The following is a 453,515-nucleotide window of genomic DNA, read 5'->3' as shown; positions in this document are numbered from 1 at the left end:
CCAGCGTCGGAGTCACGATCGCCGCCTTCACGTCCTTGGGCAGCTTGTATTCGCTCTGATACTCGATCACCGCGTCGACGTGGTCGCCCTTTGCCTTCAGCGAGGCGACCCGGCCGACCTTGACCCCCATGATCACCACGTCGGAGCCCTCGTAGACGCTCACCGCCTGCGGGAAGCTGACCGTCACCGTCTTGGTGTCGGGGGCGGCGATCTCGGAGACCAGCAGCAGCCCGCACAGCAGCACCAGCGCGACCGGCAACGCGGCCCACTTCGAGCGCAGGCTCGGTCGCGAGGGCCGCTGGGTGCCCGGCACCGCCGGAAGCGCCTTCGTACGCCGCCGGCCCATGGTCCGCGGCACCTCGGTCAGTCGTTCGATGATGTTGGTCATTCCACGATCCCTGGTCGTTTACCGGGCACGAACTCGCCGCTCGCGATGCCGGTCAGGTTGGCGAGGTAGGCGTCGAACCAGGGGCCGGTGCCGATGATGTTGATCAGGATCGACGCGTAGGGCCCGTAGTTCTGAATCGTCTTGGTCAGGTCGTCCTTGCGCTCGTTGAGGAACTTCAGGGCCGTGTTCAGGCCGTCGAGAGCCGGGCGGATCTGCTTCTCGTTGTCCTTCACCAGACCCTGCAGCTGCTGGGAGAGCGTGGTGGCGTTGACCAGCAGCTGGTGGATGGCCTCGCGGCGCGAGATGAGCTCGGCGAAGACCTGGTCGCCGTTGTCCATCACCGAGACGATGTCCTGCTTGCGCTCGTTGACCAGCTGCACGACCTTCTGGGCGTTCTGCAGCAGCGACTCCAGCTCGTCGCCACGGGCGGCGATCGTCTGGGAGAGCGCGGCGATGCCCTGGAAGGCCCCCTGCACCTCGGGACCGGCCTGGTCGAGCGTGCCCGACATCGTGGTCAGGGCCTGGGCCAGCTGCTTGGTGTCGATCTGCTCGGTCGTCTCGGCGAGGTCACCGAAGGTGCCGACGATGTCGCTGCCCGCGGTGGTGCGCGCGAGCGGGATCGTCGAGCCCGCATCGAGCATCTGACCGCCCTGCGGCTTGATGTTGAGGTATTTCTCGCCGAGCAGGTTGAGCACGCCGATCGTCGCCTCGGTGCGCTGGCCGATCTCCGCGTCCTCGATCGAGAAGGAGACCACCACCTTGGCGCCCTCGATCTCGATGTCGCTGACCCGGCCGACCCGGATGCCGGCGATCTCCACGCGGTTGCCCTTGTGCAGCCCGCTGGCGTCGGAGAACTCCGCCTGATAGGTCGTGCCGGCGAACCACGGCAGCTTGCGCAGGTTGAACGCAGCGGTCAGCGCCAGCACGATCGCCACGATCGTGATCACGCCGGTGCGCGTCAGTCTGCTCTCAGAATGGTGGCTCATCAGACCGGCACCTCCGTCGAGGAGGAGCAAGGATACGGACGCGCCGGTCTGAGACTGATGGTCGTTCGCTGACGCTCACTCATAGCTTGCACCTCTCGGCACGGCTGTAGAACGCGACGTTGTCGAGCTTCTTCTGGATCGCCTTGACGGCCGGCGAGTTGTCGAGCACGTCACCGAGCGAGGGCAGCTTGATGGAGAAGTCGAGGTCGCAGAGGTAGTAGTTGTACCAGGAGCCGTAGCTGCCGATCCGTGCCTGCGACTCGAGGGTTTCGGGGAGACGCTCGAGGGTCTTGTCGAGCAGCTTCTGGTTGTCCGGCTTGTTGAGCACCCCGACCACCCGCTTGAGCTCCTTGATGTCCTTCTTCACGAAGGGGCGTACGTCGGTGAGCAGGCCGGCCAGCTCGTCGGTGAGGTCGCCGATCGAGGAGATCGAGTCACCGATCGCCTCCTTGTCGCGAGCCAGGTCCTTCATCCAGCCGCTGAGCTGCTTGATGAGATCGGCCAGCTCGGCGTGGTGGGCGTTGACCGTGCTGAGCGTCTTGGACAGGTTGGTGATCACGTCGCCGATCAGCTGGTCTCGCTCGGCCAGGGCGCTGGTCAGCGAGGCCGTCTCGGAGAGCAGGCTCGCGATGGTGCCGCCCTCGCCCTGCAGCACCCGGATCAGGTTGAGCGAGAGCTTGTTGACGTCCTTGGGCTGGAGCGCCTGGAAGAGAGGCTGGAAGCCGTTGAACAGCTCGGTCAGGTCGAGCGCCGGCGTGGTGTTCGACATCGCGATCGCCTGGCCCTTGCGCAGCGGCGTGGCCTCCGACGGCGCGACATCCTCCGAGTCGGAGACACTCGAGGCACTCGTGGCGCCCGTGGTCTCGCCCGGGCCGGGCTCCTTGGAGCTCGCATCCTGGGTGAGGGCTAGGTAGCGGTCGCCGACGAGGTTGAGGTAGCGCACCTGCGCTCCGCTGGCACTCGTCAGCGGCACCGTCTTGTCGATCCGGAAGCTGACCATCGCATGGTCGCCGCCCTCGATGTCGACCGAGAGCACCTCCCCCACGGTGATGCCGGCGACGCGTACGTCATCGCCCTCGCCGAGGCCGGAGGCGGTGCTGAACTCGGCGCGGTAGAGCACCCGGTCGCCGAAGCCGACGTTGCCCATGATCGAGGCGAGCGTGGCGGTGACGAGGACGGATACGACGGTGAAGATGGCCAGCTTCGTGCCGGCCACCGCCGTGCGCAGATCCCGCTTGTTCACTGCAGGCCCCCGTTTCCGTCGCCCCACGGCACGTCCTCGGAGCCGTTCTCCAGCTCCAACGGGTCGGCGGGCACCTTCGGGTTCGGGAGGCCGTCGCACCAGGGGCCGTGGCCGATCTCGCCCCACTCGGGGCGGTCCTCACGGCCGTACGCCGGTTTCTGGGTGCCGTCGAGCACCATCGTCTGGCGCACCCGGTTCTGCTGGAAGACGGTCGCCAGCAGGTCGGTGAACTTGTCGAGTCCCTTGAGCAGGCAGGTGTACTCCGGCGAGTAGTCGGAGAGCAGCTTGAGCAGCGGGACGGCGAGCTCGCTCTCGTAGCGGATCGCCTTCTCGTTCTCGGCCAGCAGGTTCTCCGAGGTGTCGGCGACACCGGTGACCGAGGTGAGCAGCCCGCCGAGGCGTTCTTGCTGCTGGGTCACCGTCTTGGCCGTGGTCGTGGTGTTCTCGAGCACCTTGACCAGGTCGGGCGCGGCCATCGAGTAGGTCTCGGCGACGTCGGCCATGTCGTTGAGATCGCGTTCGAGGGTGGGGAGGTGGACGTTCATCTTCTCGAGGTAGTCGTTGAGCTGGACCATCGTCTCGCCGAGCTTCTCCCCGTTTCCGGAGAGCGCGGTGGCGAGGGCGTGCAGGGTGCTGTTGAGGTCTTGGGGCCGGATCGACTTCAGCAGCGGGAAGAGTCGCGCCAGGATCGCGTCGAGCTCGACGCTGGTGCGCACCCGGTCGGCCGGGATCACCGCTCCGTCGCTGAGCACGCCGTCGCGCTCACCCGTGGGGTCGATGAACTCGACGTACTTCTGCCCGAACAGCGTCGTCGGCTTGATCGCGACGCTGACGTTGGCGGGGATCTGCTCGGCCTGGTCCGGCTCCAGGCCGAGCTGGATGACGGCCTTCTTGCCGTCCTGGTCGATCTCGCGGATCTGACCGACGATGACGCCGTGCATGCGTACGTCGCCGTAGCGCGGCAGCTGGAGGCCGGCCTGGTCGGCCTCGACGCTCACGGTCGTGAACTGCACGAAGGCCTTCTGGTAGATCGCCACGCACAGCGTGATCAGCAGCGCGAGCGTCACGGTGAACGCGATGCCGGAGACGAAGAGCTTGGAGTGCTCGGCCCGGGTGTCGCGCTGGATTCCGATCAGCATCTGCCTCGCACCCCCTTCATCCCGTGATCCGGACCGTGGTCGTCGATCCCCAGATCGCGAAGCTCAGGAAGAAGTCGGCGACCACGACGGTGACGATGGACGTACGGATCGCCTTGCCGACCGCGATGCCGACCCCGGCCGGGCCGCCGGAGGCGGTGTAGCCGTAGTAGCAGTGGATCAGGATGATCGCGACCGCGAGGATGATCAGCTTCAAGAAGCTGTAGAGGATGTCGATCGGCGGCAGGAACGCCAGGAAGTAGTGGTCGTACGTGCCGCCCGACTGCCCGTACATCAGCGTCGTGATCAGCCGCGGGCTCAGGTAGGAGGCGCACAGGGCGACGATGTAGAGCGGGATCACGGCCAGGAACCCGGCGATCATCCGGGTGGTCACGAGGTAGGGAAGGCTCGGCACGCCCATCGCCTCGAGCGCGTCGATCTCCTCGCTGATGCGCATCGCGCCGAGGCGTGCGGTGTAGCCGCAGCCGACGGTCGCGGCCAGGGCGATCGAGGAGATCAGCGGCGCGACCTCACGGGTGTTGAAGAAGGCCGAGATGAACGCGGAGAACTTCGCGACGCCGATCTGGCTCAGCGAGGCGTAGCCCTGGATGCCGACCTCGGAGCCGGCGAAGAAGGCCATGAACGCGATCACGCCCACGGTGCCGGCGACCATCGTCAGCCCGCCCGCGCCGAAGGCGACCTCGGCGAGGATGTTGAGCACCTCGCGCTTGTAGCGGCGTACGGTGCGGGGAGCCCAGGCGAGCGCCTTGGCGTAGAAGAGCAGCTGGTCGCCGTAGCCCTCGAAGGCGAGGCGCTGCTCCTTGACGACCTGCGCGCCTGCCTTGGTCAGGGTGTTCGTCGAAGACATCCTCAGATCACAACCCGTCCTGCGGGACGACCTGGAAGTAGACCGCGGTCATGATCGAGTTGAGCACGAAGAGCATCATGAACGCGATGATCACCGCCTCGTTGACCGCTCGCCCGACGCCGCTGGGACCGCCCTGCGCGTTGAGCCCGTTGTAGGCGCCGATGATCGCTGCCAGGAAGCCGAACACCGCCGACTTGACGATCGAGATGTAGAGGTCGGGAAGGCTGGCCAGCGCCGTGAAGCTGGACAGGAACGCGCCGGCCGAGCCGCCCTGGATGATCACGGTGAAGAAGTAGCCACCGCCGATACCGGTCGCGATGACGATGCCGTTGATCATCACCGAGACGAACAGGCAGGCGAGCACGCGCGGGATCACCAGCCGGATCACCGGGTCGATGCCCAGCACCTCCATCGCGTCGATCTCCTCGCGGATCTTGCGCGATCCCATGTCGGAGCAGATCGCCGACCCGGCGGCGCCGGCGATGATCAGCGCGGCGGCCATCGGCGCCGCCTCCCTGACCACGGCGAGCACCGCCGTCGCACCGGCGAAGGACTGCGCTCCGAGCTGGCCGGCGAGGTTGCCGACCTGCAGCGAGATGACCGCACCGAACGGGATCGAGACCAGCACCGCGGGCAGCATCGTGACGCTCGTGATGAACCACGCCTGCTCGAGGAACTCCCGGAGCTGGAACTTGGTGGTGAACGTCCCCTTGACGACTTCTCCGGTCATCAGGCCCATTCCGCCGACGCCCCGAACGAGCGAGGCGAACTGCATTGCCATCCTTCACCTTCCGGGAGGTCTTGTGACTCGGCTCACGTGCAAGCCAGTAGTAGAACATGTTTCAGTTACGAGGGCAACGACCCGGCGCCGGGCATGTTCCGCGACACGGTGGGTGGTATTTCGAATCAACGACCTACCCGTCGGTAGGTGATGCGAGTCACAGATACTCCACCCTAGGGGCAACGTCGGTGAAGACGCTTCTCGCATGCTGATCTCCCCGCCTCCGGGAGGTCCGGTTAGATTGGTCGGTGTGTTGACACTGTCGCCGGGGGGCGTCATGAAGTTCCTGCGCCGCACGCTCCTCGCCATCTTCGGCGTTCCGATCCTGCTGGCCGTGGTGATGAGCCTCGTCGACGGCTACCGCAGCCGCGGAAAGCGCGCCAAGCCGTTCCCCGTGACACCGCCGCGCACCAACGACGTCGGCGACGGCACCGTCACCACCTACACCTTCGGGAGCGACCTCTACGAGGACATGATCGCTGCCATCGACGGCGCCAAGAAGCAGATCTTCCTCGAGACCTACATCTGGAAGGGCGACGAGGTCGGCCAGCGGTTCAAGGAGGCCCTGAGCCGGGCGACCGCGCGCGGCGTCGAGGTCTACTGCATCTACGACGAGCTCGCCAACCTGGTGGTGCCGACGTTGTTCAAGCGGTTCCCCGACGACGTGCACGTGCTGCGCTACCCGATGTACTCCGCGGGCTGGCGCTTCTTCGACCTCTCCCGCTACGGCCGCGACCACCGCAAGATCCTGGTGGTCGACGACACGGTCGGGTTCGTCGGCGGCTACAACATCGGGGCTGCGTACGCCACCGAGTGGCGCGACACGCACGTGCGGATCACCGGCACCGGCGTGTGGGACCTGCGCCGCGCCTTCGCCGACTTCTGGAACCTCAACCGGCGGCGTACGCACCGGCGCGGGGCGAACGCCCCCGGACCGCTGCTCATCGAGACCGCGCCGTCCTGGGAGCCCGATCTCCGGTTCCACCGCAACGTGCCGCGGCTGTGGATGTTCCCGATCCGGTCGATGTATCTCGAGGCGATCAACCGGGCCTCGCGCAACATCTACCTGACCACCGCCTACTTCGTGCCCGACGAGGACTTCGTCGATGCCCTCAAGGCCGCGGCCGAGCGCGGGGTCGACGTACGCATCCTGCTGCCGCTGAAGTCCAACCACGTCGTCGTCGACTGGATCTCACGCGGCTACTTCTCACAGCTGCTCGACTCCGGGGTGCGGATCCTGCGGTTCAAGGACGCGATGATCCACGCGAAGACGGCCACCGTCGACGGGCTGTGGTCGACGGTGGGCACCGCCAACATCGACCGGCTCTCGCTGACCGGCAACTACGAGATCAACCTGGAGATCTTCGACCGCGAGGTCGCGGCGCAGATGGAGGAGATCTTCGCGCGCGACGAGTCCAACGCGCTCGAGCTGACCTCCGCCGAGTGGGCCGCCCGCGACATCCACCGCAAGTTCACCGAGCTCGTCCTCACCCCGTTGCGCCCCCTGCTCTGAGGGCCACTCGACAGTAAATCAGGTCGTCAAGAAGGCAGATGCGTCCGAGGCGACATCCTCGGCCCCCGCCGAGGCCGCTTGCCAGCGGCTCGGTAGATGAGTGCGACCACCCGAGCACGGTGCGGCCGGAACCGCTCCAGATACTCCCGCAGCTGGTCGTCGTCCCAAGCCGCGTCGGTCAGCGCCCAGCCGACGTCCTTCGCGATGTGATAGTCGCCGAAGCTGACCGCGTCCGGATCGCCCAGTGCACGCTGCCGCACCTCGGCGACGGTCCACTCCCCCACACCCGGGATGGTGGTGAGCCGCCGCTCGACCTCCTCACCGGGCAGGCCGGCCGTCCTCTCGACGGCCGGGGCGACCCTGGCCGCCTGGAGCACCGCCTTGGAGCGGGCAGGGTCGACCGGCAGGCGCAGCCACTCCCAGCTCGGGATCGCGCGGAGCCGCTCCGGGGTCGGCTGGAGCCGGAGACCGTGCTCCGACCCCGGCCCCGGGGCCGGCTCGCCGAAGCGCCTGACCAGGTTGCCGAATCCGCGGAACGCCTCGGTGCTGGTCACCTTCTGCTCCAGGATCGACGGCACCAGCGCCTCCATCACCAGCCCCGTGCGCCCGAAGCGCGGCACCTCGAAGCGCTCGAGCAGGCTGGCCAGCAGCGGGTCGTCGGTGCGGAACTCCTCGGGCCGGTCCGCGGCGCCGAGAAGGCCGGGCACGTGCTCGAGCACCCAGTCCGAACCCGCACCCCACGCCTCCGACTCCACCTCGGCCCCGGCCTGGCGCAGCCTGAGCGTGGCCGGCCCCTGAGGCGTCTGGATGGCGCGCCAGTGGTGCTCACCGATGATCTTGTACGTCGGGTCGCCGGGACCGCGCCGGAGCGGGCGCAGCATCGTGGCGAGGCTCGAGGCGTACGCCGGGCGCCAGGTGCGGAGGCTGCTCATCGATCGGTCACGACGAGATCGGTCAAGGCCCGTTCGAACGCGGCGCGGTCGGCGGGCTCGAGGCCGGCCAGCAGCTCGGCCTCCATGGCGCCGATGGCCTCGCGGCAGCTGCGCAGCACGCGCGACCCGGCCGCGGTGAGCGAGACGATCCGGTTGCGACGGTCGGCCGAGTCGGCCTGGCGCACGATCATGCCCTGCGTCTCGAGCCGGTCGAGGTTGCCGATCAGCCGGGTCTTGTCGCGGCCCGTGGTGGCGGCGAGCTGCGCCTGCGTCGGTGCGTCGGAGTCAGCGAGCGCAGTCAGCACGGCGTAATCCCACATCTCCAGACCCGCCCCGTCGAGGATCGGCTTCTCGCGCGCCATCACCTCCCGCATCAGGCGGGACAGCAGGTAGCCGAGCTCGGGACGATCCACGACCAGATCTTAACCGCTCGACATATCGTATACGTCTGCTTATCGTCTTCGTATGCTTACTTTCACGCAGATGCGTGCGGAGCACGACGACGCCCTCTCCGCCACCACCCGCCTCCTCTCCGGGATCGACTCAGGGGAGGTCTCCCTCACCTCCCCCACGCCGTGCGCCGGGTGGGACCTAGCCGACCTGCTCGGCCACATGATCGGCCAGAACCTCGGCTTCGCCGCGGCCGTCACCGCCGGCGACGCGCCGGCCACTGCCTACGCGTCCGTGCCGGTCACCACCGGGGACGCCTCGCGAGCCTGGCAGGAGTCGGCCGCGACGGTCCGCGAGGCGTTCGGAGCCGCCGACCCGGCCGCGACCGTGCACCTCTCCGAGTTCGGCTTCAGGCCGACGGTGGAGGTCGCGTTGGGCATGCAGCTGCTCGACGCAGCCGTGCACGCCTGGGACGTGGCGACAGCCGTCGGGGCCGACCACCGGCCGGCGCCCGACACCGTCGCCCACGTGCTCGAGATGGCCCGCCAGATCGCCGCGAGACCGGGCGGGACCCCGGTCTTCGCCGCTCCGTCGACCGAGACCGGTGACGACCCCTGGGCCGACGCGCTGCGCCTGCTCGGGCGCCAGGCCGCCTGAGCCTGCCGCAGGCTCATCGGGCCCGAGGGAAGACCCGGCTCGTGGTCATGTGGGTCGCACGACCCGTCTCGTCCTCGCCGGTGAAGCCGAAGACATGGTGGGCCCCGTGGAGCGCCGCGGCCGTGACGACCTGGTCCGCGGCGTACGGCACGACCTGGTAGCTCTCGGGTGCGTCGCCGATCGCTGCCGCGTCGGCCCCGGGCATCTCGTCGACCCACAGCCGCCCGTCGGCGTCCACTCGCAAGGTCCAGTCGACGATACGGGCGCGGTAGGTGCCGAGCACTCGGTCGAGGTCGAATCCCGCCGGCACCTCCTTCGGCGGCACCGGGTCCGGAGCGGTCCGTACGCCGCCGAGGTCGTCGAGGAGGTGAGCGAGGACGTCGTTCTTGAGGCCACCGGTGTCACCGCCGTTGGTCAGCAGCGCGACCGCCAGGCCGCTCTCGGGCACCATCCGGAAGAACGCCGACTGTCCGATCGTCTGCCCGTCGTGGCCGACGACCCCCTGCGTGGTGTCGTCGAGCGACCAGCCCAGGCCCTGAGCCTCCGAACGGACCGATGCGGGGTGGTCGACCTGCCTGGTGAGCATGTCGGCGCACGACGCCTCGGAGAGGACGTGAGCGCCGTCGGGAGCGCGACCCTGCGTCAGGTGCATCGCCGCGAAACCGAGCAGGTCGCGCACCCGCATCGACAGCATCGCTCCCACCGGTCCGCTCGCCCGCGCCATGCCCCAGGAGGGGCCCGGGCGGAGCACGTGGCCGGGCGCGGGGTCGACGTGACCCATCGCCGTCCGGAACCTGATCGCCTCGTACGGCGTGGTCGCGAGGTGGGTCAGACCCAGCGGGGTGGCGAGACGCTCCTGCAGCGCCCGGTCCCAGGTGGTGCCGCGGAGCACCTCGACCAGGCGACCGAGCACGGCGAAGCCGGTGTTGGCGTAGGAGAAACGCTCGCCCGGCGCGAAGATCTGCGGCAGGTCGACCATCGACGCCACGAACCGCTCGACCGCGTCGTCACCGGGTCCGTGGTCGGTGAAGACGTCGCCCTCGAAGCCGGCGGTGTGGGTGAGCAGGTGGCGCACCGTGATCTCCCGGCTCGCCTCCTCCTCGGCGACGGCGAAGCCGGGCAGGTGGCGGGTGATCCTGTCGTCGAGCCCGACCTTTCCCTCCTCGACCAGCTGCATCACCAGGTCGGTGGTCCATAGCTTGGTGATCGAGCCGACCTGGAACAGCGAGTCGGTGGTCGCCTCCACACCGGTGTCGAGGTTGAGCACGCCGCACGCGTGGTCGATCACCTCGCCGTCGTGGAGCACTCCGACCGCCGCCGCGGGCACCCGGTGACGGGCGAGCAGGGCGGGCAGCTCGGACTCGAGCCAGTTTCGGGTAGCGGCGAGCGACATGGGGCGAGAATAGGTGGCATGCTGCTCGCCGACCTCGTCGCCACCTCGAACGCCGTCGCCGCCACCCGCTCACGGAAGGCGAAGGTCGCCGCGCTCGCGCAGTGCCTGGCCGCGGCCTCGCGCGAGGAGCTTCCCGTGGTGAGCGCCTATCTCGCCGGATCGTTGCTGCAACGGCGTACGGGGCTGGGGTGGCGTTCGCTCGCGGCACTCCCGGCTCCGGTCGAGGAGCCGTCGCTGCGCGTCGGCGACGTGCACGAGGCGTTCGAGCGCATGTCGCTGCTCTCCGGCGACGGGTCGCAGGCCGCCCGCAGCGCCGAGGCCGAGGCGTTGTTCGGGGCGGCGACCGAGGTCGAGCAGGCGTGGCTGCGTGGCGTCGTGACCGGCGAGGTGCGCCAGGGCGCCCTCGACTCGCTGGTGCAGGAGGGCCTCGCTGTCGCCGCCGAGGTGCCGTTGGCCGCCGTACGCCGCGCCGCGATGCTGGCCGGTTCGACGGTCGTGGTCGCCGGGCTGGCCTTCGACGGCGAGCAGGCGCTCGCCGAGGTCGGGCTCGTGGTCGGGCGCCCGGTGATGCCGATGCTCGCCTCCAGCGCCACCTCGGTGACCGAGGCGATGGCCAAGATCGGCGCAGCCGCGGTGATCGACACCAAGCTCGACGGCATCCGTATCCAGGCCCACCGCGACGGCGACGACGTCGTCATCGCCACCCGCACCCTCGACGACATCACCGCCCGGCTGCCGGAGGTCGTCGAGGTGGTGCGCAACCTGCCGGCCTCCTCGGTGGTGCTCGACGGCGAAGCAATGCTGGTGGGTGCTGACGGCCGGCCGCGACCGTTTCAGGAGACGGCCTCGCGCACCGCGACCCGAGGCGCCCCCACCGCCGCCGTGGTGCCGTTCTTCTTCGACGTGCTCCACCTCGACGGCACCGACCTGCTCGGCCGCCCGCTCCGCGACCGTCTGGCCGCGCTCGACGCGCTGGTGCCCCAGGAGCACCGCGCGGCACGGCTGGAGACCGCCGACCCCGAGGCCGCGGAGAGATTCGCCGCCGACGTGCTCGTCGCCGGTCAGGAGGGGGTCGTCGTCAAGGGCACCGAGCTGCCCTGGGAGGCCGGGCGACGTGGCTCGGGCTGGATCAAGGTGAAGCCCGTCCACACCCTCGACCTGGTCGTGCTCGGCATCGAGTGGGGTTCGGGACGCCGCAAGGGATGGCTCTCCAACATCCACCTCGGTGCCCGCGACCCCGAGGGCGGCTTCACGATGATCGGGAAGACCTTCAAGGGCATGACCGACCAGATCCTGGCCTGGCAGACCGAGCGGTTCACCGAGCTCGCCGTCGACGGCACCGACGGCTGGCAGGTGAAGGTGCGCCCCGAGCAGGTGGTCGAGATCGCCTTCGACGGCGTGCAGCGCTCCACCCGCTACCCGGGCGGTGTGGCGCTGCGGTTCGCACGCGTCGTTCGCTATCGCGACGACAAGCGGCCGGACGAGGCGGACACCATCGGCACGATCAGAATGTTTCTCGATTAACCTAATAGTGATACCGGCCTAAACGACTCACCAGGCATCCTCTAACCTCGCCCGGATGCCCCACCATGCACGGATCCCCACGCTGCTCGCTGCCCTGGTGATGGTTCTCGGACTTGCCGGCTTCACCACGGCTCACGACAGCGCGCCCGCACCCGACGCAGAATCCACCGCAGGACCCACCGCAGGCTCGGCCTCAGCACCCGCAACGGCCACCGTCGCCGCGCCGAGAGCCAGCCTTGCCCGGCCCGTGCCGGGTGAGTCGGTCACGCTCAGCGGCTCGATAGGCTCCGGTGTCACGCGGGTGGTGCTGCAGAGCTTCGATCACGGCGCCTGGCGCTCGGTGCAGGAGCAGACCGTCGCCGGCTCGGGCGACTACGCGTTCGCGGTCACCCAGCCCGCGTGGAGCGCACGGTGGCGGGTGCTGGCTCCTGCCACCGAGGGCGAAGCAGACGAGCGAGCGACGCGGGTCAGCCGGCCGCGTACGCTCTTCGGTCAGGTGCAGCACGCCACGACCAGCACCCCGCGTTCGGTGCACGCCGGCGACAAGGTCGCGGTCAGCTCCTTCGTCTCGCCCGCCCGGCGCGGCCGGCCGATCACGCTCCAGCGCGACACCGGCGACGGGTGGCACCACGCCGCCGACCTCACCACCGACGAGACCGGCCGCGCCACCCGCACCTTCGAGGCCCGGCATCCCGGGAAGACACGCTTCCGCACGGTCGCCCGGGCTCATCACGGCGCGCCCGCGGTCGTCGGGGCGGCGACGGCGGTCTACGCGCTCGGCGAGCGGCCGGTGGGCGTGATGGCGTGGCGCGGCGACTCCGCCGACCACCCGGAGAACACCCTGGACGCCTTCCGCAGCGCCGTGCGCCACCGAGCCGACTTCATCGAGATGGACTTCCAGCCCACCGCCGACGGCGAGTGGGTGCTGATGCACGACGACGATCTCCGGCGCACCACCGACGTCGAGAGCCGCTTCCCCGAGCGCGAGAGCCAAGGCCCGCGTGCGTTCACGCTCGAGGAGATCAAGCAGCTCGACGCCGGCTCGTGGAAGGCCCCTCGCTTCCGCGGCACCCAGGTGCCGAGCATCGAGGAGACCTTCGATGCGATCGGTGCCGCCGAGAAGGCCTACGGCCACGACGTACGCCTCGTCGTCGAGCTCAAGGGCGAGAGCTCCGCGGAGATGCGGGCCCTCTATCGCAAGGTGGTCGCGCTCCGCCCGGGATGGGTGGAGCCGAAGGGTCACAGCGACAAGGCGATCTTCATGAGCTTCGACGAGTCGCACTTCGACTTCCCCGGCGCCGAGGCCACCGGGATGGAGCGGATCGCGGTCAAGGACGAGCCGGACCCCGCCGACGACTACCCCGCGGGCTATGACCAGGTGCACATCGGCACCGGGCTGCTCAGCGCCTCCCTCGTGAGTCACTATCGGCGTCAGGGCGCCGAGGTCGGCACCTGGCCGGCCGTCGGCACCCCGGCGGTGCTCCGCGCTGCGGCCGCGGGGGTCGACTACGTGACCACCGACGATGTCGCCGCCGCACGGAAGGCCCTGCTGCGCTGACCCGACGCGCCCGCGGCCGATTCCGGCGGCCGTGTGAAGCCGGACACGTGCTGCAACTCTGAGTTGCACACGGCGTACAGTGTGGATCGTGAGCACCCGACCAACCGCCTCTGGCCCCGTCTCGGGCCGCCCGAGAGCCTCGGGCTCGGCCGCCGACGGACGCCGGTCCGCTGCGGCCGCCCGCCGCCGCGCACGCGAGGCGGACATCGTCGCCGCCACGCGCAGACTCTTCGACGAGCGCGGGCTCAGCGATGCCCAGATCGAAGACATCGCCAAGGCAGTCGGCATCAACCGGGCGATCGTCTACAGGCACTTCACCGGCAAGGACGAGATCTTCGCGCTGACCCTGGTCGGCTATCTCGACGAGATGCGCGAGCATCTGCTCGAGGCGGCCGCGGGCGACAGCTCACCGACCGACGCCGTGCGCGACGTCGTCGGCGCCTTCGTCGACTACGGCATCGAGCACCCGGCGTTCGTCGACTGTGCCCAGACGCTGATGCGTCGTAGCGGGTCCGACCTGCTCGACGAGCTCTCCGAGAGCGCACTGTTCCGGCTCGGGCGCGCGATGAGCGGCTGCCTGACGATCCTCACCAGCGTCTTCGAGGACGGCGTCGCGTCGGGCGAGTTCGAGCTCGACGACCCCAACCTCCTCGCCAACACGCTCTACGCCTCGGGCCTCGGCGCCCTCCAGCTGGCTCGCGTCGGCATCCTGGTCTCCGAGTCCGCCCCCGGCGTGCCGACCGTCGCCGCGGTCTCCCCCGACCAGGTGCGCGACTATCTCGTCACCTCGGCCCTGGCCCTCACCGCCAAATAGCTCGGTAGGAAAGGCAGCGGCGCCCGGCCGGAGCCGGGCGCCGCGTACGTCGTGCGTGTCCTACTTCTCCAAGATGGCGACGACGCCCTGGCCGCCCGCCGCGCAGATGGAGATCAGGCCGCGGCCGCTCCCCTTCTCGTCGAGCAGCTTGGCCAGGTTGTTGATGATGCGACCGCCGGTGGCGGCGAAGGGGTGACCGGCCGCGAGGCTGGAGCCCTTCACGTTGAGCTTCTCGCGCGGCACCGAGCCCAGGGGCGCGTCGAGGCCGAGCTTGTCCTTGCAGAAGTCCGGGGACTCCCAGGCGGCCAGCGTCGAGAGCACCTGGGAGGCGAAGGCCTCGTGGATCTCGAAGAAGTCGAAGTCGTCGAAGGTCAGGCCGTTGCGGGCCAGCAGGCGCGGCACGGCGTAGGCGGGAGCCATCAGGAGGCCCTCACCGCCGGCGACGTAGTCGACAGCTGCGACCTCGGCGTCGACGAAGTAGGCCAGCACCTTCAGGCCCTTCGACTCGGCCCACTCCTCCGAGCCCATCAGCACGGCGGAGGCGCCGTCGGTCAGCGGCGTCGAGTTGCCGGCCGTCATGGTGGGGTTCTCGAGGCTCTTGCCGAAGGCGGGCTTCAGCGTCGAGAGCTTCTCCACGGTCGACCCGGGGCGGAGGTTGTTGTCCTTCTCCAGGCCGCGGAACGGCGTGATCTGGTCCTCGAACCAGCCCGCCTCGTACGCAGCGCCCAGCTTCTGGTGGGAAGCAGCGGCGAGCTCGTCCTGGGCCTCACGGGTGATGCCCCACTCCTGCGCGGTCAGCGCGGCGTGCTCACCCATGGAGAGCTTGGTGCGCGGCTCGACGTTGGCCGGGATGTTGGGGATGACGTCGGCCGGGCGGATCTTGGCGATCGCCTTGATCCGGTCGGTGGTCGTCTTGGCGCGGTTGGCCTCGAGGAGGATCTTGCGCAGGCGCTCACCGAGCGCGATCGGCGCGTCGGAGGTGGTGTCGGTGCCACCGGCGATGCCGGAGTCGATCTGGCCGAGCGCGATCTTGTTGGCGATGTAGGTCGCGGCCTGGAGGCCGGTGCCACAGGCCTGCTGGAGGTCGACGGCGGCCGTCTCGGGGGCAAGCTTGGAGCCGAGGACCGACTCGCGGGCCAGGTTGAAGTCACGGGAGTGCTTGAGCACGGCGCCGGAGGCCACCTCGCCGACACGCTCGCCGTCGAGGCCGAATCGTGCGGAGAGGCCATCGAGGACGGCGGTGAACATCTCCTGGTTGGACGCGGTCGAGTACGCGCCGTTGGAGCGGGCGAAGGGAATGCGGTTGCCGCCCACGATGGCGACACGCCGCTTTGTCTGAGCAGTGGTCATAGGGTTCATCCTTGTCTGATGACGCTCTTTGGAGAAGGGTATGTCAGGGAGATCACGAAATGTGGACACCGAGTTACAACCCTAGTTACAACTGACGAGTAACATATCGCCGGGGCACCGCCCCACCTCGCCAACCCAACCGCGAACACGTCTTCGAAGGATCAGAGCAGACATGAGCGACAAGTACCAGAGCTTCACCCAGTCGGCGATCGGGAAGGTCCTCGTCAAGAACCTCGGGCTGCCCAACCCCACCAAGCTCGAGCGCTACACGGCAGGCGCCCCGCTCGTGAAGGGCACCGTGCTCGTCGGCGGCCGCGGTCGCCTCGCCGAGTCGCTGAGCGGTCTCCTCGGCGAGCTGGACATCGCCTCGACCAGCTCCGCCACCGCCGACGCCAAGTTCAAGGGCCTCGTCTTCGACGCCACCGGCATCACCACCAGCTCCGACCTGGTCGAGCTGCAGGAGTTCTTCACCCCGGTGCTGCGCTCGCTGGAGACCAACCCGCGCGTGCTCGTCATCGGCACCCCGCCCGAGCAGCTCAAGGGCGCCGAGCGAGTCGCCCAGCGTGCGCTCGAGGGCTTCACCCGCAGCCTCGGCAAGGAGATCGGCAAGGGCGGCACCGTGCAGCTCGTCTACGTCGCCGAGGGCTTCGAGGGCTCGCTGCTCTCGACGCTGGGCTTCTTCCTCTCCCCGAAGAGCGCCTACGTCTCCGGCCAGGTCGTGCGCGTCGGCACCAAGAAGGCTGACACCGTCGCCGAGCAGGTCGACCCGAAGAGGCCGCTGACCGGCAAGGTCGCCCTCGTGACCGGCGCCGCGCGCGGCATCGGCGAGGAGATCGCCAAGGTGCTCCAGCGCGACGGTGCGACCGTCGTGGGCCTCGACATCCCGCCGGCCGAGGACGACCTGAAGAAGGTCACCTCCGACTACATCACCGCCGACATCACCGCCGAGGACGCTCCGGCGAAGATCGCCTCCTACCTCAAGGAGAAGTTCGGCGGCGTCGACATCGTCGTCCACAACGCCGGCGTGACGCTCGACAAGAAGCTCGCCAACCAGAAGGCCGACCGCTTCGGCAAGGTGCTCGACATCAACATCACCGCCCCCGAGCGGATCACCACCGAGCTGCTCAAGCAGAAGCTGGTGCGCGACAACGGCCGCATCATCGGCGTCTCCTCGATCGCCGGCATCGCCGGCAACCTCGGCCAGACCTCCTACGGCGCCTCGAAGGCAGCGGTCATCGGTTTCGTCGACTCCCTGGCCGAGGACCTGCGCCACGGCATCACCGTCAACGCGGTCGCGCCCGGCTTCATCATCACCCAGATGACCGCCGCGGTGCCGTTCGCGACCCGCGAGGTCGGCCAGCGGCTCAACGCGATGTCGCAGGGCGGCCTGCCGGTCGACGTCGCCGAGACCATCGCCTGGTACGCCTCCCCCGCCTCCACCGGCGTCAACGGCAACGTCGTGCGCGTGTGCGGCCAGATGATGCTGGGCGCCTGATGGCATCGGCTCAGATCCAGCGCAGCTTCAGCGGCAAGGCCGGCCCCGGGCTGCTCCTCAAGGCGGCGCTGCCCGCCATCCCCGGCGTCAACACGATCCCCGGGATCAAGAAGACGGGCGCGGCCTACGACGAGCTCAGCATCACCCGTGAGCCGGTCGTCCTCGAGCGGGATGCTGTCGCGGCGTACGCGGAGCTGTGCGGGTTCCCCATCAAGGACACCGTGCCGCTCCCCTACCCGCACATGCTGGCCTTTCCGCTGCACATGGCGCTGATGTCGTCGCCCGAGTTCCCCTCGCCCGCCATGGGCATGGTGCACATCGAGAACTCGATCAGCGGCTACCGTCCGATCTCGGTCGGCGAGGCGGTCGCGGTCACCACCACCGTGGGACAGCCGGAGCCGCACCCGGTCGGCAAGGCCTACCGCTTCCTGACGGTGGCGACCGTCGGCGGCGAGGTCGTGTGGGAGTCCACCTCGACCTACCTCGTACGCGGCAGGCGCAACCCCGACGTCGTCTGGCCCTCGGACTTCGCCGAGGTCAACCCCTCCGGTCCGGTCTTCCCGCTCAAGACCGACCTGGGTCGTCGCTACGCCAAGGTCGCCGGCGACTACAACCCGATCCACCTCTTCCCGCTCAGCGCGAAGGCACTCGGGTTCAAGCGTCAGATCGCCCACGGGATGTGGACCAAAGCGCGCTGCATCGCGGCGCTGGAGAACCGGCTGCCTGACGCCGCGCGCGTCGACGTGGCCTTCAAGAAGCCGGTCTTCCTGCCCTCCTCGGTCGCCTTCGGGTCGCTCAAGCACCTCGACGGCTACGACTTCTCGCTCCACAAGCGGGGGTCGGACACGCTTCACCTGGTGGGGCGTACGACCGCTCTGTGAGAACCGCCACGGGGCGAGCCGGTCACATCCGACCGGCTCGCCCCGCTACTATCTCCCCTTCAGGAGGTTGACAGACATGTCCGACATACTCATCCGCGACCTCTCCGAGGACGAGATGGCACGCATCGACACCGAGGCGGAACGCCTCGGGCTCGACCGCAGCGACTATCTGCGGCGTTGGTTCACACCGGACGCCCTGCGCCCGCTGCCGCCGGCGCGGCCCGTCGCCGCCGACGACTTCGCGAAGTTCGCCCGGCTCGACGACCGGGACCTCATGCGAGACGCATGGTCCTGAGCAGCGCCTGGCTGGTGCACAGATCGGCGCTCGCCCGGATGAGCACCAGCCCCGACGCCAAGAAGTGGTCGCGCCTGATCGAGATCGGCCAGGTGCGCATCACCACCCCCACACTGCTCGAGGTCGGGCATCTCGCCGCCTCCGAGCGCGAATGGTGCGAGCTCGTCGAGGACGTGCCGATCATCCACATGCCCGTGGCAGCGCTCACGCCGCGTACGGAGGCACGGGCGCTGGAGATCCAGCGCAGCCTCCTGAAGCGGAGCCGCCGACGTGGACCGTCGGTGCCTGACCTGCTCCTCGCCGCCATCGCCGAGGAGGCCGATCTCACCGTGCTCCACGCTGCCCGCGACGTCGAGCTCATCGCCCGCACCACCGGTCAGCCGGTCGAGCGGCTCCGCGTCTGAGTCACCTCAGAGGATCTCGCGCACCTTGTCGATCGGACGGGCCAGCACACCGCGATCGCCCTTGAGCACGATCGGCCGCTGCATCAGCTCCGGGTGCTCGACCATCAGCCCGATCAGCTCGTCCTCGGAGAGGTCGCGCTTGGCCAGGTTCAGCTCCTTGTAGACCGGCTCCCCCTTGCGCAGCACCTCGCGTGCGCTCAGGCCGGTCTTGGCGAGGATGTCCTTGACCTCCTCGGCGCGCAGCCCGAGCACGTGGTAGTCGACCTTCTCGAAGTCGATGCCCTCCTGCTTGAGGAGGGTGAACAGGTTGCGACATGTCGTGCAGGTCGGCTTCTCGTACACAGTGATCTGATCCACGTCGCTCACCTTAGCCCGGGGGTTCGGTGCACTATCGCGGCGGCCAGATAGGGTGTGCGATAGTGCGCCACCTTAGCGATGCACGGAAAGGTGCCCGCTCGACCTGCAGAGGTGACTCCTCGACCTGCAGAGGTGACTCTTCGACCTGCAGGGGTGACTCGTCGGCTGGGGCGGGTCAGGCACGGGGAGGGCGGATGAGGCCCTCCTGGGCGACCGTCGCGGCGAGCACACCGTCAGCGGTGAAGACACGACCGATGGAGAGTCCGCGGCCGCCGGAGGCCGAGGGGCTCTCCTGGTCGTAGAGCCACCACTCGTCGGCGCGGAAGGGGCGGTGGAACCAGATGGTGTGGTCGAGCGAGGCCATCTGGATGCCCTTGTGGTCCAGGGAGTGGGCGGCCAGGGAGGCTCCCAGCAGCGAGATGTCGGAGGCCCAGGTGAACGCGGCCCGCTGGATCTCGGGGTCGTCGGGGAGCGAGGCGCCCAGCCGGATCCAGAGTCGCTGCTGTGCAGGCCGGGCCGGGTCGGGCTCGATGCCCAGCAGCGAGTTGCCGACCGCACGCACCTCGACGGCCTCCCACTCGCGCGCCAGCGAGACCGCCTCGGCGCTGCCGGAGTCGGCCATCATCTTGAGGAAGTCGATGCACTTCTCGGGAGGCGGCACCGCGGGCATCGCGTCCTGGTGCTCGAAGCCTGTCTCCGCGCGCTGGAAGTTGGCGGTCAGGTAGTAGATGTCGCGCCCCTTCTGGCGCGCGCTGACCCGCCTGGTCTCGAAGGAGCGTCCGTCACGGATGCGCTCGACGTCGTAGACGATCGGGTAGGACGGGTCGCCCGGGAGCAGGAAGTAGGAGTGCATCGAGTGCACCGTGAAGTCCGGGTCGGCCGAGCGTACGGCCGCCATCAGCGCCTGCGCGGCGACCTGCCCGCCGTAGGCCCGCCCGCGCGAGTTGCGGGTCGTGGTGGCGCCATGGAAGAGATCCTTGTCGATCTGGACCAGGTCGAGCACGCCAACCAGCTCGGCCACCGCCTTGTCCGCCGGCACGGCGTGGGTCGTCATCTGGCGATCTCAGTCCTTCTCAGGGTCGTCGTCGGGATCAGGCCCGTTGAGGCCGGCGAGGAACTGCTCGAACTGCTCACCGAGCTCCTCACCGGTCGGCAACGGCTCGTCGGGAGCCAGCAGCGAGCGCCCGGACTGCTCACCACGCTGGAAGGTGTCGTACTGCTGCTCGAGAGCGGCGACGACCTCCTTCACCTCCGCATTGTCCTCCAGGTAGGACTCGATCTCCTCTTCGCGGCGCTGCGCCTCGGCCTCCAGGTCGGAGACGGGGATCGTCAGCCGCGCGGCGCGCTCGAGCTCCTCGACGAGCACGACGGCCGCGGCCGGGAAGTCGCTCTGAGCCAGGTAGTGCGGCATGTGCACCACGAAGCCGCCCGCCGGATGGCCCCACTCCCCCAGGCGTACCTCGACCAGGGCCTGCGCCGAGGACGGGATCCGGATCTCGCCCTTCCACGGGCTGTCCCAGACCTGCCCGGCCAGCTCCTGGGCGGGGTCGTTGGCGTGCCGGGTGGTGGTCAGCGGACGCGTGTGCGGCACCGCCATCGGCACCGAGGTCAGCGAGACGACCTCGGTGACCCCGAGACGCTCGATGACCTCGCGTACCGCGATCGCGAAGGCCTCCCAGCGGTTGTCGGGCTCGGGGCCGTGCATGAGCAGGTAAGGCGTGTCACCGGCGTCCTTGAGCAGCCGCACCACCAGTCGCGGTGCGTCGAAGGACTCGTAGTGGTCGCTCACGAACGAGATCGCCGGGCGACGCGCGCGGTAGTCGTGGAGCTCGTCGACGTCGAAGGTCGCCACCACGGGCGCGCGCTTCGAGGTCTGCACCAGGTGGGCGGCGGCCCTGTCGGCGGCCTTGCCCGCATCCAGGAAGCCGTCGAGGACGACCACCAGGGGAAGCCGCTCGCCACCGGCGGCCAGCACCTCCTCGGGCAGCTCGTCGACGATGTGTACGAGTCGTGATCCGCTCATCGCTGCCTCCTCCCCTTCGGTGCCACCAGCTGCTCTCTCGCCGTCTGCCGTATCGCCCGGAGTCTCGCTCCTGGGCCTCAACCATCTCAGTGCACGCTTCAACATGACGACAGCGGAGCATCGTGCACGCCCACGATATTCCCAAGCCGACGCGCGGGTCCGCGAACCTCCCCCATCACGCCACCGTTGTTACTAGCGGGTAATGTATGCCTCGGGCACTGTCCGTGCCCACACCTTCAGCGCCGCCTAGCGACAACCAACATGGAGTGACACGGTGACCCGACAGCTGCGAGAAGTCGTCTTCGTCGACGGCGTACGCACACCCTTCGGCAAGGCCAAGGGCCAGTACGCCGAGACCCGCGCGGACGACCTGGTCGTCAAGCTCATCAGTGAGCTCACGCGCCGCAACCCCGAGCTTCCGCCCGAGCGGATCGACGAGGTCGCCATCGCCGCGACCACGCAGATCGGCGACCAGGGCCTGACCATCGGCCGCACCGCGGGCCTGCTCGCCGGGCTTCCGCAGTCCGTGCCGGGCTACGCGATCGACCGGATGTGCGCCGGCGCGATGACCGCGGTCACCACGACCGCCGGCGGCATCGCCTTCGGCGCCTACGACGTCGTCATCGCCGGTGGCGTCGAGCACATGGGCCGCCACCCGATGGGCGAGGGCGTCGACCCGAACCCGCGGATCGTCTCCGAGAAGCTCGTCGACCCCTCGGCGCTCGTCATGGGCAACACGGCGGAGAACGTGCACGACCGCTACCCGGCGATCACCAAGGAGCGCACCGACAAGTTCGCGGTCCGCTCGCAGAACCTGGCGGAGAAGGCGTACGCCGACGGCAAGATCCAGCCCGACCTGGTGCCCGTCGCCACCCGCTCGGCCGAGAACGGCTGGGGCCTGGCCACCACCGACGAGCCGATGCGCCCCGGCACCACCACCGAGGACCTGGGCAAGCTCAAGACCCCGTTCCGCCCCCACGGCCGCGTCACCGCCGGCAACGCGGCGGGCATCAACGACGGCGCCACCGCCTCGCTGCTGGCCTCCGAGGAGGTCGCGCGCGAGCTCGGCCTGCCCGTCAAGATGCGCCTGGTCTCCTACGCCTTCTCCGGCGTGGCACCCGAGGTCATGGCCGTCGGCCCGATCCCCTCGACCGAGAAGGCCCTGGCCAAGGCCGGTCTCACGATCGACGACATCGAGGCCTTCGAGGTCAACGAGGCGTTCGCCATCCAGGTGCTCGCCTTCCTGGACCACTTCGGCATCGCCGAGGACGACGACCGCGTCAACCCCTACGGCGGCGCGATCGCATTCGGTCACCCGCTGGCCTCCTCCGGCGTGCGGCTGATGATCCAGCTGGCGCGCCAGTTCGAGGAGCGCCCCGAGGTCCGCTACGGCCTCACCACCATGTGCATCGGCCTGGGTATGGGCGGCACGGTCATCTGGGAGAACCCGAACTGGACTGGAGAGTCGAAGTGACTGACATCAACACTCTTCTCGCGGATGTCGAGAAGCTCTTCTCCGACGACGAGGTCGTCACCGAGGCGAAGCTGGCGAAGGTCAACCTGCCCTCCGGCAAGGCCCTCGGCCTGGTCACCCTCGACAACGGCCACGACCACACCCGCCCGAACACCTTCGGGCCGAAGTCGTTGGTCGAGCTCAACAAGGCCTACGACGCGGCACTCGCCGACGACTCGATCGACGCGATCGCCGTCACCGGCAAGCCGTTCATCCTCGCGGCCGGCGCCGACCTGACCGCGCTGCAGGCGGGTGGCCCCGACGGCATCCGTACGATCGCCGAGCTCGGTCACGCGGTCTTCCGCAAGCTGGGTGACGGTGACGGCACCACCAAGAAGCCGTCGTTCGGCTTCATCAACGGGCTCGCGCTCGGTGGCGGCCTCGAGGTCGCGCTGCACGCCGACTACCGCACCATCCAGGACTCGGTGCCCGCCGTCGGCCTGCCCGAGGTCATGCTCGGTCTGGTGCCCGGCTGGGGCGGTGGCTACCTGCTGCCGAACCTGATCGGTCCGGCGAAGGCCGCGAAGGTCTTCATCGAGAACCCGCTCAACAACGGCAAGGTGCTCAAGGGTGCCGAGGCGTTCGAGCTCGGCATCGCCGACGCGAAGTTCGGTGGCGCCGACTACCTCGAGCAGTCGCTGCTGTGGGCCGACAAGGTGCTCGCCGGCGACGTGACCGTCGAGCGGGAGTCGATCGACCGCGGCGAGGGCTGGGACGAGGCCGCCAAGAACGCGGGCTTCTTCGCCTGGGCCAAGACCGGCGACGCCTCCCCGGCCGCCAAGAAGGCCGTCGAGCTGCTCACCCTGGCCAAGACCGCCGGTCGTGACGAGGGCTTCGCGGCCGAGGACGACGCGCTCGTGGCGATGTCCGAGACCCCGCAGCTGCTCGCCTCGCTCTACTCCTTCGACCTGGTGCAGAAGCGCGCCAAGCGTCCCGCCGGCGCGCCCGACAAGGCGCTCGCGCAGAAGGTCACCAAGGTCGGCATCATCGGTGCCGGGCTGATGGCCTCGCAGTTCGCGCTGCTCTTCGTGCAGCGTCTCAAGGTGCCGGTCGTCATGGTCGACCTCGACCAGGAGCGTGCCGACAAGGGTGTGGCGTACGTCCACGCCGAGCTCGACAAGAAGCTGGCCAAGGGGCGCGCCTCCCAGGACGCGACCAACCGCCTCAAGGCCCTGGTGACCTCCTCGGTCGACTACGAGGAGTCCTTCTCCGACGCCGACTTCATCATCGAGGCCGTCTTCGAGGAGATGGGCGTCAAGAAGACCGTCTTCGCCAACGCCGAGAAGGTGGCCCCGGAGACCGCGGTCTTCGCCACCAACACCTCGAGCCTGTCGATCACCGAGATGGCAGCCGACCTGAAGAACCCCGAGCGGGTCGTCGGCTTCCACTTCTTCAACCCGGTCGCGGTGATGCCGCTGCTGGAGATCATCAAGGGCGAGAAGACCTCCGACGCGGCCCTGGCCACGGCGTTCTCGGTCTCGAAGTCGCTGAAGAAGACCTCGATCCTGGTCAAGGACAGCCCCTCCTTCATCGTGAACCGGCTCCTGGGCCGCTTCATGGGTGAGGTCTCCAAGATCGCCGACGAGGGCACCCCGGTCGACGTCGTCGAGTCGGCCTTCGCCGGTGTGGCGCCGATGGGTCCGTTCGCGCTGATCGGGCTGGTCGGTCCGGCGATCGCCTACCACAACAACGAGACGCTCGCGAAGGCGTTCCCGGACCGGTTCTACCTCTCCGAGAACCTCCACAAGGTCGTCGAGGCCAAGAAGAGCTCCTTCTTCGGTGCCGACGGACGCACCGTCGACCCCGAGGTCGAGGCGCTGCTCACCACGGGCGACGTGGCCAAGACCGCCGAGGAGGCGCGCCAGCAGTCGCTGGAGGCGCTCGCCGACGAGGTACGCCGCATGCTCGACGAGGGCGTCGCCCAGGCCGCCGAGGACATCGACCTGGCGATGATCACCGGCGCCGGCTTCCAGTTCTGGAACGGCGGCATCACCCAGCTGCTCGACCGTGAGGGCATCTCCGAGAAGGTCACGGGCAAGAAGTTCCACTGACCCTGGACCACTCATGAGTTGACCCCCGGCCGCCGAGCGGCCGGGGGTCAACTCGTTCCCGGAGGTGTCAGCGAGTGACTACTCGGCCTCCGAGAGTGACGTCTCGGGGAGAGGGTCGGTGTCGAGGCTGCCGAGGCGGGAGATGGTGTCGAGCGCGATCGCCTGGGGGGTCAGGCCGATGTCGCCGAGGATCTTGGGGCGCTTGGCATGGTCGAGGAACTCCTGCGGGATGCCGTGGATCTTCACCGGGGTGCTCACCTCGGCGGCGGTCGCGGCCTGCAGGAAGGCGGCGCCGACGCCGCCGGCGACGCCGTTGTCCTCGATGGTGACGACCAGCCGGTGGTCGGCGGCCGCCTCGACGAGGGCGGGGTCGACCGGCTTGACCCAGCGCGGGTCGACGACGGTGACGCCGATGCCCTGGGCGGTGAGCCGCTCGGCGACGCCCACGGCCACCTCGGCCATCGAGCCGACACCGAGGACCAGCACGTCGCGGGTGCCGTTGCGCACCAGCACGTCGGCCCCGCCGAGCTTGTCGATGGTGGGCATGTCGTCGGGCGGCGGGCCCTTCGGGAAGCGCACCACGGTCGGCGCGTCGTCGACGGCCACCGCCTCGTCGAGGAGCTCGACCAGGCGGGTGACGTCACGCGGCGCGGCCAGCCGCAGCCCGGGCACGATCTGGAGCATCGACATGTCCCACATGCCGTTGTGCGAGGCGCCGTCGTCACCGGTGACCCCGGAGCGGTCGAGCACGAAGGTGACGCCCTGCTTGTGGAGCGCACAGTCCATCAGCACCTGGTCGAAGGCACGGTTGAGGAAGGTCGCGTAGACCGCGAAGACCGGGTGGAGACCGCCCATGGCCAGGCCTGCTGCCGAGGTGGCGGCGTGCTGCTCGGCGATACCGACGTCGAAGGTGCGCTCGGGGAACCTGGCATGGAACTTGTCGAGACCGACCGGGTGCACCATCGCCGCGGTGATCGCGACGATGTCCTGACGCCGCTCCCCCAGGCGCACCATCGCGTCGGAGAAGTGGTCGGTCCAGATCAGGCCCTTGGGCTTCTCGGCGCCGGTCTGGACGTCGAACGGGCCGGGCGAGTGGAACTGGTCGGCCTCGTGGCGCTCGGCGGGGTCGTAGCCGTAGCCCTTGCGGGTGATCGTGTGCACGATGACCGGCCCGCCGAAGCGCTTCGCCGAGGTCAGTGCCTGCTCGACCGCATGCCTGTCGTGACCGTCGACGGGCCCGACGTACTTCAGCCCGAGGTCTTCGAAGAGCCCCTGCGGCGCGACCGCGTCCTTGAGCCCCTTCTTGACCGCGTGCAGCGCGTCGTAGGCCACGGCGCCGATGCCGGGCACCGCGTTGAGGCGGCGCTTGACCATGTCGAGCAGCAGCTCGTAGCGAGGGCTCGTACGCAGCGTGGTCAGCGCCGTGGCCAGACCACCGATGGTCGGGGTGTAGGAGCGGCCGTTGTCGTTGACCACGATGACCAGCTTGGAGTCCTGCTGGATCGCGATGTTGTTGAGCGCCTCCCAGGCCATCCCGCCGGTGAGCGCACCGTCGCCGATCACGGCGACGACGTGACGATCCTCGCCCCGAATCGTGAAGGCCTTGGCGAGCCCGTCGGCGTAGGAGAGCGAGGTGGAGGCGTGGGAGTTCTCGACGACGTCGTGGTCGGACTCGAGCTGGCTCGGGTAGCCGCTCATGCCGCCCTCGCGGCGCAGCGTGCCGAAGTCGCCGGCGCGCCCGGTGACGAGCTTGTGGACGTAGGACTGGTGGCCGGTGTCGAAGACGATCCGGTCGCGCGGGCTCTCGAAGACCCGGTGCATGGCCAGGGTCAGCTCGACGACGCCGAGGTTGGGGCCGAGGTGGCCGGTGTTGGTGGCGACCGTCCTGATCATCAGGTCACGGATCTCGCTCGCCAGGAGCTCGAGCTCGTCATCGGAGAGATCGCGAAGATCCTGTGGCGCGGCGATGCGTTCGAGGAGACCCATGGCCCGGATTCTACGTCTCCACCCTGAGGCCCGCCGACTCGGATAGCGCCGCGTGCTGGGCCGATCCGAGGAACTGACCCAGTCCGAGCCGGGCCTGGTCGCTGAGGTCCAGGTCAAGCGCCTTCGCCGGATCGACGAAGACGATCTGACGGCCCTCGTGGCACACGATGTCGGCGTCGGTGAGGCCGACGGCGGCAGCGTAGAGATGGATCTTGTCGTCGGTGCCGGTCTCGGGATGATGCACGTCGAGCACGGTGACCGGCTCCAGGTCGTCGGGCCGCAGCCGCACCTCGGTCTCCTCCTCGAGCTCCCGCAGAGCGCCGGCCAGCGGGTCTTCGGCCGGCTCGAGGTGCCCACCGGAGAACGACCACTTCTCCGGCGCGATCCGAGGATGCTCGTCACGCTCCTGGAGCAGCACCCAGCCACCTGGGTCGACAAGGATCACGGCAGCGAACTCGGTCATGAGGAGCGAGCCTAGTGTCTCGGCCGAAGCGAGCCGCACACGCCCGAGACGTTCGTCCTTGACTGACGGCAACCGACAGCAAAGACTGACAACATGGCAATGACGAAGAAGCAGAAGGCGATCCTCAGCACCGGCGCCGTCCTGGCTCAGGCGGCCGTCGCGCCCGTGGTCCTCCGCGACCTGCAGAAGCGCTCCGACAGCGAGATCCGCGGGCCGCGAGCGCTGTGGCGGCTGTGGGGCAGCACCAACCTCCTCGGTGCGGCCACCTACTGGTTCTTCGGCCGGAAGTCGGCCGCCAGCTGAGGCCCGGCGAGTAGCCGCACCGCGAAGACCAGCTCCTCGACGTCGGCGAACCGGCGCAGGTCGCAGCCCGTGCGCTGCGCGATCCGATCGAGCCGGTAGTAGGCGGTGTTGACGTGCATGTGCATGCGCTCGGCGGCGAGCTTGGCGTTGAGGTCGCTGGCGACGTAGGCCTGCAGCGTCTCGATCATCGCGCCGTCGCGCGCCAGGTCGTCGAGCACGAACTCGCGCAGCCGCTGACGGATGACCCGGCGCGCGATCGGGTCATCGCGCAGCACCAGGTAGTCGACGGTCGACAGCATCGACAACGCCACCACGCCGGGAGCCTCACCCAGCGAGCCGCGAGCGATCCCGGCCTCGGCGTAGGCAGCCGGCACGCCGGACCATCCGGTGTGGACGGTGCTGATGCCGACCGTCAGCTCGACACCTTGGCGCGCGAGGCGCTCGTGCACGCGGCGTAGGTCGGGCACGAGGGCCTCGATGTCGTCGCTCGTCATCGGCAGGATCCCGATCATCTGCTCCTGCCGGATCACCGCGAGGCCCTCCTGCGTCGGGCCCAGCTCGGTGCGTACGACCCGAAGCATCTCTCGCAGGCTCTCGCCGACGCGCAGCGGATGCGACGGCACAGCCACCAGCACAGCGGCCCTCCCCTCGCGCTCGAGCCCGCACGAGCGGGCGATGTCGAGCCTCGGGCCCACCGGCACCTCGCGGCCGGCCAGCAGATCCTCGACGAGGTCTCGCCGCACCCGGTCACCCTCGGCCAGCACCGTCTGCTGGGAGTCGAGATAGGCCTCGGCCGCCACCGTGCTGCCGACCTCGATCACCTGCATCACATGCGTGGCCGCGGGCAGCACCGCACGCTCGGTCTCCGGGTCCTGGGCGGCGACGTCGACGATGCTCTCCCACAGCGCCACCTGGCCGATCCGGAACGCGTGCAGGAAGTCGGCGAGCGCGATGCCCTGACGCACCCGGTTGGCTGCCTGCCCAGGGCTCAGGTAGAAGTCCTCCCGTAGGGCGCCGCGCCCCTCCTCCAAGGTGGTGAGAACCGCCCTGAAGACGGCCTCTGCATGGTCGGCGACATCTTCACGCAGACCCGGGTCGGGGCTGGCGACGTAGGCAGGCACCTGATCCCACGTGCGCTCCAGGAAGACCTCGACGGTGGCCGGCAGCCCTTCGCGGACGCCGGCGACGATGCGGCGGATCGGCTCGGTGCTCATCGTTGCCTCCCTCGTGCTGCTCGTGGGCACAGCACGTCACATTCTGGTGACCTGACAACAAAACGCGATACCCGGCCCGGCATCGGAGCCCATTTATAGGCTGTCACCAGCCGATTTATAGCGACCTCACACATTTCCCGACGCGCCCTTCCCAAACGCGCCACCACTGCTGAATGGTGCTAAGTGTCGGGGGTCACAAAAATCTCGGCCTGCCCCAACCAGGAGTGAACACACCATGGAGAACCATTCCGCTGAGGGACCTTCTCGGGTCTCCAGACGTTCGTTCGTCGGCTACGTGATCGGCGGCGCGACCCTGATCGCCGCGGCCGACCTGGGCCTGGCACCGACCGCGGCCAACGCGGCGCCGGTGCCGTCGGTTCCGCAGGTGCCGGAGATCTACGATCTCAACGACTTCCTCAGCCACTGCGCCATGCCCACCTCGAACCTGATCGCGATCGAGGTCGACGAAAAGGGCCACGCCCACTTCGCGCTGCCCCGGATGGAGGTCGGCCAGGGCATCACCACCGCCATGGCCATGCTGATCGCCGATGAGCTCGACCTCGCGGTCGACGACGTGCACGTCACGCTCGCGCCGGCCCGCCCCGAGCTGCTCTTCAACCAGCTGACCGGTGGCTCCAACACCATCGTGTCGATGTACACGCCCGTACGAGTCGCTGCCGCCATCGCCCGCAAGGCGCTGCTCGAGGCAGGCGCGATCCTGCTCGGCACCACGGTGGCCCAGCTCGTCGCCAAGGGCGGCGTGATCAGCGCACCGGGCGGCTCCTCGGTGACCTACGGCGAGGCGGCCGCCAAGGCGGCCAAGCCCACGACCGAGAAGGTCGAGGTCGACCTCAAGCCGACCTCCGAGAACGCCGTCGTCGGCAAGCCGCATCGCCGTGTCGACGCGCTCGAGGCGGTCACCGGCAAGAAGAAGTTCGCGATGGACCTCGACGTGCCGGACGCACTGCCCACGATGGTGTGCCGCGCACCCGAGCTCAACGGCACCGCGCACTCGATCGACAACAAGGGCGACGTCGAGAAGATGCCGGGCGTCACCCACGTCGAGATCATCCCGACAGGTGTCGCGGTGCGGGCCAAGACCTTCGGTCAGTGCATCGATGCCGTACGCGCGCTGAAGGTCACCTGGAACTCCGGCACCGTCACGACGATGTCGGCCAAGGACGTCCGCAAAGAGCTCAAGGCCGGGCAGATCCCGCTCGTCGCACCCAAGCTCGGCGCCACCTCCGTCGATGGTGAGTTCACCTTCCACTTCCGCAGCGGATCGGCGCTCGAGCCCAATTGCGCCGTCGCCGACGTGCGCGACGGGAAGGCCACCATCTGGGGCGGTCTCAAGTCGCCGATCACCGCGCAGGAGAAGATCGCCGGCGCCCTCGGCCTGCTGCCGACCGACGTGAAGGTGCACGTGGTCCAGGGCGGTGGCTCCTTCGGGCGCAAGCTGTTCTTCGACGCCGCTCTCGAGGCCGCGCACGCCTCCAAGGCGTTCGGTGCTCCGGTGAAGCTGATGTGGCACCGGGCCGACGAGCCCCGTCAGGGCCGCGTGCACCCGATGTCGGTCTCCCGGATCCGGGCCACGACCCTGGCCGGGGGTGTGCTCACCTTCGAGCAGCGTCACGCCAGCGTGGCCACCGACTTCACCCACGGACTCGGCGAGCGGCTGACCGCGGAGGCGGCCGCGCTTCCGACCGGCCTGTCGAACCTGAGCTTCTCGGAGTCGATCTTCATGCTCGCCACCGAGCTGCCCTACAACTTCGGGGTCATCACCCAGCTGCTCAACGAGCCGAAACCCTCGGTCGACCGGTTCAACACCAGCTCGGTGCGCAACATCTACTCCCCTGACGTCGCCACCGCCAGCGAGCTGATGGTCGACCAGCTCGCCAAGAAGATGAAGCTGGACCCGGTTGCCTTCCGGCGCCGCTACCTCAAGAGCGACGTGGTCAAGAAGGTGCTCGACCGGGCCGCCGAGCTCGGTGACTGGGGCCGCACGATGCCGGCCGGCACCGCACAGGGCATCGCCATCCACAAGGAGTACAAGGGCGCGACCGCCGTGCTCGTCGAGCTCGACTGCCGCCCCGAGACGGTCAACCGTGAGGTGCGCGACGCCGTCACCGGCCCGCGGGTCACCAAGGCCGTCGTCGTCGCCGATGTCGGCGTGGTGATCAACCCGATGGGGGTCAAGGCGCAGATGATGGGCGGCTTCTCCGACGGCATGTGCCAGGCGCTGACCTACAGCAACCACCTGGTCGACGGCCAGTTCCTCGAAGCCAGCTGGGACAACTCGGCCTACACCCGTCAGTGGAACACCCCGTTCGACTTCCAGTGCGAGGTGATGGAATCGCACGGCAGCCAGCCCGGCGGTGTCGGAGAGGCAGGCGTCGCCGCCTCGATGGCGGCCGTCGCCTGTGCCTACGGCCGTGCCACCGGTGAGATGCCGACGGAGTTCCCGATCAACTTCCGCGAGCCGCTCCACTTCGAGCCCAAGCCCTTCGTCCCGTCCGTCCCCGAGTCGCCGACCGACGGCCTCTCCCACACGTTCTGAGGTCCCCCAATGCCTTCACACACCTTCCAGCTCAACGGCGAGACCGTCACCGTCGACGTCGAGGACGACGTACGCATCCTGTGGGTGCTGCGCGACGTGCTCGGTGTCACCGGACCCAAGTACGGCTGCGGCATCAACGTCTGCAAGGCCTGCACCAGCCACATCAACGGCAAGGCCTTCAACCCGTGCTCGGTCCGTGTCTCCGACATCAGCGCCGACGACAAGATCACCACCATCGAGGGGCTCGCCGACACCGCACCCGGTGACGGTCTGCATCCGATGCAGGATGCCTGGCTCGAGCACGACGTCGCCCAGTGCGGCTACTGCCAGCCCGGCCAGATCATGGCCGCGGTGGCCTTGGTCAACAAGGTACGCAAGGAGGGACGAGCGATCTCCGAGGCCGACCTCGACACCATCCGCAACGTCTGCCGCTGCGGCACCTACTCCCGCATCCGCGAGGCCATCAAGACCGGGCAGGAAGCGATGGCCCGGGGCCTCTAGGTCCGGTCGTACGACGCGGCGGGGCGAGGTCGGTGATCCGGCCTCGCCCCGCCGCCGACATTACGAACTGGTGAACATGGCAACCGGCACGTCCGTGTCTCTCCCGCAGGCCGACTCCGTGCACTAACGTTGCGCTCGCCCTCGCCAGGGCGTGACGTAGTGACAGACCTCGGGAAGGTAATGATCGATGACTGACTTCGGTGCAACATACGACGAGATGACCGGTGCGGCCGACAAGCTCGACCAGGGCAAGGACACCATCGAGTCCGCTCTTGACGAGTGCCAGGGCTACGTCGACGAGCTCGTTCAGGACGGGTTCAAGACCGAGAAGGCTTCGGGCAAGTTCCAGGACGGCTACACCGAGATGACCACGGGTCTCAAGGACGCCATCGGTGGTGTCGAGGACATGGCTCAGTCGCTGCGCGACATGGCCACGGCCATCCAGGACCTCGACAGCCAGCTCGCCGGCGGCTGATCCTCTCTCCGGTGACGTGGTGGGCCAGCAGCGCTGGCCCACCACCTCTGTGAGCCCACAATCGCCGCGCCGAGACCTCACGACGGCGTTCTCCGGCAACGAGTAAGGATCAGGCCATGCCAGACGTCTTCATCAAGATGTCAGAGCTCGAGAAGGTGAAGACCTCGATCGACGCGATCGTCGAGGAGTTCGAGAACGCCTCGGGCAACTCCGAAGAGCTGGAGTCCGACATCGGCGACCCCTTCGACATGTCCACGCTGCGCAGCAAGGCCAGGGACTTCGAGGAGCGTTGGGACATCAAACGCGACGAGCTCAAGGACAGCCTTGAGAAGGTCGGCAAGCACCTCAAGGACATCATCGACGGTTTCGGGGAGTGGGACACCGAGGCAGGCCTTGCCTTCGAACCCAAGAAACCGTAGGGCGACCTGTCCCGTCTCATCGCTCTTCTCGGAAAGGAACAATCATGGCTGGCGGTATGCCGAGCTCCCCGAAGGGGCGCGAGATCAGGTCGGTCGAGGGCAACCCCTCGGGGGTCATCGACCGTGGCAACAAGATCACAGAGCTCGGCGAGATGATGGACACCGCGGCGGTCACGCTGCGGGAGATCAAGGAGAACAGCTTCGCCGGCGAGGCGCAGGCCGGCAAGGCGGTCGAGTCGCTCCAGGAGTCCATCGACGACTCGTACGAGACGCTGGAGGAGGCCGCCGACCTCTACAAGCCGGTGGGCCCGGTGATCGTCAAGTACGGCGAGATGCTCGAGACCAACAAGCCGCGGATCGACGGCTCGGCCGCCAGTTGCGCCGATCTCTGGAACATCTACGCGACCCTTCCTGGCGACAAGGACGAGAGCCTCGCCAAGGAGGGTGACGGCTCGGGCGAGGGCGACACCACCGAGCAGGAGGCCGGCGAGAACCAGGCCAAGAAGGACGCCTACGACAACTGGGAGAACGAGGCCGAGCGCTTCGACACCTGGTACGACGCCTGGGAAGAAGGCTTCGACGAGGCGGTCGACGGCATCTCCGACGGGCTCTCCGGCTCGATCAAGGACGGCTTCTGGGAGTTCCTCTCGAAGTTTCTCGAGGTCTTGGAGTGGATCGCTCTCGCACTCGGTGTGCTGGCCATCATCTTCGCCGGCCCGTTCGCGGCGCTCGCTCTGATCGTCTCCGCCGTGACTCTGGTCGGGAAGTTCATCCAGGCCGCCGCAGGAGAAGGCGAGTGGACCGATGTCATCTTCGCGGCCCTGGCGGTGATACCGGTGGGAAACATCAGCCGAATAGGCACCGCCATGTCGAAGGGCTTCACCTACGGTGCCGCCCGCGGCGCGGGCACCTTCGGTAAGTGGAGCGGCAAGTTCGTCGGCGGTGCCACCGGGTTCGGGAAGTCGTTCGGGCGCTCCTTCGTGCAGCAGTTCGACTTCTCCAAGCCGTTCGGATTCAAGACGTTGAAGGACATCGGCGTGAGCTCGCTCACCGGCAAGACCGCGGACGAGGTCAGCGGTGTCGTCCCGGGGGCCTTCAGAGGCGGCTGGGAGGGCTTCAAGAACACCAAGGGCAAGTGGGAGGTCTTCCACGGCACCGCCGGCCAGCTGTTCACCTACAACAACTGGGGCTACCTGATCGCGGGTGAAGCGGGCAGCGACGCGGAGAACTGGAAGTCAGAGTTCCCGGCCAACATCATCACCCTCCCGTGGTCGTGATGTCCGCCATGGCTGATTCCGGAGCCGGCGCGGGCCGGCGAGACGAGACGACCCAGTGGCACGTGGCCACCGACGTCGCCACCCCCGGCTGGGTCGAGGTGCCGCCGCCTGGCAACGACTCGGGCCAGCCATGGCCCGACGTGGCGATCGCGGAGGTCGAGGATTTCTGGCAGGGCGAGACCGGGCCGGAGGTCCGCGCGGAGATCAGCCAGATCCTGACCGCGGCGCAGCAGATGCGAGCCCCGCAGGAGGCCTTGAGTCTTCTCTACTGGCCGGTCCAGGTCCCGGCTGCCGTCGGCGTCCACGTACGTGTCCTCCCGACGGTCTCCCTGGCGCTGTGGACGGAGGCCGACTTCGACGTGATCCGCTACGACGGTGCGCTCATCGGCTCCGGTGCCCAGTGCGTGCAGAGTGCCGAGGTCGCCATGGACGGCGGCAACGGTTCGATGCCGTTCGTCAGCGCGAGCTGGGTCTTCAACCAGGGCTCCGACTCCGTCGTCGTCTCCGTCGATCCGGTGCCTGCCGACTGGTTCATGCACATGCTCGGTGGCCTCCAGTCCCTCCTGCAGACGCTGGAGCTGAGGCGCCCGGACGGGAGTCTCTTCGTGGGCGAACCGTTCGACGGTCTCGCCCGCACCGACATCGAGGAGTGGGCACCGCTCGATGACTCTGCATAAGGACGCCACAGCGTGGGCGGCGTCGGTCGGCGCGACCGAGCCGCACGAACCCAGCGACGCGGAGCAGGCCGTCCTCGACCGAGCTGGTTTCGTCCTCGACCGGCGCCACCGTAGTCGTGGTTGCTGGGCGTTCCTCGGGGAGCGGTCGATGGCGTTCAAGGCCTTCGCCGTGATCTCGATGTTCTCGCCGATCCTGGGGATGACGTCCTTCTGGGCAGGCGGCTTCTTCGGCCGTGGCTACCGCGACTACGACTTTGGCTCCTCGACCGAGAACATGATCGCGGTCGTGACGTTCTCGATCGCCGCGCTGTGCCAGCTGGTGCACATCGCCGGCTGGGTGCGGCTGGGTCGGCGGTCGGTCGAGAGCGACCTCATCCGTGCCGGTGCGGTCGCGGTGTGCTCGATCCTCACTCTGATCCAGCTCTGGGCTCGACCCGGCCAGCTGGAAGGCGGCTCGGTGACGATCGTGGTGCTCGCCGCCCTGGTCGTGTCGCTGATCGGGCTCCTCCTCTTTCTCGTCGCGGGCTCCACAGCCCCCTTTCCCGACGTCGACCTCACCGCGCTGAGCGACGACGACCGCAACACGCTGCTGGCGCAGCGCGCAGCAGCCCTGACCAAGCTCGCCGAGCGGAAGCTGATCAAGATCCGCCAGGCGAACAAGGCCACCGAGCGCCCGCTGGGGTCGCTCGTCGGACGCAGAATCGAGTGAACATGGCTACTGATACCACCTCAATGTCGGTCAAGGACCTGCTCGGCGGAGCGGCCGCTGTTCCCGAGTTCGAGATCAAGCTGCTGCCTGGGTGGGAGCGACACAGCGGCAGCGATGCGGACAAGACGCATCTGGACGCTCGCATCAAGCGACGCTTCATGGATCTGCACCGCCCGGACCTGTACGCCACCGTCCGCTCGATGATCGATGAGTCCTACGAGAAGATGAAGCAGGAAGGTGTGCTGGCCTTCTTCGCCGCCACCGGAGCAGACGAGGACAAGGTCGTGATCCCGGGCTCGATCGTCGTCTCCGAGCGCCGCTCGGCGGCCGGCGAGAGTCTGGACACCACGATCAAGGCGCTCATGCGGGACTTCGGTGCGGCGCCGTTGTTCGGCGATGTCCGGTTCATGCGTTACGAGCGCGAGAAGACGGTGACGATGCAGGACGCCACGATCGCCCAGACCTCGCTGGTCTACCTGACGCCGATTCCCGGATCAGGGCGGAAGCGTGCCCTGCAGTTCGTCGCCTCGTTCGGTCGCCCGGTCGAGATGTCGGCCGACGACGACAAGGTGAAGGCCTGGAAGTTCGCGTTCGACTCGTGCATCTCCACGCTGCGCTGGAAGGTCTGAGGCGTGGGCCCGCACGAGCGGACAGGCCGGGTCAGCGCTGACGCAGCGCCGACTCGACCCGCTCGACCTTGGCCGTCAGCTGGCCCTCGTGGCCGGGCCGGATGTCGGCCTTGACGACCAGGCTCACCCGGGACGACACCGCGGCGACGGCGTCCACGCACTGCTTGATGACACCCATCACCTCGTCCCACTCGCCTTCGAGGTTGGTGAACATGGCGTTGGTCTCGTTGGGCAGTCCGGACTCACGGACGATGCGGACCGCCTCGGTCACCGAGGCGGCGACCGAGGCGTCGGGGTCGTCGGTCGTGGTGGGAGCGATCGAGAAGGCGACGAGCATGTCGAAACACTATCCACACCCGACACAGGCCCGCATATAGTGGCGCCGCCGGGGGCCGAAGGCGCTTCACCGGCGGGAAGGAATCGATGAGTGAGGGAATCGACCGGCTCGCTGCCACGCTGGGAGTGCCCGCTACGCGGATCGCACCCCTGGAGGCGTACGACGACCAGCAGCTGGGTCGCTTCGACGATCTGCTCCGCGACGCGATGAGAGCCGAGGACGAGGCCTTCGAGGCCTCCCTCGACGAGGCGCTGAAGCTCGTGCCGAAGATGCTGCGTGGAGTCGTCCAGAAGATGCTCGGAGGTGCCCGATGACCGCGCTCACCAGCTCGCTGGAGATCACCAAGCTCGCCCACGAGATGCGGGTCGAGGAGACCGAGCTCGCCTTCCTCTCCCCCACCGCCCCCGATGATCTTCGCGATCTCCGGGCGATCGTGTCCCACGCTATGTTCAGCCGGCACGAGGCCCGCGTGAAGCGACTGGCCGCGGTCAGCAACAAGCTGCCCGCTGCCGTCACCGCGAAGATCTCCGAGATCGCGATGGGGCCCATGCTCAGCGCACGCGTGGCCGCGGTGATGGATCCGTCCGATGCCGCCAAGCTGGCCGGTCATCTGAGGCCGGAGTTCCTCGCCGACCTGTCCGTCCACCTCGATCCGAGCCGCGTCGCGGGCATCATCGACAAGCTCGACCGCTCGCTCGTGATCGAGGTCGGCCGCCGGCTGATGGCTCAGGGACACCTGCTGACCCTGGCCAGGTTCACCGGCGTCGTCGGCGCCGAGACCTCCCTGAAGGTCGTCGAGGGCGCCTCGGGCAGCGACATCCTCCAGCTCGCGCTCTTCATTGACGAGCCGTCGGTGGTCGACCCGATCCTCGCCGGCCTCCCCGACCCCACGGTCACCGAGATCGCTGCCGCCACCTCGGATCACGGCGATGCCGGAGAGGCCCTCCTCGCCGCCCTGAGCGACGCCAGCCGAGCCCGGATCGTCTCCTTGACCTGACCCCAGGCCGAGCTCGATCGTCGCGGGCCACGGATCAGCGTGTGGGTAGAAGCTGGGCCGCCAGCGAGTGTGCGGTGGCCTCCAGCGTCTCGGCATCCATCCCGGTGCGGCCCATGAACGTCAGGCCCTGCTGCGTCGTCAGCAGCGCCCGGGCGAGGCTGACGGGGTCGGCGGAGGCGCTCAGGTCACCCTCGACCTGAGCCCGCCGCACACCCTCGGTCAGCACCGCTGTGATCCCCTCGTAGGCTCGCCGCGCCTCCGCGGCGACGGCTGGGTCGGCGGAAGCAAGCTCGGTGGCGCTGTTGGCGAGCAGACAGCCGCGCCGGGCGGCCCCGCCCGTGGGATCGTCCACCGGCATCATCACGAACGAACGCAGCGCGTCGACCGCGCGTGGAGCCGAGTCGATCACCCCACGCACCGCGTGGTCGAGCGATGCCACGTAGAGGCGCAGCACCCGGAGGAAGAGCTCGTGCTTGTCGCCGAAGGCGGCGTAGAGGCTCCCCTTACCCAGGCCGCTGACTCGCATGAGGTCTTGGAGCGAGGTCGCCGCGTAGCCCGCGTCCCAGAACTGGTCACAGACCGAGCGCAGCACCGTGTCCTCGTCGAACTGCCGTGGCCTTGCCATCCGCCCAGCATACGAGTTGTTGACCGTTCGGTCCACTATGCCTATTGTGGACCGGACGGTCAACAACTGATTTCGTACGCGACCCCGACCGTCACCACCCGCCGCACCGGCGGTTCACCCACCACACCACCGAGGACGACTACTCATGGGTCAGCTCACCGACAAGACAGCCTTGGTCACGGGCGCGAGCACGGGCATCGGGCTCGCCACGGCCGAGCGCTTCATCGCCGAGGGCGCGCGCGTCTACCTCACCGGACGCCGAACGCAGGTGCTCGACGCCGCGGCCCAGAATCTGGGCGACCAGGCCATCGCGATCCAGAACGATGTCTCCGACCTGGATGACCTCGACAGGCTGTTCGACCGGATCGCCGCAGACGGAGATCGCCTCGACATCCTCTTCGCGAACGCAGGCGGCGGCGAAGCGAACCAACCCCTCGACACGCTGACGCCCGAGGCCTTCGACCACACCTTCGGGATCAACCTGCGTGGCACCGCCTTCACCGTCCAGAAGGCGCTCCCGCTGCTGAACGACGGCGGGAGCATCGTGCTCACCGGCTCCAGCTCAGCACACCGCGGCACCGCCGGCTTCGGCGTCTACTCCGCCACCAAGGCGGCCATCAGGCAGTTCGGCCGGGTCTGGGCTGCCGAGCTCGCGCCACGCGGGCTGCGCGTCAACACGTTGGTGCCCGGCCCCACCGACACCCCGGGCCTCCGCGGCCTCGCCGAGAGCCCAGAGCGAGCGGGCGTGCTCCTCGACGAGATGGCGAGCAGCACGCCGCTTCGGCGCGCCGCCGACCCGGCGGAGATCGCCAACGCCGTGCTCTTCCTGGCATCGGACCAGTCCAGCTTCATCACGGGCAGCGAGCTGTTCGTCGACGGCGGCGAGGTCCAGGTCTACCCCTGACGGGCGGGCGGAGACGTACCGGACACTCGGACCAGCACCGAACACAAGCGCCCCTGTCAGGCCAGGAGCCTGACAGGAGCGCTTGCACGAGACCTGCGAGCGAAACCAGGTCTCAGCTCTGCGATCGTCTCGCAGTCGAGCCGATCGGTCAGTTGCCGACGAGCTGGCGGAGCACGTACTGCAGGATGCCGCCGTTGCGGTAGTAGTTGGCCTCACCGGGGGTGTCGATGCGGACGACCGCGTCGAACTCGACACCTGTGTCGGTGGTGACCTTGACCGTCTTCGGCGTCGTGCCCTCGTTGAGCGCGGTGATGCCGGAGATCGAGAAGGTCTCCTCACCGGTCAGGCCGAGGGTGTCGGCGCTCTGCCCCGCGGGGAACTGCAGCGGGATGACACCCATACCGATCAGGTTGGAGCGGTGGATGCGCTCGAACGACTCGGTGATGACCGCCTTGACGCCCAGCAGCGAGGTGCCCTTGGCGGCCCAGTCACGCGAGGAGCCGGAGCCGTACTCCTTGCCACCGAGCACCACCAGCGGGGTGCCGGCGGCGGCGTAGTTCTGCGCGGCGTCGTAGACGAACGACACCGGGCCGTCGGCCTGGGTGAAGTCGCGGGTGTAGCCGCCCTCGGGGAGCTCGGCGTCGGCGCCCGCGATCTTGTTCCTGATCCGGATGTTGGCGAAGGTGCCGCGGATCATGATCTCGTGGTTGCCTCGGCGCGAGCCGTAGGAGTTGAAGTCACGCTGCTCGACACCGTGCTCGACCAGGTACCGACCGGCGGGCGAGTCCTTCTTGATGTTGCCCGCGGGGCTGATGTGGTCGGTGGTGACCGAGTCGCCCAGCTTCAGCAGGACGCGCGCACCCTCGATGTCCGAGACCGGCGAGGGAGCCTTCTCCATGCCGTCGAAGTAGGGCGCCTTGCGGACGTAGGTCGACTCCTCGTCCCAGGTGAACGTGTCACCGGTCGGGGTCGGCAGGTTCTGCCAGCGCTCGTCGCCCGCGAAGACGTCGGCGTAGTCCTTGGTGAACATGTCGGAGTCGATGGCGGTGGCGATGGTCTCCTCGACCTCGGCCGGGGTCGGCCAGATGTCCTTGAGGAAGACGTCGTTGCCGTCCTTGTCCTTGCCGAGGGAGTCCTCGAAGAGGTTCATGTTCATGTTGCCGGCCAGGGCGTAGGCGATGACCAGCGGCGGCGACGCGAGGTAGTTCATCTTCACGTCGGGGTTGATGCGCCCCTCGAAGTTGCGGTTGCCGGAGAGGACCGAGACGACGGCGAGGTCGTTGTCGTTCACCGCGGCGGAGACCTCGGGGATGATCGGGCCCGAGTTGCCGATGCAGGTCACGCAGCCGTAGCCGACGAGGTTGAAGCCGACCTTCTCCAGGTAGGGGGTCAGCCCGGCCTTGTCGTAGTAGTCGGTGACGACCTTGGAGCCCGGGGCGAGCGTGGTCTTGACCCACGGCTTGCGGGTCAGGCCCTTCTCGACGGCCTTCTTCGCCAGCAGCGCGGCGCCGATCATGACCGACGGGTTGGAGGTGTTGGTGCAGGAGGTGATCGAGGCGATCGTGACCGCGCCGTTCTCCAGCTCGAACTCGGAGCCGTCGGCCAGCTTGACCGGGACCTTGGCGTCGGCCTGCGAGGTGTACGTCGGCAGGTGGCCCTCGAAGGACGCCTTGGCGTCGGTGAGCTGGACGCGGTCCTGCGGGCGCTTCGGGCCGGCGATCGAGGGCACGACCGTGGAGAGGTCGAGCTCGAGGGTCTCGGAGAAGCGCGGCTCGGCGTCGGGGTCGTGCCAGAGGCCCTGCTCCTTGGCGTACTTCTCCACCAGCGCGAGCTGCTCCTCGGAGCGGCCCGTGAGGCGCATGTAGTTGATGGTCTCCTCGTCGACCGGGAAGATCGCGATCGTGGAGCCGAACTCGGGCGACATGTTGCCGATGGTGGCGCGGTTGGCCAGCGGCAGCGCGGTCACACCGGCGCCGTAGAACTCGACGAACTTGCCGACCACACCGTGCTTGCGCAGCATCTCGGTGATGGTGAGCACCAGGTCGGTGGCGGTCGAGCCCTCGGGCAGGTCGCCGTGGAGCTTGAAGCCGACCACACGCGGGATCAGCATGGAGACCGGCTGGCCGAGCAGCGCGGCCTCGGCCTCGATACCGCCGACGCCGAAGCCGAGCACACCCAGGCCGTTGACCATCGTGGTGTGGGAGTCGGTGCCGACGCAGGTGTCGGGGTAGGCCTGCAGCTCGCCGTCGACCTCGCGGGTGTAGACGGTGCGGGCGAGGTGCTCGATGTTGACCTGGTGGACGATGCCGGTGCCCGGCGGGACAACCTTGAAGTCCTCGAAGGCGGTCTGGCCCCAGCGCAGGAACTGGTAGCGCTCGCGGTTGCGCTCGTACTCGATCTCGACGTTCTTCTCGAACGCCTCCGGGGTGCCGAAGACCTCGGCGATCACGGAGTGGTCGATGACCATCTCGGCCGGCGAGAGCGGGTTGATCTTGGTCGGGTCGCCACCGAGGTCGGCGGCCGCCTCCCGCAGGGTCGCCAGGTCGACGATGCACGGCACGCCGGTGAAGTCCTGCATGATCACGCGCGCCGGCGTGTACTGGATCTCCTTGTCCGGCTCCGCGGTCTGGTCCCACCCGGCGAGCGCCTTGATGTCGTCGGCGGTGATGTTCGCGCCGTCCTCGGTGCGCAGGAGGTTCTCCAGCAGCACCTTCAGCGAGAAGGGCAGCGACGCAACGTCGAGGCCCTCACCCTTGACCGCATCCAGGCGGAAGATCTCGTAGGACTTACCGTCCACGTCCAGGGTGCTCTTGGCACCGAAGCTGTCCTTGCTGGCCAACGCGTTCATCTCCTTGCTCGCGTCCACAGTGACGTTCATACATATAAAGCCTTGTGAGCCCCATCCTGCCCCGGCACCCCGTGCCCGGAAAACGAAGGCTCACCTAACCTTTGCGGCTACACTCGCCGCCGATCTCTTGATATCAAGATACACGATGTCGAACGACAATTCGAATCACCCCGACGTACGCCGTTGTGACCACCGCCGCTGACAGCGATCCTCGGATGCTTCATGATGGGCCCCGACCGCACGACCCCGACGAGCCTCGGCTCCTCGGAACCGAGAGGCAAGGAGAGCCTTGAGCACCCTGATCGCCGTCCTGGCGCTCGTGATCGCCCTGGCCGCGGCCGTCGTCGCCTGGCGCCTGCAACGTGCCAACAAGACGCTGCGCGCAGAGACCATCGGACTGCTGTGGCGACTCGAGCAGGCTGACATGTCGGCTCCGCGCGGCGCCTACGGCGAGCTTCCGCCGGCGGACAGACTGCTGAGCATCCGCATCCTCAACCCGCTCGAGCTGGCCTCCGCCCAGACCAAGGTGGCCACGATGCTCCACCGGGTGCGCCCCGCGCTGCTCTCGAAGATGGTCTACGAGCAGGCTGCGGAGTCGCTGCGCGAGCGCCTGGCCGACGAGGGCGTCGTGGCGGAGGTCAAGGTCCATGCTGATCGCTAGCCTCGCGCTCTTGGCCGCCGTCGGCGCCGGCGTCGTCGTGGGCCTCGCCTTCGCAGAGCGGCGCCGGCTCGAACGGGCCCTCGACGACGTACGCCTCGGGGATCTGAAGGTGCGCACGTCGCATGCCGAGGCGATGCGGGCCGATGACTGGCTCGGCACGATCACCGACCCGATCACGGCACCGTTCGCGGAAGCGACCCGGTCGATGGCCGGCGCTCTCGCTCGCGTGGTTCCCGGTTCGGGCAGGCGCGGGCGCCACATGCTCAACGCCGTGCCGACCACCACGACCGGCGAGCTCCTGAGCTCTCTCGGCCCTCAGCTGGACGAGGCGGTGCTCGACCGTCGGCAGCTGATCACCGATCTCTCCGAGGACGCGACGATGTCGATGAAGGCCGTCGCCGACGACGTCAGCTGAGCGTCTCGAGCCTCGCGCGCAGGCGTGTGCACTCATCACCGGTGAGCGGCACCTCGAGCTCGTCGAGGTAGGCCATGACCTCGTCGAGGCCGATCTCGCGATGCTCGGTCTCCTCCCCCTCACGACGGACGGTGACGGCCTCGTGGGTGAGGCTGACGTGCCTGTCACCGAGGAGCTTGGTCACGATCATCCGGTGACGGAAGTGCACGGTGGGATGGGTGCTGGTGAAGTGATGGCCGATCGCGACGTCGCTGGGCACCACCAGCGCCTCGTCATGGGTGTGCATCCGGTCCCACCCGTCGCCCTTCGCGCGCTGAAGCGCCCAGCCGTGCTCGGTCCAGCGCACGCCGTGGGTGATGCCGCCGACCTCGTCGGTCGCACCGTCGACCAGCGGGATCGGCCTCCACACGCTCAGCCCGAACCCAGGATCGGCGAGCAGCCGCACGCCGTCGATGTCGATGACCGCCACCAGATGCGTACGCCCCGCCTCGGTCGGGTCGACGCCGACCCGGGCAAGACGCCTCTCGACGGCGTAGCCCAGCCGTTCCAGCACCGCCGCGAACAGCGTGCCGTGCTCGAAGCAGTAGCCGCCTCTCCCCCGGCCGACGAACTTCTTCGCCACCTCGGGCAGGTCGACCCCGGGATGCTGGTCGAGCAGCACGTCGATGTTGTCGAAGGTGAAGGTGCGCAGGTGGGCGTCGTAGATCTCCTCCAGCGCCGACCGCGACGGTTCGGGCGGCCGGCTGACCCCGATCCGGTCCAGATACGCGGTCAGGTCGAGTCGATCGGTGCGCCACAGGTCATCGGTCACGGCCACATCTCAACGCCGATCCCCGCGACGCGCAACCGATATCGCCCGCCCGCGCGACGGCCGTATGGGACGTAGCGAATCATGCGCACCGCCGTTGAACCAGACATGAAACGTGTTCTAGTTCTGGCCGGTGCTCTCGCGCTGGTGGCAGCAGGCACGGTGGCTCCCCCGGCCAACGCCTCCGGCGGCGACGCCGCACACGCGAGCGCTCACGGTGCCGGACCAGGCGCTGCGGACGCGCACCGGCGCCCCGCCCCGGCGGTGATCTTCGACGGCGACGTCGGTCCGGACCCGTGCGACTTCAGCACCCTGGCGATGCTCCACCACCTGCACGAGACCAACGAGATCAACCTGCTCGGCATCATGGGCACGATGCCGGAGCGCTCCAACGTCGAGGTCGTCGACGTCTTCAACCGCTGGTACGGCCACCGGATCCCGATCGGCACCTTCAAGGACCGCACGGACCGAGGCTATGACCGGTTCGTCCGGCCCGCGTCCCAGGTGGCACACACGATGTTCCCGGCGAGCCGTACCATCGCGGCGCACTACGCGTCGTGGCACCCGAAGACCTTTGCCGAGGTTCCCGACAGCGTCCGGCTCTACCGCCGGCTGCTGGCCGCCCAGGAGGACCACAGCGTCACCATCATGACCGCCGGGCAGCTCTACAACATCAAGGCGCTGCTCAATTCCGGGCCCGACGCGGCCTCTCCGCTGAGCGGCGCCGACCTGGTGCGCAAGAAGGTCGGCCGGTTCGTGATGATGATCGGCGCCTTCGGCAAGCCGATGACGGCCGCCGACCTCGCCTACTACCGAGCCGAGTACGGCAACCACCCGCCCAACGCGTTCTTCCCGCTCACCGTCTCCCAGCACGCATCCTCCAGCAACGGCGTGGGCGCGGAGTACAACGCGCACGCCTGGTATCCGGGCCTCACCCAGGGCGTGTTCGAGCGCCTCGACCGGCTGGGGGTCCCCAAGACGTTCGTCGGCAACGAGCAGGGCTGGCGGGTGCCGGCGGGCACTGCCTACAACCGGCTCTCGGCCCACCACCCTGTCCGGATGGGCTACTACGTCAACAACGCCGGCTCCAACCTCGTCGATCCGCACGTCGCCAAGACCGACCCGGCCTACGACGAGATCGCCCTGCTCTACCTGGCTCGCGGCCGCGGTGACTTCTTCGACACCACGAAGGGTCGCGCGAGGTTCGAGTCGTCGGGTACGTCGACCTGGACCGACGAGCCCGGCTCACGCGACGAACGCCTCACCCTCGTGCCAGGGGTCAACGACGATCACTCGCTCACCAGGCTCGTGGAGCGCCTGGTGATGGGTCCCGAGTCCACCTGGACGGCCCCGGTCGGCTGACCACCCGGTTCAGGGTCGCTCTCTGGTCAGCAGCGCGACGCACTCGACGTGGTGCGTCATCGGGAAGAGGTCGAAGGCCCGCAGCGTACGCAGCCGGTAGCCGTGCTCGGCGAAGATCGCGACGTCGCGGGCCAGCGCGGCCGGGTCGCAGGCGACGTAGGCCACCTTCCGGGGCGAGCGGGCGGCGACGGCGTCGACGACCTTCCGGCGAGCGCCCTCGCGCGGCGGGTCGAGCACGACGAGATCGAACGACCGCTCCCCCATGCCGGCCACGACCGTGCCGACGTCGCCGGCCGTAACCTCGGCGCCCGCGACGTTGCCCGTGGAGAGCGCGGAGGCGGTGCGGTCGCCCTCGACGGCGACGACCTGCCCATCGGGACCGACCCGGTCGGCCAGGAACGCGGAGAAGAGACCGACACCGGCGTAGAGGTCCAAGACGGTGTCACCGGGCTCTGGGGCGAGCGCGCCGAGCACTGCGGAGACCAACGCCGTGGGCGCACCGGGGTGCACCTGCCAGAAGCCGTCGGCAGCCACCTTGAAGGTGTGCTCGGTGCCCTCGACCTCGACCCGCTCGGTGATGGTGCCACGGGCGGGCTCACGCGCCTCAGGGGAGGCGATCAGGCAGTCGTCGACGGGGATCACCTCGTGCGAGCGATACTTCCTCATCCCGCGGCCGCCGTCGGGAGTGGTGGCGTAGCGCTGGCGGGTGCGCCAGCGCAGCCCGTCGACGTCGCCCGGCACGGCCTCGACGACCAGGTCGGCCAGCAGAGGGTCGGCGGCGTCGAGCCCGCCCAGGCGCACCAGCTGCTCGCGCACCACCGTGGCCTTCAGGTCACGCTGCGCCGGGAGCGCGACGTGCTGGAAGTCGCAGCCACCACAGCGGCCGGGGCCGGCGTAGGGGCACGGAGGCGCGACGCGCTCGGTCGACGCCTCGAGGGTCTCGACCGCGTCACCGCGCCAGAACCTGTCGCCGGCAGATCCCTCGGTGATCTCGACGACGGCCCGCTCGCCGGGCAGGGCGTGGCGTACGAAGACGACGCGCGAGGCGTCCTCGAGCTCGACCCGGGCCACGAAGTGGCCGCCGTGGGCCACCGGCCCGATCTCCACCTCGAAGCGACGCCCGACGTAGGACATGCCCTTCGCGGCCTTCGCGCGCGGCCGTCGTCCGCGGGAGGCGGGTCTGCGGGTGCTGCTCATCGTCGTGTGTCGCTTCCTCGGCGCAGCCCGGGGGCCAGCCAGTACTCCTCGCGCATCTCGGCGGCGCGCTCCTTGCCGGATGCCAGCTGGTAGGGCACCGAGATGACCATGACGCCCGGGGTGAACAGCAGCCGCCCCTTGAGCCGCAGCGCGGTCTGGTTGTGGAGCAGCTGCTCCCACCAGCGGCCCACGACGTACTCGGGGATGTAGACGGCCACGACGCCGCGCGGGTTGGCGTTGCGGATCGCCGAGGCGTACTCCACGACCGGTCGGATCAGCTCGCGATAGGGCGAGTGGAGCACCTTGAGCGGCATCGGCAGGTTGCGCTCGTCCCACTGCTTGAGCAGCTCGGCGGTGTCGGAGTCGGTGGTCGAGACCGTGACGGCCTCGAGCGCGTTGGGCCGGGTGGCCTGGGCGAAGGCCAGCGCGCGCAGCGTCGGTTTGTGCAGCTTGGAGACCAGCACGATCGCATGGACCCGGGTCGGCATCACCTTGTCGGACTCGTCGGCCGCCAGCTCGCGGGCGACGCTGTCGTAGTGACGCTTGATCGCGAGCATGACGACGAAGAAGAACGACATCGCCAAGATCGTGATCCAGGCGCCGGCGAGGAACTTGGTCACCAGCACGATCACGAGCACCACCGAGGTCATCCCGAGGCCGAAGGCGTTGATCGCCCGGGAGCGCTGCATGCGGCGTCGTTCGTTCGGGTCGCGCTCGGTGGCCAGGTGGCGGGTCCAGTGGCGGATCATGCCCAGCTGGCTGAGGTTGAACGAGACGAAGACGCCGACGATGTAGAGCTGGATCAGCTTGGTCGTCTGCGCATCGAAGATCACGATCAGGGCGATCGCCAGCACCGCCAGGAAGATGATGCCGTTGCTGTAGGCGAGCCGGTCGCCGCGCGCACCCAGCGACCGCGGCGCGTAGCCGTCGCGCGCCAGGATCGAGCCGAGCACCGGGAACCCGTTGAACGCGGTGTTGGCGGCGAGCACCAAGATGACGCCGGTGACGGTGATGACGAAGTAGAAGCCCGGCGGGAAGTCGTGGAAGACGCCGGCGGCGATCTGGGAGATCACCGGGTGCTGCTCGTAGCCGGCCGGGACCGCCCCGCCGCCGGCCGTGCGGAGGTTCTCCAGCGCATGCGGGTCGACGTAGCGGATGCTCATCTGGTTGGCGAGCACGATGATGCTCATCATCATCGTGACCGCGATCAGGCCGAGGAGCAGCAGCGTGGTCGCGGCGTTCTTGCTCTTCGGCCGCTGGAAGGCGGGTACGCCGTTGGAGATCGCCTCGACGCCGGTCAGCGCCGCACACCCCGAGGAGAACGCCCGGGCGAGCAGGAAGACCAGCGCCACCTGGTTGAGCGTGCCCTCCCAGCCCTCCTCCGGTCGGATCCGGAGGTTGGCGCTCTCTGCCTGCGGCAGGCTGCCGTTGAGCAGCAACAACAGCCCGTAGAGGCCGGTGCCGAGGATCGCGGCCATGAACAGGTAGGTCGGGATCGCGAAGAAGGTGCCGGACTCGCGCACCCCTCGGAGGTTGGTGGCGGTCAGCACGACGATCGCGATCGAGGCGACCAGCGCCTCGTGGCCGATCAGGTGCGGGATGGCGCTGGCGGCGTACTGGGCGGCGTTGGAGATCGAGACCGCGACGGTCAGCACGTAGTCGACCAGCAGCGCGCTGGCCACGGTCACACCGGCGTTACGGCCGAGGTTGACGGTCGCCACCTCGTAGTCGCCACCGCCGCTCGGGTAGGCGTGCACCGTCTGCCGGTAGGAGGTGACCACCGTGAGCATCACCAGGGCGACGACGAGGCCGATCTTCCACGACCAGGCGTACGCCGAAGCCCCTGCCACAGCGAGCATGATGAAGATCTCGTCGGGCGCGTAGGCCACCGACGAGAGCGCGTCGCTCGCGAAGACGGGAAGCGCGATCCGCTTCGGCAGCAGCGTCTCCCCCAGCTGCGAGCTGCGGAGCTTGCGACCGATGAGGATCCGCTTGGAGACATCACCAACACCCACAACCGCAGACGCTACGGCACAACGCGGCTTCCATATGCTTCCGGATCGCCCGGACGGGTTCCCGAACCCGAACACGCCAACTTCGAGGGCGTAGGCGACGCGCAGCCTCGGCGAGTGCAATCATGACACGGTGCACGTAGTGATCATGGGTTGTGGCCGCGTCGGATCCACCTTGGCCAGGAGCCTCGAGGACCGCAACCACACGGTCTCCGTCATCGACCAGAACCCCGAGGCGTTCCGACGGCTGGGCCCGGGGTTCAACGGTGACAAGGTCTCCGGGATGGGCTTCGACCGCGAGGTGCTCCTCAAGGCCGGCATCAAGCGCGCCGAGTCGTTCGCGGCGGTCTCCAGCGGCGACAACTCCAACATCATCGCCGCCCGGGTGGCGCGCGAGGAGTTCGGCATCCAGCAGGTCGTCGCCCGCATCTACGACCCCGGCCGCGCCGAGGTCTACCAGCGCCTCGGCATCAGCACCGTCGCGACCGTGAAGTGGACCGCCGACCAGGTGCTCCGCCGGCTCCTGCCGGCCGGCACCGAGCCCGACTTCCGTGACATGTCGGGCACCATCCGGATCGACCAGGTCATCCTGCCCGAGGCCTGGGTCGGCCAGCGCACCATCAAGTTCCAGCGTCAGTCCGGCAGCCGCATCGCCTGGATCGACCGGCTCGGCGAGGGCATCATCCCGGTGCGCGAGAGCGTGATCCAGGAGGGCGACGTGCTCCACATCGTCATGCGCGAGGAGAACACCGACCAGGCGTACAAGTCCATCAAGAACGGCCCGGAGGACGACTGATGCGCGTAGCAATCGCCGGAGCCGGCGCCGTGGGCCGTTCCATCGCCAGCGAGCTGATCGTCAACGGCCACGAGGTGCTGCTGGTCGACAAGAACCCTGCAGCGATCAAGCCCGAGCGGGTCGCCGACGCCGAGTGGCTGCTGGCCGATGCCTGCGAGCTGTCCTCGCTCGAGGAGGCCAGGCTCGACAACTGCGACGTGGTCATCGCCGCGACCGGTGACGACAAGGCCAACCTGGTGTGCTCGCTGCTGGCCAAGACCGAATTCGGCGTGCCGCGCACCGTGGGCCGCGTCAACCACCCCAACAACGAGTGGCTCTTCACCGAGGCCTGGGGCGTCGACGTCAACGTCTCGACGCCACGGATCATGTCGGCGCTGGTCGAGGAGGCCGTCACCGTCGGCGACCTGGTGCGTCTGTTCACCTTCCGCCAGGGCCAGGCCAACCTGGTCGAGATCACCCTGCCCGCCGACTCTCCCTACGTCGGCAAGCCGACCGGCCTGGTGCCGTTCCCGGAGAACTGCGCGCTGGTCACCCTCCTGCGCGACGGCCAGGTCTACGTGCCCACCCCCGAGCAGCCTCTCGAGCAGGGCGATGAGCTCCTCTTCGTCGTGCCCACCGAGAAGGAGGACGAGCTCGAGCGGCTCCTGGCCCCGACGGGTCACGGCGGCTGAGCCACACCACCCGGCCACACCACAGGAGGGACCAGTCATGCCGACGATCAAGACCGATCCGGAGCCGATCCGCGACCCCGAGACCGATCACCTGCTCACCCCGGCCAACTGCGCGATCGTGATGATCGACTTCCAGGAGGGCCAGTACGCCACCGTCGGCTCGGCCACCCCGGCCGAGATCGACCTGGGGGCGGTCACGCTGGCCAAGCTCGCCCACGCGTACGAGATCCCGACGGTCCTGACCACCGTGGCCGTCGGGATGGGCGTCAACGCACCCACCGTGCCGGCGATCGCCGATGAGCTGCCCGGCGTGGCCGAGATCGACCGCACCGGCGTCAACTCCTGGGAGGACGCCGACTTCCGGGCCGCGATCGAGGCCACCGGGCGCAAGAAGATCGTCATGGCCGGCCTGTGGACGGAGGTCTGCCTCGCCTTCCCCACCCTCGACATGCTCGCCGAGGGCTACGAGATCTACCCCGCCGTCGACGCGGTCGGCGGTGTCTCCGCGGTCACCCACCGGACCGCGATCGAGCGCATGACCCAGGCCGGCGCCCAGCCGATCACGTCGCTCGCGCTGGGATGCGAGCTCATGCGCAACTGGGCCCGTGACGACGCCGACCTCTACCGCGTGATCATCAACGACTACTTCGCCCGCAAGCGGGCCATCGGCCAGGACAGCGGCAACCTCTTCGGCTGAATCGGGTCACCCGCCACCGCCGTACGCCGCTGCCTCACGATCGCGACAGGAGACCACTTGCGCCGGTCCCCCCTCCTCCAGACGCTTCGTCCTGTGCGGGGAAGGCTGGTCGGCAGCCTGCTGCTGATGGTCGTCTCGACGCTCGCCGGGCTGGTGCCGCTGGTAGGGATCGTCGAGCTCGCCCGGATCCTGCTGCCCGCCGGGTCCGGCGCCCCGGTCGACGCCACCCGTGCCTGGGTGGTGGTCGGGGTGAGCGTGGCGGCGCTGCTGGTGCGCCTGATGACGGTGCTCGGCTCCTCCTGGCTCTCCCACGTCGCCGACCTCGACCTCTCCATCCACCTGCGCCGCCGACTGGTCTCCCGGCTCGGCCGGGTGCCGCTGGCCTGGTTCACCGAGCGCAACTCGGGCGCGGTCAAGAAGGCGGTGCAGGACGACGTCGCGGCGCTGCACCATCTGGTCGCCCACTCGGTCATGGAGCTCACCGCCGCGATCACGCTGCCCACCGTGGTCGCCGTCTATCTCTTCGCCGTCTCGCCGCCGCTGGCCCTGGTCACCCTGGTGCCGCTCGCGCTCGGCCTGGTCGGGTTCCGCATCTCGATGCGGGGCGCCGGCGCGCTCTACCGCGACTACGACGCCGGGCTGGCCGAGCTGGCCGCGGCGACCGTCGAGAACGCCGGCGGCATCGCGGAGATCAAGACGTTCGGAGCCACCGGGCAGGCTCACCGGCGTCTCGCCGAGGTCGCCACCCGCTTCGGAGGCTTCAACCGCGCCTGGATGCGTCACTCCGCGCTCGGGATGCTGCTGATGGAGCTCGCGCTGACGCCCGCGCTCACCCTGGTGCTGGTGCTGAGCGCCGGCGTCTGGATGCTCCGGGCGGGCTGGGTCACCGGTCCTGACCTGGTGCCGTTCCTGGTGCTCGGCCTGGCCATGACGGCGCCGGTCACCGTCGCCGGCTACGCGGCCCGCGAGCTGCGGGAGGCGACCGGAGCGGCCCGGCGCATCCAGCTGCTCCTCGAGGAGCCCGAGCTCCCCGAGCCGGCCTCGCCCGCACCAGCCCCGTCGTCGGCGCGGGTCGACCTCAGCGGCGTCTGCTTCGCCTACTCCCCCGAGGCCGCGCCGGTGCTCCACGACATCGACCTCACCCTCGAGCCCGGCACCGTCACCGCTCTCGTCGGTGCCTCCGGGTCGGGCAAGTCGACGCTGGCCAAGCTGCTGCCCCGCTTCGCCGACCCCACCGAGGGCCGGATCACCATCGCCGGGGTCGACCTGCGCGAGATGACCAGCGCGCAGCTCTACGCGCAGGTCTCCTTCGTCTTCCAGGACACCGGGCTGCTCCGCACCTCCATCAGGGACAACATCCGGCTCGCCCACCCCGACGCCACCGATGCCGACGTACGCCGGGCGGCCGAGGCCGCGCAGATCGCCGACCGCGTCGCGGAGCTCCCGCGGGCCTACGACTCGGTGGTCGGTGAGGACGCCCAGCTCTCCGGAGGCGAGCGACAGCGGGTCGCGATCGCCCGCGCCCTCCTCTCCGACACCCCGATCCTGGTGCTCGACGAGGCCACCGCGGCCGCGGACCCCGAGTCGGAGGCGCTTGTGCAGAGGGCCCTGTCGCGGCTCGTGGCGGGGCGTACGCTGCTGGTGATCGCCCACCGGCTCTCCACGGTCACCGCGGCAGATCAGATCGTCGTGCTCGAGTCCGGTCGCATCGCCGAGCGCGGCACCCACGCCGACCTGCTCGCCCTCGAGGGGCGCTATGCGCGGCTGTGGATCGCCGACCAGCGCGCTCATCCCACGGCTCTCGCCGACCGAGCCGTGAGGCCGGCCGGCCAACCTGGCCGCTCGACCGACGAGGAGTGCGCGTGATCACCATCGTCGGTCTGCTCGCTGCCCTCCTGGACCGCGCACACCGCCGGCAGCTGACCAGGGTCGTGACGATGTTCGTCGCCACCGGCGTGCTGCAGGGTCTTGCCTTCGCCTGCGTGGTGCCGGTGCTGGAGGCCGCGCTGCGTCAGGACTGGCAGACCGCGACCACCTGGCTGGGCGTGCTGGCGTGCCTGTTCGTGGCCCATCACGTCGCGCTGACCCTCGGCAACCTCGACGGCTACGGCCTCGCCTGCGACCTGCTCGACATCACCCTTGCCCGGCTCGGGGAGCACACCGCCCGGCTGCCCCTGGGCTGGTACGACCAGGACCGCACCGGCCAGCTGTCCCGGCTGGCCTCGAAGGGCGCCACCGACATCGCCTCGGTGCCTGGTCATCTCCTGCGGCCGTTGATCGCCGCCGTCGTCAGCCCGGTGACCGTGGTGGTCGCGATGGCCTTCCTGGAGTGGCGCCTGGCTCTCGCGCTGCTCGCCGGGGTCGCCGCGGTGCTGGCCGCCACCCGGCTCCTGGCGGCGATCGTCGGGCGAGGTGAGGGCGCCTATGACGCGGCGATGGCCGAGGGATCGGCGCGGGTGGTCGAGTTCGCGCTCAACCAGCCGGCGCTGAGGGTCTTCGGCCGCACCGTGCACGGCAACGAGCTCGTCGAGACAGCGCTGAAGAACCAGAAGCGGGCCTCCAAGCGGCTGCTGGTGACCGGTTTCGGCGGACTGGGGATCCAGCTGCTCTCCGTGCAGGCGCTGCTCACCGTGGTGATCGCCCTCGCCGTGCATCTCGCTCTCGGCGGCACGCTCGGCGCGGCCACCGCGATCGGCCTGCTGGTGCTCACGGTGCGGTTCGTCGAGTCGCTGATCGACTACGGCGAGCTCTCCAGCGCCCTGCGCATCGCCGAGGGGTCGTTGCGACGTGTGCTCGACGTGCTCCGGGTCGAGCCGCTCCCCGAGCCGGTCACCCCGGCCGAGCCTGCCCACACCGGCATCGAGCTGCGAGACGTCTGCTTCTCCTACGACGGCACGACCCGGGTGCTCGACGAGATCAGCCTCCTCGCGCCGCCCCGCTCGCTGACGGCCGTGGTCGGGCCCTCGGGCTCCGGCAAGAGCACCCTGCTGCGTCTGGTCGCGCGGTTCCACGACGCCACCTCGGGCTCGGTGATGCTCGGCGGTGCCGACGTACGCGACCTCGGCACCGAGGCGCTGATGCGGCGGGTCTCGATCGTCTTCCAGGACGTCTACCTCTTCGAGGGCACCCTGCGCGACAACGTGCTCATGTCGCGGCCCGACGCGTCCGAGGAGGCACTGCACGAGGCAGCGAGGCTGGCCCGTGTCGACGACATCGTCGAGCGACTCCCCCACGGCTGGCAGACCCGCATCGGCGAGGCCGGCTCCACGTTGTCGGGTGGCGAGAAGCAGCGGGTCTCGATCGCCCGGGCGCTGTTGAAGGACGCCCCGGTGGTGCTGCTCGACGAGGCGACCGCTGCCCTCGACGCCGAGAACGAGGCCGCGGTGCAGGAGGCGCTGACCGCCCTGGCCGCCGACCGCACGGTCATCGTCATCGCCCACCGGCTGCAGACGGTCGTCGCCGCCGACCAGATCGTGGTGCTCGACGGTGGCCGCATCGTGGAGCGCGGCAGCCACGACGAGCTCGTCGCCCACGGCGGCCGTTACCTCGACTTCTGGCGCGAACGTACGCAAGCAGAGGGGTGGCACCTGCTCGAGACACCGAAAACCGCGTCAGGCCGCGGGACACGCCGAGCCTGAGCGTTGAACATCCCCAGTCCTCGCCTACGCTGGCGACGAGCCGCATCTCGTCAACCTTTGCGGCTCGGATCAACGATTAAGGAGATCGCATGAACCGCACCGACCTGGTGAGCGAAATCGCCAAGCAGGCGGAGATCACCCAGACGCAGGCCTCGGCCGCTCTGGGCGCCGCTATCGAGGCAATCAGCGCGGCAGTCGCTGACGGCGACAAGGTCACGCTGCCCGGCTTCGGTACCTTCGAGTCGCGCGAGCGCTCGGCTCGCACCGGCCGCAACCCGCAGACCGGCGCCGAGATCAACATCCCGGCCTCGAAGGGCCCGGCTTTCAAGGCCGGCTCCGCTTTCAAGGAGCGGGTCGCTAAGGGCTGAGTTCCCTGGACATACGAGAAGGGCCGGATCGAGTTCGATCCGGCCCTTCTCGTATGTCTGGCTCCAGGTCGGCGGTTCAGCCCTGGCGGGCCTTGAGGCGGGGGTTGCGCTTGTTGATGACGAAGACCCGGCCGCGGCGGCGTACGACCTGGGAGCCGGGCTGGTTCTTGAGCGATCGGATGGAGTTGACGACCTTCATGGGGATCATCCCTTCGTGCTGGTGTAGGGCAGCAGCGCGACCTCGCGCGCGTTCTTGACCGCCTTGGTCACGGCGCGCTGCTGTTGCGGGGTGAGTCCGGTGATGCGGCGGGAGCGGATCTTGCCGCGGTCGGAGATGAACGTACGCAGCAGCTGCACGTCCTTGTAGTCGACGTAGGTCACATCAGGTGCCAGGAGCGGCTTGCGCCGCTTCCGGAGCGGTGACGGGGGTCGTGCGGGCATGGGTGGGTCTCCTCATGGATCAGGTCAGTGGGTGCGGGCGGGGTCGACGTAGCCGCGCTGGACCGCGCGGACGAGGCGGCGCGGCACGTCGTAGGTCTGCCCGTCAACGGTGACGGGCACGAGCGCGGCCGGCGTCGCCTTCCAGCTCGAGCGCCGGTGGCGGGTGTTGCTGCGCGAGGTCTTGCGCTTGGGTACGGCCATGGTGGCCTCCTTCGTGTCGGTTCGTGTCGAGTGGTGGTCAGGCGGCTCGGCCGATGGGGCCCAGCCAGTCCTCGAGGCCGTCCCAGGACTCCTCCCAGATCTGGCCGCGCTGGGCGATCTCCGTGTCGGTGAGCAGGGCCCGTTCGAAGGCTCCGGAGATCTCCGCAGACTCCTCGTCGAGGCCCATCACGACGATGCGGGTGAGCCGCGCCGAGCGGCCCCACTTCATCGTCGAGCCGACGCTCGCCTGACCGCCGGCCCCGTCCCAGACGCAGATGTCGTCGGGGCGGGTGGGCACCCAGAAGCAGCCGCGCGAGCGGCGTGGACCGCCGCCGAGGGTCTCGAGCTCGTCCTGGAACCGCATCGGGTGGATGGGGCGTTCCGAGCGCAGGTCGAGCCGCCAGGCGCCGCCCTCGGGCAGGGGCGGCAGCGGCTCGCGCCGCACCTCGGCGACCCAGGCCTCCACCGCGTGGTGGCGGTGGACGCCGGCGACCAGGCCGGCGGCGTCGAGGAGCGAGGGATCGGTCACCACCGGCGTACGCGGCTGGGCGAGGGTCGCGACCAGCGACTGCTCCTCGGGTTCGGGCGGCTCGGTGAGGCAGACGACGTCGGCGTACTCCACGATCGCGCCGGCGACCTCGGCGACGCCGCGGCGGTCGTCCTCAGAGGTGGCCAGGCCGCGCTCGTCGAGAAGGTCGGGGCCGAGCAGGTCGTCGGCGACGGTGGTGCCGTCGAGGGCCGCGACGACGGCCGCGATGGTGATGTGCGGCGCCATCCGGGGCGCCCAGGCGAGCACCCGGCACACCTGGATCGCCTCGGCGGCGACCGGGAGGCAGGCCACGACGCTGCGCCAGCGGCCCTGGGAGGCGAGGCGCTCCAGGGTGGGCACGATGTCCTCACGGATGGCGCAGGCGACGCAGGCGTGGGCGAGACCGATCTCCTCGTGCTCGATCACACCGGTGAGGTCGCTGACGATGCGGGTGAGCAGCTGGCGCTCGGGGTCGATGGCGTGGCGCACGATGACGGTGTCGGGGAGGCCGAACTGGAGCGAGATCGTCGCCGAGAGCATCGAGCTCTCCTCCACGCCGCTGACCAGGATCACCGGTGTCCGCTCGCGGTTGCGCGCGGACCGGGGACGCGGGGCGATCATCGGCCGCGCCCGTAACGACGCTTGAACCGTTCGACACGGCCCTCGGTGTCGACCACGCGGCCGCGGCCGGTCCAGAACGGGTGGCTGGCGCTGGAGACGTCGACATCGATGACCGGATAGGACGTGCCGTCCGTCCAGGTCAGTCGCTCGTGGTCGTCGGTGACACGGTCGAAGATCGTCGACCGCATCAGGAAGAGCGCGTCGGCCGAGCGGTCACGGAAGACGACGTGCCCGGAGACGGGGTGGATGCCTGGTTTCATGGGGACCTCCCATTGTCATTAATGATAACGATTCTCATCTTACACACGGGATCGGCCACCTGGTCACATCGGCCCGCGCTCAGCTTTCCGCGGTATGGGTGTGCATGCGCACGCCCTCGCTGTTGAAGATGCTCAGCACCTGCGCCGGTCGCGATCCGGTCGCGAACATCGCGTGCGGCACCCGAGTGTCGAACTCGGCCGCCTCCCCGCGAGTCAGCACCAGGTCGCGGTCACCCAGGAGCAGGCGCAGCTTGCCGGAGATCACGTAGAGCCACTCGTAGCCGTCGTGCACGCGCGGCTCGGGCACCTCCGTGACCGGCTCGAAGGTGATCTTGAAGGTGTTCATCGGCGAGCCCTCGGGAGTCATCGGGGCGATCACCATGCCGTCGCGGCGGATCTCGGGCCTGCGCACCCTGGGATCGGGCACCGAGGGTGTCACCAGGCTGTCGAGCCCCACCCCGAGATGCCGGGTGAGCGGGATGAGCAGCTCGAGGCTCGCCTGACGCTTGCCCGACTCCAAGCGGGAGAGCGTGCTCGGCGACATCCCCGCGCGGCTCGCCAGCTCGTCGAGCGTCCACCCCCTGCTGTGGCGGATCGCCCGGATCCGCGGACCGACCTGCTTGAGCTCGTCGATCATGTGGCTCACCTCTCATTTGCCATATCTGCAAGAATCCTTGCCGTTTCGCCATTGTGCCACTGAACTGGAGACATGAGCGAACAGACAGAACACTTCGACACGATCGTGATCGGCGGCGGCGCCGCCGGTCTCTCCGCCGCCCTCATGCTGGGCCGCGCCCGCCGCAAGACCCTCGTGGTCGACTCCGGCCTGCCCCGCAACCGCTTCGCCGCACACATGCACGGCGTGCTCGGCCACGAGGGCATCGACCCCGCCGAGCTGCTGCGCAAGGGCCACGAGGAGCTGGCGGCGTACGGCGTGAAGACGCGCAGCGGCCGCGTGGAGCGCCTCGACGAGACCGAGCACGAGCACGGCAACGGGGTGAGCGTTCTCCTGGAGGGCGGCGAGGTGATCACCGGCCGCACCGCGATCGTGGCAACCGGGGTCAGCGACGACCTCCCCGACGTCCCCGGGCTGGCCGAGCGCTGGGGCACCACCGTGCTGCACTGCCCCTACTGCCACGGCTGGGAGGTGCGCGATCGGCGTATCGGCATCCTGACCACCTCACCGATGGGCATGCACCAGGCACAGCTGCTGCGGCAGTGGAGCGACGACGTCGTCGTCTTCTCCGCCGGCCTCGGGCCGCTCGAGCCCGCCGACGAAGAGCGGCTGCTGGCGCGCGGGATCACGCTGGTGCCCTCCCCCGTCGTCGAGGTGCTCGGCGACGGCGACCAGGTCACCGCCGTACGCACCGCCGACGACACGCTGACCGAGGTCGGCGCCATCTTCACCGCCGGCACCCTGCGCCCGCACGACAGGTTCCTGACCCACCTCGGCCTGGAGCGCAGCGACTCCCCCGTCGGCAGCTTCCTCGCCGTCGACGCGACCGGCAAGACCAGCAGCGACCGGATCTGGGCGGTCGGCAACGTCGCCAACCCGATGGCCAACGTGCCGATCAGCATGAGCGCCGGCACCATGGCCGGCAGCGTGGTCAACATGGCCCTGGTCACCGAGGAGTTCGACCGGGCCGTCGCTGCGACGGCCGCGCCGGTCGAGCCGGTCGAGCCGGTCGATCGGGCCGATCGGGCCGATCGGGCCGATCCGGTCCGGTTCTGGGAGGAGAGGTACGCCGGCGACAAGGTCTGGTCCGGAAACGTCAACGCAGTCCTGGCCGACATCGCCGCCACCCTCCAACCCGGCACCGCGCTCGACCTGGGCTCCGGCGAAGGCGGCGACGTGATCTGGCTCGCCCAGCAAGGATGGCGGGCCACCGGCATCGACATCTCCACCAACGCCGCCGCCCGCGCGACCGAGGCCGCTCGGGCGGCCGACCTGCCCGAAGAGCAGGCGCGGTTCGTCGCGGCCGACCTGGCCGGGCTGTCCGGGCTCGACGGACCTCGCGGCTACGACCTGGTCACCGCGAGCTTCTTCCAGTCACCCGTCGAGCTGCCCCGCACCGACATCCTGCGCGAGGCGGCCCGCCTGGTGAACCCCGGCGGCCACCTCCTCATCACCTCCCACGCAGCGCCGCCGTCGTGGGCCGATGCCGCCGTGCACGAGCACCGCTTCCTCGACGCCAAGGAGGAACTGGACGCCCTCGACCTCTCCGAGGACCTCTGGGAGAGCGTCGTGGTCGAGCACCGGCAGCGCCCGGTGACCAGCCCGACCGGCGAGCCCGCGACGTTGGAGGACTCGGTGGTTCTCGTGCGTCGTCGGTGAGGCGGTCCCGGGGCTTCCTCCACGGCGGGATTCTGCCCCGGGGCCCGACCACCCCTCACCAGCTCGACTTGGTGATCCCCGGCAGATGCCCCTTGTGCGCGAGCTCGCGGAAGCGGATCCGCGAGATGCCTGCCTTGCGCAGGTAGCCCCGCGGCCGGCCGTCGACCTGGTCGCGGTTGCGCAGGCGCACGGGCGAGGAGTCGCGCGGGAGACGGGACAGGGCGCGTACGGCCGCGGCCTGCTCGGCCGAGCCCGGCTCCGCCGCGCGGATCTCCTGCTTGATCACCGCGCGGCGGGCGGCGTACCTCGCCACGATCTCGCGGCGCTTGGCCTCGGCCGCGATCTTCGACTTCTTGGCCATCAGACGACCTCCCCTCGGGCGCGCATGTCGGCGACGACGGCGTCGATGCCGCGTACGTCGATCTGCTTGATCGCCTTCGTGCTCAGCCGCAGCGTGAGCTTTCGGCCCAGGCTGGGCACGTAGTAGGTCTTCTTCTGCAGGTTCACGTCCCAGCGTCGCCGAGTCGCCTTCTTCGACCAGGGGCGGTTGTTGCCGAAGCTGGGACCAGCACCGGTCACCTGACATCTGCGTGACATGGCAGCCTTTCGTTCTTATTCGGAATCATTCCCAGTATGGCATGCCCGCGCTGAGAGTGGAGACCGGGTCGAGAGCGACTACGATCTGAGCCATGGCAACCACTCAGCCGGTCAAGCGTCGCGCGACCAACCAGGGCTCCGCGGTGAAAGAGGCTCTGGCCTCCGAGGACACGTTCCGCAGCGCTCAGGACGTCTACGCGACGCTGCGGGCCGGCGGCGAGAAGATCGGCCTCTCCACCGTCTACCGACACCTGCAGATCTTCGTCGCCGACGGGCTCGCCGACGTGATCCACAAGCCCGACGGTGAGTCCACCTACCGTCTGTGCGGAGACGCCTCGACCACTCACCATCACCACCTGGTGTGCCGCCAGTGCGGCAAGGCGGTCGAGATCGAAGGGCCCGCCGTGGAGACCTGGGCCGACAAGGTGGCGGCGCAGAACGGCTTCACCGACGTCAACCACACCGTGGAGATCTTCGGCATCTGCACCTCCTGCGCCGCCTGACGCGCCCGGTTGACCGGGCGCGCCCGCGCTGGATCAGCCGGCCCGGCGCCGTCTACGCACGATGCCGACCGCCGCGTCGACGAGCACGAACCCGATCAGGCTGACCCCCAGCATCGGGACGAACCAGCCGACCACGGCGGCGAGCGTGACGAGCGCCGCCAGAGCCGGCCACGGCAGACGCCGCAGGCCACCGCGCGGTGCCGGCCTGCCGAACCGGAGACCACTGGCGCCGCGTGGCCGGCGCAGCCACCACATCCGGTAGCCGTAGAGCGTCACCACGATCAGACCGATCGCGAGCATCGCCAGCGCCACCTGGTTGACGATGCCGAACAGGATCCCCATGTGGGCGCCGATGACCCAGTCGGTCACCTTCGCCATCAGCGGCCAGTCGGCGAAGTCGACCCGGTCGACGACGCCGCCGGCCGGGTCGACACTGATCGCGTCGTAGCGGGTCGGCCAGCTGCGCTTGTTCTCCGCCGCCGTCCAAGCGCTGCTCGCGTCGGCCGGCGGCACCAGGTAGAGCGGATCGCCCAGCCCCGCCTCGCGCGCAGCGGCGACCACCCCGTCGACGCCGGCGCCGTCGGTGAAGACGGCGTCGGGGTCCGTCGCGGTGGCCGAGCCCCCGTGCGCGCCGTGGTGGCTGTGCTCCGCCGCCACGCCCCCGGGTGCCAGCGAGGTCGACGGGGTCGGCTCCGACCACGACAGCGCCGTACGCACCTCGCCGATGTGGTCACCCGCGAACCGCGACCAGGTGAGGCCGGAGACCGAGAGCGCCAGCACGCCCAGGAGCGCCCAGACGCCGATGACCGCATGCCACGACACCACCCGCAAGCGGCGGCGCCTTGCCGCCAGGTCCGGCGTCACGAGACGCCTCGCGAACCCGAGGCGCCCACCGCCCCGGTCCCGGCGGATCCGGGTCTGGCGACCGATCCACAGCATGAGCCCGCCGAGCGCGACGACCCACAACCAGCTGGCGGCCAGCTCGCTGTAGCTGCGTCCGAGAGCACCCAGGTGGAGGTTGCGATGCAGCTCGTCGAGCCAGGCCCGGAAGCCGAGCCACTGCCCGAAGCTGCGCACCTGGCCTTCGACGGTGGCGGTGTAGGGGTTGACGAAGACCGACATGTCGTAGTCGGCAGGGACAGTCTCGTCGGTGAAGACCACCCGCGTGCTGCGGTCGCCGGCCTGAGGGACGTCGACACGGACGATGTCGCCCCCAGGGTGGCTCTGCCGGGCGGCGGCGACCTGCTCGGCGTACGAGACCCGTGGGCCTGCAGGGGTCACATGGGTGAGGTCGTGGTAGGCGACCTGCTCGACCTGCGGGGCGAGCGTGTAGAGCAGACCGGTCACCGAGGCGACCAGGATGAACGGAGCGACCAGCAGGCCGGCGTAGAAGTGCATTCTCAGCACCAGCGGCCGGATCAGGGGCCACCAGGTGCGGCCTCGGTGCTCGACCGGGTCTTGAGCCCGGTCGTGGGGCGGGGCGACCTGGTGCAGCCCGGCGGGGGCCGCTGGGGACGTTGCAGTGGAGACGTCGACACGTGTCGAGACGTCGGTAGGTAGGGACATGTGCTCTCTCGCGAAGATGGGTGCACGTGGCAGCGCCACCGGCGCGGTGCCGGTGGTCGTCTCGTGCGATGGATGGGGTCAGGCGCAGAGCAGCGCCGGCGGACCCCTTCGCGGTCGGGCGTACGCCCACAGCCCGGGCTGCGGCACGGCGTGGCGCACCATGACCGGCTGCGTGCCGCGCGCCGCGGGGCGCACGATCGGCAGGCACCGGGTGACGACGTCGAACGCCCGGCGGTGAAGCACCCAGGCCAGCACCGCGAGCACCGCAGCAGCCCCGTGCGCGAGCAGCATCGAGGACTGACCGGAGGCATGCTGGTGGGTCGTCGTCGGCTCGGCGAGAGCGGCGAAGACCTCGTGCAGGCCCAGCTGGGTCACGCCGGCCGCGACCGCGCCGCCGAGGAGCCCCACGCGGCGCTGGAGCACCACGAGACCGGTCGCGAACACGGCCAGAGCAGCCGCGGCCAACCAGCCCGCGCTCGGCAGCTCGCCGCCGGCGGCTAGGTGGGCCAGCGCCGCACCGGTGGTGATCTCCAGGGTTGCGAGCAGGGAGAGCCACACGCTGCCGCGCGTCGGCCTCACCACTCGCAGCTCCATCGGGCTCAGGCGTCCTGGGGGCGCTCGACCGGCGTGTGGTTGCGCGCGAGCAGCCAGATCATGGTGCCGTAGCAGGCGATCCGCAGCGCCCAGCCGACGGCGGTGCGCAGGATGCCGAGGGCGAGGATCGCCCAGTCACGGTCGATGGCGCCGCTCCAGGCCAGGAACCAGATCGGCCCCTGGATGGCCGCGCCGATCGCTCCGGGCGCCAGGAAGAGCCAGGTCAGCCGTGAGCACAGCCGCACGATCTGCTTGTCCTGGTGCCAGGCGAGCGGATCGCCGCTGGCGACGCCGATGAAGAAGCCGAAGATCGGCCAACCGATCAGGCACAGCCCACCGACGACCACCGTGTAGCCGATGCTGATCAGGATGCCGGGCAGGAAGTAGGCCAGCGCCTGCTCCTCGGCCGAGCCGCCCATCGACTGGGTCAGCCGCACCACAGCGAAGCCGATGAGGATGCCGAAGATCGCGTTGCCGACGTACTGCATGGTCGAGCGCTGCACGAGCCGGGCGACCAGGAAGAGGACCGCCGTCGCGGCGGAGGCGATCAGCGCGACCTTGAGATCCTTGGTGACGAGCCAGGCGATCGTGAAGACCAGCCCGGGCACGCCGGCCTCCGCCATGCCGCGTACGCCGCCGAGACCGGCCGACATCTGACGGCGCACGACCGCCTCGACCGTGTCGACGCTCGGGTGGTTGCGGTCGTGAGGGGTCTGGTCGTGAGGAGCCTGGTCGCCCTCGGCGGCCGGCCCCTCGGATGCGGGGTTCTCAGAAGCAGCGCTCACGTGTGGTTGGCTCACTCGTTGGGGTCCGGTATCAGCTCGTAGCGGGGGTTGAACAGGATTCGTTGGCCGTCGTTGCGGCCGATGCGCCCCTGCACCTGCAGGGACCGGCCCGGGTTGATGCCGGCGATCCGCCGGCGGCCCAGCCAGATGATGGTCAGCGTGCCGGAGCCGTCGAAGAGCTCGGCCTCCAGAGCCGGGACGCCACCCCGTGGCCGCAGCGTGATCGTACGCAGCGTGCCACGCAGCCTCACCTGCTCCCGGTCGGGCGCCTCGGCGATCGAGGCGACGTCCTTGGCGACGTAGGCGGCCCGGATCTCGCTCGCGTCGATCGAGGCGGTGTTCGCCCACTCGCTGAGCTTCGCGCGCAACCTGCCTTTGGACATCGCGGATCGACTACTTCTCGACGCGGCGAGCGTTGGGGGGAAGCTTCACCTCGAGCGCCTCGCCCTTGGGCTTGGCCTCCTGACCACGGCGCACGACGACCTGCTCGAGGATGCGCTCCCACTCCTTGCCGGCGTCCGGCTCCATCGCAGGGCGGCCGAGCAGGGTTGCGCGCAGCATCCAGCGCGGCCCGTTGACGCCGATGAGGCGGGTCTGCTGCACGGCAGGCTGGCCGTCCTCGAGCTTGACCTTCATCTGGGTGATCAGCTCGGTGCCCCACGGACCCTGCAGGTCGGCGGTGGCGCCGCCTCGTTGCTGCACGTCTTCACGCAGCATCGGCAGCGACTCGTTCCACATGTCGGCGTCGCGGGGCGCGGCGAAGGCGCGCAGCTCCATCGCGCCGTCTTCCGCGGTGAGCATCACGGCCGCGATCTGGCCGGTCTGCTCGTCGACCTGCAGGCGCAGCTCCTTGCCGGGGGCTGGCGCGAGCATCATCGACCCGAGGTCGACCCAGTCGTCACCGATCAGGCCGTCGGGGGCGGAGTCGATGTCGAACGGGCCGACGGCGGGCGCCGCCGGGGTGGCCCGGGTGGCATCGGTGAACCCGTCTCCGACCGATGCAGAGGCCTCTCCCCGGTGGGAGGGCGTGGACTTGCGACGGAACTTCACGACCATCTGCTTTCAGGTTGCGGTGAGGAGCTGCGGGGAGACTTATCTAACACTGACCTCTCAGCGGTTGGCGAAGCCCCCGGTAGAACCGTATCCCCCCGCGCCTCGAACCGAGTCGGGTAATTGGCTCACCTCGACGAAACGAGCCTGCTCGACACGCTGGATCACGAGCTGGGCGACCCGGTCGCCGCGGCGCAGCTCGATGGCCTCGGTCGGGTCGAGGTTGATCAGCGCCACCTTCACCTCGCCGCGGTAGCCGGCGTCGACGGTGCCGGGAGCGTTCACGATGGAGAGCCCGTGCTTGGCCGCGAGCCCGGAGCGCGGGTGCACCAGACCCACGTAGCCGACCGGCAGGGCCATCGCGATGCCCGTCGGCACCAGGGCACGCTCCCCCGGCTTCAGGGTCACGTCGACCGTCGTGTGCAGGTCGGCGCCGGCATCCCCCGGACGGGCGTACGCCGGCGGCGGCAGCTCCGCATCCAGGCGCACCAGGGCTACTTCTAGATCAGACACATCCCGCACCTTAGAGCCCTTCGGAACTCACCCGATTCGTGACTCACTTGACGAGCGTGAAAAACTCCCGAATCGTGAGCACCCCGGCGTATGAGGAACGACTGACCGTGCCGCTGAGGTGGTGGGTCCAGGGAGTCATGTTCCTGGCGACTTTGTGGATCGCGGTCATCTTGTGGGTTCCGCCCGCCCTCGCCTGGGGCATCACCGCCTCGACCGTAGGGCTGTTCGCGCTCGCGATGATCGTCTACGGCAACGCCCGGATCACGATCGCCGACGGCGTGCTGCGCGCCGGCCCGGCCCGTATCGAGGCGAGGTTCCTGGGCGAGGCGGTCGCGCTCGAGGAGACCGAGTCGCACCACCTCGCGGGCCGCGACGCCGACGCCAGGGCCTATCTGCTCCTGCGCCCCTACCTCAAGCGCGCCGTGCGGGTCACCATCGAGGACCCTGCCGACCCCACTCCCTACTGGCTCCTCTTCACCCGCCACCCGGTGGCGCTCGCGAAGCGGGTCAACGCGCTGCGCGCGAGTCTCTGAGCAGCAACCAATCGCGAATGCTCTAGGCTCGACCCATGTCCAAGTCCACCAATGCCGACAAAGGTGACAAGGTCTGGGCGATCATGGCCCTGGTCACCGGACTCGGCGCCGCGAAGGTCACCAACAAGGTCCTCACCTCCGGCTGGAAGGCGTCCACGGGACGCAAGCCACCGGCCAACCCCGCCGACCCGGACGTACGCCTCGCCGAGGCCGTGCTGTGGTCGGCTGCTACGGGCGCAACCGTCGCGATCGCGCGGATGTTCGCCCAGCGTCGGGCCGCCAACTACTTCGTGAAGTCGGCCGGCCGGTTGCCGAAGCAGCTGGAGAAGGACGAGAGCTGAACCGCTCCTGAGATAGAGTGAAGGCCGCACGGGATGTCCCGTGCGGCCTTCACTCTGTCTCTCGGCTTGCGCCGGGCTCCGCCGAGTCGGCGCGTTTGTACAGAGCGCTTGCTAGCGCAAGTTATACAAACGCGCCGACTCGGCGGCTTTTGACTGTGCTACGCACAGTCAAAGCAGATCATCTTCTTCTCGTCAGCGAGCTGACTGCGGTGGTGGACCAGGAAGCAGCTCATGCAGGTGAACTCGTCCTCCTGCTTGGGCTTGACCTCGACCGCGAGCTCCTCGTGACTGAGGTCGGCCCCGGGGAGCTCGAACGACTCAGCCGCTTCGGTCTCGTCCTCGTCGACCTTGCCCGAGTTCTTGTCATGACGCCGAGCCTTGAGCTCTTCGATGCTCTCCTCGGACTGGTCTTCTTCATTCTTACGCGGTGCGTCGTAGTCCGTCGCCATATGCGCCACTCCCCTTCTCACTCATCTTCAGTCCCCCCGCGCGCCCCCGAGGGCAGCGGCACGGCCCGTGATTGTGCACCATCAGCGTCCATTTCGCACACTCAATCGGAACCGCGTCGCCGAAACGCTCATCCATCTGGCGGTATTCCCTATCACGGGAGCAGATGTGCGAAGAGTTTCGGGTGGGTGAACGCGGCTGTGACCAGCGGTGTCCGGGGCCTTCCCGGCCGCTGATCGGTCATAGATCTACAGCAACCGGCGGCAATCAGTCGGGTGCGACACCCGGGAGCGAGTCAACTGGCAGAAAACCGGCCTGAACAGCCGCTTCCCGCAGCGAGTCGAATCCATGAGCGGGGGCCACCAGCACGAAGCGCCGCCCGCCCGCACCGGTCGTGGCCTCCCAGCGAGCCCCGGCACCTTCGGCCACCAGACACGCGGCGGCGTGGTCCCACAGGTGCACACCCTCCTCGAGGTAGCCATCGATGTTTCCCGAGGCCACCGCGCAGATGTCGAGGGCCGCCGACCCGATGCGACGAACGTCACGTACGACCGGCAGCAGCCGCACCAGCGCCTCCGCCTGCACCTTGCGGAGCCCGGCGTCATAGGAGAAGCCGGTGGCGACCAGCCGCTGCGCGAGATCGGCCGGCAGACGTACGCCGACTGGCTCGCCGTCCTTGACCGCCGCCACCGAGCCGTCGGGCTGGCGGAAGGCGGCATAGAGGGTGCCGCGAGGCACGTCGACGACCGCGCCGGCGACAATCTCGCCGTCGTACTCGGCGGCGATCGAGACCGCATAGCTCGGCAGGCCGTAGAGGAAGTTGACGGTGCCGTCGATCGGGTCGACGATCCAGCGCACGCCGCTGGAGCCGGTGGTGCTCTCGCCCTCGCCGGACCCCTCCTCACCGAAGAAGCCGTCGTCGGGACGCTCCGTGGTGATCAGCCTCCGGATCAGCGCCTCCGTGTCGCGATCGGACTCGGTGACGACGTCGGTGGCGCTCGACTTGGTCGCGGCCACCGTGACCACGCCGGCCGCCCGCTCGCGCACCAGCTCGGCGGCTGTGCGTGCGGTCGCCACGGCGAGAGCGAGCAGGTCTCCGGGCTTGGGCGCCACCTTGTCCGTCATGGCCTCGACCCTACGTGGCCGCTCACTCGGAGTACTGGGGCGAGTCGGCCCCGGCGAGCGTCGGCAGCTGGGAGCGCTGGTTGAAGCAGCAGCCGGCCGGGCAGCGGTCGGGGCCGGGCCCGCGGCTGCCCACCACCGCACGCTCCGTCGCCTCGCCGCGCTCGACGGCGGCGCGCTCGACCACCAGGTCGCGTACGGCAGCCACGAAGCGCGGGGCCTCCCCCGCCGTCGGGCTGCGGCGCGCCTGGATGCCGAGCTTCTCGGCGGTGGCCATCGCCTCGGTGTCGAGGTCGTAGACGACCTCCATGTGGTCGGAGACGAACCCGACCGGGCACATCACCACGGCGCTGCCCCCGCCGTCCTCAGGGGCCTTGGCGGCCAGCTCCTCGAGGTGGTCGTTGACGTCCGGCTCGAGCCAGGGGATGTGCGGTGCGCCGGAGCGGCTGCAGTAGACGAGGTCCCACTCGTGGGTGACGCCGCGCTCGGCCGCGACCCGCTGGGCGATCACGTCGGCGACGTCGAGGTGCTGGGCGACGTACGCCCCGCCGTCGGGGCCGGCGGCCTCGTTCATCGCGGTCGGGATCGAGTGGGTCACGAAGAGGATCCGCGCCCCGTCGCGCTCGGCTTCGGGAAGGTCGGCGATCGAGGCGAGCACGCCGTCGACGACCGGCTCCACGAAGCCCGGGTGGTTGTAGTAGTGGCGCAGCTTGTCGAGCACCGGAGCATCCTCGACGGCCCCCGACCGCTCGCAGGCCTCGAAGAGGTTCTCCCGATACTGCCGGCACGAGGAGTAGGAGGAGTAGGCGCTGGTGGCGAAGACCGCTGCCCGCTCGACCCCGTCGGCGCGCATCTGGGCGACCGCATCGCTCAGGTAGGGGTCCCAGTTGCGGTTGCCCCAGTAGACCGGCAGGTCGACGCCGCTCGCGGCCAGATCGCTGCGCAGCGCCGCCAGGAAGGCACGGTTCTGGTCGTTGATCGGTGACTTGCCACCCCGGTCGAAGTAGTGCTGCCCCACCTCGACCAGACGCTCCCGCGGGATCCCTCGCCCCCGGGTGACGTTCTCGAGGAAAGGCACCACGTCGTCGGGCTTCTCCGGCCCGCCGAAGGAGACGAACAGCAGCGCATCGTAGGGAGAGACATCCACCCGCCCATGATATTTCACCGGGCTGAGACGCCGCTGAGCGGCTCCTCCTACTCCACCACCGAGGAGTAGACGACGACGCCGCGCTTGATCAGGTCCATCGTCTGGTGGGCGGTGCGGCGCAGGGGCACGTCGCCGGCGGCGTCGGCGACCTGGCCGCACAGGTCGATGAGCTGTTTGACCCAGCGGACGAAGTCGCCGGCGGCGAGCTCGACCTCGCCGAGCACGTCGTCGAGCTCGTCGCCCTCGGCCCAGCGGTAGGCCGCCCAGGCGAACCCGAGGTCGGGCTGGCGCAGGAAGTCGAGCTTGTGGTCGCGCTCGAGGGCGTCGAGCTGACCCCACAGGCGTACGGTCTCGGCGATGACGTCCTTGACCCGGCCGCCCGGCAGGCGGGGCGCGGCGGCGTCGTCGGCGCGCCGGGCCTCGTAGACGAGCACCGAGAGGGCCGCGGCGAGCTCGGAGGGGGTGAGGTCGTCCCAGAGGCCTTCGCGGAGCGCCTCGGCGGCAACCAGGTCCATCTCGGAGTAGAGCCGCATCAGGTGGGTGCCGCGCTCGGTGACCTTCTCACCGTCGAGGTAGTCGAGTGCGACCAGCACCTCGCAGACCCGGTCGAAGGTGCGCGCGACCGTGTTCGTACGCGCCTCCACCCGGCGACGCAGCGTGTCGGTGTCACGCGAGAGCTTGAACCAGCGCTCCGCCCAGCGCGCGTGGTCCTCGCGGTCGGGGCAGTCGTGGCACGGATGCATCTTCATCTCACGGCGCAGCTCGGAGATCTGGGTCTCTACCGAGCTCTTCCGCTCCTTGCGCGCGGTGGGCGAGCCTTCGTACGGCACCGGCCGCAGGTCGAGCGTCTTCTCGCGCAGCCGCGAGGCCATGTCACGGCGCATCTGCGGGTTGCGGCCGTTGAACGACTTCGGCACCCGGAGCCGGGTCTGGGCCGCGATCGGCACGTTGAAGTCCATCATCGCCAGCCGCCTGGCCTGCCGGTCCTTGGTGACCACGTAGGGGCGCGGCCCGTCGGGGTCGAAGCCCGGGTCGACGACCACGGCATAACCGGCGAACTTGCCGGTCGGCACGTCGATGACGTCACCGACCTTCAGCTTCGAGAGCGACTCGATGATCTCCTCGCGCCGGTCGGCTCGCCGCTCGCGGGAGGACGACTTCTCGATGTCGGAGATCTTGCGGCGGATCGCGGCGTACGCCATGAAGTCGCCCTTCTCGCAGGTCGCCGCCTCCTGATAGCCCTCCAGCGCGTCCTCCGCCTTGCGCACCTGCCGGGCCAGTCCCACGACGGCCTTGTCGGCCTGGAACTGGGCGAAGGACTGCTCCAGCAGCTCGCGTGAGCGCGCCCGGCCGAACTGGTGCACCAGGTTGACCGCCATGTTGTAGGACGGCTTGAAGCTGCTTCGCAGCGGATACGTACGCGTCGATGCCAGACCGGCGAGCTCGCGCGGGTTGAGCCCCTGCTGCCACAGCACCACCCCGTGACCCTCGACGTCGAGGCCGCGCCGGCCCGCGCGACCGACGAGCTGGGTGTATTCGCCCGGGGAGAGGTTGACGTGGGCCTCGCCGTTCCACTTCGAGAGCTTCTCGATGACCACCGTGCGTGCCGGCATGTTGATGCCGAGCGCGAGGGTCTCGGTGGCGAAGACAGCCTTGACCAGGCCACGCAGGAACAGCTCTTCCACGACGGTCTTGAACGCGGGCAGCAGCCCGGCATGGTGGGCGGCCACTCCGCGCGTGAGCCCGTCGAGCCAGTCGTGGTAGCCGAGCACGTGCCGGTCCTCGTCGGGCAGGTCGGCGCAGGCCTCCTCGACGAAGTCGATGATCTCGTCGCGCTCGTCGGGGGTGTTGAGCCGGAGGTTGGCCTGGATGCACTGCTGCACCGCGGCGTCGCAGCCGACCCGGGAGAAGACGAAGTTGATCGCGGGCAGCAGGTTGTCGCGCTGGAGTGCGGAGATCACCTCGACCCGGCTCGGGATCCAGACCCGCCGCCCGTTGCCCACGCGCCGGTTGCCGCCCGAGTTTCGCCCCTTGCGCTTGTCCTTGGGCGTACGCCGGTCCGTCATCCGTCCGGCAGCCCAGTCATCGCGCGCCAGCTTCATCAGCTCGCCGTTGACCGGGGCGCCTTCCTTGACGAACCCGGCGGCCGCGTCGACGTCGGAGGAGGCGAACAGGTCCATGATCCGGCGCCCGGCCATCACGTGCTGGTAGAGCGGCACCGGCCGCTTCTCCTCGATGATCGTGGTGGTCTCGCCGCGCACGGTGGTGAGCCACTCGCCGAACTCCTCGGCGTTGGAGACGGTCGCGCTCAGCGAGACGACCGAGACCGACTCGGGCAGGTGGATGATCACCTCTTCCCACACCGCGCCGCGCGAGCGGTCGGCGAGGTAGTGCACCTCGTCCATCACCACGAAACCGAGACCCCTCAGGGTGCGCGAGCCCGCGTAGAGCATGTTGCGCAGCACCTCGGTGGTCATCACCACGATCGGCGCCTCGCCGTTGACGACGTTGTCGCCGGTCAGCAGGCCGACCTTCTCGGCGCCGTAGCGCCGCACCAGGTCGTTGAACTTCTGGTTGGAGAGCGCCTTGATCGGCGTGGTGTAGAACGCCTTGCGACCGGTGGCCAGCGCCAGGTGGATGGCGAACTCGCCCACGATCGTCTTGCCCGACCCGGTCGGTGCGGCGACCAGGACGCCTTTGCCGTCCTCGATCTCCTTGCACGCCTCGGTCTGGAAGTCGTCGAGGCCGAAGTCGTAGAGCGAGGCGAAGTCGCGGAAGACCGGATGGTCCTTGTCGCGCTGGTACGAGGCGTACTTCTCCGCTGGCGAGGCGTCCATGCGCACGAGCCTACGGGGTGGCCGTGGCGCACCGGAGGTCAGATCACCGAGGGGACGTCGGGGTCGCCGATCCGGTCGGTGCGGTCGCCTGCCTTGCGCTTGTCGTGGGCCCTCGCGATGACCTCGGAGATCCCGAAGAGGATCACCATCGGGACCGCCATGATCGTCATCGTGAACGGGTCACCCGACGGGGTCGCGACGGCCGCGAAGACGAAGGAGCCGACGATGATCCAGGCACGATACTTGCCCAGCGCGGCGCCGGGCAGCACCCCGATGCGGTTGAGCAGGATCACGAAGACCGGGATCTCGAAGGCGATGCCGAAGACCAGCAGCGTACGACTGAGGAAGCTGAGGTAGTCGTTGAACTCGACCACGTTGGTCAGGCCGTCGGGCACGAAGGTGAACAGGATCTCCAGGCCCTTGGGCAAGGTGACGTAGCCGAGCACGACACCGACGAGGAAGAGGGGGCCGGCGACGGCCACGAAGATGCGCGACATCTTCTTCTCGTGGGCGTGCAGCCCGGGCATCAGGAACGCCCAGACCTGGTAGAGCCAGATCGGGCTGGTGCCGATGAAGGCGGCCAGACCGCAGAGCTTGAGGTAGAGCAGGAAGCCACCCGCTGCTCCGTTGGTGGTGCCGAGCGTGTCGGCTCCCCCGGCCTCCTTGAGGATCTTGGAGGCGTTGAGATACGGGTCCATGACCAGCTGGAAGAGCGGGTCGAAGAAGAACAGCGCGACGGCGAAGCCGACCACGAGGGCGAGGCTCGCCTTGATCACCCGCGCGCGCAGCTCACGCAGGTGGTCGGAGAGCGCCATCCGGCCGTCTTCGCCGATGGCATGCTTGGGGGTGCCGCGGAAGATCGCGACAACACCGGCGATGGACAATGTGGGCCTCAGTTGCCGGAGAGGCGCTCGCGCTCGGCCTTGATCTCGGCCTCACGACGCTCGAGCTCGCTGATGCGCTCCTGCTCGGAGGCGGTGAGCTCGGCCGGCTTCTCCGTCTTCTCGCCCTTCGCACCCTTCTCGTCGTCCTCGTCGCGCAGACCCTTGGTCTCGGACTTGAAGATCCGCAGCGCCTGGCCGGTGCCGCGGGCGAGCTCGGGAAGCTTGGCAGCGCCGAAGACGAGGATCACGATCGCCAAGATGATGAGCCACTCGGCTCCCTGCGGCATACCGATCATTGGAGTGAACATCAACTACCTCATCTACGTCTAGGGGAACGCCAGAAGTCTACGCGCCCGTACGGTACAGGCCGAGCGCCTGCCTCGCAGTCGTGGCAAACGATTCGGTGAACGTTTCGTCGTCGAGCACCTCGGCATAGGGCGCCAGCCGGAGCACGAGACGGGTCAGCCAGCGCTGGTCATAGACCCGCAGCCCCACCTCGAGCCCGCCGCCGGGCACCTCGACCGGGTCGATCACCGAGTAGTACTCACTGACCCAGCGGGCCTCCGGGGCCAGCCGCACGCGCACCACGGTGCCGGAGTCCGTACGCTCCAGCAGCCCGGCCGCGTCCTCGGCGCTCGCGCCGTCCTCGGGCTCGGTGGCCACCGGGGTCTCGAGCACCTCCGCGCCGCGGATCCGGTCGAGCCGGAAGCTGCGCGGCGCCTGCGCGCGATGGCACCAGGCGTCGAGATACTCGATGTCTCGGATCGAGACCAGCGCGCGGGGGTCGATGAGCCGCGAGGACTCCTCATCACGCGCCGGCACCCAGTAGTCGATACGCACCTGCCGACCCTGGTCGATCGCGGTCGCGAGAGCGGCGTGGATCTGCACCAGCGTGGTGTCGACCGGCTCGTCGCCGGGGTCGACGCTGCCCGCCGCCCCCTCGGCCGCGGCCTGCTCGAGCTTGGCGAGCGTACGGTCGACGACCTCCTTGGTCGCAGCCGCCACGGCACCGCCGCGCAACGCGCGCAGGGCGACGATGACGGCGGTGGCCTCGGTCGGGGTGAGCCTGATCTGGCGGTCGAGATAGTCGGCGTTGGAGATGCGGATGACCCGGTCTCCGTCGGGCTCGGTCAGCGCGTCGATGTCGACGTCGATCAGGTCGTCGGGGTAGCCGCCGGGGAGCCCGCACATGAAGAGCACCTGCAGGTCCTTGACCAGCTGCTTCTCCTCGACACCGAGATCGGCCGCGGCCTTGTCGAGGCGTACGTCGTCGTGCTGGGAGTAGAGGTAGGGCACCAGCTTCAGCAGACGCTCGACCTGCCCCTTCGCCCCGGCTGCCTTGGCCGGGCCTTTCGCGGCCGCGCTCATCGGTCGGCTCCCTCGAGGCGACCCACCAGCCGTGCGAGGCGGTCGGCGACCTCGCGGCGCAGGGTCTCGGGCTCTTCCACGAAGGCGTCCGGACCGTGTCCGAGCACGGCTCCGGCCAGGTCGGCGGGCACCCGGGTGAGCACGACGCGGTCCCAGTCGTCGTTGCCGTCGGGCCCGCGCACACCGGTCTCGGCCGAGTCGGCGGCGCGCCGCAGCGTGTGACCGCTCCCCTGCTTCAGCAGCAGCACGGCCTTCCCCGTGGACGGCGCCGGCGCGAGATCCCGTGCGATATCGCGTACGTCGATCCCGGCGGGCACCTCGAAGGCATCGAGCTCGCCGACCGCCTGCGCCTCCCCCAGCACGCGGGAGAGCCGGAAGATGCGGGTGTCGTCGCGGTCGACGTCGTGACCGACGGTGTACCAACGACCTGAGTAGCGGACCACGCCCCACGGCTGCAGCCTCCGGTGGGAGGGCTCGGCCGCCCGGGAGCCGCGGTAGTCGAACTCGACGACCTGCCGATCCTGGGTCGCGGCGACGAAGGTGTCGAAGGAGCCCTCCTCCGCGGCCAGCCGAGGCTGCACGATCTCCAGCGCGGAGACGTCGGTCTCGTGGCCGGCGGCGTTGAGCTTGCGGACGGCGTCGGTGGTCGCCTCGGCCATCGAGGCGTTCTCCCACACCTTGGTGGCCAGGCCGACGACCGCGAGCTCGTCGGCCTCCAGGGTGATCGGGGGCAGCGCGAACTGCTCGGGGCTGATCCGGTAGCCGACCTCGTCCTCGAAGAACGAGTCGATCACGCCGGTCTCGATCGGCACGCCGAGGCTGCGCAGCTCCTCCTTGTCGCGCTCGAACATCTTCTCGAACGCTTCACCGGCCGACGTCGGGTAGAGGACCTCGCGGATCCGCTCCTTCGACACGTTGTCACGCTGCACGAGCAACATGATGAGCAGGTTCATCAACCGCTCGGTCTTACCCGCCGCCACGGTGTGGTTTCTCCCCCTAGAGCCTTACTGCTGCGTTGCCGGGGTGGCCTCGGCCTTGACGATGTCGATGACGAAGTAGAGCGTGCTGTTGGCCGGGATGCCCGGGTTGCCGCCCTGGCCCGGCTTCTCCTCCGAACCGTAGCCCAGCTCCGGCGGGATCTGCAGCAGAACACGGCTGCCGACCTTGACGCCCTCCAGGCCGCTGGTCCACCCGGGGACGACCTGGTTGAGGGCGAACGGCACGGCCTTCTTGCTGAAGCTCTCGTCGAACGGCTTCTTGGCTCCGTAGGTCATGCCCAGGTAGTTGGCGGTGACGGTCTGGTCGGCGGTGACCTCGGCGCCGTCGCCCTCCTTGACGATGGAGCGCTTGAGCACGTCGTCGGCCTTCGGCTTGGCGATGCCGGAGAAGTCGAAGCCGGTCGGCTTGCCCTTCTTCTCCACGACCTTCGGGAGCTCGGAGGACTTGACGTCGTGCGGGGTCTTGTCGGCGGCAGGCTTGACGACGTCGATGACGACGACCAGCGTGTCGTGGTTGCCGATGCCCATCTGCGGGTTGCCGCCCTCGCCGAGCAGGTCGGCCGAGCCGACGATGGCCTCGATCCGGTCACCGACCTTGGCGCCCTTCAGGATCGTGTCCCACGGCTTCTCCGCAGGCAGCTCCTCGCCCTCGGGAGCCTGGCTCTGGTAGGCCCACTCCTTGTCGGTGGTGGTCGCGTTGCCGATGTAGATCTTGGCGAGCACGCCACGACCCTTCGGGATCTCCTCACCGTCGCCCTCGGTCAGCGTCTTGACCTTGGGGTCCTTCGGGTAGGAGATCTCCGACTTCCACTTCAGCGTGGGTGCCTTGTCGGTCTTGGCCGAGACCGTCACGCCGTCGAAGCCGGAGACGGTCTCGTCGCCGTATCCCTTCTTCTCCTCGCCACCGCAGGCGACCAGAGCGGGGATGAGCATGGTGATCGCCAGCGCGCTCAGCGCGTGACGCAGACGAGGCCGAGGAGCAGTGGGCACAGTGCAAACCTTCGTGACGTGGAAGAAGTGAACGACAGCGGAGCACACCATATCCGCCTCGTGGTTGCGAGGTGTCGAAGCCACCCCGCCGGGCGCGCTACATGCCGTCGATGAGCCGCTGGACGCGCTCGTCGTAGGCCTTGAGCGGGTCCTTGCAGAGCACCGTGCGCTGCGCCTGGTCGTTGAGCTTGAGGTGGACCCAGTCGACGGTGAAGTCGCGACGGCGCTCCTGGGCCTTCTTGATGAACTCCCCGCGCAGGCGCGCCCGGGTGGTCTGCGGCGGCACCGACTTGGCCTCGAAGATCTTCAGGTCGGTGGTGGCGCGCTTGACCGCTCCCCGCTTCTCGAGCATGTAGTAGAGGCCCCGGTTGCGGTGGATGTCGTGGTAGGCGAGGTCGAGCTGGGCCACACGCGCGTGGCCCAGCGGCAGTCCGTGCTTGGCCCGGTAGCGGTCGATCAGCTTCCACTTGATCACCCAGTCGATCTCACGGTCGACCAGGGAGAGGTCGTCGGACTCGATCGCCTTCAGGCCGCGCTCCCACAGGTCGAGGGAGGCGAGCATGGTCGGGTCGGTGATCTCGCGGCGGTCGACGAACTCGCGCGCCTTGGAGAGGTATTCGTTCTGGATGTCGAGGGCGCTGGCCTCGCGACCGTTGGCCAGACGCACCTTGCGACGGCCGGTCAGGTCGTGGGAGATCTCGCGGATGGCCCGGATCGGGTTCTCCATCGTCATGTCACGCATGACGACGCCCTCCTCGATCATCCGCAGCACCAGGTGGCAGCTGGCGACCTTGAGCATCGTGGTCGTCTCGGACATGTTGGAGTCGCCGACGATGACATGGAGGCGGCGATACTTCTCCGCGTCGGCGTGCGGCTCGTCGCGGGTGTTGATGATCGGCCTGCTGCGGGTGGTGGCCGAGGAGACGCCCTCCCAGATGTGCTCGGCGCGCTGGGAGACCGAGAACCCGGCACCACGCGGGGTGTGGGTGACCTTGCCGGCGCCGACGATGAGCTGGCGGGTGACCAGGAACGGGATGAGCACGTCGGCGAGCTTGGAGAACTCCCCGGCGCGGCTGACCATGTAGTTCTCGTGGCAGCCGTAGGAGTTGCCGGCCGAGTCGGTGTTGTTCTTGAACAGGTAGATGTCGCCGGCGATGCCCTCGTCGTGGAGCCGCTGCTCGGCGTCGAGGAGCAGGCCCTCCAGGATCCGCTCCCCCGCCTTGTCGTGCGTGACGGTCGAGATCACGTCGTCGCACTCGGGCGTGGCGTACTCGGGGTGGGAGCCGACGTCGAGGTAGAGCCTCGCGCCGTTGCGCAGGAACACGTTGGAGCTGCGCCCCCAGCTCACCACCTTGCGGAAGAGGTAGCGGGCCACCTCGTCGGGGCTCAGCCGCCGCTGGCCGCGGAACGTGCAGGTCACGCCGTACTCGTTCTCGATGCCGAAGATGCGCCTGTCCATAACCGAAACCCTAGACCGTCGGCGGTGACTCCGGAGGCGTTCAGAGCTACGACACGGCGGGCGAACCACCCTCCGGAACGTCGGTGCGTCTCGCAGCGGAGAATGAGCCCTGGGCTCGTCGACCTTCCGTGAGCCGCTGGACCTGCCAGTCCCGAACGATCGGATCCCGTCGTGTCCTCAACCCCGCCTGTCCTCGCGCCGCAGCATTCGAGCGTGCTCGCCGCGCTACGTTCACCGAGGCTGCTGCGTACGGAGGTGCTCGCCGGCCTCGTCGTCGCCCTCGCGCTGATCCCGGAGGCGATCTCGTTCTCGATCATCGCCGGTGTCGACCCCAGGGTCGGGCTGTTCGCCTCGTTCACGATGGCGGTGGCCATCTCGTTCCTGGGCGGCCGGCCGGCGATGATCTCCGCAGCCACCGGTGCGGTGGCGCTGGTGATCGCCCCGGTGATGCGCGAGCACGGCTACGACTACCTGATCGCGACGGTGCTCCTGGGCGGCCTCATCCAGATCGCCCTGGCGCTGACCGGGGTGGCCCGGTTGATGCGCTTCCTCCCCCGTTCGGTGATGGTCGGGTTCGTCAACGCGCTCGCGCTCCTCGTCCTCCAGGCTCAGGTCGTCCACATGGTCGGCGTGCCCTGGGCGGTCTACCCGATGATCGCCGTCGGCATCGCCGTCATCGTCGGCCTTCCGCGCGTCACCACGGTGATCCCTGCCCCGTTGGTGGCGATCGTCGCGCTCACGGCCTTCACCGTCATCGGTTCGGTCGACGTGCCGAACGTCGGTGACCAGGGCAAGCTGCCCGACAGCCTGCCGACCTGGTTCCTGCCCGACGTACCTCTCACGCTCGACACCTTGGAGATCATCGCCCCCTACGCCCTCGGCATGGCTCTGGTCGGCCTGCTCGAGTCGCTCCTGACCGCCAAGCTCGTCGACGACATCACCGATACCCACTCGGACAAGACGCGCGAGGCCGGCGCCCAGGGCGTGGCGAACCTGATCACCGGCCTGTTCGGCGGCATGGGCGGATGCGCGGTGGTCGGGCAGACGATGATCAACGTGAAGGTCTCCGGCGCGCGTACGCGCCTGTCCACCTTCCTCGCCGGTGTCTTCCTGCTCGTGCTGGTCGTCGGGTTCGGCGACGTCGTGGCGCTGATCCCGATGGCGGGGCTGGTCGCGGTCATGGTCATGGTCTCGGTCAGCGCCTTCGACTGGCACTCCGTGCGGCCCGCCACGCTGCGCCGGATGCCGCTCTCGGAGACGGTGGTGATGGTGACGACGGTGGTCGTCACCGTGGCCACCCACAACCTTGCCATCGGGGTCGTCGTCGGTGTCCTGGTCGCGATGACGCTCTTCGCCCGCCGGGTCGCCCACATGACCGCGACCGATCGCGAGCTGGTCACGGGGCCTGACGGCGAGAGCACCGCCGTCTACCGGGTCACCGGCGAGCTCTTCTTCGCCTCCAGCAACGACCTCTACACGCAGTTCGAGTATGCCGAGGACCCCGACGAGATCGTCATCGACCTCTCCGACTCCCACATCTGGGACGCCTCCACGGTCGCGGCCCTCGACGCGATCACCCACAAGTACGCGATCAAGAACAAGTCCGTACGCATCGTCGGGCTCAACACCTCCAGCGCCGACCGGCACCAGCGGCTCAGCGGCCGGCTCACCGGGCACTGAGCCTGGCAGGACTCGTGTCGCCCGCGATGTAGAGATCGCTGCCCGGGCCTCGTTCACCTCTCACAGGCACCCCGCCGAACGACGACTACGTATGAGGATGGCAGTCATGACGAACCTGAAGCGCTTCGACCACATCGGTGTCACCGTCGCGGATCTCGACGCGGCCACCGACTTCTTCGTCGGCCTCGGCCTGGAGATCGAGGGACGCGCGTTCGTCGAGGGCGAGTTCATCGACACGGTCTGCGGCATCCCCGACTCGCGCTGCGAGGTCGTCATGCTGCGGCCGCCGGGCGGCGGCACCTCGCTCGAGCTCGCCCGGTTCGTACGCCCCGACCACACCCCGGGCTCACCGGCGGCGATGGCCAACGAGCTCGGCCTGCGCAACGTCTGCTTCGAGGTCGAGGACCTCGACGCCGAGCTCGAGCGGCTGGCGGAGGCCGGCTACGGGCTCGTCGGAGGAGTCGGCGTGCACGAAAACATCGTGCGGATGGCGTACGTGCGTGGCCCGGAGGGCATCGTCGTCTCACTCTCCGACCGGATCGACTGAGTCCCCGGAGACGAGACGTGGGAGCGCCGAGGTCAGCTGGTGACCTCGGCGCTCCCACGTCGCCGGCACAGTCGGCTCAGTCGGTTCGGCCGATTCAGTCGACCGGTGGGGCGATGGGCGGCTCGCCGTCGTCGTCGTCGGCCGGCGGTGCCAGGGGCGCCTCGTCGGCGGACTTCTCGCCGCTCTTCTCGGCGCTGTCCTCCGTAGCCGTCTCCTCGGCGGCCGACTTCTCGGCGGCTGCGGGCTTCGCGTCCTCGAGCTCGGCGGTGCCGCTGACCGCGCCGAGGATCTCGACCAGCGTCGCCGGCCGGATCCTGCGGAACTTGCGCGGCTGGGTGCGGTTGCGGTCGAGCACCGCCACCTCGAGATCCTTGGCCGCGATCTCGCGGTCGTCGGTGTCGGTGTGGCCCAGCGCGGCCACCGCCAGCTTGATCGCGTCCTCGAGCGAGGCGCCCTCGGTGTAGCGCTCCTTGAGATAGCCACCGACCGCCTCGGCCGCGCCACCGATCGCGGCGAAGCCGTGCTCGTCGACGACCTGGCCGTCGTAGGTGAGCCGGTAGAGCTGGTCGTCGGCCGCGGAGTCACCGATCTCGCCGACGAAGAGCTCGACCTCGTAGGGCTTCTCGCCCCCCGAGGAGAAGATCGTGCCGAGCGTCTGGGCATAGGCGTTGGCCAGGCCACGGCCGGTGACGTCGCGCCGGTCGTAGGCGTAGCCGCGCATGTCGGCGAGCCGGACGCCGGCGATGCGGAGGTTCTCGAACTCGTTGTAGCGCCCGACCGCGGCGAAGGCGATCCGGTCGTAGATCTCGCTCACCTTGTGGAGCGCCGCCGAAGGGTTCTCGGAGGCGAAGACGATGCCGTCGGCGAACTGCAGCGAGACCAGTGCCCGGCCCCGGGAGATGCCCTTGCGCGCGAAGTCGGCTCGGTCGCGCATGAGCTGTTCGGGAGAGACATAGAAAGGAGTGCTCACTGGCCACCCTCCAACTCGGCGATGGGACCGTCGGGCCGCTGGAGCCTTCCGGTGATGACGGCTTCGGCGACAGCGCCGACCTCTGCGTCGGGCAGCGTGCGGCCGCCGTCGGCGGTGATCACGTGCACGATCGGGAACAGCTTGCGCGACAGGTCGGGCCCGCCGGTGGCGGAGTCGTCGTCGGCCGCGTCGTAGAGGGCCTGGATCAGCACCGCGACCAGGGTCGCCTCGTCGAGGTCTTCGCGGTAGAGCTTCTTCAGCGAGCCCTTGGCGAACAACGAGCCCGAGCCGACGCCGGAGTAGCTGGTCTGCTCGTAGCGGCCTCCGGTGGGGTCGTAGCCGTAGATCCGGCCGGAGCCGGTGTCGGGGTCGAAGCCGACGAAGAGCGGCACGACCACGAGGCCCTGCATCGCCATCGGCAGGTTGGACCGGATCAGCGCCGAGAGCCGGCTGGCCTTGCCCTCGATCGAGAGCGTGGTGCCCTCGATCTTCTCGTAGTGCTCGAGCTCGGTCTGGAAGAGCTTGACCAGCTCGATCGCGAGACCCGCGGACCCGGCGATGCCCACCGCGGAGTATTCGTCGGCGGGATAGACCTTGCGCATGTCGCGCTCGGCGATCAGGTTGCCCTGGGTCGCGCGCCGGTCACCCGCGATGATCACGCCACCGGGAAAGGTGGCCGCCACGATCGTGGTGCCGTGCGGAGCGATGTCGCCCAGGTTGGCGGAGCCGCCCTGGACGCTGCCCGGGAGCAGGTCCGGGGACTGCGCGGTCAGGAAGTCGGCAAAGGACGATGTGCCCGGCGTCATGAAGGCAGCCGGGATCCGGGACTCAGACATGTCTTACTGTCCACCCTTCTGGATGAAGGACTTCACGAAGTCCTCCGCGTTGGTCTCCAAGACGTCGTCGATCTCGTCGAGGATGTCGTCGACGTCGGAGTCCAGCGCTTCCTTGCGCTCGCTGACGTCGGTCTCGGGCGCGGTCTCGACGGCCTCCTCGGACTCGGAGGACTTCTTCGGCTGCTTCTGCTCCTGTGCCATGTCACCAACCTATCCACTAGCACCGACAAAACCTGAGGAAACAATGCCTGATTACGCTGAGGGAGGAAGGCATACCTCGGAACTGGCCGTCCTCCGGCACGCGGAGGCGATCCTGGGTCCGGCAGGCGTCAGTCGTGCGCCGGTCAGGCGCCGGTGAGCCGGTTGAAGAGGTCGAGGGCGGTCTCGGATGCGTCGAGCAGCCCGCCGACGTGCTTCTTCGTGCCGCGCAGCGGGTCGATGGTCGGCACCCGCTGCAGCGACTCCCGACCCGGCAGGTCGAAGATGACCGAGTCCCACGACGCGGCGGCGACGTGCTCGGAGTACTTCTCCAGGCAGCGCCCGCGGAAGTAGGCCCTGGTGTCGGTCGGCGGGTCGTGCATCGCCTTCTCCACCAGGTCGTCGGTCAGCAGGCGCTGGATCCGCCCGGAGCGTACGAGCTTGTTGTAGAGGCCCTTCTCGGGGCGGATGTCGGCGTACTGCAGGTCGATCAGGTGCAGCTTGGGGTCGTTCCACTCCAGGCCGTCGCGCTCGCGGTAGCTGCGCAGGAGCTTGTACTTCGCGACCCAGTCGAGCTCGGTGGCGCACTCCATCGGGTCGCGCTCGAGCCGGTCGAGCACGGATTCCCAGCGCTCGAGCACGTCCTTGGTCTGATAGTCGGCCTCGGAGCCGTAGCGCTCCTCGACGAACTTCTTGGCCAGATCGAGGTATTCCATCTGGAGCTGTACGCCGGTCAGCTTGCGGCCGTCCTTGAGCGTGATCAGCGTCTTGAGCGTGGGGTCGTGGGAGATGGCACGCAGCGCCGAGACCGGGCCGTCGACGCTGAGATCGCGGGAGATGTAGCCGTCCTCGATCATCGCGAGCACCAGCGAGGTGGTGCCGACCTTGAGGTAGGTCGAGATCTCGGCCAGGTTGGCGTCGCCGAGGATCACGTGGAGGCGGCGATACTTCTCGGGGTCGGCGTGCGGCTCGTCGCGGGTGTTGATGATCGGCCGCTTGAGCGTGGTCTCCAGACCGACCTCGACCTCGAAGAAGTCGGCGCGCTGGGAGATCTGGAAGCCGTCCTTGGGCCGCTCCTGGCCGATCCCGACCCGCCCGGCACCGGCGAAGACCTGCCTGGAGACGAAGAACGGGGTCAGGTGCCGCACGATGTCGGCGAAGGCGGTCGAGCGGCGCATGAGGTAGTTCTCGTGCGCTCCGTAGGAGACGCCCTTGTTGTCGGTGTTGTTCTTGTAGAGGTTGATCTGCGGGCTGGTCGGCAGCCGCGCGGCGGCACGGGTGGCGTCGAGCATCACCTGCTCGCCGGCCTTCTCCCAGCGCACCGCGTCGAGCGGGTTGGTCACCTCGGGGCAGGAGAACTCCGGGTGGGCGTGGTCGACGTAGAGCCGGGCGCCGTTGGTGAGGATGACGTTGGCCAGCCCCAGATCCTCGTCGGTGAGCTGGCTGGGGTCGGCGACCTGACGCGACATGTCGAAGCCTCGGGCGTCGCGCAGCGGCGACTCCTCCTCGAAGTCCCAGCGCGCTCTCCTCGCCTTCAGGGTCGAGGATGCGTACGCATTGACGACCTGGCTCGAGGCCACCATCGGGTTCGCCTGGGGCTGTCCGGCCACGGCGATCCCGTATTCGACCTCGGTGCCCATCACCCGTCGTACGCTCATACCTGCAAGGCTACCGGCCATGTGCGCGAAGCAAGGGGACCATCCACACGCCACACCGAGGTCGGTCGAGAGGCGTTCAGCTGGACGGAACCAGGAGGCACCCGGCTCGTGAAACGCTACGTCTGGTGGTACGCCGCCGGCGCGACGATCCTCGCGGTGCTGGTGCTGTGGCCGCTCGCGGCCGCCGGGCTGCTCTCGGGTGCCGGCGACGTCGAGGAACACACGACGATCACCGACTACGACGGCGACTTCGTCGTCACCGACGACGGCCGGATGTCGGTGACCGAGACCGTCACGGTCGACTTCCCCGACTCCGAGAGCCACGGCATCTTCCGGTTCTTCGACTCCCGCGACCCCAACGCGCCCTCGTTGCGCCGCCGGCCGGAGAACATCTCCGTCGAGGTCGACCCGAAGGTGAGCGACCGGCAGAAGGCGCAGGCCATCGTCGACCGCGGTGGCTGGGAGGCCGACGAGCTGCCCCGCCTGGTCGAGAAGTACGGTCAGGCCGACGGCACCGCACAGTTCCTGCTCCAGTTCGGCAACTACGCCGAGACCGAGAAGACCACCGAGGGCTGGAGCGGCCGCTACACCGACATCCGCATCGGCGACGAGTATTCCGAGCTGCCCGAGGGCAAGCACACCTACGTGCTGCGCTACGAGATGGCCGACGTGCTGCTCCCCTCCGGTGACGGGTCGCGGTTCTACTGGAACCTCATCCCCTCCGGGTGGCGCCAGTCGATCGCCCACGCCGATCTCGACCTCACCCTCCCCGCCGACACCGCCGACGTACGCTGCGCCGTCGGTCGCGGCGCCACCGACGGCTGCGCCACCACCGAGGGCGAGGGCACCTCGACGCTGCGAATCACCGCGGACGACCTGCCGGCGGGCACCCCGCTCACCGTGCAGGCCGGCATCCCCGGGCTCGCCACCCCCGAGATCACCGGGCGCGAGTGGCCGTGGTCGCAGCGTTGGGACGCGGTGCTGGGCACCGACACCGAGACCTACGGCGTCATCGCGGGCCTCGCGATCGCCGCTCTGCTGGTCGGCGCCATCGTGCAGGTCAGGACCTGGGACCGGCTGCCGCGGGTGGAGCCGCGGGCGACACCGCCGCCCGACATCGGGCCTGCTCAGGCGGCGTACCTGATCGAGAAGCGGGCGAAGCCACGCCTGCTCGGGGCGAGCATCCTCTATGCCGCCTCCCGCGGGATCGTCGGGATCCGCTCGACCCAGAACGGATGGCGCACCTCGACGTTCCGGAGCGAGGACGTGCCCCGACCGTCGTGGAACACCGTCGACCGGGTCACCCGCGTCGTGGAGAAGTTCGACAACCTCGCGATCGGCGCCGACAAGAACAGCGCGGCCGGTCGGCGGGCCGCGAAGACGCTGGGGCAGACCATGCCCACCTTCCGCCAGCGCGCGGAGAGCTGGGCGGTCAACGACGGGCTGGTCCGGCGTGAGGGCGCCGGGATGTGGCTCTATCTGGTCGGCTTCGTGGTCTCGGCGCTCGCCTGTGTCGTCCTGGCGATCGTACGTCCGGGCGAGACGACCCTGTGGGCGCTCGCACCCGGGCTCCTGGCGATCATGCTCGGCCCGGCGACGGTGCCCAGCGCCGGGCTCAAGCGCACCGAGGCGGGCCGCGCTCTGGCAGCCGAGGCGGCGGGCTTCCGGGAGACCCTGCGGGCCCGGTCGGGCGACTTCCAGGGAGACCAGGCGACATACGACACCTATCTGCCGTGGGCGGTCGCCTTCGGCTGTGCGAAGCAGTGGGCCGGACGGTTCAAGGTCGGCGGGGTCTCCAGCCCCGCCGCGCCGAGCTATCTCCCCTACAACCAGCATGCTCTCTTCGGCGCCTCGGCGGTCTCTGCCGAGGCGGGAGCCGGCGCCGTGGGCGACCTCGCCGGCGCGCTGACCAGGGACTTCGAACGCTCCTTCGACTCTGCCGTACGTGCCTACCAGGCGCCCTCGAGCAGCGGCGGCAGCGGTGGTTTCTCGGGCGGTGGGACCTTCTCCGGCGGAGGCGGGGGCGGAGGCGGTAGTTTCGGCGGAGGCGGGGGCGGCGGCGACGGCGGAGGCGGGTCATGGTGAGGTCAGAGCATGAGCACTCCTGAGATCCGGCGGGCCACCGCCGACGACCTCGACGACCTGTTCTCGATCTGTCTGCTGACCGGGGCCTCCGGCGAGGACGCCACCGAGTTCTACGACGACCCGAAGCTGCTCGGCAACATCTACGCGGCGCCCTATCTCGTCTCGCGGATCGGCCTCGGGTTCGTCGCCGTCGACGACGAGGGAGTCTCCGGCTATGTGGTCGGCACGCCGTTCACCCGATCCTTCGAGAAGGAGTGCGAGGAGGACTGGTGGCCGGCCCTGCGCGTCGTCAACCCCGACCCCGGGCCCGACTTCGACCCCACCGACTGGAGCGCCCGGATGCGTTCCCTGATCCACCGCCCGCTCCACTCGCCCCCCGACCTGCTGGCCGACTTCCCGGCCCATCTGCACATCAACCTCCTCCCCCGCGCCCAGGGCCAGGGCGTCGGCAAGGAGCTGATCGCGATGATGCTCGGCGCCTTCCACGTCGCCGGCGTACGCGGCGCCCACCTCGGCGTCAGCGCCGGCAACACCCGCGCCATCGGCTTCTACCGTCGCGTCGGGTTCACGACCCTCGTCGAGAGCGACCAGGCCCTGATCCTCGGCGTGCAGTGGACCGGTGAGATGGAGGACTGAGCCGGTCCGTTCTGGGTCGTGGGTGGGGCTCAGCGCGGTTTGCGCGTACGCACCGCGTGGGCGACGTTGACGCCGACGAGCCCCACCCAGGAGATCACGAGGGCGCCGAGGTTGTCGGTGACGCCGAGGGTGATGCTGATCGGGATGCCGGCGACGGCGGACCCGGCGCCCAGGACGAACTGGAAGACCGAGGTGCGCGACTCGTTGCGCTCGGCGAGGGTGCGGGCGGCGGCGGTGGTGCCGACCCGCTCCTGCACGGTCTTCTCGATGCGGTCGGCGAAGCCGGCGACCAGCTCCGCGTCGAACGCGTCCCCGAGCTCATGGCGGGTCTCCAGCCCGGCCTCGATGTCCTTGCGCGCCATCTCTTCTGCCACGTCGCTCAACCTTACAGATCAGATGCTGGGGCCGTTCGGCCCGAAATTGTGTTGGATGTTGGCTCGCTCCGAGGAGGCACGTCCGGACACCACCCAGACCAGGGCCCCGAGGGCCGCTACGACGACGAGCACCGCCAAGCCGAGCGCAATCAGCAGCCATACCGCCATCTGGGCCCCCGTCCATACGCGGGACCGCCCCACGAACGATCAAACCCTAGCCCCCGACGCATCGACTCGCAGCCGAATAGAACGCGGCGGACACACTCCGGCCGCCGTCCACGGATGTAGACGGCGGCCGGCGTACGGATCCGATTACAGGTACTGACCCGTGTTGGAGACCTGCTCGATGGAGCGACCGGGCTCGGTGCCCTGCTTGCCGGTGATGAGCGTGCGGATGAAGACGATCCGCTCGCCCTTCTTGCCGGAGATGCGGGCCCAGTCGTCGGGGTTGGTGGTGTTGGGGAGGTCCTCGTTCTCCTTGAACTCATCCACGCAGGCCTGGAGCAGGTGTTGCACCCGCAGGCCCTTCTGCGCGGCGTCCTGGCCGGCGTCGAGGAAGGACTTGATGGCCATCTTCTTGGCCCGGTCGACGATGTTCTGGATCATCGCGCCGGAGTTGAAGTCCTTGAAGTAGAGGATCTCCTTGTCGCCGTTGGCGTAGGTGACCTCCAGGAAGCGGTTCTCCTCGGTCTCGGTGTACATCCGCTCGACGGTGGTGCGGATGAGCTCGTCGACGGTCGCCTGCTTGTCGCCGTTGAACTCGTTGATGTCGGAGGGGTGCAGCGGGAGGTCGGGCACCAGGTACTTCGAGAAGATGTCTCGCGCACCCTCCGCGTCGGGACGCTCGATCTTGATCTTCACGTCCAGCCGGCCCGGGCGCAGGATCGCCGGGTCGATCATGTCCTCACGGTTGGAGGCGCCGATGACGAGCACGTTCTCCAACGCCTCGACACCGTCGATCTCGGAGAGGAGCTGCGGGACGATCGTGTTCTCCACGTCGGAGGAGACACCGGTGCCGCGGGTGCGGAACAGCGAGTCCATCTCGTCGAAGAAGACGATCACCGGGGTGCCGGCCGCGGCCTTCTCACGGGCACGCTGGAAGACCAGGCGGATGTGTCGCTCGGTCTCGCCGACGTACTTGTTGAGGAGCTCGGGGCCCTTGATGTTGAGGAAGTAGGACTTGCCGTCGGCACCGGTGCGCGCCGCCACCTTCTTGGCCAGCGAGTTGGCGACGGCCTTCGCGATCAGGGTCTTGCCGCAGCCTGGAGGGCCGTAGAGCAGCACGCCCTTGGGCGGCTTGAGCTGGTGCTCGATGAAGAGCTCTGGGTAGAGGTAGGGCAGCTCGACGGCGTCCTGGATCTGCTCGATCTGGCCGGAGAGGCCACCGATCGAGTCGTAGGCGATGTCGGGCACCTCTTCGAGGACGAGCTCCTCGACCTCGGACTTGGGCACCTTCTCGTAGACGTAGCCCGAGCGCGGCTCGAGCAGCAGCGAGTCACCCGCGCGGATGGCGTCGCGCAGAAGCGGCTCCGCCAGGCGTACGACACGCTCCTCGTCGGCGTTGGCGATGACCAGGGCGCGCTCGCCGTCGGCGAGCAGCTCCTTGAACATCACGACCTCGCCGACCTTCTCGAACTCCATCGCGGCGACGACGTTGAGCGCCTCGTTGAGCATGACCTCCTGGCCATAGCTGAGCTCGTCGAGGTTGACGTTGGGCGACGCGGTCACCCGGAGCTTGCGCCCGCCGGTGAAGACGTCGATCGAGTCGTCGTCGTTGCGCTCGATGAAGGTGCCGAAGCCTGCCGGCGGCTGTGCCAGTCGGTCGACCTCCTCCTTGAGCTTGACGATCTGGTCACGGGCTTCTCGAAGCGTCCCGGTGAGTCGTTCGTTCTGCGAGGTCACACCGGCCAGCGAGCGCTGCGCCTCGGCGAGCCGCGCCTCCAGCCCACGCGAAGACCCGGGCATCTCGGTCAACCTGTGCCGCAGGTCGGTCACCTCGGCTTCGAGGAAACGGACATGGCTCTCGAGCTCCTCGGGGCTGCGCTCCTCGGAATGGAATCCATCGGATGTCGACATCAGCACACCTCCTCTGCTGATTCGACCCTACAAGGACGGAGGGCAACAGGGAGGGTTGATTTTTCGAGCATGGACACAATCTGTCCATATCGGGGCCACCCGTGTCAGCTCGTGGCACGCAGGAGATCTGCGCGCCCGCGAAGCCGGCTCAGGCCGACTCGCCGCTCCCATCAGGCACGACCTCGGGGGCGGGCGCCGCCACCGGCTCGGACGCCGGCATGTCGGCGGGCCGCGGACCCGTGTAGTCGACCCCGTACGCCCCGGGCGCGGGCCGGCGCGTCTTGCGCGGCGCACGCTCGCCCGCCGCGAGCCGGCGGGCGGTGACCAGGAAGGCGGTGTGGCCGATCATCTTGTGGCCCGGCCGCACGGCCAGCCCCTCGACGTGCCAGTCGCGCACCAGCGTCTCCCAGGCCTGCGGCTCGGTGAACCCGCCGTGGGCACGCACCGTCTCCACGAAGCGGGACAGCTGGGTGGTGGTCGCGACGTAGGCGCAGACGACACCACCGGCATAGAGCGAGTCGGCGGCCGCGTCGATGCACTCCCAGGGCGCGAGCATGTCGAGGATCAGCCGGTCGCAGCGGATCTGCTGACGGGGCAGCTCCTCCTGGAGATCGCCCAGGTTGAGCGACCAGCTCGGGTGGGACTCGCCCTCGGGTGTGCCGAAGAACTGGTTGACGTTCTTGCGCGCGACGTCGGCGAACTCCTCGCGGCGCTCGAAGGAGGTGACCTTCCCGAACGGGCCGACCGCACGCAGCAGCGAGCAGGTCAGCGCACCCGAGCCGACGCCGGCCTCGACGACGCTCGCGCCCGGGAAGATGTCGGCCATCGCCACGATCTGGGCGGCGTCCTTGGGGTAGACCACCGCGGCGCCGCGCGGCATCGAGACGACGAACTCGCTCAGCAGCGGGCGGAAGACGAGATATTCGCCGCCGGTGGAGGCGGTGACCGTGAAGCCCTCCTCGCGACCGATCAGCTCGTCGTGGTCGATGTGGCCCTTGTTGGAGAAGAAGCGCTTGCCGGCCACGAGCTCGAAGTTGTGGCGGCGACCCTTGGTGTCGGTCAGCCGCACCCATTCGCCCTCGCGCAGCAGCCCGCGGTGTACGCCCGCACGGGCATCGGCCGGAATGTCTGGGATATCAGCGCTTGACACCCGCCGAGGTTATCCGCTCGCCGGGCCAACCCGGCAAACCACGAGCACCGGCGCAGATTCGGGCGCAGATCCGGGCGCAGATCCGGGCGCCGGGTCAGGCACCGGCGCGGAAGGCGGCATCCACGTCGGAGGTGACCAGCACGCCGTAGATCGAGCCGTCGGGCTCGACCAGCAGGTATTCGGGCGCGGGCGTCTTCGAGATCGCCTGGATCAGCTCCTCGCCGTCGATGTCGGCCGACAGCGTCAGCCCCGACTCGAGGCGTCTGGTGACCGTCGATGTGGCCATCCACGGGCGGCGGTCCTCAGGGGTGGCCAGCAGCGCGCCCTCGTGCACGAGACCGATCGGCTCGCCCCCGCTGGTCACCGTGACGATGCTGCCGGCCTCGGCGTCCTGAGCGCGGCGTACGGCTTCGGCGAGGGGCAGGTCGGCCGGCACGGCGAGGGTGCGGCGAGCGAGGTCGCGGGCGACCAGCATCGGGAGCCGCAGCCGCACCTTCGCCGACATGATCGCGGCCGAGGCGCCGCTCCAGAGGAAGACGCCGATGATCACGGCGAGCACATAGTCCATGAGGTCGGGCTGGGAGCCGATGATCTGCCCCTGGATGAACGGCCACAGCAGCACCGCGACCGCGAGCACCCGCCCGGCCCAGCCGGCGACGATGTTGCCCCGGTTGACGTTGCCCGTGATGCCCCACACGCCCGCTTTGAGCACCCGGCCACCGTCGAGCGGCAGCCCGGGCACGAGGTTGAGCACGCCCACGAAGAGGTTGGTGACCCACAGACCGGTCACGATCAGCCCGATCAGGCCCTCGGGGGTCAGGTGGGAGACGCCGAACGCGGCGCCGGCGACGGCGAGCGAGACCAGCGGACCGACGACCGCGATCCAGAACTCGTGACGCGGCCGCTTCGCCTCGCTCTCCACGGCGGTCGCGCCGCCGAGGAAGTGGAGCATGATCGCGCCGACCGGGTATCCGAGCCTCTTGGCGACCACGGCGTGGGCGGCCTCGTGCAGCAGCACCGCGGCGTAGAGGACGATCGCGAACGCGAAGCCGGCGACGTAGCGCAGCCAGCCGAGGCCCGGCTCCACGGTCTCGATCTGCGGCGCCATCAGGTAGGCGATCAGGGCGGCGATCAGGAACCACGACGGGGTCACCAGGACCTCGCTGCCCGCGATCGAGCCCACCTTGATCGTGCCCGGCACGCGGGATGTGGGCGCCTCGTCGACCGGCTTGTCGCCGTCGGGGCGTGGGTCGGGGTCTGCCACGCTCCGAGCGTACTTGAGGTGCGGTGAAGGCCGGGTGTCGGTGCCTACCCATAGTGTCGACCCCATGAGCGAGCGCCAGCGATTGACCACGGGCCTCAGGCGGCCGTCTCCGTATTCTGCGCGCCGCTCGGCGGGGTCGGCGTGAGCTCGTCACCGGCGGACTCGCTCTCGACCCCGGTCGACGGCGTCGACGTGCTGGGCTCGCTCTCGCCGAGCCGTGCCGGCGACTTCACCTCGTGCCCGCTGCTCTACCGCTTCCGTACGATCGACCAGCTGCCCGAGCCGCCCACGGAGGCGGCCGCCCGGGGCACCGTGGTCCACAAGGTGCTCGAAGACCTCTTCGACCTGCCCGCTCCCGAGCGTACGCCGCGGCAGGCGGCCGCGATGATCGAGCAGGCCTGGCAGGACGTACGCGACCTCGACCCGGCGTTGGCGACGCTGTTCGGCGAGGAAGCAGACGGCGAGGAGACCGGCGGCGAGAAGACCTGGCTCGAGTCGTGCCGGCGGGTGCTGCGGCGCTACTTCGACCTCGAGGACCCGCGTCGTCTCGAGCCTGCCGAGCGCGAGCACTACGTCGAGACTGTCTTGGAGTCCAAGCTGCTGCTGCGCGGCTTCATCGACCGGGTCGACGTGGCCGCCGACGGCCGGATCCGCGTGGTCGACTACAAGAGCGGCCGCATCCCCAGCGAGGCGTACGAGGCGAAGGCACTGTTCCAGCTGAGGTTCTATGCGCTGGTGATCTGGCGCACCACGGGCGTGGTGCCGGCGATGCTGCAGCTGATCTACCTCGGCTCGGGCGATCTCTTGCGCTACGTGCCCGACGAGGCCGACCTGCTGGCGACCGAGCGCAAGATCGAGGCGATCTGGCGAGCGATCCGCGTCGCGCAGGAGAGTGGCGAGTGGCTGCCCAGCCCAAGCCGGCTGTGCAGCTGGTGTGCCCACAAGGCGCTCTGCCCCGCCTTCGGCGGCACCCCTCCCCCGCTGCCGACGACCACAGGCCCCGTCACCGCAGGCGACGACGTGGATCTGGACTAGACGAATCGATGCGCGAGGTGGCCCTCGCGCAGCAGGTCAGCCCGCGCGTCGATCGTCTAGGCGCGCCTTCCGGGATCAGCGTGTCGCGGAAGTTATCGTCGGCTCGAATGTGACGAGTGCGGTTGAGGAGGTGCTGCTCGTGGACTCGACAGGCTCGACCACCCCCAGCTCGACGGCTCCCACGTCCACCGATCCGAGCTCGACCGATCCGAGCTCCGCCGCTTCGGACTCGGGCGCCTCACGTCACCGGCCCGACATCCAGGGTCTGCGCGCGATCGCCGTGCTCGCGGTCGTCGCCCTCCACGTCGGGTTCGGGTCGCTGACCGGCGGCTTCGTCGGTGTCGACGTCTTCTTCGCGATCTCGGGATTCCTGATCACCCAGCAGCTCGTGCGCCAGGCCCGCTCGCGGGGCCGGGTGAGCCTGCTCGGCTTCTATGCGCGCCGGGCCCGCAGGATCCTGCCGGCCGCCACCGTGGTGCTGCTGGCGACGACCGTCTACGCCGCCGTCTTCCTCGGTTTCGTACGCACCCGCGAGATCGCTCTCGACGCGCTGTGGTCGGCGGCGTTCGCCGCCAACTTCCGGTTCGCCTCGCTCGAGACCGACTACTTCTCCGCGGCGCTGCCGCCCTCGCCGCTGCAGCACTTCTGGTCGCTGGCGGTCGAGGAGCAGTTCTACCTGGTGTGGCCGCTGGTGATCCTGGGCTGCCTGTGGGCGATGAGGCGCTGGAAGTCCGCCCACGCCGCCGAGGGCCCCGAGAGCGCCGACAGGCTCGACCACCGCGGTCGACGGGTGCTGATCATCGCCCTCGGGGTCGGGATCGTGGCCTCGCTCCTGGCCTCGGCCGTGCTGACCCGCACGAGCCCCGAGGCGGCGTACTTCTCGCCCTTCACCCGCGCCTGGGAGCTCGGCCTGGGCGCGATCGCCGCGATCGCCTTCCTCGGCGAGGGCACCCAGGACGCGACGGCGCGCTGGCGTGCCCAGGTGCTCTCGGCGTTCGGGATGTTCTTCATCCTGTGCGCCTGCCTGCAGTTCAACGACGCGACCCCGTTCCCCGGCACGCCGGCGCTCGTGCCGGTGCTCGGCAGCGTCTTCATCATCGTGGCCGGCACCCTCTGGCACGGCCCGACGGTCGTCGGCCGACTGCTCTCGGTGCGCCCGCTGCAGATCATCGGCAACTGGTCCTACTCGCTCTACCTGTGGCACTTCCCCGTGCTGGTGCTGGCCGAGCTGCAGCTGGGTCGCGAGCTGCACTGGTGGGAGCAGGTGCTCCTGGTCGCGCTCGCGTTCGCTCTGGCCGGCCTCTCCTTCCACTTCGTCGAGGAGCCGTTCCGGCGCGGGGTGATGTGGCGCAGGCCGGTGCTGCGCAGAGCCGGCGCGCTGGGGCCGGTCGCGCTCTACCCGCTGAGCATCACCCTGGTCGCAGTGACCTGCTTCGGGGCAAACGCCTACGCCACCAGCACCGCGCGCGACGGCTACCAGCCCGCGATCACCCTCACCGAGGCCGACGCGCCCGGCTCCTCGGACGCGCCGGACGCCAAGGGCCCCGAGCGGCCGGCCTCGAGCGAGGGACCGCCCGCGGCCAAGGCCCCCGAGCCCGACCCGCTGCCGGCTCTCGTCGACGCCTCGATCCTGGCGGCTCGCAAGAACCAGCCGATCCCCACCAACCTCAAACCGGATCTGACCCATCTCTCCGACGACGTCGAGACCGTCGGCGAGTGCAACTACTACGTCACGAGCGTGCGCAAGCTCTGCCCGCGCGGCGACAAGGACGCCGAGACGACGATCGTGGTCATCGGTGACTCCCACGCCCGCCACTGGATCCCGGCGGTCGACGAGATCGCCGAACGCTCGGGCTATCGCGCCTACGTGCTGGCGATGCCGCAGTGCACCGTCTCGCTGATCACCCCCGACAAGCTCGACAGCACCGACCCGATGACGTCGTGCGACTCCTTCCACAAGTTCATGCTCTCGATGGTGAAGAAGATCCAGCCCGACCTGCTGCTGATCTCCTCGCGCCCGATCGGCGCCGCCTACCACGACGGCGCGGGCCGGCACACCGGCGAAGCCGAGGTACAGCGCGCCGTCTACCGCGGCTACCAGCGGCTGCTCGAGCACGTGAAGCCGGCCGCGAAGCGGACGGTGTGGCTGCGCGACGTACCGGCGCTCGAGTTCGACCCTGCCACCTGCCTGAGCAGCAACAAGAAGCTCTCGCCGTGCACCTACAAGCCGCTCGCGAGGCAGCAGGAGGGCGCCGACCTGCAGATGAAGGCCGCCAAGGCCGCCCGCGTAGAGGCGCTGAACCTCGACGACCTGTTCTGCGACAGCGCCCGCATCTGCTCCACCGTCGTCGGCGACTCCATCACCCACCGCGACAGCCACCACCTCACCGCGACCTACTCCGAGGAGATGGGCCGCACGCTCGGCGAGCGCCTGAAGATCTGGTAGCCGGAGGTCGGGTAGCCCGGTCTCGGCCGCGCGGATCCTCTATTGTCGCGAGCATGGCGAAGACGTCCCCGGCGGTGGAGATCGAGGTCGACAACCGAGTGGTGCGCGTCTCCAACCCGGATCGCGTCTACTTCCCGCAGATCGGCGCGACCAAGCTCGACGTGGTGCAGTACTACCTCGCGGTCGGGCCCGGCATCGTCAACGCGCTGTGGGAGCGGCCGTGCATGCTGCACAGGTTTCCCAAGGGGCTCGACGGCCCGAAGGTGCACCAGAAGCGGCTCCCCCAGGGCGCACCGGACTGGATCGAAACCGTGCGCCTCTACTTCCCGCGCTGGTCGCGCACCGCCGACGAGCTGTGCGTGACCGAGCTCGGCGCCGTGATCTGGGCGGTGCAGATGTCGACGGTCGAGTTCCACCCGTGGAACAGCCGCCGTGACGACACCGAGAAGCCCGACGAGTGGCGCATCGATCTCGACCCCGGCCCCGCCTGCCCGCTCAGCACCGTGCGCACCGTCGCCGCGGTGGCCCAGGAGGTCCTCACCGAGCTCGGCGCCGTCGGTTATCCGAAGACCAGCGGCGGCAGCGGCATCCACATCTACGTCCGGATCCCCGCAGAGCACGGTTTTCACGACGTACGCCGCGCCGCGCTCGCGTTCGCCCGCGAGGTCGAGCGCCGGGTGCCCGAGCTCGTGACCACCGCGTGGTGGCGCAAGGACCGAGACCCGGCTCAGCTCTTCGTCGACTACAACCAGAACACCAGGGATCACACGATCGCCGCGGCCTACTCGGTGCGCGGGGTGCCGCAGGCGCGGGTCTCCGCGCCGCTGCGCTGGGACGAGGTGCCCGACGCCGAGCCCGACGACTTCACCATCACCACGATGCCCGAGCGGTTCGCGAGGCTCGGCGACCTCCACCACGACATCGACGACCATCCCTTCGCGCTCACCGAGCTCCTCGAGTGGGCGCAGCGAGACGAGCGCGACGGGGCCGAGACCCCGCCAGAGGACTGACGCGGCGCCTCAGGCCTCGTCTCGGCGCAGGAGCGCCAGGAACATGGCATCGGTGCCGTGGCGGTGCGGCCACAGCTGCACGGTGCCGGCGATCGGGCCCGCGCTGTTGGGCACCTGTCCGACGGTCGCGGCGATCGGCTCGACCCGCAGGTCGGAGCGGGCCGAGAGCACATGCTCGACCACGCCCTGGGTCTCGGCGAGCACCGGCGAGCAGGTCGCGTAGAGCACCGCACCGCCGGGGCGGGTCAGGTCGATCGCACGCTCGAGGAGCGACCGCTGCAGGTCGATGAGCACGTCGAGGTCTCGAGCCGTCCGCCGCCACCGCGACTCCGGACGCCTCCGGAGCGCGCCGAGGCCGGTGCACGGAGCGTCGACGAGCACCCGGTCGAAGACGCCGGCCCTGAACGGCGCCCGAGTGCCGTCGCCCGCGACCACGCCCGCGGCGCCGGGGACGAGGGCGTCGCTCTCCCGCGCGAGGAGGTTCTGCCGCACCAGGCCGGCGCGGTGCGGCTGCCGCTCGTTGGCCACCAGCGAGGCGCCGCGCTGGGAGGCCAGGGCCGCCAGCAGCGCCGACTTCCCGCCCGGGCCCGCACACGCATCGAGCCAGACCTCCGGACCCCGACTCTCCAGACCTGCCTCGGCGAGCGCGAGCGCGACCAGCTGTGAGCCTTCGTCCTGGACCCCGGCGCGCCCCTCGGCGACGGCGGGGATCCCGGCCGGCGAGCCCGACTCGAGGGTGGCGCCGTACGGCGAGTGGGCCGTCGGAGCGCCGCCGAGCTCCTCGAGGCTCGATCGGCCCGGACGAGCGACCAGGGTCACCGCCGGAGGCACGTTGTCGGCCGCCAGGAGGGCGTCGACCTGGTCGCGGCCGACGGCCTCGGCGAGCCGCTCGACCACCCATCGCGGGTGGCTGAAGGCCACCGCGGCCCAGCCGTCGTGATCCTTCTCGCGCGCCGGTGCCACCGCGATGACCCACTCCTCCAGCGAGGATCGGGAGACCTTGCGCAGCACGGCGTTCACGAACCCGGCCGGGCCCTGACCGACCTTGGAGCGGGCCAGGTCGACGCTCGTCGAGATCGCCGCGTGGTCGGGCACCCGCATCGACAGGATCTGATGGGCGCCGAGGCGCAGCACGTCGAGCACCTTCGCCTCGACCTTGGCCAGCGGCCGGTCGATGCAGGCGGCCAGGATCGCGTCGTAGGTGCCCTGCTGCCGCAGCGTGCCCGAGGCGAGCTCGGTGGCGAACGCCGCGTCGCGACCCTCCAGGCCGAGACGGCCGAGCACGTGGGGCAGCACGAGGTTGGCGTACGCCTCGTCGACCCGCACCGCCTTCAGCACCTCGAAGGCGGCCAGCCGAGCCGGATCCGCGGGCTTGGTGGCACCACGCGTGCCCGACCGACCCGGACCCTGTGGCCCGCGACCGCGGTTGCGTCTCCCCGACTGCGCTCTGTTCGGCTGCGCCCTATCCGAAGGTGACACCGGACTCCAGACGTACCCCGCGGGCCCAGTCGGCGGCCGGCATCTCCTTCTTCCCGAACGCCTTGACGCGGCCCAGGCGCACGGTGGCGGTGCCGGTGCCGACGAGCACCTCGTTCTTGCGGACGAGCAGCTGACCGGGCGCGATGCCCGGGTGCTCGATCATGTCGAGGCCGCCCTCGAGCGTCACCGGGCCCACCTTGAAACGCTCGCCCTCGAGCAGCGTCCAGGCGCCCGGCGCCGGGGTGCACGCACGCACCTGGCGGTCGATGGCGAGGGCGCTCTGCTTCCAGTCGATCTGAGCGTCCTCGACGGTGATCTTGTCGGCGTAGGAGACGCCGTCCTCGGGCTGCTCACGGGCCTCGAGCGAGCCGTCCTCGATCCCGTCGAGGGTGCGCACCAGCAGCTCGGCACCGCCCTCGGTGAGCTTCTCGAAGAGCGACCCGGAGGTCTCGTGGGGCGTCAGCGCCTGCGTCATCGTGCCGAAGATCGGGCCGGCGTCCATCGCCTTGACGATCCGGAACGTGGTGGCGCCGGAGATCTGCTCACCCGCCCAGACGGCGCGCTGCACGGGGGCGGCGCCGCGGTAGGCCGGCAGGAGCGAGAAGTGCAGGTTGACCCAGCCGTGCTCCGGGATGTCGAGCGCGGTCTGCGGCAGCATCGCGCCGTAGGCGACCACGGGGCAGCAGTCGGGCTCGAGCGCCTTGAGGGCTGTCTGGAACTCAGGGTCGCGCGGATGCTCGGGCTTGAGCACCGGGATGCCCAGCTCCTCGGCGCGCTGGGCCACCGGTGAGGGCACCAGCCGCTTGCTACGGCCCTGGGCGGCGTCCGGGCGGGTCACGACGCCGACGACCTCGTGGCGCGAGGCGGCGATCGCCTCCAGGGACGGCACGGCGACCTCGGGGGTGCCGGCAAAGACACAGCGCATTACTTCTCCTCGAGGCTCATCAGAATCCGAAACCGTTCGTGGCGTGCGGCGAGATCTTGACCGTCGGCTTCTCGAGGCCGAACCACTCCGACTCGCGGATCTCCTTCATCGCCGCCTTGCGTGCCGCGGTGTCGAGCCGGTCGATGAACAAGATGCCGTCGAGGTGGTCGGTCTCGTGCTGGATCGCGCGCGCGAGCAGCTCCGAGCCCTCGATCGTGACCGGCTCGCCGTGCATGTCGAAGCCCCTCGCGACCACCGAGAGGGCGCGTCGGCAGTCGTAGGTGATGTCGGGCAGCGACAGGCAGCCCTCGCCGCCGTCCTGGATCTCCTCGGAGAGCGTGAGATCGGGGTTGATCAGGTGGCCGATCTCGCCGTCGACGTTCCAGGTGAAGACTCGCAGGCTGACGCCGAGCTGCGGCGCCGCCAGACCGGCGCCGGGCGCCTCGAGCATGGTGTCTGTGAGGTCGGCAACGAGCTTGTGCAGCTCCTTGTCGAAGTCGACGACCTCGAGAGCTGGTTTGCGCAGCACGGGGTCGCCAAAAAGTCGGATGGGCTGAACGGCCACAGGTCTCCTCGGGCGTCCGATCGGCGAGCTTGTCGGCACCACCCTAACCGGCGCGGCGGCGGCTCAGAGCGTCGGTGGATCCACCTGGATCCGCACCGGGTCCAGCTTGCGCGCCGAGCGCACCCGTTGCAGCTCCCCCAGCGCGCCGTTCAGCTCTGCTCCGAGGGATCTCGGCACCCGGATGACGGCCCGCAGCCGTGGCTCACCGGCGGTGGTGGACTCGGCCGGCACCGGCCCGAGGATCTCGCCTCCGGACGGGAGAGCGAGCAGGGTGAGCGCGTCATCGAGCGCCCCCGGGGTGGCCGTGATCGTGGCCAGCCGGGAGGCCGGTGGAAGGTGCGCCTCCTGGCGGGCCGACGCCTCTCGCCGGGCGAACCCGGGCTGGTCCCACCGCACCAGCGCCTGGAGCACCGAGAGAGCCGGGTCGCCCACGACCAGCACCCGTCCGCCAGGCCGCACCAGCCCGGCGGCGTTGCTCCAGCGGCGCAGCGCCTCCTCGTCCGTACGCAGGTCCGGCCGCCCCAGCAGCAGCCAGGTGTCGAGCAGCAGCACCGCGGTGTAGCCGCCCTCGGCGACCGGCTCCGCGCCGATGGTCGCGACCACGATGGCCGGCGCCCCCGGCACGGTCTGCTTGACGGCGCCCGCCGAAGAGGTCATCACCCGCACTCCGGGGAAGGAGCGGCCCATCTCCTCGGCCGTGCGGGCCTCACCGATGATCGGCGCCCGCAGCCCGAAACCGCCACAGGCCCCGCACGCCCACGCCGCCTCGACGTGCGCGCACCAGCCGCACGTCGGCGGCGTCGCCGGCCCGCCGAGCCGCAACGGACCCTGGCAGGCGGAGCACCTGGCAGGCGTACGGCATCGGTCGCAGGCCAACGAGGCCGCATAGCCGCGCCGCGGGGTCTGCAGCAGCACCGGCCCGTCCGCGAGCGCGACGCGGATGATCTCGTGGGCCTCGCGAGGCACCCGGGAGGTGCGGGTGAGCGGGTCCTTCTCGAGGTCGAAGTCGGTGTCGCCGGTGATCTCGATGCTCACCCGGCTGCGGGCCAGGGCACGGGTCGGGCGGATCTCCTGCGCCCAGCCCGTCTCCGCCAGGAAACCGGCCTCGACGGTGCGCGCGAAGCCACCCACGAGCGCCGCCGTACGCTCCTGCTCGGCTCGCAGCAGCAGCACGTCGCGGGCGTGCGGGTAGGGCGAGCGCTGCTCGGCGAGCAGGTCGTCGCCGTCGTCCCAGACGACGACGAGGCCGAGGTCGCGCACCGGCGCGAAGGCCGCCGCGCGGGTGCCGATCGCGACCCGCACCTGGCCACGCGAGACCCGGAGGAACTCGCGATACCGCTGCGCCGGGCCGGCGTCGGCGGCCAGCACGGCATGCTGCCCCTCCCCCAGCACCTTCGTCATCGCGGCGTCGAGCCGGGCGAGATCCTTCCAGTCGGGCACGACGACCAGGGCACCTCGCCCCGAGGCCAGCGTGGCCGCGGTGGCATGAGCGATCAGGTCGGCGTGGTCGGTGCCGGCCGCAGCGTGCCACACCGCCCGCGGCGCTCCCCCCGAGGCCAGGTGTCGCAGGAAGGCGGCCGCCGGCTCGTGCCCTGACCACGCCGCGGACGCCGCCTCGGCGTCGTACGGCAGACCAGGAGAGGTCGCAGCCTGCTCCGCCTTCTCCGTCGACGCGTGCCGTGGCGGCACCGCCAGCCGGATCACGTCGGCCCGAGCGCCCGCATACCGGCGCGCGACCGACTCGCTCAGCGCGGCGACGGCGGGGGTGAGCACCTGCTCGGGGCTGACGACCCGCTTGAGGGGCTGCAGGTTGGCATGCTCGGAGGCCTCCGCGCGGGCCACGATGAAGCCGTCGACGTCCTTGGGCCCGAAGCGCACCTTGACCCGCACCCCGGGCAGGGCCTCCTCGGCCATCGCCGCCGGCACCGCATAGTCGAAGGGGCGGTCGAGATGGGCCATCGGCAGGTCGACGAGCACCTTCGCGACCGGGTCGACAGAGGCGATCTCCGCGTCGGCCGCCTTGCGCGCACGCGTGGCCGCCGCCTTCGCCCGCCCCTCCTTGACGCGGTCGCGGACCAGCCCGGGCAGCTCCAGCTCGGCTGCCCCGGCTGCCTGATTCGGTCCCCGGCTCACAGACGACATTCCTACCAGTCGCCTCCGACAGCCCGAGCCTCGCGGACACCGCGTAACTCAGATCACAGGGAGCCGCTAGGTTGACCGCACCTAACATTTCTCAGGAGGCCTTAGGTGAACCCCCTCACCCCCAGTACGCGACGCCGGCCCAGGCTGCTCGTCGCGCTCTCGGCTCTCGGGCTGGCGCTCGTCACCGCCGTGATCAACATCCCCAGCACCAGCGCGGAGGCGACCACGACGCCGCACGCGACAGCGGCCGGGACCTCGACACCGACCTCCGGCACCGGCTGGCTCGCCGGCCGGGGCATCGCCGACGTCACCGGCGAGCCGCTGGGGGTGGGCATGATGGGCTACGCCGACACCTCCCAGTTCACCGAGGGGCTCCACCAGCGCCAGCGCTCGCGGGCGTTCGTGATCGAAGACCGGGCCAGCGGCAGGCGCTTCGTGCACGTCACCGCCGACATCGGGATGATCTTCTCCAACATCCGCAACGACGTCATGGATCGTCTGGCCAAGACCTACGGCGACACCTACGGCGAGCAGAACGTCATGTTGACGGCCACCCACACGCACGCCGGCGCGGCGGGATTCAGCCACTACAACATGTACAACCTCTTCTCCGGCGGCCAGCACGAGGGCACCGAGAGCGCGATCGTCGACGGCATCTTCCGCTCGATCGTGCGCGCCCACGACGACCTCGCCCCGGCCGAGCTCTCCCTCGGCATCTCCGAGGTCGACGACGCCAACGTGAACCGCTCCCGCGAGGCGTACGACCGAAACCCGGCCGGCGACAAGGCCTTCTTCGGCGAGCGCGGCACCGACACCCAGTCGACGACCATGAGCATCCGGCGCAACGGCAAGCTCGACGGGGTGATCAACTGGTTCCCCGTGCACGCGACCAGCCTGCCCACCAGCAACAAGCTGATCAGCCCCGACAACAAGGGCTACGCCGAATACCACTGGGAGCGCGAGGCACGCGGCGTCGACTACGTCACCGACAGCGACGACCCCGGCATGGTCAGCGCCTTCGCCCAGACCAACGCCGGCGACATGAGTCCCAACCTGGCGCTCAAGCCCGGCACCGGCCCGACCGACGACCCGTTCAAGAACACCCGGATCATCGGCGGACGCCAGTACCAGGGCGCCCTGCGCGGCACCGAGGCCACCCAGCAGGAGCTGAGCGGCGGCCTCGACTCCCGCCTCGTCTACGTCGACATGTCGAAGGTGGAGGTCGGCCGCGAGTTCACGCCCGACGGCAAGGTGCACCACACCTGCAAGGCCGCGCTCGGTGCCCCGTTCGCAGCCGGCTCGACCGAGGACGGTGGCGGCGGGCTGCCGATCTTCAAGGAGGGCAAGGACGGCGGCAACCCCGTGTTCGACCTGATCTCGAAGATCGCCTACACCGCCAGCCCGGCGCTGAAGGCCTGCCAGGCACCGAAGGAGATCGCGCTCCCGGTCGGCGTCGTCGGGATGGTGCAGCAGAAGCTGCCCGTGCAGCTGGTCAGGATCGGCGACCTCTACCTGGTCGGCCTGCCGCAGGAGGTCACGATCACCTCGGGCCTGCGGTTGCGGCGCGAGGTCGCCGAGGTCACCGGCGCCCCGATCGACCACATCCTCGTCAACGGCTACGCCAACGCCTACGCCCACTACCTGACGACGCCCGAGGAGTACGACTCCCAGGAGTACGAGGGCGGCTCGACGCTCTTCGGCCGCTATCAGCTGCCCGCCTACCAGCAGGTCGTCTCCGAGCTCGCCACCTCGATCGAGCAGGGCACCGAGCTCGAGGTCGGCACGCGTGCCGGAGACCCCGCCTACGTGCCCGGCACCCCTGCCACTGTCTCCAGCGACAGTCTCGGTCTCGGCCTCCACCACGGCGATGTGCTCACCGAGCCTTCGGCCTCCAACCGGACCGGCGAGGAGGTCAAGGCCGTCTTCGCCGCCGCCAACCCTGACAACGACCTGCGCCACGGCGACACCTACCTCAGCGTCGAGCGGCGTACGGGCTCGGGCTGGGTGCGCGTGGCCGACGACGGCGACTGGTCGACCAAGATCCGGTGGGCGACCGGCAGGTCGCTCGGGATCGACGCCACCGTCACCTGGGTGCCCGAGCAGGCCGGCACGTATCGGATGCGCTACTTCGGTGCCGCCAGGAAGCCGCTCGGCGCGGGGCTGAAGGAGTTCAGCGGCACGACGCGTACGTTCCAGGTGCGCTGACCCGAAAGCCGCCGGCGCCCCGTCCCAGGGTATGGGACGGGGCGCCGGAGTTGTCAGGCACTTCTTGGACTTGATGGGTGTTTCAGTGCCCGTCAAGTCCAGGGATACCCGGTCGACCGGGTATCCCTGGAAGCCGGATCAGGCGCCGGCAGCAGCCTTGAGCGCGTCGGCGCGGTCGGTGCGCTCCCAGGTGAACTCGGGAAGCTCGCGGCCGAAGTGACCGTAGGCAGCCGTCTTGGCGTAGATCGGACGCAGCAGGTCGAGGTCGCGCAGGATCGCGGCCGGGCGGAGGTCGAAGACCTCGAGGACGGCCTTCTGGATGTTGGCCTCGGGCACCGTGTGGGTGCCGAAGGTCTCCACGAAGACGCCGACCGGCTGGGCCTTGCCGATGGCGTAGGCCACCTGCACCTCGGCGCGACGGGCGAGGCCCGCGGCGACGATGTTCTTGGCCACCCAGCGCATCGCGTACGCAGCCGAGCGGTCGACCTTCGACGGGTCCTTGCCCGAGAAGGCGCCGCCGCCGTGGCGGGCCATGCCGCCGTAGGTGTCGACGATGATCTTGCGGCCGGTCAGGCCGGCGTCACCCATCGGGCCACCGACCACGAAGCGGCCGGTCGGGTTGATGTGCAGCTTGTAGCCGTCGAAGGGAACCGATGACTTGAACCGCTCGAGCACCGGCTCGATGACGTGCTTCTTGATGTCGGCGTGCAGCTGCTCCTGGGTGGTCTCCTCGGAGTGCTGCGTCGAGAGCACGACGGTGTCCACACGGACGGCCTGGCCCTCGTCGTCGTACTCGATGGTGACCTGGGTCTTGCCGTCGGGGCGCAGGTAGTCGAGCGTGCCGTCCTTGCGCACCTCGGTCAGCCGCTCGGCCAGCGTCTGGGCCACCTTGATCGGCAGCGGGAAGAGCTCCGGGGTGTCGTCGCAGGCGTAACCGAACATCAGGCCCTGGTCACCGGCGCCCTGCAGGTCAAGCTCGTCGATCGAGGTCGCCAGCCGGTGCTCCTCGGCGGTGTCCACACCCTGGGCGATGTCCTGGCTCTGCGCACCGATGGCCACCTGCACGCCGCAGGAGTGACCGTCGAAGCCCTTGAGCGAGGAGTCGTAGCCGATGTCGAGGATCTTCTGGCGCACCAGCTGCGCCACCGGCGCGTAGGCGTCGGTGGTCACCTCGCCCGCGACGACGACCAGGCCGGTGGTCAGCAGGGTCTCGACGGCTACCCGGCTCTTGGAGTCGTGCTCGAGCAGGTAGTCGAGCACGGTGTCGCTGATCTGGTCGGCGATCTTGTCCGGGTGCCCCTCGGTCACCGACTCCGACGTGAAGAGACGTCCGGTCACGTGTAACTCCGTTTCACAGGTTCATGTGGGTGGTTCAGGTCGATACGGCAATCGTTCTGGTCGACAAACATAGACCCCGAATCCCAAGACCGCAGCCGTGGTCCTCATCGTGGCGCCTGGCGTGTCGTCAGTTCGCGCGCTGTTCATCCAGACGTAGGCGTACTTGGTCCCAGATGACCTCGGCGAGCGCCGACTTCGCGCCCTCGTCGACGTCGACATGGCCACCGTCGGCGCTCAGGATGACCGCCTTGTTGACCTCGCTGCCGAAGACCGCTCCACCGCTGACGTCGTTGACGACGAGCAGGTCGCAACCCTTCCGCTTGAGCTTCGCCGCGGCGAGGTCGAGCACCGAGCCGGTCGCATCGCCGGTCTCGGCCGCGAAGCCGACCACGACCTGGCCCGGCCTCGCCCGCTGTTGAGAGATCTCGGCGAGGATGTCGGGGTTCTGCACCAGCTCGATCGTCGGGGCCGACCCGTCGTCGGCCTTCTTGATCTTGGCGTCGCTCACTCCCGTGGGCCGGAAGTCGGCCGGCGCGGCGGCCATGACGACCGCATCGGCACCGGCGGCCGCCGAGACGACGGCGTCACGCAGCTCGGCGGTGGTGCCGACACGGAGCACCTTGACACCAGCCGGGTCGGCGAGCGCGACGTTGGCGGCGATCAGGGTGACCTCGGCGCCGCGGGCGGCGGCCGCGCGAGCGATCGCGTAGCCCTGCAGACCCGAGGACCGGTTGCCGAGGAACCGTACCGGGTCGAGGTATTCGCGAGTGCCACCGGCCGAGACGACCACGTGGTGACCGGCCAGGTCGGCCCGGGCACCGTGCGCCAGCACGGCGCGGGAGAGCTCGTAGATCTCGGCCGGGTCGGGCAGCCGGCCCTTGCCGGTGTCTTTGCCGGTCAGGCGGCCCTCGGCGGGCTCGATGACGATGTTGCCGCGCTCGCGCAGCGTCGCCACGTTGGCCTGGGTGGCCGGGTGCTCCCACATCTCGGTGTGCATCGCCGGGGCGAAGACGACCGGACAGCGCGCGGTGAGGAGCACGTTGCTCATCAGGTCGTCGGCCAGCCCGTGGGCGGCACGGGCGAGCGTGTTGGCGGTAGCCGGCGCGACCACGACGAGATCGGCCTGCTGCCCGATCCGCACATGGGGCACCTCGGTGATGTTCTCGAAGACGCCGGTGGCGATCTCCTTGCCCGACAGCGCCGCCCAGGTGGGCGCGCCGACGAACTCGAGGGCGGAGGCCGTCGGCACCACGGTCACGTCATGGCCCGACTCGGTGAACCGGCGCAGCAGATCGGCCGCCTTGTAGGCAGCGATGCCACCCGCGACCCCCAGAACCACGCGCGGCCGCTGCTCGTGGAGAGCAGCGGCCGGGGGCACCGAGGCGGAGCCAGAGGCAGTCATCGGAGCCTGTGATCGGTCGGCGACGATGCCAAGGATCAGGCTTCGGCGGGCGTGTCGGCAGCCGCAGCCTGGGCGGCGAGCTCGGCCGGGTCGATGTCCTCGCAGGTGAGCAGGTCCTCGTTGATCTCGCGCAGCGCGATCGAGAGGGGCTTCTCCTGGACATGGGTGTCGACCAGCGGGCCGACGTATTCCAGCAGGCCTTCGCCGAGCTGGGAGTAGTAGGCGTTGATCTGGCGAGCCCGCTGAGCGCTGTAGAGAACCAGCTTGTACTTGCTGTCGGTCTTCGTCAGCAGGTCGTCGATCGAGGGGTTGGTCACGCCCTGGGCGTCGATCTGAGGGGCAGCCACGTGAGCCTCACTTGTCGGCTTGGTCGGATTTCTTGCTCGGGATGCCGAGCGTCATCAAGGTTACCAACTCTTCGGCTGCCTGATGAACTTCGTGGTTCACGATGGTGACGTCGAACTCCTTCTCCGCCGCCAGCTCGACCCGCGCAGTCTTCAGCCGACGCTCCCGCTCGGCCTCGGTCTCGGTGCCTCGACCGACCAGGCGGCGTACGAGCTCTTCCCAGGTCGGCGGCGCCAGGAACACGAAGATCGCCTCCGGCATGGTCTCGCGCACGAGCCGGGCGCCCTGCAGGTCGATCTCGAGCATCGCGGGCCGGCCGTCGCTCAGCGCCTTCTCGACAGGGCCGCGCGGCGTGCCGTAGCGGGCCATGTTGTGGACCGTGGCCCACTCCAGCAGCTGGCCCTCGGCGACCATCGTGTCGAACTCCTCGTCGGAGACGAAGAGGTAGTGCACCCCGTTGACCTCGCCCTCGCGAGGCTTCCGGGTCGTCGCCGAGACGGACAAGAAGACCTCGGGGTGGTCGTCGCGGACAGCCGCCGAGACGGTGCCCTTGCCGACCGCGGTCGGGCCGGCCAGGACGACGAGTCGCTTCTCCTGGCTCGCGTCCGGGCCTGCTCCCGGGCTCGGTGAGATCTTCTCGTCCGTCATCAGACTCATCGGCGAGCGAACTCCTCGACCAACGCGGCCACCTGCTTGGGGCCGAGGCCCTGCACACGGCGGCTCATCGCGATGCCGAGACGTTCCATCATCTGGGTCGCCCGCACCTCACCGAGGCCGGGGTGAGAGGTCAGCAGGTCGATGACCTTCATCTTGCCGACGACCTCGTTCTTCTTGCCCTCCTCGATGACCTCGGTGACGGACATGCCGCCAGTACGGACCTTGTTCTTGACAGCAGCCCGCTCCTGGCGCGAGGCCGCGGCTTTGGCAAGCGCGGCAGCGCGCTGTTCAGGGGTGATGTCCGGAGGCAGAGCCACGAAGACTCCCTTTCACGATCAATTGTTCACGTCAACTGGGCAACCGGGGTGCGCGGCAACTGGGATCGTGGCCCCCCGGCTGAGCGCTTTCACTAAGCGCTCGCGCCAATCTAGCCATTACGTTGCCAGCGCGGCAATCGGGGTTGCCGTATCGATGCACAGCAGGTTCACAACGTCAGCGAGGTGTGGCAGACATCGCGCGCCTGCTGCTGGACGCGTACGGATGCCTTCTGTGTCTTCTTGCTGCTCACCTTCGTGGCAGCATCGGCGATCTTCTTCGTCTCGGCGTCACTGACGCCCTTCGGCGGCTTGCCGCCGTCGAAGTCGTCGGCGCCGACGTCTGCGGCCTCGAGTGCCTTGCTGAGGCCGGAGATCGCCCCCGTGAGCGTCTTCCAGTCCTTCTCGATGTCGTCGGGGGCGTTGCGCTCGAGATCCTCGAAGATCGGCAGAGCGGCGATCAGGCTGCTGGTGCCGCCCTCCCCCAGCGTGTTCGTCAGCTCCTTCTGATGGCCCTTCAGCGAGCCGCAGTAGTCCTCGGTCTGATCACCGCACGCGCTCATGCCGACGGCGAGGATCGGGACGACGAGGATCTGGGCGGCCACCCGGAGAGTGATCATCGGGCCAGTGTGTCAGGCGCCGAGGTGGTTCCTTCATCAAGGTATGCAGAGGCGAGGTCGCCTCCCGCGCGGAGGTCCGCACGGGAGGCGACCCGATCGCTGCATACCTTGACGGAGGGGCAGGCCTCAGCCGAGCTCGTCGCGCAGCCGCAGCGCCTCGTCACGCAGCGCGGCCGTGTCGGGGCCCTTCCGGAGCAGGCCGCGGCTGGTGCTGGCCACGACGTTGGCGTTGGCGGCCCCGAAGATGCGGGCCAGGTCGGCCGGGGTGCCGCCCTGCTGGCCGAAACCCGGCGCCAGGATGGGGCCGTTGAACCCGAAGTCGTACGCCACACCCGCGCCGTCCACGCCGCCGATCGTCGCGCCGACGACAGCCCCGAAGGAGCCCAGCGGCTCCTCGGCGTCGTTGAGCCGGCGTAGGTGATCGAGCATGACCCGCCCGAGGCTGCGACCGTCCTCGACCGTCGCGTGCTGCACCTCCGGGCCCTCCTTGTTGGAGGTCAGGGCGAGCACGAAGAGCCCGGCATCGTGCTTGGCGGCCGTCTCGACGAACGGGGTCAAGGAGCCGAAGCCGAGGAAGGCGCTCACGGTCACCGCGTCGCAGGCCAGCGGGCTGGACGGGTCGAGATAGGCGTCGGCGTAGGCCTGGCTGGTCGAGCCGATGTCGCCGCGCTTGGCGTCGAGGAGCACCAGCGCCCCGGCCGCCCTCGACTCCGCGATCACTCGCTCCAGCACCGCGACCCCGCGGGAGCCGAAGCGCTCGTAGAAGGCGCTCTGCGGCTTGATGACCGGCACGTGTGGTGCCAGTGCCTCGACCGCGGTGAGTGCGAACCGCTCGAGTCCGGCGACGTCGTCGTCCAGGCCCCAGGCGTGCAGCAACGAGGCGTGCGGGTCGATGCCCGCACAGAGACGGCCACGCTCGCTGAGCGCGGCCGCGTATCGTGAGCCGAAGGTCATCGCTGCGTGCCTTTCGTGTCTGCACCGCTGGCGACCCGGCGGGCGTAGAGCGGTCCCTCGTAGATGAACCCGGTGTAGCCCTGGAGAAGGTCGGCGCCGGCCTCGAGGCGTTCGCGGGCGTCGTCTGCGGTCGTGATGCCGCCGACGCCGATGAGGGTCATCGTCTCCCCCACCCGGGCGCGGAGCCGTTCGAGCACCTCGAGCGAGCGGGCCCTGAGCGGCGCGCCCGAGAGCCCCCCGGCGCCCGCCGCGGCGATGTCGGCGGTAGTCGAGTCGAGCCCGTCGCGGCCGATCGTGGTGTTGGTCGCGATGATCCCGTCGAGGCCGATGGCCAGGGCCAGGTCGGCCACCTCGGTCACGTCGGAGTCGGCCAGGTCGGGGGCGATCTTGACCAGCAGCGGCACCCGGTGCTTGGTGACCTGATCGGCGATCGAGCGTACGTGCTCCAGCAGCGGCTGCAGCTTCTCGACCGACTGCAGGGTGCGCAGGCCGGGCGTGTTGGGGCTGCTCACGTTGACGACCAGGTAGTCGGCGTAGGGCGCCAGCAGCTGGGCCGACTTGGCGTAGTCGGCCTCGACGGCCGCCTGGTCGTCCTCCGGCACGAGCTTGGTCTTGCCGATGTTGATGCCGAGGACCGGTCCGCCGGTAACGGCTCCGCGCCGCTCGAGGCGGCTCGCCAGACGCGCGGCGACGGCCTCGGCGCCCTCGTTGTTGAAGCCCATCCGGTTGATCACGGCTCGGTCGGCGGGAAGCCGGAAGAGCCGTGGCGCCGGGTTGCCCGGCTGCGCCTCTCCGGTGACCGTGCCGATCTCCACGTGACCGAAGCCGAGGCCGCCCAGCGCGTCGATCCCGACGGCGTTCTTGTCGAAGCCGGCCGCCAGCCCGATCACGTTGGGGAAGGTCAGACCCATGGCGTGCACGGGAGAGCCGGGCGTCGGCGCCTTCGACAGCGCCGGGCCGGCCGCACGGATCGCGGCGAAGGCCTGCTGGTGGGCCCGCTCGGCGTCGGTCCTGGTCAGGACCTTGTCGAACAGGGTGCGGTAGGGCCTGATGCCCGGGCGCTTGGCGCGCTTGTGTTCGCTCACCGGCCGCTCACCCCGCCGTCGTGGTGTCCGACGACCTCGCGCCACTCCTGCAGGCTGCGTACGTCGATCTCACCGCGCCGCAGCGCCTCGATGCCCTGCACGGCGGCGCCGAGGCCCTGCACCGTGGTGATGCAGGCGATGTTGGCCATCACCGCGGCGGTGCGGATCTCGTAGCCGTCCATCCGGGCCTCCTTCGCGTTGGAGGTGCCGTTGGGCGTGTTGATGACCAGGTCGACCTCGCCGGCGAGGATGCGCTCGACGGTCGTCTTCTCCCCGTCGGGGCCGGTGCCCTCGGAGTGCTTGCGCATCAGCCGCGACGGCACACCGTTGCGGCGCAGCACCTCGGCGGTGCCCTCGGTGGCGAAGATCTCGAACCCGTGGTCGGCGAGCACCTTGATCGGGAAGATCATGGTGCGCTTGTCGCGGTTGGCCATGGACACGAAGATCCGGCCCTGGGTCGGCAGCGGCCCGAAGGCGCCCGACTGGCTCTTGGCGAAGGCGCGTCCGAAGTCGGAGTCGAGACCCATGACCTCGCCGGTCGACTTCATCTCCGGCCCGAGCACCGTGTCGACCTGCTGGCCCTGCGGCGTGCGGAACCGGTTGAACGGCATCACCGCCTCCTTGACCGCGATCGGCTGCTGAGGAGGCAGTGCTCCCCCGTCGCCGGTCGCGGGAAGCACGCCGGCGGTACGCAGCTCGGCGATCGACTCTCCGAGCATCACGCGGGCCGCGGCCTTGGCCAGCGGCGTGGCGGTCGCCTTGGAGACGAACGGGACGGTGCGGGACGCACGCGGGTTGGCTTCGATCACATAGAGGACATCGGAGCCGAGCGCGTATTGGATGTTGAGCAGGCCGCGTACGCCCACGCCCTTCGCGATCCCGAGGGTGGCCACGCGGATGCGCTCGACCTCGGCAGCGCCCAGGGTGATCGGCGGCAGCGCGCAGGAGGAGTCACCGGAGTGGATCCCGGCCTCCTCGATGTGCTCCATGACGCCGCCGAGGAACAGCTCGTCGCCGTCGTAGAGGGCGTCGACGTCGATCTCGACCGCGTCGTCGACGAACTTGTCGACCATCACCGGCTTGTCGGGGGTGACCTCGGTGGCGGCCTCGATGTAGGAGCGCAGCGCCTCGTCGTCGTAGACGATCTGCATGCCACGCCCGCCGAGGACGTAGCTCGGGCGGACCAGGACCGGGTAGCCGATCTCGGCGGCGATCTCGCGGGCCTCGTTGAAGGTCGTCGCCATACCGTGCTTGGGCGCGACCAGGCCGGCCTCGGCCAGCACACGGCCGAAGGCGCCGCGCTCCTCGGCGAGGTGGATCGCCTCCGGCGAGGTGCCCACGATCGGCACGCCGTTGTCCTTGAGACCCTGCGCGAGCCCGAGCGGAGTCTGGCCGCCGAGCTGGCAGATGACGCCGACGACCGGACCGGCCGCCTGCTCGGCGTGCACGATCTCGAGCACGTCCTCCAGGGTGAGCGGCTCGAAGTAGAGCCGGTCGGAGGTGTCGTAGTCGGTGCTCACCGTCTCCGGGTTGCAGTTGACCATCACGGTCTCGTAGCCGGCCTCGCTCAGCGCGAGGGAGGCGTGCACGCAGGAGTAGTCGAACTCGATGCCCTGCCCGATCCGGTTGGGGCCCGAGCCGAGGATGAGCACGGCCGGCTTCTCCCGCGGTGCGACCTCGGTCTCCTCGTCGTAGGAGGAGTAGTGGTAGGGCGTGCTCGCGGCGAACTCGGCCGCACAGGTGTCGACGGTCTTGAAGACCGGGCGGATGCCGAGGGCGTGGCGTACGCCGCGCACCACGTCGGCGGTCATGCCGCGCATCTTGCCGACCTGGACGTCGGAGAAGCCGTGGCGCTTGGCGTAGCGGAGCACGTCGGCGGTGAGCTCGGGCGCCGCGATGATCTCGCGGGCGATCTCGTTGACCAGGAAGAGCTGGTCGATGAACCAGGGGTCGATCTTGGTGCTCTCGAAGATCTCCTCCGGGCTCGCACCGGCCCGGATCGCGTCCATGACGCGCTTGAGCCGGCCGTCGGTCGGGGTCTTGATCTCCTCGAGCAGCGCGAGCTTGTCGAGCTCGATGATCTCCTGGGTCCAGTCGAAGACCGCCTCGGGCTTCTCCAGGCTGCGCAGCGCCTTCTGCAGCGCCTCGGTGAAGTTGCGGCCGATCGCCATCGCCTCGCCGACGCTCTTCATGTGCGTCGTCAGCGCGGTGTCGGCGCCGGGGAACTTCTCGAACGCGAACCGCGGCACCTTGACCACGACGTAGTCGAGGGTGGGCTCGAAGCAGGCCGGGGTGCTCTGCCCGTCGGGGCGGCGGGTGATGTCGTTGTCGATCTCGTCGAGCGTGTAGCCGAGGGCCACCTTGGCGGCGATCTTGGCGATCGGGAAACCGGTCGCCTTCGAGGCCAGCGCCGAGGAGCGGGAGACACGCGGGTTCATCTCGATGACGATGATCCGGCCGTCGACCGGGTTGACCGCGTACTGGATGTTGCAGCCGCCGGTGTCGACGCCGACGGCACGGATGATGCCGATCGCGAGATCACGCAGCTTCTGGTACTCGCGGTCGGTCAGCGTCATCGCCGGCGCGACGGTGATCGAGTCGCCGGTGTGCACGCCCATCGGGTCGAGGTTCTCGATCGAGCAGACGATGACCGAGTTGTCCTTGCGGTCGCGCATGACCTCGAGCTCGTACTCCTTCCAGCCGAGGATCGACTCCTCCAGGAGCACCTCGGTGGTCGGGCTCGCCGCGAGGCCGGCGCCGCCCAGACGGCGCAGCTCGGCCTCGTCGAAGGCGAAGCCCGAGCCGGAGCCGCCCATCGTGAAGCTCGGCCGGATGACGACGGGGTAGCCGAGCTCCTCGGCGCCGGCGAGCAGGTCGTCCATCGAGTGGCAGATGACCGACTTCGCGCTCTCGCCGCCGAGCTCGGCCACGATCTCCTTGAACTGCTCGCGGTTCTCACCGCGCTGGATCGCGTCGATGCTCGCGCCGATCAGCTCGACGTCGTACTTCTCCAGGATGCCGCGCTCGTCGAGCGCCACCGCGCAGTTGAGCGCGGTCTGGCCGCCGAGGGTGGCCAGCAGGGCGTCGGGGCGCTCCTTGGCGATGACCTTCTCGACGAACTCAGGGGTGATCGGCTCGACGTAGGTCGCGTCGGCGAACTCGGGGTCGGTCATGATCGTGGCCGGGTTGGAGTTGACCAGGACGACCCTGATGCCCTCCTCGCGCAGCACGCGGCAGGCCTGGGTGCCGGAGTAGTCGAACTCGCAGGCCTGGCCGATGACGATCGGGCCGGAGCCGATCACGAGCACGGACTTGATGTCTTCGCGCTTGGGCATCGCTCAGACCTCCTTCGCCATGGTTGCGATGAAACGGTCGAAGAGGTAGCCGGCGTCGTGCGGGCCGGCCGCGGCCTCCGGGTGGTACTGGACGGAGAAGCCCTTAAGCTTCCCGGTCTCGGCGTCCTTGAGCTCGAGGCCCTCGACGCAGTCGTCGTTGAGGTTGACGTGGGAGACGGTCGCGATGCCGAACTCGGTCTTCGTCTCCTCACCCACAGGCGCGTCGACGGCGAAGCCGTGGTTGTGGGCGGTCACCTCGACTTTGCGGGTGGTGAGGTCCATGACCGGCTGGTTGATGCCGCGGTGACCGTACTTGAGCTTGTACGTCCCGAAGCCGAGCGCGCGACCGAAGAGCTGGTTGCCGAAGCAGATGCCGAAGTAGGGGATGTCCTCGGCCAGCGCCTTCTGGAGGAGCTCCACCTGACCGGTGGTCGCGGCCGGGTCGCCGGGGCCGTTGGAGTAGAAGAGGCCGTCGGGGTTGACCGCCTTGACGTCCTCGAGCGTCGCGGTCGCGGGGAGCACGTGCACCTCGATGCCGCGCTCGGCCATCCGCTCCGGGGTCATCTCCTTGATGCCCAGGTCGAGGGCCGCGACGGTGAACCGCTTCTCGCCCTTCGCCTCGACGACGTACGTCTCCTGGGTGCTGACCGCCTCGGAGAGGTTCGCGCCGCTCATCTCGGCGCTGGCACGCACCTTGGCGAGCAGGGCCTCGGGGTCGGTGTCGATCGTCGAGATGCCGACGCGCATCGCACCGCGCTCGCGCAGGTGACGGGTCAGCGCGCGGGTGTCGATGCCGGAGATGCCGACGACGGACTGGTCACGGAGGTCGTCGTCGAGCGTGCGCTGGGCACGCCAGCTCGAGGAGACCCGGGCAGGGTCGCGTACGACGTATCCGGCCACCCAGATCTTCTTCGACTCCGGGTCCTCGTCGTTGACGCCGGTGTTGCCGACGTGCGGAGCGGTCATCACCACGACCTGCTGGTGGTAGCTCGGGTCGGTCAGCGTCTCCTGATAGCCGGTCATGCCGGTGGAGAACACGGCCTCGCCGAAGGTCTCGCCCTCGGCGCCGAATGACTCCCCTCGGAAGGTTCGACCATCTTCGAGTACGAGGAGTGCTTCTTTGTGGGCATGCAGCGGCACGCCGTACCTCCTTCTCCGCCTCACAGGACGGTGCTTAAAGGATGTCGGTCAACTGATGGTGACAGTATCAGCGAGATGCGGCCTGGCCGCAGTCGCCGGCCACGGGTCGGTCGTGTCGTACGTCTCGACCCGTGACCGACGCCACAAGCGACGGTGCCGGTTGCCGGTCAGTTGCCGGTCGATCGCCGGTCAGTTGTGGGAGTGGGGCGGGACGACCGCGCCCTCGGAGGGCTGCACGATCACGAAACCGGCCCCCTGGAACGCGACCTGGAACGCCTCGCCGCTGCCGCGGCCGATCAGCGCACCGGCTGTGAACGACTTCTGCAGGCTGGTCTGCAGCCCGACCGACCAGCCGACGACGGCGTTGGTGTCGGTGAAGGTCGGCGCCTCGGCGGCGTTGAGGACCACCGGCTCGCCGTCGGTGGTGACCGCGACCCAGCCGGTGCCGCGCAGCGTGGTGTTGAAGAGGCCACCGGTGAGCATGCCCGCGCCCTGGACGCGTTCGATGTTCCACTGCAGGCCTCCCGAGAAGGCGAGCACGTGGTCGCCGTTGATCGAGATGCCGGAGTTGTTCAGCCGGAGGATGTGGACCTCCTTGGCCGCGTCGGCCAGGAAGACGTCACCCTGGCCCTCGACACCCATCAGGCTGAGCCCCTCGCCGGTCACGGCACGCTTGAGGAACTTGCCCATGCCGCCGCCCTGATACTTGAACGAGACGTTGCCCTGGTAGGCCACCATCGACCCCTGGCGGGCCTGGAAAGGCTCACCCACGCGCACGCGCAGCAGCTTCTTGTTCTGCAGCACCGCGCCCTCGCCCTCGACCTCCGTGAACCGGCCGTCGATCAGGTCGCCCGAGATCCCGGCGAACGCGTCGCCGGCGGGCTGGCCCTGCTGTGCTGGCTGCTGTGCCGGCTGCTGGGCCGGCTGCTGGCCCTGATGCTGGGCAGGCTGCTGGGCCTGCTGGCCGTACTGCGCCTGCTGCGCGAACTGGCCAGACTGTTCCTGGGCGCTCTCCGCGTAGGCCGCCTGCGCCTGAGCGGCCGGTGCCGCTCCGACCTGCGTCGGCGCCTCCTGCTCCATCGACGCCCGAGGCGGCGTCAAGGGTGCTGTCGACTGCTGCCCGCCCGTGGAGATGTGCTCGGTCCACTGGCTCCCGTCGAAGTAGCGAAGCTCGCCCTGTCCGGTCGGGTCCGGGTACCAGTTCGCGTCCGTCATCTAAAACCCCTGCGTTCACGGACCCACATCGGTCCTTCTCACTTCCATCCTGGCATGCCCGCGATGCGCGACTCGCCGGTGATCCACGCTCGCGGCCGGTTTCTGTGACCTTCGCCTTCCGAGCTCGGCCCCGAGAGGCCGGACTCCTCAGAGCAACAGAGCCGGCTCCCAGCGCCATGAGCGAGGATCAGGCCGTAAGGGTCGTCAGCTTCTCGAGCATCCGGCCCATATGGGGATCGAACAGCCGCGGATCGCCGGAGCGGATCTCGGCCGGCGTCCACCAGCGCACACCGGCGTACTCCCGCTCGTCGGGCGCCAGCGGGTCACGGTGGTCGCGGGAGAGCACGAACCAGAGGCTGACGTCGGTGTGCTGGTCGGGGCGTTCCGGTCGTGTGTCGGTGACGGTGAGCAGGAGCGGACGCGGCCCGAGGTCGCGATGGAACCGAGCCTCGACGCCGAGCTCCTCGAGGCACTCGCGACGCACGGTGTCTGCGGGATGCTCGCCGGGCTCGACGTGACCGCCTGGCGGCAGCCAGAGGCCCGACTTGCGGTGGTCACCGAGCAGGACGTGGCCACTGGCCAGGTCGACGGGCAGGAAGTAGGAGACCAGGTGCTTGGCCGGTTCGGTCGGATCGCTGCGTCGCCTGAACACGTCGTCGGTCCCGTCCAACCACGCTGACGCGTCAGCCAGGTGGCTGCTCTCCACCGTGTCCATCGGCTGGATCGAGGCCACCATGGTCGAGATGTCGGCCAACGGGCCGTCGTCCGCGCTCATGGTCGAGCACCATATCCGGATGACTGCGACACGCTGTGACGGTTCTCGCAGGTCATTGCGTTGCAGGGGCGTGCAGCGCTAGCGTTTCGATGTTTCATCCAGAATCCGTGCGGGGGTACGCCATGACCGAGACGTCGATCAGCATCGACAAAGAGTTGTTGGCCGAGGCGAGAAAGATCGCCGGGACCACGACCAACCAGGCTGCGATCGACCACGCGCTGCGTGACCTCGTCGACCGGGAGGCCGCGGCGGCCGAGTTCGATCGCATCGTCACCCGTGAGCTCGGCGACACGAAGGTCACGCTGGAGTTCTAGCGGTCGGTCTGCGCTCTGGAGGTCTGAGCGTCAGGCGACCTCCGTGCTGACCATGTCCATCGGCATCGGCCAGAAGTCTTTGTCGGTGGCCAGGTGGATGACCTCGACCGGGACCGGGGCTGCCCGACAGGCTGCGTAGAGCTCGGCGGCGTTCCTCCGATCGCTCGCGCCCGGAGACCCGCCGCCCGGTCTGCACAGCAGGAACGCGACCCGGTCGAAACCCATGTCGCCGACCAGCTGCCCCATCATGGTCGCGACGTTCTCGGAACCTTCCGCGTCGATCTCGGCGGGCATCTCCTCGATCTGGCCCAACTGTGGGAACGGGACGCCGTCACGACCGATGAACATGAACCACAACCGAGGCTCGGGCCACCCGAGCGGGTTGATCAGATGGCGCCAGGCGGCCTCGACGTCGGCCTGGGTGCGGAGGACTGGAGCGTACGGAGTCTTGGCTGTCATGGGGACAGCGCACCACGGCGTCGAGAGCAGGACAACGAGGTACGCGGCGGCTGTGGATAACTCTGCTCATCCACAGGGTTTCGCCCGCAAGTGGCCCGTCAGGGGCGCAGCTGAAGCTCCGCTCCCGACCAGCCCCGGCGCAGCCAGCGGTCGTGGGAGGCGACGACGACGGTGCCGGGCGTGACCCCGATCGCCTCCTCCAGCTCGCCGGCGAGCGTGAGCGAGATGTGGTTGGTGGGCTCGTCGAGGAGCAGCAGATCCGGGCCGGTGGCCACCGCGATCGCCAGGTCGAGGCGGCGGCGCTGACCGACGCTGAGCGCACCCACCGGACGACCGAGGTCGCGCGGGTGGACCAGGCCGAGGCCTCGCAGCGGCACCCGGTCGGCCAGCTCCTCCCCCACGGACTCCTCATAGACGTCGCGCACCTTGCGACGCAGGTCGCCGAACTGCGGGTCCTGGGTGAGCTCCTCGACGTGACGGGCGCCGATCTGCACCTCGCCGGAGGTCGGCTCGACGCGCCCGGACAGCACCCCGAGCAGGGTGGACTTGCCACTGCCGTTGGGCCCCGTGATCAGCACGTGCTCGCCCGCGGTGATGTCGAGCACCGGCAGCTCGAGGCGACCCTCGACGACCAGGTCGCGTACGACGGCCACCCGTCCCGCGGCGCCGGCCGAGGAGAGCCCGGTGCTCAGGTGGAGCGGCGGGGGCGGCTTGCGTACCTGCGTCTCCTCGGCATCCTCCAGTCGCCGGGTCGCGTCCTTCTTGCGGCGGGCGAGGCTGCGCTCGACGTTGCTGCCCTTGAACTTGTAGATGAACTTGTCGTTGTCGGTCGGGCCGCGGTTGTGGGCGATCGCGTCGTTGCCGATCTTCGTCGCGGCGCGCAACCGCTTGAGCTCGTCCTGCTGCTCGGTGAAGGTCTGCTCCCACCGTTCGCGTGCCGCCTTCCGGGCATCCTCGTAGGCGGTCCAGCCGCCGCCGAAGAGGCGCCCGCCGGCGCCGTCGGTGCCCCCGGCGCCGTGCGGGACCGGGTCGAGATCGAAGAGCCCGGTGGCGACCTCGTCGAGGAAGACACGGTCGTGAGAGGCCATGAGCACGGCGCCGGGCAGCTCACGCAGGAACTCCCCCAGCACGGCGACCGCGTCGTCGTCGAGGTGGTTGGTGGGCTCGTCGAGCAGCAACGCGTCCGGTCGGCGAGTGATCGCGGTCGCGAGCGCCAGCCTGGTCCGCTGACCGCCGGAGAGCGTGCTGATCGGACGCTCCCTGTCGAGCCCGCTCAGGCCGAGTCGGTCCGCGGCCAGGAGGGCTCGCCGATCGGCGTCCCAGGCGTCGTGGGCGACAGCGAAGTCGAGCGCGCTCGCGTACGTCTCGGCGATCTCGGGTTCATCGAGGCGGTCGGCGAGCTTCTCGACCGTCTCGACGGCCTCTCGCAGCGGACGCAGCGTGGTGGCGAGCACGTCCTCGATGCTCGCCTCGTCACGGAACGGCGGCTCCTGCGGCAACCAGACGAGGTCGTCGGGCGACTCGAGTGTGCCTGTGCGTTGGGCGGTGAGCGGTAGCTCGTGTGCGATAGCGCGGAGCAGTGTGGACTTGCCGGCGCCGTTCTCCCCCACGAGCGCGATCCGCTCGCCCGGGGAGACGGTGAGGTCGATCCCGGCGAGGACGGATCCGCTGCGGAAGGAGACGGACAGATCACGGACGAGGATCGGACCGGACGAAGTGATCGAGAATGACATGACGGCGCTGGCCTTCGGGTTCGAGGACGACCCGCCGGGCAGATGCCTCGGGCGCGGGTCGGAGGTCAGCGCGAGATCTTCATGATGCGACGAGCGTACGTGGGCGACGGCTGCGACGTCCAGCCGATTATTCGCAGGTCTGGCCGCGCAGGTCTAGTCGGGCAGGGTCTAGCCGCGGAGGATCTTCTCCATCGCCTTGCCCTTGGCCAGCTCGTCGACGAGCTTGTCGAGATAACGCACCTGACGCATCAGCGGGTCTTCGACCTCCTGGACCCGCACACCGCAGACGACACCGGTGATCAGCGTCGAGCCCGGGTTGAGATCTGCGGCGGCGAAGAACTCCTCGAAGCTCGTCCCGGCCTCGACGTGCTTGGCGATCGCGTCGTCGTCGAAGCCGGTCAGCCAGGTGATCACCTGGTGCAGTTCGGCGGTGGTGCGACCCTTCTTCCCCACCTTCGTCACGTAGTGCGGGTAGACGGAGCCGAAGGGCATCTTGTAGACGCGTTCGAGGTTATCCACGCGGCCGAGCCTACTTCTCGGCGAGGAGCTGATACATCCCCGCGATTCGCACGAACGGCTCTTGGTCGCACAGCTCCCGTTCCAGCTCGAGGAGCCGGTCGAAGTAGGCCGGGTCGTGCTTGGGTTCGTTGTCGGTGAGCAGGTCGTTGGCGATCCTGGTGCCGAAGCGGCCGGTCAGCCGCAGGCCGGCGGCTGCGAGCTCGGCCTCGAGGTCGGGCATCGCGATCTTTCGTACGTCGTGGTCGAAGGTCTGTGCGTGCCTGGTCTCCGCGCGCAGCTCGGTGAGCGCGGCCTCGGGTCCGCCGGTGACCAATTCTCGTAGCACCATGCTCGCCGGGTTGGGGACCATCACCGAAACCCGGCCGCCGGGGCGCACGGCAGCCGCCAAGCGGCGTACGTCACCGGCGTCAGCCGGTCGGTACTGGAGCACGAAGTGGCACAGCACCAGGTCCCACTCGCCGCCGGGGAGGCCTCCGTCGATGTTGTCGTCGAGGCCGCCGACGATCGTGGTCACAGCGGTACCGGCCTCTCCTGCGCGACGCTTCGCCTCGCCCAACCAGGACTCCGACGGGTCGAGGATCGTCACCTCGTGGCCGGCCAGAGCCAGCGGCAGCGCGTCCATCCCGTCACCGCCGCCGACATCGAGGATTCGCAGCCTCTCCCCCAGCTCAGCGCACTGACCTCGGAGGATCTCCTCGACCACTGTGTAACGGATCCGCGCCCACGGCGTCGCGGTGTAGTCGCGCCACTGCGCGAGCCTGTCGGAGAAGACGTCGGTCATGAGCGCGGAGCCTAGCGGCAGACGCGGTCCCTGCGGGATGGATCAGACGACCCGACCTGGGCGCGCTGCCGCACGGCTATCCGCCGAACGTCCGGTTCCCACGCAGGTAGGTGGACACGACCCGTCCGGTGAGCTTGCGGTCGTGCCAGGGGTTGTTGCGGGAGAGAGACAGCGATCGGTCGCGGTCGACGAGGTAGGTCGCGGCGGGATCGACAAGGGTCAGGTTGGCCGGCTCACCCACCTCGATCGGACGGCCGTGGCCCTCGAGCCCCGCGATACGGGCCGGCGTGAAGGACATCGCCCGGGCGACAGCGGCCCAGTCCATGAGCCCCGAGGAGACCATCACGGTCGAGACGACCGAGAGCGCCTCCTCGAGCCCGAGCATGCCGAAGGCCGCGTCGACGAAGGCGTGCTCCTTGTCCTGACGCGCGTGCGGAGCGTGGTCGGTCGCGACGGCATCGATGGTGCCGTCGGCCAGGGCGGCGCGCAGAGCCTCGACGTCCTCCGCGGGGCGCAGGGGCGGGTTGACCTTGAACGTCGGGTCGTAGCCGGCGAGCAGATCGGTCGTCAGCAGCAGATGGTGAGGGGTGACCTCCGCGGTCACCGCCCAGGTGCCGTCCTTCTCGGCCTGCGCCTTCGCCCAGCGAAGCACCTCGACCGTGCCGGCCGTCGAGGCATGAGCGACGTGCACGCGTGAGCCGGTGTGGCGCGCGAGCATCACGTCGCGGGCGACGATGACCTCCTCGGCGACCCCGGGCCAGCCGGGCAGACCGAGCCGCCCGGAGAGCTCGCCCTCGTGGCAGCAGGCCGAGCCGTACGGCGCCAGCGACGGGTCCTGGGAGTGCTGGGAGATCACGCCGCCGAACGCCTTGACATACTCCAGGGCCCGCCGCATCACCCGCGGGTCCGAGACACACCTGCCGTCGTCGGAGAAGACCCTCACGCCGGCCCTCGAGCGGTTCATCAGTGACAGCTCGGCCAGCTCCTCACCGGCCAGAGCCTTGGTCACCGCACCGACCGGGAACACATCGGCCAGCCCGGCCTCGCGGCCCAACTCCCACACCGAGACCGCGGCCTCGGCCGTGTCGGTGACCGGCGAGGTGTTCGCCATCGCGAGCACGGCGGTGAAGCCGCCGGCAGCGGCCGCCGCGGCACCGGAGGAGACCGTCTCGGCGTCCTCACGGCCGGGCTGGCGCAGGTGGGTGTGCAGGTCGACCAGACCCGGCAGGAGGACCAGGCCATCAGCGTCGACGACTGTGTCGGTCTCGACACGCTCGCCGGCGCTCACGGCTCGGCCGACGGCGGAGATCACGCCGTTCTCGACGTACACGTCGGTGGGCTCGGCCCCGAGGACGGAGGCACCCTTGATCAGCAGACTCATGCGGACTCCTCGCCGGCGAGCAGGTGGTAGAGCACGGACATCCGGATCGCGACCCCGGCCGAGACCTGGTCGAGGATCCGGGAGGAGGCGGCGTCGGCGGCCTCGGGTGAGATCTCCAGGCCACGGTTCATCGGCCCGGGGTGCAGGATCGGCGCGCCGTCGCGCAGCAGCCCGAGCCGGGGCCGGGTGAGCCCGTAGCCGACGGTGTACTCGCGCGAGGTCGGGAAGTAGCCGCCGCTCATCCGCTCCCGCTGCACCCGCAGCATCATCACCGCGTCGACCTCCGGCAGCACCGCGTCGAGGTCGTAGGAGGTGGCGAAGCCGTCGGCCTTCGCCCACTCGGCGATGCCCGCAGGCATCAGCGTCGGCGGCGCGACCGCCACCACCGACGCACCGAGCTTGCCCAGCGCCTTCACGTTGGACCGGAACACCCGCGAGTGGGTCAGGTCGCCCACGATCGCGATCCGCTTGCCCTCCAGGGAGCCCGGCCCGCCGAGCTGGCGCTGCAGCGTGTAGCAGTCCAGGAGCGCCTGGGTGGGGTGCTCGTGCATCCCGTCACCGGCGTTGACCACCGGAATATCGAGCCAGCCCGCGACCTGATGCGCGGCGCCCGAAGCCGAGTGGCGCATCACCAGCCCGTCGACGCCCATCGCGGTCACGGTCAGCACCGTGTCGCGCAGCGACTCGCCCTTCGAGGCCGAGGAGCCCTTCGCCGACAGGTTGATCACGTCGGCCGAGAGCCACTTCCCGGCGATCTCGAAGCTGCTCCGGGTGCGGGTCGAGTCCTCGAAGAAGAGGTTGATCACCGTACGCCCGCGCAGTGCCGGCAGCTTCTTGACCTCACGCTTCTGCACGTCGTGCATCTCGGCGGCGGTCGCGAAGAGCTTCGCGATGTCGTCCGCGCTCACGTCGTCGATGGACAGCAGATGCCTCGTCATGCCGAGGCCCCCTCGAGCTCGACGATGCGCACCTCGTCGATGCCGTCGGTCTCCTCCAGGCGCAGACCGACCCGCTCCGAGCGCGCCGTCGGGAGGTTCTTGCCGACGTGGTCGGCCCGGATCGGCAGCTGCCGATGGCCGCGGTCGACGAGGACGGCGAGGCGTACGACGGCCGGGCGGCCGTAGTCGGCGAGCGCGTCGAGCGCGGCTCGGACGGTGCGACCCGAGAAGAGCACGTCGTCGACGAGCACCAGCGTCTTGCCGCTGATGCCACCGGGCGGGATCACGGTGTGGTGCGGCGCCCGGGTCGGGTGGGTGCGCAGATCGTCGCGGTACATCGTCACGTCGAGCGCACCGCAGGCGACCTCGTGGCCCTCGGCCGCCTCGATCCGGGCGGCGATCCGCCGGGCCAGAGGTACGCCGCGGGTGTGCAGGCCGAGGAGGACCAGATCCTCCGCGTCGCGGTTGCGCTCCAGGATCTCGTGGGAGATCCGGGTCAGTGCCCGGGAGATGTCACGGGCGTCGAGGACGACGCGGCCGTCGATGGCCGGCTCCGCCACGGGCTCTGCGGACTGGTTGCGCCCGCTCGGCTCGGAATCGAGTTCAGACAAAGGTCGAAGGCTCCTTCTCCGCCTCACGGGACGGCTCGTTAAAGGAAGTCGACCTAGACCCTATCCTCACTCCAGGTCGATGAGCACCTTTCCGACGGCACCGGCTTCGACCGCGTCGTGGGCAGCCGCGGTCTCCTCGAGCCGATAGTGATGCAGGGGTACGCCGCGCTCCGGTCCCACGCGCAGCGCCCCCGCCGCGACGGCGGCGGCGACATCCTCGGCCGCGGCCCGGATCTGCTCGGGCTCGACGCCGTAGAGCTGGATGAACTGGTAGCGCAGGTTGAGCGAGAAGGTCTCGCGCAGCGGCATCGTGAGCTCGTCGCCGCCGTTGTTGGCGTAGATCGCGATCGTGCCCCGCTTGGCGATGACCGCCCGGTCGAGGTCGTTGTTGACCGCCGGGGCGACCTCGACGATCACGTCGACGCCGTCGGGCGCGATCTCCCGGATCGCGGCGGCCGGGTCTCCTTCGCGGTAGTTCAGGATGTGGTGGGCCCCGGCCGCCTTCGCCAGCGCTGCCTTCGCGGGCGAGCTGATCGTGGTGACCACCGTCGCCCCCGCCCAGGCCGCGAGCTGGATCGCAGCGTTGCCGACGGCTCCGGCACCGCCCTGCACCAGCACGACCATGCCCTCGAAGGACCCCGGGCCGACCCGCTCCACGGCGCCTGAGGTGAGCGCCCGGTGGGCGGTCATCGCCGGCACCCCGAGCGAGGCGCCGAGGTCGTAGGAGGCGCCGGCGGGCAGCTCGACGGCCTTGTGGGCCGGCACGGTGACATACTCCGCGGCGGTGCCCCACGCCTGCCCGCGCTGGGTCATGTACAGCCAGACCGGCTGGCCGACGATGTGGGTGCTCACGCCGTCGCCGAGACTTTCGATGACGCCCGCGCCGTCCTGGCCGGGGGTCGCCTCGGGCGTGTCGAGGCTCGCGCTCAGCCCGGCGCGCACCTTCCAGTCGGTCGGGTTGACGCCGGCCCGTACGAGCCTGACCAGCACCTCGCCGGGGCCGGGCTTCGGCACCGGACGCTCGGTGAGCCGCATCGCGGAGGAGGGACCGTTCTCGGAGTAGACGACTGCGCGCATGACTCCGACGTTAGCGCCCGGCGGCTACAACGCGTGAGCCATCCCAGCACACGCCTTGAGCCACGACATCCTGGTGTCCTCGGAGAGCTGGGAGTACTGCACCGTCGACCCTGCGACGAGCACCGGGTCGAACGGCACCCGGTAGACCCCTCGGGTGCGCTGCTGGTAGACCTCGGTCAGATCCTGGGCGAGCTTGGTGTCGACCTTGGGAGACGGGTCGGAGAGGACCGTGATGGTCTTCAGCTTCAGGTCGGCATAGCCCGACTCCTGCAGCGCGTCGAGCATCCACAGCCCGCTGTAGCCGGTGTCCTCGCGCACGGTCGAGGTCACCACGAGCAGGTCGGCGGTGTCGGCGGCGGCGAGCCAGTTCTCGGCACGCATGTTGTTGCCGGTGTCGACCAGGATCACCTTGTAGAAGCGCTCGAGCAGATGGTGCACCTGCCCGAAGTCGTCGGCGTGGATCTGGCCGGTGACGTCAGGGCGCTCGTCGGAGGCCAGCACGTCGAAGTGGGCATCGCCCTGGGAGCGTACGAAGGCACCGAGGTCTCCGATGCGCGACTGGTAGACGTTGTTGAACGAGGCCAGGTTGTCGAGCAGCTCGCGGGTGGTGTTGCGGTGGGTGCTGCGTACGCCTCGGATGCCGAGGGTGCCGCGGGTCTCGTTGTTGTCCCAGGCCACGACGCCCCCGCCACGCACGGTGCCGAAGGTGTAGCCCGCCGCGAGCACGCCGGTGGTCTTGGCCGCGCCGCCCTTGGGGTTGATGAAGACGATCGTGCGCGGACCGTCGAAGTCGCGCTGGATCATCGCGCGGTCCTGCTCGTAGGCAACCTCGGCCGGGCCCATCTTCGGGCTGATCATCCCGCCGGTCATCCGGCGCAGCGCGCCGCGCCAGCCCCAGTTGGCCGGCCCGAACCCCGCCGACTCCGCACGCCGGTCGAGGAAGTCGGTCGCGCTGGGCACCTCGAGCCCCTGCCCTGCCGGCATCGGCGCTCCCGGCGCTCCCGGCTGCTGGGCCGCCTGTTGGGCCGCCTGCTGCTGCGCGACCTGCTGCTGGGTGACCTGTGGCTGGGTGATGCGGGTCGCCTCCTGGCTCGCGTCGTAGCCCGGATAGGGCTGGGCGCTCGGGTTCGTCCGGGGGCCGTCCGGCTCCGGCTGGGCGGAGTGGAGCGGCTGACCGGCCGAGGTCGGTGGTGGCGGAGTCACCCAGTGCGAGGGTGCGCCGGTCGGCCGGGTGCGCGGGTCCGGCTCTTCGTACGGGTCGTTCTCCTGCGTCATGCGCTCTCCGAATACGGGTGCGGGTCGAGGTCTCGAGTTCGTCCTCGAGTCCAAACATACGGTCCCGACCGAAGCAATCCTCGATAACGGGAAAACACAGGCTCGGTGTCGCACACCTCGCGACCCGTACGCGGCCGCAGCACTTCCCGGCAGGCGTCGCTCCACCGGGACGAGATCGGTCTCAGTGCTTGGTCGCGAGGTCCTTCGCGACAGCGGAGAGCACTCCGTTGACGAAGGAGGGCGAGTCGTCGGTGGACAGCTCGGTCACCAGGGCCGTCGCCTCGCTGATCGCGACCTCGGCGGCCACGTCTCCGTCGAGGATCTCCCAGACGCCGACACGGAGCACGTTGCGGTCGACCGCGGGCATGCGAGCCAGCGACCAGTCCTTGGCGAACTGCGAGATCAGCGCGTCGATCCGCTCCGCGTCGGCGACCACACCACGGACCAGCTTGACCGTGAACGGGTTGTTGGGCACCTGCCCCTCCCCGATCTGCTGGTCGAGCAGGTCGCCGGCGGAGATGTCGCGCGCCTCGGCGGCGAAGAGCAGGTCCAGGGCGCGCTTGCGCGCCTTGGACCGTGCGGTGGCGACGTGACTAGCCATGAAGGTCAGCCCTTGACGCGGGAGAGGTAGGAGCCGCCCTCGCGGGTGTCGACCTTGATCTTCTCGCCCTGCTCGATAAAGAGCGGCACCTGGATCTCGGCACCGGTCTCGAGGGTGGCGGGCTTGGTGCGGCCGGTGGCCGAGTCGCCCATGACACCGGGCTCGGTGTAGGAGATGACCAGCTCGACCGACGGCGGCAGCTCGACGAAGAGCACGCGGCCCTCGTTGGTGGCCAGGATGACCTCCTGGTTCTCGAGCAGGAAGCCGGCACCGTCACCGATGATCTCGGGGGTGACCTCGACCTGGTCGAAGTCGGCGACGTCCATGAAGACGAAGTTGGAGCCGTCGTTGTAGAGGTACTGGAACGAGCGGCGGTCGACCGTGGCGGTCTCGACCTTGGTGCCGGCGTTGAAGGTCTTGTCGACGTTCTTGCCCGACTCGACGTTGCGGAGCTTGGTGCGGACGAACGCCGGACCCTTTCCGGGCTTCACGTGCTGAAACTCGGTGACCTGCCAGAGCTGGCCCTCGATCTTCAGCACCATGCCGTTCTTGAGGTCGTTCGTCGTCGCCATAACCGTCGCTCAGCCTTCGTCTTTGACCTGCAGCAGCGCAGGCTCGATTGTCAATGTTCGGGGTTCGCAGGGCCCGATGGGCCAGGGAGAATCCTAGTCAACCAGACGTACGCCGACCCAATCCGTCGGCGCGAGGCCTGTCGGAGCCGGGCCCGGCTCCGAGCGCGATCAGTTGTTGCCGGGCTCGCGGGCGAGGATCTCGAGCGCCTCACGATAGCCGTCGATGCCCTTGCCCGCGACGACCGCGGCGGCGTGCTCGGTGATCACGCTGGTGTGGCGGAACACCTCGGGGCGCCGGGTCGGGTCGGAGATGTGCACCTCGATCAGCGGGGCGCTCAGCTGCGCACAGGCGTCGTAGATCGCGTAGGAGTAGTGGGTCCAGGCGGCGGCGTTGAGCACCACCGGGGTGCCGTTGTCGGCCGCGGCGTTGAGCCAGTCGACCATGTCGCCCTCGTGGTTGGTCTGGCGTACGTCGACCGTGAACCCGAGGCCACGACCCCACTCGACGCACATCGCCGCGAGCTCGTCGAAGGTGGTGTGGCCGTAGATCTCGGGCTGACGCTTCCCGAGACGTCCGAGGTTGGGGCCGTTGAGGACGAGGACCTGCTTCGACACGTTGCTCACGCCCGCATCCTCGCACGGGCCCGCCGGCGAGCGACCAGCAGGCGAATCTAAGCGCTCACTTACCTTTGTGTAACACTGGTCATATGAACGAGGTACGCACCGGCACCCAGGCCCGCGGCGACCGGAGCCGTGCCCGTCTGCTCGACGCCGCGGTGCAGGCCTTCTCCGCCAAGGGCTTCCACGGCACCAGCACCCGCGACATCGCCACCGCGGCTGGGTTGAGCCCGGCGGCCGTCTACGTGCACCACCGCTCGAAGGAGGAGCTGCTGCACGCGATCGCGATGCGTGGGCACGAGGTGATCCTCGAGGCGCTCACCGAGGCGGTGCGCGCCGACGGCACCCCGGCCGAGCGGGTCGCGGCCGCCGTACGCACCTATGTGCTCTTCCACGCCCGCTCCCACACGACGGCCCGGGTGATCAACTACGAGCTCGCCGCGCTGACCGACGAGCACATCCGGGAGGTCGCGGGGCTGCGCCGCGCGATCGACACCGTCATGCGCGAGGTCGTCGAGGAAGGCGTACGCAGCGGCGACTTCGACACCCCCGACCCCGCCAAGACCGCCACCGCCCTGCTCTCCCTCGGCATCGACCTGGCCCGGTGGTATCGCGACGGCGGCACCTGGACCCCCGAGTCGCTCGCCGACTTCTATGCCGACCTCGCGCTCCGCGCCGTCGGCGCCCGCCCCTGACCCAGCATCCCGACCCAGCATCCCGACCGCAACAAACAGGAAGAAGAAGATGCGCCGAACCGTCTACACCGAAGACCACCAGTCCTTCCGCGAGACCATCCGCTCCTTCATCGAGAAGGAGGTCGTGCCCGTCTACGACGAGTGGTACGAAGCCGGCATCGTCCCCCACGACTTCTATCTCAAGCTGGGCGAGCTCGGTGTGTGGGGCATCCAGGTGCCCGAGGAGTTCGGCGGGGCCGGGATCGAGTCGTTCAAGTATTCGGCGATCATGACCGAGGAGCTCTCCCGCGCCGGTGTCTCCTTCGGCGGGTCGAGCACCCACGTCGGACTCTGCCTGCCCTACCTGCTCAAGCTCGCCACCAAGGAGCAGATGGAGCGCTGGATGCCGGGCTTCGTCTCCGGTGAGGAGATGTGGGCGATCGCGATGACCGAGCCGGGCACCGGCTCCGACCTGGCCGGCATGACGACCAACGCCAAGCTCACCGACGACGGTCGCCACTACGTGCTCAACGGCGCCAAGACGTTCATCACCGGCGGCGTCAACGCCGACCGGGTGATCGTCTGCGCCCGCACGGCGCCCTCCACCCCCGAGGACCGCCGGGCGGGCATCACGCTGCTCGCCGTCGACACCAAGCTGGCGGGCTACGAGGTCGGCCGCAAGCTCGACAAGCTCGGCCTGAAGGTCTCCGACACCGCCGAGCTCTCCTTCACCGATGTGCTGGTGCCGGTCGAGGACGTGCTCGGCGAGGTCGGCAAGGGCTTCTCCTACCTCGGCCAGAACCTCCCGGTCGAGCGTCTCGGCATCGCCGTCGGCGCCTACGCGCAGGCCGCTGCCGCGGTCGAGTTCGCCAAGGCGTACGTCGCCGAGCGCAAGGTCTTCGGCACCGCGGTCGCCTCGTTCCAGAACACCAAGTTCGAGCTGGCCGCGTGCAAGGCCGAGGTGGATGCGGCGCAGGCCGTCGTCGACCGTGCCATCGAGGCCGAGGACCTCGGCGAGCTCAGCGCCGCCGAGGCCGCCTCCGCCAAGCTGTTCTGCACCGAGGTCGCCCATCGCGTCGTCGACCGCTGCCTGCAGCTGCACGGCGGCTACGGCTACATGAACGAATACCCCATCGCCCGTCTCTACGCCGACAACCGCGTCAACCGCATCTACGGCGGCACCTCCGAGGTGATGAAGCTGATCATCGCCAAAGACATGGGTCTGTGACCTGAGACATCGCCGAGTCGGCTCGTTCTGACCGATCTTCGCGTCGAGTCGGCTCGTTGTAACGAGCCGACTCGGCGATGTTTTCGGTCAGGACGAGCCGACTCGGCGGGAGGGTCTAGACAGACACGGCCGCGTACGCCTCGCGCAGCTGCTCCTCGGTCGGCCCGGTGAGGATGCGCGGGACGGCGAGGTCGTGGAGCACGAGGAAGCGGAGCACGGAGCCGCGGGCCTTCTTGTCGACCCGCATGGCGCCGATGAGGTCGTCGAAGCCGGCCTCGAGGCCGAGCTCCTTGACCGTGGTCGGCAGGCCGACCTTGGCGAAGGCGGGCGCGTGCCGGGCGGCGACCTCGTCGGAGAGCACCCCGGCGAGGCGGGCGAGCTCGGCGGCGTAGACGCAGCCGACGGCGACGGCGTCGCCGTGGCGGATCGAGAAGCCGGAGTGCTTCTCGAGCGCGTGCGCGAGCGTGTGTCCGTAGTTGAGCGTCTCGCGGCCGGGGTGGCCATCGGAGCCGCCGGTCTCCTTCAGGTCGGCGGCGACCACCTCGGCCTTGACCCGGATCGCACGCTCGATCAGCTCGGGAAGGACCGGCGAGGCGGCGGTGATCTCGTCCGTCGCCTCGATCAGACGCAGGATCTCCGGGTCGGCGATGAAACCGCACTTGACGACCTCACCGAGCCCCGCGACCAGGTCCTCCCGAGGAAGGGTGCCGAGCAGCGCGAGGTCGCACAGCACGCCGGCAGGCTCGTGGAACGCGCCGACCAGGTTCTTGCCGGCGGCGGTGTTGACGCCGGTCTTGCCGCCGACCGCGGCGTCGACCGTGGCGAGCACGGTGGTCGGGATGTGCACGACGCGTACGCCGCGCAGCCAGCCGGCCGCGACGAACCCACCGAGGTCGGTGGTCGCGCCGCCGCCGAAGGTGACGACCGCGTCGGAGCGGGTGAAGCCCTTCTCCCCCAGCGCCTCCCAGCAGTCGGCGGCGACCGCGACGGTCTTCTGGTCCTCACCGCTGGGCAGACCCAGGCCGAGCACGTCGTAGTGCTTGAGCAGCGCCTCGAGGATCGGCTCGGCCTGCTCGGCGAGCTCGGCGGCGTAGAGGAACGCGACCCGCTGCACCTTGTCGCCCAGGAGGTCAGGCAGACGCGCGGCGAGCGCGGTGCCGATGACCACGTCGTAGGCAGCGGCACTCTCCACCCGGATGACGGTCTCGTTCATCGATCCTCTTCCGTCTTCTGCTCGCCGAACACCGCGGCGATCTCGTCGGCGACCTCGGTCGCCGGCCGGTTGTCGGTGTCGACGACGAAGCTCGCCATCGACTCATAGATCGGCGCGCGCTCCTCCAGGAGCGTCTTGATGCGGCCGCGTACGTTGCCCAGCAGCATCGGCCGCCCCGAACCGAGCCCGACACGCTTGACCGCGTCCGCGACGCCGACCCGCAGGTAGACCACGGTGTGCTCCTTGAGCAGGATCCGGGTCTGATCGGCCAGCACGGCACCACCACCGAGGGATACGACACCGTCGTGCTCGGCGAGCGCCGCGGCGACGGCGTCGGCCTCGACCTCACGGAAGTGGGCCTCGCCCTCGTCGACGAAGATGTCCTGGACGCTCTTGCCGGCCGCCTTCGCGATGTCCTCGTCGGTGTCGCGCAGCGCCACCCCGAGACGCGTGGCGAGCAGCGCGCCGACGGTCGACTTCCCGGCACCCATCGGGCCGACGAGCACGACGGCCGGGCGCACACCCTGCGACGTCATCGAAGCCTCAGGTTCTCGAGGTAGGCCGTGGCGTTGCGCGCCGTCTCGGCGACCGAGTCGCCGCCGAACTTCTCCAGCGCCGCCTCGGCCAGCACGAGCGCGACCATCGCCTCGGCGACCACACCGGCCGCCGGCACGGCGCAGACGTCGGAGCGCTGGTGGTGGGCGACCGCCTCCTCACCGGTGGCCGTGTCGACGGTGCGCAGCGCTCGCGGCACGGTCGCGATCGGCTTCATCGCCGCGCGCACGCGCAGGATCTCGCCGGTCGACATGCCGCCCTCGGTGCCACCGGAGCGCCCGGAGGTGCGCCGGATGCCGTCGTCGGAAGGGACGATCTCGTCGTGGGCCTTCGAGCCCGGCGTCGCGGCGAGCTCGAAGCCGTCGCCGACCTCGACTCCCTTGATCGCCTGGATGCCCATCAGCGCACCGGCCAGACGCGCGTCGAGGCGACGGTCCCAGTGCACGTGGGAGCCGAGCCCCGGCGGGAGCCCGTGGACGACCACCTCGACGACGCCGCCGAGGGTGTCGCCCTCCTTGTGGGCCTCGTCGATGCGGGCGACCATCTGCTTGGAGCCGTCGGGGTCGAGCACCCGCACGGGATCCTCGTCGAGCCGGGAGACGTCCTCGGGCGCGGGCACGTCGGTGCCCGGCGTACGGACGCCGCCGATCTCGAGCACGTGGGAGACCAGGCGTACGCCGATCGCCTGCTCGAGGAACGCCGAGGCGACCGCGCCGAGCGCGACCCTTGCCGCCGTCTCGCGGGCCGAGGCGCGCTCCAGGATCGGGCGGGCGTCGTCGAAGTCGTACTTCTGCATCCCGACCAGGTCGGCGTGACCGGGCCGCGGACGCGTCAGCGGGGCGTTGCGCGCCTGCTTCTCGAGCACCTCGGGCTCGACGGGGTCGGAGGCCATCACGGTCTCCCACTTGGGCCACTCGGTGTTGCCGACCTCGATCGCGACCGGCCCACCCTGCGACTCCCCGTGGCGCACGCCCCCGGTGATCCGCACCTGGTCCTGCTCGAACTTCATCCGGGCGCCGCGGCCGTAGCCGAGCCGGCGCCGCGCCAACGCACCGGCGATGTCGTCAGAGGTGATCCGGACATGGGCGGGCAGACCCTCCATCACGGCCGTCAACGACGGACCGTGGGACTCGCCCGCAGTGAGCCAACGCAACATGGTGTCATCCTTTCATCCTGACCCCACAGGCCCGTGCATCCGGGCTCAGCGCGAGACGACGAGCACGCCGACGAGCATCCCGACGATCATGAACGGCCCGTACGCCAGAGGCTCGCGCATCGCCGACCGCGAGCCTCGCGCGAGCGCCCGGGCGACGCCCCAGACGCCGAAGATCACCAAGCCGGCCCAGAGCCCGAGCGCCAGCGCGTCCCATCCGAGACGGCCGAGGACCAGGCCGACCACAGCAGCCAGGCGTACGTCGCCGAAGCCCATCGCCCGCGGCGCCAACCGCCACAGCAGCCAGAACACGGAGCGGGCCAGGGCGAGCCCGACCACCGCGCGCAGCACCTCGGTCTCGCGCACCCACAGCCACTCCGCGCCGGCCAGCACCAGCCCGGCCGTGGTGGCCGCCAGGATCGGCATCTTGGGCAGCCGCTGCACCCGCCAGTCGACGTAGGCCAGCATGACCAGCACCGGAACCAGCGGTGCCAGGGCGATCATCAGCCGCGACGGCTCCACGCCCCAGGCGAGCAGGGCCGCGACGCCGGCAGAGACCGAGACCGCCAGCGGCACGAGCGGTGGCCACCCGGCGAGCTCGCGGTAGGAGGTCGCGGGCGGATCGGCCGGCTCGGGGAGCCGGCACAGGAAGGCAGGCAGCCCCGCGGCGAGCAGGCCGGCGACGGCCGCACTCACCAGCACGACCGCCGCAGGGCTCATGCCGGAGAGGGCTCCGTGATGCCCAGCGCCTTCTCCCCCGCCGCCCGCATCGCGGCCAGCGGCGCGGGGCGCCCGGTGAACAGCTCGAACTGCAGACCCGCCTGGTGCACGAGCAGGTCCAGGCCGCTGACCGCCACCCCGGAGGTGGCCTCCAGCAGCGGCGAGGGCCAGGGGTCGTAGACGACGTCGAAGACCACCGGAGCGCTCGCCCAGCGGGCCACGACCTCGGCGGTCTGCGCCTTGGCCGGGATCGTGGACACGACGGCGTCGACGCCGCCGGACACGGAGTCGGGCGCGGCCGAGTCCAGCGACAGCACCGAGACGATCGGCTTGCTCGGGTGGCGCGAGATCATCTCGATCGTCTCGCCCGCCGCGCCCGGGTTGCGGGCCAGCAGCGTGATCCGCGAGGCACCGAGCTCGGCCAGCGCGAGCCCGGTCGATGCTGCGGTCGCGCCCGCGCCCAGGATCACCCCGGAGGCACACGCGGCCTCGGCCCCCGCTCGCTCCCGGATCGCGGCGACCGCGCCGGGAAGGTCGGTGTTGTCGCCCACCCAGCCGTGCGAGGAGCGCACCAGCGTGTTGACCGCACCCACGAGCCGCGCCCGCGGCGAGACCGACCGCGCCAGCTCGAAGGCCTCGCGCTTGAGCGGCATCGTCACCGACAGGCCACGCCACCTGCTCGGCGGCCAGTCGCCACCGAGGCTCTCGACGTGCGAGGCCAGCGCCCCGGCAGCCACCCGGGTCGAGGTGTAGGACCACTCCGACATCTCCAGCTCGGCGTACGCCGCGCGGTGGAGCACCGGGGAGAGCGAGTGATCGATCGGATCACCCAGGACAGCACACTTCATCAGCAGGCCTCGGACTTCTTGCAGTAGGCCTCGTAGTCCGCCTTGTACTTCAAGAACTCGTCATGGGTCTTGGCGAACTTCGTCTTGCCGGTCTTGAGGTTGACCGTGACGTAGAAGAGCCAGTCGCCCTCGGCCGGCTTCAGCGCCGCCTCGATGGCCTCGTCACCGGGCGACCCGATCGGGGTCGGCGGGAGGCCGGACTTCCGTCGGGTGTCGTAGTCGGTGTCCTTGGCCAGCTCGGCCGGGGTGAGCGCGGTCGTGCCGGACTTGTTCACGCCGTAGGCGTTGGAGGCGTCGATCCCGAGGGTGCCGTTGGTCGCCCCGTCGTCGACCTTCGGGTCGAGCCGGTTGTAGATCACCCGGGCGATCTTGGGCATGTCCGTGCCCCTCCCCTCGGCCTGCACGAGCGAGGCCACGGTCATGATCTGCTCCGGTGTGCACGTCTTGCCATCGCCGCACTTGAGCTGCTTGGCGCGCGCCTCGATGTCGTTGTCGCCGAGCGCCTGCTCCCACCGGTCGACCATCATCGCGAGCATCTCGGTCGGCGTCGCGTCGGGCGGGAAGGCGTACGTCGCGGGGAAGAGATAACCCTCGACGTTGCCGCCCGCGTAGTCGGGCAGCCCGATGCCCTCGGTGTCCTCCGCGGCCTTCTTGAACTCCGCAGGCTTCTTGCCGGTCTTCTTCGCCAGGGCCTTGTAGATCGCCTTGGCGCGGGACCCCTCGGTGATGGTGAGGTTGACGGTGTCGATGTTGTCGGGGTTGGCGAGGATCTCGACGACGTCGGCCGACTTCATCTCCTTCTTCAACGGGTAGAAGCCGACCTGCACGCTGAGCCCTTCGGTGTTGGCGGCGTCGATGAAGGCGTCGACCGACTCCACCACACCCGCATCCTTCAGGTTGCGGCCGACCGCCGAGACCGAGTCACCCTGGTGCACCTCGAAGGAGACCGGGTCGGTGCCGGGTCCGGCATAGTCGGCCGGCGGGGCGACCTTGTCCTTGATGTAGTCGATCGCACGGTCGCCGGCGACGTAGACCCCACCGAGGATGACCGCCAGCGCCACCAGCACGGCGAGGCAGCCACCGAAGCGGCGCTTGCGCTTGGGGGGCTTGCCCTCGAAGTAGGGCTCCTGCTGCTCGGGAAAGCCGGGACCGCCGTCGAGGAAGCCGGGGTGCTGCTGATAGGCGGGTCCGCCGTAGTCGGATCGCCGGGGCGGCACCGCCTGGGCGTATCCGGGCGGAGGCGTGCCGAGACCGGGGTGCGGCGCGGCAGCACGGCCCGGTCGCGGCGGCGGACGCAGGCCAGGCTGCATGGGCGGCTGCTGGCCCGGCATCTGGCCCGGCATCGGCGGACGCTGCTGACCCTGCTGCTGGGGCGGCAGCTGCCGCGGGTCCTGCGCGCGAGACGGGTAACCGCGTGGGTCGCGGCCGTACGGCCCAGGGCGTGCCCCGGGCCCGGGACGACGAGGGTCGCGTGGGTTCGGGGTGTTGTACCTGTCACTCATGACCGACCTCAACGATCTCTCCAGGCGCGGCCCCCGAAGCGCGCTCACTGTCCAATGCGTGTTGCAGGATCACGACCGCCGCGGCCATGTCGACGACTGCTCGGCGGTCCTGTCCCTTGCGCCCCCGGTCACGGAGCATAGCCTCCGCAGAGACGGTGGTGAGTCGCTCGTCGATGAGCCGCACCGGCACCGGGGCCACCCGCCGCGCCAACGACGCGGCGAAGTCCCGGACCTTAGCAGTCGCCGGATTCTCGCCTCCCTTGAGGGAGCGGGGCAGCCCGACGACGATCTCGAGCATCGTCGACTCCTCACCGATCTCGGCGACGATCGCCTGCAGACGAGCGAGGTCACCGCGGCCCTTCTTGACCGTCTCGAGCGGCGTCGCCAGGAACCCCGTGGGGTCGCTCCTGGCGACGCCGATGCGAGCATCCCCCGGGTCGAGGCCGAGCCGGACGCCGTGGCGCATCAATCGCGCGCGACCAGCGTCGGGACCATGTCGAGCGCGGCGTCGATCTTGGTGACGTCGGTGCCGCCGCCCTGCGCGAAGTCGGGCTTGCCGCCGCCGCGTCCGCCGACCACGGGAGCGAGCTCCTTGATCAGGTCGCCGGCCTTGACCCCGGCCGTGATCCCGGCCGGGTTGACCGCGGCCACGACGGCCACCTTGTCGTCAGCGTCGCCGAAGAGGACGACCGCCGCCGGCGCCTCACCGAGCCGGGCGCGTACGTCCTGGGCGAGCGTGCGCGCGTCACCGCCGCCGACGCCCGGCACCCGCTGAGCGACCACCTTGACGCCGTTGACGTCGACCGCCGTGGCGGCGATCGAGCCACCGGAGGCGAGCAGCTGCGCCGTACGCGCCCGGGCGATCTCCTTCTCGGCGGCCTTGAGCCGCTCCATCATGTCGGCGACCCGCCCGACGACGTCGTCGGACTTGGTCTTGAGCAGCAGGTTGAGCTCGGAGACCACGTCGCGCTCGCGGGCCAGGTAGTTGAAGCCCTCCACGCCGGTGAACGCCTCGATGCGCCGATTGCCGGAGCCGACCGAGGCCTCCGAGGTGACCACGATCGTCCCGATCTGGGCCGAGTGGTCCACGTGGGTGCCACCGCACAGCTCGCGCGACCAGGGGCCGCCGATCTCGACGACGCGCACCTTGGAGTCGTCATAGGTCTCGCCGAAGAGCGCGATCGCACCCCACTCCTTGGCCTGCGGGAGGGTCATGTAGTCCCAGGCGACCGGCAGGTCGGCGCGCAGCGCGTTGTTGGAGACCTCTTCGATCTCGTGCATCTGCGCAGGCGTCAGACCCTTGGTCCAGCCGTAGTCGAGGCGCAGGTAGCCGGGGCGGTTGAACGAGCCCGACTGAAGCGCGGTCGGCCCGAGCACCTCGCGCAGCGCAGCGTGCACCACGTGGGTGCCGGAGTGGGCCTGGCGGGCGCCGGTGCGCCACTCGTGGTCGACCTGGGCGTGCACGAGGCCACCGCCGGCCGACCCGCTCGCGAACTCGCCGTCGACGACACGCACCTGGTGCACGACCAGGCCCTTGACCGGGCGCTGGACGTCGATGACCTCGAGCCGGCCGCCGTCGAACTCGATGATGCCGGCGTCGGCCGCCTGGCCACCGGACTCGGCGTAGAACGGGGTGCGGTCGAGGACGATCTCGCCGATCTCCTCGGGGCCGAGCACGTCGACCGGCTTGCCCTCCTTGAGGAGCGCGAGCGGCTTCGACTCGGTCTCGAGCGTGGTGTAGGCCTGCCAGTCGGTCGGCCCGTTGGTGTCGAGGATGCCGCGGTAGGCCGACAGGTCGGCGTGCTGGCCCTTCTTGGCGCGCGCGTCGGCCTTGGCCCGCTCGCGCTGCTCGCTCATCAGCCCACGGAACCCCGGCTCGTCGACCTCGAGGCCCGCCTCGGCGGCCATCTCGAGGGTCAGGTCGATCGGGAAGCCGTACGTGTCATGGAGCTGGAACGCCTTGTCACCGGTGAAGGTGGTCGATCCGCTCGACTTCACCTCGGTCGCGGCCAGGTCGAAGATCTGGGTGCCGGAGGCGAGCGTCTTGCGGAACGACTCCTCCTCGGCGTCGGCGACCCGCTTGATCCGGTCCCACCCGGTGTGGAGCTCGGTGTAGGTCTCCCCCATCTTGTCGCGGGAGATCGGCAGCAGCTCGGGCATGGCCGGGTCCTCGTAGCCGAGCAGGCGCATGTTGCGGATCGCGCGGCGCATCAGCCGGCGCAGCACGTAGCCACGGCCCTCGTTGCCCGGGGTCACCCCGTCGCCGATGAGCATCAGCGAGGAGCGCACGTGGTCGGCGACGACGCGGAAACGGACATCGTCCTCATAGGCAGCGCCGTACTTCTTGCCGGTCAGCTCCATGGCCTTCTCGATGACAGGGAAGACCACGTCGGTCTCGTACATGTTCGCCTTGCCCTGCATCAGATAGGCGACCCGCTCGAGCCCGAGGCCGGTGTCGATCGACTTCTGCGGCAGCGAACCGTCGATGTCGACGTCGTACTTGGACCGCGCCACCGCGACGTTGTCCTGCATGAAGACGAGGTTCCAGAACTCCAGGTAGCGGTCGCCCGCCTCCCAGTCACGGTCGGCGCCGAACTCCGGGCCCCGGTCGATCAGGATCTCCGAGCACGGGCCACCGGGTCCGGGCACGCCCATCGACCAGTAGTTCTCGCTCGGAGGGAGCCGCACGATGCGGTCGTCGGGCAGGCCGGTGATCGACTTCCACAGCGCGACCGCCTCGTCGTCACCGTCGAGCACGGAGGGGTAGAGGATCGACTCGTCGAACCCGAAGCCGCCGTCGGCGACCGACTTGGTGATCAGCTCCCAGGCGAGCGTGATCGCGCCCTCCTTGAAGTAGTTACCGAAGGAGAAGTTGCCGCACATCTCGAAGAACGTGCCGTGGCGGGTGGTCTTGCCGACCTCCTCGATGTCGGGCGTACGGATGCACTTCTGCACCGAGGTCGCCCGGTCGTAGGGCGGCGTGGCCTGACCGAGGAAGTAGGGCTTGAAGGGCACCATGCCTGCGTTGACGAAGAGCAGGTTGGGGTCGTCGAGCAGCAGCGATGCCGAGGGCACCACCGTGTGCTGGCCGACCTCGGTGTTCTCGGCGAAATGCGCCGTAAAGCGGCGGCGGATCTCCGCCGTGCTCAACCACTCCATCAGGGGGTACTACCTTCCGTGTTCTGCTTCGGGTCCTCGGTTGGCCCGTTCAGTCCAAGTCTGTGCTGCTCGGCGCCGGCGGCGCCAATCTGTTTCTGCGGATCGGCCATGGCCCCGATCCACTCCCGGAGCTCGACCTCTTTCTCGGCCTTTCCGATGGCCAGCTCGTCGCGGAAGATCCGCGCGCCCACGCCGAGCGCCTGGGCGCGGTCGCGCAGCCCGTCGGCGGTGAACGCCTCTGCTGCCCTGCGCCCTCGCACCATCGCGTAGATGCCGGCGCCGGCGCCGGCCACGAACCAGATCGCGCCCCTCATGCGGAGTCCTCCATACGTACGTCTCGATCGTCGTCGGCCATCGCGGCCCGTTGTCTGGCCCGGTGCTCGCGCAGCGCTTCGCGCATCTCGGACTTGCGGTCCTTGCGGGAGCGCTTGACCTCGCGGTGCATCTCGTAGCGGATCTTGAACCGCACCTCGGGCGAGAGCGCCCGGCGTACGCCATGGACCAGCGCCGCGCTGTGCACCAGCGTCTCGCGGAACACGGCATCGGCGAAGGCGGGTGCGGTCAGCGTGCGCTGCGGCACCTGCTCGACCTCGGCCTGATCGCCGTCCTCCCCGAGGGAGGTGATCACGTATTCCTTCTCCTCACGCCGCCGCCTGCGGGGTGAGATCTGCCCGGGCTCTGGCTCGGTGAGCCGCTTCTCCAGCGCCTCGAGCCGCTCGCGCAGCTCCGCCTCGCTGGCCTCGGCCTCCACGAGCTGCCGCCTGGCCCGCCTGCGCGCGCCCACGACCAGCAGCCCGACCAGCAGCACCAGGAGTAGGACCACTCCCGCCGCGGCTCCCAGGACCCATGCAGGCAAGCTCACCGAGTTCATCGCCCCAAACCTTATAGCCCCACGCAGGCAACCCCGCGCACGGCAACGCCCACACCCGTCGAGTCGGCTCGTCCTGACCACATTCAGCGCCGAGTCGGCTCGTTAGAACGAGCCGACTCGGCGCAATTTCGTGTCAGGACGAGCCGACTCGGCCCGGGTTTGTGTCAGAACGAGACGACTCGGCGGATCAGGTGCCGCGGACGATGCCGCGCACCTTCTCCCAGCGCTCCTTGATCGAGGCCTCGGCACCGTGGGTGGTGGGCTGGTAGTAGGCCGCGTCGGCGACGGCGTCGGGAGCGTACTGCTGGGTCGCGATGCCGAACGGCTCGTCGTGGGCGTACTTGTACGTCGAGCCGTGCCCGATCTTCTTGGCGCCTTCGTAGTGGGCGTCGCGCAGGTGCGGGGGCACGTTGCCGATCTTGCCGGCGGTGACGTCGGCGCGGGCCGCGAAGATGGCGGTGGTGACGGCGTTCGACTTGGGGGCCACGGCGAGCGCGATCGTGGCGTGGGCGAGGGTGAGCTGGGCCTCGGGCATGCCGATGAGCTGCACGGTCTGCGCCGCGGCGACGGCCGTCTGCAGGGCCGTCGAGTCGGCCAGGCCGATGTCTTCGGAGGCGAGGATCATCAGTCGGCGAGCGATGAACCGCGGGTCCTCCCCCGCCTCGATCATCCGCGCCAGATAGTGCAGCGCCGCGTCGGCGTCCGAGCCGCGCACCGACTTGATGAACGCGCTGACCACGTCGTAGTGCTGGTCGCCCTGCCGGTCGTAGCGCACCGCCGCCTGGTCGACGGCCCGCTCGGCCGCCTCCAGAGTGATCTCCCCTCCTGAGGCCGCCCCCGCGGCCGCCTCCAGGTAGGTCAGCGACCTGCGTGCGTCGCCACCGGCCAGGCGTACGAGGTGGTCGAGAGCGTCCTCGGAGATCGTCACCTCGCCACCGAGGCCACGCTCGTCCTCGAGAGCCGAACCGAGCACGCCGCGGATGTCGTCGTCGGTCAGCGACTCCAGCCGCAGCAGCAGCGAGCGCGAGAGCAACGGCGAGATGACCGAGAAGAACGGGTTCTCCGTGGTGGCTGCGACGAGCGTGACCCAGCGGTTCTCCACGCCCGGCAGCAGCGCGTCCTGCTGCGCCTTGCTGAAACGGTGCACCTCGTCGACGAAGAGCACGGTCTCCTTGCCGGTCGCGACGAGCTCGGCCCGGGCTGCGTCGATCGCAGCCCGCACCTCCTTGACCCCGGCCGAGACGGCGGAGACCTCCACGAAGCGCCGGTCGGTGGAGCGGCTCACGATCGAGGCGATCGTCGTCTTGCCGGTGCCCGGCGGCCCCCAGAGCAGCAGCGAGAGCGACTGACCGCCCTCCACGACCTGGTGCAGCGGCGACCCCGACTCCTTGAGCGAGCTCTGCCCGACGAGCTCGTCGAGCGTACGCGGCCGCATCCGCACCGCCAGCGGCGCAGCCGCGTGGTCGCTGTGGCTCAGCGACCCGCCGCGCGTGGCGCCGGAGCCGGTCCCCATCTCAAACAACCCATCCACACCGCCACCCTATTCGGCGGCGCCGACACCGCGTTCAGGAGATGCGTACGCGGGGATCGAGGACGCTGTAGAAGAGGTCGACGAGGAGGTTGGTGATCACGATGATCAGGGCCGAGATCAGGGTCGTAGCCTCGATGACGGGCAGGTCGCTCTGGCTGACCGCGTTGAGCGCCCGGAGACCGAGCCCGGGGATGCCGAAGATCAGTTCGGTGAAGATCGTGCCGGTCAGCAGAGCGCCGAAGTCGATGCCGAAGATGGTCACGATCGGCACCACCGCCGCTCGCAGAGCGTGCTTGTTGACGATCTTGCGCTCGTGGAGACCCTTGGCCCTCGCGGTGCGCACGTAGTCCTCGTTGAAAGCCTCGATCATCGACCCTCGTGTGAACCGCGCGTACTTGGAGGAGTTGACCAGCCCGAGCGCGAGCCAGGGCAGCAGCAGCCCCCAGGCCCACTTCAGCGGAGAGTCGATCAGAGAGTGATACCCCTCCTGCGGGAAGATCCCGGCGCCGACCGCGAGATAGAGGAACGCGAGCAGCACGAAGAGGTAGTAGGGGATCGACTCGATGACGAGAGTGGCGCCGATGACGGCCTTGTCGGCAGAGGTACCCCTGCGTCTGGCCGCGAACATCCCTATCGGGACCCCGATGAGCAGGATGGTGACGCCCGCCCCGAGCGCGACGGAGACCGTCGGCGCGACGCGGTCCTTGATGTCGTCCCAGACGTTGACCCGATAGATGAAGCTCACCCCGAAGCACGGGGCCTGGCAGTCATAGGCCTCCGAGCCGAAGGCGATCTGACGTCCGTTGACGATCCCCGACATGTATTCGCCGTACTGAACATAGATCGGCGCTTCGAGGTTGAGCGCCTCCCGGATCGCGTCCTGCCGCTCGGCGGTGCACTTCGGCTCCGGACACATCGCGTCCGCGGGGTCGCTAGGACCGTAGGTGAAGAGAGCCACCACCGCCACCGAGATCACGAACAGCACCAGCAGCGCTGAGATCAACCGGCGTACGACGAAACCGATCATGGGTGGAGGTCTCTCTTCCTGGAGGGTGGTTCACGGGCCGAGGCCCCGGCGGGTGCGACCGGCCGGCGTGGGGGGCGTGGGGGCGCCCACGCCGGCCGGTCAGCTCACTTGAGATACATGATGGAGAAGCTCGGCATACCGCTCACCGGGTTGTTGACGACCCCACCGACGTCGGAGCCCTTGATGAAGGCGTTCCCGTCGTAGCCGGCGTTGATCTCGACCATGTAGTTCTCCTGCATCCACTTGTCGAACTCGCCCCAGGCGCCCGGCACCTTGTCCGGGTCCATCTTCAAGATCTCGTCCTGCTTGGCGTCGGCGTCGGCCTGCTTGAAGTTGGTCGGGTTCGGCATGCCTGCCTTGTTGGCGTTCGAGCCGATCCACTGCGCCGGGAACCAGGAGCCGCCCGAGGGCCAGTCGGAGCACCAGCCGCCGTAGCGCATGTTGATCGGCGCGTCCCGGTTGCTCTCGTCGTCGCGGTAGGTCTCGTCGGTCGAGGCGACCGGGGTGGCCTTGAACCCGGCGGCCTCGAAGCCCTTGACCATCTGGTCCTTCTTGGCCACCGAGCGCTCGTCGTCACGCTGGTAGTGCCACTTGAGCTCGAAGCCCTCGGCACCGGCCTCCTTCAGCAGCGCCTTGGCCTTCTCGGGGTCGGTGGTCTGGCCGTCCTGACCCTTCGGGTACTGGTACTCCACCCGGCCAGCGGTGCCCGGGGGCAGAAGTGAGGTGCCGGGCTCGATGGTGACGCCGACGATCTCGCCGGACGCCTTCCAAGCGGCCTGGTAGGGATAGGCCCAGCTGATCGCCTCACGGACACGCTTGTCCTTGATCTTGTTCTGGTCCGGGCGATACATGTAGGTGCACGGAGAGGTGCCCTCGATCAGATTCTCCGGCGCCTTCTCCTTGATGGCCTTGTACGTCGGCGGGGTGACGTCGTCGTAGCCCATCATCGATCGGGCCGAGCCCTTGTCGCCGAGGATCTGGTTCTCGATCTTGGCCGTGTCCTGGGCGAACTTGAAGTCGAAGCCGTCAGCTGCCTGGATGCGACCGGGATCGGTGTCGGCATCCCACTGGTCGTTCTTGACCAGCGTGAGCGACGTGCCGGGCTTGTAGGACTCGAACTTGTAGGGCCCCGTCGCCACCGGGTGGCTCTCGTAGGCCAGCGGGTCCTTGTCCTTGGCCTTCGGGATCGGGGAGAAGACCGGGAACGACGCGTAGTAGTCGAGCTCGGGGAACGGCTTGGCCAGATGGATGACGACCTTGTTGCCGTCGGCCTCGACGCCGTCGTAGTCCTCGCCGCCGTACCAGCCGGCCTTGGGGTCGTAGTCGGCGAGCTTCTTCAGCTCCGCGTCGGTGTCGGCGAAGGGCCCCTTGTACTTGTCGCCGTCCTTGAAGAATGTCGTCTGGTAGGTGGGCCCGTCGGTCAAGGTGTCCGTGGCGAAGGAGCGCTTGATGCCGTAGACGACATCCTCCGCGGTGACCGCGGAACCGTCCTCGTACTTGATCCCGTCCTTGAGGGTGAAGGTCCAGGTCAGACCGTCCTCGGAGACGTGACCGAGGTCGGTGGCGAGGTCAGGGACGAGGATCGAGTCGTCGGTCTTCTTGTCGTAGACGTACTGCGTCAGCGAGCGGGTCACCAACCCCGACATGATCGCGAGGGAGTCGGAGTAGTAGGTGCGGGTCGGGTCGACGGTCGAGGGCGCATTGTTGGTGACGACCGAGATCGTGCCGCCCTCCTTGGCGTCCTTCGGCATCGCCATCGGGCCTTCGGCCTTGGCATCCTTGCCGGCGCCGGCGCCACCACCGGACTTGAACTCACCGGTCGAGTCCTGACCGCCGCCACCCCCTCCCCCACACGCAGCGGTGAGTGTCAGCGCAGCGATCGCGCTGGCGGCGATCACTGTTCTCTTGATTCTCATCGTAGGTCTCCACCTTCCATGGTTGATGCCACTCACCGGCGACGTGCTCACCGGAAAGACTTGGGGTCGAAGGCGTCGCGGATGGCGTCTCCGAGCAGATTGAGCGCGAAGACCAGGACCACGATCCCGACGATCGGCGCATAGAGGAACAAGGGGTATTCGTCGAACCAGTTCTGGGCGCGAAGGATCGTCTGCCCCCACGACGGGCGACCGGTGACACCGACACCGAGGTAGGCCAAGGTCGCCTCCGCCGCGATGACGGCGGGCAGGCTCAGCGAGAACGAGACCACGATCGGGGCGACCAGGTTGGGCAGCAGCTCCTTGAACAGGATGCGGTGGGTGGGCATCCCGAGCACATGGGCGGCCTCGATGAACTCCCGCTCGCGCAGCGAGACCACTTCGCCGCGGATCAACCGGGCCAGCCCCATCCAGCCGAAGATCGAGAGGATCACGATCAGCGTGATCAGCGAGGCGCTGTCGAGCATCGCCGGCTTCTCCTTCCAACGCTCCACGAGCATCGGGGAGACGGCGATGGCCACCAGCAGGAACGGCAGGGTGAGGAAGAGGTCGGTCACGAAGGTGACCACCCGGTCACCCCAGCCCCGGCTGTAGCCCGCGATCAGGCCGAGCACCACGCCGACGACGGTCGAGACGATCGTGGCGATGGTGGCGACGATCAGGGACGTACGAGCGCCGTAGAACCACTCGGCGAGCAGGTCGTTGCCGGAGTTCGGCTCGAGGCCGAGTGGCGCCTGCCAGGTGAACCCGTAGTTGGGCGGGCCGATCACCGGGTAGTTGAAGGAGTCCGTGTCGGTGACCGGGTCACCGGCGCGCACCTCGACGCCGAAGAGCCGGCACAGCAGCGGCGCGAAGACGGCGATCAGCACGTAGACCAGCACGATGCCGGCACAGAGCAGCGCGACCTTGTCGGAGAGCAGCCGGTCCATCGCGATCCGCATCGGCGAACGGCCCGCGATCTCGTCGTTACCCGGCTCCGGGTCGACCTCAGGGTCAGGGCCCTGGATCAACACTTCGGACACAGTCATATGTTCGGTCTCTCCGTTCGGCGTCGGGACACGTGTCGGCCCCAGACCTGACCACCAGGCGCAGTCCCGAACCAGCGCGCTGCCACAAGTTATGCCAACTTCTGGCCCGCCGGACAGCCGTACAGATAACGGTTCGATACCGACAGTGATCTGTGACACACACGAAACAAAGACGGCCCGCAGCCAATGGCTGCGAGCCGTCTTACGTCATCTCGCTGTGACACCGGAGATCTTCAGGCTCCGGTCACCGGATCCTCGACCCGGTCGAGGCCTCCCTCACGCCCGACCCCGCGAGTTGTTCGCCAGGTCGTACCAGGTCTCGGCGTAGCTCGGACCGGCGCCCGGGATCTCCGCGGGGCTGGCGCCGGCGTCCGGCGCACCGAACTCGTCGACACCGAGCAGCGGCGCCGTGATCGGCTTCTCGGGGTGCTGGTGGATCTCACCCGGGAAGTGGCAGGCCACCTTGTGCTTCTTGCCGATCTGCAGCAACGGCGGCTCGACCACGGAGCAGATGTCCTTGGCGATGGCGCAGCGGGTGCGGAAGTGGCAGCCGGAGGGCGGGTTGATCGGTGAAGGTACGTCGCCCTCCAGCCGGATTCGCTCACGACGGCCGCCGATGGCGGCCTGCTTCACGTCGGGCACGGCGGAGAGCAGTGCCTGGGTGTAGGGGTGGTGAGCGTGCTCGTAGATCGACTCGCGGTCACCGATCTCCACGATCTTGCCGAGGTACATCACCGCGACCTCGGGGCAGAAGTGGCGCACGATGGCCAGGTCGTGAGCGATGAACAGGAAGGAGATGTCGAACTCCTTCTGCAGGTCCTGCAGAAGGTTGATCACCTGGGCCTGGATCGAGACGTCGAGCGCGGAGACCGGCTCGTCGGCGACGAGGAGCTTCGGCTGCAGGGTCAGCGCCCGGGCGATGCCGATGCGCTGACGCTGACCGCCGGAGAACTCGTGCGGGTAGCGGTTGTAGTGCTCGGGGTTGAGGCCGACGATCTCGAGCAGCTCCTGGACCCTGTTGAGCACCTTGCTCTTCGGCACCATGTTGTGGATGCGAAGCGGGGCGCCGATGATCGAGCCCACCGTGTGACGCGGGTTCAACGAGGTCGACGGGTCCTGGAAGATCATCTGGATCTCGCGACGCATCGGGTGCAGCTTGCGACCCGAGTAGTTGGCGATGTCGGTGCCCTCGAAGTCGATCTTGCCCTCGGTGGGCTTGTAGAGCCGCGTGACCATCCGGCCCGTGGTCGACTTGCCGCAGCCGGACTCACCGACCAGCCCGAGCGCGGTGCCCTTGGGCACCTCGAAGGAGACTCCGTCAACAGCCTTGACGTGGCCGACCGTACGCCGGATCACACCACTGCCCTTGACCGGGAAGTGCATCTTCAGGTTCTCGACCGACAGCACCGGCTGGGTGCTCTCCCCCGCCGTCTTGGCCACGGGAGCCGTCGTCGTGTCGCTCATCAGTCCTCCACCAGGTCAGGGGCGATCTCGGGCAGGATCTCTGCCTCGTAGACCTCGTCGGCGTTCTTGATGTGGCACCGCTTGACGTGGTTGCCACCGCTGTTGGCCGGCGTGAGCTCGGGCAGCGTGGTCTTGCACAGGTCGCCACCGACCTTCGCGACGTGGTCGCACCGCGGCTCGAACGCGCATCCCGGCGGCGGGGTGAGCAGCGAGGGCGGGTTGCCCCGGATCGGGATCAGCTTGGCCTCGGTCGACGCGGTCAGATCCGGCACGCTGGAGAGCAGACCCCAGGTGTAGGGCATCTCCGGGTTGGTGAGGATCTCCTTGCCCGGGCCGTACTCCACCGCGCGGCCGGCGTACATCACGAGCACGTCGTCGGCCATCTCGGCCACGACGCCGAGGTCGTGGGTGATGATGATGATCGCGGCGTCGAAGTCGCGCTGCAGGTCTTGGAGCAGGTCGAGGATCTGCGCCTGGACCGTGACGTCGAGCGCGGTCGTCGGCTCGTCGGCGATGAGCAGGCTGGGGTTGTTGATCAACCCCATCGCGATCATCGCGCGCTGACGCATACCGCCGGAGAACTGGTGGGGGTAGTCGTCGACGCGACGGTCGGGCTGCGGGATGCCGACGCGGTCGAGCATCTCGATGGCGCGCTTGCGCGCCTCCTTCTTGGTCACGTTGTTGTGGACCTGGTAGGCCTCCATGATCTGGTTGCCCACCGTGTAGTAGGGGTGCATCGCGGAGAGCGGGTCCTGGAAGATCATTGCCACGTCGCGACCGCGACGCTTGCGCATCTCCTCGTTGCTCACCTTGAGCAGGTCGACACCCTCGAGCAGGATCTCGCCCTCGAGCTTGGCGTTGGTGCCTCGGTGCAGCCCCATGATCGCCGACCTGGAGACCGACTTGCCCGACCCGGACTCGCCGACGATGCCGAGCGTCTTGCCCCGGTCGAGGTCGAAGGAGAGACCGTCGGTCGCCTTGACGATGCCGTCGGAGGTCGTGAAGTGGACCTTCAGGTCCCGCACCGAGAGGAACGCGCCATCGTTGGCCGGCTTCTTCTCGGGCGTCTTGGAAAGGTCAGTCATTGGATCAGATCCCTCCTCTAGGCGACGCGCACGCGCGGGTCGATGAAGGCGTACAGGATGTCGACGATGATGTTGGCGACGATCACCAGCGCGCCGAGGAGAAGCACCAGCCCGACCACGGTGGGCAGGTCGTAGTTGGTGTTGGCGGTGACCGCCAGCTTGCCGAGGCCGTAGTAGTTGAAGACGCTCTCGGTGATGATCGCGCCACCCATGACAGCGGCGAAGTCGAGACCCGCCATGGTGACCAGCGGGGTCAGCGCCGCACGGAGGCCGTGCTTGAACAGCACCTTGGGACCCTTGAGCCCCTTCGATCTCGCGGTGCGGATGTAGTCCTCGCTCATCGACTCGAGCACGAAGGCTCGGGTCATGCGTACGTAGCCGGCCATGTAGACGACCGCCAGCGTGAATCCGGGCAGCAGGAGCTGCACGAACCACTGCCCGATCCCGCCTTCCGCGATCGGTATGTATCCCGGTGAGGGGAAGATCCCCCATTGGATGGCGACCCAGTTGATCAGGAGCGTGCCCACGAAGAACGTCGGGAACGCATAGAGAAGCAGGGTGGATCCGACGACGGCACGATCGATGATCGTGCCCTTCGTGACCGCCGCGAACACCCCGAAGAGGATGCCGAACAACACCCAGATGACGATCGCCACCCCGGCGATCGAGATCGAGATCGGTGCCGCTTCGGCGATCTCCTCGTTGACCGTCATCTGGTTGGTCTGGGAGTAGCCCAGGCACGGCGCAGGGCACTGGGTGACCTGGTCGGGGGCAGCCTCGCGCAGCCCTTCGTTGAGCGGGAACTCACGCCCGACGACGGTGCCCTTGAGGAACCCGCCCCACTGATTGACGGTCGCGACGGCCTTCTCGGGAGCGGACAGGTTCGGGTCGGGGAAGCCGAGCGCCTTCCGGGTCTCCGCAATACGGTCGGCGGGGCAGTTCCTGCCGCAGGCGAACTGGGCCGGATCGACCGGGTTCGCGAAGAACAGCGTGAAGACGACCAGGCTCATCGCGATGAGCATCAGGACGCCGACGATGACGCGGCGGATGATATAGGCGACCATCGTTGGGTCTCACCTTACGTTCAGGTCGGCCGGGCGCATCGCGAGACGATGCCGTCCGGGGGGGATACCAGGGGTGTCGAGAGGCGGGGCTCGTGAGGAGCCCCGCCTCTCACGCTGGATCGGCCCGAGCCGAACCCAGCAGTGTCATGCGGAACTGAGTGGCTCAGTCCTCGACATCGATGCTGCCGAGCTCCGCGAAGGAGCTGGAAGCCTCGGAGGTGGTGAAGTTCTTCACCTTCGAGCCGACCACCCAGTTGAAGACCGAGATCTCCAGCGGGATGTAGGCAACGTCCTCGCCCAGCTTGGCGTCGGCCTGCTGGAGGAACTTGTTCTGCTCCTCGATCGTGGCCGACGAACCAGCCTGGTCGAACAGCTTGTCGACCTCGGGGTTGCTGTAGTTGCCGTAGTTCTGACCGTTGGTGTTCTTCTCGATCTGACGCGAGTCGAACAGCGCGGCCGTGACCGTCATGGCCGAGGGCCAGTCAGCACCCCAACCGCCCCACATCACGTCAGCCTTGTTGGACGGCTTCTGGATGTTGGAGTAGTAGACCTCACCCAGCGGGTCGAGGGTGACCTTGAAGCCGGCGGCCTCCCAGCCCTCCACCAGCGCGGCGGCCTGCTTGTCAGCGGTGTCGCTCTGCGGGTAGGAGAAGGTGATCGGGTACGGCGTCTTGGCACCTGCCTCGGCGAGCAGCTTCTTGGCAGCAGCCGGGTCGCCCTTGAGGTTGCGGTCCTTGTAGGCCGGGTTGGGCACGTAGCCACCGACAGCCGGGTTCACGATCGAGTCGGCCGGGATGTAGGCCTTCTCGCCACCACCGGCGGCGATCCAGGACTCTACGTTGGTCGCCATGGCCAGAGCCTTACGGACCTTCGGGTCCTTCATCTGGTTCTGGTTGGGCACCAGGTAGTCGACGTAGGGCGACTTCACCTGGGTGTAGCGGTCCTTGACACCGGCCTCCGACAGACGCGGGTAGAACTCCGGTGGCACCCGGCTCTGGCCAGGGATCGTGTACTGCGAGTCAGGGCTGTCGGCGAAGAGCTTCTCGTACTGGGTCGAGGCCTTCTCGCCGTACTTGAACTCGTACGTCTCCGGGAGCGCCTCGCGCACCTTCTTGTCGTCGGTCTCCGGGTCGTACTCGTCGTTACGGACCAGGGTGCCGCCCTTCTGGGCGTTCCACTCCTTCACCTTGTACGGACCGTTGGAGAAGATCTTGTCGTCGTTCTTCTCGCCCTTGTCGAAGGACTTCTTGTAGGGGTCCATCATGTGCAGCGAGGCGATCGCGAGCGGGAAGTCCGGCCACGGCGACTTGAAGTTGTAGGTGATGGTGTTGCCGTCGCAGGTGATCGCCTTGTCGAAGGCGGCCTGCTGCTCCGGCGTCGCGGTGTAGGGACCGGGGTACTCACCGTCGACGGCGAGCTTCTGGGTCAGGTAGAAGCCGGGACCACCGGTGAGGGTGTCAGCGGCGAAGTTGCGGGAAGCGCCGTAGGCGAAGTCCTCACAGGTGATGTCGGAGCCGTCCTCCCACTTCACGCCGTCCTTGATGGTGAACGACCACTTCTTGCCGCCGTCGCTCTTGGTGCCGGTGTCGGTCGCCAGGTCAGGGACCGGCGTGCCCGAGACCTTGGGGTCGGTCGAGCTCGGGTAGGCGACCAGCTGGCGGTAGACCAGTCGGGTCGTGTTCGCGATGACCGCCCCGACGTAGATCCGCTGCGGGTCCAGGTGATCGATCGGGTCTTCGTACGAGATGACCAAGCCCTTGCTGCTCGACCCACCGCCGTCCCCGCCGCCACAGGCAGCGAGGCCCAGCGAGAGGCCCAGCGCGCCCACGGCCGAAACCGCGACGAGCTTCGCTCGCTTGTTGAGCATTTCTTTCTCCTTGGTGTTGTCACCGCCAACTTCTGGCGGTGAGCGGTGCCCCCTGGCGGGGCACCGATCTCTGTTACGGAGCCCCGAGGCTCACCTGTCGCCCTTAGGATCAAGGGCGTCCCGCAATCCGTCCCCGAGAAGGTTGAACGAGATCACGATCGTCGCGATCAAGATGGCGGGCATGAAGAAGTAGAACGGGTCCGTCTGCGCGTACTTCAGGGAGTCGTAGAGCACGTTGCCCAGAGTCGGGGTGGGCGGCTTGACGCTGACCTGGAGGTAGCTCAGCGCCGCTTCGGCAGAGATGTAGGCCGGCATCATCAGGGTCACCAGCACCAGCAGCGGTGCCCACAGGTTCGGCAGGATCTCCTTGAAGTAGATCCGCGACCTGGAGGCGCCGAGCACGACCGCGGCCTCGACGAACTCGCGCTGCTTGATGGAGAGCACCTGGCCTCGCACCACTCGGGCCGTGCTGGTCCAACCGAAGATGGCCAGCACCACGGTGCAGTAGATCCCTTGCGCCAGCGGTCCGTTGGGAAGACCGGTCACCTGCTGGACGAGCTTGAGGCCGAGCGAGGAGAGCGCGAGGAGCATCAGGGTCGAGGGGAAGGAGAGGGTGAGGTCGGTGATGCGGCTGAGGATCGCGTCGACCCAGCCGCCGCTGAATCCGGCGATGATGCCGATCACGGCACCGATGATCACCGACAGCGTCGCGGCGACCAGGGCGATGATCAGCGAGAACGTGATGCCGTACCAGAACCGCGACATCGCGTCGCGGCCGGTGCCGGGCTCGACGCCCAACAGGTGGTCGCCGCTCGCGCCGCTCCAGCCGCCGACCGGGAGCGCGTTCGCGTCTAGCAGGTCCTGGTGGAACTTGAACGGGTCGAGCACACCCATCTTGACCAGGACGGGGGCGGCCACGGCGGCCAGGACCACCAGCACGACCACGATCAACGACGCCATCGTCAGCTTGTCCTTGCGAAGCCGCATCATCGCCAGCCTGAACGGCGACTTGCCGGCGATCGCCTTCGCCTCTCCGGGCGAAGTAGAAGGTGTCGACCCACCCGAGAGTTCTTCACCTTCGAACACGGTGGACGATTCGCTCATGGTTCCTCTGTCTAGTCGTCATTAGTGGGTGCCGCCGTCGCACGGCAGCGTCCGACCCACGAGGTCGACGGATGGAACTCTATGTGATCCCTCACTCGTGTTGGGTCCCGGAGCGGTAACGATCCGATTTCAACAAGTGATATGGCAGGTCCGAAGGGATTCTCGCGATTTCGGGCTGGACGCAAGAGTCTCCGGGACCGACGTACGGGTCCCGGAGACTCTGCTGGATAGTGCTGGAGCCGGTTCAGCCGGCGGTTTCGTCCTTCTTGGCCACCGGCTTCGCGTCGACGCCGGCCTCCTTGCGCTGCGCGGGAGTGATCGGCGCGGGGGCGGCGGTGAGCGGGTCGTAGCCCGCGCCCGTCTTCGGGAAAGCGATCACGTCGCGGATCGAGTCGGTGCCGGCCAGCAGCGCGACGATCCGGTCCATGCCCATGGCGAAACCGCCGTGAGGGGGCGCGCCGTACTTGAACGCCTCGAGCAGGAAGCCGAACTTCTCCTCGGCCTCCTCCTCGCCGATGCCCATCAGCTCGAAGACGCGCTTCTGGACGTCTTCGCGGTGGATACGGATCGAGCCGCCACCGATCTCGTTGCCGTTGCAGACGATGTCGTAGGCCCAGGCCAGGGCGTTGCCCGGGTCCTTGTCGAAACCTTCGACGTCCTGGGGCAAGGTGAAGGCGTGGTGGACCGCGGTCCACTCCCCCGCACCGACCGCGACGTCACCGGACTCGACGGCGTCGGAGGCGGCCTCGAGCAGCGGCGCGTCGACGACCCATAGGAAGCTCCACGCGCTCTCGTCGATCAGGCCGACGCGCTTGCCGATCTCCAGACGGGCCGCGCCGAGGAGACCGCGACCCGACTTGGCGGTGCCGGCGGCGAAGAAGATGCAGTCGCCCGGGTTGGCACCGACGTGGGCGGCCAGGCCGCCCGCCTCGGTCTCGGAGAGGTTCTTCGCGACCGGGCCGGTCAGGCTCCCGTCCTCCTGGACGAGGACGTAGGCGAGACCCTTGGCGCCGCGCTGCTTGGCCCAGTCCTGCCAGGCGTCGAGCTGACGGCGCGGCTGGCTGGCGCCGCCCGGCATCACCACGGCACCGACGTAGGGCGCCTGGAAGACCCGGAAGGTGGTGTCCTTGAAGTAGTCGGTGCACTCGGTCAGCTCGAGGCCGAAGCGCAGGTCGGGCTTGTCGGAGCCGTACTTCGCCATCGCGTCGGCGAAGGTCATCCGCGGCAGCGGCAGCGGTACGTCGACACCGATCAGCTTCCACATCGCGGCGACGACCTTCTCGCCGAGCTCGATGACGTCCTCCTGGTCGACGAAGCTCATCTCGACGTCGAGCTGGGTGAACTCGGGCTGGCGGTCGGCGCGGAAGTCCTCGTCGCGGTAGCAGCGCGCGATCTGGAAGTAGCGCTCCATGCCGCCGACCATGAGCAGCTGCTTGAACAGCTGCGGCGACTGCGGGAGGGCGTACCAGGAGCCCGGGTTGAGACGCGCGGGCACCAGAAAGTCGCGCGCGCCCTCCGGGGTCGACCGGGTCAGGGTCGGGGTCTCGATCTCGACGAAGTCGCGCTCGTGGAGCACCTCGCGGACCGCCTGGTTGACCTTGGAACGCAGCCGGATCGCGTTGCCGGGCGCGGTGCGGCGCAGGTCGAGGTAACGGTGCTTGAAACGTACGTCCTCGCCGACCTCGACGTGATCGTCGATGGGGAACGGGAGCGCTGCGGCGGCGGAGAGGACCTCGAGGTCCTGGGCGACGACCTCGATCTCGCCGGTGGCGAGGTTGGGGTTGACGTTCTCCTCGGTGCGCGCGACGACCTCGCCGGTGACCTTGATGCAGAACTCGTTGCGGAGCTGGTGGGCGATCTCCTCGTCGCGGACGACCACCTGGACGACCCCGCTGGCCTCGCGGAGGTCGAGGAAGGCGACCCCGCCGTGATCGCGACGCCGGCCGACCCAGCCGGCAAGGGTCACGGTCTGGCCGACGTGCTCGGCACGCAGGGTGCCGGCACTGTGCGTCCTCAGACTGGGGGTGCGGGTCACTTCTTCTCCTCGTTGGTCGAGACCACAACTCGTGGCTTCATGTCTTCATCGGCCGGCGTCCAGGTCGCCGGGTCGACCGGCACCTGATCGCCGGTGCGGATGTCCTTGATCTCGTAGCCGCCTCCGCCGTCTTCCTGGGAAGTGGCGAACAAGACGTACGGGATGCCGCGGCGCTCCGCGAAACGGATCTGCTTGCCGAACTTGGCGGCGTTGGGCGAGACCTCGCAGGCGACATTGTGCGCGCGCAGCTGCTGAGCGGCCTCATCGGCCCTCCCCCGGGACTCCTCGTCGCTGACCGCGACCAGGACCGTGCTCGGGACGGTGCGGTCGCCGTCGAGCAGGCCCTTGGAGATCAGCGGGACCAGGACCCGGCTGATGCCCAGGGAGATGCCGACCCCCGGATAGGTGGTCTTGCCGTCGCTGGCCAGGGAGTCGTAGCGCCCGCCCGAGCAGATGCTGCCCAGGGACTGGTAGCCGTCGAGACGGGTCTCGAAGACGGTGCCGGTGTAGTAGTCGAGACCCCGGGCGATGCTCAGGTCGGCCACGACGCGTACGCGCTCGGTGTTCAACGGTGCGGTGGCGTTGATCAGCGTGGCCAGCTCGGTCAGACCCTCGTCGAGCAGCTCGCTCTCGACGCCCAGGGCACGGACCTTGTCGACGAAGGAGTCGTCGGTGGCGGTGATCGTGGCGAGCTCGAGGCACTTGGCGGCCTGCTCCTCGCTCAGGCCCGCCTCGGTCACCAGCAGCTTGCCGACCTGCTCGGCCGGCATCTTGTCGAGCTTGTCGATGAGCCGCATGGTCTCCTCGACGTCGGGCGCGCCGAGGCCGGCGTAGAAGCCCTGGATCAGCTTGCGGTTGTTGACCTGGAGGGTGAAGCCGGGGAGGAAGGTCAGGTTGCCGAGCGCCTCGAGCATGACCCACGCGACCTCGACGTCGTGGTGGAACGGCAGGGTGTCGCGGCCGACGATGTCGATGTCGGCCTGCGCGAACTCGCGGAAGCGACCCTCCTGCGGCCGCTCGCCGCGCCAGACCTTCTGGATCTGGAAGCGGCGGAAGGGGAACTCCAGCTTGCCGGCGTTCTCGAGCACGTAGCGGGCGAACGGGACCGTCAGGTCGAAGTGGAGACCCATGCCCTTGTCTCGGTCCGCCTCCTCCTGGAGACGGCGCAGGACGTAGACCTCCTTGGAGGTGTCGCCCTTGCGCAGCAGCTGGTCCATCGGCTCGACGGCGCGGGTCTCGATGTTGCCGAAGCCGTGCAGCTCGAAGGTGCGGCTCAGGGTCGCGATGACCTCGCGCTCGACGACGCGCTGGCTCGGCAGGAACTCCGGGAAGCCGGAGAGCGGGGTTGGTTTGGTCATGTGGTGATCAGGTCCTGAAGAAACGGGTTGGTGGCGCGCTCGCGCCCGATCGAGGTCTGCTCGCCATGGCCGGGGAGCACCACGATGTCGTCGGCGAGAGGCAGCACCTTGGTGGTCAGGGACTGCAGCATCGTGGCGTGGTCACCGCCGGGAAGGTCCGTACGCCCGATACTGCCCGCGAAGAGCAGGTCGCCGGAGAACAGCACGTCGCTGACCTCGGCGTGGTCGGGATAGGGGGTGCGGAAGGTGACCGATCCCTCGGTATGCCCGGGCGCATGGTCGATGCGGAAGCTCATGCCGGCCAGGTCGATGCTCGCCTCGTCGCTCAGCTCGCGGACGTCGTCGGGCTCCACGAAGTCGTAGGTGCCCGGCGGCATGCCCAGCAGCATCTGCGCCGACTCCGGCGAGATGCCCGCCAACGGGTCTGCCAGGAGATGACGGTCGCTCGGGTGGATCCAGGCGGTGGCGTCGTACGTCTTCGAGACCGGGGTCACGGACCACATGTGGTCGACGTGGCCATGGGTGAGGAGGACGGCGACGGGCTTGAGGCGCTGCTCGCGGACGATCTCCGCGACACCCGAGGCGGCATCCTTGCCGGGGTCGATCACGACACACTCGGTGCCCGGACCGGTGGCGGCCACGTAGCAGTTGGTGCCCCAAGGCCCGGCGGGAAAGGCGGCGATCAACACAAGAAACACCCTATCCAGCGGGACTGTGCAGCGCCGCATCGTGGTCTCTGACTACGATGGGCACCCCGAGGTGTGCCGGGACACATCGGGACCTGCAGTTTGAGCCGACCGGGACCGCGAGCGATCGCGACCTCCGGCGGGGGAGATTTCATAAGAGGCTAGCGCCTCAACCGAAGAGTAGGGACATTGTGACCAGCGAGCAGTGGGGTCGGGTCGAGGACGACGGAACGGTCTACGTGAAGACCGCTGACGGGGAACGCTCTGTGGGGCAGTACCCCGAAGGTACGCCGGAGGAGGCTCTCGCGTTCTTCACCAACCGTTTCGACCAGCTCGCCTTCGAGGTCGAGCAGCTCGAGCGACGTGTGCATGCGGGCAAGACGTCGCCGGACGAGGCGACCGCGGCGGTCAAGACCGTCTCGGAGAAGGTCACCGGGGCCAACGCCGTCGGCGACCTCGGGTCGCTGGTGGCACGCCTGGACGCGCTCGCGCCCGTCATCGCCACCCAGCGCGAGGCCCGCAAGGTCGAGCGCGCGGCCAAGGCGGCCGAGGCGAAGGTCGCCAAGGAGGCGCTCGTCGGCGAGGCCGAGAAGCTGGCGCAGAGCAACGACTGGCGCAACGGCGCCAACCGGCTCCGCGAGCTGCTCGACCAGTGGAAGGCGCTCCCCCGCATCGACCGCGCCTCCGACGACGCGCTGTGGCGGCGCTTCTCGACGGCCCGCACGGCCTACACGCGACGCCGCAAGGCTCACTTCGCCGAGCTCAACGCCCGCCGTGACGACGCCAAGGTCATCAAGGAGCGCATCATCGTCGAGGCCGAGCAGCTCTCCGGCTCGACCGAGTGGGGCCCGACCGCTGGGCGCTACCGCGACCTGATGCGCGACTGGAAGGCCGCCGGACCGGCTCCCAAGGATGTCGACGACAAGCTCTGGAAGCAGTTCCGCGCGGCGCAGGACGTCTTCTTCGGTGCCCGCGACGCCGCCAACGCCGCCATGGACGCGGAGTTCGCGGAGAACGCCGTGGTCAAGGAGGGGCTGCTCGTCGAGGCGCAGGAGCTGCTTCCGCTGGTGGAGAAGGGCGACGACCTCGACGGGATCAAGCGCTCCTTCCGCGCGATCGCCGAGCGCTGGGACGAGGCCGGCAAGGTGCCCCGTGACCGGATCAAGGAGCTCGAGGGCGCGATGCGCAAGGTCGAGCAGGCCATCAAGGCGGCCGAGGACGACCAGTGGCGCAAGTCCGACCCGGAGAAGTCGGCCCGTGCCGACGACATGATCGCCAAGCTCGAAGAGGCCATCGCCCAGGTCGAGAAGGACCTCGACAAGGCCCGTGCCGCCGGCGACGACCGCAAGGTCAAGAGCCTCGAGGAGAACCTCGACTCGCGCCGCCAGTTCCTCGACATGGCCAAGCGCGCCTCCGACGACTTCAGCTGACCCCGCGCCGACCCGGCTCTTCCTGACACGGATCGAGCTCGAGTCGGCTCGTCCTGACCGTTTTGTACGCCGAGTCGGCTCGTTATAACGAGCCGACTCGGCGTGGTTTGGGGTCAGGACGAGCCGACTCGGTTCAGGTGGTGGGGCACGAGGCGTTGCGGGGCGGCACCTCGCCGTCGATGAGGTAGGCGTCGACGATGCGCTCCACGCAGGGGCTGCTGGTGTAGGCGCCGTGGCCGGAGCCCTCGTAGGTGAGCAGCACGCCGCGGCCGCGTAGCTTCCGCTCGAGGCTCTGTGCCCAGGCGTGGGGCGTCGCCGGGTCGTGACGGGAGTTGACCAGCAGGATCGGCGCCCCCGGAGCGACGTCGATCGGACGCTGGGGGTTGGCCGCGGGCGGCGCGCCGAGGCAGAGCGCCGGAGCGATCAGAGCGCCGGGGTAGGGCAGGTCGGGGGCGCGGTCTCGCATCCGCTCCAGGGTGCGCTCGTAGTCGGCGTAGCTCGACGGCTGCATCTCCCAGTCGTTGCAGAAGATCGGGATCGGGAGCGGGATCACCGCACCCGCGCTGCCCTCGCCCGCGCCGCCTTGGCCCGCGCGCTCCCCCGTGCCGGCGGTCGGCTCGGGCGCGGCCGCCAGCGCGGCGAGGCGTGCGGCGAGCTCGGGTCGGCGCTCGGGATCGTAGAGCCGGCGCTGGACCTCGGTGAAGGTCAGGTCATAAGGAGTCAGGGCTCGGTGCGGGTCGTCGGGGTCGCTCAGCTCACCGCGCTCCGCGCGCTGCACCAGGTCGCGGAGCAGAGCGTTGACGTCGCTGTCGCGCAGCGGACACTCCTGATCGCGATGGCACCAGGTCACGAACTCGTCGAACGTGTCCTGGGCGGCCCGTGCGGAGCCGTCGAGGAACCGGCGCGCGCCGAGGCTGTGGTCGTTGACGCTCTCGAGCACCATCGCCCGGACGCGATGGGGGTGGGCCGCGGCGTACTGCTGTCCGAGCAGGGTGCCGTAGGACGACCCGTGGAACGTCAGCCGGGGCTCGCCGAGCGCTCGGCGCAGCGCCTCGAGGTCGCGCACGGTGTCGAGGGTGCTCATGTGTTCATAGACCGGGCCGGTGTGCTCGCGGCAGTCGGCGCGGAGGCGACCGGCGAAGGTCCTCATCGACTCGAAGGCGGTCTCGTCGCGCATCACGACGGGAGGCATCTGGGCGACCAGGTCGGCCGAGCATCGCAGCGGGCTGCTCGCGCCGACACCGCGCGGGTCGAAGCTGACGATGTCGAAGCGCGCCTGCAACCGCTCGCTGAACCGGTCGATCCCGGTCGTGATCCGCTCGACGCCCGAGTCGCCGGGGCCGCCCGGGCCGAAGACCATCGCCCCCACCCGGGCGTCTGGATCGGTCGCCCGGTGTCTCGCCACGGCGAGCTCGAAGGTCTCCCCCTTCGGCTGAGACCAGTCGACCGGCACCTCCAGCGTGGCGCAGTCGGCGTCGGGCGCGTCCGGACACGGAGTCCAGTCGAGGTGTGGCGTCGGCGGCCGGTCGGATCGTTCTGGGAGAGCTGCCGCGGTCGCGGCGGGCGCACTGAGGCTCGCGATCATCACCGCGATCGCGACAGCTGCCAGGGGACGTACGAGGTGAAAGGTCATGTACGTCATCCTGGGGCGGTGCAGCGGGGCCCACATCGGTGAAGCACCCCGAACCCGCACGGAGATACCCCGAGCAGGGCTCAGGTCATCTCACCCGCGTCGCTGCGCGGCCCAGAGTCAGAACCCGCCGTTGTAGTCGCCCTTGGCGGCATCACCGAGCCGGCCCTGGCGAACGTCTTCGTGGTCGACCTGCTTGGCGCTCTTGCCGAACGTCGTCCAGACGATGCCGGCGACCAGAAGCACCCCAGCGATGATGAGGATCCAGGTGAACATGCCGATCTCCTCCTACTGGGTGATGCGGTAGGCGTCGAAGACACCGGGGACGGTGCGTACCTGTTTCAGGACGGAGTCGAGGTGCTTGGAGTCGGCCATCTCGAAGGAGAAGCGGGACTTCGCGACGCGGTCGCGGGTGGTGGTGAGCTGGGCGCTGAGGATGTTCACGTGGGCGTCGGAGAGGGCCATCGTGATGTCGGAGAGCAGCCGCGCACGGTCGAGCGCCTCGACCTGGATGTTGACCAGGAAGACGGAGTTGGAGGTGGAGCCCCACTGCACCTCGAGGAGGCGCTCGGGGTGAGCGCGCAGCTCGGTGGCGTTGGTGCAGTCGGTGCGGTGGACCGAGACTCCCCCGCCCTTGGTGACGAAGCCCAGGATCTCGTCGCCGGGCACCGGGGTACAGCACTTGGCGAGCTTGACCCAGACATCGGGAGAACCCTTGACCACGACGCCGGCGTCGGACCCGGCCGAAGAGACCTTGCCGTGACGCTTGCGGCCGACGTTGATGGCCTCGGCGAGATCCTCGGCGGCACCGTCGTCGCCGCCATGGTCCTCGATGACGCGGCGTACGACCGCCTGCGCGGAGAGATGGCTCTCGCCGACGGCGGCGTAGAGCGCCTCGACGTCGGCGAGGTCGAAGTGGTCGGCGGCCTGCATGAGCGACTCACGCGACATCAGCCGCTTGAGGGGCAGGCCCTCCTTGCGCATGAGCCGGGCGATCGCGTCCTGGCCCTTCTCGATCGCCTCGTCACGGCGCTCACGGGTGTGCCACTGGCGGATCTTCGCCTTGGCCCGGTTGGACTTGACGAAGGAGCCCCAGTCCTTCGACGGGCCGGCGTTCTGCGCCTTCGAGGTGAAGACCTCGACGACGTCGCCGCTCTCGAGCGTCGACTCCAGCGGCACCAGCCGGCCGTTGACCCGGGCGCCGATGGTCTTGTTGCCGACCTCGGTGTGGACGGCGTAGGCGAAGTCGACCGGCGTCGCGTCGGCGGGCAGCGCGATCACGTCGCCCTTGGGGGTGAAGACATAGACCTCGGTGCGCTTCATCTCGAAGCGCAGCGACTCCAGGAACTCGCCGGGGTCGTTGACCTCCGACTGCCAGTCCATGAGCTGCTTGACCCAGTTCATGTCGTTGTCCATCGGCCGGTCGGTGTCGACACCGGCGCGGCCCTCTTCCTTGTACTTCCAGTGAGCGGCGACACCGAACTCGGCGCGACGGTGCATCGCGAAGGTGCGGATCTGCAGTTCGACCGGCTTGCCCTGAGGACCGATGACCGTGGTGTGCAGCGACTGGTACATGTTGAACTTCGGCATCGCGATGTAGTCCTTGAAACGCCCCAGGACGGGGTTCCACCGCGAGTGCAGGATGCCGAGGACGGAGTAGCAGTCGCGCTCGTCCTCGACGAGGATGCGGATGCCGACCAGGTCGTTGATGTCGGAGAAGTCCTTACCTCCGACGATCATCTTCTGGTAGATCGAGTAGTAGTGCTTCGGTCGTCCGGTGACGGTCGCCTTGATCCGGGCCTCGTGCAGGTCGCGCTCGACCTGGTCGATGACCTGGGCCAGGAACTTCTCCCGCGACGGGTTGCGGTCGGCGACGAGGCGGACGAGCTCGTCGTACATCTTCGGGTAGAGGGTCGCGAAGGCGAGATCCTCGAGCTCGAACTTGATCGTGTTCATGCCGAGCCGGTGGGCCAGCGGCGCATAGATGTCGAGCGTCTCGCGCGCGCTGCGCTCCTGGCTCTTCTGCGGGACGTAGCGCAGCGTACGCATGTTGTGCAGGCGGTCGGCGAGCTTGATCACCAGCACCCGGATATCGCGCGACATCGCCACGACCATCTTGCGGATCGTCTCGGCCTGGGCGGAGTCGCCGTAGATGACCTTGTCGAGCTTGGTGACGCCGTCGACGAGGTGGGCGACCTCCTCACCGAAGTCGCGGGTGAGCTCCTTGAGCGTGTAGGGCGTGTCTTCGACGGTGTCGTGGAGCAGCGCCGCGACCAGGGTCGGCTCGGTCATGCCGAGCTCGGCAAGAATCGTGGTCACCGCCAGCGGGTGGGTGATGTAGGGGTCACCGCTCTTGCGCATCTGGGTGCCGTGAAGACGCTCGGCGGTGACGTAGGCACGCTCGAGCAGGGAAAGATCGGCCTTGGGGTGGTTGGACCGCACCGCCCGGAACAACGGCTCCAGCACAGGGTTGCCCGGGGCTCCGCGGCCGCCGATCCTCGCCAGTCGCGCGCGTACGCTGCGGCCCGACGGTGCGGGTCCGCTGCTCTCCCGGGCCTCGATGTTGTGCGCACGAGGCTGCGCGACGATGCGATCCTCTGCCATGCTCAGAGTCTACCGGCCAGACCCGGAGGGTTGGCTAGGCCGACACCTGTGGCGTGGACAGTGCTGAGTGAGCCTCAGTTGGTCAGCAGCGTATGGACCGGAGTGTTCGGCAGCTTCGCACGCGGGTCGAGGAAGGCGAGCTCGAGCAGCACCGAGACACCCACGACGATGCCGCCGCAACGCTCGACGAGCTCGATGGTCGCCGCTGCGGTGCCACCGGTGGCGAGCACGTCGTCGATGACCAGCACCCGCTCCCCCGGCGCGACCGCGTCGGTGTGGATCTCGAGGGTCGCCTCGCCGTATTCGAGCGAGTAGGCGACCGCGTGGGTCTCACGCGGCAGCTTGCCGGCCTTGCGCACCGGCACGAACCCGACGCCGAGGTGGAGGGCAGCCGGAGCACCGAGGATGAAGCCTCGCGACTCCATGCCGAGCACCTTGGTCACCGCCACGGCGCCGTCGGCGTCACGCCCCGGTGTCGCGAGCGCCGCGACCACCTGGGCGAAGCCCTCGGGGTCGGCCAGCAGCGGGGTGATGTCCTTGAACCCGACGCCGGGCTCGGGGAAGTCGGGCACGTCGGCGACCAGCCGCTCGAGAGTCTCCTCGAGCGACCGGGCGCCGCTGTGCGGATCGGTCGCGGGCACCGTCACTTGCGCTTCGACCTCGACTGACGCTTCGGTTGCGGGCGACCCGAGGCTCCGCTGTCGGAGACCTCCCGCTGCTGGGCCGGGGTGTTGCGACCTTTGCCCATCGCGGCGTTGTTGGAGACCGCGCCCGTGCCGCGGCTCACGCCTGCCTCGTGCAGGTCGTCGGAGTCGCTCTCGCGGAGCTCGTCCGGCTCCTCCGCGTCGGAGACAGCCATGCCCTCGTCGAAGACCGGCACAGTCGCGTACTTGTCGGCTTCCTTCATCCGCGCCGCGGCACGCTTCTCGGCGTCGACGACCGCCTTCTCGCCCGACTTGAGGTGCACCAGCAGCGGCGTGGCGATGAAGATCGAGGAGTAGGTGCCGACGGCCATACCGACGAAGAGCACCAGCGAGATGTCCTTCAGCGCGGACGTGCCGAGCTGGACCGTGCTCACGTAGAGGATCGCGACGACCGGCAGCAGACCGATGATCGAGGTGTTGATCGAGCGCACCAGGGTCTGGTTGACCGCCAGGTTGGCCGCGGCGGCGTAGGTCTTCTTGGTGCGGGAGAGGTTGCGGGTGTTCTCCTTGACCTTGTCGAAGACGACCACCGTGTCGTAGAGCGAATAGCCGAGGATGGTCAGGAAGCCGGTGACGGTCGCCGGCGTGACCTCGAACCCGACGATCGCATAGACACCGACGGTGATGACCACGTCGTGGAGCAGCGCGGCGACGGCCGCGACCGACATCTTCCACTCTCGGAAGTAGATCCAGATGAAGAGGATCACGCCGACCAGGAAGATACCGAGGGCCAGGCCCGCCTTCGAGGCGACCCGCTCACCCCAGCTCGGGCCGATGCCGGTGCGGCTGACGTCGTCCTCGGCCACGTCGGCGGTCTTGGTGATCGCGCCCATGATGTCGGCGTCGCCCTCGGAGCCGTTGCCGACCGCCTTGGTCTCGATCACGATCGACCTGGGTCCGGACGTGCGCACCGTGGCGCCGTCGGCGGCCTCGACCGAGGTGTCACCCACGGCCGTGCGCAGCTCGTCGGCCATCTTCTGGTCGGCCTTCTCGACCGAGACGGTGTAACGCGTGCCGCCGGTGAAGTCGATGCCGAGGTTGATGCCCTGGAGGGAGACGCCGAGGACGACGGCGACGAGAACGACGGCCGAGATGGCGTACCAGAGCATCCGGCGGCCGACGAAGTCGAACGACTTCTCGCCGGTGTAGAGCTCCTTGCCGAGCCGGGAGATGGACATCTTGCTCATCAGGCCTTGCCTCCGACCAGAGTGGTGGTGCCCGGACGGGCGTCGTCGACGGTGCCGATGGCGCGCTGGTCCATACCGGAGAGCACGTGACCCTTGTTGAAGAAGCCCCAGCGGGCCATCAGCTTGGTCATCGGGTAGGTGAACCAGAAGAAGGCCAGCACGTCGATGATCGTGGTCAGGCCGAGCATGAACGCGAAGCCCTTGACCTCGTTGGTCGCGAAGACGTAGAGCACGAACGCGGCCAGGAACGAGACGGCGTCGGAGGCCAGACAGGTGTTGCGCGCCCGGACCCAGGCCGTGTCGACGGCCACCCGCATCGAGCGACCCTCACGCATGTCGTCACGCATCCTCTCGTAGAGGATGATGAAGGAGTCGGCGGTGATACCGATACCGACGATCAGACCGGCCACACCTGGCAGGTCCAAGGTGACGCCGGCGGTCTCGCTGAGCAGCAGGACCATCCCGTACGTCGCAGCACCCGCCACGGCCAGCGACCCGATCACCACGATGCTCATCGCGCGGTAGTAGAGGACCGAGAAGACCACCACGAGGATCAGGCCGATCAGGCCCGCCCAGAGTCCGGCGGTGAGCTGGTTGCCGGCGAGGCTCGGGCCGATGACCCGGGTCTGGATGCCTTCCTCGGGGAAGTCGAGCGGCAGCGAGCCGTACTTGAGGTTGTTGGCGAGCGCGGCCGAGGTCTTCTGGGTGAAGTCACCGCTGATCTGGGCGCCACCGCTGATCCGCGAGTCGGCGGTCGGGGCGGAGATGACCTTGCCGTCGAGGACGATCGCGAACTGCTCACCGGAGCCGGCGATCGCGCCGGTGGTCTCGGCGAAGGTCTTGTTGCCGTCGGACTTGAAGTCGAGGGTGACCACGTAGTTGGCCTGCTGCTGCGGGATGCCGTAGGAGGCTTCCTTGATCTCGGTGCCTTCGATGACCGCCGGGGTCAGCAGGTAGGGCGCGCCCTGGTCGTCACAGGTCAGCAGCGGCTGACCGGGGACGTCCTCGATCGGGTCGGAACCGGGCGCGGGGCAGGAGAAGCTGCTGTACTTCGTCGCCCACTCCGTCGGCGGCTGGCGCATGAACTTGACCGCGTCGTCGACCTTGACGGTGGCGTTGTCGCTCTTCTTCTCCGCGTCGGCGTCGGCCGAGGCGCTCGGCTTCGACGACGCGTCGCCGGAGGCCGACTCGCCCTCGCTGGGCGAGGCCTTCTCGCCGGCGAACGGCGCACGCGGGGAGGTGCCGGGGGCGGCGCCACCGGTGGGGTCCTGCTGGATCATCGAGCCGGGGTCGTTGCCGCCCGCGCCGCCGCCACAGGGCTTCTGCGGGCTGCAGGCGACCAGACGGAAGCGGAGCTTCGCGGTCTGACGAACGCGCTCGGCGGTCTCCTGCTGCACCTTGCCGGTGCCGGGGATGGAGACCTTGATGACGTCGTTGCCCTCGGTGGTCACCCGACCACCGGTGATGCCGCTGCCGTTGACGCGCTGGTCGATGATCGACTTCGCCTCGTCGAGGCTCTCCTTCGGGACCGAACCGCCCTCGGAGTTCTTCGCGGTCATCGAGATCTCGGTGCCGCCGCGCAGGTCCAGGCCCAGCTCTGGCTTCCAGGTGCCGGCGAACGCGATGCCACCGAACATGATCGCGATCGCGAGGAAGAGCAGAGCCAGGGTCCGGCCGGGGCGCGCTGTCTTGCGTGCCATGTTGGTGGTCAGTCCTTCTTGTCGAGGTCCACGATGACGTTGTCGGCATCCGCGGAGGTCTTCTCGGCCGGGGCCTCGACGGCGTCGTCGCTCGCCTCGTCGGTCTCCTCGGTCTCGTCGGCCTCGTCGATCTCGTCGGCGGGCACGACGTCGACCTTCTGGGCGACCGCCTGACGCACGACCTGGATCACGACGCCGTCGGCGATCTCGACCTTGATGTTGGTCGTAGTCTCCTCGACCTCGGTCACGGTGCCGAAGACGCCAGCGGTCAACATCACCTTGTCACCCGGCTGGAGGTTGAGCTGCAGCTCACGGGCCTGCTTCGCACGCTTCTGCTGAGGCCTGATCAGCAGGAAGTAGAACAGGACGATGATGACGATAAAAGGCAGGAATTCCACGGGGGTTCGGCTCCGACAGTCTCAGGGGTCACCGGCAGTCGCTCGGCGACGTGCAAGTCTAACCAGGCACCTGGTTGAGAGTGTGACTCAGGGCTCATCCCAGAGCGAGTCGGCCGACCAGGCCGCGGCCTCGGCACTGGCCGGCACCGGCAGCCCCAGGTGACCCCAGGCGGCCGGGGTCGCGACACGGCCCCGCGGCGTACGGGCCAGGAAGCCGGAACGGACCAGGAACGGCTCGGCGACCTCCTCGACCGTCTCGCGCTCCTCCCCCACCGCGACAGCGAGGGTGGAGATGCCGACCGGGCCGCCGCCGAACCTGCGGCACAGGGCGTCGAGGACGGCGAGATCGAGGCGGTCCAGGCCCAGCGCGTCGACCTCGTAGAGGTCGAGCGCCTTCGCGGCGATCTCCTGGGTGACGGTGCCGTCGGCCTTGACCTGCGCATAGTCGCGTACGCGGCGCAGCAGCCGGTTGGCGATGCGTGGTGTGCCGCGGGAGCGGCCGGCGATCTCGGCGGCGCCGTCGTCTTGGAGGGTGACCTCGAGCAGGCCGGCGGAACGGCGCACGATCAGCTCGAGATCCTCGGGCTCGTAGAGCCCGAGGTGGCCGGTGAAGCCGAACCTGTCGCGCAGCGGCCCGGGGAGCAGGCCGGCCCGGGTCGTGGCACCGACGAGCGTGAACGGCGGCAGGTCGATCGGGATGGCGGTCGCACCGGGGCCCTTGCCGATGACCACGTCGACGCGGAAGTCCTCCATCGCCAGATAGAGCATCTCCTCGGCGGGGCGACTCATCCGGTGGATCTCGTCGACGAAGAGCACCTCGCCCTCGTTGAGGCCGCTCAGGATCGCGGCCAGGTCGCCGGCATGGGTGATGGCCGGGCCGGAGGTGATCCGCAGCGGGGCCGACATCTCGGCAGCGATGATCATCGCGAGGGTGGTCTTGCCCAGCCCCGGAGGCCCGGAGAGGAGCACGTGGTCGGGGGCCCGCTCGCGTCGGCGGGCCGCCTCCAGGACGAGACTGAGCTGCTCGCGCACACGTTGCTGGCCGATCAGCTCGTCGAGCGTCTTGGGGCGCAGCGCCGCCTCGACGGCGCGGTCGTCACCGTCGGCCTCGGCAAGCGTGAGGGATGCGAAGTAGTCGTCCTCGGCCCGGTCCAGGTCGTCCTCGTGCATGGGGTCCTACGCCTTCGAGAGGGTGCGGAGCGCGGCGCGGAGCAGCAACGAGATGTTGGCCTGGTCGCCGGCCTCGGGCTCGATCGCGGTGACCGCCTTGTCGGCGTCCTTCGCGCTGTAGCCCAGCCCGACCAGAGCCTCGCTGACCTGGTCGCGCCAGGGGGCAGACGCCGCGGTCGGCGCCGGCGCGGCGGCGGTGCCGGCGGGCGCGCCGACCCTGTCCTTGAGCTCGAGGATGACTCGCTGGGCGCCCTTCTGGCCGATGCCGGGCACCTTGGTGAGGGTCTTGGTGTCTTCGCTCGAGATGGCCAGGCGGATGCCGTCGGGCGAGAGCACCGCGAGCATCGCCTGGGCGAGCTTCGGGCCGACCCCGGAGGCGGTCTGGAGGAGCTCGAAGAGGGTGCGCTCGTCGGTGTCGGTGAAACCGAACAGGGTCAGCGAGTCTTCGCGCACCACCAGGCTGGTCGGCAGGTGTGCCTCCTCGCCGGGGCGCAGCGTGGCCAGCGTGTTGGGGGTGCAGAGCATCTCGATGCCGATGCCACCGACCTCCACGACGGCGGTGGAGAGGCTGACGGCGGAGACGGTGCCGCGCACGGACGCGATCATCGGGTGATCCTTCTTCTCGGTTGCTGAGCGGCCGCGGCCACCGCGGCCTCGATGCGGTTGTTGGCCCCGCCACGCCACTGGTGGGTGATCGCCAGCGCCAGCGCGTCGGCCGCGTCGGCAGGCTTCGGCGCAGTGGGCAGCCGCAGGATGCGGGTCACCATGGCGGTCACCTGGGCCTTGTCGGCCCGACCGTTGCCGGAGACCGCCGCCTTGACCTCGGAGGGAGTGTGCAGCGCGACCGGGAGCCCGCGGCGGGCGGCGCAGACCATCGCCAGGCCGCTGGCCTGGGCGGTGCCCATGATCGTGGACACGTTGGAGCGCGCGAAGATGCGCTCGATCGCCACCGCCTCGGGCCGGTGCTCCTCGATCCAGGCGTCGATGCCCTTCTCGATGCTCACCAGGCGGTCCCAGACGGGCAGGTCTGCCGAGGTGCGGATCACGCCGACGTCGACCATCGACAGCGGCCGGCCGAGCGATCCGTCGACCACGCCCATCCCGCACCGGGTCAGGCCGGGGTCGATCCCAAGCACCCGCATCAGCACCTCCATCGAACGTCTGTTCGTAGCGTACAGACTCCCGAACTCGTCACCGATCCCAGACACGCCCGGACGCCGAAACGTCACTCCCGCAGGCCGAAGCGTCACATATGCAGGTCGAGCGGTCACCGTGGTGACCGCTCGACCTGCAGGGGTGACTTCTCGGCTGAGGAGGGTCAGGCGTCGACGGCTTCCATGACCTCGTCGGGGATGTCGGCGTTGGAGAAGACGTTCTGCACGTCGTCGAGGTCGTCGACGACGTCGATGAGGCTGAAGACCTTGCCGGCCGCGGCGGCGTCGGCGACAGGGATGTCCATGCTCGCCACGAACTGCACCTCGGCGGAGTCGTAGTCGATGCCGGCCTCCTGCAGCGCCGTACGCACCGCGACGACGTCGCTGGCGTCGGAGAGGATCTCGAAGGACTCACCGAGGTCGTTGACGTCCTCGGCACCCGCGTCGAGGGTGGCCTCGAGCAGGTCGTCCTCGGCGACTTCCTTGCCCTCCTGCGACTTCGCCACGACGACGACGCCCTTGCGGTCGAAGAGCCGCGAGACCGAGCCCGGGTCGGCCATGGTGCCGCCGTTGCGGGTGACCGCGGTGCGGACCTCCATCGCGGCGCGGTTCTTGTTGTCGGTCAGACACTCGACCAGGAGGGCGACACCCTGCGGGCCATAGACCTCGTACATGATCGTGGTGTAGTCGACGCCGCCGCCGTCGAGACCGCCGCCACGCTTGCGGGCGCGCTCGATGTTGTCGTTGGGGACGGACTGCTTCTTCGCCTTGTAGATCGCGTCGAAGAGGGTCGGGTTGCCGGACGGGTCAGGACCACCCATCTTGGCTGCGATCTCGATGTTCTTGATCAGCTTCGCCCACAGCTTGCTGCGCTTGGCGTCGATCGCAGCCTTCTTGTGCTTGGTCGTTGCCCACTTGGAGTGGCCGCTCATCTGGAAACCGTCCTTTGCCCCGCGTCGTCGCTGTGCTTGTCGAGCCGCCACCGGCTCCGTCGTGTTCTCAGACGAGCTACAGGGCAGCAGAGGGCCCAGTCTAACTACGTGCCGCCGCTCACCCTCAGCAGCAGGTCTCCAAGAAGAGCCGGTGCAGCCTGTCGTCGGCGTTGACCTCGGGGTGGAACGAGGTCGCCATCAGCGGGCCCTGGCGTACGGCGACGGGGTGAGCGGCCACACTGGCCAGCACCTCTACGCCGTCGCCCACCTCCTCCACCCACGGCGCACGGATGAAGACGCCGTGCACCGCGCCGTCGAGCCCGGTGAGCTCGAGGTCGGTCTCGAACGACTCCGTCTGCCGCCCGAACGCGTTGCGCCTCACGGTGATGTCGAGGCCCCCGATGGTCTCCTGGCCCTGCGCGGTATCCAGCAGCCGGTCGGCGAGCAGCACCATGCCGGCGCAGGTGCCGAGCGCCGGCATGCCCGCCCCGACCCGCTCGCGGAGCGGGTCGAGCAGGCCGAACGTACGCGCGAGGCGCCACATCGTCGTCGACTCACCGCCGGGGATGACCAGGGCGTCGCACGCGTCGAGCTCCTCACGGCGGCGTACGGACGTGCCCTTCACCCCCAGGCGGTCGAGGGCGGCGAGGTGCTCGCGGACGTCGCCCTGGAGGGCGAGCACGCCGACGGTGGTCACCAGCCGCGCTCCGCGAACTGGATCGAACGGGCCGGCTCGTCGACGTTGAGGCCGACCATCGCCTCACCGAGCCCGCGGGAGACCTTGGCGACGACATCAGGGTCGTCGTGGAAGGTGGTGGCCTTCACGATCGCCTCGGCGCGCTCGGCGGGGTTGCCCGACTTGAAGATGCCGGAGCCGACGAAGACACCCTCCGCGCCGAGCTGCATCATCATCGCGGCGTCGGCGGGGGTCGCGATGCCGCCGGCGGTGAAGAGCACGACCGGCAGCTTGCCGCCCGCGGCCACCTCCTTGACGAGCTCGTAGGGCGCCTGGAGCTCCTTGGCGGCGACGTAGAGCTCGTCGTCGGCGAGGGTGGTGAGGCGGCGGATCTCGCGCCGGATCGTGCGCATGTGGGTGACCGCGTTGGACACGTCACCGGTGCCGGCCTCGCCCTTGGAGCGGATCATCGCCGCGCCCTCGGTGATGCGGCGCAGCGCCTCGCCGAGGTTGGTCGCGCCGCACACGAACGGAGCGGTGAAGGCCCACTTGTCGATGTGGTTGTCGTAGTCGGCCGGGGTCAGCACCTCGGACTCGTCGATGTAGTCGACACCGAGGCTCTGCAGCACCTGCGCCTCGGCGAAGTGGCCGATGCGCGCCTTGGCCATCACCGGGATGGAGACGGCCTCGATGATGCCGTCGATCATGTCGGGGTCGGACATCCGGCTCACGCCGCCCTGGGCGCGGATGTCGGCGGGCACTCGCTCGAGCGCCATCACCGCCACTGCGCCGGCGTCCTCGGCGATCTTCGCCTGCTCGGGGGTGACCACGTCCATGATCACGCCGCCCTTGAGCATCTCCGCCATCCCGCGCTTGACTCGCGAGGTGCCCGTCGTGTTCGTGCTGTTGTCCATGCGCCGATCGTAGGTCGGATCAGCGCGTACGCCGCTACCAGAAACCGCTGGTCAGGCCACTGTTGTCAAAGTGGACTGCTAGGCCAGGGCTCGGGTGGCGTCGGCCACGGCGGTGGGCGTGCCGGCGAGGGACCAGAGAACTCCCCCGGCCTCGACCTGAGTCGTCGCGCCGCCGGCGCCGAGCACGAGCCCCCAGCCGGGGAGGCGGTCCCAGTCGGGCACGGAGTGCTGGCAGAAGAGATGGAGCTTGCCCTGGGCGATGGCGGTGAGGTCCATCGAGCCGGAGCCGAGGATGCGGATGGAGGCGGCTCCGCGGGCGACGCGGATGTAGGCCTCGCCGGCCGGCTGGCCCAGCTTGGAAGGGTGCAGATAGGTCGTCAGGCAGCCCAGGGAGAGCGGCAGGTCGGACATCGCCTCGAGCGGTTCACCGTTGCGGGTGGTGGGCAGCTCGGGGCCGCCGACGTAGACGGCGTCCTCGGCGGGCGAGTAGACCGCGCCCAGGACGATGCTGTCGGCGTCGGCCGGGTCGCCGTCGGTCAGGGCGAGGGCCGAGCACCACCAGTCGAGGCCGCGCACGAAGTTGTAGGTGCCGTCGACCGGGTCGATCGTCCACACCCGGCCCGTGGTGGACTCGCGGGCCGAGCCCTCCTCACCGAGGATGCCGTCGCCCGCGTGCTCGGCGGCGAGCCGCTCGACGATCGCCTTCTCGGCGGCCTTGTCGGCCGCGGTGACCAGGTCGGAGACCGACGTCTTGGTCTCGATCGAGTCGCCGATGCCCTCGCGGCGCATCCTCGCCGCGAGCGAGCCTGCCTCGCGCACGAGCTCGGTGGCCAGGCGTACGTCTGCTTCGGTGGGCACGGTCATGAGGCTGCCTCCTCCTCTGCGGTGGCCCGCTCCTCGGCGAGGGCCTGGCTGCGGACGGTCCAGACGCGCTGCCCCACGGTGACGGTGGAGGCGACGGCGAGGATCCACAGAGCGATGTAGATGAGCAGGTCGAGGTCGAAGATGCCGGCGAAGCCCGTCAGCACGAGGACCAGGACGAGCCGATCGGCGCGTTCGGCGATGCCGACGTTGGCGGTGAAGCCGAGCGACTCGGCGCGGGCGCGGGCGTAGGAGGTGACCGCGCCGATCACCAGGCACCACAGGCTCAGCGCGAGATAGAGGTCGGAATCGCCCGGCCCGGCGAAGTAGAGCGCCAGGCCACCGAAGACCGCGCCGTCACCGATGCGGTCGAGAGTGGAGTCCCAGAAGGCGCCGAACTTCGAGCTGCGCCCCATCGCGCGCGCCATCGCGCCATCGATCAGGTCGCTGAAGACGAAGCAGGTGATGAACACGGTGCCGGGCAGCAGCTCGCCGCGCGGGTAGAACGCCAGCGCGCCGACCGCGACCCCGATCGTGCCGACGAGGGTGACGACGTCGGGGCTGATCCGCAGCGCCACGAACAACCGGACGATGGGCGCGAGGACGACTCCCTGAACGAAGCCTTTGATGTGATCCAACATGGCGCGGCCACGGTATCGGACGTTGGCGTCGGTCGAGCCGCCGGAGCCGCAAGGCGGAGGCGTGTCGAGACCAACACAGTGCGAACAATCGGGATCGGACTGTGTTGGTTTCGACACGCTCGGCCGCAGGCGGCCTCGCGGCTCAACCAGCGGAGGTGCTGACGCCTTCGGTGAGGTCGCGGACCTCGGCGTAGCGGGCACGGACGGCGGGGTCGGGGTCGGCCTGGAACGTCTCGGTGCCGGCCATCGGCCACGTCGGTGGCTCCTCGCCGCCGACGAGGGTCCAGGCGGCTTGGCGGGCGGCACCGTCGGCGACGTACTCCCCCGGCTCGGGGACGAGCACGGGATGGCCGAAGACGGCGGGGGCCAGGCGGCGTACGGCCTCGGAGCGGGCGCCGCCGCCGACGAGGAAGACGCGGTCGACCGAGACCCCCTGCGACGTCAGCGCGTCGATGCCGTCGGCGAGCCCGCACAGCAGGCCCTCGACCGCCGCGCGCGCCAGGAAGGCGGGCTCGGCGGTGGACAGGGTCAGGCCGTGGAGAACGCCTCGGGCGTCGGGCCGGTCGGGGGTGCGCTCCCCCTCGAGATAGGGCACGAGGACGAGGCCACCGGATCCCGATGGTGCCTCGAAGGCCAGCTGGGATAGCTCCTCATGGCCGACCCGGAGCATGCGGGTGGTGGCGTCGAGCACGCGCGCGGCGTTGAGGGTGGCGACCAACGGAAGGTAGCGGCCGGTGGCGTCGGCGAAGCCCGCCACCGCTCCGGTCGGGTCGGCGGTAGGGGTCTCCGAGACGGCGCAGGCCACCCCGGAGGTGCCGATCGAGACGACCACGTCGCCGGGCCGGGCGCCGACGCCTAGGGCTGCACCGGCGTTGTCGCCGCAGCCCGGCCCGAGCAGCGCCCCGGCCGAGGTCTCCCCTGCCACCGCCGACGGGTCGAGCACCTGAGGCAGCACGACGTCGTCGCGTCCCAGCGCACGTTTGAGCAGGTCGCGCCGGTAGTCGCCGGTCGCGGCCGAGTAGTAGCCGGTGCCGCTGGCGTCGCTGCGATCGGTGCGCAGCGCCTCGAGGTCACCGCCCCCGGCGAGCTTCCAGGTCAGCCAGTCGTGGGGCAGGCACACGGCAGCCACCCGCGCCGCCGCCTCGGGCTCGTTCTCGGCCAGCCAGCGCAGCTTGGTAGCGGTGAAGCTCGCCACCTGCACCGAGCCGACAGCCTCTGCCCAGGCGGCCGGCCCCAGCTCGGCGTTGAGCGCGGCGGCCCCGGCGGCGGAGCGGGTGTCGTTCCACAGCAGGGCGGGACGTACGACCTCGCCGGACTCGTCGAGGCACACCATCCCGTGCTGCTGGCCGCCCACCGAGACGGCGGCGACGTCGGCGAGACCGCCGGCGGCCTCGGCCGCCGACCGCAGCGCCGACCACCAGGCGGCGGGATCCACCTCCGTGCCCTCGGGGTGGGGCGCGGAGCCGGAGCGGACGAGCGCCCCGGTCTCCGCATCACGGATGACGACCTTGCATGACTGGGTCGAGGAGTCGACCCCGGCGACGAGCGGCATCGGGCGAACCTAACGCACCCCGAGGAGGTGGTCCATGGCCAGCTGGTCGAGATGCTCGAACCCGTAGCCGCGCGTGGCCATCCCCGCGATGTCGTACGTCTCCTCACGAAGTGTCGCCAACGACTCTCCCTCGGCCAGCGTGGGCGTGGCCAGCTCCGGCACGCTCGACGCCTCGAGCGCAGCCGTGACCGCCGGGTCGGAGCGGAACGCGGCCGACTTGGCCTTGAGCGCCAGGTAGTTGCGCATGCAGCCGGCGGCCGACGCCCACACGCCCTCGTCGTCCTCGGTGCGCGGCGGCTTGAAGTCGAAGTGGCGCGGCCCCTCGTAGCCGGCGGTCTCCAGCAGGTCGACGAGCGCGAAGGCTCCGCGCAGGTTGCCGGCGCCGAAGCGCAGATCCTGGTCGAAGCGCGGCCCGTGCTGGCCGTTGAGGTCGAGGTGGAAGAGCTTGCCGGCCCACAGGGCCTGCGCGATCCCGGCGGCGAACGACATCCCGGCCATCTCCTCGTGGCCGACCTCCGGGTTCACCCCGACCATCTCGGGATGCTCGAGGCTCTCGATGAAGGCCAGCGCGTGCCCGATCGTCGGCAGCAGGATGTCGCCGCGGGGCTCGTTGGGCTTGGGCTCGATCGCGAACTTCAGGTCGTAGCCCTGCTCGACGACGTAGTCGCAGAGCAGGTTCACGCCCTCCTGGTAGCGGTCCAGCGCGGAGCGTACGTCCTTGGCGAACGCCGACTCGGCGCCCTCGCGCCCGCCCCACATCACGAACGTCTCCGCGCCCATCTCGGCGGCGAGGTCGATGTTGCGGGCAGCCTTCGCGAGCGCGAACCGGCGCACCGAGCGGTCGTTGGACGTGAAGGCGCCGTCCTTGAACACGGGGTGGCCGAAGAGGTTCGTGGTCACCATCGGCGTGCACAGGCCGGTCTCGGCGAGGGCCTTGCGGAAGCTCGTCAGCGCGGCGTCGCGCTCGGCGTCGGTGGCGTCGAAGGCGAAGACGTCGTTGTCGTGGAAGGTCACTCCCCAGGCGCCGAGATCAGCGAGCCGGCGCACGGCGTAGGCAGGGTCCATCGGCGGCCGCGTGCCGGGGCCGAAGACGTCGACCGCCTCCCAGCCGACGGTCCACAGGCCGAAGGTGAACTTGTCCTCGGGGCGTGGAGTCAGGTCGGTCATCGTGAGTTCCTCTCGTTGGTTCGTTCGATACGTGTGGCGACCTGCCGTGGGTCGGAGGTCGTCACTCGGTGGACCGGGCCGGTGATCCGCACCTTCGCCCGGTCCGCTCGCTCTGCTTCGACGTCGTGCGCGGTGCCTGCGCCGGGGATGCCCTCGGCGACGATGACCTCGGCCTTCTCCTCAGCGGAAGCGGCCGCCCACACCTCGACCTCGCCCGGCTCGACGACCTTGACCAGGTCGCGGCCGGTGAACGCGAACCGCGCGGCCGGTACGTCGAACTCGACCGTCGCCTGCTCCCCCGGCTCGAGCCACACCCGCTGGTAGCCGAGCAGCTGCTCGACCGGGCGCGGCAGCGAGGCGAGCACGTCGCGGCCGTAGAGCTGCACCACCTCGGATCCCGCCATGGAACCAGTGTTGCGGACACTCACCCGGGCGTGGAACCGCCCGTTCGAGGCAACTTGCTGGTCCGTGCGGAGCTCGGAGGTGGCGTACGTGGTGTAGGAGAGTCCGAAGCCGAACGGTCTCACCGGGGTGGAGTCGGCCACGGTCACGCCCGAGGGACCACCGAGCACGGGGTGGAGATAGGTGTAGGGCTGGGCACCGGCCGAGCGCGGCAGCGTCACCGGGAGCCTGCCCGAGGGGTTGACGGCTCCGGTGAGGATCCGGGCGATCGCGGGGCCACCCTCCTCCCCGGGGAAGAACGCCTGCAGCACCGCCGCGGGAGCGTCGGCTCCGTCGAGCGCCCAGCCGATGGCGTACGGCCTGCCCGTGACCAGCACCAGGATCGTCGGAGTGCCGGTGGCGACCACGGCCTCGACCAGCTCGCGCTGCACGCCGGGCAGGTCGAGGGAGTCGGTGTCGTTGCCCTCGCCCACGGTGCCGATGCCGAACAGCCCCGCCTGGTCACCGGCCACCACGACGGCGATCTCGGCTCGTTCGGCCGCCTCGACGGCCTCGGCGAACCCGGTCGTGTCGGTGCCCGCGACCTCGCAGCCGCGTACGACCTCGACCTCGGCGGCGCTCAGCTCGGCCGCGATCGACTCGGCGATCGTCGGCACATCGATACCGAGCGGAACCTCGGGGTGATGGGCGAGCACGTGGTTGGGGAAGGAGTAGCACCCCATCAGCGCCTCGGCGCGATCGGCGTTGGGACCGATCACCGCGATCCGGGCCGGAGCCTGGGTCGGAGCCTGAGACATTCGTGCCGACTCGATGCGATCTTCTGGGACATTCGCGCCGGGTCGCGCCAGGGGCAGCAGCCCGTCGTTGGAGAGCAGGACCACCGACTCCTCGGCAAGACGCCTCGCCACCGCGCGGTGGGCCGGAGTGTCGAGATCGATCGCAGCGGGCGGCTCGTCCTCGAACGTCTCCTCGAGCAGGCCCAGCTCCTCCTTCGCCGCCAGCGCCCGGAGCACTGCGCGGTCGACGAGCGACTCGTCGACCTCACCGGCCCGCACCAGGGCGGCCAGCGGCTCCAGGAAGGCGTCGCCGCTGGGGAGCTCGACGTCGATCCCGGCCTCGAGGGCCAGGGCCGCGGCGTGCCCGCGGTCGGCCGCGACCCCGTGCATCAGTGCCAGGAAGGCCACCGAGAAGTAGTCGGCGACCACCGTCCCGTCGAAACCCCACTCCTCGCGCAGCAGCTTCGTCAGGATCTCGTCGTTGGCCGCCATCGGGACGCCGTCGAGATCGTTGTAGGAGTTCATCACCGAACGCACCCCACCGTCGAGGACGGCCATCTCGAACGGCGGCAGGAACACGTCGGCCACCTCGCGCGGACCGGCCGAGACCGGGCCGTGGTTGCGGCCGGCACGCGAGCCGGAGTAGCCCAGGAAGTGCTTCAAGGTGGCGTGGGTCCCGGCGGACTGCAGGCCCCGGACGTACGCCGTCCCGACCGTGCCCACCAGGTAGGGATCCTCGGAGATCGCCTCCTCGCAGCGCCCCCAGCGCGGGTCACGGATCACGTCGAGCACGGGCGCGAGCGCCTGGTGCACGCCCAACGTACGCAGGGAGGAGCCGATCAGCGACGCCATCTCCTCCACGAGATCAGGGTCGAAGGCGGCGCCCCACGCCAGCGGAGCCGGGAAGCACGCCGCCTTCCACGCGGCCACCCCGGTCAGGGTCTCCTCGTGGACCAGGGCGGGGATGCCCAACCGGGTCTCGCTCAGCAGGCGGCGCTGCTCGGTCCACAGCCATCTCGCACGATCGACGGGATCGACGGGTCGGGTGCCGTAGACGCGCGTGAAGTGCCCGATCCCGTGCTCGGTGACATCGGCGAGCTTGTCCGGCGTGCCCGCCGACATCTCTTCTGCCAGCGGCGCCACGACCTCGTCGCCGTGGTCGATCCAGTAGCCGACGAGCTGCGCCAGCTTCTCCTCCAGTCGCATCCGCGCGTGCAGCTCCTGCACCCGCTCGGACACGACCGGCCATGCACGCTTGTGTGCCTCGCTCATCCCTTCACCGCTCCTTGCAGTCCGGAGACGATCCGGCGTTGCAGTGCCAAGAACAGCACCAGCGCCGGGATCATCGCGATCGTGGTGAACGCCAAGACACCGGCGGTGTCGGCGGAGTGCTCGGTGGAGAAGTCGGCCACACCGAGCGGCAGGGTGCGCATCTCGCCCTGGAGCAGCAGCAACGGCAGGATGTAGGCGTTCCACGAGGTCACGAACGCCAGCACCGCCACGGTGACCAGGCCCGGCGTCGAGAGCGGCAGGATGATCCGCCAGAAGAGCCCGATCCGGGAGGCTCCGTCGATGAGCGCCGCCTCCTCGAGCTCACGCGGCAACGCCATCAGGAACGGCCGCAGGATCACCACCGTCAGCGGCAACGAGAACGCCGCCTGCGGCAACGCCACGCCCCACCAGGTGTTGCCCAGCCCCAGATCACGCGAGATCAGGATGAACAACGGGATCACCGCCACCGCCGCGGGGAACAGCAGCCCCAGCACGAAGACCATGAACAGGGCCTCCCGGCCGCGGAAGCGATAGCGCGCCAGCGGATAGGCCGCCATCACCCCGAACACGACGGTCACCACGGTGGTGATGACGGCGATGACGGTGGAATTGAGGGCGTAGGTCCAGAACGGGGCGCCGCTCAGCACGCCGGCGTAGTTGTCGACCACCCACGGGTCGGGCAGTGCGGTCGGGCGCTCCGCGATCTGGCCGTTGGTGCGAAAACCGCCCAGCGCGCCGTAGAGCACCGGGCCGACGGTCAGCGCGACCGCCACCAGCGCGACCAGGTAGACGACGATGTTCGTCGAGCCGTTACGCCGCCTCGGCTTCAACGAGACCTCGCTCATGCCTCCTCCTTGGTGTCGCGACGCAGCACGACGAGCTGGTAGGCCAGCGCCATCACGAAGGCGATCGCGAACAGCACGACCGAGGCCGCACCGGCGATGCCGTAGTTGTGCCGGTTGGTGCCCTCGTCGACGAGGTAGGTCGCCATCGTGGTCGTGGCGTCCGCCGGGCCACCGCCGGTGAGCACCCAGATCATGTCGAAGCACTGGATCGAGCCGATCATCGACAGGAAGCACCAGGTGCGGATGGTCGGGCCGAGCAGCGGGATGCTCACCCGCCACTGGGTCTGGAACCAGCTCGCGCCGTCGAGCTGGGCCGCCTCGTAGAGCTCCTCGGGCACGCTCTGCAGCCCGGCCAGGAAGAGCAGCACGGCCAGCCCGAGATACTTCCAGGTGAGCACCGCGAGGACGACCCACAAGGTGACCTCGGGGGTGCCGAGCCAGCCCTCGTCGGGCGGGGTGAGACCGATCCCGCCCATGATCGCGTCGATCAGGCCGTAGTCAGGTTGGAGGAGCTGGAACCAGATGACCCCGGCGATGACCTCGGCCAGGACGTAGGGGACGAAGATCAGCGTACGCAGCAGCCCCTGCCCCGCCATCCGGCGGTTGAGCAGCAGCGCGAGCGCGACCCCGAGCGGGAGCTGGACGATGATCGAGCCGACCACGATGACCAGGTTGTGGATCACCGCGTCGGTGAAGACGTCGTCCTTCAGCACGTCGGCATAGTTGGCGAACCCGACGAAGTCGTCGAGCGGGCCGAGGCCGTTCCAGTCGTAGACGGAGAACCGCACCGCACTCAGGACCGGCCAGGCGATGAACAGCGCCATCAGCGCGAGCGCGGGCGTCACGAAGAACGCGATCTCGGCGCGCTGACGCCACGGGGTCGACCTGGGCGAGGTGGTGCGAGGCGGTGCCGAAGGAGGCGGGGTGGTGCGGTGCGGTCGCCCCGAGGCGACCGCACCGAGCATGTGTTCCGAGCTCACCAGAGGACCGTCACTTCTCCTTGTCGGCGGCTTCCTGGGTCGCCGTCACGACGTCCTCAGGGGTGGCCTTTCCGGCGAAGAGCAGTCCGATCTCGTCGTTCATCGCGCCGCCGACGGACTCACCGAAGGCGGTGTCGAAGTAGAGCTGCACGAAGGGCGCCTCGTCGCGCACCTTCAACAGCTCGGCCAGGGCCGGGTCCTTGACCGAGGAGCCGGCCGCGGGCACCGTCGGCAGGCCCATGTCGTTCTCGGCGAAGCCCTTCTGGACGTCGTCGGAGAGCAGGTAGTTGACGAGGTCGACGGCCTTGTCGGGGGCCTCCTCGGAGACCGCCCAGGCATCGCCGCCACCCAGCTGAGCTGTGGGGTCGCCCTCGCCGCCGTCGACAGCCGGGAACGGGAACCACCCGGTCTTGTCACCGAGCCCCTGCTTGTCCTCGGTGATGCCCTGCATCACGCCCGGCTCCCAGTGGCCGGCCAGCTCCATGGCGACCTTCCCCGTCGCCAGCAGACCAGAGGCCGAGGTCGGTCCGGTCTGCGAGGCCGTGGAGAGGAACCCCTTGTTGAACGGCCTCTCGGCGACGATCTGCTCGACCGTCTCCCCCGCCTTCTCGAAGCACGGGTCGGAGAAGTCCAGGTCGGCGACCGCGGAGGTCAGCGTCTCCTGCGAGCAGCCGCGCAGTGCGGCCGCGTAGTAGTAGTGCGCCGCCGGCCACAGGTCACCGCCACCGAGGGAGACCGGCGTGATGCCGGCCTTCTCGAGCTTGTCGAAGGCGGCGTAGAGCTCGGGCATCGTCGTCGGCGTCTCGGTGATGCCCGCCTTCTCGAAGAGCTCGGTGTTGTACCAGAACCCGACCACACCCATGGAGAACGGCAGGGCGTACGTCTTCCCGTCGACCTGCCAGCCGGCGGCGCTGCCACCGATCTGCTCGATGATGTCGGCGGAGTCCTTCGAGAGGTCGCGGGTCAGCCCGGCCTCGACATGGTCGGCGAGCTCGCCGCCACCGCGCTCCATGTAGACATCGGGGACGTCACCGCTCTGGAATGCGGCGTCGAGCTTGGTGAGCATGTCTTCGTGGGCGAAGGCCTCGACCTTGACGTCGACGCCCGGATTGGCCTTCTCGAAGTCCTTCGCGACCTGCTCGTAGAACCCCTTGCCGGGCTCGTTGTTGGAGTTGTGCCACCACGTGATGGTGCTGTCGCCGCCACCGGAGTCGCCCGAGCCGCCACAACCGGTGGCGGCAATCATCACTCCGGCGCACAGCGCGGCGAGCGCCTGTGTCTTCCTCGACATCTTGGGACCTCTTCGTCTCAGCTGCGGATGTTTCATGTGACTGCCGCCACATTGCTGGGTCGAGCATGGCGTTCCGAAGAGGCTGTGTCAATCGTTATCGATAACGTTTTCGTCGATGGTTATCGAACACGGCTCGTCTGGGCTACTCTCAGCCCATGAGTACGCTCGATCAGCCACGACCCCGTCGGGTGACGATCACCGACGTGGCCCGGGAGGCCGGCGTCTCGGTGGCAACGGTCTCGAAGGTCATCAACGAGCGCTACGGTGTCAGCGAGTCGACCTCGGAGAAGGTGCTCGCGGTCATCGACCAGCTCGGTTACCAGTCGTCACTGATCGCCTCGAGCCTGCGCCGCAAGAGCACCCGCGTCATCGGTGTGCTCGTCGCCGAGTTCGAGCCCTACTCGGCCGAGCTGCTCAAGGGCATCTCGGCCGGCCTCGACAGCACCGGCTACGAGCTCCTCGCCCACGCGGGCTCGACCGGCGTCCACAACCACAGCGGATGGGAGCGCCGCTCGCTCTCCCGCCTCGGTCACACGCTGATCGACGGCGCGATCGTCGTCACCCCGTCGATGATCATCACCGACGAGACCACCATCCCGGTCGTCGCGATCGACCCCCACACCGGGCCGGACGGGCCGATGACCGTCGACGCCGACAACGTGACCGGCGCGAGGCTCGCCGTCGACCACCTGGTCGGCCTCGGCCACCAGCGCATCGGCTTCCTCGGCGGCCGCCCCGACCTCCGCTCGGCCGCGTTGCGCGAGCAGGGCTATCGAGAGGCACTCCACGCCGCCGGTCTCAGCGTCTCCCCCGACCTGATCCGGGTGGGTGGCTACCGCCCCGAGCTCGCCGAGGCGCCGGCCCGCGAGCTGCTCTCGCTCCCGGACGGGCTGCGCCCCACCGCCATCTTCGCCGCCAACGACATCTCCGCGATCAAGGTCATCGAGGTGGCCGGCTCGCTCGGTCTGCGCGTGCCCGAAGACCTCTCGGTGATCGGCTTCGACAACGTGCCCGAGGCCCGCGACGCCACTCCCCCGCTCACCACCGTCGCCCAGCCCCTCCACGAGATGGGCCGCGCAGCGCTCGGGCTCCTGCTCGAGCTGCTCGAGGGCAAGGAGACCGAGCGCCATCTGCGGCTCCCGGCCGAGCTCGTCGAGCGCAGCAGCACCGCCGCACCCTCGAGCGACTGAAGAATCTCAGCCGCGCGGGCGTACGACGCGGAGACCGGCGATGTTGCCCTGCAGCAGCGTGCCGTCGGGAAGGATCGTGCCGACCATCTGCAGGGTGTCGGCCAGCGGGCCGAGGCCGAGGTGGGTCAGGCTGAGCTCGCGGCCGGTCTCGGGGTCGATCCTGGCCAGCTGCCAGCGCCAGCCGCCGGCGGAGCGCTTCACCGTGTAGAGAACGTTCTCCTCGCGCGAAAGCCTGGGCACGGCGGCCGAGGCGGTGTCGTTGGTCCACCTCGTGCGGCAGCCGTCGGGGCTCACGTCGATGCGGGTCATGCCGCCCACGAAGTCGGCCTTCTCCGGGTCGGCCGGGTCGGCGTGCTCGGTGGCCTGCGCCGGATAGGGGTAGCCGTAGGTCGACGCGAGGTAGACCGACCTGCCCCAGGCCACCGGCGAGTTCTCGGTGCCCGAGCTCTCCGGGCCCAGGATCGGCAGGCGGCACACCTCGCGCCCGTCGTCGGCCCGATAGACCAGCAGCCTCTCGCGCGGGCGGGCGTTGTCGGTGATCGCGACGTAGTCGCTGCCGCTGCGCGGGCCGAAGAACGTCGGCGTCGACCCCGACCCCCAGCTGAGCTGGCCGGGCTTGCGCGCCGGCCCACGGTCGTACGCCCGCCGCCAGACGACGTCGACGCCGGTCGCGGTGCTGCGCAGCAGATAGGTGGCGTGGTCGGAGGTGACCGCGGTGCCTCGCGTCGAGGTGGCGATCGAGTTGGCGACCTTCTCGCTGCCGTCGCCGAGCGTGACGAACCGGGTCTCACCGCCTGCCACCGCGTAGCCGGCGCGCCCCTGAGACGTCGCGAACCAGATGTGGCCGTCATAGCCCGGCCCGAGCGTCGTGACCGCGTCGCCCTCCGGCAGGTCGACCGGCTGCTCCTGGTCGACGGTGATCCGCCAGCCGAGGGCGGTGCGCTCGTGGTCGAGCCACCTGATCGACCCGGATCCGTCGACGGTGACCAGGCGGTCGCGGTGGTCGATGTAGGCATAGACACCGCCGAGCAGGTCGCCTGCCTTCAGGTGGCGGCGGGCGACCGGGAGCCAGGTGTGCGGGTCGATCAGATAGAGGCTCGGTGCTCTGTCGGCGTACTCCGTGCACAGCGCCTGCACCATCCCGTCGCGGCCCGCCAGGATCGTCGGGCAGACCGCGGGCAGCGTGACCGGCCACCCCGGGCGCGCCTCGGCGCCCGGCCCCGCCCAGGCGGTCGTGTCGGAGGCCGCCGAGTCACCGTGCATGCCGGCGGTGCCGTCGGGTCCGGCGTAGGGGTTGGGCGGCTCGCCCGGCCCCGCGCTCGCCGGCGCCCCGAGCGCCATGACCAGGACACCGGCAAGCAGCGTGACGACGCATCCTCGAAGCATGCCGAAGAACGTAGCCAGTCCCCGCCCCTGACGAGGCGGGGATCCAGCAGACGGGACACGCCGCTAGACGTGGCCGGTCGCCGAAGCACGCCTCCTCGAGAGAGCATCGACGCTGGCCGCGACCAGGAGCACCAGACCGGTGACCATCCAGACCGTGCCCTGCGGCTGGTCGAGCAGGCCCATCCCGTTGTCGATGACCGCCACGACGGTGCCTCCGATGACGGCGTCGATGACCCGGCCCTTGCCACCGAAGAGCGAGGTGCCGCCGATGACGGCCGCGCCCACGGCGTAGAGAAGGGTGGTCTCGCCGCCCGTGTTGGGGTTCACCGAGTTGGTGCGACTGGCGATCATGATGCCCGCGACCGCCGCCATCGTGGAGCAGAGGATGAAGCAGGACAGGCGCACGCGGAACACGTTGATACCTGCCCGACGGGCCGCCTCGGCGTTGCCGCCGACCGCATAGACGTGGCGTCCCCACGCCGTGCGGGTGAGCATGAACGTCAGCACCACCAGCAGGGTGACGATCACCAGCAGCGAGACGGGCACGCCCTTGAGCGAGGTCAGCGCCGGGTTGCGGCTGCGCTCACCTGAGAGATAGCCGACCACCGCGAGCACCACGACCGTCAACAGGCCGGACTTCAGCGCCCAGAGCAGGATCGGCTGCACCGTCAGCCCCTTGGCCCGTCGGCGAGCGTCGGTGAGGAAGGTCGTGGCCCCGTAGCTCACGATGCACACGACCGCGAGCGCCCAGCCGAGCCAGACCGGCAGGTTGGCGTTGTTGAGCCCGTTGATGAAGTCGTTGCGATAGGCGATCGTGCCGCCCTCACCGATCATCGAGAGCAGCACGCCCTGCAGGCCGAGGAACGCCGCCAAGGTGACCACGAACGACGGGATCCCGAGCCTGGCCACCAGCAGCCCGATCAGCAGACCGATGATCGCGCCGGCGACCAGGGCGGCCAGCAGCGCCGCGACCAGCGGCCAGTCCTGCCTGGTGAGGAAGACACCGAGCACCCCGGCACAGGTGCCGCCCGCGAACCCCGCCGAGAGGTCGATCTCCCCGAGCAGCAGCACGAAGACGAGGCCCATCGCGAGCACCGTCACGCCCGCCGACTGGCCGATCAGGTTGGCGAAGTTGAACGAGTTGGTGAACTGCTCGGGCCGCAGCGCCGAGAAGACCACGACCAGCGCGATCAACCCCAGCACCGCGGGCAGCGAGCCCACCTCACCACCCTTGAGCTTGGCCAGGTAGGACCGCAGGATGCCGGCCAGCGAGTTGTCGGGCATCGGGTCCGGCGAGGCCGGATCGGCCACCGGTCGGTCGTCGGTGTCCACACTCATGCGGCCCCTCCCTCGGGCACGACGCCGGTGGTGATGGCCTGCACGACCCGCTCACGCGTCGTCGAGGCGACATCGATCTGGCCGACCATGCGACCCAGATGGAGGACCGCGACGTCGTCGGCGACCTCGAAGACGTCGTTGAGGTTGTGGCTGATCAGCAGCACGCCGAGGCCACGGTCGGCCAGCCGCCTCACCAGCCGGAGCACCTGCTCGGTCTGGGCCACGCCGAGCGCCGCGGTCGGCTCGTCGAGGATGACGAACTTGGAGTTCCACAGCACGGCCCGGGCGATCGCCACCGTCTGACGCTGGCCACCGGAGAGGGAGGCCACCGGCGTACGCACCGATTTCAGCGTACGCACCGAGAGACCGTCGAGCGTCTCGCGGGCGCGCTGCTCCATGGTGTCCTCGTCGACCAGCCGCAGCCGTCTCATCTCCCGGCCGAGGAACATGTTGTGGACGACGTCGAGGTTGTCGCACAGCGCGAGGTCCTGGTAGACGACCTCGATGCCGAGCGCGGCGGCGTCCTTCGGACTGGTCACCTTCACCGGATCGTCCTCGAAGAGGTAGTCGCCGGCATCGAAGAGATGGATGCCGGCCACTCCCTTGACCAGGGTGCTCTTGCCGGCACCGTTGTCACCGACGAGCGCGGTCACGCGGCCTGCCCGCACCGAGAGATCGACGCCGCGCAGGACCTGCACGGCTCCGAAGGACTTCTCGACGCCGCGCAGCTCCAGCAGCGGGCTCACTGAGGGACGCCGCTCTCGTCGCACAGGTCGGCGATCGCTCCGGCGCAGACCTCGGCCGCGTCAGCCTGACCGTCTTCGATGACGGTCTTGACGGTGTCCTTGGTGACCCAGACGGGCTCGGCGAGGACCGAGGGAACGTCCTTGCCGGCCTCGGTGTCCTCGACCGTGCCGGTCGCGAGCTTCTCGGCGGCGCCCTCGTCACCCTTGATCAGCGCGATGGCCAGGTCGGCGGCCGCCTTGGCCTCGAGCTCGGTGTTCTTGTAGACCGTGCCGCACTGGAAGCCCTGCAGGATGTTCTGCAGGCCCTCGACGGAGGCGTCCTGCCCGGTCACCGGGATCTTGCCCTGCACCTTGTTGGCCTTCAGCCGGGCGATGATGCCGCCGGCCATGGTGTCGTTGGCGGAGACGACGCCGTCGATCTTGCCGCCGTTGGCGGTATACATCTGGTCGAAGACCTGACCGGCCTTGGTGGCGTCCCACTCGCCGGACTGGTCGCCGACGAGCTTGTAGGTGCCGTCGTCGATCTTGGGCTCGAGCGCCTTCTCGTAGCCCGACTTGAACAGGGCGGCGTTGTTGTCGGTCGCCGCGCCGTTGACGTAGACGATGTTGCCGCCCTTCTTTCCCGCGGCGGTGATGCACTCGTCGAGCCCGGTGCCCATCAGCTCGCCGACCTTCACGTTGTCGAAGGAGACATAGTAGGAGGCGCCGCCGTTGAGGGTCAGCCGGTCGTAGTCGATGCTCGTCACGCCCGCGTCGGCGGCCTTCTTGAGGCAGGACGCACCCGATTCGGAGTCGAGGTTGGTGATGATGATGACCTTCACGCCCTCGTTGATCATGCTGTCGCACAGCTGACCGAACTTCGCGGTGTTGCCCTGGGCGTTCTGGACCGTGGCCTTCAGGTCGGCGTCCTTGAAGGCCTTCTCGAGGTTGGGGCGGTCCTGCGACTCCCAGCGAGGAGACGTCGTCGCGTCGGGCAGGATCACCCCGACGTCGGTGCCGCCCGAGCTGCCCGAACCGCCTCCGTCATCGGATCCCCCACCACATGCCGCCAGCGAAGCGGTCGAGACAGTAGCGACCGCGGCGACCGCCATCAGGCGGCCGAGCTTGTGTGTGTTCATTCGTCGGACTCCTCAGTCCTGAGTGTTCCCCGCATGTGATCTATGTCACGTCGACGTGCAAACCTATCGCTTCAGATAACGGCGTGGAGGGTTTCTGAGGAGAACTCGGTGCCGGTTTGATAACTCCCGTATGCCTCGCGGCCACCGTCGGTTGTTAACGTGCGACGCCACTCCCCCAGCCACCCGATGCCACATCCACATAGAACTGCGATCAGTTGACCGCCATCTCGGATTCCTCCACCTCCACGACCACGCCGACGGCCAGCGAGCCGAAGAGCCCCAAAACTGGGCAGGCCGGATCGGGCCACATCAGCGAGATCCACGGCCTGCGCGGCATCGCCCTCGCCCTCGTGGTCGCCTTCCACCTCTTCGGCAACGGCCGGGTCTCGGGTGGCATCGACGTCTTCCTCGTCATCTCGGGCTTCCTCGCCACCCGCTCGCTGGTCGGCAAGGCCGAGCGCGGCCAGGTCAGGCTCCGCGAGCACTACGGGCGTACGTTCGCGCGGCTCGCCGCTCCGGCGCTGCTCGTGCTGGCTGCGACGGCGGCGCTGATGGTGGTCTTCATCCCGCAGACCCTGTGGACGCAGACGACGCGCGAGATCATCGCGGCCGCGACCTACACGCTCAACTGGGAGCTCATCTCCGGCCAGCTCACCTATGGCGCGGCGGGGCCCTCCTCGACACCGGTGCAGCACTTCTGGTCGCTCGCGGTGCAGGGCCAGTTCTTCCTGGTCTGGCCGCTGGCGATCCTCGCGCTCGCCTTCGTGCTCCGCGGCCTCAACCGTGTCGTGGCCCGCGGCCGGCTGCGCCTGGCTCCGGTGCTGTTCGTGCTGACCGCTCTCGCGTTCGCGGTCTCCTTCGCCTACGCCATCAAGGTCTCCGGCGCCGACCAGGCCGCGGCCTACTTCAACTCCATCACCCGCTTCTGGGAGATCGGTGCCGGCGCCCTGACCGCGCTCGCGCTGCGCCGCCTGAGCCTGCCCGAGACGATCAAGCCGTACGCCGCCTGGGCCGGCCTCGCCCTCGTGGTGACCTGCGGGTTCGTGATGGACGGCGCCGACCACTTCCCGGGGCCGCTGGCGCTGTGGCCGGTCGCCGGCGCACTGCTGGTGATGGTCGGCTCGACACCGTCACCGCGCGGGCCGCGACGCATGCTCGAGACCCGCCCGCTGCGGTTCGTCGCCGACATCTCCTACGAGCTCTACCTGTGGCACTGGCCGCTGCTGATCGCCTGGCTCTACTACACCGGCGGCGAGCGCCACACGATCCCGTCGGCCGCCGGGGTGCTGATCGTCTCGACGCTGCTGGCCTGGGCGACCAACCGGCTGGTGACCCGCCAGGTCCAGACGTACGTCATCAAGCCGGGCGGCTCTCGTGCCCTGGTCGCCACGCTGGCCGCGCTCGCCGTCGCCGTCGGCGTCGGCGGCAGCGGGATGATCGCGATCGACCACTCCGAGAAGCGCGCGATCGACGCAGCCGCCCAGCTCGCCAGCGCCGACCCTTACACGACCGCGTGCCTGGGTGCGGCCGCGATGGCGGCCGAGGCGTCGGGCGAGTCCTGCGAGAACCCCGACCTGCGCGGCGAGCTGATCCCCGCGGTGGCGGCGATCGGCGAGGACGACGACAACCGCAGCCAGTGCTGGTCGTTCGAGGAGCGCCCGGTGCGTTTCAGCGCCTGCCCCAACGGGTCGGCGAAGGGCTACGAGAAGCGGCTGCTGATGGTCGGCGACTCCCACGCCGTCGCCCCGGTGGGCGCTCTCGACCTGATCGGCAAGCAGCGCAACTGGCGCATCGACGTCGCCTCCCGCGCCGCCTGCCACTGGAACGCCCGTCCGCTCGGTCAGAACGTCGGTGACAACCGCCCCGCCTGCGCGGAGTGGAACAAGCAGCTCGAGTCCTACCTGCGCGCACCCGAGCAGAGCGACCTCGACGGCATCATCGTCACCCACTCGGCACGCAAGACCACCAAGCCGGAGGCCGGCGAGACTCCCTACGAGTCCACCGTCGACGGACTGGTCGAGGCGTGGAGCCACCGGCCCTCGAGCGACGTGCCGGTCATCGCACTCCTCGACAACCCGATGTTCGAGCCCGACAACGCCGACTACCTGCGCACCACCCTCGGCTGCATCCAGCGGCACACCCCCGAGACCGCGGGCGAAGCCTGCGGCCGACCCCGCGCCGACGTGCTCGTCGACGACCCGCACCCCGACGCGGTCGCACGCGACCCCAACGCCCACGTCGTCGACCTGACCCGCTTCTTCTGCGACGAGAGTCTGTGCCCGGCGGTGATCGGCAACGTCGTCGTCTACCGCGACGGCAACCACATCACCTCGCGCTACGCCCGCACGCTCGCGCCCTATCTTGGGCCGGAACTGGCCAAGATCATCGACTAGGGCTGTGCCTGGTTTGAGGCTGTTGTTGCGTGGGGCTGTTTGCCGCCGACCCGTACGCGGAGGGTGTTTCGCGCCGGTGCCCGGAGTCAAGGACGGCCTGCGGCCGCCGGCTTCGCCGGTCGCCTTCGGCGATCCTTGACACCGGGCACCGTCGAGAATTTTGGCTGTTGATCGGGTCGGCGGCAGGGGTCTGGTACGACATTTTGGGTTGGGTGCCGGGCTGAGAATGGGGGCAGGTCTAGCTGCCCGCGGGGTCGGTCGAGGGGCGCTGTACTAGACGATGACGCTTTGTGAATCGTTCACAAAGGGGCACACCTGGGTCAGGGCCGTCGAGTGAACCGGATCGTCCCATCGGGCAACCGTTCATGGGTGAAACCGGGTGCGTGCGCCAGTCGATGATGATGCGGGCACAGCAGGACCCCGTCTTTCAGATCGGTCTTCCCGCCGAGTGACCAGGCAGTCAGGTGGTGGGCATCGCACCACTCCGGTGGCATGTCACACCCATCGGCCTGGCAACACTTCTGCCGCAACCGGAGTGCCTTGCGCTGGACCGGCTGGAAGAACCTGCTCGACCTGCCTGCATCAAGAACCTGCCCGTCGCTGCCCAGCACCCACGGGATGATCGTCGCGTTGCAGGCCATCTTCCGAGCCTCGGTCGCGCTGATCGTCATCCCGTTCGCATCGTCGAACCCGAGGACTGCGGTGCCGAGCTCCTTCCGAAGGTCGTCGAGCGAGATCACGACGTTGATGGTGGTTGCGTCGCCGCCGTGGCGGGGCAGGGCGTCGGGATCGATGGTCTCCAACAGGCGGGCGAAGCCCTGGCCCATCAGTCGTTCCCACGGCGGGAGCGGGGTGCCCTTCTCGACGAGCTGCTGCTTACGCGGCTGGGCCCAGGCTTCGACGTGGGTCTTGAACCGCATCCCCATCGCCACCGGCAACACACCGTCGAACCCGATGGTGCCGTCGTGGTTGTCCCAGATCCGCAGTGCGGTCTTCTGTTGGGCACGTTCTTCTTCAGCCAGGAGTGCTTTGGCTTCGGCGTCTTCGAACCGGACCGGGTCGATCTCGACCAGAATCCGCTTCCCAACGATCCGGAGCTCGTTCGCGGTCAGGTGGGTTGCGTAGTCGACGAGGAGCTTCTCGGCGAGCAGCAGGTCTTCGGCGCTGGCGACGGGGTTGGTTTCGACCGCGTCCAGGGCCTTAGCTATCACCCGCGCCTTGTCATGGGAGACCACACCATCAGCGCATCCGCCAGCGAGCAACTCGTGCTTGGACACCGAAGCGGCGAGCTTGAGCTGCGCACGTGCGGGTCCTTTGTCGACGAGCAGGTCAGCCCGCATCCAAGCCGAGGCATCCTTGTCGCCTGTCTCCTCAGCAATATCGCCAGCGGTGGCGAGCACCCGCAGCTCGAGCGCAGCCTGCTGCGCCTTGAGCTGCTGAAGCCGTGCCAAGACGTCCTTCTTCTGACTGGTTCGCCAGTACTCGGGATCCATCGAGAGCAGGTCACCGAGAGCGGTTTCCATGCCAGCAAGAGCAGCCGCAACCGGGTCTCCAGGGCTGGTGCCCCAGTGGTCGACGTGGTTCTCGACGCTCATTGCTGACCCCCTCTCAAGGTGCCCGCCGGATACCCTCCATTTTACTCTCTACCGGCAAGTAAATCCAGGTATTTCCGCAGGTCAAGCGATGTTTTGCGGCAGCAAACCAACAGCAACCTCCTCCGGCCACACCCGTGCCGCCGCCCCGACAATCAGCCAAATCTTTTCTCGATCTGACCCGGAGTCCAGGACCGCGAAGCGGCCGGCGAAGCCGGCGGCCGAAGGCCGTCCTTGACGCCGGGTCAGATCGAGAAGACCGTGAAGAAAGGGTCGGCGGCAAACACCAACCCACGAATGAGCGTCCCCTATGGGCGAAACCCAGAGACCGCCTACCCCCAAGCCCCAGCAAGCAGCTCCCGCGTATCAGTGAGCAACTGAGGAAGGGTCTTCGTACGCCCGATGACCGGCATGAAGTTCTGGTCGCCGACCCAGCGGGGCACGATGTGCTGGTGCAGGTGTGCGGCGATCCCGGCACCGCCCGCGGTGCCCTGGTTCATCCCGATGTTGAAGCCCTCGGCCTGGGACACGGCCGCGAGGGTGCGTACAGCCTGCTTGGTCAGCACCGCCATCTCGGCGGCCTCGTCGTCGGTGGTCTCGACGTAGCCAGCGACGTGCCGGTAGGGGCAGACCATCATGTGGCCGGGAGCGTACGGGTAGAGGTTGAGCACCACGAAGCAGGTCTCGCCGCGGTGGACGATCAGGCCCTCGGCATCACCGAGCGTCGGGATCCGGCAGAAGGGGCACTTCGTCTCCGAGGAGTCGCTGGGCTTGTTCTCGCCGCGGATGTAGGCCATCCGGTAGGGGGTCCAGAGCCGCTCCAGCCCGTCGCCCTCGCCGATCCCGTCCTGGGTGAGAACACCATCCACTTCAGTCACGCGGCACAGACTACTTAACCGCCCGCACGCTCACGCGGGCGCTTCCCCTGCCCGCAGTGCGTACGCTCCGGTGATCGCCGCGGCGAGCAGCACGACCACGCACGCCCCGGTGATCCCGGACAGCGCCAGCCAGGGCACCTGAGCGGCGGGTCGGGCACGTCGCGCACCACCGACCGGCGGGTCTCGGCCGTGCTCGCCTACCTGCGCGAGGGCTGAGCCGGCGTCGCCTCCCCCGCGCTGCGACGGGTGATCCGCCACAGCAGGCCGAACGCGACGAGCTGGAGCCCGCCGATCACGGCCGCCAGGACCGGCACGTGACCGGAGACCAGCGCCCCCGCGAGGCCACCGCCGGCGAGCGCGCCGATGCCCTGGACGGCAGCGAACACGCCGTAGGCGGTGGCCCGGCGCGACGAGGGCACCAGATCGGCGACGAAGGCCTTGACCGTCGAGTCCTGGATGCCGGTGGCTATGCCCCACACCGCCACGCCGACGAGCACCAGCCACAGCTGGGAGGTGAAGACGAGCAGCGGCACCGCGGCGACGAGCACGGGTACGACCAGGAGCACCCGGCTGCCACGACGGTCGAAGAGGTGGCCGGTGCCGAGCGCGGCGAGCGCCTCGACCGCCATCGCGAGCGCGTAGACCAGCGGCACGGCCGCCGCGAGGAGGAGACCGTCGTCGACCATCCGGAAGGAGATGACGCCGAACGTCATCAGTCCGGCGGTCATCATGGCGCTGGCCAGGGAGAAGAGATGGAACCTGCGGGGCAGGTCGCTGCCGGTGGCCGCCCTGCCGAGCGCCGCGAGCGCGCTCGCCGCCGGCGAGGGGCGGTTGTCGTGCTCGTGCCCCGGCCCCTGCCCAGGCTCGTGCCCAGGCTCAGCCTCGGGCTCGGTCACGATCGGCGCCCGACGACGTAGCTGAGCCAGCAGGAGCAGCGAGAGCGCGCCCGGGATGGCCAGGAGGGCGAAGCCGGGCCACAGCAGGCCGGTCGCCGCGGCGACGCCGGCGAGCAGGAGCGGCCCGGAGAAGGCGCCGACCTGGTCGAGCGCCTTGTGCACGGCGAAACCCTTGCCCCGGCCGGTCGAGGTCGCCATCCGGGCGAGCAGCGCCGACTTCGCCGGGCTCCGCACGGCCTTCCCGGCGCGCTCGAGCAGGATGAGCGTCGCCGCGACGGCGAGCCCGGCACCGCCGATGAACGGCGCGACCGCGAGCAGCGGCACGCAGACCGCGGTCATCGCGTAGCCGAGCACGGTCAGCCGCCAGTGGTTGTGGCTGCGGTCGGCCCACACCCCGGTCACGAGCCGGAGCACGAGCGCGATGCCCTCGCCGGCGCCGGTGATCAGACCGACGGTCAGCGCCGAGGCGCCCAGGCTGCCGAGGAACGGGCCCGACATGGCCCGCATGCCCTCGTAGACCATGTCGGCGAAGAGGCTCACCAGGCCGAAGGCGAAGACCGTACGCCACGGGGTCCAGGCCTTGGGGCCGCCCGCCGGTGCCGTCTCGTGGGGTGGCGATGTCTGCGTCACGTGGACCGATTCTCCCAGGCGCCGTCGTCGCCGGCACTCCGGGTGAGCTTCTGCGTGCCGGCCGTCCGGCCGGGGCGGGTCAGCCGGCGAGGATCCCCTCGGAGAGCACCGTGTCGAGAGGCATGTCGGGGTCGAGCTCGATCCCGAAGCCACGGGCGTGGCCGTCGATGACGTACCAGATCGACTGCGCGGTCAGCCGCTCGAGCGTCTCTGCCTCGAGCCTCTCGCCGGGACGGGTCAGCCAGCGGCGTACGGCACCGAAGACGGCACCGACCAGACCGTAGATCAGCGGGTCGAGCGCCTCGGCCTCCTCCTCGCTCGGCGTCGCACCGAGCGCGACGACCGCCGTGCCGACGATCGTCGAGATACGGCCGGCGAGCTGCTCCATGCCCTGCTGGAAGGGGCCGTCGTTGCCGCCGTCGATGTCGTGGTCGGCGGCGAGGTGGAGGGCGGGATGGGCCCGGGCCCAGCGCACATAGGTGCCGATGACGCGCTGGATGATCTCCGGCGCGGTGCCGTCGAGGGTGATCGCGGGGATCAGCTCCGACCACAGCCCGTCGAGGATCGCCTGCTGCACGGCTCGGTCGAGGTCGGCGCGATCCTCGAAGTGCCGGTAGACGACCGTGCGCGAGAGCCCCGCGCGGGAGGCGATCTGCTGCACCTGCACGTCGGCGGCGGGCTCGCTGGCCTCGATCGCCTCGATCGCGGCGTCGATGATCTGCCGGCGTCGCTGCTCGTTGTGCTTGCTCCACCGGTCCTGCCGACCGTCGCGCTTCTCCCCAGCCACCCGCGTCTCCCCTGCCCCGTGCTCCATCGTTCCCGTGACGACGCAGGGAGCGCTCAGCTCTCCCTGCGACGTCGAAGAGAGTATCGGGGTTTCGGCGACGCCGCGGCGATGGCCCGCATCTGCCCCTCGTCGGTGACCTTCACCCGCGGTCGCCCCGTCTCGGCCCCACGACGTTTCTCCTCACGGTCGATCGCCTGCCAGCCGGCCAGGTCGACCAGCTCGGGCTGCCGGCTGCGTACGATCGCGGCGGTCTCCTGGGCGTCGCCCACGGGCTCGTCGACCAGACCGGCGTCGAGATCGTCGAGGAGGCGGTCGACGCTCTCCTCGGCGTCGGACTTGTTGGTGCCGATGAAACCGCTCGGGCCGCGCTTGACCCAGCCCGCGACGTAGACGCCCGGCATCACCCGGCCCGACTCGTTGGGCACGGTGCCGGTGGCGGCGTCGTAGGGAAGATCGGAGACAGGCAGGCCCTTGTAGCCGACCGCACGCAACAGCAGCCCGGCCTCGAGCACCTCGGTCTCGCCGGTCGCGACCGCGCGCACCACGCCGTTAGTGTCGGCCTCGAGGCGGTTGCGACCGACCTCGACGCCGGTGACCCGGCCTTCGCCCAGCACCGCGACCGGGGAGGAGAGGAACCGGAGCACCACCGTACGCAGCGCCGGATCCGCCTCACGCTGAGCGATCTCGCGCAGCAGCCGCGACTTGGTGTCGCTGCCGGCCATCGCCTCGGGAGCAGCGTCCACGACGACGTTGACCCCGGTGTGGCCCATCAGCCCGACCAGCTCGGGCACCGTGAAGGCGGCCTCCGCCGGGCCGCGACGACCGAGGATGACGACCTCGCGCACGGCGCTGTCGCGCAGCACGCCCAGCGGCCCGTCGGCGATGTCGGTGGTCTCGAGCCGCGCCGGGTCCTCGGCCAGGAGCCGGGCACAGTCGAGCGCCACGTTTCCGTTGCCGACCACGACCACCCGGCCGGACGGGATCGACTCGGCGTCGAGGTGCACCGGCAGCTGCTGCTTGTCGGGGTGGCCGTTGTACCAGCCCACGAGGTCGGTCGCGCTCAGCGAGCCGGGCAGGTGGTCGCCGTCGATCCCGAGCGCCCGGTCGCTCGCCGCGCCCACGGTGTAGAGCACGGCGTGATAGCGAGCGGCCAGCTCGGCGTGGGCGATGTCCTTGCCGACCTCGACCCCCAGGAAGTAGCGGAACCCGGGCTGGGTCTCGATCTGCGCGAAGAGCTCCTCGACCTGCTTGGTGTTCTGGTGGTCGGGGGCGACGCCGGCGCGCACCAGGCCGTAGGGCGTGGGCAGCCTGTCGTAGACGTCGACGCTGATCTCGGGGTGCTTGAGCAGCTCGTCGGCGGCGTACATCCCGGCGGGCCCGGCGCCGATCACGGCCACCCGGAACGGACCGGGCCGGGCGAGCCGACGCTGCGGGTGCACCATGGCGAGCGGCGTGCGGTCATCGTGGGGGAAGACGTCGAAGTATTCGGCGTTGATCGCCAGGAACGGCTGCTGGGCCGGGGTCAGCGTCGTGTGCGGCACGATCGCGTCGGCCGGGCACGCCGAGACACAGGCTCCACAGTCGACGCAGCTCTTGGCATCGACATAGAGCATCTCGGCCTCGGCGAACCCGGGCTCGCCGGGTGCGGGGTGGATGCAGTTGACCGGGCAGGCGACCACGCAGGACGCGTCCGCGCAGCACGACTGGGTGACGACGTGAGGCACTTGTGTTGACCGTTCCGCGTCGTGATCAGTAGGAGGCGGCGCGCGGCTCGGCGCGGAAGCGCGAAGGACGGCCGTCGATACCGGTCATCTTCCACAGCAGCTTGGCCGGGCCCTTGCGGATGCCCAGGTTGTCGGCCAGCAGGCGTACGTCGCCGAAGAGGTCGCGCAGCAGCTTCTCCGACTCCGCCGACTTCCACCAGATCTGCTTGGCGACCTCGTCGGGGATGCCCATGTCGTGGCGAGCCTGCTTGCTCGGCACCATGATCACGTCGCAGAGCAGACGCATGATGAGCGGGAAGACGTAGGCCAGCACCGTCTTCTTCACCCGGCCTAGCTCGGGCACGTGCTGCTCGAGGTACTGGTGGGCGAAGCCGATGTGGCGGGCCTCCTCGGCGATGTGGATCTGCATGATCCGGTTGGCCGCGGGGTGGCTGCCGCCGGAGCGCATCGCGCCCTTCTGCAGGTGGTCGATGGGCTCCTCACCGGCGAGGATGCCGGTGAAGAAGGCCTCCGGGAAGAACGCACCGGCCGAGGCCAGGAACGGCACCAGGACCTTGTAGTAGGTCGGCGCGCCGGCGACGTCGGGGTTCACCCGGTTGACGAACTCCTGGAACATCTGGGTGTGGTGGGTCTCCTCGGTCACCTCGTGAGTCGCGTAGCGGAACTCCGGGTTGTTGTTCTCCGACCAGACCAGGTGGTTCATCACACCGCCGATGAGCAGCTGCTCGAACTGCAGGCCGACCTTGGCGACCTGGGCCCAGCGATACATGCCGATCTCGATCTGGCGCTGCTTGGGAAGACCCTGATACCAGGGGTGGGCACCGATCTCGTCGGACGCGTTGAGGATCCAGCGCTCGTCGTCGGATCGCACCTCGAGCTCGGCCGAGTCCCAGTCGATGTCCTTGAACGGGTCGAAGTTGACCTCCACCGAGGCCTCGGACAGCGTCCGGAGCGTGTCGAGATAGGCCTGCTTGCCCTGGCGGACGTATCCAGTGGACTTCTCATCCTGAACGGCGGTCATGACGATCGCTCCTTTGCACCGTATGGGTTCTGCGTCGAGCTGGTGACTACGAAACTCACGTTACCGGAACACGTGTCCCGATAACAAGAGTACGCGCGACGGAGTGTCACATCTAAATATGCGTCGGCGTCAGAGCTGCCGGCCCAACTGCTCGGCATGGCGGAGCATGGCCTCGCCGCCCCGGCTCCGGAACTCCACCACGTCCAGGCGCGCCACCGCCGCGCTGACCGAGATCGACGCCACCGTGACCCCGCGCGCATCCTTGACCGGCACCGCCAGCGCGAACAGCCCGACCTCGAGCTCCTCGTCACTGACCGCGACCCCCTCGTGCCGGACGTCCTCGATCCGCTCGCGCAACCGCGCGTGATCGAGGATCGTCCGAGACGTACGCGCCACCAGCTCGACCCGCTCGAGATAGGCGTCGAGGTCCTGATCGTCGAGACCGGCCAGCAGGGCATGTCCGGTCGCCGAGGCATACAGCGGCAGCCGCGCTCCGACCCGCACGCCGGCGTCGAAGACGCGCGCCACCTCGCTACGCGCCACGAAGAGGGACTCGTCGCCCTCCATTACAGCGAGCGAGACCGACTCGCCCAACGCCTCTCGCAGGGCCGTGAGATGCGGTCGCGCCAGCTGCGGGAGGGGCACCGCATCCGCGTAGATCGCCCCGAGCCGGAGCACCCTCGGGGTCGGGCTGAAGAACTTCTCATCGAAGGTCAGATAGCCCGCCTCGACGAGAGTCATCAGGCATCGCCGAGCCGCCGCGCGGCTGAGCCCGGTCGCCCGCGCGGCGTCGCTGATCGTCAGTCTCGGCGACTCCCGACTGAACGCCTCCAGCACCGCCAGGCCCTTGGCCAGACCAGCCATTCCCTCGCTCATGACGTCGTCCCTTCTTGACACCTGTGACAAAAGCCACTTTGGTATGTCCTGTTCGGAAAACATACATGTGTTCGATATCCGAACGCAAGTGAAATGTCTCAACAGGAGGACGGATGTCAGAGGCGACCACCACCATGGCCGCACGCGAGTGGCCCCAGGCGCTCAGCAAGGTTCCCTACTGGGTGTTCCAGGACGCGGAGGTCTACCGCGCCGAGCAGCAGAACATCTTCCACGGACCGTTCTGGAGCTACCTCTGCCTGGAGGCCGAGCTAGGTGAGCCCGGCGACTACTGCGCAACCTTCATCGGCGAGCAGCCGGTGCTGGTGACCCGCGACTTCGACGGCGAGATCTATGCCTTCGAGAACCGCTGCGCACACCGTGGCTCGCTCATCGCGATGGACCACTACGGCCACGCGAAGGACTTCACCTGCGTCTACCACGCCTGGACCTACAACCTCCAGGGCGACCTGACCGGTGTCGCCTTCGAGGAGGGCATCAACGGCAAGGGCGGGATGGGCTCGGACTTCTGCAAGAGGGCGCACAGCCCGCGCAGGCTCCGGCTCGCCAACGTCCACGGCCTGATCTTCGGCAGCCTCGACAACGACGTCCCCGACATCGAGGACTACCTCGGCCAGGAGATCCTCGACCGCATCGAGCGGGTCCTCGGCGGCCGCAAGCCGGTGGTGCTGGGTCGCTTCACCCAGAATCTGCCGAACAACTGGAAGCTCTACATCGAGAACGTCAAGGACTCCTACCACGCGAGCATCCTGCACCTGTTCTTCACCACCTTCGGGCTCAACAAGCTGAACCAGAAGGGCGGCATCGTCGTCTCGGAGAGCGGCGCCCACCACGTCAGCTGGTCCGCGATCAACCGTGAGGCCGAGTCCGGCGAGCACTACAAGGACCAGAAGATCCGCTCCGACTCCGAGTACCAGCTCGAGGATCCCTCGCTGGTCGACAGCTTCAGCGAGGTCGGCGACGACATCACCCTCCAGATCCTCTCGGTCTACCCCGGCTTCGTGCTGCAGCAGATCCAGAACTCGATCGCCGTACGCCAGGTGCTGCCGACCGGCGTCGACACGACCGACCTCCACTGGACCTATCTCGGTTTCGAGGAGGACACCGAGGAGCAGCAGCTGGTCCGGATGAAGCAGTCCAACCTGGTCGGCCCGGCCGGGTACGTCTCGATGGAGGACGGCGCCATCGGCGGCTTCGTCCAGCGCGGCATCGCCGGCGCCAGCGGGGAGTTCGCGACCGTCCAGATGGGCGGCCAGGAAGCGGTCTCCAGCGAGAGCCGGGTCACCGAGGCCTCCATCCGGGGCTTCTGGAAGGTCTACCGCGAGGCCATGGGCTTCAGCATCGAGGAGAGCAAGTGATGGACGCCTTCACCCTGATCAGTCGCGCCCAGGGCAGCTACGTCCGCTCGATCGACGACGGTCCCATCGAGGACTGGCCCGAGCACTTCGCCGACGACGCCTTCTACAAGGTGACCACCGCCGACAACCACCGTCGTGGCCTGCCGGCCGGTGTCATCTGGGCGAACAACAAGGCGATGCTCAAGGACCGCATCTCCGCGCTCAAGGAAGCCAACATCTACGAGCCGCACTCCTACCGCCACCTGCTCGGGCAGCCGGCGATCCTGGAGGAGAGCGAGGACGGCGCCACCAGCGAGACCTCCTTCCTGGTCGTCCGGATCACCGGCAACGGCCCGACCGACGTCTTCGCCAGCGGCCGCTACCTCGATGAGCACGTCTTCGTCGACGGCACGGCCCTGCTGAAGAGGCGCGTCGTGGTCTGCGACAGCACCCGCACCGACACTCTCCTGGTGCTGCCGCTGTGAGCGTGTCCCCCAGGCTCCTCCTCACCACCGGTGATCCGTTCGGGGCCGGCCCGGAGATCGTGATGAAGGCGGTCGCCGAGCTCGGCCGCGCCGCACCGGTCGTCGTCGGCGATCGGTGCGCGCTCGAAGGGCCGGCCGCGGCGTACGGGATCGAGCTGCGTACGGCCGAGCCCGGGCGTCTCCCCGAGGCCGGCGTGTGCGACCTGGTCGACGTCGGCGCGCTGACCTCCGGCCAGCTCCGGGTGGGCGAGGTACGCCCCGAGGCGGGTGCCGCCACGATCGCGTACGCACGCACCGCCGTCGGACTGGCGACTGAGGGCGGCTACCGCGGGATCGTCGCCGGCCCGCACTCGGAGTCCGCGGTGCATGCGGCCGGGATCGGCTTCGCCGGCTACCCGCCGCTCGTCGCAGAGCTGACCGGCACCCCCGGGGACCAGGTCTTCCTGATGCTGGTCGGAGGCGGTCTGCGGGTCGCCCATGTCACCTTGCACCTGTCGATGGCCGAGTCGCTCGAGCGGCTCAGCGTCGACCTGGTGGCTTCCGCCGGCCGGGCGCTCCACCGGGCGCTCGAGTCGATGGGCACCCCCGCCCCTCGGCTCGGCATGTTCGGTATCAACTGTCATGCCGGCGAAGGCGGGCTCTTCGGTGAGGACGACCTGACCGTCTCCGGGCCGGCGGCCGAGAAGCTGCGCGGCGAGGGCATCGACATCACCGACCCGACCGGGGCCGACGTACTGCTCGGCGACCCGCAGTGCGACGGCTACCTGGCGATGCACCACGACCAGGGACACATCCCGGTCAAGCTGCTCGCCGGCCGCACCGCTGCGGCGGTCACCATCGGGGCCGGTGTGCCGTTCTCCAGCGTCGGGCACGGCCCGGCATTCGACATCGCCGGACAGGGCGTCGCCGACCCCTCGGCCCTGCTGTCCGCGCTCAGCCTGTTCACCCCGAAGGAGGCGTCATGACGCACACGATCAGCGTCGCCGACACCGACATCTCGTTCACCGCCGAGGAGGGCCAGTCGATCCTCGACGCGGCCGAGACCGCCGGCTGGGCGATCCCCTACTCCTGCCGCAAGGGCGTCTGCGCGACCTGCGAGGGCACCCTCAACGCCGGAAGCCTGGACACCCCGAACCAGGGCGTGGTCTGCGGTCCGGCAGACAAGGTGCAGTTCTGTCGTGCCAAGCCGACCGGCGACGTCGAGATCACGCCCAGGCGGATCCAGGAGAGCACGCCCCCGGTCCGCAAGAGGCTCACCACCGCCGTCTTCAAGATCAAGCCCGCGACCGACGGGATCACGATCCTGGACCTGCGCTACCCGATCGGGCGGCGTACGCCGTTCAAGGCCGGCCAGTTCGTCAACATCATCCTGCCCGACGGAGACACCCGGCCCTACTCGATGGCCAACAGCCCGCAGCACAACGATGCGCTGCAGCTGCACATCCGGCACGAGCCGGGTGGTGCCTTCTCCGACAAGATCCTCTCCTACCTCGGGTTCCACGACGAGGTGGAGATCGAGGCCCCGTTCGGCGAGTTCCATGTCGCCGACGGGGACTCCCCCATCATCCTGCTCGCCACCGGCACCGGCTTCGCACCGATGCGGTCGATCATCCTGGACCACATCGCCCGACGCCTGACCCGCCCCATCCACCTCTACTGGGGCGGTCGCACCGCTGCTGACCTCTACGACACCGACATGGTCGGCACGTTGACGCAGCGCTACGAGTGGCTCACCTTCACCCCCGTCGTCTCGCGCCCCGACTCCAGCTGGACGGGCGCGACGGGGTGGGTGCAGGACGCCCTGCTGGCCGACTACCCGGACCTGGACCAGCACGACGTGTACGCCTGCGGCAGCGAGGCCATGACCATCGCCGCCGTCAACGCACTGATCACGGAGCGCAGCTTCAACCCCGAGCGCTTCCACGCAGACGCATTCGTGTCCTCGGGCGCCGCGAACGCGTCCTGAACTCCTCCGAGCTTCCGAAGGGTCCACATGTCAGCAACAACAACCACGGGCGGGGGCGCCGTACGTCTCCCCGACTTCATCGACTCCCGACGCACCGGCCGCTTCCAGGGAGGCACCGTCCTGCTCTGCGGTCTGGTGATGTTCCTCGACGGGTTCGACACCCAGGCGATCAACTACATGGCCCCGGCCATCAGCGCCGACTGGGGTCTGGAGAAGGCCGACCTCGGCCCGATCTTCTCGGCGGCCCTCGTCGGGCTGATGATCGGCTACCTGCTGGTCGCACCGCTCTCGGACAGGTTCGGCCACAAGCGGCTGGTGCTCGGCGGGGTGCTGCTCTTCGCACTCACCACGCTCAGCTCGGTGTTGGTGCAGAACGAGGCCCAGCTGCTGGTGATGCGGCTGATCACCGGCATCGGTCTGGGTGCGGCGACACCCAGCACGATCGCGCTCACCGCCGAGTTCAGCCCCAAGAAGGTACGCGCCAGCTTCGTGCTCGCCATCTACTGCGGGTTCTCCCTCGGCTTCGTCGCGGCCAACTACGTCGCGGACTGGCTGATCCCGGCCCACGGCTGGCGCTCGGTCTTCCTCGTCGGTGCGCTCGCCCCGCTCCTGCTCACGGTCATCCTGGCCTGGCGGCTGCCCGAGTCGCTGAACTTCCTGGCTCGGCGTGAACGCCACGCGGCGGCGTACGCGCTGTGCCGCAAGATCGACCGTAACCTTCCCGCGGTCAGCGCACCGCGGGTGGAGACCGAGTCGGAGGCGCAGGGCAAGCAGGTCAGGCTCCGAGAGGTCGTCGGCGGCGGACAGCTGCTCGGAACCGTCCTGCTCTGGCTGGTCTTCGCGCTCAACCTGGCCATGTTCTACGGCCTGCAGAGCTGGATGCCCACCATCTTGACCGAGCAGGGCTACTCCAGCTCGACCCTGGCCACCGCGGCCTCGATGACGACGATCGGCGGCATCGCGATCGCGTTCGTGGTCGGCCCGGCGATGGACCGGCTGGGTGCGTTCGGTGCGCTCAGCACGCTCTACTTCGTCGGCTGTGGGTTCCTGACGATCATGAGCCTCGCCCTCGGCGCCCCCGTGTGGGTGCTGCTGATCGCCATCTTCCTGACCGGCTGCTCGGTCAGCGGCGGACAGAAGAGCGTGATCGCGCTCGCGGCCGTCTTCTACCCCGCCGAGGTCCGCTCCACCGGCGTCGGCTGGGCGCTCGGCATCGGTCGTGTCGGCGGCATCGTCGGCCCGATGATCGTCGGTGCCATGCTCGCCGGCGGATGGAGCGCCGAGCAGTTCTTCCTCGCCATGGCGGTCCCCTCCGCGGTGTGCGGGGCCCTGGTCCTCTACCTGGGCGCACGCGCCAAGGCGAGGGCCAAGGCCGAGATCTCCGCGGAGACAGCGGCGGCGTAGGCCTTCGTCACGACGACATCGGCCCCTGGTGCTGCTCACCAGGGGCCGATCGTCAGCTGAGCGTCGCTCTGATCAGACCTGCTCGTGGGACGCGACGGCGGCGACGATCCGGTCGATGGCGTCGGCGACGGGGATGCCGTTCTCCTGGTGGCCGTCGCGGTAGCGGAAGCTCACCGCGCCCGCCTCGACGTCCTTCTCCCCCGCGATCAGCATGAACGGGATCTTCTGCAGCTGAGCGTTGCGGATCTTCTTCTGGAAACGGTCGTCGGACTCGTCGACCTCGACCCGGATGCCCTTGACCTTCAGCTTGCCGGCGACCTCGTAGAGGTAGTCGGTGAAGGCGTCGGCGACCGGGATGCCGACGACCTGCACCGGGGCGAGCCACGGCGGCATGGCGCCGGCGTAGTGCTCGACGAGCACACCCAGGAACCGCTCGATGGAGCCGAACTTGGCCGAGTGGATCATCACCGGCTCCTGCCGGCTGCCATCGGCGGCCTGGTACTCCAGGCCGAAGCGGGCCGGCTGGTTGAAGTCGTACTGGATCGTCGACATCTGCCAGGTCCGCCCGATCGCGTCACGCGCCTGGACGGAGATCTTCGGACCGTAGAAGGCCGCACCACCCGGGTCGGCGACCAGCTCGAGGCCCGACTCGGTGGCCACGTCCTCGAGGATCTTGGTCGCCGTGGCCCACTGGTCGTCGGAGCCGATGAACTTGTCGTTGTCCGCGTCGCGGGTCGACAGCTCGAGGTAGAAGTCGTCGAGACCGAAGTCCTTCAAGACACCGAGCACGAAGTCGAGCAGGTGCTTGATCTCGCCGGGCGCCTGCTCCTTGGTGACATAGGAGTGGCTGTCGTCCTGGGTCAGGCCGCGCACGCGGGTCAGACCGTGGACGACGCCCGACTTCTCGTAGCGGTAGACGGTGCCGAACTCGAACAGGCGCAGCGGCAGCTCACGGTAGGAGCGGCCCTTGGCCTTGTAGATCAGGTTGTGCATCGGGCACGACATCGCCTTGAGCTGATACTTCGCGCCCTCGAGCTCCATCGGCGGAAACATCGTGTCGGCGTAGTAGGGCAGGTGGCCGCTCGTGTGGAAGAGACCGTCCTTGGAGATGTGCGGGGTGCCGACGTAGGAGAAGCCCTCCTCGATGTGCCGGCGGCGTACGTAGTCCTCCATCTCCCGCTTGATCACGCCACCCTTGGGGTGGAAGACGGGCAGGCCGGAGCCGAGCTCGTCGGGGAAGGAGTAGAGGTCGAGCTCGCGGCCGAGCTTGCGGTGGTCGCGGCGCTCGGCCTCCTCGATCCGGGCCAGGTGGGCCTCGAGCGACTCCTTGGACTCCCAGGCGGTGCCGTAGATGCGCTGGAGCTGCTTGTTCTTCTCGTCACCACGCCAGTACGCCGCGGCGGACCGCATCAGCTTGAAGGCGGGGATCCGCTTGGTGGTGGGCAGGTGCGGGCCTCGGCAGAGGTCCTTCCACGCGATCTCGCCGTTGCGGTCGAGGTTGTCGTAGATGGTCAGCTCGCCACCACCGACCTCGGCGCTGGCGCCTTCGGCAATCTCTTGGGCGCTGCCGTCGGCAGCCGAGCCCTTGAGGCCGATCAGCTCGAGCTTGTAGGGCTCGTCGGCCAGCTCGACGCGGGCGTCGTCGTCGGTGGTGACCCGGCGGGAGAACTTCTGGTTGGCCTTGATGATCTTCTTCATCCGGGACTCGATCTTGGCCAGGTCCTCGGGCACGAACGGGGTCTCGACGTCGAAGTCGTAGTAGAAACCGTCGGTCACCGGCGGGCCGATCCCGAGCTTGGACTCGGGGAAGAGCTCCTGCACCGCCTGCGCCATCACGTGCGCGGTCGAGTGGCGCAGGATGTCGTGGCCGTCCTTGGAATCGATGAGGACACCCTCGACCTCGTCGCCGTCGACGAGCTCGTAGGCGAGGTCCTTGAGGCTGGGCTCCTCGGAGCCGGACCCCACCTTGGCCGCGATCACGTCGGGAGTCTCCGCGAAGAGCTCCCACGCCTTCGTGCCCGTAGTGACCGTCCGCTCCTCGCGCCCGTCGGGGGTGAGTACGGCGATCTTGATCTCGGACACGATCTCTCCTGTGGTGTGGTGGGTCCTGCGGTTGCTTCAGCAGGCGCTCCGATCGTATCCACCGTGTCGCTGTGGTTGCTAATAGGTTCCGTCCCTCGCGCGGTAACGTCTGGGCCGATGAACCAGATGCGCGCGACCGTGGTCCAGGACAACGAGCTCTCTGTGCGGTCCGTGCCGCGGCCCGAGCCCGGTGCGGGACAGCTGCTGATCAAGGTGCAGCGTGCCGGCATCTGCGGCTCCGACCTGCATGTTCGCCACCACAGCGAAGAGCTCAACGAGGTCGTCTCCGAGATCGGCTACACCACCGCCATGCGGCCCGATCAGGAGATCGTGCTGGGACACGAGGTCGTGGGCTCGGTGGTCGAGTACGGGCCGGGCACGCGCGGTCGCTGGACGCCGGGCACCTCGGTGACGGCGCTGCCGGTGCTGCGTACCGACGGCGAGGTCCACATGGTCGGCTTCGACGTCGACTCCCCTGGCGGGTTCGCCGAGTACTGCGTCGTCCAAGAGGCGTTCACCTTCCCGGTGCCCGACGACGTCACACCGGACCAGGCCGTCTTCACCGAGCCGCTGGCGGTCGCCCTCCACGCCGTACGCCGCGGGGCGGTCTCCACTCGTCGCCCGGCCGTGGTCATCGGCTGCGGCCCGATCGGGCTGGCGGTGATCCTCATGCTCAAGGCGCAGGGCGTCCGCACCGTGGTGGCCTCCGACCTCTCCCCCGCCCGACGCGCGCTGGCGGTGAGGTGCGGCGCCGATGTCGTCGTCGACCCGCGCGAGTCCTCGCCGTGGGACGCCTACCGTCAACGGGGCCCGGTGGGCTCGCTCACCGACTACCTCAGCTTCGGGATCGACGCGATGCAGGTCGTACGCCGCATCCCCCTGCTCCCGTGGGAGAAGGTGCTGCTCAACGCCGACCGCCTCGGGCAGTCGCCGACCGGTCCGGTCGTCTTCGAGTGCGTCGGGGTGCCGGGCATGCTGGAGCAGGTGCTCACCGCCGCTCCGTTGCACACCCGAGTCGTGGTCGTCGGAGTGTGCATGGAGGCGGACACGATCCGTCCGGCGATCGCGATCCACAAGGAGATCGACCTGCGGTTCGTCTTCGGCTACGACCCTGCCGAGTTCGCCCGCACGCTCGAGCTGATCGCGGGCGGCAAGGTCGACCCCTCTCCGCTCCACACCGGCACGGTCGGGCTCGACGGTGTCGCCCAGGCGTTCACAGATCTCGAGGATCCCGAGACCCATGCGAAGATCCTCGTCGCCCCCTGGGCGTGATCGCAGCCGGTGATCGGCCTCCGACGATTCTGGTGGACGGGTCACCTACCGGTAGTATCTATTTCAACAGCGGCCCGTTCCCGGTCTTGCCCCCGGCCGCTCTCGGTATCAACTCATCCATGGCGAGACACCTCGCTTGAAAAGTTGACTTCTCCTTGTCTCAGCAGAGCTTCAGCGCGCTTGGCGTGCCCGCAGACCTCGACGCCGTCCTGATCCACCACGGCATCACCACCCCCACCCCCATCCAGGCCGCGACGCTGCCTGACTCCCTCGCCGGCCGCGACGTTCTCGGCCGCGGACGCACGGGGTCGGGCAAGACGTACGCCTTCCTGCTTCCTCTCGTCGCTCGCCTCGCGGGTGGTCCCCGGGCGAAGGCGGGCAAGCCGCGCGCCCTCATCCTCGCGCCGACCCGCGAGCTCGTCCGCCAGATCGAGGAGGCGCTGCGTCCGCTCGCCGCGGCGGCCGGACTCAGCATGCAGACCGTCTTCGGTGGCGTCGGCCAGAACCCCCAGGTCGTCGGCCTGCGCAAGGGTGCGGACGTCGTGCTGGCCTGCCCCGGCCGGCTCGAGGACCTGATCGCGCAGCGTCACGCCGACCTGTCCTCGATCGAGATCACCGTCCTGGACGAGGCCGACCACATGGCCGACCTCGGCTTCCTCCCCGCCGTGCGCCGCCTGCTCAACGCGACCCCGAAGGGCAGCCAGCGACTCCTGTTCAGCGCAACGCTCGACAAGGGCGTCAACGTGCTGGTCAAGCAGTTCCTCGAGCAGCCGGTCATCCACGAGGCCGACTCCGCGCAGTCGCCGGTGGCCGAGATGGACCACCACGTGCTCCACCTCTCCGCGCGCGAGCACCGCATCCCCGTGCTGGCCGACCTCGCCGCCGCGCCGGGCCGCACCGTCGTCTTCACCCGCACCAAGCACGGCGCCAGGGGCGTCGCCCGCCAGCTCGGTCGCGCCGGCATCCCCGCCGTCGAGCTCCACGGCGACCTCTCCCAGAACGCCCGCGTGCGCAACCTCGAGGCCTTCCACTCCGGCCGGGCGACCACGCTGGTGGCCACCGACATCGCTGCCCGCGGCATCCACGTCGACGACGTCACCCTCGTCGTCCACGCCGACCCGCCCGCCGAGCACAAGGCCTACCTGCACCGCTCCGGGCGTACGGCCCGCGCCGGTGCCTCCGGCACCGTGGTCACCCTGATGCTTCCCGACCAGGTCAAGGACGTACGCAGCCTGACCCGTGCCGCCGGCATCAAGCCGACCACCACGCGTCTCGACGGCCCCACCCACCCGATCCTGAGTGAGCTGGCACCCGGCGAGCGTTCGCGCCCCGGCGCCTACGTCCCGGTCGTCAGCCAGCCCCCGCGGCGTCCGGCCGGCGAGGGCACGGGCAACCGGAAGAGCCGTCCCGGCTCGCGGGCCCGCAAGCGTCAGCGCGCCGCCGGCGCCCGCTGATCCTCGCCCGCTGGTCGGCCCGCTCGCGGCCCGACCAGCGAGGCGGATCTCCGACTCGAGACTGAGGCCGTGACCCGCCCGCGGAACTAGGGTGGGCGGGTGAGCGCACAGACCCCCGGCCGGCTGGCCACCTTCTTCGCGACCGACGACGACTGGGAGCGTGAAGGCTCGATCAGCCTCGGTGACTGGATCCTCGGCGCGACGGTGCTGGTCGGCAGCCTGGTCACGCTGGAGCTGATCCGCGGCGTCGGCACGCTCGACAGCAGCCATGCGCCGATCTGGGTCGAGTGGCTGACCGTCATCAGCGGCGCCGTGCTGCTCGTCTTCCGGCGGCGCTTCCCGCTCACGATCGCCATCCTGGCCGGTGTGCACATGTTCGTCTCCGGCGTCTGGGTGCCGATGGTGATGGGGCTGCTGCCCATGCAGGTTATCTACTTCGTGGCGTTCTTCGCCGGAGCGGCCTGGGCCCGGCGACGGCGCGACATGGTGATCGTGATGGGGATGATCACCCTGTTCATGCTCGCCTGGGTGGCGTGGCAGTTCGCGGTCGGCGCAGGCTTCGACGAGATCCGCGAGTCGACCGCCGACTCGGAGGGATCCTCGCTGATCGGCCCGGTGACGGCCTACGTGCTGCTCACCACGGTGATCAACCTGCTCTACTTCTTCGGCGCGATCGTGGGCGGCCAGGTCTCCTGGCGGGGCGCGCGACAGCGGGCCGAGCTCGCCGGCCAGGCCGAGACCATCGCCGCCCAGTCCGCACAGCTCCAGCGCCGCGCCGTGATCGACGAGCGGCTCCGCATCGCCCGCGAGCTGCACGACGTCGTCGCCCACCACGTCTCCGTCGTCGGCGTGCAGGCGGCCGCCGGCCGCAAGCTGCTCGAGCGGGGCCGCCCCGACGACATCGCCGGTGCCGCCGGGGCGCTCGGCAACGTCGAGGCGTCCGCGCGCGAAGGGGTCACGCAGATGCGCTCGCTGCTCGGCACGCTCCGCGATCCGGCCTCCGACGCCGATCCCGATGGCCCCGAAGCACCCGGCGAAGGCGTACGCCGCCCGGAGCCGCGCCTCGCCGACCTGCCCGCGCTGCTCGACGAGGCCCGCGAGGGCGGTCTACGGCTCGACTACGAGGGCGTCGGTCCGGTCGATACGCTGCCGGTGCCGCTGGCGCACTCGGTCTACCGGATCATCCAGGAGGCGCTGGCCAACGTGCGCCGCCACTCCACCGCCGACCGCGCCCGGGTCGTCCTCCGGGTCGACCCGAGCGCCGCCTCTCCCTACGCCGAGGTCGAGATCACCGACAACGGCCGCCCACGGCACGCCACCTCCGGAAGCGGGCTGGGGCTGCTCGGCGTACGCGAACGGGCTGCCGTGCGCCGGGCCGAGGTCGACATCGGGCCGCGCGCCGTGCAGGGCTTCCGGGTGCGGGTGCGGTTCCCGCTCGAGGCGGCCGTGGTCGCCGCGTCAGGAGCGGCGCGATGATCCGGGTGCTGCTCGCCGACGACCAGCAGCTGGTGCGTTCGGGGTTCCGTCTCATCCTCTCGATGGAGGACGACATCTCGGTCGTCGGCGAGGCCTCCGACGGCGCCGACGCGATCGCCAAGGCACGCGAGCTGCGGCCCGACGTGGTGATGATGGACGTGCAGATGCCCGGCACCGACGGCATCGAGGCCACTCGTACGGTCGTCGCCGAGGGGCACGCCAAGGTCATCATCTTGACCACCTTCGACCGCGACGACTACCTCTTCGACGCGCTCGCCGCCGGCGCCAGCGGCTTCCTGCTCAAGAACGCCGACCCCGACTCGCTCGCCGAGGCCGTGCGCGCGGCCGCCGACGGCCACGCGCTCCTCGCCCCGGAGGTCACCATGCGCGTGATCGGGCGCGTGACCAGCGCGAACACACCAGTGGCAGCCCCCGCACCGCCGGCCGAGCTCGCCCTGCTCACCACCCGCGAGCGCGAGGTGCTGCTGCTCATCGGCGAGGGGCTGAGCAACAACGAGATCGCCCACCGGCTCTTCCTCACCGAGGCGACCGTGAAGACCCATGTCTCCTCGTGCCTGGCCAAGCTGCAGCTGCGCGACCGCGTGCAGGCCGTCGTGCTGATCCACCGCCACCGGCTGCTGGCGAGCCCTCCCAACGAGTGAGCGAGGTTCATCCTCGCGACCGATCCGCCGCGCGCGGATGCTTCCTAGCGTGGTCTCAGCAGGCTCGACCACCAACAACTTCAGGAGTTTCGAATGCTCGAGGTCAGCGGGTTGACCAGGCGCTTCGGCGACATGGTCGCCGTCGACGATGTGTCGTTCCCGGTCCCTTCCGGTGGGCTCACCGGGTTCGTCGGCGGCAACGGCGCCGGGAAGACCACCACCATGCGGATGATCATGGGGGTGCTGGCCGCTCACGCCGGCACGGTCTCCTGGCAGGGCCACGAGGTCACCCGTGAGGACCGGCGCCGGTTCGGTTACATGCCGGAGGAGCGTGGGCTCTACCCGAAGCAGCCGATCCTCGACCAGCTCGTCTACCTGGCTCGGCTGCGCGGCATGGGCGCCGCCGAGGCCCGTCGCGAGATCAGCGCGCTGCTCGAGCGGTTCGGGCTCGGCGAGCGGATGAAGGACCCGCTCGAGAAGCTCTCGCTCGGCAACCAGCAGCGCGTGCAGATCATCGCCGCTCTCGTGCCTGCTCCGATGGCGCTCATCCTCGACGAACCGTTCTCCGGGCTCGACCCCGACGCGATCGACGCGATGGCCGACCTGCTGCGCGAGCATGCCCGCGACGGCGTACCCGTCGTCTTCTCCTCCCACCAGCTCGATCTCGTCGACCGGCTCTGCGACCGGCTGGTCGTGATGGCACGCGGCCGGGTGGTCACCCAGGGCACCGGCGACGAGCTGCGCGCCGAGGCCGCGCTGCGCTACCGGCTGGTGCTCGACGGTGATGCCGGCTGGGTGCGCGACCTGCCGGGGCTCCACGTACGCGACGTCGCCGGCCCCGAGGCCGAGATCGAGGTCGTCTCCGAGGGCGCCGAGCAGAAGCTGCTCACCGAGGCCACCTCACGCGGGGGCGTGCTCGACTTCCACCGCGTCGTTCCCCGCCTGTCCGAGATCTACCGGGAGGTCACCGCATGAGCGAGCGCAAGCGAGCGACCACAGGCCTCAGGCCGCCGAGTCCGTATTCTTCGCCCACTTCGACGGAGGCGGCGGCATGAGCACCAGGACGCCGCACCAGCCCGTGTGGCAGATCGTCGCGCGCCGCGAGATCGCCGTGCGTGCCACCGACAAGTCCACGCTGATCGGCACCGCGGTGATGCTCGCGGTGATCGTGGGAGTGCTCGGCTTCACCGCGTGGAACGAGGGCAAGGAGAAGACGTACGACATCGCCTACTCGTCGGCGAGCGCCCAGGCCATGGTCGACGGGATCGGCGAGCGCGCCTCCGGGATCGAGGCCAAGGTGCACGTCGACCCGGTCTCGGTCGACGACGCCGAAGCCGCGCGCACCGCCCTCGAGGACGAGAGGATCGACGCCTACCTGCGCCCCACCTCGGCCTCCGACCCGGACTCCGGCTGGACGCTGGTCACCCTGGAGGACGCCGACTCCGAGCTGCGTGACGTGGTCACCCAGGCGGTCGCGGCGATCGTGCTGGCGGACAACGCCGCGGCGGCCGGCACCACCTCGGCCGACCTGACCAAGGGCTCGAAGATCGCGCTCGACCAGGTCGAGGGCGACAGCGAGCTGTCCGCGATCCGGTTCGTGGTCGGCTATGCCCTCGCGATCGTCTTCTACTTCGCCTCGATCATGTTCGGGATGACGCTGGCCAACAGCGTCGTGGAGGAGAAGCAGTCGCGCATCGTGGAGATGATCGCCGCCGCGGTGCCGCTGCGGCAGCTGCTCGCCGGCAAGATCATCGGCAACGCCGTCATCGCCGTCGGGCAGATGCTGGTCTACGTGAGCGTCGGGCTCATCGGGATGAGCTTCACCGACTTCAGCTTCGCGCTGCCGGCGCTGTCGGGAGCGATCGGGTGGTTCGTGATCTTCTTCCTGATCGGTTTCGTGGTGCTCTCGACGCTGTGGGCGGTCGCGGGCGCGCTCGCCTCTCGCACCGAGGACCTGCAGTCGTCCTCCACCCCGATCACGATGCTGCTGATGGTGATGTTCTTCGGCGCCCTCTACCTCGACGGGGTCGGCGAGGTCATCGGCTCCTACGTGCCGCCGCTGTCCGCGGTGCTCATGCCGATGCGTCTCATCGACGGCACCGCGGCATGGTGGGAGCCCGTCATCGCCATCGTGCTGCTCATGGGTTTCGGCGCCGCCCTCATCGGTCTCGCCGAGCGCCTCTACAGCCGCGCCCTCCTCCAGACCGGCGGCCAGCTCTCCCTCAAGGCCGCCTGGCGGCTCGAGGAGTAGACCCGCCCCAGCCGAGAAGTCACCCCTGCAGGTCGAGAGGTCACTCCCGCAGGTCGAGTTGGCACCACAGCGCCAACTCGACCTGCAGACCTGACTTCTCGACCTGCAGACCTGACGTTTCGACCTGCGGGATTGACGTCTCGGCCATGATGAGGAGATGGCTAGAGAGATCAAGACCGTGGTGAAGGATCTGCACTACCTGGAGTGCCCGCGATGGCACGAGGAGCGGATCTGGTTCGTCGACTTCTACTCCTACAAAGTCTATTCGGCCCAGGAGGACGGCTCCGACCTGCGGGTCGAGGCCGAGGTGCCGGGGCAACCGTCGGGGCTGGGCTGGCTGCCCGACGGCCGGCTCCTCATCGTCTCGATGCGCGACCACCGGATCCTGCGCCGCGAGACCGACGGTGAGCTGGTGACCCATGCCGACCTCGGCGACCACGTCACCCAGCACCTCAACGACATGGTCGTCGACGAGCAGGGCAGGGCGTACGTCGGCAACTTCGGTTTCGACATCATGGCGGGCGCCGACCTGGCCTCGACCCACCTGCTGCGCGTCGATCCCGACGGCACCGTCGCCGTCGTCGCCGAGGATCTGTGGTTCCCCAACGGCAGCGTGATCACTCCCGACGGCGCGCTGCTGGTCGACGAGACCTGCGGCAACCGGATCAGCGCCTTCGACATCGCGGCCGACGGGTCGCTGACCAACCGGCGTACGTGGGCGAAGTTCGGTGAGCTCACCACGCACACCGCGTTCGGCGATGCGATGAGCGATGCCGTGCTGGCTCCCGACGGATGCTGCCTCGATGCCGAGGGCGCGATGTGGGTGGCCGACGCGGTCTTCGGCCGGCTGGTCAGGGTGGCCGAGGGCGGCGAGATCCTCGAGCAGATCGAGCCGGGCGGCGGCGTCTTCGCGTGCATGCTGGGCGGGAGCGACGGCAAGACGTTGTACGCGTGCGCGGCTCCCGACTTCTTCGAGGAGCCACGCAAGGCGACCACCGAGGCACGGTTGCTCGCGATCCGGGTCGACGTCCCGGGCGCGGGGCTCCCCTAGGCCTAGGGCACCTGCGGAGGCGGTCCATCGAGACGGCCCGCGCGGCTGCGGATCGGCACGGCGACGTGGAGCGCGCTGCTCTCGAAGGTGAAGTCGGCCGGTGTCGAGGTGGCGATCTCGCCGTCGAGGTTGATCGGCATCGGCTCTTCGGTCGTGATCCGCACCGCGCGGGTCGTGAAGTGGTGCACCTGGTCGTGCTCGATGAAGTGTCCGCTCTTGAGCAGCCTCGCGATCGAGACGTGGTCACGCATGCGGCCACGCACGATCGCGTAGACGTCGAGCAGGTCGTCGTCGAGAGACGCGGTCGGCGAGATCTTGTTGCCGCCGCCGTAGTGGCGTCCGTTGCCCACCGCCACCTGGAGCAGGTCATCGAGCTCGAGGTCGTCGTGGTCACCCTCGGGGAACTCGAGCCGGGCGGTGAACGGGTCGTGGTGGCGGTAGGCGGCGAGCGTCGCCACCGGGTAGGCGGCCGGACCGATCACCTTCTTCAGGCGCGGGTCGAGAGCGTCGGTGACCGCGACCGAGAGGCCGAAGGAGGCGACGTTGAGGAAGGTGTGGCCGTTGGCCTTGCCGATGTCGACGTTGATGACCTTGCCCTCGAGCATCTGCCGGGCCGCGGTGCGCGGGTCCTGGTCGAGCTCGAGCGTGCGCGCGAAGTCGTTGGCGGTGCCGAGCGGGAGCACGGCGAGCACGACGTCGGTGCCCCCGAACCGCGCGGCCGCCGCGCTGACCGAACCGTCACCGCCGCCGATGAAGAGCAGGTCGGGCTTCTGCTCGGAGACCTTGTCGAGAGTGGCCAGCAGCTCGTCGCCCGAGTGGACCGCATGCGACTCGATGTCGTCGATCCCCGCGGACCGCAGCATCTCCTCCGACCACCTCAGCGCGTCCTGCCCACGGCGGGAGCCGGTGTTGACGACGAGCGTGACCTTCACGGACTCACGCGACAGCAGCGATTGCATCTCCACGAGCAGGAAGCGTACGCCGGGCCGGTTGCCCTCCACCGGCGACCCGAGCAGTTGTCCCGCCTGGTGGCTGACCGACTGGCTGGCCCGGGTTGTTCAGCGCACCTCGCCCGGTGTGACGACCTCGGCGTAGACCCCGAACAACGGCTCACCGGCCCGGTTCAGCGGGCGGTGTGCGGCGATGCTCTTCAGCAGGCGTACGTCCCTCTCCCCCGTGTCGGGATCGAGGTCGATCACCGCGCATCTCGCGATGGGCAGCCCGATCCTGATCGTCGCCTCGCCGACGCGGATCTCGCGGCCGAGCCAGGTCTCCTCGACGTAGGGTTCCTCGGTCTCGACAACCAGCGTCGGGCGGAACCGGGCGACCTCGTCGATGAGCCCCTCGTGGCCGGTGCGCCGGGCGAGGTCGCGCAGCGAGGCGGTGGTCACCACCGAGACCGCGCCGGCGAAGATCACGTCGCCGCGACGGGCTCGCCCCAGCCGAACCGCTCGGCCCAGATGCCGCGTGAAGAGCTCGGTGTGGGGGCCCTCGACAAGCTCGAGCGGCACCTGCCTGCCCCAGTAGTCACAGGTCACGATCTCGCCGGTCGCGACGGGCTCGCCGCTCGCGCTCTGCCCGTCGGGGAGCTCGACGTCGAGCCGGTCGCCGACCTGCTCGGCCCGCACCGCCACCAACGACGGGTTCTGCACGGTGCGCAGCACGCGTCCGCGGGTCGGGTCGGCGTCGAGAGCGACGAGCGCGAACCCGCGGTCGCCGGCCGCACCCTGAGCGTCGAGCCTCACCGAGGGGTAGGAGAGATGGCGGGTGCCCTTGACCGGCGCGAAGCCCGCCCGCACCACCTGGAGCTCATCGATCACGGCGCGGGTCACGACAACGCGTCGCGAAATGCCGCGGAGCCCTCGGCGGCCAGGTCGGAGTAGCCCGTCGTGCCGGTGCTCAGCAGCTCCTCGGCGGCATGCTTGAGCGCTCCCAGGGCGGCGAACGCGAAGGCACCGCCGACCGAGATGCGGGCCGCACCCGCCGCGGCCAGCGCGCGCACCGACGGCCCACCGGGAAGGAGCAGCACGCTGAGGGGCCGGTCGACGGCCTCGACCACGCGGCGTACGTCGTCGACGGCGATCACGCCGGGCGCGAAGAGCACGTCGGCGCCGGCCTCCTGATAGGCCTGCAGCCGGGCGATCGTGTCGTCGAGGTCGTCGCGCCCGCGGATGTGGTTCTCGGCGCGAGCGGTGAGCACGAAGTCGGCTCCGGCGGCAGCCGCGGCCACCCGCTCGGCGGCCAGGTCGATGTCGTAGATCGTGGCCTGCTCGACCCCGGCATAGTCCTCGATCGACCCGCCGGCCAGGCCGGCACCGACGGCGAGCCGGAATGTCTCCCCCACCTCGGTGGCAGAGCCGGCGAAGCCCGCCTCCAGGTCGGCCGAGACCGGCACGTCGACGGCGTCCACCAGCGCGGCGGCATGGGCGATCACCTCGTCACGGGTCACCTCGCCGTCGCTGCGGCCGAGGCTTGCGGCGTACCCGCTGCTGGTCGTGGCCAGCGCCGAGAAGCCGAGGGAGGCCAGCAGCTTCGCCGAGCCGGCGTCCCAGGCGTTGGGCATCAGCAGCGGGTGTCCGGGCACGTGCAGCGACAGGAAGGACTCGGCGATCGGCATGCCGGCCACGATGCCATGTGACCGCCTGGTCGGATATGCGATTTCACAGCCTAGGATCCAGGTATGGGCCACGATCACGACCACATCTCACCTGCCGCGGACAGGCGCTACCTGATCGCGGCGATGACGCTGCTGGGTGTGTTCCTGATCGGTGAGGTGACGGTCGCGATCCTGGCCGACTCCCTCGCCCTGCTCGCCGACGCGGGCCACATGCTCACCGACGTCGGCGCGATCGCCGCGGCGCTGTGGGCGATGCGGCTGGCCGCGCGACCGGCCCACGGCCAGTGGACCTATGGCTGGAAGCGCGCCGAGATCCTCTCCGCGGCGCTCAACGGCATCACCCTGCTCGTCTTCGCCGCCGTGGTGGGCGTGGAGGCGATCAGGCGCCTGCTCGACCCGCCCGACGCCGAGGGCTGGCCGATGTTCGTCGTCGCGCTCATCGGCTGCGCCGTCAACGTCGCCGCGGCCGCCCTGATGGCGCGCGCCAACCGCACCTCGCTCAACGTCGAGGGCGCCTACCAGCACGTGCTCTCCGACCTCTACGGCTTCGTCGGCACCCTCGCCGCCGCGATCGTCATCCTGCTCACCGGCTGGACCCGAGCCGACCCGGTCGCCTCCCTCGTGGTCGTCGCCCTGATGACGTACGCCGGTGTCTGTCTGCTCCGCGACAGCGGACGGATCCTGCTCGAAGGCGCTCCGGCCGAGGTCGACGTCGACGACCTGCGCCGCCACCTGCTCGAGGTGGACCATGTCGTCGAGGTGCACGACCTGCACGCCTGGACCGTCACCTCGGGGCTGCCCGCGGTCTCCGCCCATCTGACGCTGGGCGGGGAGTGCTTCATCGACGGCAGCGCACCCCGGGTGCTCGACCAGGTGCAGGCCTGTCTGGCCGGGCACTTCGACGTCGAGCACTCCACCTTCCAGCTCGAGCCCGCCACCCACCTGGCCCACGAGCCGGGCATGCACTGACCCCGGGGGGACGTGCTCAGTGCGTCGCGAGTGCGCTCTGGGCCGACTCGTGCGCCTGCCCGATCAGCTCCTCCTCGACACCGCACAGGCGCAGGCAGGCGGAGGCGATCGTGGAGACGGTCGCGGTCTCGATGCGGTCCTCGCGGCGCAGGCTGATCACGCTCTCCACCATCGGCAGGAGCAACTCACCAAGCCCCGGCTCGCGGGCGCCGGTGGCGACCTGCTCCCCCGCAGCGCGAAGCCCGGACCGGGTGTAGGCAGCGACCAGGTCGGCGCGAAGGTGACTGAAGCGGGCGTAGGCGGGTGAGGCGATGACGTCGGGGAGCCGGTCGAGCATGCCGATGTTGTAGGGCATCGCGACCAGCGCGCTCATGTCGCTGACCGCGAGCGCGCACAGGCCCACCTCGGGGGCGTGCTGCTCCATCTCGGTCTCGACCTTCTCGGCCTGCGTCACCCGGTCACGCACCGAGCGCTCGAGCAGGTCGGCGAGGATCTCCTCCTTGCTGCCGAAGTGGTAGTAGATCGAGGCCTGCCGGAGCCCGGCGCCCTCGGCGATCTCGCGGGTCGTGGTGCCCGCGTAGCCGCGGCCCACGAAGAGCTCCGCGGAGGCGGCGAGGATCTGGTCTCGCGGGTTCGCCGCGATCTTTCCTGGGAGAAGCCGAGGTCGGCCGCGACCCGGACGGGGCGGGATCTGTGCCACCGTGGCATCGCCTTTTCTGTCGTACGATAGATAACTAGGGAGAGAGCAAGTTTCGCACTCGCATCGAAAGAGTCAAGCCAGATCGGCCGTGTCCGGCCACAAACTGGTCAGTGCGTGACCTTCAGACCGATGACACAACCCACCAGCCCCACGATGAGCAGCACCCGCAAGAGGCTGACCGACTCGGCTCCCGACACCATCGAGTAGCCGACGGTGAGGGCGGCGCCGATCCCCACCCAGACGGCGTACGCCGTGCCGACCGGCAGCGTGCGCATCGCGATCCCGAGCCCCATCAGGCTGCCGACCAGCGCGACACCGAAGACGACCGACGGGACGAGTCGCGAGAAACCCTCGGTGCGCCCGAGGGCAAGGGCCCAGACCGCCTCGAGGACGCCGGATCCGATGAGAAACAACCAAGGCATGACCAACTCCAGACGGCCGTCTTGTCGCGCTTCCGGGTACGGCTCCCTCGTCCGGCAGCCGGTCTCGGCTGACTCCGTCAACGCTAGCAAAACTGTCACACGATAGAAACTTGGCGACGACCGCGCCGATGGGCCGGTCGGCCACCTCGACCTGAGACCATGGCGCCATGACCTTCACCGTCGGCTTCGTCACCGGGGCCACGCCCGACAAGTGGGCCAGGATCTGGCGCGAGCGCAGCCGCGAACGGCTCGAGATGATCCCGCTCACCGAGCACGAGCAGGAGCGTGGGCTGCGTGCCGGCGAGCTCGACATGGCGCTCGTGCGCCTCCCGATCGACCGCGACGGACTGCACTGCATCCCCCTCTACGAGGAGCAGCCGGTCGTGGTGATGGGCCACGAGCATCTCCTCTCCCTGCTCGAGGAGGTCACCTTCGACGACCTGGCCGAGGAGCAGCTGGTCATCCCCGAGCGCGGCGGCTGGACTCCGGGCGTCGAGCAGCTGTCGTGGCCGCCGATGAGCGAGAAGGAAGCCGTCGAGACGGTCGCCGCAGGCACCGGGGTCGCGATCGTGCCGATGTCGATCGCCCGGCTCCACCACCGCAAGGACGTCGTCTTCCGGCCGCTGGTCGGCGCCGAGCCCACCACGGTGGGCCTCGCCTGGCTGCTCGACAACGACGACGAGCGGGTGCAGACCTTCATCGGCATCGTCCGTGGCCGCTCACGCAACTCGTCGCGAGGCTGAGCCCGGCCAACCCCAGGTGAACGCCTGGCGACATCTGGGTCCGGAGGGGCTCAGTCCCCACGCCGCCGTCTGCGCTCGTCCCTAGACTCTGCCCGATCACGACATGAGGCAGGCGTTTCGCGGGTGGACTCCAAGGGCTGGACGACGATCGTGGCGACCTGTCTGAGCGTGGTCCTGCTCGCGTGGTTCCTCGCCGACAGGGTCCTGCCCGGTGGTGACGCGCCGGAGCGGCTCTCCGATCCGGTCACGCTGAAGATCGCCGTCGGCTCCGAGCTCGACGACGTGCTCTGCGCCGGTGGCACGAGCAAGGCCGAGGAGTCGACCGCCACCCCGGTCAGCTGCGAGCCCAGCGAGCTGGTCGACGAGCTCCAGGCCGAGACGAACGTGAGGCTCGAGCCGACGTTCATCGGCACTCTCGAGGCGGCCGACGCGATCGTCGCCGACCCGGAGCGTTTCGACGCCGCCTGGTTCGCCTCCGACGACTACCTGCGCCTGGCGCTGGCGGCCAAGGGCACCGACGACCTGACCTCGTCCGCGCCGATCATGCGCTCACCGGTCGCGCTGGGCGTACGCCACGACGTCGCCACCCGCCTGGGCTGGAGCGAAGAGACCCCGGTCTCGTGGAAGGAGATCGCCCGCAGCGCCGGCGACGGCGAGCTCGGCTTCTTGATGACCAGCCCCGCCTCCTCCAACTCCGGGCTGTCCACGCTGGCCGGCGTCGCGACCGCTTTCGACACCGAGCCGCCGCTGCAGAGCGAGGACGTCGGCCAGGTGCAGGCCGACGTGCGCCAGCTCTTCAGCGGCCAGCTCGGCCGCGCCGCCAGCTCGGGGTGGCTCTCGGACAAGTTCCGCGAGAACCCGACGGCCTACGACGCGATCTTCAACTACGAGTCGGAGCTGCTCACGCTGTCCGAGCAGGTCGACGACCTCGACATCGTCTATCCCAGCGACGGCGCCGCCGAGGCCACCTACCCGCTCACGCTCATCGACGCCGAGAAGCAGCAGGCCTACGAGACGGCGGTCGCGTGGCTGCGTACGGCTGAGGTGCAGCGGGAGCTGAGCGAGACGAGCGGACGCCGGCCGGGGCGCACGAGCGTGACGGCTTCGCCCGGCGTACCCGACAACGACGTCAAGACGCTCCCGCTGCCCGACGATCTCGGCACCATCGACGAGCTGATCTTCACCTACTTCGACGAGTTCTCCCCCAAGACCCGCACGACCTATCTGCTCGACACCTCGGCCTCGATGGACGCGATCAAGATGAACCAGCTGCGGCGGGCCTTCGAGGGGCTGGCTGGCGACGACGCCTCGATCAGCGGGCAGTTCAAGCGCTTCCGCAAGGGCGAACGGCTCGCCGTCTACACCTATGCCGACCGGGTGAAGCGGCTCGGCTCGGTGGTGGTCGAGGACCAGCCGGACACCGACGACGCGCTCCGCGGTCTCATCGACCGCGTGGGCGACCTGGCCGGCGATGGCGCCACCGCCTACTACGACGCCATCGACGCCGCCTACGCCGACATCAAGGCTGCCCCCGAGGAAGGAGCCACCACCTCGATCGTGCTGATGACCGACGGCGAGCAGAACGGTGGCCAGTCCCACGCCCAGCTCAGCAAGAAGTACGAGTCGGCCTATCGCGACCTCGGGGTGCCGCTCTACGTCGTACGGGTCGGCGACGCCGCCACGTCGGACGACCAGAGCATCGAACAGCTGGTGAGCTTCGCCGAGCACACCGGAGGCCGCGAGGTCGTCGCCAAGGATGCCGCCGACCTGCGCAAGATCTTTCAGGAGATCCGTGACTACCAGTAAGCCCGACTCACGCCTCGCCACGCTCATCAGCTCCGGCTGGACCACCGCCGGCGCCGTCGCCGCTCTCCCGTTGGCCGGCGCGGCCGTCGCCACCGGCGGATGGGGCTGGGCGGCCGGTGCGCTCGGCGCGCTCGCGCTGGGCACCGGGACCGCCCTCGGGGCCCGGGCTTCCCGGCCCGGCCCCGACCCCGCGCCGGCGCCGCCCCGCGGTCCGGAGGGCCGGCCGATCCACACCTACTACTTCCTCTCCGAGACCCGGATCGCGATGCTCCACGCCCAGCTCATCAGCGGCAAGGTCGGCTCGCACCTGCGCGAGATCGTCAGGACCTCGTCGGGCGGCGTCGAGGCGGGCATCGACGTGCCTCCGGTCACGGCGGTGACGAGGCGAGCCCGCGAGATCGCCAAGAAATACACCGAGGAGGCCCAGCCCACCAGGGAGACCCTGGTCGGTGACGTGCTCGCTGCGCTGCAGGCACGGCGGCTGATGCACGGGTCCGATGCCGACCTCGAACACGTCGCCGGGCTCGTCGCCCGGACCGACACCGACGACCAGTTCCTCCAGTTCAACGTCGCCGGCCCCGACCTGCGCCAGGCGGTGCTCGCCGTGCCGGCCCCGGCCGACGACCACCCCGACAACACCGGGACGCTGAAGCAGACGAGCCATGGCCTCACCGTCACCATGCACGTCGGCAGCCGCGGGAAGCAGGAGGACTTCGACGAGCTGGAGCACCGCGAGAACGTGATCGTGGTGGGTGTGCTTCGCAGCCTCGACACCAGAGCGAAGACCGCGACCGTCCGGGTGATCGCTGTCTACTGAGACCCGGGTCCCGCCCCGCCGCGCGCACCCGGCAGACTCTGCACCATGCTCGAACCGACCGATCTCACCACCCGCGCGACCGAGGGCCTGCGCACCAGCTTCGGCACCCAGGCGACGGTCGTCGGGAGGGCGCCCGGCCGGGTCAACCTGATCGGCGAGCACACCGACTACAACGCCGGGCTGGTGCTGCCGGTGGCACTCCCCCACGCCACCTACGCCGCGGCCGCACCGCGCACCGACGGCGTCATCCGGATCGCCTCGGCGCAGGAGCCGCAGGCGTTCACCGGCCACGTCGACGACCTCGGCCCGCAGATCGAGGGGTGGGCGGCGTACGTGGCCGGGGTGCTGTGGACCATGCGTGAGTCCGGGCTCGAGGTCGGCGGCCTCGACATGTTCCTGGAGTCGTCGGTGCCGCTCGGCGCGGGGCTGTCCTCGTCGGCCTCCGTCGAGTGCGCGACCGCGATGGCCGCCCTCGGCGTGAACGGCCGAGCCCTCGACGAGCAGCTTCAGCACAGCGTCGTCGCGGCCGGGATCCGTGCCGAGTCGGAGGTCGCCGACGCACCCACCGGCGGGATGGACCAGACGGTCGCAGTCTTCGCCGAGGAGGGCGGCGCGCTCCTGATCGACTTCGACTCCGGCGAGCACCGCAACGTGCCCCTGGCCCTGGGCGAACGCACGATCCTGGTCACCGACACCCGGGTCAAGCACCAGCTGACCGACGGCGGCTACGCCGCTCGTCGCCGCGAGTGCGAGCAGGCCGCCGCCGACCTCGGTCTGCGCTCCCTGCGCCAGGCCGACCTGGAGCAGGTGGAGACCCTGACCGACGACGTCGTACGCCGCCGGGCCCGCCACATCGTCTCCGAGATCGCCCGGGTGGAGCCGACCGTGGCCGCGCTCGCCAGCGGCGACGGCGACGAGATCGGCCGCCTCTTCGCCGCCTCCCACGCCTCGATGCGCGACGACTTCGAGATCTCCGTGCCCGAGCTCGATCTGGCGGTCGCCACGGCGGTCGACGCCGGCGCCGACGGCGCCAGGATGACCGGTGGCGGCTTCGGCGGCTCGATCGTCTCGATCGTCCCCACCGACGCCGTCGCGTCGGTCACCTCGGCCATCGACAAGGCCTTCGCCGCCGCCGGCCACAACCCGCCCGGCCACCTCGTCGCCACCCCCGCCGCCGGCGCCTCCTGGTCCCCCGCCTGACCGAACCCACGCCGAGTCGGCGCGTTCTGACCAAATCCCCGTCGAGTCGGCTCGTTCTAACGAGCCGACTCGACGCCCGTTCATGTCAGAACGAGCCGACTCGACCCCGTCCGTGTCAGAGGACGTTGGTACGCAGCCAGTCGGCCAGGTCGCGGGCGGAGGCATCGACGACGGAGGCCCAGTCGAGGGCGGTCTCGTCGGCGTTGTCGGAGACGTGCTTGACGATCCGTGCCGACACCCCCGCCTCGCGGGCGGCCCAGGCGACGGCGTAGGCCTCCATGTCGACCACGTGGGCGCGTTCGGCGAGCTCTGCCCGCACGACCGTGTCGGTGACGAACAGGTCGCCGGTGGCGCAGACGATGTCGGACCCGCCCAACTCCAGCTCGTCCTCCACCTCATAGCCCAGCGCACGGATGGCGTCGGCCGAGAAGTCGTGGTTGAGCACCTTGCCGACCTCGAAGATCCCGCGCAGCCCGTCGCGCAGGGCACCGCAGGAGCCGATGTTGACCACGTGGTCGATCGACGCGTCGGCGGCCAGCGCACGTGAGACGGCCGAGGCGGCCGCCACCTTCCCGACTCCGGTGATGATCACCTGGAGCCCGGAAGGGACGTGGACCGCCTCGGCCTTGGTCGCAGACACCACGAGCGTGCTCATGGCCCCAGACCCTATGAGATCACTTGAGCTGTGCGGAGGTGAGCCCGAGGACTCGTCGTGCCACGATCAGCTGCTGGATCTGCTGGGTGCCCTCGAAGATGTCGAGGATCTTCGAGTCACGCGCCCACTTCTCGAGCAGCTCGCCCTCGGAGTAGCCGATGGTGCCGGCCAGCTCGACGCACGACAGCGTCACGTCGGAGCCCATCCGGCCGGCCTTGGCCTTGGCCATCGAGGCTTCCTTGGAGTTGGGCTGGCGGTTGTCGGCCATCCAGGCGGACTGGAGCATGAGGAGGTAGGCCCCCTCGTAGTCGGACTCCAGCTGGATGAACTTCGCCGCGGCCGCCGACTGCAGGTGAGCCGGACGGTCGTAGTCGATCGTGACGCCGGCCTTCTCGAGCAGGTCGCGGGTGTAGTCGAGCGCGGCGCGGGCACAGCCGACCGCCATCGAGGCCACCAGCGGACGGGTGTTGTCGAAGGTGGCCATCGCGCCGGCGAAGCCCTCCTTCACGTTGACCTCCGGGCTGCCGAGGAGGTTCTCGGCAGGCACCCGGCAGTCGGTGAAGGTGATCGTGGCGGTGTCGGAGGCCTTGATCCCGAGCTTGTGCTCGAGACGCTCGACCTTCATGCCGGGCGTGCCCTTCTCGACGACGAACGACTTGATCGCCGCCTTGCCGAGCTCCTTGTCGAGCGTCGCCCACACCACGACCGCGTCGGACCGGTCACCGGAGGTGACGAAGATCTTCTCGCCGTTGAGCACGTAGTGGTCGCCGTCGAGCGTGGCGGTGGTCTTGATGTTGGCCGAGTCGGAGCCGGTGCCCGGCTCGGTGATCGCCATCGAGGCCCAGATGCCGTCGAAGCGCTCGTGCTGCTCGTCGTTGGCGACCGACGCGATCGCGGAGTTGCCCAGGCCCTGGCGCGGCATGGCGAGCGTGAGCCCGACATCGCCCCAGCACATCTCCGAGACGGAGATGACCGACGACATGTTGGCGCCGTTCTTGACCTTGCCGTCGTCGGGCTTGGAGTCGCGGCGTACGCCGGTGGCGCCCGCGCCCTCACCCTGGCCGGACTCGGCGAGGCCGTCGGCCATCGCCGCGAGCATGTCGAGCTCGGTCGGGTATTCGTGCTCGGCCTTGTCGTACTTGCGCGAGATCGGACGAAGCATGTTCATCGCGACCTGGTGGATCTGCTCGCGCAGCGGCTTGAGCTTCTTCGGGTCTTCCAGATTGATGGCCATCAGACCAGCACCGTGCCTTCCATGATCCCGATCGCACGCAGGTCGCGGTACCACCGCTCGACCGGGTGCTCCTTGACGAAGCCGTGGCCACCGAGCAGCTGCACGCCGTCGAGGCCGATCTGCATGCCCTTGTCAGCACACAGCTTGCGGGCGAGCGCGATCTCGCGGGTCGCGTCGATGCCCTGGGCCACCCGGCTGGCGGCCTTATAGGTCACCAGGCGCATCGCCTGCAGCTCGATCGCGATGTTGGCGACCATGAACGCCACCGACTGGCGGTGGGCGACCGGCTCGCCGAACGCCTCGCGCTCCTTGACGTAGGGCGTCACGTAGTCGAGGACGGCCTGGCCGACGCCGATCGAGAGCGCGCACCAGGCGAGGCGGGAGAGGCGTACGGCCTCGGTGTAGGTCGACCCGTCGGTCTCGCCGAGGACAGCCTCTGCGGGGACCTTCACGTCGTTGAGCGACAGCTTGGTCAGCGAGGCCGCGCGCACGCCCATCGCGGGCTCGGACTCGATGCTCAGCCCCGGGGTCGAGGACTCGACGAGGAACAGCGTCGGCTTGCCGTTGAGCGTGGCGCCGACGATGAACAGCTCGGCCTCGGCGCCACGGGCGACCAGCGACTTGGTGCCGTTGATCGTGTAACCCTCGGCGGTCTTGGTGGCCGTGGTCGACGGGCTGAGCACGTCGAAGAGCACCCTGTCCTCGTTGAGCGCGAAGGCGGCCGCAGGCACAGACCCCTCGGTGAACGCGGGCAGGTAGCTCTGCTGCTGCTCGTCGGTGCCCCACAGGCCGAGCGCGGTCGCGACCGAGCCGGGCGCGAGCGCGGCGACGGCCAGACCGAGGTCGCCGTTGGCGAGCGCCTCGGCGACCAGCGTGCCGGCCACCGCGGAGCGGGTCTCGGAGATGCCGCCGAGCTCCTCGGGGACACCCAGGATCGGCAGCCCGATCTCCAGGCTCGACTTGAGCAGGTCGTCGGGCGCGGCGCAGGCCTCGTCGGCCTCGGCCGCTGCGGGGCGTACGGCCTCGGCGGCGAACTCGGTGACGACGTCGACGAGCATCTGCTCGTCCTCGGTCGGGGTCAGGTCGAAGACGCCCTTCGGGATGGCGTCGGGCACGCGTACGCCCGGAGCGCCCCGCTTGCCCTTCTTCTTGAACGCTCGGCTGGAGGCCGCCATCGTCTTGAACCCGGTGCGGGTCACGGTGAAGACAGCCTGCTCGGTCTGCTTGCGGACACCGAGCCGGTCGAGCGCCGGGCTCTGCGAGAGCTTGCGCAGACCGGCCACAGCGAACCCGATCGGGTCACGCGAGTCGCCGGACGCAATGCCGTTCGCGTTCCCGCCACGTAGGCCTTGGAGGATACTCATGAGTAGAACTGTAACTCGGAGTTACAACACGGTCTACACTTCGGCACGGTGACGGCGGTAACAAGATGCGCACGAGTGCTTTATAGAGTTGGAACATGGCCGACTCCTCCCCCGAAGCTCCCGCCCCGCTCGCACCTCACGGCGCTCTGCCCGAAGGCGGCACCGTGCGGCCGATGACCCGGTGGGGCACCCCGGTCATGCACCGTCCCAAGAAGCAGGTCGAGACCTTCGACGCCGCCCTGGCAACCCTGGCCGCCGACATGGTCGCCACGATGTACGCCGCCGAGGGCGTCGGTCTCGCCGCCGACCAGATCGGTGAGGACGTCGCCATGTTCGTCTTCGACTGCCCCGACGCCACGGGTCAGCGTACGGTCGGCATCGTCTGCAACCCGGTCCTCACCCTGCCCGAGGGCGACGACCGCCGGCTCGACGTCGACATGGAGGGCTGCCTCTCCTTCCCCGGCGCGTTCATCGACTGCGGTCGCCCCGACTGGGCCGCGGTCGACGGTGTCGGCCTCACCGGCGAGCCGGTCCACTTCGAGGGCAACGGGCTGCTGGCCCGGTGCCTGCAGCACGAGACCGACCACACCAACGGCACCGTCTTCGGCGACCGCATCTCGGCCAAGGCCCGCAAGAAGCTCACCAAGGAGCACGACCGGCTGGCGAAGGAGTTCCCCGCCGACTGGCCGGTCGGGGCAGTCGCCGACTAGGACATCCGGTCGGCGACGTACTCGGCGATGGCCAGGCTGCTGGTCGCGGCCGGGCTCGGTGCGTTGCGCACCGAGGTGATCGCCTCGGCGTGGTGGATGACGAAGTCGTCGACCAGCGAGCCGTCCCGCTCGACGGCCTGGGCCCGGATCCCGAGGCCTGCCCGTACGACGTCGGCTGCGCCGATCTCGGGCACGTAGCGCTGGGCGGCGCGCATGTAGGCCTGCTTGGAGAGTACGCCGCGGGCCTCGGCGATCCCGGTGCGCCAGTGCTCCGCGGCGAACCGCCAGAACCCCGGCCAGGCGAGCGTGTCGGCGAGGTCGTGCGGGGTCAGTGAGGCGCGGCCGTAGCGCTCCCTGCTCAGGGCGAGGAAGGCGTTGGGGCCGACCTCGAGGCCCCCGCCCACCCGACGGGTGAAGTGCACACCGAGGAAGGGGTAGCGCGGGTCCGGCACGGGGTAGACCATGCCGTTGACGAGATCCTGTTTCGAGGCGCTGACCTGCATGTACTCCCCACGGAACGGGATGATCCTGGGCGCCTTCGGGCCGCCGGTCATCTCGCCGAGGCGGTCCGACTCCAGGCCGCCGCAGACCACCAGATGGTCGACCCGGGTCCTGTCCGCGGGCGTCTCCACCTCGACCCCGCCGCTCGCGCGACGGATGCCGGTGACCTCCGCACCGAGGCGCACCTCTCCCCCGGCCCCGGTGATGCTGCGGCCGAGCGCCTCGGCGATCGCGACGTAGTCGGTGATCGCCGTCTTCGGCGAGTGGAGCGCGGCCAGCCCCGCGGCGTACGGCTCGATCTCCTGGATCTCGCCTGGACCGACACGTCGCAGGCCGGGCACGCCGTTGGCGGCCGCCGTCTTCTCCAACGCGTCGAACCGGCCCATCTCGGCTTCGTCCACCGCGACGACGAGCTTGCCGCACTCCTCGAGGGGCACCCGGTGCTCGGCGGCGAGCTCCTTGAGCAGGTCTCGCCCGCGGGTGCACAGCCGCGCCTTCAGGCTGCCGGGCTTGTAGTAGATGCCGGCGTGGACGACCCCTGAGTTGTGGCCGGTCTGATGGGCGCCGAGGCTGGTCTCCCTCTCGAAGACCATCACCGTGTCGTCCGGTCGGCGCAGCAGCACCTCGCGCGCCACCGCGAGCCCGAGGATCCCTCCGCCGATGACACCTGTCGTCGCCATAGGGCCTGCTCCTCGATGCTGGTGGATCTGCCGCAGATCACGCTAGCGGCACCTGGGTGCGGTCGGTCGAAACCTGGTCGTGCTCCGCGTCGCGGGGTGCTAGCGTCGTGGCGATCGTGATCTTTCGGTAGGAGGTGAGTCCCGTGTACGCAGCGTCCACAGTGGTGCTCCCCTGCAGCCCACGATCGCGCGGCTGAGCCGGCCGTCACCGGGGAGCGCCTCTCGAAGCCCGAAAGGCATTCCCTATGAGCACAACCTCTTCTTCACCATCACCGCGCGCCCGTGAGCGCGCGCTCGTCCTCGGCGGCGGCGGATCGGCGGGCAACGCCTGGCTGATCGGCGTCATCGCCGGGCTCGTCGACGGCGGGCTCGATGTGACCGGCGCCGACCTCGTCGTCGGCACCTCGGCCGGCGCGACCACGGCGGCCCAGATCGGCGGCACGAACCCCTCCGATCTGTTCGCCGCGGTCCTCGCGGCGCCGCAGCGGCCGCCCCGACCAGCAGGCGGACCCATCCGCTGGGTGCCTGGGATCAACCATCTGGAGCGGACCAACGCGATCATCGCCGAGTCCACGGACCTGGCCGACATGAGGCGCCGGATCGCCGCTGACGCGCTGGAGCTCGCCGAGGCGGCAGGCCCCGAGGAGGAGGCGCGCTGGCGGGAGATCGTCGCCGCGCGGCTGCCGAGCCGCGACTGGCCGGCGCTGCCCATGCTCCTCACCGTGGTCGACGCCGACACCGGCGAACCGGTCGAGCTCGACCGGGCCAGCGGCGTCGACCTGGTCGACGCGGTCGCGGCCAGCTGCGCGGGTGGTCCGGCGTACGCGATCGGCGAGCGGCGCTACATCGACGGCGGCTATCGGCGATCGAGCGAGAACGCCGACCTCGCCGCCGGCTACGAGCGCGTGCTGGTGCTCTCGCCCCTCGGCGGCCGGGTGCGACATCCCGCTGCCTGGCGCACCGACCTCGCCACCCAAGTCGACGAGCTGCGCACGGGCGGCAGCGCGGTCGAGACGATCCTGCCCGATGCCGACTCGCGCGCAGCGTTCGGCGACAACATGATGAGCCTGGCGGCGCGCGGGCCCGCGGCACAGGCCGGCCACGACCAGGGCAGCCGTCTGGCCGGGCAGCTCGCCGACTTCTGGAGCTGATGCCCCGGGCCGCCGTGACGGGTCGGATAACCCGTTGCGGCCGCCCCGGGGCGTACCGGAGACTGGTCACGCACCGTCACCCACCAGAAGGACCCATCGTGCTGATCCGCGAGCCGCTCACCGCCATCTCGCGCTGACCTCGTCGCTCGCCTCTCGGCTCCGACGCCAGCGCATCCGCTGACACCCTCAGGAGCTCGATGAGTACGCAGAGTCCCGCCGTCGTCGTCGACGGCCTCACCCTTCGCTGGCCGGACGGCAACCCCGCGCTGCGCGACCTCGGCGCGGCCTTCACAGCCGGACGCACCGGGCTCGTCGGAGCCAACGGCGCCGGCAAGTCGACCCTGCTCAGGGTCATCGCCGGTGAGCTCGCCCCCACCGGCGGCTCGGTCTCGGTCAGGGGCCAGGTGCGCTATCTGCCCCAACAGATCACGCTGCAGACCGATGCCACCGTGGCCGACCTGCTCGGCGTACGCGATCGCCTGGAGGCGCTGCGGGCGATCGAGGCCGGCGATGCCGATCCGCGCCACTTCGACACGCTCGCCGACGACTGGGGCATCGAGGAGCGGGCGCGGGCGGCGCTCGGCACCAACGGGCTGCCCGACCTCGACCTCGACCGCCGGGTGGCGACGTTGTCCGGCGGCGAGACGGTCGCGACGGCTCTGACCGGCGTCCGGCTCTCGGGTGCGGAGATCGCCCTGCTCGACGAACCCACCAACAACCTCGACGGCGATGCGCGGCACCGGCTCTACGACCTGATCGCGAGCTGGCGAGGCACGCTGGTGGTCGCCAGCCACGACCTGGAGCTGCTCGACCTGATGGACGAGACCGCCGAGCTGCGCGACGGTGCCCTGTCGGTCTACGGCGGCCCCTACTCCGCGTTCCGCGAGCACGTCGAGCGTGAGCAGGCGGCGGCGGAGCAGGCTCTGGCGGCGGCGGAGCAGAAGCTGCGTACGGAGAAGAGACAGCGCGTCGAGGCGCAGACGAAGCTCGCCCGGCGGCAGCGCTACGCGCGCACCGACTACGAGAACAAGCGCCGACCGAAGGTGATCATGAAGGCGCGAGCCGGCGAGGCCGAGGTCTCGGCGGGCAAGCTCAGGGGCGAGCTCGACGACAAGGTCGACCGGGCCCGCGACCTCCGCGACCAGAGCGCAGAGCGCGTACGCCGTGATCCTCAGGTCAAGATCGAGCTGCCCTCCCCCGGCCTGCCCGCGGGGCGTCGGGTCGCCGAGCTGCACGACGGCGACGGCCGTACCCTCGTCCTCCAGGGTCCCGAACGGCTCGCGATCACCGGGCGCAACGGCGCCGGCAAGACGCGGCTGGTCGAGACGCTCCTACGCCCTCCCGTCACCGCTCAGGCGCCGTACGCCACCGCGCTCACCGATCGGATCGGCTACCTCCCGCAGCGCCTGGACCACCTCGACGACGGCGCCACGATCCTCGAGACCGTACGCAGCGCCCAGCCCGATGCGGACCCCGAGCACGCTCGCGCGCTGCTGGCCGGCTTCGGCTTCCGCGGCGACGTCGTGAGCCGGGCGGTCGGTGACCTCTCCGGCGGCGAACGCTTCCGGGTCGCGCTGGCCGCCGTGCTGCTCGCCGACCCGACCAACCAGCTGCTCGTGCTCGACGAGCCGACCAACAACCTCGACATCGTCACCGTCGAGCAGGTCATCGCCGCGCTGTCGGCCTACCAGGGTGCGCTCGTCGTGGTCAGCCACGACGACGCCTTCCTGTCCCGTCTGGGGATCGACACCTTCGTTCGCCTCGAAGACGGCCGACTCTGCTGACCTCGACGCCCAGGGCGGCTACGGCACCGTCGTCGCGTACGTCATCGTCATCGCCCTGGCCTTCACCCTCGTCGCCTGGGGTGTCGTCGGCGTCGGGCGGCGCCGGGCCGGCGGCCGAGCCCGACGCTCAGCCGTTGCGGATCATCCACCGTTCGGGTGAAGGCAGCGGCTCCCAGCCGTACTTCTCATACAGCGCGTGGGCGTCGTTGGTGGCGAGCAGGGTGCGCCGGATCCGGTAGGGCTCGAGGTCGGCGACGATGCCGGAGATCAGCAGCTTGCCGACACCTCGGCCACGCCCGTCCGGGGCGACGATCACGTCGCAGAGCCAGGCGAACGCGGCGAAGTCGGTGACCACGCGTGCGAAGGCGACCTGGGCGCCGGTCGCGTCGTAGACGCCGTAGCAGCGCGAGCCCTTGTTGGCCGCGTCCTGCACCTCGCGCGTGCGGTCGGCCGCCCAGTAGGACTGCGAGAGCATCCGGTGCACCCAGTCGGGGTCGATCCGGCTCTGGTCGGCCGAGAACGTGTACGCCCTGGGCTGCTCGTCCGCGGCCGGTTCGTCGGCCTCGAGGAGACCGAACAGGTCCTCCACGTCAGCTGCCGGGGCGCTCGAGGCGGCCGTGCCGCGCGCGGCCTCGGGCACAGGCGCCGTGACAGCACCCGCGAACCCCGGCCCGGGGTTCGGCGTACGGCCCTCCTGGTAAGCCAGCGCCGCGCCGTTGGCGAGCTTGTCGGCGGCCTCGTTGAGCACGTGGCCCGAGTGTCCCTTGACCCACTCGAACCGCACGTCGCGGCCCTGCATGGCCGCGTCGAGATCCTTCATGATCTCCACGTTGAGCACGGGCTTGCCGTCGGACTTCTTCCAGCCCTTCCGCTTCCACCCCGCCATCCACTTGGTGACCGAGTTGATGACGTACTTGGAGTCGCAGTAGACGATCAGCGGCTCGCCGGCGTGCGCGGTCTGCTGGAGCAGATCGAGCACCGCGGTGAGCTCGCCCTGGTTGTTGGTGCCGTGCGGCCAACCGCCGCACGCGTAGGTGGACTCGTCCACATACCAACCCCACCCAGCGGGCCCCGGGTTTCCGAGAGCCGACCCATCCGCAGCAGCCACGATCGTCACGCGCCCATCCTGCCAGTCGCGCGCCGGGCCCTCGCGGGAGGTCAGGGGTTGACGCGCGGGCCCGAGGCCGTCGAGCCGCGAACCACCAGCTCGGGGTGGAAGACGAACTCGGCATGCGGGGTGCCGGTGCCGGAGATCTCGTCGAGGATGGCACGCACCGCCGCCTGACCCATCGCCTGGACGGGCTTGCGCACCGTGGTCAGGGGCGGGTCGGTGAAGGCGATGAGGTGGGAGTCGTCGTAGCCGACCACGGAGACGTCCTCGGGCACCCGCAGGCCTCGGGACCGGGCGGCACGGATGGCACCGAGCGCCATCATGTCGCTGGCGCAGACGATCGCGGTGAATCCCTCGTCCAGGAGCTCGGAGGTAGCCGCCTGACCGCCTTCGAGGGTGAACAGGGAGTGGCGTACGTAGTCCTTCACGACGGCGTCGGCGCTCAGGCCGAAGCGCTCGTTCATCGTGGCGACGAACCCGTCGATCTTGCGGCGCACCGGTACGAACCGCTCGGGGCCGACGGCGAGACCGATCTTGGTGTGCGCGAGCGTCGCGAGATGGGTGACGGCCAGCTGCATCGCCTCGCGGTCGTCGGGCGAGATGAAGGGCGCCTTGATGTCGGGGCTGTAGCCGTCGATGAGGACGTAGGGCACGCCCTGGGCGCGGAGCTTCTCGTAGCGGGTCATGTCGGCGGTGGTGTCCGCATGCAGACCGGAGACGAAGATGATGCCGGTGACCCCGCGCTCGACGAGCATCTCGGTGAGCTCGTCCTCGGTGGACCCGCCCGGCGTCTGCGTCGCGAGCACCGGGGTGTAGCCCTGACGGGTCAGCCCCTGCGCCATGACCTGCGCGATCGCCGGGAAGATGGGGTTGTCGAGCTCGGGCGTGATCAGCCCGACGAGCCCCTCGCTGTGCTGGCGCAGCTTGACGGGACGCTCGTAGCCATGGACGTCGATGGCCGCCAGGACGGCCTCTCGCGTCGTCGCGGCGACGCCTGGCTTTCCGTTCAGGACGCGGCTCACCGTGGCCTCGCTCACGCCCGCATGAGCAGCGATATCGGCAAGACGGGCGGCAGCTGGTGGTGTCGGCACGCCCCCATCATGCCCCCTGCCCACAGTGGTTGCAAGAACTTTCAGCAAGTCTGCAACTTTTGCTGAAAGGGACTTTCATTTGCGTCGGGGTGCGGTTACGTTCATCACACCTCCCGGGCAGACATCCCGCCCGGCCCCATATCGAAGGAGAACTCATGCGACGTGGCATCGTGGCCACCGCGGTGGCGGCATCGCTCGCCCTCGCGGCAACGGCATGTGGCGGCAGCAGCGACAGCAGCGACGGTCCGGTCACCATCACCTGGTGGGACACGTCCAACGCGACCAACGAGGCCCCGACGTACGAGGCACTGGTCAAGGACTTCGAGAAGGCCAACCCGGACATCAAGGTCAAGTACGTCAACGTGCCCTTCGACCAGGCACAGAACAAGTTCGACACCGCGGCCGGTGCCAGCGGCGCCCCCGACGTGCTGCGCGCCGAGGTCGGTTGGACCCCCGCCTTCGCCCAGAAGGGCTATCTCGCCCCGCTCGACGACACCGCAGCGCTCGAGGAGAAGGACTCCTTCCAGCCCAACCTGATCAAGCAGGCCGAGTTCGAGGGCAAGACCTACGGTGTCCCGTTCGTGACCGACACGCTCGCACTGGTCTACAACAAAGCGCTCTTCAAGAAGGCCGGCATCGCCGCGGCACCCAAGACCTGGACCGACCTCGAGAAGGCCGCGGCCACGATCAAGTCGAAGACCGGCGTGGACGGTTACTGGGGCTCGACCGCCGGCTACTACGCCCAGCCGTTCCTCTACGGCGAGGGCACCGACCTCGTCGACACCGAGGGCAAGAAGATCACCATCACCTCACCCGAGGCCAAGAAGGGGCTCACCACCTGGCAGGGGCTCTTCGACGGCCCGGGTCTGCACAAGGCGGACACCACCGCCGACGCGTACGCCCACATCCAGGACGCCTTCGTCAACGGCAAGGTCGCTGCGATCATCCAGGGCCCCTGGGAGATCACGAACTTCTACAAGGGGTCGGCGTTCAAGGACAAGGCCAACCTCGGCGTCGCGACGGTCCCCACCGGCTCGTCCGGCAAGTCGGGCGCCCCGACCGGCGGCCACAACCTCTCGATCTACGCCGGCTCGGACGAGGCGCACCAGGAGGCCTCCGCGGAGTTCGTGAAGTTCATGACCTCGGCGAAGAGCCAGGAGCAGATCGCGCTGAAGAACTCGACCCTCCCGACCCGCGACGACGCCTACACCGACGCCGTGAAGGCCGACCCGGGCATCGCCGGCTTCCAGACCGTGCTGCCCGCCGCCCAGCCGCGCCCCGAGCTTCCCGAGTACAGCTCGCTGTGGGCACCGATGGACCAGGAGCTGCCGAAGATCGCCTCCGGCGCCGAGCCCCTGGACAAGGGGCTGGCCACGGTGGAGAGGTCGTTCGCCGACCTCCTGCCCTCGTTCTCCAAGTGAACCGGGAGCACGCGACGCGATGACTCTCACCGCACCAGCGCCCGCCGCCGCCGAGAACCGGCGGCGGGCGCCCCGCCCCGTCCAGCGCATGCGCGACTCCTACCGGCGCTACTGGTACGCCTACGCGATGGTCGCCCCCGTGGTGCTCGTCCTGGGCCTGCTGGTCGGCTACCCGCTCGCGCGCGGCTTCTACCTGACCCTGACCGACGCCAACAGCCTCAACTCGGCGCGCACGATCGGCGTCAACACGATCGACGCGACCTACAAGTTCATCGGTCTCGACAACTACGCCGAGATCCTGTGGGGCCCGTCGGCCTACGACCGGTTCTGGTCCCACTTCGTCTGGACGATCGTGTGGACCGCGACCTGTGTCGTCCTGCACTACGTGATCGGTCTCGTCCTCGCGATGCTGCTCAACCAGCGGATGCGCGGGCGGGTGGCGTACCGGCTGCTGCTGATCCTGCCGTGGGCGGTGCCGACGTTCGTGACCGTCTTCGCCTGGCGGATCATGCTGGCCGACGCCGGCGTCATCAACTCGATGCTCGGCTCGATCGGGCTGATGGAGCCGAGCTGGCTCGAGGACCCGACCTGGCAGCGTACGGCTGCGATCATGGTCAACACCTGGTGCGGGGTCCCGTTCATGATGATCTCGCTGCTCGGCGGTCTGCAGTCGATCGACGAGAACCTCTACGAGGCTGCCGAGATCGACGGGGCCAGCGCCTGGCAGCGGTTCCGGCACGTCACTCTGCCGGGGTTGTCCTCGGTGAGCTCGACGGTCGTCCTGCTCGGCGTGATCTGGACCTTCAACCAGTTCGCGATCATCTTCCTGCTCTTCGGCAACACCGCTCCGGACGCGCAGATCCTGGTCACCTGGGCCTACCGCCTCGGGTTCGGCCAGCAGCCGCGCGACTTCGCGATGTCGGCGGCCTACGGCGTGCTCCTGCTCGCGATCCTGATCGTCTTCACGTCCTTCTACTACCGGTGGTTGAAACGCAATGACCAGCTCGCCTAGCACCCTCGCGCCCAGGACCAAACAACGTCGCCGCGGTGAACTCGGCCCGGTCGCGAAGGTCGCCTCCCACGTGACCCTCACGGTCGCCTCGCTGATCGCGCTGTTCCCCATCGTCTGGCTCGTCTACCTCTCGCTCGGGCCCGACAAGGACGACTACCTCCACCCCGGCGGCATTCTCGCGAAGGCGACGCTCGTCAACTACTCGTTCGTGCTGACCAACACCGCTTTCTTCGACTGGCTGTGGTCGACGCTGGTCGTCGCGGGAGGCACGACCCTGTTCGGCGTCATGTCGGCGGCGACGACCGGCTATGCGGTCTCCCGGATGCGGTTCCCGGGGCATCGGCCGTTGATGTGGGTGCTGCTGCTGACGCAGGCGTTCCCGATCGCGGTGCTGATCGTGCCGATGTACGAGATCTTCTCCCAGCTGCGCCTGGTCGACTCCCACCTCGGCCTGATCCTGGTCAACTGCACCACGATCGTCCCCTACTGCTCGTGGCTGCTGAAGGGCTACTTCGACACCATCCCGATCGAGCTCGACGAGGCCGGCATGATCGACGGCCTCACCCCGTTCGGCACGTTCTGGCGGCTGATCCTGCCCCTGGCCCGGCCGGGTCTCGCGGTGGCCGCGTTCTACGCCTTCATCACCGCCTTCGCCGAGGTCGCGTTCGCCTCGACCTTCCTGCTCGACGACTCCAAGTACACCTTCGCGGTCGGCCTGCAGAGCTTTATCAGCGAGCACGACGCGCAGTGGAACCTGATGGCCGCCACCGCCGTGCTCATCGCCATCCCCGTCACCGCGTTCTTCTATCTCGTCCAACGACACGTCGTCACCGGCCTGACCGCCGGCAGCGTCAAGGGCTGAAAGGTTCCCAGCAATATGAACAGCCGCATGAGCTCCGAGTGGTGGCGCGACGCCGTCATCTATCAGGTCTACCCGCGCAGCTTCGCCGACAGCGACGGCGACGGCACCGGCGACCTTCCCGGGATCCGCTCCCGACTCCCCTACCTGCGCGACCTGGGGGTCGACGCGGTCTGGCTGAGCCCGTTCTACGACTCTCCGCAGGCCGACGGGGGCTACGACGTCGCCGACTACCGCGCCGTCGACCCGCGCTACGGCACGCTGGACGACGCTCGCGCGCTGATCTCCTCGGCTCATGAGCTGGGGTTGAAGATCGTCGCCGACATCGTCCCCAACCACTCCTCCGACCAGCACGAGTGGTTCCAGCAGGCACTGGCGGAGGGCCCCGGGTCGCCGATGCGGTCGCGCTACCACTTCCTGCCCGGGCTCGGCGAGCACGGCGAGGAGCCGCCCAACGACTGGGACTCGATCTTCGGCGGCCCCGCGTGGACCCGGGTGCCGGACGGCGAGTGGTACCTCCACCTCTTCGCCCCCGAGCAGCCCGACTTCAACTGGAACTCCCCCGAGGTGGCCGCCGAGTTCCTCGACATCCTCCGGTTCTGGCTCGACCTCGGCATCGACGGCTTCCGCATCGACGTCGCCCACGGCCTGGTCAAGGCCGAGGGCCTGCCCTCGATCGGCCACGCCGAGCAGCTCCATCTGCTCGGCAACGACGAGATGCCCTTCTTCGACCAGGACGGGGTCCACGACATCTACCGCACCTGGCGCACGGTGCTCGAGGACTACCCGGACCGGATCTTCGTCGCCGAGGCGTGGACGCCGACCGTGGCGCGGTCGGCCAACTACGTACGCCCCGATGAGCTGCACCAGGCCTTCAACTTCGAATACCTCGACACCGCCTGGGACGCCGCGGCGCTGCGCAAGGTCATCGACAGCTCGCTCGACGCGATGCGCCCCGTCGGCGCCCCCGCGACCTGGGTGCTGTCCAACCACGACGTCACCCGGCACGCCACCCGGTTCGCCAATCCTCCCGGCTCAGGCACCCAGATCCGCACGCCTGGTGATCGCGAGCTCGGCCTGCGCCGGGCCCGCGCGGCGACGTTGCTGATGCTCGCGCTTCCGGGCTCGGCGTACGTCTACCAGGGCGAGGAGCTCGGCCTCCCCGACGTCACCGACCTCCCCGACGAGGTCCGCCAGGACCCGTCGTTCCACCGCGCCAGCGGCCAGGACGGCTTCCGCGACGGCTGCCGCGTGCCGATCCCCTGGTCCCGCTCGGGCCCGTCCTACGACTTCGGAGACGGCGGCTCCTGGCTCCCCCAGCCCTCGACCTGGGGCGACCTCAGCGTCGAGGCCCAGACCAGCGCCGACGGCTCCACCCTCGAGCTCTACCGCTCGGCCCTGACGATCCGCCGCGAGACCCCCGGCCTCGGCGCCGGTGACGCGGTCACCTGGCACGACGAGGCCCCCGCCGGCGTCCTCTGGTTCGAGCGCCACGGCTTCGCCTGCACGGTCAACACCACCAAGGAGCCCGTACGCATCACCGCCCCCGGCGACGTGCTCCTCTCCTCCTTGGGTCCCGTGCCCGTCACCGACGGCTCCGCCGACCTCCCCGGCGACACCACCGTCTGGTGGGAGCTGTAACTCTCCAGTAGGCCACCGGCGCCGGTCGGGCTGACACCTAGCTGTCAGCCCGACCGGCGCTGCTTTGTCTTCGCTCATGTCTCGCCCAACGGCACAAGCAGCGAGCTTCAAACGATCTTTCTGTCGCCACGACAGTAAGTCGTCTAGCGTAAAGGGCATGCAAGCTGAAGCGTGGACACCGCCGCCCGTGCTGCTCACGGTTGATCTCGTTGTCCTGACTCTGCGCAAGGGCCGACTGTGCGTGCTCCTCGTGGAGCGTGCCGAGGATCCGTTCAGCGGGATGCAAGCCCTCCCCGGGGGATTCCTCAACAACGACCGCGAGGAGATCCTGGACGGGGCTCGCCGCGAGCTGCAGGAGGAGACTGCGCTCGACATCGGCCGTGTGCATCTGGAGCAGCTCGCCATCTACGGAGCCGTCGACCGCGACCCTCGAGACCGGGTCGTCTCGGTCGCCCACCTCGCGATCGTGCCGGACCTACCCGAGCCGGTCGCGGGAACCGATGCCAAAGCAGCCGCCTGGGTCCCGGTAGAGGAAGTCCTGTCCGGGGAGATCGACCTTGCCTTCGACCATCACCGCATCGTCACCGACGGCGTTGAACGCGCGCGCTCACGCCTCGAGTTCACCGCGCTCGCGACCGCGTTCTGCACGGAGCCTTTCACCATCGCCGAACTCCAGCATGTCTACGAAACGGTATGGGACACCGAGCTCGACACCCGGAACTTCTACAGGAAGGTACGCGCCGCAACCGGCTTCGTCGTGCCAGACGACGCCGGCTCCAAGAGCACGCGCGGACGGCCAGCGCAGCTCTACCGCGTCGGCCCGAGCTCCACACTCGCACCGCCGCTCACTCGGCCACCGTCGAGCGAGAAACCGATGAGAGAGGGATCAGCGTAGATGTCGAAGAACCTGGTAGTGCTCCTCACCGCGATCAACACCGAGTACGACGCAGTGCGTCGCCGGCTCGCCGGGCCCACGCCGCACCTGCACAAGCACGGGACGCGGTTCGAGACAGGCCTCGTCCGGCACAGCACATGTCGTGTGGCACTCGGACTGACCAATGTCGGCAACGAGTCAGCCGCTGTCATCGTCGAGCGCGCGGTCTCGGAGTTCGATCCTGCTGCTGTGATCTTCGTCGGAGTCGCCGGCGCGCTGTGGGACAGCGCCCGGCTGGGCGACGTCGTGTTCGCGAAGCACATCTACAACTATCAGGGCGGCACCAGCGAAGACGCCGGCCTCATGGCCCGCCCACGCTCCTGGGAGGTAAGCCACCCGATCTTTCAGCTCGGGTCCGAGCTTGCGCGTCGGGACGAGTGGGCCGATCCGCCTCCCCCGGGCGAAGACCCGCCACGGGTGCACATCGCCCCGATCGCCGCTGGATCGGTCGTCCTGAACTCCGTGACGTCAGCACATGCCCGATGGCTGCGAACTCGCTTCAACGACGCCCTTGCCGTCGAGATGGAAGGAGCGGGCGTCGCGCAGGCTGCCCATCTGAGCGGATCGCAGGTCGCTGTCATCCGCGGCATCAGCGACCGCGCAGACGGCACGAAGGGCAGCGCAAACGATCAAAACTGGCAACCACGAGCGGCCGCAAACGCAGCAGCCTTCGCCACCCACCTGGCAGTGAACATCATCAAGGACAAGGAGCAGCTCACGATGGCCGACGAAGACAGCACCCGCCCGACCTACCACACCCAGGTCAGCCCGACGATCCACAACAGCACCGTCGGCAACATCACCGGCTTCGTGAACAACGGCAGCAGCTACGGAGCCGTCTCCCCGAACGCAACGTCCACTGCAGACCTCATCGAGGAGCTCGACAGGTTCAGTCGGCTCCTCGAACAGCACCACGTCGCGGGCGACCTCGACGACGCCACGCTGACCGGCGCGCAGCTCCAGCTGGACACCGCGCGTAAATCCGCACAAGCGGGCACCTCGGAGTCGAAACACACGGTGACCACAGCCCTCGAGCGACTGCGAGGCTTGGTCGCCGACATCGCAGACCTGGCTGCCAAGGTCGTGCCGCTCATCGTGATGGCAGGAGGCCTGACATGACCGAATTCCACACCCAGGTCGACCCGATGCTGCTCAACTCGCAAGTCGGCGCGATCGTCGGCACGCATATCGGCGTCCACCACGAGGACAACAGGACGTACGTCACCACCGAAGGCGCTTCGCCCGAGGAGAAGTTCAAGGACGCTCTTACTGCCATCGACGGCGGTCGCCTGGACCGTGCCCGCATGCTCATCGACGACGTGATCGCCAGCGATCGTAGGGGCACCGAGAACTACTTCTACTGGGCGATCACGATCCTGGGGAGCAAGTCGCAGCACGATCTCACCTCAAAGGACAAGCATGAGCTCGGAATGATCGTCGGGCGCGTCGAACGGCTTCCTGACGACTCCTGGAGGCTCGCGCTCGAGGTCGTCCTCGACTTGGCAGGGTATCGACCGAAAGACATGGACTGGTGGCGCACCTGGGAGGCGCACCTGGACACCTTGACCGTCAAGCAACAGACCGCCGTCAACGAGCACCTGGACCGTCTCATGCCCTCCGCGGCCCTGGAGACGACCTGGACACAGCGGCGTGCCACAGCTCGGGGCAACCAGTTCCGAGACAATCGACGTGGACGGATCGAGCTCTTCTTCGAGGCTGACCCAGCCGAGCCACGCCTCGTGGCACCCCATGACAACAGAACTGGCGACACTCAGGAGTCGCTGCCGGGCTGGTACGCACTGGTGGCGGTGGCAGCCCTCGTCATCGGAGTGATCGCTTTTCTGACACAGCCACTCCTTGCAACAGTAGAGCTCACTGTGGCAGTCGCTGCCGCAGTAGCAGCCCTGGCCTTCGGCTGCCGGTGGGCCGACCGAGTCGCGGACCTGGCTCCGTCACCGTCCGACGCCGTCCCTGCGTACACCACCGAGCAGACGGGCTTCACGCACCAGGTGCGTGAACGGTTTACCGAACACTTCAGGGCGCACCGGCCCCGCGGCTTCACTCCTTCGACCTGGCTGACCGTTACAGAGACCGAGCGAAAACGCCTCGCCCAGGAGATCGCCCGGTCGTATCGAGACTCCGCGACGACGGTCGAGAACCTCGACTGGCTCATCCGACATCTGGCCCGGGAAGCGCGAGACCAGGAGGTTTCGGCCCCGTCCCCCGAGCCCTCGGAGCGGCTGTCTCCTGCTGCTGCCAAGGTCCTCGGCATCGGACTCACCACCGCTGCTGGCATCGCTCTGCTCACCACGTTGGGGACCATCGCGTCCGGGTTCGGACCGGCCCACACCGGGCTGTCGCTGGCGGCAGCCCTCCTGCTGATCTGGTCGTTGAAACGCGCGGTTCCGGACACGTTTGAGGTCAGGAGCGAACAACGCCGGCTCAATCGCGAGCATGCCGAGCGTCGAGCGGAGTACGACTCCCGTATGGCTACCTACCGACGTTGGAAAGCGCGTCTTGAGGAACGACCATCGGAGATTGAGATGCAGACGTGGCTCAACGCCGACAAGACCGTCTTCATCGCCGAGGTTCTGGACAACTACCGTCTAAGCTGGTCACGGCTGGTCACGTACACGTTTCTGGTGACCCCGAGTCCCCCGTATCGCAAGGCCCGCGTCAAGAACGGGCCGTGGCGCTACACCCGATACGCGTTCCACCTGTTCTTGGTCACCCCGGAAGGCGTACGCGAGGTGAGCACCGAGATCGACGCACCATCGGCTCGTCGCGGCAAGGAGCTTCGCGAAAGCTACCGCTTCGACGCACTCTCCTCGGTCCGAGTGACCGACGACAAGCGCGCGGGCTACAACCTCGAGCTCACCCTCACCAACGGTCCGGCCCGTGAGATCCACATCAAGGACGCCCACGCCCAGCAGGTGCTTCCTGCCAACGGCGAACCGCAGCTTGACGATCACGAGGAGTACAGCAGGATCGACCTCGACGCGACCGGTTTCGTGCACACCTTCCACTTGCTGGAAGGAATCGCAGCGGACGGGAAGGCCTGGGCTCGCGACCATGGCCTTTCGCAGGCTTCGACTGCCCCGAGAGTGTAGCTGGGAGGATCCACCCGCAGCGTTCCGGCGCATCAGCAATCTCACCTACGGGCAGAGCCCGACAACCAGCGGAACATGTCCTCATGTCTCGGGCACACTCCGATCAGTCGAGCTGGCACCAACTCACCTACTCGGCCAGCACACCGGGCGCTTCAACGACGCACGTGACGTCTCGACCGACGTACGTGACGCATCGACCTGCAGAAGTGACGTCTCGGCTACTACCGGCGGGCGGTGACGTAGCAGGCGACGGCGGTGGCGGCGGCGACGTTGAGGGAGTCGATGCCGGCGGACATCGGGATGATGGCGCGGCGGTCGGAGGCGTGCTGCCAGCGAGGGGAGATGCCGTGGCCCTCGGAGCCGAGGACGAGGGCGACCTTGTCGACGCCTTCGACAGCCCTCTCGATGTCTACGGCGTCGTCGGCGAGGGTCAGGGCGACGGTGGTGAAGCCGGCGGCGGAGAGGGACGGGAGCGCTTCGTACCAGTCCGGCAGACGGGTCCACGGCAGCGCGAAGACGGCGCCCATCGCGACCTTGATCGAGCGGCGGTAGAGCGGGTCGGCGCACCGCGGCGCCAGCAGTACCGCATCGAAGCCCAGCGCGGCGCCCGAGCGGAAGATCGCGCCTACGTTGGTGTGATCGACGATGTCCTCGAGCACTAGGACCGAACGGGCGCCGGCCAGGACCGACTCCACCGACGGCAGCGGCCGTCGCTTCAACGAGGCGAGCGCACCGCGGTGCACGTGGAACCCGGTCACCTCCTCGGCAGCCTTCTCGCTCATCACGTAGCAGGGCGCGTCGGTCGTGGCGAGCGTGTCGGCCAGCCCGTCGAGCCATTTGGGTGCCATCAGGAACGAGCGCGGCTCGAAGCCACCGGCCACCGCCCGGCGTACGACCTTCTCCCCCTCGGCCAGGAACAGGCCCTCCGACGACTCCAGCGACTTGCGCAGCTCGACGTCGCGGAGGTCGCGGTAGTCGGCAAGCCGCGGATCGGCGGGGTCGGAGATCTCGATCAGGTCAGCCATGAGGGGTCCAGGGTAGGCGCGCACCGGACTCCCCCACACATCCGTACGCTCCCCGACCTCCACGTCGGCGGGGAGCGTCTGCGCCGCTCAGAACGAGTCGGGGTGGGCGACGCGGACGACCTCGCCGATGACGATGATCGCCGGAGGTTGCACCTTCTCGTCACCCAAGGTCTTCTCCAGCGTCTCGAGGGTCGCCAGGACCGTACGCTCGGTGGGCATCGTGCCGTCGCAGATGACCGCGACCGGCGTCGACCCGGGGCGGCCACCGTCGATCAGCGCGGCCGCGATCGCGGGGGCGTTCTGGACCGCCATCAGCAGCACGAGCGTGCCACCGAGACCGGCGACGGCGGACCAGTTGGTCAGCGAGGTCGGGTCGTCGGGCGGGACGTGACCGGAGATGACGGTGAACTCGTGGGCGACGCCACGGTGGGTGACAGGGATCCCGGCGACCCCGGGCACCGTGACCGGCGAGGTCAGACCCGGGATGACGTGGACCGGCACACCGGCCTCGCGGCACGCCAGCACCTCCTCGAAGCCACGTCCGAAGATAAAGTTGTCGCCGCCCTTGAAACGCGCGACGGCCTTGCCGTCCTTGGCCGCCTCGACGATGATCCGGTTGATCTCCTCCTGCTGGGCCGAGCGTCCGCGGGGGAGCTTGGCGACGTCGACCAGCTCGACGTCGGCGGGCAGCTCGGAGAGCAGCTCTCGCGGGGCGAGCCGGTCGGCGACGACGATGTCGGCCTCCATCAGCGCCTTGCGACCGGCGACCGAGATCAGCCCCGGATCGCCCGGGCCGCCACCGACCAGGGTCACCCCGGGCACCCGCTGGCGCTCGTGGGGCGCGATCAGCGCACCCGAGCGGAGCCCGTCGAGGATCCGGTCGCGCACCCCGGCGGAGCGGCGCGGGTCGCGGTTGGCCAGCACAGCGACGGTCAGGTCGCCGTCGTGCCCGGTCGCCGGGGTCCAGGCGGTGGCCTCTCGGCCGTCGTCGGAGCGTACGCAGAAGATCCGTCGCTCCTCGGCAGCGGCCGAGACCTCCTCGTTGACCTCGGCGTTCTGGGTCGCCGCGATGACATACCAGGCGCCGTCGAGCATCTCGGCGGAGAAGCGAGCCTCACGCCAGGTGATCTCGCCGGAGCCGAGCAGACCCTCGAGCGCAGGCGTCAGCGAGGGCGAGACGACCTCGACCCGCGCGCCGGCCGCGATCAGCGCCGGCACCCGTCGTTGCGCCACGCGGCCGCCGCCCACAACGACCACCCTGCGCCCCTCCAGGATGAGACCGGCGGGGTAGGGAACGGCATGCTCAGAACTCATGGGTACATCCTCGCCCAACGCCGCGCCACGGCCTGACAACGGGTCGATACGCGGACTACGTTGGTGGGCATGTCACTCGATCGCCCGGTGAAACCCGACCCCTACTCGCTCATGCCCGCCCTGCCCTCCTTCACGCTGACCAGCGACGACGTGAGCGACGGGCAGCCCCTGAAGCAGGACCAGCTCCACGACGGCGGCAACACCTCGCCGCAGCTGCGCTGGAGCGACGCGCCCGAGGGGACGAAGTCGTACGTCATCACCTGCTTCGACCCGGACGCGCCCACGCCCAGCGGCTTCTGGCACTGGTGCCTGGTCGACGTGCCCGCTGACGTGACCGAGCTGCCGGCCGGCGCCGGTGCCGGCGATGCCGACCTGCCGGGCAAGGCGTTCCACGTCGCCACCGACTTCGGCACCAAGGAGTTCGGCGGCGCCGCTCCCCCGGCCGGCGACCAGGTGCACCGCTACTACTTCGTCGTCCACGCCGTCGGCGAGGAGAGCCTCGGCGTCGACGACTCGGTCACGCCCACGGTCGTCAGCTTCAACCTCGCGTTCAAGGCCCTGGGGCGCGCCGTCGTGGTGGGCACCCACCAGGCCTGAGAGGCACACCCGCGACGTACGCCGGTCGCACCTGGGGCCCTAGGGCCTCAGGTGCGTCAACGGTGTCGGCGCCCGGCGATGCTCGACACCGGCCGGCAGACCGAGCTTGACGAGCATCTCGCCCAGGCACAGCTGAAACTGCCGCTTGTTGGCGAACAGGCTGCTGATGATGGCGCGCTCGGGATAGCCGGTGCCGAGCATGGCCATCACCTCCCGCTCCCGCAGCGTCAGGGCGGCCATCGCCTCGGCGTCGTGCTTGACCGTCTTCATCCGGTCGATGACCTGCGGGTCGACCACCACCTCCCCCGACGCCACGCGGCCGAGCACGTCGAGGAAGTGAGGCGTGGCGCGCACGCGCGACTTGCGCAGATAGGCGAGACCGCCGGTGCCCGTGCTGGCGAAGACCCTGGCCGCGTACGTCGTGGCGACCGACTCACCGAGCACGATGATGCCCATCTCGGGCACCTTCTCGTGCACCCGGATCGCGGCCGTGATGCCCTCGTCGATGTTGCCGGCGCCCAACCGGCCGTCGGTGACGACGACGCTCGGCATCGTGTCGGTGACCGCCTGCAGGAGCTGGTCGCTGTCGCATGCGTCGGCGACCACCTGATAGCCACCGCGGGCGAGCAGGGCGGTGAGGCCGGCACGGAGCAGCGGCGACTCGTCGGCAACGACGACGCTCGGCTCGAAGCTCGTCACAAGGGCTCCGCTCGACGTTGGGGGCAGCGGTCGCTGTCCATTGTGTCTCACTCGACCCCGAACCCCGGGGACCCCGCGCAGGCCGGGCCCGGCCTCAGTACTCCGGCGGACCCTCGGATGCCTGCTTCAGCAGCGTCTCGAAGGAGGTCGGGCTCGCGAACTCGTCCTCCACCAGCTTGCGCGCCGGCGTGGCGGCCGCCGGCCCGTGGGAGCCGGCGACCAGTGCGGCGAGCTCGCCGGCTGCCCGGTCGACACGCTTGCGCAGCTCGGAGCCGCCCGCGAAGTCGTCGGTGGCGGCGAACACGCCGGTCGGGACGACCACAGCGTGCAGGTAGGAGAACAGCGGCCGCATCGCATGCTCGATGACGAGCGAGTGACGGGCGGTGCCGGCGGTGGCGGCCGCCAGCACCGGCTTGGCGTCGAGCACACCCTGCTCCAAGACGTCGAAGAAGGTCTTGAACAGGCCGGAGTAGGAGGCCGAGAAGACCGGCGTCACCGCGATCACCCCGTCGGCGTCGTGGACGGCGTCGATGGCCGCCTTCAGGTCAGCGGTCGGAAACCCGGTGAGCAGGTGGTCGGTGAGCGCGTGCGCGAGGTCGCGCAGCTCGACGTGGCGTACGTCGACCTCGGCTCCCCGAGAGCCGATCGCCGACACGGTGGCGTCGGCCAGCATGTCGGCCAGCAGCTTGGTCGAGGACGGCACCCCGAGCCCCGCCGAGACGACCACGATCGACTTGGTCTCGCTCATGATCAGAGCTCTCCTTCCAGGATCTGGGCGTCCGCGGCGTCGAGGTCGGCCCGGTCGGAGGAGCCGGTGGCGGCGTCGCCGTCGGCGTAGACGGTCGAGTCCTTCGCGCCGCCGGCCTTCTCCACCAGGGCAGCGTGGGTCGGGGCGTCCGGCACACCGGGCTTGCGCAGCTTCGCGAACTCCGCGCGCAGGGTCGGCAGGATCTCGCCGTAGAGGTCGAGCTGCTCCAGCACGGTCTTCAACGGCAGCCCGGCGTGGTCGAGCAGGAAGAGCTGGCGCTGGTAGTCGCCGATGTTCTCCCGGAACGACAGCGTGCGCTCGATGACCTGCTGCGGCGAGCCGACGGTGAGCGGCGTGGCCTCGGTGAAGTCCTCCAGCGAGGGGCCGTGACCGTAGACGGGCGCGTTGTCGAAGTAGGGACGGAACTCGTCGATCGCGTCCTGGGAGTTGGGGCGCATGAAGAACTGCCCGCCCAGCCCCACGATCGCCTGGTCGGCGGTGCCGTGGCCGTAGTGCTCGAAGCGCTGGCGGTAGAGGTTCACCATCTGCTTGGCGTGGGACTCCGGCCAGAAGATGTGGTTGTGGAAGAAGCCGTCACCGTAGTAGGCGGCCTGCTCGGCGATCTCGGGCGAGCGGATCGAGCCGTGCCAGACGAACGGGGCCACCCCGTCGAGCGGGCGCGGGGTCGAGGTGTAGCCCTGCAGCGGTGTACGGAACCGGCCGGACCAGTCGACGACGTCCTCGCTCCACAACCGGCGCAGCAGCGCGTAGTTCTCGACGGCCAGGTTGATGCCCTGGCGGATGTCCTTGCCGAACCAGGGGTAGACCGGGCCGGTGTTGCCGCGGCCCATCATCAGGTCGACGCGACCGTCGGTGAGGTGCTGGATCTTGGCGTAGTCCTCCGCGATCAGCACCGGGTCGGTGGTGGTGATCAGCGTGGTCGCGGTGCTCAGGATGATGTTGTCGGTCTGGGCACCGATGTAGGCCAGCGTCGCGGTCGGGTTGGAGGCGATGAACGGCGGGTTGTGGTGCTCACCGGTGGCGAAGACGTCCAGCCCCACCTCCTCGGCGTGCTTGGCGATCTCGACGGTCGCCTTGATCCGCTCGTGCTCCGTCGGGGTCTTGCCGGTGGTCGGATCCATCGTCACGTCACCGACGGTGAAGATTCCGAACTGCATACCCATGATCCCTGCCCCTTTCGTGACCCGATCTGATCGCCGGCCACGGTAGTTGAAATTCGAACTACTCGGCAAACAGTTGCTGGTTCAACGTTATTCCAGGAAACCCCTTGGCGTACGCAGGCCCCGGTGTGCCAACGTACCTCTGGTGTCCGGGCCCTTGCACTCACCGCCGAGCCTGTACGCCGCGATCGCGACCCGGTCCTTCCGCCGCTACTCCACCTACACCGCCGCGACGCTGGCCGGAATCTTCACCAACTCGGTCTTCGGGATCATCCTCAGCTTCGCCTATCTGGCGCTGTGGGAGCAGAATCCGACCGCCGGCGGCTACGGCGCGGACCAAGCGGTCACCTTCGTCTGGATCGGGCAGGCGCTGCTGATGACCATCGCGCTGTGGAGCGGGGGCTCGACCGACGACCTCGCCGAGCGGATCCGCAACGGCGACATCGCCGTGGATCTCTACCGCCCCGTCAGCGTGCTCGGCTGGTACCTCGCCGCCGACCTCGGCCGGGCGCTCTACCACTTCCTCACCCGCGGGGTCGCGCCGACGGTGGTGGGTGCGTTGCTGTTCGGCCTCGTCGCGCCCGCGCCGGCCGGCGCGGTCGGGTTCCTGGTCAGTGTGTGCCTGGCGGTGGTGGTCAGCTTCGCCATCCGGTTCCTGTTCGCCAGCAGCGCGTTCTGGCTCCTCGACGCGACCGGCCCACGGGTGCTGCTCAGCGTGATGGCGACGTTCTTCAGCGGACTGACGCTGCCGCTCAACCTCTTCCCCGACGGGCTGCGCCAGGTCGCGCTGGGGCTGCCGTTCGCCTCCTACATCCAGACCCCTGCCGACATCTGGCTGGGCCGTCACGCCGGGCTCGACATGCTCGCCGCGATCGGGCTGCAGGTCGCGTGGGCGATCGTCCTGCTGGCGATGTGCGCGCTGGTGCTGCGCGCCGCGACCCGCAAGGTGGTGGTGCAGGGTGGTTGAGCAGCGACCTCCCGCCTACCTGGCTCATGCGGCGCGCTCCTACGTGCAGATCGCGCTGCTGTGGGTGCGCGCGGCGATGGCCTACCCGGTCTCGTTCTGGATGATGACGGTCAGCGGGCTGCTGATCACCTTCCTCGACTTCGTGACGATCTGGTTGATGTTCACCCACATCGACGCCTACGGCGGCTTCCGGCTGCGTGAGATCGCGCTGCTCTACGGCGTCACCTCGATCGCGTTCCGCACCGCCGACATGCTGGTCGGGAGCGTGGAGAAGATCGGCCAGAAGGTGCGCAGCGGCGACCTCGACACGATGATGACGAAGCCGGTCCCGGTGCTGGTGCAGCTGTGCGCTGACCGGTTCGAGCTGCGCCGTCTGGGGCAGATCGCTCAAGGGGTGGCCGTGTTCGCCTGGGCGGCGCCCATCGTCGACTGGACCCCTCAGCGTCTCCTGGTGCTGGTGCTCGCGCTCGTCTCGGGGGTGGCGATCTACTTCTGCGTGTTCGTGATCTTCTCGACGATCCAGTTCTGGACCACCGACGCCTCGGAGTTCGCCAATGCCTTCACCTACGGCGGCAACACGATCATGCAGTATCCGATGACGATCTTCCCGCGCGAGGTCGTCCGCTCGCTGACCTATCTGCTGCCGCTGGCGTTCGTGAACTGGTATCCCTGCCTGTTCCTGCTCGGCCGCGCCGACCCGCTCGGCTCCCCGGGCTGGTTTCCCTTCGCCTCTCCCCTTGCCGCCCTGGTGCTGGTCGGTGTGACCGCGCTGGTCTGGCGCCAGGGGCTCCGCCACTACCGATCGACCGGGAGCTGATGTGTCGCTGATCGAGGTGCGGGACCTGTCCCGCGAGTTCACCATCCGCAAGCGGGCGGGCGGGTTGAGGCGTACGCCGGTGGTGAAGCACGCCGTGCACGACCTGTCGTTCGAGATCGACGCCGGCGAGATGGTCGGCTACATCGGCCCCAACGGAGCGGGCAAGTCGACCACGATCAAGATGCTCACCGGCATCCTGGTGCCCTCCGGCGGATCGGCGCGGGTGGCCGGCCTGGAGCCGTCGCGCCAGCGCCGCGAGCTGGCCCGGCGGATCGGCGTGGTCTTCGGGCAGCGTACGTCGCTGTGGTGGGACCTGCCGCTGCGCGACTCTTTCGAGCTGCTGCGGCGGATCTACCGGATCGGTGACCAGACCTTCCGGCGCAACCTGGAGGATCACGTCGCGCTGCTCGACCTGGGCGACCTGCTGGACACCCCGGTGCGCCAGCTCTCGCTCGGCCAGCGGATGCGGGGCGACATCGCCGCGGCACTGCTCCACGACCCCGAGATCCTCTACCTCGACGAGCCGACGATCGGCCTCGACGTGGTCTCCAAGGGGCGGCTGCGGGAGTTCCTGCGCGCCCTCAACCACGAGCGCGGCACCACCTTGATGCTCACCACCCATGACCTGCAGGACATCGAGGCGCTCTGCGACAGGGTCATCGTGATCGACCACGGCACCGCCGTCTTCGACGGCCCGCTGGAGACCCTGCGCGCCACCGGCGGAGCCTCGCGCACGCTCGTCGTCGACCTGGTCGACGAGGCCTCCCCCATCACCATCGACGGTGCGCAGGTCGTCAAGGTCGACGGCCCACGCCAGTGGCTCGCCTTCCCCGCCGGCGCCTCCGCCGCGCCCCTCGTCGCCCAGGTCGCCGCCGCCTACGACGTCGCCGACCTGTCCATCCACGAGCCCGACATCGAAGACGTCATCCGGCAGATCTACTCGAGCTGAGCACCGCCGGAGCTCAGGAGTCGACGCCCAGGGCAGCCAGGTCGTCGGGCTGGCGGGAGAGGTCGGCGAGGGTGTGGGTCAGGCGCTCGAGGAGCGAGTCGACCGAGCGCGCGGCCACCGCGGTGTCGGGGTAGCGGACACGGACGGCGAGGCCGGTGTGGGTGCGGGAGAACCAGATCTGCACGTCGTCGGCCATCGTCGAGGCGGAGATGTGCTGCGCCTCGCGCTCGAGGTGCGACGAGCCGCCGGGCACATGCCGGTAGTCGACCCAGGAGACGACGAAGACGTCGCTCCTGACCTGCACCAGCGGCTCCGCCAACGAACCGATGACCTGGTCGAGCGGCACCGTGCCGAGGCGTACGCCGTAACGGACCGCGTCGCCGGCCTCGGCCAGCCCCAGGTCGGAGAGCGAGGCCGGCACGGTGAGCGGGACGGTGGTCGTGTACCAGCCCACCGAGCGCGTCAGCGCCTCCGCGGCGCGGGTGGAGACCGGGGCCATCGTGTCGAGGCGGGGGCCGCCACCGAGGTCGAAGACGGCGCTGGCGAGCGCTGCCAGGACGGCCGCGTAGGTCGAGGCGCCGCTGTTGCGGGCGCGCACGCCGATGCGGTCCGTCAGGTCGGCGTCGGCCAGGGGACGTACGGCCGTGGCCTGTGCGGCCCGCTCCCCCGGGGCCAGCCCGAGCGGGAGCGGGAAGTTGGGCAGCTGGTTGCCGCGGCTGCCGAGGAACTCGCCCCAGCCGAGCAGCCGGGAGTCACCGTCGGCGACCGGCGCAGGCCCGTCCTCGCCGGCCTCGACCGCTTCGAGGAACGACGCCGTCTCGGGCAGCGAGGGCGCCTCGCTGCCGCTCGTGAACGCGTCGTAGAGCTCGGCGAGCTCCTCGACCGCGACGGCGATCGAGTGGGCGTCGCAGTGCAGATGGTCCATGCCGAGCACGATCGTGGAGCGGTCCGGACGCGAGATGGCCGCCGGCAGGAAGGCCGGATAGCCGAACGGTCCGCACCGATCGTCGAGAGCAGTGTGCAGCGCGGCGCGGGTCTCCTCGACGGTGCGGGTGTGACCGGCTCGGGTGACCGACCAGGTCAGGGTGCCGGGGTGGTGCCGACGCGCTTGCGGGACCTCGTCGACGGCGGTCACCTCGAGCTGAAGACTGCCGTGACGCGCCACGAAGGCACGCCAGGTGCGGGAGAGGGCGACCGGCTCGATCGGCCCCTCGACGTCGAAGGCGGCCGCCAGCCAGACGGTCGGGTGGCCCGCCATCGCACCGGCGAGGTGGTTGCGCTGGTTGAGGGAGAGCTCGGCGGGTGCACCGCTGCGGGGCGCGGAGAGGTCCCAGCGCAGCAGGGTGCCCGGCCGCGGCTCCCACAGGTCAGCGGTCGTGACCAGCATGTCCGGTCCCGATCATCTGGTCCTCGGCGAGCGCGACCTCGACCGGTCGCACCTCGATCCCGAGCTCGGCGAGCACGTCGTGGGCCGCCCCGAAGAAGGTCGCCACGGCGCGAGCGCCCTGCTCGGTGTCAGGGCTCTGGGTGGCGAGCTCGAAGCGGTCGGCGAAGCGGTTGACCCAGAGGCTGGCGTTGGCGGTGCGGCCCTCGCCGGTGAAGTGCAGCCCGGTCTCGAACGGGGTCGTGCCGGCCCCCGGAAACTTGCGTACGTCGAGGAAGGAGACCATCTGCGGGCTGGCCAGCTCGGTGGCCGCCAGCACACCACCGGCGATCATCGCGCCGAGCGGCACGTGCACCGGTGTCTTGGCGAGCTCGCGCGCTGTCGCGAAGGCGCTCTCCGCAGCGAGGAGGGTCTCCTCGAACCTCTGCCCGAGCGCCATCTCGACGGGCGCGAAGTTGCAGAACCAGCCGTGGGAGGTCGCGGTCTGCTGCGACCGGGTGCCGAGCACGGTGATCCCGAGGTAGCGCTCGATGCCGGTCAGGCGCTGCTCGGCGTGAGCCAGGAGCGCGAACACGCCGCTGGTGAACCGGCCGCCCGCGGCTCGGCAGAGCTGCTCGAACGCCTCGGTCGCGCCTTCGTCGAGCGCCGTCCAGGCGCGCACCCGGACCGGGGCCGTCTCGCCCGGGGCGAGCCCGAGATCCACCGGGAACCGCGGCAGGCGCCCCTCGTGGCGGGAGACGATCTCGGCCCACTCGCGCACTGCCGGTGTCTGCGCGTCGCAGGTCGACGCCAGCTGCTGCTCGTCGGCGGCGTACGCCACGAAGCTGCCGGCCTCGGGCAGCGGGTCGGCCGAGGCGCCCGTCGCAGCGGCATAGGCGGCGCCGAGCTCGGCCGGCACCATCAGCTGCGAGGCACCGTCGGTGAAGGCGTGGTCGCAGCCCCAGAAGTAGGTGAAGCCGTCGCCGCGCACGATCGCGCCGAGCAGGAACGGCGCCCAGGAGTCGGGGCGGCACTGCTCGTCCCAGAGCCCGACCAGGAGCTCCTCCCAGCCGCCGACCTCCCACGAGGACAGCAGCGCGGGCGGGATCTCGACCTCGACGGCCTCGAAGGCGACCGCGTCGGCCGGCACCACGTGTCGCACCGGCGTGGAGTCGGAGAGGTCGAACCACGTGCGCAGGCCCTCGTGGCGGCCCACGAAGCTCGTCAGCGCCTCCACGTAGGCGGTCTCGTCGAAGGCGACGTCGAACTCGCCGGCGGTGCCGGTCCAGCCACGGTGGAGGCCGGCTGAGGCGACCTTTGCCCGGTAGGCGTCGAGATGGTCGGCCTGCAGGAACGACGGCGCACCCGGCGAGACCGGGGCGGCCTCGGCCGCCTCCTGGCACGCCTGGGTCGGGCGCAGCACGACCACCCTGCCCGGAGCGGGCGCCAGCTGGGAGAGCGCCCCGATCCTCATGCCGTACCTTCGAGATCAGCTGTGCCCAGACCCCCGAGCTCTGCCAGGAGCGCGCTCATCCCGCCGATCAGGTCGCGCACGACACGTTCGGCGGCGACGGTCTCGGGGTAGCGCGTCGAGACGTTGACGCCGTCGCGATCGCGCACCAGCCAGAAGTAGACCTCGTCGTCGGCGTTGACGGGGGCCCGCAGCGTACGGCCCTCCCAGGCGTTCCAGTGCTCGGCGCCGGAGATGAAACGGGTGTCGACGAAGGTGACCACGAAGTGCGGCGCGTCGTCGACGTCGAGCAGGTCGGCGACCCGCGCGAACGGCTGGCGCACCAGCGACCTGGTCTCCTCGAGCGCGGCCTGGACACGACCGGCGACCTCGGGCAGCGTCGCCGCGCCGGCGATGTCGATCGTGACCGGCACGAGCCCGACGTACCACCCGATCGCCACGGCGTGCTCCGCGGTGTAGCGGGTGTGCATCGGCGCCACGAAGCGCATCTGCTCCACCCCGTGCTGGGCGCGCAGGACGTGGGCCATCGCGCCCATCATCCCGGCCTGGAAGGAGACTCCGGCGCTCTTGCAGAGCTCGCCCAGGACCCGCGCCTGGCGGTGGTCGCCGAGCCACTGGGACATGCTCGCCTGCGGCAGCGGCTCGGCCTGGCTTGCCCCCTCACCCTCGTCGGAGCCCCGTACGTCGGTGATCCCCGGCACCGGGAAGTCGGCGAAGCGCGGGGTGCCGTCGGCAGAGGTGAGCCAGTCGCGCCAGACCTGCACCGACTCGCTCTCCAACGACATCTCCGCACCGACGACCCTCTCCTGCGCGGAGTGGTCGAGGTGGCTTCCGGTCGTGGGCGCGGCGAGCGACTCGAAGCTCTCGCCGGCCAGCGCGGCCTCGTAGAGCGAGGCGATCTCCTCGAACCAGAGCAGCTGGGAGTAGGCGTCCATCACGCCGTGGTCGGCACCGAAGGCCAGCGTGAACCCGTCGGTGTCCGGCTCGGAGACGGTCGCGAAGACGACGTAGGGCCAGGCCTTCGGGTCGATCCGCTCGGCGAACAGATCGGCGATGCTCGAGCGGGCTCCGTCGCCGTCGAACCGTCCCAGGCTCGTGGCCTGCACCGACACGTCGGCCGGCGCGAGGATGCGCCGGCGCCAACCCGTCGCTGTCTCCTCCACGCCACCGCGAAGGGCTTCGTGGCGCCCCGTCCACGCGCGCATCGCCAGACTCAGCGCGTCGGTGTCGAGCCGCCCCGGCAGCCTCATGATCGACCCGATCCACGAGCCCGCCTCGGCGGTCGCGAGGTGCTGCTCGTGGTTGTGCGACAGCTCGCGCTCGTCGCCGTTCCACGCAGCGGGCTCCGCCGTGGGGATCCACGCGGTCACCTCGCCCGAGGGAACGTCGTAAGCGGACAGCTCGGTGTACTCCATCGGGGGTGGAGTTCCTCTCTGAGGTGGGGGCTCAGTGCGGCGAAGGTGCCACGCCCCGGACAGACGATCCTCTAGAACGCCCGTAGCCCGAGGGGGCGACCCGCCACGGACGACCGCTGTGTCGTCCCATGTCGCGGCCTATTGTGCACACACCCCGACACCCGGCTTCGACCACCCCCCACGTGTGAATTCCCACAGCGATTCTTTGCCCCCGGGGGTTTACATACGGCATCGACTTCGATTGAATCCACCCCCTGCGCGCGGGTGTTGATCGCCCCGTCCGGCCCCCATGACCCACATCTCGAGGATCCCCGATGTCCGCTGCCACCCGTGCCCCGATCGACAACTCGGGGCGCCTCCAGTTCGCCGACGACCTCTTCTCCCGTCGGCATCGCGGTCTCGGCAGCCCGATCGCCAACCAGTGGATCTGGCGGATGGGCTCGCCCTACGACGCCGAGCGGCTGCGCTACATCGCCGCCGGGCTTGCCGAGGGTGGTCTCTCGCGACGACTGCACCGCGCCAAGTTCCCCGGCGCTCGTGACCTGTGGACCAACGCCGACAACGAGCCCGCCCTCGTGCTCTACGAGGAGATCCTGCCCGCCGGCGAGATCAGCGACTGGCTGCAGGAGCGCCACAGCGACCACCTCGACCCGCACGTGGGTCTGACCTACCGGCTCACCGCGATCAACCTCGACGACGGCACCTCGGTCGTCTCGCTGCAGCTGGCCCACGCGGTCGGCGACGGTGGCTCGGTGCTCGACGCGGTGGGCCGAGCCTCCCGCGGCGAGCCGCTGCGGCTGCCGGCGGCCCCCGCGAAGGGCTGGCAGCGCCTGCGCGCGGAGGCCGCCGACTCGCGCGCGCAGTGGCGGGCCGTGCGGGAATGGACGAAGGCGCGCCGCAGCGCGAAGAAGGACGGCACCGCCGCGCTCGCCACCAAGGCACCCCGCGTCTACCCGGAGGCCGCCCCGCACCCAGCCCCCGAGAGCTGGCGGATGCCGCGGCTGATCACCGAGTTCGACACCGAGACGATGATGAAGGTCGCCGCCGAGCACGGCGGCTCGACCAACGCGTGGTTCATCAACGTGGTCGCCGACCTGCTCGTCAGCATCGACCACGTGCCGGTCGACCGCGGCGACGTGCCGGTCTCGCTGCCGATGAGCGACTTCCAGCCCGGCGACGTACGCTCCAACTCGACGCGCGTGGCCATGGTCGAGGTGCCTCGCGACGTGCTCGAACGACGTGACCTGGCCGCGATCAAGCAGCTCTCCAAGGCCGCCTACATCCGGCTCGGCCAGGCCGGCCCGGGGCTGGTCCCGGTGCCGCTGGCGATGATGCAGATGCTGCCCGACGCCGTGCTCGACAAGCTCCCGCAGCCGCCGGCCGCGGCCTGCATGGCCTCCAACCTGCCTCAGCTGCCCGGCGACTACCGCTACGCGATGGGCGATGACGTACGCCTCGTGGCCGGGCTCGCCGGCTATCAGAACGCGACCGCCCAGGACGCCTACGACGTCGGCGGCGGCATCATCGCCTGGCTGATCCAGTCGGGGCCGCGTACGACGCTCAACCTGGTCGCCGCCGAGCCCGACCGGGTGCCCGACGCGGAGCATCTGCAGAAGCTGGTCGTCGAGGAGCTCGGTTCGTGGGGTCTGAACGTCGACGTGTGGTGACCGGGCGGTCCTCAGCGGGCTCTCTCGAGCGCGTCGGCGGCCCTGGCCACGGCGATCTCGGGCGTGACCAGGCCCGGGGCGACCTCGGCGGCCCGGTCACGGACCCGCGGCATCAGCACCGCGGCCAGCGCGGTGCGGAGCCGCTCCCGGTCCAGCCGGCTGGCGCGCACCGACGTGCCGACCCCGAGGTCGCTCAGCAGGCGGCCCCAGACGGGCTGGTCGGCCGAATACCACCCCACCACGCTCGGGGTCCCCGCCCGCAGAGCGGCAGCGGTGGTGCCGGCGCCACCGTGGTGGACCGCGGCGACGCACCGCGGGAGCACCGCCGCGTGGTCGACCGCTCCCACCAGGCGTACGTGGTCGGGTGCATCGACCGCGAAGGAGTTCCAGCCGCTGCTGATCAGCGCACGCAGGCCGAGGTCGGCGGTCGCGCCGGCGACGTCACGCACCAGGCCGGCGGGATCGTCGACCGGCATCGAGCCGAACCCGACGTAGACCGGCGGGTAGCCCGCCGAGAGCCATGGGCCGAGCTCGTCGTCGACGCCGGTCTCGCCCAGCAGCCTGCGGTCGGAGTCGGCGAGGGCCAAGAACCCGGAGAACGGGCTCTGCACGCCCCACTCCGCGGGGAGCCCGGGCACCAGCAGCGGGTCGTAGGCCTGCACCTCGACCGCGCCGCGTTCACGGAGCCGGGTCTGCAAGGGGGTGCGCGCCGGCGCCACGCCGAGGGCCACCCGCTGGGCGTTCTCGGCGTCGCGGGTCAGGCTCCAGCGCACCTGCGTCCCGGCGTCCCAGGCCCGCTCCTGCACCGGCTCGGGTCCGGCCATGATCTTCACGCTCCGGTTGGAACGGACGGGAAAGTAGTGCAGCGCACCGAACCCGGCACCGATCCGCTCGGCGAGCGCGGATCCGACCTCCTGCCCGAGGAGACCGGCGACGACGACGTCCGCGCTGCCCCGCTCCCCCGCCAGCTGGACCAGGTCACGACGGAAGTCGTCCCAGCCGTGGGCGGCGACCTTGCGCGCCGCGCGAACCCGGGTGCGAAGATTGGCCGAGCGCATCTCCTCCCGCACCAGGCTCGAGGCGAGCAGCGCGCCGCTGTCGGGTCCGACGGCACGTGGATCGAGACCGAGCCTCGCCGCCAGCGGGAGCAGGTTGGGCGCGACCCCGACGGTGACCTCGTGGCCGCGACGGCGCAGCTCGAGGGCCACGGCCAGCGCCGGCTGCACGTCGCCGCGGCTGCCCATCAGACCGAAGACGAATCGCACGTTCACACCACCTCTCCTGCCACGCAGGCCCAAGAATCCCCCACCGATAGGACCGACACCGCATGCCCGAGCCTGTGATGCTGCCCTCACTGCCGCCCGCGAGCCCCGGTGCCCGTCCGGCGCCGTTCAGCCCGGAGCGCACCAACCGGCTGACCTACGACGACGAGGTCTTCCTGCGCTCGGCGACCGTGATCGGAGTGCCGGTCGTGGGGCAGACGGCGTGGCGGTTCCCCTCCGAGATCCCGGTCGAGGCCGTCCAGGAGGTGGTCGACGAGCTGGCCAAGGGCCCGCTCAACCGTCTCGTCGTACGCCCCAGGGTCACCGGCGCGCGCTCGCGCTGGGTGCCGGTGACGACGGCCGAGCCCGTGCGCCTGCACCCCGAGCCGATCAAGGCCGACCAGGTCATGGCCTGGCTCGACACCACCACCGACCAGGTGCCGTTCGACCCGGTCAAGGGCCCGCTGTGGGCGTTCTTCATGGCCTACACCACCGACGGCGCCACGATCGTGACCTACAACGCCTCCCACATCGTCTGCGACGGCGGGATGAAGCTGGGTGCCCTGATCGCAGCCGTACGCCGCCAGCCCCTGCCGCGGCTCCCCTTCGACGACCCCTCGGCGGCCGAGGTCACCCGCCGCGACGACTGGCGCGACGCACGGACGATGGCCAAGGCCGCCGCCCGCGGGCTGAGCGCGGCCCGCAAGGCGGGGCCGATGCCGGTGCTCGAGGCGCAGTCGTCGGAGAAGCGACCGGTGCCCGCCGCGCAGCCCGACGACGACGTCGTCCACGAGGTGGCCTTCGCCGGCGCCGACTGCTCGGTCGCGGAGTGGAACGCCGCCGTCGAGCGCGCCGGCGGCACCTCCAACACCCTGCAGATCGCGATCACGGTCGAGGTGCTCCTCGAGGCCGGGATCGTGCGCCCCGGCGAGCCGGTCAAGATGTCGCTGCCGGTCTCGATGCGCGGTGAGGCCGATCTGCGCTCCAACGCCACCTCCGGCGTCTCCATCGCGGTGGAGACCGAGCTGCGCGACGGCGTCGGCCGGGTCACCGACCTCGCCCACATCCGCGAGCGCGCCAAGAAGGAGTTCTCGGCCCTCTTCAAGGGCACCCGCCCCGACCCGATCGCCAACATCGCGCCGCTGGCGCAGATGATCCCCGACGGGATCGCCAGGTCGGTGCTCAAGAACGTCGTCACCCCGCTCGGTCTCGCCTCCAACCTGGGTCGGCCGGACCCCGACTTCATCGCCCCCTTCGGCGTGCCCGCCGAGTCGATCGTCTTCCGCGGCCTTGCGCTCGGTGCCACCCGCGGCGAGCTGCGCCGCATGCGTGGCGGCGTCACCTCGTGGTGGTGCGACATCGGCGAGGCCGGTCCCGGCGGAGCCACGGACGGCGGGCTCTGCAACTTCGGCATCCGCGCGCTCGACCCCGACGCGGTGCCCGACTCCGCGCACCTCCAGGATATCGTGACCACCGTCTACGGACGCTGGGGCATGACTCCGACCTTCTGGTGAGAAGATGCCGACATGACGATCGATGTGCTCGGTGAGCCTTACACCGTCGAGACCCTGGCGCTCGAGGACGACTTCGAGGGCGAGGTCGTGGCCACCTTGGTGAAGCGGCCGGCGGACGAGGACCCGAAGGGTGCCGTCCTCTACGTGCACGGCTTCTCCGACTACTTCTTCCAGACGGAGTACGCCGAGTGGTGGACCTCGCGCGGCTACGACTTCTACGGCATCGACCTGCGCAAGTACGGCCGCTCGCTGCGCGAGCACCAGTCGGGGACGTACGTCGGTGACCTGGCCGAATACTTCGACGAGCTCGACGCCGCCTGGGAGCTGATCACCGGCCGCGACGGACACTCCCAGGTCGTGCTAAGCGGTCATTCCACCGGCGGGCTGACGGTCTCGCTGTGGGCCGACGAGCGGCAGCCGGAGGCGCTGGCCGCGATGGTGCTCAACTCCCCGTGGCTCGATCTGCAGGGCTCGTTCCTCGCCCGCGAGGTGCTCACCCCGGTGGTGCGGGGCATCGGCCACCGGCTGCCGCTGCGCGAGCTCGGCCGCGACGTGACCGGTTTCTACCCGAAGTCGCTCCACGTCGACCACGACGGCGAGTGGGAGTTCGATCTCGGCCTCAAGCCCATCGGCTCCTACCCGATCCGGCTCGGCTGGCTCAAGGCGATCCGCGACGGCCACGCGCGCGTGCACCGCGGCCTCGACGTGAAGGTGCCGGTGCTGGTGCTCTCCTCCGACCGCTCCAGCAAGCCCACCGAGATGGGCGAGGACGCGCACTCGACCGACATCGTGCTCGACGTGCGCCAGATCCGGCGCTGGTCGACCTCGATCGGCACCCACGTCACCTATGTCGCGGTGCCCGGCGCCAAGCACGACGTGATCCTCTCGCGTCCCGATGTGCGCAAGCAGGCCTACGCCGAGATCGAGCGCTGGCTCGCGGCGTACGGCGTGTGATGCGCGTGCGAGAGCACTTCGAACACTGAACAGCCCATCAACTCGCACGACACAGTCGCACCAGAACTGGTTGTCATTCGAATCAATTGCCGCCCCCGGTGAACGGAATGCAAAGCCAAGGCGCGTTAGGGTGCTGTGGTCCCGATACCAACCCGGAAGGACCGCAGTGTGACTTCTGACAAGAAGCCGGCCAGTCCACAGCATGCTGAACAATCTCGATCTGGCTTTATCAAGTCCCCCACCGGAGACGTGATCCCTCACCCCGCGCTGGATCTGCCGGTCTCGAGCGACCAGCAGCATCGCAAGGGTATCGACTGGGTGGTCTTCGGCGTCGCGGCTGTCATCGCCATCGCCTTCATGGTCTGGGGGATCGTCAACACCACAGGCATGAGCTCGGCCGCCGACAGCGGCCTCGCCTGGGTGCTGGACAAGGCTGGCTGGTTCTTCGTCCTGACCGCCAGCAGCTTTGTCGTCTACATCATCTGGCTCGCGGCGAGCAAGTACGGCAACATCCCCTTGGGCCGTGACGACGAGAAGCCCGAGTTCAAGACCGCCTCGTGGATCGCGATGATGTTCAGTGCCGGTATGGGCATCGGTCTGATGTTCTACGGCGTGGGCGAGCCCCTGTGGCACTTCGTGAACCCGCCTCCCGGCACCGGCGAGGCCGGCAACCCCGAGGCGATCCAGCACGCGATGTCGACGACCATGTTCCACTGGACCCTGCACCCGTGGGCCATCTACGCGGTCGTGGGCCTGGCGATCGGGTACGGCGCCTACCGCAAGGGGCGCGTCAGCCTGATCTCCTCCGCGTTCACCGCTCTGCTCGGCAAGCGCACCGTCGAGGGCCCGGTCGGCAAGACGATCGACATCTTCGCCATCTTCGCGACCCTGTTCGGCTCGGCGACCTCGCTCGGCACCGGGGCCTACCAGATCTCGGCCGGCCTGCAGCTCGTCGCCGGGCTCGGCAAGGTCGGCAACAGCGTGCTGATCGGGATCATCGCGATCCTGACCGTCTGCTTCGTGATCTCGGCCGTCTCCGGCGTGGCCCGGGGCATCCAGTGGCTCTCCAACATCAACATGGTGCTGGCGCTGCTCCTGGCTGTGTTCCTGTTCGTGGTCGGTCCGACCGTCTTCATCCTCGACCTGATCCCGACCTCGCTCGGTGCCTACCTCGGCGACATCGCGCAGATGTCGGCCCGCACCGGTGTCGGCGGCGCCGAGACCTCGGAGTGGCTCGGCAGCTGGACCATCTTCTACTGGGCCTGGTGGATGTCGTGGACGCCGTTCGTCGGCATGTTCATCGCGCGGATCTCGCGCGGGCGCACGATCCGGCAGTTCGTCTCCGGCGTGCTCCTGGTGCCCAGCGCGGTCAGCGTGGTCTGGTTCTGCATCTTCGGTGGCACAGCGATCGACCTGCAGCGAGACGGCGCCGACATCTTCGGCGACGGAGCCGCGGAGTCGCAGCTGTTCACCATGCTCGACCAGTTCCCGATGTCGACCGCGATGAGCGTCCTGGTCATGGCCCTGGTGGCGATCTTCTTCGTCTCCGGCGCCGATGCCGCCTCGATCGTCATGGGCACGCTCTCCGAGCGTGGTGTCGAGGAGCCGACCCGGCCCACCGTCATCTTCTGGGGAGTCGCTACCGGTGTGGTTGCGGTCCTTGGTCTGATCGCCGGCGGTGAGGATGCCCTCTCCGGCCTGCAGAACATCACGATCGTGGCGGCGCTGCCGTTCGCGGTGATCATGGTCGGCCTCGCGGTCTCGTTGCAGAAGGATCTGCAGAGCGACCCGCTGATCGTCCGCGGTCAGTACGCCGAAGAGGCGATCGAGCAGGCCGTCATCACCGGTGTCACCGAGCACGGCGACGACTTCGCGTTCGCCGTCGTCGAGGACGAGCAGGCCGGCGACGATTCGTCGTCTGCCTCCGAGTCCACGGTGTCGTCCGAGACGAAGTCCTGACAGCTCAGGTCTGACGACTGATGGCGGGGTCCTCCGGGACCCCGCCATCAGTCATTTCTCGGGTGACTTCTCCGGTCAGCTCTCCGGGCCTGTTCGCAGCGGCGCTCCGGAGAACGTCTCCAGGGTCACGAACTCCTCGATCGGCTGCCGGCGGAGCCTGCTGAGCTGCTTGACCGGCCGCCCCATCGGCACGACGGCAGCGACGGCGTACGTCGCGGGCGCGCCCACGAGGTCGAGGAGCTCGGGCTCGGCGGCGACCGCCATCGTGGTGATCACGCCGCCGAAACCCTCGTTGCGAGCCGCCAGCAGCGTGTTCTGCACCAGCGGGTAGACCGAGCCGCCGGAGATGACACCGACGCGGTCGAGCTCGGCATCGAGGGAGGCGACCACGGCGAGGTCGACCAGGAAGACCAGCACGACCGGAGCCTGCCGCAGCGGCTCGGTCATCTGGTGGGGCACCCGGGTCGCCTCGATCTGCTCCTGGGTGAGCGCGCTGGGGGTGACCGTGTTCCACGGCCTCTCCCCCGCCTTCTGCTGCGCGAGGTATCTGCGCGCGCCGGGCAGGGTCAGCTCGACCAGACGCTCCCGGGTCTCCGGGCTGCGTACGACCACGACATGGGCGCCCTGGCGGTTGCCGCCGGAGGGCGCGAAGCGGGCGTTGTCGAGGATCCTGCCGAGCACGTCGTCGGGCAGCGGGTCGTCGGTGAACTCACGGACCGCATGGGTGGTCCGCATCGCGTCGTAGAGCTCCATGACGCCTATCTCACCAGACGCCCGAGGCCGAAAGGTCACGTCTGCAGGCCGAGTGGGCACCCGGGTGACTTCTCGACCTGCAGGAGTGACTCTTCGACCGGGGTGAGGTCAGACTCAGCCGATCAGGAAGGCGACCAGTGCGGTGAGGCCGACCACGACGATCACGGCGCGCAGGGCGACGGGCGGGAGCTTGCGGCCGATCCTGGCACCCAGCAGGCCACCGATCGTGGCACCGACGGCGATCAGGGCGGCGATCTTCCAGTCGACGTCGGCGACGAGGGCGAAGATGAGCCCCGAGATGCCGTTGGCGATGGCGACCAGGATGTTCTTGAGCGCGTTGAGGCGCTGCAGCGACTCGGCGACCCCGATGCCGATGATGGCGATCATGAGCACGCCCTGAGCAGCACCGAAGTAGCCGCCATAGACCCCGAGCAGAGCCACCGAGGGCCACACCCACCAGCGTTCGCTGCCGTCGTCGGGTGCCTCTCCGTGTCGCTTCGCGACCCACGCCGAGATGCGGGGCCCGGTGATCACCAGCAGCACGCCGAGACCGATCAGGACCGGCACGATCATCTCGAACGCACCGGGCGGCAGCACGAGCAGCAGCACCGCACCCGCGGCGCCACCGATGAGCGCGGCGACCCCGAACCGCAGGATCCGGCCGCGCTGCCCGGCGAGCTCGCGACGGTATCCCCACGCTCCGGCCAGCGACCCCGGCACCAGGCCGATCGTGTTCGAGACGTTGGCGGTCACCGGCGGCACGCCGAAGGCCAGCAGGGTCGGGAAGGTGATCAGCGTGCCGGAGCCGACAGCCGCGTTGATGGTGCCCGCCCCCACCCCGGCAAGCAGGATGAGGGCGGACTGGAGAAGATCCACTTACTCGGTCGGCCCGGTGGGCTCGGTCGGCTCGGCGGGCTCGGTCGGCTCGGTCGGCTCGGTCGGTTCGGACGAAGGCATCGGCCGCCTGGGAGCGGCGGCCTTCTTGGCCTCGGCGAGGGCCTCCTGGACAGCCGCGGCCGCCGAGGACTTCTCGAGGTCGAGGTCGGGCTCGGCCGCACCCATGTCGACCCGCTTCGCAGGGCCATCGACCTCGGTCGGGATGCCGCGCAGGTCGTTCATCGTCGAGCCGAGGCCCTCGAGAGCCTTGCCGATCTCGCTCGGGACGATCCAGACCTTGTTGGCGTCACCCTTGGCGATCTCCGGCATCATCTGCAGGTACTGGTAGGCCAGCAGCGACTGGTCAGGACGGCCGTCGTGGATCGCCTGGAAGACGGTCTGGATGGCCTGGCCCTCACCCTGGGCGCGCAGGATCGCGGCCTCGCGGTCGGCCTGCGCCGAGAGAATCTGCGACTCGCGCTGACCCTCGGCGTTGAGGATGGCCGACTGCTTGTTTCCCTCGGCGGAGAGGATCGCCGACTGGCGCTGCCCCTCGGCGGTCAGGATCGCCGCGCGCTTGTCACGGTCGGCACGCATCTGCTTCTCCATCGCGTCCTTGATGGAGGTGGGCGGGTCGATCCCCTTGATCTCGACCCGCTTGACCTTGATGCCCCAGCGGCCGGTCGCCTCGTCGAGCACTATCGAGAGCCCGGAGTTGATCTGCTCACGCGAGGTCAGCGTCTCCTCCAACGTCATGCCGCCGACGATGTTGCGCAGCGTGGTCATGGTCAGCTGCTCGACAGCCTGGATGTAGTTGGCGATCTCGTAGGTCGCCGCCACCGGGTCGTTGATCTGGAAGTAGATGACCGTGTCGATCGAGACGGTCAGGTTGTCCTCCGTGATCACCGGCTGCGGCGCGAACGCGACGACCTGCTCACGCATGTCGATCATGTAGCGGACCTTGTCGACGAACGGGATCACCGCGTTCAGACCGGGGTCACGCTTCGACTGGAACTTGCCGAAGCGTTCCACGACGCCGACCCGCGCCTGCGGGATGATCTTGATCGTCTTGGCCAGCGTGGTGATCACCAGCACTGCCAAGATCACCAGAAGGGCCAGGATGATGCCACCCATTGCCATTGATTCCTTGTCTAGATAGGTGCCCGGGAACTACAGCGTCCCGAGCTCGGGAAGAGGATGGACGTACGCGGTCGCGCCTCGGATCTCGAGGACCTCGACCGGTGTGCCGGCCTCGATCACGAGCGTCTCGTCATAGGGCTGAGCCGTCCACAGCTCGCCGTCGAGCTTGATCTGCCCCGGCTTCTGGGAGCTGATCGCGCCGGCGGAGACGCCCTGGACACCGATCAGCTTCTCCGCGCCGATCTGGATCTCGGGACCGTTGTGGAGCCGCTTGGCGAGGCCCGGGCGTACGACGGCGAGCATCGAGACGGAGACGACGAGAGCGACGATCGCCTGCAGCACGAAGCTGTCGGTGAAGGCGCCGGTCACCGCCCCTGCGAATGCGCCCGTGGCGAGCATCAGCAGGATCAGATCGAGGCTGAAGAGCTCACCGACGATCAGCAACGCGCCGAGGCCCGTCCACAGCGCCCAATCCCAGTCCTGCCAGTCCATGGCGTCACCCTATAGGTCTGGCCCTGATCCGTCGGCGTGTTTTCGCACCGGCGTACGCATCGAAATTCATCAAGACGGCACTACGTTGCAGCTCGTCCCGACAGATGTCCATGACGCGGTACGCCACGCTGGTGGCATCGCGCTCGCGATAGGAAGAACCAAGTGACGTCCCTGACCTATGAGGAAGCCTTCCCTGGTGCTCCCGCGAGCAAGTTGACCGAGTTGGAAGCCAGACTTGTCGCGAAACTTCCTGATCCCTATCGGGCATACCTGTCCACTCAGGACGGTGGCGCGTTGGAGGGTTACAACAATCAGGGTCTCGAGATCATCTTCGGCGTCGGAGATGTTCCCGAGTGGGCAAGCCTGTGGCACAGGCTGAGCCAAGACAGCGATGTGATTCCTACCGGATTCATTCCAGTAGGCACCGACGCAGGCAGCGACTTGTTTCTTCTCGCCGTGACTGGGACGGACCGCGGCTCCGTCTGGTATCAGAGCAACGAGATGGAGGAGGACGACGCGGGCAAGCTCACCCCGGTAGAGAGCGAACGCCTCGCGGACTCTTGGGACGAGTTCTTGGCATCGATCGAGGTGCTCGACGATTAGTCAACGCGACCCGCCCCGCACCAGCGATCGATCGAACGAGGACTCCCGGATCTGCGCTTCGTAGCCGGGGAGGCGATGTGATCCTCAGCGGGTGTGGCGGGCGCGGCGCTTGGCCCAGTAGCGGCCCTCGCTCTCCTCGAGCGCGAGCGGCATGCCGAAGGTCTTGGAGAGGTTGGCCGAGGTGAGCGTGTCGTCGATGAGCCCCTGGGCGGTGATCCGGCCCGCCTTCATCATCAGCACGTGGCTGAAGCCGGGCGGGATCTCCTCCACGTGGTGGGATACGAGCACGGTGGCCGGGCTGTCGGGGTCGTAGGCGAGCGTCGACAGGGTGGAGACGAGGTCTTCGCGGCCGCCCAGGTCGAGGCCGGCGGCGGGCTCGTCGAGGAGCAGCATCTCGGGGTCGACCATGAGCGCGCGGGCGAGCTGGACGCGCTTGCGCTCTCCCTCCGAGAGGGTGCCGAACTTCCGCTCGCCGAGGTGCTTGATGCCGACCTCGGTCAGCAGCTCCTGAGCACGGTCGTGGTCGAGGTCGTCGTAGTGCTCGCGCCAGCGGCCGACGACACCGTAGGACGCGCTCACCACGACGTCGCGGACGAGCTCGTGGCGCGGGATGCGGTCGGCGAGCGCCGCCGAGGTCAGGCCGATGCGCGGGCGCAGCTCGAAGACGTCGACCCGGCCGATCTGCTCGCCGAGGATCTTGACCGTGCCCGAGGTGGGGTGCAGCTGCGCGGCGGCGGCCTGCAGCAGCGTGGTCTTTCCGGCGCCGTTGTGGCCCAGGATGACCCAGCGTTCGTCCTCCTCGACCACCCAGCTGACTGAGTCGAGGAGAGTGTTCCCTCCGCGGCGTACGGTGACGTCGGTGAACTCGAGCACGGCTGCCATGGCCGCAAATCTATGGCATCCGTCCATACGGCTCGGGGATAGGGTGGACGGCTGTGAGTGTCGAGGAATTCGAGTCGGTCGAGACGACCCCCGAAGCGTTGCGCCTGGCGTGGTGGGTGACGGCGTGGCTGCGCGGCGACGCGGTCACCGACCTGGTGCTGGACGCCGTGATCGGGCCCGATGCGACCCACACCGTCAGCGGGCTCGCCGAGCTCGGGCTGGGCGGTGAGGACGGGGTCGCCGACACGTTGGTGACCGGCCTGGGGCGGCTGCGCTCCGAGGGCGCGTCGCTGGTCGGGGTCGCGTTTCCGGCCGAGGGCGACCCGGTCGGCCTCGGCGGCCCCAGGGCGTTCAACGACGCCGCACTGGAGGCCGGCGAGGCGGTCGTGAGCGACGTCGGCATCGGCCTGGTGCCGGTTCGGGTCGGCGCCGTCGTCGACTGGCAGGCCCATCCCGCCCAGCGCCGCCAGCTCCCGGACGTCGGCGAGGCCGACCGCGCGCTTCGGCTCGCTCTGACCGAGTCGGCCACGGCGCTCGCCGAGCTCGACGTGGCTCGGTGGCGACCGGAGGTCGCCGACCAGCTGATGAACCTGCGGCACCGACCCACGCTCCATGGTGCGCCCGGGGTGATGAGCCGTTGTGTGGAGCTGGCTGCAGGTGGCGTACAGGCCCGCGGGATCGTGGACGTGGCGCTCGAGGACGAGGGCGGATCGGTCACCGCCTCCGAGATGACGCAACGCCGAGACGCGCTCGTCGGTCTCGACCGTGCTGCCCGCCGGGCGCTCACCGCCGCGGGCTCGCCCGAGGTCTGGCCACCTGCCTGAACGGGACGGCGACTCCTCTATCCTGTGCATCGATGACCGAGGAATTCGACGCGCTCGAGCGCCGTCCCGACACTCTGCTGATCACCCTCGCGGGACACGACCGTCCGGGGTTGACCTCGGCCACCCTGGCAACGCTCGCGCTGGCCGGCGTCGACGTCGTCGACCTGGAGCAGATCGTGCTGCGCGGCCGACTCGTGCTCGGGCTGCTGGTGACCGCGCCGGCCGACGTCGACAGCGTCGACGCGCTCAAGCACGCGATCGAGGAGACCGCGCACGCGCTCGACATGACCGTCGAGATCGAGGACGGCGTGGGCGACACTCCCCGCAAGCCTTCGGACCGGGCCCGGGTGACCGTGCTCGGTCTGCCGCTCAAGGCGGCCGCGCTCTCCTCGGTCACCCGCACCATCGCCTCCGCGGGCGGCAACATCGACCGGATCACCCGGCTGGCGCGCTACCCGGTCACCGCCTTCGACCTGCACGTCTCCGGCGCCGACCCGGACGAGCTGCGGGTCACCCTCTCGGCCGAGGCCGCGGCCCAGGGCGTCGACATCGCCGTGCAGCCGGCCAACCTGGTGCGCCGGGGCATGCGGCTGATCGTCATGGACGTCGACTCCACCCTCATCGACGGCGAGGTGATCGAGATGATCGCCTCCCACGCCGGCTATGAGGCCGAGGTCGCCTCGGTCACCGAGGCCGCGATGCGCGGCGAGCTCGACTTCGAGGAGTCGCTGCGCGCGCGGGTGAAGTATCTCAAGGGCGTGCCTGCCACCGCGTTGGACGAGGTCTACGCCGGGCTCGTGCTGAACCCCGGCGCACGGACGATGGTCCGCACGCTACGTCGGCTCGGCTACCGCTTCGCGATCGTCTCCGGCGGGTTCTCCCAGATCACCGACCGGCTGGCCGCGAACCTCGGCATCCACTACGCCCGCGCCAACGAGCTCGAGATCGTCGACGGCGTGCTGACCGGCGAGGTCGTCGGTGAGGTCGTCGACCGGGCCGGCAAGGCGCGCGCGCTGCGCGAGTTCGCCGCCGAGATCGGCATCCCCGAGGCCGCCACGGTCGCCATCGGAGACGGCGCCAACGACCTCGACATGCTCGCCGCCGCCGGCCTCGGCATCGCCTACAACGCCAAGCCCGCCGTACGCTCCGCCGCCGGCACCGCCATCAACGTCCCCTACCTCGACACGATCATGTATCTGCTCGGCATCTCCCGCGAGGAGATCGAGGCCGCCGACGCCGAAGCCGGCATCGTCACCCCCTCCCCTCCCCTCCTCTGACCACCTCCGCCGAGGCGTCACTCCTGCAGGCCGAGGCGTCACGTCTGCAGGCCGAGAAGTCGCGTCTGCAGGCCGAGAAGTCGCGTCTGCAGGTCGAGTGGGCACCTGGGTGACTTCTCGACCTGCGGGAGTGACTTCTCGGCGGGTCAGGCGCGGGCGACGTGGAAGGCGGTGACCGAGGCCTCGGCTTCGTCCAGGTCGGACCAGAGCCCGTCGTAGCTGAGGACGGTGACGGCGGCGGTGGGGTAGCCGAGGGCCAGGTCGTTGCCGGCCTGCACGTCGCCCTCACCGTCGTCGAGGAGCTGGACGAGCGAGAACATCGTCGGGTTGTGGCCGATCACCACCACCGTCGAGTGGCCGTCGTCGATGCCGCGCACGAGGTCGAGGGCGGTGGAGGGGCCGGCGGCGTACAGACCTTCGTCGTACTCAGCGAGGGTCAGGTCCCACTCGGCGGCGACCGCCACGTCCTCCCAGGTCTGGGTGGTGCGGTCGGCCGCCGAGACGAGCACGTAGTCGGGCTGCACGCCCTGCTCGGCCAGCCACTCCCCTGCCGCGACCGCGTCGGCGTGGCCGCTCTCGGTCAGCTGACGCTCCTGGTCGCTGGGCGCAGACGACTCCGCCTTCGCGTGCCGCATGATGACGAGGGTGCGCATGCGGCCACCCTAGGGCCTCAGGCACCCAGCGAGTGATAGCCCCCATCGACGTGGACGATCTCACCGGTGGTCGCCGGGAAGAAGTCGGACATCAGCGCGCAGACCGCCTTCGCCGTCGGGCCCTGGTCGGTGTTGTCCCAGCCCAGCGGCGCCCGGGTGCCCCAGCCCTCGTCGAGCTCCTCGAAGCCTGGGATCGCCTTGGCCGCGAGCGTCTTGAGCGGTCCGGCCGAGACCAGGTTGCAGCGGATCCCGTCAGGACCGAGGTCGCGGGCGAGATAGCGCGAGGTCGACTCGAGAGCGGCCTTGGCCACCCCCATCCAGTCGTACGCCGGCCAGGCGATCGTCGCATCGAAGGTCAGCCCCACGACCGACGAGCCGGGACCGAGCAGCGGGCGGGTCGCCATCGCCAGCGACTTCAGCGAGTAGGCGCTGACCTGCACCGCCTGGGAGACGTCCTCCCAGGGGCCGTCGAGGAACTTGCCACCGAGGAGCGTCTCGGGGTTGCCGTACGCGATCGAGTGCACGACTCCGTCGAGCCGCTCGACCCCCTCGGCCCGCAGCGCGTCGGCGAGGCCGTCGAGGTGCTCCTGGTCGGTCACGTCGAGGTCGAGCACCGGCGGTGTCTCGGGGAGCCGCTTCGCGATGCGCTTGGTGATCGAGAGCGCCCGGCCGAAGTTGGAGATCAGCACGCGCGCGCCCTGCTCCTGGGCGACCTTGGCCACCGCGAAGCCGATCGAGGAGTCCATCGTGACCCCTGCGACGAGGACAGTCTTGCCGTCGAGAAGACCCATGATCAGTGCCCCATTCCGAGTCCGCCGTCGACCGGGATCACGGCCCCGGTCACATATCCCGCATCCGCCAGCCAGGTGACCGCGGCGGCCACCTCTTCCGGCGCAGCGTAGCGGCCCAGCGGCACCTTGTCGGTGATCGCCTTCGCCTGCTCCTCGGTCAGCGCCTCGGTCATCTCGGTCGCGACGAATCCCGGCGCGACCACGTTGGCGGTGATGCCGCGCGAACCGAGCTCGCGGGCGAGCGATCGAGCCATCCCGACCAGGCCGGCCTTCGAGGCGGCGTAGTTGACCTGGCCCGCGTTGCCGAGCAGGCCGATGACCGAGGAGATGAAGATGATCCGCCCGCGGCGCAGCCGCAGCATCGACTTCGTCGCCCGCTTGGCGAGGCGGAAGGATGCGGTCAGGTTGGTGTCGATCACCGAGGTGAAGTCGTCCTCCGACATCCGCAGGACGAGCGTGTCCTTGGTGATCCCGGCGTTGGCCACGAGCACCTCGATCGGCCCGTGGGCCGCCTCGGCCGCGGCGTACGCCTCGTCGACGGCGTCGGGGTCGGTGATGTCGCACAGCAGGTCCAGGGCGCCGTCGGGCGCGCCGCCCTTGCGAGACGTCACCGCGACGTGGTCGCCGTTGGCCACGAAGGCCTCCGCGATCGCTCTTCCGATGCCGCGGTTGCCGCCGGTGATGAGCACCGAGCGGGGCGTCGGCGATGGACTCTGCGTTGTGGGGTTCTCACTGTCAGTCACAGGCGCGACGGTAGCGATTACTTTGGGGTACGACCAATGTCTTCGATTTGCTTGTGAGAACCCTCCAAAGCCCATCGGAGCGGACATGTTGGGACCACACCATTGACCGCCGGTCATCGGCCACGACCTAGACTTGCGGTATGTCCAAGGCGCAATCGATCAGGATCACGACCGCCGGCCGAAGCCGTGCCGAGGACATCGCGGTCCGACAGAAGCGCTACGCCATCTCGATGTCGATCCGCTCCCTGTGCTTCATCGGGGCAGTGATCGCCGGCCTCGCCGGGATCGGCTGGCTGTGGCCGATCCTGATCGCGGGCGCCCTGATCCTTCCCTACGTGGCGGTCGTGATGGCCAACGCCACCAACACCAAGAGCGACGAGATGAACCTGCTGGACTCCCCCTACGGCCGCCGTGAGCTCCCCGGCGGATCAGACCACGCCCGCGACGGGCGCGAGCTCTGATGGGCGCGCTCGACTCCGACCTGTGCTCCGCGAAGGGCTGCCAGTCTCCGGGCTCGTGGGAGCTGCAGTGGAACAATCCGAAGATCCACACCGCCGATCGCCGTAAGATCTGGCTCGCCTGCGAGGCGCACAAGCAGTCGCTGAGCGACTTCCTGGGAGCGCGAGGATTCCTCAAGGACGTCGTTGCCCACCAGCCGTAGCCGAGGTCGTCAGATGCGTCCGGTGCCCGTGCTCCTCGACTGCGACCCCGGCCACGACGATGCCATCGCGATCCTGCTGGCGCTCGGCAGCCCCCACGTCGACCTGCTCGGCATCACCACCACCTTCGGCAACTGCTCGGTCGAGATGGCCACCTACAACGCCCTGCGCATCCTGGCGCTGGCGGACCGTCGCGACATCCCGGTCGCCGCCGGGTCCGCCAGGCCGCTCGCCGGCGAGGCCCGCCTCGGGGAGTTCATCCACGGCGCGACAGGGATCGACGGCACCAGCCTCCCCGAGCCGCTGGCTGAACCGGATGCGCTCGGCGCAGTGGACTTCCTCCGTACGTCGCTGCTGGCCGCCCCCGCACCGGTCACCGTGGTGGCCACCGGACCGATCACCAACCTCGCGCTGCTGTTGCGCGACCACCCCGAGGTGCACTCCCGGATCGCGGAGATCGTCTTCATGGGCGGCTCGACCGAACGCGGCAACACCACCCCGGCGGCCGAGTTCAACACCTACGCCGACCCCGAGGCCCTCGACATCGTGCTCACCAGCGGCCTCGACCTCAGGATGGTCGGGCTCAACCTGACCCACCAGGCGCTGGCCACCCCCGACGTCGTCGCCCGGATGCGGGCGATGGACCACGCGGTCGGGCGTGCCTGCGCGGATCTCATGGGCTTCTTCGGCAGCACCTACTCCGACGTCTTCGACTTCGCCGCTCCCCCGGTGCACGATCCGTGCACGATCGCCGCCCTCATCGACCCGACCCTGATCTCGTGGCACCGGTCTTTCGTCGCCGTCGAGACCGCCGGTCGCTGGACCCGCGGTGCCACCGTCGTCGACCTCCACGGCCGCCTCGACCAGCCACCCAACGCCCAGGTCGCGATCTCCCTCGACGTCGACGCCTACTGGGACCTCGTCCTCGCCGCCCTGGATCGCGCCAGCTCCTGACCCTGCCGAGAAGTCACGTCTGCAGGCCGAGAAGTCACTCCTGCAAGGTGAGAAGTCACCTCTGCAGGCCGAGGCGTCACGTACGCAGGGCGAGAAGTCACTCCTGCAAACCGAAGCGTCACAACTGACGCTTCACCCTGCAGACGTGACGTCTCGACCTGCACAATTGACGCCTCGGCCGACAGGCCTGACGCTCCGCCCTGCAGGAGCGACTTCTCACCCTGCAGGAGTGACTTCTCGGCTCAGCCGCCGATGGCGGACATGGGACGGTCCGGCTGGAGGAAGCCGAGGTCGTCGATGCCGTGGCCGGCGCGCTTGCCGGCCATCGCCTTCACCCATCGGGCGGCGAGATCGGCGTCGGGGGCGCCCGCGCGCAGCGGCGTACGCAGATCCGACTCCGTGCGCGCGAAGAGGCAGTCGCGCACCTGCCCGTCGGCGGTGAGGCGCACCCGGTCGCAGTCGCCGCAGAACGGGCGGGTGACCGAGGCGATGATGCCCACCTTGCCCGGCCCGCCGTCGACGTGGAAGAGCTCGGCAGGCGCGCTGCCGCGCGGCTCCTCGGCGGGGCTGAGGTCGAAGGCGGCCGAGAGTGCCTCGAGGGTCTCGTCGGCGGTGACCATGTTGTCGCGCGACCAGCCGTGCTGGGCGTCGAGGGGCATCTGCTCGATGAACCGCAGCTCGTAGCCGCGCTCGAGGCACCAGCCGAGCAGCTCGGCGGCCTGGTCGTCGTTGACGCCTCGGAGCAGGACCGCGTTGATCTTCACGGGGCCGAGACCGGCGGCCGCGGCGGCCTCGAGGCCGGCGACGACGTCGTGAAGCCGGTCGCGGCGGGTGATCTGCGCGAACGTGTCGGGTCGAATGCTGTCCAGCGACACGTTGACCCGGTTGAGCCCGGCCTCCGCGAGCGTCTCGGCGGTGCGGGCCAGTCCGAGCGCGTTGGTGGTGATCGACAGCTCCGCCCCGGGTGCCGCGGCCCGGGTGCGCTCGACGATCGAGGTCAGCCCGCGCCGCACCAGCGGCTCGCCGCCGGTGAACCTGACCTCGTCGACACCGAGCATCCCGGTAGCCACGCCGATCAGCCGCACCACCTCGTCGTCGGTGAGCACCTCCTCGCCGGGGAGCCAGTCGAGGCCCTCGGCCGGCATGCAGTAGGTGCACCGTAGGTTGCACCGATCGGTCAGCGAGACCCGGAGGTCCGTCGCAACCCGGTCGAACCGGTCGACAAGCCTCAGCTGGGACGCGTCCTGGGGACCGGTCTGGCCGGCCTGAGCGGTTGGGGAGGTCGCCATCACACCAGTCTAGGCAGCCGACACCCGGATCGTGAGGTCCCACCGCATCCCGGTTATTCTCATTGGGTGAGTTCGTTCCGTTTCCTGCTCAGCCGTCGCTGGGCCGGATTCACCGTGTTCGTGCTGATCTTGGCCTTCGGCACCTGGTGGCTGGGCCAGTGGCAGTTCGACCGTCTCGCCGACCGCAAGTCGAGCAACCAGATCGTCCGCACCAACGAGCACGCCGAGCCCGCACCTGTCCAGGACGTCCTCGCTCCCGGCCGGTCGGTCGCGAAGAACGACGAGTGGCGCCGCGTCACCGCCACCGGCACCTACGACGTCGATGACACGATCATCTGGCGTTACCGCACCCCCGACGACGCCAAGGGCGTTGACATCGTCGTTCCGCTGGTGCTCTCCGACGGCACCGCCGTGCTGGTCGACCGCGGCTGGTTGCAGACGGAGTCGCAGGAGAAGTTCGACGATCTCCCCGCGCCCCCGTCCGGCGAGGTCACCATCACCGGCTGGGTCCGCGCCGACGGCACCGGAGACTCGACCCACGTGGCGCAGGTCGACGGCTACCACGCCACCCGCGCACTCTCCTCCACCCAGGTCGCCGAGGTCCTCGACGAGTCGGTCGTGACCGGGTGGCTGCATCTGGACACCGAGTCTCCGGAGCCGGCCACCGAGCTGCGTCCGGCCGACCTGCCCGAGCTCGACAACGGCCCCCACTTCTTCTACGGCCTGCAGTGGTGGTTCTTCGGCATCCTCGCCATCGCCGGGTTCTTCTACCTGATGTATGACGAACGACGTACGCAGAGCCGCGATGGCGACGCTCCGGCCGCAGCCGCCGAGGACGAGCGCTCGAAGCAGAAGGCCGCCAAGCTCGCCCAGAAACAGGCTGTGAAGGCGGCCTACCAGGCGGCGTACGAGAGGGAGAAGTCCGGCCGCTCCTGAGTCGAGTCGGCTCGTTCTGACCGAAAACATTGCCGAGTCGGCTCGTTATAACGAGCCGACTCGACCCGGAATCTCGTCAGAACCAGCCGACTCGGCGCCGAATCTCGTTATAACGAGCCGACTCGTCGGGAGACGAGCTAGCGGCGGAACTGGGTCTCGTAGAGCTCGGCGTAGAGACCGCCACCGGCGAGCAGGGTCTCGTGGGTGCCCGACTCGACGACGCGCCCGTCCTCGATGACGAGGATGCGGTCGGCTGCGCGGATGGTGGAGAGCCGGTGGGCGATGACGATGGAGGTGCGTCCCTCCAGAGCCGCGTCGAGGGCGGTCTGCACCGCGGCCTCCGACTCGGAGTCGAGATGGGCAGTGGCCTCGTCGAGCACCACGATGTGGGGCGCCTTGAGCAGCAGCCGCGCGATCGCGAGACGCTGACGCTCACCACCGGAGAGACGGTAGCCGCGGTCGCCGACGACGGTGTCGAGCCCGTCGGGCAGCGTCGAGACCACGCTCGAGATCTGGGCCGCGTCCAGAGCCGCCCAGATGTCGTCGTCGGAGGCGCCGGGACGAGCGTAGAGCAGGTTGCCGCGCACCGTGTCGTGGAACATGTGGGCGTCCTGGGTGACATAGCCGACCGCCGCCTCGAGCGACTCCAGGGTCACCTCGCGCACGTCGAGACCGCCGACCTCGACCGCCCCGGAGCGTACGTCGTAGAGCCTCGCGATCAGGTGGGTGATCGTCGACTTTCCGGCACCGGAGGGGCCGACCAGAGCGACCATCTCGCCGGGTTCGGCGACGAAGTCGATGTCGGAGAGCACCTCGCGCACCGCGCGGCTCTCCGGCCGCGCGATCGTCTCCAGCGACGCGAGCGAGACCTCCTCCGAGTGCGGATAGGTGAAGGCGACGTGGCGGAACCGCACCGACGCGGCATCCTTCGGTACCTGGACGGCGTCGGGCTTCTCCTGGATCAGCGAGGGCAGGTCGAGCACCTCGAAGACGCGGTCGAAGCTGACCAGCGCGGTCATCACGTCGATGCGTACGTTGGAGAGCGCCTGCAACGGTCCGAGCAGCCGCACCAGCAGCAGTCCGAGCGCGGTGAGCGTGCCGAGCGTGACATGGCCGTTGATCACCATCCAGCCGCCGACGCCGTAGACCAGCGCGGTCGCCAGCGCCGGCACCATCTGCATCGTGGCCCCGAAGAGACGGGTCAGGAGCGCGATCCGGATGCCCAGCCGGCGTACGACGTCGGCGCGCTGCGCGAAGGCGACGTCCTCCTCGTCGCGACGTCCGAAGAGCTTGAGCAGCAGCGCGCCGCCGACGTTGAACCGCTCGGTCATCGTGGTGGCCAGAGCGGCGTTGCCGTCCATCTGCTCGCGGGTCAGGCCGGCCAGCCGGCGGCCCACCCAGCGCGAGGTCAGGAACAGGATCGGGAAGAGCGCGACGCACATCAGCGTCACCTGCCAGGAGAGCACCAGCATCGCCGCACCGACCACGACGAGCGAGATCAGGTTGGAGACGCTGTTGGACAGGGTGGAGGTGAACGCGCGCTGCGCGCCGAGCACGTCGGTGTTGAGCCGGCTGACCAGCGCACCGGTCTGCGCGCGGGTGAAGAATGCCAGCGACTGACGCTGCACGTGGCCGAAGACCTGCGTGCGCAGGTCGAAGATGAGCCCCTCACCGATCCGCGTCGAGAGCCAGCCGGAGATGATCCCGAACGCCATGTCGACCACGGCCACCAGCGCCATCGCCGCCGCCAGCCACACCACGACGGTGACGTCCTTCTGGAGCACGCCGTCGTCGATCAGGCGTTGGGTCAGCAGCGGAGTCACCACGACGAGCGCGGCGTCGAAGACGGTGAACACCAAGAATGCGGCGATCAGCGCGCGGTGAGGGCCGGCGTAGGAGACGACCCGCTTCAGCGTGCCTTTCGGCAACCCACGCTGGAGCACCGTGCGGTCGGCCCGCAGGTTTCGCATGATCCCGCCACCGCCCATGGCGCCACCGGGCGCACCGAAACCTCGACCCATTTGTGACACGTCGCCACTTTAGTCGGGCGGACGCGCTCGGCCCCTTCGAGGACAGCCGGACGGGTTCGGCCCCTCCGAGGACGTACCGGCGGAATATGGCCAAGATCACGCCAGAAAGGTGACCAAGCGCTCTGTTGGTGGTATGAAGTGTGGCGCGTGCGTGCGCCGGTCTCCGGGTGGCTGGATCAGGAACCGTCCAGAACACCCTGGCCCGCGGGTCCATGCCACTGACTGCTCACCCCCACACCAGGTGCCCCGACATGACTCGTCCATTCCTGGTCCGGCTCCATCGAGCCGGACCTTGGCTTTGCAGCACCGCGATCCTTCTCTACGTCGCGCTCTCCCCTGTCATCTTCATGTCCGCCGACGGCGACCAGTGGCTGTGGCGCTGGATCGTCACGGGCGTGCCCGTCGTCGGCCTCGCGCTGTGGCTGGCCGCGATGGCCTACGACGACCCGGCCGCCACCCCCGCACCGACCTCCACCGCTGAGCCCGCGCAGGCTGCGGTCGACCTCGCGCAGCCGCAACCCACGGAGACCACTGAGACCGCCGAGGCCGCTGAGCCGGCGGAATCGACGAACGACGGCGCCGTCTGGGCGCCTCCGGCCGAGCATTCCGCGTACGCCGCTGCCGGCTCGGCCGACACAGGTGACGTCTCGATCGCGGAGACCGCAGAATCGACGCCGAGCGCTGACGACTCGGTCACCGCCGCCGACTCGGCCGGACGAGGTGGCGAGCCGGGGATGCGAGTGGCCGTGCTGTCGCTCTCGCGGAAGGTCCAGGCCTCCGCCCACCGCATCCAGGAGGAGTCGACGCGGATGGTGGCCAAGTTCCCCGCCGAGCCCGACGTGCTCGAGGCGGGGATGCGGGTCGACCATGCCGCGGCGCAGCAGGCGCGGCTGGCCCAGAGCATCGCCACCCTGTGCGGAGAGCAGCCCGGACAGCACTGGCGCGACCCGCTGGCCATCGCCGACGTCGTGCACGGAGCCGCCGGCCGGATCACCGCCTATCGCCGGGTGCGGGTGGAGGGCGACCCGCCGGTCGCGGTGCAGGGCGCCTTCGTCGAGCCGCTGATCCACATGATCGCCGAGCTCCTCGCCAACGCCACCCAGTCCTCGCCTCCGGCGACCGACGTGCTGGTCACGATCCGTTCCGTACGCCGCGGCGCGGCTCTCGAGATCGACGACGCCGGCGTCGGCATGGACGAGACCAACCTGGCCTGGATGCGTGAGATCGCCACCGGCACCCGGCATGTCCGGCTGCCCGACCTCGGCGAGATCCCGCAGACCGGGCTGGCGGTGGTCGGCACCTACGTGCGCCGCCACGGCTTCCGGGTCGACCTGACCGAGTCGGTCCACGGTGGCCTCCGGGTCGCCGTGCTGGTGCCCGAGGCGATGACCACTCCCCTGCCTCCGGTCGACTCCGACCGCACGGCGCCGCGCAGCTCCCAGGTGCCGCCGCCGCGCACGCCGGTCTCGACCTCCATCCCCAACGCGCTGCTCGCTCGGGCGCCGAAGGCGCCACCCGCCTCGTCGACGCCCGCGTGGCCTGTCCATCAGACGCCGGCCGCGCCCGATCCGGCGCCCGACCCCGCCCCCGATCCGGCGTCCGGTCCCACCCCGGATCCCGTCCGCGCCGAGCCATCGTTGTTCACCTCCGACGGACTCCCGCAGCGGCGATCCAAGCGAGGTGAGCGCGCGGCGACCGGCCAGCAGTCGGCGGTCAACCAGTTCGTCGCGCCGCGACCGGAACCGACCGCCGAGCAGGCGGGTGCGTGGATGAGCAGCTTCCTCAGCTCGCCGCCCACCCCGGCCGCCACCACGATCCCAGCTCAGCACGACAGCACCACAGCGGGCACCGACGCCGCCGAGAACCACTGGAGGAACGATGACCGATGAGAACAGCTGGATGCTGGAGCTGGTCGCGGGAGTGCGCGGCGTACGTCATGTCGTGGTCCTCTCCGCCGACGGGCTCGTCCGGGTGCGCACCGACCACACGCCGCGTGAGGAGGCCGACAAGCTCGCCGCGGCGTGCGCCGGCCTGACCTCGCTGGGCCACGGGGTCAGCCGTCAGTTCGGCGCCGACGCACATCCGCGCCAGGTGATGGTGGAGTTCAACGGCGGATTCCTGTTCATCCGTGGCGCCGGCGACGGCTCCCGCCTCGCGGTGGTCACCGAGATGAGCATCGACCCCGCACTCGTCGCCCAGCAGATGCAGGCGACGGTGCTGATGATCGGGGAGCGCGCGATGAGCACCCCGAGACGCTCGATCTGAACCCATGGTCGAGGAAACCTCCGACGACTACGTCGACCACCCGATCCGGTCCTACGTGCGCACGGGCGGTCGCGCCCGGCCCACCCACCGGTTGACCCCGGCGACCCTCCTCGTCGGCCACACCAGCCCGGCGACCGCTCCCGAGACCGTCGGCCGCCAGCAGCGCGAGGTGCTCTCCGAGTGTCTCGGCGTCATCTCGATGGCGGAGATGGCCGTCCACCTGCGCCAGCCGGTCAGCGTCCTCGCCGTGATCGCCTCCGACATGATCGACGCCGGTCTCATCGGCATCCGGCCCGGCAGCGACACCACCGACGGCCCCTCCCGCGAAACCCTCCAGAAGGTCCTGCATGCCCTCAACCACCTCTGAGAACGACGGCCGAAGCGATCAGCACTACCTGGCCCCGACGGTCGTCGAGTCGGTCAAGGTGCTCGTGGTCGGTTCCTTCGGCGTCGGCAAGACGACGCTCATCGGGTCGGTCAGCGAGATCGACCCGCTGCGCACGGAGGAGTCGATCACCCAGGCCAGCAAGGGGATCGACTCCCTCGACGACACGCCCGAGAAGACGACGACCACGGTGGCGATGGACTTCGGCCGGATCACGCTCACCGAGGAGATCGCGCTCTACCTGTTCGGCACGCCCGGACAGCGCAGGTTCTGGGATCTGTGGTCCGGCCTCGCCGAAGGCGCCGCCGGCGCCCTGGTCATGGTCGACACCCGCCGCATCGCCGACTCGTTCGAGGTCCTCGACCAGCTCGAGACGCGTACGTCGCTGCCGTTCGTGGTCGCGATCAACCAGTTCCCCGGCGCCCCCAACTACGAGCCCGACCAGATCCGTGCGGCGCTCGACCTCGACGCCGAGACACCGATCGTGGTGTGTAATGCAAAGAACCGCAACGCGTGCGCCAGGGCACTCGCCGCCCTCGTGCGCCATGCGCTGAAGACCCACTGACCCGCGACCGCTCGACCGGACAGGCAACCCAGCCCATGACACCCACCCGCACCGTACGTCTTGCCGATCTCACCGACCTCGTCTCCGTCGACGACACCGTCGGCAGCGACCCGAGAGCGACCTATGCTCGCCTGCGCGAGGAGTGGGGTCCGGTGGCGCCCGGTGAGATGACTCCCGGGATCCGGTGCTGGTTCGCGATGGGTTACGCAGAGTTCAGCGAGGTCATCCGCAACGAGGACGTCTTCTCGCGCAACGGCGACAACTGGACCGCGGTGCAGGAGGGCAAGATCCTCCCGGACATGCCGATCTACCCGTTCGTCACCACCCGGCAGAACTCCTTCCACAACGACGGCGAGCTCCGCCGGCGGCTGCGTTCGCCCGTCGACCGCGCCCTGTCGAAGATGGACGAGCACGGCTACGCCGCGCAGGTACGCGGCATCTGCAACAGCCTCGTCGACGACATGCTCGAGCGCGGCGAGGCCGACCTGGTCCAGGACTACGCCGTCCTGATCCCGCTCCTCTCCGTCGCCGCGATGTTCGGCATGGGCTCCGAGGTCGGCGACGCGATGCGCAAGGCCGCCCACAAGGTGCTCGGCGGCGGACAACTCGCCCAGGAGGGCGTCATCGAGCTCGCCGTCGAGATCGTCGAGCACATCGCCAAGCGCCGCGCCGAGCCTGAGGACGATCTCACCTCGCGGCTCATCGACGACCCCGGCCTCTGGGATGACAACGAGGTCATGGAGGCGATGATCGTGATGATCATCGCCGGCAACGAGCTGACCATCGCCACGATCACCCAGACGCTGCTGCTGATGCTCTCCGACCAGCGCTTCGCCGGCCGGCTGCGCGGTGGCCGCCTCGACGTCGACCAGGCGATCGACGAGGTCATGTGGCGCGACCCACCCTGCTACAACATCACGCCGCGCTTCGCGATGCGCGATGTCGAGCTCGGCGGCCAGCTGATCCGCAAGGGCGACGCGGTCGTGCCGTGCGTCGCGGCCGCCAACCTCGATCCGCTGATGACCGGCGGCGACCCGTGGCTGGAGATCGGCAACCGGGCCCACATGTCCTGGAGCGCCGGCCCGCACGCCTGCCCCGCGCAGCGTCCCGGCACCATCATCGTCCAGGCCGCCGTACGCACGGTCGTGGAGCGCCTGCCCGAGGTCACCCTCGCGGTGCCGGCCGACCAGATCCCGCGCAACACCGACTCGCTCTCCTACCGCTACCCGACCTCGATGCCGGTGAGCTTCGCCCGCCCCCTCATCTGAGGCCGAGTCGGCTCGTCCTGACCGAAAACCTCGTCGAGTCGGCTCGTCCTCACTGAAATCCGCGTCGAGTCGGCTCGTCCTCACTGAAATCCGCGTCGAGTCGGCTCGTCCTCACTGAAATCCGCGTCGAGTCGGCTCGTCCTCACTGAAATCCGCGTCGAGTCGGCTCGTCCTCACTGAAATCCGCGTCGAGTCGGCTCGTCCTCACTGAAATCCGCGTCGAGTCGGCTCGTCCTCACTGAAATCCGCGTCGAGTCGGCTCGTCCTCACTGAAATCCGCGTCGAGTCGGCTCGTCATGACGAGCCGACTCGACGACGGATCAGGTCAGAACGAGCCGACTCGACGAGAGAGAAGGACGCTCAGGCGAGCGAGACCAGGTCGGCGTAGCCCTCGTTCCACAGGTCCTCGACGCCGTCGGGGAGGATGAGCACCTTGTCGGGCTCGAGCGCGTGCACGGCGCCCTCGTCGTGGGTGACCAGCACGATCGAGCCTTCGTAGCGGCGGATGGCGTTGAGCACCTCCTCGCGAGAGGCCGGGTCGAGGTTGTTCGTCGGCTCGTCGAGCAGCAGCACGTTGGCCGCGGAGACGACCAGGGAGGCCAGCGCCAGCCGGGTCTTCTCACCGCCGGAGAGCACGCCGGCGGGCTTGTGCACGTCGTCGCCGGTGAAGAGGAACGCGCCCAGCACGGTGCGCGCCTCGGTGTCGGTCAGCTGCGGCGCGGCCGACTGCATGTTCTGCAGCACCGACCTCTTGGTGTCGAGGGTCTCGTGCTCCTGCGCGTAGTAGCCCACCTTCAGCCCGTGGCCCGGGACCACCTCGCCGGTGTCGGGCTGGTCGACACCTGCCAGGATGCGCAGCATCGTGGTCTTGCCGGCGCCGTTCAGCCCCAGGATGACCACCCGGGTGCCTCGGTCGATGGCCAGGTCGACGGCGGTGAAGACCTCCAGGGCGCCGTAGGACTTGGAGAGGTCGTTGGCGGTGAGCGGGGTCTTGCCCGAGGGCGCCGGCGAGGGGAACTTGATCGCGGCGACCTTCTCCTGCTGCCGCTCCCCCTCCACACCCGACATGATCTTCTCGGCACGCTTGAGCATGCTCTGCGCAGCGGTCGCCTTGGTGGCCTTGGCGCGCATCTTGTTGGCCTGGTCGGTGAGCGTCTTGGCCTTGTTCTGCGCGTTCATCAGCTCGCGCTTGCGGCGCGCCTCGTCGGTCTCGCGCTGGGTCAGATACTGCTTCCACGGCATGTTGTAGATGTCGATGACCTCGCGGTTGCCGTCGAGGTGGAAGACCTTGTTGACCGTCTGGGCGAGCAGGTCGTTGTCGTGGGAGATCACGATGAAGCCGCCCTTGTAGGACTTCATCCAGTCGCGCAGCCAGATGATCGAGTCGGCGTCGAGGTGGTTGGTCGGCTCGTCGAGGATCAGCACCTCAGCGCTCGAGAAGAGGATGCGAGCCAGCTCGACCCGGCGGCGCTGACCACCGGAGAGGGTCTTGAGCGGCTGGGTCATGATCCGGTCGGGGATGCCGAGCGACTGGGCGATCTGCAGCGCCTCGGTCTCGGCCGCGTAGCCGCCGCCGGCGTCGAGCTCGTCGTGGGCGCGCTGGTAGCGCTTCATCGCCTTCTCGCGCACGTTGCCGTCATCGGAGCCCATCTGCTCCTCGGCCTCACGCATGCGGCGTACGGCATCGTCGAGGCCGCGCGCGGACAGGATGCGGTCACGGGCGATCACCTCGGGGTCGCCCACCCGCGGGTCCTGGGGCAGGTAGCCGATCTCGCCGGTGTTGGAGACGCTGCCGGAGGCAGGCAGATGGTCGCCGGCGAGCACCTTCGTCAGGGTCGTCTTCCCCGCCCCGTTGCGGCCGACGAGTCCGACCTTGTCGCCGGGGCCGACGCGGAAGGAGACGTTCTCCATCAAAAGTCGGGCGCCGACGCGGACTTCTAGGTCATGTGCGGTGATCATCGCAGTCGTGGTCTGTCTCTTGAAGGGGCTCGGTGCGGTCGTGCAGGGGTGTGGCTCGCAAGGCGGCGACGAGATGCCGTGCCGGCTTGTCTTCCGAGCGGCTCCAACGCGCCGAGGCGCGCGCCGTGGGCGCGCGTAGCGCGCGGCCCCTCACGAGACAGAGCACTAGTGTAGGTGCGGGACATCCGGTCCCACACATCACCACCTCCAGGGGGACAAGATGCGGTTCAACCCGAAAGCCAGACTCGACACCAGTCGGACATCCGGTGGTGGGGGTGGCGGGCTCGGCGGTGGACTCGGTGGCGGTGGCGGCCGGATCCCGATCCCCGGCGGACGGGCCGGCGGCGGCATCGGCACCGTCGTGGTGCTCCTGCTCTTCTTCGTGCTCTCCCAGTGCACCGGCATCGGTCCGCAGGTCATCGGTGGCAGCGGCGGTGGCAGCTCCTCGACCGTCGGCACCGGCACCTTCGGCGGCCAGCAGGCCTCCGACGGCGGCGACACCGGCGACTTCGGCTCGTGCAAGACCGGCGAGGACGCCAACAACGACGAGAACTGCGCCTTCGTCGCGATGGAGAACTCCATGACCGGCTTCTGGGACTCGCAGGCAGACCTGGAGGGCCGCTTCCAGCCCGAGCAGTCGGTGGTCATCTTCTCCGGCCAGGTCGAGACCGGCGGCTGCGGCTCCGCGAGCAGCTCGGTCGGGCCGTTCTACTGCCCCTCCGACCAGACCATCTACCTCGACCCGACGTTCTTCGACTCGATCTTCGAGCAGCTCGGCGGCGAGGACACCACCTTCGTACGCGCCTACGTGCTCGCCCACGAATACGGCCACCACATCCAGAACCTGCTCGGCACCATGGGTCAGGTGCGCACCCAGCAGGGCCCCGACTCCGACGCCGTACGCCTCGAGCTGCAGGCCGACTGCTACGCCGGCATGTGGACCGCGGCCGCCGAGAACGACGGTTTCGTCACCGACATCACCGACCAGGACATCTCCGAGGGCATCTCCGCGGCCAAGACCGTCGGCGACGACCACATCCAGTCGGAGACGAGCGGGCGCGTCGACACCTCCTCGTTCACCCACGGCTCCTCCGAGCAGCGCATCGCGTGGTTCAAGAAGGGCCTGACCACGCCCGACTCGATCGCGCCGTGCGACACCTTCAAGTCGAGGAACCTCGACCAGCCGTAGACCCTGGAGGGCCCGTCACAGCTCGAGCAGTGCCTCGACCAGCGCCGCCTGCTTCTGCAGGGTGCGCAGGTGGGGCGCCACCGCCGGATGGCGGAACTTCGCGAGCAGCGGGCCCTCCCCCGGCGTGATCCGGCTCAGCGCCCACTCGGCCCGACTCAGTGCGGTGTAGACGGCGCTGATCTGGGCACCGAGACTCACCTCCTCGCGAGTCGCGAGGCCCTCGGGCAAGCCCAGGACGTACGCCTCCAGCAACGGCTCGAACGACTCCCGGGCGTGCAGCAGATAGAGGCCCAGGTCGCCACCGACCGGTCCGTGGCCGAGGCTCGACCAGTCGATCGCGATCAGCCGCTCGCCGTCGTCGGTGCGGCCGAGGAGGTTCTGCGGCGCCGGGTCACCGTGCTGCGCGACCTGGGGAAGCGTGTCGAGGATGTCGGTGAAGTGCCTGCGGCGCTCCCAGAGCGTGTGCGCGATGTCGGCGGCCGTCGTACGCATCATCGTCGGCCAGCCGCCGTTGTACTCGACCCGCGCCATCCGGTCGCGGAACTGGTCGCGCGCCAGCCAGCGCACACCGCCGAGGTCGGCGCCGGCGAAGCGGCCCATGGCCAGCGCCGCGAAGAGCCCGGAGTTGGCGGCGTCCTCGACCCAGTCGGTGGTCAGGGTGATCCCGTCGGAGTCCTCGGTGACGTCCGTGCGCGCGCCGATCATGCCGGGGGTGTCCTCGAGCAGCCCCGAGGTCGCGACGTCGGCCGCCCGCCTCCAGTAGGCGAAGTGGTGACGGCGGCTCAGCTCGGTCGGTTCGTAGGCCCCCGGCGCCCCGAGCCTCTTGACCACCACCGGCTCCTGGCCCACGACGGTGCGCCAGACCCCCAACGTGGAGGGTCCGGTGCCTCCGGGAAGGACGAGCCACCCGGGGTCGGGCTGCCACATGCTGCCAAAGTAGCGCATCTTCGCAGGTCGCAGCGGGATTCGACGCGGGGAGCCGCGGCGAGATGCTCGGCCGCGTCGGAGCCGATATGGTTGGTCCGATGTCCGAGACTGACTATTGCGAGCTGTGCGACCTGCCGATGTCACAGTGCATCCATGGGCGGCCCCCGGCCCCGCCCGAGCCGGCTCCGGTGAAGAAGAAGGCGGCTCCACGGCCGCGCAAGACCACGACCAAGGCGTCGGCATCGGCTCCGAAGGTCGTCACCAAGTCCGCGCCCCGTAAGTGGACCCCGCCGGCGGCCTTCGCCCCGCTGATCCTCGAGATCCTCGAGACCGCCGGCGGCACGATGCCCGCCGATGCCGTGCTCGACGAGCTCGAGAGCCAGCTGGCCGACAGCCTGCTGCCCGGCGATCTCGAGACGACCCCGGAGGGCGAGCTCCGCTGGCGCTACGCCGCGCGGCGCGCCCGCCAGAAGCTGCTGACCGAGGGCCTGATGACCAAGGGCTCGCCGGGAGTCTGGCAGCTCCCCTGACCTTCGGGCTCAACTGTCTGCGTTGAACACCTCGATCTGCACCTTCTGGGCATCCTCGATGGCCTGATCGAGCACCGCGCGGTTCGGGTCCTGCACGGCCAGCCACGGGCCGGTGACCTGCAGCGACTGCAGCCGCCGGTCGGTGAGCACGTCGTCGACGCCGCCGTGGTCACCGCCCGTGATCAGCGGTCCGCGCAGCCCGTCGAGGATGCGGGCGGCGTGGTCGGCCGCGGCCTCGTACGCGGCGCCGGCCTGGTTCGCCCGGCGCCGGGCGAACCGCTGCTGGCTCCAGCCGCCGGCCTTGGTCTTCCCCTGCACGTGGCGACGCCCGATCTTGTGCTCGGCGATCTCCGGGCCCCTCATCCGGGCGATCGCGAACCCGCCCTTGCGCACCAGCAGGATGCCCCACTGTGCCGTCGGCGCAGCGGCCGCGACGAACGACTCCAGGTCGGCCGCGCCGGCGTAGGTCTGCTCGAACGGGAGCCTCGCGGTGAACGACGACCCGTCGGCGGCGGAGCCCCGCAACACACCGGAGTCGACCACGAGCCGCGCCTCCCCATGACGTGCGGCGAAGTTCTCCACCCAACGCGGGATCCGAGCGACGGCGACGGCGACGTTGGGCATGTCCGCGAACGTTACAGGTCGCGAGTCAGTCGCGCGGGCGCGATCAGCCGGTAGGCGTCCTCGCAGACCTCCGCGACCTCCGCCCAGTCGACCGCGCCGTCGAGCCGCATCCCGATCCAGCCGCGCCCACCGACGTACGGAGGGACGAAGAAGCGCTCGGGGTCGTCACCGACGACCTCGTCCTGCACCCCCGCCGCCGCTGCCGCCCACAGGTGCGGCGCCTCGAGCCGGTGATGCCCCTGCGGCCACAGCATCACGAACTGCTTCTTCACGAAGAACCCCGGCGCACCGTGCGTGAGCCGCTCGGTGACCTCCGGGAACCCGAGACAGATCCCCCGCACCCGCTCGGCCAGCTGATCGGTCGTCATGCTCTCATCATCGGACATCGCGGAGGACTCGCGCCGGTGTTCCTGCTGCGACGACTCGAGCAGGGATGTCGCTCAGCACGACGCTGCCCGATCCGATCACAGCGTCGGCGCCGATCGCCACACCTGCGCCGACGGTGACGCTAGTCCCTAGCCAGGCGTTCTCTCCGATCTCGATGGGCAGTGCCCGCTCCCAGCCATCGCGGCGCCGGTCGGGATCATCGACCGGATGCAGGGCAGTCACCAACTGTGCTCCTGGCCCGATGCGTACGTCAGCGCCGATCCGGATCTGCGCGTCGTCCATGAAGAAGGCGTTGGCATTCACGAACGCCCGATCGCCCAGCCTGATGTTGTAACCGTAGGAGCACTGGAACCGCGGGACGACCTCGACACCCGCACCTACCTCAGCGAGCAGCTCGCACAGCACATGGCGGCGTACGTCGTCATCGTCGGCGCCAGCGGCATTGAAGAGATCCAAAGCACGCCAGCACTCGCGGCGCAGTGCTTGGAGCTCGGCATCATCGAGATACCAATCACCCGCCTCGAGGCGAGCTCGGGCCTCACCCATGCCGCGGTTCAGTCGGGTTTCGGCCAGACGAGCTCGAAGCGCTCGAGCACGACCGGCATGTCTTCGGCGAAACCGCGGTCATGGACGGCGACCGAGGAGAAGAACCGCTTGTGCTCCTGGCGCCAGTAGTCCAGGGATCGGTCACCCTCGCCCTCGGCCCGCGCGAAGTCGTCGTCGACCTGGTCGAAGGGCACGACCTCGACCGACGTCGACACGATGAGTGCACGTGGATGGCCGGAGCCGTCGAGGACGATCCCGAGCGTACCGACGCTCGGCAGCGTCTCGCCGGCAGCCTCGTAGTCCCACAACGCACCAGCGGTGGCTGTCTTCATTCCCTCGAGGATGAGCTCGAGCAGCTCGTCGGACTGCTCCGGAGTGTCACCGAAGGAGAAGGCGGGCGGCTGCAGCGCCTCCAGCGGCGAGGCGCCGAAGTAGCCCGGCGCGGCGCTGAGATGGGCGTGGTGCTTCACGTCGTCCCAGAATGCCGCGACCTCCGCCTCCTGCTCCGGGTCGGGCTCGATCAGATCAGGCGCAGGAGTCGCGTCGTCGCTCATGGCGACACTCAACCACAGTTGCGACTACTGGTGGTGAGACTCGGCGGGCGTACGCGGCGTGGCCGGTCGGGCGATCACCAACCGAGCCTGCTCCTGCCAGCCGAGCCCGGCGTAGAGCGGTTCGCCCATCTCGGTGGCCACCAGGATGCCGCGGGTCGCACCGGCCTCGCGAGCGGCCGCGACGAGCACGGTCATCATCGCGCCGCCGAGACCCCGGTGCCGGTGGTCGGGCTCGGTGTGGATCCGGTCGACGACCGCGTCGGCGCCGATGACGGCGATCCGTCCCGAGGCCGCCACCTCGCCCGCCTTCCCGGCCGATCTCACGGTCGCGGTGATACGGCCACCGTCGCGCTCGATCTCTGCGGCGTAGCCGTCAGGCAGGTCGCGCGAGACCTGGTCGACGAGGTCGATCGACATCAGAGCCTCCTCCTGCGAATCGGAACCGAGCCCGCCCTCAAGCAGCCACGGGCGTACGCCGGCGGGGTCGGCGGTCGCGACGCTCAACCAGGCCTCGGGCGTGGCTGCGACCGTGTCGACGAGACCGGACAACGTCTCGGGCTCGTCGATGGCGACCCATTCGACCCGGCGGCCCGGCTCCCCCACCTCGATGCGTACGCCGCCGGCGACCCGCTCGGGCCGCGGGAAGTATCGGGCGAACGCCCAGCCGCGCGCCCACCTGGTGACCAGATCGGCGAGGTCGGGGCGACGGTCGGCGGCGAGACGGGCGGCGACCCGGGCGCGATACCGCTCCCCCAGCACCGTCGCGACCAGCATCACCCCAGCCAGCCCGAACGCGAGCAGGTCGGTGGTGATCGCACCGATCACCACGAGCCCCACGGCAGCGATGTATCCGAACCAGATCCGTCCAGGCGCCTCCACGTCCGCGGAGCCTACCCGCCGCTCCTCGGCCTCAGACGAGGCGCTCACGCAGGCGCTCGACCCCGGGGCCGGACAGGTCGCTCAGCGCGACCGACCGGCCGGCGAGTGCCATGGCCAGGGCCTCGCTGGGGCCGGCGACCTCGTCCACCGAGCTCTCCTCGCCGCTCCAGGACCAGTCCTGGTCGGTCGCGCGCAGCGCCAGCCCGTCGAGCCGCCCGGCCGGCACCACCCCGAGGGAGGCCTGCTTGGTCGGCAGCCAGTCGAGCACCTCACGCCAGTCGTCGAGCGAGACATCGTTGTCGAGGCCGAGCGGGCGAGCGCAGTCGCGCAGGTGGATGCAGTGGTCGGTGAACTGCCCCATCGGGCCGACCCCGGGCGCCGGCACCCGCTTCGTGTCGTACGTCCGAAGCAGCCCGGTCAGCTCCGCGACCGGCCGACGAGCCTGCTCCTCCGCGATCGCGGCGGCGGCCCGGTCGATCGAGCCGCCGGCCAGCAACGTACGCCAGAGCAGCCGTGGCACCCCGACCGAGAACGGCATCGCGCTGTGGCCCAGCACCTCCCGCACCGTCCAGGCCGAGCAGAGGCTCTGCGTCTCCAGCTGGGAGCCGTCGAGGCCGTCGAAGAAGTCGGCGAGAAGGCGACGGTTGGCCGCTGTGCGGGCGGCGACGTCCATGCACGCCACTCTGCCAAACAAACCAGTGGCCGCGCAGGTGAGTGGTCAGTAGCATTGAAGCCATGCAGGAATGCCTCAACACCTACGACATCCTGGGCCGGCCGGTCCCGGGTGTGGACTTTGCGCGCGCGGAGCCGCAACAGACGTAGGTGCTCACCGCATCCACCAGGGCCGCTCCGATCCACGGAGCGGCCCTTTGTCATGTCCAGCAGCATCACCAGGAGGTGAACGAGATGGAGACCATCACGCCTGTCGCAGAGGGCAACCTCTCCAGGACCCACGAGCCGACCCTGATGCACCCGACGCCCCGCACGGATGAGTGGGCCTGTGTGGGCGAGGAGCCGGACCTCTTCCATCCCGACGACCTCGCCCAGCTGGCCCAGGCACAGGAGGTCTGCGCGGGCTGCCCGCTGCGAGGCACCTGCCTCGACCTCGGGGTCGCCCGGCGGGAATGGGGCGTGTGGGGCGGCGTGCTCCTGGAGAGCGGCAAGCCCCGCGAGAAGCCCAGAGCTCCCGGCCACAAGCCCTACAAGCGCAGCCAGGAAGCCATCGAGAAGGCGCGAAGGGTTGCCTGAGATGCGATGTGGGGGTCCTGAGGTCACCAGGTGACCTCAGGACCCCCACATCGGAGGTGTTCGCTCAGACGTTGAAGCCGAGGGCGCGGAGCATCTCGCGGCCGTCGGGGGTGATCTTGTCGGGCCCCCAGGGCGGCATCCAGACCCAGTTGATGTGCACGTCGTTGACCATGCCCTCGAGTGCCTGGGAGGTCTGATCCTGGATGACGTCGGTCAGCGGGCAGGCCGCCGAGGTCAGGGTCATGTCGAGCACCACGTTGGAGTGCTCCTCGACGTGGATCCCGTAGACCAGACCGAGGTCGACGACGTTGATCCCGAGCTCGGGGTCGACGACGTCCTTCATCGCCTCTTCGACGTCCTCGATCTTCAGGCTCGCGCCCTCGACCGTCGAGGAGCGCATGGTGTGCTCCTCCGGAGCCTCGTGCCCATGGCCGTGACCGTGACCCGAGTGGTCATGACCCGAGTGGTCATGGCCGGCGTGATGGTCATGGGTGCTGTGGTCGGTCTCAGTCATCAGTTCTCCTCAGCGAGAGTCTTGGTCGTGGCGTCTTTCCACGCCATCCACGACAGCAGCGCGCACTTGATCCGGGCGGGGAACCTGGCGACGCCGGCGAAGGCGATGCCGTCCTCCAGGATGTCTTCGTCGGGCTCCACGTTGCCCTTGCCCTGCATCAGGCGCAAGAACTCCTCGTGGATCGTCATCGCCTCTTCGATCGGCTTGCCGACGACCAGGTCGTTGAGCACCGAGGCCGATGCCTGCGAGATGGAGCAGCCGAGGGCGTCGTAGGAGATGTCCTCGATTCTGAGCTCATCATTGGCGCCGGCGATGTGCACCCGGAGGGTGATCTCGTCACCGCAGGTCGGGTTGACGTGGTGAACCTCCGCCTCGAAGGGGTCGCGAAGACCCTTTCCGTGCGGGTTCTTGTAGTGGTCCAGGATGATCTCCTGGTACATGCTCTCGAGGTTCGCGGCAGTCATCACTGGTCCAACTTGAAGAAGTGGCGTACGTATTCCAGCCCCTCGACCAGCGCGTCGATCTCGGCGGGCGTGGTGTAGAGGTAGGACGACATCCGGTTGGAGGCCTGTACGCCGAACCGCTGGTGCGCGGGCTTGGCGCAGTGATGTCCGGCGCGGATGGCGACGCCCTTGGAGTCGAGCACCTGGGCCACGTCGTGCGGGTGCACCTCGTCGAGCTCGAAGGAGATCGCACCGCCACGCTTGGCCGCGTCGGCCGGACCGAGCACGGTCACACCCGGCACGGTCGCAAGACGCTCCAGCGCGTAGGCCGTGATCGCCTGCTCGTGGGCGTGGACGTTCTCCATCCCGACGTGCATGAGGTATTCCAGCGCCGCTCCGAGACCCACGGCCTCGGCGATCGGCGGGGTGCCGGCCTCGAACTTGTGCGGGATCGGGGCGTAGGTGGACTTCTCCATCGACACCGTGGCGATCATCTCGCCACCTCCGAGGAACGGCGGCAGCGCCTCGAGCGCGGCGCGCCGCCCCCACAGCACACCGATGCCGGTCGGGCCGACCACCTTGTGACCGGTGAAGACGAGGAAGTCAGGGCGCTCCTCCTCCGTCATCGACGCCAGGTCGATGGGGAGCACCGGGGCGGCCTGAGCAGCGTCGACGACGACCAGCGCGCCGACCTCGTGGGCCTTGCGGGCGATCTCGGCGACCGGGTTGATGGTGCCGAGCATGTTGGAGACCCACGTCAGCGCGACGACCTTGGTCGCCGGCGTGATCAGCTCGTCGATGTTCGACAGGTCGAGCTGACCGTCGTCGGTGAGCCCGAACCACTTGAGCTCCGCACCCGTACGCTGCGTGGCGAGCTGCCACGGCACGATGTTGGAGTGGTGCTCCATCTCGGTGGTCACGACCACGTCACCCGGAGCCAGCGGCACCGTGTTGGCGACCAGGTTGATCCCCTCGGAGGCGTTCTTGGTGAAGATCACCTCGTCACGATCGGGCGCGCCGAGGAAGCGCGCGACGGTGTCGCGCGCCCCCTCGAAGGCCTCGGTCGCCTCGGCGCCCAGGTGGTGCATCGCCCGGGCGATGTTGGCGTTGTGCCGCTCGAGGTGGTCGACGATGGTGTCGATCACGATCTGCGGCTTCTGCGAGGTGTTGGCGCTGTCGAGGTAGACCAACGGGGTCTCGCCGCCGTCGAAGGACCGCTCCAGGATCGGGAAGTCCTTACGGACCAGATCCAGGTCGGGCAGCAGACCCTCCATGTCAGACCGCCGCGCTCGTGAACCGCTCGTAGCCGTTGGCCTCGAGGTCCTCGGCGAGCTCGGGGCCACCGGACTCGGCGATCCGGCCTGCGACGAAGACGTGCACCTGGTCGGGCTTCACGTAGCGCAGGATGCGGGTGTAGTGGGTGATCAGCAGGACCGACTTGGCCTCGCGGGCGCGGAAGTCGTTGATGCCGTCGGAGACGACCTTGAGGGCGTCGATGTCGAGGCCGGAGTCGATCTCGTCGAGCAGCGCGAAGGCCGGGTCGAGGATGTCGAGCTGAGCGATCTCGTGGCGCTTCTTCTCGCCACCGGAGAAGCCCTCGTTGACCGAGCGCTGCGAGAACGTCGGGTCGAGGTGCATCTTGTTCATCGCACCGTTGACGTCCTTGACCCACGTGCGCAGCTTGGGGGCCTCGCCGACCAGCGCGGTCTTGGCGGTGCGCAGGAAGTTGGCCACGCTCACGCCAGGCACCTCGACGGGGTACTGCATCGCGAGGAACAGGCCGGCCTTGGCACGCTCGTCGACCGACATCGACAGCACGTCCTCACCGTCGAGGGTGACGGTGCCGCCGGTGATCGTGTACTTCGGGTGGCCGGCGATCGAGTAGGCAAGGGTGGACTTGCCGGAGCCGTTGGGGCCCATGATCGCGTGCGTCTCGCCGGACCTGATGGTCAGCGTGACGCCCTTCAGGATCTCCTTGGCACCGTCTTCGGTGTCGACCGAGACCTGCAGGTCCTTGATCTCGAGCGTGCTCATGCGTTGTCCTTCGTAATCAGAGAGTTGATGTTCTTGGCGAGCTCGGCCTCGACCGTGGTGGTCAGCTTGTCCTCGAGCTCGGGCACACCGATGTGGCGGATGAGGTCGTTGAAGAAACCGTGCACGACCAGGCGCTTGGCCTCGGTCTCGGAGACGCCGCGGCTCTGCAGGTAGAAGAGCTGCTCGTCGTCGAACCGGCCGACCGCAGACGCGTGGCCCGCGCCCTCGATCTCGCCGGTCTCGATCTCCAGGTTGGGCACGGAGTCGGCCCAGGCACCATCGGTGAGGATGAGGTTGCGGTTCTCCTCATAGGTCTCGATGCCCTCGGCCTCCTTGCGGATCAGCACGTTGCCGATCCAGACCGCGTGGGCCTTGTCGCCCTGCAACGCACCCTTGTAGACCACGTTGGACTTGGTCTTCGGCGCGGTGTGGTCGACGAAGAGACGGTGCTCGATGTGCTGACCGGCGTCGGCGAAGTAGAGACCCAGGGCCTCCACCGAGCCACCCGGACCGGCGTACTCGGCGCTCAGGTCGTGGCGCACCACGTCACCGCCGAAGCTCACCGAGACGTGCTTCAGGTTGGCGTCGCGGCCGACCTTGGCGTGCTGGGTGGAGAGGTGCACGGCGTCGTCGGCCCAGTCCTGCACCGAGACGACGGTGAGGTCGGCGCCGTCCTCGACGACGATCTCGATGTTGTCGGCGATCACGGCCGAGCCCTCGAAGATCAGCGCGACGGTGGCCTTGGAGAACTTCTCCGCGACGATGACCGCGTGGCCTGCGCCGGCGGTCTCCGAGCCGGTGCCGTGGTGACGGATCACCGTGGCACCGTCGACGACGGTGTCGGTCGGCACCCGCACGAGGGTCGCGCCGGTGCTGGCCGCCCAGGCCCGCGCCGAGACGCGGTCGGTCGGAACCAGACCCGAAGCGCCGCGTACGTCGCTGTCGGCTGCCACGGTCTCGACGCTCACGCCGTCGGCCGCCTCGACCTCCACCTTGGTCGCACCGTCGGCGAACGGGGCGTCGTTGTGGATGCCGTGGAGGCGCTTGAGCGGGGTGAACCGCCAGATCTCCTCGCGACCCTTCGGCACCTCGTGGGCGTCGACGTCGAAACTTCCCTCCGGGTGGAGGTGGCTCTCGACCTTGTTCATCTCGAGAGCATCAGCTACTGCCGTCATCAGCCGACGGCTCCTTCCATCTGCAGTTCGATCAGGCGGTTGAGCTCGAGGGCGTACTCCATCGGGAGCTCCTTGGCGATCGGCTCGACGAAGCCGCGCACGATCATCGCCATCGCCTCGTCCTCGGCCATGCCGCGCGACATCAGGTAGAACAGCTGGTCGTCGGAGACCTTCGAGACCGAGGCCTCGTGGCCCATCGAGACGTCGTCCTCACGGATGTCGACGTAGGGGTAGGTGTCCGAGCGCGAGATCTGGTCGACCAGGAGCGCGTCGCAGAGCACGTTGGACTTCGAGCCGTGGGCGCCCTCGTTGACCTGGATCAGGCCACGGTAGGAGGTGCGGCCACCGCCACGGGCCACCGACTTCGACAGGATCGACGAGGAGGTGTTGGGGGCGGCGTGCACCATCTTGGCGCCCGCGTCCTGGTGCTGGCCCTCGCCGGCGAAGGCGATGGAGAGCGTCTCACCCTTGGCGTGCTCACCCATCAGGTAGACCGCCGGGTACTTCATCGTCACCTTGGAGCCGATGTTGCCGTCGACCCACTCCATGGTCGCGCCCTCCTCGCAGGTGGCGCGCTTGGTGACGAGGTTGTAGACGTTGTTGGACCAGTTCTGAATGGTCGTGTAGCGAACGCGGGCGTTCTTCTTCACGACGATCTCGACGACCGCGGAGTGCAGCGAGTCGGACTGGTAGATCGGCGCCGTGCAGCCCTCGACGTAGTGGACGTAGGAGCCCTCGTCGGCGATGATCAGCGTGCGCTCGAACTGGCCCATGTTCTCGGTGTTGATCCGGAAGTAGGCCTGCAGCGGGATGTCGACGTGGACGCCCTTGGGCACGTAGATGAAGGAGCCACCCGACCACACGGCGGTGTTGAGCGCGGCGAACTTGTTGTCGCCGACCGGGATCACCGTGCCGAAGTACTCCTGGAAGATCTCCGGGTGCTCCTTGAGCGCGGTGTCGGTGTCGAGGAAGAGCACGCCCTGGGCCTCGAGGTCCTCGCGGATCGAGTGGTAGACGACCTCCGACTCGTACTGAGCCGCGACACCGGCGACGAGGCGCTGCTTCTCCGCCTCGGGGATGCCGAGCTTGTCGTAGGTGTTCTTGATGTCCTCGGGCAGGTCCTCCCAGGAGGTCGCCTGCTTCTCGGAGGAACGCACGAAGTATTTGATGTTGTCGAAGTCGATGGTCGACAGGTCCGAGCCCCAGGTGGGCATCGGCTTGCGGCCGAAGAGCTTGAGGCCCTTCAGGCGCAGGTCGAGCATCCACTGCGGCTCCGACTTCTTCTCGGAGATGTCGCGCACGACAGCGTCGTTGAGACCGCGCTGCGCTGCGGCACCGGCGGCGTCGGAGTCGGACCAGCCGAACTCGTACTTGCCGATGCCCTTCAGCTCGGGGTTGAGCTCCTCGATGGAGGTCATGTCGTGACCTGCTCCTTCTTCTTCGAAACTTCGCCGGACCCGGAGGATCCGGGAGGGATGTGCGTCGTGCAGACACCGTCGCCGTGAGCGATGGTGGCCAAGCGTTGTACGTGTGTGCCGAGCAGCTCGGCGATGGCCTCTGTCTCCGCCTCGCAGAGCTCGGGGAACTCCTGGGCGACATGAGCGACCGGGCAGTGCTGCTGACACAGCTGCTCGCCGGCGTCATGGCCGTTGATCAGCGGAAGCTCCCTGACGGAAGCCGCATAACCATTGGCCGTGAACACGTCCGCAAGCACCTGCGCGGGCCCGAGATCCGTCTCGCCGGCGGCGATCCGCTCCAGCCCCTGCTTGATGAACGCCGCGCGGCGCTCGGCGAATTCCCGAACGCCCTCCTCGCCTGCCACCTCGGAGACGAAGCGCAGCGCCTCGAGCGCCAGGTCGTCGTACTTCTTCTCGAAGCCGTCGCGGCCCTGGTCGGTGAGAGCGAAGAGCTTGGCCGGCCGGCCCCGCCCACGGGTGGACGCGGTGCGCGGCTCGCGCTGCTCCACCACGTCCTCCTCGGCAAGAGCGTCGAGGTGGCGCCTGACCGCGGCAGGGGTGAGGTCGAGCCTCTTGGCCAGTGCCACAGCCGTCTGCGGACCGTCGACGAGCAGCGATCGAGCCACCCGCTGGCGGGTGCTCTCCTCGCTGGTCTCTGCGGGCTGCAGAGTGGTCTCGTCGAATTTCACAACACCATTGTGACGTTATTCCCCAACGGGATTCAACGAAGGTGACCCTTACTAGCGGATCGGGCAGCGACACCGTGTCGTACGCCACCACCGCGACCCGCTCGACAGCGAGCCATCGCTCAGCCCGTGGGCATCCCGTCAAGGGTCGGCGAGACGAGGGCCGCGACGCCGACATAGACGGCGTCGGGCGGCAGCCAGCGGATGCCGCGGTCGGAGCGCAGCACCGTGCGACCGCGTTCGAGGTCGAAGATGCCGACCCGGGTGCGACCGCCGGAGCGCACGACCGCCACCTCGCCGCGCTCGGGTCGGCGCGGGTCGATCAGCAGGTCGGACCCGGGCGGCAGGCCGCGGGAGGTGAGATGGGCCCCGACGAGCCGGTGCACCTGCGTCCCGTCTCCCGGCAGCGGCGCAGGCGATCGCTTCGCGGCCGCCGACACCGCATCAGGAGCGACGTCGAACGGCAGCGGTACGTCGCACCGGGACGCCCCGCCATTCGATCTCATGTTCGAAAGCGTACCGGTCGGCGGCGGCGCACGGAACCGCCCGGGGGCCGCGGACTCCTGTGCTTCCACCTGTCGCGCAGGTCCGGGAGACTGTGACCATGACAGTCGACGACCCCACGGACTGGGAGACCGCGTACGTCCGAGGAACGACCGGCTGGGATCTCGGTGCCCCCCTGGCCTACATCGAGGAGGACATCACGCTGTTCGGCGAGCCCGGAACCGCCTTCGCGCCCGGCGCCGGCCGGGGGCACGATGCGGCGGGGTTGAGCGCTGCCGGATGGCGTACGACGGTGGTCGATGTCTCGCCCACGGCAGCCGCCCACGCGGCGGAGCACTACCCGGACCTCACCTATGTAGTCGGCGACGCGCTCGACGTCGACGTCGTCCTGGAGGCGACCGGCGGGCCTGTCGACCTGATGTGGGACCATACCTTCTTCTGCGCATTGCCGCCGGCATGGCGCGGCCGCGTCGGCGACCTGGCCCGCGCGGTCGTACGCCCCGGCGGACGGGTCGCTTCGGGGGTCTTCCCCATCGACCGTCCGAGCGAGGAGGCGGGTCCGCCATGGACGTACGTCCCCGAGGACATGACCCGCGCCCTCGGCCCCGACTTCGACCTGCTCCACCTCTCCGAGCCGCGCCGACTGAACTCACGGCTGCCGTGGAGCCACCGCCTCGGGATCTGGCAGCGCCGCTGAACCCACCGGCAGGTGCCAGCGGCCGCTCGGCTCAGGCGAGGCGAGCAGGGAAGCCACCGGTGGCGATGGGGCCCCAGCGGTTCGGGGTGATCCGGAGGAGCGACTTGTCCTGGTCGACCATGGCCTGGCGGTATTCGTCCCAGTCGGAGTGCTCGCCGGAGATGTTGCGGAAGTAGGTGACGAAGGCGTCCAACGCCTCGGAGCCGGCGGAGGCGTCGAGCACCTCGGCGTCGCCGTCGATCTGGACCCAGGCGCCGTTCCACTCCTCGGAGAGGACCATGACGCTGACCTGCGCACGCGCGCGGGCATTGCGGGTCTTGGCACGCTCGGGGTAGGTCGCGATCACGATCCGGCCGTGGTCGTCGACGCCGCCGGTGACCGGCGAGAGCTGCGGGGACCCGTCGGCCCGGGTGGTCACCAGGATCATCTGGTGGCGGGGCCGTACGAACTCCAGGAGCTCCTCGAGATCGACGGTCGTGTTCGTCGCGATCGTGCGTGCCATGGCTCCCAGCCTGTCAGAGGTTCCTGTTCTGTTTCGAACTTGTTCTGGTTTGTAACTCAGTTACCGCGTCACGGGGTCGGGAGCAAGGCGTCTCATCCCCGCGTTGGCCGTCCTTCGGTGGGAGTTGGGCGGCCAACGTCTTTTCATCGGACCCTCCTTATAGACAGCTAAGAATCTCGGGCGCCACGGCCACGCGATTGGGCCGGTGGCGTGGGCCTTCTTAGACTGCGCAGGTGCACTCCCCCGCTGTCGAGGTCCGCGACCTGCGTATGACCTACGGCGACAAGACGGCCGTCGACGGACTCACCCTGAGCGTCGCGACGGGCTCGATCACGGCCGTGCTCGGGCCCAACGGCGCCGGGAAGACGACCACGCTGGAGACCTGCGAGGGCTATCGCAGGCCGCAGCAGGGCACGGTGCGCGTGCTTGGGCTCGACCCGATCGCCGACCGCAAGCAGCTGCTGCCCCGCATCGGCGTGATGCTGCAGGGGCAGGGAGCCTGGAGCGGCGTACGCGCCATGGAGATGCTCCGTCACATCTCACGCCTGCACGCCGACCCGCTCGACATCGACTACCTCGCCGACCGGCTGGGGCTGGCCGAGTGTGGCCGCACCCCCTATCGGCGGCTCTCGGGTGGACAGCAGCAGCGCCTCGGGCTGGCGATGGCGCTGGTGGGGCGCCCCGAGCTGGTCTTCGTCGACGAGCCGACCGCGGGGATGGACCCGCAGGGCAGGCGTACGACCTGGGACCTGATGCGCGAGCTGCGCGCCGACGGCGTGACCGTCGTGCTGACCACCCACTACCTCGAAGAGGCAGAGGAGCTGGCCGACCAGGTGCACATCATCGACCACGGACGGATGATCGCCTCGGGCACGCCGCTGGAGCTGACCAGAGGATCGGGCGCCGGGATGAGCGCGACCGCCATGATCCGCCTCGTCGTCACCAAGCCGTTCCCGCCCGGCGCGAGCGAGTCGCTGCGCGCCGCGCTCGGTGAGGACACCGAGGTGACGCTGCTCGACGAGCGCTCCATGCGGGTCAGCGGCAAGGCCGATCCGACCACGCTCGCCAAGGTCTCGCGCTGGTGCGAGGACAACGATGTGCTGCCGGAGTCGTTGACCCTGGGCCGCAGAAGCCTCGAGGACGTCTTCCTCGACCTCACCGGAGAGAAGCTCGAGCATGTCTGAGGTGGCGACCGGCACCTTCACTCCCAGGCCCGGCGGCGCGCCGGTGCACAAGCAGGTCGTCGCGCAGGCACTGATGGAAGCCAGGCTGATGCTCCGCAACGGGGAGCAGCTCCTCCTGGCCGTCGTGATCCCGGTGATGGTGCTGATCGGCGGCGTCACAGCCGGCAACGCGATCGATCTCGACCTCGGCACCGACCGCCCGCTCGTCGACATCCTGACCCCAGGGGTGCTCGCCCTCGCGATCATGTCGACGAGCTTCACCAGCCTCGCGATCGCCACCGGCTTCGAGCGACGCTACGGCGTGATCAAGCGCCTGGGCGCCTCACCGCTGCCCCGTATCGGCCTCCTCGCCGGCAAGGTGCTCGCGCTGGGCTGCGTACAGCTCGTGCAGCTCTTCGTCATCGGCGGCGTCGGTCAGATCCTCGGCTGGACGCCGGCGGCGGGTTTCGGCACGGTGCTCGCCTTCTTCCTCGCCATCGCGATGGGCACGCTGGCCTTCGCCGCCCTCGGCCTCTTCGTCGCCGGGGTGCTGCGCGCCGAGGCCACCCTGGCCGCGGCCAACCTGATCTACCTGCTCCTGCTCGCCGGGGGTGCGGTCGCGCTGCCGCTGACCGCCTACGGCGCCTACGGCGACGTCGCCCGCTGGCTGCCGTCGGGCGCGCTGGGAGAGTCGGTGCGCACCGCCTTCCTCGACGGCGCCCCGGCCTGGCGCGACCTCGGCGTGCTCCTGATCTGGGCCCTGCTGGGCTCCACCCTCACAGCTAGGACCTTCAAGTGGGAATGACCTCCACCGAGCCGGCCACCGACCCGACCCCCGAGCCTGCCTCGGCCGCCACCAGGGTGATCGCCTGGCTCCGGGCCCACCTGTTCGGCCTGGCGGTCGCCAACCTGGTCGCCAACATCGGCATCGTCGTGACCGGCGGTGTCGTACGCCTGACCGGGTCCGGGCTCGGCTGCCCGACCTGGCCCAAGTGCACCGAGGAGTCCTACGTGGCTCACGAGGCGCTCGGGATCAACGGTGTCATCGAGTTCGGCAACCGGCTGCTCACCTATGTGCTGGCCGCGATCGCCATCACCGTCGTGGTCGCCGCGTGGAACCGTCGGGGCGTGATCCGCCGCCTGGCGATCATCGTCGCCCTCGGCATCCCGTTCCAGGGCGTGATCGGCGGGATCACCGTGCTCACCGACCTCAACCCGTACGTCGTCGCCCTCCATCTGCTGCTGTCGATGGGGATGGTCGGCCTGTGCGTCTGGATTCTCGACGAGATCCGCTCCCCGGTGCGTGAAGCGGCTCCTCGCAGCGCCCGGACGGCAGCGGTGGTCACCTTCGTGGTCGGCTGGTTCGCCCTCTGGCTCGGCACGGTCGTGACCGGCTCGGGCCCGCACTCCGGCGACCTCGAGTCGCGCCGCACCGGCCTCGACCCGGCGCTGATGTCCCACATCCACGCGTACGCCGTCTACGCGCTCGTCGCCGCCACCCTGGTCACGCTGTGGCTGGGCCGCAGGAACGCCTACGTCCGGAGCGTCGCCATCACCCTGCTGGTCGTCGAGCTCGCCCAGGGTCTGATCGGGTGGGTGCAGTACCTCACCGACCTCCCGGTGCTCCTGGTCGGCTTCCACATGGTCGGCGCCGCGCTGATCTCAGCCGGCGTGGCCCGGCTGGTCTGCTCGGTGCGCGCCCGGGCCTGAGCCGATCTCGCCGAGAGCGACGTCTCGGCTGGGCATGTCAAAGGCGCAGCGAGTGTCGGCCGGCGGCGACCAAGCCGACGGCCACGAGCACCGCCGCGGGACCACCCTCGTTCCAGCTCGACTGCTGATCCTCGTATGCACCGATCCAGTCGCCCGACAGCAGCCACACCCACAGGCCCACGACGAACGCACCCACCCACAAGAGGATCACCAGCAACACCGACGCCGGCTCACGGTCCACCGCGGGCCGCTCGCCCGCCGCTCGCCAACCGACCAGTGCGAACGCGAGGAGCAGAGCGCCCGCGAGGACCGGAGCCCAGTGATAGAGCGGCGCGACGCGCTCGGCGGTCTCGGGCACGAGGCGGAATCCGAACCCCGCCGCGATCATCATCGCGCCGGTGGACGCCGCGCAGATCCGTGCCGCCGTCGGCCTGTCCAGCAGCACCAACGTGGCGGCTCCGCCCGGCAGGCAGGTCGCCAGTACAGGTGCAAGGTCCCGCAGCTCAGCGGGGTACGGACGGTGCGAGGCGTCCGAGAAGTCCTCGCCGCCCATCGACAGAGCCAGCAGCAACCAGATCAGACCGACCGCGATCGCGAACCACGCCAACACCTCCACCGCGATGCGGACGACCCGGGACCACACCGCTCGGCGGCTTCGAGGTCAGCGCAGCAGCGGATCGACCGCGAGCGCGACGAAGAGCAGGCTGAGGTAGAGGTTGCTCGAGTGGAAGAGCTGCATCGGGCGGATCTTGGAGAGCTCCTCTGTGCCCTTGGCCCGACCGTGCAGCTGGTGGGCCTGGACGAGGAAGACGGCGCCGAGCACGACGGCGGCGGCCGGGTAGAGCCAGCCGGTGGAGGCGATCGGCCACAGCAACAGCGAGGTGGCGACCATCACCCAGGAGTAGGCCACGATCTGACCGCCGACGTGGCGGGCCGACTTCACGACCGGCAGCATCGGCACGTCGACCTGCGCGTAGTCCTCGCGGTAGCGCAGCGCCAGGGCCCAGGTGTGCGGCGGCGTCCAGAAGAAGACGACCATGAACAGGATCAGCGGTTCCCAGGAGACCTGGTTGGTGACCGCGGTCCAGCCGATCAGGGTCGGGAAGCAGCCGGCGATGCCGCCCCAGACGATGTTCTGCGTCGTACGCCGCTTGAGCAGCATCGTGTAGACGAAGACGTAGAACGCGTTGGCGGCCAGCGAGAGGCCCGCCGAGAGCCAGTTGACGAAGAACCCGAGCACGAGCACCGACAGCACCGCCAGCGCCGAGCCGAAGATCAGCGCCGCCCGCGGGGTGACCACGTGACGCGGCAGCGCCCGTCGCCGGGTGCGCCGCATCTGCTCGTCGATGTCGCGGTCGTAGACGCAGTTGAAGACCGAGGCCGAGCCGGCCGAGAAGATCCCACCGACGACGGTGGCCGCCACCAGGCCGACGCCCGGCACACCCTGGGCGGCGAAGAACATCACCGGCACCGTGGTGAGCAGCAGCAGCTCGATCACGCGGGGCTTGGTCAGCGACACGTACGCCGAGATCACATCGCGCATTGACGCGCGGTCGCTACGCTGGTCGAGGTCAGGGACCGGCTGTCCGACGTACGTCACTGAGAAGATCCTTCTCGATCGGGGAGAGGCGTCACATGCAGATCGAACACGCAGTTCACAGCATGCGGCTCGCAGTCTAACCCGGGGCGTGAGTAGGCTCGGATTCGGCAGCCCCCACGGCCAGCCCAAGATCTTTCCCACGTGACTCTACGCATTGAAAAGGCACCTCGTGAGCACCCAACCTTCACTCGAGTGGACCGACCTGGACCGCAAGGCCGTGGACACGGTCCGCACCCTCGCCATGGACTCGGTCCAGAAGGCCGGCAACGGCCACCCCGGCACCGCGATGAGCCTGGCACCGGCGGCCTACCTCCTCTTCCAGAAGGTGATGCGCCACAACCCGGCCGACACCGACTGGCTGGGCCGTGACCGGTTCGTGCTCTCGGTCGGCCACTCCTCGATCACCCACTACATCCAGCTCTACCTCGGCGGCTTCGGCCTCGAGATCGGCGACCTCGAGGCCCTGCGCCAGTGGCAGTCGCTGACTCCGGGCCACCCCGAACGCGGCCACACCCGGGGCATCGAGGTGACCACCGGCCCGCTCGGCCAGGGCGTCGCCAACGCGGTCGGCATCGCCATGGCGCAGCGTCGGCTGCGCGGGCTGCTCGACCCCAACACCCCGGCCGACAAGCCCAGCCCGTTCGACCACAAGACCTACGTGCTGGCCAGCGACGGCGACCTGCAGGAGGGCGTCAGCGCCGAGGCGAGCTCGATCGCGGGCACCCAGAAGCTGGGCAACCTCACGATGATCTACGACGCCAACCGCATCTCGATCGAGGGCGACACCAACGTCGCGTTCACCGAGAGCGTCGCGGGCCGCTACGAGGCCTACGGCTGGCACGTGCAGGAGGTCGACTGGACCAATGGCGGCTCCGAGTACGAGGAGGACGTGCCGGAGCTGTTCGACGCGATCAACGCCGCCGCGGAGGTCACCGACAAGCCGTCGCTGATCGTGCTGCGTACGGTCATCGCCTGGCCGGCCCCCAACGCGCAGAACACCGGCGCCGCCCACGGCTCGGCCCTCGGCGAGGAGGAGGTCGCGGCGACCAAGAAGGTGCTGGGCTTCGACCCGGCCAAGACCTTCGAGGTCGACCCCGAGGTGCTCGCCCACACCCGCAAGCTCATCGAGCGCGGCGAGGCCGAGGAGGAGGCCTGGCGCGCCGAGGAGGCGGCGTGGGCCGAGGCCAACCCCGACGGCGCGAAGCTGCTGGCGCGGCTGCAGGCCGGCGAGCTGCCCGACGGCGTCGACGACGCGCTCCCGGTCTTCGAGGCCGACGAGAAGGGCATCGCCACCCGTGCCGCCTCCGGCAAGGTGATCAACGCGCTCGCCCCGGTGCTGCCCGAGCTGTGGGGCGGCTCGGCCGACCTCGCGGGCTCCAACAACACCACCATCTCCGACGCGCCCAGCTTCGTGCCCGAGGAGCGCTCCACCGACGAGTGGAAGGGCGACCCCTACGCCGGTCGCGTGCTCCACTTCGGCATCCGCGAGCACGGCATGGGGGCGATCCTCAACGGCATCGTGGCCCACTCCCCCACCCGGGTCTTCGGTGGCACGTTCTTCCAGTTCTCCGACTACATGCGTGGTGCCGTACGCGTCGGGGCGCTCTCCGAGCTGCCCGTGATCCACGTCTGGACCCACGACTCCATCGGCCTGGGCGAGGACGGCCCGACCCACCAGCCGGTCGAGCACCTCGCGGCCGTGCGGGCCATCCCCGGCCTCGACGTGATCCGCCCGGCCGATGCCAACGAGACCGCCGCCGCGTGGCTCGAGGTGCTCAAGCACCACGACCGCCCCTCGGCGCTCATCCTGACCCGTCAGGCGCTGCCGATCGTCCCGCGTGAGGTCGACGGGTTCAGTGGCACCGAGGGCGTGGCCAGGGGTGGCTACGTGCTCATCGACTCCCCCACCGACAACGTCGACGTGGTGCTGATCGGCACGGGCTCCGAGGTGCAGTACGCCGTCGCCGCCCGTGAGGAGCTGGCGAAGGAGGGAATCGGCGCGCGCGTCGTGTCGTTGCCCTGTGTGGAGTGGTTCGACGCCCAGGATCAGGACTACCGCGACTCGGTGATCCCGCCGGCGGTCAAGGCGCGCGTCAGCGTCGAGGCCGGCGTGAAGCAGGGCTGGCGGGAGTTCGTCGGCGACGCCGGCCGGATCGTGTCGCTCGACCACTTCGGCGCATCGGCGTCGGGTTCACTGCTGTTCAAGGAGTACGGCTTCACCCCCGAGGCGGTCGTCACGGCCGCCAAGGAGAGCCTCGCGGCCGCCAACGGCTGAGGGTCCGCGCACACATCTTCGAAGGGATTCAGATATGTCTGACCGTCTCAAGGCGCTGGCCGAGGCCGGCGTGTCCATCTGGCTCGACGACCTCTCCCGGGAGCGCATCGAGACCGGCAACCTGTCCGACCTCGTCAAGGAGAAGTCGGTCGTCGGGGTGACCACCAACCCGACCATCTTCGCCGCCGCGATCGCCAACGGCGAGCGCTACGACGAGCAGGTGCGCTCGCTGGTCGCCGAGGGCAAGACCGTCGACGAGGTGATCTTCGGGCTGACCACCGAAGACGTCCGCAACGCGTGCGACATCCTCGCCCCTGTCGCCGAGTCCACCAAGGACGACGGCCGGGTCTCGATCGAGGTCGAGCCCACCCTGGCCAACGACACCGAGGCGACCATCGCGTCGGCGAAGGCGCTGTGGGCCACGGTCGACCGCCCCAACGCACTGATCAAGATCCCGGCCACGCTCGAGGGACTCCCCGCGATCACGGCCGCGATCGCGGAGGGCATCTCGGTCAACGTGACCCTGATCTTCTCCGTAGAGCGCTACCAGGCGGTCATGGACGCCTACCTGACCGGGCTGGAGCAGGCCAAGGCGGCCGGCAAAGACCTGTCCACCATCCGCAGCGTGGCCTCCTTCTTCGTCTCCCGCGTCGACTCCGAGATCGACAAGCGGCTCGAGGCGATCGGCACCCCTGAGGCCAGCGCGCTGCTCGGCAAGGCCGCGGTGGCCAATGCGGTCGCGGCGTACGCAGCCTTCGAGGAGGTTCACGCGAGCGAGCGCTGGCAGGCTCTGGCCGGTGAGGGCGCCAACGCCCAGCGTCCGCTGTGGGCCTCGACCGGCGTCAAGAACCCGGCCTACCCCGACACCCTCTACGTGACCGACCTGGTCGTCGCCGACACGGTCAACACGATGCCGGAGAAGACGATGGACGCCTTCGCCGACCACGGCGAGGTCAAGGGCGACATGGTCAGCGGCAAGGGCGCCGACGCGAAGGCGGTCTTCGAGTCGCTGAGCTCGGTGGGCGTCGACCTCGCCGACGTCTTCGCGGTGCTGGAGACCGAGGGTGTCGACAAGTTCAAGGTCTCCTGGACCGAGCTGGTCGAGACCGTGGTCGCTCAGATCGAGGCGGTCAAGAAGTGACGCGAGGCCCGGTCGACGCCACCACCACGGACGCCTGGAAGCGGCTCACGGAGCTGAAGGCTGGCTTCGAGCCGGACCTGCGCTCGTGGTTCGCCGACGATCCCGGCCGGGCCTCACGCTTCACCTACGCGGCGGGCGACCTCCATGTCGACCTGTCCAAGGAACTCCTCACCGACGACCTCCTGACCGCTCTGCTCGCGCTCGCCGAGCAGGTCGGTCTGGAGGAGCGGCGCGACGCGATGCTCGCCGGTGAGCACATCAACGTCACCGAAGACCGCGCCGTGCTCCACACCGCGCTGCGCCTGCCCGCCGACGCGTCGCTGGTCGTCGACGGCACCGACGTCGTGCCCGAGGTCCACGAGACCCTCGAGAAGATGTACGCCTTCGCCGACCGTGTCCGGTCCGGCGAGTGGGTGGGCGTGACCGGCGAGCGGATCCGCACGGTCGTCAACATCGGCATCGGCGGCTCCGACCTGGGCCCGGTGATGGCGTACGAGGCCCTCGAGCCGTTCCGTCACCCCGAGATCGAGTGCCGGTTCATCTCCAACATCGACCCCACCGACGCCGGCCAGAAGCTCAAGGGCCTCGACCCGGCCACGACGCTGTTCGTCGTCTCCTCGAAGACCTTCTCGACCCTGGAGACGCTGACCAACGCCCGCCTCTCGCGCTCCTGGCTGCTCGAGCAGCTGGGCGACGGCGTCGACTCGGCCGAGGCGGTCAAGAAGCACTTCGTCGCGGTCTCCACGGCGCTCGACAAGGTCGAAGAGTTCGGCATCGACCCCGACAACGCCTTCGGGTTCTGGGACTGGGTCGGCGGCCGCTACTCGGTCGACTCGGCGATCGGCACCACGCTGGCCATCGCGATCGGACGGGAGAGGTTCGCCGAGTTCCTCGGCGGCTTCCACGCGATCGACAGGCACTTCGCCGAGACCCCACTGGCCCAGAACGTGCCGGCACTGATGGGCCTGCTCAACGTCTGGTACGTCAACTTCCTCGACGCCCAGACCCACGCCGTGCTGCCCTACTCACAGCTGATGCACCGCTTCCCCGCCTATCTCCAGCAGCTCACCATGGAGTCCAACGGCAAGTCGGTGCGTTGGGACGGCACCGCGGTCACCACCGACACCGGCGAGGTGTTCTGGGGCGAGCCCGGCACCAACGGCCAGCACGCGTTCTACCAGCTGATCCACCAGGGCACCCGGCTGATCCCGGCCGACTTCATCGCCTTCGCCAACCCGGCCTACCCGCTCGTCGACGGCGACGCGGACGGCGCCGACGTGCACGAGCTGTTCCTGGCCAACTTCTTCGCGCAGACCCAGGCGCTCGCGTTCGGGAAGACCGAGGAGCAGGTGCGTGCCGAGGGCACCACAGGCAGCGTCGTCAACGCGCGTGTCTTCTCCGGCAACCGGCCGACCGCCTCGATCATGGCCCCGGAGCTGACCCCAGGTGTGCTGGGTCAGCTGATCGCGCTCTACGAGCACATCACCTTCACCCAGGGCGTGGTGTGGGGCATCGACTCCTTCGACCAGTGGGGCGTCGAGCTCGGCAAACAGCTCGCCCAGCAGATCAGTCCGGCCGTCTCCGGTGACGCCAGCACCGCCCGGCAGCAGGACACCTCCACCCAGGCGCTCATCGCCTATTACAGAGAGAAGCGCACGTGACGACCAGCGACGGTCATCCCGAGTCACTCATCGAGGTCCACGACACCGCTGAGGCGCTGGCCTCCGCGGTGGCCGGGGAGTTCCTCAGCCGCCTCGCCGACCTGCAGGCCGGCGGCGACGTACCCACGATCGGCCTCACCGGCGGCACCATCGCCGAGGCGATCCATCGCGAGATCGCCCGGTTGGCGCCCGAGTCGGGCGTCGACTGGGGCGCGGTCGACTTCTTCTTCGGCGACGAGCGTTACGTCGCCGCCGACTCCCCCGACCGCAATGCCGGCCAGGCCCGCGCCGCCTTCCTGACCGAGGTCGGCGTGCCCGACCACCGCATCCACGAGATGCCCTCCTCCGACTCGGGACTCAGCGTCGACGAGGCCGCCGCGACGTTCTCCGACGACGTACGCAGCCACGGCTCGGGCGGCTTCGACATCCTCATGCTCGGCGTCGGCCCCGACGGCCACATCGCCTCCCTCTTCCCGGGTTTCCCACAGCTCGAGGCGAAGGACGCGATCGCCGTCGGCGTCACCGGCTCCCCCAAGCCTCCGCCCGAGCGCATCACCTTCACGTTCGAGGCGTTGCGCCGCTCCTCGGCGGTCTGGTTCCTGGTCAGCGGTGAGGGCAAGGCCGACGCCGTCGCGAAGGCCCATGCCGGATCGCCGGTCGCCGAGGTGCCGGCTGCCGGCGTCACCGGCACCAACGAGACGACCTGGTTCCTGGACCGAGGCGCTGCCTCCAAGATCTGATCGTCCGGGGCTCCACCGGCACGCAACAGGATTACCTGTTGCGCAAAGTTCACGTAAAAACTTGACCTCAACCCTGACGAGCGTGGTGCCATGCGTGCCACGATCACGGGCATGCCATTCCGCAGATCTCGGCTGCGTCGCCTTCCGGCCAGCCTTCTGACCCTCGCTACGGCGACCACCACGGCGGTCGTGATCACGACCGCCCCGGCCCAGGCGGCCGTCTCCCCCACCGACCAGGCGGCCGCTCCGTCGACGAGCAGCGAGATCCCGAGCGGTTACTACGATCCCGCCGACGGTCTTTCCGGCGAAGAGCTCAAGACCGCTCTCAACGGCATCATCGACGACCACACCACGCTCTCCTACGACCAGGTCTGGGATGCGCTCAAGGACGTCGACGAAGACCCGGCCAACCCCGACAACGTCATCACCGTCTACTCCCAGCTCTCGCTGCCCAAGAGCTCCAACGGCGGCGACCCCGACCAGTGGAACCGCGAGCACACCTGGGCCAAGAGCCACGGTGACTTCGGCACCTCCGCCGGCCCCGGCACCGACATCCACCACCTGATGCCCGAGGACGTCTCGGTCAACAGCACCCGCGGCAACCTCGACTTCGACGAGACCACCGGTTCGGTCGACCAGTGCACCGGCTGCGGCGTCGACGACGACTCCTTCGCCCCGCCCGCCGAGACCCGCGGTGACATCGCCCGAGCGATGTTCTACATGGCCGTACGCTACGAAGGCACCGACTCCTACGTCGACCTCGAGCTCAACGACCAGGTCGACAACGGCTCGGCCCCCTACATCGGCAAGCTGTCGGTGCTCAAGGCCTGGAGCGAGGCCGACCCGCCCTCCGAGTTCGAGATCAACCGCAACGACAAGATCTACGCCGACTGGCAGGGCAACCGCAACCCCTTCGTCGACCACCCCGAATGGGTCGAGGAGATCTGGTAACCCCCACCGCCGACTCGGCTCGTTCTGACCGAATTTCACGTCGAGTCGGCTCGTTATAACGAGCCGACTCGACGTCGATTCTGGTCAGGACGAGCCGACTCGACGGTCCGAGCCGAAAAGTGTCGGTGGTCACGATCATGCTGAGCCCATGGACATGGAACAGATGAGATTCACCCGCAGGCTCGGCCCCGACTTTCCGCTGGAGACGACGCTGCCTTTCACCGCCAAGATGGCGCTCGACTCGAACGTCACCTACAGACAGCTCCGCGAGCTCGTCCATCTCGGCCTCATACGACGCCTGATCAAAGGCGTCTATCTCGCCACGGAGATGGGCGACTCGCTCGATCTCAGGGTCGCCGCCCTCAAGCTCGTGGTTCCCGAAGACGGGGTGGTGGTCGATCGGCACGCGGGCTGGCTTCTCGGTGCCGACATGGTGCTGGCCCCCGGCGAACACCTTGACCTACAGCCTCTCTCGCTCTTCCTCCCGGCCGGCCGCGGGCGCCTGCGCAACGAGCTCGCGCACAGCGGCGAGCGCACCTTCGGCGACGACGACATCGTCGAGATCGGCGGCCTGCAGGTCACCAGTGCGCTGCGTACGGCGTGGGACCTCGGTCGCGTGCGCTGGCCCGAGAGAGCCATCGCCGCCATCGACCAGATGCACCGGCTGGGCGAGTACGAACCCAGCGAGTTTCTCGACGGAATCGATCGGTTCCGTGGTCAGCGCTACGTCACCACACTACGAGCAGTGGGCCCGCTGGCCGATGGACGTGCGGAGTCGCCGCCGGAATCAGTGTTGCGCATCTGGTCGAAGGAGGTGAGAGGCCTCGATCTTGTGCCCCAGCTCGAGGTTCGGCGCGCGGGCCGGTTCCTCGGCCGTCTCGACCTCGGCAACGAGCACCTGAAGATCGGCGACGAGTACGACGGTGTCGAGTGGCACAGCAGCCCAGAGCAGCTGGCGCACGATCGGATTCGGCGAGGCGAGATGATCGACGACGGCTGGCTCATCGAGGTCTTCACCAAGCACGACACCTTCGCCCGACGCGCCGATCCCGGCGTACGCATGCGACGACTCCGCGACCTTGCCTATCTGCGTCTCAACGACGCCGAAGCCGCCTGAAACCTCCAGAACGCCGAGTCGGCTCGTCCTGACCACATTTCGCGTCGAGTCGGCTCGTTATAACGAGCCGACTCGGCGTTGATTATGGTCAGGACGAGCCGAGTCGGCGTGTGTCTGGGTCAGAAGATGACCTCGCCGGACTTCCGGCGGGAGCGGAGGAGGGCGATGGCCTCCTCCAGGATGTCCTCGGCCTCGGCGTCGGAGCGGCGCTCCTTCACGTAGGCGAGGTGGGTCTTGTAAGGCTCGATCTTCGGCGCCGGGGGCGCGTTCTCCTCGTCGAGACCCGCGGGGAGCCCACACTTGGGGCAGTCCCAGGAGTCGGGCGGCGTCGCCTCGACGGCGAAGGTGATGACCGAGCGGTGCGCGTTGGTGCAGAAGTAGGTGACGGCCTTCCGTGGCGCTGCTTCGCCACGCTCCGCCTCGCCCAACGGCCCAGCACCGACTCGGGAGCCCCGAATTGCGTTCCCTCCACCTGCCATGGTGCCGCGGTGTCCTCTCTCAACTTAAGTTCGCAGCCCCGAGAGGCCACTTTGGGGGAAGCGGACGGCAACTGCCGCCCAGCGTCGAACGAGTTTAGACGCTATTGCGCGTGCGCTGAAGGGGGTTGTTTCAGTAGGCCATCAGCAGGCCGAGCGCGATGACGCACGCGAACCAGATCACACCGATGCCGACGGTGAGCCGGTCGAGGTTTCGCTCGACCACGGAGGATCCGCCCAGCGAGCTCGAGACGCCGCCACCGAACATGTCGGAGAGTCCGCCACCGCGGCCCTTGTGGAGCAGCACGAGCAGGATCATCAGCGCACTCGCGATGACCAGAATGATGGTGAAGAGAAGTTCCACGTCTGAATCCTATCTGGAGAGCGCCAAGCCTAGAGCACTGGCCTACAGCACTGGTAGGTCGTAGTAACGAGAGATCGCGGCGAAGTCTTCGACCGAGAGGCTCGCCCCGCCCACCAGGGCGCCGTCGACGTCGCCTTCCTGCATCAGCGCGGCGACGTTGTTGGGCTTCACGGAGCCGCCGTAGAGGATGCGTACGCCGTCGGCGATCTCAGCCCCGTAGAGCTTCTCCAGCTGCGCGCGGAGGCCGGCACAGACCTCCTGCGCGTCCTGTGCGGTCGCGGTCTCCCCCGTGCCGATCGCCCAGACCGGCTCGTAGGCGATCACGACCTGGGCGGCCTCGGCGTCGGTGAGCCCGGCCAGCGAGCCCGCGACCTGAGCGGTGCAGTGCTCGACGTGGTTGCCGGCCTGGCGGACGTCGAGGCCCTCGCCGACGCACACGATCGGGACGATGTCGTGCTTGAGCGCGATCTTCGCCTTGAGCGCCACGGTCTCGTCGGTCTCGCCGAAGTGCTCGCGACACTCGGAGTGCCCGACGACCACGTAGGAACAGCCGAGCTTGGCCAGCATCGAGGCCGAGATCTCGCCCGTGTAGGCGCCCGACTCCTGGGTCGAGACGTTCTGCGCGCCGTAGGTGATCTTCATCTTGTCGCCGTCGACGAGCGTCTGCACCGAACGGATGTCGGTGAAGGGCGGGAAGACGGAGACCTCGACGGCTGCGAAGTCGTGACGCTTGTCGGAGAGCGTCCAGGCGAGCTTCTGGACCAGCACCACCGCTTCTTGGTGGTTGAGGTTCATCTTCCAGTTGCCGGCGATGAGGGGGGTGCGTCCCGCGGGAGCCTTCTTGGCCATCAGATCAGCCCGTCCGCGCCGGTCGCGGCCTCGAGCACTGCCACACCCGGGAGCGTCTTGCCCTCCAGATATTCCAGCGAGGCGCCGCCCCCGGTGGAGATGTGGCCGAACTGGTCGTCGGCGAAGCCGAGCTGACGGATCGCCGCGGCGGAGTCGCCACCACCGATGACGGTGAGACCCTCGACGGTGGTGATCGCCTCGGCGATCGCCCGCGTGCCCTCGGCGAACGCAGGCTTCTCGAACACGCCCATCGGACCGTTCCAGAAGACCGTCTGGGCCCCCTCGAGCGCGGCAGCGTAGGCCTGAGCCGACTCGGGGCCGATGTCGAGACCGAGCGACTCGGCCGGGATCGCGTTGGCCGGGACGACCCGCGCGGACTCCTCGTCACCGAAGGAGTCGGCGACCACGACGTCGGTGGGCAGCAGGAGCTCGACGCCGATCTCCTCGGCACGCTCGAGGTAGCCGAGCACGGTGAGGATCTGATCCTCCTCCAGCAGCGACTGACCGACCTCGTTGCCCTGCGCCTTGAGGAAGGTGAAGACCATGCCGCCGCCGATGAGCAGCTTGTCGGCCTTGTCGAGCAGGTTGTCGATCACGCCGAGCTTGTCGGAGACCTTCGAGCCGCCGAGCACGACCACGTAGGGCCGCTCCGGGCTCTCGGTGAGCCGCTTGAGCACGTCGATCTCGCCCGCCACCAGACCGCCCTGCGCACTCGGGAGCACCAGGGCGATGTCGTAGACCGAGGCCTGCTTGCGGTGGACGACTCCGAAGCCGTCGGAGACGAACGCATCGGCGAGCCCGGCGAGCTCGTTGGCGAAGGTCGCCCGCTCATGGTCGTCGTCGCTGGTCTCGCCGGCGTTGAAGCGTACGTTCTCCAGCAGAGCGACCTGGCCGTCGCCGAGGGCGTCGACGACCGCGTGGGCGGACTCGCCGACGGTGTCGGTCGCGAACGCGACCTCAGCACCGATCAGCTCACCGAGACGCTTCGCCACGGGCGCGAGCGAGTATTGGGGGTCCGGCTCGCCCTTCGGGCGCCCGAGGTGGGCGACGACCACGACCTTGGCTCCGGCGTCAGCCAGCTCCTTGATCGTGGGCACCGAAGCACGGATGCGACCGTCGTCGGTGATCGTCGTGCCTTCCAGCGGGACGTTGAGGTCGGAGCGCACGAGAACACGCTTGCCCGCGACCCCCTGCTCGATGAGCTGCGTGAGATTCAGAGACATAACGGGCTAGACACTAACCTGCGATCCCCGCCACAGCCTCACAGGCTCGCGCCGATGTACGCGACGAGGTCTCCGAGCCTGTTGGAGTAACCCCATTCGTTGTCGTACCACGCGGCGACCTTGACCTGATTTCCGATCACCTTGGTCAGCGGCGCGTCGAAGATCGAGGATGCCGGGTTGGTGACGATGTCGTGGGAGACGATCGGGTCGGTGGAGTAGACGAGGTACTTCCCGTCGGCCGCCTTCTCCATGATCGAGTTGATCTCCTCGACCGAGGTCTCCCGCGAGGCCTCGAAGGAGAGGTCGACGATCGAGCCGGTCGGTACCGGCACCCGCAGGGCGTAGCCGTCGAGCTTGCCCTTCAGCTCCGGGAGCACGAGCCCGATCGCCTTGGCGGCACCGGTCGAGGTGGGCACCACGTTCACCGCGGCCGCACGGGCGCGGCGCAGGTCCTTGTGGATGTTGTCCTGCAGGTTCTGGTCGGCGGTGTAGGCGTGCACGGTGGTCATCAGGCCCCGGTTGATGCCGATGCCGTCGTTGAGGGCCTTGGCCAGCGGCGCCAGGCAGTTGGTCGTGCACGAGGCGTTGGAGATGACCGTGTGGTTCTCCGGGTCGTAGGACTTCTCGTTGACGCCCATCACGATGGTGGCGTCGTCGTTCTTCCCCGGCGCCGAGATGATCACCTTCTTCGCCCCGCCGGAGTCGACGTGGGCGCGCGCCTTGGTGGCGTCGGTGAAGAAACCGGTGGACTCGATCACGACATCCACACCGAGCTCGCCCCACTTGAGGTCGGCCGGGTCGCGCTCCGCGAAGGCCTTGATCTCCTTGCCGTCCACGACGATCGCGGTCTCGGTGGAGGAGACCTCGGCGTCGAGCGGCCCGAGGATCGAGTCGAACTTCAGCAGCGTCGCGAGGGTGGCGTTGTCGCTGAGGTCGTTGACTCCCACGATCTCGATGTCGAGGTCGGAAGCGCGGACCGCGCGGAAGAAGTTGCGGCCGATCCTGCCGAACCCGTTGATGCCTACTCGAACTGTCACGTGCACTCCTGGTTGGCGTCGAAGAATGTGTGCGGGATCACCCGCTGGCGACGACCCTACCCAGCGCCTCTGAACAGCGGGAGACTGGGTTTGATCGTTCCAAAAGACGGACAAGTAGCAAACGGCCCGAGGCCCTCGATCAGTCGAGGGCCTCGGGCCGGTAGTCGTGGTGCAGAGGTGTGGTCAGGCGTCCTCGGCGAGCATCTCCGCGGTCAGTGAAGCCTCGGTGTCGGGGATGCCGAGATCCTCGGCCCGCTTGTCGGCCATGGCCAGCAGGCGCCGGATCCGGCCTGCGATGGCGTCCTTGGTCAGCACCGGGTCGTGGAGCTGGCCGAGCTCCTCGAGGGAGGCCTGCTTGTGCTCGAGACGCAGCTTGCCGGCCTGACGCAGGTGGTCGGGGATCTCCTCGCCGAGGATCTCCAGCGCTCGCTCCACCCGAGCACCCGCCGCGACCGCGGCTCGAGCCGAGCGGCGCAGGTTGGCGTCGTCGAAGTTGGCCAGCCGGTTGGCGGTGGCCCGCACCTCGCGGCGCATCCGGCGCTCCTCCCACGCCATCAGCGACTCGTGGGCGCCGAGGCGGGTCAGCAGCTGGCCGATCGCGTCGCCGTCACGGATGACGACACGGTCGACGCCGCGCACCTCTCGGGGTTTCGCGGAGATACCGATGCGGCGGGCCACTCCGACCAGGGCCAGGGCCGCCTCCGAGCCCGGGCAGGTGACCTCCATCGAGGAGGAACGGCCCGGCTCGGTGAGCGACCCGTGGGCCAGGAAGGCACCGCGCCACGCGGCCACCGCGTCACAGGCGCCGCCCGAGACGACGGCCGGCGGCAGCCCACGCACCGGGCGACCGCGCTGGTCGAGCAGGCCGGTCTGGCGCGCCAGCGCCTCACCGTCCTTGACCACGCGCACGATGTATCGGCTGCCCTTACGAATGCCGCTCGCCTGGATCAGAGCCACCTCTGCCTCGTGGCCGAAGACGTCGGCGATGTCTCGCTTCAGCCTCCGGGCAGCCAGACCGGTGTCGAGCTCAGCCTCGACCACGATCCTGCCTGCCACGATGTGGATTCCCCCGGCAAACCTCAACGTCGAGGCCACCTCTGCCTTCCGGCAGCACGTCTTGGTGATCTGGATGGAGGCCAGCTCGGCCTTCACCTGTCCCGTCATCGCCATGCCGAGAGTCTTTCATCGTTGTCAACGACCATAGAACCCGTTCCAATTCTGGTGCTCTCGCGTCGTCGCTGACGCCCGGCTAACCCGCCTCGATCACCCGTGCGTACGCCGCGGCGAGCCGCTCCGGGTCGTGGCGGGGCGTGCCGTCGTCGAGCGCGACGTCGGCCACGACGACCCGCGCACCACACTTGTCGGCGACCTGATGGAGCTCGTCGAGACCGTCGATCGAGGCATCGACCAGCACCGTATGGATGCGCAGGTCAGGGGCATGATCGAGAAGCACGTGAAGGTGTTCGGCGGGGCCGAACCCGGTGGTCTCCCCCGGCTGCTCGGCGAGGTTGAGCACCACGACGACCTTGGCCGAGGTGGCCACCAGCGCCTCGCGCAGCGCCTGCACCATCAGGTGCGGAAGCACCGAGGTGAACCAGGATCCGGGGCCGAGGAACACCCACTCGGCGTCGTGGAGCGCGGCGACCGCGTCGGGAGCGGCCGGAGGGTTGTCGGGGATGAGCCGGATCGACTCGATCTGGCCGCCGGTGGTGGCCACCTCGACCTGCCCCTGGATCGTACGTCGCTGATCGGGGTCGTCGTCGGTCAGCCCGCTCACCTCGGCGACGATGTCCATCGGCACCAGCGCCATCGGCAGCACCCGGCCCTTCGCCGCCAGCAGCCTGCCCACCCAGTCGAGGGCCTCGACGTGGTCGCCGAGCTGCTCCCAGAGCCCCACGATGAGCAGGTTGCCCAGGTTGTGGCCACGCATCTCGCCCTCGCCGGCGAAGCGGTGCTGCAGCACCTGGGCCCAGGTGTCGTCCCAGCGGTCCTCGCCGCACAGCGCGGCCAGGGCCATCCGCAGGTCACCCGGCGGGAGCACCCCGAACTCGGCTCTGAGGCGACCGCTGGAGCCGCCGTTGTCGGCGACCGTGACGATCGCGGTGAGCTGGTCGACGGTCAGGTCGTCGACCAGCAGGCGCAACGCGCTCAGCGATGCGTGCAGCCCGTGCCCTCCCCCCAGGGCGACGACCGCCTGGGCGTCCGCCCCGGGCCGGTCGGCCCCGGCCACTCTCACTCCCGTCCGAGGTCGCGGTGGATCGCCCTCGCGTCGAGGCCGGCATCTCGCAGCCGCCTGGAGATCTCCTCCGCCATCGCCACGCTGCGGTGCTTGCCGCCTGTGCACCCGATCGCCACGCGCATGAACCTCTTCCCTTCGTGGAGGTAGCCCTTGGTCACTCCGATGAGCACCGGAACATACCCGCTCAGGAACTCCTCCGCGCCAGGACGCGAGTAGACGTAGGAGGCGACATCGGGATTGTCGCGCCCGTTGCCGCCCCGAAGCTCGGGCACCCAGTGCGGGTTGGGCAGGAAGCGCATGTCGGCGAGGAAGTCGGCGTCGACCGGGATGCCGTACTTGAACCCGAAGCTCACCACCGACACCTTCAGCGTCGTACGCTCCGGCGTGCCGAACGCCTCGGCGATCCTCGCGGTGAGCTGGTGCACGTTGAGCTGGGTGGTGTCGATGACCAGGTCGGCAGCGCCTCGCAGGGTGGCCAGCACCACCCGCTCCCGCTCGAGCGCGTCCAGCAGCCGCTCGTTGCCGCGCTGCATCGGGTGTGGCCGCCGGGCGGCCTCCTGACGTCGCACGAGGGTGTCGTCGGCGGCGTCGAGAAATACCAGGGTCGTACGCCGCCCGGTGGCCTTCTTCGCCACGATCTCCTCGAGCTCGGCGAAGAACGAGCCGGAGCGTACGTCGGTGACGACCGCGACGGGCTGCTCTGGGCCCCGCGCGGCGTCGACCCGCTCGACCACCTGCGGGAGCAGGCTCGGCGGCAGGTTGTCGACGACGTAGTAGCCGAGATCCTCCAGCTCCTTGGCCGCGGTGCTTCGCCCCGCACCTGTCATCCCGGTGATGACGACGACCTCACCCTTGTGCATTGACCTACTCCTCGATGATCTCGCCGGTGGTGACGTTGATGGAGCCAACCCTGCCACCCTTCGACGTCTGCTCCACAGCGGTCTTGATCGCGGTCGCGGTGCTGGGCCCGATGCCTGGCACCTGGGCGATCTCCTCGGCGCTCGCCTCCCGGAGCTTCTTCAGGGAGCCGAAGTGCTTCAGCAGGGTCTTGCGGCGCACCTCTCCCAGGCCCGGCACGTCGTCGAGCATGCTCTCGACCATCGACTTGCTCCGACGGCCGCGGTGGTGGGAGATCGCGAACCGGTGCGCCTCGTCACGGATCCGCTGCAGCAGGTAGAGGCCTTCCGAGCTGCGCGGCAGGATGACCGGGTCCTCCTCGTCGGGCACCCAGACCTCCTCCAGGCGCTTGGCCAGGCCCACGACCGGGATGTCATTGATGCCGAGCTCGGTCAGGGCCCGCTGGGCGGCCGCGACCTGAGGCGCGCCGCCGTCGACGACGACCAGGCCCGGTGCGTAGGCGAACTTGCGGGGCCGGCCGGTCTCGGGGTCGACGAGCATGGGCCCGTTGGCTCCCTCGACCTCCGCGCTGACCACCGATGTCGACTGCTCATCGAGGAGCCGCTTGAACCGCCGGGTGATCACCTCGTGCATCGCCTTGACGTCGTCGGAACCGTCCTGGCCCTTGATCACGAAGCGGCGGTATTCGGACTTGCGGGAGAGCCCGTCCTCGAAGACCACCATGCTGGCCACGATCTCGGTGCCCTGCAGGTGGGAGATGTCGTAGCACTCGATCCGCAGCGGCACCTCGTCGAGCTCGAGCGCCTCCTGGATCTCCTCCAGCGCCCGGTTGCGGGTGGTGAGGTCGCTGGCGCGCTTGGTCTTGTGGAGCGCGAGCGACTGCTTGGCGTTGTTGGCGACGGTCTCCTGCAGCGTCTTCTTGTCGCCTCGCTGCGGCACCCGGATCCTGACCTTCGCCTTCCGTACGTCGGAGAGGAGCTCCTCGAGGGTCTCGTGATCGGGCGGGAGCGCGGGCACCAGGATCTCGCGCGGGATCGCCTCGGCGTCCTCACCGGCGTAGAGCTGGAGCAGGAAGTGCTCGACGAGGCCGGCGGTGTCGGCGTCGTCCATCCGGTCGGCTACCCAGCCGCGCTGGCCCTTGATGCGGCCGCCGCGTACGTAGAAGATCTGCACGCCGACCTCGAGCGGGTCCTCGGCCAGCGCGATCACGTCGGCGTCGGCGCCGTCACCGAGCACGACGGCCTGCTTCTCCAGGGCCCGCTGCATCGCGGAGAGGTCGTCGCGCAGCCGCGCGGCCTTCTCGAAGTCGAGCGCCTCCGAGGCGGCGTACATCTCCTTCTCGATGCGGCGTGTGAAGGTCGTGGTCTGGCCGGCCATGAAGTCGCAGAAGTCGTCGACGATCTCGCGGTGGTCCTCGGGCGAGATCTCGCCGACGCACGGTGCGCTGCACTTGTCGATGTAGCCCAGCAGGCAGGGACGGCCGATCTGCTGGCTGCGCTTGAAGACACCGTTGGAGCAGCTGCGCATCGGGAAGACCCGCAGCAGGATGTCGACTGTCTCCCGGATCGCCCAGGCGTGGCCGTAGGGGCCGAAGTATCTGGTGCCCTTGCGCTTGGCGCCACGCCCCACCATCACCCTCGGGAACTCCTCGGAGAGCGTGACCGCGAGCCAGGGATAGGACTTGTCGTCGCGGTACTTGACGTTGAACCGCGGGTCGAACTCCTTGATCCAGGTGTATTCGAGCTGGAGCGCCTCGATGTCGTTGTTGACCGTGGTCCACTCGACCCCGGCGGCGGTGGTGACCATCGTGGCCGTACGCGGGTGGAGACTGGGGATCGGCTGGAAGTAGTTCGCGAGCCGTTGACGCAGGTTGATCGCCTTGCCGACGTAGATCACCCGCCCCTTGGGGTCGCGGAACCTGTAGACCCCCGGTTGGGTGGGGATGTCCCCCGTCTTGGGCTTGTAGCTGCGCGGGTCTGGCACATCGCCAGCCTATCGGCGCCCACCGACATCCGAGCCCGGGGCGCGGGCTCGGATGTCGGACCCACCTCAGCCGAGCAGCTCCAGCTCGGAGAGCGTGATCCGGTCGCCGGCCGATCCGGTGAACTCGATCCGGTAGCGGTCGTACGTCGCCTTCGAGTCGAGCTTGAACGGCCTGGTGGCCTGCTGCCAGTCGAACTTCTCACCGGAGCGCTCGTCGAGCTTCTTCCAGCGCTTCCCGTCCTTCGACCCCTTGAGGACCCAGCCGGCCGGTGAGCCGCCCGCGACCCCGTTGGTGAGCGTGTAGAACGAGACCGGGAGCCGCTTCTTGTTCAGCCGGAGCTCCACCCAGCCGTCGCCGGCCACGGTGGTCTCGGTCCCGGAGTCGTTGTCGACCAGGGTCTCACCGTCGCCGCCGCTGGTCAGGACCGTGCCCTTGCCGGGACCGGACCTGTCGGCGATCGGCTGGGCCGGCTTCGACCCGTGGGTCATCGACGGGGGCGCGGCCGACCGCTTGGTGCCCCACGAGGACGGCTTCGGCCCCATGTCGAACTCGATCGTGCCGCCGTCGGCGAGCTCCTTGTGGGAGACGTACGTCTTGTCCCACTTCTTGCCGTCGATCTCGACGCCCTGCACGTAGACGTTCTCCGTGCTGTTCTTCGGCGCCTTGACGACCAGGTCCTTGCCTCCCTCGAGGTGCAGCGTCGCCTTGGTGAACAGCGGCGAGCCGATCACGAGGTTCTCGCTGCCCATCTGCAGCGGGTAGAGACCGAGGGAGGCGAACAGATGCCATGCCGAGGTCTCGCCGTTGTCCTCGTCGCCGCCGTAGCCCTGCCCGATCTCCGAGCCGGTGTACATCCGGCGCAGGGTCTCGCGGACGATCTTCTGCGTCTTCGACGGCTGGCCCGCGTAGGTGTACATCCACGGGATGTGGTGGCTGACCTGGTTGGAGAAGCCCCACTGCCCCATGCGTACGTCGCGGGCCTCACGCATCTCGTGGATGATGCCGCCGTAGGAACCGGGGTACTCCCCCGTCTCCGGGGTCGCAAAGAAGGTGTCCAGCTTCTTCGCCAGACCGTCACGGCCGCCGTAGAGGTTGGCCAGACCCTGGCCGTCCTGCGGAGTGTGGAAGGCGAAGTTCCACCCGTCGGTCTCGGTGTAGTCGTGGTCGTTGCCCCACACGAGCGGGTTGTAGTCGGCCGGAGACTTCTTGAAGGTGCCGTCGGTGTTGCGGCCCTGGAAGAAGCCCACCTTGGCGTCGAAGGTGTTGACGTAGTTGCGGGCCCGGTTGAGGAAGTACTCCGACTCCTCGGTATAGCGCTTCTTCTCGGCTCCGGAGATTCCGTCGCGCTCGGCCAGCGCGGCGGCCATGTTGCCGATCCCGAAGTCGTTGATGTAGCCCTCCAGCGCCCAGGAGACGCCTTCGCCCACCGTCGCCGGCGTGTAGCCGAGGAACGCCGAGGTCTGCATGCCCTTGCGGCCCACGTTGGAGTTGGTCGCCGTGCCCGGTGGCCGGACCGTGGCGTTCTTCACGGCGGCCTCGTAGGCGGCCTCGGCGTCGATCCCCTCGACACCCTTGACGTACGCATCGGCGAAGGAGACGTCGGAGCTCGTCCCGGTCATCAGGTTGGCGTAGCCCGGGGACGACCAGCGTGAGATCCAGCCGTTGTCCTTGTACTGCTGCACGAACCCGTTGACCATCTCAGCGGCCTGGCTGGGCTCGAACAGCGAGTAGGCGGCCCAGGTGGTGCGGTAGGTGTCCCAGAAGCCGTTGTTCACATAGACCTTGCCGTCGTTGATCTCCGCGCCCGTGTGGGTGGGCGTGGTGCCCGGCGGGTTGCCCTCGTCCGAGGTGGACTGCACGGCGTGCTGCCAGCGCGGATCGTCGGCGGTGCCGGTGTTCTCGTGGCCCGAGTTGGGGTAGAGGAACAGCCGGGCGAGGTTGGAGTAGACCGTGGTCTTCTGGTCCTTGGTCGCACCCTCGATGTCGAGGATGTCGAGCTTGTCCTGCCACAGCGCCTTCGCCTTGTCCTTGACGGTGTCGAAGGAGTCGTCGGCGACCTCGAGCTCGAGGTTCTTCTTGGCCTGCTCGGTGCCGATCAGGCTGGTGGCGATGCGCATCGTCACCGTCTTGTCCGCGCCGGGGTCGAACTCGAGATGACCCTGTACGTCGGGGCGGTCGCCGCCGGCGTACTTGCCGCCGCCGGTGACCGGCTGGTCGAAGGTGGCGTAGACGTACATCCGGGTCGCACCGTTGGACAGCCCGCTGCGGGTGTCGGTGTAACCGGAGAGCGTGCCCTTGGCCGGGTCCAGGGTCAGGCCGCCGTTGTTGTTGACGTTGTCGAAGACCAGGCTCGCGTCGTCACCGGGATAGGTGAAACGGAACATCGCCGCGTGGTCGGTCGGCGCGATCTCGGCCCGCTGGCCGTTGTCGAAGTCGACCTTGTAGTAGTAGGGCCGGGCGGTCTCGTCCTCGTGCTTGAAGCTCAGCGACCGTGCCTGGCGACCGGGGTCGGGTGTGCCGGCCGCCGCCGAGGGCATCACCTGGAAGGTCTGCCGATCCCCCATCCACGGGCTCGTCTCATGGCTGAGCGTCAGGGCCTGCAGCCGCGTACGGTTCTGCTTGTCGTTGTCCTCGTGGTAGCGGTAGAACCACGACAGCGAGCCCGCGTCGGTCATCGGTGCCCAGAAGTTGAAGCCGTGGGGTGCGGCCGTCGCCGGGATGTTGTTGCCCCGCGAGAAGTCGCCGCTGGAGTGGGTGCCGCGAGTGGTGAGGGCGTAGTCGGCGCGGCTGGTCACCTCGGGGCTCTCCGGAGCCGCGGTGATCTTGATGTCGTCGTACCAGCCACGGAACTTCGTCGGCCCGCTCGGGGTGTCGACGGCGACCAGGATGCGGTCGATCGTCTTGCCCGCGGCCACCTCGCCGATGACGGAGGCCTTCTTGTTCCACTGGTTGGTGTAGAGCGACTTCGACTCGCCCTGCCCCTTCGGGGAGAGCTCGTAGCCCTGCGCGTCGAGTGCGCCCAGGTCGGAGAGATGGGTGCCGTCGGTGAAGGTGAGGTCCACGGAGGTGTAGGTGCTCGGATAGCTCAGGTCGCCCTCGATGAACTCGGGGAAGACCAGGTAGGACAGCTCGGTCGTCCGACCGACCGCGATGTCGACGTCGAAGACCCGGTTGTAGGAGAACCCGCCGCGGTCGGGAGTGACCTTGCCTGCGTACTCGAGGGTGTGCAGCCCGGTGAAACCGACCTTCGACTTCGAGGCGTACGCCGACGCGGGGCCGTCGTCGGGATGGCTGGTCATGTTCTCCAGCGGCGGCGGGGGCTCGGAGCCGTCGGAGAGCTGCCACTCGGCCAGCTGCAGGATGTCGCCGGACTGGTTGGCGGAGATGTCGATCCGGTAGTAGGCGAACGCCTGCGGCGAGGCGATCTCGAACTCCTTGGTCTCGAAGCGCTCCGCCCACGACTGGCCGGTGCGGCTGTCGAGGGTCGTCCAGCTCTGGCCGTCGGTCGACCCCTGGATCTCCCAGTCCTTCGGGTCGCGTTCGGCGGCATCGTTGGCCGAGGTGAGGGCATACCTCACCACGTTGATCGGCTGGTCGAGCTTGATCGTCACCCAGCCGCTGGTGTCGAAGGTCAGCCACTTGCTGTTGACGTCTCCGTCGACGAGCTCGGCCGCTCCCTCGCCGGGGTTCTCGCCGCTCGCCGTCGCCTCGGTGATGTGGCTGGAGATGTCACCGGGGATGCCGGACGGGTCGGGGCCGACGACGCCGCGTGCACGGGGCTTGCCATCGTCGTCGGTGTCGACCAGGTCGGCCCACGTCGGCTGCGGGTCCTCCTCCTCGAAAGAGGTCGCCCAGTCGCCGTCGGCCACGCCCTCGATGTGCTCGGGGTCGGCGGTGCTGCTCTTCGGCGCGGTCGGCTCGGGAGCTTCCGGGGTCGCGAAGGCGGGCGTGGTGCCGCTCGTCGCGAGCATCAGTGCCGCTGGCGCGGCGATCATCGCAGCCAGGCGATAGACCCGGCCTCGTCTCGTTGGTCCTGCATCCCAGTCGTGCATCGATGTGATCTCCTTCACATGTGGGGAACAGTGCGATCGAACACCGGGATGACAACGTTGTCAACGCTGTTTGCCGCATAGTTGCGCGTGCTTCCCGGCCTTCGACCCCTTGCTCCTTGGCCGACACACCGCCGAAGGTGACATCGTTGTCGTCGCCCGAGGGGCGACCTACGCTGAGCGCGTGAGCCTCCCTCCGCCCGAGACGACCCGTCAGCAGCGCCGGCCGACCATGAAAGACGTCGCCGCGGCGGCCGGCGTGAGCCTGAAGACCGTCTCGCGCGTGGTCAACGGTGAGGCCAACGTCAACGACGAGCGGCGTACGGCGGTGCTGGAGGCGGTCGCGAAGCTCGGCTTTCGTCGCAACGCCAGCGCCCGCGACCTCCGGCAGGGACGCTCCGGCACCGTCGGCCTGCTCCTCGAGGACGTCGCCGACCCGTTCTACTCGATCCTGTCCCGCGCGGTCGAGGAGGTCGCGCGAGATCACCGCACGATGGTCTTCGCCGGGTCGTCGGCGGAAGACTCGGCCCGCGAGCGTGAGCTGGCGCTCGCGTTCTGCGAGCGGCGCGTGGACGGCCTCATCGTCGTGCCGGCAGGCGCGAGCCACTCCTACCTCCTCCCCGAGATGCAGGCCGGCATCCCGGTCGTCTTCGTCGACCGGCCACCCGGCGACATCGAGGCCGACATGGTCCTCACCGACAACGCCGGCGGCACCAGGCGCGCGGTGGAGCACCTGCTGTCCTTCGGCCACCGGCGTATCGGCTTCATCGGCGACGCGCCGCAGATCTACACCGCGGGCGAGCGCCTGCACGGTTATCGGCAGGCCCTGGAATCGGCCGGGATCGACTTCGACGATGACCTGGTGACCCAGGAGGTGCCGTCGGCCGCCGCGACGGCCGATGCACTCGACCGCCTGCTCGAGGCACCCTCGCCCGCGACCGCGCTGCTCTGCGGCAACAGCCGCACCACGGTCAGCGTGCTGCGCGAGCTCGCTCAGCGCGAGATCCGGCTCGCGCTGGTCGGCTTCGACGACGTCGAGCTCGGCGACCTCCTCCAACCCGGGCTCACCGTGGTCGCCCAGGATCCCGGCGCGATGGGCGCGGCCGCCGCCCACCTGCTCTTTCAGCGCATCACGGGAGCTGCCGTCGGCCCGACACAGACGGTCACCATCGGCACCCGGCTGATCCCGCGGGGCTCAGGCGAGCTGCCGCCGGCCTGACGCCGACCGATGCCGATCATTGAGGATCTTCACGGCCAAGTCACCCGGTTTTTAAGTCTAGTGGTCTAGTATTCTTACGTGCCCTGTCGTGACCGCTATGGATACGCGCTGACCACCAGCGACGAAGCCGCCCAGGCCTACTCCCAAGGCCTGCTCGACGTGCTTCGGCTGCGCGACGGCGCGCTGGCTTCGTTCGCGAGGTCGATCGTGCTCGACCCGACCTTCGCGCTCGGGCATGCCGCACTCGCGCTGCTCGGCCACGAGATGTGCGCTCCTGTCGACATCGGCGCCCGCCTGAGGCAGGCACACATGCTCGTACGGCGCACCACCGAGCGCGAGCGCAGCCACGTCCACGCGATCTCCGCCCACATCGGCGGCAACCCACGACCGCTGATCGACCACCTCGCCGCCTTCCCGCGTGACGCTCTCCTGCTCTCGACCGCGGTGCCGACGATCGCTTTCGCCGGGGCGACCGAGGTGCCCGAGGAGGCCTGGGCGATCGTGGAGCGTGCGGCTCCGGCCTACGGCGACGACTGGTGGTACACCGGACTCCTCGCCTTCGTACGCCAGGAGCAGCTGCGGTTCGACGAGGCGATGGCACTCTCGTGCTCCTCGCTCGCCGTCGAGCCCGGCGCCGGCCACTCCGCCCACGCCCGTGCGCACGCCCACTACGAGACCGGTGACCACGAGGCCGGTCTGGCCTGGATGTCGACGTGGGTGCTCGGCGACGGCGCCGAGATCGACTCCCTCTCGCACTTCTCCTGGCACGCCGCGCTGCACGAGCTCTCGCTCGGCGACCTGGATGCCGTACGCCGCCGCTACGAGACGCAGCTCCAGCCCGGCAACGCGCTGGGCTGCCGGGCACTGGTCGACTCCGGTTCCCTGCTGTTCCGGTGGGCGCTCACCCCCGGGGCCACCGACGTGCCCGACATCGCCGAGGTCGTACGCGTCACCGGCCGCGAGACGATGATCCGCCCGGCCACACCGTTCCTCGCCATGCACACCGCGATCACCCACCTGGCCACCGGCGACATCGGCGCGCTCGACGAGCTGCGGGCATGGGCCGCCGGCCACCGGCACCCGACGATGGCGACGGTGGTCTCCCCGCTCGCCGCCGCGCTCGGCCTGATGGCGCGCGAGCAGCACTCTGCGGCCGCCGACCGCCTGGCCGCCCTCGCCCCGTCGATCCGCCGCCTCGGTGGTTCGGACGCACAGCGCGAGGTCATCGAGGAGGCGCGCATCGCCGCCCTGCTCCGCGCCGACCGCTGGGACGACGCCCGGATCCTTCTCGACGCCCGCCTCGACCGCCGCCGCTCCCCCCGCGACGACCTCTGGCGTACCCAGGCTCTCGCCCGCACCTGACCAGCCCCCAGCCGAGAAGTCACCCCTGCAGGCCGAAGCGTCACTTCTGCAGGCCGAGTGGGCACCTCGATGCCGCCTCGACCTGCAGGAGTGACGTCTCGGCCTGCGCGGGTGACTCTTCGGCCTGCGGGAGTGACGTCTCGGCGTGGATGGGGTCAGCTGGGGACGATCTCGCCGCCCGTGACCTTGAAGGGGACCTCGGTGAGGGGGTCGGTGGCGGGTCCTTGGGTGGCCGAGCCGTCCTCGATGGAGAAGCGGCTGCCGTGGCAGGGGCAGTCGATGGTGCCGTCGACGACCTTGGTCACCGGGCAGCCCTGGTGGGGGCAGGTTGAGCTGAAGACCTTGAAGGTGCCCTTGGTCGGCTGAGTGGCCACCAGGTTGCGGTCGGCGACGATCACTCCGCCACCGACAGGCACCTCGGCGGTCGCGATCAACGGGCCGTTCCCGGTCGGCTCAGAGCCGCTACCGGAGTCGCCGCTGCCGCCGCACGCCGCGAGGAGGGGGCCACCGACGACGGTCACCGCGGTGCCGGTGACGACCTTGCGCCGGGTGATTCGAGATTCACTCATGTCACAAGAATAGGTGCGCCACGGGCCAGGATCGGAGGCGGAGCGTAAACCTTCAGCTGATTCTCGGCCTGCTCAGGACGCGGTGACCTTCTTCCCCGTCGTCGCCTTGGTGGCTGCGCTCTTGGCCGCGCCCTTCTTGGCGGTCGACTTCTTGGCCGCTGCCTTCTTCGCCGGGGCAGTCTTCGCCTTCACCGGCGTGAGCGGCGGCTGCTCGGCAGCCTTGCCCTCGAGCTGGGCGGCGAGGAAGCCACCGGTGTGACTGCCGGGGGTGGCGGCAACGGTCTCCGGGGTGCCCTCGGCGACCACGGTGCCTCCCCGGTTGCCACCTTCCGGCCCCATGTCGATGATCCAGTCAGCGGTCTTGATCACGTCGAGGTTGTGCTCGATCACCAGAACCGTGTTGCCCTTGTCGACCAGCGAGGAGAGCACGCCGATGAGCTTGCGGATGTCTTCGAAGTGGAGGCCGGTGGTCGGCTCGTCGAGCACGTAGAGGGTCTTTCCGGTCGAGCGCTTCTGCAGCTCGGAGGAGAGCTTGACCCGCTGCGCCTCACCGCCGGAGAGAGTGGTCGCCGGCTGCCCCAGGCGTACGTAGCCGAGCCCGACCTCGACCAGCGTCTTCATGTGGCGGGCGATCGCCGGCACAGCAGCGAAGAAGTCGACGGCCTCCTCGATCGGCATGTCGAGCACCTCGGCGATCGACTTGCCCTTGTAGTGCACCTCGAGCGTCTCGCGGTTGTAGCGCGCTCCGTGGCAGACCTCGCACGGGACGTAGACGTCGGGCAGGAAGTTCATCTCGATCTTGATCGTGCCGTCACCCGAGCAGGCCTCGCAGCGGCCGCCCTTGACGTTGAACGAGAAGCGGCCCTGCAGATAGCCGCGCATCTTGGCCTCCGGGGTGGAGGCGAAGAGCTTGCGGATGTGGTCGAAGACGCCGGTGTAGGTGGCCGGGTTGGACCGCGGCGTACGCCCGATCGGGGACTGGTCGACGTGGATCACCTTGTCGACGTTGTCGAGCCCGGAGATCTTGGTGTGTCGGCCCGGCACGGTGCGGGCACGGTAGAACTCCTTGGCCAGCGCGGTGTAGAGGATGTCGTTGACCAGGGTGGACTTGCCCGACCCGGAGACACCGGTGACCGCGAGGAAGAGCCCGAGCGGGAAGGTGACGTCGATGTCCTTGAGGTTGTTCTCCCGGGCACCGTGGACGGTCAGCTCGCGGCCCGCCGTGCGCGGCCGTCGTACGGCCGGGACGGCGATCTCGCGACGACCCGCCAGATACTGGCCCGTCATCGACTCCTCGTTGGCGAGCAGCTCCTTGACCGGACCGGAATGGATCACCTGACCGCCGTGCTCACCCGCCCCGGGGCCGATGTCGACGACCCAGTCGGCGACGTTGATGGTGTCTTCGTCGTGCTCGACGACGATGAGCGTGTTGCCGAGGCGCTTGAGCCTCTGGAGCGTCTCGATCAGGCGGTGGTTGTCGCGCTGGTGGAGCCCGATGGACGGCTCGTCGAGCACGTAGAGGACCCCGACCAGACCGGACCCGATCTGGGTGGCCAGCCGGATCCGCTGCGCCTCGCCACCGGAGAGCGACCCCGAGGGCCGCTCGAGGGAGAGGTAGTCGAGGCCGACGTCGAGGAGGAAGCGCAGCCGCGCCTGGATCTCCTTGAGCACCTGCTCGGCGATCTGCCGCTCGCGGCCGCTGAGCTCGACGGTGTCGAGCCACTCGGCGGCCTCGTTGAGCGGGAGCGCGCACAGCTCGGCGATGTTGAGACCGCCCTCGCTCCGCTCCCCCAGCGTCACCGAGGTCGAGACCGGCTTGAGCCGGGTGCCGTGGCAGGTCGGGCACGGCACCTGGCGCATGTAGCCCTCGAAGCGCTCGCGGGTGGTGTCGGACTCGGCCTCCTTGTGGCGTCGCTCCACCCAGCGGCGTACGCCCTCGAACTCGGCGTCGTAGGATCGGCGGCGGCCGTAGCGGTTCACCGAGACCACATGCACCTTGTGGCCGTGACCGTCGAGGATCGCCTTCTGGCCCGCGGCCGAGATGTCGTGCCACGGCGTCTCCAGGTCGAAGCCGAGCTCGCCGCCGAGCGCCTCGAGGAGCCGCAGGAAGTAGTCAGCGACGTGGGCCTGCGACCACGGCTGCAGCGCGCCCTCGGACAGCGTCGCGGCCGGGTTGGGGACGACCAGCTCGGGGTCGACCTCCATCCTGGTGCCGAGGCCGGTGCACGCCGGGCAGGCCCCGAACGGAGAGTTGAACGAGAACGAGCGCGGCTCGAGCTCGTCGGTGTCGAGCAGGTGGTCGTTGGGGCACGACATCCGCTCGGAGAACTTCATCTGCTCGCCACTGTCGACGAAGTCGAAGACGACCAGACCACCGGCAAGCTCCAGCGCGGTCTCGACCGAGTCGGTCAGCCGCCGCTTGGAGGACTCCTTGACCGCGAGCCGGTCGATGACCACCTCGATGGTGTGCTTCTTCTGCTTCTCCAGCTTCGGTGGCGCGTCGAGCTGGTGGGTCTCGCCGTCCACCCGCACACGCGAGTATCCCTGCTGCTGCAGCTGGCTGAAGAGCTCGACGTACTCCCCCTTGCGCGCCCGGATCACCGGAGAGAGCACCTGGAACCGGCGCCCCTCCTCCAGTGTGAGGACGTGGTCGACGATCTGCTGCGGCGTCTGCCGCTCGATCGGCGAGCCGCACACCGGGCAGTGCGGGCGCCCCGCGCGCGCGTAGAGCAGACGGAGGTAGTCGTAGACCTCGGTGATGGTGCCGACGGTGGAGCGAGGGTTCTTCGAGGTCGACTTCTGGTCGATCGAGACCGCCGGAGAGAGCCCCTCGATGAAGTCGACGTCGGGCTTGTCCATCTGGCCGAGGAACTGGCGGGCGTAGGCCGAGAGCGACTCGACATAGCGTCGTTGCCCCTCGGCGAAGATGGTGTCGAAGGCGAGGCTCGACTTGCCGCTGCCCGACAGCCCCGTGAACACGATCATCGAGTCTCGGGGCAGGTCGAGAGAGACATCCTTCAGGTTGTGCTCCCGGGCTCCCCGGATGACCAGCTGCTGCTCCACCACGTTCTTTTCCTCGTCCTGTGCTATCGCATCGCGCTACCGCGTCGAACAGATGTTCGCATCATACGACGCCAAGAAGACTCTCAGATTGCACCCTCTCACGGAGCACCGACAATTTTGCCTGCCGCGTTGTCCGGCGTGCTTGCATAGACGCATGAGCGATGTCCCCTCCACTTATACAGGCGCCGTGAAACCCGGCGGACCGGCCGACTCCCGCGAGCTCGCCGGGCTGAGCATCACGAAGGTCGCGGTCGACGAGCAGATGTCCAACAACTGCTATCTGCTGCGTTGCCGGGCCACCGGCGAGCAGCTCCTCGTCGACGCCGCCGCCGAGCCGGACACGCTGCGCCCCCTGATCGGCGACCGGCTCGCCACCGTCGTCACCACCCACCAGCACTGGGATCATCACCGCGCCCTGGCCGACGTGGTCGCCAGCACCGGCGCCGCCACCGTCGCCGGTGAACCCGACGAGGCTGCGATCACCGAGGCCACCGGCGTACGCATCTCGCGCCCCGTCGCCCACGGCGACACGGTCACGGTCGGCGACTGCACCCTGGAGGTGATCGCGCTGCGCGGGCACACACCGGGCTCGATCGCGCTCGTCTACCGCGACCCCGAGGGCACTCCCCACCTGTGGACCGGCGACAGCCTCTTCCCGGGCGGCGTCGGCAACACCCAGAAGGACCCCGTACGTTTCACCCAGCTGCTCGACGACGTGGAGGAGCGCATCTTCGCGACCCTCCCCGACGAGACCTGGTTCTACCCCGGGCACGGAGACGACTCCACCCTCGGCGCGGAGCGGCCTCACCTCGCCGAGTGGCGCGAGCGCGGCTGGTGACCCGGTCAGCTAGTCGATCTCGATGACCTCGTGCGGATCGGGCGCCGGAGTGGGCGTCTCGGTCGGCTCCGGCTCCGTCGTCGGGTCTGACGGGCTCGGCTCCTCGGTCGGCTCCGGCTCGGTGGTGCGGGTCGGCCGGGAGGTCGGCTCCGACCCGCCGGGCTTCGTGGGCTCGGCGCTCGCCGGCGGAGCCGACGGGGAGTCCGGCGCGCCGGTCGGCTCCGTGCCCGGCTCGCGCGAGACGTACGCCTCCGGCTCGGGCTCGCTCACGGCCTCCGGGCTCGCCCCCTCGGAGGATTCGGCCGATGGCTTCTCGGTCGGCGTCGAGGCGCGCGAGCGCGGCAGGGGCTCCACCTCGGAGTATCCCGTGCCGACATCCTCGAACCCGGTGACCGGCTCCTGATCAGGCTGCTCGGCCTCGGCCAGGCTGCCGAGCAGGACGACCACCCCGAGCCCGGCCACGACAGCGCCCGCCAGAATGCCCCCGACAGCGATCTGCTTGCTCTGCAACTCGACTCCCTGTGCATGCCCCGCGCATGATGTGGCGCACAGCGTAGGGCAGAGCCGCCCGGAGCATGACCCTCCCCGGGGCATCCGGGGCGACAGGACCGATCGAGTCGGCCGCAGGTCGCTCCCGGATCACCTGCAGGTCACGCGCAGATCACTCGGTCGGCTCGGAGGGCGAGCCGCTGGGGTCGTCGGGCGACTCGCTGGGATCGCTCGGCGACTCGCTCGGGTCGCTCGGCGACTCGCTGGGCTCACTGGGCGACTCGCTCGGGTCGCTGGGCGACTCGGTCGGCGACTCGCTCGGGTCACTGGGCGACTCGGTCGGCGAGCCACTGGGGTCGCCCGGCGACGACGACGGCGGCTTGGACGTCGGCCGCTGCTCCGTCGGGATCCGCGAGGGACGCTCGGGGTAGGGCGAGGTCGAGCCCGTGATCGACTCCTCGATCGCCCGCGGGCTCGCCGGCATCGTGTCGGGTGCCTCCGTGCCGGGCGCCCGGTTGTAGGGCTGGGTCTGCGGCGTCTGGGACGACTTCTCCGACTTCTCCAGGGGCGCCACCGGGGAGACCGGTGAGATCAGCTCGCTTGCGCCTTCGTCGGTCGCGTAGGACGGCGGTGGCTCCTCGGCCCCAGCGTTTCCGACGACCAGCCCACCGATCCCGACGCTCGTCATGGCCATTCCGGCGGCCATCCCAGCCAAGGCGATCTGCTTACGACGCAACACAATTCCCCCGAGATTGACTCGACTTCGTATCTGCACATGCACGGTAGACCCACAAGGATCCAAACCGGGTGACCACTATTGGCGTGTCGGGGGTCCCTCACAAGTCCTCGCCATCTATCATCTGACCGGTATCACCCCAGGTCGGAGCCGCGTTCGCCCTCGGCGAAATGACGAGACCTCCGATCTGACCAGCGCTAATGTGACGGCATGGGCGAAGTGATCAGGTTCCCCGGACATCCACAGCCGGGCAAAGACAAATTTCTGCCGTTGTGGCGAGAAGCCGCCGGCCAGGTGATCCGCGAGGAACGATCCCGCCAGGAACGCACCCTCGCGGACGTCGCCGGCGAGGCCGGGGTCTCCACCCAATACCTCTCCGAGATCGAGCGCGGCCGCAAAGAGCCCAGCTCCGAGATGCTCCAGGCGGTCGGCGGAGCGCTCGGCCTCGGCTTGGTCGACCTCACCGAGCGCGTCACCCGCACCCTGCGTGCCGCCTCCCGCCCGGCCGGCCCGCTCGCCCTGGCTGCCTGAGCCTCACACCGCGGTGAGCTTGCGGCTCTCCAGCACAGCATCGGCCAGTCCGTACGCCACCGCGCCCTCGGCTCCGAGCACCAGGTCACGCTCGGTGTCGGCGTGGATCTTCTCCGGCTCGTGACCGGTGTGCCGCGCCAGCAGAGCGTCCATCTCGGCGCGCACCCGGGCGATCTCCTTCGCCGCGACCTGCAGGTCGGTGACATCGCCCCGCTGACCGTCCTGCCCGGGCTGCTGCAGCACCACCCGCGCGTGCGGCAGCACCATCCGCCGCCCGGGCTCCCCCGCCGCGAGCAGCACCGCCGCGGAGCCCGCCACCTGTCCGACGCAGGTGGTCGCGACCGTGGCCCGGATGAACTGCATCGTGTCGTAGATGCCGAGCATCGCGGTGGGGTCGCCGCCGGGTGAGCTGAGATAGAGGTTGATCTCCGACTCCGGCGCCTCCGACTCCAGGTGGAGCAGCTGGGCGATGACCACGTTGGCCACGCCGTCGTCGATCGGCGTGCCGACGTAGACGATCCGGTCGGAGAGCAGACGGCTGTAGATGTCGACGGCCCGCTCACCGCGACTCGTCTTCTCAACAACGGAGGGGATCGTGTACGAGCTCATCGCGCCACCCCCGTAGAGAGACCGAAGGCGACGCTGCGCGGCTGCTGCACCGGGGTCACCGACTGCACGTCGGCGAGCACCTCGTCGACGAACCCGTAGTCACGTGCCTCCTCAGCGGTGAACCAGCGGTCGCGCAACGAGTCGTTGTCGATCTGCTCGACGCTCTGCCCGGTGTGCTCGGCGGTGATCCGCAGCATCTGCTCGGTCATCCGCGCCAGCCTCGTGGCCTGCACCTCGATGTCGGCCGCCGACCCGCCGATGCCCGCCGACCCCTTGTGCAGCAGCACCTCGGTGTGGGGCAGCACGTAGCGCTTGCCCGGGGTGCCGGCGGTGAGCAGGAACTGGCCCATGCTCGCCGCCATCCCCATGCCGAGCGTGGAGACGTCGTTGGGGATCAGGTTCATCACGTCGTAGATCGCCATCCCTGCCGTCACCGACCCGCCGGGGCTGTTGATGTAGAGGGAGATGTCGCGCTGCGGGTCTTCGGCCGAGAGCAGCAGCAGCTGCGCGCAGATCCGGTTGGCGATCGCATCGTCGACCTCCTGGCCGAGCACGATGATGCGCTGGTTCTGGAGTCGTGCCGTCAGCTGCTCGTCGAGCGGCCCCGCACTGATGGGTGTCTGGGTCATGTCTTCGACTCTGGAGCAGCCGGCGGCGGCGTACCAGCGAATCTGCCGCAGGCAGATCTGCCCACAGCAGAACCCCGCACCGCGGCGACCGCACCGATAGGTTGACGTCGTGCGCTGTGTGATTCTCGATGACTACCAAGACGTGGCCAGGTCGTACGCCGCGTGGGACTCGCTCGACGGGGTCGACGTCGACTCGCTCACCACCCACCTCGAGCCGGACGCGCTCGTCCAAGCCCTCGACGGGGCCGAGATCGTGGTGGCGATGCGGGAGCGTACGCCGTTCCCGGCCGACCTGCTCCAACGCCTTCCGCACCTGAAGCTGCTGGTCACGACCGGGATGCGCAACGCCTCGATCGACCTGCAGGCGGCCGCACGGCTCGGCGTCACGGTGTGCGGCACCCCGTCGAGCCCGCATCCGCCGGTCGAGCTGACCTGGGCGTTGATCCACGCGCTGACCCGCCACATCGTCACCGAGGCGACCAGCCGCGCCTGGCAGAACACCGTCGGCAGCGACCTGCACGGGCGCACTCTCGGCCTGCTCGGGCTCGGCAAGATCGGCAGCCGGGTCGCAGCCGTCGGGCAGGCGTTCGGGATGGACGTGGTCGCCTGGAGTCCTCATCTCACCGCCGAGCGGGCCGGGGCGGTCGGGGTGCGCGCGGTCGAGAAGGCCACGCTGTTCGAGACCAGCGACGTCGTCTCGGTCCACCTGGTGCTCTCCGAGACGACGCGGCACATCGTCGCCGACGCCGACCTCGCCCGGATGAAGCCGACGGCCCACCTCGTCAACACCTCCCGCTCCGGGCTGGTCGACACCGAGGTGCTCATCGCGCACCTGCGCGCCGGCACGATCGCCGGCGCCGGCCTGGACGTCTTCGACGTCGAGCCCCTTCCGGCCGACGACACCCTCCGCAGCCTCCCCACCGTGGTCGCCACGCCTCACCTCGGCTATGTCACCGACGACAACTACCGCCGCTTCTACGGCGGCGCCGTCGAGGACATCACAGCCTGGCTGGCCGGCGACCCGATCCGCGCTCTGGCGCCGCCGCCCGGCTGATCAGCTGCGGCGCCGGACGTACGGCGTGGTGGTGCCGACCTTCACCAGACCCGAGCGCTCCAGGATGGGGCGGGAGAACTCGGTGGAGTCGCTGTGGATGAAGCGCTTGCCGCGGGCGATGGCGGTGCGGGCCCGGGCAGCGGTGAGAGCTCGGTAGATGCCTCGGCCACGCCAGCTCTCCACGGTGGCGCCGCCCCAGATGCCGGCGAACTCGGTGGCCTCGACGAGGTCGATCCGCCCGGCGCTGAGGATCTCGCCGGCCGCCTCGGCGACCCACATCTCGCTCTCCCCCGCCGCGATCCCCCGCAGCTGGTTGGCGACCCGGGCTTCCGACGGCGGCGTGCCGAAGACGGCGTCCTGCACGATGCTGGCGGCGCGTACGTCCTCCTCGCTGGTGATCGCACGCAGGCTGACCTCCTCCGGCAGCGGCACGTCGACCGCCAGGAGCACCGCCTCACCGATCATGATCGACTCCGGGTCCTCGGGTGCGAACCCCTGCCGCAGCAGCGCATCGTGAAGCCCCGCAGCATGATCATGGCCGCGGGTCTTCCACTCGACCTCCTCGATCGCGGGGTCGGCGTCGAAGTGCGCGACCGCCACGGAGACCAGCTCCTCGATCCGGGTCACGTCGGCGCCGTCGAGGTCCTGGTAGGAGATGAATCCCCGGCCACCACCGAAGGTGGCCAGCCGCAGCGGCCCGTGCCGGGTCACCCTCACCGCCCCGGCGGTCTCGGCATCGGTTCGCAGCTGTTCGTCATAGGCCCTGAGCATGTCGAGAAAACTAGGCCGATCTCGACCCCGAAAGCATGTAGTTATCGCCCGGCCGGCTCCGTTCCCCTCATGAATGACGCTCACCAGGAGCGTCCGAAGTGGAAGGGTGAGGACATGCCTCGCTACCTGATGATCCTGAACTACACCGGCGGCGTCGACAAGACTCCCGGCGGGATGGCCGGCTGGAGCGCCGAGGAGCTGCAGGGCCACGCCAGCTACTACGAGCGGCTCAACAAGGCGCTGACCGACTCCGGCGAGCTGGTGCAGCTCGAGGCGCTCACGCCGCCCGACCAGGCGTTCGTGGTCACCTCCGACGGCACCGACACGACCGTGACCGACGGCCCGTTCCAGGAGTTCAAGGAGTGGGTCGCCGGCTACATGATCATCGACGCCGAGACCGAGGCGCGCGCGCTGGAGATCGCCGGGCTCTACTCCGCCGTCCCCGGCGCCGGTGGGCGGTCGACCCAGCAGCCCGTCCAGGTGCGCCGGATGTATCACGGCACCGACGGCTCCTCGGTCGAGGACACCATCGCCTTCGGCGAGGCGAGCATCGAGTGAGCGACCCGATGCCTGGCGGCGACCTGCTGCGTGAGCTCACGCCGCAGGTCGTCGCCATCGTCACCCGCCGCTGCGGCGACTTCGACACGGCCGAGGACGCGGTGCAGGAGGCGCTGATCGAGGCAGTGCGTACGTGGCCGGAGCGGGGCATCCCGGAGCAGCCGCTCGGCTGGCTGGTCACCACCGCGGTGCGCCGGCTCGTCGACGCCAAGCGCAGCGAGTCGCGCCGGCGCGACCGGGAGCGTGCCGACCATCTCGCCGAGCCCGAGGGCCAGGAGACGTACGCCGCTGACGACTCCCTCGACGTGCTCCTGCTCTGCTGCCATCCCAGCCTCACCCCGGCCTCCGCGGTCGCCCTGACGCTGCGGGCCGTGGGTGGCCTCACCACCCGGGAGATCGCGCACGCCTACCTCGTGCCGGAGAAGACGATGGCGCAGCGGATCTCGCGGGCGAAGGCGACCATCAAGGGCCGCTCGCTCGGGATCGACGGCACCGCCGACCTCTCCGCCAGGATCCCGGCGATGCTGAAGGTGCTCTACCTCCTCTTCAACGAGGGGTACGTCGCGACCGAGGGCGACCATCTCCAGCGGGTCGACCTGTGCGCCGAGGCGATCCGGCTGGCTCGGCTCGCGCGCACCGCGCTCTCCCGGATCACCGGAAGCGGCCACGGCGAGCTCGGCGGGCTGCTGGCGCTGATGCTGCTGCTCGACGCTCGCCGCCCGGCGCGCATCGACGCCCATGGTGCGGTGGTGCCGCTGGCCGACCAGGACCGGTCGCTGTGGCGGAGCGAGGCCACGGCCGAGGGCGTCGACCTGATCGGCAGGGTCATCGGCTCCGGTCGGCCCGGCACCTATCAGATCCAGGCCGCGATCGCCGCGCTCCACAATCGCGCGCGATCGGCCGAGGAGACCGACTGGGTGCAGATCACCGCGCTCTACGGACTCCTGGAGGAGGTCGCGCCGGGGCCGGTCGTGACGCTCAACAGGGCGGTCGCCGTCGGTTACGCCGACGGGGCGGGCCCCGCGCTCGCGCTTCTCAACGAGCTCCTGCGGAGCTGTGCCGACGCGGGCGACGCCGGCTTCGCCGACCATCCTCGGGTGCCGGCGGTGCGCGCTCACCTCCTCGAGCTCGCCGGCGACCTCGACGGTGCTGCCGCGGCGTACGACCTCGCCTCGGTGCGCGCCACCAACCTCGCCGAGCGACGTTTCCTGATCTCCAAGGCCGCGGTGCTCCGCGATGCGCGCCGGTGAGTTCTACTGAGAACCGTTCTCAGGCTAGGCTTTGCCTGTGATCGAACTGCGCACTCCGACCCAGATCGAGCAGATGAAGCCCGCGGGCCGATTCGTGGCCGATGTCCTGACCGCACTCCGCGAGCACGCCGCCGTGGGTGTGAACCTGCTCGAGCTCGACGAGCTCGCGCACAAGATGATCAAGGACCGCGGCGCGGAGTCGTGCTACATCGACTATCACCCGAGCTTCGGCGCGATGCCGTTCGGCAAGGTGCTGTGCACGTCGGTCAACGACGGCGTGCTGCACGGCCTGCCCCACGACTACACGCTGGCCGACGGCGACCTGCTCAGCGTCGACTTCGCGGCCAGCGTCGACAACTGGGTCTCCGACTCCGCTCTCTCGGTCGTCGTGGGCACCCCGCGCCAGGAGGACCTCGACCTGATCGAGACCACCACCCGCGCCCTCGAGGCCGGCATCGACGCCGCCCGCGCCGGCAACAAGATCGGCGACATCTCGCACGCCATCGCCAGCGTCGCGCGCGAGAAGGGCCTCAAGATCAACACCCAGTTCGGCGGCCACGGCGTCGGGCGCACCATGCACGGCGACCCGCACATCGCCAACGACGGTCGCCCCGGACGCGGCTTCAAGCTGCAGCCGGGTCTGGTGATCGCGATCGAGCCGTGGTTCCTGCACACCACCGACGAGATCTTCACCGACCCCGACGGCTGGACGCTGCGCAGCGCCGACGGCTCCCGCGGCGCCCACATGGAGCACACCGTCGCCATCACCGAGGACGGCCCGCCGCTCGTCCTCACCGCCCGGGACTGACCCGCACCGTCGAGGCGTCACCTCTGCAGGCCGAGTAGGCACCACCGTGACTTCTGAGCCTGCAGAAGTGACGCCTCGACCTGCAGGAGTGACTTCTCGACCTGCGGGGGCGACTTCTGGGCAAAATAAAAGTCAGCCGCTGGCGTCTCGGGTCACCAGCGGCTGACAAGAAGAACGTTAGCCGACGACCTCGATACCGTGCAACCACATGCAATGCACAGATCTGCAAATGATCCGGTCGGGCTATGCGGACCAGCCCTGACGGGCTACGGGCGCGGACCCTTCGAACGCTGCGTACGCCGCGCGTCACGCTGACGGCGGAGCCGGCGCACCAGGACACCGTCATAGGTGAGCGCCTCGGGCTTGTCGATCAGGTCGTTGACCGCGCGGTGATAGTCGGCCGCGCTCATCCCCAGCTGCTCCCGGACGGCCTCGTCGCGGCCGGTGCCGGCCGACCACCAGGAGCGCTCGAAGTCGAGCAGTCGCGTCTCGTTCTCGGAAAGGCCCGGCTGCTCGTCGGCAGACCCGGGGCTGTGGGGCGCCTCGGTCATGCGCACATCATCCCAGGCATGGGGCACGCCCCGAAAACACCGGGCACATCACCGCCTCGGACTACCTCGCCTAGCCCGTCCGGGTGATCTTCATCAAACTGCAAGGCATTTCTATGATGAACACCGGATCGTCGGCTAGTCTTGTTCTTGTTAGCCGCTGGTGACCCGAGACGCCAGCGGCTAACTTCTCTTTTCGGGTCTTTTCGGGCACGTCGTCTGCCGCAGGCTACTGGGCGGACTCCTCGTCGTGCGTGCCCGGCCGCGGCGCCCAGGGCAGCTCCTTCGCGGCGCGCACGACGACCAGCCGGTCTCCTCGCGAGAGCGTGCCGACGACCGGGTCGAAGTAGCGGAAGACCTTCTCGTCGCGTACGACGGCGATGACCTGGTCGGCCAGACGCTGCGGCTGCTTGCCGACCTCGTCGACCAGCAGGTCGCGCTCGGCGACCTCGAGCCCGATGCCGGAGTTGAGCAGGTCCTCCATGACCGACCCGAGCGTCGGGGAGATGGTGGACAGGCCCATCAGCCGGCCGACGGCGTCGGCGGAGGTGATGACCGAGTCGGCGCCGGACTGCTTCATCAGCGGCGCGTTCTCGCGCTCGCGGGCGGCCGCGACGATCCACGCCTCGGGGTTGACCTGTCGCACCGTCAAGATCGTGAGCACGTTGGAGTCGTCACGGTTGGTGGTGATGATGACCTGCTCGGCGTCCCTGACCCCCGCGCGCATCAGCACCTCACGGCGGGTGGCGTCACCAGTGACCACCGCGAGCCCGTCGGAGTGGGCGTCGGCCCGTGCGATCGGATCGGGGTCGACGACGACGAACTCCTCGGGGTTCGCACCGTTGGCGAGCAGCGTCTCGACGGCGCTGCGTCCCTTGGTGCCGTAGCCGACGACGACGATGTGCTGGGCCATCTTTCTCCTCCAGCGAGCGACTCGGATGAGGTCACGGCCCTGCTTGGTGAGGACCTCGAGGGTGGTGCCGATCAGCAGCACCAGGAATGCGATGCGCGCCGGGGTGACGATGAACGCGTTGATCATCCGAGCGTGCGGCTCGACCGGCGCGATATCGCCGTAGCCGGTCGTGCTCAGCGTCACCGTCGTGTAGTAGAGCGCATCGACGAGGTTGATGGTGCCGGCAGGGTCGTTGTTGTCGACATAGGCATCGCGGTCGAAGTAGACCAGCGCCACGGTGCCGATCATGATCGCCACGGCCGCCAGCAGCCGGCGTCCGAGCTGCCACCACGGCGAGCGCACGGTCTCCGGGAGGGAGACCTGACCGGCATCAGCCCACTTCGGGGCGTACGCACTTGTCTCGGCCACGTCCCGACCTTATAGCCAAGGCCGTTCGGACTCTCGTGCGACGCGGCGGGCACCACCACCCGAAGGTGTGGCGCCCACCGCGTACGGACGGTCTCAGCCCTTCACGGACCCCGCGGTGAGGCCCCGGACGAAGTAACGCTGCAACGAGAAGAACACGAGCAGCGGCACCGTCATGGTGATGAAGGCACCGGCGGTGAGCAGGTGCCACTCCTGACCGAAGTCGCCGATCAGGTCGCGCAGGGTGATCGTGACGACCTCGTTGTCGCCGGCCCCGAGGAAGATCAGCGCGACGAGCAGATCGTTCCAGACCCAGAGGAACTGGAAGATCGCGAACGCTGCCAGCGCGGGCACCGACATCGGCACGATCAGCCTCCAGAAGGTCTGGAAGTGGGAGGCCCCGTCGATCTCGGCCGACTCGATGATCTCGTGCGGCAGGCTCGACATGTAGTTGCGCAGGATGTAGACCGCCAGCGGCATCCCGAACCCGGTGTGGGCCAGCCACACCGCGAGGAAGGTGCCGTTGAGGTCGAAGTCGCCGAACAGGTTGAGCAACGGCACGAAGGCCACCTGCAACGGCACCACCAGCAACCCGACGATCAGCATGAACAGCACGTTGCGTCCCCAGAACCGCATGAACGTGAACGCGTACGCCGCGAACGCAGCGATCATGATCGGCAGCACCGTCGCGGGCACGGAGACCACGATCGAGTTCACGAACGCGTTGGCCATCCCGTTCTGGAGGACCGAGGTGTAGCTGTCGAAGGTCCACTGCGACATGTTGAACGGGTCGGTGAAGACCGTCCACCAGCCGCTCGACTTCACATCGGCCTCGTCTCGGAACGACGAGATCAGCAGCCCCAGGGTCGGGATGAACCAGAGCAGGCACAGCAGCGCGATGCCGACACGCACCGCGAGACCACCGAAGGTGAGCTTGTTCATCAGCGGGCCTCCTGCTTCTTGAACTGGCGCATCTGGTAGATCATCACCGGGATCACGGCGACCATCAGGACCACCACTACCGCGGCCGCGCGACCGGCGTCACCGAACTCGAAGAGCTCGAGCACGAAGGTGTTGGCCAGCACCGAGGTGCCGGACCGACCACCGGTCATCACGTAGACGATGTCGAAGACCTTCATCACCAAGATGAGGATGGTCACGAACACCACGATCACCGTGGGCCAGATCTGCGGCACGACGACCTTGAAGAAGATCTGCAGCTCGCTGGCCCCGTCGATGCGGGCGGCCTCGACGGTGTCGTCGGGCACGCCCTTGATCGCCGAGGAGAGCAGCACCATCGCGAACCCCGCCTGCAGCCAGACCATGATGACGATCAGGAGCAGGTCGTTGAGGTTGTAGGAGGAGATGCGCAGCCAGGCGACCGGCTCGAACCCGAGGCTCGTCGAGATCGCCGAGAGCAACCCGATCTGCTTGTCGCCCTGCGCGAACCTGGTCGCGTAGACGAAGCCCCAGATCGTGCTCGCCCCGACGAAGCTGATCGCCATCGGCATGAAGATGACCGACTTGGCGATCCGCTCCGGCAGTGCCTTGAGCCGGTCGGCCAGCACCGCCACGAGCAGGCCGACGATGACGCTGCCGGCCGGCACGATCAGGATCCAGAGCAGGTTGTTGACCAGCGTGCCGATGAACTCCTTGTCCTGGAACAGGTCGACGTAGTTCGAGAACCCCACCCAGTTGATGCTGTTGGCGTCGGCGAAGCTGAAGATCACCGTCATCACGGCCGGGTAGATCAAGAAGACGGTGACCACCAAGATGGCCGGCCCGATGAAGATGTAGGGCTTGATCCGCCTGTCCCACGCGCCCGGCAGGAGTCCTACCAGGAAGTTGAGCACCCAGTAGAGCGCGGCGGTCCCACCGACCCCCAGGACGATCGCGACGAGGCCGTTGACGATCTTGAGGAACGAGTCATCGCTCATCGCCAGCTCTCCTCGATCGCGTCGGCAGCTTCCTCGGCGCTCTTCTCACCCCCGACGTACGCATTCATCTCGCTCCAGAAGGTGCCGGCACCCACCTGGGCGGGCATCAGGTCGGAGCCGTCGAAGCGGAAGGTGTCGGCGTCCTGCAGCAGGGTCGCGATCTCACCGAACATCGGGTCGGAGTAGTTCGAGTTGTCGAACTCGGCGCTCGGCGAGAGCCAGCCGCCGGCCTGGGCCCACTCGGTGCCGAAGTCGGGGGACGCGAAGAACTCCATCAGCTTGACCACGTCGGTGTCGTTGGTGAAAGCGGTCGCCATGTCACCCGCGCCGAGCACCGGGGTGCCCTCGTAGCCACCCTCCATGTCGCCCGGCAGGGCGAAGACGCCGACGTTGCCGGCCAGATCCTTCTTCACGTCGTCGGGGAAGAAGGTGGTGATGAAGTTGGCCTGACGGTGCATCTCGCAGCCGGGCTTCTTGTCGAAGAGCGGCAGCGGCGACTCGCCGAACGGCTCGCTCAGGGTGCCGTCGGCCCCGCCGCGTACGTTCTTCGGCTTGTTGACGATGTCGCCCAGGGTCTCGATGGCCTTGACGATCTTCGGGTCGTTGAACGGCACCTCGTGGGAGACCCACTTGTCGTAGAACTCCGGGCCCTCCTGGCGCAGGACGATCTCCTCGACCCAGTCGGTGAAGACCCAGCCGGTGTCGGCGCCGGCCTCGGCGCCGAGACACCACGGGGTCTGGCCCTTGGCGATGATCTGGTCCTGCAGCTTCATCAGCTCGTCCCAGGTCTTCGGCACCTTGTAGCCGGACTGCTCGAACCCCTTCGGGGTCCAGACCAGCGACTTCATCGAGACCCGCACGGGCACGCCGTAGGTCTTGTCGTCGATCTCCACCGAGTCCATCAGGCCCGGGATCATGGTGTCGTCGAGCTTGTCGACGTCGATGAGGTCGTCGAGCGGGAGGGTGTCACCCGACTCGGTCAGGTCGCCGACCAGACCCGGCTGCGGGAACAGCGCGATGTCGGGCGCGTCGTTGCCGTTGACCTTGGTGCGGATCTCGGTGGTGAAGTCGGTCGACGGGGTGTAGGTGACCTTGATCCCGGTCTCCTTGGTGAACGTCTTCAGGGCCGCGTTCAGACCCACGGCCTCGCCCTCGGGGACGGCTCCGAGGATCTGCAGGCTGCCGTCACCCTTCTTGGTCTCGCCGGCATCGTTGCTTCCGCCTCCGCCGGGCACTCCACAGCCGGTCACGGCGAGCAGGCCTACGGTGGCTGCTCCGATCTGCCATCTGCGCACGTGCATTGGGTTGCACCCTCCATCGTCGTTGATCCACGGAGGTCGTGCCACGCAGGCCACACCGGGTCCACGAGGCAGCGCCTCGTCATGTGATCTCGATAACATTAGTCGCACGGGGCATCGCTGTCCCGAGCAAGCCGTCGAACATTTACCCGAGAATGCGCAGGACCATACCGTTCGTGCGCCGGTGTGCCGGGGAGACTTTCCGCTCCCGGTGTGACTCCGAGCGCCCGCGTACGCCAGAATCAGCGCCCACATGAACTATCCGCCACCTCACCATCACCAGCCGCACGGGCGGCCTCCTCGCGACCCGTTGGCGGTCGCCGGGCGGCTCGCCGCCGTGATCTGCTCGCTGCTCTTCTGGTTGGTGGCCGCGATCGCGCTGATCGCGGCGGTCGTCGGCGTCTTCCGGGCCTTCGGCGGCGACGTCTCCTGGCGCAGCGTCGGGATCTGGACCGTGGCCGGCATCGGCTGCTTCGCGATGTCGTGGATCATCGCCGCGCTCGGCCGGATCGGGCTCGACGACGAGCCGATCGGGTCCTGGCGGGTCGCGCCCTTCGAGCTGGCGCGGATCGTCTACCGCAACCGGTAGCCGACAGCCCGTCGCCGGTCGCCCGAGACAGAACAGGCCGTACGCAGCACCTCGGTGTGCTGCGTACGGCCTGAGCTCGTGGGGTCTAGACCGAGGCCTTCTCGCCTTCCGCGGCAGGCGGCGGGGCGGCGTGGTCGTCGACCATCGTGGTCTCGTCGAACGGGTCCTTGCGATCCAGCACCCGGTCGAGCTGTGCCCGGTCGAGCGTGTTGGTCCAGTGACCCACCAGCACGGTGGCGACCGAGTTGCCCGCGAAGTTGGTCAGGGCACGCGCCTCCGACATGAACCGGTCGATACCGACGATCAGACCCACTCCGTCGACCATCTCGGGTCGGTGCGACTGCAAGCCACCAGCCAGCGTCGCCAGACCCGCACCGGTCACACCGGCAGCACCCTTGGACGCGATCATCATGAACAGCAGCAGCCCGATCTGCTCACCGATCGCCAGCGGATCGCCCATCGCATCGGCGATGAAGATCGAGGCCATCGTCAGATAGATCGCGGTGCCGTCGAGGTTGAACGAGTAGCCGGTCGGCACGACCACGCCGACGGTGGCCTGCTGCACCCCGGCGTGCTCCATCTTGGCGATCAGCCGCGGGAGCGCCGACTCCGACGAGGATGTCGAGAGGATCAGCAGGAACTCACGACCGAGATAGGCCAGCAGCTTGAACAGGTTCACCCCGGTCGCGAACCACAGGATCGCCCCCAGCACCACGAAGACGAACAACGCACAGGTGATGTAGAAGGCCACCATGATCACCGCGAGGCTCTTGAGCGCGTCGACACCGGTCTCGCCGACGACGGCTGCCATCGCGCCGAACGCGCCGACGGGGGCTGCCCACATGATCATCGCCAGCACCCGGAAGATGAGCTTCTGGAGCCAGGTGATCGCGTTGAGGATCGGCTTGCCCGACTCCCCCATCCGCTGCAGCGCGAACCCGACGAGCAACGCGACGAGCAAGGTCTGCAGGACGACGCCGGAGGTCAACGCCGAGAACATCGACGTCGGGATGATGCTGAGCAGGAAGTCGGTCGTGCTCCCATGACCTTCTGCGGCTGCGTCCTTGCCGGCCGAGGAAGCGGCTGGGTCGATGTGGAGGCCGGTGCCGGGATCGATCAGGTTGCCGACGATGACACCGATCGCGAGCGCGACGGTCGACATCACGATGAAGTAGCCCAGCGCGAGGCCGCCGACCTTGCCGACCTTCGCGGCACTCGCCACCGAGCCCACGCCGATGACCAACGTGCAGAAGATGATCGGCTGGATCATCATCTTGATCAGGTTGACGAACGCGGTGCCGATCGGCTTCAGCTCGACCGCGAAGCTCGGGAAGACCAGGCCCACGAAGATGCCGAGGATCACCGCGGCGATCACCGCGATATACAGGAAATGTGTCCTGTCCTTCTTCCGTGGCGGTGCGGGGGCGTTCGTACTCATGGTTCCTCCTGGCTCGGTGTCCGATGCCCTCATCGGGCAACCTCGGCAACTATCGAGCACCTGGTGACGCTCGTCACTGTTGTGTTCGTTGTGTTCGTGGCCTGAGTCACATCGCCCGGGCGGGTGGGTGAGAATGAGGCGGTGCCCCATCGCCGACCCCTCCGACCTCGCTCGCTCCGCGACGGCTCGGTGGCACGGCAGGTGCTGCTCCTCCAGCTCGGGACGGTGCTGCTGCTGGTCGTCGTCGGCATCCTGATGGCCTCCTACGACGCCCAGCGCGACTCACGCAGCCGCGCCACCCAGCGTTCGGTGGCCGTGGCCCAGACCGTCGCGGACTCCCCCACCACCCGCGCGGCGCTGCACGGCGAGGACCCGACCCGGACGCTCCAGCCGTGGACCGTGAAGGTGCGCCGCGACACCGACACCGACTTCGTGGTCGTGATGGGGCTCGACCGCACCCGCTACACCCACACCGACCCGCGCCAGATCGGCGGGAAGTTCGTCGGTGACCTCGGCGGCGCACCCGAGGGCGAGGTCTTCACCCAGGAGTACACCGGAACGCTGGGGCCCTCGGTCCGTTCGGTGGTGCCGGTCGAGGAGGGCGGACGCGTCGTCGCCCTGGTCTCGGTCGGCATCACGGTCAGCGACATCAACCGCGGCCTGATGCGCGACGTCGGGATCGTGGTGCTGTGTGGCGCCGGGGTGCTCGGCGTCGGGCTGGCCGGCGCCTGGCTGCTGAGCCGGCGCCTGCACCGGCTCACCCATGGCCTGGGCGAGCACGAGCTGGCCCGGATGTATGAGTACTACTCCGCCGTGCTCCACTCGGTGCGCGAAGGTCTGCTGCTGCTCGACGGCGAGGGACGGGTGCAGCTGGTCAACGACGAGGCGGTTCGGCTGCTGGCCCTACCCGGCGACGTGGTCGGCACCCGGATCGAGGATCTCGATCTGCCGCCCGCGCTGGTCACCGCCGCCCGTGGCCACACCGCCGAGACCGACGACCTCTACCTCGCCGGCGAGCGGATCCTGGTGGTCTCCTCGGCCCCGGCGCGCTGGGACGGCCGCGACGTCGGCTCGGTCGTGACCCTGCGTGATCACACCGAGCTGCGTGCGGTGACCGGCGAGCTCGAGGTCGTACGCCGCCTCACCGAGTCGCTGCGCTCGCAGAACCACGAGTCGGCCAACCGGCTGCACACCGTGGTCTCCCTCATCGAGCTGGGGCGGTCCGAGGAGGCGGTGTCGTTCGCGACCGACGAGCTGCGGGTGGCCCAGCTGCTCACCGACCAGGTGGTCGCCGCGGTCGAGGACCCCGTGGTCACCGCACACCTGCTCGGCAAGTCGGCCGAAGCGGCCGAGCGGGGCATCGAGCTCCGCATCGAAGGCGAGCTGCCGCCCGGCACGGGCGTCACGCCTCGCGATCTGGTCACGGTGCTCGGCAACCTGATCGACAACGCGCTCGACGCCGTCACCGAGGCCGACTCCCGCGAGGTCGAGGTCGACCTCGCCGGCGATGACCATGCCGTCACGATCCGAGTGGGCGACAGCGGGCCGGGCCTGGACCACGCCGACTCTGCCCGCGCGCTCGACCGCGGCTGGACGACCAAGGCCGAGCCCGGCACCGGCCGTGGCCTGGGCCTCGCCCTGGTCGGCCAGGTGGCGCGACGGCACGACGGCGAGGTGGTCGTGGGCCGCTCGCACCTCGGCGGTGCCGAGTTCACCGTCACCCTGATCACGGAGGTCGAACGATGAGCGCCGTCAGGGTGCTGGTCATCGAGGACGAGGAGCTGGCTGCCGAGGCCCATGCGGCGTACGTCGAGAGGGTCTCGGGCTTCGGGCTCGCCGGGGTCGCGCGCTCGGCCCGCGAGGCGGCCCGGGCCCTCGACGCCGCCCGCGACGCCGGCACACCGGTCGACCTCGTGCTGCTCGACATGAACCTGCCCGACGGGCACGGGCTCGGGTTCCTCAGCAAGCTGCGCGCCGCCGGGCACCTGTGCGATGTCATCGCGGTGACCGCGGCCCGCGACACGCGCGTCGTGCGGCAGGCGGTCGCCCAGGGAGTGGTGCTGTATCTGCTCAAGCCGTTCACGTTCGCGACCTTCCGCGACAAGCTCGAGCAGTACGCCGACTTCCGTGCCCGGCTCGACGCGGCGCCCGAGGAGGTCGTGCAGCACGAGGTCGACCAGCTCCTGGGCTCGCTGCGCCCCACCGGCGCCCCGCCGCTGCCCAAGGGCATGAGCCCGGAGACGCTCCGGGCCGTGACGGCGGCGCTGCGCGAGGCCGACCACGAGCTCTCGGCCAGCGAGGTCGCCGCCGCCGTCGGCGCCTCGCGGGTGACCGCACGGCGCTACCTCGAGCACCTGGCCGACACCGGCTCGGCCGCGCGCGGCGTGCGCTACGGCCCCAGCGGCGGTCGGCCGGAGGTCAGCTACTCCTGGGGGCGCGGCCGCGAACGGTAGCCGCCCGAAAGTGCCCAACAGGGGCCGAACAGGGCCGTACGCCGCACACGGAGGCGAAGCGTACGGCCCTGTTTCGGGTCTAGACCGAGGCCTTCTCGCCTTCCGCGGGAGGCGGGGGCGCGGCGTGGTCGTCGACCATCGTGGTCTCGTCGAACGGGTCCTGACGATCCAGCACCCGGTCGAGCTGTGCCCGGTCGAGCGTCTTGGTCCAATGGCCCACCAGGACGGTGGCGACCGAGTTGCCCGCGAAGTTCGTCAACGCACGCGCCTCCGACATGAACCGGTCGATACCCACGATCAGCCCGACTCCGTCGACCATCTCAGGTCGGTGCGACTGCAGACCACCGGCGAGCGTCGCCAGGCCCGCACCGGTGACACCGGCAGCACCCTTCGAGGCGATCATCATGAACAGCAGCAAGCCGATCTGCTCACCGATCGCCAGCGGGTCACCCATCGCATCAGCGATGAAGATCGAGGCCATCGTCAGATAGATCGCGGTGCCGTCGAGGTTGAACGAGTAGCCGGTGGGCACCACGACGCCGACCGTCGCCTTCTCGACGCCGGCGTGCTCCATCTTCGCGATCAGCCGTGGCAGCGCCGACTCCGACGAGGATGTCGAGAGGATCAGCAGGAACTCACGACCGAGATAGGCGAGCAGCTTGAACAAGTTGACCCCGGTCGCGAACCACAGGATCGCGCCCAGCACCACGAAGATGAACAGCACGCAGGTGATGTAGAAGGCGACCATGATCACCGCGAGGCTCTTGAGCGCGTCGATGCCGGTCTCCCCCACGACCGCCGCCATCGCGCCGAACGCGCCGACCGGCGCGGCCCACATGATCATCGCGAGCACCCGGAAGACGAGCTTCTGGAGCCAGGTGATCGCGTTGAGGATCGGCTTGCCGGTCTCGCCCATCCGCTGCAGCGCGAAGCCCACGAGCAGGGCGACCAGCAGCGTCTGCAGCACCTCGCCGGAGGTCAGCGCCGAGAACAGGCTCGTCGGGATGATGCCGAGCAGGAAGTCGGTGGTGCTTCCGTGACCTTCTGCGGCCGCGTCCTGGCCGGCCTGGGAGGAGTCGGAGCTGATCTGGAGGCCGCTGCCCGGGTCGATCAGGTTGCCGACGAGCATGCCGATGCCGAGTGCGACCGTCGACATCACGATGAAGTAGACGAGTGCGAGGCCGCCGACCTTGCCGACCTTCGCGGCACTCGCCACCGAGCCCACGCCGATGACCAGCGTGCAGAAGATGATCGGCTGGATCATCATCTTGATCAGGTTGACGAACGCGGTGCCGACCGGCTTCAGCTCGACCGCGAAGCTCGGGAAGATCAGCCCCACGAAGATGCCGAGGATCACCGCGGCGATCACCGCGATATAGAGGTAGTGGGTGCGATCCTTGCGCGGCGGTGGTGCGGGTTGCGTGTCTGTGCCTGCCATGGGGGCTCCTCGAGATCACGGGGGTAAAGTGACGCAGGTCACTATCGCGCTTCGCTCTCGATCGCGCCAGCGTCCCGCGCCGGAATCTGCCGATCGCGGCCTCCGAGAGCAGAAAACCGTTCGCGAACCGGACGTTCCTGCGGGCATGGTCGGGGTATGACAAGCAGCGACGTGTGGGACCGCGAGGCCGCTGAACGCTACGACGACCCTGCCGACTGGGTGAACTCGTCCGAGGTGACCGGTCCGGTGGCCCGGTTCCTCGCCGAGGTCGCTGACGGCGGCCCGGCGCTCGAGCTCGCCATCGGCACGGGTCGGATCGGCGTACCGCTGCGGGAGCTGGGGGTGCCGGTCACCGGCATCGAGCTCTCCCGGCCGATGGTCGACGTGCTGCGACGCAAGGTCACCGCCGACGAGATCCCGGTCGTGGTCGGCGACATGGCCGCTGCCGAGGCGCCCGGGATGGGGACGTACGCCGTGGTCTATCTGGTCTACAACACGATCGGAAACCTGCGTACGCAGGACGAGCAGGTCGAATGCTTCGCCAATGCCGCGCGCCACCTGGCGCCAGGCGGGCGGTTCGTGATCGAGGTCGGCGTGCCCGGGCTGCGGCGGCTGCCGCCGGGCAGCCCGGCGATCCCGTTCGACGTCTCCCCCGCCCATCTCGGCTTCGACACCTACGACCTGGTCACCCAGCAGGCGATCTCGCACCACTACACCCGTGTGGCCGAGGACCACTACCGCTACTCACCGCACAACTTCCGCTTCGTGTGGCCCGCAGAGCTCGACCTGATGGCCCGCCTCGCCGGAATGAGCCTCGAGGCCCGCTACGGCGGCTGGGACCGCTCGCCGTTCACCAGCGAGTCGCCCGCTCACGTCTCGGTCTGGCGCAAGCCGGTCTAGCGCTGGAACTCCCAGGCGAGCCGGATCGCCTCGCGAACCGCCTCGGGGGCGGCGCGGTCCAGGTAGGCCTCGATCTTGTGGTGCGCCTCCAGCCTCGGCGGGATGCCGAAGGCGTCCGGCCAGCGGTCGATCAGCGCGTCACGCTGCTCGCTCGGAACGCGGACCAACAGTGTGGTTGGGTCGGTCAGCCGGGCGACGAGGCTGGTGTGATGCACATACCAGCCTCGCGGCTTGCGACTGCAGCCCTCCAGGGTCGCCACGTAGGCATCGACCTCCTCAGGCGTCATTCTCTGGATCGTACGCCGCCCGCCAGCGCTCCGCGGCGACCTTCGCCGCCTCGCCGATCAGTCCGGTGAGCTCGGGCCGTTCGGGCACCGCGAAGGAGGTGTAGGCACCGCGGCCGCCGTCGACCGGCCGCCCGTACGCCTTGGCCGCGAGCCGGCCGTCGGGCAGCAGGCGCACATTCAGGGTGGTGAGCCGGAAGGTCACCTCCCGTCGATTGTCGGTCCACTGCAGCTCGTCCGGGATGGCCACGTTGATCGCCAGGGCACTGACCTCGACCTCGTCCGTCACAAGAGGGAGTCTAGGAGCCCCAGAGCCCGATGTCGGCGGCGAAACGGGCGCTGATCTGCTCGATCACGCCACCCTCGCCAAGCAGGGCCGCGGTCTCCTCCGCGGTGGTCCCGCCGTGCTCGCGCAGCGTCTCGAGCCGCGCCAGGTCGTCGGCGAGCGTCGGCTCGATCTCGCCCCAACGGCTGGCGGCCGCCGAGCGGTCGGTCGTCCAGGTGCCGTCGTGGACGCTGACCAGGCCGGCCACGGCCAGGAGCGGCTTGCGGGCGATACGCCGGGAGAGATCGCTCGCCGGGTCACGACCGAGCGCCGCGCGCCACCTGTCCACGGCGCGTGCGATGTCGCCGTTGAAACCGCGGGCGGCACGGGCATCCGCCGGGAAGCCCGGCAGGTCGGCGCCGACGTCGGGACCGGCGAGACGGACGCAGTAGTGGCGGAGGAAGACTCGGTTGCCGTACGCCTCGTCGCCCTCGCCGCCGTAGTCGTCGGCGGTGACCGCGGCGATCTCGACGCCGCGGCAGACCTCGGCGAAGGCCGCCGATGCGTCGGCACCGAGCGCGGCAGCGTCCGCCGCCGGGAGCCCGATCGTCAGCAGGTCGACGTCGGAGCCGGGCACCGTCGCCGTTCCGTTCGCCACCGAGCCGTAGACGTGGACCGACACCTCGGGCGGGACCCGCCCGAGGACGTACGCCAGGACCGGCTCGTACGCGGACGGCACTCGGTCGCGGCGGGCTCCCGTGACGATCAGGCCGTCGGGTGTCACGCCCTCGCGCGGGTCGGGCATGGCGTCAGGTGAGGCGCAGCGCCATCTTCGACTCGGTGCGCGGGTCGCCCTCGGGGAAGGGCTGGACGTCGCCGGTGAGCTCGAAGCCGAGGCGTTCGTAGAGGCGGCGGCCGGCGCTGTTGCCGTCGACCACCCACAGGGTCAGGATGGTCGCGCCGTCGCGGCGGGCCCAGTCGGAGACGCTGTGGACCAGTGCCTCGGCGAGGCCGTGGCCGCGCGCCTCGGGGGCGAGCCACATCGAGATCATGTGGTGCTCGTCCTCGTGGATGATCCCGGCGGCGAGGCCGGACGGCCTCTCGCCGACCCAGGCGATGAACGCAGCGCCCGACTTCGCCCACAGGCGCCACCGCTCCTCGGGCCAGGTGGCGACCTCCTCGTAGGAGGACCAGTAGGCCTCGGGGGTGTCTTTCAGGGCAGCGAGCCGCACCTGACGCAGCGACTCCCACTCGTCCTCTGTGACCTTCCGGACCGCAGCCGTCTCGCGCTCGGTCATGCCGCCACCTTCCGCCGGCGCACACTCATGCCAGGTCGAGACCGGGGTAGAGCGGGAACTTCGCGACCAGCTCGGCCGCGGCGGCCTTGGTGTTGTCGGCGACGCCGTCGGCGATGATGTAGGACGCCTTCGACGGGCCACCGGCCTTCGTGGTGCCCGGGGTGGTCTGGGAGAGCACGTCGACGATGAGCTCGGCGACCCGGTCGAACTCGTCGGCGCCGAAGCCGCGGGTGGTCAACGCGGGGGTGCCGAGGCGGATGCCGGAGGTGTACCAGGCACCGTTGGGGTCGGCCGGGATCGAGTTGCGGTTGGTGACCACGCCTGAGTCGAGCAGCGCCGACTCGGCCTGGCGGCCAGTGATGCCGAAGCCGGAGACGTCGAGCAGCACGATGTGGTTGTCGGTGCCGCCGGTGACGAGGTTGGCGCCGCGCTTGAGGAAACCGTCGGCCAGGCTCTGGGCGTTGTCGGCCACGTTCTGGGCGTAGGTCTGGAAGCTCTCCTGCTTCGCCTCCGCGAAGGCGACCGCCTTGGCGGCCATGACGTGGCTCAGCGGGCCGCCGAGCACCATCGGGCAGCCGCGGTCGACGCTCGGGGCGTACTCCTCGGTGGCCAGGATGAAGCCGCCGCGGGGGCCGCGGAGCGACTTGTGGGAGGTGGAGGTGACGACGTGGGCGTAGGGAACCGGGTTCTCCTCGCCCTGGAAGACCTTGCCCGCTACGAGGCCCGCGAAGTGGGCCATGTCGACCATCAGGGTGGCGCCGACCTCGTCGGCGATCTCGCGCATCTTGGCGAAGTTCACCCGGCGCGGGTAGGCCGAGTAGCCGGCCACGATCACCAGCGGCTTGAACTCCTTGGCCTTGGCACGCACCGCGTCGTAGTCGAGCAGCCCGGTCTCGGGGTCGGTGCCGTACTGGTTCTGGTGGAACATCTTGCCCGAGATGTTGGGGCGGAAGCCGTGGGTGAGGTGGCCGCCGGCATCGAGCGACATGCCGAGCAGGCGCTGGTTGCCGAGCTCGTTGCGCAGCTTCTCCCAGTCGGCCTCGGAGAGCTCGTTCATGTTCTTGACGGCCATCTTCTCCAGCCACGGGCCCTCGACCCGGTGGGCGAGGATGGCCCAGTAGGCCGTCAGGTTGGCGTCGATGCCCGAGTGCGGCTGCACGTAGGCGTACTCGGCGCCGAAGAGCTCCTTGGCGTGCTCGGCGGCGATCTGCTCGACGGTGTCGACGTTCTGGCAGCCGGCGTAGAAGCGGTGGCCGACGGTGCCCTCGGCGTACTTGTCGGAGAACCAGGTGCCCATCGTCATCAGCGTGGCGGGGCTCGCGTAGTTCTCCGAGGCGATCAGCTTGAGGCTCGCGCGCTGGTCGGCCAGCTCCTGCTTGGTCGCCTCCGCGATGCGCGGCTCCACAGAGGCGATGACCTCGAGGGCTTGGTTGTAGGCAGAACTCACAGTGCCTGAATTTGCCGGGGCAGACAGATCGCTCATGGTGCACAGCGTAGTCAGCCGCTCGCGCGAGCACCGCATCCTGGTCGACCCGTGGGCTGCGTACGTCCGTTACCACCGGCCGCGGGAACACGTGAGCGCTCCTCGAGGTTGTTCAGGCGTGACGACATCGTGACCTCGGCCACATCGCCCGCCTGGCCAAGCGTGAACGTCTCGCAGTACGGACTTACGTCTCATATTTCAGGATTCCAGATTGCGTGAACGCCGTCCGCACCCTGAGACTCCTTGACATGGTCACTGCTGCAACACATGCGCACCTCGTGGTTCGACGCCACGTGGACTATTGCCGCATCCGCAGCGCGATCTGTTGGCGCCACTGACGCCCAGCGCTCCGCAATTTCCCTGCGCCGAGCCGCTGGCCCGCCGCCCGACAGACCATCCCGGGCGCTCGCCGCGAGCACGTCCCTGCTCCGCCGTGCGTCCACGACCGACGCAAAGGTTTCTCTGACATGAGCGACATCCGTTTCCAGTCCAAGCGCGCCGCCCACACCGAGATCCCCCGCCCGAAGAAAGGCGAGGGCCAGTGGTCGCTCGGGTTCGCCGAGCCCCTGAACAAGAACGAGCAGTCCAAGAAGGACGACGACCCGCTCAACGTGGAGAACCGGATCCGGTTCATCTACTCCAAGCGCGGCTTCGACTCGATCGACCCCGCCGACCTGCGTGGCCGCTTCCGCTGGATGGGCCTCTACACCCAGCGCAAGCCCGGCATCGACGGCGGCAAGACCGGAGCGCTCGAGGAGGAGGAGCTCGACGACCGCTACTTCATGATGCGGGTGCGCTCGGACGGGGCGCTGCTGAACGCGGAGCGGCTGCGTACGCTCGGCGGGATCTCGACCGACTTCGCCCGCGGCAGCGCGGACATCACCGACCGGCAGAACATCCAGTACCACTGGATCGACATCGTGGACGTGCCCGAGATCTGGGAGCGCCTGGACGCGGTCGGGCTCAACACGCTCGAGGCGTGCGGCGACTGCCCGCGCGGGTTCCTCGGCTCGCCCGTGGCCGGGGTCGCGGCCGACGAGATCATCGATGGCACGCCGGCGCTGGAGGAGATCAAGCGCCGTTACATCGGCAACGCCGACTACTCCAACCTCCCGCGCAAGTTCAAGACCTCCGTCTCCGGGCACCCCTCGCTCGACGGCGCCCCTGAGATCAACGATGTCGCCTTCGTCGGCACCGTCCACCCCGAGCACGGCCCCGGCTTCGACCTGTGGGTCGGCGGCGGTCTCTCCACCAACCCCAAGCTGGCCGTACGCCTCGGCGTCTGGATCCCGCTCGACGAGGTCGCCGACGTCTGGGAGGGCGTGGTCTCGGTCTTCCGCGACTACGGCTACCGGCGGCTGCGGTCGCGGGCGCGACTGAAGTTCCTGGTCACCGACTGGGGCAAGGAGAAGTTCCGCGAGGTGCTCGAGAACGAGTACCTCGGGCGCCCGCTCCTCGACGGCCCCTCTCCCGAGCGGGCGACCGCCAACGGCGACCACATCGGCGTGCACGAGCAGCAGGACGGCCGCTACTACGTCGGCGTCGCCCCGACGGTCGGCCGGATCAGCGGAGCCATCCTGACCTCGCTCGGCGATCTCGTCGAGAAGCACGGCGCCGCGGGCGTACGCCTCACCTCCTACCAGAAGCTGGTCGTCATCGGCGTCGACGGCGACAAGGTCGACGCCCTGCTCGACGACCTCGAGGTGATCGGTCTCTCCGGGCGTCCCTCGCACTGGCGCCGGTCCACGATGGCCTGCACCGGCATCGAGTTCTGCAAGCTCGCGATCGTCGACACCAAGCAGCGTGCCGCCGACCTGATCGACGAGCTCGAGCGCCGCTTCCCCAAGATCGACACCCCGATCAGCATCAACGTCAACGGCTGCCCCAACTCCTGCGCCCGCATCCAGGTCGCCGACATCGGTCTCAAGGGCCAGCTGGTCCTCGACGACGACGGCAACCAGGTCGAGGGCTTCCAGGTGCACCTCGGTGGCGGTATCGGGCTCACGACCTCCTTCGGTCGCAAGCTGCGCGCCCACAAGGTGACCAGCGCCGGCCTGGACGACTACGTCACCGCGGTCGTCGGCAACTACCTGGACGGCCGTGAGGAGGGCGAGTCGTTCGCCCTCTGGGCCAACCGGGCCGATGAGGAGCTCCTCCGCGGCGAGAAGACCCTGAGCGAGGTGTCCGCATGAGCATCAGCACAGCAGCCGCACGCGCCAACCGCGGGGTTGACGCCGAGGGGCGTACGCCGGAGGAGCTGCGCGAGATCGTCTCCCACTGGGGAGCCGAGCTCGAGCTCGCGCCTGCCGAGACGATCATCGAGTGGGCGGCCGCCACCTTCGGCGAGCGGTTCGCCATCACCTCCTCGATGGGCGACGCCGTGCTCGCGCACCTCGCCTCCAAGGTGGTGCCCGGGATCGACGTGGTCTTCCTCGACACCGGCTACCACTTCATCGAGACCATCGGCACGCGCGACGCCGTCGAGGCGACCATGCCGGTCAGCCTCCGCACGATCACGCCGGCGCAGAGCGTCGCCGAGCAGGACGCGGAGTACGGCAAGGACCTCTACCGCACCGACCCCGACCTCTGCTGCGCGCTGCGCAAGGTCAAGCCGCTGGCCGACTCGCTGGCCTCCTACGACGCCTGGGCGACCGGCCTGCGTCGTGCGGAGACGAAGAACCGGGTCATCGCTCCGGTGATCGGCTGGGACGCCAAGCGCCAGAAGGTCAAGGTCTCGCCGATGGCGCGATGGTCCGACGAAGAGGTCGAGCGATACATCGAGGACAACGGAGTGCTCGTCAACCCGCTCGTCTATGACGGCTATCCCTCGATCGGCTGCGCGCCGTGCACCCGCCGGGTCGCCCCCGGCGAGGACCCGCGCAGCGGGCGATGGGCCGGCACGAACAAGACCGAGTGCGGCATCCACGCCTGACTCCGGCGCCTGATCCCGCTCCACCACAGACTTCTCAGAATTCCTGCAACACGTAAAGGTGATGACAATGGCAGCTCCCGCTCTGGTAGCCCTGGCTCACGGCAGCCGCGATCCGCAGTCCGCCGCGACCATCAACGCCCTCGTTGCCGAGGTGCGCGCCCTGCGCCCCGACCTCCGCATCGAAGCCGCCTTCCTCGACCACTCCCGGCCGCGTTTCCAGGCCGTCATCGACAAGCTGGTCAAGGCCGGCCACGACGAGATCGTCGTCGTGCCGCTGCTGCTGACCGAGGCGTTCCACGCCCGTGTCGACGTGCCCTCGGTCATCGCCGAGGCCACCGCCCGCCACTCCGGCCTGCGTATCCACACCAGCGAGATCCTGGGCCTGGAGAGCGTCTTCCTGCAGGTGCTCGACGAGCGCCTGCGGGCGTCGCTGAAGGCCGCGCGCGTTCGTGAGCTCGACGCCCTCGTGCTGGCCGCCGCCGGCTCCTCGGACCCGCTGGCCAACCAGTCGGTCGCCCGTCTGGCCCGGATCTGGGGCGCCCACCACAAGCTCCCGGTCGTGGCTGCGTACGCCTCGGCCGCGCCGCCGGCCACCGGCGAGGCCGTCCGTGCCTTCCGTGCCGAGGGCCGCCGCCACATCGCCGTCGGCATGCTCTTCCTGGCTCCCGGGCAGCTGCCCGACCGCGCCAAGGAGCTCGCCCTCGAGGCCGGCGCCGTCTCCGTCTCCGACCCCATGGGCGCCCACCCCGAGGTCGCTCGCACCATCCTGGCCCGCTACGCCGTCGGCGCCGTCGAGCTCGTCCCGGTCTAGACCCCCACGCCGAGTCGGCGCGTTCTAACGCGCCGACTCGACGTTGTTTTTCGGTCAGGATGCGCCGACTCGGCGGGTCAGCCGACCTGGTGGGTGAAGACACGGTCGAGCTCGATCGCCGCATCGGCGGTCACGCCGCCGTGGACGGGGCCCGGCTGGAGCACGGTGCTCTTGGGGGCCTTGAGGAGACCGAAGCGGGCCGACTCGTTGTCGACGAGGGCTCGGATGCCGTACGCCGTAGCGCGCACCCCGGCGCCGAAACCCGCGTGGGCGGTGCCGGCGCAGATCAGGTCGATCGACTCCAGCCCGGCCCGCACGTGGGCCAGGTCGAGGTCGGGAGCGAACGCGCTCAGGCGCGCCTCTTCCAGGGCCCACCGGGCGGCCAGGAACTTCTGCTCGGGGCAGTAGAGCACGACGCCGACGTTGAGGAACTCCTCGCGCTCGGGGCGAGGGACGCAGCGGAGCACGACGTACTGGTAGGCGTCCATCACACCTCGCTCGAGGTCTCGGCCACGGGCAGCCACGGGCGGCCGCCGTCGAGGCGGGCACGCAGGAACGCGACGTAGCGCTCGCGCAGCGACTCCGGCGTGTCGTAACCGGGGACGGGCTCGAGCCACTCGTCGGGTACGTCGGCGAGCACCTTCTCGAGCACTGCGTCGTCCAGGCGCGCGGCGAGGTCGTCGCTCTGGGCGAGCGCCTCGGCGGCGAAGCCCCGCAGCACGTGCTCGGAGGTGTCGTAGGGCTGCGCGGCATAACGCGCCGGGTCTCCCCCGCCGCCGGGCCACACGTGGTGGAAGTAGAGCGAAGCTCCGTGGTCGATGACGTAGAGCGCACCGTTCCACAGCAGCATGTTGGGGTTGCGCCAGGAGCGGTCGACGTTGGCGATCAGAGCGTCGAGCCACAGGATCCGGCCGGCCAGCGACGGATCGGGCTGGTAGGCGGCGTCGTAGCCGAACGCCCCAGCCAGGAAGTCGATGCCGAGGTTGTGCCCGGGGCTCGCGGTGAGGAGGTCCTGCACCTCCTCGTCGGCCTCGTAGCGGGCGATCTCGGGGTCGAGGTCGAGCACGACCTGGTCGGGCGTCGTGATGTCGAGCGCCCGGCACAGCCCGGTGACGATCACCTCGGCGACCAGCACCCGAAGCCCCTGCCCGGCGCCACGGAACTTGCAGACGTACGTGCCGAGATCCTCGGCCTCCACGATCCCGGGCAGGCTCCCGCCCTCCCGAAGCGGCGTGACATACCTCGTCACCCGCACCGTCTCCAGACTCACGCGGCCACCTCCGTAGCGCAAGCGCCAGAATACGGACGCGGCCACGTGATGGTTCGATGGCTCGCTCGCTGGCGCTCGCTCACGAGATGGTGTCCTCTTCCAGTCGCTTCTTCTCCTCGGCGACGTCGAAGCGGGGCGCGGGCCAGTCGAGGTCGAGCCGGTCCAGGGTCTCCAGGAGCAGCTCGCCGATGGCCAGGTTGCGATACCACTTCTTGTCGCTCGGCACGAGGTACCACGGAGCGTACTCGGTGTTGGTGCGCTCCAGCGCAATCTCGTACGCCTCGCGGTAGCTGTCCCACAGCTGGCGCTCGTCCACGTCGCCGGGGTTGTACTTCCAGTGCTTGGTCGGGCCGTCGAGCCGCGCCAGCAGCCGCTTCTTCTGCTCCTTCGGGGAGATGTGCAGCATGCACTTGAGGACGACGGTGTCGTCGTCGGTCAGTCGCTTCTCGAAATCGTTGATCGCCTCGTAGCGTCGCTCGATCTCGTCGGCCGCGGCGAGCTCGCGGACGCGCCCGATCAGCACGTCCTCGTAGTGGGAGCGGTCGAAGACGCCGAGATAGCCCGGCTCCGGCACCGCCCTTTCGACCCGCCACAGGAAGTCGTGGGCGCGCTCCTCCGCGGTGGGCGCCTTGAAGCTGGTGATCCGCACTCCCACCGGGTCGACCAGGCCGACGGTGTGCTTGAGCACGCCGCCCTTCCCGGAGGTGTCCATCCCCTGGAGCACGAGCAGCACCCGCCTGGGGTCGTCGCTCTCCTTAGACGCGAACAGCTTGGTCTGCAGCTCGATCAATGTCGGTCCGAGCTCGGCGAGCACCTGCTTGCCGGTCGCCTTGTCGGCTCCGACGCCCGGTGCCGAGTTGGTCTCGTAGGCCGTCAGATCCACCGGCCCGATCGGCAACCGCAACTCGTCGCGAAGGCTCATGGCGTCGACCTTAGTGCCGAGTCGGCTCGTCATGACGCGCCGACTCGAGGGGGAAACGTGTCAGAACGAGCCGACTCGGCGGGTCAGGCGACGACGCGGCGCAGATCGAGGGAGCAGCCGACCATCGTGGTCGTCGATCCGTCGGGCTGCGGCTCGTCGAACCAGGTGCCGCGCTCGAAGCCGACCTTGTCGAGCATCCGCAGAGAGGCGGTGTTGCGGTGGTCGGGAGCGGCGAAGCAGGTGGTGGCGCCGGGGTAGCGCTGCGGGATCGAGGTCAGCCAGACCCAGGCCGTGCGCGGCCCGATCCCGCGGCCGACGAAGGCCGGCTCACCGATCGCGTAGTCGAAGCCGATCGCATCCGGGTCGGGTGTCAGCAGCGCGTAGTCGGGCTCGTCGCTGATCCGATAGTCCTGGCAGAAGCCGACCGATCGTCCGTTGGCCTCGATCACCCAGAAGCTCACCGCGGTCTCGCCGTCGATGTCCGGACCGTAGTTGTCGACGACCCACTCGGGGGTGGGATCACCGTCGACGCCGTACCACCGCTTCACGTGATCGGCGTTGAGCCAGCGGATCAGGTGGAGCAGGTCACCGCGGGTCATCGGCCGCAGCGAGATCACCGGCATCGGGTCGGAGGAGAACTCCTTGACCTCGCCCGAAAGATCCAGAGCGTACGCCGGGCGCCCGGCGATCCGCGTCGCCGCGGCTGCCCAGCTCTCCCCCGGGCGCGTCACCCCGCCGAGACGCTGTGTCCCGGTGTGGACAGCGACCGGCGTGAACATGCAGAACAGACTAGTGCGCGGGCCTCAGTGGGCCAGGCCACCGCGACGGTCGACGAGCGGCGGCAGCGAGGACCACGGGAAGTCGATCCACCGGTCGGTCTTCTTGTAGACGTAATCGGCGTTGATCACCGTCCACGGCTTCTCGAAGATCACCGCGGTGCGAGCCTCGGCGACATGGCCCTCGCAGAAGTCGTGCACGATCTCGAGCGTCTTGCCGGTGTCGGCGACGTCGTCGGCGATGAGCACCTTCATCCCGGTCAGGTCGACGGCGGCCGGGGTCGGCGGCAGCATCATCGGCACGTCGAGGCGCTCGTTGACGCCGGTGTAGAACTCGACGTTGACCGCGGAGAGGTTCTTCACGTCGAGGGCGTAGCCCAGGCCCATCCCGAGAGCGAGCCCGCCGCGGGCGATGGAGAGCACGATGTCGGGCTCGTAACCGCTGTCCACCACCTTCTGGGCGATGTCGCGCACCGCGGTGCCGAACAGCTCATAGGTCAGGATCTCGCGCTCTTGCGACTCACTCACAGATCGGATTCTGACATGAGACCACCGGCATCATCCTCATCGGCAAGAGCGAGCTCGTCGCGGACGATCCCGAACGCCACACCGGCGCCGTATCCCTTGCGGGCGAGCATCCCGACCAGGCGCCGGGTCTTGGTCTGGTCGTCGAAGCGCTCCAGCGAGCGGAGCTTGCGCCGCACCAGCACCCGAGCCGCCTCGCGCTCGTCGTCGGGGTCGATCTCGTCGAGCGCCTCACGGGCGACCTCGTCATCGATGCCCTTGCGGCGCAGCTCTTGGGCCAGGGCACGGCGGGCGAGCCCCTTGCCCGGTTGGCGGCTGGCGATCCAGGCCTTGGCGAAGGCTTCGTCGTCGACCAGCCCGACCTCTTCGAAACGGTCGAGGAGCCGGGTCGCCAGGTCGTCGGGGATCTCCTTCTTCGCGAGCTTGTCGGCCAGCTCCTTGCGGCTGCGGGCCTGACCGGTGAGCGTGTCGAGGAGGATCTTGCGGGCGATGGCCTCTTGGTCGGGCTCGGGGTCGCTCTTCGAGTCGCCCTTCGGAGCCTTCTTCGGGGCCGGGTCGGCGCCGCGGGACTTTCGGCGACGGGACCGTGCTGGCCTGGACACGTCGTCGCTCCTTCGTCGCGACGACGGCTCGACCGACGGGGCCGGCTCGACCTTGCCGGCCCAAGCCTCCACGCCGAGCGTGACGTCGCCCAGCCAGTCGGGCGCGGGCCGTTCGTCCACCCAGGCATCCTGGGTGGACGAACGGTCAGGCGTTGACGAAGCCACGGGTCAGTCGGCGACCAGGACCTAGAAGTCCTCGACGCCCGCAGGCTCGGCCACGGGCGCGTCACCGTCGGCCGGAGCGTCGACCGTCGGCACGACGCCGAGCTTCTCCAGGATCCGCTTCTCCAGCTCGTTGGCCAGGTCGGGGTTGTCCTTGAGGAAGTTGCGCGAGTTCTCCTTGCCCTGACCGAGCTGGTCACCCTCGTAGGTGTACCAAGCGCCGGCCTTGCGGACCAGGCCCGCCTCGACACCGACGTCGATCAGGCCGCCCTCGCGGGAGATGCCCTTGCCGTACATGATGTCGAACTCCGCCTGCTTGAACGGCGGGGCGACCTTGTTCTTCACGACCTTGACGCGGGTGCGGTTGCCGACCATGTCGGTGCCGTCCTTGAGCGTCTCGATCCGGCGCACGTCGAGTCGCACCGAGGAGTAGAACTTCAGCGCGCGGCCACCGGTCGTGGTCTCGGGCGAGCCGAACATCACGCCGATCTTCTCGCGCAGCTGGTTGATGAAGATCGCGGTCGTGCCGGAGTTGTTGAGGGCACCGGTCATCTTTCGCAGCGCCTGGCTCATCAACCGGGCCTGCAGACCGACGTGGCTGTCGCCCATCTCGCCCTCGATCTCAGCACGCGGCACCAGCGCCGCGACGGAGTCGACCACGATCAGGTCGAGAGCGCCCGAGCGGATCAGCATGTCGGCGATCTCCAGGGCCTGCTCACCCGAGTCGGGCTGGGAGACCAGCAGGGCGTCGGTGTCGACACCGAGAGCCTTCGCGTATTCCGGGTCGAGCGCGTGCTCGGCGTCGACGAACGCCACGATGCCGCCGGCCCGCTGCGCGCTGGCCACGGCGTGCAGCGCGACCGTCGTCTTACCCGACGACTCCGGCCCATAGACCTCGACCACTCGCCCGCGAGGCAGACCGCCGAGGCCGAGCGCCACGTCGAGCGCGATCGAGCCGGTCGGGATCACCTCCAGCGGAGCCCGGGTCTCATCGCCCAGCCTCATCACCGAGCCCTTGCCGAACTGTCTTTCGATGTTGGCGAGAGCGGCGTCCAACGCCTTCTCACGATCACCTGCCGCCATGTTCTTTCCTTCCTGAGGTGCAGGCTTCTTGCCCCTGCCTGCCGCTTGTCCACGTGTCTTCGTCGTCATCAAGGCAGACGCTAGACGGGACCACCGACAGTTTTGAACGGGACCCTCTGGCACGGTGTCTCCCGACCCTGTGTTTCCCGGGGCGAAAGCACGAACCACGCTCCACCTGCGACCCCACACTAGCCCGAACAAGCGTTCGATGTGAACACCTGTTCGGGCGTGTCGGATGTAGCCGAGGGCTCAGTGCGCCGGCGCCTCGACCTGACCTGCGGGCGCAGGCTCGCCGCCCGTCTCGCCACCCAACTCCTCGGCCACGGCGACCGAGAGACCACCGAGGATGAAGGCGATGATCACCGCAGCGAGAGCACCGCTCGAGAAGGACGGGATGAGGCGACGTACGCCCTCCTGGACCGGCTCCGCGCCGTGATATTCGTGCGTGAGCGCATGCCCCTTGCCCCGCTGGAGCAGGTATCGGTTGACCGGGAACGCGGCCACGAAGGCCACCGCGAGGGCGATCATCATCCCGACCCAGAACACGACGTTGACCAGACCCGCCTCCATCGCACCGGGAATGATCGCCATCACCAGGTTGTCGACCACCTCCATGGTGGCGATCGAGAGGGTGTCAGCGGCGAGTACGACACTGAGAGCGGTGCCGATGGCCAGCCCCGACTTCAGCAGCGGGAGCGTGGAGAGGGAGTAGCCGAAGACGAACGCGAGCACGATCGCCAGCGCGATCGTCCATCCGTTGCTGAGCCCGACGGCCGTGCCGATCATCAGGCCGGCGATCTCTCCGATGGCGCACCCGGTGAGGCAGTGGAGCGTCGCGCTGGCGGCCATCGCGTTCACGCTGGATCCTCCGCCGTGCCCGGCATGGTCGCCACGACCCTCGTGACCGTGGCTCATCGTGTGGTGCCCGTCATGCGACGTCATGTCGCCCCCTTGCTCGATCGCTCGTCAGCCTACGGGACAATTCATACCCCATAGGGGTATCAGATACAAGCCGTTCGCCGGCCACGACGTCACTTTGTCCAGCCCCGGCCGACTGCCTAAGGTGTGCCGGGTGTGGACGGCAGCGCATCGACGCCAGCAGACCGGCCGAGGGATCGCTCGCGCCGCGCTGCTCGCCGCGGTCGTGCTCACCGTCGCCGGCCTGCTCGCCATGCACGCGCTGAGCCTTCACGGAACCGCCACCGACGGCGAGCACGGCGCGATGAGCCTGCCCGCCGCCCACGTGGACCACACGCACGCCCTCGAGAACACCACCCATGGCGCAGCCGGCCATGCGGCACACCTCGGCGGCGACGCACACACGGCGATGATGCTGTGCGCCGCGTTCCTGCTCGCCGCCGGCGCTCTGCTCCTGCGCGGCCTGCGGCGGCGTACGCCGCTGTGGTGGTTCGACCGCGCCCCCGGCCGATGGCGCACCGTCGGCACCGCACCCTCCCCCGCGCGTCTCGCGACCGGCCCACCACCGCAGTGGGCGTTCTCCGTCATCAGGTGCTGAGCGAGCTGGCCTCCCGCGGTCGCGGGAGGCCCAGTGACGCCCACGACAACCCTCTGACAAGGAGAAACACACGATGCGTACGCAACGACCCCTCATCCGCGCCACTTGGGCGGCGGCCGGCATGGCCGCGCTCCTGGCCCTGTCGGCCTGCGGAGGCGGCGAGGAGGCCGAGAAGCCCCAGAAGCTCTCGGCGACCGAGCACAACGCCGCCGACGTCGCCTTCGCGACGGACATGATCCCCCACCACGCCCAGGCGATGTCGATGGTCGACCTGACCCGCGGGCGCGACCTCGACCCCGAGGTGCAGAAGCTCGCCGACGCGATCAGCGCCGCCCAGAGCCCGGAGATCGAGACCATGTCGCGCTGGCTCCAGGAGTGGGGCGAGGACGTGCCCTCGACGATGCGCGATCACGTCAACGGTGGCCACGAGGGTCACAGCGACGACGAGGGCAGCATGTCCGACTCGATGGGCGACATGGACCACGACATGCCCGGGATGATGTCGGCCGACGACATGGACGCCCTCGAGGACGCCTCCGACGCCGAGTTCGGCGACATGTGGCTGGAGATGATGGTCGAGCACCACGAGGGTGCGATCGAGATGGCCGAGACCGAGCAGAACGAGGGCCGGTTCAAGCCCGCCGTCGAGCTGGCCGGCAGCATCATCGAGTCTCAGTCGAGCGAGATCGACACCATGGAGAAGCTTCTCCACTGAGTACGCCGCAGCGGGCGGGGCCTCGCCTGGTTCCGTCTGGTCCCGCCCGCTCAGGCCGATCGACGCGCGACGTACGCAGCGCCGAAGAGCACCGCGACCAGCGCGATCGCGCCGAAGGCGAGCGCCGGATAACCGGCGACGTCGACGACGACTCCCGAGACCGCTCCGGCAGCGGCAGCGGCGACGCCCATGATCAGGTCGGCGGTGCCCTGCACGTCGGCACGCACCTCGATCGGGGTGTGGTCGGCGACGGAGGTGGCGGCCGCGATCGTCGCCAGCGACCATCCGAACCCGAGCATGAACAGGCCGACGAAGATCCGCGCCGAGCTGCCCTGGGGCGCCGCGGCGCACAGCACCAGCGCCACCAGGAGCACACCGCCGCCGAGCGCCATCACGTCGGCCCGGCCGACGCGGTCGGCGAGCCAGCCGCCGAGAGGCGCGAAGGCGAACATGCCGAGCACGTGGGCGCTGATCACCAGCCCGATGACCTCCAGGCCGGCCCCGCCGTGCTCCATGTGCAGCGGGGTCATCACCATCACCGCCACCATCGTCGCGTGGGCCGCCGCCTGGCCGGCGACAGCGGCCGCCAGCGCCGGGCGCTCCCGGATCACCGCGAGCGCCCGGCGCCAGCTCGTGCCCGGCGCCTTCTGCACCGACGGGGCTCCTTCACGGGCGACCAGCAGCGGGTCGGGCCTCAGGAAGACGCCGACGACCAGCGCCGCGGCAAGCATCGCGACCGAGCCGAGCGCGAACGGCCCGGTGAGCACCGGGATGCCGACCGCATCGGTGAAGAGCTCGGCGAGCCCGGTGAGGTTGGGCCCGACCACCGCGCCGAACGTCGTCGCCCAGACCACGATCGACAGCGCCCGCGCGCGGCTCCTCGCCGGGGCGAGATCGGTCGCGGCGTACCGCGCGCCGTTGTTGGCCGCCGTGGTCGCACCCAGCAGGACGGCTCCGACCAGCAGCAGCGTCATCGACCCGACCACGCCCGCCAGCACCGCCAGCAGCCCACCGGCAGCCCCGAGCAGGTAGCCCGACATCAGCCCGAAGCGGCGTCCGCGCGCGTCCATCACCCGCCCCAGGACGTACGCCGCCACCGCGGCACCCAGCACCTGGGTCGTCTGGGAGAGGCCTGCCATCGACTCCGAGCCGGACAGGTCACGCGCCAGCAGCGACGCGGTCGCGATGCCGATGGTGATGCCCATCGCGCCGACCGCCTGGGTGGCGACCAGGGTGAGGATCGTGCGCTTCTGCACCGCGGCGGTCGAGGCCGGGACGGCCACCTCCGAGGTCATCGCTCGCGCGCCGGCAGCTCCAGAGCCTTCCAGACCGCGGCCCATACCTCCTTGGGCGAGATGCCGTCGTCGAGCGCCTCCTGGGCGGTGCGACCGCCGAGATCGCCCATCACGAACTGGCGCGCCCAGGCTCGCGAGTAGCCGGCGCCGAGCGCCTCATCCATCCGGGTCCAGAACTCCGTGTGCCTCATCGCGCCGAATGCTACCGGCGATCTCAGCCCCGCCGACGCGCGAGCACGTCGAGCCAGACGTCACCGAGCCGACCGTCGGCGTGCCCGACCTCGAGCACCTCCCAACCGGCCTCCTCCAGCGCGGTGCGCAGCGCGGGCTCACGCCAGTAGACGAAGAGTCGGGGCGCCTCGACGTGGCCGCGGTTGGTCCACTCCTCGCCGTCGCCCTCCTTCAGCGAGACGTGCAGTGTGCCGCCGGGGCGGGTGACCGCGGCGAGCCGGCCGAGCACCGTGCCGAAGTCGTCGCGGGCCACGTGGAGCAGCGTCGCCGAGGCCCAGACCGCGGCGTAGGGCACGTCAGGGTGGACCGGGTCACGCAGGTCGTCGCTGAGCGGGTCGAGGCAGGCCGCGGCGAAGCCCTGCTTGCGCAGGTGTGCCACGAATCCCTCGGTGATGTCGGTGCGCCGCACCCGCACTCCCCCGGCCTCGAGCGCCTTCGCGTCATGACCGGGCCCTGAACCGATCTCGAGCACGTGGTCGCCCGTCTCGAGCTCGGCGAGGAACCGGTCGAGCACCGAGCGGGTCTGCTCCGAGAACGACGTGGCCTGGACGTACGTCGCGACGCTGGCGTCATAGGCCGCCACCGTCGCCCGCTTCGCGGCGGCACGCACGTCCCACAGGTGGTGGACCGCGTCGTGGAGGTGGTAGCGGCCCAGCGTCTCGACGCTGAACACGTCACCGTTGGACCGCACCCCGCGGCGACCCCAGGCATCAGGCGGCACCTTCTCGTAGGTCGCGGCGGCCAGGTCGGCGGCGTCCATCAGCTCGTCGGCGACGGCTTCGGGGTCCTGGGCGGCGTAGTCGGAGTCGCGTGCGGTGGCGTCCTGGTCCCAGTTGGCGAAGCTCGGCTCGTGCTCGGTGAGCATCAGCTCGACACGCTCGGCGAAGAGGCGGTGGACGTCGCGCACGTGTGCCGCGTACTCCAGCGACGACCACACCGCCGGGCGCGGCCGCTCTCGCGCGTTGTCGGCAGCGAGATAGATCTCCCAGTAGGTCGCGTTGTCACGGATCAGCTCCGGGAGCTGGTCGGCCGTCACCGACCCAGCGACGAAGCCGCACTCGGGGCAGGGCCGATCGAGGATCCAGGTCCAGTCCTTGGTGTCGGGCTCGGGATGGATCGCCTCGGGCCCCGCTTCGGCAGGCGCGTCGTACGTCATGTCTCCATCCTGACGCGCAACCGCGACGGTCACGAGGGGAATCCTGCCTGTGAGACGCGAGCACCGGCGCCCGTGGCCACGGCTCAGGTGAGCAGCAGCTTGTCGAGGCGGCGCCGGACCACGACGAGGCCGACCGCCCCGAAGGCGAGCAGGTAGACCACCGAGACCAGCGCACCCCAGGACGGCACCCCGAGCGTCAGGTCGCGACAGAGCACCACGCCCCGGTAGAGCGGGGTCAGCTCGACGATCCAGCGCAGCCAGCCGGGGTAGGCGGTGACCGGGAAGAAGGTGGCGGAGAAGAGGAACATCGGCATCATCGCGAGCGTGATCTTCTCGAAGTCCTGCCAGGAGCTCATGTAGGTGGTCAGGGCCATGCCCACGGCGCCGAAGGCCGTGCCGATCAGCAGCGCCGCCGGCACGACCAGCACCGCCCACCAGGAGTGCACCAGGTCCATCGCCACCATGATCAGCAGGAACGCGGTGACGTAGATGCCGCTGCGCAGCTGGTTCCAGAGGATCTCGCCGATCGCGATGTCGACGGTGCGCAGCGGCGTGGCCAGCATCTGGTCGTAGAGCTTGTTGTACTTCAGCTTGAAGAAGAAGTTGAAGGTCGCGTCGAGCAGCGACCCGTTCATCGCCGAGGCCGCGATCATGCCGGGCGCGACGAACTCGCGATAGTCGACCGGCCTCCCGGCGTACTCGAAACCGACCACCATCGCGCCCACGCCGATGCCGATCGAGAGCAGGTAGAAGACCGGCTCGAGGAAGCCGGTGATGAACACCAGCCAGGCGCGTCGATAGACCATGACGTTGCGCCACAGCAGCAGCCGGGCGGCCTCGCTGCCTCGCAGAGGCCGGGCGACGGTGGCGCCGAGGGCGGCGTTGAAGAGAGCCATCAGGAGACCAGCCTCTCGCCCAGCCTGCGCACCGCGAGCCACCAGCAGACGCCGGCGAGAAGCCCGAGATAGACCACGTGCACCGCGGCGGCCAGCCAGTCGATCTCACCCAGCGCGAGCATCCGGGTGAGGTCGACGCCCTGCCACAGCGGTGAGGCCATCGCGACCTTCTCCAGCACCGGCCCGAGGTTGGCGACCGGGAAGAAGGTGCCGGAGAACAGCGTGAGCGGGATCATCCCGAGCCGGAAGATCAGCGCGAACGACTCCTCGCCCTTGATCGAGAGCGAGAACAGCAGCACCGGGGTGCCGAAGGCCAGCACGACCAGGCCCTGCACCAGCCAGGCCACCAGCGCTCCCCACCACGACTCGAAGACTCCGAAGGGAGCCAGCACGAGCAGGAACACGCCGCAGGCGAACAGCGTACGCAGCATCAGGAAGCCCAGCTGGGCCAGCACGATGTGGGCGGCGGTCAGCGGCGAGGCGATCATCGAGAAGTAGATCCGCTGCCACTTGACCATGCCGTAGACGGGATAGGTCATCTCGGAGAAGGCGATCGTCATCGCGTGGGCCGCGACCATCCCCGGCGCGACGAACGCCAGATAGGAGTCGGCGCCCTCCAGCGTCGCCGGATCGGCCTGCACGAAGCCGCCGAGCAGCACCCCCAGCGCGAGCACGTAGAAGAACGGCGTCACGAAGGTCGTGATCACCCCGCCCTTCCAGGTGCGCGCCAGCACGGTGAGCCAGTAGTCCCACATCCGCAGCGCGCCCGCGACCGTGCCCGACGGAGCCGTCGGCGGGGTGGCCGTTCGCATGTTTGGCCCCGAGCCGGCGTAGTCGACCATCAGTCCACCAGCGTCCGGCCGGTGAGGTGCAGGAAGACGTCTTCCAGCGACGAGCGGCGCACGAGGGTGGCCACCGGCGACAGGTTGCGGCCGTGGACGGCCTCGATGACACCCTCACCGTCGTCGCTGTAGAGCAGCAGCCGGTCGGGCAGCACCTCGACGCGCTCGGCGAGGTCCTCGACCTTGGCGGCCAGCGCCTCGTGCTCGCCGACCCCGAAGCGGAGCTCGGCGACCTCACGTGTGGAGTGCTCGCGGATCAGCCCCAGCGGGGTGCCGTGAGCCACGATCCGGCCCTGGTCCATCACGACCAGCTCGTCGCAGAGCTGCTCGGCCTCGTCCATGTAGTGCGTGGTCAGCAGCAGGGTGACGCCCGCCTGCTTGAGCCGGAAGAGCCGGTCCCAGATGACGTGGCGGGCCTGGGGGTCGAGCCCCGTGGTCGGCTCGTCGAGCACGAGGATCTCGGGCCGGTTGATCAGGCTGCGGGCGATCGTGAGCCGACGCTTCATCCCGCCGGAGAGGTCGTCGACCTTCGCCTTGGCCTTCTCGGTGAGCTGCACGAAGTCGAGCAGCTCCTCGATCCGGCCCTTGACCTCGGCCCGCGGCAGCCCGAAGTAGCGGCCGTAGACGTAGAGGTTGTCGTAGACGTTGAGCTCGACGTCGAGGGTGTCCTCCTGCGGGCACACCCCGAGGCGCGCCTTGATCTTCGGCCCGTCCTTGGCCGGGTCCATCCCGAAGACCCGCAGCTCTCCCGCGCTCGCCGGCGAGACGCAGCAGATCATCCGCATCGTCGAGGACTTCCCCGCGCCGTTGGGCCCGAGGAAGCCGTACGCCACCCCCGGCCGCACCGAGACGTCGATGCCACGCACCGCCTCGAAGTCGCCGAACGACTTGCGCAGCCCCTGCGCCGAGACCATCAGCTCTTCACCCACGTCGGCAAAGACTAGAGGCGGGCACCGACAGTTTCGAGCGAGTTCGCTGTTATCTGCACGCCGGGAAGGTCACCGTCCCGCCAAGCACAAGGACGATGAGCCGAAGGCTCCCTGCGCGATTGCCGTTGGCGATGTAGACGGAAGGCACTCTATGGTGGCCCGCATGGCTACTCGGAATCACTAGGTCGCTCGCGCGGTGCCTGTGGCACCGCGCGATTTTGCGCCCCATTCTCCGCCCCACCGCGAGGTCGGGCGATACTGATTCGGAGATCTTGCTATGACCGGCGTTACCCACGCCGGGAGCATCCGCGGCGTCATTTCTGGCCCCGGCGTAGCGCGCACTTTCGCGTTCGCCATGGTCGGTCGACTGACCTACGGGCTGCTCCCACTCTGCCTGCTTTTCACTATCCGCGAGTCCTCAGGCTCCTTCGCGGTGGCCGCCGCGTCTTCGGCTGCCTTGGGGTTTGCCACGCTCGCCATGCCGATCCAGGCGCGCTTGATCGACCGCTTCGGTCAGCGACGCGTCCTTCCCCCCTATGCCGCCTGCTACTCCGCGCTGCTCATCACCGTAGGAGTGCTGGCCGGCGATAGCCGGCCCGACATCTTCTGGGTGGCAACGGGGCTCCTCCTCGGCTTGAGTGCGCCAGCCTTAGGCCCCTCGATGCGGGCTCAGTGGCGTGAGATCGCCGCCGAAGGGCCACCCCGACGCATCGCCTACTCGCTCGACTCCATTGCCGAGGAGTCGCTGTATCTGATAGGTCCGCTGTCTGCCAGCGTGGTGCTCGCCACTGGCCCTGCGCGACTGGGCCTCCTGCTGGCAGCAGGCCTTGTCGTGGTCGGAACGGCGGGACTGGCTACCTCCGCGTACGTCCCTGTCCCGGCGTCGGACGCAGCCGTTGTTCAGAGTCGCAAGCCACACGCCGGAATCCTGAGACGGCCAGGACTGGCGCCCCTCCTGATGGCTATGGCGATGACCGGCGCTGCTGGGGCGGCCTGCTTTGTCGGCGTAGCAGCGATCGCTGACGGCGCCGGTACACCGAGCGCGGTAGGAGTCGTTGAGGCCGGCATGGCTGTCGGCGCGATCTTCGGGGGTTTGGCTTGGGCCCGACTCCGACGAGACCCACCGTGGGCTTTCGCGCTCGTCCTCCTGCTGCTGACCTCGGCCGCGGCCCAAGTCGGGGCAGCGATCGCCGCGCCCGAGCTCATAGTCGTGGGCGTCATCCTCATCGCCGTCGGCGCGGTAGCGGCACCGGTGTTCGTGGTCGCCTTCACCGGCGCCGACAGCCTTGTGACGCCCGAACGGCGCACGGAAGCCTCGACGTGGGTGAACACCGCGCTGAATGGAGGCAATGCGCTCGGAACAGCACTCGGAGGTCTCGTGCTCACGATCGGCGCCGCCGCGCCCTTCGGGTTTGCGGCCTGTCTCACAACGCTGGCGACCGGCACGGCCTTGGCTCTAGCTTCCAGAGCACGCCGTCGTGTTCCCGCCTAGCCGTCGCCGTACGACACGACACGACACGTCACGATGGAGTCGCTCAACGGCTGGGCCACGCAGTTCTGACTGCGTTGAGGCGTGCCGCTCCAGACCGAGGGCGGCACGACCGGCGCGCGCCTTCCGCGCCACGCTTGGCGCGGTTGCCGGTTCGGCGACTACTTGCCCTGCTGCTTCTGGCGCCGGTTGTAGTCGCGCATCCGCTGCGGTACGCCGACCACCGCGGCGTCGTAGGACGGGACACCGTGCTTGTTGGCGAACGTGTGCGCCCACTTCGCCGACGGCACCCGCCGCCGGGTCCACTCGCCGTCGTGGGCGACCAGCAGCAGGGTCACCTCGCTGACGACGGTGCGTGGCTCGACGAACCCCTCGACACCGCGCCGGGTCTCGACGAACTTTTCGAGGTGCGACTGATCGGCGGAGTCCGCGGCGCGCACCCGCGTGGATCCGGTGTACCTGCCGCCCGTGGGACGACTCATCCGCTTCCCGCGGCGTCGGAAGCGATCGAACAGGCTCACCTCCCCAGTGTGCCTGCTGTGCCCAACGCGGGCCCCGATAACCTGTTGGTCGGCCACTCCGCGTTCGCCTATGTTGGAGCCTTTGCCCCTCGGACCCAGCCGTTCGAACCCAGCCGCCGACGGAGAAGCGATGACTCAGCCATGCCCCTAGACGCTCCCGTGGACGAGACCGCCGCCGAGGACGAGCTCGACGCTGAGCGGGCCCATCTGGACGCATCGCGCCAGGACCTGGCCCGGATGCGCCGGAAGGTGGAGTCGCTGGACTCCACCGACGCCGGCAACTGGGTCAGCGCCGAGATCCTCGACGCGACCCTCGCGCGGCGGCTCGAGCAGCTGGCCGACGACCCGGACATCCCGTTGTTCTTCGGCCGCATCGACCGGACGGCTGCCGCGGGAGCGGAGAGCTTCCACGTCGGCCGCCGTCACATCTCCGACGGCGCCGGCGACCCGATGGTGGTCGACTGGCGCGCTCCGGTCAGCGTGCCGTTCTATCGCGCCTCGCGCACCGAGCCGATGGGCCTGAGCCTGCGGCGACGCTACGGGTTCTCCCACGGCGAGCTGACGGCGTACGAAGACGAGTCGCTCGCCGAGCCCGCTCCCGCCGAGGAGCACTCGGCGATCCTCGACGCCGAGATCGAGCGGCCCCGCACCGGGCCGATGCGCGACATCGTGGCGACCATCCAGCCCGAGCAGGACATGCTCGTGCGTGCCGACCTGTCCCAGACGATCGTCGTGCAGGGTGCGCCGGGCACCGGCAAGACGGCCGTCGGGCTGCACCGCGCGGCCTTCCTCCTCTACGCGCACCGCGACCAGCTCACCCGGCGCGGGGTGCTGATCATCGGCCCCAACGCCTCGTTCCTGCGCTACATCCGTGACGTCCTGCCCGCGCTCGGCGAGATCCAGGCCAAGCAGGCGACGATCGCCGAGCTGGTCTCCGCGCACGGCAAGCTCCGCGCGGACGAGCCCGCGTCGGTGGCGACGCTGAAGGGCGACGTACGCATGGCCGAGGTGCTCCGCCGCGCGGTCTGGTCCCACGTCGGTGAGCCCGAGGAGGCCCTGGTCGTCCCGCGCGGGTCACGGCGCTGGCGGGTTCCCTCCTACGAGGCCCGGGAGGCGGTCGAGGGGCTGCTGGCCAACGACCTGCGCTACTCCGCCGGGCGGGCGCTGCTCCCCCGCGCCCTCGCCCACCGGGTGCTTGTCCAGATGGAGCGCTCGGGCGACTCCCCCGACGACCGGGTGCACGACGCGGTGGCGCGCGCCAAGCCGGTCAAGGACTACGCCGCTGCGCTGTGGCCGGATCTCAAGCCGGCCCGGGTGCTGTTCACGCTGTTCAGCTCGCCCGAGCGGCTGGCGGAGGTCGCCGACGGCATCCTGTCGCAGGCCGAGCAGGAGATGCTGGTCTGGGAGAAGCCGCCGCGCTCGGCCGGCACCGCCCGCTGGACGCTGGCCGACCTGGTGCTCCTCGACGAGATCACCGACCTGCTCGAGCGCACCCCCTCGGTGGCCCACATCGTCGCCGACGAGGCCCAGGACCTCTCCGCGATGATGCTGCGCGCGCTCGGCCGCCGCTCGACCACGGGGTCGCTGACGATCCTGGGCGACCTGGCGCAGGCGACGACACCGTGGGCGTCGAGATCGTGGTCGGAGGCGCTGGCGCATCTCGGCAAGGCCGAGGGTCATGTCGAGCAGCTGACGCGTGGATTCCGGGTGCCGGCCGACGTGATCGCGTACGCCGCCCGCCTCCTGCCCCACATCGCCCCCGACCTCGACCCGCCGGTGGCGGTGCGCCGCTCGCGAGGTGATCTCGGCTTCACCTCCGCGCCGCTCGTCGACGCCGTCGAGCCGGTGCTCGACCGTCTGGGTTCGGTCGGGCTGATCGTGCCCGACGCGGAGCTGGCCGCGGCCCGCACCGAGCTCGCCGCAGCCGGGCTCTCGTTCGCCGAGATCGCCCTCGATGAGCTCAGCGTCGGCGAGGAGGAGACCGAGTTCGACGCCCATCTCGACCTGGTGCCCGCCTCGCTGGCCAAGGGCCTCGAGTTCGACCACGTGATCGTCTCCGACCCGGCCGCGATCGTGGCCGGTGAACCCGACCGTGCCACCGGCCTGCGCCGTCTCTACGTCTGCCTCACCCGTGCGGTCTCGTCGCTGGTCGTACGCCATGACGGCGACCTCCCTGAAGAGCTCGGCGCCGAAGAACTCAGTAGCGTCCCGGATACGTTGGTGCGAGGCTGAGCGCATGATCGAGACCCGACCGGATCCGCTCGAGAAGGCCGCGTGGCCGCTGCTCACCGAGCGTCTCGTCATCCGCCGTTTCGAGCCCGCCGACATCGAGCCGACCTGGGCGTTCCGGAGCCTTCCCGAGGTGGCCGAGTGGGTGACGACCGAGTTCCCCGACGTCCACGCCTACCGACGGGTCTTCGAGCACCCCGAGGTGGCGCAGAGCGCCCTGGTCATCGAGCGCGACGGCGCCATCGTGGGTGACCTGATGCTGCGCGTCACCGATCCGTGGTCGCAGACCGAGGTGCGCGAGCAGGCCATCGGCACCCAGGCCGAGCTCGGCTGGACCCTGGCGCCCGCCCACCAGGGCAGCGGCTACGCCACCGAGGCGGTGCGCGCGGTGCTCGATGTCTGCTTCGGCTCCCTGGGGCTGCGCCGCGTCATCGCCGAGTGCTTCGCCGACAACTCGGCCTCCTGGCGCCTGATGGAGCGCCTCGGGATGCGCCGCGAGGGCCACACCGTCAAGGAGTCGCTGCACCGTTCGCGCGGCTGGCTCGACGGTCTCTCCTACGCGATCCTCGCCGAGGAGTGGGCCGCGGCCAGGCGCTAAGAGCTGACTACGAGCTCAGTGCCGCCTCGACCGCTGCCTCGCAGTGCAGCCGTGTCGTCGGGAACAGCCGCACGCCTCCAGAGGACTCCATCGGCAGCAGCAGCTCGATCTCGGTGCACCCGAGGATCACCCCCTCGCACCCGTCGGCGACGAGCCGGTCGATGACCTCGACGTACGCCTGCCGGGAGCTGTCCAGGAACGCACCCCGGCAGAGCTCTTCGTAGATGATCCGGTGCACCGTCTCCTGGTCGGCCGCGCCGGGCACCGCGACGTCGAGCCCATGCCCGCGAAGCCGGTCGGCGTAGAACGGCTGCGACATCGTGAACCCGGTGCCGAGGAGCCCGACGCGCCGCACTCCCGCCGCCTTCACCGCTGCCGCCGTCGTGTCTGCCAGGTGCAGGAAGCGATCGCCGTACGCCTGCTCCATCGCCTGGGCGACCTTGTGCATCGTGTTGGTGGCCAGCACGATGATCTCGGCCCCCGCGGCATGGAGCGTCGCCGCCTCCTCGGCGAGTCGGACCCCCGCCCGCTCCCAGTCGCCGGCAGCCTGCATCTCCTCGATGTCGGCGAAGTCGACCGAGCGTACGAGCAGGTCGGCCGAGTGCAACCCACCGAGCCGCTCGGCCGCGATCTCGTTGAGCAGGCGGTAGTACTCCGCCGTCGACTCCCAGCTCATCCCGCCCAGCACGCCGATCCGTCGCATGCCCTTCAGTCTGCCCGGGCGTCCAACACCGCCGTCAGCCCGTCGCGGAGATCCTTGACGAAGAAGCCGGGCAGCTCCAGCGACGGGAAGTGCCCGCCGTGCGCGGGTTCCCGCCACCGGACGATCTGCCGATACCGCTCCTGGGCCCAGGGCCGCGGACACTTCTCGATGTCTCGGGGATACATCGTGATCGCCGACGGCACCTCCACTCGGAGCTCGGGGTCGAGCGAGCTGTGGCTCTCGTAGTAGATACGCGCCGCCGATGCGCCCGTCCGGGTGAGCCAGTAGAGGGTGACGTCGTCGAGCACACGGTCTGTGGAGATCGTCTCGAACGGGCTGTCATCGGTGTCGGACCACTCGGCGAACTTGTCGAGGATCCACGCCAGGAGGCCGACGGGTGAGTCGACGAGCGAGTAGCCGATGGTCTGCGGCCTGGTCGCCTGCTGTTTCGCGTACGCCCCGCGGGGGCCCGCGTAGAAGTCGCAGGTCTCCTCGGTCCACCTGCGCTCGAGCTCCGTCAGCCCGTCGGTGGTCAGCCCGGGCGGCGCGTCGGCGAACGTGGTGTGGATGCCGAGGACGTACTCGGGGAACCTTCCGGCGAGGACCGTGGTGATGTTGCCTCCCCAGTCGCCGCCGTGCGCGAGGAACCTGTCGTAGCCGAGCCTCCCCATCAGCTCCACCCACGCGGCCGCGATCTTCTCCGTGCCCCATCCGGTGGTGGTCGGCCTGTCGCTGTGCCCGAAGCCGGGGAGCGAGGGCGCCACGACGTGGAACGCCGGTGCACGCGGGTCCGCCGGCTCGACGAGCTCGTCGATGACGTCGACGAACTCGACGACGCTGCCGGGCCAGCCATGCGTCAGGATCAGCGGTGTGGCGTCCGACCGCGAGGACCGACGGTGCAGGAAGTGGATCCCCAGACCGTAGATGACCGTGCGGAACTGCCCGATCCGGTCGAGGCGCGCTTCGAACGCCCGCCAGTCGTACGCCGTGCGCCAGTGCTCCACGAGATCGACGAGGTCGGCAAGCGGCACACCCTGCTCCCACCGACCTCGGCCCGACGCCGCAGCATCCACCGTCTCGGCCTCGGGCAGCCGTGCTGCACCCAACCGCACCCGCAGATCCTCGAGGTCGGCGTCGCTCGCGCGAGCCTCGAACGGCCGTACGTCGCTTCCCGGACCAGACATGTGACCTCCTGAGATGACTAGAACCGTCATAGCCGGTTCTAGCATGCGTACCAGAAAGCAGCAACCGACTATGGTGGTTCCATGCCTGCTGGACTCCCCGACTTCCGCCTAGGCAGCGTGCTGGCCACCAGCTTCACCGGGACCCTCTCGGAGCGTCACGGCAACCCCGTGGAGCGGATCCCGACGCCCCAGCGTCTCCTCGACTGGCTGGCCGCCTACGACCTGACCGTGGACTCCTGCACCCTTGCCCAGCTGGACCTCGCCATCGAGCTGCGGGAGTCGATCCACGCCGCCGCGACAGCAGCCGCCGCCCTCGAAGCCCTCCCCGCACCCGCCGTGGACGTGATCAACGACCACACCTCCAGAGGCCGCGCGACCGCGATCCTCACCCCCGACGGCGAGCGACGATGGCACCTGAGCCCGACCTCCGGCCTGCACGACGCACTAGGCGTGATCGCCGCCGACGCGATCGCCATCATCTCCGGCGAGCGGGACGGCAAGCTGGCCCTGTGCGCTTCACCGACCTGCCAGGCAGCCTTCTTCGACACCAGCCGAAGCCGCACCCGCCGATGGTGCGACATGAACACCTGCGGCAACCGCGAGAAGAAGGCCCGCTTCAACGCCGCCCATCCCAAGCCGGGGGCTCGAGGCTAGGACCGTCGGGCGAATCGAACGGTCCCGTCAGGCAGTCGTTCATGGACATAAGCCGGGGCGTGGGCCATCCGGTGGTGATGCGGACACAGCAGTACGCCGTCTGCGAGATCTGTCTTCCCGCCGAGTGACCAGGCGGTCAGATGATGCGCGTCGCACCACTCCGGCGGCATGTCACAGCCCTCGGCCTGGCAGCACTTCTGCTGCAACCTCAGCGCCTTGCGCTGGATCGGCTGGAAGAACCTGCTCGAACGACCCGCATCAAGCACCTGGCCGTCACTACCGAGCACCCACGGGATGATCGTGGCATTGCAGGCCATCTTCCGAGCCTCGGCCGCAGAGATGGTGGTGCCGTTGGTCTCGTCGAACCCCAAGATCGCCGTGCCGAGCTCTTTGCGGAGTTCCTCGAGCGAGATCACGACGTTGATGGTGGTCGCGTCGCCGCCGTGGCGGGGCAGAGCGTCAGGGTCGATGGTCTCCAGCAGGCGGGCGAGGCCTTGTCCCATCAGTCGCTCCCACGAGGGCAGCGGGGTGCCCTTCTCGACGATCTGTTGCTTGCGGGGCTGTGCCCAGGCCTCGACATGGGTCTTGAACCTCATCCCCAGCGCTACCGGCAGGACACCGTCGAAGCCAACCGTGCCGTCATGGTTGTCCCAGATCCGCAGCGCGGTCTTCTGCTGGGCACGTTCTTCTTCAGCCAGGTGTGCCTTCGCTTCAGCGTCTTCGAAACGGGCTGGGTCGATCTCGACCAGGATCCGCTTCCCAACGATGCGTAGTTCGTTGGCGGTCAGGTGGGTGGCGTAGTCGACGAGGAGTTTCTCGGCGAGCAGCAGGTCTTCGGTGCTCGCGGCGGGGTTGGTCTCGATTGCGTCCAGTGCTTTGGTGATCACTTGGGCCTTGTCGTGGGAGACCACACCGTCGGCAAGGCCGGTCGCGAGCAGCTCGTGCTTGGACACGGCAACGGCGAACTTGATCCTCGAACGGGCCACGCCTTTGTCGACGAGCAGCTCGGCCCGCATCCACGCAGACGCATCCTTATCGCCGGTCTCCTCAGCGATATCGCCAGCCGTCGCGAGCACGCGCAGCTCGAGCGCAGCCTGCTGCGCCTTGAGGTGCTGAAGCCGTACAAGGACGTCCTTCTTCTGACTGGTTCGCCAATAAGCGGGATCCATCGCGAGCAGGTCACCCAGAGCGGTTTCGATGCCAGCAAGAGCAGTCGTAACCGGGTCACTGGGGCTGGTGCCCCAGTGACCGAAGTGGTTCTCGACGCTCATTGCTGGCCTCCTCCCAAAGGTGCCCTTTAGATACCCAAATTTTACTCTCTACCTTTGAGCAATGCCAGTCATTTCCGCAGGTCAACGCACCTTTTTGCGGCAGCGAACCAACAGCAACGCCTCCCGACCACACCGGTGCCGCCGCCCCGATAACCAGCCAAATCTTTTCTCGAAGAAAGGGTCGGCGGCACACACCAGCCCCAACAAGAAACGATCCGACAGGGAGCCCCGCAACACCCCCACCCCGACGTACCGTAAAAGACATGCCAATCCCACCAGCAGACCGCCAAGAGCTCCTGGCACAACCCCTTATCGCCGCCCTCTCGGTAGCCCGAGAGAACGGCAGAGGCCCCCTGACAGTCCCGATCTGGTACGACTACTCCCCCGGCGGCGAGGCATGGTTCGTCACCGGCAAAGACTCCCTGAAAGCCAGGCTGATCAGCGCCGCCGGACGATGCACGCTGATGGTCGAGCGCCTCGACCCGACGATCCGCTACGTATCGATCGAGGGACCCGTCAAGATCGAGGATGCCGCGGAGGGCGACATGGAGGCGATGGCGCGCCGGTATCTGCCGCCCGACGCGGTCGGCCCCTATCTCACCGAGGCGGCGAACTACCCACCCGAGGTCACGATCCGGCTGACGCCGGAGCACTGGCTATCGGCTGATCTCGGCGCGATCTGACCGGCCCGTCTCCAGACCCGTCTCCCGGCCCGGCCTCCAGCCCGGCCTCCAGCTCGCGGCGTACGGCGAGAGCAGCGGCGCGACCGGCACGACTGGCCCCGATGGTGCTGGCCGAGGGGCCGTAGCCGACGAGCTGCACCCGCGAGTCGTACGCGGCAGTGACCGCGGTCTGCACATCGGCAGATCCACGCAGCAGCGGGATCCCGCCGTGCTCGCTGCGCAACCGCAACGGAGCGAGATGCGTGACGGCGGGCCGGAACCCGGTGGCCCACAAGATCGCGTCGACCGGCTCGTAGGCGGTCTCGCCGTCGGCGAGCGGGCCCGACCACGACACCCCGTGCGGTTCGATCCGGGTGAACATCGGCCGGCGACGCTCGTAGACCCCGAGCCTGGCGGCCTCCTGCTCCTGAGGACGCAGCGAGAGACCGGTGACGCTGACGACGCTGGCCGGCGGCAGACCGGCCTCGACGCGTTCGGCGACCATCGCCACCGCCTCACGCCCACGTGAGGCGTCGAAGTCGGAGCGCCACACCGGCTCACGGCGCGTCGCCCACAGCACCGAGGTGACCGGTGCCAGCTCGCCGAGGAACTGCACCGCCGAGGCTCCGCCGCCGACCACGAGCACCCGCTTGCCGCGGAAATGCTCGGCGCCCGGGTAGTCGTGGGTGTGCACCTGCTCGCCCAGGAACGTCTCCGCGCCCGGGTAGCGCGGCACGAACGGCCGGGTCCAGGTGCCGGTCGCGTTGACGATCGTGCGGGTGAGCCAGGTGCGGCCGTCGGCGGATGTCACCGCCAGCAGGTCACCGACCGACGTGACCGAGGCGACCTTCACCGGCCGGATCACGGGAAGGTCGTGCGTCGCCTCATAGGCGGAGAACCAGGTCGGCACCGCCTGGTTGGCCCGCTCCCCCGAGCCGCCCGGCGCCAGCCCGTCGGGAAGGTCGGCGACGCCGTGGACGTCCTGCATGGTCAGCGAGTCCCAGCGGTGCTGCCAGGCGCCACCGGGGCGCGGCTCGGCGTCGAGCACGACGTGGCGTACGCCGAGCCGGCGCAGGTGATAGGACGCCGACAACCCGGCCTGACCGGCACCGATCACGACGGACTCGTAGCTCTCCACGCACTCCTCAACACCACGACCGCTCCATCCATGCCCGGCCCGGCCTCCGGCCGGCCCAGCGCCCGACACCTGCCCCCGGACGCCCAGCCACTGGAACGAACGGCTGCGGGAACACGTTCTAGTTGACTAGCCTCAGCAGGGCACTCGGGACCGGGAGGTCACAGATGAGTTCAGACATGATGAGCCGCACACCCACGGAGCCGCTGCGCGAGATCCCTCCGCTGGCTCCGGGCGACCACGGTCTTCCCTGGGTCGGCAGGCTGCTCGACTACGCGCGCGACCCGGTCGGCTTCTACCGGCACCAGTGGGAGACGTACGGGCCGGTCTCGCCGTTCTTCCGGGCCGGCGAGTCCGGCGTGGTCGTGCTCGGGCCGGACGCCTGTGACGCGGTGCTGCGCAACAAGGACAAGGCCTTCGCCAACGGGCCGGCGTGGGGTCAGATCGTCGGCCCGTTCTTCGACCGTGGGCTGATGCTGCTCGACTTCGGCGAGCATCACGTGCACCGCCGCATCATGCAGGAGGCCTTCACCCGCGACCGGCTCGCCGCCTATACCACCGCGATGCATCCCGCGATCGAGCAGGGCATGCGCGCGTGGGACCCGACGCCGCGGTTCAAGGCCTACCCGCAGCTCAAGCAGCTCACCCTCGACATCGCCGCCGACATCTTCATGGGCGGCGCGACGCACACCACCCGGGCCGAGATGGAGCGGGTCAACAAGGCGTTCATCGCCTGCGTGCAAGCTGCCTCCGGGGTCGTACGCGGCGATGTGCCGTTGACCCGTTGGGGCCGCGCGTTCCGCGGACGGAGGGTGCTCGAGGAGTTCCTTCGTGGCTATCTCCCGGCCAAGCGCGCGACGGCGACCGACGACATCTTCTCCGTGCTGTGCCACCTCGAGACCGACGACGGCGAGCGGTTCAGCGACGACGACGTCATCAACCACATGATCTTCTTGATGATGGCCGCTCACGACACCTCGACCATCACCACCTCGACGATGCTGCAGCTTCTGGGCCAGCATCCCGAGTGGCAGCAACGCTGCCGCGAGGAGTCGCGGGCTCTCGGCCCGGCGCCCTCGATGGCCGAGATCGAGGGCCTGCAGAGCCTCGACCTGGTGATGAAGGAGTCGCTGCGGCTGCGGGCCCCGGTGCCGGCGCTGATGCGGCGTACGGTCAAGGAGACCGACCTCCTCGGCGTACGCATCCCCGAGGACACCGCGGTGATGGTCGGGGTCCAGTTCAGCCACATGATGGAGCGTTACTGGACCAACCCGGCCGTCTTCGACCCCGAGCGATTCGGCCCGGAGCGCCGCGAGGACAAGAGCCACCGGATGGCGTGGGAGCCGTTCGGCGGCGGCGTGCACAAGTGCATCGGTCTCTACTTCGCCGGGCTCGAGATCAAGTCGATCCTGCACCGGCTCCTGCGCGGCTACCGGTGGAGCGTCGCTCCTGCCTACCGCGCGCCGCTCGACAACAGCTCGCTGCCCTTCCCCAAGGACGGCAACCCGATCAGCCTGACCCGCATCTGACCGTCCCCCGCACCTGACCCCGTCCGAGGAGACCGATGACCACCACGACAACAGCGGCCCGCAGCGTACGCCCCGCCTGGATCGACGAGGCCAGGATCGCCTCCTGGACCAGATGGGTCGCCTGCCCGGTCTCCGGCGGCGACGGCGCGCTGACCGCCACCGCGCCCTATGACGCCCTGCCGACGGCCCCCGTGCCGTCGGTCACCACCGAAGACGTCGCCGAGGCCACCGCCACGGCCCGCGCCGCCCAGACCGACTGGGCGGCGCTGCCGTTCGGCGAGCGGGCCCAGGTCGTGCTGGCCTTCCACGACCTGCTGGTCGAGCGGCAGGACGAGGTGCTCGACCTGATCCAGTGGGAGATGGGCAAGGCCCGCTACCACGCCTGGCAGGAGATCTTGCAGGTCGCCACGATCGCCCGCCACTACGCCCGCCGGGGCCGGGCCTACCTGGCCGACCGGAAGGTCAGAGGCGTCATCCCCGGCCTCACCTCCGTGAAGGAGGTGCGGGTGCCGAAGAAGGTCGTCGGGATCATCTCGCCGTGGAACTACCCGCTCTATCTCGGGGTCGGCGACGCCGTCCCGGCCCTGCTCGCGGGCAGCAGCGTGGTCAGCAAGGCCGACCCGCAGACGCCGCTCACGCTGCTGTGGACGCGGGCGCTGATGGCGGAGGCCGGACTGCCCGAGCACGTGTGGCAGGTCGTCACCGGCCCGGGCGCCGCGACCGGCGAGGCACTCGTCGACCACGTCGACTACATCGCCTTCACCGGCTCGACCGCCACCGGCCGGATCGTCGCCCAGCGTGCCGCCGGTCGGCTCATCGGCGCCTCTCTCGAGCTCGGCGGGAAGAACCCGCTCATCGTCCGCCGCGACGCCGATCTGGCCCAGGCCGCGCGCGGCACCGTGATGGCCGCCTTCGCCAACACGGGCCAGATGTGCGTGCACATCGAGCGGGTGGTGGTGCACGAGGCCGTCTACGACGCCTTCCGCGAGGCGCTGGTCGCCGAGACCGAGCGGCAGGTGATCGGCCAGGCCTTCGACTACACGGTCGACGTCGGTTCGCTGGCCTCGCAGGCACAGCTCGACAAGGTCACCGCACATGTCGAAGACGCCGTCGCGAAGGGCGCGAGCTTGCTGACCGGCGGCGAGCCGCTCGCCGAGGTCGGGCCGTACGCCTTCGCCCCGACGGTGCTCGAGGGCGTCACCGACGAGATGGACCTGTGCCTGGGCGAGACCTTCGGTCCGGTGGTCGCGCTCTACCCGGTCAGCGGCGACGAGGAGGCCCTGCGGGTCGCCAACCAGGGCGAGGCCGGGCTCTCGGCCAGCGTGTTCAGCAAGGACCTCAAGGAGGCTGAGACGGTCGCTCGCCGCATCCGAGCCGGGGCGGTGAACATCAACGACGGCGCTGCCCTCGCGGCCGGCAGCATCGAGGCCGGCATGGGCGGGATGGGCTCGAGCGGGCTCGGCCGCCGCCACGGCGCGGACGGGATCCGGAAGTTCACCGACGCCCAGACGCTCGCCGCCTCCCGGATGGGCCCGATCGGGCCGCTCAAGGGCCAGACGGTCGAGAAGTTCGTGCGGCTCGGCAACAGCCAGCTCAAGGCGCTGCGCAAGGTCGGCCTGCGATGAACGGGGGTACGCAGCCCGGGGCGCACAACCTGGCCGTGCTCGCCGAGCAGTGGCACCAACGGGTCGGCGACTATCCGATGATCCACTTCGAGGGCGTCTGGCACTCCTCGACCGAGATCCTCGACCGTGCCGCACGTGTCGCCGGCGGGCTTCGCGACCTCGGGATCGAGCCGGGCGACCGGGTCGTGGTGCTCACCATGAACACCCCGGAGGTCTACGTCACCTACCACGCGCTGTGGCGCTCCGGGGCGGTCGTGACGCCGGTGATCTTCCTGCAGACCCCGCCCGAGCTGCGCCACATCCTCGACGACTCGGGCGCGAAGGCGGCCGTGGTCACTCCCGAGCTGCTGCCGCTGATCCAGGCAGCGAGCGAGGGGCTGGACCTGACCGTCATCGTCGCGGGCGAGATCCCGGACGGCACCGACGTCGTTTCCTACGACGTGCTCGACGCCGCGTACCCCATCCCGATCGAGCCTCGGGCCGACGACGACCTGGCCGCGCTCCTCTACACCGGTGGCACCACCGGCCGCTCCAAGGGCGTCATGCTCAGCCATCGCGGGCTGTGGGAGTCGGGCAACGCGCTCCATGTCGTGGCCGAGAAGGCGGGCACGACGCGGTCGCTGCTGCCGCTGCCGTTGTCGCATGCGTACGGGCTGATCGTGGTGATCGCCGCGCTCCACTCCGAGCATGCCCAGTCGGCGGTGCTGCAGCGCTGGTTCGACGCGCAGGGCTGGCTCGAGGCGGTGCAGGAGCACCGGCTGGAGTCGAGCTCGGTGGTGCCCTCGATGCTGCAGATGCTCCTCGAGCAGCCGATCGGCGACTACGACCTGAGCTCGCTGCGGTTCATCGGCAGCGGGGGCGCCCCGCTGCTGCCGGCGCTGCGCGAGCGGGCCGAGGAGGCGCTCGGCGCCTCGATCATGGAGGGCTACGGCCTCACCGAGTCGAGCGCCGTCCTGGCGGCCTCGACGCTCGAGGAGAGTCGGCCGGGCAGCGTCGGCAAGCCGCTGCCGCACGCCGAGGTCGTCATCGCCGCGCCCGACGGCTCCCCGCTCCCGAGCGGCGAGTCGGGCGAGATCACCGCCCGCGGACCGGGCGTGATGATGGGCTACTGGAACTCGCCCGAGCAGAGCGCCGCCACCGTCGTCGACGGCTGGCTGCACACCGGCGACATCGGTCACTTCGACGACGACGGCTATCTCTACGTCGACGACCGGATCAAGGACCTGATCATCCGGGGCGGGTTCAACGTCTATCCGCGCGACGTCGAGGACGCGCTGCTCGCCCATGACGCCGTCTCGGCGGCCGCGGTCGTCGGGCGGCCCGACGAGAAGAGCGGCGAGGAGGTCATCGCCGTGGTCGCGCTCCACCCGGGCGCCTCGGCCGGCTCCGAGGAGCTGCTGGCCTTCGCCAGGACCCGGCTCGCCGCCCACAAGTATCCGCGCGAGGTGCGCATCCTCGACGCCGTTCCCGTCACGAGCGTCGGCAAGACCGACAGGAAAGCCGTACGCAGCATCATCCGTGCCACCGAAGGAGACTCATGACACGCCAGATCGAGGGAACCTCCGTCATCGTCACCGGAGGCGCCCGTGGCATCGGCCGCGCCACCGTCGAGCGGCTCGCGCGCGCGGGCGCCTCGGTGGCGGTCGGCGACCTGGACCCCGACCTGCTCGCCGAGGTGAGCGCCGAGTTCGGGTCGCGCGTGAGGGCCGCACGTCTCGACGTCACCGACCCGGCGTCGTGGCGCTCGTTCCTAGAGGAGGTCGCCGAGCTGGGGCCGTGGGACGTGCTGGTCAACAACGCCGGGATCATGCCGCTCGGGTCGGTGCTGAAGGAGGACGACGCTCTCACCCGCGCGATCTTCGACGTCAACGTGCACGGCCCGATCAACGGGATCAAGGCGGTCACCCCGGCAATGGTCGAACGGGGTCACGGCCACATCGTCAACGTGGCCTCCGCGGTCGGCCGGGTGCCGGTGCCTGACGGCGCCACCTACTCGGCCTCCAAGTTCGCCGTCGTCGGCTTCTCCGAGGCGCTGCGACTCGAGCTCGCGCCCTCCGGGGTCGACGTCTCCCTCATCCTGCCCACCGTGGTGCAGACCGAGCTGGCCGCAGGCGTGCCACCTGCCAAGGGGATGAAGCCGGTCACCGCCGACGACGTCGCGGCCGCGATAGAGTCGGTCATCCGCGACCCGCGGCCAGAGACCTGGGTGCCCAACTGGACCCAGACCATGACCAAGGTCACCCAGGCGATGCCGCGCCGGTTCCAGGACTTCGTCGACCGGGCCACCAACGCCTCCCAGCTGCTCGCCGGCGTCGACCCGGCGGCGCGGGCGGCGTACGACGAACGGGTGCGGCGCAACGTACGTTAGGGCGGATCGAGCGGGTCAGGACGGCGTGCTGAGCCTCAGGTGGAGCAACGGGTAGGGTCGGCCGGCCTCGTCGGTCTCGCTGCGACCGACGGCCTCGAACCCGCGGCGAGCGTAGAAGCCTGCAGCCGAGACGTTCTGCTCGTTGACGTCGACCTTGGTGACGCCCTGTTCCCTGACGGCATGGGCCAGGAGCGCCGTGCCGATCCCACCATCACGTTGCGTCGCATCGACGAAGAGCATCTCCAGCGACCCGTCGAGCACGCCCGAGAATCCCACCGGCCGACCGTCTTGCTCCGCGACCCAGAGGACGACCGCCGGAAAGTAGTCGGACTGCAGCTTGGCCTCGATCTCGTCTCGATCCGCCTCGGCGAGGAAGTCGTGTGTCGCGTCGACGGCCCCACGCCAGATCGTAGCGAGCGCCGGATGCTCGGCAGCCCCGATCGAGGGCCGAATGCTCACAGCGGGCACGGTGGATTCCTTCCACGAAGACATCGGCCCATCATGGCAGAGCGTCACTTTGTCGGTGGTCGGTGACAGGATGTGACGGTGGCACTGGAAGGGTTCAGCGATCCGACGCGTACGTGGTTCGCTGCTGCCTTCGCGGAGCCCACCGCCGCCCAGGCCGGCGCATGGGAGGCGATCGGGGCGGGGCGCAACGCACTGGTGGTGGCGCCCACCGGGTCGGGGAAGACGCTGAGCGCGTTCCTGTGGTCGATCGACAAGCTGCTGACCGAGCCGGTGCCGGAGAAGAAGCAGCGCTGTCGCGTCCTCTACATCTCTCCGCTCAAGGCGCTCGGGGTCGACGTGGAGCGCAACCTGCGCAGCCCGCTGGTGGGCATCCGGCAGACCGCCGAGCGGCTGGGTGTCGAGGCGCCGGAGGTGCGGGTCGGGGTGAGGTCGGGCGACACCCCGGCAGCCGATCGCCGCAAGCTGACCACCACTCCCCCCGACATCTTGATCACCACGCCCGAGTCGCTGTTCCTGATGCTCACCAGTCAGGCGCGCGAGACGCTGCGCAGCGTCGAGACGGTGATCGTCGACGAGGTGCACGCGGTGGCGGCGACCAAGCGCGGAGCGCACCTGGCGCTGACGCTGGAGCGGCTCGACGCGTTGCTGGAGAAGCCCGCGCAGCGGATCGGGCTCTCCGCGACCGTGCGGCCGCTCGAGGAGATCGCGCGCTACCTCGGCGGCAACCAGCCCGTCGAGATCGTCGCCCCGCCGGCCGAGAAGCGGTGGGACCTGAGCGTGGTGGTGCCGGTGGAGGACATGACCGCGCCGAGCGCCTACGGCGAGGAGGATGACGACGACCCGCAGCGGGCGTCCTCGATCTGGCCGCACGTCGAGGAGCATGTCGCCGACCTGGTCACCGCCCATCGATCCACCATCGTCTTCGCCAACTCCCGACGGATCGCCGAGCGGCTCACCGCCCGGCTCAACGAGATCGCCTCCGACCGGGTCTTCCAGAGCGGTCCACCGCCGGCGCAGGTGATGGCGCAGTCGGGCCAGTCCCACGGCGCGGCCGAGGTGATCGCCAAGGCCCACCACGGCAGCGTCTCGAAGGAGCAGCGCGCGCTGATCGAGGACGACCTCAAGTCGGGCCGGTTGCCTGCCGTGGTCGCCACCTCCAGCCTCGAGCTCGGCATCGACATGGGCGCGGTCGACCTGGTGGTGCAGATCGAGTCGCCCCCGAGCGTCGCCTCCGCGCTGCAGCGGGTCGGGCGAGCCGGTCACCAGGTCGGGGAGATCTCCCGCGGAGTGCTCTTCCCGAAGCATCGCGGCGACCTGGCCCAGACCGCGGTGTCGGTGCAGCGGATGCGCGCCGGGCTGATCGAGTCGATGAGCCTGCCGGCCAACCCGCTCGACGTGCTCGCCCAGCAGATCGTTGCCGCCACGGCGCTGGAGTCGTGGGACGTCGACGACCTGTTCTCCCTGGTCAGGCGCACGGCTTCCTACGCGACCCTCCCCCGCTCCGCCTACGACGCGACCCTCGACCTGCTCGCCGGTCGCTACCCCAGCGAGGAGTTCGCCGAGCTGCGCCCGCGCATCGTGTGGGACCGGGTCGCCGGCACCGTGACCGGGCGGCCCGGAGCGCAGCGGCTCGCCGTCACCAGCGGCGGCACCATCCCCGACCGGGGGCTCTTCGGGGTCTTCGTCGCCGGCGAAGGCACGGGCCGCCGCGTCGGCGAGCTCGACGAGGAGATGGTCTACGAGTCTCGTGTCGGCGACGTCTTCGCCCTCGGCGCGACCAGCTGGCGGATCGAGGACATCACCCACGACCGGGTGCTGGTGACGCCGGCTCCGGGAGTGCCCGGACGCCTGCCGTTCTGGAAGGGCGACTCGCTGGGCCGGCCCGCCGAGCTCGGCGAGGCCGTCGGCAGCTATGCCCGCGAGCTCGCCGCGATGCCGCGACAGAAGGCGGAGGCCCGGGCGCAGGAGGACGGCCTGGATGCCTACGCCGCCGCCAACCTGGTCACCTATCTGCACGAGCAGGCAGAGGCCACCAACGTGCTTCCCTCCGACAGCAACATCGTCGTCGAACGGTTCCGCGACGAGCTCGGCGACTGGCGGCTGGTGGTCCACTCCCCCTACGGCCGCCCGGTGCACGCGCCGTGGGCGCTGGCGATCAACGCGCGCATCCGGGAGCGCTACGGCGTCGACGGGCAGGCGATCGACAGCGACGACGGCATCGTGATCAGGCTGCCCGACACCGATGCCGAGGCGCCGACGGGCGAGATCATCGTCTTCGAGCCCGACGAGATCGAAGATCTGGTCACCACCGAGGTGGGCGGGTCGGCGCTGTTCGCCAGCCGTTTCCGCGAGTGCGCGGCCCGTGCTCTGCTGCTACCGCGCCGCGACCCCGGCCGTCGCTCGCCGCTGTGGCAGCAGCGGCAGCGCTCTGCCGCGCTGCTGGAGGTCGCCGCGCAGTATCCGAGCTTCCCGATCATTCTCGAGGCGGTGCGTGAGTGCCTGCGCGACGTCTACGACCTGCCCTCGCTGGTCGGTCTCCTCAAGCGGGTCGAGCGCCGCGAGATCTCGATCGTCGACGTGTCCACGCAGTCACCCTCGCCCTACGCGCAGTCGCTGCTCTTCGGCTACGTCGCCCAATTCCTCTACGAGGGCGACTCCCCGCTCGCCGAGCGCCGCGCCGCCGCCCTCACCCTCGACCAGGGTCTCCTCGCCGAGCTCCTCGGCCGCGCCGAGCTGCGCGAGCTGTTGGACCCCGAGGTGCTCGCCGAGGTCGAGTCCGAGCTCCAGCGCCTTGCTCCCGGTCGGCGGGCCCGAGGTGCCGAAGGCATCACCGACCTCGTCCGCACCATCGGCCCGCTCAGCCTCGAGGAGATCGCCGACCGAACCCGAACCACCACCCCAGCCGAAGAGTCACGTACGCAGGTCGAGGAGTCACTCGCGTCGATCGAGAGGTCAGCTGGTGACGTCTCGACCGACGCGAGTGACCTCTCGGCTGACCGGGGCGACGTCTCGGTGATGCTGGAAGAGCTCGCCGCAGCTCGACGGGTCGTCGAGGTGCGGGTCGCCGGAGAGGCTCGGTGGGCGGTCGTCGAGGATGTCGCCAGACTGCGCGACGGGCTCGGTGTGGCGGTGCCGCCGGGCGTACCCTCGGCGTTCACCGAGCCGGTCGAGGATCCGGTCGGCGACCTGGTCTCGCGCTACGCGCGCTCGCACGGACCGTTCACCGCCGCCGACGTCGCCGCGCGGCTGGAGCTGGGAGAGGCGGTCGTGCGCCACGCGCTCGGTCGGCTCTCGGCCCGCGGCCGTGTGCTCGACGGGGAGTTCCGGCCGGGCGGGAGCGGGCTGGAGTGGTGTGACGCCGACGTGCTCCGGATGCTGCGCCGACGCTCCCTCGCGCGGCTGCGCAAGGAGGTCGAGCCGGTCGAGCCGGCTGCGCTGGGCAGGTTCCTCCCGGCATGGCAGAAGGCGTCCGTACGCAAGGGTGCGCTGCGCGGGGTCGACGGAGTGCTGAGCGTGGTCGACCAGCTGGCGGGCTGCCCGGTGCCGGCCAGCGCGCTGGAGAGCCTGATCCTGCCGGCGCGGGTGGTCGACTACGAGCCGGCGTTCCTCGATGAGCTGACCGCCGGCGGCGAGGTGCTCTGGGCCGGTCACGGCACCCTGCCCGGCACCGACGGCTGGGTCTCGCTGCACCCGGCCGAGACGGCCGAGCTGACCCTGCCCCCGCCCGCGGAGCTGCCGCCGGGACCACTCGCCGAACAGCTGCTCGCCGCCCTCGAACCCGGCGGCGCCTGGTTCTTCCACCAGCTCGCCCGCACGGTGACCACCGACGACGACAAGACGCCGAGCGACGCCGACCTGAGCGCGGCGCTGTGGGAGCTGGTCTGGTCGGGCCGGGTCAGCAACGACACCCTGCTCCCCCTGCGCGCGCTGACCCGCTCCGGCACGCCCTCGCACCGCTCCCGGCGGCCGCCGCCACGAGCGCGCGGCGGTCGCTACACCGGCGGTGCCCGGATGCCGGCGCGGGCCAGTCTTCCCGAGACCGCCGGTCGCTGGACGATCCTCCCCGAGCCCGACCCCGACCCGACCAAGCGCGCCCACGCCGCCGCCGAGCGGCTGCTCGAGCGCCACGGTGTGGTCACCCGTGGCGCGGTCGTCTCCGAGCGCACCCCAGGCGGGTTCGCGGCCGTCTACAAGGTGCTCAGCGCGTTCGAGGAGTCCGGACGGGCCCGGCGCGGCTACTTCGTCGAGGGCCTGGGTGCCGCCCAGTTCGGCACCGCGGGGTCGGTCGACCGGCTGCGTACGTTCTCCCGGGTCGACCCCGGCGACAAGCCGGTCGCGCTCGCGCTGGCCGCCACCGACCCGGCCAATCCCTATGGCGCGGCGCTCCCCTGGCCGGCCTCGGCCGAGGGGCATCGCCCGGGCCGCAAGGCAGGCGCGATCGCGGTGCTCGTCGACGGCGAGCTGGCGATGTACGTCGAACGCGGCGGCCGCACGCTGCTGACCTGGTCGGAGGACCCGAACCTCCTCGAGCCCGCCGCGGAGGCGCTCGCCGCGGCCGTCCGGCGAGGAGCGCTGGGCCGCCTCACCGTCGAGAAGGCCGACGGCGCGCCGCTCCTGGGCTCCGGCGAGACGCCGCTGCGCGCAGCGCTCACCTACGCCGGCTTCGTCGTCACACCGCGCGGCCTGCGCCTGGCCTCGCAGAGCCGTGCCTGAGGGCGACGCGGTCCTGCGGACCGCGCGAGCGCTGAACCGGGGGCTGGCGGGGCAGGTGCTGCGGCGTACGGACTTCCGGGTGCCGCAGCTGGCGACGACCGACCTCTCCGGTGGCACCGTGCTCACCACGGAGACTCGCGGCAAGCACCTGCTGACCCGGATCGACCACCGCACCGGCGAGTGGACGCTGCACACCCATCTGAAGATGGAGGGCTCCTGGCGTGTCCTCGACGTCGGCCGGCGCTGGCCGAAGCCCGGTTTCCAGGCGCGGGTGGTGCTCGGCACGGAGACCACCGAGGCCGTCGGATTCCTCCTCGGCACCGTCGAGCTGCTCCCGCGCGACCAGGAGCACGCAGCGTTCGACCATCTCGGGCCCGACATCCTCGCCGACTCCTGGGACCCCGACGAAGCCCTGCGACGTCTCCTGCGACAGCCCGGACGCACCCTCTTCGAGGCGCTTCGCGACCAGACCAACCTGGCCGGTATCGGCACGATCTACGCCGCAGAGACCTGCTTCATCGCCGGAGTCAGCCCACTGCGGCAGGTCGCTGACGCCACCGAGCGGCTCCCCGCCATGTTGCAACGCACTCGCGAGCTGATGAAGGCCGAGTGGTCGCGCTCGCGCCGGATGTGGGTCTACGGCCGCCGAGCCTGTCGCCGCTGCGGCGGCACCGTGAGCCTGGCTCGGGTCGGTCCAGCCGGCCAGGAGCGCCCGGCCTACTTCTGCACCTTCTGCCAGCGCTGAGCATCACGACCAGCCCCGGCCGTGGATCATCAGCCCGACCCGCACGCGGGCGATGCGCAGACGTGTCTCCTTGATGCTGCGGGCGACGTGGACCCGCTCTCCCGGCGTGACGGCGGTGAGCTCTTCACGCAGGATCCTCAGGGTCTCCTCGAGACCGAACAGCTGCGCCTCGAGCAGGTCCGGCGCCGTCGAGAGTTCTTGGTGTCCCACATCACCCAAGGAGCGGGGTGGGTCGGGCTAGATACCCACGGAGGCACGCGACCCCCAATAGTGGGGAAGGATCAGGCGGCGGCCACGTCGTCGGCCGCGGCGAGCACCGGCATCCGGAGGATGGTGGCCTCTTCGAGGGCCACAGCATCGGAGACGTCGCGGAGCACGTCGGAGAGCGCCACGTCGAGGGCGCTGCACAGCGAGGCGAGCAGCTCGGAGGAGGCTTCCTTCTGGCCACGCTCGATCTCAGAGATGTAGCCAAGACTGACTCGTGCCTCGGCAGAGACCTCGCGCAGGGTCATCCCGCGCTCGAGCCGGTGGACTCGAAGCACCTCGCCGAGCAATCGACGGAAGAGCACCATCGCGGTCAGCCTCCTCATGGTCACAAGCCACCGACATCTCGGTGACGTTCTGCTCTAACGCTACCTGACCCCTCGATCTTCCCGCCGGAGTAGTCCGAGGAGTTCTTCCACAGCGTACAAACAGGTATCACGCTGGATCTGATCGCGCGAGCCGGAGAGCGCGAGTTGCACCGTTGTCTCGCCGAGCGGACCGGAGATCCCGAGATGGACCGTGCCGACCGGCTTTCCCTCCTGCTCGTCGGGCCCGGCCACCCCCGTGGTCGCGAGAGCGTACGTCGCCCCAGACCGCTCGCGCGCCCCCGCGGCCATCGCCGCGGCGCACTCGGCAGAGACCACCCCGACGCTCTCGATCACCGAGGCCGGCACGCCCAGCAGGGTGTGCTTCAGCTCGGTCGCGTACGTCACGAACCCACCCCGATACGTCTCCGACGCCCCCGGCGGCTCGGTGAGCAGCGCAGCCAGCCGCCCGGCGGTCAGCGACTCGGCGCTCGCCACGGTCGCGCCGGCCTCGCGCAGCGCGGCATGAAGATCCTCGACAGCAGCCATGCCCGACAACGTAGCCCACACCCCGACGTCGACCCGGCTCGTCCTGACCGAAAATCCCGTCGAGTCGGCTCGTTATAACGAGCCGACTCGACGTGGATCTCGGTCAGGATGCGCCGACTCGGCGGATCACCGGCCGGCGTTGCGCGTGAGACCGACCACGACCGGGTCGTGGTCGGAGGAGCGGAACGGGGTGTCGGTGTGCAGGTCGACGCCGGTGTAGTTGTAGCGGCTGTACTCGAAGAGCACCGACTCGCCGGAGTTGATCGACCAGATGTCGGAGCCGGTGAAGCGGCGCTGGGCGTGCTCGTTGAGCAGCACGTGGTCGAGCGAGCCGACGAGTCCGGAGAAGGAGTAGCTGTACTCGCCGTTGCCGCTCAGCGTCTCGGAGTCGGCGAAGCCGGCCTCGTAGAGCACCTGCATCGGATCCTCCTGGGTGTAGGAGTTGAAGTCGCCGGCGAGCGCGACGTCGGCGATGCCGGTCTCGTCCTTGATCGAGGAGACCCACGAGACCAGGGCGGTCGCCTGGCGCACCCGCGACTCGTTGGAGGCGCCCTGGCCGTCGCCGGTGTCGCCGTCGCCCGGCCACGGGCCCGGCGAGCCCTTCGACTTGAAGTGGTTGACCACGAAGAAGAACGGCGCGCCGCCGGCGACGGGCGTGAACACCTGGCCGATCGGCTCGCGAGCGTTGCCGAAGGCCTGGTCGTCGCCGCTCTGGTCACCCAGCGCACGGGCCTCGCCGAGCGGACGTACCACGGAGCGCTTGTAGATGATCGCGTTGGTGATCACGTCGGAGCCGGCGGCGTCGGGCAGCTCGGCCGACGACGGGTTGGCCGTCCACACCGGCCGACCGGCGGCAGCGTTGAGGGCGTCGACCAACGAGCGGGTCGCCTCATCGGTGGGCTCCCCCAGCCGGGCGGAGTTCTCGATCTCCATCAGACCGACGACATCGGCGTCGAGGGCGTTGATCGCGGAGACGATCTTCGCCTGCTGGCGACCGAGGTCGGCCGGGTCCCAGGCGCCGCGCTGGTCGCAGCCGCCGCTCACGTTGTTGCCGTCGCCGGCACGGTCCTTGTAGGCCTGACAGCCGCCGTCACCGACGTTGTCGTCGTCGGCGTCACCCAGCGTGGTGAAGTAGTTGAGCACGTTGAACGAGGCGATCTTCACGTCTGCGCGGCGGCCGATCTTGCCCTCGTCGGGGGCATCGGTGCGCAGGTTCTCGAAGTCGGCCGGCCACGACGCCGGGTCGGCGGTGGCGACCTGGGTGGGCTGGAGCCGGTAGGTCGGCGCCGAGGGCGAGCCGCCCTCGGAGAGGATCACCGGGCCGCGGAAGTCGACGGAGGCGCCGACCACGACCGGCGACTCGTTGGAGACGTACGGGACGGTGCGGCTCGTCGGCGGACGCAGCGTGCTCGAGGAGCCGTCGTCGAGCACGATGCCGCGGGCGGCGTTGTCTTCCTCGACAGCGTCGGCCTCCTCCGACCCCGGTCGCGCGACCTCGGTCGGCTGGAGCAGCGGGTGGTCGCCGTGCGCGAGGCCGAGCTCGCCGTAGTTCTCCACGCCGTAGGTGTTGCTCACCGTGAAGTCGCCCTGCGGCGCGAGGAGCATGCCCTCCAGCGACTCCTTCTGCGCGGCGCTGGCCGGCCACCGGGAGACCACGGGGTCGATGGAGCCGGACCCGTCGGTCACGATGTCACCAGCGGCCGCGACCGACACCTCGGTCAGCCCCGCATACTCGGTGACCTCGCCGGTCACCGTCACCGCGTCGCCCGGCTCGACGGTGACGGCACCTGCGGAGCGCGGCTGGTAGACGAAGACCGCGTCGGAGGCGTCGTGGTCGCCCAGGTCGAGCTCCCCGCCCGTGCCGGAGGTCTGCAGGTAGAACCCGTAGAAACCGCCGGAGGGATAGGCAGCGGTGACGATGCCGCTGGTGGTCACGGTCTCGCCGTCGAGCGGGCTGGCGGCGCCCGTGCCCTGGATGTCGGCGATCGTGACCGCCTCTGCCGCCGTGGCGGCGCGTGCGGCCGGGACGGCGACCGCGCTGATACCGGTGACGGCGGCCGTCAGACCGACCACCGAACCGAGCACCTGACGTGCTGAGAACATGATGACTCCCGCGTGGAAGCTAGAAGGGTGGGCGGTCTGCCCGATTCAGCACCGACCGAAACCACGCGACCATAACGCGGCGTACGCCGCTGTGGCGGGGATCTGGGATGAACGTCCGGTAACGGAGTTACAACGAGCCGAAACTCGGCGCGTACGTCCCTCAGGAACCCGAGGTGCGCAGCGCGTCGCGCTGCTTCCACACGCTGGCGAAGAACTGGCCGCCCGACCACATCGTCAGCGCCACCGCGACCGCGAGGCAGGCCTGGAAGGCGTAGAAGAGGATCTCCCAGGGCAGGAAGTCACCGAACGCGCCGCCATGGGCCGAACCGTGCGGCAACGGCAGCAGCAGCCCCCCGAGCGCGACCGCCTGCACGGTGGTCTTGATCTTGCCGAGCTGGTCGGCCGCGATCACGATCCGTTTCAGGACCGAGAGCCGCAGCAGCGTGACGCTCCACTCGCGCAGCAGCACGATGATCGTCACCCACCACCAGACGTCGCCGACGATCGAGAGCCCGATGAAGGCCATGCCGGTGACCGCCTTGTCGGCGATCGGGTCGGCGATCTTGCCGAAGTCGGTGACCAGGTTGTGCTTGCGCGCGAGGTCACCGTCGATCTTGTCGGTGATCATCGCGAGCGCGAAGATCACGAACGAGACCCAACGCAGCGTGGGGTTGTCGCCGCCGTCGGCGAGCAGCGTCCAGGCGAAGAACGGCACCGCGATGATCCGCAGCGTGGTCAGCGCGTTGGGTACGTTCCAGTTGCTCGTCTTCTGCACCGAACCCTCGGCAGCAGTGGTCTCGTCGTTCACGGGGCGCACCCTATCCGTTCAACTATTCGCTCACTTCGGCGACCAGGTCAACGCCTTCTGCGGCGATGACGGTCGCGTGGACAAGATCACCAGGCCGTACGCCGTCGACGTCGCCCTCGAGCGACGTCATCCCGTCGACCTCGGGACCCTGATGGGCCGCCCGGCCGAGGATCTCGCCGTCGTCGATCTCCTCGACGAGCACGACGACCTGCTCGCCGATACGCTCCTCGGCCCGCTGGGCGGTGAGCTCCTCGACGAGCTCGTTGACGTGCTCGACACGGGCACGGATCTCGTCGGCGTCGAGCTTGAGCGCGTCGTCGAAGTCGGCCGCCTCGGTGCCCTCCTCGTCGGAGTAGCCGAAGACGCCGGTGACGTCCATGCGCGCCTCGACCAGGAAGTCGGTGAGGATCTGGAGGTCTTCCTCGGTCTCACCGGGGAAGCCGACGATGACGTTGGAGCGGACACCGGCGGTCGGGTCGTAGGCCCTGATCTGGTTGAGCAACCCCATGAAGCTCTCGGGGTCGCCGAACCGCTTCATCCGCCGCAGCACCGCGTTGGAGGCGTGCTGGAAGCTCAGGTCGAAGTAGGGGGTGACGCCGGGGGTGGTCGCGATGACCTTCAGCAGGTCGGGGCGGGTCTCGGCGGGCTGCAGGTAGGAGACGCGCACCCGCTCGATGCCATCGACGGCGGCGAGCTCAGGCAACAGCGTCTCCAGCAGGCGGATGTCGCCGAGGTCCTTGCCGTAGGAGGTGGAGTTCTCGCTCACCAGGAAGAGCTCCTTGACCCCCTGGCCGGCCAACCACTGGGCCTCGTGGAGCACATCGGAGGGCCGGCGCGAGACGAACGAGCCGCGGAACTGCGGGATCGCGCAGAAGGTGCACCGGCGGTCGCAGCCCGAGGCGAGCTTCAGCGGCGCCCACGGGGCGTCGTCGAGCCGCGTACGCCCGGCGAAGCCGGGCACCTGGTCGACCGACGCCATGCCGGGCACCGAGATCTCGGACGCGTCGCGCTCGACCGGGGAGATCGGCAGCAGCAGGCGCCGGTCCTGCGGCGTGTGCGGGTGGTGGGCCTCACCGGCGACGATCGCGCGGAGCTTGGAGGCGATGTCGGGGTAGTCGTCGAAGCCGAGCACCGCATCGGCCTCAGGCAGCTCGGCGGCCAGGTCCTTGCCGTAGCGCTCGGCCATGCAGCCGACCGCGACGACCGCCTGCGCCTTGCCCCCGTTGTTGGCAGAGGCCTTGAGGTCGGCGGCCTCGAGCAGCGTGTCGACCGAGTCCTTCTTCGCCTGCTCGACGAACCCGCAGGTGTTCACCACCACGGTGTCGGCCTGGTCGGGGTCGGCGACCAGCCGGAAGCCGCCCGCGCTCAGCCGGCCGGCGAGCTCCTCGGAGTCGACCTCGTTGCGGGTGCACCCGAGGGTCACCATCGCGACCGACAGGAGCGGCTGGTCGGTCGAGTCGGTCTCGGCGGAGGGTTCGGTCGCGGTGCTCATCACCGTGAAGTATGACGGGCGTACGCCCCGGAGACCGAACCCTCGCGCCTGACCGGGTCGCTCAGTCGGGCACCGAGCCCGGCTTGACCGACAGGACCGGGCAGGCTGCGCCGAGCAGGATGCGCTGGGCGACGCTGCCCATCAGCAGCTTGCCCACCGGCGTACGCCTGCGCAGACCGACCACGATCAGCCGGGCGTCGAGCTGCTCGGCCGCGTCGAGGACCGCGCCGGCGACGTCGGGGTCGATCGACTGCCGGATCTCGTGGGGCCGACCCGACTCGGTGAGGCGACGCTCGAGCTCGGAGAGCTGGTCGTCGAGGGCGTAGCGGTCATCGACCAGCGCGTCGCCCCGGGAGGCGTTGACGACCACGACGCCGCGGTCGCGACGCTCGGCGTCGGCGAGCGCCCAGTCGAGTGCCACCGCGCCGTACTCGTCCGGCGCCCAGGCCACGATCACCCAGCCACCTGCGGGAGTGCTCATCAGTTCACCAGCTCCTTCTCGTCCTCGACGGTGGCCGAACCCTCGACCCGTGCCCGGGCCCGGGCGATGAACGGGCGGCCCAGGATGAACAATGCGATCAGCACGTAGATGATCACCGCGAGCGGCTCGTTGAAGAGCCCGGCATAGTCACCGCCGGAGATCGTCAGCGCCTCACGCAGCTTGGTCTCCATCAGCGGGCCCAGGATGACGCCGAGGATCAGCGGCAGCACCGGCAGCCCGAAGCGACGCATCATCAGCCCGAGCAGGCCGAACGCGACCAGCAGGGCGATGTCGAACGGGTCCAGGTTGGTGGCGTACGCCCCCAGGCAGGCGAAGAACAGGATGCCTGCGTAGAGCTGCGGGCGCGGGATCCGCAGCAGGCGTGCCCACAGCGGCGCCAGCGGCAGGTTGAGCACCAGCAGGAGCGTGTTGCCGATCAGCAGGCTGGCCAGCAGCGTCCACACCAGGTCGGCATGCTCGGTCATCAGCTGCGGGCCGGGCGTGATGCCGTAGCCCTGCAGCGCCGAGAGCATCACCGACGCGGTCGCCGTCACCGGCAGACCGAGGGCGAGCATCGGCACGAACATCCCGGCCGCCGAGGCGTTGTTGGCCGCCTCCGGTCCGGCGACGCCCTCGATGGCGCCGCGGCCGAAGTCCTTGCGCTTGGAGAGCTTCCGCTCGGTCAGGTAGGAGAGAAAGGTCGGGATCTCCGCGCCACCGGCCGGCAGCGCACCGAACGGGAACCCGAAGGCGGTGCCGCGCAGCCACGGCTTCCAGGAGCGGCCCCAGTCGTCGCGGCCCATCCATGGGCGTCCGACGGGGATCACGTGCGCCGGCTTCCGGCGCAGGTGGGCGGCGACCCACAGGGCCTCACCGAGGGCGAAGATACCGACCGCGACGACGACGATGTCGAGCCGGTCGACGAGCTGGGTGACGCCGAAGGTGAGTCGCGGCTGGCCGGTGTTGAGGTCGAGGCCGACCAGGCCGATCGTCAGGCCGAGGAACAGCGCCGCGAAGCCGCGCAGCGCCGAGGTGCCGAGCACGGTGGTGGTCATGACCAGGGCCAGCACCATCAGAGCGAAGTAGGACGGTGCGCCCAGGTCGACGGCCACGTCGGCCAGCGCCGGCGAGAAGAAGGCCACCAGGATCGTGCCGATGGTGCCGGCGACGAACGAGCCGACCGCGGCGGTGGCCAGCGCCTGCGCGCCACGCCCCGCCCGGGCCATCTTGTTGCCCTCCAGCGCCGTCATCACCGAGGCGGACTCCCCCGGTGTGTTCAGCAGGATGGATGTGGTGGATCCGCCGTACATGCCTCCGTAGTAGAGGCCGGCGAACATGATGAACGCGCTGGTCGGCTCGAGGCGGTACGTCACGGGCAGCAGCAGCGCGATGGCCATCGCCGGTCCGATGCCGGGCAGCACGCCGACGAAGGTGCCCAGCAGCACGCCGATGGCGGCGTAGAGCAGGTTCATCGGGGTGAGGGCGGACTGCAGTCCGCCCATGAGCAGGTCGAAGTTCTCCATCAGTCGGCCCCTCTCACAGGATTCCGTCGAGCACACCGGGGGTGAGCGGGATGCCCAGACCGACGTGGAAGGCGTACCAGCTGCCGATCGCCAGGACGAGCCCGACGATCACGTCACGGATCAGCGTGCGGCTGCCGAGCGACCAAGCGGCGCCGGCGAAGAGCACGGCGCCCGAGAGCGCCCAGCCGAGCAGATTGACGGTGGCGACCGTGATCAGCAGCACCGTGACCAGCTTGAGCACGGTGAGCCAGTCGGCCGACTCGCTGAGGTCGACGTCCTCGCCCTCCTCCGGCTCCGGCTGGGAGCCGCGGGCGGTGGCGATCGCGAGCAGCGCACCGACCAGGACGAGCCCCGAGCCGATGACGTACGGGAAGACCCGGGGGCCGACGGGATCGGCGAAGCCGACCTCCAGACGTGCGGCGTCGAAGACGGTGTAGATCCCGACGACGATCATGAACGCGGCCAGCGCGTACTGGCCGAGGTCGACCCGGCGGGCGGGGCGGTCGTCGCGTGGGGTGTCGGGTTGGGTGTCGTGGGCGCTCACAGCAGATCCAGCTCCTTCAGGGTGTCGGCGACGCGCTGGTCCTGCTCGACCAGCAGGTCGTCGAACTTGTCGCCGGTGATGAACGCGTCGGTCCAGCCGTTGTCCTTCAGCGCCTGCTGCCACTGCTTGGAGTCGTGCATGCGGGTGAGCAGATCGATCAGCTCCTGGCGACGCTTCTCGCTGATGCCCGGAGGAGCGAGCACGCCGCGCCAGTTGAGGAAGACCAGGTCGATGCCGCTCTCGGTCAGCGTGGGCGCGTCGGCGAAGACACCGGTCGCGCGCTCGTCGCCCGAGGTGGCCAGCACTCGCAGCTCGCCGGCCTCCACCTGGCCCTCGAACTCGGCGAGACCGGAGAAGCCGACCTCGATCTTGTGGCCCAGCAGAGCGCTGGTGAGCGGGCCACCACCGTCGTAGGGGACGTACTTGACCTTCTTGGGGTCGATGCCGGCGGCCTCGGCCAGCTGCATCGGGAAGAGGTGGTCGGGGCCGCCGGGCGAGGAGCCGCCGCCGACGACCACGGAGGCGGGATCCTTCTCCCACGCCTGCACCAGGTCGTCGATGGTCTTGAACGGCGAGTCGGCGGGCACCAGCACGCCCTCCTGCTCCTCGATCAGTTGGGCGATCGGGGTGGCGTCCTGCGGGCGCGCGTCGACGCCGAAGGAGTAGGTGGAGCCGACGACGCCGAGGCCGATGGTCATCAGCAGGTTGCCGTTGCCCTGCTCGCTCATCAGGCGCGACATCGCGACGGAGCCTCCGGCGCCCAGGATGTTGGTCACCTGGATGTCGCCGCCGGTCATCTTGTCGCGGTCGAGCACGCCGACCGCGGCGCGGCCGGTCTGGTCATAGCCGCCACCGGGGCTGTTCGGGATCCACATGTCGAGGTTCTGCGACTCCTCGCCGCGGGTCACCCCGCAGGCAGAGGCTGCGGCGAGCAGACAGGTCACGAGCACGACGGCGAGCGAACGGGTGCGGCGTATGCTCGCTGCCCGACGCGTACGCCTCGGCTGCCTTGGCAGCGGCAGCTGGCTCGGATCGGGCGGGGACTGCGATGTCGGCGTCGACAACGGCTGGCCTCCAGACTGAGAGGGATGAAACGGTCAGTGGCGATGGTCACAGCCCGAGGTGACCGCCGTCACTGTTGGGCAACCAAAGGAGGTTGTGGAACTTGTGGTCGCAGAGCTCACGCCGCCACCTCTCGCTGGCCGGCCAGGTGCTGCTGCTGCAGCTGACGGTGCTGCTGCTCGTCGTCGTGGCGACCAGCATCGTGTCGCTGCGGCAGAGCGACGCCGACTTCCGTGACTCCCGTGAGGACCGGCTGCGCGCGGCCGCGGAGAGCCTGGCCGGGATCGCCGCCGTGCAGGACGGGCTCAGTCGCACCCCCGACCGGCAGGCGCTGGCCTTCTATCTACAGAACCGCGCCGCTGACGCCGGCGCCGACACGGCCTACCTGACCGGTCTCGACGGCCGCGTGCTCGTCTCCACCGACCCCACCCGGGTCGGCGAGACCCTCGACCTTGGCCGACGCGAGAGCTCGCGCGCCTGGGCGGGAGACATCGACGACGCCGGCAGGCGGGCGATCGCGGCCCAGGTGCCCGTCTACGGCGGCGGGTCGACGGGCACGACGGGGTCGAAGGCGGAGGCGCCGCACCCGGTCGGCGTGGTCGTGGTCACCGAGGACTATCCGCTGATCGGCGAACGGCTCGCGCGCACCTGGGCCGACGCCCTGACCGTGCTGCTCGCCGGGCTCGCGCTCGGCGTGCTGGGCTCGTGGCTGCTGGCCCGGCTGATCAAGCGACGCACCCGGGGCCTCGAGCCGCGTGACATCGCCGCGCTGGCCGATCACCGCGAAGGGCTGCTGCGCTCGATCCGTGAAGGCGTGCTCGCCGTCGGGGGCGACGGGCGGGTGAGCCTGATGAGCGACAGCGCCCGCGAGCTGCTCGGGCTGACCGCCGACCCCACCGGACGCCGGCTCGACGAGCTCGACCTGCCCTCCGAGACGCTCGCGCTGCTGAGCGGCTCGGAGGAGGTGCACGACGCGCCGCTCGTCGCCGGCGACCGGGTGCTCGTGCTCAACCGCAACCGCGTGCACCACGACGGCCGCCCGGCCGGCACCGTCACCACGCTGCGCGACCGCACCGAGCTGGTCGCGCTGCAGAGCGAGCTCAACTCCCGCGAGAGCGTCACCGAGACCCTGCGCGCGCAGACCCACGAGTTCAGCAACCAGCTGCACACCATCACCGGGCTGCTCGAGCTCGAGGAGTACGCCGAGGTGGGCCGTTTCGTCGTCGGCCTGACCGCACGCCGTGCGGCCCTGAGCGACTTCATCACCGCACGGATCGACGACCCCGCCGTGGCGGCGCTGCTGATCGCGAAGGCCAGCCTGGCCGCCGAACGCCGAGTGAGCATCGACCTGGAGGCGGCGAGCGCGCTGCCGCGGCTCACCCCTGACGGGTCGGCCGACGTGGTGACCGTGCTCGGCAACCTGGTCGACAACGCCGTCGACGCCGCGGCGCTCGTCGGACCGCTCGATGCCCGGGTCGGCGTACGCCTCAGCGCTGCCGGGCAGACCGTCACCGTGCGCGTCTCCGACACCGGCGGCGGGGTGCCCGCCGACCGCATGCCCGAGATCTTCCGACGCGGATTCAGCACCAAGCCGCACGACGCCAGCGGCCGGGGAGTCGGGCTCGCGCTGGTGCAGCTGGTGTGCCGCGCCCGCGGCGGCGAGGTCGAGGTGGAGAATGCCGGGGCGGCAGAACGCCCCGGAGCCGTGTTCACCGCGACCCTGCCCGGCGCCGCCCCGCTGGCACCGCCCACCACCACACTCGCCGAGGAGACCCGATGACGACCGTTCCCGAGCGAACCGAGCACACCGGGCACGCCGAGCTCACCGTGCTCGTCGTCGAGGACGACTTCATGGTGGCCTCGATCCACACCCGCTTCGTCGACCGCGTCGACGGCTTCCGTGTGGTCGGCGTCGCCGCCACCGGGTCCCAGGCGCTCGAGGAGACCGCCCGCCTCTCCCCCGACGTGCTGCTGCTCGACGTGCACCTTCCCGACTTCAGCGGCATCGAGCTGCTGCGCCGACTCCGTGGCCGCGGCGACGACGCCGACGTCATCGTCATCACGGCGGCCCGCGAAGCGGACACCGTGCGTGCGGCCGCTGCCGGCGGCGCCGCCCACTATGTGGTGAAGCCGTTCCCCTTCGAGGACCTCGCCGCCAGGCTCGACGACGTACGCCGCTCCCGTGACGCACTGGCCCGCATCGATCGGCGGCCCGCCGGCCAGGAGCACCGCGACGACGTCCAGGCCGGGATCGACGAGGTCTTCAGCCATCAGAGCGGTGCCCGGGAGACTCGTGAGCGCCTCCCGAAGGGGCTCAGCCCCGAGACCGCCCACGCCGTCCTCGCCGCGCTGGCCGAGGCCGGCGAGCTCAGTGCCACCGAGTGTGCCGACGCGATCGGGGTCTCCCGGGTGAGCGCCCGCCGCTACCTCGAGCACTTCGCGAGCACGGGCCGTATCGGCGTACGCCTCAACTACGGCACCGCCGGACGCCCAGAGCGCCGCTACCGAGCCGCCGAGTCGGCTCGTCCTGACCAACCCTGACGCCGAGTCGGCTCGTCCTGACCAACCCTGACGCCGAGTCGGCTCGTTCTAACCAGAATCAGCGTCGAGTCGGCTCGTTATAACGAGCCGACTCGACCAGGATTTCGGTCAGGACGAGCCGACTCGGCCGAGGGTTCGCAGGTCAGGGGCTACTTGGCCGTGTAGGTGTGCTGGGCCGGCTCGCCGGTCTTGCCGAGGGCCTTGGCCTTGCTGTCGCCCACCGACACCTTGAGCGACCCGTCGGAGGTCTGGACACGCAGCGGCGGGGTGACCCGGAGCGACTTCGACTCGCCGAAGGCGAGGTCACCGCTGAAGACGACCTTGCCGCGCGAGTCGCGGACCACGACGTGGGCGCCGCCGCCGGCGGCGGAGATGACCACCGGCACGGGTGAGGAGTCGCCGTAGGGGTTGTCGGTGCCGGCCGAGCCGTCGAGCTGGATCGCACCCGCCTCCGGCTCGTGCTGGGTGCCGTCGATGACCAGGCGCGCGACCGACCAGACCAGGATGACCGCCATCACCGCGGCGACCAGGACGGACCACGACGGCCCGCCGCGCATCCGCCGGACCGGGCGCACCGCCGCACTGTGAGCCAGCTCGGCCTCGAACACGGTGCGTGCGCTGACCGGGCCGGAGGCGAACTTCTCGTCATAGGTGCGCAGCAGCGGCGCGACATCGATGCCGAGCACTCGCGCGAGCGTGCGCAGGTGACCACGGGCGTAGAAGTCGCCGCCGCAGGGGCCGAAGTCGTCGACCTCGATCGCCTCGATCACATGCGGACGGATCCGCGTCCACTCCGCCAGAGCCTCGGCGTCGAGGCCGAGACGGTGTCGGGCTGCGGAGATCTCCGCGCCGATCTCCGGGTTGGCGGTGCGCGCGGCCGCGGCCTGCCCACCGACACCGTCGAAGGTGATCTTCTCGACGCTCTCGTCAGGCTCGGCGGCCAGGCTGACGCCCTCGGAGAGATCGATCTGCTCGGTGGCGTCGGAGTCGACCACGAAGACGTGGGTCTGGTCGTCGGCGTCGATCTCCTCGGCTTCCGGCCTGGCAGCCACCACCGGGGCGTCCGCCTCGGCGTCGGTATCGTCGGTGTCGACCGGGTCGAGCTGGAGCGCGTTGGCGCCGTGGACCGCGATGGAGTCCTGAGGCTCCTCAGGCACATAACGTACGTCGACCCGGACAGCGGCGGACGGCTCACGCAACGGCGCGACCGGCTCGGCGCGCTGCGGCTTGACCTCGGCCGTCACCTCGGGATCGGCGTCGGCTCTCGGCGTCGTCTCGTCGTGCTCCGCGCTGCGCTCCACCTGGTCCTGCTCTGCCTCGTCCACCACGTCCGCGGCATTGATATCAGGCTCGTCCAAGACGCGGAGCATCCGGGGGTTGGTGTCGCCACCGCGGCCCACGGCGGGCAGCCGGACCGAGGTGTCGCCATCACCGGCGAGGGCAGATCCGTCCTCGCCGTCAGGGGTCTCATCGGCCGTTTCGGAGGCGGTCGCCTCGGTGCCGGCACCCGTGCCCGTCTCGGTGTCCGTCTCCGTGTCGGCCTCCGTGTCCGTCTCTGGCCCGGCGTCGAGACCGGGGTCGATCTCGACGACCTCGACACCGTCGGCGGCCACGTAGGCGATCGCGTCGGTGACGTCGTCGCCACCGCCGAGCACGTGCGTGGAGAGCCCGAGCGGCAAGGAGAACGGCAACCCGTAGAGGCGCTGGGTCAGCATCGCCTGACGGCGGGCGGTCGGCGAGAGCTCGGCGAGCACCGCCTCCTCGTCGTGCAGCAGCACGCCGATGCGACCGTCCTTCCAGAAACGCTCGATCCCCGCCGGTCGCGGGGTGTGCTCGACGGCCTCGATCTTCGACCACGGGATGCCCTGCCAGGTCTGACCGAACCGCAGGCGTACGCCCTGCTCGTCGACGAGCAGCAGCGGCAGCCGTGAGTCCCAGGCGGTCCAGCCCTGCACCACCGCGACCGCCAACAGCAGCAGCCCGAGCAGGTATCCCTCGATGCCGCCGCGCAGCACGAAGGCCAGCCCGACCAGCAGCGACGCCGAGGCGACCACCAGCGCGAGCCGGCCGTTGCGGCGCACCTCGACGACGTCGACGTCGGCAGGCGCGACCGGCTCAGCAGTCTCGACAGGCTCGACCGCCGGTGAGTTCTCGCTCATGTCTCCCCCTGGATTGTTGCGACCACGCCGTCGATCTCGTCCGGCTTGACGAGCACGTCACGCGCCTTGGAGCCCTCCGAGGGCCCCACCACCCCACGCGACTCGAGGATGTCCATCAGTCGACCGGCCTTCGCGAACCCGACACGCAGCTTGCGCTGCAGCATCGAGGTCGACCCGAACTGGGTCGAGACGATCAGCTCGATCGCCTGCACGACCAGGTCCATGTCGTCGCCGATGTCGTCGTCGAGCACCCGCTTCGACTCCGCCGGCGCCGTCACGTCCTCCCGGTAGGACGGCTCCAGCTGGCCCTTGACGCTCTTGACGACCGCGTTGATCTCCGTCTCGGAGACCCATGATCCCTGCACTCGGATCGGCTTGGAGGAGCCCATCGGCAGGAAGAGTCCGTCACCCTGTCCGACCAGCTTCTCCGCACCCGGCTGGTCGAGGATGACGCGCGAGTCGGCCAGCGACGAGGTCGCGAAGGCGAGCCGCGAGGGCACGTTGGCCTTGATCAGACCGGTGACCACATCGACCGAGGGCCGCTGCGTGGCCAGCACCAGGTGGATGCCGGCGGCACGGGCGAGCTGGGTGATGCGTACGACTGCGTCTTCGACGTCACGCGGCGCGACCATCATCAGGTCGGCGAGCTCGTCGACGATGACCAGCAGGTTGGGATAGGGCGCCAGCTGTCGCTCGGAGTCGGGCGGAAGCTCGATCTTCCCGGCGCGTACGGCCTTGTTGAAGTCGTCGACGTGACGGAAGCCGAAGTTGGCCAGGTCGTCGTAGCGCATGTCCATCTCGCGCACGACCCAGGCCAGGGCCTCGGCGGCCTTCTTCGGGTTGGTGATGATCGGCGTGATCAGGTGCGGCACGCCCTCGTAGGCGTTGAGCTCGACCCGCTTGGGGTCGACCATGATCATCCGCACCTCGTCGGGCGTGGCCCGCATCAGCACCGAGGTGATCATCGAGTTGATGAACGACGACTTACCCGAGCCGGTCGCACCCGCGACCAGCAGGTGGGGCATCTTCGCGAGGTTGGCGACCACGAACCCGCCCTCGACGTCCTTGCCGACACCGGTGATCAGCGGGTGGTGGTCGTTGCGCGCGGCGTTGGAGCGGAGCACGTCACCGAGGGTGACGATCTCCTTGTCGGTGTTGGGGATCTCCACACCGACCGCCGACTTGCCGGGGATCGGCGAGAGGATGCGTACGTCGGCCGAAGCCACCGCGTAGGCGATGTTCTTCTGGATGCCGGTGATCTTCTCGACCTTCACCCCGGCGCCGAGCTCGACGATGTAGCGCGTGACCGTCGGGCCACGGGTGTAGCCGGTGACCGCGGCGTCGATGTTGAACTCCTCGAGCACCGCCTGGAGCCGGGCGACGATGTCGTCGGAGGCCTTGGAGCGAGCCTTGTGCGGCGAGCCCGGCTTGAGCAGGTCGCTGCCCGGAAGCGTGTAGGTCACGTCGCCGGCGAGCATCAGCTGCTCGACCCGCTCCGGGATCTCGGAGTGGGGCGGGGGCTCGAGCTCCTTCTTGGCGCCCGGCTTGCGGCTGCCCGCGCCGCCGACGGCCGGCAGCAGGCCCGCCGCGTCGCTCGGTGCGGCCTCGTCCGGCTGGGTGTCGGCATCCGGGTCGTCGAGGGCGAGCGCGATGTCGAGCCCGTCCTTCTTGCGCTTCTTCTTCGGCTTCTCCTCCTCGAGCAACGGCGTCTCGTAGGGTTCGAAGCCCTCGGGGTCGAAGGTGTCGTCGTCGGCGAAGAGCTTGCCGCCGCGACGCACCCGACGGATGTTGGTGTCGCCGTCGCCCGTCTCCTCGACCGTCTCCAGGCCGAGCGCGCGATCACGCAGGTGCCGCAGGCGGCTCGGCACCTGGTAGAGCGGGGTGCCGGTGATCACCAGCACCCCGAAGACGATCATGAGCGAGAGCAGCACGACGACCACCGGGGTCGAGCGGAGCACGTCGAGCGACAGGCTGGCCACGACGTAGCCGATCGCGCCGCCGGCCCACTGCAGCTCGCTGCTGTCGCCGGAGGTGGGCTGCGGGTTGCCGTTGGCGATCTGGACGATGCCGAGCGCAGCCATCAGGAACGAGCCCCAGCCGATCGCCTGACGGCCGACCGGCGCCGCGTTGACCGGGTCACGCATCAGCCGCGCGCCGGCGACGACGAGTCCGACCGGCACCAGCCAGCCGACCTTGCCGACCACGCCGGCCACCGCGATGCGCACGACGTCGAAGAACTGTCCGCCGATCTGGAACCAGACGCCGGCGGCGACCAGCACGGAGAGGCCGATCAGGAACAGGCCCGCGCCATCACGCCGGTGCTCCGGCTCCAGGTCGCTGGCTGCCTGGCCGCCGACACGGAAGATCGCCGCCACTCCCCCGGCGATCGCCAGCCACAGGGAGGCGATGGTCGAGAAGATGGCGTCGAAGAGCATCGCGATCGGGCTGGGCCCGTTGCGTACGGCTCGGGGCGGCGTACGCCTCGCCGTGGTCTTCTTGGCGGGAGGGCGACGCGTGCCGTTGCGAGACTTCTGCGGCGCTGCCTTGGAGCGGGCCCGGCTCGTGGCCGTTGCTCGCTTTGTCGTGGTCGTACTCCGGGGACGGGTGCTCTTGGTTGTGGTCGAGCTCCGCGAACCCGGCGGGGAAGACGTACGGGTCGCCATACCACCAGGGTATTTGACTTACGGGTCTCTCTCCGGGACCCGGCGATGGCGTGTTGCGCCGGTGTAGTTCCACAGGCGTGATCCTGGTGGGCTCGACCGTGGTCGGTCGGGCCCACCAGGGCACGGATCGCGCGGTGGATCTCGACCCGCTTCGCGGGTTCGCGAGCTCACCCGCTGCGCTCGCTCGATCCCTTCACGTAGGTCCTGCGAGCTCCGCTCGCAGGACCAGGCTCAGGCCTGGCGCTACGCGCCGTGCTCACTCGCTCGGCACGAGCACACGAGCAAGCTCGGTGCTCGACCTCGCTCGCTACGCCTCTACGACGACCGGAACGATCATCGGACGGCGACGGTGGGTGCTGGAGACCCAGCGGCCGAACGTACGCCGGATGGCCTGCTGCAGCTGGTACGTGTCGGTCGCACCCTCCGACATCGCACGGTTGACCGCCTTGATGATCGGCTGCTTGACCGGGTCGAAGGCGTTGTCGGGCCACACGTGGCCACGCGCGTGGATCTCAGGACCGCTGGCGACGGTGCCGTTGACCGTGTCGACCACCACGATGATCGAGACGAAGCCCTCCTCGGAGAGGATGCGACGGTCCTTGAGCTCGGACTCGGTGACGTCGCCGACGGTGGTGCCGTCGACGAAGACATAGCCGCACTCGACCTTGCCGGCGATCTCGGCCTTGCCGTCGACGAGGTCGACGACCACGCCGTCCTCGGCGTAGACGACGCTCTCCACGCCGGTCTGGCGGGCCAGGTCGCCGTTGGCGAGCAGGTGGCGCACCTCGCCATGCACGGGCATCACGTTGCGCGGCCGGACGATGTTGTAGCAGTAGAGCAGCTCGCCTGCGCTCGCGTGGCCGGAGACGTGCACCAGGGCATTGCCCTTGTGGACCACGTTGGCGCCCAGGCGGGCCAGGCCGTTGATCACCCGGTAGATCGAGTTCTCGTTGCCCGGGATCAGGCTGCTCGCGAGCAGGACGGTGTCGCCCGGCTCGATGTGCACGAAGTTGTGGGTGCCGTTGGCGATCCGCGACAGCGCCGACATCGGCTCGCCCTGCGAACCGGTCGAGACCATCACGACCTTCTCCGGCGGCAGCTCGGCGAGCTCCTTGGCGTCGACGATGACGTCCTCGGGCACGTGCAGGTAGCCCAGGTCGGAGGCGATCTGCATGTTGCGGACCATCGAGCGACCGACGTACGCCACCTTGCGGCCGTGGGCGACCGCACTGTCGAGCACCTGCTGCACGCGGTGCACGTGGGAGGCGAAGCAGGCCACGATGATGCGCTGGTCGGACTCGCGGAAGACCTGCTCGATCGCGGGGGCGATCTTCTTCTCGGCGGTCGTGAAGCCGGGCACCTCGGCGTTGGTGGAGTCGGTGAGGAACAGGTCGACACCCTCCTCGCCCAGCCGCGCGAACGCGCGCAGGTCGGTGATCCGGCCGTCGAGGGGCAGCTGGTCCATCTTGAAGTCGCCGGTGTGCAGCGCCAGCCCGGCCCCGGTGCGGATCGCGACCGCGAGCGCGTCGGGGATGGAGTGGTTGACGGCCACGAACTCCAGCTCGAAGGGGCCGAAGGAGATCGTGTCGCCCTCGCGCACCTTGTGCTGGACGGTCTCGCGCAGGCGATGCTCGCGCAGCTTGGAGCCCAGCAGGGCCAAGGTCAGCTCGGAGCCGACCAACGGGATGTTCTGCCGCTCGCGCAGCAGGTAGGGCGTGGCGCCGATGTGGTCCTCGTGACCGTGGGTGAGCACCAGGGCCTCGATGTCGTCGAGCCGGTCACGGATCGGCCCGAAGTCGGGCAGGATCAGGTCGACGCCCGGCTGGTGCTCCTCGGGGAAGAGCACGCCGCAGTCGACGATCAGCAGCCGGCCGTCGTACTCGAAGACGGTCATGTTGCGGCCGACCTCGCCGAGGCCGCCGAGAGGGGTGACCCGCAGGCCGCCCTTGGGGAGCTTGCCGGGTTCGGTCAGCTCCGGGTGTGGGTGAGACAAAGACATTCCTTCTAGAGAAGGCCAGAAGCCTCCAACCCGGCTCGCAGCGCCTCGACCTCCGACTCGTCGAGTGCCACCAGAGGCCCTCGGACGGTGCGGTTGTCGATCACGCCGGTCAGCTCGAGTGCGGCCTTGGCAGTGGTGGCTCCGTAGTTCGGGACGCCCATGATGGCGTCGATCGCGGGGAGCATCCGCGCATAAGTCTTGCGGGCGGTCTCGATGTCGCCGGCCGCGAATGAGTCGATCAGCGTACGCGTCTGGTCGCCGATCACGTGGGCGGAGACGCTGATCACGCCGACGGCCCCGTGGGCCAGCCAGGCGAGGGTGAGCGCGTCGTCGCCGGAGTAGAGGGTGTAGCCGAGGTCGAGCAGCTTGGTGCCGCGGGCGAAGTCGCCGGCGGCCTCCTTGACCGCGACCACGGAGTCCCAGGTGCTCACCTCTCGGTAGGTCTCGAGGGTGATCGGGGAGCCCGTGCGGCCGGGGACGTCGTAGAGGACGACCGGGACGTCGGTGGTCGAGGTGACCGTGCGGAAGTGCTCGAGGATGCCGCGCTGGCCCGGCTTGCTGTAGTAAGGAGTCACCAGCAGGAGGCCGTCGGCGCCGATCCGGGCGGCCTGCTTGGCCAGCTCGACCGAGGTGCGGGTGTCGTTGGTGCCGATGCCCGCGACGATCTTCGCGCGGTCTCCGACAGCGTCCTTGACCGCGGCCAGGAGCTCGCCGTCCTCGGCCGGCGTGGTGGTCGGCGACTCGCCGGTGGTGCCGGAGACGACGATGCCGTCGTGGCCATGATCGACCAGGTGCTTGGCGACTTTCTGGGTCTGCTCCAGATCGATCGAACCGTCGTCGTGGAAGATCGTGACCAGTGCGGAGAGCACGGTGCCGAACGGAGCATCAGTCATGGCACACAGACTATCGTCAGACGCGCGTCATGACCTTGTCGGCCACGAGTGCGAGATGGTCAAGATCGCTCAGGTCGAGCACCTGGAGGTAGAGGCGGCTAGCGCCCGCATCCTCGAAACGCTTGATCTTCGCGACCACCTCGTCCGGAGTGCCGGCCAGACCGTTCTCACGCAGCTCTGCGGGCTCACGGCCGATCGCCTGCGCACGGCGGGCGATCTCGTCGTCGTCACGCCCGACGCAGAGCACCTGAGCGGCGGAGTAGATGATCGAGTCGTCGCGGCCGGCGGCTTCCACGAAGCGCCCGACGTTCTCGAACAGTGCCTGCGACTCCTCGGCGGAGACGAACGCCGCGTTGAACTCGTCGGCATAGGCCGCTGCCAGCGTCGGCGTACGCTTCTTGCCGCCGCCTCCGACGATCACCGGGATCGAGCCGGCGTGACCGCGGGTCTGGACCGGCTTGGGCAGGCCGGGGCTGTCCTTGATCGTGTAGTGCCGGCCCTCGAAGCTGAAGGTCTCCCCCGGCTCGGTCGCCCACAGCCCGGTGATGATCTCGAGCTGCTCCTCGAGGCGGTCGAACCGCTCGCCGAGCGCCGGGAACGCGATGCCGTAGGCGTCGTGCTCCTCCTGGAACCAGCCGGCGCCCAGGCCGAGCTCGATGCGGCCGTCGGACATGTCGTCGACGTTGGCGGCCTGGATGGCCAGCACTCCGGGGAGCCGGAACGTCGCCGAGGTCACCAGCGTGCCGAGACGGATCGTGCTCGTCTCGCGGGCCAGGCCGGCGAGCGTCGTCCAGGCGTCGCTCGGGCCGGGCAGGCCGTCACCGTCGCCCATCTTCAGGTAATGGTCGGAGCGGAAGAACGCTCCGAACCCGAGCTCCTCGGCCTTCTGGGCCACCGCGAGGATGTCGGCGTAGGACGCCCCCTGCTGGGGCTCGGTGAAGATGCGCAGCTCCATGGCGCTCACTCTAAAGGTGTGGCGAAAAGCTCGCGCGCCAGGGACCGGTGGCGCGCGGTGGAGAAGAGCGGCCACCACTCACGCTCGGCCTCGAGCCGGTCCAGGTCGTCGGCGCTTCGCGAGTCGGCCGGCAGGAGGGAACCGCCTGACGTCCTCACCAACCGGCACCATGGTTCGATGAGGTCGTGTCGCAGGAAACCATCGAGATCGTGGGCGTTCTCGCTCGCACACGACCCGACCGACGCCTCCTCGTCGCGGTCGACGGTGTCGATGGCAGCGGCAAGACGACCTTCGCGGAGTCCCTTGCCGGCCAGCTGAGGGCCTGTGGGCGGAAGGTCGTCGTCGTCCACGTCGATGACTTCATGAACGTGACCGCGATCCGTCATAGGAGGGGTCGCGAGTCACCCGAGGGCTACTTCCACGACAGCTACGACTACGACTCGCTGATCCGCTATGTCCTGGAACCCGTCAGCGTTGACGGCGACGGATGGCTCCGGCCCGGAGTCGTCGACCGAGCGGCCGACGTCGTGGCGCGACGGCCGCTGCAACACGCCGCACCTGGGACGGTCGTGATCGTCGAAGGACTGTTCCTGCTCCGGGACGAGCTCGCGACGTGGTGGGACTACTCCGTCTTCCTCACCGTCGACACCGCGACCTCCCTCACCAGGAAGAGCCGGCGCGACGGACTCGTCCTCGACTCCGCGAATCCCCTCACGCGCCGGTACGTCGAAGGACAACGGGCATACCTGTCGGCTTGCTCGCCGCACGAACGCGCAACGTGGGTCGTCGACAGCTCCGACAGCGTCACGCTCGACCGCCTTGACACCCGCTAGGAGCATCAGTTCTGGCCCGAGCGAGGCGTCTGCGTTATTCGACCCGACTGAGGAAGACGCGGTCGTACGCCTCGTGCGGCTCGCGCTTGGTCTCGACCCAGTCCGCCTCGTCGAACGGCGGGTAGAGGACGTCGCCCTCCGGAGTCAGGTGGACGCGGGTGATGACCTGCTCGGTGGCGTAAGGCAGCGCGGCCTCGTAGACCTGCGCTCCCCCGGCGACGATCGTGTCGCCCTGCTCCTCTGCGGCCAGGGCGAGGGCGGAGTCGATGTCGTGGGCGACGAGGACGCCGTCGTACGCCCAGGTCTTGTCGCGGGTGAGGACCACGGTGGTGCGGCCCGGGAGGGGGCGGCCGATGGACTCGAAGGTGGTGCGGCCCATGACGAGCGTGTGGCCCATCGTGATTGCCTTGAACTCGGCCTGCTCGCCGGGGATCTTCCAGGGGATGTCGGGGCCGTTGCCGATGACGCCGTTGTCGGCGACCGCGGCGACCAGCACGATCCGCCGCGGCCCGGCCCCGCCCTCAGACGGCAATGGGGGCCTTGATGACGGGGTGCGGGTCGTAGCCCTCCACCGTGATGTCCTCGAGCTCGAAGGCGTCGATGTCCTTGACCTCCGGGTTGAGCCGCAGCGTCGGCAGCGGCCGCGGCTCGCGGGTGAGCTGGAGGCGGGCCTGGTCGAGGTGGTTGCTGTAGAGGTGGGCGTCGCCGAGGGTGTGCACGAACTCGCCCGGCTGCAGGCCGGTCACGTGCGCGACCATGTGGGTGAGCAGGGCGTAGGAGGCGATGTTGAACGGCACGCCGAGGAAGACGTCGGCCGAACGCTGGTAGAGCTGCAGGCTCAGCTTGCCGTCGGCGACGTAGAACTGGCACAGCGTGTGGCACGGCGGCAGCGCCATGTCATCGATGTCGGCCGGGTTCCACGCGGAGATGACGTGGCGGCGAGAGTCGGGGTCGGTGCGGATCTGGTCGATGATCTTGGCGATCTGGTCGACGTGACGGCCGTCGGGGGTGGGCCAGGAGCGCCACTGGTAGCCGTAGACCGGGCCCAGGTCGCCGTTCTCGTCGGCCCACTCGTCCCAGATCGAGATGCCGCGCTCCTGGAGCCAGCGCACATTGGTGTCGCCGCGCAGGAACCAGAGCAGCTCACCGAAGACCGAGCGGGTGTGCACCTTCTTCGTGGTCAGCAGCGGGAACCCGTCGGCCAGGTCGTAGCGCGTCTGGTGACCGAAGACGCTGATCGTGCCCGTGCCGGTGCGGTCGGACTTCTCCACACCCTCGTCGAGGATTCGGGTCAACAGATCGAGGTAGGACTGCACGCCCCCAGCCTAGGTCAGAGGCTCAGCGACCCGTGGATGGTGGTGAGTGTGTCTCCGCCCACCCAGATCTGGTTGTCGTGGTCCGTGCTGACATGCACGCGTCCGCGACGCTTCATCACGGTGCCCTGCGAGGCGACGTACGCCGCGGGCAGCACGCCACCGGCGAGCCACTGCGCGATCCCGGCGTTGAGCGATCCGGTCACCGGGTCTTCGTCGACACCGAGGCCGCCGACGAAGGCGCGCACCTCGACCGCGCACTCCTCCCCCGGCGGGTAGGCGCCGACCGCACCGGCGGCGAGATCGCCGAGCGCAGTCGGGTCAGGGGTCAGCGCCAGCACGGCCGCGGCGTCACGCAGCATGACGGCCACCCAACCGGGGCCGTTGTCGGCCCACTGCGCGTCGAGGATCTCCTCGCGCTCGATCCGCAGCCCCGCGGCGATGCGCTCGAGCACGCCCTCCTCGACGGGCCCGCCCTGCAGCAGCTCAGGCGCCGCGAAGGCCAGGCGCTCACCCCGCTGCAGGCTCACCAGGCCGACGCCACACTCCTGCACGACGTCGGCGCCCTTCGGCTCGCCGCCGGCCTCCAGCCATGCATGGGCGCTGCCGAGGGTGGGGTGGCCGGCGAACGGCAGCTCACCGCCGGGCGTGAAGATCCGGAGCCGGTAGTCGGCCGCCGGGTCGCTCGGCTCGAGCAGGAAGGTCGTCTCCGAGAGGTTGGTCCAGCGCGCGAACGCCGCCATCTGATCCTCACCGAGCCCGTCGGCTCCGTGCACCACCGCCACCGGGTTGCCCAGCAGCGGCTCGTTGGTGAAGACGTCGACCTGGCGGAACTCGTAGGCGCTCACGCGCCGACCCTATCGGGCGCCCCCTGTCGGGCACGTCCTCAGGCGGACAGCTTCATCGGGCCGTAGACCTCGCGGTCGTTCTCGAAGAGCACGACCGCCGCGACACCGGCCTCGAGGAGCTCCTCCCAGACCTCACCGACCCACGACTCGGCGTCGCCCTGGTTGGTGAAGCGCTGGTCGGCGAACTCCTCGTCGACCGAGACCTCCTCGCCCGACTCGTCGACGAGCTTCCACCACCACGGGCGCTCGGCCGGGGTTGGCTGCTTGAACACCGAGGGAACGTCAGGAATGCTCACGCGATCACCTCCGTAGCGCAAGCGCCAGAATACGGACGCGATCGCGCGAAACCTGCATGGCTCACTCGCTGACGCTCGTTCACGCGATCACCTCACATGAGATTCGACGAAGGGCGGCTTGGTCAGCTGGAAGATCTCGCGACGACCACGCACGTCGATGCCGATCTCGGCCTCGGGGTTGACCGTGGTCGAGACGAGCACCAGCCCGACGCCCTTCTTCAGGGTCGGCGAGAAGGTGCCGGAGGTGACCTCGCCGACCGGTACGTCGGCGGTCAGAGAGGCCGACATGTGCGGACGCGGGATGCCGCGGCCGACGGCCACGATGCCGCGCAGCGCGCGCTTCGGGCCGGCCTCTTTCTCCGCGACGAGCTTGTCGCGGCCCCAGAACGCCTCCTTCTTCCAGCCGACCGCCCAGCCGATGCCGGCCTCGTTGGGGGTGACGTCGAGAGAGATGTCCTGGCCGTGGAGCGGGTAGCCCATCTCGGTGCGCAGCGTGTCGCGGGCGCCGAGGCCGCAGGCCATCGCGCCCAGCTCCTCGCCCTTGGCCAGCAGCGCGTCCCAGAGCGGCCCGGCGGCCTCGTTGGCGACGATCAGCTCGTAGCCGCGCTCGCCGGAGTAACCCGAGCGGCACACGACGACGCCGATCTCGTCGCCGAGGATGTCGGGGGCGGCGGCCTCGACGAACGACATGTAGTCGTGGCCGGCGGGCAGCCCGACGGCGGCGAGCAGCTCGTCGGACTTCGGCCCCTGGACGGCGAGGACCGCGTAATCGCGATGGTGGTCGACGAGGGTGATCCCCTCGGGCGCGGCCTCCTCGAGCCGGCGCACGACCTCAGGGGTGTTCGCGGCGTTGGGCACGATCAGCACGTGGTTGTCGTCGCGGTAGTAGGCGATCAGGTCGTCGACGATGCCGCCGGTCTCCGCATCGCAGCACAGCGTGTACTGAGCCTTGCCGGGCTTGATCCGGTTGAGGTCGTTGGTGAACGAGGCGTTCACGAACTCCGCAGCACCCTGCCCGCTGATCATGACCTTGCCGAGATGGCTCACGTCGAAGACACCGACAGCCTCACGGACCGCGGTGTGCTCCTTGACGACGCCTGCGTACTCGAGCGGCATCGACCAACCGCCGAACTCGCCGAACTTCGCGCCGAGTCCTACGTGCTTTTCGTGCAGAGGGGACTGGAGCAGCTCCGACCCGCCCCCCGTGGAGGTCTCTTCAGCCATACTCCGAACTTATCGCACCGTCCCGACACAGCCCGTTCCCTGCCCCCTCCGGGCGCGCCATACGTGGCGGACCGCCGGGCGATCGGGCGGTCTCCTAGACTGCACGACGTGACCCTGCCTGACATCACCTACACGCTGCGTACCGCCACTCCTGCCAAGACCCGTGCCGAGGCTGTCGTCGTCGGCATCGGCGAGGGCGCGAAGGAGGTCGAGGTCATCGCCGGAGCGGAGGACGTCAAGGCCGCCTACGGACGCAAGTGGCGAGGGCTGCTGGCCACGCTGGGCGTCAGCGGCAAGGCCGGCGAGGTCACCCGGCTGCCCGCCGGCGAGAAGATGGGCGCCCAGCTCCTGGTGCTGATCGGCCTCGGCAAGGCCGACGCCGACGGCACCTACCCCACCCGTGCCGTACGCCGCGCCGCCGGCGCCGCCGCCCGCGCGGTGCCCAACGCGACCTCGGTCGCGGTCGCCCTGCCGGCGCAGACACCGGAGCAGGTGCGAGCCGTCACCGAGGGCTACATCCTCGGTGGCTACACGTTCACCCCCTACAAGTCGGGTGCTGCCTCGGGCGGCAAGAAGGGCGGCGACGCGGGCGGCCCCAGCGACGTCTCGATCCTGAGCCCGATCGCCCGGCGCGCGGAGGCGATCACCGCCTTCGAGGAGGCGCAGGTCCTCGCGCAGGCGGTCGCCGGCACCCGGGAGTGGGTCAACATCCCGCCGGCCGACATGACTCCGCCGACGTTCGCCGAGGCCGTGGCCCACGTGGCCGGCTCGGTCGAGGGCGTCGAGACGACCGTCTACGACGAGAAGCAGCTCGCCGAGCTCGGCTGCGGCGGCATCCTCGCCGTCGGTATGGGCTCGGCCGCCAAGCCCCGCCTGGTCGAGCTCACCTACTCCCCCGCCGACGCGCGCGGCCACGTCGCGCTGGTCGGCAAGGGCGTCACCTTCGACTCCGGCGGCCTCACGATCAAGCCGGGCAGCTCGATGTCGACGATGAAGTCCGACATGGCCGGCGCCGCCGCGGTCGCGCAGGCGACGTTCGCGATCGCCCGCCTCGGTCTGCCGGTGAAGGTCTCCGCGTTCGTACCCATGGCCGAGAACATGGTCTCCGGCTCCTCCTACCGCCCCGGTGACGTCGTCACCCACTACGGCGGCACCACCGTCGAGGTCTCCAACATGGACGCGGAGGGCCGGATGATCCTCGCCGACGCGCTCGTGCGCGCCGCCGAGGCCGAGCCCGACGTGATCCTGGACGTCGCCACGCTCACCGGTCACATGGTGCTGGCGCTGGGCGACAAGGTCAGCGGCGTGCTCGGCTCCGACGACATCGTCGCTCGTGTGCTCGCCGCCGCCGAGGTCGCCGACGAGCAGATGTGGCCGATGCCGATCCCGGAATGGATGGACGAGCGGATCCGTTCCTCGAAGGTGGCCGATCTCAACCAGCACGACTGGGTACGCCCCGGTGGTGGGCTCTACGCCGCAGCGTTCCTGCGCGAGTTCACCGGCGGGCTTCCCTGGGCTCATCTCGACATCGCCGGGCCCTCCTTCAACTCCGGAGGCGCCTCCGGCGACCTCACTGCGGGAGGCACCGGCGCGGCGGTGGCGACACTGGTCGACTACGTACGCGAGATGGCTACCGATCAGTAGTGGTCCAGTTGACACGCTCGCGCACGTGTAGTGACAAGATGGGCCACGTGATCGACGCCCTTGGCTGCCTTTCTCGCAGCATCATGAGTGCGTCGGGCAGGTGTCGGCCCGGACCGATGCGTCGTTCTCCTCGCCGGGCGATCGAGCTCGCGCGCCGTGAGGCCGACGTGGGGCGTCTTAACCTGGACCTCGGATACAACTAGAGCAACGAACAGACGTAGAACGAAGGAACTCATGGCCACCGAAGTAACTCTCCCGGCACTCGGCGAGTCCGTCACCGAGGGCACCGTCACCCGCTGGCTCAAGCAGGTCGGCGAGACCGTTGCGGTCGACGAGGCCCTCCTGGAGGTCTCCACCGACAAGGTCGACACCGAGATCCCCTCGCCGGTCGCGGGCACTCTGCTCGAGATCAAGGCAGCCGAGGACGACACCGTCGAGGTCGGTGGCCTGCTTGCCATCATCGGCGCCGACGACGAGGCCGGTGCCGCGCCGGCACCGGCCGCCGGTGACGACGCACCCGAGGAGCCGGCACCCGAGGCCGAGACCGCTCCGGAGCCGGCCGCCGAGACGCCTGCCGAGCCCGCTGCTCCGGCCGAGCCCGAGGCGCCCGCCAAGACCGAGGAGCCGGCCGCTGCGCCGGCCTCGGGCGGCAACGCGACCGAGGTCGAGCTCCCCGCGCTGGGTGAGTCCGTCACCGAGGGCACCGTCACCCGCTGGCTCAAGCAGGTCGGCGACGAGGTGGCCGTCGACGACGCGCTGCTCGAGGTATCCACCGACAAGGTCGACACCGAGATCCCGTCTCCGGTGGCCGGCACCCTGCTCGAGATCAAGGTCTCCGAGGACGAGACCGTCGAGGTCGGCGCCGTGCTCGCGCTCGTCGGTGACGCCGGCGCCGCGCCCGCCGGCGACTCCGCGCCCGCCGCCCCGGCCCCCGAGGCCGCCCCGGCCAAGGAGGAGCCGGCTCAGGAAGAGCCCGCCAAGGAGGAGCCCGCCGCGGCTCCCGCTCCGGCCGCTCCCGCTCCCGCCGCGCCTGCTCCGGCCGCGCCTGCTCCCGCCAAGGAGGAGCCCGCGAAGAGCGAGCCCGCCAAGTCGGACACCCCGGCGATCCAGCCCGGTGGCTACGTGACCCCGCTGGTGCGCAAGCTGGCCGCCCAGCACAACGTCGACCTCAACACGGTCGAGGGCTCGGGCGTCGGTGGCCGCATCCGCAAGGAGGACGTTCTCGAGGCAGCCGCCGCCAAGTCGACCTCCGCCGCCGCGCCGGCGCAGGCGGCTCCGGCCGCGGGCGCACCGGCCGCCGGCACCTCGACCGAGGCCCCCGCCGCTCCCTCGCCGCTGCGTGGCACCACCGAGAAGATCTCGCGCCTGCGCAAGGTGATCGCCGAGCGGATGACCGAGTCGCTCCACGTCTCGGCTCAGCTGACCCAGGTCATGGAGATCGATGTCACCAACATCGCCCGCCTCCGTGAGGCCAACAAGGCCGGTTTCCAGCAGCGCGAGGGCGTCAAGCTGACCTACCTGCCGTTCTTCGCCAAGGCCGCGATCGACACCCTCAAGGTGCACCCGAAGCTCAACGCCGGCATCGACGTCGAGGAGGGCACGGTCACCTACTACGACCGTGAGAACATCGCGTTCGCGGTGGACACCCCCAAGGGCCTGCTCACCCCGGTCGTCAAGGACGCCGGTGACCTCTCGATCTCGGGCATCGCCAAGAAGATCGCCGACGTCGCCGACCGCACGCGCAACAACAAGATCACCCCCGACGAGCTCTCCGGTGGCACCTTCACGATCACCAACCTGGGTTCGTTCGGTGCGCTCTTCGACACCCCGATCATCAACCAGCCGCAGGTCGCCATCCTCGGCCCGGGCGCGGTCGTGAAGCGTCCGGTCGTCATCGACGACCCCGACCTGGGCGAGACGATCGCGGTGCGTTACATGGTCAACTTCGCGCTGACCTACGACCACCGTCTCGTCGACGGCGCCGACGCCGGCCGCTTCCTCCAGGACATCAAGAAGCGCCTCGAGGCCGGTCAGTTCGAGATCTGATCCACCCCAGCACACACCCAGCGGCGCGGTCCTGCGGACCGCGCCGCTGGTGCGTTCGGACCCGGCGTAGGATCGATCCCGTGAGTGAGCTGCGGTTCGACGAGATCGGCACGATCGACTACCTCGACGCCTGGGAGCTGCAGAAGCAGGTCCATCAGCGGGTCGTCGAACGGGAGCAGGCCGACACGGTGCTGCTGCTCGAGCATCCGCCGACCTACACCGCCGGGAAGCGCACGAAGCCGGAGGACCGCCCCGCGGATCCCGGCGGCGCGCCGGTGATCGACGTCGACCGCGGTGGCGAGGTGACCTTCCACGGCCCCGGCCAGATCGTCGCCTACCCGATCGTGCAGCTGCCGGAGAAGGTCAAGGTCGTCGACTTCGTACGCCGCCTGGAGGAGGCCATGCTCCTCACCTGTGCCGAGTTCGGCGTCACCGCCTACCGCGTGCCCGGCCGCAGCGGCGTCTGGCTGCCGGCGGGCGAGACCCCTGACGGTGTGCGCCGTCTGGAGCGCAAGGTCGGCGCGATCGGGCTGCGGGTCAGCCAGCACGTCACGATGCACGGCATCGCGCTCAACTGCGACGTCGACCTGGGCTGGTACGAGCGGTTCGTGCCGTGCGGCATCTCCGACGCCGCCGTCACCACCCTCTCGATCGAGGCGGGTCGGCAGATCGGCAACGCCGAGGCGATGCCGGTGCTGCGCGAGAAGGTCGCCGAGATGCTGTCGTGGCGCGACTACGAGCAGGGTCCGAGCCTGGAGCCCAAGCCCGACCCGGCCAAGACTCCCCGCATCCCGCTGCTCTCCCCCACCCTCGGCTGAGCGGTGTGACCGACCAGTAGCCGCCTGGCTTCGAGGTTCCGCCCGGGCGCGGCGTACGCTTGTGGGGTGACTCAAGCTCCTGCCCCAGAAGGTCGCAAGCTCCTCCGTCTCGAGGTCCGTAACGCGCAGACTCCGATCGAACGCAAACCGGAGTGGATCAAGACCAAAGCGAAGATGGGGCCGGAATACAAGGAGCTCACCGCGCTGGTGAAGTCCGAGGGCCTGCACACGGTGTGCCAGGAGGCCGGCTGCCCCAACATCTTCGAGTGCTGGGAGGACCGCGAGGCCACCTTCCTCATCGGCGGCGACCAGTGCACGCGGCGCTGCGACTTCTGCCAGATCGACACCGGCAAGCCGCAGCCGCTCGACCGTGACGAGCCCCGCCGCGTGGCCGAGTCGGTGCAGAAGATGGGCCTGAAGTACGCCACGATCACCGGCGTCGCCCGCGACGACCTGTCCGACGGCGGCGCCTGGCTCTACGCCGAGACGGTCAAGCAGATCCACGAGCTCAACCCGGAGACCGGGGTCGAGAATCTGATCCCCGACTTCAACGGCGTCCCCGAGCTGCTCAACGAGGTCTTCGAGTCCCGTCCCGAGGTGCTCGCCCACAACGTCGAGACCGTGCCGCGGATCTTCAAGCGGATCCGCCCGGCGTTCCGCTACGAGCGCAGCCTCGACGTGATCACCCAGGCCCGCGACTTCGGCCTGGTCACCAAGTCCAACCTGATCCTCGGCATGGGCGAGACCCGTGAAGAGGTCTCCGAAGCGCTGCGCGACCTGCACGGCGCCGGTTGCGAGCTGATCACGATCACGCAGTACCTGCGCCCGAGCGTGCGCCACCACCCGGTCGAGCGCTGGGTCAAGCCCGAGGAGTTCATCGAGCTGCAGGCCGAGGCCGAGGAGATCGGCTTCTCCGGTGTCATGTCGGGCCCGCTCGTCCGTTCGTCCTACCGCGCCGGTCGGCTGTACCGTCAGGCGATCGAGGCGCGAGACACCGCTGCTGCCACTGCCTGAGGCAGCGTACGAATCCTGAAGAACTGAAAGAGGAAGATGTCCCAGACCGATCCGAGCAACATGAGTCGCCGCCAGCAGATGGTGGAGACCTACAAGCTCACCAAGCAGTCAGACCCGAAGATCGGCCTCCTCCTGGCCGCGATCTTCGTCGTGGTCGCCGCGGTCGCCGGCGTCATCTTCTGGCTCCTGCCCGGCGAGGGCATCTTCTCCTGGATCTTCACGGTCGTCGGCGCGCTGCTCGCCGGCACGTTCGCGGCGCTGCTGGTCTTCTCCCGGCGCGCCCAGAAGGTGATGTACTCCCGGCTCGAGGGCCAGGTCGGCGGCGGCTATGCGGCGCTGACCATGCTCCGCCGAGGCTGGACCGTCACCCAGGCCGTCGGCGTCGAGCCGCGCAGCCAGACCCTCGTGCACCGCGTCGTCGGCCCTCCGGGAGTCGTGCTCGTCGGTGAGGGCACGAGCCCGAGCAAGGTGCGCTCGCTGCTGGCCAGCACCAAGCGCAACCACTCCCGCGTGCTCGCCGATGCGCCGATCACGACCGTCATCGCCGGCAACGGTGACGACGAGGTGCCGCTGCCGCAGCTGACCAAGCACGTCACCAAGATCGGCCGCAAGGTCGCCGGCCCCGAGATCACCGACATCCTCAACCGGCTCAAGGCCGTCGACGCCACCCGCGGCACCATGCCGATCCCGAAGGGTCCGGTGCCGACCAGCATGAAGGGCATGCGCGGCAACCTGCGCGGCCGCTGATTCCGAGCCTCGCCCGGCGCTTGCGCCGGGCGAACGCGAGGAGATCGAGCAAGCGCGCGGCCGAGCCTGCGAGGCCGTGACCGCGGGTCGAGATCCACTTTCAGAGCAACGTTGGACGGCGTGCCCGGATCGCGTAGAGCAACGGGATCCGGGGCGCCTGCTCGGGCAGCCTGAACCAGCCGTCCTCCCCCGCCTCCATCGACGGGAAACGCGGCCACGGCAACCGTTCGTCCTCGCGTACGACCTCGATCCGCAGGCCCGCGGCCGCCAGCGCGGTGACCATCTCGCCGACCCCGTGACGCCATTCGTACGCCGTCGTGGCACTCTCCAGCGCCGGGCCGTCGGTGTAGGTGTGGGTCGAGTCCTTGGCGATCGCTCCCCGGCCGGAGAGATAGTCGTGCCGCAGCTCGAGAGAGTCTTCGCGCCCCTGCTCCGGCACCTCGCCGAGAGCGTCGAGGAGCGGGTGGAACTCGGCCAGGTAGACGAAGCCGCCCGGCTTGAGCAGGTCGTGCACCACCCGCGCCCACAGGTCGATGTCCGGCAGGTAGCAGACCGCGCCCTTGCCGGTGTAGACGATGTCGAACCGGCCCTCTCCCAGCACGTCGACGGCGTCGTGCACGTCTGCCGCGTGGTAGTCGATCCGCACGTCTGCATCCGCGGCGATCCGGCGTGCCGCCGCGACCGCCTCGGGTGAGATGTCGAGGCCGTGGGTCAGCGCACCACGTCTGGCGAAGGCGATCGTCTCGGTGCCGAGATGGCACTGCAGGTGCACGATCTCGCGGCCGGCGAGCTCGCCGAGGTCGGACCACTCGTAGTCGGCGAACCACGACTCGGCGGGGCGCGACCCGTCGATGCCGTAGAAGGCGCTGGCGACGTGGATCGGCGTGCGGGCGTCCCAGTTGGCCCGGTTGGCCTCGATCTGGCGCGAGCTTTCGGGGTCGAGTCTCATGGCACCATCCATGCCAGGATCCGCCGGGATCCACAAGCGCATTCGAGCCCGGCCTGCGCGCCCCGGGGCGAGAGGACGAACAAGGGCCGGTCCCCGTGGGGACCGGCCCTTGCTACGTACGAGAGTGCTTGCTCAGCCCGCCATGCTCGGCATGTCGGTGACCTGGTCAGCCGGCGGAGCCTTGATCTCGACAGGCTCACCGTGCTTGGTCAGCGCGACCTCGACGGTGCCCATGTCGCCCATGCCGACCTCGGCCTTGCGGAGCAGGCCGTCGCCGTCGACCCAGATGTCCTGGTCGATGGTCTTGGGCATCCCGGTGGTGCTCTCCGCACCGAGGCGCTTCGCGAGCGCGGCGGAGTCGACGACGAAGCTGTAGTGCTCCGCGTCGGTGCCGTCGACCTTCTCCTTGCCTTCGTACTTGGAGGACTTGATCGACTCCTCCATGCCGTCGAGGAACGAGAGCGGGTTGCTCATCGACTCGAGGCTGGTGCCGCCCATCTTGGCGAGCTGGTCGGCCGACGCGGTCATCCACGAGTCGCCCATCATGCCCTTGATGTAGATCTTGTCGTCGAGCACGACGCTCTCGAGATCCATGTTCATCGAGCCACCACTCATCTTCATGGTGGAGTGCTGAGCCGGCGGCTCCTTCTGGATGTCACCCTCGCCGGTCATCGAGACCGACTGGCCCTGGGCCTTGGAGTCCATCTTCGTCGTGAAGTGCGCGGTGTCGATGTCGGTCGCCTTCTTCATGACGTCAGTCATCTCTTCGGCCGAGACCTTGTCGCCTGCTTCGGCGCCACCAGCACCGCCGCCGCCTCCACAGGCCACCAGGCCCGCGAGCGATACTGCAAGCACGCCCGCGGCGGCTGCGCGGCGCCAGAGGCCACGAGGCCCGTGAGTTCGGTTGCGCGTCATTGAGCTTCCCCTTCTGATTTGCCGCTCCTGCGGCCGGTCCGCCCAAACGTACCTCTGTGGTGGGCTCAACTCACCCGTCGAAACACCGCACGGTAGGTCTGAAGCGTGACAGTTGCGGTGCCGGCGGCCAGATCGTGCAGCCCGCGACGGTCGGCGCGGAAGACCAGCGGCGGTACGACGAGCACGACCAGGATCTGACGGGCGATGCTCCGCAGCGGATCGAGCGGACGCACGTCGGGCTCGCCGGTCGACGACGCCCGCACCGTACGCAGCCGGGTGACGAGCTTGCCGAACGAGCCGCCGCCGAGCATGGTGAAGACCGCGGTCTGCGCGATGAAGACGACCACGATCCACAGGTTGTCGCTCGGGCGCGGGTCGACCCCGGTGAGGAGCGACCCGAAGGGCAGCGCCCGCGCGCCAAGAAATACCGATGCGACCAGCGACGATGCGATCCAGTCGACGAACAACGCCAGCACCCTTCTGCCCCAGCTTGCTGTCTCATAAGGCAGAGTGGGTGGCGCAGAGGTGGCGGAACCGGTCACGTCGTCAAGCGTAGGCGGCGACGTCTGAAGGCGTGAGATCGGGATGGGTGACGTTCACGTCACACAACCTGTTACATGCCCGAAACATTTGCGACACTCCTGTGCAACCGTCCCTTCGTAATTTGCGGGACACGGTCGGAACCATGAGGCCCGACCTCGATCGCGTGAGACCTATCTGGCTCTTCCCGCCCGGGTGAGCCAAGGAGGATTGATGTTCAGCACTGACGACGAACTTATGAAGTTCATCTCTGACGAGGGGGTCGAGTTCGTCGACATCCGATTCGTCGACCTGCCCGGCGTGCAGCAGCACTTCACGGTGCCGGTGTCCTCGTTCACCCTGGAGCCGCAGGCGTTCGACGGTTCGTCGATCCGCGGGTTCCAGACGATCAACGAGTCCGACATGGCGCTCTACCCGGACGTCACGACTGCGTTCATCGACCCGTTCCGCACCGCGAAGACCCTCGCGCTGATGTACTTCGTGCACGACCCGATCACGGGCGAGGCCTACTCGCGCGACCCGCGCAACATCGCGCGCAAGGCGCTGGCCTACCTCGCCTCGACCGGCATCGGCGACACCGCGTTCTTCGCCCCCGAGGCCGAGTTCTTCATCTTCGACAAGGTCGCCTACAACACCTCCGAGGGTGAGTCGTTCTACAAGATCGACTCCGTCGAGGCCTGGTGGAACTCGGGCGCCGACAAGAACCCCGACGGCTCGGACAACCTGGGCTACAAGACCCGGTTCAAGGGTGGCTACTTCCCCGTCGCCCCGACCGACCACTTCAGCGACCTGCGTGACGTGATGGTCAAGAACCTCGAGGGTGCCGGCCTGCTCGTCGAGCGCGCCCACCACGAGGTCGGCACGGCCGGCCAGGCGGAGATCAACTACAAGTTCGACACGCTGCTCAAGGCCGCCGACGATGTCATGAAGTTCAAGTACATCATCAAGAACACCGCCTGGGAGGCCGGCAAGACGGTCACCTTCATGCCGAAGCCCGTCTACGGCGACAACGGCTCGGGCATGCACGTCCACCAGTCGATCTGGGAGGGCGGCGAGCCGCTGTTCTACGACGAGACCGGCTACGGCGGCCTCTCCGACATGGCCCGCTGGTACATCGGCGGCGTGCTCAAGCACGCCCCGTCGGTGCTCGCGTTCACCAACCCGACCGTGAACTCGTTCCACCGCCTGGTGCCGGGCTTCGAGGCCCCGATCTCGCTGGTCTACTCCTCGCGCAACCGCTCCGCCGCGGTCCGCATCCCGATCACCGGCACCAACCCGAAGGCCAAGCGCGTCGAGACCCGGTTCCCGGACCCGTCCTCGAACCCCTACCTCGCCTTCTCGGCCCTCCTGCTGGCCGGCATCGACGGAATCCAGAACAAGATCGAGCCGCCGGCTCCGATCGACAAGGACATCTACGAGCTGCCGCCCGACGAGATGGCCGAGATCAACCAGGTGCCGACTTCCCTCGGTGCCGTCCTCTCTGCTCTCGAGAACGACCACGACTTCCTCACCGTCGGTGACGTCTTCACGCCCGACCTGATCGAGACGTGGATCGACTACAAGACGAACGAGGAGATCCTGCCGATCCAGCTTCGTCCGCACCCGCACGAGTTCGAGCTCTACTACGACATCTGAGCCGACCGCTCTGCGTGTCTGACACCGAAGGCCCCCGGGATTCCCGGGGGCCTTCGGCTGTTCGTACGCTGTCGCTCAGGCCTGAGCGAGCGGGACCTGTGCCGCGAGGAAGTCGAGCTGGTCGGCGACGACGGTCTCGAAGTAGGGGTCCAGGTAGGGCTCGAAGTGTTGGCAGTCATAGGTGCGGATCTCGCCACGGGGGATCCGCTCAGCCGCCTTCCGCGCGACCTCGACGGGAGTGACGATGTCGCGCTCGGCGATCTGGACGAAGGTGGGCGCCGTGATCCGGGAAGCTCGTCTGCCGGGCGAGTAGAAGGGCACACGCAGCGCGATCCGTGCCGCCACGTCGTTCTCCGGGAGCAGCTCCTCGTAACGGTCGCCGGCCAGGCGGATCGCCATCGGCGCGGCGTCGGGGGCGGTCATCATCGCGAGGTCGCCGGGGTAACCGGCCGCGGCGACCCGGTACGGCTCGCGGCCGGCCAGGGCCCGGACCTGGTCCCAGACACCGGCGGCGATCAGCCGAGCGACATGCACCGGCCCCTGCGAGAACGCCGACGCGGGCCCGCTGATGTGCGGCACCTGCGCGATGACCGCGGCGATGTCGTGGTCGTCTGCAGCCAGGTGCATCGCGTGACCGCCCCCGAACGACGACCCCCACAGCACCACCCGGTTGCTGTCGACGCCCTCCAGGCCGCGAGCATGGGCTACACCGGCTCTCCAGTCCTGATGCTGTGCCCCGATGTCGAGGACACGGCGAGGCTCCCCCGCGCTGTCGCCCCACCCGCGATAGTCGAACACGAGCACCGCGTAGCCGGCCTCGGCGAACCGGGCGGCGTACGCGTCCAGGCGAAGCGCCCGGATCGCGGCGAACCCGTGCGCCATGACGACGATCGGTGGGTTCTGCGCGTCCGCCGGGCGGTACAGCCACGCAGCGCACGCCGTGCCGTGCGAGTCGAACGTGACGTCCTCGCGGGTGTAGTCAGTCATCATCGTCCCTTTCGGAGAGTGTTGTTGAATGCCGTTCAAGAATCGGTCGATGAGCCCGGCGAGAACCCGGGCCACAGCTCAGCCTCAGACACCCTGAGGTCGGGCGAGCTCGTCGGCCGGCTCGATCCGGAAGTCGCTCCAGTCCGGGCGCCGGGTCTTGAGCCGGTAGGTGAACGTCGCCCCCGGCCAGTTGGTCGTGTTCTTGCCGGCAGCGGTCTTGTACCAGCTGCGGCAGTCCCGGTCCCAGACGGTCGCACCGATGCGTGTCTGGATACCGACGTTGAACTCGTCCTGAACCCCCGAGCGCACCTCGACCGACCGCACCGCGGCGCCGGCCACCTTCTTCACCCCCTGGAGGATGTAGTTGATCTGGGACTCGAGCATGAACACGATCGAGCTGTGGCTGAGGTTGGTGTTCGGGCCGTAGAGCAGGAACAGGTTGGGGAACCCGGCGACGGAGATGCCCAGGTGCGCCTCGGCGCCGTCGCGCCAGACCTCGTTCAGATCCAGGCCGTCGCGGCCGGTGATGTGCATCGGCGCCAGGAAGTCGGTGGCTTGGAATCCTGTGCCGAGGATGATGGCGTCGACCTCGTGGAGGGTTCCGTCCTCGGTGACCACGCCCTCGGGACGCACCTCCACGATGCCGTCGTTGACGATCGACACGTTGTCCTGGACCACGGCCGGGTAGTAGTCGTTGGAGAGCAGGACGCGTTTGCAGCCGATCAGGTCGGTCGGGGTGAGCAGGGCCCGCTTGACCGGGTCCTCGACCTGGGCGTGCAGACTCTTCTCGAACCGGCGCTGCAGGATCTCCATGAGCTTCGGGAAGCGGGTGAACGCCGCCGCCCGGGGCTCCAGCTGCCAGTACGTCACCCAGCGCGACAGGGCGTGCAGACCGGGGACCTTGGCGAGAGCGGCGGAGACGAACTCGGCGTACGCGTAGTCGGGCTTGGGCAGCACATGAGCGGGGCCCCTCTGGAAGAGGGTGAGCGAGGAGACCTGCTTCTGGACGTGCGGGACGAACTGGATCGCCGAGGCCCCGGTGCCGACCACGGCGACCTTCTTGCCGGCCAGGTCGAAGTCGTGGTTCCAGGTGGCGGAGTGGAAGATCTCGCCCTCGAAGGAGTCGATGCCGGAGATTCTCGGGAGGGCCGGGCGGCTCAGCTGGCCGACCGCGGTGATGAGCACGTCGGAGGTGTGCGTCGTCCCGTCGACGAGACGGACGGTCCACCGCCCCATGTCGTGGTCGAACGACGCGCCCTCGACCTCGGTGTTCAACCGGACGTGGCGCAGGACGTCGAAGCGCTCGGCGGTCTTCTGGAGGTAGCCCAGGATCTCCGCCTGCGGAGCGAACCGACGGCTCCAGTCGTGCTTGGGAGCGAACGAGAACGAGTACAGGTGCGACGGCACGTCGCAAGCCGCACCCGGGTAGGAGTTGTCCCGCCACACGCCGCCGACGTCGCCGGCCTTCTCGAAGATGGTGATGTCCTCGAAACCACGCTCCTTGAGCCGTACGGCCATGCCGATGCCACCGAAACCGGATCCGATGATCGTGACGGACGTGCCGTTGTCGACGCTGCTCGCCATGGCCCCCTCTTCCTGTCCGAGCGATGCTGATGACCATCAGCATCGCGTGTACGCGGCCTCGCCAAGAGGTGACTTCACGCCGAAGAGTTACTAGATTTCGCCAAGGTCGGGTTGTCTGACGAGAGGCCGCTGATGGTGCACTGGGATCTGCCGAGGACTCCGGTGAGTGCGCTGCTCCTGGCGCGCCTCGGGATGGAGCACGGCCTCACGGCGGCCGATGCGCTGGCAGGAACCCGGCTGCGGCTCGACGACCTGACGGACCCGAAGGCCGAGGTGTCGGCCCGCCAGGAGCTCGCGATCGTGGCCAACCTCGTCGATGCCTACGGGGAGGACACCGGCCTGGGCCTTGAGGCGGGCAGTCGCTACCACCTCACCGCCTACGGGATCTGGGGGTTCATGCTCGTCAGCAGCCCGACCCCGAGGAACGCGGTCGAGACGGCCCTGCGCTACGTCGACCTCACCTTCGCCTTCTGCGAGATCTCGGCGCAAGAGCGAGACGGCGAGCTCCTGTTCGTCCTCGACGCGAGCGACCTGCCCCGCCCGCTGCGGCGCTTCCTCCTGGAGCGCGAGGCGGCCGCCATCCGAACGATGCAGAGGGAGGCGTTCCCGGAGGGCGTACGCCCCACCCGAGCGGCGTTCGCCTTCCCGAAGGGGCGCACTGCCGCCGACGACCTGCTCGGCACGAGCGTCGAGTACGACGCGGCGGAGACGGTGCTGGCATATGACGGCTCCGTGCTCGACGCGCCCATGCCGCAGGCGAACGAGCACGCGGTCGCCATGGCCATCGACCAGTGTCGCGACCTCCTCCAGCGACGGCTCGCCCGCACCGGTCTCAGCGGGCAGGTGCGCAACCTCGTCCTCGCGCGGCTGACCGACCCGCCGGACGCCGACGAGATCGCGGCGACCCTGAACCTGAGCCCTCGCACCTTCCAGCGGCGCCTCGCCGACGAGGGCACGTCCTTCCGTGCCCTCCTCGGCGAGGTGCGCGAGCAGCTGGCCGAGGTGCTGCTGGAGACCGGGGACCTGCCGGTCGCCGAGGTCGCCCGCCTCCTGGGCTACGTCGAGGTGTCGAGCTTCTCCCAGGCCTTTCGGCGATGGAAGGGTATCGGCCCGCGCGAGTGGCGCAAGCGCGCCGGCCCCGCGGCTCAGTCGATGTGACCCTCGACGAAGCCGATGATCTCGGCGGCGACCTCGTCGCGGATGGGCGGCTCGTTGTGCACCTCGTGGCGGTATCCGGTGTAGACCCTGGTGCGTACGGCGCGGTTGCCGCTGCTCCACAGCTGGTTGGCGACGTGGTAGGCACCCTCGCCGTAGTTGGCGACCGGGTCCTGGTCGCCGGCGAGGATGAGCACCGGGAGGTCGTCGGGCATCTTGCTCGCCCAGTCATCGGCGTTGGCCTCGTCGTACACGGCGACGAAGTCGCGCAGGAACCGGAGCGTCATCGGCACCCCGAAGCGGTTGAGCGGGTCCACCGCGTGATCGGCGACGACACCACGGTCGGCCGCGACCCAGTCGGTGGCGCTGCGCACGTCGTCGTACCGCTCGACCACTCCGTCGAAGAGGGTGGACATGAACTCGTCGGCGACGCCGGCGCCGTCGGTGTCACCGATCGCCGCCTCGATGTCGCTCACGCTCAGCGCGTCGGGGCCACGCCACTGGGCGGCGATGCCCCCGAGCACCAGCCCGTCGATGTGATGGGGGTGGCGGCCGGCGTACGCCCGGGCGATCATCGATCCCCAGCTGTGGCCGTAGAGGAAGTAGGGCAGCCCGGGGTAGGCCTCGAGCGTGCGCTCGCGCAGGGTGGCTTCGTCCTCGACGACCGCGGTCAGTCCGTTCTCTCCGCTGTCCGCCCAGAACCCGGAGGCCATCGCGGTCGCGCCGTGGCCGACGTGGTCGTCGGCGCAGACGACGAAGCCGGCGTCGAGCATCCTGGCGATGAGCCGCAGGTAGCGGCGCGAGTGCTCCCCGAGGCCGTGCACGAGGTGGATGATCCCGCGCGGGGTCGTGGCCGGTGCGTAGATCCACGCCTTGATGTGGTCGCGGCCGTTGCGGGAGGGGAAGTCGAGCTCGGTCAGGGCCATGCCGTTCTCCTAGGGAAGTGTCGAGGCGCTGTCGAAGCGAGGGGTGAAGCCATCGGGAGTCATGTCCCAGCAAACAGTGTGGTTCAACCCGGCCGCTCGCGACAGGAACCGGACACCTCAGCGCCGCGTGCCACTAGCCGCGAGAGCTCGCCCGCCTGGCGTCGGCGGCGTAGGTGTCCGAGACGTACTCCTGGCGGGAGAGCTTCTGGATCTCGGCCATCACCCGGTCGGTGAGCTCACGCTGGGCGGCGCGGTCGCGCTCGCGCCCGGCGTACGGAGCCAGGTCGATCGGGCGGCCGAAGATGACGGTGGGGCGGGTCCAGCGGCCGAAGGTCTTGCCGGGAGGGGCGAGCACGTCGGTGCCGATGACCGCGACCGGGATCAGCGGCATCCGGGTCTCCAGCGCGAGGCGGGCGACGCCGGTCTTGCCGCGGTAGAGGCGGCCGTCGTGCGAGCGGGTGCCCTCGGGGTAGATGCCGAAGATGTGGCCGCCGTTGAGGATGGTCTTGGCCGCGAGCATCGCACCCTCGGCGGCGGTGGCGCCCGAGCGGTCGATCGGGACGTTGCCGGTGTTGGTGAAGAAGAACCGGTTCCACGCGCCGCGCAGGCCGGTGCCCTCGAAGTACTCCGCCTTCGCGACGTAGCGCACCATCCGCGGCAACGACATCGGCACCATCAGCCAGTCGAGGTAGGACAGGTGGTTGCCGGCGAGCAGCACGCCGCCTTCGGCGGGCACGTTCTCGACGCCATGGACCTTCGGCCGGAGCGTGAGCTTCAGCCAGGGTTGCAGCAGCACATACTTCAGGGCCGAGTAGAACACAGGCTGGTCCTGGATCGGGTGACGCTTCATCAGGCCACCGCCGTCTCGTCGATGAACGGCGCGAACCCGGCCGTACGCAGCAGCGCCTCGGCCGTCGCGCGCGCATCGGACCGGGCCGACGCCAGCAGCCGCCGGTCGCGGTTGGTGCGGCCGGGCACGGTGTCGGTCGCCGACGGCGCCAGCACCGAGGTGCGCACTCCGGCGAAGGATCCGGCCTCCATCGCCTGCCGCTGGGCGAGATAGCGCTCGGGCCGGCGGCGATACGCATCGGCGAGGTTGCCGCAGTAGCGACGCAGGTAGGTCTCGACCATCCGGTCCATCGAGCCGTACGCCGGGGCCGAACCGGCGGGGCGCGTGGCCAGCACGATGGCGTGGGTGGCGCCCAGGGTCGCGGCGGCAGCGACCGGCACGGAGTCGACCACTCCCCCGTCGGTCCACCTGCGACCTGCGTAGGCGACGACCGGACCGCCGACGATGGGAAGCGAGCCGGAGGCGGTCAGTGCCGAGACGAGGTCGTCGCGGGAGCCGAAGTCGCTGAAGACCTCTGCCTCGCCGGTCTCGACGTCGGTGGCCACCACTCCCACCGTGGCATCGGCGCGAAGACCGTCGTAGAGCGACAGCATGCTCTCCGACGTCGATGTGATGAGACGGGCGTCGACGGCCGGCCGCCCGCGCAGCAGGCGGCGCGAGTCGGCGTACTTGCGGTCGGAGAACTCCTCGACGTAGGCCCGGCTCATGGCGTCGACCTTCCCGCCGGCCGCGGCGACGGCGTTGGTCGCTCCCGCGGAGGTGCCCACGAAGAGATCGATGTGCTGGTGGGCCCCGAACGACTCGAGCACCCCCGCCATCGCCGACGAGATCACTCCCCGCATGCCACCGCCCTCGATGACCAGCGCGAGACGCGCGTCGGCGACCGGGTCACCTCCAAGACGGGCACGCAGAACCTCGAACGGGTTCACCACCGTCACACCCTCCCTCGACCTGACGTTACAAACAGGCGTAATTGTAACTACAAAACGCTATATTTGTAACGTCGACGGGTGCCGATCACCGAGAGCGGCGACTCCCCTGGGGGCCGAGCGTCGCGTAGGAGAAGTCGACAAGGTAGTCGTTCAGATCCAGTGCGGCCGCCTCGGCCGCGTCAGGCTCGCGGGCGAGGATGGCCCTCAAGATGGCCACATGAAGGCTCGCGCCGGCCTTGATCTCGGCCTCCACCTCGGAGACGTGGGTGAACCAGAATCGGCGGGACAGACCCTGCAGGGGGGCCATCGCGTCGGCGAGGTAGGCGTTGTGCGACCCGGTGACGATCAGGTCATGGGTGCCGCGCACAGTCTCCGCGTAGCCCTCGAGATCGAAACCCCCTCGCTCGAGCCGGGCCACCATGGCTTCCATCCCGCTGCGGTCCGCGGGCAGCGCCCGCTCGCACGCCAGACGCACGGCGAGCGACTCGAGGACGCGGCGCAGCTCCAGCATCCGCAGCTGTGCCTCCACCGACGTGGACGGGATGAGCACGCCCTTGTTCGGATGGATCTCGACCATCCGGTTGCGCGAGAGCCGCTGCAGCGCCTCACGGACCGGCGTACGCCCCAGGCCCGTCTTCTCCATCAGGAAGGACTCCGAGACCAGCGATCCCGGGTCGATCTCGCCGAACACCACCATTCTCTCGATGTCCCGGTAAGCCTGCGCCGCCTTGCCGATCCCAGCCATCGCCCCGCCTCCTTCGTTGTGCCGCATCCTAGGTCGACACCCCGCTCCCACCGGATCCCCCCACCAGAGAGGGTCGCCCAAATCTTCTTCAGAACTCTTGATATGCGACCGATATACTGGTTGCATACGGAGCCTACCAGTGAGACGCAGACCACACGAGCGCATCGGATCGTGTCAACGCCCACCGCAAGGAGCCCGACATGGCCACGAACTCCCCCATCGAACAACGCTCCATCGACCACATCCCGCTCGAGGAGCGCCACGGCTCCCCCCGCAGCCTGCTCTTCGTGTGGTTCGCCGCCAACACCTCCATCACCGCCTTGGTGACCGGGGCTCTGTTCGTCATCTTGGGCAACACCGCGCTGTGGTCGATCCCCGCGATCGTCATCGGCAACGCCGTGGGCGGCTTCTTCACCGCCCTCCACTCCGCGCAGGGGCCTCGCCTCGGGGTGCCGCAGATGATCCAGAGCCGTGCACAGTTCGGATACTTCGGCGCGATCCTCCCGCTGATCCTGGCGCTGATGATCTTCCTGGGCTTCTACGCCACCGGCCTGGTCCTCGGTGGGCAGGCGATGGCGCGGCTGCTCCACACCTCCCCTGAGGCCGGTGCGGTGGTGTTCGCCCTGATGTCGACGGCGCTCGCGATCTTCGGCTATCGACACATCCACCGCTTCTCTCATGTCGCGGCCGTGCTCAGCGCAGTCGTCTTCGCCGGGTTGTTCATCAAGATGCTGACCGAGCCCGCCACCCGCGAGGCGCTCTCGAACACCACGTTCGCCGCGGCACCGTTCATCCTCGGCATCTCGCTGGCCGCCTCATGGCAGCTCACCTTCGGCCCCTACATCGCCGACTACTCGCGCTACCTGCCCGAAGAGACCCCCAAGTCCGCCACGATCGGCTGGACCTCCCTCGGCAGCGTCGTCGGCGCCACGGCCGCGATGATCCTCGGCGCCTTCGCGGCGACCCTGGGCGGCGCGGGCTTCCTCGACAACCAGGTGGGCTTCCTGGCAGACCTCGGCGGAGTGTTCGCCGTGGTCGTGCTGCTCGCCGTGATCTGCGGCAAGCTGACCGGCAACACGCTCAGCTCCTACGGCGGATACATGGCTGTGGCGACCATCGTCACCAGCCTGACCCGCCAGTCGCGCATCGAGCCGCGCCACCGCGTCGTCTACATCGCCCTGATCTCGGCGGTCGCGCTGGCCATCGCGCTCGCGGCCAGCGACAACTTCATCGCCTCGTTCACCGACTTCCTGCTCTTCCTCCTCTACTTCATGACCCCCTGGTCGGCGATCAACCTGGTCGACTACTACTGGGTCCGCAAGGAGCAGTACGACGTCGACGCCCTGTTCGACCCCGACGGCGTCTACGGCCGCGTCAACAAGAGCGCCATGATCGCCTACGTCCTCGGCGTGCTGATCCAGATCCCGTTCATAAACAGCAGCTTCTACGTCGGCCCGATCGCAGACTGGATGGGCGGCGCCGAGATCTCCTGGATCCTCGGGCTCGTCGTCGCCGGCGGCCTCTACTACGCCCTCTCCGGCCGGGTGCGCTCCGAGCACGCCGCACCTCGGGGCCTCGCCTCCCACCGATGACCCGACCCCATGCCCCGAACCGATCACCCGAACCGATCACTGACCCAGCAAGGACATATCCCATGAGATACGACCCCGCCACCGAGAAGAGCCCGCTTCCCTTCTCCCCGTTCAAGAGCTGCACGGTGCCCCGCCCGATCGGCTGGCTCTCGAGCGTCTCCCCCGACGGCGTGGAGAACCTCGCCCCCTACAGCCAGTGGCAGAACCTCACGTTCGATCCGCCGATGGTGATGTTCTCCGCCAACCAGTATCCCGACGGACGCCGCAAGGACACCGTCCTCAACGCCGAGCAGACCGGATGGTTCGTCTGGAACATGGCCACCTGGGACCTCCGCGAGGCCGTCAACATCAGCGCCATGGCGTTGCCCGCCGACGAGAGCGAGTTCGACCGTTGCGGGGTCACCAAGGCGTACGCCGAGCTGGCCCCGGTCCCGCTGGTGGCCGAGAGCCCGGTGCACTTCGAGTGTCGCTACCTCTCCACCCATCGCATGACGGGCGACTCCAACGTCGGCACGATCGACATCGTCTTCGCCAAGGTCGAGCGGATCCACATCGATGACAACGCGCTGACGCCCGACGGCAGGCTCGACATCCCACGCATCAAGCCGATCGCAAGGATGGGCTACTTCGACTACACGGTCGTCACCGACACGTTCGAGATGCAGGTGCCCGAGGCCGGAGAAGCGGCTGCGTACGGCCTCGCCGGCCAGCCCACCTGACCGCCGGGGCGGCTCATCCGACGCGGGCAGATGCCGGGGACTGCTCCGGCAGGATCATCGCCGACGGCGGCTTGCTCGTGCGCTTCGCCAGCGGGTAGTAGACCGCCGCGGTGAGGACCAGGCCGACGATCCAGGAGAGGTCGGCGCCGCCGAGAGCCTCGGTGATCGGCCCGGTGTAGAGCTTCTGCGCCAGGAACGGGATCTGCGCCACGACACCGAGCACGTAGCAGCCCAGCGCGGCCAGGTTCCAGGCGCCGTAGCGGCCTGCGGGGTCGTAGAGGGCGGGCACGTCGACCCGCTCCTTGGAGACCAGGTAGTAGTCGGTCAGGTTGATCGCGCTCCACGGGGTGAACACCATCAGCAGCACCAGCACGAAGTTCTTGAAGTTGTCCAGGAAGTCGGCCGAGGCGAAGATCGCGATCACCACCGAGGTGCCGAGGAAGAGGCTGATGTAGAGCACTCGCGCCACCGCGGAGACCTCCCGGATCCGAGCGAACCCGGAGACGACGGTCAGCATGGTCATGAAGCCGCCGTAGGCGTTGAGGCTGTTGACCGCGAGCTTGCCGACGACGATCACCAGGTAGATCAGCAGGGCGACGGCGCCGCCGCCGGCGAGATCGCCCATGAAGCCGACCTGGTTGGTCAGGAAGTCGGCTCCCCCGGCCGAGACCGGGAGCGCGGCGACGACCACGCCGAGCGTCATCGCCCACTGGGAGCCGAGCACGCTGCCGAGGAAGGTCGACCAGAAGGTGGCCCGCTCGGAGGTCTCGGCCGGGAGGTAGCGCGAGTAGTCGGCGACGTAGGGACCGAAGGTGAGCTGCCAGCCCGCGCCCAGCGCGACGGCCAGCAGGAAGGTCGCGACCTCGAAGCCGCGTACGCCGAAGACGGCCGAGACGTCGTAGTCTGCGATGAGCCGGAACGCGAGATAGGTGAAGCCGATGATGCCGACCACGGTGGCCACCCTGCCCACGACGTGGATGAGCTTGTAGCCGACCGTCGTGGCGAGCGCGGTGAGGCCGCCGAAGATCAAGATGCCCACGGCCGGCGCGTCCACGTGGAGCACGTTGTTGATCGCCTGCCCGGCCAGCACGGTGCCGGTGGCCGCGAACCCGATGTACATCACCACGACCAGCACCAGCGGCAGCGCAGCCCCGTAGACGCCGAACTGGGCCCGGCTCGAGATCATCTGCGGCAGACCGAGCTTCGGCCCCTGGGCGGAGTGGAGCGCCATCACCGCACCGCCGAAGACGTTGCCGATCAGCAGACCGATGATCGCCCACAACGCGTCGGCGCCGAAGACGACGGCGAGCGACCCGTCGACGATCGCGGTGATCTGCATGTTCGCGCCGAACCACAGCGTGAACTGGCTCCGGGTCGTGCCATGCCGCTCGGCTGCGGGGATGACATCGATGGTGCGGCGTTCGATGCCGCCACCAGCCTCGGTCGTGGCCATGGGGGACTCCTCGGTCGTACGGGTGTGACGTGCCTCTCCATTGGAAGCCCCGCGCACCCCCACGGCCTAGGCGTCCCACCGAGTTCGAGTCTGCGATCCCAGACTGGTGCGGACCTGGCTCAGGGGCGGGCTCAGGGCGGCTCAGATCCCCTGGATGCCCGCTCCGATACGCCGCCCCAGCTCCCGCACCGCGGCCCCGACCTCGCTGACCATCCGCTCGAGGTAGGCATCGGTGCCCTCGCCCTCGGGGAAGGTCACCGTGACCGCTGCCACGGGATGTGTGTTGTGGTCCAGCACCGGCATGGCCACCGAGGTCAGGCCCGCGGTGACCTCACCGTGCTCGGAGGCGAACCCGTGCCGGCGTACGTCGGCCAGCAGCCGCCGCAGCGCGCTCAGCGACCCCGGGCCCGCCCCCGGCTCGAAGGCGTCGGCGTCGGGGTAGAGCGCCCGCACCTGGGTGGCCGGCAGCGCCGCCAGCATCGCCCGGCCGCTCGCCGTCCGGTGCGCGGGCAGCCGCACCCCCACGTCGGTGATCAGCAGCGGGCGCCCCGGAGCGCGCTCCTCGAGGAGGTAGACGACCTCACGGCCCTGCAGCACCGAGAGATGTACGCCGTTGCCGGATCGGTCGCGCAGGTCGGCGACCAGCCGCCGCGCGAGCCGCTGCAGGGGCGCCTGGCGGGTGTATCCGGTGCCGAGCTCGTAGGCGGTGACGCCGAGCCCGTAGACCTTCTGCTCGGGGTAGTGCACCACGAAGCTCGAGGCCAGCAGCGTGCTGAGCAGGTGGTAGGTCGTCGACCTGGGAAGCCCCAGCTCGCGCGAGATCGCGGCCGCGGTGACGGGGCTCGCCTGAGCGGCGAGGTAGCGGAGGATGGCGAGCGTCTGCTCGGCAGCGGGCACGACGGCCATGCCTGGATCGTAGTGGTTCGCTCAGCCGGCGCGGCGGCCACCGATCCAGGTCTGCTCCACGAGCGGCACCCCGGGCCGGTAGGCGAGGTGCACGTAGGAGGGCGCGTCGAGCACGGCGAAGTCGGCGCGGCGCCCGACATCCAGGACCCCGACGTCGTCGCGGTCGAGTGCCAGAGCGCCGCCGGCGGTCGCCGACCACAGCGCCTCGGCCGGCGACATGCCCATGTCGCGTACGGCCATCGCGATGCAGAACGGCAGCGAGCTGGTGTAGCACGAGCCCGGGTTGCAGTCGCTGGCCAGCGCGACCCTCACGCCGGCGTCGAGCAGCCGACGGGCGTCGGGCCACGGCTGGCGGGTCGAGAACTCAACCCCCGGCAGCAGGGTGGCGACCGTGCCGGACTCGGCCAGCGCATCGACGTCGGCGTCGGAGAGGAACGTGCAGTGGTCGACCGCGGCCAGGCCCAGCTCGCAGGCCAGCTGCACACCCGGCCCCTCGCCGAGCTGGTTGGCGTGCAACCGGCCCTTCAGCCCCTTGTCTCGGCCTGCGTTCAGGATGGTGCGCGCCTGGTCGGCGTCGAAGGCGCCGCGCTCGCAGAACACGTCGATCCAGCGCGCGTGCGGTGCCGCCGCGTCGAGCATCGCACCGGTCACCAGGTCGACGTAGGCCGCCGGGTCCGAGCCCTGCGGCACCACGTGGGCGCCGAGGAAGGTGGTGTCGTCGGTGAAGCGGCGCGCGATCGCCAGGCTGCGGGCCTCGTCGACGACCGTGAGCCCGTAGCCGCTCTTGATCTCCACGTGGGTGGTGCCCTGACGGTGCATCTCGGCGACCAGCCGGGCGACGTTGGCCGCCAGCTGCTCGTCGGCCGCCTCGCGGGTGGCAGCGACCGTGGTGCGGATGCCGCCGGCGGCGTAGGGCGTGCCGGTCATCCGGGCCTCGAACTCGGCCGACCGGTCACCGGCGAAGACGAGGTGGGAGTGACTGTCCACGAAGCCGGGGATCACCGCGCGGCCGCCGAGGTCGACCCGCTCGTCGGCAGGCGGCGCCTGGGCGGCCGGACCGACCCAGGCCAGCCGGTCCGCCTCGATCACCATGGCGGCATCGGTCAGCAGACCCTGCTCCGCCTGGGTGGCGAGCTCGCCGATCCCCGTGATCACCACACTGCTCATGCCCACACCTCTCCGATCGCCGTGGCCAGCTCGTCGCCGATCTCCTGCCGGTCGCCCGCCCGCGCCACGATCTTTCCATCGGCGACGACGTGGGTGACGTCGTCGCCGCACGCCGCGAAGACGACCGAGCTCTCGTCGCTGCCCGTGCCGGCCGTGCGCGGGCTGGTCGTCGACAGCGTGACCAGGTCGGCCCGCTGCCCGACGGCGATCCGTCCGGTGTCGCTCCAGCCCAGGCTCTGGTGGCCGGTGGCCGTGGCCGCCGCGAGGAGCTCGCCGGCGCTCCAGTGCCCGCGCTGCTCGGTGACCAGGCGCTCGTCGAGCTCGACCGCGCGCATCTCCTCGAAGAGGTCGATCACGGCGTGGCTGTCGCTGCCCAGGGTCAGCCGGGCGCCGGCCTCGTGGAGCGCACGGCTCGGGCCGATGCCGTCGCCCAGGTCGCGTTCGGTGGTCGGGCAGAAGTCGGCGTACGCCGCGGCCTCGCCCAGCAGGCGGATGTCGGTCTCGGTCAGGTGGGTGGCGTGCACCGCGGTGGTCTCGGCTCCCAACAGACCCTCCTCGGCGAGCAGCTCCGTCGGCGTCATCCCGTACGCCGCGAGGCACTGCTCGTTCTCCGCGCGCTGCTCGGAGAGGTGCACGTGCAGGGGTCGCCCGGCGGCCGGGCGGAGCTGGTCGCGCGGCACCGCTCGCACCGAGTGCATCGCCCGGCCGACCAGCACGCCGTCGCGTTCCTCGAGACGGGAGACCCGCTGCGCCCAGGTGTCGGCGTCGCCGTCGGAGAACCTGCGCTGCACACCCTCGGGCGGGGTGCCGATGCCGGCGGCGAGATAGAGCGTGTCGAGGAGGGTGATCCGGATGCCGGCCTCGCGGGCCGCCTCGATCAGCGCCTCGCCCATCGCGTTGGGGTCGGCGTAGGGGGTGCCGTCGGGCTGGTGGTGCAGGTAGTGGAACTCGCCCACGCAGGTGATGCCGGTGGCCGCCATCTCGCGGTAGACCGCGCGGGCCAGCGCGAAGTAGCTGTCGGGGTCGAGGCGCTGCGCCGCGGCGTACATCTGCTCGCGCCAGGTCCAGAAGGTGCCGCGGCCGCGCTGGGTGCGCCCCCGCAGCGCCCGGTGGAAGGCGTGGCTGTGGCAGTTGGCCAGGCCCGCGACGGTGAGCCCGGCCAGCCGGGTCGCCGCGCCGTCGTGGCCGGGGAAGCCGGGGGTCACGGTCTCGAACCGGCCGTCGGCGACGGTGACCAGCACCTCGTCGGCGACGCCGTCGGGCAGGATCGCCCGCTCCAGCAGATAGCTCTGACGCTCGCTCATCCGGCCAGTTCCTGGAGCGTGTCGGCGAGCGCCTCGACGCCGGCCAGACAGTCGACCGTCTCGGCATGCTCGTCGGGTGCGTGCGAGATGCCGGTCGGGTTGCGCACGAACAGCATCGCGGTCGGGATGCCGGCCGCGGAGAGGATCCCCGCGTCGTGACCGGCCTGGGTCGGGATCACCGGCCAGCCGTGAGGTGCGGCGATGCTGCGGGCGAGGTCGGCGTCGAAGCCCACGGCGGCCGAGACCGACTCCGGGGTGACCTCGAGACCGGTGCCGTGCTCGCCGGCCCGGTCGGCTGCCTGCGCGGTGATCGCCTCCACCAGCCGGCCCAGCGAGTCGTCGGTGGCGCAGCGGGCGTCGAGCCAGGCGGTGACCCGCGACGGCACGGCGTTGGTGCCGTTGGGCTCGACCGAGATGCGGCCGAAGGTGGCCCGCTCCCCCGCCAGCCGGGCCTGCTCGTTGGCCGCGAGCGCGGCCATCGCGTAGGTGAGCATCGGGTCGCGCCGGTCCTCCATCCGGGTGGTGCCGGCATGGTTGGCCTCACCGGTGAAGTCGAAGCGGTAGCGCCCGTGGGGCCAGATCTCGCTGGCCACCCCGACCGCAGCGTCGCGGTCGATGAGGTCTCGGCCCTGCTCGACGTGGAGCTCGACGAAACAGCCCACCCCGGCCAGCAGGTCGGACCCCTGGGAGGGATCGACACCGGCCTCGGCCCACGCGTCGCCGAGGCGTACGCCGTCGCGGTCGGTGAGCGCCTCGGCCTGCTGGAGGCTCGTCGCACCCACCGCGAGCCGCGAGCCGAGGCAGGCCAGCCCGAAGCGGGATCCCTCCTCCTCGACGAAGGCACCGATCCCGATCCGTCTGGCGGGCGCGAAGCCGCGCTCACGCATCAGGTCGAGCGCCGCGAACGCGGAGACCACCCCGAGCGGACCGTCGAAGGCTCCGCCGTCGAGCACCGAGTCGAGGTGGGAGCCGGTGAGCACGTCGCCGCCTTCGCCGGCCGAGCCCGGGGCGGCCTCCCACCAGGCGACCATGTTGCCGAAGCCGTCGTGCTCGAGCCGTAGCCCGCGGGCGCGGGCCTCCTGGGCGAACCAGTCGGCGCACTCCCGCTCGGCGGAGGCGAACGGTTGGCGGAAGTAGCCGCCGCTGGTCGATGAACGCCCCAGCGGAGCCAGGTCACGCCACATCTTCTCGAAGCTCACAGGTCCAGCCTCTCGTCTCTCGTCGCCTCCGGTCAGCCTTCGTTCATCGGGACGCGCACGCCACGCTCGGTCGCGACGTCGGCGGCCAGGTCGTAGCCGGCGTCGACATGCCTGATCACTCCCATGCCGGGGTCGTTGGTCAGCACCCGCTCGATCTTCTCCGCGGCCAGGTCGGTGCCGTCGGCGACGCACACCTGCCCGGCGTGGATGGAGCGGCCCATGCCCACGCCGCCGCCGTGGTGGATCGAGACCCACGAGGCACCCGACGCGGTGTTCACGAGCGCGTTGAGCATCGGCCAGTCGGCGATCGCGTCGGAGCCGTCGGCCATCGCCTCCGTCTCGCGGTAGGGCGAGGCGACGGATCCGGCGTCCAGGTGGTCGCGCCCGATCACGATCGGGGCCTTCAGCTCACCCGAGGCGACCATCTCGTTGAACTTCAGGCCGGCGAGGTGACGCTCGCCGTACCCGAGCCAGCAGATGCGCGCCGGCAGCCCCTGGAAGGAGACCTTCTCGCCCGCCATGGTGATCCACTTGCGCAGCCGCTCGTTCTCCGGGAACAGCTCGAGGATCGCGCGGTCGGTCGCGGCGATGTCGGCGGGATCGCCGGACAGCGCGGCCCAGCGGAAGGGACCCTTGCCCTCGCAGAACAGCGGCCGGATGTACGCCGGCACGAAGCCCGGGAACTCGAAGGCGCGGTCGTAGCCGCCCTTGCGCGCCTCGTCGCGGATCGAGTTGCCGTAGTCGAAGACCTCGGCGCCCTTGTCCTGGAACTCCACCATCGCCCGCACGTGCGCGGCCATCGAGGCCTGGGCCTGTTTGGTGAACCCCTCGGGGTCACGGCGAGCGGCGTCGTGCCACTCCTCGAAGGAGACGCCCGCAGGGAGGTAGGACAGCGGGTCGTGCGCGGAGGTCTGGTCGGTGACGATGTCGATCGGGGCGTCGGAGGCCAGCAGCGCCGGGAAGATCTCGGCCGCGTTGCCGAGCAGCCCGATCGAGAGCGGCGTACGGGCGTCGCGCGCCTCGACGGCGAGCCGCACCGCGTCCTCGACCGAGTCGGCCTGGACGTCGAGGTAGCGGTGGTCGATGCGTCGGGCGATCCGCGACTGGTCGACCTCGACGCAGATCGCGACGCCGTCGTTCATGGTGACGGCCAGCGGCTGGGCGCCGCCCATGCCACCGAGACCGGCGGTCAGCGTGATCGTCCCGGCCAGCGTGCCACCGCTGTGCCCGTTCCCGCCAGAGGCAGCGAGCTTGTCGGCGACCGCCGCGAACGTCTCGAACGTGCCCTGCAGGATGCCCTGGGTGCCGATGTAGATCCACGACCCGGCCGTCATCTGGCCGTACATCGTCAGCCCGAGGTCCTCGAGCCGCCGGAACTCCTCCCAGTTGGCCCAGTCGCCGACCAGGTTGGAGTTGGCGATCAGCACCCGGGGCGCCCACTCGTGGGTGCGCATGACACCGACGGGCTTGCCCGACTGCACCAGCATCGTCTCGTCGTCCTCGAGGGCGCGCAGCGTGCGTACGAGCGCGTCGTAGGCCTCCCAGCTGCGCGCGGCCCGGCCGGTGCCGCCGTAGACGACGAGATCCTCGGGACGCTCGGCGTTCTCCGGATCCAGGTTGTTCATCAGCATCCGCAGCACCGCCTCGGTCTGCCACGACTTCGCGGTCAGCTCGGTGCCGCGTGCGGCTTGGACGGGAAGACGGGGGTTGCTCGAGCGCTCGTTCATTTCAAGCTCCGATCACGGACTCGGTGACTGGGAGGATCGCTCGGGCGTCGAGCTGCGCGCCCGGGCCGTCGATCCATGGCTCCATCAAACGGCGTCGTCGCGCGCCGTGCCAGAGCTGTCACCCGTCAGCTGTCTGGAATACCAGACTCATCCGGACACCGCCGTCATCCACCGATCACGGCACGTCCCACCCGCAGGCGCAGATCCTCCAGCCGGGCGAGCTGGTCGTCGGCGCGTCGGACGAGGTCGTCGAGCAGCACCGGGTCCACGCGTACGTCGCCCTCGGTGGCCGCACGCAGAAGATGCCACCCGGCGCGCTTCGCGGCCACCGCGTCGAGCAGCGCCTCCAGCTCGAACAGGTCCGAGAGCGGCGATCGCCGCACCACCCGCCCGTTCGGCTTCAACCGGCCGGCGAGCTCCGCCGCCCGTCCCGCCGTGGCCGCGATGCGCGATGGGGCGGCGCCGGTCGCCTCGATGATCTGCCGCAGCGCCTCCCGGTCCGCGTCCACCTCCACCGCCAGCTGTCGCACCCGGACGGCCACGTCGGTGTCGGAGTGCGAGCGGCCCACTCGCTCGAACATCGCGACACCGGCGCTGGAACCTGCCCAGTGGTGCTGGAGGTAGGCGTGCAACATGTCGTCGTTCATCGGTGCTCCTTCTCGTGCGGGTCACGGACGTAACGGGGGAAGCTCGCTGCCGGCCTTCTCCGGGATGCCGGAGACCACCGCCTCGAGGGCCTCCATGGCTGTGTGGCGCGGTCGCCAGTCGAGCTCCAGCCCGGCCCGGGCGGTCGACATCAGCGGCAGCTGCATGACCGCCTCCAGCAGGCTGCCGGGAACCGGCGCGATGCGTGCGTTCCATGCCGCGTCCAGGCCGTGGCGCACCAGACCTGGCGGCACCTCGACCGTCCGGGCACCCAGCAGCTCGCCGACCTCCTCGCGCCGGATGATCCCGGGGCCGGCCAGGTTGTACGCGCCCGCCACCTCGGTGGTCGCCGCGGCGGCGAGAGCCCGCCCGACGTCGCCGGCATGCACCGCCTGGAACCGCATCCCGGCCGGCACCGGCACCATCGGGATCCTTCGGCGGTCCGCGAAGGCGGGCCGGAGCAGAGGGCCGCCGAAGATGCGCCGCTGCTCGCTGGCCGCCGAACGCTGGAAGACGAACGCCGGCCGGACCCGGACCAGCCGCACCTCGGGATGGTGGCAGGCGAAGGCGTCCAGAGCCCGCTCGACGTACGCCTTCTCCCGGCAGTACGCGGCAGCGGACGCCCCGTCGGTCGCCCAGGTCTCGTCGACCGGGTCGTCGTGGTCCACCGGCGAGTACGCCGCCACCGACGAGGCGCACACGAGCGCGGGGACCCCGGCCCTGGCCACCGCGTCGAGGACCCTGCGGGTGCCGACCGCGTTGGTGGCCCAGGTCTCCTCCGGGCGGTGCGTGGGCTGGAACTTCCAGGCGAGGTGGACGACCGCGTCGGCACCCTCCACGATCGGCGCCAGATCGACCGTCGAGACATCGGCCTCGTGCCACTCGACAGAGCCATGCACGCTGGAACGCGGGCCGCTGGGAGCTCGGCGGGCGACGCCGACGACCCTGGCGGCGCCGTCGGCGGTCAGCGCCCGGATCGCGGCGCTGCCGAGGTTGCCCGACGCACCGATGACGACGACCTTCATGCTGTCCACCCTTCCTGCGACCGGTTTGATCTGACGTGTGGCTTGATCTGATGTGCGAGACCCCGGTACCCACCGCGACCGGATGCAGCCCTGCCGACCAGCCGGGCGGTCGTCGCCGGATGCGTCACATAGGTGCGCCGCCGGCGGGGTACCCACGGCGGATGACCGATCGGATCGCAGATCTGCACGGCGTACGCACGCCGCATCCACGAGCGACGGTGTGGCCGGCCCGGGTCGACCAGTATCTCGACGACGGCCTCGGCGAGGGCGACGTCGACCGCTGGGTCCAGTCGGCATGCCTGTTGTGCAGCAACGGCTGCGGCTGCGACATCGCCGTCAAGGACGGCCGGATGGTCGGCGTACGCGGACGGGCCGGCGACGTCGTCAACCACGGTCGCCTCGGACCGAAAGGGCTGTACGGAAGCACCCCGTGGGCCTCGTCCCCCGACCGGGTGACGCGTCCCCTGGTCCGAGAGGACGGCCGGCTGGTCGAGACCGACTGGGAGACAGCGATGGCGCGGGTCGTCGAACGTTCTCGTTCCTCGCTGGAGGAGCGCGGCCCCCTCACCCACGGCTTCTACACCAGCGGTCAGCTCTTCCTCGAGGAGTACTACCTGCAGGCGGTCATCGGCAAGGCCGGCATCGGTACGCCGCACATGGACGGCGACACCCGGCTGTGCACGGCGACCAGCGCGGCCGCCTTCAAGGAGTCCTTCGGCGCCGACGGCCAGCCGGGCTCCTACACCGACATCGAGCACTGCGACGCGATCTTCCTCTACGGGCACAACATGGCCGAGACCCAGACCGTGCTGTGGGCCCGCGTGCTCGACCGCACCCGCGCCGACGACCCTCCCCGCGTCGTGTGCGTCGACCCGCGCCGCACGTTGGTCGCCCAGGAGGCCGAACGGACCGGCGGCGTACACCTGCGACCGCGCGTGGGCACCAACCTGGCGCTGATGAACGGGCTCACGCGTGAGCTCTTCGCCAACGGCTGGGTCGACGAGGCATGGGTGGACGCGCACACGCTCGGCCGGGACGAGCTGGAAGAGACGGTGGCGGCGTACACACCCGAGCACGTCGCCGAGATCTGCGGCGTCCCCGCCGACGACCTGCGCCGCGCCGCCCGGATCTTCGGCGAGAGCCAGGCGGTGCTGTCCACCGTGCTCCAGGGCTTCTACCAGTCCCACCAGGCCACCGCGGCCTCGGTGGCGGTGCACAACCTGCATCTCCTCCGCGGCATGATCGGACGCCCCGGAGCTGGGGTGCTGCAGATGAACGGGCAGCCGACTGCCCAGAACAACCGGGAGTGCGGCGCCGACGGAGACCTCACGGGCTTTCGCAACTGGGACAACCCGGCGCATGTGCGAGAGCTCGCCGATGCGTGGAACGTCGACCCGATGACCATCCCCCACTGGTCACCGCCGACCCATGCGATGCAGATCTTCAGCTACGCCGCGAGCGGCTCCATCGACTTTCTGTGGATCTCGGCCACCAACCCCGCCGTGTCGATGCCCGAGTCGGCGCGCATCCGCAACATCCTCTCCTCCGACGACTGCTTCGTCGTGGTCCAGGACCTGTTCCTCACCGAGACGGCCGAGCTCGCCGACGTCGTGCTCCCGGCAGCCGGCTGGGGCGAGAAGACCGGCTGCTTCACCAACGTCAACCGCACCGTCCACCTCTCCGAGAAGGCCGTCGACCCGCCCGGCGAGGCACGCAGCGACTACGAGATCTTCCTGATGTACGCCGACCTGATGGGCTTCACCGACAAGGACGGTGCGCCCCTGGTGAGATGGCGCCGTCCCGAGGAGGCGTTCGAGTCGTTCTGCTCGGTGACTCGAGGGCGTCCGATCGACTACACCGGGCTCTCCTACGAGAAGCTTCGTGGACCCACCGGGATCCCCTGGCCGGTGAACGAGGCACATCCCGAGGGGACCGACCGGCTCTACGCCGACGGCGTCTTCCCCACCGACACCGAGGTCTGCGAGACGTTCGGGCACGATCTGGTCACCGGTGCCGTGGTGACCGAGCAGGAGCACCGGGCCATGCGGCCCGACGGCCGGGCCTTCCTCAAGGGTGCGCCGTACTCGCCCCCGCACGAAGAGCCGTCGGACGACTTCCCGATGCTCTTCACCACAGGTCGCACCGTCTTCCAGTTCCACACCCGCACCAAGACCGGCCGGTCCTCCTCGTTGGACGACGCCGCGCCGGACGCGTGGGCGGAGATCTCGCCCGTCGATGCCGAGCGTCTCGGCATCGACGAGGGCGACTGGGTGCACGTGACCTCCCCGCGCGGCGGCATCGAGGTGCGCGCCCGGGTCGGTCAGGTCATCGAAGGAGCCGTCTTCGCACCGTTCCACTACGGCCGCTGGGACCCGCGCGGCGTGGCCGACGCCGAGCACCGGCTGGCCAACGAGCTGACCATGACCGTCTGGGACCCGGTCTCGAAGCAGCCGTACTTCAAGACCGCCGCCTGCAGGGTCACCCGCCTGCGCGGTGGCGACGGCCCTGCCCCCGCCCCGACGACCACCGCGTCGCCGGCGACGGACCTGGCGCCGACGGTCGGCGGCGCCGAGACCAGCAGCAGGGTGCTCGATGTCACCCCGGCGTACCCGCTCGATCCCGCGGGAGGATCCTGATGTCACATCTCGCCACCTACGTCGGCCTCGCCGACCACAGCGAGCAGACCCTCGCCTCCGCCCTTCGCTCCGTCGCCGAGGGCCATGCCGAGGAGGCCGACGTCTTCCACACCTGCCACCTGCTGGCCGGTTGGAGCGAGGAGCACCGCAGACGGCTGGCACCGGTGGTCGAACGCTACGGCGAGGAAGACGTCGAGGAGCCCGAGCGGCTGCATCACGACGGACTCGCCCAGGTGAGGTCGGGCCCGGTCGGGCTGCTGCGCGACCTCCAGGAGCTGTACGTCCTCGGCGCCATGGTCGAGACCACCTGGACCGTGGTCATCCAGGGTGCGCAGGGGCTGCGCGACACCGACCTCCTCGAGGTCGCCACCTCCTGCAGCACCCAGACCGCCCGGCAGCTGTCGTGGTTCAACACCCGGATGAAGGTCGCCGCGCCGCAGGCGTTGATCGTCGCCCGCTGAAGCGTGCCGGTGGGCGCAGGTCAGGGTTGGAAGACCACCTTGACCATGGAGTCCTCCTTGTCGCGGAACTTCCGATACGCGTCCGGGGCGTCCTCGAGAGGAAGGTGATGGGTCGCGAAGCTCTCCACACCCAAGACGTCCTCGTCGTTCTCGAGCAGCTCGAGGATGTCGTCGGTCCAGCGACGGACGTTGGCCTGTCCCATCCGCAGCTGGATCTGCTTGTCGAACATCTGGAACATCGGCAACGGGCTGGCCGCACCCCCGTAGACCCCGGAGATGCTGATCGTCCCGCCGCGGCGTACCGCATCGATGGCGGTCAGGAGCGCCGCGAGCCGGTCGCTGCCGGCGTTGAGCATCACGACCTCCTGGACCTTGCGCGGCAACATGCCCAGCGCCTTCTGCGAGGTCTCGGCAACCGGCGACCCGTGGGCCTCCATCCCGACCGCATCGATGACCGCATCCGCGCCACGCCCATCGGTCAGGTCCCGCACGCGCTCCGCGACATCGTCGACGCTCTCCATGTCGACCGTCTCCGCCCCGCGTCCGAACACCCGCGCCAGACGCCCGGCGACTCGATCGACCGAGATCACCCGTACGCCTCGTTCCAGCGCGATCCGCGCAGCCATGTCACCGATGGGACCCGCGCCGAGGACGGCCAGGGTGTCACCTTCGGCGACGTCGGCGTACGTCACGGCCTGCCAGGCCGTCGGCAGCACGTCGGAGAGGAAGAGGAAACGATCATCCGGCGGCCCGTGAGGCACCTTGACCAGCAGATGGTCGGCGAACGGCACCCGGATCGCCTCCGCCTGACCACCGGGCACCTGCCCGTAGAGCTTGCTGTAGCCGAACAGGCTGGCCCCGGTGCCTTGATCGTGGTTCTGAGTGGTCTCGCACTGGCTGAACAGTCCGCGTTCACACATCCAGCAGGATCCGCAGCTGATGTTGAACGGCACCACCACCCGGTCGCCGACCGCCAGCGTCGACACGTCGGGACCGACCTCTCGCACGATCCCCATCGGCTCGTGGCCGACGACATCGCCCCTGCTTATGAACGGGGCCAGCGGGTCGTAGAGATGCAGGTCGGAGCCGCACAGGCCGGACGATGTCACCGCCACGACCACGTCGCCCGGGTCCTCGACCACCGGGTCCGGCACCTCGCGCACCTGCACGTCATGTCTGCCCTGCCACGTCACGGCCCTCATGAGTGGTCGCTCCGCGCGGACTCGGTCACGGCCGTAGCGGCCGTCGTCAGGTAGGTCATCCCTCCCGGTAACCCCGACCGGGCGAGGTCATGCCCCCTGTCCCCGACAAGCACAGCTGCCGGCGACACGCAGGGCCTCACGCGAGTGCGAAGTAGCGCAGGTAGAGGTAGACCCAGGCGATCGCGAGGGAGACGACGGTGACCACCAGGCCGTACTTGGTGAAGCCCCAGAAGCTGATCGGCTGGCCTGCCTTGGCGGCGATGCCGAGCACGACGACGTTGGCACCGGCGGCGACGGCGGTGGCGTTGCCGCCCAGGTCGGCTCCCCACACGAACGCCCACCACAGCGGGCTCTCGGCGCCCGCGTGCGGCGTCACCGCGACCATGTCCTCGACCACCGGCACCATCGCGGTGGTGTAGGGGATGTTGTCGACGAACGCGCCGAAGACGCCCGAGCCGAACAGGAGGGCGGTGGCGCCGAGCAGCTCGCGGTCTCCCATCCACGCGGCGGCGGCCTTGCCGATCTCGCCGATGACACCGACCTCGACCAGCGACCCGATGAGCACGAAGAGCGCCATGAAGAACGCCAGGGTCGGCCACTCGACCTCCTCGAGGAACTCGTCCGGCGTGGTGCGCGAGACGAGCACGGTCGCCCCCGCTCCCATCATCGCGACGATCGAGGGGTCCAGGTGCAGCACGGTGTGCAGGCTGAAGGCGACCATCACCAGCCCGAGCACGACGAGGCAGCGCACCAGCAGGCGTACGTCGGTGATCGCGTCGCGCGGGTGCAGGTCGCCGAGCACCCGCTCCACGTCGACCGACGTCTTGAGGTGACGACGGAAGAGCAGCCGGGCGAAGAGCAGGTAGGCGATCAGCAGGATGACCGTCAGCGGCAGGGAGTGGATGAGGAACTGGTTGAAGGTCAGCCCGGCCCGGCTGGCGATGATGATGTTCGGAGGGTCTGCGATGAGCGTGGACGGTCCGGTGAGGTTGGCCGCGAGGATCAGCGAGACGAGGAAGGGCATCGGCGAGAGACCGAGCTGGCGGCACACCGAGAGCGTCACCGGTGCCACCAGCAGCACGCAGGTCACGTTGTCGAGGATCGGTGCGACCGTGGCGGTGACCAGGACGAGCAGCACGAGCAGCTTGTAGGGGTGGCCGCCCGAGGCGCGCGCCGCCCACAGCGCCAAGAACTCGAAGAGCCCCGTCTGCTTGAGCACCCCGACGATGATCATCATCCCGAAGAGCAGGAACATGACGTTCCAGTCGACACCGGTCTCGGGGTTGAGGAACGCGGACTCGGCGTCGACCAGCCCGATCACCACCATGCCGGCCACCCCGCCGAGAGCGGCGGCGACCCGGTGGACCCGCTCGGTGGCGATGAGCGCGTAGCTGATCAGGAAGATCGAGATCGCGGCGGAGGTGAGGATCACGCCGACCTACTGACGCCGAAGGCGGCCGCCGAGTTCGCCTCCATCCCCGCATACCACCCGGCGAGGCGCCCGTAGCGGCTCACCAGCCGCAGCCGGTCCTCCACCGCGCCGACCTGGTCTCGGGACGCGACGGCGAGCACCTGGTCACCGAAGCGCAGCACCGTGTGCGGGTCGGGCACCATGACCTCGCCGCCGCGCGTGATCAACGAGATCGCCGAGCCAGGTGGCAGCCGGAGCTCGTCGACCTCCGCCCCGGCCAGCTTCGACTCCGGCTCGACCTCGAACCGCAGCAGCACGGCGTCGAGCCGCTCGAGGGTCGCGTAGCCGATCGAGACCTTGTGGACGAAGCTGCCTCGCTCCGCCCAGCGGGGCTGCCGCCCGCGCCCGATCGCCAGCCCGATCGCGAAGCCGATCGACGCACAGATCATCCCCGCCGAGATGGCGAGCTCGAGCTCAGGCCAGCCCATCGCGGGCTTCCCGAGAGCCGGTCGTTCGGGCGTGCGCCCGCGCTCGTGTCTGCTTCATACACCCAGTCAAGGCCTCGACACGGTCCGGTCTGAATGGGTGGTGACACCCATCTTCGGATCCTGCGGCACGTTCTGCGGCACTATTGCGCCATGCCAGCCAGCCCAGCCAGTGCGCCGCTGCCGACCGGCGTACGCCTCGGCTACGGTCTCGGCTCCGTGGCGACGGGCACGTTCGGCACCATCCCGGGCCTGATGCTCCTCCCCTATCTCACCGACAGCCTCGGCATCGCCGCGCTGGCCGCGGGGTTCATCGTGTTCGCCCCGAAGGCGTGGGACGTCGTGCTCAACCCGATCGCCGGCCGGATCAGCGACCGGACCGTCGACCCCCGAGGCCCTCGCCGCCCCTGGCTGCGGCGCGCGGGGATCGCGCTGGCGGTGTCGTTCGCGGTGCTGTTCGCGGCGCCGTCGATGGCGACGGGGCTCGAGGCGCTCTGGGTGCTGGTCGCATTCCTGGCCTGCGCGACGGCGTACGCGTTTTTCCAGGTGCCCTACGTCGCCATGCCCGCCGAGCTGACCGGCTCCTACGACGAGCGAACCCGGCTGATGACCTGGCGCGTCGCGATCCTGGCGCTGACCATCATGCTCGCCGGCGCCACCGCGCCGATGATCCGCGACACCCTCGGCGGGCGCGACGGCTACCGGGTCATGGGCGTGGTGATGGCCGTGCTCATCCTGGTCGGCGTGATCAGTGCGTACGCCGGCACCCGCCGGGCGCCGATCCACACCGTGCAGCCCGGTGCGGGCGGGCTGCGTGACCAGCTCCGGATCGTCGCCGCGGCGCCCGACTTCCGGCGGCTGCTGGTCACGTTCGTCATCCAGGCGGTGGCGTTCGGCGCGATGCTGGCCGGAGTCGACTACCTGGCGGCCAACGTGCTCGGCGGCGGTGGTGCGGCGACGGTGCTGTTCGTCTGCTTCGTCGGCCCCGCGCTGCTGCTCACCCCCGCGTGGACCGCGCTCGGCACCCGGATCGGCAAGAAGGGCGGCTACGTCGCCGCCTCGGTCGTGCTCGCCGTCGGCGCGCTGATCGCCGCGACCGCCCAGGCCGCTCCGGTCGCGGTGGTCTACGCCGCGGTGCTCCTCGTCGGCACCGGCTACGCGGGCTGCCAGGTCTTCCCGATGGCGATGCTTCCCGACGCCGCCGCGGTCGATGCCCGGCGCAGCGGCTCGAGCCGGATCGGTGTCTACACCGGCGTCTGGACGGCGGGCGAGACGCTCGGGCTCGCGCTCGGTCCGGGTGTCTACGCGGCGGTGCTCGCGCTCGGTGGCTACCGGTCGTCGACCGGCGGCGCCGTCGACCAGCCCGACTCGGCGCTGGCCGCGATCACGCTCGGGTTCTCCGTGCTGCCGGCCTGCCTCGCTCTGCTCAGCCTGCTGTGGCTGCGACGCTACTCGCTGACCGCCACCGACGTGGACGACCCCGACGACCCCGACGACCCCGATGGGACGGTGACCGCATGACCGACGCCCTTGACCAGCTCCGCTCGATGCAGGCCGCCGACCTGCCGGTGCACGGTGGCCGCACCCTCGCCTATGTCTACGACTCCGGGCTGCCCGACATCGACCGGATCGGCCGCGAGGCGGTCGCGGCCTATGCCGGCTCCAACGGCCTGGACCCGACCGCCTTCCCGAGCCTGCTCCGGATGGAGACCGAGGTGGTCGGCATCGTCGCCGACCTCCTGGCCGCCCCCGAGACGGTGGTCGGCACCGTCACCTCCGGCGGCACCGAGTCGGTGCTGCTCGCGGTGCAGACCGCCCGCGATGCCCACCCCGAGATCGATCGGCCGCGGATGGTGCTGCCGAGCACCGCGCACGCCGCGTTCCACAAGGCAGCGCACTACTTCGGCGTCGAGCCGGTGCTGGTGCCTGTCGGCCCGGACTTCCGCGCCGATCCGGCAACGATGGCCGCCGCGATCGACGACCGCACGGTGCTCGTGGTGGCCTCGGCGCCGTCCTACGCCCACGGCGTCGTCGATCCGGTGACCGCGATCGCGGCAGTCGCTGCCGAGCGCGGGGTCCGCTGTCATGTCGATGCCTGCATCGGTGGCTGGGTGCTGCCCTACGCGTCACGGCTGGGGCGCGACGTACCGGCATGGACGTTCGCCGTCGAGGGCGTCACCTCGATCTCGGTCGACCTGCACAAGTACGCCTATGCACCCAAGGGCACCTCGGTGCTGCTGCACCGCACCCCGCAGCTGCGCCGGCCCCAGTTCTTCGCCTCGGCCTCCTGGCCGGGCTACACCATGCTCAACTCGACGATGCAGTCGACGAAGTCGGGCGGGCCGCTGGCCGGCGCCTGGGCGGTGCTGACCTCGTTGGGCGATGCCGGCTACGAGCGTCTCGCTCGCGACGTCTTCGAGGCGGTGGACCGCATCGCCGCGGGCATCACCGACCTCCCCGCGCTCAGCCTGGCCGGCAAGCCCGACTCCACGCTCCTGGCCCTCACCACCGACGCCGGTTGCGACCCGTTCACGGTCTGCGACGAGATGGCGGCCCGTGGCTGGTACGTCCAGCCGCAGATGTCCTACGCGGGCGCACCCGCCACCATCCACCTCTCGGTGAGCGCCGCGACCCTCCCCCACGTAACCGAACTCCTGGCCGCCCTGCGCGAGGCGGTCGCCGCCGCGGTCGCCTCGGGCCCGGTCAGCGTCGACCCCGGGGTGGCGGCGTTCATCGCCGACCTCGATCCGCGCGCCCTGAGCGACGACGACTTCGACGGCCTGCTGGCCGCCGCCGGACTTGTCGGCGAGGCCGGCCCCGACGGCGACCTGGCCCTGCCGCAGCGGATGGCCGAGGTCAACGCGATGCTCAACCTGGCCTCCCCGGCGATGCGCGAGGCGCTGCTCGTGGCCTTCCTCGACCGGCTGACCCGGCCCCGCCGGAGCTGAGCCCTACCCGCACAGCACGACCCGTTCAGCCGGCCATGGCGGCGATCCGGGGATCGGCACGCCCCAGGACGTCCAGCGCGGACGCCACGTCGCCGGCGGCCAACGCACGCCGCACCTCGGTGGAGGAGCAGGTGCGCTCGCCGAGGCGCACCAGGTCGACGCCGCTCACCTCGAACCCCAGCCGGCGGCCGGTCTCGGCGAGGAACGCGACGTCACCCTCTCCCCCGTGGCCGCAACGGAAGTTGTCGCCGACCACCAGCGACCGCAGCCCGAGACGGCCCACCAGGCCCTGCTCGACGAAGTCGGCCGCGGGCTGGGCGGCGAGCTCGGGGGTGAAGGGCAGCACGACGACGCCGTCGACGCCGAGGGCGAGCGCCTGCTCGATCCGGTCCTCGACCGAGAGCAGCTGGAGCGGCGCGCGTTCGGGGGCCAGCACGGTCAACGGGTGTGGCTCGAAGGTGACCAGCACGGCAGGAAGGCCGAGCCGGCGCCCCTCCGCCAGCGCCGCCTCGACCAGCGCGACGTGCCCGCGGTGGAACCCGTCGAAGACACCGACCGTGGCCACCGATGCGCAGAGGTCGCCAAGATCGGGCCAGTCGCGCCATACGCGCTGGCGCTGTCCGGTTGTCAGCTGGTGCTGTGCGCTGGTCATCTGACGCTCCATTCGATGGGCGAGCCGGTCCGCCGGGGTGGAAACCGGCCGTGGGCACGCGGAGCGCGCCCACGGCCGGAGGTCGTCAGCCCTTCGACGGCTCGAGCTCGAAGTCGTAGCTGCTCCGGCGGGTGCCGGTGCCGTCGTCCTGCGGGTCGAGCACCAGCTCGGGCTTGGTCGCCTCGGCGACGTCGGAGTCGAGGTAGTCGCCGCCGGCGAAGTAGAGCTGCGTGGTCACCGACCGGTGACCGCCGGCGCGCACCTGGATGTGCAGGTGCGCCGGTCGCCACGGGTGCCAGCCCGCCGCCCCGATCAGCTGTCCGGTCGGACCGTCGGTCGGGATCTGGTACGGCGCGGGCTGGATCGTGCTGATCTCGAACCGGCCCTCCTCGTCGGTGACCACCACGCCGCGCAGGTTGCCGTCCGGCACGTGCGGGGCGAACCCCGAGTAGTAGCCGTCGGAGTCGGCGTGCCAGATGTCCACCTCGGCGCCCCCGAGCGGCTTGCCAGACGTGTCGCGCACCTGCCCCTCGAGCACGAGCGGGGTGCCCAGCTCGTCGTCGCGACGCGGCAGCGTGCAGGTGGAAGGCAGCTTGACCTGGTCGCTCAGGTAGTAGGGCCCGAGGATCGAGCCCTTCGTGCCGGACTGCGACTTGGCGACCTGCTCCTCCACGGCGTGCTCGACGAACACGTCCATGAACAGCGGCCACTCGCCGCCCTCACCGACGTCCATCAGCCACGCCTTGGCAGCCTGGAACTCGGGATAGGTGACGTCGTGCTTGGTGATCGCGTCGTGCACACCCTGGAGGACGTCGGTGACGATCGCCGCGACCCGCTCCGGCGGGGTGTCGGCCACGTCGGCGGTGGCCGTGGTCGCCTTGAAGCTCTTGCTGGCGCTGGCTCCCGAGCCGGCAGCTGTCGGGGATTCCTGCGTGGTGGTCATGATGACCTCACTTCCGGTTGAGGATGAGCGAGACGTCGGTGGGGTTGATCAGGTCGGGAGCGGTCCAGCCGTCGAGGTCGTACTCGCCGAGGAACTCTTCGGCGAAGCCGGTCATCTTCTCCGCCTCGCCCTGCGCCTCGGCGGCGAAGAGGATCTCCGCCTTCACGTTCTCGTGGTTGCCCGAGTAGTTGCGCTCGTAGAGCTCGTGGCGGCCGCCGAACTCGGTGCCGACGGCGTCCCACAGGGCCTTCATCAGCTTGGTGCGGTCGACGGCGTCGTAACCGTTGGAGCCACGGACGTACTTGTCGAGG

The 453,515-nt window shown here is 69.5% G+C and carries 434 protein-coding genes and 1 riboswitch (2 of these 435 only partly in view); of the genes, 155 read left to right on the top strand and 279 right to left on the bottom strand.

Annotated features, from left to right (window positions below; genetic code table 11):
- From FB381_RS11590 to FB381_RS11565, 6 genes are all read right to left on the bottom strand, one after another.
- Window positions 1-388, bottom strand: partial view of an MCE family protein gene (locus FB381_RS11590; RefSeq protein ID WP_141780436.1) — the 5' end (the start) only. Its footprint begins 965 nt before the window's first position; the window shows 388 of its 1,353 coding nt (coding positions 1-388); its start codon is at window positions 386-388; its stop codon lies off the left edge, out of view.
- Window positions 385-1,374: an MCE family protein gene (locus tag FB381_RS11585; protein ID WP_141780435.1), complete on the bottom strand. Its 990-nt coding sequence runs from the start codon at window positions 1,372-1,374 to the stop codon at window positions 385-387. Before FB381_RS11585 ends, FB381_RS11590 begins: the two co-directional genes overlap by 4 nt.
- 79 nt (window positions 1,375-1,453) lie before the next feature.
- Window positions 1,454-2,617 carry an MCE family protein gene (locus FB381_RS11580; protein WP_141780434.1) on the bottom strand — a complete coding sequence of 388 codons (1,164 nt, stop codon included), beginning with the start codon at window positions 2,615-2,617 and terminating at the stop codon, window positions 1,454-1,456.
- Window positions 2,614-3,756 (bottom strand): MCE family protein, encoded by a 1,143-nt coding sequence (locus FB381_RS11575; RefSeq protein ID WP_141780433.1) that lies wholly within the window; start codon window positions 3,754-3,756, stop codon window positions 2,614-2,616. The genes FB381_RS11580 and FB381_RS11575 overlap by 4 nt, the downstream gene beginning before the upstream one ends.
- 16 nt (window positions 3,757-3,772) lie before the next feature.
- Window positions 3,773-4,621: an MlaE family ABC transporter permease gene (locus tag FB381_RS11570; protein WP_211352394.1), complete on the bottom strand. Its 849-nt coding sequence runs from the start codon at window positions 4,619-4,621 to the stop codon at window positions 3,773-3,775.
- 7 nt (window positions 4,622-4,628) lie between these two features.
- Entirely contained in the window at window positions 4,629-5,402 is a 774-nt protein-coding gene (locus FB381_RS11565; protein ID WP_141780432.1) for an MlaE family ABC transporter permease, read from the bottom strand.
- A gap of 250 nt (window positions 5,403-5,652) precedes the next feature.
- Here FB381_RS11565 and FB381_RS11560 point away from each other — a divergent pair, with 250 nt between their 5' ends.
- Window positions 5,653-6,915 carry a phospholipase D-like domain-containing protein gene (locus FB381_RS11560; protein ID WP_246088067.1) on the top strand — a complete coding sequence of 421 codons (1,263 nt, stop codon included), beginning with the start codon at window positions 5,653-5,655 and terminating at the stop codon, window positions 6,913-6,915.
- A gap of 26 nt (window positions 6,916-6,941) precedes the next feature.
- On the opposite strand, the gene FB381_RS11555 is transcribed toward FB381_RS11560, so the two are convergent.
- Both FB381_RS11555 and FB381_RS11550 read right to left on the bottom strand, forming a co-directional pair.
- Complete coding sequence (locus tag FB381_RS11555) at window positions 6,942-7,847, bottom strand: DNA-3-methyladenine glycosylase family protein (RefSeq protein WP_141780431.1); 906 nt, start codon at window positions 7,845-7,847, stop codon at window positions 6,942-6,944.
- Window positions 7,844-8,260 (bottom strand): MarR family winged helix-turn-helix transcriptional regulator, encoded by a 417-nt coding sequence (locus tag FB381_RS11550; RefSeq protein ID WP_141780430.1) that lies wholly within the window; start codon window positions 8,258-8,260, stop codon window positions 7,844-7,846. Before FB381_RS11550 ends, FB381_RS11555 begins: the two co-directional genes overlap by 4 nt.
- Before the next feature lie 52 nt (window positions 8,261-8,312).
- Between FB381_RS11550 and FB381_RS11545 the strand changes: the two genes are divergently transcribed.
- Complete coding sequence (locus FB381_RS11545; RefSeq protein WP_141780429.1) at window positions 8,313-8,894, top strand: TIGR03086 family metal-binding protein; 582 nt, start codon at window positions 8,313-8,315, stop codon at window positions 8,892-8,894.
- A gap of 13 nt (window positions 8,895-8,907) precedes the next feature.
- Here the strand turns inward: FB381_RS11545 and FB381_RS11540 are convergent, their stop codons facing one another.
- A complete protein-coding gene (locus tag FB381_RS11540) occupies window positions 8,908-10,287 on the bottom strand; it encodes a serine hydrolase domain-containing protein (RefSeq protein ID WP_141780428.1) in 1,380 nt (459 codons plus the stop codon).
- Between the two features lie 18 nt (window positions 10,288-10,305).
- Between FB381_RS11540 and FB381_RS11535 the strand changes: the two genes are divergently transcribed.
- The 3 genes from FB381_RS11535 to FB381_RS11525 all read left to right on the top strand — a co-directional run bounded on the left by FB381_RS11535 (window position 10,306) and on the right by FB381_RS11525 (window position 14,183).
- Entirely contained in the window at window positions 10,306-11,811 is a 1,506-nt protein-coding gene (locus FB381_RS11535; RefSeq protein WP_141780427.1) for an ATP-dependent DNA ligase, read from the top strand.
- Window positions 11,812-11,866: 55 nt separating this feature from the next.
- Window positions 11,867-13,369, top strand: coding sequence for a glycerophosphodiester phosphodiesterase (locus FB381_RS11530; RefSeq protein WP_141780426.1), 1,503 nt, complete (start codon window positions 11,867-11,869; stop codon window positions 13,367-13,369).
- A gap of 88 nt (window positions 13,370-13,457) precedes the next feature.
- Complete coding sequence (locus FB381_RS11525) at window positions 13,458-14,183, top strand: TetR/AcrR family transcriptional regulator (protein WP_141780425.1); 726 nt, start codon at window positions 13,458-13,460, stop codon at window positions 14,181-14,183.
- Window positions 14,184-14,243: 60 nt separating this feature from the next.
- Here the strand turns inward: FB381_RS11525 and FB381_RS11520 are convergent, their stop codons facing one another.
- Window positions 14,244-15,533, bottom strand: a complete 1,290-nt coding sequence (locus tag FB381_RS11520) for an acetyl-CoA C-acetyltransferase (protein WP_141780424.1) — start codon at window positions 15,531-15,533, stop codon at window positions 14,244-14,246.
- Window positions 15,534-15,705: 172 nt separating this feature from the next.
- On the opposite strand from FB381_RS11520, the gene FB381_RS11515 reads away from it, so the two are divergent.
- The 4 genes from FB381_RS11515 to FB381_RS11500 all read left to right on the top strand — a co-directional run bounded on the left by FB381_RS11515 (window position 15,706) and on the right by FB381_RS11500 (window position 18,608).
- On the top strand, window positions 15,706-17,028 hold the full coding sequence (locus FB381_RS11515; RefSeq protein ID WP_141780423.1) for a 3-oxoacyl-ACP reductase: 1,323 nt from the start codon (window positions 15,706-15,708) through the stop codon (window positions 17,026-17,028).
- Window positions 17,028-17,909, top strand: a complete 882-nt coding sequence (locus tag FB381_RS11510) for a MaoC/PaaZ C-terminal domain-containing protein (RefSeq protein ID WP_246088066.1) — start codon at window positions 17,028-17,030, stop codon at window positions 17,907-17,909. Before FB381_RS11515 ends, FB381_RS11510 begins: the two co-directional genes overlap by 1 nt.
- Before the next feature lie 76 nt (window positions 17,910-17,985).
- Window positions 17,986-18,204 (top strand): type II toxin-antitoxin system VapB family antitoxin, encoded by a 219-nt coding sequence (gene vapB, locus FB381_RS11505; protein WP_141780422.1) that lies wholly within the window; start codon window positions 17,986-17,988, stop codon window positions 18,202-18,204.
- Window positions 18,195-18,608: a PIN domain-containing protein gene (locus tag FB381_RS11500; protein ID WP_141780421.1), complete on the top strand. Its 414-nt coding sequence runs from the start codon at window positions 18,195-18,197 to the stop codon at window positions 18,606-18,608. The genes vapB and FB381_RS11500 overlap by 10 nt, the downstream gene beginning before the upstream one ends.
- Before the next feature lie 6 nt (window positions 18,609-18,614).
- Here the strand turns inward: FB381_RS11500 and FB381_RS11495 are convergent, their stop codons facing one another.
- The 3 genes from FB381_RS11495 to FB381_RS11485 all read right to left on the bottom strand — a co-directional run bounded on the left by FB381_RS11495 (window position 18,615) and on the right by FB381_RS11485 (window position 20,988).
- Window positions 18,615-18,965: an ArsC/Spx/MgsR family protein gene (locus FB381_RS11495; RefSeq protein WP_141780420.1), complete on the bottom strand. Its 351-nt coding sequence runs from the start codon at window positions 18,963-18,965 to the stop codon at window positions 18,615-18,617.
- A gap of 175 nt (window positions 18,966-19,140) precedes the next feature.
- Window positions 19,141-20,019 (bottom strand): acyl-CoA thioesterase, encoded by an 879-nt coding sequence (locus FB381_RS11490; protein WP_170225136.1) that lies wholly within the window; start codon window positions 20,017-20,019, stop codon window positions 19,141-19,143.
- Window positions 20,020-20,028: 9 nt separating this feature from the next.
- Entirely contained in the window at window positions 20,029-20,988 is a 960-nt protein-coding gene (locus FB381_RS11485; RefSeq protein ID WP_141780419.1) for a proteasome assembly chaperone family protein, read from the bottom strand.
- Between the two features lie 274 nt (window positions 20,989-21,262).
- On the opposite strand from FB381_RS11485, the gene FB381_RS11480 reads away from it, so the two are divergent.
- On the top strand, window positions 21,263-22,462 hold the full coding sequence (locus tag FB381_RS11480; protein ID WP_141780418.1) for a thiolase family protein: 1,200 nt from the start codon (window positions 21,263-21,265) through the stop codon (window positions 22,460-22,462).
- Entirely contained in the window at window positions 22,459-24,552 is a 2,094-nt protein-coding gene (locus FB381_RS11475; RefSeq protein WP_141780417.1) for a 3-hydroxyacyl-CoA dehydrogenase NAD-binding domain-containing protein, read from the top strand. Before FB381_RS11480 ends, FB381_RS11475 begins: the two co-directional genes overlap by 4 nt.
- Window positions 24,553-24,630: 78 nt before the next feature.
- On the opposite strand, the gene dxs is transcribed toward FB381_RS11475, so the two are convergent.
- Window positions 24,631-26,538, bottom strand: a complete 1,908-nt coding sequence (gene dxs, locus FB381_RS11470) for a 1-deoxy-D-xylulose-5-phosphate synthase (RefSeq protein ID WP_141780416.1) — start codon at window positions 26,536-26,538, stop codon at window positions 24,631-24,633.
- 10 nt (window positions 26,539-26,548) lie between these two features.
- Window positions 26,549-27,001: an NUDIX domain-containing protein gene (locus FB381_RS11465; RefSeq protein WP_141780415.1), complete on the bottom strand. Its 453-nt coding sequence runs from the start codon at window positions 26,999-27,001 to the stop codon at window positions 26,549-26,551.
- Between the two features lie 93 nt (window positions 27,002-27,094).
- On the opposite strand from FB381_RS11465, the gene FB381_RS11460 reads away from it, so the two are divergent.
- The gene (locus tag FB381_RS11460) at window positions 27,095-27,304 is read left to right on the top strand and encodes a hypothetical protein (RefSeq protein ID WP_141780414.1); all 210 of its coding nucleotides are present in this window, start codon (window positions 27,095-27,097) and stop codon (window positions 27,302-27,304) included.
- Here the strand turns inward: FB381_RS11460 and FB381_RS11455 are convergent.
- A complete protein-coding gene (locus FB381_RS11455; RefSeq protein WP_141780413.1) occupies window positions 27,268-28,518 on the bottom strand; it encodes a PucR family transcriptional regulator in 1,251 nt (416 codons plus the stop codon). The genes FB381_RS11460 and FB381_RS11455 overlap by 37 nt on opposite strands.
- 235 nt (window positions 28,519-28,753) lie before the next feature.
- On the opposite strand from FB381_RS11455, the gene FB381_RS11450 reads away from it, so the two are divergent.
- The 8 genes from FB381_RS11450 to FB381_RS11415 all read left to right on the top strand — a co-directional run bounded on the left by FB381_RS11450 (window position 28,754) and on the right by FB381_RS11415 (window position 35,762).
- The gene (locus FB381_RS11450) at window positions 28,754-31,075 is read left to right on the top strand and encodes a molybdopterin cofactor-binding domain-containing protein (RefSeq protein WP_141780412.1); all 2,322 of its coding nucleotides are present in this window, start codon (window positions 28,754-28,756) and stop codon (window positions 31,073-31,075) included.
- Window positions 31,076-31,084: 9 nt separating this feature from the next.
- Window positions 31,085-31,576: a (2Fe-2S)-binding protein gene (locus tag FB381_RS11445; RefSeq protein ID WP_141780411.1), complete on the top strand. Its 492-nt coding sequence runs from the start codon at window positions 31,085-31,087 to the stop codon at window positions 31,574-31,576.
- 187 nt (window positions 31,577-31,763) lie between these two features.
- The gene (locus FB381_RS11440) at window positions 31,764-32,051 is read left to right on the top strand and encodes a WXG100 family type VII secretion target (RefSeq protein ID WP_141780410.1); all 288 of its coding nucleotides are present in this window, start codon (window positions 31,764-31,766) and stop codon (window positions 32,049-32,051) included.
- 116 nt (window positions 32,052-32,167) lie between these two features.
- A complete protein-coding gene (locus FB381_RS11435) occupies window positions 32,168-32,470 on the top strand; it encodes a flagellar protein FlgN (RefSeq protein ID WP_141780409.1) in 303 nt (100 codons plus the stop codon).
- A gap of 44 nt (window positions 32,471-32,514) precedes the next feature.
- The gene (locus tag FB381_RS23885) at window positions 32,515-33,747 is read left to right on the top strand and encodes a hypothetical protein (protein ID WP_170225135.1); all 1,233 of its coding nucleotides are present in this window, start codon (window positions 32,515-32,517) and stop codon (window positions 33,745-33,747) included.
- Window positions 33,748-33,755: 8 nt separating this feature from the next.
- The gene (locus FB381_RS11425) at window positions 33,756-34,424 is read left to right on the top strand and encodes a hypothetical protein (protein ID WP_141780408.1); all 669 of its coding nucleotides are present in this window, start codon (window positions 33,756-33,758) and stop codon (window positions 34,422-34,424) included.
- Window positions 34,411-35,133 carry a hypothetical protein gene (locus tag FB381_RS11420; RefSeq protein ID WP_141780407.1) on the top strand — a complete coding sequence of 241 codons (723 nt, stop codon included), beginning with the start codon at window positions 34,411-34,413 and terminating at the stop codon, window positions 35,131-35,133. The genes FB381_RS11425 and FB381_RS11420 overlap by 14 nt, the downstream gene beginning before the upstream one ends.
- 2 nt (window positions 35,134-35,135) lie before the next feature.
- The gene (locus FB381_RS11415; RefSeq protein WP_141780406.1) at window positions 35,136-35,762 is read left to right on the top strand and encodes a protein TPRXL; all 627 of its coding nucleotides are present in this window, start codon (window positions 35,136-35,138) and stop codon (window positions 35,760-35,762) included.
- A 31-nt stretch (window positions 35,763-35,793) separates the two neighbouring features.
- Here FB381_RS11415 and FB381_RS11410 read toward each other — a convergent pair whose 3' ends face one another.
- The gene (locus FB381_RS11410) at window positions 35,794-36,099 is read right to left on the bottom strand and encodes a thiamine-binding protein (protein ID WP_141780405.1); all 306 of its coding nucleotides are present in this window, start codon (window positions 36,097-36,099) and stop codon (window positions 35,794-35,796) included.
- 86 nt (window positions 36,100-36,185) lie between these two features.
- Here FB381_RS11410 and FB381_RS11405 point away from each other — a divergent pair, with 86 nt between their 5' ends.
- Both FB381_RS11405 and FB381_RS11400 read left to right on the top strand, forming a co-directional pair.
- A complete protein-coding gene (locus tag FB381_RS11405) occupies window positions 36,186-36,413 on the top strand; it encodes a hypothetical protein (protein WP_141780404.1) in 228 nt (75 codons plus the stop codon).
- A complete protein-coding gene (locus FB381_RS11400) occupies window positions 36,410-37,096 on the top strand; it encodes a hypothetical protein (RefSeq protein WP_141780403.1) in 687 nt (228 codons plus the stop codon). Before FB381_RS11405 ends, FB381_RS11400 begins: the two co-directional genes overlap by 4 nt.
- 34 nt (window positions 37,097-37,130) lie before the next feature.
- Here FB381_RS11400 and FB381_RS11395 read toward each other — a convergent pair whose 3' ends face one another.
- Window positions 37,131-37,721, bottom strand: a complete 591-nt coding sequence (locus FB381_RS11395; protein WP_141780402.1) for a TetR/AcrR family transcriptional regulator — start codon at window positions 37,719-37,721, stop codon at window positions 37,131-37,133.
- 145 nt (window positions 37,722-37,866) lie between these two features.
- On the opposite strand from FB381_RS11395, the gene FB381_RS11390 reads away from it, so the two are divergent.
- Entirely contained in the window at window positions 37,867-38,625 is a 759-nt protein-coding gene (locus tag FB381_RS11390) for an SDR family NAD(P)-dependent oxidoreductase (protein ID WP_141780401.1), read from the top strand.
- Window positions 38,626-38,773: 148 nt separating this feature from the next.
- Here the strand turns inward: FB381_RS11390 and acnA are convergent, their stop codons facing one another.
- Entirely contained in the window at window positions 38,774-41,503 is a 2,730-nt protein-coding gene (gene acnA, locus FB381_RS11385) for an aconitate hydratase AcnA (RefSeq protein WP_281285041.1), read from the bottom strand.
- A 259-nt stretch (window positions 41,504-41,762) separates the two neighbouring features.
- On the opposite strand from acnA, the gene FB381_RS11380 reads away from it, so the two are divergent.
- Complete coding sequence (locus FB381_RS11380) at window positions 41,763-42,134, top strand: hypothetical protein (protein ID WP_141780400.1); 372 nt, start codon at window positions 41,763-41,765, stop codon at window positions 42,132-42,134.
- Entirely contained in the window at window positions 42,121-42,549 is a 429-nt protein-coding gene (locus FB381_RS11375) for a hypothetical protein (RefSeq protein ID WP_141780399.1), read from the top strand. Before FB381_RS11380 ends, FB381_RS11375 begins: the two co-directional genes overlap by 14 nt.
- On the opposite strand, the gene FB381_RS11370 is transcribed toward FB381_RS11375, so the two are convergent.
- Window positions 42,542-43,360 carry an arylamine N-acetyltransferase family protein gene (locus FB381_RS11370; RefSeq protein WP_141780398.1) on the bottom strand — a complete coding sequence of 273 codons (819 nt, stop codon included), beginning with the start codon at window positions 43,358-43,360 and terminating at the stop codon, window positions 42,542-42,544. The two genes, FB381_RS11375 and FB381_RS11370, sit on opposite strands and share 8 nt — an antisense overlap.
- 105 nt (window positions 43,361-43,465) lie before the next feature.
- Here FB381_RS11370 and FB381_RS11365 point away from each other — a divergent pair, with 105 nt between their 5' ends.
- Entirely contained in the window at window positions 43,466-44,719 is a 1,254-nt protein-coding gene (locus tag FB381_RS11365) for a nucleoside hydrolase (RefSeq protein ID WP_170225134.1), read from the top strand.
- Between the two features lie 9 nt (window positions 44,720-44,728).
- Here the strand turns inward: FB381_RS11365 and FB381_RS11360 are convergent, their stop codons facing one another.
- Entirely contained in the window at window positions 44,729-45,916 is a 1,188-nt protein-coding gene (locus tag FB381_RS11360) for a class I SAM-dependent RNA methyltransferase (RefSeq protein ID WP_141780396.1), read from the bottom strand.
- Entirely contained in the window at window positions 45,913-47,931 is a 2,019-nt protein-coding gene (locus tag FB381_RS11355; RefSeq protein ID WP_141780395.1) for an APC family permease, read from the bottom strand. Before FB381_RS11355 ends, FB381_RS11360 begins: the two co-directional genes overlap by 4 nt.
- A gap of 130 nt (window positions 47,932-48,061) precedes the next feature.
- Here FB381_RS11355 and FB381_RS11350 point away from each other — a divergent pair, with 130 nt between their 5' ends.
- The 6 genes from FB381_RS11350 (at window position 48,062) to FB381_RS11325 (ending at window position 54,098) form a co-directional block, all read left to right on the top strand.
- The gene (locus FB381_RS11350) at window positions 48,062-48,724 is read left to right on the top strand and encodes a potassium channel family protein (RefSeq protein WP_141780394.1); all 663 of its coding nucleotides are present in this window, start codon (window positions 48,062-48,064) and stop codon (window positions 48,722-48,724) included.
- Window positions 48,724-49,395 (top strand): potassium channel family protein, encoded by a 672-nt coding sequence (locus tag FB381_RS11345; RefSeq protein ID WP_141780393.1) that lies wholly within the window; start codon window positions 48,724-48,726, stop codon window positions 49,393-49,395. Before FB381_RS11350 ends, FB381_RS11345 begins: the two co-directional genes overlap by 1 nt.
- Window positions 49,396-49,432: 37 nt before the next feature.
- A complete protein-coding gene (locus FB381_RS11340) occupies window positions 49,433-50,092 on the top strand; it encodes an isochorismatase family protein (RefSeq protein ID WP_141780392.1) in 660 nt (219 codons plus the stop codon).
- A gap of 93 nt (window positions 50,093-50,185) precedes the next feature.
- Window positions 50,186-51,958 (top strand): ABC transporter ATP-binding protein, encoded by a 1,773-nt coding sequence (locus tag FB381_RS11335; protein ID WP_141780391.1) that lies wholly within the window; start codon window positions 50,186-50,188, stop codon window positions 51,956-51,958.
- Window positions 51,955-53,730 (top strand): ABC transporter ATP-binding protein, encoded by a 1,776-nt coding sequence (locus FB381_RS11330; protein WP_141780390.1) that lies wholly within the window; start codon window positions 51,955-51,957, stop codon window positions 53,728-53,730. The genes FB381_RS11335 and FB381_RS11330 overlap by 4 nt, the downstream gene beginning before the upstream one ends.
- A gap of 89 nt (window positions 53,731-53,819) precedes the next feature.
- Window positions 53,820-54,098, top strand: a complete 279-nt coding sequence (locus FB381_RS11325; protein ID WP_141780389.1) for an HU family DNA-binding protein — start codon at window positions 53,820-53,822, stop codon at window positions 54,096-54,098.
- Between the two features lie 76 nt (window positions 54,099-54,174).
- Here the strand turns inward: FB381_RS11325 and ykgO are convergent, their stop codons facing one another.
- From ykgO to FB381_RS11295, 6 genes are all read right to left on the bottom strand, one after another.
- Window positions 54,175-54,297 carry a type B 50S ribosomal protein L36 gene (gene ykgO / locus FB381_RS11320; RefSeq protein ID WP_141780388.1) on the bottom strand — a complete coding sequence of 41 codons (123 nt, stop codon included), beginning with the start codon at window positions 54,295-54,297 and terminating at the stop codon, window positions 54,175-54,177.
- Between the two features lie 5 nt (window positions 54,298-54,302).
- Window positions 54,303-54,539 carry a 30S ribosomal protein S18 gene (rpsR, locus tag FB381_RS11315; protein ID WP_141780387.1) on the bottom strand — a complete coding sequence of 79 codons (237 nt, stop codon included), beginning with the start codon at window positions 54,537-54,539 and terminating at the stop codon, window positions 54,303-54,305.
- A 24-nt stretch (window positions 54,540-54,563) separates the two neighbouring features.
- Complete coding sequence (gene rpmF, locus FB381_RS11310; RefSeq protein ID WP_141780386.1) at window positions 54,564-54,740, bottom strand: 50S ribosomal protein L32; 177 nt, start codon at window positions 54,738-54,740, stop codon at window positions 54,564-54,566.
- Window positions 54,741-54,777: 37 nt separating this feature from the next.
- On the bottom strand, window positions 54,778-55,890 hold the full coding sequence (locus FB381_RS11305; RefSeq protein ID WP_141780385.1) for a GTP-binding protein: 1,113 nt from the start codon (window positions 55,888-55,890) through the stop codon (window positions 54,778-54,780).
- Window positions 55,887-56,150 carry a type B 50S ribosomal protein L31 gene (locus FB381_RS11300; protein WP_141780384.1) on the bottom strand — a complete coding sequence of 88 codons (264 nt, stop codon included), beginning with the start codon at window positions 56,148-56,150 and terminating at the stop codon, window positions 55,887-55,889. The genes FB381_RS11305 and FB381_RS11300 overlap by 4 nt, the downstream gene beginning before the upstream one ends.
- A gap of 79 nt (window positions 56,151-56,229) precedes the next feature.
- On the bottom strand, window positions 56,230-56,787 hold the full coding sequence (locus FB381_RS11295) for a helix-turn-helix domain-containing protein (RefSeq protein ID WP_141780383.1): 558 nt from the start codon (window positions 56,785-56,787) through the stop codon (window positions 56,230-56,232).
- Window positions 56,788-56,859: 72 nt separating this feature from the next.
- On the opposite strand from FB381_RS11295, the gene FB381_RS11290 reads away from it, so the two are divergent.
- A complete protein-coding gene (locus FB381_RS11290; protein WP_141780382.1) occupies window positions 56,860-58,485 on the top strand; it encodes a bifunctional NAD(P)/FAD-dependent oxidoreductase/class I SAM-dependent methyltransferase in 1,626 nt (541 codons plus the stop codon).
- Window positions 58,486-58,540: 55 nt separating this feature from the next.
- Here the strand turns inward: FB381_RS11290 and rpsN are convergent, their stop codons facing one another.
- Complete coding sequence (rpsN, locus tag FB381_RS11285; RefSeq protein ID WP_141780381.1) at window positions 58,541-58,846, bottom strand: 30S ribosomal protein S14; 306 nt, start codon at window positions 58,844-58,846, stop codon at window positions 58,541-58,543.
- Window positions 58,846-59,082: a 50S ribosomal protein L28 gene (gene rpmB, locus FB381_RS11280; protein ID WP_141780380.1), complete on the bottom strand. Its 237-nt coding sequence runs from the start codon at window positions 59,080-59,082 to the stop codon at window positions 58,846-58,848. Before rpmB ends, rpsN begins: the two co-directional genes overlap by 1 nt.
- A 92-nt stretch (window positions 59,083-59,174) precedes the next feature.
- Here rpmB and FB381_RS11275 point away from each other — a divergent pair, with 92 nt between their 5' ends.
- Window positions 59,175-59,585, top strand: a complete 411-nt coding sequence (locus FB381_RS11275; RefSeq protein WP_141780379.1) for a Fur family transcriptional regulator — start codon at window positions 59,175-59,177, stop codon at window positions 59,583-59,585.
- Between the two features lie 33 nt (window positions 59,586-59,618).
- Here FB381_RS11275 and FB381_RS11270 read toward each other — a convergent pair whose 3' ends face one another.
- The 6 genes from FB381_RS11270 to dut all read right to left on the bottom strand — a co-directional run bounded on the left by FB381_RS11270 (window position 59,619) and on the right by dut (window position 64,093).
- Entirely contained in the window at window positions 59,619-61,151 is a 1,533-nt protein-coding gene (locus FB381_RS11270; protein WP_141780378.1) for a PepSY-associated TM helix domain-containing protein, read from the bottom strand.
- Between the two features lie 78 nt (window positions 61,152-61,229).
- Window positions 61,230-61,733: a cell division protein FtsQ gene (locus tag FB381_RS11265; protein ID WP_246088065.1), complete on the bottom strand. Its 504-nt coding sequence runs from the start codon at window positions 61,731-61,733 to the stop codon at window positions 61,230-61,232.
- Between the two features lie 17 nt (window positions 61,734-61,750).
- On the bottom strand, window positions 61,751-62,530 hold the full coding sequence (locus FB381_RS11260; RefSeq protein WP_246088064.1) for a DUF3159 domain-containing protein: 780 nt from the start codon (window positions 62,528-62,530) through the stop codon (window positions 61,751-61,753).
- Window positions 62,531-62,541: 11 nt separating this feature from the next.
- Complete coding sequence (locus FB381_RS11255) at window positions 62,542-62,913, bottom strand: OB-fold nucleic acid binding domain-containing protein (RefSeq protein ID WP_141780376.1); 372 nt, start codon at window positions 62,911-62,913, stop codon at window positions 62,542-62,544.
- Between the two features lie 10 nt (window positions 62,914-62,923).
- A complete protein-coding gene (locus FB381_RS11250; RefSeq protein ID WP_141780375.1) occupies window positions 62,924-63,586 on the bottom strand; it encodes a DUF3710 domain-containing protein in 663 nt (220 codons plus the stop codon).
- 54 nt (window positions 63,587-63,640) lie between these two features.
- Window positions 63,641-64,093 (bottom strand): dUTP diphosphatase, encoded by a 453-nt coding sequence (gene dut, locus FB381_RS11245; protein ID WP_211352393.1) that lies wholly within the window; start codon window positions 64,091-64,093, stop codon window positions 63,641-63,643.
- 74 nt (window positions 64,094-64,167) lie between these two features.
- Here dut and FB381_RS11240 point away from each other — a divergent pair, with 74 nt between their 5' ends.
- Both FB381_RS11240 and FB381_RS11235 read left to right on the top strand, forming a co-directional pair.
- Entirely contained in the window at window positions 64,168-64,626 is a 459-nt protein-coding gene (locus FB381_RS11240; protein WP_141780373.1) for a DUF3093 domain-containing protein, read from the top strand.
- Between the two features lie 35 nt (window positions 64,627-64,661).
- Complete coding sequence (locus FB381_RS11235) at window positions 64,662-64,967, top strand: DUF4235 domain-containing protein (protein ID WP_141780372.1); 306 nt, start codon at window positions 64,662-64,664, stop codon at window positions 64,965-64,967.
- A 158-nt stretch (window positions 64,968-65,125) separates the two neighbouring features.
- Here the strand turns inward: FB381_RS11235 and FB381_RS11230 are convergent, their stop codons facing one another.
- From FB381_RS11230 to pafA, 10 genes are all read right to left on the bottom strand, one after another.
- Entirely contained in the window at window positions 65,126-65,416 is a 291-nt protein-coding gene (locus FB381_RS11230; RefSeq protein ID WP_141780371.1) for a DUF4193 domain-containing protein, read from the bottom strand.
- Between the two features lie 265 nt (window positions 65,417-65,681).
- Window positions 65,682-66,539: an inositol monophosphatase family protein gene (locus FB381_RS11225; RefSeq protein WP_141780370.1), complete on the bottom strand. Its 858-nt coding sequence runs from the start codon at window positions 66,537-66,539 to the stop codon at window positions 65,682-65,684.
- Window positions 66,540-66,561: 22 nt separating this feature from the next.
- On the bottom strand, window positions 66,562-67,683 hold the full coding sequence (locus tag FB381_RS11220) for a ferrochelatase (protein ID WP_141780369.1): 1,122 nt from the start codon (window positions 67,681-67,683) through the stop codon (window positions 66,562-66,564).
- Between the two features lie 47 nt (window positions 67,684-67,730).
- Window positions 67,731-70,520, bottom strand: a complete 2,790-nt coding sequence (locus FB381_RS11215; protein ID WP_141780368.1) for a DEAD/DEAH box helicase — start codon at window positions 70,518-70,520, stop codon at window positions 67,731-67,733.
- Between the two features lie 38 nt (window positions 70,521-70,558).
- Complete coding sequence (gene tatC, locus FB381_RS11210; RefSeq protein ID WP_141780367.1) at window positions 70,559-71,404, bottom strand: twin-arginine translocase subunit TatC; 846 nt, start codon at window positions 71,402-71,404, stop codon at window positions 70,559-70,561.
- Between the two features lie 8 nt (window positions 71,405-71,412).
- Complete coding sequence (gene tatA, locus FB381_RS11205; RefSeq protein ID WP_342778401.1) at window positions 71,413-71,691, bottom strand: twin-arginine translocase TatA/TatE family subunit; 279 nt, start codon at window positions 71,689-71,691, stop codon at window positions 71,413-71,415.
- 58 nt (window positions 71,692-71,749) lie between these two features.
- Window positions 71,750-72,772, bottom strand: coding sequence for a helix-turn-helix transcriptional regulator (locus FB381_RS11200; RefSeq protein ID WP_141780365.1), 1,023 nt, complete (start codon window positions 72,770-72,772; stop codon window positions 71,750-71,752).
- Window positions 72,769-73,752, bottom strand: a complete 984-nt coding sequence (locus FB381_RS11195; protein ID WP_141780364.1) for a helix-turn-helix transcriptional regulator — start codon at window positions 73,750-73,752, stop codon at window positions 72,769-72,771. The genes FB381_RS11200 and FB381_RS11195 overlap by 4 nt, the downstream gene beginning before the upstream one ends.
- 24 nt (window positions 73,753-73,776) lie before the next feature.
- Complete coding sequence (locus tag FB381_RS11190) at window positions 73,777-74,760, bottom strand: FKBP-type peptidyl-prolyl cis-trans isomerase (RefSeq protein ID WP_170225133.1); 984 nt, start codon at window positions 74,758-74,760, stop codon at window positions 73,777-73,779.
- A 97-nt stretch (window positions 74,761-74,857) separates the two neighbouring features.
- Window positions 74,858-76,219, bottom strand: coding sequence for a Pup--protein ligase (gene pafA / locus FB381_RS11185; protein WP_141780362.1), 1,362 nt, complete (start codon window positions 76,217-76,219; stop codon window positions 74,858-74,860).
- Between the two features lie 171 nt (window positions 76,220-76,390).
- Between pafA and FB381_RS11180 the strand changes: the two genes are divergently transcribed.
- Window positions 76,391-77,899, top strand: a complete 1,509-nt coding sequence (locus tag FB381_RS11180; RefSeq protein ID WP_141780361.1) for a SulP family inorganic anion transporter — start codon at window positions 76,391-76,393, stop codon at window positions 77,897-77,899.
- Between the two features lie 106 nt (window positions 77,900-78,005).
- Entirely contained in the window at window positions 78,006-78,446 is a 441-nt protein-coding gene (locus FB381_RS11175; RefSeq protein WP_141780360.1) for a VOC family protein, read from the top strand.
- A 94-nt stretch (window positions 78,447-78,540) separates the two neighbouring features.
- Here the strand turns inward: FB381_RS11175 and prcA are convergent, their stop codons facing one another.
- The 4 genes from prcA to dop all read right to left on the bottom strand — a co-directional run bounded on the left by prcA (window position 78,541) and on the right by dop (window position 82,108).
- A complete protein-coding gene (gene prcA / locus FB381_RS11170; protein WP_141780359.1) occupies window positions 78,541-79,416 on the bottom strand; it encodes a proteasome subunit alpha in 876 nt (291 codons plus the stop codon).
- Entirely contained in the window at window positions 79,413-80,252 is an 840-nt protein-coding gene (gene prcB, locus FB381_RS11165; protein ID WP_141780358.1) for a proteasome subunit beta, read from the bottom strand. The genes prcA and prcB overlap by 4 nt, the downstream gene beginning before the upstream one ends.
- A gap of 3 nt (window positions 80,253-80,255) precedes the next feature.
- The gene (locus FB381_RS11160) at window positions 80,256-80,453 is read right to left on the bottom strand and encodes a ubiquitin-like protein Pup (protein WP_141780357.1); all 198 of its coding nucleotides are present in this window, start codon (window positions 80,451-80,453) and stop codon (window positions 80,256-80,258) included.
- A 143-nt stretch (window positions 80,454-80,596) separates the two neighbouring features.
- The gene (dop, locus tag FB381_RS11155; RefSeq protein WP_141780356.1) at window positions 80,597-82,108 is read right to left on the bottom strand and encodes a depupylase/deamidase Dop; all 1,512 of its coding nucleotides are present in this window, start codon (window positions 82,106-82,108) and stop codon (window positions 80,597-80,599) included.
- Window positions 82,109-82,216: 108 nt separating this feature from the next.
- Here dop and FB381_RS24090 point away from each other — a divergent pair, with 108 nt between their 5' ends.
- On the top strand, window positions 82,217-84,193 hold the full coding sequence (locus FB381_RS24090; protein ID WP_211352392.1) for a DUF2207 domain-containing protein: 1,977 nt from the start codon (window positions 82,217-82,219) through the stop codon (window positions 84,191-84,193).
- Window positions 84,194-84,202: 9 nt separating this feature from the next.
- Window positions 84,203-84,829, top strand: a complete 627-nt coding sequence (locus tag FB381_RS11145; RefSeq protein ID WP_141780354.1) for a GNAT family N-acetyltransferase — start codon at window positions 84,203-84,205, stop codon at window positions 84,827-84,829.
- A 29-nt stretch (window positions 84,830-84,858) separates the two neighbouring features.
- Here FB381_RS11145 and FB381_RS11140 read toward each other — a convergent pair whose 3' ends face one another.
- The 4 genes from FB381_RS11140 to FB381_RS11120 all read right to left on the bottom strand — a co-directional run bounded on the left by FB381_RS11140 (window position 84,859) and on the right by FB381_RS11120 (window position 89,693).
- Window positions 84,859-85,203 (bottom strand): hypothetical protein, encoded by a 345-nt coding sequence (locus FB381_RS11140; RefSeq protein WP_141780353.1) that lies wholly within the window; start codon window positions 85,201-85,203, stop codon window positions 84,859-84,861.
- 312 nt (window positions 85,204-85,515) lie between these two features.
- Window positions 85,516-87,279: a proteasome ATPase gene (gene arc / locus FB381_RS11130; RefSeq protein ID WP_141780352.1), complete on the bottom strand. Its 1,764-nt coding sequence runs from the start codon at window positions 87,277-87,279 to the stop codon at window positions 85,516-85,518.
- Window positions 87,280-87,427: 148 nt separating this feature from the next.
- Window positions 87,428-88,429, bottom strand: a complete 1,002-nt coding sequence (locus tag FB381_RS11125; RefSeq protein ID WP_141780351.1) for a tRNA (adenine-N1)-methyltransferase — start codon at window positions 88,427-88,429, stop codon at window positions 87,428-87,430.
- A gap of 94 nt (window positions 88,430-88,523) precedes the next feature.
- Window positions 88,524-89,693, bottom strand: coding sequence for a site-2 protease family protein (locus FB381_RS11120; protein ID WP_141780350.1), 1,170 nt, complete (start codon window positions 89,691-89,693; stop codon window positions 88,524-88,526).
- Window positions 89,694-89,834: 141 nt separating this feature from the next.
- On the opposite strand from FB381_RS11120, the gene FB381_RS11115 reads away from it, so the two are divergent.
- From FB381_RS11115 to ligD, 3 genes are all read left to right on the top strand, one after another.
- Window positions 89,835-90,728: a RecB family exonuclease gene (locus FB381_RS11115; RefSeq protein ID WP_141780349.1), complete on the top strand. Its 894-nt coding sequence runs from the start codon at window positions 89,835-89,837 to the stop codon at window positions 90,726-90,728.
- 139 nt (window positions 90,729-90,867) lie between these two features.
- Window positions 90,868-93,174, top strand: a complete 2,307-nt coding sequence (locus FB381_RS11110) for an acyltransferase family protein (protein ID WP_170225131.1) — start codon at window positions 90,868-90,870, stop codon at window positions 93,172-93,174.
- A 53-nt stretch (window positions 93,175-93,227) separates the two neighbouring features.
- A complete protein-coding gene (gene ligD / locus FB381_RS11105) occupies window positions 93,228-94,184 on the top strand; it encodes a non-homologous end-joining DNA ligase (RefSeq protein WP_141780347.1) in 957 nt (318 codons plus the stop codon).
- A 9-nt stretch (window positions 94,185-94,193) separates the two neighbouring features.
- Here ligD and FB381_RS11100 read toward each other — a convergent pair whose 3' ends face one another.
- The 4 genes from FB381_RS11100 to FB381_RS11085 all read right to left on the bottom strand — a co-directional run bounded on the left by FB381_RS11100 (window position 94,194) and on the right by FB381_RS11085 (window position 99,286).
- Entirely contained in the window at window positions 94,194-95,663 is a 1,470-nt protein-coding gene (locus FB381_RS11100; protein WP_141780346.1) for an RsmB/NOP family class I SAM-dependent RNA methyltransferase, read from the bottom strand.
- Entirely contained in the window at window positions 95,647-96,588 is a 942-nt protein-coding gene (fmt, locus tag FB381_RS11095) for a methionyl-tRNA formyltransferase (RefSeq protein ID WP_141780345.1), read from the bottom strand. Before fmt ends, FB381_RS11100 begins: the two co-directional genes overlap by 17 nt.
- Before the next feature lie 19 nt (window positions 96,589-96,607).
- Window positions 96,608-97,153 carry a peptide deformylase gene (def, locus tag FB381_RS11090; RefSeq protein ID WP_141780344.1) on the bottom strand — a complete coding sequence of 182 codons (546 nt, stop codon included), beginning with the start codon at window positions 97,151-97,153 and terminating at the stop codon, window positions 96,608-96,610.
- A gap of 63 nt (window positions 97,154-97,216) precedes the next feature.
- Window positions 97,217-99,286, bottom strand: coding sequence for a primosomal protein N' (locus FB381_RS11085; protein WP_246088063.1), 2,070 nt, complete (start codon window positions 99,284-99,286; stop codon window positions 97,217-97,219).
- 114 nt (window positions 99,287-99,400) lie between these two features.
- Here FB381_RS11085 and FB381_RS11080 point away from each other — a divergent pair, with 114 nt between their 5' ends.
- Window positions 99,401-101,500: a neutral/alkaline non-lysosomal ceramidase N-terminal domain-containing protein gene (locus FB381_RS11080; protein WP_211352391.1), complete on the top strand. Its 2,100-nt coding sequence runs from the start codon at window positions 99,401-99,403 to the stop codon at window positions 101,498-101,500.
- A gap of 138 nt (window positions 101,501-101,638) precedes the next feature.
- Here the strand turns inward: FB381_RS11080 and metK are convergent, their stop codons facing one another.
- The 12 genes from metK to FB381_RS11020 all read right to left on the bottom strand — a co-directional run bounded on the left by metK (window position 101,639) and on the right by FB381_RS11020 (window position 114,680).
- Window positions 101,639-102,838, bottom strand: a complete 1,200-nt coding sequence (gene metK, locus FB381_RS11075; RefSeq protein WP_141780342.1) for a methionine adenosyltransferase — start codon at window positions 102,836-102,838, stop codon at window positions 101,639-101,641.
- A 127-nt stretch (window positions 102,839-102,965) separates the two neighbouring features.
- Entirely contained in the window at window positions 102,966-104,177 is a 1,212-nt protein-coding gene (coaBC, locus tag FB381_RS11070; protein ID WP_141782714.1) for a bifunctional phosphopantothenoylcysteine decarboxylase/phosphopantothenate--cysteine ligase CoaBC, read from the bottom strand.
- A gap of 98 nt (window positions 104,178-104,275) precedes the next feature.
- Window positions 104,276-104,587, bottom strand: a complete 312-nt coding sequence (gene rpoZ, locus FB381_RS11065; protein ID WP_141780341.1) for a DNA-directed RNA polymerase subunit omega — start codon at window positions 104,585-104,587, stop codon at window positions 104,276-104,278.
- 7 nt (window positions 104,588-104,594) lie between these two features.
- Window positions 104,595-105,233: a guanylate kinase gene (gmk, locus tag FB381_RS11060; RefSeq protein ID WP_141782713.1), complete on the bottom strand. Its 639-nt coding sequence runs from the start codon at window positions 105,231-105,233 to the stop codon at window positions 104,595-104,597.
- Window positions 105,234-105,238: 5 nt separating this feature from the next.
- Window positions 105,239-105,559, bottom strand: coding sequence for an integration host factor, actinobacterial type (gene mihF, locus FB381_RS11055; protein ID WP_141780340.1), 321 nt, complete (start codon window positions 105,557-105,559; stop codon window positions 105,239-105,241).
- A gap of 167 nt (window positions 105,560-105,726) precedes the next feature.
- Window positions 105,727-106,176 carry a hypothetical protein gene (locus FB381_RS11050; protein WP_141780339.1) on the bottom strand — a complete coding sequence of 150 codons (450 nt, stop codon included), beginning with the start codon at window positions 106,174-106,176 and terminating at the stop codon, window positions 105,727-105,729.
- A gap of 126 nt (window positions 106,177-106,302) precedes the next feature.
- Window positions 106,303-107,130: an orotidine-5'-phosphate decarboxylase gene (gene pyrF, locus FB381_RS11045; protein WP_141780338.1), complete on the bottom strand. Its 828-nt coding sequence runs from the start codon at window positions 107,128-107,130 to the stop codon at window positions 106,303-106,305.
- A complete protein-coding gene (locus tag FB381_RS11040; RefSeq protein WP_211352390.1) occupies window positions 107,127-108,215 on the bottom strand; it encodes a quinone-dependent dihydroorotate dehydrogenase in 1,089 nt (362 codons plus the stop codon). The genes pyrF and FB381_RS11040 overlap by 4 nt, the downstream gene beginning before the upstream one ends.
- Complete coding sequence (carB, locus tag FB381_RS11035) at window positions 108,212-111,550, bottom strand: carbamoyl-phosphate synthase large subunit (protein ID WP_141780337.1); 3,339 nt, start codon at window positions 111,548-111,550, stop codon at window positions 108,212-108,214. Before carB ends, FB381_RS11040 begins: the two co-directional genes overlap by 4 nt.
- Before the next feature lie 3 nt (window positions 111,551-111,553).
- Complete coding sequence (gene carA / locus FB381_RS11030; RefSeq protein ID WP_141780336.1) at window positions 111,554-112,690, bottom strand: glutamine-hydrolyzing carbamoyl-phosphate synthase small subunit; 1,137 nt, start codon at window positions 112,688-112,690, stop codon at window positions 111,554-111,556.
- 189 nt (window positions 112,691-112,879) lie between these two features.
- Window positions 112,880-113,905: an AIM24 family protein gene (locus FB381_RS11025; protein WP_141780335.1), complete on the bottom strand. Its 1,026-nt coding sequence runs from the start codon at window positions 113,903-113,905 to the stop codon at window positions 112,880-112,882.
- Window positions 113,906-114,092: 187 nt separating this feature from the next.
- Window positions 114,093-114,680: an NUDIX hydrolase gene (locus tag FB381_RS11020; protein ID WP_141780334.1), complete on the bottom strand. Its 588-nt coding sequence runs from the start codon at window positions 114,678-114,680 to the stop codon at window positions 114,093-114,095.
- 122 nt (window positions 114,681-114,802) lie between these two features.
- Between FB381_RS11020 and FB381_RS11015 the strand changes: the two genes are divergently transcribed.
- On the top strand, window positions 114,803-114,994 hold the full coding sequence (locus FB381_RS11015) for a type II toxin-antitoxin system VapB family antitoxin (RefSeq protein ID WP_170225129.1): 192 nt from the start codon (window positions 114,803-114,805) through the stop codon (window positions 114,992-114,994).
- A gap of 30 nt (window positions 114,995-115,024) precedes the next feature.
- On the opposite strand, the gene FB381_RS11010 is transcribed toward FB381_RS11015, so the two are convergent.
- The 12 genes from FB381_RS11010 to FB381_RS10955 all read right to left on the bottom strand — a co-directional run bounded on the left by FB381_RS11010 (window position 115,025) and on the right by FB381_RS10955 (window position 125,556).
- Window positions 115,025-115,453 (bottom strand): hypothetical protein, encoded by a 429-nt coding sequence (locus FB381_RS11010; RefSeq protein ID WP_141780332.1) that lies wholly within the window; start codon window positions 115,451-115,453, stop codon window positions 115,025-115,027.
- Window positions 115,454-115,551: 98 nt separating this feature from the next.
- Window positions 115,552-117,186, bottom strand: coding sequence for an ABC-F family ATP-binding cassette domain-containing protein (locus FB381_RS11005; RefSeq protein ID WP_141780331.1), 1,635 nt, complete (start codon window positions 117,184-117,186; stop codon window positions 115,552-115,554).
- Window positions 117,187-117,354: 168 nt separating this feature from the next.
- Window positions 117,355-117,705, bottom strand: a complete 351-nt coding sequence (locus FB381_RS11000; protein WP_246088062.1) for a DUF2200 domain-containing protein — start codon at window positions 117,703-117,705, stop codon at window positions 117,355-117,357.
- A gap of 10 nt (window positions 117,706-117,715) precedes the next feature.
- The gene (locus tag FB381_RS10995; RefSeq protein ID WP_141780330.1) at window positions 117,716-118,486 is read right to left on the bottom strand and encodes a methyltransferase domain-containing protein; all 771 of its coding nucleotides are present in this window, start codon (window positions 118,484-118,486) and stop codon (window positions 117,716-117,718) included.
- 76 nt (window positions 118,487-118,562) lie between these two features.
- Window positions 118,563-119,867: a dihydroorotase gene (locus FB381_RS10990; protein ID WP_141780329.1), complete on the bottom strand. Its 1,305-nt coding sequence runs from the start codon at window positions 119,865-119,867 to the stop codon at window positions 118,563-118,565.
- On the bottom strand, window positions 119,864-120,805 hold the full coding sequence (locus tag FB381_RS10985) for an aspartate carbamoyltransferase catalytic subunit (protein ID WP_141780328.1): 942 nt from the start codon (window positions 120,803-120,805) through the stop codon (window positions 119,864-119,866). The genes FB381_RS10990 and FB381_RS10985 overlap by 4 nt, the downstream gene beginning before the upstream one ends.
- A complete protein-coding gene (gene pyrR, locus FB381_RS10980; protein WP_281285077.1) occupies window positions 120,802-121,365 on the bottom strand; it encodes a bifunctional pyr operon transcriptional regulator/uracil phosphoribosyltransferase PyrR in 564 nt (187 codons plus the stop codon). Before pyrR ends, FB381_RS10985 begins: the two co-directional genes overlap by 4 nt.
- Window positions 121,366-121,482: 117 nt before the next feature.
- Window positions 121,483-122,493 (bottom strand): NADPH:quinone reductase, encoded by a 1,011-nt coding sequence (locus FB381_RS10975; RefSeq protein WP_141780327.1) that lies wholly within the window; start codon window positions 122,491-122,493, stop codon window positions 121,483-121,485.
- Window positions 122,494-122,517: 24 nt separating this feature from the next.
- Window positions 122,518-123,768 (bottom strand): MinD/ParA family ATP-binding protein, encoded by a 1,251-nt coding sequence (locus tag FB381_RS10970; protein ID WP_211352389.1) that lies wholly within the window; start codon window positions 123,766-123,768, stop codon window positions 122,518-122,520.
- A gap of 181 nt (window positions 123,769-123,949) precedes the next feature.
- Window positions 123,950-124,369, bottom strand: coding sequence for a transcription antitermination factor NusB (gene nusB, locus FB381_RS10965; RefSeq protein WP_141780326.1), 420 nt, complete (start codon window positions 124,367-124,369; stop codon window positions 123,950-123,952).
- A 5-nt stretch (window positions 124,370-124,374) separates the two neighbouring features.
- A complete protein-coding gene (gene efp, locus FB381_RS10960) occupies window positions 124,375-124,941 on the bottom strand; it encodes an elongation factor P (protein WP_141780325.1) in 567 nt (188 codons plus the stop codon).
- A gap of 168 nt (window positions 124,942-125,109) precedes the next feature.
- Entirely contained in the window at window positions 125,110-125,556 is a 447-nt protein-coding gene (locus FB381_RS10955) for a type II 3-dehydroquinate dehydratase (RefSeq protein WP_211352568.1), read from the bottom strand.
- A gap of 92 nt (window positions 125,557-125,648) precedes the next feature.
- Here FB381_RS10955 and FB381_RS10950 point away from each other — a divergent pair, with 92 nt between their 5' ends.
- Together FB381_RS10950 and FB381_RS10945 are read left to right on the top strand one after the other, a co-directional pair.
- On the top strand, window positions 125,649-126,254 hold the full coding sequence (locus tag FB381_RS10950; protein ID WP_141780323.1) for a TetR/AcrR family transcriptional regulator: 606 nt from the start codon (window positions 125,649-125,651) through the stop codon (window positions 126,252-126,254).
- A gap of 49 nt (window positions 126,255-126,303) precedes the next feature.
- Window positions 126,304-127,461 carry an acyl-CoA dehydrogenase family protein gene (locus FB381_RS10945; RefSeq protein WP_141780322.1) on the top strand — a complete coding sequence of 386 codons (1,158 nt, stop codon included), beginning with the start codon at window positions 126,304-126,306 and terminating at the stop codon, window positions 127,459-127,461.
- Window positions 127,462-127,576: 115 nt separating this feature from the next.
- Here the strand turns inward: FB381_RS10945 and aroB are convergent, their stop codons facing one another.
- The 22 genes from aroB to FB381_RS10835 form a co-directional block, all read right to left on the bottom strand.
- On the bottom strand, window positions 127,577-128,674 hold the full coding sequence (aroB, locus tag FB381_RS10940) for a 3-dehydroquinate synthase (protein ID WP_141780321.1): 1,098 nt from the start codon (window positions 128,672-128,674) through the stop codon (window positions 127,577-127,579).
- On the bottom strand, window positions 128,671-129,210 hold the full coding sequence (locus FB381_RS10935; RefSeq protein ID WP_246088061.1) for a shikimate kinase: 540 nt from the start codon (window positions 129,208-129,210) through the stop codon (window positions 128,671-128,673). Before FB381_RS10935 ends, aroB begins: the two co-directional genes overlap by 4 nt.
- The gene (aroC, locus tag FB381_RS10930) at window positions 129,207-130,385 is read right to left on the bottom strand and encodes a chorismate synthase (RefSeq protein WP_141780320.1); all 1,179 of its coding nucleotides are present in this window, start codon (window positions 130,383-130,385) and stop codon (window positions 129,207-129,209) included. The genes FB381_RS10935 and aroC overlap by 4 nt, the downstream gene beginning before the upstream one ends.
- A 45-nt stretch (window positions 130,386-130,430) precedes the next feature.
- Entirely contained in the window at window positions 130,431-131,102 is a 672-nt protein-coding gene (locus FB381_RS10925; protein WP_141780319.1) for a prepilin peptidase, read from the bottom strand.
- Complete coding sequence (locus FB381_RS10920; protein ID WP_141780318.1) at window positions 131,099-131,950, bottom strand: shikimate dehydrogenase; 852 nt, start codon at window positions 131,948-131,950, stop codon at window positions 131,099-131,101. Before FB381_RS10920 ends, FB381_RS10925 begins: the two co-directional genes overlap by 4 nt.
- On the bottom strand, window positions 131,950-133,452 hold the full coding sequence (gene mltG / locus FB381_RS10915) for an endolytic transglycosylase MltG (RefSeq protein ID WP_246088060.1): 1,503 nt from the start codon (window positions 133,450-133,452) through the stop codon (window positions 131,950-131,952). The genes FB381_RS10920 and mltG overlap by 1 nt, the downstream gene beginning before the upstream one ends.
- The gene (ruvX, locus tag FB381_RS10910; protein WP_141780317.1) at window positions 133,445-133,918 is read right to left on the bottom strand and encodes a Holliday junction resolvase RuvX; all 474 of its coding nucleotides are present in this window, start codon (window positions 133,916-133,918) and stop codon (window positions 133,445-133,447) included. Before ruvX ends, mltG begins: the two co-directional genes overlap by 8 nt.
- The gene (alaS, locus tag FB381_RS10905) at window positions 133,918-136,611 is read right to left on the bottom strand and encodes an alanine--tRNA ligase (RefSeq protein WP_141780316.1); all 2,694 of its coding nucleotides are present in this window, start codon (window positions 136,609-136,611) and stop codon (window positions 133,918-133,920) included. The genes ruvX and alaS overlap by 1 nt, the downstream gene beginning before the upstream one ends.
- Window positions 136,611-136,925, bottom strand: coding sequence for a DUF6167 family protein (locus FB381_RS24085; protein ID WP_211352388.1), 315 nt, complete (start codon window positions 136,923-136,925; stop codon window positions 136,611-136,613). Before FB381_RS24085 ends, alaS begins: the two co-directional genes overlap by 1 nt.
- Window positions 136,922-137,482, bottom strand: coding sequence for a hypothetical protein (locus FB381_RS10895; RefSeq protein ID WP_141780315.1), 561 nt, complete (start codon window positions 137,480-137,482; stop codon window positions 136,922-136,924). Before FB381_RS10895 ends, FB381_RS24085 begins: the two co-directional genes overlap by 4 nt.
- Before the next feature lie 187 nt (window positions 137,483-137,669).
- On the bottom strand, window positions 137,670-138,995 hold the full coding sequence (locus tag FB381_RS10890) for a replication-associated recombination protein A (protein WP_141782707.1): 1,326 nt from the start codon (window positions 138,993-138,995) through the stop codon (window positions 137,670-137,672).
- A 52-nt stretch (window positions 138,996-139,047) separates the two neighbouring features.
- A complete protein-coding gene (locus tag FB381_RS10885) occupies window positions 139,048-140,040 on the bottom strand; it encodes an ABC transporter permease (protein WP_141780314.1) in 993 nt (330 codons plus the stop codon).
- 104 nt (window positions 140,041-140,144) lie between these two features.
- Window positions 140,145-141,956, bottom strand: a complete 1,812-nt coding sequence (locus FB381_RS10880) for an ABC transporter substrate-binding protein (RefSeq protein WP_141780313.1) — start codon at window positions 141,954-141,956, stop codon at window positions 140,145-140,147.
- A gap of 47 nt (window positions 141,957-142,003) precedes the next feature.
- Window positions 142,004-143,002, bottom strand: coding sequence for an ABC transporter permease (locus tag FB381_RS10875; protein ID WP_141780312.1), 999 nt, complete (start codon window positions 143,000-143,002; stop codon window positions 142,004-142,006).
- A gap of 276 nt (window positions 143,003-143,278) precedes the next feature.
- Window positions 143,279-144,466: an ABC transporter ATP-binding protein gene (locus FB381_RS10870; protein ID WP_141780311.1), complete on the bottom strand. Its 1,188-nt coding sequence runs from the start codon at window positions 144,464-144,466 to the stop codon at window positions 143,279-143,281.
- Window positions 144,466-145,551: an ABC transporter ATP-binding protein gene (locus FB381_RS10865; RefSeq protein ID WP_141780310.1), complete on the bottom strand. Its 1,086-nt coding sequence runs from the start codon at window positions 145,549-145,551 to the stop codon at window positions 144,466-144,468. The genes FB381_RS10870 and FB381_RS10865 overlap by 1 nt, the downstream gene beginning before the upstream one ends.
- 17 nt (window positions 145,552-145,568) lie before the next feature.
- The gene (locus tag FB381_RS10860) at window positions 145,569-146,615 is read right to left on the bottom strand and encodes an ABC transporter permease (protein ID WP_141780309.1); all 1,047 of its coding nucleotides are present in this window, start codon (window positions 146,613-146,615) and stop codon (window positions 145,569-145,571) included.
- Window positions 146,616-146,778: 163 nt separating this feature from the next.
- Window positions 146,779-148,482 carry an ABC transporter substrate-binding protein gene (locus tag FB381_RS10855; protein ID WP_141780308.1) on the bottom strand — a complete coding sequence of 568 codons (1,704 nt, stop codon included), beginning with the start codon at window positions 148,480-148,482 and terminating at the stop codon, window positions 146,779-146,781.
- Window positions 148,483-148,572: 90 nt separating this feature from the next.
- Window positions 148,573-149,586 (bottom strand): ABC transporter permease, encoded by a 1,014-nt coding sequence (locus FB381_RS10850; protein ID WP_141780307.1) that lies wholly within the window; start codon window positions 149,584-149,586, stop codon window positions 148,573-148,575.
- Window positions 149,587-149,830: 244 nt separating this feature from the next.
- Window positions 149,831-151,621: an aspartate--tRNA ligase gene (gene aspS / locus FB381_RS10845; RefSeq protein ID WP_246088059.1), complete on the bottom strand. Its 1,791-nt coding sequence runs from the start codon at window positions 151,619-151,621 to the stop codon at window positions 149,831-149,833.
- Window positions 151,618-152,979 carry a histidine--tRNA ligase gene (gene hisS, locus FB381_RS10840; protein WP_141780306.1) on the bottom strand — a complete coding sequence of 454 codons (1,362 nt, stop codon included), beginning with the start codon at window positions 152,977-152,979 and terminating at the stop codon, window positions 151,618-151,620. The genes aspS and hisS overlap by 4 nt, the downstream gene beginning before the upstream one ends.
- Complete coding sequence (locus FB381_RS10835) at window positions 152,976-153,668, bottom strand: MBL fold metallo-hydrolase (protein ID WP_141780305.1); 693 nt, start codon at window positions 153,666-153,668, stop codon at window positions 152,976-152,978. The genes hisS and FB381_RS10835 overlap by 4 nt, the downstream gene beginning before the upstream one ends.
- A gap of 188 nt (window positions 153,669-153,856) precedes the next feature.
- On the opposite strand from FB381_RS10835, the gene FB381_RS10830 reads away from it, so the two are divergent.
- A complete protein-coding gene (locus tag FB381_RS10830) occupies window positions 153,857-155,095 on the top strand; it encodes a DUF349 domain-containing protein (protein ID WP_141780304.1) in 1,239 nt (412 codons plus the stop codon).
- A 133-nt stretch (window positions 155,096-155,228) separates the two neighbouring features.
- On the opposite strand, the gene FB381_RS10825 is transcribed toward FB381_RS10830, so the two are convergent.
- From FB381_RS10825 to FB381_RS10730, 21 genes are all read right to left on the bottom strand, one after another.
- The gene (locus FB381_RS10825; protein ID WP_141780303.1) at window positions 155,229-156,728 is read right to left on the bottom strand and encodes an alpha/beta hydrolase; all 1,500 of its coding nucleotides are present in this window, start codon (window positions 156,726-156,728) and stop codon (window positions 155,229-155,231) included.
- Between the two features lie 117 nt (window positions 156,729-156,845).
- Window positions 156,846-157,001, bottom strand: a complete 156-nt coding sequence (locus tag FB381_RS23875; protein WP_170225128.1) for a hypothetical protein — start codon at window positions 156,999-157,001, stop codon at window positions 156,846-156,848.
- 12 nt (window positions 157,002-157,013) lie between these two features.
- Window positions 157,014-159,329 (bottom strand): RelA/SpoT family protein, encoded by a 2,316-nt coding sequence (locus FB381_RS10820; RefSeq protein ID WP_141780302.1) that lies wholly within the window; start codon window positions 159,327-159,329, stop codon window positions 157,014-157,016.
- A gap of 74 nt (window positions 159,330-159,403) precedes the next feature.
- Window positions 159,404-159,970, bottom strand: coding sequence for an adenine phosphoribosyltransferase (locus tag FB381_RS10815; protein ID WP_141782705.1), 567 nt, complete (start codon window positions 159,968-159,970; stop codon window positions 159,404-159,406).
- Between the two features lie 2 nt (window positions 159,971-159,972).
- Window positions 159,973-161,220: a protein translocase subunit SecF gene (secF, locus tag FB381_RS10810; protein WP_141780301.1), complete on the bottom strand. Its 1,248-nt coding sequence runs from the start codon at window positions 161,218-161,220 to the stop codon at window positions 159,973-159,975.
- Window positions 161,220-162,920 (bottom strand): protein translocase subunit SecD, encoded by a 1,701-nt coding sequence (gene secD / locus FB381_RS10805; RefSeq protein ID WP_141780300.1) that lies wholly within the window; start codon window positions 162,918-162,920, stop codon window positions 161,220-161,222. Before secD ends, secF begins: the two co-directional genes overlap by 1 nt.
- Window positions 162,921-162,928: 8 nt before the next feature.
- Entirely contained in the window at window positions 162,929-163,318 is a 390-nt protein-coding gene (gene yajC, locus FB381_RS10800) for a preprotein translocase subunit YajC (protein ID WP_141780299.1), read from the bottom strand.
- 87 nt (window positions 163,319-163,405) lie between these two features.
- Window positions 163,406-164,488, bottom strand: coding sequence for a Holliday junction branch migration DNA helicase RuvB (gene ruvB, locus FB381_RS10795; RefSeq protein WP_141780298.1), 1,083 nt, complete (start codon window positions 164,486-164,488; stop codon window positions 163,406-163,408).
- A gap of 6 nt (window positions 164,489-164,494) precedes the next feature.
- Entirely contained in the window at window positions 164,495-165,094 is a 600-nt protein-coding gene (gene ruvA / locus FB381_RS10790; RefSeq protein WP_141780297.1) for a Holliday junction branch migration protein RuvA, read from the bottom strand.
- Window positions 165,091-165,630: a crossover junction endodeoxyribonuclease RuvC gene (gene ruvC, locus FB381_RS10785; protein WP_141780296.1), complete on the bottom strand. Its 540-nt coding sequence runs from the start codon at window positions 165,628-165,630 to the stop codon at window positions 165,091-165,093. Before ruvC ends, ruvA begins: the two co-directional genes overlap by 4 nt.
- A 176-nt stretch (window positions 165,631-165,806) precedes the next feature.
- Window positions 165,807-166,574 (bottom strand): YebC/PmpR family DNA-binding transcriptional regulator, encoded by a 768-nt coding sequence (locus tag FB381_RS10780; RefSeq protein ID WP_141780295.1) that lies wholly within the window; start codon window positions 166,572-166,574, stop codon window positions 165,807-165,809.
- A 124-nt stretch (window positions 166,575-166,698) separates the two neighbouring features.
- Window positions 166,699-167,271: a pyridoxal 5'-phosphate synthase glutaminase subunit PdxT gene (gene pdxT, locus FB381_RS10775; RefSeq protein WP_141780294.1), complete on the bottom strand. Its 573-nt coding sequence runs from the start codon at window positions 167,269-167,271 to the stop codon at window positions 166,699-166,701.
- Window positions 167,268-168,164, bottom strand: a complete 897-nt coding sequence (pdxS, locus tag FB381_RS10770; protein ID WP_141780293.1) for a pyridoxal 5'-phosphate synthase lyase subunit PdxS — start codon at window positions 168,162-168,164, stop codon at window positions 167,268-167,270. Before pdxS ends, pdxT begins: the two co-directional genes overlap by 4 nt.
- A gap of 78 nt (window positions 168,165-168,242) precedes the next feature.
- A complete protein-coding gene (locus FB381_RS10765; protein WP_141780292.1) occupies window positions 168,243-169,028 on the bottom strand; it encodes an inositol monophosphatase family protein in 786 nt (261 codons plus the stop codon).
- The gene (gene pgsA, locus FB381_RS10760) at window positions 169,025-169,666 is read right to left on the bottom strand and encodes a phosphatidylinositol phosphate synthase (protein ID WP_141780291.1); all 642 of its coding nucleotides are present in this window, start codon (window positions 169,664-169,666) and stop codon (window positions 169,025-169,027) included. Before pgsA (FB381_RS10760) ends, FB381_RS10765 begins: the two co-directional genes overlap by 4 nt.
- Window positions 169,667-169,808: 142 nt before the next feature.
- Entirely contained in the window at window positions 169,809-171,218 is a 1,410-nt protein-coding gene (xylB, locus tag FB381_RS10755; protein WP_141780290.1) for a xylulokinase, read from the bottom strand.
- 9 nt (window positions 171,219-171,227) lie between these two features.
- On the bottom strand, window positions 171,228-172,385 hold the full coding sequence (xylA, locus tag FB381_RS10750) for a xylose isomerase (RefSeq protein WP_141780289.1): 1,158 nt from the start codon (window positions 172,383-172,385) through the stop codon (window positions 171,228-171,230).
- Window positions 172,382-174,835: a beta-xylosidase/alpha-l-arabinosidase gene (locus FB381_RS10745; RefSeq protein WP_141780288.1), complete on the bottom strand. Its 2,454-nt coding sequence runs from the start codon at window positions 174,833-174,835 to the stop codon at window positions 172,382-172,384. Before FB381_RS10745 ends, xylA begins: the two co-directional genes overlap by 4 nt.
- Window positions 174,832-175,680 (bottom strand): carbohydrate ABC transporter permease, encoded by an 849-nt coding sequence (locus tag FB381_RS10740; protein WP_141780287.1) that lies wholly within the window; start codon window positions 175,678-175,680, stop codon window positions 174,832-174,834. Before FB381_RS10740 ends, FB381_RS10745 begins: the two co-directional genes overlap by 4 nt.
- Window positions 175,677-176,660 (bottom strand): carbohydrate ABC transporter permease, encoded by a 984-nt coding sequence (locus FB381_RS10735; protein ID WP_246088058.1) that lies wholly within the window; start codon window positions 176,658-176,660, stop codon window positions 175,677-175,679. Before FB381_RS10735 ends, FB381_RS10740 begins: the two co-directional genes overlap by 4 nt.
- Before the next feature lie 10 nt (window positions 176,661-176,670).
- Window positions 176,671-177,951, bottom strand: a complete 1,281-nt coding sequence (locus tag FB381_RS10730) for an ABC transporter substrate-binding protein (RefSeq protein ID WP_141780286.1) — start codon at window positions 177,949-177,951, stop codon at window positions 176,671-176,673.
- A 155-nt stretch (window positions 177,952-178,106) separates the two neighbouring features.
- Here FB381_RS10730 and FB381_RS10725 point away from each other — a divergent pair, with 155 nt between their 5' ends.
- Window positions 178,107-179,141, top strand: a complete 1,035-nt coding sequence (locus tag FB381_RS10725; protein WP_141780285.1) for a LacI family DNA-binding transcriptional regulator — start codon at window positions 178,107-178,109, stop codon at window positions 179,139-179,141.
- 6 nt (window positions 179,142-179,147) lie between these two features.
- On the opposite strand, the gene FB381_RS10720 is transcribed toward FB381_RS10725, so the two are convergent.
- The 4 genes from FB381_RS10720 to FB381_RS10705 form a co-directional block, all read right to left on the bottom strand.
- On the bottom strand, window positions 179,148-180,527 hold the full coding sequence (locus FB381_RS10720; RefSeq protein WP_141780284.1) for a hypothetical protein: 1,380 nt from the start codon (window positions 180,525-180,527) through the stop codon (window positions 179,148-179,150).
- A gap of 63 nt (window positions 180,528-180,590) precedes the next feature.
- A complete protein-coding gene (locus tag FB381_RS10715) occupies window positions 180,591-181,865 on the bottom strand; it encodes a sugar ABC transporter permease (RefSeq protein WP_141780283.1) in 1,275 nt (424 codons plus the stop codon).
- A complete protein-coding gene (locus FB381_RS10710) occupies window positions 181,862-182,611 on the bottom strand; it encodes an ATP-binding cassette domain-containing protein (protein WP_141780282.1) in 750 nt (249 codons plus the stop codon). The genes FB381_RS10715 and FB381_RS10710 overlap by 4 nt, the downstream gene beginning before the upstream one ends.
- Window positions 182,608-183,729 (bottom strand): sugar ABC transporter substrate-binding protein, encoded by a 1,122-nt coding sequence (locus FB381_RS10705; protein ID WP_141780281.1) that lies wholly within the window; start codon window positions 183,727-183,729, stop codon window positions 182,608-182,610. Before FB381_RS10705 ends, FB381_RS10710 begins: the two co-directional genes overlap by 4 nt.
- 215 nt (window positions 183,730-183,944) lie before the next feature.
- On the opposite strand from FB381_RS10705, the gene FB381_RS10700 reads away from it, so the two are divergent.
- On the top strand, window positions 183,945-186,122 hold the full coding sequence (locus tag FB381_RS10700) for an acyltransferase family protein (RefSeq protein WP_141780280.1): 2,178 nt from the start codon (window positions 183,945-183,947) through the stop codon (window positions 186,120-186,122).
- 320 nt (window positions 186,123-186,442) lie between these two features.
- On the opposite strand, the gene FB381_RS10695 is transcribed toward FB381_RS10700, so the two are convergent.
- The 7 genes from FB381_RS10695 to FB381_RS10665 form a co-directional block, all read right to left on the bottom strand.
- Window positions 186,443-187,717, bottom strand: coding sequence for an HNH endonuclease signature motif containing protein (locus FB381_RS10695; RefSeq protein ID WP_141780279.1), 1,275 nt, complete (start codon window positions 187,715-187,717; stop codon window positions 186,443-186,445).
- A 329-nt stretch (window positions 187,718-188,046) separates the two neighbouring features.
- Window positions 188,047-188,592, bottom strand: coding sequence for an HIT family protein (locus tag FB381_RS10690; protein WP_141780278.1), 546 nt, complete (start codon window positions 188,590-188,592; stop codon window positions 188,047-188,049).
- A gap of 197 nt (window positions 188,593-188,789) precedes the next feature.
- Complete coding sequence (locus FB381_RS10685; protein WP_246088057.1) at window positions 188,790-190,118, bottom strand: MFS transporter; 1,329 nt, start codon at window positions 190,116-190,118, stop codon at window positions 188,790-188,792.
- A 79-nt stretch (window positions 190,119-190,197) separates the two neighbouring features.
- Window positions 190,198-190,905, bottom strand: a complete 708-nt coding sequence (locus FB381_RS10680; protein WP_141780277.1) for a TetR/AcrR family transcriptional regulator — start codon at window positions 190,903-190,905, stop codon at window positions 190,198-190,200.
- Window positions 190,906-190,958: 53 nt separating this feature from the next.
- Window positions 190,959-192,629, bottom strand: a complete 1,671-nt coding sequence (locus FB381_RS10675) for an FAD-dependent oxidoreductase (RefSeq protein WP_141780276.1) — start codon at window positions 192,627-192,629, stop codon at window positions 190,959-190,961.
- 25 nt (window positions 192,630-192,654) lie between these two features.
- Window positions 192,655-193,650, bottom strand: a complete 996-nt coding sequence (locus tag FB381_RS10670; protein WP_141780275.1) for an AurF N-oxygenase family protein — start codon at window positions 193,648-193,650, stop codon at window positions 192,655-192,657.
- Window positions 193,651-193,779: 129 nt separating this feature from the next.
- Window positions 193,780-194,526, bottom strand: a complete 747-nt coding sequence (locus FB381_RS10665) for an IclR family transcriptional regulator domain-containing protein (RefSeq protein WP_211352387.1) — start codon at window positions 194,524-194,526, stop codon at window positions 193,780-193,782.
- Window positions 194,527-194,639: 113 nt separating this feature from the next.
- On the opposite strand from FB381_RS10665, the gene FB381_RS10660 reads away from it, so the two are divergent.
- From FB381_RS10660 to FB381_RS10640, 5 genes are read left to right on the top strand one after another with little or no spacing between them, the layout of a single operon-like run.
- Window positions 194,640-195,902 (top strand): aromatic ring-hydroxylating dioxygenase subunit alpha, encoded by a 1,263-nt coding sequence (locus FB381_RS10660; protein ID WP_141780274.1) that lies wholly within the window; start codon window positions 194,640-194,642, stop codon window positions 195,900-195,902.
- Complete coding sequence (locus FB381_RS10655; protein WP_141780273.1) at window positions 195,902-196,366, top strand: aromatic-ring-hydroxylating dioxygenase subunit beta; 465 nt, start codon at window positions 195,902-195,904, stop codon at window positions 196,364-196,366. The genes FB381_RS10660 and FB381_RS10655 overlap by 1 nt, the downstream gene beginning before the upstream one ends.
- 2 nt (window positions 196,367-196,368) lie before the next feature.
- On the top strand, window positions 196,369-197,331 hold the full coding sequence (locus FB381_RS10650) for a PdxA family dehydrogenase (RefSeq protein ID WP_211352386.1): 963 nt from the start codon (window positions 196,369-196,371) through the stop codon (window positions 197,329-197,331).
- On the top strand, window positions 197,328-198,332 hold the full coding sequence (locus tag FB381_RS10645; protein WP_141780271.1) for a 2Fe-2S iron-sulfur cluster-binding protein: 1,005 nt from the start codon (window positions 197,328-197,330) through the stop codon (window positions 198,330-198,332). Before FB381_RS10650 ends, FB381_RS10645 begins: the two co-directional genes overlap by 4 nt.
- A 27-nt stretch (window positions 198,333-198,359) precedes the next feature.
- Window positions 198,360-199,736 carry an MFS transporter gene (locus tag FB381_RS10640; protein WP_141780270.1) on the top strand — a complete coding sequence of 459 codons (1,377 nt, stop codon included), beginning with the start codon at window positions 198,360-198,362 and terminating at the stop codon, window positions 199,734-199,736.
- 72 nt (window positions 199,737-199,808) lie between these two features.
- Here FB381_RS10640 and thrS read toward each other — a convergent pair whose 3' ends face one another.
- Window positions 199,809-201,818, bottom strand: coding sequence for a threonine--tRNA ligase (gene thrS, locus FB381_RS10635; protein WP_141780269.1), 2,010 nt, complete (start codon window positions 201,816-201,818; stop codon window positions 199,809-199,811).
- 117 nt (window positions 201,819-201,935) lie between these two features.
- Between thrS and FB381_RS10630 the strand changes: the two genes are divergently transcribed.
- From FB381_RS10630 to FB381_RS10600, 7 genes are all read left to right on the top strand, one after another.
- Window positions 201,936-203,090: a zinc-binding dehydrogenase gene (locus FB381_RS10630; RefSeq protein ID WP_246088056.1), complete on the top strand. Its 1,155-nt coding sequence runs from the start codon at window positions 201,936-201,938 to the stop codon at window positions 203,088-203,090.
- Between the two features lie 185 nt (window positions 203,091-203,275).
- Window positions 203,276-204,544, top strand: a complete 1,269-nt coding sequence (locus FB381_RS10625; protein WP_246088055.1) for a DEAD/DEAH box helicase — start codon at window positions 203,276-203,278, stop codon at window positions 204,542-204,544.
- Between the two features lie 99 nt (window positions 204,545-204,643).
- Entirely contained in the window at window positions 204,644-206,020 is a 1,377-nt protein-coding gene (locus FB381_RS10620; protein WP_141780267.1) for a sensor histidine kinase, read from the top strand.
- Window positions 206,017-206,682 (top strand): response regulator, encoded by a 666-nt coding sequence (locus FB381_RS10615; RefSeq protein ID WP_141780266.1) that lies wholly within the window; start codon window positions 206,017-206,019, stop codon window positions 206,680-206,682. Before FB381_RS10620 ends, FB381_RS10615 begins: the two co-directional genes overlap by 4 nt.
- 93 nt (window positions 206,683-206,775) lie before the next feature.
- Window positions 206,776-207,657 carry an ABC transporter ATP-binding protein gene (locus tag FB381_RS10610; protein WP_141780265.1) on the top strand — a complete coding sequence of 294 codons (882 nt, stop codon included), beginning with the start codon at window positions 206,776-206,778 and terminating at the stop codon, window positions 207,655-207,657.
- A gap of 76 nt (window positions 207,658-207,733) precedes the next feature.
- A complete protein-coding gene (locus tag FB381_RS10605; RefSeq protein ID WP_141780264.1) occupies window positions 207,734-208,933 on the top strand; it encodes an ABC transporter permease in 1,200 nt (399 codons plus the stop codon).
- 157 nt (window positions 208,934-209,090) lie between these two features.
- A complete protein-coding gene (locus FB381_RS10600) occupies window positions 209,091-209,984 on the top strand; it encodes an SMP-30/gluconolactonase/LRE family protein (RefSeq protein WP_141780263.1) in 894 nt (297 codons plus the stop codon).
- Between the two features lie 2 nt (window positions 209,985-209,986).
- Here FB381_RS10600 and FB381_RS10595 read toward each other — a convergent pair whose 3' ends face one another.
- The 3 genes from FB381_RS10595 to FB381_RS10585 form a co-directional block, all read right to left on the bottom strand.
- Complete coding sequence (locus tag FB381_RS10595; RefSeq protein ID WP_141782700.1) at window positions 209,987-210,943, bottom strand: lipid kinase; 957 nt, start codon at window positions 210,941-210,943, stop codon at window positions 209,987-209,989.
- 99 nt (window positions 210,944-211,042) lie between these two features.
- Window positions 211,043-211,816 (bottom strand): MOSC domain-containing protein, encoded by a 774-nt coding sequence (locus tag FB381_RS10590; protein WP_246088054.1) that lies wholly within the window; start codon window positions 211,814-211,816, stop codon window positions 211,043-211,045.
- The gene (locus tag FB381_RS10585; protein ID WP_141780262.1) at window positions 211,813-212,601 is read right to left on the bottom strand and encodes an isocitrate lyase/PEP mutase family protein; all 789 of its coding nucleotides are present in this window, start codon (window positions 212,599-212,601) and stop codon (window positions 211,813-211,815) included. Before FB381_RS10585 ends, FB381_RS10590 begins: the two co-directional genes overlap by 4 nt.
- Before the next feature lie 144 nt (window positions 212,602-212,745).
- Between FB381_RS10585 and FB381_RS10580 the strand changes: the two genes are divergently transcribed.
- Complete coding sequence (locus tag FB381_RS10580; protein ID WP_246088312.1) at window positions 212,746-213,570, top strand: cation diffusion facilitator family transporter; 825 nt, start codon at window positions 212,746-212,748, stop codon at window positions 213,568-213,570.
- 16 nt (window positions 213,571-213,586) lie between these two features.
- Here FB381_RS10580 and FB381_RS10575 read toward each other — a convergent pair whose 3' ends face one another.
- Together FB381_RS10575 and FB381_RS10570 are read right to left on the bottom strand one after the other, a co-directional pair.
- Complete coding sequence (locus FB381_RS10575; protein ID WP_141780260.1) at window positions 213,587-214,270, bottom strand: TetR/AcrR family transcriptional regulator; 684 nt, start codon at window positions 214,268-214,270, stop codon at window positions 213,587-213,589.
- Between the two features lie 107 nt (window positions 214,271-214,377).
- Window positions 214,378-214,692, bottom strand: a complete 315-nt coding sequence (locus FB381_RS10570; RefSeq protein WP_141780259.1) for a DMT family transporter — start codon at window positions 214,690-214,692, stop codon at window positions 214,378-214,380.
- A gap of 11 nt (window positions 214,693-214,703) precedes the next feature.
- Window positions 214,704-214,767, bottom strand: a riboswitch (guanidine-III (ykkC-III) riboswitch).
- Window positions 214,768-214,859: 92 nt separating this feature from the next.
- Between FB381_RS10570 and FB381_RS10565 the strand changes: the two genes are divergently transcribed.
- The 4 genes from FB381_RS10565 to galK all read left to right on the top strand — a co-directional run bounded on the left by FB381_RS10565 (window position 214,860) and on the right by galK (window position 219,258).
- Window positions 214,860-215,435, top strand: coding sequence for a LysR family substrate-binding domain-containing protein (locus FB381_RS10565; RefSeq protein WP_141780258.1), 576 nt, complete (start codon window positions 214,860-214,862; stop codon window positions 215,433-215,435).
- Window positions 215,436-215,558: 123 nt separating this feature from the next.
- Window positions 215,559-217,241, top strand: a complete 1,683-nt coding sequence (locus FB381_RS10560; protein WP_141780257.1) for a VWA domain-containing protein — start codon at window positions 215,559-215,561, stop codon at window positions 217,239-217,241.
- Complete coding sequence (locus FB381_RS10555) at window positions 217,228-218,058, top strand: hypothetical protein (RefSeq protein WP_141780256.1); 831 nt, start codon at window positions 217,228-217,230, stop codon at window positions 218,056-218,058. Before FB381_RS10560 ends, FB381_RS10555 begins: the two co-directional genes overlap by 14 nt.
- A 45-nt stretch (window positions 218,059-218,103) precedes the next feature.
- On the top strand, window positions 218,104-219,258 hold the full coding sequence (gene galK / locus FB381_RS10550; RefSeq protein WP_141780255.1) for a galactokinase: 1,155 nt from the start codon (window positions 218,104-218,106) through the stop codon (window positions 219,256-219,258).
- 115 nt (window positions 219,259-219,373) lie between these two features.
- On the opposite strand, the gene FB381_RS10545 is transcribed toward galK, so the two are convergent.
- From FB381_RS10545 to FB381_RS10535, 3 genes are read right to left on the bottom strand one after another with little or no spacing between them, the layout of a single operon-like run.
- Window positions 219,374-219,913 carry a nucleosidase gene (locus FB381_RS10545; protein WP_141780254.1) on the bottom strand — a complete coding sequence of 180 codons (540 nt, stop codon included), beginning with the start codon at window positions 219,911-219,913 and terminating at the stop codon, window positions 219,374-219,376.
- 19 nt (window positions 219,914-219,932) lie between these two features.
- Window positions 219,933-221,147: an acyl-CoA dehydrogenase family protein gene (locus FB381_RS10540; protein WP_141780253.1), complete on the bottom strand. Its 1,215-nt coding sequence runs from the start codon at window positions 221,145-221,147 to the stop codon at window positions 219,933-219,935.
- A complete protein-coding gene (locus FB381_RS10535; RefSeq protein ID WP_141780252.1) occupies window positions 221,147-222,511 on the bottom strand; it encodes an acyl-CoA dehydrogenase family protein in 1,365 nt (454 codons plus the stop codon). Before FB381_RS10535 ends, FB381_RS10540 begins: the two co-directional genes overlap by 1 nt.
- Before the next feature lie 95 nt (window positions 222,512-222,606).
- On the opposite strand from FB381_RS10535, the gene def (FB381_RS10530) reads away from it, so the two are divergent.
- Window positions 222,607-223,221 (top strand): peptide deformylase, encoded by a 615-nt coding sequence (gene def / locus FB381_RS10530; protein ID WP_141780251.1) that lies wholly within the window; start codon window positions 222,607-222,609, stop codon window positions 223,219-223,221.
- Here def (FB381_RS10530) and lhgO read toward each other — a convergent pair.
- Window positions 223,218-224,402 carry an L-2-hydroxyglutarate oxidase gene (gene lhgO, locus FB381_RS10525; protein ID WP_141780250.1) on the bottom strand — a complete coding sequence of 395 codons (1,185 nt, stop codon included), beginning with the start codon at window positions 224,400-224,402 and terminating at the stop codon, window positions 223,218-223,220. The two genes, def (FB381_RS10530) and lhgO, sit on opposite strands and share 4 nt — an antisense overlap.
- A 245-nt stretch (window positions 224,403-224,647) precedes the next feature.
- Here lhgO and FB381_RS10520 point away from each other — a divergent pair, with 245 nt between their 5' ends.
- On the top strand, window positions 224,648-225,553 hold the full coding sequence (locus FB381_RS10520) for a patatin-like phospholipase family protein (protein WP_141780249.1): 906 nt from the start codon (window positions 224,648-224,650) through the stop codon (window positions 225,551-225,553).
- A gap of 197 nt (window positions 225,554-225,750) precedes the next feature.
- A complete protein-coding gene (locus FB381_RS10515) occupies window positions 225,751-227,337 on the top strand; it encodes an ABC-F family ATP-binding cassette domain-containing protein (protein WP_141780248.1) in 1,587 nt (528 codons plus the stop codon).
- Window positions 227,338-227,464: 127 nt separating this feature from the next.
- Here FB381_RS10515 and FB381_RS24520 read toward each other — a convergent pair whose 3' ends face one another.
- Together FB381_RS24520 and FB381_RS10505 are read right to left on the bottom strand one after the other, a co-directional pair.
- Complete coding sequence (locus FB381_RS24520; protein WP_425465443.1) at window positions 227,465-228,385, bottom strand: GNAT family N-acetyltransferase; 921 nt, start codon at window positions 228,383-228,385, stop codon at window positions 227,465-227,467.
- A gap of 110 nt (window positions 228,386-228,495) precedes the next feature.
- Window positions 228,496-229,539 (bottom strand): LacI family DNA-binding transcriptional regulator, encoded by a 1,044-nt coding sequence (locus tag FB381_RS10505; protein WP_141780246.1) that lies wholly within the window; start codon window positions 229,537-229,539, stop codon window positions 228,496-228,498.
- Window positions 229,540-229,694: 155 nt separating this feature from the next.
- Here FB381_RS10505 and FB381_RS10500 point away from each other — a divergent pair, with 155 nt between their 5' ends.
- The 7 genes from FB381_RS10500 to FB381_RS10470 all read left to right on the top strand — a co-directional run bounded on the left by FB381_RS10500 (window position 229,695) and on the right by FB381_RS10470 (window position 238,516).
- On the top strand, window positions 229,695-230,960 hold the full coding sequence (locus tag FB381_RS10500; protein ID WP_141780245.1) for an extracellular solute-binding protein: 1,266 nt from the start codon (window positions 229,695-229,697) through the stop codon (window positions 230,958-230,960).
- A gap of 19 nt (window positions 230,961-230,979) precedes the next feature.
- The gene (locus tag FB381_RS10495) at window positions 230,980-231,972 is read left to right on the top strand and encodes a carbohydrate ABC transporter permease (protein WP_141780244.1); all 993 of its coding nucleotides are present in this window, start codon (window positions 230,980-230,982) and stop codon (window positions 231,970-231,972) included.
- Window positions 231,956-232,834, top strand: a complete 879-nt coding sequence (locus tag FB381_RS10490) for a sugar ABC transporter permease (protein ID WP_141780243.1) — start codon at window positions 231,956-231,958, stop codon at window positions 232,832-232,834. The genes FB381_RS10495 and FB381_RS10490 overlap by 17 nt, the downstream gene beginning before the upstream one ends.
- Before the next feature lie 27 nt (window positions 232,835-232,861).
- Entirely contained in the window at window positions 232,862-234,472 is a 1,611-nt protein-coding gene (locus FB381_RS10485; RefSeq protein WP_141780242.1) for a glycoside hydrolase family 13 protein, read from the top strand.
- 157 nt (window positions 234,473-234,629) lie between these two features.
- On the top strand, window positions 234,630-235,367 hold the full coding sequence (locus tag FB381_RS10480; RefSeq protein WP_141780241.1) for an NUDIX hydrolase: 738 nt from the start codon (window positions 234,630-234,632) through the stop codon (window positions 235,365-235,367).
- Complete coding sequence (locus tag FB381_RS10475) at window positions 235,368-236,525, top strand: 5'-methylthioadenosine/S-adenosylhomocysteine nucleosidase family protein (protein ID WP_141780240.1); 1,158 nt, start codon at window positions 235,368-235,370, stop codon at window positions 236,523-236,525.
- Window positions 236,522-238,516: a hypothetical protein gene (locus tag FB381_RS10470; RefSeq protein ID WP_141780239.1), complete on the top strand. Its 1,995-nt coding sequence runs from the start codon at window positions 236,522-236,524 to the stop codon at window positions 238,514-238,516. The genes FB381_RS10475 and FB381_RS10470 overlap by 4 nt, the downstream gene beginning before the upstream one ends.
- Window positions 238,517-238,737: 221 nt before the next feature.
- On the opposite strand, the gene FB381_RS10465 is transcribed toward FB381_RS10470, so the two are convergent.
- Together FB381_RS10465 and cobA are read right to left on the bottom strand one after the other, a co-directional pair.
- Complete coding sequence (locus tag FB381_RS10465) at window positions 238,738-239,541, bottom strand: TrmH family RNA methyltransferase (protein ID WP_141780238.1); 804 nt, start codon at window positions 239,539-239,541, stop codon at window positions 238,738-238,740.
- 87 nt (window positions 239,542-239,628) lie between these two features.
- Window positions 239,629-240,855, bottom strand: coding sequence for a uroporphyrinogen-III C-methyltransferase (gene cobA / locus FB381_RS10460; protein ID WP_141780237.1), 1,227 nt, complete (start codon window positions 240,853-240,855; stop codon window positions 239,629-239,631).
- Window positions 240,856-240,924: 69 nt separating this feature from the next.
- Here cobA and FB381_RS10455 point away from each other — a divergent pair, with 69 nt between their 5' ends.
- The gene (locus FB381_RS10455) at window positions 240,925-241,452 is read left to right on the top strand and encodes a YbhB/YbcL family Raf kinase inhibitor-like protein (RefSeq protein WP_141780236.1); all 528 of its coding nucleotides are present in this window, start codon (window positions 240,925-240,927) and stop codon (window positions 241,450-241,452) included.
- A 39-nt stretch (window positions 241,453-241,491) separates the two neighbouring features.
- Here the strand turns inward: FB381_RS10455 and FB381_RS10450 are convergent, their stop codons facing one another.
- From FB381_RS10450 to FB381_RS10440, 3 genes are all read right to left on the bottom strand, one after another.
- Window positions 241,492-242,151: a response regulator gene (locus FB381_RS10450; RefSeq protein WP_170225126.1), complete on the bottom strand. Its 660-nt coding sequence runs from the start codon at window positions 242,149-242,151 to the stop codon at window positions 241,492-241,494.
- A gap of 94 nt (window positions 242,152-242,245) precedes the next feature.
- Window positions 242,246-242,899, bottom strand: a complete 654-nt coding sequence (locus FB381_RS10445; protein ID WP_141780234.1) for an FMN reductase — start codon at window positions 242,897-242,899, stop codon at window positions 242,246-242,248.
- A gap of 2 nt (window positions 242,900-242,901) precedes the next feature.
- Window positions 242,902-244,077 (bottom strand): LLM class flavin-dependent oxidoreductase, encoded by a 1,176-nt coding sequence (locus tag FB381_RS10440; protein WP_141780233.1) that lies wholly within the window; start codon window positions 244,075-244,077, stop codon window positions 242,902-242,904.
- A gap of 148 nt (window positions 244,078-244,225) precedes the next feature.
- On the opposite strand from FB381_RS10440, the gene FB381_RS10435 reads away from it, so the two are divergent.
- Genes FB381_RS10435 through FB381_RS10425 form a run of 3 tightly spaced genes read left to right on the top strand, consistent with a single transcriptional unit; the run spans window position 244,226 to window position 246,813 of the window.
- Window positions 244,226-245,047, top strand: coding sequence for an ABC transporter permease (locus FB381_RS10435; protein WP_246088053.1), 822 nt, complete (start codon window positions 244,226-244,228; stop codon window positions 245,045-245,047).
- Window positions 245,040-245,864 carry an ABC transporter permease gene (locus FB381_RS10430; protein ID WP_246088052.1) on the top strand — a complete coding sequence of 275 codons (825 nt, stop codon included), beginning with the start codon at window positions 245,040-245,042 and terminating at the stop codon, window positions 245,862-245,864. The genes FB381_RS10435 and FB381_RS10430 overlap by 8 nt, the downstream gene beginning before the upstream one ends.
- Window position 245,865: 1 nt before the next feature.
- Window positions 245,866-246,813, top strand: coding sequence for an ABC transporter ATP-binding protein (locus FB381_RS10425; protein ID WP_211352384.1), 948 nt, complete (start codon window positions 245,866-245,868; stop codon window positions 246,811-246,813).
- 13 nt (window positions 246,814-246,826) lie between these two features.
- Here the strand turns inward: FB381_RS10425 and FB381_RS10420 are convergent, their stop codons facing one another.
- Genes FB381_RS10420 through FB381_RS10410 form a run of 3 tightly spaced genes read right to left on the bottom strand, consistent with a single transcriptional unit; the run spans window position 246,827 to window position 251,062 of the window.
- Window positions 246,827-248,200 carry a condensation domain-containing protein gene (locus tag FB381_RS10420; protein ID WP_141780232.1) on the bottom strand — a complete coding sequence of 458 codons (1,374 nt, stop codon included), beginning with the start codon at window positions 248,198-248,200 and terminating at the stop codon, window positions 246,827-246,829.
- Window positions 248,181-249,650, bottom strand: a complete 1,470-nt coding sequence (locus tag FB381_RS10415; RefSeq protein ID WP_141780231.1) for a condensation domain-containing protein — start codon at window positions 249,648-249,650, stop codon at window positions 248,181-248,183. Before FB381_RS10415 ends, FB381_RS10420 begins: the two co-directional genes overlap by 20 nt.
- The gene (locus FB381_RS10410) at window positions 249,647-251,062 is read right to left on the bottom strand and encodes a condensation domain-containing protein (protein ID WP_141780230.1); all 1,416 of its coding nucleotides are present in this window, start codon (window positions 251,060-251,062) and stop codon (window positions 249,647-249,649) included. The genes FB381_RS10415 and FB381_RS10410 overlap by 4 nt, the downstream gene beginning before the upstream one ends.
- Before the next feature lie 314 nt (window positions 251,063-251,376).
- Between FB381_RS10410 and FB381_RS10405 the strand changes: the two genes are divergently transcribed.
- Complete coding sequence (locus FB381_RS10405) at window positions 251,377-252,729, top strand: non-ribosomal peptide synthetase family protein (protein WP_141780229.1); 1,353 nt, start codon at window positions 251,377-251,379, stop codon at window positions 252,727-252,729.
- Window positions 252,730-252,740: 11 nt separating this feature from the next.
- Here FB381_RS10405 and FB381_RS10400 read toward each other — a convergent pair whose 3' ends face one another.
- A complete protein-coding gene (locus tag FB381_RS10400; protein ID WP_246088051.1) occupies window positions 252,741-254,000 on the bottom strand; it encodes a glycosyltransferase in 1,260 nt (419 codons plus the stop codon).
- 56 nt (window positions 254,001-254,056) lie between these two features.
- Between FB381_RS10400 and FB381_RS10395 the strand changes: the two genes are divergently transcribed.
- From FB381_RS10395 to FB381_RS10385, 3 genes are all read left to right on the top strand, one after another.
- Window positions 254,057-255,505 (top strand): hypothetical protein, encoded by a 1,449-nt coding sequence (locus tag FB381_RS10395; RefSeq protein WP_141780228.1) that lies wholly within the window; start codon window positions 254,057-254,059, stop codon window positions 255,503-255,505.
- A gap of 12 nt (window positions 255,506-255,517) precedes the next feature.
- Window positions 255,518-256,459 carry an alpha/beta hydrolase gene (locus FB381_RS10390; protein ID WP_141780227.1) on the top strand — a complete coding sequence of 314 codons (942 nt, stop codon included), beginning with the start codon at window positions 255,518-255,520 and terminating at the stop codon, window positions 256,457-256,459.
- 249 nt (window positions 256,460-256,708) lie between these two features.
- The gene (locus FB381_RS10385) at window positions 256,709-258,418 is read left to right on the top strand and encodes a BCCT family transporter (protein WP_246088050.1); all 1,710 of its coding nucleotides are present in this window, start codon (window positions 256,709-256,711) and stop codon (window positions 258,416-258,418) included.
- Between the two features lie 75 nt (window positions 258,419-258,493).
- Here the strand turns inward: FB381_RS10385 and FB381_RS10380 are convergent, their stop codons facing one another.
- The 4 genes from FB381_RS10380 to FB381_RS10365 all read right to left on the bottom strand — a co-directional run bounded on the left by FB381_RS10380 (window position 258,494) and on the right by FB381_RS10365 (window position 261,679).
- Complete coding sequence (locus tag FB381_RS10380) at window positions 258,494-259,171, bottom strand: nitroreductase family protein (protein ID WP_141780225.1); 678 nt, start codon at window positions 259,169-259,171, stop codon at window positions 258,494-258,496.
- Window positions 259,172-259,285: 114 nt separating this feature from the next.
- Window positions 259,286-260,047 (bottom strand): sulfite exporter TauE/SafE family protein, encoded by a 762-nt coding sequence (locus tag FB381_RS10375; RefSeq protein ID WP_141780224.1) that lies wholly within the window; start codon window positions 260,045-260,047, stop codon window positions 259,286-259,288.
- Window positions 260,048-261,181: an SPFH domain-containing protein gene (locus FB381_RS10370; protein WP_141780223.1), complete on the bottom strand. Its 1,134-nt coding sequence runs from the start codon at window positions 261,179-261,181 to the stop codon at window positions 260,048-260,050.
- 36 nt (window positions 261,182-261,217) lie between these two features.
- The gene (locus FB381_RS10365; protein ID WP_141780222.1) at window positions 261,218-261,679 is read right to left on the bottom strand and encodes an NfeD family protein; all 462 of its coding nucleotides are present in this window, start codon (window positions 261,677-261,679) and stop codon (window positions 261,218-261,220) included.
- On the opposite strand from FB381_RS10365, the gene FB381_RS24580 reads away from it, so the two are divergent.
- Window positions 261,678-261,845: an HNH endonuclease gene (locus tag FB381_RS24580; protein WP_141780221.1), complete on the top strand. Its 168-nt coding sequence runs from the start codon at window positions 261,678-261,680 to the stop codon at window positions 261,843-261,845. The two genes, FB381_RS10365 and FB381_RS24580, sit on opposite strands and share 2 nt — an antisense overlap.
- The gene (locus FB381_RS10355; protein WP_141780220.1) at window positions 261,842-262,282 is read left to right on the top strand and encodes an SMI1/KNR4 family protein; all 441 of its coding nucleotides are present in this window, start codon (window positions 261,842-261,844) and stop codon (window positions 262,280-262,282) included. Before FB381_RS24580 ends, FB381_RS10355 begins: the two co-directional genes overlap by 4 nt.
- Window positions 262,283-262,366: 84 nt before the next feature.
- On the opposite strand, the gene FB381_RS10350 is transcribed toward FB381_RS10355, so the two are convergent.
- Window positions 262,367-263,164 carry an ABC transporter ATP-binding protein gene (locus FB381_RS10350; protein WP_141780219.1) on the bottom strand — a complete coding sequence of 266 codons (798 nt, stop codon included), beginning with the start codon at window positions 263,162-263,164 and terminating at the stop codon, window positions 262,367-262,369.
- 53 nt (window positions 263,165-263,217) lie between these two features.
- Between FB381_RS10350 and FB381_RS10345 the strand changes: the two genes are divergently transcribed.
- Complete coding sequence (locus FB381_RS10345) at window positions 263,218-263,988, top strand: hypothetical protein (RefSeq protein ID WP_141780218.1); 771 nt, start codon at window positions 263,218-263,220, stop codon at window positions 263,986-263,988.
- A 32-nt stretch (window positions 263,989-264,020) separates the two neighbouring features.
- Window positions 264,021-265,265: a phosphoserine phosphatase SerB gene (gene serB / locus FB381_RS10340; RefSeq protein WP_141780217.1), complete on the top strand. Its 1,245-nt coding sequence runs from the start codon at window positions 264,021-264,023 to the stop codon at window positions 265,263-265,265.
- Window positions 265,266-265,411: 146 nt separating this feature from the next.
- Here serB and FB381_RS10335 read toward each other — a convergent pair whose 3' ends face one another.
- From FB381_RS10335 to fabG, 3 genes are read right to left on the bottom strand one after another with little or no spacing between them, the layout of a single operon-like run.
- Window positions 265,412-265,918, bottom strand: a complete 507-nt coding sequence (locus tag FB381_RS10335; RefSeq protein WP_141780216.1) for a SixA phosphatase family protein — start codon at window positions 265,916-265,918, stop codon at window positions 265,412-265,414.
- 17 nt (window positions 265,919-265,935) lie between these two features.
- Window positions 265,936-266,709 (bottom strand): enoyl-ACP reductase FabI, encoded by a 774-nt coding sequence (gene fabI / locus FB381_RS10330; RefSeq protein ID WP_141780215.1) that lies wholly within the window; start codon window positions 266,707-266,709, stop codon window positions 265,936-265,938.
- Between the two features lie 2 nt (window positions 266,710-266,711).
- Window positions 266,712-267,452: a 3-oxoacyl-ACP reductase FabG gene (gene fabG, locus FB381_RS10325; RefSeq protein ID WP_141780214.1), complete on the bottom strand. Its 741-nt coding sequence runs from the start codon at window positions 267,450-267,452 to the stop codon at window positions 266,712-266,714.
- Between the two features lie 140 nt (window positions 267,453-267,592).
- On the opposite strand from fabG, the gene FB381_RS10320 reads away from it, so the two are divergent.
- From FB381_RS10320 to FB381_RS10310, 3 genes are read left to right on the top strand one after another with little or no spacing between them, the layout of a single operon-like run.
- Entirely contained in the window at window positions 267,593-267,913 is a 321-nt protein-coding gene (locus tag FB381_RS10320; RefSeq protein ID WP_141780213.1) for a DUF3099 domain-containing protein, read from the top strand.
- Entirely contained in the window at window positions 267,913-268,113 is a 201-nt protein-coding gene (locus FB381_RS10315) for an acetone carboxylase (protein WP_141780212.1), read from the top strand. Before FB381_RS10320 ends, FB381_RS10315 begins: the two co-directional genes overlap by 1 nt.
- Window positions 268,114-268,126: 13 nt before the next feature.
- On the top strand, window positions 268,127-269,065 hold the full coding sequence (locus FB381_RS10310) for a nucleoside hydrolase (RefSeq protein WP_141780211.1): 939 nt from the start codon (window positions 268,127-268,129) through the stop codon (window positions 269,063-269,065).
- A gap of 242 nt (window positions 269,066-269,307) precedes the next feature.
- Here FB381_RS10310 and moaA read toward each other — a convergent pair whose 3' ends face one another.
- Window positions 269,308-270,354 carry a GTP 3',8-cyclase MoaA gene (moaA, locus tag FB381_RS10305; protein ID WP_141780210.1) on the bottom strand — a complete coding sequence of 349 codons (1,047 nt, stop codon included), beginning with the start codon at window positions 270,352-270,354 and terminating at the stop codon, window positions 269,308-269,310.
- Between the two features lie 66 nt (window positions 270,355-270,420).
- Between moaA and FB381_RS10300 the strand changes: the two genes are divergently transcribed.
- On the top strand, window positions 270,421-271,290 hold the full coding sequence (locus FB381_RS10300; RefSeq protein WP_141780209.1) for an SURF1 family cytochrome oxidase biogenesis protein: 870 nt from the start codon (window positions 270,421-270,423) through the stop codon (window positions 271,288-271,290).
- A 137-nt stretch (window positions 271,291-271,427) separates the two neighbouring features.
- Here FB381_RS10300 and FB381_RS10295 read toward each other — a convergent pair whose 3' ends face one another.
- Window positions 271,428-273,311, bottom strand: coding sequence for an ABC transporter ATP-binding protein (locus FB381_RS10295; RefSeq protein ID WP_141782694.1), 1,884 nt, complete (start codon window positions 273,309-273,311; stop codon window positions 271,428-271,430).
- A 260-nt stretch (window positions 273,312-273,571) separates the two neighbouring features.
- On the opposite strand from FB381_RS10295, the gene FB381_RS10290 reads away from it, so the two are divergent.
- From FB381_RS10290 to FB381_RS10270, 5 genes are read left to right on the top strand one after another with little or no spacing between them, the layout of a single operon-like run.
- A complete protein-coding gene (locus FB381_RS10290) occupies window positions 273,572-275,209 on the top strand; it encodes an ATP-binding protein (RefSeq protein ID WP_170225125.1) in 1,638 nt (545 codons plus the stop codon).
- The gene (locus FB381_RS10285; RefSeq protein WP_141780207.1) at window positions 275,199-275,585 is read left to right on the top strand and encodes a roadblock/LC7 domain-containing protein; all 387 of its coding nucleotides are present in this window, start codon (window positions 275,199-275,201) and stop codon (window positions 275,583-275,585) included. Before FB381_RS10290 ends, FB381_RS10285 begins: the two co-directional genes overlap by 11 nt.
- Window positions 275,586-275,589: 4 nt before the next feature.
- On the top strand, window positions 275,590-275,952 hold the full coding sequence (locus tag FB381_RS10280) for a DUF742 domain-containing protein (protein WP_141780206.1): 363 nt from the start codon (window positions 275,590-275,592) through the stop codon (window positions 275,950-275,952).
- Window positions 275,933-276,535, top strand: a complete 603-nt coding sequence (locus FB381_RS10275) for a GTP-binding protein (RefSeq protein WP_141780205.1) — start codon at window positions 275,933-275,935, stop codon at window positions 276,533-276,535. Before FB381_RS10280 ends, FB381_RS10275 begins: the two co-directional genes overlap by 20 nt.
- Window positions 276,536-276,570: 35 nt before the next feature.
- Window positions 276,571-277,803 carry a cytochrome P450 family protein gene (locus FB381_RS10270; protein WP_141780204.1) on the top strand — a complete coding sequence of 411 codons (1,233 nt, stop codon included), beginning with the start codon at window positions 276,571-276,573 and terminating at the stop codon, window positions 277,801-277,803.
- 360 nt (window positions 277,804-278,163) lie between these two features.
- On the opposite strand, the gene FB381_RS10265 is transcribed toward FB381_RS10270, so the two are convergent.
- Complete coding sequence (locus FB381_RS10265; RefSeq protein ID WP_141780203.1) at window positions 278,164-279,762, bottom strand: ABC-F family ATP-binding cassette domain-containing protein; 1,599 nt, start codon at window positions 279,760-279,762, stop codon at window positions 278,164-278,166.
- Window positions 279,763-279,982: 220 nt separating this feature from the next.
- On the opposite strand from FB381_RS10265, the gene ypfJ reads away from it, so the two are divergent.
- Window positions 279,983-280,951: a KPN_02809 family neutral zinc metallopeptidase gene (ypfJ, locus tag FB381_RS10260; RefSeq protein ID WP_141780202.1), complete on the top strand. Its 969-nt coding sequence runs from the start codon at window positions 279,983-279,985 to the stop codon at window positions 280,949-280,951.
- A 15-nt stretch (window positions 280,952-280,966) separates the two neighbouring features.
- Here the strand turns inward: ypfJ and FB381_RS10255 are convergent, their stop codons facing one another.
- Window positions 280,967-281,878: a phosphotransferase gene (locus FB381_RS10255; protein ID WP_141780201.1), complete on the bottom strand. Its 912-nt coding sequence runs from the start codon at window positions 281,876-281,878 to the stop codon at window positions 280,967-280,969.
- A gap of 98 nt (window positions 281,879-281,976) precedes the next feature.
- Here FB381_RS10255 and FB381_RS10250 point away from each other — a divergent pair, with 98 nt between their 5' ends.
- A complete protein-coding gene (locus tag FB381_RS10250) occupies window positions 281,977-282,408 on the top strand; it encodes a hypothetical protein (protein ID WP_141780200.1) in 432 nt (143 codons plus the stop codon).
- 9 nt (window positions 282,409-282,417) lie between these two features.
- On the opposite strand, the gene FB381_RS10245 is transcribed toward FB381_RS10250, so the two are convergent.
- From FB381_RS10245 to FB381_RS10220, 6 genes are read right to left on the bottom strand one after another with little or no spacing between them, the layout of a single operon-like run.
- Complete coding sequence (locus FB381_RS10245) at window positions 282,418-283,032, bottom strand: acVLRF1 family peptidyl-tRNA hydrolase (protein WP_141780199.1); 615 nt, start codon at window positions 283,030-283,032, stop codon at window positions 282,418-282,420.
- An 11-nt stretch (window positions 283,033-283,043) separates the two neighbouring features.
- Window positions 283,044-283,400, bottom strand: coding sequence for an MmcQ/YjbR family DNA-binding protein (locus tag FB381_RS10240; RefSeq protein WP_141780198.1), 357 nt, complete (start codon window positions 283,398-283,400; stop codon window positions 283,044-283,046).
- A 7-nt stretch (window positions 283,401-283,407) separates the two neighbouring features.
- Entirely contained in the window at window positions 283,408-283,965 is a 558-nt protein-coding gene (locus FB381_RS10235; RefSeq protein WP_141780197.1) for a sugar O-acetyltransferase, read from the bottom strand.
- Between the two features lie 8 nt (window positions 283,966-283,973).
- Complete coding sequence (locus FB381_RS10230; protein WP_141780196.1) at window positions 283,974-284,519, bottom strand: ASCH domain-containing protein; 546 nt, start codon at window positions 284,517-284,519, stop codon at window positions 283,974-283,976.
- Window positions 284,520-284,543: 24 nt separating this feature from the next.
- On the bottom strand, window positions 284,544-285,446 hold the full coding sequence (locus FB381_RS10225) for a GNAT family N-acetyltransferase (protein WP_141780195.1): 903 nt from the start codon (window positions 285,444-285,446) through the stop codon (window positions 284,544-284,546).
- Window positions 285,430-286,071, bottom strand: a complete 642-nt coding sequence (locus FB381_RS10220; protein ID WP_141780194.1) for a maleylpyruvate isomerase family mycothiol-dependent enzyme — start codon at window positions 286,069-286,071, stop codon at window positions 285,430-285,432. Before FB381_RS10220 ends, FB381_RS10225 begins: the two co-directional genes overlap by 17 nt.
- A gap of 233 nt (window positions 286,072-286,304) precedes the next feature.
- Here FB381_RS10220 and FB381_RS10215 point away from each other — a divergent pair, with 233 nt between their 5' ends.
- A complete protein-coding gene (locus FB381_RS10215) occupies window positions 286,305-286,646 on the top strand; it encodes a WhiB family transcriptional regulator (RefSeq protein ID WP_141780193.1) in 342 nt (113 codons plus the stop codon).
- Window positions 286,647-286,710: 64 nt separating this feature from the next.
- Here FB381_RS10215 and FB381_RS10210 read toward each other — a convergent pair whose 3' ends face one another.
- The 8 genes from FB381_RS10210 to FB381_RS10175 form a co-directional block, all read right to left on the bottom strand.
- The gene (locus FB381_RS10210) at window positions 286,711-287,046 is read right to left on the bottom strand and encodes a metal-sulfur cluster assembly factor (RefSeq protein ID WP_211352562.1); all 336 of its coding nucleotides are present in this window, start codon (window positions 287,044-287,046) and stop codon (window positions 286,711-286,713) included.
- Window positions 287,047-287,159: 113 nt separating this feature from the next.
- Window positions 287,160-287,624: a Fe-S cluster assembly sulfur transfer protein SufU gene (gene sufU / locus FB381_RS10205; RefSeq protein ID WP_141780191.1), complete on the bottom strand. Its 465-nt coding sequence runs from the start codon at window positions 287,622-287,624 to the stop codon at window positions 287,160-287,162.
- A complete protein-coding gene (locus FB381_RS10200; protein WP_141780190.1) occupies window positions 287,624-288,877 on the bottom strand; it encodes a cysteine desulfurase in 1,254 nt (417 codons plus the stop codon). The genes sufU and FB381_RS10200 overlap by 1 nt, the downstream gene beginning before the upstream one ends.
- Before the next feature lies 1 nt (window position 288,878).
- Entirely contained in the window at window positions 288,879-289,637 is a 759-nt protein-coding gene (sufC, locus tag FB381_RS10195) for a Fe-S cluster assembly ATPase SufC (RefSeq protein ID WP_141780189.1), read from the bottom strand.
- Window positions 289,634-290,812, bottom strand: a complete 1,179-nt coding sequence (gene sufD, locus FB381_RS10190; protein ID WP_170225124.1) for a Fe-S cluster assembly protein SufD — start codon at window positions 290,810-290,812, stop codon at window positions 289,634-289,636. Before sufD ends, sufC begins: the two co-directional genes overlap by 4 nt.
- Window positions 290,812-292,230, bottom strand: coding sequence for a Fe-S cluster assembly protein SufB (gene sufB, locus FB381_RS10185; RefSeq protein WP_141780187.1), 1,419 nt, complete (start codon window positions 292,228-292,230; stop codon window positions 290,812-290,814). Before sufB ends, sufD begins: the two co-directional genes overlap by 1 nt.
- Window positions 292,227-292,958 (bottom strand): helix-turn-helix transcriptional regulator, encoded by a 732-nt coding sequence (locus FB381_RS10180; RefSeq protein ID WP_141780186.1) that lies wholly within the window; start codon window positions 292,956-292,958, stop codon window positions 292,227-292,229. The genes sufB and FB381_RS10180 overlap by 4 nt, the downstream gene beginning before the upstream one ends.
- Window positions 292,959-293,077: 119 nt before the next feature.
- On the bottom strand, window positions 293,078-293,461 hold the full coding sequence (locus FB381_RS10175) for a hypothetical protein (RefSeq protein WP_141780185.1): 384 nt from the start codon (window positions 293,459-293,461) through the stop codon (window positions 293,078-293,080).
- A gap of 98 nt (window positions 293,462-293,559) precedes the next feature.
- Here FB381_RS10175 and FB381_RS10170 point away from each other — a divergent pair, with 98 nt between their 5' ends.
- The gene (locus FB381_RS10170; protein ID WP_141780184.1) at window positions 293,560-294,156 is read left to right on the top strand and encodes a methyltransferase domain-containing protein; all 597 of its coding nucleotides are present in this window, start codon (window positions 293,560-293,562) and stop codon (window positions 294,154-294,156) included.
- 31 nt (window positions 294,157-294,187) lie between these two features.
- Here FB381_RS10170 and FB381_RS10165 read toward each other — a convergent pair whose 3' ends face one another.
- Entirely contained in the window at window positions 294,188-294,658 is a 471-nt protein-coding gene (locus FB381_RS10165) for a PPOX class F420-dependent oxidoreductase (RefSeq protein ID WP_141780183.1), read from the bottom strand.
- 233 nt (window positions 294,659-294,891) lie between these two features.
- Between FB381_RS10165 and FB381_RS10160 the strand changes: the two genes are divergently transcribed.
- Genes FB381_RS10160 through FB381_RS10150 form a run of 3 tightly spaced genes read left to right on the top strand, consistent with a single transcriptional unit; the run spans window position 294,892 to window position 297,531 of the window.
- Window positions 294,892-295,842: an ABC transporter ATP-binding protein gene (locus FB381_RS10160; RefSeq protein WP_246088049.1), complete on the top strand. Its 951-nt coding sequence runs from the start codon at window positions 294,892-294,894 to the stop codon at window positions 295,840-295,842.
- Entirely contained in the window at window positions 295,835-296,626 is a 792-nt protein-coding gene (locus FB381_RS10155) for an ABC transporter permease (protein WP_141780182.1), read from the top strand. The genes FB381_RS10160 and FB381_RS10155 overlap by 8 nt, the downstream gene beginning before the upstream one ends.
- On the top strand, window positions 296,623-297,531 hold the full coding sequence (locus FB381_RS10150) for a COX15/CtaA family protein (RefSeq protein ID WP_246088048.1): 909 nt from the start codon (window positions 296,623-296,625) through the stop codon (window positions 297,529-297,531). Before FB381_RS10155 ends, FB381_RS10150 begins: the two co-directional genes overlap by 4 nt.
- 37 nt (window positions 297,532-297,568) lie before the next feature.
- On the opposite strand, the gene FB381_RS10145 is transcribed toward FB381_RS10150, so the two are convergent.
- Together FB381_RS10145 and FB381_RS10140 are read right to left on the bottom strand one after the other, a co-directional pair.
- Window positions 297,569-298,174, bottom strand: a complete 606-nt coding sequence (locus tag FB381_RS10145; protein WP_141780180.1) for a hypothetical protein — start codon at window positions 298,172-298,174, stop codon at window positions 297,569-297,571.
- An 18-nt stretch (window positions 298,175-298,192) separates the two neighbouring features.
- Window positions 298,193-299,131, bottom strand: coding sequence for a heme o synthase (locus FB381_RS10140; protein WP_141780179.1), 939 nt, complete (start codon window positions 299,129-299,131; stop codon window positions 298,193-298,195).
- Window positions 299,132-299,300: 169 nt separating this feature from the next.
- Here FB381_RS10140 and tkt point away from each other — a divergent pair, with 169 nt between their 5' ends.
- From tkt to FB381_RS10110, 6 genes are all read left to right on the top strand, one after another.
- Window positions 299,301-301,406, top strand: coding sequence for a transketolase (gene tkt / locus FB381_RS10135; protein ID WP_141780178.1), 2,106 nt, complete (start codon window positions 299,301-299,303; stop codon window positions 301,404-301,406).
- 34 nt (window positions 301,407-301,440) lie between these two features.
- A complete protein-coding gene (gene tal, locus FB381_RS10130) occupies window positions 301,441-302,547 on the top strand; it encodes a transaldolase (protein WP_141780177.1) in 1,107 nt (368 codons plus the stop codon).
- Window positions 302,544-304,208 (top strand): glucose-6-phosphate isomerase, encoded by a 1,665-nt coding sequence (gene pgi / locus FB381_RS10125; protein WP_141780176.1) that lies wholly within the window; start codon window positions 302,544-302,546, stop codon window positions 304,206-304,208. The genes tal and pgi overlap by 4 nt, the downstream gene beginning before the upstream one ends.
- On the top strand, window positions 304,205-304,948 hold the full coding sequence (pgl, locus tag FB381_RS10120; protein WP_141780175.1) for a 6-phosphogluconolactonase: 744 nt from the start codon (window positions 304,205-304,207) through the stop codon (window positions 304,946-304,948). The genes pgi and pgl overlap by 4 nt, the downstream gene beginning before the upstream one ends.
- Before the next feature lie 111 nt (window positions 304,949-305,059).
- The gene (locus FB381_RS10115; RefSeq protein ID WP_141780174.1) at window positions 305,060-305,899 is read left to right on the top strand and encodes an endonuclease I family protein; all 840 of its coding nucleotides are present in this window, start codon (window positions 305,060-305,062) and stop codon (window positions 305,897-305,899) included.
- 148 nt (window positions 305,900-306,047) lie between these two features.
- Window positions 306,048-307,016 (top strand): hypothetical protein, encoded by a 969-nt coding sequence (locus tag FB381_RS10110; RefSeq protein ID WP_141780173.1) that lies wholly within the window; start codon window positions 306,048-306,050, stop codon window positions 307,014-307,016.
- A gap of 119 nt (window positions 307,017-307,135) precedes the next feature.
- On the opposite strand, the gene FB381_RS10105 is transcribed toward FB381_RS10110, so the two are convergent.
- The 10 genes from FB381_RS10105 to FB381_RS10060 form a co-directional block, all read right to left on the bottom strand.
- Window positions 307,136-307,495 (bottom strand): RNA polymerase-binding protein RbpA, encoded by a 360-nt coding sequence (locus tag FB381_RS10105; RefSeq protein WP_141780172.1) that lies wholly within the window; start codon window positions 307,493-307,495, stop codon window positions 307,136-307,138.
- Window positions 307,496-307,625: 130 nt separating this feature from the next.
- Window positions 307,626-307,856: a preprotein translocase subunit SecG gene (secG, locus tag FB381_RS10100; RefSeq protein WP_141780171.1), complete on the bottom strand. Its 231-nt coding sequence runs from the start codon at window positions 307,854-307,856 to the stop codon at window positions 307,626-307,628.
- A gap of 42 nt (window positions 307,857-307,898) precedes the next feature.
- Window positions 307,899-308,705, bottom strand: coding sequence for a triose-phosphate isomerase (gene tpiA, locus FB381_RS10095; RefSeq protein WP_141780170.1), 807 nt, complete (start codon window positions 308,703-308,705; stop codon window positions 307,899-307,901).
- Complete coding sequence (locus FB381_RS10090) at window positions 308,705-309,928, bottom strand: phosphoglycerate kinase (protein WP_141780169.1); 1,224 nt, start codon at window positions 309,926-309,928, stop codon at window positions 308,705-308,707. Before FB381_RS10090 ends, tpiA begins: the two co-directional genes overlap by 1 nt.
- Window positions 309,929-309,966: 38 nt before the next feature.
- Entirely contained in the window at window positions 309,967-310,965 is a 999-nt protein-coding gene (gene gap, locus FB381_RS10085) for a type I glyceraldehyde-3-phosphate dehydrogenase (RefSeq protein ID WP_141780168.1), read from the bottom strand.
- Window positions 310,966-311,148: 183 nt separating this feature from the next.
- Entirely contained in the window at window positions 311,149-312,135 is a 987-nt protein-coding gene (whiA, locus tag FB381_RS10080; RefSeq protein ID WP_141780167.1) for a DNA-binding protein WhiA, read from the bottom strand.
- A 79-nt stretch (window positions 312,136-312,214) separates the two neighbouring features.
- Entirely contained in the window at window positions 312,215-313,195 is a 981-nt protein-coding gene (locus FB381_RS10075; protein ID WP_141780166.1) for a gluconeogenesis factor YvcK family protein, read from the bottom strand.
- 2 nt (window positions 313,196-313,197) lie between these two features.
- Window positions 313,198-314,064, bottom strand: a complete 867-nt coding sequence (rapZ, locus tag FB381_RS10070; protein ID WP_141780165.1) for an RNase adapter RapZ — start codon at window positions 314,062-314,064, stop codon at window positions 313,198-313,200.
- 4 nt (window positions 314,065-314,068) lie between these two features.
- The gene (uvrC, locus tag FB381_RS10065) at window positions 314,069-316,045 is read right to left on the bottom strand and encodes an excinuclease ABC subunit UvrC (protein ID WP_141780164.1); all 1,977 of its coding nucleotides are present in this window, start codon (window positions 316,043-316,045) and stop codon (window positions 314,069-314,071) included.
- 66 nt (window positions 316,046-316,111) lie between these two features.
- A complete protein-coding gene (locus tag FB381_RS10060; RefSeq protein WP_246088047.1) occupies window positions 316,112-320,041 on the bottom strand; it encodes a GH92 family glycosyl hydrolase in 3,930 nt (1,309 codons plus the stop codon).
- 238 nt (window positions 320,042-320,279) lie between these two features.
- Here FB381_RS10060 and FB381_RS10055 point away from each other — a divergent pair, with 238 nt between their 5' ends.
- Together FB381_RS10055 and FB381_RS10050 are read left to right on the top strand one after the other, a co-directional pair.
- The gene (locus tag FB381_RS10055; RefSeq protein ID WP_141780162.1) at window positions 320,280-321,314 is read left to right on the top strand and encodes a LacI family DNA-binding transcriptional regulator; all 1,035 of its coding nucleotides are present in this window, start codon (window positions 320,280-320,282) and stop codon (window positions 321,312-321,314) included.
- A 78-nt stretch (window positions 321,315-321,392) separates the two neighbouring features.
- Window positions 321,393-322,676 (top strand): tetratricopeptide repeat protein, encoded by a 1,284-nt coding sequence (locus tag FB381_RS10050; RefSeq protein WP_141780161.1) that lies wholly within the window; start codon window positions 321,393-321,395, stop codon window positions 322,674-322,676.
- Between the two features lie 155 nt (window positions 322,677-322,831).
- On the opposite strand, the gene FB381_RS10045 is transcribed toward FB381_RS10050, so the two are convergent.
- Both FB381_RS10045 and uvrA read right to left on the bottom strand, forming a co-directional pair.
- The gene (locus FB381_RS10045) at window positions 322,832-323,245 is read right to left on the bottom strand and encodes a Rieske (2Fe-2S) protein (RefSeq protein ID WP_141780160.1); all 414 of its coding nucleotides are present in this window, start codon (window positions 323,243-323,245) and stop codon (window positions 322,832-322,834) included.
- A 72-nt stretch (window positions 323,246-323,317) separates the two neighbouring features.
- Window positions 323,318-326,311, bottom strand: a complete 2,994-nt coding sequence (gene uvrA, locus FB381_RS10040; protein WP_425465442.1) for an excinuclease ABC subunit UvrA — start codon at window positions 326,309-326,311, stop codon at window positions 323,318-323,320.
- A 151-nt stretch (window positions 326,312-326,462) separates the two neighbouring features.
- On the opposite strand from uvrA, the gene FB381_RS10035 reads away from it, so the two are divergent.
- Complete coding sequence (locus FB381_RS10035) at window positions 326,463-327,146, top strand: MBL fold metallo-hydrolase (protein WP_141780159.1); 684 nt, start codon at window positions 326,463-326,465, stop codon at window positions 327,144-327,146.
- Window positions 327,147-327,155: 9 nt separating this feature from the next.
- Here FB381_RS10035 and FB381_RS10030 read toward each other — a convergent pair whose 3' ends face one another.
- Both FB381_RS10030 and FB381_RS10025 read right to left on the bottom strand, forming a co-directional pair.
- Entirely contained in the window at window positions 327,156-327,656 is a 501-nt protein-coding gene (locus FB381_RS10030) for a hypothetical protein (RefSeq protein WP_141780158.1), read from the bottom strand.
- Window positions 327,657-327,807: 151 nt separating this feature from the next.
- The gene (locus FB381_RS10025; protein ID WP_141780157.1) at window positions 327,808-328,329 is read right to left on the bottom strand and encodes a hypothetical protein; all 522 of its coding nucleotides are present in this window, start codon (window positions 328,327-328,329) and stop codon (window positions 327,808-327,810) included.
- Window positions 328,330-328,581: 252 nt separating this feature from the next.
- Here FB381_RS10025 and FB381_RS10020 point away from each other — a divergent pair, with 252 nt between their 5' ends.
- The gene (locus FB381_RS10020; protein WP_141780156.1) at window positions 328,582-328,902 is read left to right on the top strand and encodes a helix-turn-helix domain-containing protein; all 321 of its coding nucleotides are present in this window, start codon (window positions 328,582-328,584) and stop codon (window positions 328,900-328,902) included.
- A gap of 3 nt (window positions 328,903-328,905) precedes the next feature.
- On the opposite strand, the gene FB381_RS10015 is transcribed toward FB381_RS10020, so the two are convergent.
- Together FB381_RS10015 and FB381_RS10010 are read right to left on the bottom strand one after the other, a co-directional pair.
- A complete protein-coding gene (locus tag FB381_RS10015) occupies window positions 328,906-329,511 on the bottom strand; it encodes a ClpP family protease (RefSeq protein ID WP_141780155.1) in 606 nt (201 codons plus the stop codon).
- Complete coding sequence (locus tag FB381_RS10010) at window positions 329,508-330,140, bottom strand: ClpP family protease (protein WP_141780154.1); 633 nt, start codon at window positions 330,138-330,140, stop codon at window positions 329,508-329,510. The genes FB381_RS10015 and FB381_RS10010 overlap by 4 nt, the downstream gene beginning before the upstream one ends.
- A gap of 109 nt (window positions 330,141-330,249) precedes the next feature.
- Here FB381_RS10010 and FB381_RS10005 point away from each other — a divergent pair, with 109 nt between their 5' ends.
- On the top strand, window positions 330,250-331,194 hold the full coding sequence (locus tag FB381_RS10005) for a D-2-hydroxyacid dehydrogenase family protein (RefSeq protein ID WP_141780153.1): 945 nt from the start codon (window positions 330,250-330,252) through the stop codon (window positions 331,192-331,194).
- On the opposite strand, the gene FB381_RS10000 is transcribed toward FB381_RS10005, so the two are convergent.
- Window positions 331,195-331,965, bottom strand: a complete 771-nt coding sequence (locus FB381_RS10000) for a GNAT family N-acetyltransferase (RefSeq protein WP_141780152.1) — start codon at window positions 331,963-331,965, stop codon at window positions 331,195-331,197.
- A 69-nt stretch (window positions 331,966-332,034) separates the two neighbouring features.
- On the opposite strand from FB381_RS10000, the gene FB381_RS09995 reads away from it, so the two are divergent.
- From FB381_RS09995 to map, 3 genes are read left to right on the top strand one after another with little or no spacing between them, the layout of a single operon-like run.
- Window positions 332,035-332,523, top strand: a complete 489-nt coding sequence (locus FB381_RS09995; protein WP_141780151.1) for a YciI family protein — start codon at window positions 332,035-332,037, stop codon at window positions 332,521-332,523.
- Window positions 332,520-333,773 (top strand): RNA polymerase sigma factor, encoded by a 1,254-nt coding sequence (locus FB381_RS09990; RefSeq protein WP_246088046.1) that lies wholly within the window; start codon window positions 332,520-332,522, stop codon window positions 333,771-333,773. Before FB381_RS09995 ends, FB381_RS09990 begins: the two co-directional genes overlap by 4 nt.
- Window positions 333,774-333,810: 37 nt before the next feature.
- Window positions 333,811-334,581: a type I methionyl aminopeptidase gene (map, locus tag FB381_RS09985; RefSeq protein WP_141780150.1), complete on the top strand. Its 771-nt coding sequence runs from the start codon at window positions 333,811-333,813 to the stop codon at window positions 334,579-334,581.
- Window positions 334,582-334,847: 266 nt separating this feature from the next.
- Here map and FB381_RS09980 read toward each other — a convergent pair whose 3' ends face one another.
- The 5 genes from FB381_RS09980 to FB381_RS09960 all read right to left on the bottom strand — a co-directional run bounded on the left by FB381_RS09980 (window position 334,848) and on the right by FB381_RS09960 (window position 339,685).
- Window positions 334,848-335,132 carry a DUF3263 domain-containing protein gene (locus FB381_RS09980; protein WP_141780149.1) on the bottom strand — a complete coding sequence of 95 codons (285 nt, stop codon included), beginning with the start codon at window positions 335,130-335,132 and terminating at the stop codon, window positions 334,848-334,850.
- A gap of 226 nt (window positions 335,133-335,358) precedes the next feature.
- Window positions 335,359-336,450 (bottom strand): potassium channel family protein, encoded by a 1,092-nt coding sequence (locus FB381_RS09975; protein ID WP_141780148.1) that lies wholly within the window; start codon window positions 336,448-336,450, stop codon window positions 335,359-335,361.
- A gap of 93 nt (window positions 336,451-336,543) precedes the next feature.
- The gene (locus tag FB381_RS09970) at window positions 336,544-337,389 is read right to left on the bottom strand and encodes a carbohydrate ABC transporter permease (RefSeq protein ID WP_141780147.1); all 846 of its coding nucleotides are present in this window, start codon (window positions 337,387-337,389) and stop codon (window positions 336,544-336,546) included.
- A complete protein-coding gene (locus tag FB381_RS09965) occupies window positions 337,389-338,384 on the bottom strand; it encodes a carbohydrate ABC transporter permease (RefSeq protein ID WP_141780146.1) in 996 nt (331 codons plus the stop codon). The genes FB381_RS09970 and FB381_RS09965 overlap by 1 nt, the downstream gene beginning before the upstream one ends.
- Window positions 338,381-339,685 carry an ABC transporter substrate-binding protein gene (locus FB381_RS09960; protein WP_170225119.1) on the bottom strand — a complete coding sequence of 435 codons (1,305 nt, stop codon included), beginning with the start codon at window positions 339,683-339,685 and terminating at the stop codon, window positions 338,381-338,383. The genes FB381_RS09965 and FB381_RS09960 overlap by 4 nt, the downstream gene beginning before the upstream one ends.
- 250 nt (window positions 339,686-339,935) lie before the next feature.
- Here FB381_RS09960 and FB381_RS09955 point away from each other — a divergent pair, with 250 nt between their 5' ends.
- Entirely contained in the window at window positions 339,936-340,271 is a 336-nt protein-coding gene (locus FB381_RS09955) for a hypothetical protein (protein ID WP_141780144.1), read from the top strand.
- 85 nt (window positions 340,272-340,356) lie between these two features.
- On the opposite strand, the gene FB381_RS09950 is transcribed toward FB381_RS09955, so the two are convergent.
- Window positions 340,357-341,709 carry a cation:dicarboxylate symporter family transporter gene (locus FB381_RS09950; RefSeq protein ID WP_141780143.1) on the bottom strand — a complete coding sequence of 451 codons (1,353 nt, stop codon included), beginning with the start codon at window positions 341,707-341,709 and terminating at the stop codon, window positions 340,357-340,359.
- 141 nt (window positions 341,710-341,850) lie between these two features.
- Between FB381_RS09950 and FB381_RS09945 the strand changes: the two genes are divergently transcribed.
- Window positions 341,851-343,455, top strand: a complete 1,605-nt coding sequence (locus FB381_RS09945) for a sensor histidine kinase (RefSeq protein ID WP_246088045.1) — start codon at window positions 341,851-341,853, stop codon at window positions 343,453-343,455.
- A complete protein-coding gene (locus tag FB381_RS09940) occupies window positions 343,452-344,162 on the top strand; it encodes a response regulator (RefSeq protein ID WP_141780141.1) in 711 nt (236 codons plus the stop codon). The genes FB381_RS09945 and FB381_RS09940 overlap by 4 nt, the downstream gene beginning before the upstream one ends.
- 79 nt (window positions 344,163-344,241) lie before the next feature.
- Here FB381_RS09940 and FB381_RS09935 read toward each other — a convergent pair whose 3' ends face one another.
- Window positions 344,242-345,600 (bottom strand): cation:dicarboxylate symporter family transporter, encoded by a 1,359-nt coding sequence (locus tag FB381_RS09935; protein ID WP_141780140.1) that lies wholly within the window; start codon window positions 345,598-345,600, stop codon window positions 344,242-344,244.
- A 156-nt stretch (window positions 345,601-345,756) separates the two neighbouring features.
- Between FB381_RS09935 and FB381_RS09930 the strand changes: the two genes are divergently transcribed.
- Window positions 345,757-346,500, top strand: a complete 744-nt coding sequence (locus FB381_RS09930; RefSeq protein ID WP_141780139.1) for a class I SAM-dependent DNA methyltransferase — start codon at window positions 345,757-345,759, stop codon at window positions 346,498-346,500.
- Here the strand turns inward: FB381_RS09930 and FB381_RS09925 are convergent.
- The 5 genes from FB381_RS09925 to FB381_RS09905 are packed head-to-tail and all read right to left on the bottom strand — an operon-like array spanning window position 346,497 to window position 349,830.
- Window positions 346,497-346,787 (bottom strand): hypothetical protein, encoded by a 291-nt coding sequence (locus FB381_RS09925; RefSeq protein ID WP_141780138.1) that lies wholly within the window; start codon window positions 346,785-346,787, stop codon window positions 346,497-346,499. The two genes, FB381_RS09930 and FB381_RS09925, sit on opposite strands and share 4 nt — an antisense overlap.
- Entirely contained in the window at window positions 346,777-347,073 is a 297-nt protein-coding gene (locus FB381_RS09920) for a hypothetical protein (protein WP_141780137.1), read from the bottom strand. Before FB381_RS09920 ends, FB381_RS09925 begins: the two co-directional genes overlap by 11 nt.
- A gap of 10 nt (window positions 347,074-347,083) precedes the next feature.
- Entirely contained in the window at window positions 347,084-347,854 is a 771-nt protein-coding gene (locus FB381_RS09915; protein ID WP_141780136.1) for a nucleotidyltransferase domain-containing protein, read from the bottom strand.
- 4 nt (window positions 347,855-347,858) lie between these two features.
- Window positions 347,859-348,347 (bottom strand): GNAT family N-acetyltransferase, encoded by a 489-nt coding sequence (locus FB381_RS09910; protein WP_141780135.1) that lies wholly within the window; start codon window positions 348,345-348,347, stop codon window positions 347,859-347,861.
- Window positions 348,348-348,372: 25 nt separating this feature from the next.
- On the bottom strand, window positions 348,373-349,830 hold the full coding sequence (locus FB381_RS09905; RefSeq protein ID WP_141780134.1) for a glycine hydroxymethyltransferase: 1,458 nt from the start codon (window positions 349,828-349,830) through the stop codon (window positions 348,373-348,375).
- A gap of 467 nt (window positions 349,831-350,297) precedes the next feature.
- Between FB381_RS09905 and FB381_RS09900 the strand changes: the two genes are divergently transcribed.
- From FB381_RS09900 to FB381_RS09890, 3 genes are all read left to right on the top strand, one after another.
- Window positions 350,298-352,022: a nitrite/sulfite reductase gene (locus tag FB381_RS09900; protein WP_141780133.1), complete on the top strand. Its 1,725-nt coding sequence runs from the start codon at window positions 350,298-350,300 to the stop codon at window positions 352,020-352,022.
- Complete coding sequence (locus FB381_RS09895) at window positions 352,019-352,762, top strand: phosphoadenylyl-sulfate reductase (RefSeq protein WP_141780132.1); 744 nt, start codon at window positions 352,019-352,021, stop codon at window positions 352,760-352,762. Before FB381_RS09900 ends, FB381_RS09895 begins: the two co-directional genes overlap by 4 nt.
- Before the next feature lie 67 nt (window positions 352,763-352,829).
- Window positions 352,830-353,573 carry a sirohydrochlorin chelatase gene (locus FB381_RS09890; RefSeq protein ID WP_141780131.1) on the top strand — a complete coding sequence of 248 codons (744 nt, stop codon included), beginning with the start codon at window positions 352,830-352,832 and terminating at the stop codon, window positions 353,571-353,573.
- 77 nt (window positions 353,574-353,650) lie between these two features.
- Here the strand turns inward: FB381_RS09890 and FB381_RS09885 are convergent, their stop codons facing one another.
- The 8 genes from FB381_RS09885 to FB381_RS09850 form a co-directional block, all read right to left on the bottom strand.
- A complete protein-coding gene (locus FB381_RS09885) occupies window positions 353,651-354,061 on the bottom strand; it encodes a DUF3037 domain-containing protein (RefSeq protein WP_141780130.1) in 411 nt (136 codons plus the stop codon).
- Window positions 354,061-354,843: a HipA family kinase gene (locus FB381_RS09880; protein WP_141780129.1), complete on the bottom strand. Its 783-nt coding sequence runs from the start codon at window positions 354,841-354,843 to the stop codon at window positions 354,061-354,063. The genes FB381_RS09885 and FB381_RS09880 overlap by 1 nt, the downstream gene beginning before the upstream one ends.
- Window positions 354,844-354,922: 79 nt before the next feature.
- A complete protein-coding gene (locus FB381_RS09875) occupies window positions 354,923-355,765 on the bottom strand; it encodes a PPK2 family polyphosphate kinase (protein WP_141780128.1) in 843 nt (280 codons plus the stop codon).
- 83 nt (window positions 355,766-355,848) lie between these two features.
- Entirely contained in the window at window positions 355,849-356,544 is a 696-nt protein-coding gene (locus FB381_RS09870) for a GNAT family N-acetyltransferase (protein WP_141780127.1), read from the bottom strand.
- A 24-nt stretch (window positions 356,545-356,568) separates the two neighbouring features.
- Window positions 356,569-357,069: a phosphoribosyltransferase gene (locus FB381_RS09865; protein WP_141780126.1), complete on the bottom strand. Its 501-nt coding sequence runs from the start codon at window positions 357,067-357,069 to the stop codon at window positions 356,569-356,571.
- Entirely contained in the window at window positions 357,066-357,788 is a 723-nt protein-coding gene (locus tag FB381_RS09860) for a regulatory protein RecX (RefSeq protein ID WP_141780125.1), read from the bottom strand. Before FB381_RS09860 ends, FB381_RS09865 begins: the two co-directional genes overlap by 4 nt.
- A 66-nt stretch (window positions 357,789-357,854) precedes the next feature.
- Entirely contained in the window at window positions 357,855-358,913 is a 1,059-nt protein-coding gene (gene recA / locus FB381_RS09855) for a recombinase RecA (RefSeq protein WP_141780124.1), read from the bottom strand.
- Window positions 358,914-359,162: 249 nt separating this feature from the next.
- Window positions 359,163-359,855, bottom strand: coding sequence for a DUF4396 domain-containing protein (locus FB381_RS09850; RefSeq protein WP_246088044.1), 693 nt, complete (start codon window positions 359,853-359,855; stop codon window positions 359,163-359,165).
- Between the two features lie 130 nt (window positions 359,856-359,985).
- Between FB381_RS09850 and FB381_RS09845 the strand changes: the two genes are divergently transcribed.
- Together FB381_RS09845 and FB381_RS09840 are read left to right on the top strand one after the other, a co-directional pair.
- Entirely contained in the window at window positions 359,986-360,429 is a 444-nt protein-coding gene (locus tag FB381_RS09845; RefSeq protein WP_141780123.1) for a DUF6153 family protein, read from the top strand.
- 73 nt (window positions 360,430-360,502) lie between these two features.
- The gene (locus tag FB381_RS09840) at window positions 360,503-361,144 is read left to right on the top strand and encodes a DUF305 domain-containing protein (protein ID WP_141780122.1); all 642 of its coding nucleotides are present in this window, start codon (window positions 360,503-360,505) and stop codon (window positions 361,142-361,144) included.
- Between the two features lie 50 nt (window positions 361,145-361,194).
- Here the strand turns inward: FB381_RS09840 and FB381_RS09835 are convergent, their stop codons facing one another.
- From FB381_RS09835 to FB381_RS09810, 6 genes are all read right to left on the bottom strand, one after another.
- Window positions 361,195-362,439 (bottom strand): MFS transporter, encoded by a 1,245-nt coding sequence (locus FB381_RS09835; protein ID WP_141780121.1) that lies wholly within the window; start codon window positions 362,437-362,439, stop codon window positions 361,195-361,197.
- Complete coding sequence (locus FB381_RS09830; RefSeq protein ID WP_141780120.1) at window positions 362,436-362,630, bottom strand: DUF3046 domain-containing protein; 195 nt, start codon at window positions 362,628-362,630, stop codon at window positions 362,436-362,438. Before FB381_RS09830 ends, FB381_RS09835 begins: the two co-directional genes overlap by 4 nt.
- A 23-nt stretch (window positions 362,631-362,653) precedes the next feature.
- Window positions 362,654-363,826 carry a class I SAM-dependent methyltransferase gene (locus FB381_RS09825; RefSeq protein ID WP_141780119.1) on the bottom strand — a complete coding sequence of 391 codons (1,173 nt, stop codon included), beginning with the start codon at window positions 363,824-363,826 and terminating at the stop codon, window positions 362,654-362,656.
- A gap of 83 nt (window positions 363,827-363,909) precedes the next feature.
- A complete protein-coding gene (locus tag FB381_RS09820; RefSeq protein ID WP_141780118.1) occupies window positions 363,910-364,722 on the bottom strand; it encodes an ABC transporter permease in 813 nt (270 codons plus the stop codon).
- A complete protein-coding gene (locus FB381_RS09815) occupies window positions 364,722-365,534 on the bottom strand; it encodes an ABC transporter permease (protein ID WP_170225117.1) in 813 nt (270 codons plus the stop codon). The genes FB381_RS09820 and FB381_RS09815 overlap by 1 nt, the downstream gene beginning before the upstream one ends.
- 29 nt (window positions 365,535-365,563) lie before the next feature.
- Window positions 365,564-366,493 carry an ABC transporter ATP-binding protein gene (locus FB381_RS09810; RefSeq protein WP_246088043.1) on the bottom strand — a complete coding sequence of 310 codons (930 nt, stop codon included), beginning with the start codon at window positions 366,491-366,493 and terminating at the stop codon, window positions 365,564-365,566.
- Between the two features lie 277 nt (window positions 366,494-366,770).
- Between FB381_RS09810 and FB381_RS09805 the strand changes: the two genes are divergently transcribed.
- A complete protein-coding gene (locus FB381_RS09805) occupies window positions 366,771-367,985 on the top strand; it encodes an MFS transporter (RefSeq protein WP_141780116.1) in 1,215 nt (404 codons plus the stop codon).
- Between the two features lie 158 nt (window positions 367,986-368,143).
- On the opposite strand, the gene FB381_RS09800 is transcribed toward FB381_RS09805, so the two are convergent.
- On the bottom strand, window positions 368,144-368,503 hold the full coding sequence (locus FB381_RS09800) for a hypothetical protein (protein WP_246088042.1): 360 nt from the start codon (window positions 368,501-368,503) through the stop codon (window positions 368,144-368,146).
- 141 nt (window positions 368,504-368,644) lie between these two features.
- Here FB381_RS09800 and FB381_RS09795 point away from each other — a divergent pair, with 141 nt between their 5' ends.
- Window positions 368,645-370,735, top strand: coding sequence for a HelD family protein (locus FB381_RS09795; protein ID WP_141780115.1), 2,091 nt, complete (start codon window positions 368,645-368,647; stop codon window positions 370,733-370,735).
- Between the two features lie 4 nt (window positions 370,736-370,739).
- Window positions 370,740-371,330, top strand: a complete 591-nt coding sequence (locus FB381_RS09790; RefSeq protein ID WP_141780114.1) for a GNAT family N-acetyltransferase — start codon at window positions 370,740-370,742, stop codon at window positions 371,328-371,330.
- A 7-nt stretch (window positions 371,331-371,337) separates the two neighbouring features.
- On the opposite strand, the gene FB381_RS09785 is transcribed toward FB381_RS09790, so the two are convergent.
- Window positions 371,338-372,033, bottom strand: coding sequence for an aspartate/glutamate racemase family protein (locus FB381_RS09785; protein WP_141780113.1), 696 nt, complete (start codon window positions 372,031-372,033; stop codon window positions 371,338-371,340).
- 5 nt (window positions 372,034-372,038) lie between these two features.
- On the bottom strand, window positions 372,039-373,217 hold the full coding sequence (locus tag FB381_RS09780; RefSeq protein WP_141780112.1) for an epoxide hydrolase family protein: 1,179 nt from the start codon (window positions 373,215-373,217) through the stop codon (window positions 372,039-372,041).
- 81 nt (window positions 373,218-373,298) lie between these two features.
- On the opposite strand from FB381_RS09780, the gene FB381_RS09775 reads away from it, so the two are divergent.
- The gene (locus FB381_RS09775; protein WP_141780111.1) at window positions 373,299-373,871 is read left to right on the top strand and encodes a CGNR zinc finger domain-containing protein; all 573 of its coding nucleotides are present in this window, start codon (window positions 373,299-373,301) and stop codon (window positions 373,869-373,871) included.
- Here the strand turns inward: FB381_RS09775 and FB381_RS09770 are convergent.
- Window positions 373,868-375,142 carry an HNH endonuclease signature motif containing protein gene (locus tag FB381_RS09770; protein ID WP_141780110.1) on the bottom strand — a complete coding sequence of 425 codons (1,275 nt, stop codon included), beginning with the start codon at window positions 375,140-375,142 and terminating at the stop codon, window positions 373,868-373,870. The two genes, FB381_RS09775 and FB381_RS09770, sit on opposite strands and share 4 nt — an antisense overlap.
- 263 nt (window positions 375,143-375,405) lie before the next feature.
- On the opposite strand from FB381_RS09770, the gene FB381_RS09765 reads away from it, so the two are divergent.
- Entirely contained in the window at window positions 375,406-375,825 is a 420-nt protein-coding gene (locus FB381_RS09765) for a pyridoxamine 5'-phosphate oxidase family protein (RefSeq protein ID WP_141780109.1), read from the top strand.
- Here FB381_RS09765 and FB381_RS09760 read toward each other — a convergent pair.
- The gene (locus FB381_RS09760) at window positions 375,770-376,942 is read right to left on the bottom strand and encodes an NAD(P)-binding domain-containing protein (protein WP_141780108.1); all 1,173 of its coding nucleotides are present in this window, start codon (window positions 376,940-376,942) and stop codon (window positions 375,770-375,772) included. The two genes, FB381_RS09765 and FB381_RS09760, sit on opposite strands and share 56 nt — an antisense overlap.
- Window positions 376,943-377,106: 164 nt before the next feature.
- Here FB381_RS09760 and FB381_RS09755 point away from each other — a divergent pair, with 164 nt between their 5' ends.
- Genes FB381_RS09755 through FB381_RS09740 form a run of 4 tightly spaced genes read left to right on the top strand, consistent with a single transcriptional unit; the run spans window position 377,107 to window position 382,461 of the window.
- Entirely contained in the window at window positions 377,107-378,468 is a 1,362-nt protein-coding gene (locus FB381_RS09755; protein WP_246088041.1) for a cytochrome P450, read from the top strand.
- A 35-nt stretch (window positions 378,469-378,503) separates the two neighbouring features.
- The gene (locus FB381_RS09750) at window positions 378,504-380,093 is read left to right on the top strand and encodes a succinic semialdehyde dehydrogenase (protein ID WP_141780107.1); all 1,590 of its coding nucleotides are present in this window, start codon (window positions 378,504-378,506) and stop codon (window positions 380,091-380,093) included.
- Window positions 380,090-381,634 (top strand): class I adenylate-forming enzyme family protein, encoded by a 1,545-nt coding sequence (locus FB381_RS09745; protein WP_141780106.1) that lies wholly within the window; start codon window positions 380,090-380,092, stop codon window positions 381,632-381,634. Before FB381_RS09750 ends, FB381_RS09745 begins: the two co-directional genes overlap by 4 nt.
- Entirely contained in the window at window positions 381,631-382,461 is an 831-nt protein-coding gene (locus FB381_RS09740) for an SDR family oxidoreductase (RefSeq protein ID WP_141780105.1), read from the top strand. Before FB381_RS09745 ends, FB381_RS09740 begins: the two co-directional genes overlap by 4 nt.
- Before the next feature lie 15 nt (window positions 382,462-382,476).
- Here the strand turns inward: FB381_RS09740 and FB381_RS09735 are convergent, their stop codons facing one another.
- The gene (locus tag FB381_RS09735) at window positions 382,477-382,920 is read right to left on the bottom strand and encodes an acetyltransferase (protein ID WP_246088040.1); all 444 of its coding nucleotides are present in this window, start codon (window positions 382,918-382,920) and stop codon (window positions 382,477-382,479) included.
- 81 nt (window positions 382,921-383,001) lie between these two features.
- Between FB381_RS09735 and FB381_RS09730 the strand changes: the two genes are divergently transcribed.
- Window positions 383,002-387,642 carry an Lhr family helicase gene (locus FB381_RS09730; protein ID WP_141780103.1) on the top strand — a complete coding sequence of 1,547 codons (4,641 nt, stop codon included), beginning with the start codon at window positions 383,002-383,004 and terminating at the stop codon, window positions 387,640-387,642.
- Window positions 387,635-388,387, top strand: a complete 753-nt coding sequence (locus FB381_RS09725; protein ID WP_141780102.1) for a DNA-formamidopyrimidine glycosylase family protein — start codon at window positions 387,635-387,637, stop codon at window positions 388,385-388,387. The genes FB381_RS09730 and FB381_RS09725 overlap by 8 nt, the downstream gene beginning before the upstream one ends.
- A gap of 3 nt (window positions 388,388-388,390) precedes the next feature.
- On the opposite strand, the gene FB381_RS09720 is transcribed toward FB381_RS09725, so the two are convergent.
- The 10 genes from FB381_RS09720 to FB381_RS09675 all read right to left on the bottom strand — a co-directional run bounded on the left by FB381_RS09720 (window position 388,391) and on the right by FB381_RS09675 (window position 397,406).
- Window positions 388,391-388,597, bottom strand: a complete 207-nt coding sequence (locus FB381_RS09720; protein ID WP_141780101.1) for a hypothetical protein — start codon at window positions 388,595-388,597, stop codon at window positions 388,391-388,393.
- A gap of 71 nt (window positions 388,598-388,668) precedes the next feature.
- On the bottom strand, window positions 388,669-388,959 hold the full coding sequence (locus FB381_RS09715; RefSeq protein WP_141782686.1) for a helix-turn-helix domain-containing protein: 291 nt from the start codon (window positions 388,957-388,959) through the stop codon (window positions 388,669-388,671).
- 60 nt (window positions 388,960-389,019) lie between these two features.
- Window positions 389,020-389,505, bottom strand: a complete 486-nt coding sequence (locus FB381_RS09710; RefSeq protein WP_141780100.1) for a CinA family protein — start codon at window positions 389,503-389,505, stop codon at window positions 389,020-389,022.
- Window positions 389,506-389,631: 126 nt separating this feature from the next.
- Entirely contained in the window at window positions 389,632-391,608 is a 1,977-nt protein-coding gene (locus FB381_RS09705; RefSeq protein WP_141780099.1) for an ExeM/NucH family extracellular endonuclease, read from the bottom strand.
- 160 nt (window positions 391,609-391,768) lie between these two features.
- Window positions 391,769-392,416 carry a CDP-diacylglycerol--glycerol-3-phosphate 3-phosphatidyltransferase gene (gene pgsA, locus FB381_RS09700; RefSeq protein ID WP_141780098.1) on the bottom strand — a complete coding sequence of 216 codons (648 nt, stop codon included), beginning with the start codon at window positions 392,414-392,416 and terminating at the stop codon, window positions 391,769-391,771.
- A gap of 22 nt (window positions 392,417-392,438) precedes the next feature.
- On the bottom strand, window positions 392,439-393,854 hold the full coding sequence (gene rimO, locus FB381_RS09695) for a 30S ribosomal protein S12 methylthiotransferase RimO (RefSeq protein WP_211352560.1): 1,416 nt from the start codon (window positions 393,852-393,854) through the stop codon (window positions 392,439-392,441).
- Between the two features lie 115 nt (window positions 393,855-393,969).
- Window positions 393,970-394,389, bottom strand: coding sequence for a universal stress protein (locus tag FB381_RS09690; protein ID WP_246088039.1), 420 nt, complete (start codon window positions 394,387-394,389; stop codon window positions 393,970-393,972).
- On the bottom strand, window positions 394,389-395,912 hold the full coding sequence (locus tag FB381_RS09685; RefSeq protein ID WP_141780096.1) for a tripartite tricarboxylate transporter permease: 1,524 nt from the start codon (window positions 395,910-395,912) through the stop codon (window positions 394,389-394,391). Before FB381_RS09685 ends, FB381_RS09690 begins: the two co-directional genes overlap by 1 nt.
- Before the next feature lie 13 nt (window positions 395,913-395,925).
- Window positions 395,926-396,456 (bottom strand): tripartite tricarboxylate transporter TctB family protein, encoded by a 531-nt coding sequence (locus tag FB381_RS09680; protein WP_141780095.1) that lies wholly within the window; start codon window positions 396,454-396,456, stop codon window positions 395,926-395,928.
- The gene (locus FB381_RS09675; RefSeq protein WP_141780094.1) at window positions 396,453-397,406 is read right to left on the bottom strand and encodes a Bug family tripartite tricarboxylate transporter substrate binding protein; all 954 of its coding nucleotides are present in this window, start codon (window positions 397,404-397,406) and stop codon (window positions 396,453-396,455) included. Before FB381_RS09675 ends, FB381_RS09680 begins: the two co-directional genes overlap by 4 nt.
- A 215-nt stretch (window positions 397,407-397,621) precedes the next feature.
- On the opposite strand from FB381_RS09675, the gene FB381_RS09670 reads away from it, so the two are divergent.
- Together FB381_RS09670 and FB381_RS09665 are read left to right on the top strand one after the other, a co-directional pair.
- Complete coding sequence (locus tag FB381_RS09670) at window positions 397,622-399,298, top strand: sensor histidine kinase (protein ID WP_141780093.1); 1,677 nt, start codon at window positions 397,622-397,624, stop codon at window positions 399,296-399,298.
- A complete protein-coding gene (locus FB381_RS09665; protein WP_141780092.1) occupies window positions 399,295-400,059 on the top strand; it encodes a response regulator in 765 nt (254 codons plus the stop codon). The genes FB381_RS09670 and FB381_RS09665 overlap by 4 nt, the downstream gene beginning before the upstream one ends.
- 149 nt (window positions 400,060-400,208) lie before the next feature.
- Here the strand turns inward: FB381_RS09665 and FB381_RS09660 are convergent, their stop codons facing one another.
- The 6 genes from FB381_RS09660 to FB381_RS24255 form a co-directional block, all read right to left on the bottom strand.
- Window positions 400,209-402,218, bottom strand: coding sequence for a helix-turn-helix domain-containing protein (locus tag FB381_RS09660; protein WP_141780091.1), 2,010 nt, complete (start codon window positions 402,216-402,218; stop codon window positions 400,209-400,211).
- The gene (locus tag FB381_RS09655; RefSeq protein ID WP_211352382.1) at window positions 402,215-404,881 is read right to left on the bottom strand and encodes an FtsK/SpoIIIE family DNA translocase; all 2,667 of its coding nucleotides are present in this window, start codon (window positions 404,879-404,881) and stop codon (window positions 402,215-402,217) included. The genes FB381_RS09660 and FB381_RS09655 overlap by 4 nt, the downstream gene beginning before the upstream one ends.
- Window positions 404,882-405,188: 307 nt before the next feature.
- Window positions 405,189-406,874 carry a ribonuclease J gene (locus FB381_RS09650; protein ID WP_141780090.1) on the bottom strand — a complete coding sequence of 562 codons (1,686 nt, stop codon included), beginning with the start codon at window positions 406,872-406,874 and terminating at the stop codon, window positions 405,189-405,191.
- Window positions 406,875-406,885: 11 nt separating this feature from the next.
- Complete coding sequence (gene dapA, locus FB381_RS09645) at window positions 406,886-407,773, bottom strand: 4-hydroxy-tetrahydrodipicolinate synthase (protein WP_141780089.1); 888 nt, start codon at window positions 407,771-407,773, stop codon at window positions 406,886-406,888.
- A 16-nt stretch (window positions 407,774-407,789) separates the two neighbouring features.
- Window positions 407,790-408,728, bottom strand: a complete 939-nt coding sequence (locus FB381_RS09640; RefSeq protein WP_141780088.1) for an LLM class F420-dependent oxidoreductase — start codon at window positions 408,726-408,728, stop codon at window positions 407,790-407,792.
- Between the two features lie 5 nt (window positions 408,729-408,733).
- A complete protein-coding gene (locus FB381_RS24255; protein WP_246088038.1) occupies window positions 408,734-409,078 on the bottom strand; it encodes a hypothetical protein in 345 nt (114 codons plus the stop codon).
- 18 nt (window positions 409,079-409,096) lie between these two features.
- Here FB381_RS24255 and FB381_RS09635 point away from each other — a divergent pair, with 18 nt between their 5' ends.
- Window positions 409,097-409,561: a nucleoside/nucleotide kinase family protein gene (locus FB381_RS09635; protein ID WP_246088037.1), complete on the top strand. Its 465-nt coding sequence runs from the start codon at window positions 409,097-409,099 to the stop codon at window positions 409,559-409,561.
- A gap of 34 nt (window positions 409,562-409,595) precedes the next feature.
- Here FB381_RS09635 and FB381_RS09630 read toward each other — a convergent pair whose 3' ends face one another.
- The 5 genes from FB381_RS09630 to gcvT all read right to left on the bottom strand — a co-directional run bounded on the left by FB381_RS09630 (window position 409,596) and on the right by gcvT (window position 413,242).
- Window positions 409,596-410,093: a dihydrofolate reductase gene (locus tag FB381_RS09630; protein WP_141780086.1), complete on the bottom strand. Its 498-nt coding sequence runs from the start codon at window positions 410,091-410,093 to the stop codon at window positions 409,596-409,598.
- Entirely contained in the window at window positions 410,083-410,877 is a 795-nt protein-coding gene (locus FB381_RS09625; RefSeq protein WP_141780085.1) for a thymidylate synthase, read from the bottom strand. The genes FB381_RS09630 and FB381_RS09625 overlap by 11 nt, the downstream gene beginning before the upstream one ends.
- Window positions 410,878-410,891: 14 nt before the next feature.
- Window positions 410,892-411,722, bottom strand: coding sequence for a PhzF family phenazine biosynthesis protein (locus FB381_RS09620; protein WP_141780084.1), 831 nt, complete (start codon window positions 411,720-411,722; stop codon window positions 410,892-410,894).
- 38 nt (window positions 411,723-411,760) lie between these two features.
- Entirely contained in the window at window positions 411,761-412,018 is a 258-nt protein-coding gene (locus FB381_RS09615; RefSeq protein ID WP_141780083.1) for a hypothetical protein, read from the bottom strand.
- A gap of 87 nt (window positions 412,019-412,105) precedes the next feature.
- Window positions 412,106-413,242, bottom strand: coding sequence for a glycine cleavage system aminomethyltransferase GcvT (gene gcvT, locus FB381_RS09610; RefSeq protein ID WP_141780082.1), 1,137 nt, complete (start codon window positions 413,240-413,242; stop codon window positions 412,106-412,108).
- A 108-nt stretch (window positions 413,243-413,350) separates the two neighbouring features.
- On the opposite strand from gcvT, the gene FB381_RS09605 reads away from it, so the two are divergent.
- The 5 genes from FB381_RS09605 to FB381_RS09585 all read left to right on the top strand — a co-directional run bounded on the left by FB381_RS09605 (window position 413,351) and on the right by FB381_RS09585 (window position 419,511).
- On the top strand, window positions 413,351-414,886 hold the full coding sequence (locus FB381_RS09605) for a leucyl aminopeptidase (protein ID WP_141780081.1): 1,536 nt from the start codon (window positions 413,351-413,353) through the stop codon (window positions 414,884-414,886).
- 234 nt (window positions 414,887-415,120) lie between these two features.
- Window positions 415,121-416,932 carry a 2-oxoglutarate dehydrogenase, E2 component, dihydrolipoamide succinyltransferase gene (gene sucB / locus FB381_RS09600; RefSeq protein WP_141780080.1) on the top strand — a complete coding sequence of 604 codons (1,812 nt, stop codon included), beginning with the start codon at window positions 415,121-415,123 and terminating at the stop codon, window positions 416,930-416,932.
- 80 nt (window positions 416,933-417,012) lie between these two features.
- On the top strand, window positions 417,013-417,750 hold the full coding sequence (gene lipB / locus FB381_RS09595) for a lipoyl(octanoyl) transferase LipB (RefSeq protein WP_141780079.1): 738 nt from the start codon (window positions 417,013-417,015) through the stop codon (window positions 417,748-417,750).
- 66 nt (window positions 417,751-417,816) lie between these two features.
- Entirely contained in the window at window positions 417,817-418,764 is a 948-nt protein-coding gene (gene lipA, locus FB381_RS09590; protein WP_141780078.1) for a lipoyl synthase, read from the top strand.
- A gap of 36 nt (window positions 418,765-418,800) precedes the next feature.
- Entirely contained in the window at window positions 418,801-419,511 is a 711-nt protein-coding gene (locus tag FB381_RS09585) for a DUF4191 domain-containing protein (RefSeq protein ID WP_141780077.1), read from the top strand.
- A gap of 100 nt (window positions 419,512-419,611) precedes the next feature.
- Here FB381_RS09585 and FB381_RS09580 read toward each other — a convergent pair whose 3' ends face one another.
- The 3 genes from FB381_RS09580 to FB381_RS09570 form a co-directional block, all read right to left on the bottom strand.
- Complete coding sequence (locus FB381_RS09580; protein ID WP_141780076.1) at window positions 419,612-420,460, bottom strand: class I SAM-dependent methyltransferase; 849 nt, start codon at window positions 420,458-420,460, stop codon at window positions 419,612-419,614.
- Window positions 420,461-420,592: 132 nt separating this feature from the next.
- Window positions 420,593-421,375: an SCO4651 family lipoprotein gene (locus FB381_RS09575; RefSeq protein ID WP_141780075.1), complete on the bottom strand. Its 783-nt coding sequence runs from the start codon at window positions 421,373-421,375 to the stop codon at window positions 420,593-420,595.
- A 65-nt stretch (window positions 421,376-421,440) separates the two neighbouring features.
- Complete coding sequence (locus FB381_RS09570) at window positions 421,441-421,917, bottom strand: RDD family protein (RefSeq protein ID WP_141780074.1); 477 nt, start codon at window positions 421,915-421,917, stop codon at window positions 421,441-421,443.
- Window positions 421,918-422,128: 211 nt separating this feature from the next.
- Here FB381_RS09570 and glnA point away from each other — a divergent pair, with 211 nt between their 5' ends.
- Window positions 422,129-423,550, top strand: a complete 1,422-nt coding sequence (gene glnA, locus FB381_RS09565) for a type I glutamate--ammonia ligase (protein WP_141780073.1) — start codon at window positions 422,129-422,131, stop codon at window positions 423,548-423,550.
- A gap of 75 nt (window positions 423,551-423,625) precedes the next feature.
- Here glnA and FB381_RS09560 read toward each other — a convergent pair whose 3' ends face one another.
- On the bottom strand, window positions 423,626-424,537 hold the full coding sequence (locus tag FB381_RS09560; RefSeq protein WP_141780072.1) for an alpha/beta hydrolase: 912 nt from the start codon (window positions 424,535-424,537) through the stop codon (window positions 423,626-423,628).
- 84 nt (window positions 424,538-424,621) lie between these two features.
- A complete protein-coding gene (locus FB381_RS09555) occupies window positions 424,622-426,121 on the bottom strand; it encodes a flavin-containing monooxygenase (RefSeq protein ID WP_141780071.1) in 1,500 nt (499 codons plus the stop codon).
- A gap of 162 nt (window positions 426,122-426,283) precedes the next feature.
- Between FB381_RS09555 and FB381_RS09550 the strand changes: the two genes are divergently transcribed.
- The gene (locus FB381_RS09550; protein ID WP_211352379.1) at window positions 426,284-427,279 is read left to right on the top strand and encodes an AraC family transcriptional regulator; all 996 of its coding nucleotides are present in this window, start codon (window positions 426,284-426,286) and stop codon (window positions 427,277-427,279) included.
- Here FB381_RS09550 and FB381_RS09545 read toward each other — a convergent pair.
- The 4 genes from FB381_RS09545 to FB381_RS09530 form a co-directional block, all read right to left on the bottom strand.
- On the bottom strand, window positions 427,267-428,202 hold the full coding sequence (locus FB381_RS09545) for an alpha/beta fold hydrolase (RefSeq protein WP_141780069.1): 936 nt from the start codon (window positions 428,200-428,202) through the stop codon (window positions 427,267-427,269). The genes FB381_RS09550 and FB381_RS09545 overlap by 13 nt on opposite strands.
- Window positions 428,203-428,335: 133 nt before the next feature.
- Complete coding sequence (locus tag FB381_RS09540; protein ID WP_211352378.1) at window positions 428,336-429,052, bottom strand: lysophospholipid acyltransferase family protein; 717 nt, start codon at window positions 429,050-429,052, stop codon at window positions 428,336-428,338.
- A complete protein-coding gene (locus FB381_RS09535; protein ID WP_141780068.1) occupies window positions 429,052-429,984 on the bottom strand; it encodes a patatin-like phospholipase family protein in 933 nt (310 codons plus the stop codon). Before FB381_RS09535 ends, FB381_RS09540 begins: the two co-directional genes overlap by 1 nt.
- A gap of 85 nt (window positions 429,985-430,069) precedes the next feature.
- Window positions 430,070-430,729: a GntR family transcriptional regulator gene (locus FB381_RS09530; protein WP_141780067.1), complete on the bottom strand. Its 660-nt coding sequence runs from the start codon at window positions 430,727-430,729 to the stop codon at window positions 430,070-430,072.
- Window positions 430,730-430,929: 200 nt separating this feature from the next.
- Between FB381_RS09530 and FB381_RS09525 the strand changes: the two genes are divergently transcribed.
- Window positions 430,930-432,321, top strand: coding sequence for a purine-cytosine permease family protein (locus FB381_RS09525; protein ID WP_141780066.1), 1,392 nt, complete (start codon window positions 430,930-430,932; stop codon window positions 432,319-432,321).
- Window positions 432,322-432,383: 62 nt separating this feature from the next.
- Entirely contained in the window at window positions 432,384-433,040 is a 657-nt protein-coding gene (locus tag FB381_RS09520; RefSeq protein WP_141780065.1) for a flavin reductase family protein, read from the top strand.
- Window positions 433,041-433,053: 13 nt separating this feature from the next.
- On the opposite strand, the gene FB381_RS09515 is transcribed toward FB381_RS09520, so the two are convergent.
- The 8 genes from FB381_RS09515 to FB381_RS09480 all read right to left on the bottom strand — a co-directional run bounded on the left by FB381_RS09515 (window position 433,054) and on the right by FB381_RS09480 (window position 442,466).
- Window positions 433,054-434,493: a purine-cytosine permease family protein gene (locus FB381_RS09515; protein WP_141780064.1), complete on the bottom strand. Its 1,440-nt coding sequence runs from the start codon at window positions 434,491-434,493 to the stop codon at window positions 433,054-433,056.
- Between the two features lie 141 nt (window positions 434,494-434,634).
- Window positions 434,635-435,399, bottom strand: coding sequence for an IclR family transcriptional regulator (locus tag FB381_RS09510; RefSeq protein ID WP_141780063.1), 765 nt, complete (start codon window positions 435,397-435,399; stop codon window positions 434,635-434,637).
- A 21-nt stretch (window positions 435,400-435,420) separates the two neighbouring features.
- Window positions 435,421-436,566 carry an imidazolonepropionase gene (hutI, locus tag FB381_RS09505; protein WP_141780062.1) on the bottom strand — a complete coding sequence of 382 codons (1,146 nt, stop codon included), beginning with the start codon at window positions 436,564-436,566 and terminating at the stop codon, window positions 435,421-435,423.
- On the bottom strand, window positions 436,563-437,870 hold the full coding sequence (locus tag FB381_RS09500) for a formimidoylglutamate deiminase (RefSeq protein ID WP_141780061.1): 1,308 nt from the start codon (window positions 437,868-437,870) through the stop codon (window positions 436,563-436,565). Before FB381_RS09500 ends, hutI begins: the two co-directional genes overlap by 4 nt.
- Window positions 437,867-439,069, bottom strand: coding sequence for an allantoate amidohydrolase (locus FB381_RS09495; protein ID WP_246088036.1), 1,203 nt, complete (start codon window positions 439,067-439,069; stop codon window positions 437,867-437,869). The genes FB381_RS09500 and FB381_RS09495 overlap by 4 nt, the downstream gene beginning before the upstream one ends.
- A 32-nt stretch (window positions 439,070-439,101) precedes the next feature.
- Window positions 439,102-440,796, bottom strand: coding sequence for a urocanate hydratase (gene hutU, locus FB381_RS09490; RefSeq protein WP_141780060.1), 1,695 nt, complete (start codon window positions 440,794-440,796; stop codon window positions 439,102-439,104).
- Between the two features lie 164 nt (window positions 440,797-440,960).
- Window positions 440,961-441,443, bottom strand: coding sequence for a hypothetical protein (locus tag FB381_RS09485; protein WP_141780059.1), 483 nt, complete (start codon window positions 441,441-441,443; stop codon window positions 440,961-440,963).
- Window positions 441,444-441,464: 21 nt separating this feature from the next.
- Window positions 441,465-442,466: an NAD-dependent epimerase/dehydratase family protein gene (locus FB381_RS09480; RefSeq protein ID WP_141780058.1), complete on the bottom strand. Its 1,002-nt coding sequence runs from the start codon at window positions 442,464-442,466 to the stop codon at window positions 441,465-441,467.
- A 161-nt stretch (window positions 442,467-442,627) separates the two neighbouring features.
- Between FB381_RS09480 and FB381_RS09475 the strand changes: the two genes are divergently transcribed.
- A complete protein-coding gene (locus FB381_RS09475; RefSeq protein WP_141780057.1) occupies window positions 442,628-445,102 on the top strand; it encodes a molybdopterin oxidoreductase family protein in 2,475 nt (824 codons plus the stop codon).
- Window positions 445,102-445,563 (top strand): hypothetical protein, encoded by a 462-nt coding sequence (locus FB381_RS09470; protein WP_141780056.1) that lies wholly within the window; start codon window positions 445,102-445,104, stop codon window positions 445,561-445,563. Before FB381_RS09475 ends, FB381_RS09470 begins: the two co-directional genes overlap by 1 nt.
- 20 nt (window positions 445,564-445,583) lie before the next feature.
- Here the strand turns inward: FB381_RS09470 and FB381_RS09465 are convergent, their stop codons facing one another.
- From FB381_RS09465 to FB381_RS09455, 3 genes are all read right to left on the bottom strand, one after another.
- The gene (locus FB381_RS09465) at window positions 445,584-446,765 is read right to left on the bottom strand and encodes a zinc-dependent alcohol dehydrogenase (RefSeq protein WP_141780055.1); all 1,182 of its coding nucleotides are present in this window, start codon (window positions 446,763-446,765) and stop codon (window positions 445,584-445,586) included.
- A gap of 136 nt (window positions 446,766-446,901) precedes the next feature.
- Window positions 446,902-448,197: an ArsB/NhaD family transporter gene (locus FB381_RS09460; protein ID WP_246088035.1), complete on the bottom strand. Its 1,296-nt coding sequence runs from the start codon at window positions 448,195-448,197 to the stop codon at window positions 446,902-446,904.
- Window positions 448,194-448,664, bottom strand: a complete 471-nt coding sequence (locus tag FB381_RS09455) for a TrkA C-terminal domain-containing protein (protein ID WP_141780054.1) — start codon at window positions 448,662-448,664, stop codon at window positions 448,194-448,196. Before FB381_RS09455 ends, FB381_RS09460 begins: the two co-directional genes overlap by 4 nt.
- 150 nt (window positions 448,665-448,814) lie before the next feature.
- On the opposite strand from FB381_RS09455, the gene FB381_RS09450 reads away from it, so the two are divergent.
- Together FB381_RS09450 and FB381_RS09445 are read left to right on the top strand one after the other, a co-directional pair.
- The gene (locus FB381_RS09450; RefSeq protein ID WP_141780053.1) at window positions 448,815-450,182 is read left to right on the top strand and encodes an MFS transporter; all 1,368 of its coding nucleotides are present in this window, start codon (window positions 448,815-448,817) and stop codon (window positions 450,180-450,182) included.
- Window positions 450,179-451,609 carry a pyridoxal phosphate-dependent decarboxylase family protein gene (locus FB381_RS09445; RefSeq protein ID WP_141780052.1) on the top strand — a complete coding sequence of 477 codons (1,431 nt, stop codon included), beginning with the start codon at window positions 450,179-450,181 and terminating at the stop codon, window positions 451,607-451,609. Before FB381_RS09450 ends, FB381_RS09445 begins: the two co-directional genes overlap by 4 nt.
- A gap of 25 nt (window positions 451,610-451,634) precedes the next feature.
- On the opposite strand, the gene FB381_RS09440 is transcribed toward FB381_RS09445, so the two are convergent.
- The 3 genes from FB381_RS09440 to FB381_RS09430 form a co-directional block, all read right to left on the bottom strand.
- Window positions 451,635-452,261: a hypothetical protein gene (locus FB381_RS09440; RefSeq protein WP_170225115.1), complete on the bottom strand. Its 627-nt coding sequence runs from the start codon at window positions 452,259-452,261 to the stop codon at window positions 451,635-451,637.
- Between the two features lie 85 nt (window positions 452,262-452,346).
- Complete coding sequence (gene catA, locus FB381_RS09435) at window positions 452,347-453,204, bottom strand: catechol 1,2-dioxygenase (RefSeq protein WP_141780050.1); 858 nt, start codon at window positions 453,202-453,204, stop codon at window positions 452,347-452,349.
- Window positions 453,205-453,211: 7 nt separating this feature from the next.
- Window positions 453,212-453,515: the 3' end of a 4-hydroxyphenylacetate 3-hydroxylase family protein gene (locus FB381_RS09430; RefSeq protein WP_141780049.1), read on the bottom strand. The gene runs 1,277 nt beyond the window's last position; only the last 304 of its 1,581 coding nucleotides appear in the window; the start codon falls outside the window, past its right edge; the stop codon is at window positions 453,212-453,214.

The organism is Nocardioides albertanoniae (assembly GCF_006716315.1).
GTDB lineage: Bacteria > Actinomycetota > Actinomycetes > Propionibacteriales > Nocardioidaceae > Nocardioides > Nocardioides albertanoniae.
Note: the sequence above shows the minus strand (reverse complement) of the source record. Positions and strands in the feature narration are given on the sequence as shown.

Bases quoted from the DNA above. Each gene is read 5' to 3' on its own strand.
- FB381_RS11585 (WP_141780435.1), bottom strand. From the start codon at position 1,374: ATGAGCCACCATTCTGAGAGCAGACTGACGCGCACCGGCGTGATCACG.
- FB381_RS11575 (WP_141780433.1), bottom strand. From the start codon at position 3,756: ATGCTGATCGGAATCCAGCGCGACACCCGGGCCGAGCACTCCAAGCTC.
- FB381_RS11570 (WP_211352394.1), bottom strand. From the start codon at position 4,621: ATGTCTTCGACGAACACCCTGACCAAGGCAGGCGCGCAGGTCGTCAAG.
- FB381_RS11565 (WP_141780432.1), bottom strand. From the start codon at position 5,402: ATGGCAATGCAGTTCGCCTCGCTCGTTCGGGGCGTCGGCGGAATGGGC.
- FB381_RS11555 (WP_141780431.1), bottom strand. From the start codon at position 7,847: ATGAGCAGCCTCCGCACCTGGCGCCCGGCGTACGCCTCGAGCCTCGCC.
- FB381_RS11545 (WP_141780429.1), top strand. From the start codon at position 8,313: ATGCTTACTTTCACGCAGATGCGTGCGGAGCACGACGACGCCCTCTCC.
- FB381_RS11540 (WP_141780428.1), bottom strand. From the start codon at position 10,287: ATGTCGCTCGCCGCTACCCGAAACTGGCTCGAGTCCGAGCTGCCCGCC.
- FB381_RS11535 (WP_141780427.1), top strand. From the start codon at position 10,306: ATGCTGCTCGCCGACCTCGTCGCCACCTCGAACGCCGTCGCCGCCACC.
- FB381_RS11530 (WP_141780426.1), top strand. From the start codon at position 11,867: ATGCCCCACCATGCACGGATCCCCACGCTGCTCGCTGCCCTGGTGATG.
- FB381_RS11520 (WP_141780424.1), bottom strand. From the start codon at position 15,533: ATGACCACTGCTCAGACAAAGCGGCGTGTCGCCATCGTGGGCGGCAAC.
- FB381_RS11515 (WP_141780423.1), top strand. From the start codon at position 15,706: ATGAGCGACAAGTACCAGAGCTTCACCCAGTCGGCGATCGGGAAGGTC.
- FB381_RS11510 (WP_246088066.1), top strand. From the start codon at position 17,028: ATGGCATCGGCTCAGATCCAGCGCAGCTTCAGCGGCAAGGCCGGCCCC.
- vapB (WP_141780422.1), top strand. From the start codon at position 17,986: ATGTCCGACATACTCATCCGCGACCTCTCCGAGGACGAGATGGCACGC.
- FB381_RS11500 (WP_141780421.1), top strand. From the start codon at position 18,195: ATGGTCCTGAGCAGCGCCTGGCTGGTGCACAGATCGGCGCTCGCCCGG.
- FB381_RS11490 (WP_170225136.1), bottom strand. From the start codon at position 20,019: ATGACGACCCACGCCGTGCCGGCGGACAAGGCGGTGGCCGAGCTGGTT.
- FB381_RS11485 (WP_141780419.1), bottom strand. From the start codon at position 20,988: ATGAGCGGATCACGACTCGTACACATCGTCGACGAGCTGCCCGAGGAG.
- dxs (WP_141780416.1), bottom strand. From the start codon at position 26,538: ATGGGTCTCCTCGAACGCATCGCCGCGCCACAGGATCTTCGCGATCTC.
- FB381_RS11465 (WP_141780415.1), bottom strand. From the start codon at position 27,001: ATGACCGAGTTCGCTGCCGTGATCCTTGTCGACCCAGGTGGCTGGGTG.
- FB381_RS11460 (WP_141780414.1), top strand. From the start codon at position 27,095: ATGGCAATGACGAAGAAGCAGAAGGCGATCCTCAGCACCGGCGCCGTC.
- FB381_RS11455 (WP_141780413.1), bottom strand. From the start codon at position 28,518: ATGAGCACCGAGCCGATCCGCCGCATCGTCGCCGGCGTCCGCGAAGGG.
- FB381_RS11450 (WP_141780412.1), top strand. From the start codon at position 28,754: ATGGAGAACCATTCCGCTGAGGGACCTTCTCGGGTCTCCAGACGTTCG.
- FB381_RS11445 (WP_141780411.1), top strand. From the start codon at position 31,085: ATGCCTTCACACACCTTCCAGCTCAACGGCGAGACCGTCACCGTCGAC.
- FB381_RS11440 (WP_141780410.1), top strand. From the start codon at position 31,764: ATGACTGACTTCGGTGCAACATACGACGAGATGACCGGTGCGGCCGAC.
- FB381_RS11435 (WP_141780409.1), top strand. From the start codon at position 32,168: ATGCCAGACGTCTTCATCAAGATGTCAGAGCTCGAGAAGGTGAAGACC.
- FB381_RS23885 (WP_170225135.1), top strand. From the start codon at position 32,515: ATGGCTGGCGGTATGCCGAGCTCCCCGAAGGGGCGCGAGATCAGGTCG.
- FB381_RS11425 (WP_141780408.1), top strand. From the start codon at position 33,756: ATGGCTGATTCCGGAGCCGGCGCGGGCCGGCGAGACGAGACGACCCAG.
- FB381_RS11420 (WP_141780407.1), top strand. From the start codon at position 34,411: ATGACTCTGCATAAGGACGCCACAGCGTGGGCGGCGTCGGTCGGCGCG.
- FB381_RS11415 (WP_141780406.1), top strand. From the start codon at position 35,136: ATGGCTACTGATACCACCTCAATGTCGGTCAAGGACCTGCTCGGCGGA.
- FB381_RS11410 (WP_141780405.1), bottom strand. From the start codon at position 36,099: ATGCTCGTCGCCTTCTCGATCGCTCCCACCACGACCGACGACCCCGAC.
- FB381_RS11405 (WP_141780404.1), top strand. From the start codon at position 36,186: ATGAGTGAGGGAATCGACCGGCTCGCTGCCACGCTGGGAGTGCCCGCT.
- FB381_RS11400 (WP_141780403.1), top strand. From the start codon at position 36,410: ATGACCGCGCTCACCAGCTCGCTGGAGATCACCAAGCTCGCCCACGAG.
- FB381_RS11395 (WP_141780402.1), bottom strand. From the start codon at position 37,721: ATGGCAAGGCCACGGCAGTTCGACGAGGACACGGTGCTGCGCTCGGTC.
- FB381_RS11390 (WP_141780401.1), top strand. From the start codon at position 37,867: ATGGGTCAGCTCACCGACAAGACAGCCTTGGTCACGGGCGCGAGCACG.
- acnA (WP_281285041.1), bottom strand. From the start codon at position 41,503: ATGAACGTCACTGTGGACGCGAGCAAGGAGATGAACGCGTTGGCCAGC.
- FB381_RS11375 (WP_141780399.1), top strand. From the start codon at position 42,121: ATGCTGATCGCTAGCCTCGCGCTCTTGGCCGCCGTCGGCGCCGGCGTC.
- FB381_RS11365 (WP_170225134.1), top strand. From the start codon at position 43,466: ATGAAACGTGTTCTAGTTCTGGCCGGTGCTCTCGCGCTGGTGGCAGCA.
- FB381_RS11360 (WP_141780396.1), bottom strand. From the start codon at position 45,916: ATGAGCAGCACCCGCAGACCCGCCTCCCGCGGACGACGGCCGCGCGCG.
- FB381_RS11345 (WP_141780393.1), top strand. From the start codon at position 48,724: ATGCGCGTAGCAATCGCCGGAGCCGGCGCCGTGGGCCGTTCCATCGCC.
- FB381_RS11340 (WP_141780392.1), top strand. From the start codon at position 49,433: ATGCCGACGATCAAGACCGATCCGGAGCCGATCCGCGACCCCGAGACC.
- FB381_RS11325 (WP_141780389.1), top strand. From the start codon at position 53,820: ATGAACCGCACCGACCTGGTGAGCGAAATCGCCAAGCAGGCGGAGATC.
- ykgO (WP_141780388.1), bottom strand. From the start codon at position 54,297: ATGAAGGTCGTCAACTCCATCCGATCGCTCAAGAACCAGCCCGGCTCC.
- rpsR (WP_141780387.1), bottom strand. From the start codon at position 54,539: ATGCCCGCACGACCCCCGTCACCGCTCCGGAAGCGGCGCAAGCCGCTC.
- rpmF (WP_141780386.1), bottom strand. From the start codon at position 54,740: ATGGCCGTACCCAAGCGCAAGACCTCGCGCAGCAACACCCGCCACCGG.
- FB381_RS11305 (WP_141780385.1), bottom strand. From the start codon at position 55,890: ATGATCGCCCCGCGTCCCCGGTCCGCGCGCAACCGCGAGCGGACACCG.
- FB381_RS11300 (WP_141780384.1), bottom strand. From the start codon at position 56,150: ATGAAACCAGGCATCCACCCCGTCTCCGGGCACGTCGTCTTCCGTGAC.
- FB381_RS11295 (WP_141780383.1), bottom strand. From the start codon at position 56,787: ATGATCGACGAGCTCAAGCAGGTCGGTCCGCGGATCCGGGCGATCCGC.
- FB381_RS11290 (WP_141780382.1), top strand. From the start codon at position 56,860: ATGAGCGAACAGACAGAACACTTCGACACGATCGTGATCGGCGGCGGC.
- rpsN (WP_141780381.1), bottom strand. From the start codon at position 58,846: ATGGCCAAGAAGTCGAAGATCGCGGCCGAGGCCAAGCGCCGCGAGATC.
- rpmB (WP_141780380.1), bottom strand. From the start codon at position 59,082: ATGTCACGCAGATGTCAGGTGACCGGTGCTGGTCCCAGCTTCGGCAAC.
- FB381_RS11275 (WP_141780379.1), top strand. From the start codon at position 59,175: ATGGCAACCACTCAGCCGGTCAAGCGTCGCGCGACCAACCAGGGCTCC.
- FB381_RS11270 (WP_141780378.1), bottom strand. From the start codon at position 61,151: ATGTCCCTACCTACCGACGTCTCGACACGTGTCGACGTCTCCACTGCA.
- FB381_RS11255 (WP_141780376.1), bottom strand. From the start codon at position 62,913: ATGTCCAAAGGCAGGTTGCGCGCGAAGCTCAGCGAGTGGGCGAACACC.
- FB381_RS11250 (WP_141780375.1), bottom strand. From the start codon at position 63,586: ATGGTCGTGAAGTTCCGTCGCAAGTCCACGCCCTCCCACCGGGGAGAG.
- FB381_RS11235 (WP_141780372.1), top strand. From the start codon at position 64,662: ATGTCCAAGTCCACCAATGCCGACAAAGGTGACAAGGTCTGGGCGATC.
- FB381_RS11230 (WP_141780371.1), bottom strand. From the start codon at position 65,416: ATGGCGACGGACTACGACGCACCGCGTAAGAATGAAGAAGACCAGTCC.
- FB381_RS11225 (WP_141780370.1), bottom strand. From the start codon at position 66,539: ATGACGGACAAGGTGGCGCCCAAGCCCGGAGACCTGCTCGCTCTCGCC.
- FB381_RS11215 (WP_141780368.1), bottom strand. From the start codon at position 70,520: ATGGACGCCTCGCCAGCGGAGAAGTACGCCTCGTACCAGCGCGACAAG.
- tatA (WP_342778401.1), bottom strand. From the start codon at position 71,691: ATGCCGCAGGGAGCCGAGTGGCTCATCATCTTGGCGATCGTGATCCTC.
- FB381_RS11200 (WP_141780365.1), bottom strand. From the start codon at position 72,772: ATGAGCGCGGCCGCGAAAGGCCCGGCCAAGGCAGCCGGGGCGAAGGGG.
- pafA (WP_141780362.1), bottom strand. From the start codon at position 76,219: ATGGACAGGCGCATCTTCGGCATCGAGAACGAGTACGGCGTGACCTGC.
- FB381_RS11175 (WP_141780360.1), top strand. From the start codon at position 78,006: ATGACGAACCTGAAGCGCTTCGACCACATCGGTGTCACCGTCGCGGAT.
- prcB (WP_141780358.1), bottom strand. From the start codon at position 80,252: ATGTCTGAGTCCCGGATCCCGGCTGCCTTCATGACGCCGGGCACATCG.
- FB381_RS11160 (WP_141780357.1), bottom strand. From the start codon at position 80,453: ATGGCACAGGAGCAGAAGCAGCCGAAGAAGTCCTCCGAGTCCGAGGAG.
- dop (WP_141780356.1), bottom strand. From the start codon at position 82,108: ATGAGCGTACGACGGGTGATGGGCACCGAGGTCGAATACGGGATCGCC.
- FB381_RS11145 (WP_141780354.1), top strand. From the start codon at position 84,203: ATGAGCACTCCTGAGATCCGGCGGGCCACCGCCGACGACCTCGACGAC.
- arc (WP_141780352.1), bottom strand. From the start codon at position 87,279: ATGTCGACATCCGATGGATTCCATTCCGAGGAGCGCAGCCCCGAGGAG.
- ligD (WP_141780347.1), top strand. From the start codon at position 93,228: ATGGCGAAGACGTCCCCGGCGGTGGAGATCGAGGTCGACAACCGAGTG.
- fmt (WP_141780345.1), bottom strand. From the start codon at position 96,588: ATGCGCTGTGTCTTTGCCGGCACCCCCGAGGTCGCCGTGCCGTCCCTG.
- gmk (WP_141782713.1), bottom strand. From the start codon at position 105,233: ATGACGGACGAGAAGATCTCACCGAGCCCGGGAGCAGGCCCGGACGCG.
- FB381_RS11050 (WP_141780339.1), bottom strand. From the start codon at position 106,176: ATGATCACTCTCCGGGTGGCCGCCCAGATCCTCGTCGTCCCGATCCTC.
- pyrF (WP_141780338.1), bottom strand. From the start codon at position 107,130: ATGACCTTCGGCTCACGATACGCGGCCGCGCTCAGCGAGCGTGGCCGT.
- carB (WP_141780337.1), bottom strand. From the start codon at position 111,550: ATGCCCAAGCGCGAAGACATCAAGTCCGTGCTCGTGATCGGCTCCGGC.
- FB381_RS11025 (WP_141780335.1), bottom strand. From the start codon at position 113,905: ATGACGGACGCGAACTGGTACCCGGACCCGACCGGACAGGGCGAGCTT.
- FB381_RS11020 (WP_141780334.1), bottom strand. From the start codon at position 114,680: ATGAGCGCGGACGACGGCCCGTTGGCCGACATCTCGACCATGGTGGCC.
- FB381_RS11015 (WP_170225129.1), top strand. From the start codon at position 114,803: ATGACCGAGACGTCGATCAGCATCGACAAAGAGTTGTTGGCCGAGGCG.
- FB381_RS11010 (WP_141780332.1), bottom strand. From the start codon at position 115,453: ATGACAGCCAAGACTCCGTACGCTCCAGTCCTCCGCACCCAGGCCGAC.
- FB381_RS11005 (WP_141780331.1), bottom strand. From the start codon at position 117,186: ATGTCATTCTCGATCACTTCGTCCGGTCCGATCCTCGTCCGTGATCTG.
- FB381_RS10995 (WP_141780330.1), bottom strand. From the start codon at position 118,486: ATGACCGACGTCTTCTCCGACAGGCTCGCGCAGTGGCGCGACTACACC.
- FB381_RS10990 (WP_141780329.1), bottom strand. From the start codon at position 119,867: ATGAGTCTGCTGATCAAGGGTGCCTCCGTCCTCGGGGCCGAGCCCACC.
- FB381_RS10985 (WP_141780328.1), bottom strand. From the start codon at position 120,805: ATGACGAGGCATCTGCTGTCCATCGACGACGTGAGCGCGGACGACATC.
- FB381_RS10975 (WP_141780327.1), bottom strand. From the start codon at position 122,493: ATGCGCGCAGTCGTCTACTCCGAGAACGGTCCCTCCTCCGCGATGCGG.
- FB381_RS10970 (WP_211352389.1), bottom strand. From the start codon at position 123,768: ATGACGCAGGAGAACGACCCGTACGAAGAGCCGGACCCGCGCACCCGG.
- nusB (WP_141780326.1), bottom strand. From the start codon at position 124,369: ATGGCTAGTCACGTCGCCACCGCACGGTCCAAGGCGCGCAAGCGCGCC.
- efp (WP_141780325.1), bottom strand. From the start codon at position 124,941: ATGGCGACGACGAACGACCTCAAGAACGGCATGGTGCTGAAGATCGAG.
- FB381_RS10950 (WP_141780323.1), top strand. From the start codon at position 125,649: ATGAACGAGGTACGCACCGGCACCCAGGCCCGCGGCGACCGGAGCCGT.
- FB381_RS10945 (WP_141780322.1), top strand. From the start codon at position 126,304: ATGCGCCGAACCGTCTACACCGAAGACCACCAGTCCTTCCGCGAGACC.
- aroB (WP_141780321.1), bottom strand. From the start codon at position 128,674: ATGAACGAGACCGTCATCCGGGTGGAGAGTGCCGCTGCCTACGACGTG.
- FB381_RS10935 (WP_246088061.1), bottom strand. From the start codon at position 129,210: ATGACGTCGCAGGGTGTGCGCCCGGCCGTCGTGCTCGTCGGCCCGATG.
- aroC (WP_141780320.1), bottom strand. From the start codon at position 130,385: ATGTTGCGTTGGCTCACTGCGGGCGAGTCCCACGGTCCGTCGTTGACG.
- FB381_RS10925 (WP_141780319.1), bottom strand. From the start codon at position 131,102: ATGAGCCCTGCGGCGGTCGTGCTGGTGAGTGCGGCCGTCGCCGGCCTG.
- FB381_RS10920 (WP_141780318.1), bottom strand. From the start codon at position 131,950: ATGAAGTGTGCTGTCCTGGGTGATCCGATCGATCACTCGCTCTCCCCG.
- mltG (WP_246088060.1), bottom strand. From the start codon at position 133,452: ATGAGTGACAGGTACAACACCCCGAACCCACGCGACCCTCGTCGTCCC.
- ruvX (WP_141780317.1), bottom strand. From the start codon at position 133,918: ATGCGCCACGGCGTCCGGCTCGGCCTCGACCCGGGGGATGCTCGCATC.
- alaS (WP_141780316.1), bottom strand. From the start codon at position 136,611: ATGGAGTGGTTGAGCACGGCGGAGATCCGCCGCCGCTTTACGGCGCAT.
- FB381_RS24085 (WP_211352388.1), bottom strand. From the start codon at position 136,925: ATGAGGGGCGCGATCTGGTTCGTGGCCGGCGCCGGCGCCGGCATCTAC.
- FB381_RS10895 (WP_141780315.1), bottom strand. From the start codon at position 137,482: ATGAACTCGGTGAGCTTGCCTGCATGGGTCCTGGGAGCCGCGGCGGGA.
- FB381_RS10890 (WP_141782707.1), bottom strand. From the start codon at position 138,995: ATGGGGACCGGCTCCGGCGCCACGCGCGGCGGGTCGCTGAGCCACAGC.
- FB381_RS10885 (WP_141780314.1), bottom strand. From the start codon at position 140,040: ATGATCGGTTTCGTCGTACGCCGGTTGATCTCAGCGCTGCTGGTGCTG.
- FB381_RS10880 (WP_141780313.1), bottom strand. From the start codon at position 141,956: ATGAGAATCAAGAGAACAGTGATCGCCGCCAGCGCGATCGCTGCGCTG.
- FB381_RS10875 (WP_141780312.1), bottom strand. From the start codon at position 143,002: ATGACTGTGTCCGAAGTGTTGATCCAGGGCCCTGACCCTGAGGTCGAC.
- FB381_RS10870 (WP_141780311.1), bottom strand. From the start codon at position 144,466: ATGAGCGACACGACGACGGCTCCCGTGGCCAAGACGGCGGGGGAGAGC.
- FB381_RS10865 (WP_141780310.1), bottom strand. From the start codon at position 145,551: ATGACTGACCTTTCCAAGACGCCCGAGAAGAAGCCGGCCAACGATGGC.
- FB381_RS10860 (WP_141780309.1), bottom strand. From the start codon at position 146,615: ATGGTCGCCTATATCATCCGCCGCGTCATCGTCGGCGTCCTGATGCTC.
- FB381_RS10855 (WP_141780308.1), bottom strand. From the start codon at position 148,482: ATGCTCAACAAGCGAGCGAAGCTCGTCGCGGTTTCGGCCGTGGGCGCG.
- FB381_RS10850 (WP_141780307.1), bottom strand. From the start codon at position 149,586: ATGAGCGAATCGTCCACCGTGTTCGAAGGTGAAGAACTCTCGGGTGGG.
- hisS (WP_141780306.1), bottom strand. From the start codon at position 152,979: ATGACCAAACCAACCCCGCTCTCCGGCTTCCCGGAGTTCCTGCCGAGC.
- FB381_RS10825 (WP_141780303.1), bottom strand. From the start codon at position 156,728: ATGACCTTTCACCTCGTACGTCCCCTGGCAGCTGTCGCGATCGCGGTG.
- FB381_RS23875 (WP_170225128.1), bottom strand. From the start codon at position 157,001: ATGTTCACCTGGATCCTCATCATCGCTGGGGTGCTTCTGGTCGCCGGC.
- FB381_RS10820 (WP_141780302.1), bottom strand. From the start codon at position 159,329: ATGGCAGAGGATCGCATCGTCGCGCAGCCTCGTGCGCACAACATCGAG.
- secF (WP_141780301.1), bottom strand. From the start codon at position 161,220: ATGAGCAAGATGTCCATCTCCCGGCTCGGCAAGGAGCTCTACACCGGC.
- secD (WP_141780300.1), bottom strand. From the start codon at position 162,920: ATGGCACGCAAGACAGCGCGCCCCGGCCGGACCCTGGCTCTGCTCTTC.
- ruvB (WP_141780298.1), bottom strand. From the start codon at position 164,488: ATGCACGAGGACGACCTGGACCGGGCCGAGGACGACTACTTCGCATCC.
- ruvA (WP_141780297.1), bottom strand. From the start codon at position 165,094: ATGATCGCGTCCGTGCGCGGCACCGTCTCCGCCGTCAGCCTCTCCACC.
- ruvC (WP_141780296.1), bottom strand. From the start codon at position 165,630: ATGCGGGTGCTTGGGATCGACCCCGGCCTGACCCGGTGCGGGATGGGC.
- FB381_RS10780 (WP_141780295.1), bottom strand. From the start codon at position 166,574: ATGAGCGGCCACTCCAAGTGGGCAACGACCAAGCACAAGAAGGCTGCG.
- pdxS (WP_141780293.1), bottom strand. From the start codon at position 168,164: ATGGACAACAGCACGAACACGACGGGCACCTCGCGAGTCAAGCGCGGG.
- FB381_RS10765 (WP_141780292.1), bottom strand. From the start codon at position 169,028: ATGACCGTGCCCACCGAAGCAGACGTACGCCTGGCCACCGAGCTCGTG.
- pgsA (WP_141780291.1), bottom strand. From the start codon at position 169,666: ATGTTGGATCACATCAAAGGCTTCGTTCAGGGAGTCGTCCTCGCGCCC.
- xylB (WP_141780290.1), bottom strand. From the start codon at position 171,218: ATGCCGCTCGTCGCCGGGGTCGACTCCTCGACCCAGTCATGCAAGGTC.
- xylA (WP_141780289.1), bottom strand. From the start codon at position 172,385: ATGACCGACCTGACTCCACGCCCCGAGGACAAGTTCACCTTCGGCCTG.
- FB381_RS10745 (WP_141780288.1), bottom strand. From the start codon at position 174,835: ATGAGCGAGGCACACAAGCGTGCATGGCCGGTCGTGTCCGAGCGGGTG.
- FB381_RS10740 (WP_141780287.1), bottom strand. From the start codon at position 175,680: ATGAGCGAGGTCTCGTTGAAGCCGAGGCGGCGTAACGGCTCGACGAAC.
- FB381_RS10730 (WP_141780286.1), bottom strand. From the start codon at position 177,951: ATGTCGAGGAAGACACAGGCGCTCGCCGCGCTGTGCGCCGGAGTGATG.
- FB381_RS10725 (WP_141780285.1), top strand. From the start codon at position 178,107: ATGAGTACGCTCGATCAGCCACGACCCCGTCGGGTGACGATCACCGAC.
- FB381_RS10720 (WP_141780284.1), bottom strand. From the start codon at position 180,527: ATGCTTCGAGGATGCGTCGTCACGCTGCTTGCCGGTGTCCTGGTCATG.
- FB381_RS10715 (WP_141780283.1), bottom strand. From the start codon at position 181,865: ATGAGTGTGGACACCGACGACCGACCGGTGGCCGATCCGGCCTCGCCG.
- FB381_RS10705 (WP_141780281.1), bottom strand. From the start codon at position 183,729: ATGAACACACACAAGCTCGGCCGCCTGATGGCGGTCGCCGCGGTCGCT.
- FB381_RS10695 (WP_141780279.1), bottom strand. From the start codon at position 187,717: ATGAGCGTCGAGAACCACGTCGACCACTGGGGCACCAGCCCTGGAGAC.
- FB381_RS10670 (WP_141780275.1), bottom strand. From the start codon at position 193,650: ATGACCGCCGTTCAGGATGAGAAGTCCACTGGATACGTCCGCCAGGGC.
- FB381_RS10665 (WP_211352387.1), bottom strand. From the start codon at position 194,526: ATGAGCGAGGGAATGGCTGGTCTGGCCAAGGGCCTGGCGGTGCTGGAG.
- FB381_RS10660 (WP_141780274.1), top strand. From the start codon at position 194,640: ATGTCAGAGGCGACCACCACCATGGCCGCACGCGAGTGGCCCCAGGCG.
- FB381_RS10655 (WP_141780273.1), top strand. From the start codon at position 195,902: ATGGACGCCTTCACCCTGATCAGTCGCGCCCAGGGCAGCTACGTCCGC.
- FB381_RS10645 (WP_141780271.1), top strand. From the start codon at position 197,328: ATGACGCACACGATCAGCGTCGCCGACACCGACATCTCGTTCACCGCC.
- FB381_RS10640 (WP_141780270.1), top strand. From the start codon at position 198,360: ATGTCAGCAACAACAACCACGGGCGGGGGCGCCGTACGTCTCCCCGAC.
- FB381_RS10630 (WP_246088056.1), top strand. From the start codon at position 201,936: ATGAACCAGATGCGCGCGACCGTGGTCCAGGACAACGAGCTCTCTGTG.
- FB381_RS10615 (WP_141780266.1), top strand. From the start codon at position 206,017: ATGATCCGGGTGCTGCTCGCCGACGACCAGCAGCTGGTGCGTTCGGGG.
- FB381_RS10610 (WP_141780265.1), top strand. From the start codon at position 206,776: ATGCTCGAGGTCAGCGGGTTGACCAGGCGCTTCGGCGACATGGTCGCC.
- FB381_RS10605 (WP_141780264.1), top strand. From the start codon at position 207,734: ATGAGCACCAGGACGCCGCACCAGCCCGTGTGGCAGATCGTCGCGCGC.
- FB381_RS10600 (WP_141780263.1), top strand. From the start codon at position 209,091: ATGGCTAGAGAGATCAAGACCGTGGTGAAGGATCTGCACTACCTGGAG.
- FB381_RS10595 (WP_141782700.1), bottom strand. From the start codon at position 210,943: ATGCAATCGCTGCTGTCGCGTGAGTCCGTGAAGGTCACGCTCGTCGTC.
- FB381_RS10585 (WP_141780262.1), bottom strand. From the start codon at position 212,601: ATGCCGATCGCCGAGTCCTTCCTGTCGCTGCACGTGCCCGGACACCCG.
- FB381_RS10570 (WP_141780259.1), bottom strand. From the start codon at position 214,692: ATGCCTTGGTTGTTTCTCATCGGATCCGGCGTCCTCGAGGCGGTCTGG.
- FB381_RS10565 (WP_141780258.1), top strand. From the start codon at position 214,860: ATGACCTTCACCGTCGGCTTCGTCACCGGGGCCACGCCCGACAAGTGG.
- galK (WP_141780255.1), top strand. From the start codon at position 218,104: ATGCTCGAACCGACCGATCTCACCACCCGCGCGACCGAGGGCCTGCGC.
- FB381_RS10545 (WP_141780254.1), bottom strand. From the start codon at position 219,913: ATGAGCACGCTCGTGGTGTCTGCGACCAAGGCCGAGGCGGTCCACGTC.
- FB381_RS10540 (WP_141780253.1), bottom strand. From the start codon at position 221,147: ATGGCCATCAATCTGGAAGACCCGAAGAAGCTCAAGCCGCTGCGCGAG.
- FB381_RS10535 (WP_141780252.1), bottom strand. From the start codon at position 222,511: ATGAGTATCCTCCAAGGCCTACGTGGCGGGAACGCGAACGGCATTGCG.
- def (WP_141780251.1), top strand. From the start codon at position 222,607: ATGGCCGACTCCTCCCCCGAAGCTCCCGCCCCGCTCGCACCTCACGGC.
- lhgO (WP_141780250.1), bottom strand. From the start codon at position 224,402: ATGGCGACGACAGGTGTCATCGGCGGAGGGATCCTCGGGCTCGCGGTG.
- FB381_RS10520 (WP_141780249.1), top strand. From the start codon at position 224,648: ATGAGCACAACCTCTTCTTCACCATCACCGCGCGCCCGTGAGCGCGCG.
- FB381_RS10515 (WP_141780248.1), top strand. From the start codon at position 225,751: ATGAGTACGCAGAGTCCCGCCGTCGTCGTCGACGGCCTCACCCTTCGC.
- FB381_RS10500 (WP_141780245.1), top strand. From the start codon at position 229,695: ATGCGACGTGGCATCGTGGCCACCGCGGTGGCGGCATCGCTCGCCCTC.
- FB381_RS10495 (WP_141780244.1), top strand. From the start codon at position 230,980: ATGACTCTCACCGCACCAGCGCCCGCCGCCGCCGAGAACCGGCGGCGG.
- FB381_RS10490 (WP_141780243.1), top strand. From the start codon at position 231,956: ATGACCAGCTCGCCTAGCACCCTCGCGCCCAGGACCAAACAACGTCGC.
- FB381_RS10485 (WP_141780242.1), top strand. From the start codon at position 232,862: ATGAGCTCCGAGTGGTGGCGCGACGCCGTCATCTATCAGGTCTACCCG.
- FB381_RS10480 (WP_141780241.1), top strand. From the start codon at position 234,630: ATGCAAGCTGAAGCGTGGACACCGCCGCCCGTGCTGCTCACGGTTGAT.
- FB381_RS10475 (WP_141780240.1), top strand. From the start codon at position 235,368: ATGTCGAAGAACCTGGTAGTGCTCCTCACCGCGATCAACACCGAGTAC.
- FB381_RS10470 (WP_141780239.1), top strand. From the start codon at position 236,522: ATGACCGAATTCCACACCCAGGTCGACCCGATGCTGCTCAACTCGCAA.
- FB381_RS10465 (WP_141780238.1), bottom strand. From the start codon at position 239,541: ATGGCTGACCTGATCGAGATCTCCGACCCCGCCGATCCGCGGCTTGCC.
- cobA (WP_141780237.1), bottom strand. From the start codon at position 240,855: ATGAGTTCTGAGCATGCCGTTCCCTACCCCGCCGGTCTCATCCTGGAG.
- FB381_RS10455 (WP_141780236.1), top strand. From the start codon at position 240,925: ATGTCACTCGATCGCCCGGTGAAACCCGACCCCTACTCGCTCATGCCC.
- FB381_RS10445 (WP_141780234.1), bottom strand. From the start codon at position 242,899: ATGAGCGAGACCAAGTCGATCGTGGTCGTCTCGGCGGGGCTCGGGGTG.
- FB381_RS10440 (WP_141780233.1), bottom strand. From the start codon at position 244,077: ATGCAGTTCGGAATCTTCACCGTCGGTGACGTGACGATGGATCCGACC.
- FB381_RS10420 (WP_141780232.1), bottom strand. From the start codon at position 248,200: ATGCTGGTCACGACCGCTGACCTGTGGGAGCCGCGGCCGGGCACCCTG.
- FB381_RS10415 (WP_141780231.1), bottom strand. From the start codon at position 249,650: ATGAGGATCGGGGCGCTCTCCCAGCTGGCGCCCGCTCCGGGCAGGGTG.
- FB381_RS10410 (WP_141780230.1), bottom strand. From the start codon at position 251,062: ATGGAGTACACCGAGCTGTCCGCTTACGACGTTCCCTCGGGCGAGGTG.
- FB381_RS10405 (WP_141780229.1), top strand. From the start codon at position 251,377: ATGTCCGCTGCCACCCGTGCCCCGATCGACAACTCGGGGCGCCTCCAG.
- FB381_RS10395 (WP_141780228.1), top strand. From the start codon at position 254,057: ATGCCCGAGCCTGTGATGCTGCCCTCACTGCCGCCCGCGAGCCCCGGT.
- FB381_RS10390 (WP_141780227.1), top strand. From the start codon at position 255,518: ATGACGATCGATGTGCTCGGTGAGCCTTACACCGTCGAGACCCTGGCG.
- FB381_RS10380 (WP_141780225.1), bottom strand. From the start codon at position 259,171: ATGGAGCTCTACGACGCGATGCGGACCACCCATGCGGTCCGTGAGTTC.
- FB381_RS10370 (WP_141780223.1), bottom strand. From the start codon at position 261,181: ATGGGTGGCATCATCCTGGCCCTTCTGGTGATCTTGGCAGTGCTGGTG.
- FB381_RS24580 (WP_141780221.1), top strand. From the start codon at position 261,678: ATGGCGTCACCCTATAGGTCTGGCCCTGATCCGTCGGCGTGTTTTCGC.
- FB381_RS10365 (WP_141780222.1), bottom strand. From the start codon at position 261,679: ATGGACTGGCAGGACTGGGATTGGGCGCTGTGGACGGGCCTCGGCGCG.
- FB381_RS10350 (WP_141780219.1), bottom strand. From the start codon at position 263,164: ATGGCAGCCGTGCTCGAGTTCACCGACGTCACCGTACGCCGCGGAGGG.
- serB (WP_141780217.1), top strand. From the start codon at position 264,021: ATGACCGAGGAATTCGACGCGCTCGAGCGCCGTCCCGACACTCTGCTG.
- FB381_RS10335 (WP_141780216.1), bottom strand. From the start codon at position 265,918: ATGCGCACCCTCGTCATCATGCGGCACGCGAAGGCGGAGTCGTCTGCG.
- fabI (WP_141780215.1), bottom strand. From the start codon at position 266,709: ATGGGTCTTCTCGACGGCAAGACTGTCCTCGTCGCAGGGGTCACGATG.
- FB381_RS10320 (WP_141780213.1), top strand. From the start codon at position 267,593: ATGTCCAAGGCGCAATCGATCAGGATCACGACCGCCGGCCGAAGCCGT.
- FB381_RS10315 (WP_141780212.1), top strand. From the start codon at position 267,913: ATGGGCGCGCTCGACTCCGACCTGTGCTCCGCGAAGGGCTGCCAGTCT.
- FB381_RS10310 (WP_141780211.1), top strand. From the start codon at position 268,127: ATGCGTCCGGTGCCCGTGCTCCTCGACTGCGACCCCGGCCACGACGAT.
- moaA (WP_141780210.1), bottom strand. From the start codon at position 270,354: ATGGCGACCTCCCCAACCGCTCAGGCCGGCCAGACCGGTCCCCAGGAC.
- FB381_RS10295 (WP_141782694.1), bottom strand. From the start codon at position 273,311: ATGGGTCGAGGTTTCGGTGCGCCCGGTGGCGCCATGGGCGGTGGCGGG.
- FB381_RS10290 (WP_170225125.1), top strand. From the start codon at position 273,572: ATGACTCGTCCATTCCTGGTCCGGCTCCATCGAGCCGGACCTTGGCTT.
- FB381_RS10285 (WP_141780207.1), top strand. From the start codon at position 275,199: ATGACCGATGAGAACAGCTGGATGCTGGAGCTGGTCGCGGGAGTGCGC.
- FB381_RS10280 (WP_141780206.1), top strand. From the start codon at position 275,590: ATGGTCGAGGAAACCTCCGACGACTACGTCGACCACCCGATCCGGTCC.
- FB381_RS10275 (WP_141780205.1), top strand. From the start codon at position 275,933: ATGCCCTCAACCACCTCTGAGAACGACGGCCGAAGCGATCAGCACTAC.
- FB381_RS10270 (WP_141780204.1), top strand. From the start codon at position 276,571: ATGACACCCACCCGCACCGTACGTCTTGCCGATCTCACCGACCTCGTC.
- FB381_RS10265 (WP_141780203.1), bottom strand. From the start codon at position 279,762: ATGATCACCGCACATGACCTAGAAGTCCGCGTCGGCGCCCGACTTTTG.
- ypfJ (WP_141780202.1), top strand. From the start codon at position 279,983: ATGCGGTTCAACCCGAAAGCCAGACTCGACACCAGTCGGACATCCGGT.
- FB381_RS10255 (WP_141780201.1), bottom strand. From the start codon at position 281,878: ATGTGGCAGCCCGACCCCGGGTGGCTCGTCCTTCCCGGAGGCACCGGA.
- FB381_RS10250 (WP_141780200.1), top strand. From the start codon at position 281,977: ATGTCCGAGACTGACTATTGCGAGCTGTGCGACCTGCCGATGTCACAG.
- FB381_RS10245 (WP_141780199.1), bottom strand. From the start codon at position 283,032: ATGCCCAACGTCGCCGTCGCCGTCGCTCGGATCCCGCGTTGGGTGGAG.
- FB381_RS10240 (WP_141780198.1), bottom strand. From the start codon at position 283,400: ATGACGACCGATCAGCTGGCCGAGCGGGTGCGGGGGATCTGTCTCGGG.
- FB381_RS10235 (WP_141780197.1), bottom strand. From the start codon at position 283,965: ATGGGTGAGGCCCGAGCTCGCCTCGAGGCGGGTGATTGGTATCTCGAT.
- FB381_RS10230 (WP_141780196.1), bottom strand. From the start codon at position 284,519: ATGAGCGACGACGCGACTCCTGCGCCTGATCTGATCGAGCCCGACCCG.
- FB381_RS10220 (WP_141780194.1), bottom strand. From the start codon at position 286,071: ATGGACGTCGCCGCCCGCACAGCGGCCAACCGTCGCCTTCTCGCCGAC.
- FB381_RS10215 (WP_141780193.1), top strand. From the start codon at position 286,305: ATGGAGACCATCACGCCTGTCGCAGAGGGCAACCTCTCCAGGACCCAC.
- FB381_RS10210 (WP_211352562.1), bottom strand. From the start codon at position 287,046: ATGCGCTCCTCGACGGTCGAGGGCGCGAGCCTGAAGATCGAGGACGTC.
- sufU (WP_141780191.1), bottom strand. From the start codon at position 287,624: ATGACTGCCGCGAACCTCGAGAGCATGTACCAGGAGATCATCCTGGAC.
- FB381_RS10200 (WP_141780190.1), bottom strand. From the start codon at position 288,877: ATGGAGGGTCTGCTGCCCGACCTGGATCTGGTCCGTAAGGACTTCCCG.
- sufC (WP_141780189.1), bottom strand. From the start codon at position 289,637: ATGAGCACGCTCGAGATCAAGGACCTGCAGGTCTCGGTCGACACCGAA.
- sufD (WP_170225124.1), bottom strand. From the start codon at position 290,812: ATGACGGCAGTAGCTGATGCTCTCGAGATGAACAAGGTCGAGAGCCAC.
- sufB (WP_141780187.1), bottom strand. From the start codon at position 292,230: ATGACCTCCATCGAGGAGCTCAACCCCGAGCTGAAGGGCATCGGCAAG.
- FB381_RS10175 (WP_141780185.1), bottom strand. From the start codon at position 293,461: ATGAGATCGAATGGCGGGGCGTCCCGGTGCGACGTACCGCTGCCGTTC.
- FB381_RS10170 (WP_141780184.1), top strand. From the start codon at position 293,560: ATGACAGTCGACGACCCCACGGACTGGGAGACCGCGTACGTCCGAGGA.
- FB381_RS10165 (WP_141780183.1), bottom strand. From the start codon at position 294,658: ATGGCACGCACGATCGCGACGAACACGACCGTCGATCTCGAGGAGCTC.
- FB381_RS10155 (WP_141780182.1), top strand. From the start codon at position 295,835: ATGTCTGAGGTGGCGACCGGCACCTTCACTCCCAGGCCCGGCGGCGCG.
- FB381_RS10150 (WP_246088048.1), top strand. From the start codon at position 296,623: ATGACCTCCACCGAGCCGGCCACCGACCCGACCCCCGAGCCTGCCTCG.
- tal (WP_141780177.1), top strand. From the start codon at position 301,441: ATGTCTGACCGTCTCAAGGCGCTGGCCGAGGCCGGCGTGTCCATCTGG.
- FB381_RS10115 (WP_141780174.1), top strand. From the start codon at position 305,060: ATGCCATTCCGCAGATCTCGGCTGCGTCGCCTTCCGGCCAGCCTTCTG.
- FB381_RS10110 (WP_141780173.1), top strand. From the start codon at position 306,048: ATGGACATGGAACAGATGAGATTCACCCGCAGGCTCGGCCCCGACTTT.
- FB381_RS10105 (WP_141780172.1), bottom strand. From the start codon at position 307,495: ATGGCAGGTGGAGGGAACGCAATTCGGGGCTCCCGAGTCGGTGCTGGG.
- tpiA (WP_141780170.1), bottom strand. From the start codon at position 308,705: ATGGCCAAGAAGGCTCCCGCGGGACGCACCCCCCTCATCGCCGGCAAC.
- FB381_RS10090 (WP_141780169.1), bottom strand. From the start codon at position 309,928: ATGTCTCTGAATCTCACGCAGCTCATCGAGCAGGGGGTCGCGGGCAAG.
- whiA (WP_141780167.1), bottom strand. From the start codon at position 312,135: ATGGCGATGACGGGACAGGTGAAGGCCGAGCTGGCCTCCATCCAGATC.
- rapZ (WP_141780165.1), bottom strand. From the start codon at position 314,064: ATGCACAAGGGTGAGGTCGTCGTCATCACCGGGATGACAGGTGCGGGG.
- FB381_RS10060 (WP_246088047.1), bottom strand. From the start codon at position 320,041: ATGATCGCCGCGCCAGCGGCACTGATGCTCGCGACGAGCGGCACCACG.
- FB381_RS10045 (WP_141780160.1), bottom strand. From the start codon at position 323,245: ATGAGTGAATCTCGAATCACCCGGCGCAAGGTCGTCACCGGCACCGCG.
- FB381_RS10035 (WP_141780159.1), top strand. From the start codon at position 326,463: ATGAGCGATGTCCCCTCCACTTATACAGGCGCCGTGAAACCCGGCGGA.
- FB381_RS10025 (WP_141780157.1), bottom strand. From the start codon at position 328,329: ATGGCCATGACGAGCGTCGGGATCGGTGGGCTGGTCGTCGGAAACGCT.
- FB381_RS10020 (WP_141780156.1), top strand. From the start codon at position 328,582: ATGGGCGAAGTGATCAGGTTCCCCGGACATCCACAGCCGGGCAAAGAC.
- FB381_RS10015 (WP_141780155.1), bottom strand. From the start codon at position 329,511: ATGAGCTCGTACACGATCCCCTCCGTTGTTGAGAAGACGAGTCGCGGT.
- FB381_RS10010 (WP_141780154.1), bottom strand. From the start codon at position 330,140: ATGACCCAGACACCCATCAGTGCGGGGCCGCTCGACGAGCAGCTGACG.
- FB381_RS10000 (WP_141780152.1), bottom strand. From the start codon at position 331,965: ATGCTCAGGGCCTATGACGAACAGCTGCGAACCGATGCCGAGACCGCC.
- FB381_RS09995 (WP_141780151.1), top strand. From the start codon at position 332,035: ATGAATGACGCTCACCAGGAGCGTCCGAAGTGGAAGGGTGAGGACATG.
- FB381_RS09980 (WP_141780149.1), bottom strand. From the start codon at position 335,132: ATGACCGAGGCGCCCCACAGCCCCGGGTCTGCCGACGAGCAGCCGGGC.
- FB381_RS09970 (WP_141780147.1), bottom strand. From the start codon at position 337,389: ATGAACAAGCTCACCTTCGGTGGTCTCGCGGTGCGTGTCGGCATCGCG.
- FB381_RS09965 (WP_141780146.1), bottom strand. From the start codon at position 338,384: ATGAGCGATGACTCGTTCCTCAAGATCGTCAACGGCCTCGTCGCGATC.
- FB381_RS09960 (WP_170225119.1), bottom strand. From the start codon at position 339,685: ATGCACGTGCGCAGATGGCAGATCGGAGCAGCCACCGTAGGCCTGCTC.
- FB381_RS09955 (WP_141780144.1), top strand. From the start codon at position 339,936: ATGAACTATCCGCCACCTCACCATCACCAGCCGCACGGGCGGCCTCCT.
- FB381_RS09950 (WP_141780143.1), bottom strand. From the start codon at position 341,709: ATGAGTACGAACGCCCCCGCACCGCCACGGAAGAAGGACAGGACACAT.
- FB381_RS09940 (WP_141780141.1), top strand. From the start codon at position 343,452: ATGAGCGCCGTCAGGGTGCTGGTCATCGAGGACGAGGAGCTGGCTGCC.
- FB381_RS09935 (WP_141780140.1), bottom strand. From the start codon at position 345,600: ATGGCAGGCACAGACACGCAACCCGCACCACCGCCGCGCAAGGATCGC.
- FB381_RS09930 (WP_141780139.1), top strand. From the start codon at position 345,757: ATGACAAGCAGCGACGTGTGGGACCGCGAGGCCGCTGAACGCTACGAC.
- FB381_RS09925 (WP_141780138.1), bottom strand. From the start codon at position 346,787: ATGACGCCTGAGGAGGTCGATGCCTACGTGGCGACCCTGGAGGGCTGC.
- FB381_RS09915 (WP_141780136.1), bottom strand. From the start codon at position 347,854: ATGCCCGACCCGCGCGAGGGCGTGACACCCGACGGCCTGATCGTCACG.
- FB381_RS09910 (WP_141780135.1), bottom strand. From the start codon at position 348,347: ATGACCGAGCGCGAGACGGCTGCGGTCCGGAAGGTCACAGAGGACGAG.
- FB381_RS09905 (WP_141780134.1), bottom strand. From the start codon at position 349,830: ATGAGCGATCTGTCTGCCCCGGCAAATTCAGGCACTGTGAGTTCTGCC.
- FB381_RS09900 (WP_141780133.1), top strand. From the start codon at position 350,298: ATGAGCGACATCCGTTTCCAGTCCAAGCGCGCCGCCCACACCGAGATC.
- FB381_RS09895 (WP_141780132.1), top strand. From the start codon at position 352,019: ATGAGCATCAGCACAGCAGCCGCACGCGCCAACCGCGGGGTTGACGCC.
- FB381_RS09890 (WP_141780131.1), top strand. From the start codon at position 352,830: ATGGCAGCTCCCGCTCTGGTAGCCCTGGCTCACGGCAGCCGCGATCCG.
- FB381_RS09885 (WP_141780130.1), bottom strand. From the start codon at position 354,061: ATGGACGCCTACCAGTACGTCGTGCTCCGCTGCGTCCCTCGCCCCGAG.
- FB381_RS09875 (WP_141780128.1), bottom strand. From the start codon at position 355,765: ATGAGCCTTCGCGACGAGTTGCGGTTGCCGATCGGGCCGGTGGATCTG.
- FB381_RS09870 (WP_141780127.1), bottom strand. From the start codon at position 356,544: ATGTTCACGCCGGTCGCTGTCCACACCGGGACACAGCGTCTCGGCGGG.
- recA (WP_141780124.1), bottom strand. From the start codon at position 358,913: ATGGCGGCAGGTGATCGTGAGAAGGCGTTGGACGCCGCTCTCGCCAAC.
- FB381_RS09850 (WP_246088044.1), bottom strand. From the start codon at position 359,855: ATGACGTCGCATGACGGGCACCACACGATGAGCCACGGTCACGAGGGT.
- FB381_RS09840 (WP_141780122.1), top strand. From the start codon at position 360,503: ATGCGTACGCAACGACCCCTCATCCGCGCCACTTGGGCGGCGGCCGGC.
- FB381_RS09835 (WP_141780121.1), bottom strand. From the start codon at position 362,439: ATGACCTCGGAGGTGGCCGTCCCGGCCTCGACCGCCGCGGTGCAGAAG.
- FB381_RS09830 (WP_141780120.1), bottom strand. From the start codon at position 362,630: ATGAGGCACACGGAGTTCTGGACCCGGATGGATGAGGCGCTCGGCGCC.
- FB381_RS09825 (WP_141780119.1), bottom strand. From the start codon at position 363,826: ATGACGTACGACGCGCCTGCCGAAGCGGGGCCCGAGGCGATCCATCCC.
- FB381_RS09820 (WP_141780118.1), bottom strand. From the start codon at position 364,722: ATGGCTCTCTTCAACGCCGCCCTCGGCGCCACCGTCGCCCGGCCTCTG.
- FB381_RS09815 (WP_170225117.1), bottom strand. From the start codon at position 365,534: ATGCGAACGGCCACCCCGCCGACGGCTCCGTCGGGCACGGTCGCGGGC.
- FB381_RS09805 (WP_141780116.1), top strand. From the start codon at position 366,771: ATGACCGGCGTTACCCACGCCGGGAGCATCCGCGGCGTCATTTCTGGC.
- FB381_RS09795 (WP_141780115.1), top strand. From the start codon at position 368,645: ATGCCCCTAGACGCTCCCGTGGACGAGACCGCCGCCGAGGACGAGCTC.
- FB381_RS09790 (WP_141780114.1), top strand. From the start codon at position 370,740: ATGATCGAGACCCGACCGGATCCGCTCGAGAAGGCCGCGTGGCCGCTG.
- FB381_RS09785 (WP_141780113.1), bottom strand. From the start codon at position 372,033: ATGCGACGGATCGGCGTGCTGGGCGGGATGAGCTGGGAGTCGACGGCG.
- FB381_RS09780 (WP_141780112.1), bottom strand. From the start codon at position 373,217: ATGTCTGGTCCGGGAAGCGACGTACGGCCGTTCGAGGCTCGCGCGAGC.
- FB381_RS09775 (WP_141780111.1), top strand. From the start codon at position 373,299: ATGCCTGCTGGACTCCCCGACTTCCGCCTAGGCAGCGTGCTGGCCACC.
- FB381_RS09770 (WP_141780110.1), bottom strand. From the start codon at position 375,142: ATGAGCGTCGAGAACCACTTCGGTCACTGGGGCACCAGCCCCAGTGAC.
- FB381_RS09765 (WP_141780109.1), top strand. From the start codon at position 375,406: ATGCCAATCCCACCAGCAGACCGCCAAGAGCTCCTGGCACAACCCCTT.
- FB381_RS09755 (WP_246088041.1), top strand. From the start codon at position 377,107: ATGAGTTCAGACATGATGAGCCGCACACCCACGGAGCCGCTGCGCGAG.
- FB381_RS09750 (WP_141780107.1), top strand. From the start codon at position 378,504: ATGACCACCACGACAACAGCGGCCCGCAGCGTACGCCCCGCCTGGATC.
- FB381_RS09745 (WP_141780106.1), top strand. From the start codon at position 380,090: ATGAACGGGGGTACGCAGCCCGGGGCGCACAACCTGGCCGTGCTCGCC.
- FB381_RS09740 (WP_141780105.1), top strand. From the start codon at position 381,631: ATGACACGCCAGATCGAGGGAACCTCCGTCATCGTCACCGGAGGCGCC.
- FB381_RS09715 (WP_141782686.1), bottom strand. From the start codon at position 388,959: ATGGTGCTCTTCCGTCGATTGCTCGGCGAGGTGCTTCGAGTCCACCGG.
- FB381_RS09710 (WP_141780100.1), bottom strand. From the start codon at position 389,505: ATGGCTGCTGTCGAGGATCTTCATGCCGCGCTGCGCGAGGCCGGCGCG.
- FB381_RS09705 (WP_141780099.1), bottom strand. From the start codon at position 391,608: ATGTTCTCAGCACGTCAGGTGCTCGGTTCGGTGGTCGGTCTGACGGCC.
- FB381_RS09690 (WP_246088039.1), bottom strand. From the start codon at position 394,389: ATGAGCACTCCCGCAGGTGGCTGGGTGATCGTGGCCTGGGCGCCGGAC.
- FB381_RS09685 (WP_141780096.1), bottom strand. From the start codon at position 395,912: ATGGAGAACTTCGACCTGCTCATGGGCGGACTGCAGTCCGCCCTCACC.
- FB381_RS09665 (WP_141780092.1), top strand. From the start codon at position 399,295: ATGACGACCGTTCCCGAGCGAACCGAGCACACCGGGCACGCCGAGCTC.
- FB381_RS09660 (WP_141780091.1), bottom strand. From the start codon at position 402,218: ATGAGCGAGAACTCACCGGCGGTCGAGCCTGTCGAGACTGCTGAGCCG.
- FB381_RS09655 (WP_211352382.1), bottom strand. From the start codon at position 404,881: ATGGCGACCCGTACGTCTTCCCCGCCGGGTTCGCGGAGCTCGACCACA.
- dapA (WP_141780089.1), bottom strand. From the start codon at position 407,773: ATGACTGATGCTCCGTTCGGCACCGTGCTCTCCGCACTGGTCACGATC.
- FB381_RS09640 (WP_141780088.1), bottom strand. From the start codon at position 408,728: ATGGAGCTGCGCATCTTCACCGAGCCCCAGCAGGGGGCGTCCTACGCC.
- gcvT (WP_141780082.1), bottom strand. From the start codon at position 413,242: ATGGCTGAAGAGACCTCCACGGGGGGCGGGTCGGAGCTGCTCCAGTCC.
- sucB (WP_141780080.1), top strand. From the start codon at position 415,121: ATGGCCACCGAAGTAACTCTCCCGGCACTCGGCGAGTCCGTCACCGAG.
- FB381_RS09585 (WP_141780077.1), top strand. From the start codon at position 418,801: ATGTCCCAGACCGATCCGAGCAACATGAGTCGCCGCCAGCAGATGGTG.
- FB381_RS09580 (WP_141780076.1), bottom strand. From the start codon at position 420,460: ATGAGACTCGACCCCGAAAGCTCGCGCCAGATCGAGGCCAACCGGGCC.
- FB381_RS09575 (WP_141780075.1), bottom strand. From the start codon at position 421,375: ATGACGCGCAACCGAACTCACGGGCCTCGTGGCCTCTGGCGCCGCGCA.
- glnA (WP_141780073.1), top strand. From the start codon at position 422,129: ATGTTCAGCACTGACGACGAACTTATGAAGTTCATCTCTGACGAGGGG.
- FB381_RS09560 (WP_141780072.1), bottom strand. From the start codon at position 424,537: ATGACTGACTACACCCGCGAGGACGTCACGTTCGACTCGCACGGCACG.
- FB381_RS09555 (WP_141780071.1), bottom strand. From the start codon at position 426,121: ATGGCGAGCAGCGTCGACAACGGCACGTCCGTCACGATCATCGGATCC.
- FB381_RS09545 (WP_141780069.1), bottom strand. From the start codon at position 428,202: ATGGCCCTGACCGAGCTCGACTTCCCCTCCCGCAACGGCCGCGACCAC.
- FB381_RS09540 (WP_211352378.1), bottom strand. From the start codon at position 429,052: ATGAAGCGTCACCCGATCCAGGACCAGCCTGTGTTCTACTCGGCCCTG.
- FB381_RS09530 (WP_141780067.1), bottom strand. From the start codon at position 430,729: ATGGCTGGGATCGGCAAGGCGGCGCAGGCTTACCGGGACATCGAGAGA.
- FB381_RS09525 (WP_141780066.1), top strand. From the start codon at position 430,930: ATGGCCACGAACTCCCCCATCGAACAACGCTCCATCGACCACATCCCG.
- FB381_RS09520 (WP_141780065.1), top strand. From the start codon at position 432,384: ATGAGATACGACCCCGCCACCGAGAAGAGCCCGCTTCCCTTCTCCCCG.
- FB381_RS09515 (WP_141780064.1), bottom strand. From the start codon at position 434,493: ATGGCCACGACCGAGGCTGGTGGCGGCATCGAACGCCGCACCATCGAT.
- FB381_RS09510 (WP_141780063.1), bottom strand. From the start codon at position 435,399: ATGGCCGTCGTGCCCGCTGCCGAGCAGACGCTCGCCATCCTCCGCTAC.
- hutI (WP_141780062.1), bottom strand. From the start codon at position 436,566: ATGAGCAGTGTGGTGATCACGGGGATCGGCGAGCTCGCCACCCAGGCG.
- FB381_RS09500 (WP_141780061.1), bottom strand. From the start codon at position 437,870: ATGAGCGAGCGTCAGAGCTATCTGCTGGAGCGGGCGATCCTGCCCGAC.
- hutU (WP_141780060.1), bottom strand. From the start codon at position 440,796: ATGAACGAGCGCTCGAGCAACCCCCGTCTTCCCGTCCAAGCCGCACGC.
- FB381_RS09485 (WP_141780059.1), bottom strand. From the start codon at position 441,443: ATGAACGACGACATGTTGCACGCCTACCTCCAGCACCACTGGGCAGGT.
- FB381_RS09480 (WP_141780058.1), bottom strand. From the start codon at position 442,466: ATGAAGGTCGTCGTCATCGGTGCGTCGGGCAACCTCGGCAGCGCCGCG.
- FB381_RS09475 (WP_141780057.1), top strand. From the start codon at position 442,628: ATGACCGATCGGATCGCAGATCTGCACGGCGTACGCACGCCGCATCCA.
- FB381_RS09470 (WP_141780056.1), top strand. From the start codon at position 445,102: ATGTCACATCTCGCCACCTACGTCGGCCTCGCCGACCACAGCGAGCAG.
- FB381_RS09465 (WP_141780055.1), bottom strand. From the start codon at position 446,765: ATGAGGGCCGTGACGTGGCAGGGCAGACATGACGTGCAGGTGCGCGAG.
- FB381_RS09455 (WP_141780054.1), bottom strand. From the start codon at position 448,664: ATGGGCTGGCCTGAGCTCGAGCTCGCCATCTCGGCGGGGATGATCTGT.
- FB381_RS09450 (WP_141780053.1), top strand. From the start codon at position 448,815: ATGCCAGCCAGCCCAGCCAGTGCGCCGCTGCCGACCGGCGTACGCCTC.
- FB381_RS09445 (WP_141780052.1), top strand. From the start codon at position 450,179: ATGACCGACGCCCTTGACCAGCTCCGCTCGATGCAGGCCGCCGACCTG.
- FB381_RS09440 (WP_170225115.1), bottom strand. From the start codon at position 452,261: ATGACCAGCGCACAGCACCAGCTGACAACCGGACAGCGCCAGCGCGTA.
- catA (WP_141780050.1), bottom strand. From the start codon at position 453,204: ATGACCACCACGCAGGAATCCCCGACAGCTGCCGGCTCGGGAGCCAGC.